This window comes from Noviherbaspirillum sp. FW303-A3 (assembly GCF_058788695.1).
This window is the reverse complement of record NZ_JBYTAZ010000001.1, coordinates 1579025-2033028: the sequence shown is the minus strand read 5'-3', so window position 1 is coordinate 2033028 and position 454004 is coordinate 1579025. Positions and strand designations below refer to the sequence as shown.

General features: G+C 61.7%; 425 protein-coding genes, 3 tRNA genes, 1 other RNA gene, 3 pseudogenes and 1 riboswitch (2 of these 433 running past the window's edge). Of the genes and pseudogenes, 248 read left to right on the top strand and 184 right to left on the bottom strand.

Going from position 1 to position 454004, the window contains the following annotated elements; genetic code table 11:
* The 3 genes in view from gspE to AC3WOY_RS09915 are tightly spaced (at most 22 nt apart) and all read left to right on the top strand, a layout consistent with a single transcriptional unit that may run on beyond the window.
* Window positions 1–742, top strand: the 3' portion of a protein-coding gene (gspE, locus tag AC3WOY_RS09925; RefSeq protein WP_492423224.1) for a type II secretion system ATPase GspE. It extends 698 nt beyond the left edge of the window; only the last 742 of its 1440 coding nucleotides appear in the window; its start codon lies off the left edge, out of view; it ends in the stop codon at window positions 740–742.
* 10 nt (window positions 743–752) lie between these two features.
* A complete protein-coding gene (gene gspF, locus AC3WOY_RS09920; protein WP_492423222.1) occupies window positions 753–1973 on the top strand; it encodes a type II secretion system inner membrane protein GspF in 1221 nt (406 codons plus the stop codon).
* Window positions 1974–1995: 22 nt separating this feature from the next.
* A complete protein-coding gene (locus tag AC3WOY_RS09915; RefSeq protein ID WP_492423220.1) occupies window positions 1996–2793 on the top strand; it encodes a type II secretion system protein N in 798 nt (265 codons plus the stop codon).
* A gap of 4 nt (window positions 2794–2797) precedes the next feature.
* Here AC3WOY_RS09915 and AC3WOY_RS09910 read toward each other — a convergent pair whose 3' ends face one another.
* The 11 genes from AC3WOY_RS09910 to dksA form a co-directional block, all read right to left on the bottom strand.
* Window positions 2798–2998 carry a hypothetical protein gene (locus AC3WOY_RS09910; RefSeq protein ID WP_492423218.1) on the bottom strand — a complete coding sequence of 67 codons (201 nt, stop codon included), beginning with the start codon at window positions 2996–2998 and terminating at the stop codon, window positions 2798–2800.
* Window positions 2999–3004: 6 nt separating this feature from the next.
* Window positions 3005–4351, bottom strand: a complete 1347-nt coding sequence (gene hslU, locus AC3WOY_RS09905) for an ATP-dependent protease ATPase subunit HslU (RefSeq protein WP_492423216.1) — start codon at window positions 4349–4351, stop codon at window positions 3005–3007.
* Between the two features lie 25 nt (window positions 4352–4376).
* Complete coding sequence (gene hslV / locus AC3WOY_RS09900) at window positions 4377–4913, bottom strand: ATP-dependent protease subunit HslV (protein ID WP_492423214.1); 537 nt, start codon at window positions 4911–4913, stop codon at window positions 4377–4379.
* Window positions 4914–5037: 124 nt separating this feature from the next.
* The gene (locus AC3WOY_RS09895) at window positions 5038–6486 is read right to left on the bottom strand and encodes an STAS domain-containing protein (RefSeq protein ID WP_492423212.1); all 1449 of its coding nucleotides are present in this window, start codon (window positions 6484–6486) and stop codon (window positions 5038–5040) included.
* A gap of 143 nt (window positions 6487–6629) precedes the next feature.
* Window positions 6630–8633, bottom strand: a complete 2004-nt coding sequence (locus AC3WOY_RS09890) for a TonB-dependent receptor (RefSeq protein WP_492423210.1) — start codon at window positions 8631–8633, stop codon at window positions 6630–6632.
* 96 nt (window positions 8634–8729) lie between these two features.
* Window positions 8730–9068 carry a hypothetical protein gene (locus AC3WOY_RS09885; protein WP_492423208.1) on the bottom strand — a complete coding sequence of 113 codons (339 nt, stop codon included), beginning with the start codon at window positions 9066–9068 and terminating at the stop codon, window positions 8730–8732.
* 5 nt (window positions 9069–9073) lie between these two features.
* A complete protein-coding gene (locus AC3WOY_RS09880) occupies window positions 9074–9574 on the bottom strand; it encodes a DUF3299 domain-containing protein (protein WP_492423206.1) in 501 nt (166 codons plus the stop codon).
* Between the two features lie 58 nt (window positions 9575–9632).
* Entirely contained in the window at window positions 9633–9869 is a 237-nt protein-coding gene (locus tag AC3WOY_RS09875) for a hypothetical protein (protein WP_492423204.1), read from the bottom strand.
* 21 nt (window positions 9870–9890) lie between these two features.
* A complete protein-coding gene (locus AC3WOY_RS09870) occupies window positions 9891–11108 on the bottom strand; it encodes an ABC transporter permease (protein ID WP_492423202.1) in 1218 nt (405 codons plus the stop codon).
* A complete protein-coding gene (locus AC3WOY_RS09865) occupies window positions 11105–11767 on the bottom strand; it encodes an ABC transporter ATP-binding protein (RefSeq protein WP_492423200.1) in 663 nt (220 codons plus the stop codon). Before AC3WOY_RS09865 ends, AC3WOY_RS09870 begins: the two co-directional genes overlap by 4 nt.
* Before the next feature lie 123 nt (window positions 11768–11890).
* Window positions 11891–12376, bottom strand: a complete 486-nt coding sequence (gene dksA, locus AC3WOY_RS09860) for an RNA polymerase-binding protein DksA (RefSeq protein WP_088705801.1) — start codon at window positions 12374–12376, stop codon at window positions 11891–11893.
* Between the two features lie 25 nt (window positions 12377–12401).
* Between dksA and AC3WOY_RS09855 the strand changes: the two genes are divergently transcribed.
* Window positions 12402–12851: a hypothetical protein gene (locus AC3WOY_RS09855; protein ID WP_492423197.1), complete on the top strand. Its 450-nt coding sequence runs from the start codon at window positions 12402–12404 to the stop codon at window positions 12849–12851.
* 154 nt (window positions 12852–13005) lie between these two features.
* On the opposite strand, the gene AC3WOY_RS09850 is transcribed toward AC3WOY_RS09855, so the two are convergent.
* The 6 genes from AC3WOY_RS09850 to AC3WOY_RS09825 all read right to left on the bottom strand — a co-directional run bounded on the left by AC3WOY_RS09850 (window position 13006) and on the right by AC3WOY_RS09825 (window position 18602).
* Window positions 13006–14040 (bottom strand): CobW family GTP-binding protein, encoded by a 1035-nt coding sequence (locus AC3WOY_RS09850; RefSeq protein WP_492423195.1) that lies wholly within the window; start codon window positions 14038–14040, stop codon window positions 13006–13008.
* A gap of 6 nt (window positions 14041–14046) precedes the next feature.
* Window positions 14047–14535, bottom strand: a complete 489-nt coding sequence (locus AC3WOY_RS09845) for a Fur family transcriptional regulator (RefSeq protein ID WP_492423193.1) — start codon at window positions 14533–14535, stop codon at window positions 14047–14049.
* 86 nt (window positions 14536–14621) lie between these two features.
* Window positions 14622–15824, bottom strand: a complete 1203-nt coding sequence (locus AC3WOY_RS09840) for a class I SAM-dependent rRNA methyltransferase (protein WP_492423191.1) — start codon at window positions 15822–15824, stop codon at window positions 14622–14624.
* A 25-nt stretch (window positions 15825–15849) separates the two neighbouring features.
* A complete protein-coding gene (gene xerC / locus AC3WOY_RS09835; protein ID WP_492423189.1) occupies window positions 15850–16815 on the bottom strand; it encodes a tyrosine recombinase XerC in 966 nt (321 codons plus the stop codon).
* Window positions 16816–17484: a DUF484 family protein gene (locus AC3WOY_RS09830; protein ID WP_492423187.1), complete on the bottom strand. Its 669-nt coding sequence runs from the start codon at window positions 17482–17484 to the stop codon at window positions 16816–16818.
* A 119-nt stretch (window positions 17485–17603) separates the two neighbouring features.
* The gene (locus tag AC3WOY_RS09825; RefSeq protein WP_492423185.1) at window positions 17604–18602 is read right to left on the bottom strand and encodes a porin; all 999 of its coding nucleotides are present in this window, start codon (window positions 18600–18602) and stop codon (window positions 17604–17606) included.
* Between the two features lie 169 nt (window positions 18603–18771).
* Between AC3WOY_RS09825 and AC3WOY_RS09820 the strand changes: the two genes are divergently transcribed.
* Window positions 18772–20271, top strand: a complete 1500-nt coding sequence (locus AC3WOY_RS09820; RefSeq protein ID WP_492423183.1) for a tetratricopeptide repeat protein — start codon at window positions 18772–18774, stop codon at window positions 20269–20271.
* Between the two features lie 4 nt (window positions 20272–20275).
* Here the strand turns inward: AC3WOY_RS09820 and dapF are convergent, their stop codons facing one another.
* Genes dapF through AC3WOY_RS09805 form a run of 3 tightly spaced genes read right to left on the bottom strand, consistent with a single transcriptional unit; the run spans window position 20276 to window position 22879 of the window.
* A complete protein-coding gene (gene dapF / locus AC3WOY_RS09815; RefSeq protein ID WP_492423181.1) occupies window positions 20276–21127 on the bottom strand; it encodes a diaminopimelate epimerase in 852 nt (283 codons plus the stop codon).
* 31 nt (window positions 21128–21158) lie between these two features.
* Window positions 21159–22037: an LpxL/LpxP family acyltransferase gene (locus AC3WOY_RS09810; RefSeq protein ID WP_492423179.1), complete on the bottom strand. Its 879-nt coding sequence runs from the start codon at window positions 22035–22037 to the stop codon at window positions 21159–21161.
* Window positions 22034–22879 carry a lysophospholipid acyltransferase family protein gene (locus AC3WOY_RS09805; protein ID WP_492423177.1) on the bottom strand — a complete coding sequence of 282 codons (846 nt, stop codon included), beginning with the start codon at window positions 22877–22879 and terminating at the stop codon, window positions 22034–22036. The genes AC3WOY_RS09810 and AC3WOY_RS09805 overlap by 4 nt, the downstream gene beginning before the upstream one ends.
* 176 nt (window positions 22880–23055) lie before the next feature.
* On the opposite strand from AC3WOY_RS09805, the gene metK reads away from it, so the two are divergent.
* The 5 genes from metK (at window position 23056) to metF (ending at window position 28080) form a co-directional block, all read left to right on the top strand.
* Window positions 23056–24219 carry a methionine adenosyltransferase gene (metK, locus tag AC3WOY_RS09800; RefSeq protein WP_492423175.1) on the top strand — a complete coding sequence of 388 codons (1164 nt, stop codon included), beginning with the start codon at window positions 23056–23058 and terminating at the stop codon, window positions 24217–24219.
* Between the two features lie 87 nt (window positions 24220–24306).
* On the top strand, window positions 24307–25206 hold the full coding sequence (locus tag AC3WOY_RS09795; RefSeq protein WP_492423173.1) for a M14 family zinc carboxypeptidase: 900 nt from the start codon (window positions 24307–24309) through the stop codon (window positions 25204–25206).
* 41 nt (window positions 25207–25247) lie between these two features.
* Window positions 25248–25328: riboswitch (S-adenosyl-L-homocysteine riboswitch) on the top strand.
* A gap of 32 nt (window positions 25329–25360) precedes the next feature.
* Window positions 25361–26794, top strand: a complete 1434-nt coding sequence (gene ahcY, locus AC3WOY_RS09790) for an adenosylhomocysteinase (protein WP_492423171.1) — start codon at window positions 25361–25363, stop codon at window positions 26792–26794.
* 105 nt (window positions 26795–26899) lie between these two features.
* Complete coding sequence (locus AC3WOY_RS09785; RefSeq protein WP_492423169.1) at window positions 26900–27238, top strand: phage holin family protein; 339 nt, start codon at window positions 26900–26902, stop codon at window positions 27236–27238.
* Window positions 27239–27240: 2 nt separating this feature from the next.
* On the top strand, window positions 27241–28080 hold the full coding sequence (gene metF / locus AC3WOY_RS09780; protein WP_492423167.1) for a methylenetetrahydrofolate reductase [NAD(P)H]: 840 nt from the start codon (window positions 27241–27243) through the stop codon (window positions 28078–28080).
* 29 nt (window positions 28081–28109) lie between these two features.
* On the opposite strand, the gene AC3WOY_RS09775 is transcribed toward metF, so the two are convergent.
* On the bottom strand, window positions 28110–28670 hold the full coding sequence (locus tag AC3WOY_RS09775; RefSeq protein WP_492423165.1) for a 5-formyltetrahydrofolate cyclo-ligase: 561 nt from the start codon (window positions 28668–28670) through the stop codon (window positions 28110–28112).
* 53 nt (window positions 28671–28723) lie between these two features.
* Here AC3WOY_RS09775 and AC3WOY_RS09770 point away from each other — a divergent pair, with 53 nt between their 5' ends.
* From AC3WOY_RS09770 to AC3WOY_RS09710, 13 genes are all read left to right on the top strand, one after another.
* Complete coding sequence (locus AC3WOY_RS09770; RefSeq protein ID WP_492423163.1) at window positions 28724–30670, top strand: lytic transglycosylase domain-containing protein; 1947 nt, start codon at window positions 28724–28726, stop codon at window positions 30668–30670.
* A gap of 210 nt (window positions 30671–30880) precedes the next feature.
* Window positions 30881–31831: a complex I NDUFA9 subunit family protein gene (locus AC3WOY_RS09765; RefSeq protein WP_492423161.1), complete on the top strand. Its 951-nt coding sequence runs from the start codon at window positions 30881–30883 to the stop codon at window positions 31829–31831.
* 147 nt (window positions 31832–31978) lie between these two features.
* Complete coding sequence (locus AC3WOY_RS09760; RefSeq protein ID WP_492423159.1) at window positions 31979–32692, top strand: glutathione S-transferase family protein; 714 nt, start codon at window positions 31979–31981, stop codon at window positions 32690–32692.
* Between the two features lie 18 nt (window positions 32693–32710).
* Window positions 32711–33943 (top strand): multifunctional CCA addition/repair protein, encoded by a 1233-nt coding sequence (locus AC3WOY_RS09755; RefSeq protein ID WP_492429251.1) that lies wholly within the window; start codon window positions 32711–32713, stop codon window positions 33941–33943.
* A 75-nt stretch (window positions 33944–34018) separates the two neighbouring features.
* On the top strand, window positions 34019–35038 hold the full coding sequence (locus tag AC3WOY_RS09750) for a cytochrome-c peroxidase (RefSeq protein WP_492423157.1): 1020 nt from the start codon (window positions 34019–34021) through the stop codon (window positions 35036–35038).
* Entirely contained in the window at window positions 35035–36513 is a 1479-nt protein-coding gene (locus AC3WOY_RS09745; RefSeq protein ID WP_492423155.1) for a DAHL domain-containing protein, read from the top strand. The genes AC3WOY_RS09750 and AC3WOY_RS09745 overlap by 4 nt, the downstream gene beginning before the upstream one ends.
* 186 nt (window positions 36514–36699) lie before the next feature.
* Complete coding sequence (locus tag AC3WOY_RS09740; RefSeq protein ID WP_492423153.1) at window positions 36700–38565, top strand: thiamine pyrophosphate-binding protein; 1866 nt, start codon at window positions 36700–36702, stop codon at window positions 38563–38565.
* Window positions 38566–38576: 11 nt separating this feature from the next.
* Window positions 38577–39326, top strand: coding sequence for an SDR family oxidoreductase (locus AC3WOY_RS09735; RefSeq protein ID WP_492423151.1), 750 nt, complete (start codon window positions 38577–38579; stop codon window positions 39324–39326).
* Window positions 39327–39339: 13 nt separating this feature from the next.
* Window positions 39340–40149, top strand: a complete 810-nt coding sequence (locus tag AC3WOY_RS09730; protein ID WP_492423149.1) for a citrate synthase family protein — start codon at window positions 39340–39342, stop codon at window positions 40147–40149.
* Complete coding sequence (locus AC3WOY_RS09725; protein WP_492423147.1) at window positions 40146–40943, top strand: citrate/2-methylcitrate synthase; 798 nt, start codon at window positions 40146–40148, stop codon at window positions 40941–40943. The genes AC3WOY_RS09730 and AC3WOY_RS09725 overlap by 4 nt, the downstream gene beginning before the upstream one ends.
* A 64-nt stretch (window positions 40944–41007) precedes the next feature.
* On the top strand, window positions 41008–43104 hold the full coding sequence (locus tag AC3WOY_RS09720) for a TonB-dependent receptor plug domain-containing protein (RefSeq protein ID WP_492423145.1): 2097 nt from the start codon (window positions 41008–41010) through the stop codon (window positions 43102–43104).
* 305 nt (window positions 43105–43409) lie between these two features.
* Window positions 43410–44555 carry an ABC transporter substrate-binding protein gene (locus AC3WOY_RS09715; protein ID WP_492423143.1) on the top strand — a complete coding sequence of 382 codons (1146 nt, stop codon included), beginning with the start codon at window positions 43410–43412 and terminating at the stop codon, window positions 44553–44555.
* A gap of 110 nt (window positions 44556–44665) precedes the next feature.
* On the top strand, window positions 44666–49147 hold the full coding sequence (locus AC3WOY_RS09710; protein ID WP_492423141.1) for an EAL domain-containing protein: 4482 nt from the start codon (window positions 44666–44668) through the stop codon (window positions 49145–49147).
* Window positions 49148–49209: 62 nt separating this feature from the next.
* On the opposite strand, the gene AC3WOY_RS09705 is transcribed toward AC3WOY_RS09710, so the two are convergent.
* Window positions 49210–50343 (bottom strand): ABC transporter substrate-binding protein, encoded by a 1134-nt coding sequence (locus AC3WOY_RS09705; RefSeq protein WP_492423139.1) that lies wholly within the window; start codon window positions 50341–50343, stop codon window positions 49210–49212.
* A gap of 261 nt (window positions 50344–50604) precedes the next feature.
* On the opposite strand from AC3WOY_RS09705, the gene AC3WOY_RS09700 reads away from it, so the two are divergent.
* Window positions 50605–51261: a GNAT family N-acetyltransferase gene (locus AC3WOY_RS09700; RefSeq protein ID WP_492429249.1), complete on the top strand. Its 657-nt coding sequence runs from the start codon at window positions 50605–50607 to the stop codon at window positions 51259–51261.
* 19 nt (window positions 51262–51280) lie between these two features.
* On the opposite strand, the gene AC3WOY_RS09695 is transcribed toward AC3WOY_RS09700, so the two are convergent.
* Entirely contained in the window at window positions 51281–51772 is a 492-nt protein-coding gene (locus AC3WOY_RS09695; protein WP_492423137.1) for an Lrp/AsnC family transcriptional regulator, read from the bottom strand.
* A gap of 138 nt (window positions 51773–51910) precedes the next feature.
* Between AC3WOY_RS09695 and hppD the strand changes: the two genes are divergently transcribed.
* Together hppD and phhA are read left to right on the top strand one after the other, a co-directional pair.
* Window positions 51911–53023 (top strand): 4-hydroxyphenylpyruvate dioxygenase, encoded by a 1113-nt coding sequence (gene hppD, locus AC3WOY_RS09690; protein ID WP_492423135.1) that lies wholly within the window; start codon window positions 51911–51913, stop codon window positions 53021–53023.
* Between the two features lie 11 nt (window positions 53024–53034).
* Complete coding sequence (gene phhA, locus AC3WOY_RS09685) at window positions 53035–53916, top strand: phenylalanine 4-monooxygenase (RefSeq protein WP_492423133.1); 882 nt, start codon at window positions 53035–53037, stop codon at window positions 53914–53916.
* A gap of 25 nt (window positions 53917–53941) precedes the next feature.
* Here phhA and AC3WOY_RS09680 read toward each other — a convergent pair.
* Both AC3WOY_RS09680 and AC3WOY_RS09675 read right to left on the bottom strand, forming a co-directional pair.
* Window positions 53942–54100, bottom strand: a pseudogene (locus tag AC3WOY_RS09680) (EF-hand domain-containing protein); the annotation flags it as partial.
* Window positions 54101–54316: 216 nt separating this feature from the next.
* Window positions 54317–55234 carry a LysR family transcriptional regulator gene (locus AC3WOY_RS09675; protein WP_492423131.1) on the bottom strand — a complete coding sequence of 306 codons (918 nt, stop codon included), beginning with the start codon at window positions 55232–55234 and terminating at the stop codon, window positions 54317–54319.
* Between the two features lie 191 nt (window positions 55235–55425).
* Between AC3WOY_RS09675 and AC3WOY_RS09670 the strand changes: the two genes are divergently transcribed.
* On the top strand, window positions 55426–59055 hold the full coding sequence (locus AC3WOY_RS09670) for an indolepyruvate ferredoxin oxidoreductase family protein (RefSeq protein WP_492423129.1): 3630 nt from the start codon (window positions 55426–55428) through the stop codon (window positions 59053–59055).
* A 68-nt stretch (window positions 59056–59123) separates the two neighbouring features.
* A complete protein-coding gene (locus AC3WOY_RS09665; protein WP_492423127.1) occupies window positions 59124–59681 on the top strand; it encodes a nucleotidyltransferase family protein in 558 nt (185 codons plus the stop codon).
* Here the strand turns inward: AC3WOY_RS09665 and AC3WOY_RS09660 are convergent.
* Complete coding sequence (locus AC3WOY_RS09660; protein WP_492423125.1) at window positions 59669–59998, bottom strand: hypothetical protein; 330 nt, start codon at window positions 59996–59998, stop codon at window positions 59669–59671. The genes AC3WOY_RS09665 and AC3WOY_RS09660 overlap by 13 nt on opposite strands.
* A gap of 362 nt (window positions 59999–60360) precedes the next feature.
* Between AC3WOY_RS09660 and AC3WOY_RS09655 the strand changes: the two genes are divergently transcribed.
* Entirely contained in the window at window positions 60361–61137 is a 777-nt protein-coding gene (locus AC3WOY_RS09655; RefSeq protein WP_492423123.1) for a DUF72 domain-containing protein, read from the top strand.
* Here the strand turns inward: AC3WOY_RS09655 and AC3WOY_RS09650 are convergent.
* The 6 genes from AC3WOY_RS09650 to AC3WOY_RS09625 all read right to left on the bottom strand — a co-directional run bounded on the left by AC3WOY_RS09650 (window position 61082) and on the right by AC3WOY_RS09625 (window position 66536).
* Window positions 61082–62560: a protein kinase domain-containing protein gene (locus tag AC3WOY_RS09650; RefSeq protein WP_492423121.1), complete on the bottom strand. Its 1479-nt coding sequence runs from the start codon at window positions 62558–62560 to the stop codon at window positions 61082–61084. The two genes, AC3WOY_RS09655 and AC3WOY_RS09650, sit on opposite strands and share 56 nt — an antisense overlap.
* Entirely contained in the window at window positions 62557–63300 is a 744-nt protein-coding gene (locus AC3WOY_RS09645; RefSeq protein WP_492423119.1) for a metallophosphoesterase family protein, read from the bottom strand. The genes AC3WOY_RS09650 and AC3WOY_RS09645 overlap by 4 nt, the downstream gene beginning before the upstream one ends.
* Before the next feature lie 119 nt (window positions 63301–63419).
* A complete protein-coding gene (locus tag AC3WOY_RS09640; protein ID WP_492423117.1) occupies window positions 63420–63866 on the bottom strand; it encodes a cyclic nucleotide-binding domain-containing protein in 447 nt (148 codons plus the stop codon).
* A 54-nt stretch (window positions 63867–63920) separates the two neighbouring features.
* Complete coding sequence (queC, locus tag AC3WOY_RS09635) at window positions 63921–64628, bottom strand: 7-cyano-7-deazaguanine synthase QueC (RefSeq protein WP_492423115.1); 708 nt, start codon at window positions 64626–64628, stop codon at window positions 63921–63923.
* A gap of 55 nt (window positions 64629–64683) precedes the next feature.
* The gene (locus AC3WOY_RS09630; protein WP_492423113.1) at window positions 64684–65427 is read right to left on the bottom strand and encodes a DUF3108 domain-containing protein; all 744 of its coding nucleotides are present in this window, start codon (window positions 65425–65427) and stop codon (window positions 64684–64686) included.
* A 2-nt stretch (window positions 65428–65429) separates the two neighbouring features.
* Window positions 65430–66536 carry a DUF3108 domain-containing protein gene (locus AC3WOY_RS09625; RefSeq protein ID WP_492423111.1) on the bottom strand — a complete coding sequence of 369 codons (1107 nt, stop codon included), beginning with the start codon at window positions 66534–66536 and terminating at the stop codon, window positions 65430–65432.
* A 216-nt stretch (window positions 66537–66752) separates the two neighbouring features.
* Here AC3WOY_RS09625 and AC3WOY_RS09620 point away from each other — a divergent pair, with 216 nt between their 5' ends.
* Window positions 66753–67466, top strand: coding sequence for a PhaM family polyhydroxyalkanoate granule multifunctional regulatory protein (locus tag AC3WOY_RS09620; protein WP_492423109.1), 714 nt, complete (start codon window positions 66753–66755; stop codon window positions 67464–67466).
* 20 nt (window positions 67467–67486) lie between these two features.
* Here AC3WOY_RS09620 and AC3WOY_RS09615 read toward each other — a convergent pair whose 3' ends face one another.
* Window positions 67487–68731, bottom strand: a complete 1245-nt coding sequence (locus AC3WOY_RS09615) for an MFS transporter (RefSeq protein ID WP_492423107.1) — start codon at window positions 68729–68731, stop codon at window positions 67487–67489.
* 359 nt (window positions 68732–69090) lie between these two features.
* On the opposite strand from AC3WOY_RS09615, the gene AC3WOY_RS09610 reads away from it, so the two are divergent.
* From AC3WOY_RS09610 to AC3WOY_RS09600, 3 genes are read left to right on the top strand one after another with little or no spacing between them, the layout of a single operon-like run.
* Window positions 69091–70098, top strand: a complete 1008-nt coding sequence (locus AC3WOY_RS09610; RefSeq protein ID WP_492423105.1) for a methionine ABC transporter ATP-binding protein — start codon at window positions 69091–69093, stop codon at window positions 70096–70098.
* Window positions 70098–70757: a methionine ABC transporter permease gene (locus AC3WOY_RS09605; protein ID WP_492423103.1), complete on the top strand. Its 660-nt coding sequence runs from the start codon at window positions 70098–70100 to the stop codon at window positions 70755–70757. The genes AC3WOY_RS09610 and AC3WOY_RS09605 overlap by 1 nt, the downstream gene beginning before the upstream one ends.
* 26 nt (window positions 70758–70783) lie before the next feature.
* Entirely contained in the window at window positions 70784–71575 is a 792-nt protein-coding gene (locus AC3WOY_RS09600) for a MetQ/NlpA family ABC transporter substrate-binding protein (protein ID WP_492423101.1), read from the top strand.
* Between the two features lie 105 nt (window positions 71576–71680).
* Here the strand turns inward: AC3WOY_RS09600 and AC3WOY_RS09595 are convergent, their stop codons facing one another.
* On the bottom strand, window positions 71681–71998 hold the full coding sequence (locus AC3WOY_RS09595; protein WP_492423099.1) for a thiosulfate oxidation carrier complex protein SoxZ: 318 nt from the start codon (window positions 71996–71998) through the stop codon (window positions 71681–71683).
* Entirely contained in the window at window positions 71995–72510 is a 516-nt protein-coding gene (locus AC3WOY_RS09590; RefSeq protein ID WP_492423097.1) for a thiosulfate oxidation carrier protein SoxY, read from the bottom strand. The genes AC3WOY_RS09595 and AC3WOY_RS09590 overlap by 4 nt, the downstream gene beginning before the upstream one ends.
* Before the next feature lie 108 nt (window positions 72511–72618).
* Between AC3WOY_RS09590 and AC3WOY_RS09585 the strand changes: the two genes are divergently transcribed.
* The 7 genes from AC3WOY_RS09585 to AC3WOY_RS09555 all read left to right on the top strand — a co-directional run bounded on the left by AC3WOY_RS09585 (window position 72619) and on the right by AC3WOY_RS09555 (window position 79769).
* Window positions 72619–72942: a c-type cytochrome gene (locus AC3WOY_RS09585; protein WP_492423095.1), complete on the top strand. Its 324-nt coding sequence runs from the start codon at window positions 72619–72621 to the stop codon at window positions 72940–72942.
* Window positions 72943–72955: 13 nt separating this feature from the next.
* Entirely contained in the window at window positions 72956–74236 is a 1281-nt protein-coding gene (locus AC3WOY_RS09580; RefSeq protein ID WP_492423093.1) for an FCSD flavin-binding domain-containing protein, read from the top strand.
* A 24-nt stretch (window positions 74237–74260) separates the two neighbouring features.
* Window positions 74261–75922 carry a 3-(methylthio)propionyl-CoA ligase gene (locus AC3WOY_RS09575; protein WP_492423091.1) on the top strand — a complete coding sequence of 554 codons (1662 nt, stop codon included), beginning with the start codon at window positions 74261–74263 and terminating at the stop codon, window positions 75920–75922.
* A gap of 289 nt (window positions 75923–76211) precedes the next feature.
* On the top strand, window positions 76212–76985 hold the full coding sequence (locus tag AC3WOY_RS09570; protein WP_492423089.1) for a methionine ABC transporter ATP-binding protein: 774 nt from the start codon (window positions 76212–76214) through the stop codon (window positions 76983–76985).
* The gene (locus tag AC3WOY_RS09565) at window positions 76978–77640 is read left to right on the top strand and encodes a methionine ABC transporter permease (RefSeq protein WP_492423087.1); all 663 of its coding nucleotides are present in this window, start codon (window positions 76978–76980) and stop codon (window positions 77638–77640) included. Before AC3WOY_RS09570 ends, AC3WOY_RS09565 begins: the two co-directional genes overlap by 8 nt.
* 9 nt (window positions 77641–77649) lie before the next feature.
* The gene (locus AC3WOY_RS09560; RefSeq protein ID WP_492423085.1) at window positions 77650–78483 is read left to right on the top strand and encodes a MetQ/NlpA family ABC transporter substrate-binding protein; all 834 of its coding nucleotides are present in this window, start codon (window positions 77650–77652) and stop codon (window positions 78481–78483) included.
* A 14-nt stretch (window positions 78484–78497) separates the two neighbouring features.
* Window positions 78498–79769 (top strand): O-acetylhomoserine aminocarboxypropyltransferase/cysteine synthase family protein, encoded by a 1272-nt coding sequence (locus AC3WOY_RS09555; RefSeq protein ID WP_492423083.1) that lies wholly within the window; start codon window positions 78498–78500, stop codon window positions 79767–79769.
* Window positions 79770–79799: 30 nt separating this feature from the next.
* On the opposite strand, the gene AC3WOY_RS09550 is transcribed toward AC3WOY_RS09555, so the two are convergent.
* Window positions 79800–80987: an MFS transporter gene (locus tag AC3WOY_RS09550; RefSeq protein WP_492423081.1), complete on the bottom strand. Its 1188-nt coding sequence runs from the start codon at window positions 80985–80987 to the stop codon at window positions 79800–79802.
* 145 nt (window positions 80988–81132) lie between these two features.
* On the opposite strand from AC3WOY_RS09550, the gene AC3WOY_RS09545 reads away from it, so the two are divergent.
* The 6 genes from AC3WOY_RS09545 (at window position 81133) to AC3WOY_RS09520 (ending at window position 85078) form a co-directional block, all read left to right on the top strand.
* Window positions 81133–81990, top strand: coding sequence for a ferritin family protein (locus AC3WOY_RS09545; protein ID WP_492423079.1), 858 nt, complete (start codon window positions 81133–81135; stop codon window positions 81988–81990).
* A gap of 62 nt (window positions 81991–82052) precedes the next feature.
* On the top strand, window positions 82053–82529 hold the full coding sequence (rfaE2, locus tag AC3WOY_RS09540; RefSeq protein ID WP_492423077.1) for a D-glycero-beta-D-manno-heptose 1-phosphate adenylyltransferase: 477 nt from the start codon (window positions 82053–82055) through the stop codon (window positions 82527–82529).
* Between the two features lie 4 nt (window positions 82530–82533).
* On the top strand, window positions 82534–83538 hold the full coding sequence (locus AC3WOY_RS09535) for an asparaginase (protein WP_492423075.1): 1005 nt from the start codon (window positions 82534–82536) through the stop codon (window positions 83536–83538).
* Window positions 83539–83585: 47 nt separating this feature from the next.
* Entirely contained in the window at window positions 83586–83936 is a 351-nt protein-coding gene (locus AC3WOY_RS09530) for a hypothetical protein (RefSeq protein ID WP_492423073.1), read from the top strand.
* A gap of 64 nt (window positions 83937–84000) precedes the next feature.
* A complete protein-coding gene (locus tag AC3WOY_RS09525) occupies window positions 84001–84561 on the top strand; it encodes a Spy/CpxP family protein refolding chaperone (protein WP_492423071.1) in 561 nt (186 codons plus the stop codon).
* A 61-nt stretch (window positions 84562–84622) separates the two neighbouring features.
* Window positions 84623–85078 (top strand): DUF411 domain-containing protein, encoded by a 456-nt coding sequence (locus tag AC3WOY_RS09520; RefSeq protein WP_492423069.1) that lies wholly within the window; start codon window positions 84623–84625, stop codon window positions 85076–85078.
* Between the two features lie 42 nt (window positions 85079–85120).
* Here the strand turns inward: AC3WOY_RS09520 and AC3WOY_RS09515 are convergent, their stop codons facing one another.
* Genes AC3WOY_RS09515 through AC3WOY_RS09505 form a run of 3 tightly spaced genes read right to left on the bottom strand, consistent with a single transcriptional unit; the run spans window position 85121 to window position 86843 of the window.
* Window positions 85121–85600 (bottom strand): copper chaperone PCu(A)C, encoded by a 480-nt coding sequence (locus tag AC3WOY_RS09515; RefSeq protein WP_492423067.1) that lies wholly within the window; start codon window positions 85598–85600, stop codon window positions 85121–85123.
* Between the two features lie 29 nt (window positions 85601–85629).
* Window positions 85630–86100, bottom strand: coding sequence for a tRNA (uridine(34)/cytosine(34)/5-carboxymethylaminomethyluridine(34)-2'-O)-methyltransferase TrmL (trmL, locus tag AC3WOY_RS09510; RefSeq protein WP_492423065.1), 471 nt, complete (start codon window positions 86098–86100; stop codon window positions 85630–85632).
* 11 nt (window positions 86101–86111) lie between these two features.
* A complete protein-coding gene (locus AC3WOY_RS09505) occupies window positions 86112–86843 on the bottom strand; it encodes a double zinc ribbon domain-containing protein (RefSeq protein WP_492423063.1) in 732 nt (243 codons plus the stop codon).
* Window positions 86844–86908: 65 nt separating this feature from the next.
* Here AC3WOY_RS09505 and AC3WOY_RS09500 point away from each other — a divergent pair, with 65 nt between their 5' ends.
* From AC3WOY_RS09500 to AC3WOY_RS09465, 8 genes are all read left to right on the top strand, one after another.
* Window positions 86909–87850, top strand: coding sequence for a methyltransferase domain-containing protein (locus tag AC3WOY_RS09500; protein ID WP_492423061.1), 942 nt, complete (start codon window positions 86909–86911; stop codon window positions 87848–87850).
* 240 nt (window positions 87851–88090) lie between these two features.
* A complete protein-coding gene (locus AC3WOY_RS09495; RefSeq protein WP_492423059.1) occupies window positions 88091–88564 on the top strand; it encodes a DUF2244 domain-containing protein in 474 nt (157 codons plus the stop codon).
* A gap of 7 nt (window positions 88565–88571) precedes the next feature.
* Entirely contained in the window at window positions 88572–89729 is a 1158-nt protein-coding gene (gene coxB, locus AC3WOY_RS09490; RefSeq protein ID WP_492423057.1) for a cytochrome c oxidase subunit II, read from the top strand.
* Window positions 89730–89747: 18 nt separating this feature from the next.
* Complete coding sequence (gene ctaD, locus AC3WOY_RS09485) at window positions 89748–91340, top strand: cytochrome c oxidase subunit I (RefSeq protein ID WP_492423055.1); 1593 nt, start codon at window positions 89748–89750, stop codon at window positions 91338–91340.
* Window positions 91341–91374: 34 nt separating this feature from the next.
* Entirely contained in the window at window positions 91375–91482 is a 108-nt protein-coding gene (locus AC3WOY_RS09480; protein ID WP_492423053.1) for a cytochrome oxidase small assembly protein, read from the top strand.
* A gap of 1 nt (window position 91483) precedes the next feature.
* Window positions 91484–92080 carry a cytochrome c oxidase assembly protein gene (locus tag AC3WOY_RS09475; protein ID WP_492423051.1) on the top strand — a complete coding sequence of 199 codons (597 nt, stop codon included), beginning with the start codon at window positions 91484–91486 and terminating at the stop codon, window positions 92078–92080.
* Window positions 92073–92282 (top strand): DUF2970 domain-containing protein, encoded by a 210-nt coding sequence (locus AC3WOY_RS09470; RefSeq protein WP_492423049.1) that lies wholly within the window; start codon window positions 92073–92075, stop codon window positions 92280–92282. Before AC3WOY_RS09475 ends, AC3WOY_RS09470 begins: the two co-directional genes overlap by 8 nt.
* Before the next feature lie 22 nt (window positions 92283–92304).
* A complete protein-coding gene (locus AC3WOY_RS09465) occupies window positions 92305–93171 on the top strand; it encodes a cytochrome c oxidase subunit 3 (RefSeq protein WP_492423047.1) in 867 nt (288 codons plus the stop codon).
* A gap of 63 nt (window positions 93172–93234) precedes the next feature.
* On the opposite strand, the gene AC3WOY_RS09460 is transcribed toward AC3WOY_RS09465, so the two are convergent.
* Complete coding sequence (locus AC3WOY_RS09460; RefSeq protein WP_492423045.1) at window positions 93235–93435, bottom strand: twin transmembrane helix small protein; 201 nt, start codon at window positions 93433–93435, stop codon at window positions 93235–93237.
* Window positions 93436–93504: 69 nt separating this feature from the next.
* Here AC3WOY_RS09460 and AC3WOY_RS09455 point away from each other — a divergent pair, with 69 nt between their 5' ends.
* Genes AC3WOY_RS09455 through AC3WOY_RS09435 form a run of 5 tightly spaced genes read left to right on the top strand, consistent with a single transcriptional unit; the run spans window position 93505 to window position 97444 of the window.
* The gene (locus tag AC3WOY_RS09455; protein WP_492423043.1) at window positions 93505–94218 is read left to right on the top strand and encodes an SURF1 family protein; all 714 of its coding nucleotides are present in this window, start codon (window positions 93505–93507) and stop codon (window positions 94216–94218) included.
* Window positions 94205–94798, top strand: a complete 594-nt coding sequence (locus AC3WOY_RS09450) for an SCO family protein (RefSeq protein WP_492423041.1) — start codon at window positions 94205–94207, stop codon at window positions 94796–94798. The genes AC3WOY_RS09455 and AC3WOY_RS09450 overlap by 14 nt, the downstream gene beginning before the upstream one ends.
* A 7-nt stretch (window positions 94799–94805) precedes the next feature.
* Window positions 94806–95918 carry a COX15/CtaA family protein gene (locus tag AC3WOY_RS09445; protein ID WP_492423039.1) on the top strand — a complete coding sequence of 371 codons (1113 nt, stop codon included), beginning with the start codon at window positions 94806–94808 and terminating at the stop codon, window positions 95916–95918.
* 7 nt (window positions 95919–95925) lie between these two features.
* Window positions 95926–96810, top strand: coding sequence for a heme o synthase (gene cyoE, locus AC3WOY_RS09440; RefSeq protein WP_492423037.1), 885 nt, complete (start codon window positions 95926–95928; stop codon window positions 96808–96810).
* A 4-nt stretch (window positions 96811–96814) separates the two neighbouring features.
* The gene (locus tag AC3WOY_RS09435; protein ID WP_492423035.1) at window positions 96815–97444 is read left to right on the top strand and encodes an SCO family protein; all 630 of its coding nucleotides are present in this window, start codon (window positions 96815–96817) and stop codon (window positions 97442–97444) included.
* 61 nt (window positions 97445–97505) lie between these two features.
* Here the strand turns inward: AC3WOY_RS09435 and rpoH are convergent, their stop codons facing one another.
* From rpoH to ftsY, 4 genes are all read right to left on the bottom strand, one after another.
* Complete coding sequence (rpoH, locus tag AC3WOY_RS09430; RefSeq protein WP_492423033.1) at window positions 97506–98405, bottom strand: RNA polymerase sigma factor RpoH; 900 nt, start codon at window positions 98403–98405, stop codon at window positions 97506–97508.
* 229 nt (window positions 98406–98634) lie between these two features.
* The gene (ftsX, locus tag AC3WOY_RS09425; protein WP_492423031.1) at window positions 98635–99561 is read right to left on the bottom strand and encodes a permease-like cell division protein FtsX; all 927 of its coding nucleotides are present in this window, start codon (window positions 99559–99561) and stop codon (window positions 98635–98637) included.
* Complete coding sequence (locus tag AC3WOY_RS09420; protein ID WP_492423029.1) at window positions 99558–100241, bottom strand: cell division ATP-binding protein FtsE; 684 nt, start codon at window positions 100239–100241, stop codon at window positions 99558–99560. Before AC3WOY_RS09420 ends, ftsX begins: the two co-directional genes overlap by 4 nt.
* Before the next feature lies 1 nt (window position 100242).
* Window positions 100243–101466, bottom strand: coding sequence for a signal recognition particle-docking protein FtsY (gene ftsY / locus AC3WOY_RS09415; RefSeq protein WP_492423027.1), 1224 nt, complete (start codon window positions 101464–101466; stop codon window positions 100243–100245).
* Between the two features lie 142 nt (window positions 101467–101608).
* On the opposite strand from ftsY, the gene AC3WOY_RS09410 reads away from it, so the two are divergent.
* The 5 genes from AC3WOY_RS09410 to AC3WOY_RS09390 are packed head-to-tail and all read left to right on the top strand — an operon-like array spanning window position 101609 to window position 105776.
* Window positions 101609–102979 carry a M16 family metallopeptidase gene (locus AC3WOY_RS09410; protein ID WP_492423025.1) on the top strand — a complete coding sequence of 457 codons (1371 nt, stop codon included), beginning with the start codon at window positions 101609–101611 and terminating at the stop codon, window positions 102977–102979.
* Between the two features lie 17 nt (window positions 102980–102996).
* Window positions 102997–104319, top strand: a complete 1323-nt coding sequence (locus AC3WOY_RS09405) for a M16 family metallopeptidase (RefSeq protein WP_492429247.1) — start codon at window positions 102997–102999, stop codon at window positions 104317–104319.
* Entirely contained in the window at window positions 104309–104959 is a 651-nt protein-coding gene (gene rsmD / locus AC3WOY_RS09400) for a 16S rRNA (guanine(966)-N(2))-methyltransferase RsmD (RefSeq protein ID WP_492423023.1), read from the top strand. The genes AC3WOY_RS09405 and rsmD overlap by 11 nt, the downstream gene beginning before the upstream one ends.
* Window positions 104960–105005: 46 nt before the next feature.
* Window positions 105006–105494, top strand: coding sequence for a pantetheine-phosphate adenylyltransferase (coaD, locus tag AC3WOY_RS09395; RefSeq protein ID WP_492423021.1), 489 nt, complete (start codon window positions 105006–105008; stop codon window positions 105492–105494).
* 21 nt (window positions 105495–105515) lie between these two features.
* Complete coding sequence (locus tag AC3WOY_RS09390; protein ID WP_492423019.1) at window positions 105516–105776, top strand: YfhL family 4Fe-4S dicluster ferredoxin; 261 nt, start codon at window positions 105516–105518, stop codon at window positions 105774–105776.
* Between the two features lie 3 nt (window positions 105777–105779).
* Here the strand turns inward: AC3WOY_RS09390 and AC3WOY_RS09385 are convergent, their stop codons facing one another.
* The 11 genes from AC3WOY_RS09385 to AC3WOY_RS09335 form a co-directional block, all read right to left on the bottom strand.
* On the bottom strand, window positions 105780–106874 hold the full coding sequence (locus AC3WOY_RS09385; protein WP_492423017.1) for a GGDEF domain-containing protein: 1095 nt from the start codon (window positions 106872–106874) through the stop codon (window positions 105780–105782).
* A 93-nt stretch (window positions 106875–106967) separates the two neighbouring features.
* Entirely contained in the window at window positions 106968–107819 is an 852-nt protein-coding gene (locus tag AC3WOY_RS09380) for an MOSC domain-containing protein (RefSeq protein WP_492423015.1), read from the bottom strand.
* Between the two features lie 18 nt (window positions 107820–107837).
* Window positions 107838–108929, bottom strand: a complete 1092-nt coding sequence (ychF, locus tag AC3WOY_RS09375) for a redox-regulated ATPase YchF (protein ID WP_492423013.1) — start codon at window positions 108927–108929, stop codon at window positions 107838–107840.
* Between the two features lie 60 nt (window positions 108930–108989).
* The gene (locus tag AC3WOY_RS09370; RefSeq protein WP_492423011.1) at window positions 108990–110084 is read right to left on the bottom strand and encodes a patatin-like phospholipase domain-containing protein; all 1095 of its coding nucleotides are present in this window, start codon (window positions 110082–110084) and stop codon (window positions 108990–108992) included.
* 13 nt (window positions 110085–110097) lie between these two features.
* The gene (pth, locus tag AC3WOY_RS09365; RefSeq protein WP_492423009.1) at window positions 110098–110676 is read right to left on the bottom strand and encodes an aminoacyl-tRNA hydrolase; all 579 of its coding nucleotides are present in this window, start codon (window positions 110674–110676) and stop codon (window positions 110098–110100) included.
* A 137-nt stretch (window positions 110677–110813) separates the two neighbouring features.
* Window positions 110814–111425 carry a 50S ribosomal protein L25/general stress protein Ctc gene (locus AC3WOY_RS09360; RefSeq protein ID WP_492423007.1) on the bottom strand — a complete coding sequence of 204 codons (612 nt, stop codon included), beginning with the start codon at window positions 111423–111425 and terminating at the stop codon, window positions 110814–110816.
* Window positions 111426–111522: 97 nt separating this feature from the next.
* Entirely contained in the window at window positions 111523–112473 is a 951-nt protein-coding gene (locus AC3WOY_RS09355) for a ribose-phosphate pyrophosphokinase (RefSeq protein WP_420473000.1), read from the bottom strand.
* A 96-nt stretch (window positions 112474–112569) separates the two neighbouring features.
* Window positions 112570–112646, bottom strand: a tRNA-Gln gene (locus AC3WOY_RS09350).
* 59 nt (window positions 112647–112705) lie between these two features.
* Window positions 112706–113584 carry a 4-(cytidine 5'-diphospho)-2-C-methyl-D-erythritol kinase gene (ispE, locus tag AC3WOY_RS09345; protein WP_492423005.1) on the bottom strand — a complete coding sequence of 293 codons (879 nt, stop codon included), beginning with the start codon at window positions 113582–113584 and terminating at the stop codon, window positions 112706–112708.
* On the bottom strand, window positions 113569–114123 hold the full coding sequence (gene lolB / locus AC3WOY_RS09340; RefSeq protein ID WP_492423003.1) for a lipoprotein insertase outer membrane protein LolB: 555 nt from the start codon (window positions 114121–114123) through the stop codon (window positions 113569–113571). Before lolB ends, ispE begins: the two co-directional genes overlap by 16 nt.
* A gap of 62 nt (window positions 114124–114185) precedes the next feature.
* A complete protein-coding gene (locus AC3WOY_RS09335) occupies window positions 114186–116000 on the bottom strand; it encodes a tetratricopeptide repeat protein (protein WP_492423001.1) in 1815 nt (604 codons plus the stop codon).
* Window positions 116001–116191: 191 nt separating this feature from the next.
* On the opposite strand from AC3WOY_RS09335, the gene mutM reads away from it, so the two are divergent.
* From mutM to mutY, 3 genes are read left to right on the top strand one after another with little or no spacing between them, the layout of a single operon-like run.
* A complete protein-coding gene (mutM, locus tag AC3WOY_RS09330) occupies window positions 116192–117013 on the top strand; it encodes a bifunctional DNA-formamidopyrimidine glycosylase/DNA-(apurinic or apyrimidinic site) lyase (protein ID WP_492422999.1) in 822 nt (273 codons plus the stop codon).
* 49 nt (window positions 117014–117062) lie between these two features.
* On the top strand, window positions 117063–119000 hold the full coding sequence (locus AC3WOY_RS09325; protein ID WP_492422997.1) for a dynamin family protein: 1938 nt from the start codon (window positions 117063–117065) through the stop codon (window positions 118998–119000).
* The gene (gene mutY / locus AC3WOY_RS09320) at window positions 119001–120128 is read left to right on the top strand and encodes an A/G-specific adenine glycosylase (RefSeq protein WP_492422995.1); all 1128 of its coding nucleotides are present in this window, start codon (window positions 119001–119003) and stop codon (window positions 120126–120128) included.
* Here the strand turns inward: mutY and AC3WOY_RS09315 are convergent.
* From AC3WOY_RS09315 to ilvA, 7 genes are all read right to left on the bottom strand, one after another.
* The gene (locus AC3WOY_RS09315; protein WP_492422993.1) at window positions 120118–121200 is read right to left on the bottom strand and encodes a GGDEF domain-containing protein; all 1083 of its coding nucleotides are present in this window, start codon (window positions 121198–121200) and stop codon (window positions 120118–120120) included. The two genes, mutY and AC3WOY_RS09315, sit on opposite strands and share 11 nt — an antisense overlap.
* A gap of 251 nt (window positions 121201–121451) precedes the next feature.
* Window positions 121452–122078 (bottom strand): LON peptidase substrate-binding domain-containing protein, encoded by a 627-nt coding sequence (locus tag AC3WOY_RS09310; RefSeq protein ID WP_492422991.1) that lies wholly within the window; start codon window positions 122076–122078, stop codon window positions 121452–121454.
* 15 nt (window positions 122079–122093) lie between these two features.
* Window positions 122094–122954, bottom strand: a complete 861-nt coding sequence (rapZ, locus tag AC3WOY_RS09305; protein ID WP_492422989.1) for an RNase adapter RapZ — start codon at window positions 122952–122954, stop codon at window positions 122094–122096.
* A gap of 25 nt (window positions 122955–122979) precedes the next feature.
* The gene (hprK, locus tag AC3WOY_RS09300) at window positions 122980–123918 is read right to left on the bottom strand and encodes an HPr(Ser) kinase/phosphatase (protein WP_088709377.1); all 939 of its coding nucleotides are present in this window, start codon (window positions 123916–123918) and stop codon (window positions 122980–122982) included.
* Window positions 123919–123966: 48 nt separating this feature from the next.
* Window positions 123967–124434, bottom strand: coding sequence for a PTS sugar transporter subunit IIA (locus AC3WOY_RS09295; protein WP_492422986.1), 468 nt, complete (start codon window positions 124432–124434; stop codon window positions 123967–123969).
* A 258-nt stretch (window positions 124435–124692) separates the two neighbouring features.
* Entirely contained in the window at window positions 124693–125532 is an 840-nt protein-coding gene (queF, locus tag AC3WOY_RS09290; RefSeq protein ID WP_492422984.1) for an NADPH-dependent 7-cyano-7-deazaguanine reductase QueF, read from the bottom strand.
* A gap of 95 nt (window positions 125533–125627) precedes the next feature.
* Window positions 125628–127175 carry a threonine ammonia-lyase, biosynthetic gene (gene ilvA, locus AC3WOY_RS09285; protein ID WP_492422982.1) on the bottom strand — a complete coding sequence of 516 codons (1548 nt, stop codon included), beginning with the start codon at window positions 127173–127175 and terminating at the stop codon, window positions 125628–125630.
* A 115-nt stretch (window positions 127176–127290) separates the two neighbouring features.
* Here ilvA and AC3WOY_RS09280 point away from each other — a divergent pair, with 115 nt between their 5' ends.
* The 17 genes from AC3WOY_RS09280 to AC3WOY_RS09200 all read left to right on the top strand — a co-directional run bounded on the left by AC3WOY_RS09280 (window position 127291) and on the right by AC3WOY_RS09200 (window position 144754).
* Window positions 127291–127779, top strand: a complete 489-nt coding sequence (locus tag AC3WOY_RS09280; protein WP_492422980.1) for a YqaA family protein — start codon at window positions 127291–127293, stop codon at window positions 127777–127779.
* A 145-nt stretch (window positions 127780–127924) separates the two neighbouring features.
* On the top strand, window positions 127925–131917 hold the full coding sequence (locus AC3WOY_RS09275; protein ID WP_492422978.1) for a DUF3683 domain-containing protein: 3993 nt from the start codon (window positions 127925–127927) through the stop codon (window positions 131915–131917).
* A gap of 3 nt (window positions 131918–131920) precedes the next feature.
* On the top strand, window positions 131921–132358 hold the full coding sequence (locus tag AC3WOY_RS09270) for an HIT family protein (RefSeq protein ID WP_492422976.1): 438 nt from the start codon (window positions 131921–131923) through the stop codon (window positions 132356–132358).
* Between the two features lie 20 nt (window positions 132359–132378).
* The gene (locus AC3WOY_RS09265; RefSeq protein WP_492422974.1) at window positions 132379–132801 is read left to right on the top strand and encodes a gamma-butyrobetaine hydroxylase family protein; all 423 of its coding nucleotides are present in this window, start codon (window positions 132379–132381) and stop codon (window positions 132799–132801) included.
* 101 nt (window positions 132802–132902) lie between these two features.
* The gene (gene ubiE / locus AC3WOY_RS09260) at window positions 132903–133637 is read left to right on the top strand and encodes a bifunctional demethylmenaquinone methyltransferase/2-methoxy-6-polyprenyl-1,4-benzoquinol methylase UbiE (RefSeq protein WP_420473017.1); all 735 of its coding nucleotides are present in this window, start codon (window positions 132903–132905) and stop codon (window positions 133635–133637) included.
* 9 nt (window positions 133638–133646) lie between these two features.
* Window positions 133647–134561, top strand: a complete 915-nt coding sequence (locus AC3WOY_RS09255; protein ID WP_492422971.1) for a Tim44 domain-containing protein — start codon at window positions 133647–133649, stop codon at window positions 134559–134561.
* 70 nt (window positions 134562–134631) lie between these two features.
* The gene (locus AC3WOY_RS09250; protein WP_492429245.1) at window positions 134632–135204 is read left to right on the top strand and encodes a ubiquinone biosynthesis accessory factor UbiJ; all 573 of its coding nucleotides are present in this window, start codon (window positions 134632–134634) and stop codon (window positions 135202–135204) included.
* A complete protein-coding gene (gene ubiB, locus AC3WOY_RS09245; RefSeq protein ID WP_492422969.1) occupies window positions 135205–136782 on the top strand; it encodes a ubiquinone biosynthesis regulatory protein kinase UbiB in 1578 nt (525 codons plus the stop codon).
* Window positions 136783–136786: 4 nt separating this feature from the next.
* Window positions 136787–137401 (top strand): methyltransferase domain-containing protein, encoded by a 615-nt coding sequence (locus AC3WOY_RS09240; RefSeq protein WP_492422967.1) that lies wholly within the window; start codon window positions 136787–136789, stop codon window positions 137399–137401.
* A gap of 169 nt (window positions 137402–137570) precedes the next feature.
* The gene (locus tag AC3WOY_RS09235) at window positions 137571–137729 is read left to right on the top strand and encodes a hypothetical protein (RefSeq protein ID WP_492422965.1); all 159 of its coding nucleotides are present in this window, start codon (window positions 137571–137573) and stop codon (window positions 137727–137729) included.
* Between the two features lie 15 nt (window positions 137730–137744).
* Window positions 137745–139034, top strand: a complete 1290-nt coding sequence (locus AC3WOY_RS09230; RefSeq protein WP_492422963.1) for a high affinity choline transporter 1 — start codon at window positions 137745–137747, stop codon at window positions 139032–139034.
* A gap of 160 nt (window positions 139035–139194) precedes the next feature.
* Window positions 139195–139488 (top strand): FmdB family zinc ribbon protein, encoded by a 294-nt coding sequence (locus AC3WOY_RS09225; RefSeq protein WP_492422961.1) that lies wholly within the window; start codon window positions 139195–139197, stop codon window positions 139486–139488.
* Window positions 139489–139523: 35 nt separating this feature from the next.
* Window positions 139524–140159 (top strand): DUF502 domain-containing protein, encoded by a 636-nt coding sequence (locus AC3WOY_RS09220; RefSeq protein ID WP_492422959.1) that lies wholly within the window; start codon window positions 139524–139526, stop codon window positions 140157–140159.
* Between the two features lie 85 nt (window positions 140160–140244).
* Window positions 140245–142050, top strand: coding sequence for an aspartate--tRNA ligase (gene aspS / locus AC3WOY_RS09215; protein WP_492422957.1), 1806 nt, complete (start codon window positions 140245–140247; stop codon window positions 142048–142050).
* Between the two features lie 106 nt (window positions 142051–142156).
* Window positions 142157–142645, top strand: a complete 489-nt coding sequence (gene nudB / locus AC3WOY_RS09210) for a dihydroneopterin triphosphate diphosphatase (protein ID WP_492422955.1) — start codon at window positions 142157–142159, stop codon at window positions 142643–142645.
* A 90-nt stretch (window positions 142646–142735) separates the two neighbouring features.
* On the top strand, window positions 142736–143548 hold the full coding sequence (locus AC3WOY_RS09205; RefSeq protein ID WP_492422953.1) for an endonuclease/exonuclease/phosphatase family protein: 813 nt from the start codon (window positions 142736–142738) through the stop codon (window positions 143546–143548).
* Window positions 143549–143587: 39 nt separating this feature from the next.
* On the top strand, window positions 143588–144754 hold the full coding sequence (locus AC3WOY_RS09200) for a phospholipase D-like domain-containing protein (RefSeq protein WP_492422951.1): 1167 nt from the start codon (window positions 143588–143590) through the stop codon (window positions 144752–144754).
* On the opposite strand, the gene pdxR is transcribed toward AC3WOY_RS09200, so the two are convergent.
* Window positions 144755–146227 (bottom strand): MocR-like pyridoxine biosynthesis transcription factor PdxR, encoded by a 1473-nt coding sequence (gene pdxR / locus AC3WOY_RS09195; RefSeq protein ID WP_492422949.1) that lies wholly within the window; start codon window positions 146225–146227, stop codon window positions 144755–144757.
* Window positions 146228–146330: 103 nt separating this feature from the next.
* On the opposite strand from pdxR, the gene AC3WOY_RS09190 reads away from it, so the two are divergent.
* The 4 genes from AC3WOY_RS09190 to AC3WOY_RS09175 are packed head-to-tail and all read left to right on the top strand — an operon-like array spanning window position 146331 to window position 148156.
* Window positions 146331–146726, top strand: a complete 396-nt coding sequence (locus AC3WOY_RS09190; RefSeq protein ID WP_492422947.1) for a rhodanese-like domain-containing protein — start codon at window positions 146331–146333, stop codon at window positions 146724–146726.
* Window positions 146716–147207 (top strand): GNAT family N-acetyltransferase, encoded by a 492-nt coding sequence (locus AC3WOY_RS09185; protein ID WP_492422945.1) that lies wholly within the window; start codon window positions 146716–146718, stop codon window positions 147205–147207. Before AC3WOY_RS09190 ends, AC3WOY_RS09185 begins: the two co-directional genes overlap by 11 nt.
* Before the next feature lie 57 nt (window positions 147208–147264).
* Window positions 147265–147570, top strand: a complete 306-nt coding sequence (locus AC3WOY_RS09180) for a hypothetical protein (protein ID WP_492422943.1) — start codon at window positions 147265–147267, stop codon at window positions 147568–147570.
* Window positions 147571–147574: 4 nt separating this feature from the next.
* A complete protein-coding gene (locus tag AC3WOY_RS09175) occupies window positions 147575–148156 on the top strand; it encodes a hypothetical protein (RefSeq protein ID WP_492422941.1) in 582 nt (193 codons plus the stop codon).
* 86 nt (window positions 148157–148242) lie between these two features.
* Here AC3WOY_RS09175 and gcvA read toward each other — a convergent pair whose 3' ends face one another.
* Window positions 148243–149160, bottom strand: coding sequence for a transcriptional regulator GcvA (gcvA, locus tag AC3WOY_RS09170; protein WP_492422939.1), 918 nt, complete (start codon window positions 149158–149160; stop codon window positions 148243–148245).
* A gap of 102 nt (window positions 149161–149262) precedes the next feature.
* Here gcvA and AC3WOY_RS09165 point away from each other — a divergent pair, with 102 nt between their 5' ends.
* From AC3WOY_RS09165 to AC3WOY_RS09140, 6 genes are all read left to right on the top strand, one after another.
* Window positions 149263–150159 (top strand): DMT family transporter, encoded by an 897-nt coding sequence (locus AC3WOY_RS09165; protein ID WP_492422937.1) that lies wholly within the window; start codon window positions 149263–149265, stop codon window positions 150157–150159.
* Window positions 150160–150211: 52 nt separating this feature from the next.
* Window positions 150212–150439 carry a hypothetical protein gene (locus tag AC3WOY_RS09160; RefSeq protein WP_492422935.1) on the top strand — a complete coding sequence of 76 codons (228 nt, stop codon included), beginning with the start codon at window positions 150212–150214 and terminating at the stop codon, window positions 150437–150439.
* A gap of 45 nt (window positions 150440–150484) precedes the next feature.
* A complete protein-coding gene (locus tag AC3WOY_RS09155) occupies window positions 150485–151228 on the top strand; it encodes an SIR2 family NAD-dependent protein deacylase (RefSeq protein ID WP_492422933.1) in 744 nt (247 codons plus the stop codon).
* A 40-nt stretch (window positions 151229–151268) separates the two neighbouring features.
* The gene (locus AC3WOY_RS09150; protein WP_492422931.1) at window positions 151269–151676 is read left to right on the top strand and encodes a YybH family protein; all 408 of its coding nucleotides are present in this window, start codon (window positions 151269–151271) and stop codon (window positions 151674–151676) included.
* 203 nt (window positions 151677–151879) lie between these two features.
* Window positions 151880–153052 (top strand): hypothetical protein, encoded by a 1173-nt coding sequence (locus tag AC3WOY_RS09145; protein ID WP_492422929.1) that lies wholly within the window; start codon window positions 151880–151882, stop codon window positions 153050–153052.
* A gap of 34 nt (window positions 153053–153086) precedes the next feature.
* Window positions 153087–153866, top strand: coding sequence for a ferritin-like domain-containing protein (locus tag AC3WOY_RS09140; protein WP_492422927.1), 780 nt, complete (start codon window positions 153087–153089; stop codon window positions 153864–153866).
* Between the two features lie 4 nt (window positions 153867–153870).
* Here AC3WOY_RS09140 and AC3WOY_RS09135 read toward each other — a convergent pair whose 3' ends face one another.
* On the bottom strand, window positions 153871–154755 hold the full coding sequence (locus AC3WOY_RS09135) for a LysR family transcriptional regulator (RefSeq protein WP_492422925.1): 885 nt from the start codon (window positions 154753–154755) through the stop codon (window positions 153871–153873).
* A 98-nt stretch (window positions 154756–154853) separates the two neighbouring features.
* Here AC3WOY_RS09135 and AC3WOY_RS09130 point away from each other — a divergent pair, with 98 nt between their 5' ends.
* The 4 genes from AC3WOY_RS09130 to AC3WOY_RS09115 all read left to right on the top strand — a co-directional run bounded on the left by AC3WOY_RS09130 (window position 154854) and on the right by AC3WOY_RS09115 (window position 159283).
* A complete protein-coding gene (locus AC3WOY_RS09130; protein WP_492422923.1) occupies window positions 154854–155828 on the top strand; it encodes a DMT family transporter in 975 nt (324 codons plus the stop codon).
* 7 nt (window positions 155829–155835) lie between these two features.
* Complete coding sequence (locus tag AC3WOY_RS09125) at window positions 155836–156585, top strand: sulfite exporter TauE/SafE family protein (RefSeq protein WP_492422921.1); 750 nt, start codon at window positions 155836–155838, stop codon at window positions 156583–156585.
* Between the two features lie 111 nt (window positions 156586–156696).
* The gene (locus tag AC3WOY_RS09120) at window positions 156697–157491 is read left to right on the top strand and encodes a helix-turn-helix transcriptional regulator (protein ID WP_492422919.1); all 795 of its coding nucleotides are present in this window, start codon (window positions 156697–156699) and stop codon (window positions 157489–157491) included.
* 94 nt (window positions 157492–157585) lie between these two features.
* Entirely contained in the window at window positions 157586–159283 is a 1698-nt protein-coding gene (locus tag AC3WOY_RS09115) for a methyl-accepting chemotaxis protein (protein ID WP_492422917.1), read from the top strand.
* 22 nt (window positions 159284–159305) lie between these two features.
* Here AC3WOY_RS09115 and AC3WOY_RS09110 read toward each other — a convergent pair whose 3' ends face one another.
* Both AC3WOY_RS09110 and AC3WOY_RS09105 read right to left on the bottom strand, forming a co-directional pair.
* Entirely contained in the window at window positions 159306–160037 is a 732-nt protein-coding gene (locus tag AC3WOY_RS09110) for an anti-sigma factor (protein WP_492422915.1), read from the bottom strand.
* Window positions 160034–160615, bottom strand: a complete 582-nt coding sequence (locus tag AC3WOY_RS09105; protein WP_492422913.1) for a sigma-70 family RNA polymerase sigma factor — start codon at window positions 160613–160615, stop codon at window positions 160034–160036. Before AC3WOY_RS09105 ends, AC3WOY_RS09110 begins: the two co-directional genes overlap by 4 nt.
* Window positions 160616–160647: 32 nt before the next feature.
* Here AC3WOY_RS09105 and AC3WOY_RS09100 point away from each other — a divergent pair, with 32 nt between their 5' ends.
* The 7 genes from AC3WOY_RS09100 (at window position 160648) to AC3WOY_RS09070 (ending at window position 168633) form a co-directional block, all read left to right on the top strand.
* A complete protein-coding gene (locus AC3WOY_RS09100; RefSeq protein WP_492422911.1) occupies window positions 160648–160770 on the top strand; it encodes a hypothetical protein in 123 nt (40 codons plus the stop codon).
* Window positions 160767–161141 (top strand): RNA-binding S4 domain-containing protein, encoded by a 375-nt coding sequence (locus AC3WOY_RS09095; protein WP_492422909.1) that lies wholly within the window; start codon window positions 160767–160769, stop codon window positions 161139–161141. Before AC3WOY_RS09100 ends, AC3WOY_RS09095 begins: the two co-directional genes overlap by 4 nt.
* A gap of 241 nt (window positions 161142–161382) precedes the next feature.
* Window positions 161383–162033 carry a TetR/AcrR family transcriptional regulator gene (locus AC3WOY_RS09090; RefSeq protein ID WP_492429243.1) on the top strand — a complete coding sequence of 217 codons (651 nt, stop codon included), beginning with the start codon at window positions 161383–161385 and terminating at the stop codon, window positions 162031–162033.
* Window positions 162034–162060: 27 nt separating this feature from the next.
* Window positions 162061–163851 carry an acyl-CoA dehydrogenase C-terminal domain-containing protein gene (locus AC3WOY_RS09085; RefSeq protein WP_492422907.1) on the top strand — a complete coding sequence of 597 codons (1791 nt, stop codon included), beginning with the start codon at window positions 162061–162063 and terminating at the stop codon, window positions 163849–163851.
* Between the two features lie 151 nt (window positions 163852–164002).
* The gene (locus tag AC3WOY_RS09080; protein WP_492422905.1) at window positions 164003–166390 is read left to right on the top strand and encodes a 3-hydroxyacyl-CoA dehydrogenase/enoyl-CoA hydratase family protein; all 2388 of its coding nucleotides are present in this window, start codon (window positions 164003–164005) and stop codon (window positions 166388–166390) included.
* 136 nt (window positions 166391–166526) lie between these two features.
* The gene (locus AC3WOY_RS09075) at window positions 166527–167723 is read left to right on the top strand and encodes an acetyl-CoA C-acyltransferase (protein ID WP_492422903.1); all 1197 of its coding nucleotides are present in this window, start codon (window positions 166527–166529) and stop codon (window positions 167721–167723) included.
* Window positions 167724–167865: 142 nt separating this feature from the next.
* Complete coding sequence (locus AC3WOY_RS09070) at window positions 167866–168633, top strand: enoyl-CoA hydratase (protein WP_492422901.1); 768 nt, start codon at window positions 167866–167868, stop codon at window positions 168631–168633.
* A gap of 45 nt (window positions 168634–168678) precedes the next feature.
* Here AC3WOY_RS09070 and AC3WOY_RS09065 read toward each other — a convergent pair whose 3' ends face one another.
* Window positions 168679–169122 (bottom strand): CBS domain-containing protein, encoded by a 444-nt coding sequence (locus AC3WOY_RS09065; RefSeq protein ID WP_492422899.1) that lies wholly within the window; start codon window positions 169120–169122, stop codon window positions 168679–168681.
* Window positions 169123–169282: 160 nt separating this feature from the next.
* Between AC3WOY_RS09065 and AC3WOY_RS09060 the strand changes: the two genes are divergently transcribed.
* On the top strand, window positions 169283–169645 hold the full coding sequence (locus AC3WOY_RS09060) for a hypothetical protein (RefSeq protein ID WP_492422897.1): 363 nt from the start codon (window positions 169283–169285) through the stop codon (window positions 169643–169645).
* A gap of 16 nt (window positions 169646–169661) precedes the next feature.
* On the opposite strand, the gene AC3WOY_RS09055 is transcribed toward AC3WOY_RS09060, so the two are convergent.
* From AC3WOY_RS09055 to AC3WOY_RS09045, 3 genes are all read right to left on the bottom strand, one after another.
* Window positions 169662–170195: a hypothetical protein gene (locus tag AC3WOY_RS09055; protein WP_492422895.1), complete on the bottom strand. Its 534-nt coding sequence runs from the start codon at window positions 170193–170195 to the stop codon at window positions 169662–169664.
* 163 nt (window positions 170196–170358) lie between these two features.
* On the bottom strand, window positions 170359–170832 hold the full coding sequence (locus AC3WOY_RS09050) for a hypothetical protein (protein ID WP_492422893.1): 474 nt from the start codon (window positions 170830–170832) through the stop codon (window positions 170359–170361).
* Between the two features lie 100 nt (window positions 170833–170932).
* Window positions 170933–172639: a thiamine pyrophosphate-binding protein gene (locus AC3WOY_RS09045; RefSeq protein ID WP_492422891.1), complete on the bottom strand. Its 1707-nt coding sequence runs from the start codon at window positions 172637–172639 to the stop codon at window positions 170933–170935.
* A gap of 68 nt (window positions 172640–172707) precedes the next feature.
* On the opposite strand from AC3WOY_RS09045, the gene rnpB reads away from it, so the two are divergent.
* The 22 genes from rnpB (at window position 172708) to AC3WOY_RS08935 (ending at window position 196374) form a co-directional block, all read left to right on the top strand.
* Window positions 172708–173059: RNase P RNA component class A (gene rnpB / locus AC3WOY_RS09040), an RNA gene on the top strand.
* A gap of 173 nt (window positions 173060–173232) precedes the next feature.
* Window positions 173233–174600, top strand: a complete 1368-nt coding sequence (locus AC3WOY_RS09035) for an extracellular catalytic domain type 2 short-chain-length polyhydroxyalkanoate depolymerase (protein ID WP_492422889.1) — start codon at window positions 173233–173235, stop codon at window positions 174598–174600.
* 86 nt (window positions 174601–174686) lie between these two features.
* A complete protein-coding gene (gene frdA, locus AC3WOY_RS09030; RefSeq protein ID WP_492422887.1) occupies window positions 174687–176504 on the top strand; it encodes a fumarate reductase (quinol) flavoprotein subunit in 1818 nt (605 codons plus the stop codon).
* On the top strand, window positions 176497–177243 hold the full coding sequence (locus AC3WOY_RS09025) for a succinate dehydrogenase/fumarate reductase iron-sulfur subunit (protein WP_492422885.1): 747 nt from the start codon (window positions 176497–176499) through the stop codon (window positions 177241–177243). The genes frdA and AC3WOY_RS09025 overlap by 8 nt, the downstream gene beginning before the upstream one ends.
* On the top strand, window positions 177240–177653 hold the full coding sequence (locus tag AC3WOY_RS09020; protein WP_492422883.1) for a fumarate reductase subunit C: 414 nt from the start codon (window positions 177240–177242) through the stop codon (window positions 177651–177653). The genes AC3WOY_RS09025 and AC3WOY_RS09020 overlap by 4 nt, the downstream gene beginning before the upstream one ends.
* Window positions 177650–178009: a fumarate reductase subunit FrdD gene (gene frdD / locus AC3WOY_RS09015; RefSeq protein WP_492422881.1), complete on the top strand. Its 360-nt coding sequence runs from the start codon at window positions 177650–177652 to the stop codon at window positions 178007–178009. The genes AC3WOY_RS09020 and frdD overlap by 4 nt, the downstream gene beginning before the upstream one ends.
* A gap of 453 nt (window positions 178010–178462) precedes the next feature.
* Window positions 178463–178891 (top strand): division/cell wall cluster transcriptional repressor MraZ, encoded by a 429-nt coding sequence (gene mraZ / locus AC3WOY_RS09010; RefSeq protein ID WP_492422879.1) that lies wholly within the window; start codon window positions 178463–178465, stop codon window positions 178889–178891.
* 9 nt (window positions 178892–178900) lie between these two features.
* Window positions 178901–179863, top strand: a complete 963-nt coding sequence (gene rsmH / locus AC3WOY_RS09005) for a 16S rRNA (cytosine(1402)-N(4))-methyltransferase RsmH (protein WP_492429241.1) — start codon at window positions 178901–178903, stop codon at window positions 179861–179863.
* Window positions 179860–180132 carry a cell division protein FtsL gene (gene ftsL, locus AC3WOY_RS09000; RefSeq protein WP_492422877.1) on the top strand — a complete coding sequence of 91 codons (273 nt, stop codon included), beginning with the start codon at window positions 179860–179862 and terminating at the stop codon, window positions 180130–180132. Before rsmH ends, ftsL begins: the two co-directional genes overlap by 4 nt.
* Window positions 180132–181889: a peptidoglycan D,D-transpeptidase FtsI family protein gene (locus AC3WOY_RS08995; RefSeq protein ID WP_492422875.1), complete on the top strand. Its 1758-nt coding sequence runs from the start codon at window positions 180132–180134 to the stop codon at window positions 181887–181889. The genes ftsL and AC3WOY_RS08995 overlap by 1 nt, the downstream gene beginning before the upstream one ends.
* Complete coding sequence (locus tag AC3WOY_RS08990) at window positions 181889–183421, top strand: UDP-N-acetylmuramoyl-L-alanyl-D-glutamate--2,6-diaminopimelate ligase (protein WP_492422873.1); 1533 nt, start codon at window positions 181889–181891, stop codon at window positions 183419–183421. Before AC3WOY_RS08995 ends, AC3WOY_RS08990 begins: the two co-directional genes overlap by 1 nt.
* On the top strand, window positions 183421–184806 hold the full coding sequence (locus AC3WOY_RS08985; protein WP_492422871.1) for a UDP-N-acetylmuramoyl-tripeptide--D-alanyl-D-alanine ligase: 1386 nt from the start codon (window positions 183421–183423) through the stop codon (window positions 184804–184806). The genes AC3WOY_RS08990 and AC3WOY_RS08985 overlap by 1 nt, the downstream gene beginning before the upstream one ends.
* A 1-nt stretch (window position 184807) precedes the next feature.
* On the top strand, window positions 184808–185977 hold the full coding sequence (gene mraY, locus AC3WOY_RS08980; protein WP_492422869.1) for a phospho-N-acetylmuramoyl-pentapeptide-transferase: 1170 nt from the start codon (window positions 184808–184810) through the stop codon (window positions 185975–185977).
* Window positions 185978–186107: 130 nt separating this feature from the next.
* Window positions 186108–187721 carry a UDP-N-acetylmuramoyl-L-alanine--D-glutamate ligase gene (gene murD / locus AC3WOY_RS08975; protein WP_492429239.1) on the top strand — a complete coding sequence of 538 codons (1614 nt, stop codon included), beginning with the start codon at window positions 186108–186110 and terminating at the stop codon, window positions 187719–187721.
* Window positions 187718–188926 carry a putative lipid II flippase FtsW gene (gene ftsW / locus AC3WOY_RS08970; RefSeq protein ID WP_492422867.1) on the top strand — a complete coding sequence of 403 codons (1209 nt, stop codon included), beginning with the start codon at window positions 187718–187720 and terminating at the stop codon, window positions 188924–188926. The genes murD and ftsW overlap by 4 nt, the downstream gene beginning before the upstream one ends.
* Window positions 188923–189993, top strand: coding sequence for an undecaprenyldiphospho-muramoylpentapeptide beta-N-acetylglucosaminyltransferase (gene murG, locus AC3WOY_RS08965; protein ID WP_492422865.1), 1071 nt, complete (start codon window positions 188923–188925; stop codon window positions 189991–189993). Before ftsW ends, murG begins: the two co-directional genes overlap by 4 nt.
* Before the next feature lies 1 nt (window position 189994).
* On the top strand, window positions 189995–191380 hold the full coding sequence (gene murC / locus AC3WOY_RS08960; protein WP_492422863.1) for a UDP-N-acetylmuramate--L-alanine ligase: 1386 nt from the start codon (window positions 189995–189997) through the stop codon (window positions 191378–191380).
* A gap of 13 nt (window positions 191381–191393) precedes the next feature.
* The gene (locus tag AC3WOY_RS08955; protein WP_492422861.1) at window positions 191394–192380 is read left to right on the top strand and encodes a D-alanine--D-alanine ligase; all 987 of its coding nucleotides are present in this window, start codon (window positions 191394–191396) and stop codon (window positions 192378–192380) included.
* 16 nt (window positions 192381–192396) lie between these two features.
* Entirely contained in the window at window positions 192397–193164 is a 768-nt protein-coding gene (locus tag AC3WOY_RS08950) for a cell division protein FtsQ/DivIB (RefSeq protein ID WP_492422859.1), read from the top strand.
* Window positions 193165–193174: 10 nt separating this feature from the next.
* Entirely contained in the window at window positions 193175–194407 is a 1233-nt protein-coding gene (gene ftsA, locus AC3WOY_RS08945; protein ID WP_492422857.1) for a cell division protein FtsA, read from the top strand.
* A 114-nt stretch (window positions 194408–194521) separates the two neighbouring features.
* Complete coding sequence (gene ftsZ / locus AC3WOY_RS08940; RefSeq protein ID WP_492422855.1) at window positions 194522–195706, top strand: cell division protein FtsZ; 1185 nt, start codon at window positions 194522–194524, stop codon at window positions 195704–195706.
* Window positions 195707–195867: 161 nt separating this feature from the next.
* Window positions 195868–196374: a peroxiredoxin gene (locus tag AC3WOY_RS08935; RefSeq protein ID WP_492422853.1), complete on the top strand. Its 507-nt coding sequence runs from the start codon at window positions 195868–195870 to the stop codon at window positions 196372–196374.
* 56 nt (window positions 196375–196430) lie between these two features.
* Here the strand turns inward: AC3WOY_RS08935 and AC3WOY_RS08930 are convergent, their stop codons facing one another.
* The 3 genes from AC3WOY_RS08930 to AC3WOY_RS08920 form a co-directional block, all read right to left on the bottom strand.
* Entirely contained in the window at window positions 196431–197228 is a 798-nt protein-coding gene (locus tag AC3WOY_RS08930) for an anti-sigma factor family protein (RefSeq protein ID WP_492422851.1), read from the bottom strand.
* Entirely contained in the window at window positions 197225–197722 is a 498-nt protein-coding gene (locus AC3WOY_RS08925) for a sigma-70 family RNA polymerase sigma factor (RefSeq protein WP_492422849.1), read from the bottom strand. The genes AC3WOY_RS08930 and AC3WOY_RS08925 overlap by 4 nt, the downstream gene beginning before the upstream one ends.
* A gap of 263 nt (window positions 197723–197985) precedes the next feature.
* Window positions 197986–198747, bottom strand: a complete 762-nt coding sequence (locus AC3WOY_RS08920; protein WP_492422847.1) for a DeoR/GlpR family DNA-binding transcription regulator — start codon at window positions 198745–198747, stop codon at window positions 197986–197988.
* A 154-nt stretch (window positions 198748–198901) separates the two neighbouring features.
* On the opposite strand from AC3WOY_RS08920, the gene glpD reads away from it, so the two are divergent.
* The 9 genes from glpD to lpxC all read left to right on the top strand — a co-directional run bounded on the left by glpD (window position 198902) and on the right by lpxC (window position 209085).
* Window positions 198902–200452 carry a glycerol-3-phosphate dehydrogenase gene (gene glpD, locus AC3WOY_RS08915; protein ID WP_492422845.1) on the top strand — a complete coding sequence of 517 codons (1551 nt, stop codon included), beginning with the start codon at window positions 198902–198904 and terminating at the stop codon, window positions 200450–200452.
* Window positions 200453–200498: 46 nt separating this feature from the next.
* Entirely contained in the window at window positions 200499–201599 is a 1101-nt protein-coding gene (locus AC3WOY_RS08910) for an ABC transporter ATP-binding protein (protein ID WP_492422843.1), read from the top strand.
* 2 nt (window positions 201600–201601) lie between these two features.
* Window positions 201602–202687, top strand: coding sequence for an ABC transporter ATP-binding protein (locus tag AC3WOY_RS08905; RefSeq protein WP_492422841.1), 1086 nt, complete (start codon window positions 201602–201604; stop codon window positions 202685–202687).
* A 1-nt stretch (window position 202688) separates the two neighbouring features.
* Complete coding sequence (locus AC3WOY_RS08900) at window positions 202689–203558, top strand: carbohydrate ABC transporter permease (protein ID WP_492422839.1); 870 nt, start codon at window positions 202689–202691, stop codon at window positions 203556–203558.
* A complete protein-coding gene (locus AC3WOY_RS08895) occupies window positions 203558–204361 on the top strand; it encodes a carbohydrate ABC transporter permease (protein WP_492429237.1) in 804 nt (267 codons plus the stop codon). Before AC3WOY_RS08900 ends, AC3WOY_RS08895 begins: the two co-directional genes overlap by 1 nt.
* 1 nt (window position 204362) lies before the next feature.
* Window positions 204363–204647: a DUF2160 domain-containing protein gene (locus AC3WOY_RS08890; protein WP_492422837.1), complete on the top strand. Its 285-nt coding sequence runs from the start codon at window positions 204363–204365 to the stop codon at window positions 204645–204647.
* 80 nt (window positions 204648–204727) lie between these two features.
* Window positions 204728–206455: an ABC transporter substrate-binding protein gene (locus AC3WOY_RS08885; protein ID WP_492422835.1), complete on the top strand. Its 1728-nt coding sequence runs from the start codon at window positions 204728–204730 to the stop codon at window positions 206453–206455.
* A gap of 98 nt (window positions 206456–206553) precedes the next feature.
* On the top strand, window positions 206554–208044 hold the full coding sequence (gene glpK, locus AC3WOY_RS08880; protein WP_492422833.1) for a glycerol kinase GlpK: 1491 nt from the start codon (window positions 206554–206556) through the stop codon (window positions 208042–208044).
* A 105-nt stretch (window positions 208045–208149) separates the two neighbouring features.
* Entirely contained in the window at window positions 208150–209085 is a 936-nt protein-coding gene (gene lpxC, locus AC3WOY_RS08875; RefSeq protein ID WP_492422831.1) for a UDP-3-O-acyl-N-acetylglucosamine deacetylase, read from the top strand.
* Here lpxC and AC3WOY_RS08870 read toward each other — a convergent pair.
* Window positions 209082–209597 carry a DciA family protein gene (locus tag AC3WOY_RS08870; RefSeq protein ID WP_492422829.1) on the bottom strand — a complete coding sequence of 172 codons (516 nt, stop codon included), beginning with the start codon at window positions 209595–209597 and terminating at the stop codon, window positions 209082–209084. The genes lpxC and AC3WOY_RS08870 overlap by 4 nt on opposite strands.
* A 51-nt stretch (window positions 209598–209648) precedes the next feature.
* Between AC3WOY_RS08870 and AC3WOY_RS08865 the strand changes: the two genes are divergently transcribed.
* The 6 genes from AC3WOY_RS08865 (at window position 209649) to AC3WOY_RS08840 (ending at window position 218243) form a co-directional block, all read left to right on the top strand.
* A complete protein-coding gene (locus AC3WOY_RS08865) occupies window positions 209649–210599 on the top strand; it encodes a peptidoglycan DD-metalloendopeptidase family protein (protein WP_492422827.1) in 951 nt (316 codons plus the stop codon).
* A 257-nt stretch (window positions 210600–210856) separates the two neighbouring features.
* Window positions 210857–213622, top strand: a complete 2766-nt coding sequence (gene secA / locus AC3WOY_RS08860; RefSeq protein ID WP_492422825.1) for a preprotein translocase subunit SecA — start codon at window positions 210857–210859, stop codon at window positions 213620–213622.
* A gap of 113 nt (window positions 213623–213735) precedes the next feature.
* On the top strand, window positions 213736–214728 hold the full coding sequence (ybiB, locus tag AC3WOY_RS08855) for a DNA-binding protein YbiB (RefSeq protein ID WP_492422823.1): 993 nt from the start codon (window positions 213736–213738) through the stop codon (window positions 214726–214728).
* A complete protein-coding gene (cobA, locus tag AC3WOY_RS08850; protein WP_492422821.1) occupies window positions 214712–215491 on the top strand; it encodes a uroporphyrinogen-III C-methyltransferase in 780 nt (259 codons plus the stop codon). Before ybiB ends, cobA begins: the two co-directional genes overlap by 17 nt.
* A 375-nt stretch (window positions 215492–215866) precedes the next feature.
* Complete coding sequence (locus AC3WOY_RS08845; protein WP_492422819.1) at window positions 215867–217072, top strand: cation:proton antiporter; 1206 nt, start codon at window positions 215867–215869, stop codon at window positions 217070–217072.
* Window positions 217073–217088: 16 nt separating this feature from the next.
* Window positions 217089–218243, top strand: a complete 1155-nt coding sequence (locus AC3WOY_RS08840) for a YbdK family carboxylate-amine ligase (RefSeq protein ID WP_492422817.1) — start codon at window positions 217089–217091, stop codon at window positions 218241–218243.
* A gap of 58 nt (window positions 218244–218301) precedes the next feature.
* Here AC3WOY_RS08840 and AC3WOY_RS08835 read toward each other — a convergent pair whose 3' ends face one another.
* Entirely contained in the window at window positions 218302–219153 is an 852-nt protein-coding gene (locus AC3WOY_RS08835) for an SAM-dependent methyltransferase (RefSeq protein WP_492422815.1), read from the bottom strand.
* Between the two features lie 140 nt (window positions 219154–219293).
* On the opposite strand from AC3WOY_RS08835, the gene AC3WOY_RS08830 reads away from it, so the two are divergent.
* The 4 genes from AC3WOY_RS08830 to dnaG all read left to right on the top strand — a co-directional run bounded on the left by AC3WOY_RS08830 (window position 219294) and on the right by dnaG (window position 223310).
* Window positions 219294–220490, top strand: a complete 1197-nt coding sequence (locus AC3WOY_RS08830; RefSeq protein WP_492422813.1) for a BaiN/RdsA family NAD(P)/FAD-dependent oxidoreductase — start codon at window positions 219294–219296, stop codon at window positions 220488–220490.
* A gap of 107 nt (window positions 220491–220597) precedes the next feature.
* On the top strand, window positions 220598–220810 hold the full coding sequence (gene rpsU, locus AC3WOY_RS08825) for a 30S ribosomal protein S21 (RefSeq protein ID WP_088706764.1): 213 nt from the start codon (window positions 220598–220600) through the stop codon (window positions 220808–220810).
* Between the two features lie 142 nt (window positions 220811–220952).
* The gene (locus AC3WOY_RS08820) at window positions 220953–221402 is read left to right on the top strand and encodes a GatB/YqeY domain-containing protein (RefSeq protein WP_492422810.1); all 450 of its coding nucleotides are present in this window, start codon (window positions 220953–220955) and stop codon (window positions 221400–221402) included.
* Between the two features lie 126 nt (window positions 221403–221528).
* Entirely contained in the window at window positions 221529–223310 is a 1782-nt protein-coding gene (dnaG, locus tag AC3WOY_RS08815; RefSeq protein WP_492422808.1) for a DNA primase, read from the top strand.
* Window positions 223311–223656: 346 nt separating this feature from the next.
* Here dnaG and AC3WOY_RS08810 read toward each other — a convergent pair whose 3' ends face one another.
* Complete coding sequence (locus AC3WOY_RS08810) at window positions 223657–223953, bottom strand: hypothetical protein (protein ID WP_492422806.1); 297 nt, start codon at window positions 223951–223953, stop codon at window positions 223657–223659.
* Between AC3WOY_RS08810 and rpoD the strand changes: the two genes are divergently transcribed.
* Together rpoD and AC3WOY_RS08800 are read left to right on the top strand one after the other, a co-directional pair.
* Complete coding sequence (gene rpoD / locus AC3WOY_RS08805) at window positions 223943–226165, top strand: RNA polymerase sigma factor RpoD (RefSeq protein ID WP_492422804.1); 2223 nt, start codon at window positions 223943–223945, stop codon at window positions 226163–226165. The genes AC3WOY_RS08810 and rpoD overlap by 11 nt on opposite strands.
* Window positions 226166–226268: 103 nt before the next feature.
* A tRNA-Ile gene (locus AC3WOY_RS08800) sits at window positions 226269–226347 on the top strand.
* A gap of 59 nt (window positions 226348–226406) precedes the next feature.
* Here AC3WOY_RS08800 and AC3WOY_RS08795 read toward each other — a convergent pair.
* Window positions 226407–228458, bottom strand: coding sequence for an FG-GAP-like repeat-containing protein (locus tag AC3WOY_RS08795; RefSeq protein ID WP_492422802.1), 2052 nt, complete (start codon window positions 228456–228458; stop codon window positions 226407–226409).
* 190 nt (window positions 228459–228648) lie between these two features.
* Between AC3WOY_RS08795 and AC3WOY_RS08790 the strand changes: the two genes are divergently transcribed.
* Window positions 228649–230091, top strand: a complete 1443-nt coding sequence (locus AC3WOY_RS08790) for a DEAD/DEAH box helicase (RefSeq protein ID WP_492422800.1) — start codon at window positions 228649–228651, stop codon at window positions 230089–230091.
* 22 nt (window positions 230092–230113) lie between these two features.
* Here AC3WOY_RS08790 and gluQRS read toward each other — a convergent pair whose 3' ends face one another.
* The 10 genes from gluQRS to AC3WOY_RS08740 all read right to left on the bottom strand — a co-directional run bounded on the left by gluQRS (window position 230114) and on the right by AC3WOY_RS08740 (window position 245046).
* Window positions 230114–230992 carry a tRNA glutamyl-Q(34) synthetase GluQRS gene (gene gluQRS / locus AC3WOY_RS08785; RefSeq protein WP_492422798.1) on the bottom strand — a complete coding sequence of 293 codons (879 nt, stop codon included), beginning with the start codon at window positions 230990–230992 and terminating at the stop codon, window positions 230114–230116.
* A gap of 13 nt (window positions 230993–231005) precedes the next feature.
* A complete protein-coding gene (locus AC3WOY_RS08780) occupies window positions 231006–235760 on the bottom strand; it encodes a glycosyltransferase (protein ID WP_492422796.1) in 4755 nt (1584 codons plus the stop codon).
* 101 nt (window positions 235761–235861) lie between these two features.
* Window positions 235862–237187: an FkbM family methyltransferase gene (locus AC3WOY_RS08775; RefSeq protein ID WP_492422794.1), complete on the bottom strand. Its 1326-nt coding sequence runs from the start codon at window positions 237185–237187 to the stop codon at window positions 235862–235864.
* Window positions 237184–238407 carry an ABC transporter ATP-binding protein gene (locus AC3WOY_RS08770; protein WP_492422792.1) on the bottom strand — a complete coding sequence of 408 codons (1224 nt, stop codon included), beginning with the start codon at window positions 238405–238407 and terminating at the stop codon, window positions 237184–237186. Before AC3WOY_RS08770 ends, AC3WOY_RS08775 begins: the two co-directional genes overlap by 4 nt.
* Window positions 238407–239207 (bottom strand): ABC transporter permease, encoded by an 801-nt coding sequence (locus AC3WOY_RS08765; RefSeq protein WP_492422790.1) that lies wholly within the window; start codon window positions 239205–239207, stop codon window positions 238407–238409. Before AC3WOY_RS08765 ends, AC3WOY_RS08770 begins: the two co-directional genes overlap by 1 nt.
* Window positions 239208–239396: 189 nt before the next feature.
* A complete protein-coding gene (locus tag AC3WOY_RS08760; protein WP_492422788.1) occupies window positions 239397–240488 on the bottom strand; it encodes an acyltransferase family protein in 1092 nt (363 codons plus the stop codon).
* 9 nt (window positions 240489–240497) lie between these two features.
* Window positions 240498–241289: a Crp/Fnr family transcriptional regulator gene (locus AC3WOY_RS08755; protein WP_492422786.1), complete on the bottom strand. Its 792-nt coding sequence runs from the start codon at window positions 241287–241289 to the stop codon at window positions 240498–240500.
* An 84-nt stretch (window positions 241290–241373) separates the two neighbouring features.
* A complete protein-coding gene (locus AC3WOY_RS08750) occupies window positions 241374–241700 on the bottom strand; it encodes a VanZ family protein (RefSeq protein WP_492422784.1) in 327 nt (108 codons plus the stop codon).
* 251 nt (window positions 241701–241951) lie between these two features.
* Window positions 241952–243190, bottom strand: coding sequence for a tetratricopeptide repeat protein (locus tag AC3WOY_RS08745; RefSeq protein ID WP_492422782.1), 1239 nt, complete (start codon window positions 243188–243190; stop codon window positions 241952–241954).
* Window positions 243187–245046 (bottom strand): CHASE2 domain-containing protein, encoded by a 1860-nt coding sequence (locus AC3WOY_RS08740; protein WP_492422780.1) that lies wholly within the window; start codon window positions 245044–245046, stop codon window positions 243187–243189. Before AC3WOY_RS08740 ends, AC3WOY_RS08745 begins: the two co-directional genes overlap by 4 nt.
* 801 nt (window positions 245047–245847) lie before the next feature.
* Between AC3WOY_RS08740 and AC3WOY_RS08735 the strand changes: the two genes are divergently transcribed.
* Complete coding sequence (locus tag AC3WOY_RS08735) at window positions 245848–247173, top strand: FecR family protein (RefSeq protein ID WP_492422778.1); 1326 nt, start codon at window positions 245848–245850, stop codon at window positions 247171–247173.
* A gap of 151 nt (window positions 247174–247324) precedes the next feature.
* Here AC3WOY_RS08735 and AC3WOY_RS08730 read toward each other — a convergent pair whose 3' ends face one another.
* Window positions 247325–247462, bottom strand: a complete 138-nt coding sequence (locus tag AC3WOY_RS08730) for a hypothetical protein (RefSeq protein WP_492422776.1) — start codon at window positions 247460–247462, stop codon at window positions 247325–247327.
* 82 nt (window positions 247463–247544) lie between these two features.
* Between AC3WOY_RS08730 and AC3WOY_RS08725 the strand changes: the two genes are divergently transcribed.
* The 8 genes from AC3WOY_RS08725 (at window position 247545) to AC3WOY_RS08690 (ending at window position 260494) form a co-directional block, all read left to right on the top strand.
* On the top strand, window positions 247545–251117 hold the full coding sequence (locus tag AC3WOY_RS08725; protein WP_492422774.1) for a DUF4214 domain-containing protein: 3573 nt from the start codon (window positions 247545–247547) through the stop codon (window positions 251115–251117).
* A gap of 592 nt (window positions 251118–251709) precedes the next feature.
* Complete coding sequence (locus tag AC3WOY_RS08720; protein ID WP_492422772.1) at window positions 251710–252726, top strand: IS110 family RNA-guided transposase; 1017 nt, start codon at window positions 251710–251712, stop codon at window positions 252724–252726.
* 515 nt (window positions 252727–253241) lie between these two features.
* The gene (locus AC3WOY_RS08715; protein WP_492422770.1) at window positions 253242–253433 is read left to right on the top strand and encodes a type II toxin-antitoxin system VapB family antitoxin; all 192 of its coding nucleotides are present in this window, start codon (window positions 253242–253244) and stop codon (window positions 253431–253433) included.
* Complete coding sequence (locus tag AC3WOY_RS08710; protein WP_492422768.1) at window positions 253430–253804, top strand: type II toxin-antitoxin system VapC family toxin; 375 nt, start codon at window positions 253430–253432, stop codon at window positions 253802–253804. Before AC3WOY_RS08715 ends, AC3WOY_RS08710 begins: the two co-directional genes overlap by 4 nt.
* A gap of 300 nt (window positions 253805–254104) precedes the next feature.
* A complete protein-coding gene (locus tag AC3WOY_RS08705) occupies window positions 254105–255907 on the top strand; it encodes a type I secretion system permease/ATPase (protein ID WP_492422766.1) in 1803 nt (600 codons plus the stop codon).
* Window positions 255908–255909: 2 nt separating this feature from the next.
* Window positions 255910–257268, top strand: a complete 1359-nt coding sequence (locus tag AC3WOY_RS08700; protein ID WP_492422764.1) for an HlyD family type I secretion periplasmic adaptor subunit — start codon at window positions 255910–255912, stop codon at window positions 257266–257268.
* Between the two features lie 2 nt (window positions 257269–257270).
* Window positions 257271–259085 (top strand): TolC family outer membrane protein, encoded by a 1815-nt coding sequence (locus AC3WOY_RS08695; protein WP_492422762.1) that lies wholly within the window; start codon window positions 257271–257273, stop codon window positions 259083–259085.
* A gap of 224 nt (window positions 259086–259309) precedes the next feature.
* Window positions 259310–260494, top strand: coding sequence for an acyltransferase family protein (locus tag AC3WOY_RS08690; RefSeq protein ID WP_492422760.1), 1185 nt, complete (start codon window positions 259310–259312; stop codon window positions 260492–260494).
* A gap of 211 nt (window positions 260495–260705) precedes the next feature.
* Here the strand turns inward: AC3WOY_RS08690 and AC3WOY_RS08685 are convergent, their stop codons facing one another.
* The gene (locus tag AC3WOY_RS08685) at window positions 260706–261590 is read right to left on the bottom strand and encodes a sulfurtransferase (protein WP_492422758.1); all 885 of its coding nucleotides are present in this window, start codon (window positions 261588–261590) and stop codon (window positions 260706–260708) included.
* Between the two features lie 126 nt (window positions 261591–261716).
* On the opposite strand from AC3WOY_RS08685, the gene AC3WOY_RS08680 reads away from it, so the two are divergent.
* From AC3WOY_RS08680 to dnaE, 3 genes are read left to right on the top strand one after another with little or no spacing between them, the layout of a single operon-like run.
* Window positions 261717–261956, top strand: a complete 240-nt coding sequence (locus AC3WOY_RS08680) for a type II toxin-antitoxin system CcdA family antitoxin (protein WP_492422756.1) — start codon at window positions 261717–261719, stop codon at window positions 261954–261956.
* 1 nt (window position 261957) lies between these two features.
* The gene (locus AC3WOY_RS08675) at window positions 261958–262275 is read left to right on the top strand and encodes a CcdB family protein (RefSeq protein WP_492422754.1); all 318 of its coding nucleotides are present in this window, start codon (window positions 261958–261960) and stop codon (window positions 262273–262275) included.
* 43 nt (window positions 262276–262318) lie between these two features.
* Entirely contained in the window at window positions 262319–265771 is a 3453-nt protein-coding gene (dnaE, locus tag AC3WOY_RS08670; RefSeq protein ID WP_492422752.1) for a DNA polymerase III subunit alpha, read from the top strand.
* 39 nt (window positions 265772–265810) lie between these two features.
* On the opposite strand, the gene AC3WOY_RS08665 is transcribed toward dnaE, so the two are convergent.
* Both AC3WOY_RS08665 and AC3WOY_RS08660 read right to left on the bottom strand, forming a co-directional pair.
* On the bottom strand, window positions 265811–266467 hold the full coding sequence (locus tag AC3WOY_RS08665; protein WP_492422750.1) for a GNAT family N-acetyltransferase: 657 nt from the start codon (window positions 266465–266467) through the stop codon (window positions 265811–265813).
* Window positions 266468–266479: 12 nt separating this feature from the next.
* Window positions 266480–266854, bottom strand: a complete 375-nt coding sequence (locus tag AC3WOY_RS08660) for a DUF2917 domain-containing protein (RefSeq protein ID WP_492422748.1) — start codon at window positions 266852–266854, stop codon at window positions 266480–266482.
* 132 nt (window positions 266855–266986) lie between these two features.
* On the opposite strand from AC3WOY_RS08660, the gene AC3WOY_RS08655 reads away from it, so the two are divergent.
* From AC3WOY_RS08655 to AC3WOY_RS08640, 4 genes are all read left to right on the top strand, one after another.
* Window positions 266987–267898: a LysR family transcriptional regulator gene (locus AC3WOY_RS08655; protein ID WP_492422746.1), complete on the top strand. Its 912-nt coding sequence runs from the start codon at window positions 266987–266989 to the stop codon at window positions 267896–267898.
* Between the two features lie 116 nt (window positions 267899–268014).
* On the top strand, window positions 268015–268329 hold the full coding sequence (locus AC3WOY_RS08650) for a hypothetical protein (protein WP_492422744.1): 315 nt from the start codon (window positions 268015–268017) through the stop codon (window positions 268327–268329).
* A gap of 162 nt (window positions 268330–268491) precedes the next feature.
* A complete protein-coding gene (locus AC3WOY_RS08645) occupies window positions 268492–269712 on the top strand; it encodes an O-antigen ligase family protein (protein WP_492422742.1) in 1221 nt (406 codons plus the stop codon).
* Window positions 269709–270800: a glycosyltransferase family 4 protein gene (locus AC3WOY_RS08640; RefSeq protein ID WP_492422740.1), complete on the top strand. Its 1092-nt coding sequence runs from the start codon at window positions 269709–269711 to the stop codon at window positions 270798–270800. The genes AC3WOY_RS08645 and AC3WOY_RS08640 overlap by 4 nt, the downstream gene beginning before the upstream one ends.
* A 6-nt stretch (window positions 270801–270806) precedes the next feature.
* Here AC3WOY_RS08640 and AC3WOY_RS08635 read toward each other — a convergent pair whose 3' ends face one another.
* Window positions 270807–271676, bottom strand: a complete 870-nt coding sequence (locus AC3WOY_RS08635) for a glycosyltransferase family 2 protein (RefSeq protein WP_492422738.1) — start codon at window positions 271674–271676, stop codon at window positions 270807–270809.
* 151 nt (window positions 271677–271827) lie between these two features.
* Here AC3WOY_RS08635 and msbA point away from each other — a divergent pair, with 151 nt between their 5' ends.
* The 4 genes from msbA (at window position 271828) to AC3WOY_RS08615 (ending at window position 275704) form a co-directional block, all read left to right on the top strand.
* Window positions 271828–273567 carry a lipid A export permease/ATP-binding protein MsbA gene (gene msbA, locus AC3WOY_RS08630; protein ID WP_492422736.1) on the top strand — a complete coding sequence of 580 codons (1740 nt, stop codon included), beginning with the start codon at window positions 271828–271830 and terminating at the stop codon, window positions 273565–273567.
* On the top strand, window positions 273564–274154 hold the full coding sequence (locus AC3WOY_RS08625) for a peroxidase-related enzyme (protein ID WP_492422734.1): 591 nt from the start codon (window positions 273564–273566) through the stop codon (window positions 274152–274154). Before msbA ends, AC3WOY_RS08625 begins: the two co-directional genes overlap by 4 nt.
* The gene (gene waaF / locus AC3WOY_RS08620; RefSeq protein WP_492422732.1) at window positions 274151–275197 is read left to right on the top strand and encodes a lipopolysaccharide heptosyltransferase II; all 1047 of its coding nucleotides are present in this window, start codon (window positions 274151–274153) and stop codon (window positions 275195–275197) included. Before AC3WOY_RS08625 ends, waaF begins: the two co-directional genes overlap by 4 nt.
* A 132-nt stretch (window positions 275198–275329) precedes the next feature.
* Window positions 275330–275704 carry an endonuclease domain-containing protein gene (locus AC3WOY_RS08615; RefSeq protein ID WP_492422730.1) on the top strand — a complete coding sequence of 125 codons (375 nt, stop codon included), beginning with the start codon at window positions 275330–275332 and terminating at the stop codon, window positions 275702–275704.
* Between the two features lie 114 nt (window positions 275705–275818).
* Here AC3WOY_RS08615 and hutI read toward each other — a convergent pair whose 3' ends face one another.
* The 10 genes from hutI to AC3WOY_RS08565 form a co-directional block, all read right to left on the bottom strand.
* Window positions 275819–277054 (bottom strand): imidazolonepropionase, encoded by a 1236-nt coding sequence (hutI, locus tag AC3WOY_RS08610; protein ID WP_492422728.1) that lies wholly within the window; start codon window positions 277052–277054, stop codon window positions 275819–275821.
* Window positions 277047–277634 (bottom strand): HutD/Ves family protein, encoded by a 588-nt coding sequence (locus AC3WOY_RS08605; RefSeq protein WP_492422726.1) that lies wholly within the window; start codon window positions 277632–277634, stop codon window positions 277047–277049. The genes hutI and AC3WOY_RS08605 overlap by 8 nt, the downstream gene beginning before the upstream one ends.
* A complete protein-coding gene (gene hutG / locus AC3WOY_RS08600; protein ID WP_492422724.1) occupies window positions 277627–278580 on the bottom strand; it encodes a formimidoylglutamase in 954 nt (317 codons plus the stop codon). Before hutG ends, AC3WOY_RS08605 begins: the two co-directional genes overlap by 8 nt.
* Before the next feature lie 8 nt (window positions 278581–278588).
* Entirely contained in the window at window positions 278589–280130 is a 1542-nt protein-coding gene (gene hutH / locus AC3WOY_RS08595) for a histidine ammonia-lyase (protein WP_492422722.1), read from the bottom strand.
* A gap of 248 nt (window positions 280131–280378) precedes the next feature.
* The gene (gene hutU, locus AC3WOY_RS08590) at window positions 280379–282097 is read right to left on the bottom strand and encodes a urocanate hydratase (protein ID WP_492422720.1); all 1719 of its coding nucleotides are present in this window, start codon (window positions 282095–282097) and stop codon (window positions 280379–280381) included.
* Between the two features lie 21 nt (window positions 282098–282118).
* Window positions 282119–282823, bottom strand: coding sequence for an ABC transporter ATP-binding protein (locus AC3WOY_RS08585; RefSeq protein WP_492422718.1), 705 nt, complete (start codon window positions 282821–282823; stop codon window positions 282119–282121).
* A complete protein-coding gene (locus AC3WOY_RS08580; RefSeq protein WP_492422716.1) occupies window positions 282816–283631 on the bottom strand; it encodes an ABC transporter ATP-binding protein in 816 nt (271 codons plus the stop codon). The genes AC3WOY_RS08585 and AC3WOY_RS08580 overlap by 8 nt, the downstream gene beginning before the upstream one ends.
* Window positions 283628–284479 (bottom strand): branched-chain amino acid ABC transporter permease, encoded by an 852-nt coding sequence (locus tag AC3WOY_RS08575; RefSeq protein ID WP_492422714.1) that lies wholly within the window; start codon window positions 284477–284479, stop codon window positions 283628–283630. The genes AC3WOY_RS08580 and AC3WOY_RS08575 overlap by 4 nt, the downstream gene beginning before the upstream one ends.
* A 6-nt stretch (window positions 284480–284485) precedes the next feature.
* Window positions 284486–285349: a branched-chain amino acid ABC transporter permease gene (locus AC3WOY_RS08570; protein WP_492422712.1), complete on the bottom strand. Its 864-nt coding sequence runs from the start codon at window positions 285347–285349 to the stop codon at window positions 284486–284488.
* A 154-nt stretch (window positions 285350–285503) separates the two neighbouring features.
* On the bottom strand, window positions 285504–286655 hold the full coding sequence (locus tag AC3WOY_RS08565; RefSeq protein WP_492422710.1) for an ABC transporter substrate-binding protein: 1152 nt from the start codon (window positions 286653–286655) through the stop codon (window positions 285504–285506).
* A gap of 200 nt (window positions 286656–286855) precedes the next feature.
* On the opposite strand from AC3WOY_RS08565, the gene hutC reads away from it, so the two are divergent.
* A complete protein-coding gene (gene hutC / locus AC3WOY_RS08560) occupies window positions 286856–287590 on the top strand; it encodes a histidine utilization transcriptional repressor HutC (RefSeq protein ID WP_492422708.1) in 735 nt (244 codons plus the stop codon).
* 201 nt (window positions 287591–287791) lie between these two features.
* On the opposite strand, the gene AC3WOY_RS08555 is transcribed toward hutC, so the two are convergent.
* Together AC3WOY_RS08555 and AC3WOY_RS08550 are read right to left on the bottom strand one after the other, a co-directional pair.
* The gene (locus AC3WOY_RS08555) at window positions 287792–288565 is read right to left on the bottom strand and encodes a DUF2182 domain-containing protein (protein WP_492422706.1); all 774 of its coding nucleotides are present in this window, start codon (window positions 288563–288565) and stop codon (window positions 287792–287794) included.
* A 13-nt stretch (window positions 288566–288578) separates the two neighbouring features.
* Window positions 288579–289211 (bottom strand): DUF1326 domain-containing protein, encoded by a 633-nt coding sequence (locus AC3WOY_RS08550; RefSeq protein WP_492422704.1) that lies wholly within the window; start codon window positions 289209–289211, stop codon window positions 288579–288581.
* A 277-nt stretch (window positions 289212–289488) separates the two neighbouring features.
* On the opposite strand from AC3WOY_RS08550, the pseudogene AC3WOY_RS08545 reads away from it, so the two are divergent.
* Window positions 289489–289638 (top strand): annotated as a pseudogene (locus AC3WOY_RS08545) (UTRA domain-containing protein); the annotation flags it as partial.
* 230 nt (window positions 289639–289868) lie between these two features.
* Window positions 289869–290180, top strand: a complete 312-nt coding sequence (locus tag AC3WOY_RS08540) for a retropepsin-like aspartic protease family protein (protein ID WP_492422702.1) — start codon at window positions 289869–289871, stop codon at window positions 290178–290180.
* Here AC3WOY_RS08540 and AC3WOY_RS08535 read toward each other — a convergent pair.
* Genes AC3WOY_RS08535 through AC3WOY_RS08515 form a run of 5 tightly spaced genes read right to left on the bottom strand, consistent with a single transcriptional unit; the run spans window position 290166 to window position 293697 of the window.
* Entirely contained in the window at window positions 290166–291053 is an 888-nt protein-coding gene (locus AC3WOY_RS08535; protein ID WP_492422700.1) for an ABC transporter ATP-binding protein, read from the bottom strand. The two genes, AC3WOY_RS08540 and AC3WOY_RS08535, sit on opposite strands and share 15 nt — an antisense overlap.
* A 1-nt stretch (window position 291054) precedes the next feature.
* On the bottom strand, window positions 291055–291726 hold the full coding sequence (gene modB / locus AC3WOY_RS08530) for a molybdate ABC transporter permease subunit (protein ID WP_492422698.1): 672 nt from the start codon (window positions 291724–291726) through the stop codon (window positions 291055–291057).
* Window positions 291723–292133 (bottom strand): TOBE domain-containing protein, encoded by a 411-nt coding sequence (locus tag AC3WOY_RS08525; protein ID WP_492422696.1) that lies wholly within the window; start codon window positions 292131–292133, stop codon window positions 291723–291725. The genes modB and AC3WOY_RS08525 overlap by 4 nt, the downstream gene beginning before the upstream one ends.
* Window positions 292130–292876 (bottom strand): molybdate ABC transporter substrate-binding protein, encoded by a 747-nt coding sequence (modA, locus tag AC3WOY_RS08520; RefSeq protein WP_492422694.1) that lies wholly within the window; start codon window positions 292874–292876, stop codon window positions 292130–292132. Before modA ends, AC3WOY_RS08525 begins: the two co-directional genes overlap by 4 nt.
* Before the next feature lie 14 nt (window positions 292877–292890).
* Window positions 292891–293697 (bottom strand): TOBE domain-containing protein, encoded by an 807-nt coding sequence (locus AC3WOY_RS08515; RefSeq protein WP_492422692.1) that lies wholly within the window; start codon window positions 293695–293697, stop codon window positions 292891–292893.
* A gap of 182 nt (window positions 293698–293879) precedes the next feature.
* On the opposite strand from AC3WOY_RS08515, the gene AC3WOY_RS08510 reads away from it, so the two are divergent.
* Entirely contained in the window at window positions 293880–294134 is a 255-nt protein-coding gene (locus AC3WOY_RS08510) for a WGR domain-containing protein (RefSeq protein ID WP_492422690.1), read from the top strand.
* 7 nt (window positions 294135–294141) lie between these two features.
* On the opposite strand, the gene rng is transcribed toward AC3WOY_RS08510, so the two are convergent.
* The 8 genes from rng to AC3WOY_RS08470 form a co-directional block, all read right to left on the bottom strand.
* Complete coding sequence (gene rng, locus AC3WOY_RS08505) at window positions 294142–295605, bottom strand: ribonuclease G (protein WP_492422688.1); 1464 nt, start codon at window positions 295603–295605, stop codon at window positions 294142–294144.
* Entirely contained in the window at window positions 295602–296222 is a 621-nt protein-coding gene (locus tag AC3WOY_RS08500) for a Maf family protein (RefSeq protein ID WP_492422686.1), read from the bottom strand. The genes rng and AC3WOY_RS08500 overlap by 4 nt, the downstream gene beginning before the upstream one ends.
* Before the next feature lie 8 nt (window positions 296223–296230).
* Window positions 296231–296701 (bottom strand): 23S rRNA (pseudouridine(1915)-N(3))-methyltransferase RlmH, encoded by a 471-nt coding sequence (rlmH, locus tag AC3WOY_RS08495; RefSeq protein ID WP_492422684.1) that lies wholly within the window; start codon window positions 296699–296701, stop codon window positions 296231–296233.
* 6 nt (window positions 296702–296707) lie between these two features.
* Complete coding sequence (gene rsfS, locus AC3WOY_RS08490; RefSeq protein ID WP_492422682.1) at window positions 296708–297346, bottom strand: ribosome silencing factor; 639 nt, start codon at window positions 297344–297346, stop codon at window positions 296708–296710.
* Window positions 297346–298008 (bottom strand): nicotinate-nucleotide adenylyltransferase, encoded by a 663-nt coding sequence (locus AC3WOY_RS08485; protein ID WP_492422680.1) that lies wholly within the window; start codon window positions 298006–298008, stop codon window positions 297346–297348. The genes rsfS and AC3WOY_RS08485 overlap by 1 nt, the downstream gene beginning before the upstream one ends.
* Window positions 297999–298916, bottom strand: coding sequence for an oxygen-dependent coproporphyrinogen oxidase (gene hemF, locus AC3WOY_RS08480; RefSeq protein ID WP_492422678.1), 918 nt, complete (start codon window positions 298914–298916; stop codon window positions 297999–298001). Before hemF ends, AC3WOY_RS08485 begins: the two co-directional genes overlap by 10 nt.
* Window positions 298917–299101: 185 nt before the next feature.
* Window positions 299102–300379, bottom strand: coding sequence for a phosphoribosylamine--glycine ligase (purD, locus tag AC3WOY_RS08475; protein WP_492422676.1), 1278 nt, complete (start codon window positions 300377–300379; stop codon window positions 299102–299104).
* A 108-nt stretch (window positions 300380–300487) separates the two neighbouring features.
* Window positions 300488–301213, bottom strand: coding sequence for a YebC/PmpR family DNA-binding transcriptional regulator (locus tag AC3WOY_RS08470; RefSeq protein ID WP_492422674.1), 726 nt, complete (start codon window positions 301211–301213; stop codon window positions 300488–300490).
* Between the two features lie 142 nt (window positions 301214–301355).
* Between AC3WOY_RS08470 and AC3WOY_RS08465 the strand changes: the two genes are divergently transcribed.
* The 7 genes from AC3WOY_RS08465 to AC3WOY_RS08435 are packed head-to-tail and all read left to right on the top strand — an operon-like array spanning window position 301356 to window position 308106.
* Window positions 301356–302882, top strand: a complete 1527-nt coding sequence (locus AC3WOY_RS08465) for a helicase HerA-like C-terminal domain-containing protein (RefSeq protein WP_492422672.1) — start codon at window positions 301356–301358, stop codon at window positions 302880–302882.
* Between the two features lie 44 nt (window positions 302883–302926).
* Complete coding sequence (locus AC3WOY_RS08460; RefSeq protein ID WP_492422670.1) at window positions 302927–303838, top strand: DMT family transporter; 912 nt, start codon at window positions 302927–302929, stop codon at window positions 303836–303838.
* 8 nt (window positions 303839–303846) lie between these two features.
* Entirely contained in the window at window positions 303847–304626 is a 780-nt protein-coding gene (locus AC3WOY_RS08455; RefSeq protein ID WP_492422668.1) for an SDR family oxidoreductase, read from the top strand.
* Between the two features lie 9 nt (window positions 304627–304635).
* The gene (locus AC3WOY_RS08450) at window positions 304636–305028 is read left to right on the top strand and encodes a methylglyoxal synthase (RefSeq protein ID WP_492422666.1); all 393 of its coding nucleotides are present in this window, start codon (window positions 304636–304638) and stop codon (window positions 305026–305028) included.
* Window positions 305029–305037: 9 nt separating this feature from the next.
* Complete coding sequence (locus AC3WOY_RS08445) at window positions 305038–306012, top strand: quinone oxidoreductase family protein (protein ID WP_492422664.1); 975 nt, start codon at window positions 305038–305040, stop codon at window positions 306010–306012.
* Entirely contained in the window at window positions 306009–306164 is a 156-nt protein-coding gene (locus tag AC3WOY_RS08440; RefSeq protein ID WP_492422662.1) for a hypothetical protein, read from the top strand. The genes AC3WOY_RS08445 and AC3WOY_RS08440 overlap by 4 nt, the downstream gene beginning before the upstream one ends.
* A gap of 37 nt (window positions 306165–306201) precedes the next feature.
* A complete protein-coding gene (locus tag AC3WOY_RS08435; protein ID WP_492422660.1) occupies window positions 306202–308106 on the top strand; it encodes a DUF1631 family protein in 1905 nt (634 codons plus the stop codon).
* Here AC3WOY_RS08435 and AC3WOY_RS08430 read toward each other — a convergent pair whose 3' ends face one another.
* Both AC3WOY_RS08430 and AC3WOY_RS08425 read right to left on the bottom strand, forming a co-directional pair.
* A complete protein-coding gene (locus AC3WOY_RS08430) occupies window positions 308107–308724 on the bottom strand; it encodes a DUF4136 domain-containing protein (RefSeq protein ID WP_492422658.1) in 618 nt (205 codons plus the stop codon).
* Window positions 308725–308807: 83 nt separating this feature from the next.
* The gene (locus tag AC3WOY_RS08425; RefSeq protein ID WP_492422656.1) at window positions 308808–309149 is read right to left on the bottom strand and encodes a hypothetical protein; all 342 of its coding nucleotides are present in this window, start codon (window positions 309147–309149) and stop codon (window positions 308808–308810) included.
* 80 nt (window positions 309150–309229) lie between these two features.
* On the opposite strand from AC3WOY_RS08425, the gene pepN reads away from it, so the two are divergent.
* The 4 genes from pepN (at window position 309230) to AC3WOY_RS08405 (ending at window position 313993) form a co-directional block, all read left to right on the top strand.
* Window positions 309230–311896: an aminopeptidase N gene (pepN, locus tag AC3WOY_RS08420; protein ID WP_492422654.1), complete on the top strand. Its 2667-nt coding sequence runs from the start codon at window positions 309230–309232 to the stop codon at window positions 311894–311896.
* A 22-nt stretch (window positions 311897–311918) separates the two neighbouring features.
* Window positions 311919–312920: a class 1 fructose-bisphosphatase gene (locus AC3WOY_RS08415; protein ID WP_492422652.1), complete on the top strand. Its 1002-nt coding sequence runs from the start codon at window positions 311919–311921 to the stop codon at window positions 312918–312920.
* Between the two features lie 151 nt (window positions 312921–313071).
* A tRNA-Thr gene (locus tag AC3WOY_RS08410) sits at window positions 313072–313147 on the top strand.
* Window positions 313148–313303: 156 nt separating this feature from the next.
* Window positions 313304–313993, top strand: a complete 690-nt coding sequence (locus tag AC3WOY_RS08405; protein ID WP_492422650.1) for a DUF4197 domain-containing protein — start codon at window positions 313304–313306, stop codon at window positions 313991–313993.
* Between the two features lie 30 nt (window positions 313994–314023).
* On the opposite strand, the gene AC3WOY_RS08400 is transcribed toward AC3WOY_RS08405, so the two are convergent.
* Complete coding sequence (locus AC3WOY_RS08400; protein ID WP_492422648.1) at window positions 314024–315265, bottom strand: sensor domain-containing phosphodiesterase; 1242 nt, start codon at window positions 315263–315265, stop codon at window positions 314024–314026.
* 332 nt (window positions 315266–315597) lie between these two features.
* Here AC3WOY_RS08400 and AC3WOY_RS08395 point away from each other — a divergent pair, with 332 nt between their 5' ends.
* Complete coding sequence (locus AC3WOY_RS08395) at window positions 315598–316398, top strand: Ntn hydrolase family protein (RefSeq protein ID WP_492422646.1); 801 nt, start codon at window positions 315598–315600, stop codon at window positions 316396–316398.
* A 37-nt stretch (window positions 316399–316435) separates the two neighbouring features.
* Here the strand turns inward: AC3WOY_RS08395 and AC3WOY_RS08390 are convergent, their stop codons facing one another.
* Window positions 316436–316669, bottom strand: coding sequence for a hypothetical protein (locus AC3WOY_RS08390; RefSeq protein ID WP_492422644.1), 234 nt, complete (start codon window positions 316667–316669; stop codon window positions 316436–316438).
* Window positions 316670–316878: 209 nt separating this feature from the next.
* On the opposite strand from AC3WOY_RS08390, the gene AC3WOY_RS08385 reads away from it, so the two are divergent.
* A complete protein-coding gene (locus AC3WOY_RS08385; protein ID WP_492422642.1) occupies window positions 316879–318984 on the top strand; it encodes a putative bifunctional diguanylate cyclase/phosphodiesterase in 2106 nt (701 codons plus the stop codon).
* A gap of 4 nt (window positions 318985–318988) precedes the next feature.
* Here AC3WOY_RS08385 and AC3WOY_RS08380 read toward each other — a convergent pair whose 3' ends face one another.
* From AC3WOY_RS08380 to AC3WOY_RS08370, 3 genes are all read right to left on the bottom strand, one after another.
* Window positions 318989–319261 (bottom strand): hypothetical protein, encoded by a 273-nt coding sequence (locus AC3WOY_RS08380; RefSeq protein WP_492422640.1) that lies wholly within the window; start codon window positions 319259–319261, stop codon window positions 318989–318991.
* A gap of 296 nt (window positions 319262–319557) precedes the next feature.
* Entirely contained in the window at window positions 319558–319767 is a 210-nt protein-coding gene (locus tag AC3WOY_RS08375) for a cold-shock protein (protein WP_492429236.1), read from the bottom strand.
* Between the two features lie 246 nt (window positions 319768–320013).
* The gene (locus AC3WOY_RS08370; RefSeq protein ID WP_492422638.1) at window positions 320014–320286 is read right to left on the bottom strand and encodes a hypothetical protein; all 273 of its coding nucleotides are present in this window, start codon (window positions 320284–320286) and stop codon (window positions 320014–320016) included.
* Between the two features lie 139 nt (window positions 320287–320425).
* Between AC3WOY_RS08370 and AC3WOY_RS08365 the strand changes: the two genes are divergently transcribed.
* Together AC3WOY_RS08365 and infA are read left to right on the top strand one after the other, a co-directional pair.
* A complete protein-coding gene (locus tag AC3WOY_RS08365) occupies window positions 320426–320701 on the top strand; it encodes a DUF1488 family protein (RefSeq protein ID WP_492422636.1) in 276 nt (91 codons plus the stop codon).
* A 379-nt stretch (window positions 320702–321080) separates the two neighbouring features.
* Entirely contained in the window at window positions 321081–321341 is a 261-nt protein-coding gene (gene infA / locus AC3WOY_RS08360; protein WP_492422634.1) for a translation initiation factor IF-1, read from the top strand.
* Between the two features lie 54 nt (window positions 321342–321395).
* Here infA and AC3WOY_RS08355 read toward each other — a convergent pair whose 3' ends face one another.
* From AC3WOY_RS08355 to AC3WOY_RS08335, 5 genes are all read right to left on the bottom strand, one after another.
* Complete coding sequence (locus AC3WOY_RS08355) at window positions 321396–322481, bottom strand: DUF294 nucleotidyltransferase-like domain-containing protein (protein WP_492422632.1); 1086 nt, start codon at window positions 322479–322481, stop codon at window positions 321396–321398.
* Between the two features lie 299 nt (window positions 322482–322780).
* Window positions 322781–323800, bottom strand: coding sequence for an IS110 family RNA-guided transposase (locus AC3WOY_RS08350; RefSeq protein WP_492421991.1), 1020 nt, complete (start codon window positions 323798–323800; stop codon window positions 322781–322783).
* Window positions 323801–323916: 116 nt separating this feature from the next.
* On the bottom strand, window positions 323917–325581 hold the full coding sequence (locus AC3WOY_RS08345; protein WP_492422630.1) for a cation acetate symporter: 1665 nt from the start codon (window positions 325579–325581) through the stop codon (window positions 323917–323919).
* On the bottom strand, window positions 325581–325886 hold the full coding sequence (locus tag AC3WOY_RS08340; protein WP_492422628.1) for a DUF485 domain-containing protein: 306 nt from the start codon (window positions 325884–325886) through the stop codon (window positions 325581–325583). The genes AC3WOY_RS08345 and AC3WOY_RS08340 overlap by 1 nt, the downstream gene beginning before the upstream one ends.
* A 156-nt stretch (window positions 325887–326042) precedes the next feature.
* Window positions 326043–326618, bottom strand: a complete 576-nt coding sequence (locus AC3WOY_RS08335) for a TetR/AcrR family transcriptional regulator (protein WP_492422626.1) — start codon at window positions 326616–326618, stop codon at window positions 326043–326045.
* A gap of 166 nt (window positions 326619–326784) precedes the next feature.
* Between AC3WOY_RS08335 and AC3WOY_RS08330 the strand changes: the two genes are divergently transcribed.
* Window positions 326785–327534 (top strand): SDR family oxidoreductase, encoded by a 750-nt coding sequence (locus tag AC3WOY_RS08330; RefSeq protein ID WP_492422624.1) that lies wholly within the window; start codon window positions 326785–326787, stop codon window positions 327532–327534.
* A gap of 37 nt (window positions 327535–327571) precedes the next feature.
* Here AC3WOY_RS08330 and AC3WOY_RS08325 read toward each other — a convergent pair whose 3' ends face one another.
* Window positions 327572–328096 (bottom strand): PaaI family thioesterase, encoded by a 525-nt coding sequence (locus AC3WOY_RS08325; RefSeq protein ID WP_492422622.1) that lies wholly within the window; start codon window positions 328094–328096, stop codon window positions 327572–327574.
* Between the two features lie 136 nt (window positions 328097–328232).
* Here AC3WOY_RS08325 and AC3WOY_RS08320 point away from each other — a divergent pair, with 136 nt between their 5' ends.
* From AC3WOY_RS08320 to AC3WOY_RS08310, 3 genes are all read left to right on the top strand, one after another.
* Entirely contained in the window at window positions 328233–329468 is a 1236-nt protein-coding gene (locus tag AC3WOY_RS08320) for an MFS transporter (RefSeq protein WP_492422620.1), read from the top strand.
* 27 nt (window positions 329469–329495) lie between these two features.
* Window positions 329496–330278 (top strand): alpha/beta hydrolase family protein, encoded by a 783-nt coding sequence (locus tag AC3WOY_RS08315; RefSeq protein WP_492422618.1) that lies wholly within the window; start codon window positions 329496–329498, stop codon window positions 330276–330278.
* A gap of 79 nt (window positions 330279–330357) precedes the next feature.
* Entirely contained in the window at window positions 330358–332352 is a 1995-nt protein-coding gene (locus AC3WOY_RS08310; protein ID WP_492422616.1) for a helicase-related protein, read from the top strand.
* A 21-nt stretch (window positions 332353–332373) separates the two neighbouring features.
* Here AC3WOY_RS08310 and AC3WOY_RS08305 read toward each other — a convergent pair whose 3' ends face one another.
* Window positions 332374–332616, bottom strand: coding sequence for a hypothetical protein (locus AC3WOY_RS08305; protein WP_420473195.1), 243 nt, complete (start codon window positions 332614–332616; stop codon window positions 332374–332376).
* Between the two features lie 194 nt (window positions 332617–332810).
* Between AC3WOY_RS08305 and AC3WOY_RS08300 the strand changes: the two genes are divergently transcribed.
* A complete protein-coding gene (locus AC3WOY_RS08300) occupies window positions 332811–332969 on the top strand; it encodes a hypothetical protein (RefSeq protein WP_492422614.1) in 159 nt (52 codons plus the stop codon).
* A gap of 3 nt (window positions 332970–332972) precedes the next feature.
* Here AC3WOY_RS08300 and AC3WOY_RS08295 read toward each other — a convergent pair whose 3' ends face one another.
* A complete protein-coding gene (locus AC3WOY_RS08295; protein WP_492422612.1) occupies window positions 332973–333362 on the bottom strand; it encodes a hypothetical protein in 390 nt (129 codons plus the stop codon).
* Between the two features lie 75 nt (window positions 333363–333437).
* Entirely contained in the window at window positions 333438–334493 is a 1056-nt protein-coding gene (locus AC3WOY_RS08290) for a zinc-binding metallopeptidase family protein (protein ID WP_492422610.1), read from the bottom strand.
* 183 nt (window positions 334494–334676) lie between these two features.
* On the opposite strand from AC3WOY_RS08290, the gene AC3WOY_RS08285 reads away from it, so the two are divergent.
* The 6 genes from AC3WOY_RS08285 (at window position 334677) to AC3WOY_RS08260 (ending at window position 341676) form a co-directional block, all read left to right on the top strand.
* Window positions 334677–336458: an N-acetylglutaminylglutamine amidotransferase gene (locus AC3WOY_RS08285; RefSeq protein WP_492422608.1), complete on the top strand. Its 1782-nt coding sequence runs from the start codon at window positions 334677–334679 to the stop codon at window positions 336456–336458.
* A gap of 55 nt (window positions 336459–336513) precedes the next feature.
* Window positions 336514–338265, top strand: a complete 1752-nt coding sequence (gene ngg / locus AC3WOY_RS08280; protein WP_492422606.1) for an N-acetylglutaminylglutamine synthetase — start codon at window positions 336514–336516, stop codon at window positions 338263–338265.
* The gene (locus AC3WOY_RS08275) at window positions 338262–339488 is read left to right on the top strand and encodes an osmoprotectant NAGGN system M42 family peptidase (protein WP_492422604.1); all 1227 of its coding nucleotides are present in this window, start codon (window positions 338262–338264) and stop codon (window positions 339486–339488) included. The genes ngg and AC3WOY_RS08275 overlap by 4 nt, the downstream gene beginning before the upstream one ends.
* 91 nt (window positions 339489–339579) lie before the next feature.
* A complete protein-coding gene (locus AC3WOY_RS08270; protein ID WP_492422602.1) occupies window positions 339580–340104 on the top strand; it encodes a hypothetical protein in 525 nt (174 codons plus the stop codon).
* Window positions 340105–340203: 99 nt separating this feature from the next.
* On the top strand, window positions 340204–341394 hold the full coding sequence (locus AC3WOY_RS08265) for an iron-containing alcohol dehydrogenase (RefSeq protein ID WP_492422600.1): 1191 nt from the start codon (window positions 340204–340206) through the stop codon (window positions 341392–341394).
* Window positions 341395–341481: 87 nt separating this feature from the next.
* Entirely contained in the window at window positions 341482–341676 is a 195-nt protein-coding gene (locus AC3WOY_RS08260) for a hypothetical protein (RefSeq protein ID WP_492422598.1), read from the top strand.
* Between the two features lies 1 nt (window position 341677).
* Here AC3WOY_RS08260 and AC3WOY_RS08255 read toward each other — a convergent pair whose 3' ends face one another.
* The gene (locus tag AC3WOY_RS08255; RefSeq protein ID WP_492422596.1) at window positions 341678–343855 is read right to left on the bottom strand and encodes a CHASE domain-containing protein; all 2178 of its coding nucleotides are present in this window, start codon (window positions 343853–343855) and stop codon (window positions 341678–341680) included.
* A 352-nt stretch (window positions 343856–344207) separates the two neighbouring features.
* On the opposite strand from AC3WOY_RS08255, the gene AC3WOY_RS08250 reads away from it, so the two are divergent.
* Window positions 344208–344906, top strand: coding sequence for a glycine-rich domain-containing protein (locus AC3WOY_RS08250; RefSeq protein ID WP_492422594.1), 699 nt, complete (start codon window positions 344208–344210; stop codon window positions 344904–344906).
* 63 nt (window positions 344907–344969) lie between these two features.
* Here AC3WOY_RS08250 and AC3WOY_RS08245 read toward each other — a convergent pair whose 3' ends face one another.
* Complete coding sequence (locus AC3WOY_RS08245; RefSeq protein ID WP_492422592.1) at window positions 344970–345887, bottom strand: LysR family transcriptional regulator; 918 nt, start codon at window positions 345885–345887, stop codon at window positions 344970–344972.
* 144 nt (window positions 345888–346031) lie between these two features.
* On the opposite strand from AC3WOY_RS08245, the gene gcl reads away from it, so the two are divergent.
* The 5 genes from gcl to AC3WOY_RS08220 all read left to right on the top strand — a co-directional run bounded on the left by gcl (window position 346032) and on the right by AC3WOY_RS08220 (window position 351598).
* Window positions 346032–347807, top strand: coding sequence for a glyoxylate carboligase (gene gcl, locus AC3WOY_RS08240; RefSeq protein WP_492422590.1), 1776 nt, complete (start codon window positions 346032–346034; stop codon window positions 347805–347807).
* Window positions 347808–347817: 10 nt separating this feature from the next.
* The gene (gene hyi / locus AC3WOY_RS08235) at window positions 347818–348597 is read left to right on the top strand and encodes a hydroxypyruvate isomerase (protein ID WP_492422588.1); all 780 of its coding nucleotides are present in this window, start codon (window positions 347818–347820) and stop codon (window positions 348595–348597) included.
* A 79-nt stretch (window positions 348598–348676) separates the two neighbouring features.
* Window positions 348677–349588, top strand: coding sequence for a 2-hydroxy-3-oxopropionate reductase (glxR, locus tag AC3WOY_RS08230; RefSeq protein WP_492429233.1), 912 nt, complete (start codon window positions 348677–348679; stop codon window positions 349586–349588).
* A gap of 30 nt (window positions 349589–349618) precedes the next feature.
* Window positions 349619–350887, top strand: a complete 1269-nt coding sequence (locus AC3WOY_RS08225) for a glycerate kinase type-2 family protein (RefSeq protein ID WP_492422586.1) — start codon at window positions 349619–349621, stop codon at window positions 350885–350887.
* A gap of 75 nt (window positions 350888–350962) precedes the next feature.
* Window positions 350963–351598 (top strand): class I SAM-dependent rRNA methyltransferase, encoded by a 636-nt coding sequence (locus AC3WOY_RS08220; RefSeq protein WP_492422584.1) that lies wholly within the window; start codon window positions 350963–350965, stop codon window positions 351596–351598.
* 318 nt (window positions 351599–351916) lie between these two features.
* Here the strand turns inward: AC3WOY_RS08220 and AC3WOY_RS08215 are convergent, their stop codons facing one another.
* The 4 genes from AC3WOY_RS08215 to AC3WOY_RS08200 all read right to left on the bottom strand — a co-directional run bounded on the left by AC3WOY_RS08215 (window position 351917) and on the right by AC3WOY_RS08200 (window position 355975).
* Window positions 351917–352480, bottom strand: coding sequence for a hypothetical protein (locus tag AC3WOY_RS08215; RefSeq protein ID WP_492422582.1), 564 nt, complete (start codon window positions 352478–352480; stop codon window positions 351917–351919).
* 416 nt (window positions 352481–352896) lie between these two features.
* On the bottom strand, window positions 352897–354219 hold the full coding sequence (locus AC3WOY_RS08210; RefSeq protein WP_492422580.1) for an IS1380 family transposase: 1323 nt from the start codon (window positions 354217–354219) through the stop codon (window positions 352897–352899).
* Window positions 354220–354358: 139 nt separating this feature from the next.
* Window positions 354359–355129 carry a hypothetical protein gene (locus tag AC3WOY_RS08205; protein ID WP_492422578.1) on the bottom strand — a complete coding sequence of 257 codons (771 nt, stop codon included), beginning with the start codon at window positions 355127–355129 and terminating at the stop codon, window positions 354359–354361.
* A 219-nt stretch (window positions 355130–355348) separates the two neighbouring features.
* Window positions 355349–355975: a tyrosine-type recombinase/integrase gene (locus AC3WOY_RS08200; protein WP_492422576.1), complete on the bottom strand. Its 627-nt coding sequence runs from the start codon at window positions 355973–355975 to the stop codon at window positions 355349–355351.
* Between the two features lie 310 nt (window positions 355976–356285).
* On the opposite strand from AC3WOY_RS08200, the gene AC3WOY_RS08195 reads away from it, so the two are divergent.
* The 3 genes from AC3WOY_RS08195 (at window position 356286) to AC3WOY_RS08185 (ending at window position 361647) form a co-directional block, all read left to right on the top strand.
* On the top strand, window positions 356286–356966 hold the full coding sequence (locus tag AC3WOY_RS08195; RefSeq protein ID WP_492422574.1) for an esterase/lipase family protein: 681 nt from the start codon (window positions 356286–356288) through the stop codon (window positions 356964–356966).
* A gap of 36 nt (window positions 356967–357002) precedes the next feature.
* A protein-coding gene (locus AC3WOY_RS08190; protein ID WP_492422572.1) for an IS5 family transposase occupies window positions 357003–357828 on the top strand; the annotation gives its coding sequence in 2 pieces (ribosomal slippage) (window positions 357003–357359 and window positions 357361–357828; 825 coding nt in all).
* 24 nt (window positions 357829–357852) lie between these two features.
* Complete coding sequence (locus AC3WOY_RS08185) at window positions 357853–361647, top strand: hypothetical protein (protein ID WP_492422570.1); 3795 nt, start codon at window positions 357853–357855, stop codon at window positions 361645–361647.
* A 181-nt stretch (window positions 361648–361828) separates the two neighbouring features.
* Here AC3WOY_RS08185 and AC3WOY_RS08180 read toward each other — a convergent pair whose 3' ends face one another.
* From AC3WOY_RS08180 to AC3WOY_RS08165, 4 genes are all read right to left on the bottom strand, one after another.
* A complete protein-coding gene (locus AC3WOY_RS08180) occupies window positions 361829–363184 on the bottom strand; it encodes an 8-oxoguanine deaminase (protein ID WP_492422568.1) in 1356 nt (451 codons plus the stop codon).
* A gap of 4 nt (window positions 363185–363188) precedes the next feature.
* Window positions 363189–364949 carry an allantoate amidohydrolase gene (locus AC3WOY_RS08175; RefSeq protein ID WP_492422566.1) on the bottom strand — a complete coding sequence of 587 codons (1761 nt, stop codon included), beginning with the start codon at window positions 364947–364949 and terminating at the stop codon, window positions 363189–363191.
* Window positions 364946–365902 (bottom strand): allantoinase PuuE, encoded by a 957-nt coding sequence (puuE, locus tag AC3WOY_RS08170; RefSeq protein WP_492422564.1) that lies wholly within the window; start codon window positions 365900–365902, stop codon window positions 364946–364948. Before puuE ends, AC3WOY_RS08175 begins: the two co-directional genes overlap by 4 nt.
* A 241-nt stretch (window positions 365903–366143) precedes the next feature.
* The gene (locus tag AC3WOY_RS08165) at window positions 366144–367082 is read right to left on the bottom strand and encodes a LysR substrate-binding domain-containing protein (protein WP_492422562.1); all 939 of its coding nucleotides are present in this window, start codon (window positions 367080–367082) and stop codon (window positions 366144–366146) included.
* Between the two features lie 254 nt (window positions 367083–367336).
* On the opposite strand from AC3WOY_RS08165, the gene AC3WOY_RS08160 reads away from it, so the two are divergent.
* Both AC3WOY_RS08160 and AC3WOY_RS08155 read left to right on the top strand, forming a co-directional pair.
* The gene (locus AC3WOY_RS08160; RefSeq protein WP_492422560.1) at window positions 367337–368542 is read left to right on the top strand and encodes a urate hydroxylase PuuD; all 1206 of its coding nucleotides are present in this window, start codon (window positions 367337–367339) and stop codon (window positions 368540–368542) included.
* Between the two features lie 66 nt (window positions 368543–368608).
* Window positions 368609–370237: an HAL/PAL/TAL family ammonia-lyase gene (locus AC3WOY_RS08155; protein ID WP_492422558.1), complete on the top strand. Its 1629-nt coding sequence runs from the start codon at window positions 368609–368611 to the stop codon at window positions 370235–370237.
* Window positions 370238–370374: 137 nt separating this feature from the next.
* Here the strand turns inward: AC3WOY_RS08155 and AC3WOY_RS08150 are convergent, their stop codons facing one another.
* Together AC3WOY_RS08150 and AC3WOY_RS08145 are read right to left on the bottom strand one after the other, a co-directional pair.
* Window positions 370375–370944, bottom strand: a complete 570-nt coding sequence (locus tag AC3WOY_RS08150) for a sugar O-acetyltransferase (RefSeq protein ID WP_492422556.1) — start codon at window positions 370942–370944, stop codon at window positions 370375–370377.
* 15 nt (window positions 370945–370959) lie between these two features.
* Window positions 370960–371676, bottom strand: a complete 717-nt coding sequence (locus tag AC3WOY_RS08145) for an intradiol ring-cleavage dioxygenase (RefSeq protein ID WP_492422554.1) — start codon at window positions 371674–371676, stop codon at window positions 370960–370962.
* Window positions 371677–371877: 201 nt separating this feature from the next.
* On the opposite strand from AC3WOY_RS08145, the gene AC3WOY_RS08140 reads away from it, so the two are divergent.
* Genes AC3WOY_RS08140 through AC3WOY_RS08130 form a run of 3 tightly spaced genes read left to right on the top strand, consistent with a single transcriptional unit; the run spans window position 371878 to window position 375376 of the window.
* A complete protein-coding gene (locus AC3WOY_RS08140) occupies window positions 371878–374718 on the top strand; it encodes a bifunctional diguanylate cyclase/phosphodiesterase (protein ID WP_492422552.1) in 2841 nt (946 codons plus the stop codon).
* Window positions 374679–374870: a DUF2269 family protein gene (locus AC3WOY_RS08135; RefSeq protein ID WP_492429231.1), complete on the top strand. Its 192-nt coding sequence runs from the start codon at window positions 374679–374681 to the stop codon at window positions 374868–374870. Before AC3WOY_RS08140 ends, AC3WOY_RS08135 begins: the two co-directional genes overlap by 40 nt.
* Before the next feature lie 32 nt (window positions 374871–374902).
* Entirely contained in the window at window positions 374903–375376 is a 474-nt protein-coding gene (locus tag AC3WOY_RS08130; RefSeq protein WP_492422550.1) for a hypothetical protein, read from the top strand.
* 132 nt (window positions 375377–375508) lie between these two features.
* On the opposite strand, the gene AC3WOY_RS08125 is transcribed toward AC3WOY_RS08130, so the two are convergent.
* The 5 genes from AC3WOY_RS08125 to xdhA all read right to left on the bottom strand — a co-directional run bounded on the left by AC3WOY_RS08125 (window position 375509) and on the right by xdhA (window position 383180).
* Window positions 375509–376576, bottom strand: coding sequence for a porin (locus tag AC3WOY_RS08125; protein WP_492422548.1), 1068 nt, complete (start codon window positions 376574–376576; stop codon window positions 375509–375511).
* Between the two features lie 172 nt (window positions 376577–376748).
* Complete coding sequence (gene guaD, locus AC3WOY_RS08120) at window positions 376749–378101, bottom strand: guanine deaminase (RefSeq protein WP_492422546.1); 1353 nt, start codon at window positions 378099–378101, stop codon at window positions 376749–376751.
* A gap of 153 nt (window positions 378102–378254) precedes the next feature.
* Window positions 378255–379337: a xanthine dehydrogenase accessory protein XdhC gene (gene xdhC / locus AC3WOY_RS08115; protein WP_492422544.1), complete on the bottom strand. Its 1083-nt coding sequence runs from the start codon at window positions 379335–379337 to the stop codon at window positions 378255–378257.
* A gap of 13 nt (window positions 379338–379350) precedes the next feature.
* Window positions 379351–381696, bottom strand: coding sequence for a xanthine dehydrogenase molybdopterin binding subunit (xdhB, locus tag AC3WOY_RS08110; protein WP_492422542.1), 2346 nt, complete (start codon window positions 381694–381696; stop codon window positions 379351–379353).
* Window positions 381697–381710: 14 nt separating this feature from the next.
* Window positions 381711–383180 (bottom strand): xanthine dehydrogenase small subunit, encoded by a 1470-nt coding sequence (xdhA, locus tag AC3WOY_RS08105; RefSeq protein ID WP_492422540.1) that lies wholly within the window; start codon window positions 383178–383180, stop codon window positions 381711–381713.
* 303 nt (window positions 383181–383483) lie between these two features.
* Here xdhA and uraH point away from each other — a divergent pair, with 303 nt between their 5' ends.
* The gene (gene uraH, locus AC3WOY_RS08100) at window positions 383484–383837 is read left to right on the top strand and encodes a hydroxyisourate hydrolase (protein ID WP_492422538.1); all 354 of its coding nucleotides are present in this window, start codon (window positions 383484–383486) and stop codon (window positions 383835–383837) included.
* Here the strand turns inward: uraH and AC3WOY_RS08095 are convergent.
* Complete coding sequence (locus tag AC3WOY_RS08095; RefSeq protein WP_492422536.1) at window positions 383822–385216, bottom strand: C13 family peptidase; 1395 nt, start codon at window positions 385214–385216, stop codon at window positions 383822–383824. The genes uraH and AC3WOY_RS08095 overlap by 16 nt on opposite strands.
* A 232-nt stretch (window positions 385217–385448) precedes the next feature.
* On the opposite strand from AC3WOY_RS08095, the gene AC3WOY_RS08090 reads away from it, so the two are divergent.
* Window positions 385449–386573: an aminotransferase class V-fold PLP-dependent enzyme gene (locus AC3WOY_RS08090; RefSeq protein ID WP_492422534.1), complete on the top strand. Its 1125-nt coding sequence runs from the start codon at window positions 385449–385451 to the stop codon at window positions 386571–386573.
* A gap of 461 nt (window positions 386574–387034) precedes the next feature.
* Here the strand turns inward: AC3WOY_RS08090 and AC3WOY_RS08085 are convergent, their stop codons facing one another.
* Window positions 387035–387412, bottom strand: a complete 378-nt coding sequence (locus tag AC3WOY_RS08085) for an HVO_A0114 family putative DNA-binding protein (protein ID WP_492422532.1) — start codon at window positions 387410–387412, stop codon at window positions 387035–387037.
* Window positions 387413–387414: 2 nt separating this feature from the next.
* Window positions 387415–387807, bottom strand: a complete 393-nt coding sequence (locus AC3WOY_RS08080) for a toxin-antitoxin system TumE family protein (protein WP_492422530.1) — start codon at window positions 387805–387807, stop codon at window positions 387415–387417.
* 198 nt (window positions 387808–388005) lie between these two features.
* Between AC3WOY_RS08080 and AC3WOY_RS08075 the strand changes: the two genes are divergently transcribed.
* A complete protein-coding gene (locus tag AC3WOY_RS08075; RefSeq protein ID WP_492422528.1) occupies window positions 388006–388716 on the top strand; it encodes an SPW repeat domain-containing protein in 711 nt (236 codons plus the stop codon).
* Between the two features lie 49 nt (window positions 388717–388765).
* Here the strand turns inward: AC3WOY_RS08075 and AC3WOY_RS08070 are convergent, their stop codons facing one another.
* A complete protein-coding gene (locus tag AC3WOY_RS08070) occupies window positions 388766–389092 on the bottom strand; it encodes a hypothetical protein (RefSeq protein WP_492422526.1) in 327 nt (108 codons plus the stop codon).
* A gap of 297 nt (window positions 389093–389389) precedes the next feature.
* A complete protein-coding gene (locus AC3WOY_RS08065; protein WP_492422524.1) occupies window positions 389390–390691 on the bottom strand; it encodes an NCS2 family permease in 1302 nt (433 codons plus the stop codon).
* A gap of 473 nt (window positions 390692–391164) precedes the next feature.
* Here AC3WOY_RS08065 and AC3WOY_RS08060 point away from each other — a divergent pair, with 473 nt between their 5' ends.
* The 4 genes from AC3WOY_RS08060 (at window position 391165) to AC3WOY_RS08045 (ending at window position 395921) form a co-directional block, all read left to right on the top strand.
* A complete protein-coding gene (locus tag AC3WOY_RS08060) occupies window positions 391165–392697 on the top strand; it encodes an ABC transporter ATP-binding protein (RefSeq protein ID WP_492422522.1) in 1533 nt (510 codons plus the stop codon).
* Entirely contained in the window at window positions 392690–393754 is a 1065-nt protein-coding gene (locus AC3WOY_RS08055) for an ABC transporter permease (protein ID WP_492422520.1), read from the top strand. The genes AC3WOY_RS08060 and AC3WOY_RS08055 overlap by 8 nt, the downstream gene beginning before the upstream one ends.
* A complete protein-coding gene (locus tag AC3WOY_RS08050; protein WP_492422518.1) occupies window positions 393754–394668 on the top strand; it encodes an ABC transporter permease in 915 nt (304 codons plus the stop codon). Before AC3WOY_RS08055 ends, AC3WOY_RS08050 begins: the two co-directional genes overlap by 1 nt.
* 176 nt (window positions 394669–394844) lie before the next feature.
* Complete coding sequence (locus tag AC3WOY_RS08045; RefSeq protein WP_492422516.1) at window positions 394845–395921, top strand: BMP family ABC transporter substrate-binding protein; 1077 nt, start codon at window positions 394845–394847, stop codon at window positions 395919–395921.
* A 90-nt stretch (window positions 395922–396011) separates the two neighbouring features.
* On the opposite strand, the gene yjjJ is transcribed toward AC3WOY_RS08045, so the two are convergent.
* Window positions 396012–397397: a type II toxin-antitoxin system HipA family toxin YjjJ gene (yjjJ, locus tag AC3WOY_RS08040; RefSeq protein ID WP_492422514.1), complete on the bottom strand. Its 1386-nt coding sequence runs from the start codon at window positions 397395–397397 to the stop codon at window positions 396012–396014.
* A gap of 355 nt (window positions 397398–397752) precedes the next feature.
* Here yjjJ and AC3WOY_RS08035 point away from each other — a divergent pair, with 355 nt between their 5' ends.
* Window positions 397753–398172 carry a hypothetical protein gene (locus AC3WOY_RS08035; protein WP_492422512.1) on the top strand — a complete coding sequence of 140 codons (420 nt, stop codon included), beginning with the start codon at window positions 397753–397755 and terminating at the stop codon, window positions 398170–398172.
* A gap of 215 nt (window positions 398173–398387) precedes the next feature.
* Entirely contained in the window at window positions 398388–399143 is a 756-nt protein-coding gene (locus tag AC3WOY_RS08030; protein ID WP_492422510.1) for a substrate-binding periplasmic protein, read from the top strand.
* 47 nt (window positions 399144–399190) lie between these two features.
* On the opposite strand, the gene AC3WOY_RS08025 is transcribed toward AC3WOY_RS08030, so the two are convergent.
* Complete coding sequence (locus AC3WOY_RS08025) at window positions 399191–399571, bottom strand: tyrosine-type recombinase/integrase (RefSeq protein ID WP_492422508.1); 381 nt, start codon at window positions 399569–399571, stop codon at window positions 399191–399193.
* Window positions 399572–399580: 9 nt separating this feature from the next.
* Here AC3WOY_RS08025 and AC3WOY_RS08020 point away from each other — a divergent pair.
* From AC3WOY_RS08020 to AC3WOY_RS07980, 9 genes and pseudogenes are all read left to right on the top strand, one after another.
* Window positions 399581–399820, top strand: a pseudogene (locus AC3WOY_RS08020) (formylglycine-generating enzyme family protein); the annotation flags it as partial.
* A 226-nt stretch (window positions 399821–400046) separates the two neighbouring features.
* Entirely contained in the window at window positions 400047–400472 is a 426-nt protein-coding gene (locus AC3WOY_RS08015; RefSeq protein ID WP_492422506.1) for a c-type cytochrome, read from the top strand.
* A gap of 30 nt (window positions 400473–400502) precedes the next feature.
* Window positions 400503–401879, top strand: coding sequence for a cbb3-type cytochrome c oxidase subunit I (locus AC3WOY_RS08010; protein WP_492422504.1), 1377 nt, complete (start codon window positions 400503–400505; stop codon window positions 401877–401879).
* Window positions 401880–401926: 47 nt separating this feature from the next.
* Entirely contained in the window at window positions 401927–402529 is a 603-nt protein-coding gene (locus AC3WOY_RS08005) for a cytochrome c oxidase subunit 3 family protein (protein ID WP_492422502.1), read from the top strand.
* A gap of 4 nt (window positions 402530–402533) precedes the next feature.
* Window positions 402534–402794 (top strand): cytochrome C oxidase subunit IV family protein, encoded by a 261-nt coding sequence (locus AC3WOY_RS08000; RefSeq protein WP_492422500.1) that lies wholly within the window; start codon window positions 402534–402536, stop codon window positions 402792–402794.
* A 13-nt stretch (window positions 402795–402807) separates the two neighbouring features.
* Complete coding sequence (locus AC3WOY_RS07995; protein WP_492422498.1) at window positions 402808–403623, top strand: CbbQ/NirQ/NorQ/GpvN family protein; 816 nt, start codon at window positions 402808–402810, stop codon at window positions 403621–403623.
* Complete coding sequence (locus AC3WOY_RS07990; protein WP_492422496.1) at window positions 403620–404000, top strand: magnetosome magnetite crystal formation protein family; 381 nt, start codon at window positions 403620–403622, stop codon at window positions 403998–404000. The genes AC3WOY_RS07995 and AC3WOY_RS07990 overlap by 4 nt, the downstream gene beginning before the upstream one ends.
* Window positions 403994–405037, top strand: a complete 1044-nt coding sequence (locus AC3WOY_RS07985; RefSeq protein ID WP_492422494.1) for a 4Fe-4S binding protein — start codon at window positions 403994–403996, stop codon at window positions 405035–405037. The genes AC3WOY_RS07990 and AC3WOY_RS07985 overlap by 7 nt, the downstream gene beginning before the upstream one ends.
* Before the next feature lie 2 nt (window positions 405038–405039).
* Window positions 405040–406881 carry a nitric oxide reductase activation protein NorD gene (locus AC3WOY_RS07980; protein ID WP_492422492.1) on the top strand — a complete coding sequence of 614 codons (1842 nt, stop codon included), beginning with the start codon at window positions 405040–405042 and terminating at the stop codon, window positions 406879–406881.
* Window positions 406882–406925: 44 nt separating this feature from the next.
* Here the strand turns inward: AC3WOY_RS07980 and AC3WOY_RS07975 are convergent, their stop codons facing one another.
* Window positions 406926–410246 carry a hybrid sensor histidine kinase/response regulator gene (locus tag AC3WOY_RS07975; protein WP_492422490.1) on the bottom strand — a complete coding sequence of 1107 codons (3321 nt, stop codon included), beginning with the start codon at window positions 410244–410246 and terminating at the stop codon, window positions 406926–406928.
* Window positions 410247–410444: 198 nt separating this feature from the next.
* Here AC3WOY_RS07975 and AC3WOY_RS07970 point away from each other — a divergent pair, with 198 nt between their 5' ends.
* From AC3WOY_RS07970 to AC3WOY_RS07950, 5 genes are all read left to right on the top strand, one after another.
* Window positions 410445–412214, top strand: a complete 1770-nt coding sequence (locus AC3WOY_RS07970) for a GMC family oxidoreductase N-terminal domain-containing protein (protein WP_492422488.1) — start codon at window positions 410445–410447, stop codon at window positions 412212–412214.
* A gap of 85 nt (window positions 412215–412299) precedes the next feature.
* Entirely contained in the window at window positions 412300–414045 is a 1746-nt protein-coding gene (locus tag AC3WOY_RS07965) for an alpha/beta fold hydrolase (protein WP_492422486.1), read from the top strand.
* Complete coding sequence (locus AC3WOY_RS07960) at window positions 414038–415573, top strand: hypothetical protein (RefSeq protein ID WP_492422484.1); 1536 nt, start codon at window positions 414038–414040, stop codon at window positions 415571–415573. The genes AC3WOY_RS07965 and AC3WOY_RS07960 overlap by 8 nt, the downstream gene beginning before the upstream one ends.
* Before the next feature lie 140 nt (window positions 415574–415713).
* Entirely contained in the window at window positions 415714–415926 is a 213-nt protein-coding gene (locus AC3WOY_RS07955; RefSeq protein ID WP_492422482.1) for a hypothetical protein, read from the top strand.
* A gap of 18 nt (window positions 415927–415944) precedes the next feature.
* Window positions 415945–416370 (top strand): OsmC family protein, encoded by a 426-nt coding sequence (locus tag AC3WOY_RS07950; RefSeq protein ID WP_492422480.1) that lies wholly within the window; start codon window positions 415945–415947, stop codon window positions 416368–416370.
* Between the two features lie 672 nt (window positions 416371–417042).
* Here AC3WOY_RS07950 and AC3WOY_RS07945 read toward each other — a convergent pair.
* Window positions 417043–418044: an HD-GYP domain-containing protein gene (locus AC3WOY_RS07945; RefSeq protein WP_492429229.1), complete on the bottom strand. Its 1002-nt coding sequence runs from the start codon at window positions 418042–418044 to the stop codon at window positions 417043–417045.
* A 192-nt stretch (window positions 418045–418236) separates the two neighbouring features.
* On the opposite strand from AC3WOY_RS07945, the gene AC3WOY_RS07940 reads away from it, so the two are divergent.
* The 3 genes from AC3WOY_RS07940 to AC3WOY_RS07930 all read left to right on the top strand — a co-directional run bounded on the left by AC3WOY_RS07940 (window position 418237) and on the right by AC3WOY_RS07930 (window position 421873).
* Window positions 418237–419862: a tetratricopeptide repeat protein gene (locus AC3WOY_RS07940; RefSeq protein ID WP_492422478.1), complete on the top strand. Its 1626-nt coding sequence runs from the start codon at window positions 418237–418239 to the stop codon at window positions 419860–419862.
* A gap of 2 nt (window positions 419863–419864) precedes the next feature.
* Window positions 419865–420473: a sensor histidine kinase gene (locus AC3WOY_RS07935; protein ID WP_492422476.1), complete on the top strand. Its 609-nt coding sequence runs from the start codon at window positions 419865–419867 to the stop codon at window positions 420471–420473.
* Between the two features lie 119 nt (window positions 420474–420592).
* Entirely contained in the window at window positions 420593–421873 is a 1281-nt protein-coding gene (locus tag AC3WOY_RS07930) for an EAL and HDOD domain-containing protein (protein WP_492422474.1), read from the top strand.
* A 19-nt stretch (window positions 421874–421892) separates the two neighbouring features.
* Here the strand turns inward: AC3WOY_RS07930 and AC3WOY_RS07925 are convergent, their stop codons facing one another.
* The 9 genes from AC3WOY_RS07925 to AC3WOY_RS07885 form a co-directional block, all read right to left on the bottom strand.
* The gene (locus AC3WOY_RS07925) at window positions 421893–422510 is read right to left on the bottom strand and encodes a DNA-3-methyladenine glycosylase (protein ID WP_492422472.1); all 618 of its coding nucleotides are present in this window, start codon (window positions 422508–422510) and stop codon (window positions 421893–421895) included.
* 23 nt (window positions 422511–422533) lie between these two features.
* Window positions 422534–425275 carry a bifunctional diguanylate cyclase/phosphodiesterase gene (locus tag AC3WOY_RS07920; RefSeq protein ID WP_492422470.1) on the bottom strand — a complete coding sequence of 914 codons (2742 nt, stop codon included), beginning with the start codon at window positions 425273–425275 and terminating at the stop codon, window positions 422534–422536.
* A 147-nt stretch (window positions 425276–425422) separates the two neighbouring features.
* Window positions 425423–428728, bottom strand: coding sequence for an acetyl-CoA carboxylase family protein (locus tag AC3WOY_RS07915; protein ID WP_492422468.1), 3306 nt, complete (start codon window positions 428726–428728; stop codon window positions 425423–425425).
* 98 nt (window positions 428729–428826) lie between these two features.
* Entirely contained in the window at window positions 428827–429348 is a 522-nt protein-coding gene (locus AC3WOY_RS07910; protein WP_492422466.1) for a CHRD domain-containing protein, read from the bottom strand.
* Window positions 429349–429632: 284 nt separating this feature from the next.
* Window positions 429633–430763, bottom strand: a complete 1131-nt coding sequence (locus AC3WOY_RS07905; RefSeq protein ID WP_492422464.1) for an acyl-CoA dehydrogenase family protein — start codon at window positions 430761–430763, stop codon at window positions 429633–429635.
* Between the two features lie 10 nt (window positions 430764–430773).
* The gene (locus tag AC3WOY_RS07900) at window positions 430774–431970 is read right to left on the bottom strand and encodes an acyl-CoA dehydrogenase family protein (protein WP_492422462.1); all 1197 of its coding nucleotides are present in this window, start codon (window positions 431968–431970) and stop codon (window positions 430774–430776) included.
* Window positions 431971–431982: 12 nt separating this feature from the next.
* On the bottom strand, window positions 431983–433161 hold the full coding sequence (locus AC3WOY_RS07895) for an acyl-CoA dehydrogenase (RefSeq protein ID WP_492422460.1): 1179 nt from the start codon (window positions 433159–433161) through the stop codon (window positions 431983–431985).
* A 13-nt stretch (window positions 433162–433174) separates the two neighbouring features.
* A complete protein-coding gene (locus AC3WOY_RS07890) occupies window positions 433175–434380 on the bottom strand; it encodes a 3-oxoadipyl-CoA thiolase (RefSeq protein ID WP_492422458.1) in 1206 nt (401 codons plus the stop codon).
* A gap of 3 nt (window positions 434381–434383) precedes the next feature.
* Window positions 434384–435925, bottom strand: coding sequence for a 3-hydroxyacyl-CoA dehydrogenase (locus AC3WOY_RS07885; RefSeq protein ID WP_492422456.1), 1542 nt, complete (start codon window positions 435923–435925; stop codon window positions 434384–434386).
* Window positions 435926–436182: 257 nt separating this feature from the next.
* Between AC3WOY_RS07885 and AC3WOY_RS07880 the strand changes: the two genes are divergently transcribed.
* The 4 genes from AC3WOY_RS07880 to AC3WOY_RS07865 all read left to right on the top strand — a co-directional run bounded on the left by AC3WOY_RS07880 (window position 436183) and on the right by AC3WOY_RS07865 (window position 441173).
* Window positions 436183–436998: an IclR family transcriptional regulator gene (locus AC3WOY_RS07880; protein ID WP_492422454.1), complete on the top strand. Its 816-nt coding sequence runs from the start codon at window positions 436183–436185 to the stop codon at window positions 436996–436998.
* A 148-nt stretch (window positions 436999–437146) separates the two neighbouring features.
* The gene (locus AC3WOY_RS07875; RefSeq protein ID WP_492422452.1) at window positions 437147–438817 is read left to right on the top strand and encodes a methyl-accepting chemotaxis protein; all 1671 of its coding nucleotides are present in this window, start codon (window positions 437147–437149) and stop codon (window positions 438815–438817) included.
* 360 nt (window positions 438818–439177) lie between these two features.
* Complete coding sequence (locus AC3WOY_RS07870; RefSeq protein ID WP_492422450.1) at window positions 439178–440353, top strand: acetyl-CoA C-acetyltransferase; 1176 nt, start codon at window positions 439178–439180, stop codon at window positions 440351–440353.
* Window positions 440354–440432: 79 nt separating this feature from the next.
* Window positions 440433–441173, top strand: a complete 741-nt coding sequence (locus tag AC3WOY_RS07865) for a beta-ketoacyl-ACP reductase (RefSeq protein ID WP_492422448.1) — start codon at window positions 440433–440435, stop codon at window positions 441171–441173.
* 141 nt (window positions 441174–441314) lie between these two features.
* On the opposite strand, the gene AC3WOY_RS07860 is transcribed toward AC3WOY_RS07865, so the two are convergent.
* On the bottom strand, window positions 441315–441980 hold the full coding sequence (locus AC3WOY_RS07860) for a DsbA family protein (protein ID WP_492422446.1): 666 nt from the start codon (window positions 441978–441980) through the stop codon (window positions 441315–441317).
* A gap of 320 nt (window positions 441981–442300) precedes the next feature.
* On the opposite strand from AC3WOY_RS07860, the gene AC3WOY_RS07855 reads away from it, so the two are divergent.
* Window positions 442301–442939, top strand: coding sequence for a hypothetical protein (locus AC3WOY_RS07855; protein ID WP_492422444.1), 639 nt, complete (start codon window positions 442301–442303; stop codon window positions 442937–442939).
* 13 nt (window positions 442940–442952) lie between these two features.
* Here the strand turns inward: AC3WOY_RS07855 and AC3WOY_RS07850 are convergent, their stop codons facing one another.
* On the bottom strand, window positions 442953–443963 hold the full coding sequence (locus AC3WOY_RS07850) for an SLAC1 family transporter (RefSeq protein WP_492422442.1): 1011 nt from the start codon (window positions 443961–443963) through the stop codon (window positions 442953–442955).
* Between the two features lie 323 nt (window positions 443964–444286).
* Between AC3WOY_RS07850 and AC3WOY_RS07845 the strand changes: the two genes are divergently transcribed.
* Window positions 444287–444838, top strand: a complete 552-nt coding sequence (locus AC3WOY_RS07845; RefSeq protein ID WP_492422440.1) for a phasin family protein — start codon at window positions 444287–444289, stop codon at window positions 444836–444838.
* 44 nt (window positions 444839–444882) lie between these two features.
* Here the strand turns inward: AC3WOY_RS07845 and AC3WOY_RS07840 are convergent, their stop codons facing one another.
* A complete protein-coding gene (locus AC3WOY_RS07840; protein WP_492422438.1) occupies window positions 444883–445434 on the bottom strand; it encodes a carboxymuconolactone decarboxylase family protein in 552 nt (183 codons plus the stop codon).
* Window positions 445435–445528: 94 nt separating this feature from the next.
* On the opposite strand from AC3WOY_RS07840, the gene AC3WOY_RS07835 reads away from it, so the two are divergent.
* Entirely contained in the window at window positions 445529–445876 is a 348-nt protein-coding gene (locus AC3WOY_RS07835) for a winged helix-turn-helix transcriptional regulator (RefSeq protein ID WP_492422436.1), read from the top strand.
* On the opposite strand, the gene AC3WOY_RS07830 is transcribed toward AC3WOY_RS07835, so the two are convergent.
* From AC3WOY_RS07830 to AC3WOY_RS07795, 8 genes are all read right to left on the bottom strand, one after another.
* Complete coding sequence (locus tag AC3WOY_RS07830) at window positions 445864–447153, bottom strand: 3'-5' exonuclease family protein (protein WP_492422434.1); 1290 nt, start codon at window positions 447151–447153, stop codon at window positions 445864–445866. The two genes, AC3WOY_RS07835 and AC3WOY_RS07830, sit on opposite strands and share 13 nt — an antisense overlap.
* A gap of 32 nt (window positions 447154–447185) precedes the next feature.
* On the bottom strand, window positions 447186–447401 hold the full coding sequence (locus tag AC3WOY_RS07825; RefSeq protein WP_492422432.1) for an RNA-binding S4 domain-containing protein: 216 nt from the start codon (window positions 447399–447401) through the stop codon (window positions 447186–447188).
* A gap of 1 nt (window position 447402) precedes the next feature.
* Complete coding sequence (locus AC3WOY_RS07820) at window positions 447403–447678, bottom strand: hypothetical protein (protein WP_492422430.1); 276 nt, start codon at window positions 447676–447678, stop codon at window positions 447403–447405.
* Window positions 447679–447718: 40 nt separating this feature from the next.
* Window positions 447719–448576, bottom strand: coding sequence for a KPN_02809 family neutral zinc metallopeptidase (gene ypfJ, locus AC3WOY_RS07815; protein WP_492422428.1), 858 nt, complete (start codon window positions 448574–448576; stop codon window positions 447719–447721).
* Between the two features lie 97 nt (window positions 448577–448673).
* Entirely contained in the window at window positions 448674–450038 is a 1365-nt protein-coding gene (gene trhP / locus AC3WOY_RS07810; RefSeq protein ID WP_492422426.1) for a prephenate-dependent tRNA uridine(34) hydroxylase TrhP, read from the bottom strand.
* A gap of 82 nt (window positions 450039–450120) precedes the next feature.
* Complete coding sequence (locus AC3WOY_RS07805; protein WP_492422424.1) at window positions 450121–451095, bottom strand: GGDEF domain-containing protein; 975 nt, start codon at window positions 451093–451095, stop codon at window positions 450121–450123.
* On the bottom strand, window positions 451095–451472 hold the full coding sequence (locus AC3WOY_RS07800; protein WP_492422422.1) for a SirB2 family protein: 378 nt from the start codon (window positions 451470–451472) through the stop codon (window positions 451095–451097). Before AC3WOY_RS07800 ends, AC3WOY_RS07805 begins: the two co-directional genes overlap by 1 nt.
* Window positions 451473–451481: 9 nt before the next feature.
* Window positions 451482–451880 (bottom strand): GFA family protein, encoded by a 399-nt coding sequence (locus tag AC3WOY_RS07795; protein WP_492422420.1) that lies wholly within the window; start codon window positions 451878–451880, stop codon window positions 451482–451484.
* A 251-nt stretch (window positions 451881–452131) separates the two neighbouring features.
* On the opposite strand from AC3WOY_RS07795, the gene AC3WOY_RS07790 reads away from it, so the two are divergent.
* Entirely contained in the window at window positions 452132–452383 is a 252-nt protein-coding gene (locus tag AC3WOY_RS07790) for a hypothetical protein (protein ID WP_492422418.1), read from the top strand.
* A gap of 101 nt (window positions 452384–452484) precedes the next feature.
* Here AC3WOY_RS07790 and AC3WOY_RS07785 read toward each other — a convergent pair whose 3' ends face one another.
* The 4 genes in view from AC3WOY_RS07785 to AC3WOY_RS07770 are tightly spaced (at most 60 nt apart) and all read right to left on the bottom strand, a layout consistent with a single transcriptional unit that may run on beyond the window.
* On the bottom strand, window positions 452485–453099 hold the full coding sequence (locus tag AC3WOY_RS07785; protein WP_492422416.1) for an alpha-ketoglutarate-dependent dioxygenase AlkB family protein: 615 nt from the start codon (window positions 453097–453099) through the stop codon (window positions 452485–452487).
* Window positions 453100–453111: 12 nt separating this feature from the next.
* Window positions 453112–453330 carry a DUF1653 domain-containing protein gene (locus AC3WOY_RS07780; RefSeq protein WP_492422414.1) on the bottom strand — a complete coding sequence of 73 codons (219 nt, stop codon included), beginning with the start codon at window positions 453328–453330 and terminating at the stop codon, window positions 453112–453114.
* Window positions 453327–453752 carry a PaaI family thioesterase gene (locus tag AC3WOY_RS07775; protein ID WP_492422412.1) on the bottom strand — a complete coding sequence of 142 codons (426 nt, stop codon included), beginning with the start codon at window positions 453750–453752 and terminating at the stop codon, window positions 453327–453329. The genes AC3WOY_RS07780 and AC3WOY_RS07775 overlap by 4 nt, the downstream gene beginning before the upstream one ends.
* Window positions 453753–453812: 60 nt before the next feature.
* Window positions 453813–454004, bottom strand: partial view of a MarR family winged helix-turn-helix transcriptional regulator gene (locus AC3WOY_RS07770; protein WP_492422410.1) — the 3' end only. 243 nt of this gene lie beyond the right edge of the window; 192 of the gene's 435 nt are visible here — the last part of the coding sequence; the start codon falls outside the window, past its right edge; its stop codon occupies window positions 453813–453815.

Here is a 454004-nt window from a genome sequence, read left to right as displayed (position 1 = left end):
CATGAGTGCTGAGGTGCAGAAGCAGTTCGACGATCTCATCAGCCAGCCGCACGGCATCGTGCTGGTGACAGGCCCGACCGGCTCCGGCAAGACGACCACGCTCTATGCCGCGCTGTCGAAGCTGAATGCGCCGGCGACCAACATCCTCACCGTCGAAGACCCGATCGAATACGAATTGCCGGGCGTCGGCCAGACCCAGGTCAACGCCCGCATCGACATGACCTTTGCCAAGGCCCTGCGCGCCATCCTGCGCCAGGACCCGGACATCATCATGATCGGCGAAATCCGCGACCTTGAAACCGCGCAAATCGCGGTGCAGGCATCCCTTACCGGCCACCTGGTGCTGGCAACCCTGCACACCAACGATTCCGCGTCGGCGGTCACCCGTCTGCTGGACATGGGCATCGAACCCTTCCTGTTGTCGTCGTCGCTGCTGGGCGTGGTCGCGCAGCGCCTCGTGCGCAAACTTTGCCCGGTCTGCAAACGCCACGATGGCCACCAGTGGCATGCCGTCGGTTGCGACAAGTGCGGCAACACCGGTTACCAGGGACGCGTCGGCGTGTATGAATTGCTGATCACCACGGATGAAATCCGCTCGCAGATCCATGACCGCGCATCCGAGGCCGAGATTCGTGCAACGGCCCAACGTGACGGCATGCGCACGATGCGCGAGGATGGTGAACGCTGGCTGGCGGACGGCACCACGACGCAGGCCGAGTTGCTGCGCGTGACGAAGGAGTAGAGGGCGAACGATGCCTGCATTCCGCTATGAAGCTGTCGACGAAGCTGGCGCCACCCGCAAGGGTGTATTGAACGCCGACAGTGCCCGCGCCGCGCGCTCCGACCTGCGCGCGCAGGGGCTGGTGCCGATCGTCGTCGATGCCATTGCAGCGCAGGTCGATGAGTTCGGCCAGACGCGCCGCAGCATGTTCGGCGACCGGCTGTCGACGACGGAACTCGCGCTGTTCACACGCCAGCTCGCCAGCCTGCTCGAAGCCAGCCTGCCGCTGGAGCAGGCCTTCACCGCCTTGCTCGAACAGGCCGAGCGTCCGTATGTGCGCGACCTTGTCGCATCGGTGCGATCGGAAGTCATGGGCGGCTCATCATTGTCGGATGCGCTGTCGCGCCACCCGCGCGATTTCGCCGACATCTACCGCGCGCTGGTTGCCTCCGGCGAACAGATCGGCCAGTTGTCGCGCGTGCTGTCGCGCCTGGCGGACTACATCGAACGCCGCAATGCGCTCGTGCAAAAGGTGCGGCTGGCCTTCACCTATCCTGCCATCGTCACCGTCGTCGCCTTCTCGATCGTGATCTTCCTTCTGGCCTATGTCGTGCCGCAGATCGTTTCGGTGTTCGCCAATACCAAGCAGAAGCTGCCGATGCTGACTGTCGTCATGCTGGCGATTTCCGACTTCGTTCGCGCCTATGGATGGCTGGTGGCCCTGATCCTTGTGGCCGGCTTCCTTGTCTGGCGCACGGCCCTCAAGAATCCCGACATCAAGTTCCGCTGGCACAAGTGGCTGCTGAACGCGCCGCTTTACGGCAAGTTCGAGCGCAGCCTCAATACCGCACGCTTCGCCAGCACGCTGGCGATCACCACCGGCTCCGGCGTGCCCATCCTGCGCGCCTTGCAGACGAGCCGCGATACGCTGTCCAACGTCGCCATGCGCCAGCAGGTGGAGGAGGCGACGACCAGCGTGCGCGAAGGTGTGGGACTGGCACGCGCCCTGTCCGCGCACAAGCACTTCCCGCCGATGCTGATCCACATGATCCGCGCCGGCGAAGTGACCGGCGAACTGCCCGCCATGCTCGAGCGCGCCTCCAATGCACAGGAGACCGACCTCGAGCGGCGCGCAATGACGATTGCCGGCCTGCTCGAGCCGGCACTGATCCTGGTGATGGGCGTGGTGGTCCTGTTGATCGTGCTGGCGGTGCTGATGCCGATCATCGAGATCAACCAGCTGGTGCGATAACAACAAAGAGAAAAGGACTGGAATGAGGCGCCTGCCGCAGATCGTGAGTTTTGTGCTGTTCATCGCGCTGTGCGCGTCGGCAGCCTACTGGGCCATGCAACTGTTCAAGCCGCCGGTTCGTCCGGTTGCGGCGCCGCCGCGCGTGGCGCAGGCGGAAATCAGGACAGATGCCGCTGCGGCGCTGTTCGGCAGAAGCAACCGCAATGCGGCGGTGGCCAGCAATTACCAGTTGCGCGGTGTGATCTTTTCGGGAAGTCCGCGCAGTAGCGTGGCCATCATCAGCGCCGACGGAAAACCGGCGCAGGCAATCGGTGTGGATGAGGAAGTCGCCCCAGGCGTGACGATCAAGGAAGTGCACCGCGACCATGTCCTGTTGTCGGAAGGCGGTGCAACCAAGCGGGTCGACTTGCCCGAGAATGCGAAGGGACTGGAGGGCATTGCCGCTGCTCCGGCAGCGACGTCCGCACGCCCGGCGACTCCGCCGGCGGGCAACCAGCCTGTGCCATCGCGCGCCCAGGCTGCACAAGCGGCGCAACCTGCCCCCGCCGTACCGTCCGTCCCTCAGGCGCCACAAGCGCCGCAAGCATCACAAGCAATGACGCCGCAAACCGCACCGTCGCCACCACAGCCGTCGCAGACGCAAGTCCAGCCACCGCCCATACCGCCGCAGGTTCCGTCCACAATCACCACCGCGCCGCCTACTACGGTCGTCAGTCCGGCACCTGCGCCGCCGGCAGCGCCCGTGCAGCAGCAGGTTCCACCGCCGGTGCCGCCTGCACAGCAATCGCTGCCCGGCGTGCCGCCCGGTCCGATGCGCTGAGCCGCTAGTCTTCCGAGCCGCCGCCTAGCACCTTCTTCAGCAGGCGTTCATGCAATTGCCGCTCGGCGCCCTCGCCCTTGCGGTGCGAGCCGGCGACACGCTGTTTGGCGGCAAGCGCAATCGGATTCCGGGGTTTGAGCGCCCTCTGCGAGGGCTCGACCCGGATCGTCATCTTCTGCCGCTTTGCCAGTGTCTTGTTAGCCATGATGTCTTACAACACGTAGCGCGACAGGTCCTCGTTGATCGCCAGCGCGCCAAGTTTGTCGTCCACATAGGCCGCGTTGATCGCCACCGTGTTGCCGGAAACATCGCTCGCGGAGAACGACACTTCTTCCAGCAGTTTTTCCATCACCGTGTAGAGGCGGCGCGCGCCAATGTTTTCCGTTTTCTCGTTGACCGAGAACGCGATCTCCGCGAGCCGGCGGATGCCGTCTTCGGTGAACGCGATCTTGATGCCCTCTGTGCCCAGCAGCGCTTCGTACTGGCGCGTCAGGCAGGCGTCGGTGCTGGTGAGGATGCGTTCGAAATCGGCGATCGACAGCGACTCCAGTTCGACGCGGATCGGGAAGCGGCCCTGCAGCTCGGGGATCAGGTCGGACGGCTTGGCGAGATGGAAGGCGCCGGATGCGATGAACAGGATGTGGTCGGTCTTGATCATGCCGTACTTGGTGTTCACCGTCGTGCCTTCCACCAGCGGCAGGAGGTCGCGCTGCACCCCGGCGCGCGAGACGTCCGCGCCGCCGACTTCGGAACGGCTGGCGATCTTGTCGATTTCATCGAGGAAGACGATACCGTTCTGTTCGACGTTGGTGATGGCTTTCTGCTTGAGTTCTTCGTCGTTGACCAGCTTGGCGGCTTCTTCGTCGATCAGCAGCTTCATCGCTTCCTTGATCTTCAGCTTGCGCTTCTTCTTGCGCCCGCCGCCGAGGCCCGAGAACATCGACTTGATCTGCTCGGTCATTTCTTCCATGCCGGGCGGCGCCATGATTTCCATGTGCGGGCTGGCTTCGGCCACTTCGATTTCGACTTCCTTGTCGTCAAGCGCACCTTCGCGCAGGCGCTTGCGGAAGGCCTGGCGCGTGCTGTTGCCTGGCTGGGCATCGCTCTCGGCCGCGCTCGGCGTTGCGCTGAAGCCGAAGTCGCGCGGCGGCGGCAGCAGGATGTCGAGCACGCGGTCTTCCGCGGCGTCCTCGGCGCGCGTGCGCACCTTGCGCATTTCGGATTCGCGCGTCTGCTTGATGCCGATGTCGATCAGGTCGCGGATGATGGTGTCGACGTCGCGGCCGACATAGCCGACCTCGGTGAACTTGGTGGCTTCGATCTTGATGAAGGGCGCATCCGCCAGCTTGGCGAGGCGGCGCGCGATCTCGGTCTTGCCGACGCCGGTCGGGCCGATCATGAGGATGTTCTTCGGCGTGATCTCGTGGCGCAGCGGCTCGGCCACCTGCTGGCGGCGCCAGCGGTTGCGCAATGCGATGGCGACGGCGCGCTTGGCGCGGCCCTGTCCGACCACGTGCTTGTCGAGTTCGGAAACGATTTCTTGCGGTGTCATGTTCATGATGTCTTGCCTGGTTCGGTGCGCGTTATTCGAGGGTCTCGATGGTGTGCGACAGGTTGGTGTAGATGCAGAGTTCGCCGGCGATGGTGAGCGCCTTCTTCACGATCTCGACCGGCGGCAGGTCGGTGTTTTCCTGCAGGGCCTTCGCCGCCGACTGCGCGTAGGCGCCGCCAGAGCCGATGGCGCCGATGCCGCTCTCCGGTTCCAGCACGTCGCCGTTGCCGGTGATGACCAGCGTCGACTCGCGGTCGGCCACCAGCAGCATGGCTTCCAGGCGGCGCAGCATGCGGTCGGTGCGCCAGTCCTTGGCCAGTTCCACCGAGGCACGCATGAGGTTGCCCTGGTGCTTTTCGAGTTTGGCTTCGAAACGCTCGATCAGGGTGAAGGCATCGGCCGTGCCACCTGCGAATCCGGCAAGCACCTTGCCCTGGTACAGCTTGCGGACCTTGCGGGCGCTGCCCTTCATCACGATATTGCCCAGCGTTACTTGCCCATCGCCGCCCAGCGCAACGACGTTGCCGCGGCGGACGGACAGGATGGTAGTGCCATGAAATTGTTCCATGCTTTCCTCTGATGAAATGCCGGCGCGGCGAATGCGCGCCGGCAACGGGTATTCAACCGCAGATGTGGGCGGGGTGCCGGATTACAAGGAGGGCGGATGTCAAAAAGCGGCGTCGCCGCCCGAGTCAATTCTTGCGCGGAACAATACGGGCAATATCCTTGAGCCCGATAACGCTGAACAGTTCGGCAACCAAGTGGTTGACATGGTGGAATTCAATGATCTTGCCCATGCCGCAGAAGGGGCCCAGGCCGGTCAGGAGGCGGCCGGCGGCGTTGAAGTCCACACGCTGGAGATTGGAGCAGTCGATGATGGCCGGACTGTATTCATCCGAGTAAGCGGCGATTGCAAGGATCAGGTTGTCGATCCTGCCCTCGACGACGGCGGGCATCGCAAAGCCATCGGCTGCCTTTGTGCTGGGCGCCGTTTCCGCGCTTGCGGTAGTGATCTTGCTTTTCGGCGCGACAAAGGCCGGCGGCGAGACTTCGAAGGTCACGCAGTAATCGATGCTGGTTTCCTCGAATTCCTTTTCCTGGTTCAGCAGGCGCAGGATCTCGAGCAGCAGCAGCCATGAATCCTCGGTGTCTTCGCGCCGTCCGACTTCGATGATCGCGCGAATCTTCGTGGCCAGTTCCGGGGCGCCGACGAGGATCAGGTCGTGCTCGGTTTTCTGCAGCTTCCTGAACAGTCCGAGCAGCAGCTTGCAGCCTTCGGTTGTGGCTTGCGTCACCTTTGCGAATTCGAGCCGCAGGGCACGGTAGTTCTCGCCGAGTTTCTGCGCACGCTCGACCTGCTTGATGCATGAGGCGTCGAGCTTGCCGGAGAAGGGGACCATGGGCGTGGCGCCCGAGGCTGGTGATGCTGCAGGCGCTTCGTCCCGGCTGGATTCGATCCAGCCCGGCGGCGAGGTTTCGAACTTGCTGGCGAAGTCGATCGAAAGGTTTTCGAATTCCTGCTTCTTGCCGGTGATTTGGTACAGGTCGAACAGCATCCACCAGGCATTGCGGGTGAGGTCGCCCAGCATGTCTTCCTCGATGGCCGTTTTCAGCATTTGCTCGACGACGTCGGACTGCCCGTTGGCGTACATGATTGCCGCTTCTTCTATGACGGCCGCGGCGTCAGAGGCGGGTGCGGCCATGTCGACCACGGCGGTCTGCCCGGCGAGGAGGAAATCGGTGGTGGTGCCCATTCCCGTCGTCAGCGTTTGCAGGCTGGCTTCTTCAGCGGCCGACTCGGGCTTTTTTGATTCGGCGCGCGGCTTGTCCTGCGGCGCTGCGGTTTTCGGTTTGACGGGGGAGGCTGGCGGAGGCTTTTTCTGCTGTGTCGTGGGCGGCTGGGTCGTGATGCTCACGAATTCGGAGGACATCTCGGATTCGATGGCGTCGATCTTGAGTGCGGTGGCCAGCGCGGTCTTGGCGTCGCGCTTGACGGTCGGTACGCGAGAGGACGCGGCGCTGGTATTGCGCGCGGTGGACGGCGACGACGTGCCTGCCTGCTTCTTGGTACGAGAGGAATCCTTGTCGGCAGGCTTGGCCTGGCGACTGTCCTTCTTCCCGAAAAGCGAAAAAATCCCCACGTTTTCCCTGAGATGACTGTTCTGCGCTCCGTCGCCGGAAGCGAGGAGCGGTGATTTCTAAGGTAACACAATTAGTATGCCGACTTGCCATTACAACGGCACAAGGTGTGTTTGTCAAACCCAAGGCAAGCCGGCACGGTCGTTCAGAATTGTGTGCGAATGCCAACAATGACGTTGCGGCCTGGTTGCGGCGCAACATTCCGGAGCTGCGAGGTCGACAGGCGGATGTCCTTGTCGAGCAGGTTTTTTGCGAGGACGAACCATGTCCAGTTGATGCCGCCGTTACGCACGGTGTAGGACAGGTGCGCGTCGAGCTGGGTATGGCCGGGCGTGGCGAGCTTCTCGGATACGGCGAGCCTTTCCTGCGCGCGCACCCTCAGCACAGAAGCGCCCGCCTGCAGCGGTCCGCGGCGATAGCCCGCATCGATGCCGGCGCGGGTGGCCGGCTGCAGTGGCAGGTTGCCGGCATTGTCCAGCTTTCCACGCGAGGTATCGGCGAACACGCGCAGCGACGGGCCTTCGCCGCGCAGGTTGATGCTCCATTCGGCTTCCGCGCCGCGGATCGTGGCCCTTTCCTGGGCCCAGAAGCGGCGCGTGAATTCGCCGTCCGGATCGTCCAGGCCGTCTTCGTCCACCGTCGAGCCGTCCTGGCGGCCGTAGATGAAATCCCTGGCCTTGTTTTCGAACAGGTTGAGCTTCCAGCGCACGGTTCCTTGTGTCTTTTGCAGCGTCAGTTCCAGGTTGCGGGAGCGTTCTTTTTGCAGTGCGGTATCGCCGATATCGAAAGTGCCGGTTGCCTCATGCGGACCGTTTGAGTACAGCTCTTCCGCGTTTGGGGCGCGTTGCGCAATCGAGACAGTGGTCCCGAGGCTATAGCCTGGAATGAACGTCCAGGCGCCGCCCGCCGAATACGACAGGAGGTCGAAACTGCGTTCCGGAGCCACCGTCGCATCCGGATTGCGCTTGACCGACTCCAGCCGGACGCCGGTACTGCCGCGTACCGGGCCGAAGTCGCGTTCCTCGACCAGATAGGCCGCAAGCGATGACGACCGCGTGACGGGGACGGTATCCGGACGGCCGGTCTCGGCCGACAAGGCGGCGAACCTGCTGCGCTCGGTATGCAGTCCCAGTATTCCGCGCCAGCCGCCGACCGCGCGGTGAGCAAGCTCCCACCGCGTTTCGACGGCCTTGTTGCTGAAATCGGCTGCGGGCCTGCCGTCCTGCTCTTTCTCCGTGTGTTTGTAATCGGTGGCGCCGACGCGCACGCGTACCGACTCGGCCAGTTCGAAAGGGCGCAAGACCATGGCATCGAGATCGAGGCGCGTCTGCTGCAGGTCGATGAAGCTTCTTTCCTCGGTCGGTATGCCGTAGCGGTCGTCGCGGCTGCCGATGGAGGCACCCATGTATCCCCAGTTCGCGACATGCGATGCGCCGAAACCGAGGTCCCGCGCATGTGTGAAGGAGGAGGGCAGCCGGCCGGATGCCGAGCTTGCATCGTCGCGCACCGCGAAGCCCGGGATGCGGTAGTCGCCGGTGTTGCGTACGTTGCCATCCAGGTGCAGGGCGGTGCTGCCGCTTGCTCCATCAACGGAAAACGACGCGCTACGCTCGCGGTTGTCCGATCCCAGGCGCATTTCTGCCATTCCGTTCGGCGCCGCCAGCAATTCGGTCGGGATGCGGTCATTGACGACATTGACTACGCCGCCGACGGCCCCGGAGCCATAGAGAAGCGCCGCAGGTCCGCGCAGCACTTCGATCTGCCGGGCGGTAGCCGGTTCGGAGGCGACGGCATGGTCGTTCGACAGCGCGGACAGGTCCGACACGGCCATGCCGTTCTGCAGGATCTTGACGCGCGGGCCTTCTAGTCCGCGAATGATCGGGCGCGACGCGCCGGCGCCGAAACCGGATGCGGTGACGCCTGGTTCGCGCGAAAGGACATCGCCGAGGGAGGTGCCGAGCTTGTTGCGCAATTCCGTTCCGGACAGGACACGTGCGGGCGTCAGCAGTTGGCTGCTGTCGCTGTTGCCGAAAGGCGTTGCGGTGACGACCACCTCGGGCAGGGCTTTGTCCTGGGCGCTGGTGGGAAGGGGAAGGGCGGCGAGCGCGGGCAGAACGGCGCACGCCACCAATGCGAGTTGCATGGTCATGGTGATTCCTGAAAATGATGAAGGACAGCATTCGCTGGCGTCACGGGACGCAGGCGAACGTCGATAAGGGTGTCGATCACGCGTCGAAGCGACGCATCAGGAAGCAGGCGGGGCGCGGGAAGAAAACGGCAGGGCGGGCGGCGCGTCCCATGAGACGAACGCCGTCCAGAGTGCAAGGACCTTTGCGCCCGTCATCGGAGGCGCGGCGAAAGGCGGAAGGGAGATGGCATCGGCGACGGCCGCTGCGTCGAATGCGACGCAGGAATGGCTGCCTTCTTCCGGCGTGCTGCCGTCCGCCGAATCTGCATGCAGGGATGCGAGAGGGCCGTGGTCCACGCGATGCGCGAGGCCGGCCCATTGCGCGAACAGCAGCGCCGCCATCAGCAGGGCGGTGACGGCGGTGCGCAAGCCCGGGGCGGATCGTGCAGCGGGCATTCAGCTTATTTCAGCGAGACCGGCGAGGCGTCGGTCAGGCGGTAATACAGGCCCATCGGATCGTCCTTCAGCACGCTCATCTTGCCGGACACGATGACCGGATCGAAGGTGTATTTCACCGGCGTTTTTGTTTTCACTTCCACCACGCCCTCAGGACCGGCGGGCAGGCAGAAGTTGCAGGACTGCGGTGTGAGCGAAATCAGGAAGTGCTTCTGCTTCTCGCCCGGCTCGAGCGGCATCATGAAGCCCTGTACCTTGACCTCGGTATTGTCGAGCGCCGTTATCTCCTTCGAGAACTCGGGAAGGATGCGGTCCTTGGTCTTGATCTGCTTGACCTTTGCCAGCGTGTTCCAGGACACCACGCCCTTGATTTCCGGCAGCGGCTGCATCGGGGGCGGCGGGGCGTTGGGCGGCGGAACGTGACCGCCGGCGGGAGCGCCCTGCGCAAGCGCCAGTGCGGGTGCTGCAAGAATTGCAATGATCAGTCGATGCAAGGATGTCTTCATGACACTTCCATAAAAGTGATCCGGACAGGCGTGCATTCCACATCGCTGTCCGGCAGGGTTAATGCTTGTGCTTTGCTCCGCACAGTTTACCGATGGCGAGGCCCTTGCATGCCTTTGCCAGTTCGGCATGGCAGGCTTCCTCATCCTTGCCGGAGGACAGGCATTGCGCTGCTGCTTCATGTGCGGCGGCGATTGCCTTGTGCTGGTCGATCAGGGCTTTCCTGTGGGCGGGATCTTCCTTGGCTTGTGCCGCAAGGGAGGCGGCTACCAGTAACAGGGACAGCAAGTACTTCAATTCGTTCTCCTTGAAAAGCTTTCAATGCGACAAGGTCGTCGCGATATCGGTACGGTAGGCGCGTAACGCGGGCAGCAGCGCCGCGGCCAGGCCGATGGCGAGCGCGACCGGTGCCAGCCATGCCTCGGCCGACGCCACGTACCAGCCGGAGAGGGACAGGTTCTGGTCGTCGGATACCACGCGGCCAAGGATGTCCAGCGCCGCATGCCCCGCGATCCAGCCCAGCATCGCACCGGCGAAGGCGAGCAGCAGGCCCTCGACCAGCAGCAGCGACAGGAGCTTGCGCGGCGGCGCGCCAAGCGTGCGCAGGATGGCAAGATCGGTCTTGCGTTCTTCCAGCGCGCTGTAGAGCGCGACAAACATCGACAGCGCGGCGGACAGCAGCATGATCCCGGCGATGCCGCGCAGGACGTCGACGCCGACGCCAAGCATGCGGAACAGCTTGGCCGATTCGAAGGCCGGTTGCGCGGCCTGCAGTTCGGGTTGGCTGTTGATCGCGCGGGGCAGCATTGCCGCCGCCAGCGGCGACGCATACTGGACCAGCAGGGAGGTCAGTTCGCGCTCTTCATCCATCGCGGCCTTTTCTTCCTTGTCTTCGGGATCGATGCCGTGCGCCACTTCATGGACGTGCCACACCGACTCCACGGAAGTCAGCACCAGCCGGTCGAGCACGGAGCCGGTCGGCTTGAGCACGCCCACCACCGTGAACGGCGCGTCGCCGTGGCCGTCGCCGCCGCCGGACAGCCCGTGCGACCCGATAAAGCGTGAGCCTGTGGTCAGGCCGGTTCGGGCCGCCGCTTGTGCGCCGAGGACCGCCTGCATGGGCGCGTCGAACATCTTCCCCTGCGCCAGGCTGCCGTCGTAATGCGCGATGTAGTCCGGCGTCGTGCCGGCGATACGGAATCCCTGGAAGCTGTCCCCCAGCGCCAGCGGGATGACTTTCTTCACCATGCGGTTCTGCTGCAGTTGCGCCTGTGCTGCGAGAGGAATGTTCCCGGTCGGGATGTCGATATGGTAGATCGAGGACAGGATCAGTTGCAGGGGCGAGCCTTTCGCGCCGACCACGAGGTCGATGCCGCGGGCGTCGCGCAATGCCTTTTCCTCCAGTTGCTGCGATGCCGACAGGACAAAGGTCATCATCGCCACGCCGACCGCCATGAGGATCAGGTTGACCGCTGTCGACAAGGGCTTGTGGCGCAGCGATTTCAGCGCCAGCGTGAAGGCGTTGATGTGTGTCATGCCGTCTCCCTTGATGTGCGTCCCAGTCGCAGCACCTTGGCGCCGGGCAGCGCGGCGAGCACGCGCGCATCGTGCGTGGCGATCACCAGCGATGCGCCATTTTCGCCGGCCTGCGCGGTCAGCAGCCCGATGACTGCGGCACAGGCATCATCGTCGAGATTGGCGGTCGGCTCGTCAGCAAGCAGCAGGGCCGGGTGGTTGAACAGCGCGCGTGCAATTGCCACGCGCTGTTGCTGGCCCTGGCTCAACTGGTGGGGTTTGGCATTTGCCTTGTCCTCCATGCCGAGCGCGCGCAGGACTGCGCTGGCGCGGCTGGCATCGGCTGTCCGTCCGTTCGCATAGGCTGCCATCAGCAGGTTTTCGCGCACGGACAGGCTTGGCACAAGGGCGAGTTTTTGCGGAAGGAAGCCGACGGTGCTGCCGCGCCAAGCATCGGCAGCGCGCGGGGACAGCGTGCGCAGGTCGATCCCGGCGACGCGAACTTCGCCTTGCTGCGGGGTGAGGATCGCCGCCAGCAGGTGAAGCAGTGTCGACTTGCCGCAGCCTGAAGGGCCGAGGATGATGGCGTGCTCCCCTTTGGCGAGGGAGAAGGCGGGCACGGACAACTGGTTGTCCGTGGCGTTGGGATAGCGATAGGTCAGTCCGGATATTTGCAACATAGTTGCATTATATCGTGATCAATACAGAAACTGTGCTGTCCGGACGACTCCGGATATCGGGCTCCAAAAGCAAACAAGCGCACGACGGATCGTGCGCTTGTCAGGTCAGTGCAGAAGGCGTTGTCAGTCGCCGTACAGCTTCTGCTTCAGCTCGCGGCGCTGCTGCGCTTCGAGCGACAGCGTGGCGGTCGGGCGGGCCAGCAGGCGGGGAATGCCGATCGGCTCGCCGGTCTCTTCGCACCAGCCATACTCGCCGGCATCGATGCTGACGATGGCCTGCTGCACTTTCTTCAGCAGCTTGCGCTCACGGTCGCGCGTGCGCAGTTCCAGTGCATGTTCTTCCTCGATCGTGGCGCGGTCGGCCGGATCGGGAACGAGCACGGTTTCGCGCAGGTGTTCCGTGGTTTCGCCGGCGTTCTTGAGCAGGTCACGTTCGAGCTGCTGCAGTCTCGCCTTGAAGAAGGCAAGCTGCGCCTCGTTCATGTAGTCCTTGTCGCTCATCTTGAGGATTTCCTCTTCGGTGAGCAGTCGGCCCTCAGCTGGGGCGGCGGTCGGTTTAGTTGTTTTGGTAGCCACTTCGCTTACTTTCGAAACTACGGGTTTTTCCATTTTATCTGTTAACCCGGCGCCTGCATTGCTGCTGCTCATGGTCGCGCCGGATGTCTCCTTGGAACTCTGGCTCGAAGTCTTCTTCGATGCTGTTGCTCCCTTGGCCGTTTTCGCTGCAGCCCCCTTGGCGGCGGCTGCCCGTGTTGCGGCCGGTACTATCTTCGCGGTGCCTGCACTCTTGGCGCTCGGCTTTGCCGCTGGTTTTACACTGCTTTTTACCGTGGTTTTACCTTGTTTGGCAATGGCTTTTATTGACGAGGAGGCGCTTTTGGTGGCGGGTTTCAGTGCGTTTGCGACGGTCTTTGCCACTTTTCCCGCAACCGCTTTCAGTATCGATTCGGTCGCCGGCTTGGTGGCTGTCTTGCCCTTGGCCGGATCGACGGTCTTTGCCGTTGTCTTGCCGACGCTTTTTGCCGATGTGCTCTTGGTGGCGGATCTTGTGACGGTTGCGTTCATGGTCCCCTCGTTATTATGAACCGCCCGACCTGTCGATCCGTGCCCGAAACCGTCTCCCTCCGTTTCCAGGCAGGCTTGGATACCATCGGGCGTCGCGTGCGACTTTTAGTCGACGCATCTTGCCAAACGACTACCTCCACTGCTTGAATCTACATCAATACTTGTTCAATAGTTTATACCAAACACTGTTCCAAACCGCTAATAAATGTTTCTTTTGGGAGATTCTTGCCGATAAACACCATTTTGCTGCAGCGTGCTTCGCCTTCGGCCCACTTGGCGCCGATATCGGTACCCATGGACTGGTGGACGCCCTGGAACACTACCTTGCGGTCGGCGCCATCCATCCACAACACGCCCTTGTAGCGCAGCATGCGCGGGCCGAAGACCTGGACCAGGCTGCCCAGGAATTCGTCCAGGCGGGCGGTATCGAAGGGGCGGTCGCTGCGGAAGACAAAGGCCGCGATCTCGTCCGTATGGTTCGAATGCTTGTGGCCGTGATGGTGGTGGTCGTGGCCGCAATGCTCGCCGCATTCGTGGTGCTCGTGCTCTTCCTCGGCCAGGAAGTCGGGATCGATCTCGATCTTGTCGTTGAGGTTGAAGCCGCGCAGGTCCAGCACCTCGGTGATCGGGATTTTGCCGAAATCGACTTTCGAGATCGGGGCACGCGGGTTCATGCGCTTGAGGCGGGCGCTCAGTTCTTCGACCTCATCGGCACTCACCAGGTCCGTCTTCGATAGCATCAGGCGGTCTGCGAACCCGACCTGGCGCTGTGCTTCCTCGTGCTCGTCCAGCTGCTGCATCGCATGCTTGGCATCGACGACGGTGATCACCGCATCCAGCATGTAATGCGTCGCGACCTCATCATCCATGAAGAAGGTCTGCGCGACCGGTCCGGGATTGGCCAGCCCGGTGGTTTCGATCACCACATGGTCGAAGTCGAGCTCGCCGTCATTGCGCTTCTGCGCCAGTGCGCCGAGCGCGAGGATCAGGTCGCCGCGCACGGTGCAGCAGATGCAGCCGTTGCTCATCTCGACGATCTGTTCGTTGCTGTCCTGGACAAGGATCTCGTTGTCGATGTTTTCTTCGCCGAACTCATTCTCGATCACAGCAATGCGATGGCCGTGCGGTTCGCGCAGGATGCGGTTGAGGAGGGTGGTCTTGCCGGCGCCGAGGAAACCGGTGAGGATCGTTGCGGGAACAAGTTTCATGGGATGTCAGTGGGCGCAGTCGGCGCACCATCCTTTGATCGTGAATTCGATGTCGTGGCTGCGGAATCCCTTGCCCAGCGATTGCTGCAAGGCGTTCTGCAGCGTTTCCGCTTCCGCGATGCTGTCGAGGCAGAACACCTTCGAGCAGCGCGTGCATTTGAAGTGTCCGTGCTGGTGGTGCGGTTCGCTGCTGTGTTCGGCGCCGGCGCTGTAGCGGAACACGCGGTCGTCGCCGGCGATCTTGTGCGCCAGCCCGGCGTCGGTGAGGCAATCCAGCGCGCGATAGAGCGTCACGCGGTCCATGTCGGCAAATGCTTCCTGCACGTCCTGGTGCGAAAACGCGCGCTCGGCGTCGAGCAGCGCGGCCAGCACCTTGACCCGGGCATCGGTGATGCGCACGGACGCGCCGCGCAATTGCGCTTCGGCACGCACGGCGGAATCCGAAGGCCTCCGGTTTGCCCGCGTTTCAGGCTTGGCTTTGCTGCTCATGGACATACTGCGTTGGAAAAACGTGATGGAAAATTATGACGCAAATTTGCAATCGAGTTGCAAAAATTGACGCGATGGCAATTTTATTTCCTTCAGGGCTTATGCAGCATCAAGCCCTTCAGGTACTCGCCCTCGGGGAAACTGGTGGTCATCGGATGGTCCACGCCGGCATGGAGGCGGCGCAGGATGCGCGCATCCACCTTCGCGTCGTTGGCTGCGCCGGCGACGATCTTCTGGAACAGGTCGGCACTGATCGCGCCCGAGCAGGAATAGGTATACAGCAGCCCGCCCTCGCGCAGCAGTTGCAGGCCGATCAGGTTGATGTCCTTGTAGGCGCGCGCGGCGCGTTCGACCTGGTCAGGCGATGCAGCGAACTTCGGCGGGTCGAGCACGATCAGGTCGAAAGACTTTCCCTGCTCGCGCAGTGCGCGCAGCGTCTTGAACACATCGGCGTCCCACCATTCCGCCCTTGAGACATCGAAACCGTTCAGTTCCACGTTGCGCTTGCCGATGGCCAGCGCTTCGCCGGAGGAGTCGATCGACACCACGCTCTTCGCCCCGCCTTTCAGTGCCGCCAGCGAGAAGCCGCCGGTGTAGCAGAAACAGTTCAGCACGTCGCGGCCGGCGGCGTTTTCCATCACCAGCCGGCGATTGTCGCGCTGGTCGATGTAGAAGCCGGTCTTGTGGCCGGTCTTGATGTCTACGGCGTAGCGCACGCCGTTTTCGGTGACCAGCGTTTCGTCGCCCGGTTCATCGCCTGCCAGCGAGCCGGTGACCAGGGGCAGGCCTTCGCGCTCGCGCACGCTGGCGTCGGAGCGTTCGTAGACGTTGGGGCAGCCCGTTTCCGCGATCAGCGCCTGCACGATCGGCGCCTTCCATGCCTCGACACCGGCCGACTGGAATTGGCACACCAGGTGTCCCTGCTTGCCGGCGTACCAGTCCACCACCAGGCCGGGGAAGCCGTCGGCTTCGCCGAAGATCAGGCGGATGGCGTCGGTGTCGCGCACGGCCTGCATGCGGTATGCGACGGCATGCTTCACGCGCCGCTTGATCAGCGCATGGTCGATCGGTTCGTTCTCGTCGAAGCTCCACACGCGCGCGCGAATCTGCGATTTCGGGCTGTACGCGGCACGGGCCAGGAATTGCCCGGCAGCCGAGCGCACCAGCGCCGTGGCGCCCGGCTTGTTCTTCTCCTCCGGCTTGCCTTCGATGCGGTCGATCGCGGTCGGGAAGATCCAGGGATGGCGGCGCAGGAGGCTTTTTTCCTTGCCGGGTTTGAGGATGATGGTCAGCATGGGGTATTCCGGATAAAGGTGGTGCTTATTCTTCAGTCTTTGACTTCTTGGCCCGCGGATGGGCGGCGTCATACACCTGCGCGAGTCGCTGGAAGTCGAGCGAGGTGTACACCTGCGTCGCGGCAATCGATGCATGTCCCAGCATTTCCTGCACCGCACGCAGGTCGCCGGACGACTGCAGGACATGCGATGCGAACGAATGCCGCAGCACGTGCGGATGGACGTTTGCCGGAATGCCCAGCGCCTGCGCATGCGCCTTCAGCCGCAACTGGATGACGCGCGGCGACATGCGCGTGCCGCGTTCAGTGAGGAAGAGCGGATGCGGATCGCGCTTCACCAGTGTGTCGCGCACGGCAAGCCACCCGGCAATCGCCTGCATCGCCGGCTGGCCGACAGGAACGCGCCGCCGCTTGCTGCCCTTGCCGGTGACCTCGACCTCGTGGTCGTCTATATGCAGCCAGCCAGCGGATTCGTAGCGGTCTTCCTTTGCGTAATGCACATCCAGGCCGGCCAGTTCCGAAACGCGCAGGCCGCTTGAATACAGCAGTTCGAACATCGCGCGGTTGCATAGCTCGCTGGCCGACTGCGCATCGCGGCCGGGGCGCGATTCCGATACCACGCGCACGGCGTCATCGGGTGACAGCGCCTTGGGCAGCGGCTTGTCGCGCTTGGGGGCCTTCACGCCGTCGACAGGATTGGCTGCGATCGTCTCGGAGTCCGCCAGCCAGTCGAAGAAACCCCGGCAAGCGGACAGCTTGCGCGCGATGGAGCGCGCATTCAGCCCCTTCGCGTGCATCTGCGCGGCGAGCTTGCGGATGTGGAACTGCGTGATCGTATTGAGCGCCGGCCTGCTCGGAATCGCCTCGGCAAATTCCAGCAGGTCGTTCAGGTCGCGTCCGTAGTTGCGTACGGTGTGCAGCGACAGCTTGCGCTGCTTTTCCAGGTGTTCGAGATAGCGGGCGACGTGCGCCCGGTTGTTCTCGTTGCTCACTTAGTCCAGCAGGCAGGTCAGGGCCGCGCTGGCGGTCTCGCTGATCTTCGACAGGAAGTCGGTGGCCATGTCGGCGGTGAAACGCTGCGGGTCCGGCGAGCCGAGCACCAGCAGGCCGAAGGCTTCCGACGCGTCAGCCAGGCGCAGCGGCAGCATGGCGATCGACTGGACGGATTCGGCGTCGTCGATCCAGGAGGCGGCTTCGAAGTCCTGGTTGGGGCCGCAATACGGCGAGGTCAGGCCGTTGCAGAAAATCTTTGCATCTTCCGAGACGTCCGCTGCGAACCATGTATGCGCGAATTCTTCCGACACGCCCCAGATGCGCAACGTCGCATGCGGTACCGAGAAGATCGTTTGCAAGCCGGTTACCAGCGTGTGCGGCATGTCGACGTCGTTGCGGGCCAGCAGCAGGGAGCGCGTCCACATGTGGAACTTCTGCGTGATCGCATCGTTTTCCTGCGCGATGCGCAGCAGTTCCGCCAGGCGCATTTCATGCACCTTGATCTTGTCGCGCAGGACTTCCATCTGGCGTTCCTGCAGCGATACGGCGCGGCCGGCGACCGGGCTGGTCAGCTTGACGCGTGCCAGCAGCTCGCTGTGCTCTTCGAAAAAATGCGGATTGTCAGAAAGGAAATCGGCAACGGCGTTGGTGTCCAGTTGGTAGGTCATATGCGCAGATCGGGGTTGGTCGCGGCCCGCAGGCCAAGCCGTGATTTTAACCGACAAAGGAGCCGCGTTGCCGCAGGGATGCGGCAATCGGAAAGCGATGGGCAAGGTCCCGCCGCGCGTCAGAACTTGTGGCGGATGCCGATATTGAACGCCTTGTCCCCGGAGCCCGGCTCGGTGGCATTGCCGACAGTGAAACCTGCGCCCGGGTCGTTGTTGATGCGCGCGAAGGAGGTGTAGAGGTTCGTTCTCCGCGACAGTGCATGGGTATAACCGAGCGCCCACTGGTCGGCGTCGGCATTGAGGCCGCTGCGGTCATCCTTGCGGGTGAAGGAGGCGAGCAGGGCGCCGGCCCCCACTGGAACCGTAACGCCAAGCATGTAGTCGCGGTTGTCCGTCGTGCCCAGCCCGCGGTTCAATCCGACGCCCAGGCTGGCCGCCGCCATGCCGAAATCGAACTTGCCGCCAAGGAGGGTATTGCGGGAATTGTCGGTGCCTGTGGCGTCTTCGATGCGATGGTGGGCAATCTTCAGGACCAGCGGACCGCTGGCGTAGCCGACGGATGCGCCGACCTGCCGGTTCGCGGTGTTGTCGCCTGCCACTTCACCGAAGCCGTACGCGAGTTCGCCGGTAAAGCCGCTCCATGCCGGTGTTGCCAGTTTGACGGTATTGTTCATCCGTGTCGTGGTCGACATCAGGTTGGTCGAGCTGCCGGCCAGGCCGGTACCGAAAGGATCGACCTGATCCAGGAGCAGGTAGTGCGGCGTATATTGCCGGCCGAAGCTGAGGTCGCCCCAGCGGCCGCCCAGCCCGACCCAGGCCTGGCGGCCGAACAGCAGTCCGCCCTGGCCAAGCGCGCCGGTATCGGTATTGAAACCCGCTTCCAGTGCGAACTTCGCCGACAGGCCGCCGCCGAGATCTTCCATCCCTTTGAAGCCGAGGCGAGAACCGGATTGGACGCCGCTGGTCAATTTGGTAAGGCTGCCGGTCGCGCCGCCACGCTCGTAGACGACACCGGCATCGACGATGCCGTAGAGGGTCAAGGATGTCTGCGCGAGAACGTTGCCGGTCACAAGGAAAAGCGCACCACATGTTGTAATGACAAGTAATGGCCGTTTCATGTTGGCTCCCAGACAGGTTGAATCTCTCCAGAATTTCAGCATAGGCCATTGAACCGGAGCGCGCGAGAAATTGGTCAAGGGATAGGCAGGGGGAGCGAACGCTGCGCACAGGAACGTGGCTTTTTGGCCACTTTCCTGCATGCAGCCACAGGCACCGGCGGGAAACAGCATGGCAAACCGCGAAGATCTCCTCATCATCCGTGCCGCCCGGGCCGGCGAGGCGGCGGCACAGTTGAAGCTGGGGCAGCGTTATCTCTTCGGCGGCGCCGGCCTGCCGAAAAGCCTGCCCACGGCGCTCTACTGGCTCGACCGCGCCGCGCAGCAGGATGAGCCGGATGCGTGGATGCTGATCGGGCAGCATGTCCCGTTCGAAACCGCGCAAAGCGCGACCCAGCCGGGCAAGCTCCTGATGTGGTACGAACGCGCCTTCGACGCCGGCATCGCACAGGCGGGACTTGTGCTGGCAAAGCTGGTGCTCGGCCAGCCGCAGGGCGCAGTCAGTGAGGCGCTGCGCTGCAAGGCCCAGCGCGCCTTGCAAGCGGCGGCGCACGCCGGCATTGCCGAGGCGCAGTGGATGCTGGCGCAGTCGGCGGGGCATGGCGAAGCCGATTCCGTCGGCACATGGCCGGCGCCGGGACAGGACGGCGCCGACAACGAAGCGATGCTTGAATGGGCTGCCCGGGCGGCCCGCAGCGGTGTCGCCGACGCGAGATATGCGATGGCCGACCATGCCTGGGCACAGGGCGATCTCGCCGGCTTCCTGCAGTGGGCGCGGCCGATTGTCGGCGACGTGGTGGCATCGGCGCCGCCTCCAGGGGCTGCGGTGGAACGGGAGGTGGCCCTTGTGCTGCGTACCGCCCATGCAATGGCCGCCGGCGGCGGGGACGAACCCGCTGCGGTCACCCGCGTGCTCGAATGGGCGGCGCAAACCGGCGACGGCCAGGCGCAGTACGTGCTCGGACTCTGGCTGGCACGCATGGACGCCGACGGCAAACGGATGCAAGCGGTGCCCGGCGCGGCGAACTACAAGCGCGCCATACGCTGGCTGTCCCTTGCGGCCGGTCAGGGATTCGTGGAGGCATGGTATGCGCTGTCGAAGATCTACCAGAAGCCGGAATGCGCGCAGCGCAATCCCGACGAAGCACGGCATTGCCTCGAGCAGGCTGCCGCGGCAGGCCACGGCATGGCGCAGTACGAACTCGGCGTGGCCGCGTGGCGCGCAAGACATGAGGGGGCGTCGAACGATGTGCGTGCCGTTGACTGGCTGCTGAAGGCGCGCACTCGGGGTGTGTCAGAGGCGGCATCCATGCTGGAGCGCATCGCCGCGCGCGCGACGCCCGCTGCGTGGGCGCAAGCCATCCTGCAGCGCGTGTCGCGTTCCGTTGCCGAACGCGCATCCTTGCTCGTGGCGCGCCTGGAGCTTGCAGCCTGTTTCGGGCTGTCGCGTTCCGAAGCCTTGCTGATCGACCCGAAGACCGCCGACCGCAGACACTGCCTCGTCGTGGATGTGCGCGCAGAGCATCCGCATAGCAAACGGCGCTTGATCCTGGTACAAACGGCGGAAGAGCGGGCAACGCTGGATCGCGTTATTGCGAAGTTCGAGCGTGCCCCTGCCGGGGCGGAGGGGAATTTCCGCCAGCGCCTCTACCGGTTGAAGACGCTGGGGTGAGGGGTCAGATATCGATTTCGCCTTCGAACACGCTGACGGCGGGGCCGGTAAGCATGACCGGGGAGTCCGCCCCTGCCCAGGCAATCGAAAGCTCGCCGCCCAGCGTGGAAACCTTGACCGGCGAGTCGAGCAGGCCGCGCCGGATACCGGCAACGACCGCTGCGCACGCGCCGGTGCCGCAGGCCAGCGTTTCACCGGCGCCGCGTTCGAATACACGCAGCTTGATCGAGTGGCGATCGACGATCTGCATGAAGCCCGCATTGACGCGCCTGGGAAAGCGCGCGTGGCGTTCGATCACCGGGCCGTCCAGATGCACCGCGGCAGTCTGCGCCGCCTCGACCACCTGCACCGCATGCGGGTTGCCCATCGATACGACGGAAATCCACGTTGTCCGGCCGTTGATCTCCAGCGGCCACAGCGTATCATCGCCTTCGCGCTTCCCTTCGAGGCCGGTAGCGTCGAAGGGTACGCGCACCGGATCGAGGATGGGGGCGCCCATGTCCACCGTGATGCGGCCGTCGGCTTCCAGCTTCGGCTCGATGACGCCGGCCATGGTTTCGACCTTGATCGCGCGCTTGCCGGTCAGGCCCTTGTCGGTCACGAATTTGACGAACGCGCGGGCGCCGTTGCCGCATTGCTCGACTTCGCCGCCGTCGGCGTTATAGATGCGGTAACGGAAATCGACGCCGGGCGAACTTGGCTTTTCAACCACGAGCATCTGGTCCGCGCCGACGCCGAAGCGGCGGTCGGCCAGTTTTTTCCATTGCTCGGGGGTGAAGTGGATGTCCTGGCTGATCGCGTCGATCACGACGAAATCATTGCCGGCGCCGTGCATTTTGGTGAATTTGAGCTTCATTCCCGGATTATAGCCCGGCGTCGGTGGCGCATCAGGGCGGGGGCTTGCCATACACGCCGGGAACGCCCGGCGGGCGGGTCTTGAAGCGTTTGTGCGCCCAGAAGTATTCGGACGGCGCTTCCATCACGCGGTCCTCGATGAAGGCATTCATGCGGCGCGTGGCCGTCACCACGTCGTCGCCCGGATAGTCTTCCCAAGGCGGATGGAAGGCGACTTTCCAACCCTGGTAATCCGGTAAGTAAGTCGCGATCACCGGCACGACCTTGGCGCCTGTTGCCCCCGAGATGCGGGCCGGGGCCGTGAGCGTGGCCGCCGGAATGCCGAAAAAGGGCACGAACTCCGCATCCTTCTCGCCGAAATCCATGTCGGGCAGCATGAAGAAGGGCAGCCCCTCCCGCATCGCACGGATGATCGGCTTCACGCCTTCGCCGCGCGAAAACAGGCGCACCGGCCGGAAGCGCGAGCGGCCCTTGCGCAGGGCTTCGTCGAATACCTTGTTCTGCTGTTTCGTATAGATCGAGCAGAGGTTCGTCTCCAGCATGGTGGCGACACCGGCCACATCCAGCGATACGAAGTGCGGGCAAAGGAGGATGGTCGGGCCCGACTGGATGGTGTCGAGCGGCACGCGCGGCTCGACACGGATCAGGCGGCGCAGGCGGGATTCCGGCGCCCACCACAGGATGCCTCGCTCCAGCACGCTGCGCGCATAGGCCTGGAAGTGCTTCTTCGCAATCGCATGGCGTTCCTCTTCGGAGAGGTGCGGCAGGCACAGGCGCAGGTTGGTGAGCGCGATATGGCGGCGCGACTTCACCAGGCTGAAAAGCAGCGAACCGACACCTTCGCCGATGCGCGCCAGCAGGGGCAGCGGCAGCCAGTGCAGCAGCCACATCACGCCAAGAAGCAGCCTCATTGCGCGTCCCCGGGCCCGGCGATGCCATCGGGCGCCTTGTAACGGTTGTAACTCCAGAAGTACTGCGATGGGCAGCGTGCGATCAGCGCCTCCATGCCGGCGTTGATCGCGCGTGCCTGTTGCTCGGGCGTGCCGGACATTTCATCATCGAAACGCACGAAGCGAAGCACGAAGCCTTTGCCGCCCGGGAGCCGTTCCGCATAGGAAAGGATGATCGGCGCGCCGGTCATTTGCCGCAGCTTGGCCGGCAGCGTCATGGTGTAGGCGGGCTTGTCGAAGAAGTTGGCCCATACCCCTTCGCCTTCCTGGGGAACCTGGTCGGGCAGGATGCCGATGAGCTTGCCCTGCTTGAGCGTCTTGAGCAGCGTGCGCACGCCCGACATCGTGGCCGGAGCAAGACCGAGGTTGTTGCGCGCGCGCGCATCCTCGACCAGCGGCTTGAGCGCCGACTTCTTCGGCGGGCGGTACATGACGGTGACAGGGACGATGCTTGCCACCTTTTGCGCCAGGATTTCGAAGCATCCGAGGTGGGGCGTCAGGAAAATGATGCCGCGCTTCGCGTCGAGCGCCGACTGCACCACGTCCCAGTCTTCGATATGCGCCGTGGCCAGGACCCGCTCCGCGCGCGCGCACCAGACGAAGGGCAGTTCGAGGATGTTCTTGCCCGCTTCGGAAATCGCGGCGGACAGCGAGTCCGCGTAACCGGCGCGCGTAATATTGTCTTTTAACCTACGCCGATAGGATGGCGACGCCAGGTAGACCAGCCAGCCGAGTGCCGAGCCCAGGCCGTGAAGAACCGGCAGCGGCAAACCGGACAGCAGGCGGAAAAGTCTGACAAGCATCAATTTTGCGGAGGGAATTGTTGAGAAACTTTTGAAGAGGCGTAAAATATCATATCGCTGTACCCGCCGAGTTAACAGACAACTTGCGAGGCGGAATACAAATCTCGCTAAAGCGTCGCAGGCTCAATGTGTTGGCCGCGACATGGTCAGCAATTTCATCAAATAGGAGCCTGCACGTGGCAAATGAATTTCTTTTCACCTCCGAATCTGTTTCCGAAGGCCATCCCGACAAGGTCGCGGACCAGATTTCCGACTCGATCCTCGACGCCATCCTGGCGCAAGACCCGAAGGCACGCGTAGCGGCGGAAACCCTCTGCAACACCGGCCTCGTCGTTCTCGCCGGTGAGATTACCACCACCGCCAACGTCGACTATATCCACGTCGCCCGCGACACCATCAAGCGCATCGGCTACGACAATGCCGACTACGGCATCGACTACAAGAGCTGCGCGGTGCTGGTTGCCTACGACAAGCAATCCCCGGACATCGCGCAGGGCGTGGACGAAGGCAAGGGCATCGACCTCGACCAGGGCGCCGGTGACCAGGGCCTGATGTTCGGTTACGCCTGCGACGAAACGCCGGAACTGATGCCGGCCGCGATCTATTACTCGCACCGGATCGTCGAGCGCCAGTCGCAACTGCGCAAGGACGGCCGCCTGCCCTGGCTGCGCCCGGACGCAAAGTCCCAGGTCACGCTGAAGTACGTCGACGGCGTGCCGGTCGCGATCGACACCGTCGTGCTGTCCACCCAGCACAGCCCGGAGATGGAGCACAAGGCGATCGAGGAAGCCGCGATCGAGGAAATCATCAAGCCGGTCGTGCCCGCTGAGTGGCTGAAGAATACCCGCTACCTGATCAACCCGACCGGCCGTTTCGTCATCGGCGGCCCGCAGGGCGACTGCGGCCTGACCGGCCGCAAGATCATCGTCGACACCTACGGTGGCGCAGCCCCCCACGGCGGCGGCGCATTCTCCGGCAAGGACCCGTCCAAGGTGGACCGTTCCGCAGCCTATGCCGGCCGCTATGTCGCCAAGAACATTGTGGCTGCTGGCCTGGCCAAGCGTTGCCAGATCCAGGTTTCTTATGCAATTGGCATCGCCAAGCCGACGTCGATCATGGTCACCACCTTCGGCACCGGCGTGATCAGCGATGAACAACTGGCCGTCCTGGTGCACGAGCTGTTCGACCTGCGTCCGAAGGGCATCGTGCAGATGCTGGACCTGCTGCGTCCGATCTACTCGAAGACCGCTGCCTACGGCCACTTCGGCCGCGAAGAGCCGGAATTCTCATGGGAGCGTACCGACAAGGCACAGGCGCTGCGTGCAGCGGCCGGACTGTAGTAACACCGCTACGCGCAGTAGCGGAAAGGGCCTGTTTCGAGTAAGTTCTCGGGCAGGCCCGATTTTATTTTTGGACGAAGTTATATCGTGCGATTGATCCGCAACGCCGCTGCGCTGATTGCTGCGGCAGCCTGCGTTCCCGCGCTTGCTGCCCCGGCCAACGCTGCCCAGCAGGCCGAATGGTGCAAGCGTCTCATTCCGCGTCTTCCCGGCGTGAATGTCGCAACTTGCCAGCGAAGCGGGCTCCAGCCCTCGGGCGCGACCTCCCGCAACGGTTTTCCCATCCTGATGCGCTCCATTCCGCCCGCGAAGCCCGGCAAGCACGGCGAGCCTGTGCGCGTCCTCTTGCTCGGCGGGATTCACGGCGATGAATTGACCGCCGCGGCCATCGTGTTCGAGTGGATGCAGGCGCTGCAGACACCTGCGGCCCAAACCTTCCACTGGCATGTGGCGCCTGTGGTCAATCCGGACGGACTGATGGCGCCAAAGCCGCAGCGAGTCAATGCGAACGGCGTCGACCTGAACCGCAATTTCCCGACACCTGGCTGGGAGCAGGATGCAAAGCGTTACTGGATGAAAACGACGGGCGGCGACCCGCGGCGCTTCCCCGGCCAGTCGCCGCTTTCCGAGCCGGAAAGCCGCTGGCTCAATGCGGAAATGGAGCGCTTCAAGCCGCACGTGATCATTTCCGTCCATGCGCCTTTCGGCGTGCTGGATTTCGACGGCCCGGCCAAGCCGCCGCGGCAGTTCGGTCGCCTGTATTACAGCCGGGTCGGGGTTTACCCTGGATCTCTCGGCAACTATGGCGGCATGCACAAGAATGTACCGGTCATCACCATCGAACTGCCGAACGCGCTGGCGATGCCGCCGAAGGACGAGGTGCAGCGCATCTGGCGGGATATGCTGTCGTGGATCGAGCGCAGCGTGCCGGCAGGAAAGTCTTCGCCGATCCAGCGCACCTCGAACAAAGCACTGGTCGACCACTGAAGTTTGTTGAGTTTTGCCTGATTTCCCTGAGTTATAATTCAGGCTCCAAGGAGCGTTGCAGCACGGTTCTCCGCGAATCGTGTCAGGCTTGGATTTCTTTTTCGCAACGGCGCTCACGTTACTTTTTTCTAATTTTCCAGGAAAGGAGGGCGTGATGAGCGCCGTTATCTCGAATCCCGCATCTAAGCAAAATCCCCAGCAGGATTTTTTTGTCGCCGATCTCAGCCTGGCCGATTGGGGCCGCAAGGAGATCAAGATTGCCGAAACGGAAATGCCCGGCCTGATGGCCATCCGTGAGGAATTCGCCGCATCGCAGCCGCTCAAGGGCGCGCGCATTACCGGCTCCCTGCACATGACCATCCAGACCGCCGTGCTGATCCAGACGCTGGAAGCACTGGGCGCACAAGTGCGCTGGGCCTCCTGCAACATCTACTCCACCCAGGACCACGCCGCAGCGGCCATCGCCGCCAACGGCACCCCGGTGTTCGCCTTCAAGGGCGAAAACCTGGACGAATACTGGGACTTCACCCACCGCATCTTCGAATGGCCGGATGGCGGCTATTCCAACATGATCCTCGACGACGGCGGCGACGCGACCCTGCTGCTGCACCTCGGCACCCGCGCCGAGAAGGACCTGAGCGTGCTGGCCAATCCGGATTCCGACGAAGCCGTCTGCCTGTTCAACTCGATCAAGAAGAAGCTGGCCGAATCGCCGAACTGGTACTCGACCCGCCTGGCGCAGATCAAGGGCGTGACCGAAGAGACCACCACCGGCGTGCACCGTCTGTACCAGATGCACAAGGAAGGCAAGCTCGCTTTCCCGGCGATCAACGTCAACGACTCAGTCACCAAGTCCAAGTTCGACAACCTGTACGGCTGCCGCGAATCGCTGGTTGACGGCATCAAGCGCGCCACCGACGTCATGGTGGCCGGCAAGATCGCCATCGTCTGCGGCTACGGCGACGTGGGCAAGGGTTCGGCACAGGCACTGCGCGCACTGTCCGCGCAAGTCTGGGTCACCGAAATCGACCCGATCTGCGCGCTGCAGGCCGCAATGGAAGGCTATCGTGTCGTGACGATGGAATACGCCGCCGAACACGGCGACATCTTCGTCACCGCCACCGGCAACTACCATGTGATCACGCACGAGCACATGAAGAAGATGAAGGACCAGGCGATCGTCTGCAACATCGGCCACTTCGACAATGAAATCGAAGTCGCCGCGCTGCGACAGTACACCTGGGAGAACATCAAGCCGCAGGTCGACCACATCATTTTCCCGGACGGCAAGCGCATCATCCTGCTGGCCGAAGGCCGCCTGGTCAACCTCGGCTGCGGCACCGGCCATCCGTCCTACGTGATGAGCTCTTCCTTCGCCAACCAGACCATCGCGCAGATCGAGCTGTTCACCAACACCGCTGCGTACCCGGTCGGCGTGTACACGCTGCCGAAACACCTGGACGAGAAGGTCGCGCGCCTGCAGCTGAAGAAGCTCAACGCGAAGCTCACCCAGTTGACCGACGAGCAGGCTGCCTATATCGGCGTGAAGAAGGACGGCCCGTACAAGGCTGACCACTACCGTTACTAAGACGGCAAATCCTCCGCGATGGCGGAGGATGCGTCCCCACGAAGCAAGCGCGCCTGACCGCAACCGGTCCGGCGCCATGGAAGGTTGACCCTAGGGAGGAAAACCATGCGCCTGCTTGTCACTTGGCTGATCAATGCGGCGGCCCTGTTTGCGCTGCCTTACCTGATGCAATCCGTCCGCGTCGAAAGCTTTACGACCGCGCTGGTCGCGGCGCTCGTGCTCGGGCTGGTCAATGTGCTGATCCGCCCGATCCTGGTGCTGCTGACCTTGCCGGTCACGGTGCTGACGCTCGGCCTGTTCATCTTCGTCATCAACGGACTCCTGTTCTGGGCGGTCGCCAATTTCGTCGGCGGCTTCCAGGTGGCGGGGTTCTGGTCGGCGATGGTGGCGGCGATCCTGTACAGCCTGATTTCGTGGGCCTTGTCTGCCTTGATACTCAAGTAACCATGACACAGAAAAATTTCAGTATCGAGTTTTTCCCGCCGAAGACCCCGGAAGGCGTGGAAAAACTGCGCGCGACGCGCGCGAAACTGGCCGAGCTCAATCCCAAGTACTTTTCGGTGACCTTCGGCGCCGGCGGTTCGACGCAGAAGGGCACGCTGGAAACCGTCCTCGAGATCAAGCGCGAGGGGCATGATGCGGCGCCGCACCTGTCCTGTGTCGGCGGTACGCGCGAGAGCATCCGCGCCATCCTCGACGAGTACAAGTCGAAGGGTATCCGCCGTGTCGTCGCCCTGCGCGGCGACCTGCCCAGCGGGTACGGCGCAGCGGGCGAATTCCGCTATGCGAACGAACTGGTGGAATTCATCCGCGCCGAGACGGGCGGCTGGTTCCACATCGAGGTCGCCGCCTATCCGGAAATGCACCCGCAGGCGAAGTCGCCGCAGGACGACCTGCAGAACTTCGTGCGCAAGGTGAATGCCGGCGCCAACGCGGCCATTACCCAGTACTTCTACAATGCGGATGCCTACTTCCGCTTTGCGGACGAGGCGCGCAAGGCCGGCGTGAACGTGCCCATCGTTGCCGGCATCATGCCGATCACGAACTACTCGCAGCTGATGCGCTTCTCCGACATGTGCGGGGCGGAGATCCCGCGCTGGATTCGCCTGAAGCTGGCGAGTTACGGGGATGACACCGAGTCCATCAAGGCATTCGGCCTCGATGTCGTGACCGGACTGTGCGAGCGCCTGCTGGCGGGAGGCGTCCCCGGCATGCATTTCTATTCGCTTAACCAGGCTGCGGCCACGACCGCGCTCTGGAAGCGGCTGAACCTGTCGGCGGGCTGATCGGGATGGCAAGGAACGCCGGTCATGCGTTACGGCGTTCCGCTTTCCTTTTCGGTAATGAGGTAATCCAGCGGAACGTCGTGGGCGTCGGCGTCGAAGCGTGCGCGTGCACTGTCGTAGGCGATGCCGACGGTGACAGGGCGTCCGGCCTTTTCGAGGGTGCGGTCGTAGAAACCGCCGCCATAGCCGAGGCGATACCGCTGTTCGTTGAATCCGACGCAGGGAATCAACAGCACATCCGGTTGCACTTCCTCGCCTGACGCGGGGATGGCGACGCCGAAGCTGTCCTTGATCATCGCATCACCCGGCATCCACGAGAGGAAACGCAGCGGCGCATCCCGGTCCACCACGATGGGCAGTGCCAGCAGCACCCCCTGCTCGGCGAGCGCCGCATAGCATCCGCGCAAATCCGGTTCGCCCCGGATCGGCCAATACACGCCCAGGATGCCGGCAGGATGGGCATTTCGCCAGGCGATGACGTGCCGTGCGATGGCGGCATCCATCGCATTTCGAACTTCGGGTGCGATCGCCTGTCTGTTCGCAAGCAGCTCACGCCGCAGGGCGGCTTTTTGTGCGGTGTTGTCCGGCATGGTCACATGCTATCCTACAAGACGTAGAACGAGTGTATTGAAGGTCCAAATAGATGTTTCAAATGAAATGGATTGCAGGTATTGCATTTGCCGCAGCCACGTCGGTGCTGTTTGCCCCGGCTGCGCTTGCGAAAAAGCCTGCTGCCTTTGCCAATGACGACGAAGTCTTCATGGCGCTACGCGAGGCTTCGCGCAATGGCGACGCCCCGCGTGCAGCGGAACTGGCATCCCGTCTTGGCAATTATGCCATTCCCTCCTATGTCGATTATTACCGCCTGCGGCCGCGCATCAATGCCGCCGGCGAGCAGGAAATCCGCGACTATCTGACCCGCTACGACGGTACGGCGATCGCGGACCGGCTGCGCAACGACTGGCTCCTGGAGCTCGGCCGTGCGCGCAACTGGACGCTGTTCGACGATCTGTACCCGCAGTTCGTGCTGAATGACGATAACCAGGTCAAGTGCTATGCACTGATGTCGAAGGCGCTCAAGGGGCAGGACGTGAAGGACGACGCACGCGCCGTGCTGGTCAACACGCAGAATTACGGCGAAGCCTGCCCGGCAATGATTGCGACCCTGGTGCAGGTGAACCAGTTCACGCTCGACGACGTGTGGACCTACGTGCGCATGGTCGGCGAGTCCGGCTTTGCCAATACCCTGCGTCGCATGGCGCCGGTCACCGAGGTCAATGAGAACGTCCTGGTCCAGGCATATGAGAAGCCGGAGACCATTCTTGCGCGTGGGCCCGGAGGCAATCGCGCCTCGCGCGAGGTTTTCATTCTCGCGCTCGGGCGCAGTGCAAAGAACGATCCTTCGCGCGCAGTCAGCGCACTGGTCAAATCCGCGGAGCAGCTCAACGAACGCGAGCGCGAACACGCCTGGGCGCAAATCGCACTGCAATCCTCCATGAAGCTGGCGCCGGACGCGATCGTCTACTGGCATCGCACGAACGGCACCGTGCTGTCGCCGGACGGCTACCAGTGGAAAGCGCGCGCGGCACTGCGCGCCGGAGAATGGAAGCTGGTGAAATCCACCATCGAGGCGATGCCGGCATCGTTGCGCAACGATGCGGCCTGGATCTACTGGATGGGCCGGGCCCAGCATGCGGAAGGCAACCAGGAAGAGGCCAAAAAGCTCTTCGGCTCCATTGCCGACCAGACCAATTTCTATGGCCAGCTCGCCCTTGAGGAACTGGGCAGGAAAGTGACCATTCCGCCGCGCGCGAAGCCGGTGACGCAGGAAGAAGTCGCGCCGATGGCCGAGAACGCCGGCTTCCGCCGGGCGCTCAAACTCTTCGACCTGAACATGCGTTTCGAAGGCTACCGCGAGTGGAACTGGGAGCTGCGCAAGATGAACGAGCGCCAGCATCTCGCTGCCGCGGAATTCGCGCGCCAGAAGAATGTGCTCGACCGCATGGTGAACACCTCCGACCGCACCAAGTCGGAATTCGATTTCACCCAGCGTTTCCCGACGCCGTTCCGCGATGTGATGCACGCCGCGACCGAAAGGCTGAGCCTCGACATGGCCTGGGTCTACGGACTGATTCGCCAGGAGTCGCGCTTCATCATGAATGCGCGTTCGCACGTCGGCGCGTCCGGCCTCATGCAGCTCATGCCGGCAACTGCGCAATTCGTCGCCCGCAAGATCGGCATGGGCAACTTTGCGCAGCACCAGGTCAACGATGTCAACACGAACATTACGCTGGGCACCAATTACCTGAACATGGTGCTGCACGACCTTGAAGGCTCGCAGGCACTGGCGACCGCCGCATACAATGCCGGTCCCGGCCGGCCGCGTGCGTGGCGCTCGACGCTTTCACGCGCGGTCGAGGGGGCCATCTTCGCCGAGTCGATTCCGTTCACCGAGACGCGCGACTATGTGAAGAAGGTACTGTCCAACGCGACCTACTACGCAGCCTTGTTCGAGGACAAGCCGCAGTCGCTGAAGGCGCGCCTGGGGACGGTGGCACCGAAGGGCTACGTGGCCAGCGACCTGCCCTGAGCGGAATTGCCACAGTCCATACAAAGCCGCATCCGCCGGGATGCGGCTTTTTTGCTTCTGGCGCATGCGCCGTTGACCGCGATCATGGTTTCCGGAAAATGCGTGCGAGAGAGACAAGCGCACGTTGAAGACCGCGCCACACTGGAGTAAAAAGAATGATGGAGGCGGCGGAGGGAATGCGGCCTTGCTCGAACCATCACGGAGGGCAACATGGCATACCGTAACGTCCTGGTCATCGGCGGCACCGGTTTCATCGGCAGCCATATCATCGCCAAACTGGTCGACGCGGACTGCCGCGTCACGGTGCCCACGCGGCGCGAAGGGCATGCCACGCATTTGCTGCTCCTGCCGGACGTCGAACAGGTCGTCGAGGCCAATGTCCACGATGACATGGCGCTGGACCGGCTGATGCACGGCCAGGACGCCGTCATCAACCTCGTCGGCATCCTGCATGGAAAACCGGGTCCAAGCGGATCGCGCTATGGCGCCGAATTCGCCCGGGCGCATGTCGAATTGCCGCAGAGGATTGCCGCCGCGTGTGTCCGCAACGGCGTGCGGCGCTTCCTGCACATGAGCGCGCTGGGAGCAGCGCATGACGCCCCGTCGATGTACCTGCGTTCCAAAGCCGACGGCGAAGCGGCGGCCACCTCCTCGCCTGAAGTGGCGACGACGATTTTCCGGCCTTCGGTCGTGTTCGGCGACAACGACCGCTTCCTGAACATGTTCGCCTCGCTGCAAAGGATGCTTCCGGTCATGATGCTCGCCGGCGCCGATGCGAAGTTCCAGCCGGTTTACGTCGAGGACGTCGCACGCGCCTTCGTCAAAGCCCTGCAGGATAACCGCACCATCGGCAAGGTGTATGAACTGGCCGGGCCGAAAGTCTATACCTTGCGCGAGCTGGTCCGGCTGGCCGGCGAGTATTCCGGCCACCGGCGCCCTGTGATCGGCGTGCCGGATGCCTTCGCGCGCGTGCAAGCATTTTTCCTGGAACACCTGCCCGGCGGCCCCCTGATGAGCAGGGACAACCTTGACTCCATGCAGGTCGACAACATCCGGAAGAGTCCGCTTGCGGACGAGCTGGGCATCGAATGGAGCTCCATCGAAGCCATCGCACCGCACTACCTGCGTGGCAGGACACGCTACGGAACGGCAGCGGCGTAGGCGAGACAGGCTTTGCCGGTTTGGCAAAGTCGCGCAAAAGCTTTATCCTCGAATTCCGCACTGCGGCAATCGCTGCCCGATGCATCCTGCCCGGTAGGCACGCAGCAGGCGAAGCCGCGGAAAACAATCGAACAACGGACTGTAAGCATGCAAAGCACAGAACTCGACCCGACCTTGTCGCAAACCCTCAACGCCGCCGAGAAGGCCGGCCTGAAACTGGTCATCGGCAACAAGAACTATTCCTCCTGGTCCATGCGTCCATGGGTGGCGATGAAGGCATTCGGCATTCCGTTCGAGGAAGTGCGCATTGCGTTGGGCAAACCGGAAACATCGTCGATGATCGCCCAGTACACCTCCGCAGGACGCGTGCCGGTGCTGGTGGCGGGGCAGACGACCGTCTGGGATTCGCTGGCGATCTGCGAATACCTTGCGGAGCAGTTCCCGGACAAGGGCTTGTGGCCGCGCGATGTCGAGGCGCGTGCCGTAGCGCGTTCCATCTGCGCGGAGATGCATTCCGGCTTTACGGGCATGCGTACGGCCATGTGGATGAACATCCGTGCCAGCTTTCCCGGAAAAGGCCGCACGCCGGAAGCGCAGGCCGACATCGCGCGCATCTGCGAGATCTGGGAAGACTGCCTGGCGCGATCGGGACCGCATCATTTCCTGTTCGGCGATTTCTCGATCGCCGACGCGTATTTCGCCCCGGTTGTCATGCGTTTCCGCACCTATGGCGTCTGGCTGCCGCCGGCTATCCAGGCCTACGTCGACCGCGTTGTCGCCCATCCCGCCGTGGCACAGTGGATCGATGGCGCGCTCAAGGAAACCGACCGGTTGGAGAAGTACGACAGCTACCCGGACTGAATGCGCGGACTGACTGCGATGAAGACCTACGTCGTCGGCGGTGCCGTACGCGATGCCTTGCTGGGCCTGCCTGTGCAGGACCACGACCATGTGGTCGTCGGCGCGACGCCGGACGAGATGGTGGGATTGGGTTTCCGTCCGGTGGGCAAGGACTTTCCGGTATTCCTGCATCCGCGAACGAACGAGGAATACGCACTGGCGCGCACCGAGCGGAAAACCGCGCCCGGATACAAGGGCTTTGTCTTCCATACCTCGCCCGACGTGACGCTGGAACAGGATCTTGTCCGCCGCGACCTCACGATCAATGCGATGGCGCAAGCCGAAGATGGCAGCATCGTCGATCCTTTCGGCGGCCAGGCCGACCTGCAGGCACGCGTCTTCCGACACGTGTCGGAAGCCTTCGCAGAAGATCCGGTACGCATTCTCCGCGTTGCGCGTTTCGCTGCGCGATTTACCGGTTTCAGTGTTGCGCCGGAAACGAATGCGCTCATGCGGTCCATGGTGGCGGCGGGGGAAGTGGACGCGCTCGTGCCGGAACGCGTCTGGCAGGAGATCTCGCGCGGCCTGATGGAAGCCCAGCCCTCGCGCATGTTCGAGGTCTTGCGTGCGTGCGGCGCGCTTGCGCGCATCCTGCCTGAGCTGGATGTGCTGTGGGGCGTGCCGCAGCCGGAACAGCACCATCCCGAAATCGATACCGGCGTACACGTCATGATGGTGGTGGACCGTGCGGCTCGCCAAGGCTTCGACCTTCCCGTGCGCTGCGCCGCATTGATGCATGAGCTGGGCAAAGGCGCGACGCCGCCGGATGCATGGCCGAAACACCATGGACACGAAGGGCAGGGCGTGCACCTCGTGGAGCAGGTCTGCAAGCGCCTGAAAATTCCCAACGATTGCCGCGACCTCGCTGTCATGACCGCGCGCGAGCACGGCAACATCGCGCGCGCCTTCGAGCTGCGCGCCGACACCATCGTCAAGCTCCTCGAACGCTGCGACGCATTCCGCAAGCCGGCACGCTTTGTCGACATGCTGCATGCCGCCGAATGCGACCATCGCGGGCGCGCGGGTTTCGAGGACCGTGATTTTCCGCAGCGTGCCTACCTGGAGCAGGCATTGGCCGCTGCTACTTCGGTCAATGCCGGCGAGATCGCACGCCTGCACGCCGACCAGCCGAAACGCATCCCGGCGGCTATCCAGGCGGCGCGTGTGGAGGCAGTGGTTGAGATTGTCAATCAGGCAAGGATGCATCCGTAGCTGGCACTGTTGCGGATTTTGCCGCCCGTTACCGATTTGAAACTCGCTTGTCGGGATTCTTGCTATTCTGTAAGAGTGACTCCGACAGCTCATTTCGTCCAGCCTCCGCGGCGTGCTGCCGCGGCAAGCGCGCACAGATTCGTCATTGCGCTGGCGGGGGCTTGTGTTGCTGCCGGCGCGCTCGCCGCCGCGCGCCTGGACGAACCGATCCGCCCCTTGCCTGAAAAGGTGGACGCCGATCCGGCGCGCGTGGCGCTCGGCAAGCGGCTCTTCTTCGACACCCGGTTTTCGCGCGACAACAAGGTCAGTTGCGCCAGTTGCCACGACTTCGGCAAGGGCGGCGCGGACGGCAGGACACGGTCGCCCGGAGTCGACGGCCGCACCGGGCCGCTCAACTCGCCGACCGTGTTCAACACCCGCTTCAACTTCCGGCAGCTATGGAACGGCAAGGCCGATTCGCTTGAGGATCAGGTCGACATGTCCATCGCCAATCCCAATGTGTTCGACTCCAACTGGGACAGCATCCTCGCGAAGCTGGCCAAGGATGCGGTCATGGTCCGGGATTTCAAGAATGCCTATCCCGATGGACTGAACCGCAGGAATGTCACCGATGCGGTGGTGACGTTCGAGCGATCCCTGGTGACGCCTTCCCGCTTCGATGCCTACCTGCGCGGTGACGCCGATGCAATCTCGGCCGAGGAAAAGCAGGGCTATGCCAGGTTCAAGAGCTATGGATGCGTGGCCTGTCACCAGGGCATCAATGTCGGCGGCAACATGTTCCAGGTGTTCGGCGCCGTGCGGCCGTACCTGGGGCGGGACGGCGTGCTGCAGGAATCCGATCTTGGCCGCTATCACGTCACCCGGCGCGAATCCGACAAGTTCGTGTTCAAGGTGCCCAGCCTGCGCAATGTGGCCCTGACCGCGCCCTATTTTCACAACGGCTCGGCGCGTACCCTGGAGGAAGCGGTCGACGTGATGATCAAGTACCAGCTGGGCCGCATGGCGCCGCAGGAAGACAAGGCGCTGATCGTCAAGTTCCTCCATACGCTGACCGGCACGCTGCCGGCGCACGCGCAACCGGGGCCCGCGCAATGAAGTCGCCGCGCATCACGCTGCTCTGGCTCGGCTTTGCTGCGTTGCTGGCCATCTCCGGCTATCTCTACTACCAGACGCAGGCAATCGATGTCGAAATGCAGAACGAGGTCGTGCCCGCGTTGCGTGATCTGAAGCAGCTCGATGCCGAATGGAATACCAATATCCTGCAGTCCCGCGTCGGCCTGCACAGCAATTACGATCCGCTCACTACGCCGCTGCCTGCCGCGCGGCAACTGCGCGAACGACTCATCCGCGGCATCAAGATGGGGCACGGCAGCACGCTCGAGGAAGCCTTGTATGCGATGGAGCAGGCCTTCGTGGACAAGGAAGACCTGGTCGAACAGTTCAAATCGCAGAACGCCGTGCTGCAGAACTCGCTGCGTTACTTTCCGACCGCGGTGGAGGAGTTCAAGGCGCTGATGCGGCAGCAACGAAGCATCGGCACGCTGCAGGCGGACATCGATCGCCTGCTGACCGACATCCTTCTCTATAACCTGATGCCGGAAAAGGATTTTGGCGAGCGGATCTCTGTTGCCATCGCGCGTCTCGACAGCAGGCAGGAGAGCATTCCCGAAGCGTTGCAGGAGCAGCACGCCCTGATGAGCCGGCATGCCCATATCATCCTGCGCCAGCGTGCGGTCGAAGACGCACTGATCGCGCGCATCACCGGCACGCCCACCGCCGCGCGGATCGATGCGCTGAACATTGCCCTCGACGACGCCTTCCAGGAGATGCTGCACGAGAAGCAGCTCTACCGCCTGTATCTCTTTGTGTATTCCGGATTCCTGCTGGCCCTGCTGACCTATGCGGCCTGGCGCCTGATGCACAGCTACAAGGTGATCGCCAGGGTCAACCGCAGCCTGCAGGCCGCCAACGAGACGCTGGAGCAGCGGGTGGCAGAGCGCACGGCGGAACTGGCCCGCAAGTCTGCACAGCTGGAAGAGCTGGCAACGCATGACACGCTCACCGGCCTCATCAACCGCAGGCACCTGCTGGATCAGATCGAGCAGGCCATGGTACGCGCCGAGCGGCGCGGCTGGATCGTGGCGCTGATGTTCATCGACCTCGACGGCTTCAAGGCGATCAACGACACCTACGGTCATGCCGCGGGAGATCGCGCTCTGCAGGAGGTTGCATTGCGGCTGCGGCAACATGTGCGCAAGGAGGATGCGTTCGCCCGCCTGGGCGGGGACGAATTCGTGATCCTGATGAATGAAGTCGGCGTACCTGCCGGCGCCGCACGCCTCGCCGAGGCGGTGCTGGAGGAATTGCATGCGATCAGCGACATCGACGGCCACGCGATACGCCTGTCGGCCAGTATCGGCATCGCCTCCGCAAGCGGTGCGGCAACAACGATGCCTTCGGCGCAAACGCTGCTAGGCCAGGCCGACCAGGCCATGTACCGGGCCAAGCAGCAGGGAAAAGGATGCTATTGCTTCAGCGACGAGTGCGCATGGCCGGCAGCAACTATATAGACCCCGTTACGCACGGTGAGCGTTTGCACTTTTTGAAATTTTCCCTTTAAAAATCAACTAGTTGGTCATGTTATTTTGGAGTACTATTGCTGATTGGCAATAGAGACAATGGCTGTCGGCGTTTCGCCTGCAGCCATCACCCAAAAAAAATTTCAAAGGCGCAGATGCCGCCGAAGGAAAACCGACATGCGTACCAACATCTTGCCCGTGCAGCATGCTGCCGAAGGCGATCAGGAGAGACGGGACATCGCAACCAGTCATGAGGTTGAAGTAGCCGACTTGCTGGTGGCCTATCTTGAGCAGATAGGCGTCGAATATGTGTTCGGCGTACCCGGCGGCGCCATCGAGCCGCTGTACAACGCACTTGCCAGGAGCCAGCGGCGTGGAGGCATACGCCACATCCTTGCGCGGCATGAGGCCGGCGCGGCCTTCATGGCCGATGGCTATGCACGCGAGACGGGCAACATCGGTGTCTGCTGTTCCACCTCGGGCCCGGGAGCGACCAATCTCATTACCGGCGTGGCCGGCGCCTACGACAACAATATTCCGATGCTGGTCATTACCGGCCAGCCCGCCTTGCCTGCATTCGGCAAGCATCCATTGCAGGAGTCGGCCTGTACCGGCATCAATGTCCTCGGCATGTTCCGCCACTGCACGCGCTACAACTCCCTGATTTCGCATCCCAAGCAGCTTGAGCCGAAGCTCATCGCAGCGCTGCAGCGTGCCACCCGCGCGCCGCGCGGGCCGGTGCACCTGACAGTGCCTGTCGATGTGTTCCGCAGCCCCAGTATGCCGGCCGCACCGTCCTACGACCTGCGGCAACTGCTCGCGCCATCGTCGATGATCGATGACGATGCCGTCGACACGCTCTACCACATGATCGTGGATGCGAAGAAGGTGGTCTTGCTGATCGGCGGCTGGTGCGGCGAGGCGGCCGGTTCCATCCTGCAGTTCGCGGCATTGAAGGGGGCCACCTTCGTCACCACGCCGGACGGCAAGGGCCTGGTCAGTCCGCATCACCCGCTGTTCCGCGGCGTATTCGGTTTCGGTGGCCATGTCTCGGCCGACGCTGCATTGCGCGACGAATCGGTTGACCTGATTCTCGCCGTCGGCGCAAGCATGGGCGAGTGGAACAGCGGCGGCTGGAGCGAGAGCCTGCTGAACGAGCGCCTGGTGCATATCGACGAGTCAGAGGACAACCTGGCGCGCACGCCGATGGCACGTCTGCATGTGCGCGGCCGCATCCTGTCGGTATTCAATCGCCTGGTAGAACGCCTGCACGATGAAGAAAAGCATGCTTCCTACGAGATCGAACGCCGCCGCGTGTCGCGGGAAGTCAAGGTCAAGGTGTCCGATCCCGACAGCATGCTGTCGGACATGGACAAATACCTGAGCGACGCTACGCCGATCAAGCCGCAGCGGCTGATGCGCGAGCTTGGCCTGATGTTCCCGCCGACCACGCGCTTCCTCGCCGATACCGGCAACAGCGTGTCCTGGTCCACCCACTACCTGCATCCGCGCGACCGGCGCGTCGGCGAGCGCCGGCTCCTCGGTGGTGAACGCAAGCGGACAGCCGGGCGCCGCCGTACCCCAGGGGGATGGCTGCGCGTGAACATGAACTTTGCGCCCATGGGCTGGGCGATCGGAGGGGCGGTGGGCACTGCCGCGGCCAACCCGGATGTCCCGATCGTTTGCATCACCGGTGACGGCAGCCTGCTGATGAACGGGCAGGAGATTTCGGTTGCGGTCGCGGAGCAGCAGACGATCGTGTTCGTCGTTCTCAACGACCGCGCGCTGGGCATGGTCAAGCACGGCCAGAGGCTGGCAAAGGCCGAACAGATCGGTTGCGACCTGCCGCCGACGGATTTTGCAGCACTCGGTCGCGCATTGGGCGCGCAGGCGTTTACAATCCGGTCACCCGAAGACATGGCGAAGCTGGATGTCGAGGCGATCTGCGCACGCAAGGGACCGACGGTGCTGGATGTGCTGATCGACGCGGAAGAAGTGCCGCCGATGAATGTCCGCATGCGGGTATTGGCGAACAATCTTTAAAGAATTATCTTGTGGGCAAACTAAAGGGCAAGACTGTACTGATTACTGGTGGTTCCAGCGGCATCGGACTGGCATCGGCAAAGCTGTTCCTGAATGAAGGGGCGCGTGTGGCAATCACCGGACGCGACCCGGAGGGATTGGCAGCGGCGCAGCAATCCTTGGGCGCCGATACCCTGGTGATACGCAGCGACGTCAGGGATCTCGACTCGATCGACGCCGCGATCCAGCGGGTGCGAGAGCATTTCGGCCAGCTCGACATTCTTTTTGTGAATGCAGGCGTTGCCAAGGCCTCTCCGCTCGGTGGAGTCACCGAGGCGCAGTATGACGAGATCGCAGAGATCAATCTCAAGGGCGCTTTCTTCACGATCCAGAAGGCGTTGCCGATACTGTCCCGCCCAGCATCCATCATCGTCACCACATCGATCAGCGGCCGCATTGCAACGCCGCATTTCTCAATATATGGGGCGACCAAGGCCGCGCTTTCTTCACTGGTGAAGTCGCTGAGCCTCGCCCTCGCCGAAAGCGGGATACGCATTAATGCGATTTGTCCAGGACCCATCGCCACACCCATCTTTGACCGATTCGGTCTCCCCGAGGAAATGCTGCGGGCGAAAAAGCAGGAAATTGAAGTCAAATCACCGATGAAGCGATTCGGCAGCCCGGAAGAGATTGCCAGGATTGCGTTGGTTCTCGCTTCCGACGATTCTTCCTACATGACAGGAGAAGAAATCGTCGTTGATGGCGGTATGAGTCTCACTTGAGAAAGGGAAGCGAATGAGCGGCGACTTTGTGCCGGTTGATGTCATACATACCCGAATCTGGAAGGAAGAGCCGGAAGCGGACAATCCGTTCGCAGCGAAGGCGGCATACTGTTTCGGGTACGACGTTTTCGGGCAGATGCTCGGAAATGCCCGTTGGGTGGAGATGCTCTACCTGCTGTTTCGCGGCGAGGCGCCTTCGGCACAGCAAGCCGGCCTGATCGAGGCCGTCGCTGTGGCGATGGCCAATCCCGGGCCGCGGGATCCCTCGGTGCATGCGGCGATGTGTGCGGGAGTATGCGGTTCCACCGCCGCTTCAACGCTGGTTGCGGCACTCGCGGCCGGCGCCGGAGGAATCTCCGGCGGGCGCGAGGTGCTCCTTGCCCTTCGCGCCTGGCAGGAATACGGTACGGACCTTCAGGCCTGGGAGTCGTTCCTGAAAGGCGGACCGGCGCGCACGCTGGACATTTGGCCCGACCTTGAGCATCAGCCGGGGTTCGATCCGCACGGCGTCTGCAGGAGTGACGTGGTTGACATGGCAATGGCGTGCTTCGCACGTCTCAGTCCCGGCCCGCACCTGCCCTGGCTGGCCTCGAATGCAGATGCGCTGGAGCGCGCGGCCGGACGGCCGTTAAGCCTTGCTGGCGCCGCTGCCGCTGCCTATCACGATTTGGGCTTCTCGTCCGAGGAAGGCGAAATGCTGCATTTGCTGCTCCGCCTGCCCGGGGCGGCGGCACATGCGCTTGAGCAGAAAGGATATGGTTTCAGGAAGTTTCCGTTCTATTCCATCGATGTTGAAAACGATCCGGCAAAGGGGATGGCATGAGCGGCCCGGAAATCCTGAAACAAAACGTGGGCACCCTGCGGACGAAAATGGGTGCGTTCTGGGCTGGCAGCAGGGCCGTGTTCCGGGGGCACGACCTGCATGCCGATCTCAGGCACATGGATTGGGTGGAGCTCTATCTTTTCGGGGTGACCGGAAAGCGCTTTACACCGGAACAAATGAAGCTCCTGCACGGCATCCTGGTCTATACCAGCTATCCGGATGCCCGTCTCTGGAACAATCGCGTCGCCGCCATGGCAGGCACTGCCAGGAGTACGCCGGGCCTGGCGATATCGGCCGGGATGGCGGTGTCGGAAGCGTCGATCTACGGGGGGTATCCCGGCGTGCGGGCCATCGATTTCTTCCTGCGTGCGCAGCAGCACGTCAGCTCGGGCGGAAACCTGGCGGACTTCGTGAAACAGGAGGGGAAGATTTTCGGCTACGGCAGGCCGACTCCCGAGACGACGGATGAACGCTTGCCTTGGCTCGAACGACTGGCGCACGAGCTGAGCCTCGATCAAGGACCTCACTTCAGAATCGCCAAGGAGGTTGAGAGAATGCTAACTGCACGACACCCGCGCCTCCGCATGAATTACGCCGCCATGACTTCTTCCCTCTGTGCGGACATGGGGTTCACGAAAACCGACTTTCAGGTATTCCGTGTTCCCCTGTTTGTTGCAGGTATGCCTCCCTGTTATCTGGAAGCGACAGAAAAGCCTGAAGGCACTGTTTTTCCGGTACCATGCGACGGAGTAAAGTATGAGGGACCGCCCGTACGTCAATGGCGATCTGAATAAGCTGTTGGAGTGTTCGTAGGGATGTCGAGAGCCAAATAATAAAGATCGACAGGGGAGTGCAGGAATGCGAACGACGATACCCAAGGCAATCTGCCTATCCGTTGCCATGGCATGTGCCTCCATGGCGCATGCCGAAGTCAATGACGAGGAAGACCTGGCGTCGATCTACGGCGACAAGTTCACTGTCTCGATCGCGACAGGCTCCCAGCAGCACATCCGGCGAGCGCCGGCGGTCGCGACGGTCATTACGGCTGAAGACATCGCCGCCATCGGCGCAGTCGACCTCGACGAAGTCCTGGAAACGGTCCCGGGCCTGCATGTCAATCGCAGCGCCAACTTCAATTCCCCCCTATATACAATGCGCGGTGTGATGAGCCAGTTCACACCGCAGGTGTTGATGCTTCAGAACGGCATTCCCGTGACTACGCTCTTCATCGGCAACAAGGGCAACCTTTGGGGAGGCCTGCCGCTGGAGAATGTAGCCAGGATCGAGATTATCCGCGGCCCCGGGTCGGCGCTCTATGGTTCAGACGCCTTTTCCGGTGTCGTCAATATCATTACCAAAACCGCCGCAGATACGCCAGGGACCAGCGTTGGCGTGCGTGCCGGATCATTCAATACCAAGGACGCCTGGCTGCTGCACGGCGGTAACGCAGGGCCGGTCGAGGTTGCTGCCTACCTCAGGGTTGGAAGCACGGACGGTTTCAAGAGACTCATTTCTGCAGATGCCGCGTCGCGCAATGACCGTGCGTTCGGGACAAGAGCCAGCCTCGCGCCGGGATTCTCGAACAACCAGCAGGAAGCGCTCGACGGCAGCCTCGACCTCTCTTACCAGAAGTGGCGCTGGCGCAGCAGTTACAAGTTGCGTGACGATATGGGCACAGGTATCGGCGTAGGCTCTGCACTCGATCCTGTCGGTCGAGGCAAGAGCGAGCGCATCATGTCCGATCTTTCATGGACGGACCCCCAGGTCGCGTCGTCATGGGCGACAAATGTCACCTTGAGTTACATGGGGTACAGGCAGCGCTTTCCCGTGCCGGCAGTTCTCTTCCCGCCGGGCGTGACCTTCCCCACGGGGACATTCGCCAGCGGGATGATCGGCGCCCCCGAGACATCCGAACGCCAATACAGGCTGTCGACATCTGCCACTTATCACGGATTCAAGTACCACAGCCTGCGATTCGGCCTGGGCTATGAGGACCTCGACCTGTATGCAACACGGGAAATCAAGAACTTCATATTCAGCCCCGCAGGCGTTCCGGTACCGGATGGCGCCGTCAGGGATTACACGTCGATTGCGCCTTTCCTGACGCCGCACCGCCGAACCGTGAAGTACCTGTATGCCCAGGATGAATGGCGTATCGCCGAGGACTGGGCGCTGACCGCAGGCATCCGCCACGACAGGTATTCCGATTTTGGCAGCACGACCAACCCTCGCCTGGCACTGGTGTGGGACGCATCGCTCGAGCTCACCGCCAAGCTGTTGTATGGCCGTGCATTCCGCGCACCTTCGTTTAACGAGGAGTACAGCATCAATAATCCGGTCGCGCGCGGCAATAGCAGCTTGCAACCGGAAACCAACAAAACGATCGAGGCGGCGTTTTCCTGGCAGGCGCGAAAGGATACACAGGTCAACCTGAACTTCTTCCGCTACGACATGGACGACATCATTCGCACTGTGCCCAATGCAGTACCGGGAACAGGCGCAACGTACAACAATACCGGCGGCCAGCACGGCTCGGGAATGGAACTCGAGGCAATGTGGGATTTCAGCCGCAATGTACGGCTGACGGGCAACTACTCGTACCAGAAGTCCATCGACGAGCTGACAGGCCAGGACGCAGGTTATGCCCCACATCATCGTGTCTATTTGCGGGCGGATTGGCGCTACTCGAGCGGATGGCGTTTCAGCTCCCAGTTGAATCGCGTCATGGACCGCAAGCGCGCTGTCGGCGATACCAGGCCTCCTGTTCCGGATTACACGACGGTGGATTTCACTGCGCGCAGCCAGCTGGATGGCGGGCAATGGACGATTGCCGCTTCTGTGCGGAACTTGTTCAACGCCATGGTGCTGGAGCCGTCCCTTGCACCGGGAACGATTCCGAACGACTTGCCCATGGCGCCGCGTGCTTTCTGGGTGCAATTCGCATACCGGATGTAATTTCGGACGGCCTCGGGCATGGTGTATACCCAGGCACGGCACGCATCCTGAGTTCCGCCAGTCATCTTCATTGCGCAATCGGTGTATGGTATGCAGCGCATCTCCAACGCGCGCTGCTTCCGTTTGTCCACATTTGCATCAATCTTTTGCCTCCTGTGCTTGATCATTCAGCATGTAATATCAGGATATTTACTGTGAGGAAAAACAGTCATTCTGGATGTGAAATGCCTTAAATATTGCTCGTTAGAACATTTACTGCGATATTCTTCGATAACTTAGCGAAACTGTTTGTTCACCGATACTTCATGGCGACAGCAAAACTCCACAACAACAGGCATTGCAGGCCAGGTACGCGCATCATGCGTGGGCTGCTCGGCTTGTGGTCTGTGTTCGTCGTGGGTAATGCTGCTGCGCAGACAGGGCAGTGGGGAATGTCGGTCGCCTACACGGACCTCCATCATATGCAGGACCTGAGCTACGACCCCTTCGAGTTCCGCAGTGACCTGAATATCCCCCGTTACGAATTCAGCCCGATCAGTCTCGCAGAACTCGGCGATGCATCGAAGCGCTTCGACGCCCAGACGGCCGGTGCCCTTGCCGTAGTCTATCCGGACATTGGCGAACCCTATCGCAGCGTCTTTGCAAAAATCATCGAAGGAATCGAGGATGGCGCACGCCTCGCGGTGCACACCTATCCGATCGGTCCGAATCAGGACCCTGCCGAGCTGAACGGACTGCTGAAGAAGAACGGCACCAAGGTCGTCATCGCGCTCGGACGCCAGGGGTTGAAAGCCACGTCGTCCCTCGATAGTGCGATTCCCGTCGTCGTCGGCGGCGTGCTTGCCATTCCGGAGGCGGAAAACCGCAGCCTGATGGGCATCAGCCTGACGCCAGATCCGGCCTTGCTGTTTACGCGCCTGAAGAACCTCATGCCGGGCGTGAAGCGCGTCATCGTCGTCTACAATCCGCAGCACAACGAATGGCTGATCAAGATCGCACGTGAAGCGGCCAGGACGCATGGCCTGGAGCTGGCCACACATGAAGCGCGCGATCTCGCCGCCGCCGCGCGCGCCTATGAGACCGCCTTTGCCGCCGCTGATGGCCGCCGCGATGCGGTATGGCTGCCGCAGGACGCGACGACAGTCGACGAGAACACCATCCTCCCGCTCGTCCTGAAGGAATCCTGGAACCGCAATGTCCCGGTGTTCTCCAGCAGTTTCCTGCACGTGAAAAAGGGAGCATTGTTTGCGTTGTACCCGAACAACCTGGAGCTCGGACGCACACTCGCGAGTTCCGCGCTTGCCGTGATGGCCGGCGATGGCCGCCGCCGCGGCGTACTTCCCCTGAGGGAGGTCCAGACCGCCGTCAACCTTCGAACCGCAAGTCACATTGGCCTGACGATCGGCTATCAACAGCAACGCAGTTTCGATTTCATCTTTCCGGAGCCTTGATGCATAGAGCGAACAATAAGAAGAACAAGCAACGCACGATGGACGACGGGAGGGTCTCCCGCCGTTTGCAGCAGCGCCGCCATGCGCCGGCTTTCGATTTCTGATTCACCATGATGTTCCGCAATTTCCTCAGCCGCACCGGTTTTCGCCGCCAGCTGACGATCGTCGTCAGTGCCGCCATCCTCGGCCTGGCCCTGTTCTCCTCCTTGATGAACTCCTGGGAGGCCAGCCGCCGCATGGAAGGCTATTTGGTCGAGCAGGGGCAGCGCATCACCGAAAACCTTGCCTTGCAGAGCGTGCTTGCGCTGCTCTACCACTCTCCCGACAATGTGCGCGAAGGCGTCAGCACGACCCTGGCGTTTCCCGATGTGACCCAGGTCCGGATTACCAATACGGCCCAGCAGGTGCTGCTGTCGCAGGTCAAGCCGGGAAGCGATGCCAGGCCGGTCACGCCGGCTGTCGCCATTCCGGTTTCCCACGCCATGCTGGTGCAGGAAAACGGAAGAGAGTGGCATTTCATGGCGCCGGTGTTCGGCGGGCAGGCCGAAAGTTCTCCGTTCGACGTGCAGGAGCGCCAGCAGCAATTGCTCGGCTATGTCCATGTCGTCATCGGCAAGGGGACGCTCAACCGGCTGGTCGCATCCCTCCTGATCGGCAACCTTGCCATCACGCTGTCGTTCGCTGCAGTGTTGCTCGGCATCATGCGCCTGCTGGCGCGCCACATGATCCGTCCTCTCAACGCCCTGTCCAAGCTGATGGGGCGCGCGGAAGCGGGCGAGTCCGGCATGCGCGCGGTACCCAACGGGCCGCGGGACATCGTCGAGATGGCACACGCATTCAACAAGATGATGGATGTGCTGGAAGAGCGCGAGGTGGAACTGAAGCAATCGCGCGACGAGGCATTGCGCACCGCGTTGATGAAGACGCAGTTTGCCGCGACCGTCAGTCACGAGGTGCGCACGCCGCTCAATGGCGTGGTCGGCATGCTGGACATGCTCAAGGAAATGCGCCTTACCAAGCGCCAGCAGGAATGCGTCGACGTCGCCTGGAATTCCTCGCGCGCGCTGATCGAGCTGATCAATGACATCCTCGACTTCTCCAAGATGGAAGCCGGCAAGCTGGAACTGGATGAAATCGAATTCGACCTGCGCAGGCTGGTCGAGGAAGTGATCGAGCTGCTGGCCAAGCAGGCACAGCAGAAGGGGCTGGAAATCGGTTACCTGATCGCATCCGACGTTCCCGAGCGCGTTCGTGGAGACTCGTTGCGATTGCGACAGGTGCTGCTGAACCTGATCGGCAACGCAGTGAAGTTCACCGAGCACGGCGAAGTGGCTGTCCGCATTTCCGTCTCGAATGCTGCCTCCGCGGAGTTCGGCCTGCGCTTCGATATCAGCGATACCGGCATCGGCATGGGCGAGGAAGCAGTCAAGCATATCTTCGAATCTTTCGCCCAAGCCGACCGCTCCACCACGCGCAAGTACGGCGGCACCGGCCTTGGCCTGGCGATCTGCAAGCAGCTCGTTGCCTTGATGAATGGCGAGATCGGCGTGAGCAGCCAAAAGGGCAAGGGCAGCACGTTCTGGTTCTCGGTACGCTGCAAGCTTGCCGAGCAGATGCCGGCGGCGGCAGACAATCGTGCGCTGCAAGGCGTCCGCGTGCTGGTTGCCGACGGCAGCGAAATCATCCGCTCCTTCATCGACCAGAATCTCACGCGGGCCGGCATGCATTGCCGCACCGTGCATAACGGACCTGCAGCACTGGCCGAACTGGTGCGCGCGGAGGAAGTGCGCACGCCCTACGACCTCGTCGTCATGGATGTCGACACGGTGGATGAGCGAGGCAGCGACCTCGTTCGCCGCGTGCGCATCGACATGGGGGCGGCCACGCCGCGCATCCTGGTCCTGGACCGCTACGCATCTCCGATGGGAAGCAGCTCGCTCGGCGCCGATCTCTACCTCGGGAAGCCGCTGCGCCTCGATCGTCTCATGGAAGCGGTACGCCGGCTCTTGCCCGGCGGGCAGGCGCCGGCCGCCGCGACCTTCGCCACGACGCAGCCGGCCGCCATCCATATGGCCGCGAAGGATTACCGCGTGCTGGTGGCGGAAGACAACCGTACCAACCAGATGGTCGCCGCCGGCATGCTTGCCATGAACGGCTGCGAATGCAAGTTCGCCGCCAACGGACGCGAAGCGGTGGAGGCGGCGCGACACGGCCATTTCGACCTGATCCTGATGGACTGCAGCATGCCGGAGATGGACGGCTACGAGGCTACCGCGCATATCCGCAACTTCGAGGAGCCGCTCGGCCGCCGTACGCCGATTGTCGCAATGACCGCGAACACCCAGCAGGGAGATGCGGAGAAGTGCCTGGCCGCCGGCATGGACGACTACCTCGCCAAGCCGATCACCCTGGTCGAACTGCGGCACAAGCTCGAACGCTGGCTGGGCCGTGCCGAATCGGCCGGCCGTGCCATGCTGCCCGCCGTCAGCACACATGAGGTCGATGGCAGCCCGTTGGACCACGACGTGTTCGACAAGCTGCGAGAAATCCTCGGCCCGGCATTGCAGCAGACGGTGGCGCCTTTCCTCGAAGACACGCCCGGTTACCTGAATCAGCTGGAACAGGCGATCAAGGACGGCGACGCGGATACCGCGCGTGCCATGGCGCATTCGATCAAGGGCAGCAGCGGCAACCTCGGCGCGAGCACGCTGGCGCAACTGGCGAAGGAAGCGGAGGAACTGGCGATCGAATACCGTGTCGCGGAAATCCAGCCGATGCTCGGCCGCTTGCGGCAGGCGTTCGAGGCGGTGGCGGTGGTGCTCGGCAGCGAAGTATTCATCGAGGACCGCCTCAGCATCCGGCAGGGCGAGGAGATCGCGCAGGTACTCGTCGTCGACGACGACCGCAGCACGCGCAGCTCCCTGCGTCATACGCTCCAGCGCGACGGCTTCCGTGTCGAAGAGGCCGCGGACGGCGCACAGGCGCTGCAGATGCTCAAGCGCATGCAGCCGGACGTGATCCTGATGGATGCGGTGATGCCGGTGATGGATGGTTTCACCGCCTGCGCCCGCGTGCAGGAATTGCCCAACGGCCGTTCGATCCCCGTGCTGATGATTACGGCGCTGGAAGACAATACCTCGGTCGAGCGCGCATTCGCCGCCGGCGCGAGCGACTACATTCCCAAGCCGATCCACTTTGCCGTGCTGTCGCAGCGCGTGCGCCGCATCATCGAAGCCAACCAGGCGGAAAAGCGCATCCGGCATCTCGCCTACAACGACCTGCTGACCGGCCTGCCGAACCGCGCGCTGTTCATGGACCAGCTCGGCCGCCGGATCGAGCAGGCGCGGGTGGCCGGCGAAGCCGTCGCCGTGCTCTTCCTGGATCTCGACCGCTTCAAGAACGTCAATGATACGCTCGGCCATGACGTCGGCGACCGCCTGCTGGTGGCTGTGGCGCAACGCATCCGTCGCAGCGTCCGCAATGCCGATTGCGTGGCGCGTCTCGGCGGCGACGAGTTCACCGTCGTGCTCGCCGAAGTGGCCGGCCCGAACGCCGCGGTGACCGCCGCCCAGAACATCTGCCGCGCGCTGGCAACGCCATTCCAGATCGACGGTCACGACATCTTCGTGACCACCAGCGTTGGCATTTCGATGTACCCGCATGACGCCACCGATGTCGGCACCCTGCTCAAGCACGCGGACACCGCGATGTATCGCGCCAAGAAGAACAACAGCGGCTTCCAGTTCTTCGAAGCATCGATGGAGCACTCCATTTCCGAGCATGTGCGCATGGAGAACGACCTGCGCCGCGCGATCGAACGCGACGAGCTGGAAGTGTTCTTCCAGCCGCAGGCGCGCGTGTCCAACGGCCAGGTCATCGGCGCGGAGGCGCTGGTGCGCTGGCGGCATCCGACGCGCGGCATGGTTTCGCCGGCGGAGTTCATTCCGCTGGCCGAGGAAACAGGGCTCATCAACCCGGTCGGCGAATGGGTGTTGCGCGCAGCCTGTGCGCAGTTGCAGAGCTGGATCAAGGCCGGCCTGCCGACGATCCGGATTGCGGTGAACCTGTCGGTGAAGCAGTTGCTGAAGAAGGATTTCGCGGCGACGGTCGAACAGGCGCTGGCCGACACCGGTCTTGCGCCCAGCCTGCTGGAGCTGGAGATCACCGAAAGCACCTTGATGGAGAATGCGCAGGACACGCTGGAGGCGCTGCACCGGTTGCGCGGCCTCGGGGTGCGCCTGTCGATCGACGACTTCGGCACCGGCTATTCATCCTTGTCCTACCTGAAGCGCTTCCCGGTGGACATCATCAAGATCGACCGCTCCTTCGTGCGCGATGTGCCGCATGATGCCGACGATGCCTCCATCGTCACCGGCATCATCGCGCTGGCGCACAGCCTGCGTCTGGAAGTCGTGGCGGAAGGGGTGGAGACGGAGTCGCAATTGCGCTTCCTGGGTGAGCAAGCCTGCGACATGCTGCAGGGCTATTACCTGAGCCAGCCGATCCCGGCGGACCAGTTTGCCCGGGAAATCCTGTCCAAGGAAAATTCGCGCTGGGAAGCGAGGATGAAGACGCTGCCGGGGATCGATTGAGGATGGTCTGGAGGGAGGGTTCCGTCAGGCCGCGCGTACCGGTCTGACGGAGAGAAACTGGATCACCGTACGAAGCGGCCGTTCTTGCCGATCATGGTCAGTTCGACGAACTCGCTTCCGGTGTGGTCGTTGGCGCCGTAGGTCACCATCAGGCCGCCGAAATCGACGCGCTGCATCGATTCCAGCGCCTTGACGAAGCCTGCGCGCGTCAGCTTCGGACCCGCGCGGCGCAATGCTTCCACCAGCACCTTCGCGTTCACGAATCCTTCCATTGCGGCGTAGGAGACCGTTGCCTTCGAATCTTTCACCGCCCGCGCGAATTCCTGGCCCAGGGGTGTCGACAGGAGGTGCGGCGCGGGCGTGATCTGCGTCACGATCACGCCCGCGCTTGCGGGACCGAGGTCGTCGACGAAAGCCTGCGAAGAATTGTTCGACATGGTCATGATCTGCATCTGGCTGCCCTGCGCGCGGATCGCCTTGATGACCTCGGCGGTGTTCTTGGCGGAGCTCACGATGATGAGTGCGGTCGGATCGGCCTTGATGACTTCCGCCGCAGCAGCCTGGTAATCCGGCTTCACACGGGCGTATGCCGTGATCGACACGGGAGTGAGCTTGCGCGCTTCCATCGCCTTCCGGAATCCTTCCAATCCGTCCTGACCGAACGCATCGTCCACATGCAGCAGGCTGATGCGATGGACGCCGATGGTGGTGAAGTGCTCGACCGCCTTGGTGATTTCATCCTGGTACTTCGCGCGGATATTGAACAGCAGCCGGTTCACCGGGTTGTGGAAGATGGCGGCGCCGGTACTGGGGGCGAGCAGGGGCACGTTGTACTGCTCCAGCAGCGGCAGGATCGCTTGCGTATGCGGTGTGCCGCGGCCCTGGAACAAGGCGAAAACATGGTCCTTCCTGATCAGCGTTTCGGCATTTTCCAGGGTCAATGCCGGATCGAACTTGTCGTCCAGCACTTTCATGACGATCTGGCGGCCATGCACGCCGCCCTGTCTGTTGATCTGGTGGATATAGGCCATCGCCCCTTCATTCATTTCCTTGACCGGACCGGCAACGGTGCCCGTCACGCCGACGGTCTGGCCGATGAGGATGGTGGTATCGGTGACGCCGTCTTCCGCCGATGCTGAAAATGCCGCGCCGGTGAGCAATAATGCAGAAAGGAATTTGCGGGGAAAAGCGCTCATCGTGACGTCCTTCAAGGCTGGGGGAGAGGCCATTGTTGAGCGTTGCCAAGTGGACAGCAATTGTGGGTTTTACGTAACAAGCAACACTAATTTCGCGTACTTGCATTGATGTGCGTCAACCGTGTCGAATATCGCGCAGCGCCTTCCTTGCAAGAGGCGCGAATCGCATAAAATGGCGTTGTGCATCGCACAAAAACTCGTTTCCGAGAGGAGTGCGCAATGAAATCGAATGAATTGGGAGGCCTGACGGCTCCTGCTGATATGACCAACGAACAAGCCGACCAGTTATCCGGCGAGAAGCCTAGCGTACGTGTGAAGGAATTGTCCGAGCGCGACCGCCGCCGCCTGCTCATGCATTTCCTGGAGCTGGATGACAGCGACCGCTTATTGCGCTTCGGCATGGTGCTGCCCGACGACCTGATCACGCGCTATGTGCAGACGCTCGACTTTTCGCGCGACACGGTATTCGGCGTCTACGACGACAACCTTGCACTGGTCGGTGTCGGTCACCTCGCCTTCGCGGCGCGCGAGACCAATCCCGTGCTGAGCGATGCGACGCTCAAGGCGCAGATCGCCGAGTTTGGCGTGTCGGTGTCGGCGTCGGCGCGCGGGCGGGGCGTCGGATCGAAACTCTTCGAGCGGGCGGCCATCCATTGCCGCAACGAGGATGTGGACACGCTGTACATGCATTGCCTGTCCTCGAACCAGACCATGATCCATATCGCGAAGAAGGCCGGGATGGAGATCCATCGCGATTACGGCGAAGCGGACGCCTACCTGAAGCTGACGCCCGCCAATCCGGGAAGCATGCTGGCCGAGGCGGTGGAGGAGCAGTTTGCGTCCTTCGATTACACCCTGAAGGCGAATACGAAAGCCGCGATCAAGTGGTGGCGGAAATTGCCTGGAGTAAAGAAGTAAGCCGGACCGGCTGCCGCTGTCACACCAGCGGCAGCGCCGTCGTATCCTTGATGCGCTGCAGCGCAAAGCTCGATTTCACGTCGAGCACCGCCGGATGCTTGAGCAGCGTCTCCATCATGAACTGCGAAAAGTGCTCCATGTCCTCCACGTGCACGCGCAGCAGGTAATCCATCTCCCCCGTCATCGCATAGCACGCGACCACTTCCGGCCAGTTGTCCACCGAAGCGGCGAAATCCGCCCGCGGCGAGCGCGAACTCCCTGCCGGCGGATCGCTGTGCTTCTCCAGCCGCACGTTCACATAGGCCAGCAATCCCAGCCCGATCTTATCCGGATCGAGCAGCGCCACGTATTGCCGGATCACGCCGGATTCTTCCAGGTTGCGAATGCGCCGCAGGCAGGGCGAGGGCGACAGGTTCACCTTTTCCGCCACTTCCTGGTTGGTCAGCCGCCCGTTCGCCTGCAAGATGGAAAGAATCTTGAGGTCGGTTTTGTCCAGGTTGATTTTTGACATGGATCACCAAATTCAAAAAATGTTTAGCAATTTTATTGCCAAATTCGCGACAGTGTGGGCCGATTTCGCAATCTTCTGTCTCCTCCCCTTGACTATACTGTTTTTAGCTTTTTATCAAAATTCTTAGAGGAGACAGGCATGGATTTCCAACCCTGGGACAACCCGATGGGTACCGACGGCTTCGAGTTCATCGAGTATGCCGCACCCGATCCCAAGGCGCTCGGTGCGTTGTTCGAACAGATGGGCTTTACCGCGATCGCCCGTCACCGCCACAAGGACGTGACCCTCTATCGCCAGGGCGAAGTCAACTTCATCATCAACGCCGAAAAGGATTCCTTCGCACAGCGTTTCGCCCGCCAGCATGGCCCGTCGATCTGCGCGATCGCGTTCCGCGTGAAGGATGCTGCCTACGCCTACAAGCGTGCGCTGGAACTGGGCGCCTGGGGCTTCGACAACAAGACCGGGCCGATGGAGCTGAACATCCCTGCGATCAAGGGCATCGGCGACTCGCTGATCTACTTCGTCGACCGTTGGCGCGGCAAGGAAGGAGAGCAGGGCGCGATCGGCGACATCAGCATCTATGACGTCGACTTCGTCGCCATTCCCGGCGCGGTAGCGAACCCGAAGGGCCATGGTCTGACCTACATCGACCACTTGACCCACAACGTGCATCGCGGCCGCATGAAGGAATGGGCGGAGTTCTACGAGCACCTGTTCAACTTCCGCGAGATCCGCTACTTCGACATCGAAGGCAAGCTCACCGGCCTGAAGTCGAAGGCGATGACTTCGCCCTGCGGCAAGATCCGCATTCCGATCAACGAGTCGTCCGACGACAAGTCGCAGATCGCCGAATACCTCGACCTCTACCATGGCGAGGGCATCCAGCACATCGCGCTCGGCACCGACGACATCTACTCGACCGTCGCCTCGATGACGGCAAAGGAAGTCGCCTTCCAGGACACCATCGACACCTACTACGACCTCGTCGACAAGCGCCTGCCGGGACACGGAGAGAAGCTGGACGAACTGCGTCGCCTGCGCATCCTGATCGACGGCAACAGCAACGCCTCGCGTCCCGAACTGCTGCTGCAGATCTTCACCCAGACCGTGATCGGGCCGATCTTCTTCGAGATCATCCAGCGCAAGGGCGACCAGGGCTTCGGCGAGGGCAATTTCCGTGCGCTGTTCGAATCGATCGAACTTGACCAGATCCGGCGCGGGGTGTTGAAAGACGAGAAGGTCTCCGCATAAGGAGCGGCATCATGAACACCACTGTCGACCAGGCGGATTTTTTCAAGACGCTGGAAGAGAAGTCGGACGGCGGCAAGCTGCGTGGCGATTACAGCTGCTGCGACGAGCGCTACGTCGTCCGCCAGGATTGGTCGGCCTATACGCCGGAGCAGCATGCGCTCTGGCGCAAGCTGTACCAGCGGCAGGCGAAACTGGTGCCGGACCGCGCGTGCGAGCTGTTCATCGAAAGCCTGGACAAGCTGAAAGCAGCGGATGAAATACCGCGGCTCGATCGCACGACCGAGGCGCTGGTCAAGGCCACCGGCTGGGAACTGGTCGCGGTGCCGGGGCTGATTCCCGACCTGACCTTCTTCGAGCATCTTGCGGAGCGTCGCTTCCCGGTCACGGTATGGTTGCGCGATCCGGAAGAGTTCGACTACATCGTCGAGCCGGATATCTTCCATGACTTCTTCGGGCATGTGCCGCTGCTGTTCAATCCGGTGTTTGCGGATCACCTGCAGCAGTTCGGCAAGGGCGGGCTGAAGGCGTTGAAGCTGGATGCGCTGAAGTATCTTGCACGCCTGTACTGGTACACGGTCGAGTTCGGGCTGATCGAAAGCCCGCAGGGTTTGCGCGCGTATGGCGCGGGCATCCTTTCCTCGGGCGGCGAGATCGAATACTGCCTGACGAGTCCGAAGCCGCGCCGCATCGCGCTCGATGCGGCGCGCATCATGCGCACGCAGTACAAGATCGATTCGTACCAGGAAACCTACTTCGTGATCCGGGACTACGAGCAACTGTTTGACGCGACCGCGCCGGACTTCACGCCGATGTATGAACGCCTGAAGAAACAGGAATCCCTGCCGGCCAACACGCTGCTGCCGGGCGAGGTCAACATCCCGCCCAATGCGTGATCAGCTCGACTGATCAGATCGAAATTCGGGCGCGCACCAGCGTCCGTATCTCGTCGCGCGTCACTTTTCCGTCGCGGTTGGCATCGATGCGGTCGAAGTGTTCGACCACGCGCGTCAGGTTGGCGGATTGCGCTTCGGACCGCGTGAGCGCGCCGTCGCCATCCTTGTCCGCGGCTTTGAACTGCTCGCTGAACTTTGACACGGGATGGGGTTGTTTTGACGCCTCGCCGGACGACTGGGCGACAGCCATGCCGCCGCCCAGCAAGGCACCGATGAGCATGGATAGCAGGATGTAGTGCATGGCGAACTCCGCACGGCTTTTGTCACGTTTTCACTGTACGTAGCGCACTGGAGTTTCTCTATGGCATTTACGCTCTGTTACAGGTTGAAATACTTGCAATCAGGGCGTCGCCGCGCCGCAGGCAAGCTTCAGGAAGCGGGCGAATGCTTCCGCCGCCGGAGCCTGGGGGCGCGATATCCTGCGCACGATGCCGATCTCCATCGGCGGCACGACGTCGGTAATCGGGCGGGCTTCAATCTTCCGTCCGTCCAGGGTCCACGGGCGGAACACCAGGTCGGAAAGAATGGCTACGCCGAGACCGAGTCCCACGAAGGTACGCACCGCTTCCATCGATTCGGTTTCGAGCAGGAGATTGGGTTCGAGTCCGCGCTTTTCCCAGTAACGTTTCGCCGATTCGCCGGCGTCGTCGACCATGATCTGGATGAGGGGGTATTGCGCGATTTCCTTCAGCGACACTTCACTCTCGGAACACAGCGGATGATCGCTCGCGGTCCACAACTGCCGGCGCGACCGGACCAGCGTTTCGCTGGCCAGCCCCTTCGACGGCGCGACATTCGATGTGACGGCAATGGCGACGTCGACATCGCCGTTCTTCACCGCTTCCTCCAGTTCGGTCCGGTGCAGTTCCATGAGCTTGAGCCTGACGCCGGGGTGGGTGCGCTGGAAGCGCGCCAGGTATTGCGGAAGGAAGTAGCCCATCACGGTGTAGGAGGCGGCAATGCGAATTTCGCCGGAGACGTCGTAAGTGCGGAACGCCGGCGCGCGCACCGCGTCATTCAGTGCATTGAGGACGTGCTGCGCATGCTGCACGAAGTGATGCCCTTCCGCCGTGAGGGTAACGCCATGGGGATGGCGGTCGAAAAGCTTCACGCCCAGCAGGCTTTCCAGCGAGGCGATGGCATTCGTGATCGCCGTCTGCGATACGTGGACCGCATGCGCGGCGAGGGAAAACTGGCCGGTTTCGGCGGCCGCCAGGAAGTAGCGGAGCTGGCGTGTGGAAATGTCCTGGATAGCCATTCGATTTTCGAATATCTGGTTCATCAAAATTATATTTTACTCAAGGAAGCCAAGTTCTTATAGTGATTGAGGAAGCATATAAAAGCCGGCGCTCGTCACATGGGTTGCCGGCAAAAAGAACCTTGCCAGCCGCAACCCGGCAGGCAAGAAAAAGACGCATTCTGAACATGAATGGATAGCCTGGAGGCAAGATGAACGCACCCCTGGATGCCGGACAACGCCGGCTGCTGGAAAACATTTCCCTGGACGATAAATTCACGCTGGAGAGCGGCCGCGCTTTCCTGACCGGCACCCAGGCGCTGATCCGCCTGCCGATGATGCAGCGCCAGCGTGACCTGAAGGCAGGACTGAACACCGCCGGCTACATCACCGGCTATCGCGGCTCCCCGCTCGGCAACGTCGACATAACCGCGATGAAGGCGCGCAAGTATCTTGAAGCGCACCACGTCAAATTCCACCCCGGCATGAACGAAGACCTCGCCGCGACCGCGGTCTGGGGGACGCAGCAGGTCAACCTGTTCCCGGACGCCAAGTACGATGGCGTGTTCTCCATGTGGTACGGCAAGGGGCCGGGCGTGGACCGCTGCGGCGACGTGTTCAAGCACGCCAACATGGCCGGCACCGACAAGAACGGCGGCGTGCTGGTGATCGCCGGCGACGACCACGCGGCCAAATCGTCGACCACCGCGCACCAGAGCGAACACATCCTCAAGGCCTGCGGCATCCCGGTGCTGTATCCGTCTTCCATCCAGGAATACCTCGACTACGGCATCCACGGCTGGGCGCTGTCGCGTTATACCGGCCTCTGGGTCTCGATGAAGTGCGTGACCGACCTCGTCGAATCCGGCGCCACCGTCGACGTCGATCCCTTCCGCGAGCAGATCGTCATCCCGACCGACTTCGAACTGCCGCCGGGCGGCCTCAACATCCGCTATCCAGACGCGGTGCTGGATCAGGAAGCGCGCATGAACCACTACAAGTGGTACGCCGCGCTTGCCTACGTCCGCGCCAACAAGCTCAACCAGATCGTCTGGGACAGCCCGCACGCGCGCATCGGCATCATTACCGCCGGCAAGTCCTACCTCGACACGCGCCAGGCGCTGGCCGACCTCGGCATCGACGAGAACGTGGCGCGCGACATCGGCATTCGCCTGTACAAGATCGGCATGACCTGGCCGCTCGAAGCGGAAGGCGTGCAGCAATTCGCGCACGGCCTGGACGAGATCCTGGTGGTCGAGGAAAAGCGCCAGATCCTCGAGTATCAATTGAAGGAAGAGCTGTACAACCTGCCCGACGGACAGCGTCCGCGCGTGGTCGGCAAGTTCGACGACACCGGCGAATGGAGCGGCAACCATCGCGAAGGCCACGGCAACTGGCTGCTGCCCGCGACGTATGAACTGAATCCCGCCCAGATCGCCCGTGCGATCGCCACGCGCATTTCCAAATATTTCGCCGGCCATCCGGTCGAGCAGCGCGTGAAGGAGCGCATCGCCTACCTGGAAGCGAAGGAAGCCGTGCTCAAGGTCGGCAGCGCCAAGCCCGACCCGGCCAAGGACCGCGTCCCGCACTTCTGCTCCGGCTGTCCGCACAACACCTCGACCAAGGTGCCGGAAGGCAGCCGCGCGCTGGCCGGCATCGGCTGCCATTACATGGTGCTGTGGATGGACCGCAAGACCTCGACCTTCACCCACATGGGCGCCGAAGGCGTAACCTGGGTCGGCCATGCGCCGTTCACCAATGAACAGCACGTGTTCCAGAACCTCGGCGACGGCACCTACTTCCATTCCGGCCTGCTGGCGATCCGCGCCGCCGTGGCGGCCAAGGTCAACATGACCTACAAGATCCTGTACAACGACGCGGTGGCGATGACCGGTGGCCAGAACGTGGACGGCCCGCTCGACCCCGCCATGATCTCGCGCCAGATCGCCGCCGAAGGCGTGAACCCGATCATCGTCGTGACCGACGAGCCGCAAAAGTACCCGGCCGGCATCAACTGGGCGCCCGGCGTCACTATCCGCCATCGCGACGAACTCGACGCGGTGCAGAAGGAACTGCGCGAGGTGAAGGGCGTGTCCGCCATCATCTACGACCAGACCTGCGCCTCCGAGAAGCGCCGCCGCCGCAAGAAGACTGGCCCGGACGGCAAGCCGCTGTATCCGGACCCGGCCAAGCGCGCCGTCATCAATGAAGCGGTGTGCGAAGGTTGCGGCGATTGCAGCGTGCAATCCAACTGCCTGTCGGTCGAGCCGCTGGATACCGAATTCGGCCGCAAGCGCCAGATCAACCAGTCGACCTGCAACAAGGACTTCTCTTGCGTGAAGGGCTTCTGCCCGAGCTTCGTCACCGTCGAAGGCGGACAATTGCGCAAGCCGAAGAAGGCGGCCGTCAACGACGATGCCGGCGCGAAGAAGCTGCCGATCCTGCAGGGCAGCAACCTGCCGCATCCGGCGGTGCCCGGCACGGCGCAACCCTTCGGCATCCTGGTGACTGGCGTCGGCGGTACCGGCGTCATCACCATCGGCCAGATCATCGCCATGGCCGCGCACCTGGAAGGCAAGGGCGTGTCCGTGCTCGACATGACCGGCCTCGCGCAGAAGGGCGGCGCGGTGATGTCTCACGTGCGCCTGGCCGACCGTCAGGAGGATATCCACTCGACGCGCGTCGGCACCGGCGCGGCCGACCTCGTGATCGGCTGCGACGAGATCGTGGCGGCCAGCCGCGATGCGCTGAGCCGCATGGGCGAGGGACGCACCCATGCCGCCATCAATGCGACGGCATCGCCGACCGCGGCTTTCGTGAAGAACCCGAACTGGCAGTTCCCGTCCTCGACGGCGGAAACCGACATCCGCAATGCCTGCGGCAGCGGCAACGTCGACTTCATCAACGCCGGCAAGGTCGCCAGTGCGCTCATGGGCGACACCATCGCCACCAACATGTTCATGCTCGGCTATGCATGGCAGAAGGGCTGGGTGCCGTTGTCCGAAGCGGCGCTGAACAAGGCGATCGAACTCAACGGCGTATCCATCGAGTTCAACAAGCAGGCTTTCGTGTGGGGCCGCAACGCCGCGCACGACTGGGCGGCGGTCGAGCGCCTGGCCAAGCTCAATGACGTGCAGGCGCAGGTCATCGAGTTCAAGCGCAACCCTTCGCTGGGCGATCTCATCGACACGCGCGTCGACTTCCTGACGAAGTACCAGGATGCAAACTATGCCGGCCAGTACCGCGCCTTCGTCGACAAGGTGCGCGCTGCCGAGGCCGAGGTCATCGGCGAGGGCCGCGCGCTGAAGCTGACGGAAGCGGTCGCGCGCTACCTGTTCAAGCTGATGGCCTACAAGGACGAGTACGAAGTCGCGCGCCTGCATGCGGACACCGCATTCAAGGCCAAGATCGAGGGCATGTTCGAAGGCGACTACAAGGTCAAGTTCCACCTCGCGCCGCCGCTGTTCGCCAAGCGCGATGCGGAAGGCCACTTGATCAAGCAGGAATTCGGTCCCTGGATGATGAAGGCGTTCGGCATGCTGGCGAAACTCAAGTCCCTGCGTGGCACGGCATTCGATATCTTCGGCCATACCGAGGAGCGCAAGACCGAGCGCGCGCTGATCCGCCAGTACCGCGACACCATCGACGCCTTGCTGCCGGAACTGACCATGCAGAACCTGCCGAAGGCCGTGGCCATCGCCGGCATCCCGGAAGACATCCGCGGCTTCGGCCATGTGAAGGAGCGCCACCTGAAGGCAGCGAAGGAAAAGGAAGCGGCGTTGCTGAAGGAGTTCAAGTCTCCCGTCGCGCCGTCGCCGTCCTCGCAGCACGCGGCAGCCTGAACCCGGGCGATCGTCCACTGCCGCCGGTCCGGATTTCCCGGGCCGGCGGTTTTTTCATTGATCACGACATGCATGAAGAATTGATACGCGCGTGGATGGCGCAAGACCCGATGCGCATGCGCGCGCTGCATCTCGCTCGGGAGCTGGGCCTTCCCGACTGGTGCCTCGCCGCCGGTTTTGTGCGCAACCTTGTGTGGGACAAGCTGCACGGCTTCGAGACCCCCACGCCACTGGACGACATCGACCTCGTGTACTTCGATCCGCTGGATGCACACCGCGAGCACGACAGGCGCATCGAGCAGAAACTGATGGAAACCGATCCGGCCCTGCCATGGTCAGTGCGCAACCAGGCGCGCATGCACGAGCGCAACGGCGATGCGCCATATCGGTCGACACTGGATGCGATGAGCTACTGGGTGGAGCAGGAGACCGCCGTCGGCGTGCGCCTGGATGGCAGCGGCCGCATCGAGGTCGTGTCGGCGTTCGGCCTCGACGGCTTGTTCGCCAGGCGGATCACGCCGAACCGGCGCAAGCGCAACAGCGCGACCGAGTTCTCCACGCGTCTGGCCAGGAAAAACTGGCTGTGGCGATGGCCGGACCTGTGCGTAGACGCTCAGGCGAGCTGATAGCGCAATGCCGACAGTTCGATATGCGCGAGGATGACGGCGCTCTTGAGCTCGTAGTTCATGCCGTCGGACGGATGGATGCGCCGCTGCGCCTGGTAGCTGATGCGTGCGAGGTCGTCGACGGTTTCGCGCACGCTGCGGTCGTCGTCGGATTCCAGCGCAAGGCGTGCCTCGCACGACCGCTGGCCGAGCTGCTGCACGTAGTTCCTGATTTCATCCGGGATGTTCCCGTCGGTGTCGCACGCGCGAACCGCGTGGAAGATGGTGCGGTCGATGAAACCGAGGCGTTGCTGGATTTCCTCACGTAGTACGTTCATGCGAGACTCCTCCTTGAACCGGGTACAAGGGCGACCGTATAGGCTCCGATGAAGTCTTGATGCAGCATGCAGTCAAGGTGGCGGACATCGTCTAAATCGTCAGAGCAGATCAGGTAGTGCGTCGACAGCGAAGTTCCGTTTTCCTCCGGATGCGCATGGGCGGCACATCCGTCTCCAGCAGTGCAGCACCCCCTTTCGCAGGACGAATGCTGCGCCCCTATTCTGCGCCGCCTCGCGTCGCGGATCAATTCGCACTGCACAATGTCTAAAGGACATGATGCACGGGCAGAAATTGGTGCGATGCGCCATGGCGCGACGCTGCGCCGGAGCAAGCAAGTCGGGACGTGCAAGGAGAGCGGGCGATGACTTCAGGCGGAATGCGTGCGAACAAAGAAGGAAACCTGATCCATGTGGGGTGCGCCGGCTGGAGCGTCCCTGGTGCAATGCATGATCGATTCCCCGCTGCCGGCTCGCACCTGGTGCGCTATGCATCCGTCCTTCCCGCGGTGGAAATCAATACCTCCTTCTACCGGCCCCACCGTCCCGCCACTTACGAGCGATGGCGCGAATCCGTGCCCGAATGGTTCCGGTTTTCCGCCAAGGTGCCCAAGGCGATCACGCATGAAGCGCGACTGCAGGGGGTTGATGAAGCACTGGAAAAATTCATCGGAGAAGTGAGCCGCCTGGAACACAAGCTCGGCTGCCTGCTTGTGCAACTGCCGCCCAGCCTGCAGTTCGACACGCAGGGTGCACGCCGGTTCTTCCGCCGCCTGCGCGCGCTCAGCAATGTGCCGGTTGTCTGCGAACCGCGTCACCCGACATGGTTCACACCGTCCGCGGGAGATGTGCTGTCAGGAATGGGCGTGGGATATGTAGACGCCGACCCGCCTGTCGCACCCATTCCCGCGGAAGCGGATGGCGCGGGTATCGTCTACCTGCGCATGCATGGCTCGCCTGTGATCTACCATTCCGATTACGACGAGGATGTGATCCTGCAATTGCATGAACGGATCGTGCGCAGCGTCGATGCCGGGCGTCATGCCTGGTGCATCTTCGACAACACTGCAAGCGGGGCTGCCGTACCTAATGCGTTGTCCCTGCTTGTGCGCCTTCACTTGACTCGGGCGGCAGTGGCTTGACCGCCTGCAGGTTGGGTTGTGGCGTGCCGCCCGGCGTTTTCACGACGGTCACGGTGCACTCGGCCAGCGCCACGACTTCCGAGGACACGCTGCCGAGATAGCGGCGGAAGGCGGAACTGCCGCGCGAACCGATGACGATATGGTCGACGGCATTTACTTTGGCATAGTCGATGATTGCGGTGGCGGCGTCGGGCGCTTCGAGCACGTGGTAGGTGATTTTTTCCGCCGGAATGTTGAGCGGCCTGGCCCAGTGTTTCAGTCCGACCAGATGCTTGACGTGGATGTTGCGGCCTTCCTTGTCGACCAGTTCGTCCAGCCCGATGCGATTGGTTTTCTGCACGGTCACGCAGGCAAGGCGCGCGCCCGGTTCGGTCTGCAGCACGCGGCGTGCGGCCACGCGCAGCGATTCAGCCAATGCTTCCGAGCCGTAATTCAGGTCGATCGCCACCACGATGATGGGCGCGCGGGTGAGCTGTGTTCCTGCCGACTGCTGCGGCACGTATTCCATGCCGATGGAGCGGAACCACCGCCGCGCCATCTTGACCATGCCCTCGCGCACGCGCTTCTCCGCGCGCGCCGTCAGCTTCACCTGGTCCGGATTCTGCAGTTCCAGCGCCAGTTGTGCCGCAGTGTCGTGGCGCTTCGCCGGATTCACCTCGAGGCAGCGCAGGATCAGTTCCTGCAGCCACTTCGGTATCTTCGGGTTGAGCGAGCGCGGCGGCACCGGATCGCGGTACAGGCGGCGGCGCAATCCTGACACGGATGTCGGGAAGCCGTGAGGGCGCTCGCCGGTGGCAAGGTGGTACATCAGCACGCCGAGCGCGAACAGGTCGCTGCGCGGGTCATTGCGGATGTGCAGTACCTGTTCCGGCGAGATATACGGACCGGTGCCCATCGGCAGGCGGAATTCCTCCGCCAGCAGGTCGGGAAGCTTGTCGTGCCGCGCCAGGCCGTAGTCGATGAGGATCGCCTCGCCGGTTTCGCGGAACATGATGTTGCTCGGCTTGATGTCGAGGTGGATCACATGCTGGCGGTGCAGGTCGTGCAGCGCGGTGGCGACGCGGATGCCGATGGACACCACTTCCTCGATCGGCAACGGTGCCTCGTCGAAGCGCGCGCGCAGCGACTTGCCGGCGATTTCTTCCATCACGATGTAGGGCTGGCCGGTGAAATCGCCCGAAGCGACGAAATGCGGGACATGGATGCCGGTCAGCTTCGGCATGATCATCTGCTCGACCTCGAAGCCGACGATGGCCGCCGGATCGGTGTTGTCACCGAGGATGGGGATCTTCATCAGCAGGCGCGGATCGTCTTCCTTGCCGTCGACGCGGGTGACGTGCCACAGCGTCGCCATCCCGCCCTTGTGCAGCTTCTCCTCGACGCGGAAGCTGTCGATGATCATGCCCGGCGTCAGGCGGCTCATCTTCCGTGCTCGAGGCGGTTGCCGATGCTTTGCGGCAGGCCGGCCGCGCGGATCTTGGCGGCGGCGGATTCGTAATCGTAGGGAACGCGGAAGTAGACCAGCTCATTGGTCGCGTCGTCGAACAGCGCATAGCAGGCGGCCGGATTGCCGTCGCGCGGCTGGCCGACGGAGCCGGGCAGCACCAGCCAGCGGCGCTGCGTGCCGAGCGGAATGCTGCTGTCGCCGGTCGGGACGAAGGACGATACCTTGCCAGTCGGCGACAGGTTGTAGAGCGCCGGTTCGTGCACATGGCCGACGAAGGTGATGCGGGCGCGGGTGGCATGCATGCTCTTCACGGCTTCCAGCGTGCCGGTGATGTACTCCCAGCTCTTCGGCTCGGCTGCGGTCGCGTGCACGAACAGCAGGTTGTTGTGCTCCTGCGTCAGGGGCAGCTTGTCGAGGAACTGGAGCTGCGGTTCATTGAGCTGCGCGCGCGTCCATTCGACGACTTCGCGCGCCTGCGGATTCATGTGCTTGGACGCTGTCTGCGTGACTGCAACGTCATGGTTGCCCTGCACGGCGAACGCGCCGCGCCCGACATGGTCCATGACGGTGTCCACTACCCAGGCCGGGTCGGCGCCGTAGCCGACGAGGTCGCCCAGGAAGGCAAACCGCTGGGCATTACGCTCCTTGGCGTGGGCGAGGCAGGCGGTCATCGCCTCGCGGTTGGCATGGATGTCGGTGAGTATGGCGATCAGCATGGATGGGCGTTTCCGGTGGGGATGTTATTTTGACAAGCGGAGTGTCTCTGACTGACATCCTACTCCCGCTACCTTTAGGTTTGCTTACAGCGGAATTTATCCTGACGGCTACGGACGATCTATCCCAGAGTAAGCAAATCGTTTGCGTAGCGCAGGCGCTGCGAAAGCAGGCGGGCAATGTTGCGGAACAGCTTGGTGGCCACGTCGGGCAACCGGACGATCTGGTCCCCGTCGAGCCGCAGCAGGCGGCAGTGGGTGACGGCCTTGACCGAGGCGGAGCGGCTGCGGCATTCGATGAGCGACATTTCGCCGAAACATTCGCCCGGTCCGAGCTCCTTGATCAGCTTCTGCACGCCGGCCGAGCGTTTGTAGATCGCCATCTTGCCGGACAGGATGATGAACAGGTGGTTGTCCTGTTCGCCCTCGCGGATCGGATAGTCGCCGCTGCGGCACTCGGCCAGTTCCGCGTCCGCGAGCAGTCGTTCCAGTTCCGGCTGGTTGAGTTCGCGGAACAGCTCAAGCCGGAGCAGGAGCTGGCAAGTCTCGGGCTCGCAATGGACGGACATGGTTACCTTTCGATGTTGACTCTCGGAAAGGGTAGAGCGGAACGCCGAAACTGTCTATGCCCCATCCGCCACAAACTGCCGGTAGCCGCGCGCCCGCAGTTCACAGGCCGGGCATTTACCGCAGCCATAGCCCCAGTCGTGCAGTTCGCCGCGCTCGCCGAGGTAGCAGGTATGCGTATCGGCGCGGATCAGGTCGACCAGCGCCGTGCCGCCGAGCTCTTTTGCCAGGCGCCAGGTCGCAGCCTTGTCGATCCACATCAGCGGCGTTTCCAGCTTGAGGCGGGTCGCCATGCCGAGGTTGAGCGCCACCTGCAGCGCCTTCATGGTGTCGTCGCGGCAGTCGGGATAGCCTGAGAAATCGGTTTCGCACATGCCGCCGACCAGCACATCCAGCCCGCGGCGGTAGGCGACCGTCGCCGCCACCGTCATGAACAGCAGGTTGCGGCCGGGGACGAAGGTGTTGGGCAATCCGTTCGCCTGCATCGCGATCTCGACGTCGGCGGTCAACGCGGTGTCGGAGATCTTGCCGAGCAGCGACAGGTCGATCATGTGGTCCTCGCCCAGGCGGGCGTTCCATTCGGGCGACTGCGCGCGCATCTTCTGCAGCAGCGCCGGCCGCACGCTCAGTTCGATGGCATGCCGCTGGCCGTAGTCGAAACCGATGGTTTCGACCTTGCCATAGCGGGCAAGCGCCCAGGCAAGGCAGGTCGTGGAGTCCTGGCCGCCGCTGAAGAGAACCAGTGCGCCGTTGGAGAGTGTCATGCTTGTTCCGTTGGAAGAGGTTGGATGCCGGTCATTGTAGCGCCGCCGGCGTGCGTCACGGCGTCTTCCGGCTGATGGCGCGCAGCGTCTGCTCGATATAGTCGCCGTCGTCCTCGCTGTAGCGCACCCGGACCGGATACCATTCGAGCGCCGGTGCCAGCCAGATGTCGATGTGCTGCTCCTTCGAATCCGCCAGCGGAATGCGCGTGACGTGCAGCGCGTTCATTTCCCCCAGCGGCGTGCGGATCTTTTCCTGCTTGACCACATTGAAGGTCCAGGGCTCGGCATCGCGCACGCCGGCGACGAAGAAATTCCAGCTCGCGCCCGGCTTGACCTTCGCGGGTGCCGCGCGGGCGACGGCCACCAATTCCCAGATGACACTGTTGCGATCCTGCTCGCCGCCCCGGATGGGATAGGTCTGCTCCGAATTCGTGAAGCGTATCGTTCCCGCCGCACGGTCGAAGGTGGTCGTGGCGGCCCCCTTGCGGAACCGTTTCTCGGTGAAGGTGGCGGGCGCCAGTCCGAAGCCGTCGACCTCGCCCTCGCTGCGCGCATCCAGGATTTTTCCGACGAGCACCGCGCGTGCCTCGTTGGTCGCGCTGAAGCGGTTGGCCTCGACGGTCCAGCGCATCAGCGCCTCGCCCTCGACCGGGATGCCTTTCTGCCTGGCCTTGATCGCATAGGAAAGCTCGGCGGACGGCGGCAGGCTGGTCTTGTACTTGACCGGCGGATTGGCCGCGGCCGCGCCAGTGGCCAGCAGGCCGCCGAGGAGGGCGGCAAGCGGCAGTCTGAAGGACATGCTCATTCGTTTCCTGAAGAAGAATCCACGCTGCGCGGCGGTTTCAGTTCCGCCAGCAGCATGTCGAGGTAGTCCCCGTTTGCATAGGTGAAGCGCACCTTGGCCGGATACCACTCATGCCGGGGCGCCAGCCAGATGTCGATTTTCTGGTCGTAGGAGCCGGGCTTCGGTGCGCGCACCACATGCCAGGCAGGGATCTTGCCGAGCGGCGTGTCGATGTCTTCCTGGCCGATTACGTCGATGCGCCAGGTTTCCGCGTTGCGCGCGCCGGCCACCATGATGTCGAACGCCGTTCCGGGGATGAACTGCGCCGGATCGCCGCGGCCGATGCCGGCCAGTTGCCACATGACGCTGGCACGGTCCTGTTCGCCCCCGTTATAGGGATAGACGGCCTGCGAGGCGGAAAAACTGATCGTCTTTTTCTCGTGCTGGAAGTGGGTGTTGGTCATCGCCTTGCGCCACGGCTTTTCGCTGTAGAGCGTCGGCGCGATGCCGGAGGCATTGATCGCGCCTTCGCTGCGGAAATTCAGGACCGTGATCTTGAACAGCACCGTGATGCTGGCCTCGCCGGTGATGACATAACTGCCGGCATCCGCATTCCAGCGGAACACGCCGGAACCGTGCCATTGCTGCCCCTCCCGCAAGGCCCGGACCTCATAGTTCAGTTCCGCTGACGGCGGCAGCGCGAACTTGTACGTGCCCGTCGCCTCGCCAGCCTGCGGCGGCGGTTCCTCGGCGACCGGCGGCGCCAAAGCCTCGGCTGGCGTTTCCGGTGGCGCGGCCTCGGGTTGCGCCGTGGCCGGCGCCACGGCGACCGCTTCTGCCGCAGGAGGCGGGGCGGCGGGGCGCGGTTTCGGCTTGCGTTTCGGTTTCGGCGCGACAGGCGGCGGCGTTTTCGGTGCGGCGACCGGCGGCGGGAGCAGTTCCGTGGCGATCACCGCCGGCTTTTCCTCGCGCATGGCGGGGAGGGCGATGCGTCCGCTCGCCCAGTTGAACAGGAACAGGTGCCACAACAGCGATGCCAGCAGCGCAACCGGCAGCAGGATCCGGCGGGCGGATCGCTGTGGGGCGGACTGCGGGGAGTATGCTGGCGGGGAAGTGCGGACCATCCCGCTAGTGTAACAACCTCTCCGGGCCTGCACTGTGACGGGATACAAAGTTTCGTGCCGGTAACGTCACGAAAAACCGGCAGGGCGGCCGGTTTGCAGATACGTGATCTGAAGCAGGGCCGCCGGACGGCAAACGCGCTAAGATCGGAACCTTTAACATTCTGTTCACTCAGCTAATCTGGTGATACGCTGCAGGTAATTTTCCAACGGAGGGTAATGATGATTAAGCCGAATATACCGAACATTCCGAACATCCCCGGGATGGGAGCGATGACGGATACGCTTGATTTCGTCAAGAACCTGTGGGGCAGCATGGGCCTGCCGGGAATGAATGTACCGGGGATGCAGGCCATGAACGTTCCCGGCATGGTGATGCCTACTCTCTCCGTGGACGAGATCAACAAGCGGATTTCCGACCTGAAGGCGGTAGAGTCCTGGCTCAGCCTGAACATGGGCATGCTGCGCAGTACCATCCAGGCGCTGGAAGTGCAGGCGGCGACCATCTCCACGCTGCAGACGATGGGCGAGCGATTCAGCGCCACGATGCATCCCGCCGCTGCGCAAGAGACCGGTCAGTCGGCAGGTGCAGCACCAAATGGGGCCAGGTCGTCCAACGGGGCGGATGGCGGCATCGGCGCCGAACGCGATCATGGCACGGCGCCGGAGCCGACGCGGAAGGATGAGCAGGACGCCGCCAGCCTGACCGCGCCGCTGGTCAATGCCGCTGCCTGGTGGAACATGCTGCAGGACCAGTTCAAGCAGGCGGTCAATACGGCGATGACCGAGACCCAGGCTGTTGCCGCCGCCGCAGTTGCCCCGGCAGCGGAAAAGCCGAAGGCCAAGGCGAGCGCCAAGCCGAAAGCTGCATCGTCGGCTTCCTCCGCATCCTCGTCCTCGACGACGACGCGCAAGCGCAAGACAACGAAATAATCCCCGACGGCAGGCCCGCCTCAGCCGCGCGGCCTGCTTCCCTCCGCGGCCTGGGGCACCTTCAGGTGTCCCGCCATCCACAGGGCTGCCAGCCCGCAGGCGACAGCAAAATATCCCACGATGTTGTAGTGCTCGATCTGCCCCGCAGGCGTGCGGGTGATGACCAGGCCCGCGACCAGCGACGCCAGTCCGGAGGCAAGCATCTGCACCGACGATCCGAGGCTCATGAAGGTTCCCCGCACCTGCAGCGGCGCCACCGCGGTCACCATCGCCATGCCGGGAATCATGCGTCCGGAGACGAGGATGAAGAACGCGGTCGAGTTGATGAGCACCAGCCACCACGGCACCGGCACGAGGTGCGTGGTCACCAGGATAGGCGCGAAGGACAGCACGGCGATCCAGCGGAAGGTGCGCAGCTTGCCGTGCTTGTCCGCGAGCTTGCCGATGATGCGCGAAGTCAGCAGCGTCGCCGCCCCGCCAACGAGGTAGATCAGGGTAATGAAGCTGGCCGTCATCCCGACGTTGGAGGTGTAGTACAGCGCGATATAGGGAATCACGCTGAAGTTCATCATCAGCAATCCGACGAAGAAAAAGGCTTTCAGGTGTTCCGGTTCTTTCGCGACCGCGTAGATCTGCTGGAACACATTGCCGGTCCGCTCCCGCGACAGGTGGGCGGTCAGCGCCGGCAGGTGGCGGTAGCCGAGCGCGAGGATGAGGCAGGACACCAGCACGATGAAGAAGAAGGGCGCGCGCCAGCCGAGTTGCTGGATGTGCTCCGCGAGAAAGAGTCCGAGCGGCACCCCGGCCACCGTCGACACCGAGAACGCCGCCATCACCGTTCCCATCGCCTGCCCGCGCCGCTCGAAGGGAACGACGTCGGCGATCATGGTCTGCACCATCGCCCCCAGTACGCCGCCGAATGCGCCGGCCATGGCGCGCGCGAGCAGCAGCGTGAGGTAGTTCGGTGCAATCGCGCAGAACAGCGTGGCGAGGATGAACAGCACGTACAGCGTCAGCATCAGCTTGCGGCGGTCGAAGCGGTCGACATAGGTCGCGGCCAGCAGGCCGGATGCGGCAGCGGTGAACGTGTATGAGGACAGCAGCAGGCCGAATTCATGCGTGTCGATGCGCAGCACCCGGATCAGTTCCGGGCCGAGCGGCATCATGATCATGAAGTCGAGGATATGCGTGAACTGGATTCCAGCGAGGGCGAGGAGGAACAGTTTTTCTTTTTTCTGTTCGGTGAAATTGGGTGGCTGATTCAACAATGCGGTGTGCAGGCTCGGGTTGACGGGACCAGTGACCTCGATGCGAAAGAGAGGTCATTGCGAATGGGGTGAAGCGCAGCGAAACCGTGCAAGCGGCCCGCGCATGGCCGTTATCTTAACGCCAAGCCGGAAAACGTGCGCCGGCAGGTCTGCGCGTTCACGATCTTTTGTGCGCGGGCGCCTGTGCCGATCTTTATTTGGGAGGAATGCCGTTCTGTGCAGAAAAAGCCTGTTTTCCGCCGGGTGCCAATAAGCAAATGAGAAATGCTTCGTTCCGGATTCATGTTGATTTCGCTAATCTTCCGCCCTTTCATGCAAGGTCGCCGCCTCGGCGGACCGGAACAGTAAATACAAACGTGATTCACATCGAACAGCTTCACAAGGATTACCGGGTAGGCAGCCGCACGGTCAGCGCGCTCAACAACATCAACCTGCACATCCCGCGAGGGAAAATCTTCGGCATCATCGGCCGCTCGGGCGCGGGCAAGAGCACGCTCCTGCGCACCTTCAATCTCCTCGAACGTCCAACGAGCGGTGCCGTGCGCATCAATGGCGCCGACATCACCACGCTCGGCAAGACGGAACTCGACCGCATGCGCCAGCAGATCGGCATGGTGTTCCAGAACTTCAGCCTGCTGTCGGCCAAGACGGTCGGCGCAAACGTGGAATTCCCGCTCAAGCTTGCCGGCGGCCACAGCCGCGAGGAGCGCAACAAGAGGGTGGACGAGCTGCTTGACCTGGTCGGACTGAGCGAGCACAAGGACAAGTATCCGGCGCAGCTTTCAGGCGGCCAGAAGCAGCGCGTCGGTATTGCCCGCGCCATCGCCAATGCGCCGCAACTGTTGCTGTGCGACGAAGCGACATCCGCGCTCGATCCGGAGACGACCCAGTCCATCCTCGCGCTGCTGGCCGAAATCAATGCGCGCCTCGGGCTCACCATCGTGCTGATCACGCACGAGATGCAAGTCATCCGCAGCATTTGCGACGACGTGGCGGTGATCGAGGCCGGAGAAATCGTCGAGACCGGTCCTGTCTCCGAGGTGTTCCTGCATCCCCGGCATGCCGTCACGCGAAGCCTCGTTGCGGAGAACACGCATGACGACTTCGACCTCGCCGGTGTGCGCGCCGCGAATGGACGCCGCCTGCGCCTCACTTATACCGGAGAGACGGCGTACCAGCCGATCCTGACCCGCGTCGTCGAACAGACGCGGGCGCAAATCACCATCCTGCAAGGCGCGGTGTCCCGCATCAAGGACAAGCCCTACGGCCAGCTGCTGGTGGAGATCGGCGGCGCCGACGAGGAAGCCGCCGCGGTGCTGGACCTGTTCCGGCGTCTTGACGTGCATTGCGAGGTGGTGAACTGATGGAATTCTCGAATATCGACTGGGCCGACATCGGCCAGGCAACCATCGACACGCTCACCATGACCGGCGTGTCCCTGGTCTTTACCGTTCTGCTCGGCTTGCCGCTCGGGGTGCTGCTGTTCCTGACCGCGCGCGGGCAATTGCTTGAGCAGCGCGGCATCTATGCGGTGCTCTCGCTGGTCGTGAATGTTTTGCGTTCGCTGCCGTTCATCATCCTGCTGATCGTCATGATCCCGGTCACGCTGGTGTTGGTCGGGACATCGCTGGGCGTCGAGGGAACCATTCCGCCGCTGGTCGTCGGCACCACGCCCTTCTTCGCGCGCCTCGTCGAGAACGTCCTGCGCGAGGTGGACCGCGGCGTCATCGAGGCCTGCAAGTCGATGGGCGCGAAGACGCACCAGATCGTGATCAGCGCGCTGCTGCCGGAAGCATTGCCGGGCCTGCTCGCCGCCGCGACCGTCACCACCATCGCGCTGGTTTCCTACGCGGCGATGTCCGGCGTCGTGGGCGGCGGCGGACTCGGCGATCTCGCGCTGCGTTACGGCTACCAGCGATTCCAGACGGACGTGATGATCGTCACCGTGTTCATTCTCGTCGTGCTCGTGCAGTTGCTGCAATACGCAGGCGACTGGCTGGTACGCCGTTTCACCCGCAGGTAATTCACATCATTTTTACAGGAGTAGTTATGCGTTTCAACTTTGCATTGCTGTTTGCCGCGACCGTCGGCTTTGTCCTGCCGGTCGCCTCCCATGCCGCCGACAAGCTCGTCATCGCGGCCACGCCGGTCCCGCACGCGGAGATCCTCGAATTCGTCAAGCCGCAGCTGGCCAAGGACGGTGTGGACCTCCAGGTCAAGGTCTTCACCGACTACGTCCAGCCGGCGGTACAGGTGAATGAAAAGCGCCTGGACGGCAATTTTTTCCTGCACCAGCCTTACCTCGATGAATTCAAGAAGGGCCACAAGAACGACATCGAAGTGCCGGTGGCGAAGGTGCATGTGGAGCCGTTCGCTGCTTATTCCGCGAAATACAAGAAGCTTGCCGACCTGCCGGACGGCGCAACCGTCGCCATTCCCAACGATCCGTCCAACTCCGGCCGCGCGCTCCTGCTGCTCCAACGCCAGGGCCTGCTCAAGCTGAAGGATGCCAACAACATCTCGGCAACCAAGAAGGACATCGTGTCCAACCCGAAGAAACTGAAGTTCCGTGAGCTGGAAGCCGCGACGCTGCCGCGTGTCCTCAACCAGGTCGACCTCGCGCTGATCAACACCAACTATGCGCTGGAAGCGAAGCTCAATCCGGTGAAGGACTCGCTGTTCATCGAAGATGGCAACTCCCCGTACGCAAACCTGCTGGTCGCCCGCGAGGATAACAAGGACAACGCCGCCATCAAGAAGCTGGCAGCGGCGCTGACCTCTCCCGAGGTGAAGAAGTTCATTCAGGAGAAGTATAAGGGCGCGGTAGTTCCGGCGTTCTGAGGCACATCTTCCTCACTTGCCGCTGTCTCCTTCGCTGGCGAGGGGCAGGACAGCGGCACATCCTTTCAGACGAGGCGCAGCCCGATACTGGGCAGGGTGTGCATGTCAGGCAACCATTGCCTGCAACTGATCGGACTGCTGCCGGTTGTCGGTCCACTTCACTGAAATCCGGTCGCCGCGGCGCACTCCAGCGAGTTTGAACGAGAAGAACGGATTGGCGGCGACGCCCGGTCCACAGTCAATCACGAGGGCCGTTTCTCCGTTGACGTCGATGACGATCACGTCGACGTGATGCGGAGCCTGTGTTCTTCCCGTTTCCTGGTCGACCCGTTGGGGCAGCATGGGATGGTTCACCAGCAGCCTTACCGATGCATTGCCCGCCGGGTCCGCTTCAGCCCGCAGCTTGATGGTGCTACCGTTCATGTTCCTGCGCAACCCCCGACGACGACGCGCACCTCGCGCGTAACAAAGTAATCCTTCCCTCCGGCACGCACGAGCGCGCTGACATCCTGTGTTTTGCCGAGCTTCACCCGAAAGGTGACAGGCAGGGTGGCGCGCGGGCCCAGCCGCATGCTCAATGCAAGCGGCTGCGGATTTTCCGGTGCGAGAAAGGAGACCGATTCGATTCCCGGAAGATCGCTTTCAATGGTGATCGGAACGACTGCGCCGTCTTCCGCCAGCTCGTTGGTGACGATGCGGATGCGCTCCGATTTCTCCGGCTGCAGTCCGCCGAGCAATCTGTCGAGCACCTCCTGAGGCGCACGCGCGTCGATCGCCTTCCTGATCCGTGCAAGGCTCTTCAGTGGGAACGAGGCGATGAGTACACCGCCGGCCAGCAGCAGGCGTCGCCTGCGCGGCAAGGATGAATGGTGTGATATGAACATCGCCGCAATGTACTGCCGCCCGTGCAGCGTCGGAAACGAAGAAATTCGCATGTGCATATGCGTTCCATCCGACTAGGTGGCTTGCTCATATGAAAAGAAGAAATGCTTCGTTTCTCATCGTTAAAGCCGCTCGTATATTTGCGCTCAAGGAGGAATACGATGAAAACGAACCAACCCGTCCGCCCATTCCTGTTGTTTTCCGCGATGGCGCTGAATCTCATTGCCGCGTCCGCGCAGGCACAGGAAAAGCTCAGCCCGTCCAGCCTCGTCGCCTCGAGTTGCGCGGCCTGCCACAACACGCAGGGGCGCAGCGTACAGGGCACGCCCGTCATTGCCGGCATTTCGCGCGAGCAGTTCATCACCGCGTTCAAGGAATTCCAGAACGGTGCCCGGCCGGCGACGGTCATGCACCGCCATGCCAAGGGCTACAACGACCAGGAGATCGAACTCCTGGCGGATTATTTCGCGGCGCAGAAGCGTTGACCGGGAGGGGAAGATGAGCACAAACAAAGGTTTTTCGCGACGTCACTTTCTCCTGTCCGGGGCAGGCGCGTCGCTGTACGCATTCGCGCCGCGCATCTTCGGCGCGCCAAGCGCCCGCAAGGCACGGGTCGTCGTTCTCGGCGCGGGCTTCGGCGGCGCGACCGCGGCGAAGTACATCAAACGCTGGGCGCCCGAGATCGATGTGACCGTCATCGAGCGCAACGACGTTTTCATCTCCTGCCCGCAAAGCAATCTCGTCCTCAGCGGCGGACGGACGCTGGAGCAGCTGACCACGTCTTATGACTCGCTCACCCGGGCGTACGGCATCAACCTCATCAAGGACGAAGCGGTCGGCGTCGACCATGACAAGAAAGTCGTACGGGTCAAGCGCGGCGCCCCCGTTCCTTACGACCGGCTGATCCTGTCGCCCGGCATCGACCTCGACTATTCGGCATTGCCCGGCATCGCCGAGGAGTCGAAGCGGCAGCACATCCTCCACGCGTGGAAGGCGGGACCGCAGACGCTCGCGCTGCGCAAGCAGCTGGAAGGCATTCCCGACGGCGGCGTGTATGCGCTGACGATTCCCAAGGCGCCCTATCGCTGCCCGCCCGGCCCGTACGAGCGCATCAGTCTCATCGCATCCTATTTCAAGGCCGCGAAGCCGAAGTCCAAGATCATCGTGCTGGACGCCAATCCCGACATCGTGTCGAAGAAGGGACTCTTTACGTCGGCCTGGAACGAACTCTATCCCGGCATCGTCGAGTACCGGCCGAACAATGCGCTGCAGGACGTCGATCCGGTGACGCTGACGGCGAAGACGGACTTCGAAAGCGTCAAGGCCGACGTGCTCAATGTCGTGCCGCAGAACAAGGCAGGCGCGATCGCCTTCCAGGCGGGCGTGGTGGATGCCGACAACCGCTGGTCCAAGGTCGACTTTGTCACCTACGAGTCGAAGTCGGTTCCGGGCGTCCATGTGATCGGCGATGCCACGGTGTCGTCCCCGGCGCCGAAATCCGGCCACGTCGCCAACCAGCAGGGCAAGATCGCCGCCGCCGCAGTCGTGTCGCTGCTGCGCGGCGAACAGCCTTACGCGAGCCCGGTGTTTTCCAACACCTGCTACAGCTGGGTCAGCAACACGGAAGCCGTCCACGTCGCGGCCGTCTATCGCTACGACGCTGCGAAGCAGGCACTCGTCACGGCGGAGGGGACGGGCGTATCCGAGAAACGCAACACGGCGGAAGCGGCCTTTGCGAGCGCATGGGCAACCAATGTCTGGGCCGACGCACTCCTCTGACATCCTTGAAAGGAAATTCGCAGCATGACGTCCGGCGACAAGCGCCCACTGCGCGGGCAGATGATGGAGCAGCCCCTGCTGATTTCGAACCTGCTGGTGCAGGCGGATCGTCATTACGGCGATACGGAAATCGTTTCGCGTCGGGTCGAGGGGGACATCCACCGCTACACCTATCGCGATTGCCATCAACGTGCCCGCACGCTCGCCAATGTGCTCGCCGCACTGGGAGCGGGCATGGGCGACCGCATCGGCACCCTGGCATGGAACGGCTATCGGCATCTCGAGCTCTACTATGCCGTGTCGGGGTCGGGCGCCGTGCTGCATACCATCAACCCGCGCCTTTTCGCGGAGCAGATCGTCTACATCGTCAACCACGCTGAAGACCTGGTGCTGTTCTTCGACCTGACCTTCCTGCCGCTGGTCGAGCAGATCGCGCCCAAGTGCCCCACCGTCAAGGCATTTGTCGCGTTGTGCGATCACGGACATCTTCCCGGTACAGCCAAAATCCGTAACCTGTTCATCTACGAAGAACTGCTCGACGCGCACACCGATGACTTCGTCTGGCCGCAGTTCGACGAGGGTAGCGCCTCCGGGCTTTGCTATACCTCCGGCACGACAGGCAATCCCAAGGGCGCACTGTATTCGCACAGGTCCACGGTGCTGCATGCCTACGCCTCGGCATTGCCTGATGCACTCGGCTTGTCCTCGCGCGACGCGATTCTGCCGGTCGTTCCCATGTTCCATGTCAATGCATGGGGACTGCCCTACAGCGCACCGCTGACCGGCGCCAAGCTCGTGTTTCCAGGCGCGGCGACGGACGGCAAGTCGCTTTACGAACTGTTTGAAAGCGAGCGCGTCACCCTGTCCGCGGGCGTGCCCACCGTCTGGCTCGGCCTGCTCGGTTACCTGCAGCAGAATGGGAAAAAACTGTCGACGCTGAACCGCGCCGTCATCGGTGGCTCGGCTTGCCCGCCGGCCATGATGGAGACATTCCGGAAGCAGCACGGCGTCGACGTCGTGCACGCCTGGGGAATGACCGAACTGTCTCCGCTGGGCACGGCCTGCCGTTTGCAGGCAAGGCATCTCGACCTGCCGGAAGCGGAACAATCCGCCGTCCTCGAAAAACAGGGCCATGCGCTGTCCGGCATCGATATCCGTATCGTCGACGACGACGGCAAGGAGGTCGCCTGGGACGGCAAGACGCCGGGCAATCTGATGGCGCGCGGACCGTGGGCGATCAGCGGTTACTACAAGGGCGAGGGCGGCGACATCCTGCAGGATGGCTGGTTTCCCACAGGCGACGTGGCGACGATAGACAGCCATGGCTACCTGCAGATCACCGATCGCAGCAAGGATGTCATCAAGTCCGGCGGAGAGTGGATCGGCAGCATCGATCTCGAAAACGTCGCGATGCAGCACCCTGGTGTTGAACAGGCGGCATGCATCGGTGTCCAGCATCCAAGGTGGGATGAAAGGCCATTGCTGGTGGTGGTGAAGAAACAGGACGCCTCCGTCACGCGGGATGAACTGCTCGCATTCTATGAAGGCAAGGTGGCGAAATGGTGGCGCCCGGATGACGTCGTGTTCGTGGAGTCGCTTCCCATCGGTGCCACCGGCAAGGTCATGAAGAATGTGCTGCGCACGCAATATGCCGCGCACAACCTCCCGCTGCAAAAGCGCGCATGACGGACGAGGATCGACAGCATGGACCTGCTTGACGTTGTTACCGGTGCACTCCTGGTCATACTCGTCGTCGCGGCCTTGTTGCATCCGATTAACCGCGGCAATGTTGACGATGAATAGCATCGTCAACATGTAATGCCGTGGTTAGGCACGGCATTGCGCACATAGCCGAAATTCAAATAATCAATCGCAGAATAATTCGTTTTCCTCATTAGCCGTATCCAATACAGTTTCATCGTGTCAGTGCAGTCGCATACCTGCGGATGCACACAACAACAAGAGGAAAAACACGATGACCCATATCGGCAATCCCGCCGGCAGCGCCCAACTGCCCATCATTCAAATCCGGAACGTCAGCAAGGCGTTCACCACGCCGAAGGACAGTTTCAAGGCAGTCGACGATGCCTCGATCGACATCGGCCGCGGCGACATCTTCGGCATCATCGGCACCAGCGGCGCCGGCAAGTCGACGCTGCTGCGCCTGATCAATCTCCTCGAACGTCCCGACGCGGGCGAGGTGCATGTCGACGGACAGGAAGTCACCACATTGCCGAAGCGGGAGCTGCGCGGCTTGCGCCGTTCGATCGGCATGATCTTCCAGCAGTTCAACCTCTTGCAGAACGCCACTGTCGCCGACAACGTCGCGTTCCCGCTGCGCATCCATGGCGCCTCGCGTCCCGCGATTGCGTCGCGCGTGCGCGAATGCCTGGCGATCGTCGGCCTGCAGGACAAGGCAGACGCCTATCCCGCGCAGCTGAGCGGTGGACAGAAGCAGCGCGTGGCGATTGCCCGCGCCCTGGCCACCAGCCCGTCGATCCTGCTGTGCGATGAACCCACCTCGGCGCTCGATCCGCAAACCACCCGTTCGGTGCTCGATGTGCTGAAGGATATCAACCAGAAGTTCGGCGTCACCATCGTCATCGTCACGCATGAGATGTCTGTGGTCAGGGCGCTGTGCCGCAATGTCGCCGTGATGGAGCACGGCAAGGTGGTCGAACAGTTCTCGACCGACAAGGCGCACGGCGGGCTGCTTACCGATATCGCAAAGGAGGTTCACTATGCTTGACAACATCATCAGCCTGCTGCCGGAAATACAGTTGGCCATCGGCCAGACCTTCCTCATGGTCGGCATCGCGGTGTCGGCGGCAGTATTCCTCGGCGGACCGCTCGGCATCCTGCTCTTCCTGACGAGGAAAGGGCAATCGCTGGAAAACCGCGGCGTGTTCCTGGTGCTGGACTGGATCGTCAATACGGTGCGCTCCTTCCCCTTCATCATCCTGCTGGTCGCGCTCGTGCCGATCACACGCTTCATCGCCGGAACGTCCATCGGTCCGGTGGCGGCGGCCATTCCGCTGTCGTTCGCGGCGATTCCCTACTTCGCCCGCCTGGTCGAGCAGTCCCTGCGTGAAGTCCCGCGCGGCGCAGTCGAGGCGGCGCATGCGATGGGCGCCACCGAATGGCAGATCGTCTTCCGCGTCCTGCTGGTGGAAGCACGCTCGGGCCTGGTGCTTGCGCTCACCGTATTGACCGTCAGCTTCCTGTCCTATTCGGCGGTGGCAGGCGTCGTTGGCGGCGGCGGCATCGGCGACCTTGCCATCCGCTTCGGCTATTACCGGTTCCAGACCGACGTCATGGTGGCGACCGTCGCCTTGCTGGTCGTGCTGGTCCAGATCATTCAGTTCACGGGCAACCGTGTTGCACATCACCTCAACAAACGATAGGGAGCTCTCATGTCTGCATCCAACAAATTCTCCGGCCAGGTTCGCAGATCCGTCCTCGCTGCTGTCGCCGCCGCTCTGGTCGCCGCACCGTTGTTCTCCTCTGCCAACACCGAAAAGAAGGAACTGGTTTTCGGTGCCACCGCAGGCCCGTACAGCGACCAGATCAAGTTCGGCATCAAGCCCATCCTCGAAAAGAAGGGCTACAAGGTGAAGATCGTCGAGTTCAACGACTACGTGCAGCCGAACCACGCGCTGGCACAGGGCGCGCTGGATGCGAACGCGTTCCAGCACGTGATCTACCTCGACAAGTTCAAGAAGGAACACAACCTGAACCTGTCCGAACTCATCAAGGTCCCGACCGCACCGATCGCGATCTACAGCAAGAAGCACCGTTCCCTGAACGAAGTGAAGGACGGCGCGACGGTGGCGCTGCCGAACGACCCGACCAACCAGGCACGCGCGCTCGTGCTGCTGGACAAGTTCGGCTGGATCAAGCTGAAGGCGGGCTTCGATCCGATACGCGTGTCGGAAAAGGACGTCGAAGCCAATCCGAAGAAAATCAAACTGCTGCCGCTGGAAGCCGCGCAACTGCCACGCTCGCTTGACGACACCGATTTCTCCTTCGTCAACGGCAATTTCGCGATCGCATCCGGCCTGAAGCTGACCGAAGCCCTCGGCCTCGAAGACACGACCGACCAGTACCAGAACCTCGTCGCCGTGCGCACCGAGGACAAGGACAAGCAATTCGTGAAGGACATCGCGGACGCCTACCGTTCGAAGGAATTCCGCGAAGTCACGGAAAAGCAGTTCAAGGGCTTCGTGAAGCCTGCCTACCAGCGATAAGCACAGGAGACAGCATGAAACTGGAGACCATTGCCGTCCATGGCGGCTACTCCCCCGACCCGACGACCCGCGCGGTCGCCGTTCCGATTTACCAGACCGTGTCGTACGCGTTCGACAACACGCAGCACGGCGCCGACCTGTTCGACCTCAAGGTGCAGGGGAACATCTATACCCGCATCATGAACCCGACGCAGGACGTGCTGGAGCAGCGTGTTGCGGCGCTCGAAGTCGGCATCGGCGCGCTCGCGCTCGCATCCGGCCAGGCGGCGATCACCTACGCGATCCAGACGATCGCGGAAGCCGGCGACAACATCATCTCTGCTTCCACGCTGTACGGCGGCACCTACAACCTGTTCGCCCACACGCTGCCGCAGTTCGGCATCGAAACGCGCTTCGCCGATTACCGCGAACCGGAATCCTTCGGCCGCCTGATCGACGAGCGGACGAAGGCTGTATATATCGAGTCCATCGGCAATCCGCTGGGCAACATCACCGACATCGAGAAGATTGCCGAGATCGCACACAGCCACGGCGTGCCGCTCATCGTCGACAACACGGTGGCCACGCCTTACCTGCTGCGCCCGTTCGAGCATGGCGCGGACATCGTGGTGCACTCGCTGACCAAGTACCTCGGCGGTCATGGCAATTCGATCGGCGGCGTCATTGTCGATTCGGGCAAGTTCCCGTGGGCAGAGTACAAGGAACGCTTCCGCCGGCTGAACGAACCCGATGTGTCCTACCATGGCGTGGTGTACACCGAAGCCCTTGGCGCAGCGGCGTATATCGGAAGGGCGCGCGTTGTCCCTCTGCGCAATACTGGCGCGGCGATTTCGCCCTTCAATGCCTTCCTCATCCTGCAGGGCATCGAAACGCTCGCGCTGCGCCTTGAGCGCATCACCGAGAACACCTTGCGCGTGGCGCAATTCCTCTCGCGCCACAAGAAGGTCAAGTGGGTGAACTATGCCGGCCTGCCGGACCATCGCGACCATGCGCTTGCGGTGAAGTACCTGGGCGGACGGCCGTCCGGCGTGCTGACCTTCGGCGTCGAAGGCGGACGGGAAGGCGGCGCGCGCTTCCAGGATGCGCTCAAGCTGTTCACCCGCCTGGTCAATATCGGCGATGCGAAATCGCTCGCCTGCCATCCGGCCTCGACCACGCACCGCCAGCTCAATCCGGCGGAGCTGGCAAAAGCCGGCGTGACCGAGGATACGGTGCGCTTGTCCATCGGCATCGAGCATGCCGATGACCTGCTGGCAGACCTTGAGCAGGCGCTGGCGGCGGTCTGACGACGCGTGCCGGTCGAATGCGGCGGACCGTCAGGTCCGTCGCAGCGACAGCAGGGCGATTGCAAGGATGGCGAAGATGGCGCCGGCGTGGAAGGTGGCTTCCGCGCCCAGCGTATCCCACAGCACGCCAGCGATCACACTTGCCGCCAGCATGGCGATGCCGCTCGCCAGGTTGAACAGGCCGAAGGCCGTGCCGCGCAGGTGGGCCGGCGCGGTGTCGGCCACCATCGCGGAGAGCAGGCCCTGTGTTGCCGCCATGTGCAGCCCCCAGAACACCAGTCCCGCCGACGCCCAAGCGAGTTGTCCGCTATGCGCGAGCAAGAGGTCCGCCACGACCAGCGGCACGATGCCGGCGACGAGCAGCGTGCGGTGGCTCATCGAATCCGCGAGTTTCCCGAGCGGGTAGGCGCCCACCGAGTACACGACATTCATCAGCACCAGCACCAGCGGCGCCAGCGCAAGCGGAAGTCCTCCCTGTTGCGCGCGCAGGACGAGGAACGCCTCCGAGAAGCGTGCCAGCGTCAATACTGCGCCGGCCGCGACTACCCACCAATACGCCGTCGGCAGTTTTCCAAGGGCTGCGCGTGAAATGGGAAAGGATGCGCGCCCCGGCGCGGCGACCCGATGCGGTTCGCGCACGCCGACAATCAGCAGGAACACGGCCAGCACGCCGGGAATGACGGCGACCCAGAATACTGCGCGGAAATCGTTGGCCCAGAGCAGCATCAGGCCCATTGCCAAGAGCGGGCCAACGAATGCGCCGACCGTATCGAGCGACTGCCGCAAGCCGAAGGCGGCACCGCGCATGGACGGGTCTGTGACGTCGGCGATCAGCGCATCCCGGGGCGCGCCCCGGATGCCCTTGCCGATCCGGTCGGCGAAACGCGCCCCCAGCACCCATCCCGCGCCGGTTGCCATCGCGAAGAACGGCTTGGTCAGCGCGCCCAGCCCGTAACCGATCACCGCCAGCCATTTCCTCTTGCCAACCCAGTCGCTGATCACTCCGGAGAAAACCTTGGTGATCAGCGCGGTCGCTTCCGCAATGCCTTCGATAATGCCAACCGTGGTGGCACTTGTTCCAAGAACAACTGTCATAAACACCGGAAGAAGGCTGTGGATCATTTCTGACGAAATATCCATCAACAGACTGACAAAGCCGAGTACCCAGACGGTAGGGGGGATTCTGGTGCGAGCCGGGCTTGCAGGGTTGTTTTGCATGTTGTTTGCGCGAAGTGGGCGCTAATGCCCGTCCGCTTCACTTTACCAAAAGTATTGCGAACGCGGCCCAGCCAAATGCCAACTATTCGGGAATTTCCGCTTTTCTTGGTAGAATCAACGACTTATTCAACATTGAAGGTGCGTGATGCTGTACCCAGAACTATTCAAATCGCTAGAACAAGTCCGCTGGAACATGGAAAAAGACATCCCGTGGGACAAGTTCGATGCATCGATGCTGACAGACGAACAAGCACAGACTATCCGGATGAATGCCATCACCGAATGGTCGGCGCTGCCGGCGACGGAGATGTTCCTGCGCGACAATCGCGGCGACAGCGACTTCTCCGCGTTCATGTCGGTGTGGTTCTTCGAAGAGCAGAAGCATTCGCTGGTCCTGATGGAATACCTGCGCCGCTTCCGTCCCGACCTGGTGCCGACCGAGGAAGAGCTGCACAACGTGCGCTTCGAGTTCGACCCGGCGCCGCCGCTGGAAACCCTGATGCTGCACTTCTGCGGCGAAATCCGCCTGAACCACTGGTACCGCTGCGCCTCCGACTGGCACACCGAGCCGGTGATCAAGCACATCTACAAGATCATCAGCCAGGATGAGGCGCGCCACGGCGGCGCCTACCTGCGCTACATGAAGAAGGCGCTGAACGAAGTGGGCGACAATGCCCGCGCCGCCTTCGCCAAGATCGGCGTCCTGATGGCCTCCGCCCGCCGCACCGAAAAGCCGCTGCACCCGACCAACCTGCACGTCAACCAGGCACTGTTCCCGAACGACACCGTGCAGAGCCGCCTGCCCGATCCGAACTGGCTCGAGCGCTGGCTCGACGGCCAGATCAAGTTCGACGGCGAGTGGGAAAAGAAGGTCGTCGACCGCATCCTGCACAACATGTCGCTGCTGTTCGAACGCACCTTCGAATCGGTGCAGGACCTGAACCGCTATCGCAAGGAAATTACAGGCCGTCTCGGCAATGGCGGCCTCAAACCCGCTGCATGATATCGGACTGAGGTAAGCTACAAGCCGCAAGCAATCAAGCTTGCGGCTTTTTTATTTCTAACATGCCGATTTTCGAGAAAAAGATGTGCCCGCGCGCCGACCTCGGCGAGCGCATCAAGCAGTTGCCCAAGCCGGTGGTCCTGACCAACGGCGTCTTCGACATCCTGCACCGAGGCCACGTCACCTACCTGGCGCAGGCCCGCGAACTCGGCGCCTCGCTGGTGGTCGCAGTCAATACCGACGCCTCGGTCAAGCGACTGGGCAAGGGCGACGACCGCCCGATCAACGCCTGCGAAGACCGCATGGCCATCCTCGCGGCGCTGGAGGCGGTGAGCATGGTGGTGCCCTTTGATGAGGACACCGCGCTGGAAGTGGTGCAGGAAGCCCGGCCCGACGTCTACGTGAAAGGCGGCGACTACGACATGACCGCCATCCCGGAAGGACAGGCGGTACTGGCCTACGGCGGCAAGGCTGTCGCAATCGACTTCGAGCACGACCGTTCCACCACAAGGCTATTGAGCAAGGTCCGCAACAGCTGAAATCATGAACGTCGCCCCACTCGCCGAAGTCACGCGCGGAAACGAGATCGAATCGATCCACTTCGGCGCAGCCGCAGTGGTCAATGCGCGCGGCGAGTTGCTGTACCAGGCCGGCGATCCGCATTTCCTCACTTTCACGCGTTCGACGATCAAGCCATTCCAGGCATTGCCCTTCCTGCGCGCAGGCGGACCGGCGCACTTCGGTTTCGGCAGCCGCGAACTGGCCCTCCTGTGCGCCAGCCATTCGGGCGAGGCGGTGCACACAGCGGTCGTGGAGTCGATGCTGCACAAGGCCGGATGCGAAGAGCGCCACTTGCAGTGCGGCTGCCATGTGCCGATACATTACGCGACAACCAACACCCGGCCGCCACCCGCCGATACCTTCACCCAGTTGCACAACAATTGCAGCGGCAAGCACGCCGGCTTCCTTGCATATTGCCGGCAGCATGGCCACCCGGTCGAGAGCTACCTCGATCCCCGGCATCCCCTGCAGAAGGCAATCCGGTCCAGCCTTGCCGATTTCGCTGGAGTCGCGGACTCCGCCATGCCGACCGGCACGGACGGATGTTCGGCGCCCAATTACGCCTTGCCCCTGTCGCGGCTTGCCTATGCCTACGCCCGGCTGGCGCAATGCGGCCCAGATCCTGTGCACGGCGAGTTGACCGAACAGCTCTTTGCCGCGATGACCACGCATCCCGAACTCGTCTCCGGCACCGGTCGCATCGACCTTGCGTTGATGCAGGCAGGGCAGGGCGATTGGGTGGCGAAAGGCGGCGCGGAAGGCGTGCAGGTAATCGGCATCCGCTCCTCCGGAATCGGCATCGCGCTGAAGGCCGCCGACGGCAGCGCGCGTGGCCTGCAGCCGGCAACGGTGGCGGTACTGTCGCAACTCGGGTTGCTGCCTCGTCAAGATAGTGCGCTCGAATCATGGTTGCGCCCACAACTCTTCAACCTGAAGGGCATCCGCACCGGCGAAGTAAGACCTGCGGTCCAGCTCGCCAAGGCTTGATCTGGATGCCTGCCGGCATCACCCTGTTGTGATAAGGTGAGTGCTCCATGAAAGCAATGAAGACATTGTTCATCTGGCTGCTGATGTCCTTTATTCCCCTCCAGGGCATGGCCGCCAATGCGGTGCTGGTTTGCAAGGCAGCAAACCAGGTTCTCGCCGCTTCACATGCAATCTCACCATCTGGGCATGCGCATCCCTGCGCCGACATGCAAGACACGCAGCAGGAAAACGAAACGACATGCACCGCACAGTACGCGGGCATTCCCTGGATTCCAGCAAGCGCACTCCATCTACCACCGTTTGAACCTGTCGCAGCCGTCGTGGCGTACGCAGGTTTTCACATCCCCTTCTTCATCCCGGACAGTCCGGACCGCCCGCCACGGCGTCATTCCCTTTGAACATCGCAATGCGTCTCCGGATATTCCGGGGGCGCGTATTGACTTCGTTTGAAAGGAATGGACCATGCAATACAAGATTGCCTTCGTCGTCCTGGCGCTGGCTTCGATGCCGGCCCTGTCTGCCGACAACCCGTACGCCGGTCAGGAACGGCGTCCCATCAAGGCGCTGTCCGAGCAGGACATCGCCGACTACCGCGGCGGCCGCGGGATGCGCACCTCACTTGCCGCCGAGCTGAATCACTATCCCGGCCCGCGCCATGTTCTCGAACATGCGCACGCACTCGGCTTGTCGGAGGCGCAGCGGGCCGGGACGCAGGACCTGCATGACAAGATGGCACGAGACGCGAAACGCGTGGGTGAGCAGATCGTGAACAAGGAAGCCGAACTGGAAACCTTGTTCGCCACCGGGCAGGCAAACCGCGACAACACCGCTGCGCTGGTGCGCGAAATCGGAACGCTTCAGGCGGAGTATCGCCTCGTGCATCTTGACGCACACCTGTCAATGCGCCAGGTCCTCACGCCGCAGCAGATTGCCGAGTACGACAAGCTGCGCGGCTATCAGGGCACCAATCCGGACCACGGCAGTCATAAGCACGGGATGATGCAAGGCAAGAAGGGCCACTAATAGCCCCGTGCGACATCAACTGGGCTGCGCCATACAGTCCATGCAATCAAAGGAAATGAACATGCAAAGACGAACATTCATGCAAGCGGCCATTGTCGCAATGCTGCTGCCCGCCACCGTGGCGAAGGCAGCAAAGAATCCCTTGCCCGTCATCGAGGTGTACAAGAGCGCAAGCTGCGGATGCTGCCATGTCTGGGTAGACCACCTGCGCGCCAATGGCTTTGCCGTGAAGGCTGTCGACGTGCCCAACCCGTCCGATTACAGGACGAAGTATGGCATTCCCGATGACCTCGGTTCCTGCCATACCGGCGTCGTCGCGGGATATGCGCTCGAAGGCCATGTGCCGGCGGCAGAGATCAAGCGCCTGCTCGCGGAACGCCCGAAGGCGCGCGGCCTCGCTGTGCCTGGAATGCCGATGGGCTCGCCGGGAATGGAAGGGCCGCGCAAGGATCCCTACGATGTGCTGCTGATCCAGGCGGACGGCCGCTCCCGGGTGTACAAGCACTACGGCGCCTGACGATGAAGAAAAGCGCGGCACTTCGTGTGCCGCGCGGGATGCTTAATGGCCGTGGTGCATGCCGCCGTGGCCGGCATCCTTCTTCTCCTGCACTTTTACCTTCACTTCGGTTTTCCCCGCCTTTTCGAACACCAGCGTCATCGGGAAGCTGTCACCGGCCTTCAGGGGCTGCTGCAATCCCATCAGCATCAGGTGATAGCCATCGCCCGGCTTCATCTCGACGCGTCCGGAGGCCGGGATCTCGATCTGTCCCGCTTCCCGCATTTTCATGACGTTGCCGTCCATTGCCATGGAATGGATTTCAACGCTCTTCGCCACGGGGCTGCTCGCGCCGACCAGCTTGTCCGCATTCTTGCCCTTGTTTTCAATCGTCAAGTAAGCGCCGCCGGCACGCTGGTTCGCGACTGTGGCGCGGGCATACGGATTGTCGATGCGCAGATCCTTCAGCTTCGTCTCCTGCGCATGGCCGGGCATGCTGAAAGTGAATGCCGACGCCAGTGCAATGCATGTACGCAAAATCATGATGGTCCTTTGTTCAGATATACAAAAATTCAATTGCCGCCGGCAAAACCGTTCTGCCGCCAGGCTTCATAGACGACGACCGCGACGGTGTTCGACAGGTTGAGGCTCCGGTTGTCCGGACGCATCGGCAGCCTGATCCGTTGCGATGGGGGAAACGATTCGCGCAGTTCCGGTGCGAGACCGCGCGTTTCCGATCCGAAGACAAAAACATCGCCGGGACGGAAGGTCATCGACGCGAACGGTGTCGAACCGTGCGTGGTAAGCGCAAACATCCTGGCCGGATCGGGGCGTTCGCTGGCAAGGAAGGCATCCCAGTCCGGATGCACCTTCATCGTCGCATAGTCATGGTAATCGAGCCCCGCGCGCCGCATCTTCGCATCGTCCAGCGGGAAGCCGAGCGGTTCGACCAGGTGGAGTTGCGCACCGGTATTGGCACAAAGGCGGATTACATTGCCCGTGTTGGGCGGGATCTCCGGTTCGACAAGTACGACGTGAAACAAGTCCTGCTCCTCTAATGTTGCGGCGTGCGCGCAAATACGATATTGGTGACCCGCGCTGCGCCGAATCGCTTGAGTGTAGCCGCCAGCTCATTGAGCGTCTCGCCCGTGGTCATCACATCATCGACAACGCCGATATGCCGCCCATGTACGCGCTGCATCGCAGGCGCGGGAACGACGAAGGCATTACGGATGTTCTTCTGGCGCTCGTCCGGGGGCAGCGTTGCCTGCGCATGTGTTTCCTTGTGCCGCGCCACGAGGTGCGGCTCCAGCTTCACACGCATGTGGCGCGAAAGCGGCTTCGCTATTTCCAGCGCCTGGTTGAATCCACGTTGCACGAGGCGCTGCGGGCCAAGCGGGACCGCCGTCAGCAAGTGGGGCAGCAATATATCCTTGGTGGCCGGATGCAGCATCTGCGCGAACATCGGCGCCACTTCGAGCCGGCTGCCGAATTTCAGCGCGAGCACCAGCCGATCGACCGGCGGCAGGTAGTCTGTCGCAACGACGGTTGCATCGAAGGCAGGCGGCTGTTTCAGGCAGTCGCCGCAGCGCATGTCGGCTGTCGCGCCGGGCAATGGTATGCCACAGCATGCGCAGCGGACCTTTCTTGTCGAAAAGAACTGGGCCCGGCATCCGTCGCACAATGCCGTGCGATGTTCGGCACCGCACAGCGCGCATGACGATGGGAGTACGAAGGGCAGGCCTGTCAGCAGTTGCTGCAGCATCGGGCGCATCCGGGAAATCATGGAGCAGGCGAATCCTCAAGCGTGTAAACTGCGAGCATTATCTCATTGCCCTGCCGGATTTCCTTGTGTCCACCCAACCCGACTCCCGTTTGAGCGCGCCTATCGATGTGAGTAACGTACGCCGCCTGTTCGACAGCCCGGCACGGATTTCGGAGTCGAATTTCTTGCGCCGCGAGATCGCCGGCCGCATGCACGAGCGTCTCTCGCTGGTGAAGATCCAGCCGCAGCGCGTGCTCGACCTCGGATGCGGGGAGGGGGCCGATTTCCCGGCCTTGCAGGAGTTGTACCCGGAGGCGCATATGCTCGGTCTCGATGGATCGTTTGCGCTTCTCGCGGGAGGCCGCCGGGAGCAATCGGCCGCAGTCAACTCGATGACACGCCTGCTCGGCAAACTCCTGCCCCGGAAAATCGGCGCAAGGCATGAAGACGCATTCGGCCAGTTGTGCGGTGACTTTTCCCAACTGCCTCTCAAGCCAGCCAGCGCGGACCTGATCTGGTCCAATCTCGCGCTGCATTGGCATCCGCAGCCGGACCTGGTGTTCGCCGAGTGGCGGCGCGTGTTGCGCGTCGATGGCCTGCTGATGTTTTCCTGTTTCGGTCCGGATACCTTCAAGGAAATTCGCGCGGCATTCGCGCAAGTGGACGAATACCCGCACACCTTGAACTTCGTCGACATGCATGATCTCGGCGACATGCTCGTCAATAGCGGATTCTCAACGCCGGTGATGGATATGGAAACTATTACCGTCACTTACGAGTCCACCGACAAGTTGCTGTCCGACGTGCGCGCATGGGGAGGCAATCCCCTCCTGACCCGCCGACGCGGCTTGCTAGATCGCAGTGCAAAGGCGCAACTGCTTCGTGTGCTCGACACTTTCCGCCGCGCAGACGGCAAGATTCCGCTCACATTCGAAGTGGTATACGGCCATGCCTTCCGTCCTGCGCCGACAAAGACCGCCGATGGCGAATCGATCATCAGGTTCGACTTCCCCCGCAAGCGTCAGTAGGCGCTTACACCTTTAATTTCGTCTGACAGACAAATTCCGCCATTGCGATAGTCGGCCTGTCGCCGGAATGTGATCGAAATGACAATTGCCATCTTGCTGCATGCCTGTTGCAGAAGCGCATCCATGCGCGGCGAGCTGTCATTTGTAGGACTTTTTCCCCTTGATAACCATCCGTTATCCGACTTATACTTCCGTGGTTTTGCGCAGAGAGCGCGCCGCTTCGCTTCCTTGAGGTAAGTCATGGACAGCCGCGAATGGATGCTGAAGCGCAATTGCTCAATGTCACCGCGACAACTCGGCCTTGCCTATCTCGCGGTTTGCACGACATCACTGCTGGTCGCGACATTTTTTGCTGCTTCCGGTGCCTGGTACGTCCTCGGCTTTGCGCTTGTTGAGCAGTTCGCGGTAGGAATTGCCTTTTTGTTGTATGCTCGTCATGCGACGGACAGGGAACATATCGCACTCGAAGAGAACTGCCTGCTGGTGGAAGTCATCCAGGTGGAGCATGTCCGACAATTCAGGCTGGATCCGCGCCATACGCGCGTTGAACCGCCCCTGTCGGGCAGCAGCGGGCTGGTGCGTTTGGAGGCGAACGGCACCAGGGTCGAGATCGGCCGGTTTTTGACAGAATGGAAAAGACGCGAGCTTGCGCGGGAGTTGAATAGCGCGCTGGCGTTGCAAAGATATAAACAGAATTCCAATTTTGGCTTTTGAGGAAACTATGAAACTTGCGAAGCGCCTTCAATCCCTGATGCTCGGTGCGTCGCTCCTGATGGCAGGCATGCCGTCATGGGCGGTCAACGATAGCCCGGGCGGTCCGGCAGTCCGCCAGATGACCTTCCACCAGCCGGTCACCAAGATCGCAGAAGAGGTCTATTCGCTGCACAACCTGATGCTGATCATCTGCCTGGTGATCTTCGTCGCAGTGTTCGGCGTGATGTTCTACTCCATCTTCAAGCATCGCAAATCCGTCGGCCACAAGCCGGCAACCTTCCACGAAAGCACCGCCGTTGAAATCGCCTGGACGGTCGTGCCGTTCCTGATCGTCATCGGCATGGCGCTGCCCGCCACCAAGACCGTGGTCGCGATGAAGGACACTTCCAACGCCGACCTCACCATCAAGGTGACCGGCATGCAATGGAAGTGGGGCTACGACTACCTGAAGGGCGAAGGCGAAGGCATTTCCTTCCTGTCCGCGCTGTCCACCCCGCGCGAGGCTGTCATCAATCCGGCCAAGATCGAAAACGACAACTACCTGATCGAAGTCGACAATCCGGTCGTCGTCCCGGTCAACAAGAAGATTCGCCTGGTCCTGACTGCCAACGACGTGATCCATGCCTGGATGATTCCGGCATTCGCAGTGAAGCAGGATGCGATTCCCGGTTTCGTTCGCGACACATGGTTCCGTGCCGAGAAGACCGGCGTCTACCGTGGCCAGTGCGCGGAACTGTGCGGCAAGGAACACGCGTTCATGCCGATCGTCGTCAATGTCGTGACCGACGAAGAGTACAAGAAGTGGGTCGAGGGCAAGAAGAAGGAAATGGCTGCCAAGGCTGACGATCCGAACAAGACCTGGACCGTCGACGAACTCAAGCAGCGTGGCGCGCAAGTCTACGCCGCCAACTGCGTGGCCTGCCACCAGGCTACCGGCAAGGGTGTTCCGGGCGCATTCCCGGCGCTCGACGGTTCCGCTGTGGTGAACGGTCCGCGCGCAGAACAGATCAAGGTTGTGGTGAATGGCCGCAAGGGCATGCCTCCGTTCAAGCAGTTGTCCGATACCGAACTCGCTGCAGTGATCACCTACACCCGCAACAACTGGTCCAACAAGGCCCAGGAAAATATTGTTCAACCGGCCGAAGTGCTGGCTGCGCGCAAGTAATTGAATTAGGAGATTGAGATGACCACCGCAGTTGATCACGCACACGATCACTCTCACGACCACGCGCACGACCATCCGCACGGCTGGCAACGCTGGTTGTATGCAACCAACCACAAGGACATCGGTTCGCTGTACCTGTGGTTCTCGTTCATCATGCTGCTGTCCGGCGGCGTGCTCGCGCTGGGTATCCGCGCCGAGCTGTTCCAGCCCGGCCTGCAACTGGTGCAGCCGGAGTTCTTCAACCAGCTGACCACCATGCACGGCCTGATCATGGTGTTCGGCGCGATCATGCCGGCCTTCGTCGGCTTCGCCAACTGGATGATCCCGCTGCAGATCGGCGCATCCGACATGGCGTTCGCCCGGATGAACAACTTCTCGTTCTGGCTGCTGCCCCCGGCCGCCATCCTGCTCGCCGCATCCTTCCTCGTGCCTGGCGGCGCGACTGCGGCGGGCTGGACGCTGTATGCTCCGCTGTCGACCCAGATGGGTATCGGCATGGACATGGGTATCTTCGCGATGCACATCATGGGCGCCTCGTCGATCATGGGCTCCATCAACATCATCGTCACCATCCTCAACATGCGTGCCCCCGGCATGACGCTGATGAAGATGCCGATGTTCTGCTGGACCTGGCTGATCACCGCCTACCTGCTGATCGCCGTGATGCCCGTGCTGGCCGGCGCAATCACCATGACGCTGACCGACCGCCATTTCGGTACCTCGTTCTTCAATGCCGCCGGTGGCGGTGACCCGGTGATGTACCAGCACATCTTCTGGTTCTTCGGCCATCCCGAGGTGTACATCATGATCCTGCCGGCATTCGGCATCGTGTCGCACATCATCCCGGCCTTCGCCCGCAAGCCGTTGTTCGGCTACGCATCGATGGTGTATGCAACGGCCTCGATCGCGATCCTGTCGTTCATTGTCTGGGCACACCACATGTTCACCACCGGCATGCCGGTGACGGCGCAGTTGTTCTTCATGTACGCCACCATGCTGATCTCGGTTCCGACCGGCGTGAAGGTGTTCAACTGGATTGCGACGATGTGGAAGGGTTCGATGACCTTCGAAACCCCGATGCTGTTCGCCGTCGGCTTCATCTTCGTGTTCACGATGGGTGGCTTCACCGGCCTGATCCTGGCCGTGACCCCGATCGACATCCAGATGCAGGACACCTACTACGTCGTGGCGCACTTCCATTACGTGCTGGTCGCCGGATCGCTGTTCGCACTGTTCGCCGGCTTCTACTACTGGGGGCCGAAGTGGACGGGTTTCATGTACAACGAAACTCGCGGCAAGATCCACTTCTGGGGTTCGCTGATCACCTTCAATGTCACGTTCTTCCCGATGCACTTCCTCGGTCTGGCCGGCATGCCGCGTCGCTATGCCGACTACCCGGCGCAGTTCACGGACTTCAACATGATCGCGTCCATCGGCGCTTTCGGCTTCGGCCTGATGCAGGTGTACTTCCTGTTCGCGGTTGTCCTGCCGTCGATCAAAGGCGGCCAGAAGGCAGCCGACAAGCCCTGGGATGGTGCCGAAGGCCTGGAGTGGACCGTGCCGAGCCCGGCGCCTTTCCACACCTTTGAAGTACCTCCGACTGTGAAGTAATTGACTGGCGGGTGAAAGCCCGCCGGTTCTGCGTATGTCTGATCCGAAGAAACCGAACAACCTGAAGACCGCACTAATCCTGGCGTCCGTGGCACTGATGTTTGCCGTGGGACTGTTCGTGAAACGACTCTGGTTCGCTTGAGATGGAACAACAGGAACAACGCGGCACTGCAACGAAGGCGGGCCTGCTGAACAGGCAGATGCTCACCAAGCTGCTGGTCGTGGCGGTAATGATGTTCGGTTTCGGTTATGCGCTGGTTCCGATCTACAAGAAGATTTGCGAGATTACCGGTGTGAACCTGCTGACGCCGAAGGATTCGATGGTCGGCGACATCAAGAACACACAGGTCGACAAGAGCCGCACCATCACGATCGAGTTTGATGCAACAGCGCAGGGGCCGTGGCGATTCCGCCCGACGGTGTCCAGCATGCAGGTGCATCCCGGTGAGATGGCGCAGGTGGTGTACGAGGTGGTGAATACGCAGGCACGCCCGATCGATGCGCAGGCGATTCCGAGCTACGCACCGCAGCAGGCATCGGCGCATTTCAAGAAGATGGAGTGCTTCTGCTTCAAGCAGCAGACGCTCGGTCCGAACGAAGCGAAGCAGATGCCGGTCGTCTTCTTCATCGATCCGGCCCTGCCGAAGGATGTGAAGACGATCACCTTGTCATACACGTTCTTCGAAGTCGGTGGTCCCGGCAAGAAGCAGACGGCATCGCAGGGCAATACGAATGGATGACCCGAAAACGCCGCGCAAAGCGTCCTTCGGCGCAACGATGAAGGCGGTGTTCTGGTCGTTTTTCGGTATCAGGAAAAAGAGCGACTACGAAAAGGATGCGCAGCAGCTGAACCCGGTGCATGTGATTATTGCCGGTGTGATCGGGGCCTTGATTTTTATCGGGACGCTGTTGCTTATTGTGAAGAGTGTCGTCGGAAAGTAATTATTTAAATTTGTATTGGGAGATGGAGATGGGTTCTCATCAAACAGGTAGCGCACCCTACTATTTCGTTCCGGGGCCTTCCAGGTGGCCGGTCCTGGCCGGTGCATCGCTGCTCGTCACCATGGCTGGCGCGTCCGCATGGGTCAACGGTGTAAGCTGGGGACCGGCAGCCAACATCATCGGCATCCTCGCGTTGATCGTGGTGCTGTACAAGTGGTTCGGTGATGCGATTTCCGAGTCCGAACGCGGCTTGTATGGCGCGCGCATCGACCTGTCGTATCGCTGGAGCATGAGCTGGTTCATCTTCTCCGAAGTCATGTTCTTTGCCGGTTTCTTCGGCGCCTTGTTCTATGCGCGCAGCATAACCATGCCGTGGCTGGCCGACATCGACCACAAGCTGATCTGGCCCGATTTCAGCGCGCAGTGGGGTAATTCCCCTGGCGGCACCGTCGAGCCCTTCGCGAAGATGGGCCCGTTCTGGGTTCCGACGATCAATACCGCATTGCTGCTGACTTCCGGCGTCACTCTGACCATTGCTCACCACGCTCTGCGCGCCGGTCAGCGCGGCAAGACGGCTTTCTGGCTCTTTGCAACCATCGTCCTCGGTGCAGTGTTTATGGGCTTCCAGGCTTACGAGTACGCGCATGCCTATAGCGACCTCAACCTGAAGCTGACCTCGGGCATCTATGGCTCGACCTTCTTCATGCTGACCGGCTTCCACGGCTTCCACGTGACTTTGGGCGCCATCATGCTGGCAGTCGTGCTGTACCGTGTGATGAAGGGCCACTTCACTCCGGATCATCACTTCGCGTTCGAGGGGGCTGCGTGGTACTGGCACTTCGTCGACGTCGTGTGGCTCGGCCTGTACGTTGTTGTGTACTGGTTGTAATCAATACTTGCAGAAAACAAAAGCCGCACCGAGGTGCGGCTTTTTTGCTCTTTCAGCGCCGTGTCAGCGAATGCCGGTAGGCTGTATCCAGCCTTGGCTGTAGGCGACGAGAATCAGGATGAACAATGCGATCGAGAAGCCGACACGCAAGGCCAGTGCCTTGACGGTACGATTGCTTTTGCCCTTGTCGCGCATCAGGAAGACAAGCGCGGAGCCGAGGCTGGCGAGGATCAGGATGAAGGCGACGGCGACTAGCGTTTTCATATGGTGATGGCACTGCGGGCGGCAAGGCGCGACAGAAGGACACTCGGTGTTGAATAAAGTGACATTGTAATGCCAATGAAATTCCGGTTCAGATGGATTCCTTTCGTCGCGGCAGTCATCGTCGCGGCGATCGGTTTTTCCCTCGGTCAGTGGCAGACGCGTCGTGCTTCGGAAAAGCTGACGATCGAGGCACGGCAGCAGGCGCGCGAGTCGGACGCGGTGATGGACATTGGCAGCGACATTCGCCAGCCCGAAGAGGTGGAGTTCCGTCGCATGAAGATACGCGGCGAGTTCGTGCCGGAATGGACTGTGTATCTCGACAACCGGCCCTACAAGGGGGCGGCGGGGTTTCATGTCATGACGCCGATGAAGATCGCAAATTCGGACATGCATGTGCTTGTCGCTCGGGGGTGGGTCAAGCGCGATGTGGCGGACCGGGCTAAACTGCCGCCGATTTCGACGCCTGCCGGCACGGTGGAGATCGAAGGTGTTGCACGACGAGCCCCCGGCCATGTGCTGCAACTCGGCAAGGCGGAGACGCTGCAGCGGGGGGCGATTGTGCAGAATGTGGATGCATCGGAGTTCGAGAAGGCTGCCGGGCTCAAGATGCAGCCCTTTGTGCTTGAGCAGATCGGCGACATGCAGGATGGCCTGGTTCGCGACTGGCCGCGTCCGTCGACGGGCGTGGAAAAGCACCAGGGTTACGCCTTCCAGTGGTACGCCCTCGCGGTAACGGCACTACTATTTTTTGTGGCAACAGGATTTCGACGTGGAAAAGAATGACCAGCAGCGCAAGGGGCGCTGGAAGCTGTTTGCAGTGATTGCCATTTGCGCGTCCCCGCTGATTGCCTCCTACCTGACCTACTATGTGATCAAACCGGAAGGGCGGACCAATTACGGCGCGCTTATCGATCCTCGCGCTTATCCGATTCCGGCGGCGCTGGGCGCGACATCCCTGGAGGGCAAGCCTGCGGGACTGAATGATTACAAGGGGAAATGGATCATGCTGCAGGTTGCCGAGGCTGACTGCCAGGATCCTTGCCGCAAACGTCTGCATGACATGCGCCAGCTTCGACTTGCGCAAGGCAAGGACATGGACCGCATCGAACGCGTATGGCTGGTCACCGACGACAAACCTCTGGAGACGCTGCTGATGCGCGAGTACGACGGCACGCACATGCTGCGGGCCCGTTCAGATGTCGTGAAGTCGTGGCTGCCTGCCGATGCGGGCACTGTGCCGTCCGACCATATTTACATGATCGACCCGTTGGGCAACCTGATGATGCGTTTCCCCAAGGACGCGGATCCGAACAAGATGAAGAAAGACATTGCGAAGCTCCTGAAGGCTTCGCGCATAGGATGACCGACCGATGCTGATCCAACTTGCGATCATGGGCGTGCTGGCAGCCTTGCTGCCCTTGACCATCGTCTGGGTGTCCGGCGATTCGAACAAGTACCGGAAACTGGTCTGGGTGACGGCATTCCTGACGTTTGACCTGATCATGTTCGGCGCTTTCACCCGTCTGACCGATTCCGGTCTCGGGTGTCCCGACTGGCCCGGTTGTTACGGACATGCCAATCCGGTGCAGGCGCACGCGCATATCAGCGCGGCGGAGGCCGCGATGCCGGACGGCCCGGTCACGGTGATGAAGGCATGGATCGAAATGATCCATCGCTACCTGGCAATGGGCGTGGGCGTGCTGATTATCGCCATCATGGTGATTGCCTGGCGCCGGTGGCTGCGGTCGAAACGGAAGGACGCCGCGTTTGCTCCCTGGCTACCCTCCTACCTGCTTGTCTTCGTGTGCGTGCAGGGGGCATTCGGCGCGTGGACGGTGACGCAGAAGCTGCAGCCGGTAATCGTCACGATCCACCTGTTGCTTGGCATGGGGCTGCTCATGTTGCTGGCCTGGCTGGGAGCGCGCCAGAACACTCATCCTCCTGTTGCGGTAGCGGCGCTGTCGGTGCGTGCTTCTGCCACGATTGCACTGGCACTGCTTTTTGTGCAGATCGCGCTGGGAGGATGGGTCAGCACGAACTATGCGGCACTTGCCTGCCTCGACTTCCCGCTATGCCATGGCGAAGCCATGCCGCACATGGATTTTGCGAACGGCTTTACCTTGTGGCGTGACCTCGGGAAGACGGCAGACGGCGAATTCCTGCCGTTCCCGGCGTTGACCGCCATCCATTGGGTGCATCGCATGTTTGCCATCGTGGTTGTGATCTATGTCGGATGGCTGGCGTTGCGTTCCCGGAAAATCGGAGGTCTCGAGCGTGTTGCCACATGGCTTCTGGCTGCGCTATGCATGCAATTCCTGACCGGCATGTCCACGGTTTTCCTGAAGTGGCCGCTTGCGCTTGCGGTGGTCCACAACGGCGGTGCGGCGGCCCTCGTGCTTCTGCTCACCATGTTAAACTTTCAGGCTAGGATTCCGTCGCAAGCCGCGTCGAATCGAGCCGCAACCCGGCTTTCAGCTGCTTGAGGTGCATGTGACTACACTGACCATCCAATCCAACCGCTTTGCCCAGTACTGGGCGCTGACGAAACCCCGGGTGACGCAGCTCGCCGTATTCTGCGCCGTCATCGGCATGTTTCTCGCGACACCGGACCTGCCCGACTGGCGTGTCGTCGTGGCTGCAACCATCGGTATCTGGCTGCTCGCCGGCGCGGCGTTCGCGGTCAACTGCCTGGTGGAACGCGAGATCGATGCGCGCATGGCACGTACCGCCCGCCGTCCGATGGCTCGTGGCGAACTGACCGTGCCGCAAACCCTGGTGTTTTCCGGCGTCATTGGCGGCATCGGTATGTGTGTGCTCTTCAATTTCGTCAATCCGCTGACCATGTGGCTGACCTTCGCTACCTTTGTCGGTTACGCGGTCATCTACACGATGCTGCTCAAGCCTGCGACGCCGCAGAACATTGTCATCGGCGGTTTGTCCGGCGCGATGCCGCCGGCGCTTGGATGGGCGGCGATTGCCAACGACGTGCCGATGGAAGCGTGGATCCTGGTCCTGATCATCTTTGTCTGGACGCCGCCGCATTTCTGGGCGCTGGCGATGTACCGCCGCGACGACTATGCGAAGTCCGGCTTGCCGATGCTGCCCGTGACCCATGGACTGCAGTTCACGCAGTTTCATATCTGGCTTTACACGATCATCCTCGTGGCGACCACGATGCTGCCGTTTGCCGTGCAGATGAGCGGGCTGATTTACCTCGCCAGCGCCATCGTGCTGGGCGCCATTTTCCTCTGGTATGCGTGGCAGGTTTATCGGCATTACACCGATCTCATCGCGCGCAAGACCTTTGCCTATTCCATCGTCTACCTGTCGCTGCTGTTTGCCGCGCTGCTGGTCGATCATTACATCAAGCTCTAGGATCATGTCATTCATTACGGCAAGACGCGCTGCGGCGCTTGCGCTCGTCGCTGCGAGCATCATGCTCGGCGCATGCGACAAGAAGGGCGAGGGCACGCAGATGATGCTGTCCCCGGCCCAGTCCACCTTCAAGAACACGGACGTCACCGGACTCGATTACGCCAAGGACTTTGCCATGCCGGACCATACCGGCAAGATGCGCACGCTGGCCGATTTCAAGGGCAAGGCGGTGGTTGTGTTCTTCGGCTATACGCAGTGCCCGGACGTCTGCCCGACAACCATGGCTGAGATGGCGAACGTCATGCAGCAGCTCGGACCGCTGTCGGACAAGGTCCAGGTTCTTTTCGTGACGGTGGACCCGGAGCGAGACACGCCGGAATTGCTGTCCAAGTACGTGCCGTCCTTCGATCCGCGTTTCCTCGGTCTCGTCGGCGACAAGGCCCAGACGGAAAAGATGGCGAAGGAATTCAGGGTGTTCTACCAGCAGGTGGCAGGCAAGGAGCCTGGAAGCTATACGATGGATCACACCGCAGGCAGCTACATATTCGACCCGCAAGGGCGCCTGCGCCTGTTTGTTCGGCACGGGCAGGGGACGGAGCCGATTGCGCACGACCTGAAGCTCCTGCTTTCGTAGGAGCGTGCCGCAAAAGACAAAGGCGCCCAGCGGGCGCCTTTTTTTGTTGCCTGCTCTCTGATCAAACGTACGCGGCGAGCGTGCCTTTCATCTTCTTCAGCGCGGCACTTTCGATCTGGCGGATGCGCTCGGCGGAAACGCCGAATTCGTCAGCCAGTTCGTGCAGCGTGGCGCCGGAACCGTCGTCATTCGACAGCCAGCGTGCTTCCACGATGCGGCGCGAACGCGGGTCGAGCTTCTCAAGCGCCGCTTCCAGCCCCTCGGACTGCATGCGGTCGAACTGCTTCGCTTCCAGTGCCTTCGTCGGTTCTGCCGTGTCGGAGGACAGGTAGGCGATCGGAGCGAACTTGTCGTCTTCGTCCTCGCTGGGGCCGTCGAGGGCGATATCGTGGCCCGACATGCGGGTTTCCATCTCGATCACTTCCTCGCGCTTGACGTTGAGCGCATTGGCAAGATCATCGACTTGCGCCGGCGTCATCGCGTCCAGGCTTTCCTTGTGGCTGCGCAGGTTGAAGAACAACTTGCGCTGCGCCTTCGTGGTGGCAATCTTCACCAGGCGCCAGTTCTTCAGGATGTATTCGTGGATCTCGGCCTTGATCCAGTGCATCGCGTACGACACAAGGCGTACGCCCTGGTCGGGGTCGAAGCGTTTCACAGCCTTCATCAGGCCGATATTGCCTTCCTGGATCAGATCGGCGTGGGGCAAACCGTAGCCGAGGTAGCCACGTGCGATCGACACGACCAGTCGCAGGTGCGACATGACCAGTTTCTGCGCCGCCGCCAGATCGTTCTGCTCGCGCAGGCGACGGGCAAGCGACGTCTCTTCCTCGTGCGTCAGCATCGGGATGCGGTTGACGGCCGAGATGTACGCTTCGATGTTGCCGAGGCTGCCCGGGAAACCGAGCGTCAGGGCATGACTTCCCATCGGAACCAATGCGGTTTGTGCAGAAGTTGCTTTCATCGTTTCTCCTTGCCTTGTCAGTGTTTCCTCCGCCGAAACGAGGAGGATTACCGATTTCGTCAGTATATTAGCACTCTCAAGGGAGGAGTGCTAATCACCGTTTTCAACGGTCAGGATAGGGAATATCTATTCTGTCGGTTGTTTTCATATATTCAAACAACTGTAGAGCAGGTGCCCGGGAAAAAGTTGTGAATAATCAAATTGTTGCAGGAAAAGACAGGTTTTTATGCTAGGGAAGCCGGGCAAGTTGCCGCCGGACCGACAGCAGTGCACCGATCAGGCCCAGGCACGCGCTTATTGCAAGCATTGCAAGCGTTGCGCTCATGCCGAGCGGTGCCAGCCGGAATTCCGATGCGTACAGCCGGGCAAAATCGGTGATTGCATCATTCAGCGGGTGGAGCGAAACCGCCACCGCCCCGAGGGCTGCAGCCCCTGCGCAGAGCCCCAGCAAGGCACCGGTGTAGTAAAACGGTCGATAGATATAGGAATCGGTCGCGCCGAACATCCGGCACACCTCGATCTCGTCGCGCTGGGTCATCACCTGGAGCCGGATGGTGTTGAAGATCACGGCGACCACGACGACCCCCAAGGTGGCTGCAAGGAATAGCAGCGCAAGCCGCAGGACGTGCATCAGGGCGGCGAGGCGCTTGACCCATGCGGAATCGATCTGGACGTATTCGACACCGGGAAGGGATTTGAGTTGCGCGGCCAGGGTTTCGACCTTGGCGGCGTCCGAGGCATCCCGAACGCCCGATAGCTTCAGCACGTAACCATCCGGCAGCGGATTTTCGCCGAGGGCCGTGATCGCATCGTCGAGGCCGGTCTTGTTCTTCAGCAGGGTGAGGGCATGCTCGCGCGGAATGAATTCCAGTTTCCCGGTGTTACCCGATTCCTGGACCGTGCGGCGAATCTGCGGGCCGAGTGCGGTTGCCCGTTCCCGGGGCGTTTCCATGGACATGAAGATGCTGATTTCCGGTTCCACCGCGAGCTGCTCGGACACCGGGCGCACGTTTTCGAGCAGGGTCAGCCCCGCGAACGGCAGCGCCAGCGCAATCGCAACCACCACGACATTCAGGGAGAAGCTCCCTGGCGAACGCAGCAGATGCCGGAATGCGCTTGCCAGTGCGAGGGCATGTTGCCTGAGCCAAGTGATCATGCTGCCCCCTGGAGCGAATCCGCTGCCGGCCCCTCGGCGAGGCGCCCGCGTTCGAGATACACCACGCGTGGTGCGCTGGCGAGGATGTTTTCGTCGTGGGTGGCGATGATGCAGGTCACGCCGACGCCGTGGAAGGCCTTCAATGCGTCCATCACCTTCTTCGCGCTTCCGCGGTCCAGATTGGCGGTCGGTTCGTCTGCGAGAATGATTTGAGGGCGGTTGACGATGGCGCGCGCAATCGATACGCGCTGCTGCTCGCCGCCGGACAGCGCCATCGGGTCCGATGCCGACTTGTCGAGCAGGCCGACCTTGTCGAGGGCTGCGCGGGCACGTTTCTCCGCGTCGCCCCCGGCCGTTCCGATGACTAGCAGGGGAAGCATGACATTGGCGAGCACGCTGCGGTCATTCAGCAGACTCTGCTGCTGGAAGATCAGGCCGAGGTTGCGGCGCAGGTAGGGGAGTCCGGACGCATTCAGGCGTCCGACATCCTGGCCGTTGACCGACACGGTTCCCGAGGTCGGGCGCTCCATCACCGCGATCATCTTGAGCAGGGTCGATTTGCCCGCGCCGGACGGGCCGGACAGGAAGACGAGTTCGCCCTTGTCGATCGTCAGGTCGATATCGGTCAGCGCGGAAGAGCCGCGCCCGTATTGCTTGGAAACGTGCCGGAACTCGATCATGTCAGCTCAGCAGCGCATCGACGAATTCTTCGGCATTGAAAGGCTGCAAGTCTTCGATCGTTTCGCCGACGCCGATGAAGTACACCGGTACCGGGCGCGTCTTGGCGATCGCCGCCAGTACGCCGCCCTTGGCGGTGCCGTCAAGCTTGGTGATGACCAGTCCGGTCAGTTGCAGGGCGTCGTCGAATGCCTTCACTTGCGCCAGCGCGTTCTGTCCCGTATTGCCGTCGATGACGAGCAGGACTTCATGCGGTGCGTTCTGCATGCCCTTGCCGATCACGCGCTTGATCTTCTTCAGCTCTTCCATCAGGTGCAGCTGGGTCGGCAGGCGGCCTGCGGTATCGACCATTACTACGTCGACGTTGCGCGCCTTGGCGGATTGGACCGCGTCGAAGGCAACCGCCGCCGGGTCACCGGATTCCTGGGCGACCACCGTGACGTTGTTGCGCTGGCCCCAGATCGCAAGCTGTTCGCGCGCGGCTGCGCGGAAGGTATCGCCGGCGGCGAGCAGGACCGACTGGTGATGCGCCTGCAGATGCTTGGCCAGCTTGCCGATCGTTGTTGTCTTTCCGGCGCCATTGACGCCGGCGATCATCATGACCAGCGGCTGTTCGCGGCCGAGGACCAGCGGCTTCTGCAGCGGCGAGAGCATGTCGATCAGCAGCGTGCGTAGCGCGGCCTTGACCTGTTCGGCCTCGGTCAGCTTCTCGGTCTTGACCTTCTTCTTGAGCTCGTCGAGGAGGAACTGTGTCGCTTCCACGCCGGCGTCCGAAACCAGCAGGGCGGACTCGAGTTCTTCGTAGAGGTCGTCGTCGATCTTGGCGCCGATGAAGAGCGTGGTCAGGTTCGTGGAAGTTTTCGACAGGCCTGCCTTCAGGCGCTGCAGCCAGGAGCGCTTCTGCTCGGGCGGAGGCGGTTCCGCGGGCACGATTTCGCCCTCGGGCTCTTCGACCGCGACCGGAGCAGGAGCCGGCTCGGGAAGAGGCGCGGCAACGGGAACGGGAACGGGAACGAGCTCAGGTGCGGGAGCCGGGGCTTCAACTGGCTCAGGAGCGACTTCAGGCGCTGGGGCCTGCTCCTTCTTGAACAGGTTCAGCCAGGAGGACTTTTGCGGCGCCGGTGCTTCGGCCGGCGCGGGAGCGGCTTCCGGTGTGGCTGTTTCTGGTGCCGCTTCCGCCGGCGGCGCAGGCGTATCTTTCGGTTTTTTCTTGAAGAAACTAAACATCGGAGCAGGGGAGGTGGGCAGTCCTGGGCGCGCAAAGCGTCGCCGCAGAAAGAAGATACAATCGGAACCTCATTTCACGGGTGGCGTCATCTTGCATTGCCACCACATCAAACCAGTTCTCTATTTTATCAGAGCGGAGATTATGAAATTCCGGATCGCCTTATTGCTGTCCGCATGGATGCTGGCCTTCCTGCCGGCGGCCTCGCATGCGGCGGCAGCGCAGGAATTCATGTTGAAGAACGGCATGAAAATCATCGTCAAGGAAGACCATCGCGCGCCGACGGTGGCGCACATGATCTGGTACAAGGCCGGATCAATGGATGAGCATAATGGCACCACCGGCGTTGCGCATGCGCTGGAGCACATGATGTTCAAGGGGACGAAGACCCTGAAGCCGGGCGAGTTCAGCCAGCGCGTGGCGGCGCTGGGTGGTCGCGAGAATGCCTTCACGAGCAAGGACTACACCGGCTATTTCCAGCAGATCGAAAAGTCGAAGCTGGAAAATGTCATGGCGCTCGAAGCCGACCGCATGGCCAACCTCATCCTCGACAAGGAAGAGTTTTCCCGCGAAATCCGTGTCGTGATGGAGGAACGCCGCTGGCGTACCGAGGACCAGCCGATTCCGCTGGTGTACGAGGCGCTCAACGCGACCGCTTTCACCGCCCATCCCTATCACCACCCGATCGCCGGCTGGATGAGCGACCTGCTGAGCATGACCGTGCAGGACGCCAAGACATGGTACGACCGCTGGTATGCGCCGAATAATGCGGTCATGGTCGTGACCGGGGATGTCGACGCGAAGAGGGTGCTGGCGCTGGCCGAGAAACACTTTGGCAAGATTCCGCGCAAGTCTGTGCCGGTCACGAAGTTGCAGGAGGAACCCCTGCAGCGAGGTATTCGCCGCGTGACGGTCAAGGCGCCTGCTGAAAATCCCTATGTCGTCCTCGCGTTCAAGGTTCCGGCATTGCGCGACGTGGAGAAGGACGACGAGTCGCATGCGCTCGATGTGCTCGCGGCAATCCTCGACGGTTACGACAATGCCCGCCTGAATGCAAAACTCGTTCGTACCGACCGCGTTGCCAATTCGGCCGGCGCAGGGTATTCGAATATCGCGCGCGGCCCCGTGCTGTTCCTGCTCGACGGCACGCCTGCCACGGGAACCTCGACCGAGCAACTGGAAAAGCTGTTGCGCGCAGAAGTCGAGCGCATCGCGAACGAAGGTATTTCGGAGCAGGAACTCAAGCGCGTGAAGGCCCAGCTGATCGCCGGCCAGATCTACAAGCGCGACTCCATCTTCGGACAGGCGATGGAAATCGGCACGATGGAAATGTCGGGCATTTCGCACACCAAGATCGACCGCATCATCGACAAGCTCAAGGAAGTGACCGCCGAGCAGGTGCAGGCCGTCGCGAAGAAGTACTTCGGCGATGACGCACTGACAGTCGCCACGCTCGTGCCGCTGCCGATCACCGAGAAAAAAGCACCCGCTGCGCCCAAGGGCTTGCGGCACTGATGGCGGGAAGGAACATGATGAAACGCATTCTCTTTGCATTCCTGCTCGCATTTGCGAGTACCGGCCCGGCCAGCGCCGCGCTGAAGATCCAGTCCTGGACACTGGCCAATGGCGCCAAGGTCCTGTTCGTTGAAAACCACTCGATTCCCATCCTCGACATCAGCGTCGAGTTCGATGCCGGGTCGCGCCGCGATCCGCAGGGCAAGGCAGGGACGGCTGAGCTGACCAATGCCATGCTTGCTCGCGGCCTGCGCGAGTCGACCACGCCCACCCCGGAACCGGCGATGACCGAGGCGCAGATTTCCGACGCCATCGCCGACATCGCAGCCCAACGCGGCGGCGGAACCGGCGGCGACCGTGCAGGGGCCAGCCTGCGCACGCTCTCCAGCGCGGTCGAGCGTGATGCTTCCGTGCACCTGCTCGCGCGCATCCTCGCGCATCCGAGCTTTCCCGAGAACTTCCTCGCACGCGACAAGGCCCGTACGATTGCTGCCATCAAGGAAGACGAAACCAAGCCCGAGTCGATCGCCAGCAAGGCGTTCTGGCGCGTGCTGTACGGTTCGCATCCGTATTCGCAGTACCCCACCGTGCCTTCGGTAGAGTCGATCACGCGCGACGACCTGGTTGCCTTCCATGCCGCGCACTATGTCGCCAACCGGGCGGTCATCGCGATGATCGGCGACATCACGCGCACCGAAGCGGATGCGATCGCGCAGCAACTTACCTCGCGCTTGCCGCAGGGCGCCCCCCTGCCGGCACTGCCCAAGGTTGACGTGGCGGCTGCGAGCGAGGAGCGCATTCCCCACCCTGCGACGCAGGCGCATATCCTGCTGGGCCTGCCTGCCATTGTGCGCGGCGAGCCGGACTACTTCCCCCTTCTGGTCGGCAATTACACGCTCGGCGGCGGCGGCTTCGTGTCGCGCCTGACGCATGAGGTCCGCGAAAAGCGCGGCCTGTCCTACAGCGTGTACAGCTATTTCAATCCAATGGCGCAGCCGGGCCCGTTCCAGGCTGGCCTGCAGACGCAAAAGGAGCAAACCGACGAGGCGCTCAAGGTCGTGCGCGATACCATTGCCGCCTTCCTGCGCGACGGTCCCACGACGCAGGAACTGAAGGCGGCGAAGGATAACCTGGTTGGCGGATTTGCCCTGCGCATCGACAACAACCGCAAGATCCTGGACAACATCGCCGCAATCGGCTTCTACAACCTGCCGCTTGATTACCTCGATACCTGGACCGTGAAGATCGAAAAGGTGACGATCGCCGAAGTCAAGGCGGCTTTCCAGCGCAAACTGGCACTTGACCGGATGTCCACCGTGATCGTTGGCAATGCAAAATAAGACCATGCAAAGAAACCGACCCGGGAAAACCGTGCAGGGAAAACGTCCGCCGCACCAGGTACGCATCATCGGCGGGCAATGGAAGCGCACGCCGCTGGCCGTACTCGACGCCGAAGGATTGCGGCCCACGCCCGACCGCGTGCGCGAGACGGTGTTCAACTGGCTCAACCACCTCCTGGATGGTAGCTGGGAGCAGGCGCGCTGCCTCGACTTGTTTGCCGGAACCGGCGCACTCGGGTTCGAAGCGGCAAGCCGCGGGGCAGCCAGGGTGGTGATGGTGGAGGACAACGGCGCCGCCGTGAGGCAGTTGCAGGCCACGAAGGAAAAACTGCAGGCGGACAACGTCGACATCCTGCGCGGCGATGCCTTGGCTGCGGCGGCCAGTCTTGCTTCCAGCACGGCAAAAGGCTTCCAGGTCATTTTCCTCGACCCGCCTTACCACCAGGACTGGCTCGTAAAAATACTGCCGGTCTGTGAACGGCTATTGACCGACGGCGGCTTGGTATATGCTGAAGCTGAAGTGCCGCTGGACGGCGAAACGGCGCCGGATTGGATGAAGGGCTGGGAAGTTGTCCGCGCCGACAAGGCCGGCATGGTCTTCTACCACTTGCTGCACCGCAATGCCGCCGCGGGAATTTGAGGCATAATGCGCGTTCCGGAAACTTTCTCTTAGGCAGGGAGCCCCGATGGTTACAGCTGTTTACCCAGGAACGTTCGATCCGCTCACGCGCGGGCACGAGGATTTGGTGCGCCGCGCGTCTGGCCTGTTCGACAAGCTGATTGTGGGTGTCGCCGACAGCAAGAACAAGCGGCCCTTCTTTTCCCTGGACGAGCGGCTGTCGATCGCCAATGAGGTTCTCGGCCATTATCCGAATGTCCAGGTCGAGAGCTTTTCCGGCCTGCTGAAGGATTTCGTGCGCACACACGATGCTAGGGTGATTGTGCGCGGCCTGCGGGCGGTGTCCGACTTCGAGTACGAATTCCAGATGGCCGGCATGAACCGCTACCTGCTGCCCGATGTCGAAACCCTGTTCCTCACCCCGTCCGACCAGTACCAGTTCATTTCCGGCACCATCGTCCGTGAAATCGCCACGCTGGGCGGCGATGTGTCCAAATTCGTATTCCCTTCCGTCGAGCGCTGGCTCAAGGAAAAGATCGCTGCAGGCAGCAAGTAAGAAAGCAGGTCAGAGGTTGTTATGGCTTTGATGATTACGGACGAATGCATCAATTGCGACGTGTGCGAGCCCGAGTGCCCGAACGACGCGATTTACATGGGGCCGGTGATTTACGAGATCGATCCCGACAAGTGCACCGAATGCGTCGGCCACTACAACGAGCCGCAGTGCCAGCAGGTCTGCCCGGTCGATTGCATCCCCTTCAATCCCGCCTGGCGCGAGAGCAAGGAAGAGCTGCAGGCCAAGTACGAACGACTGCAGGCTGAAAAGCAGCAATCCTGAGTGTCAGTTCGCCGGGACGACCCTGTTCCGGCCGAGTGCCTTTGCTTCGTAAAGCGCGTGGTCGGCACGCGCCACCAGGTGCTGTGACGTTGTCTCGACCGCCTCATCCCCCAAGGCAGGCTGCAATCCGGCGACCCCGACCGAGATCGTCACATTCAGCTTTTCCCCGCTCGTCAGCACCAGCGGTTGTTCCGCGATGCTTTGCCGGATGCGTTCGGCGACATTGACCGCGTCGTCGCGTTCCGTATCCGTGAGCAGGACGACAAACTCCTCGCCGCCAAAGCGGCCCAGCGAATCGCTCAGGCGGAGTTCCGCCTTGATGCGCCCGGCCACGCCGCGCAACACCTCGTCGCCCGCCTGGTGGCCGATTTTGTCGTTGATCTGCTTGAAGTGGTCGATGTCCATATACATGCAGGACAGCGGCGTCTTCTGCCGGCGGCTGCGGCCGATTTCCTCGAGCAGGCGGCGCTCGATATAGCGGCGGTTGTTCACGCCGGTAAGCGGGTCGGTCAGGCCGATGTGCTTGAGCCGCTCGTTGTTGATCACGTTTTCCACGCAGATGGCGACAATGCATGCCATGTGCTCGATGAAATCCGTGCTCATGTTCGGCATGAAACGCCCTGGATCGTTGCTGCCTAGGTTGAGGGTGCCGATGAGGCGGGTGTGGCGCCATAGCGGGACTACGGCGACGCTGGCCGGAGGCGTCAGCGGTTCAGGGAACATCGTCCCGAACAGTTCTTCGCTGTACGTGCCCAGCACCGGTTTCGACAGCTTTCCCGCCAGGTCGCCGAATTCCGCTTCGTCCTGCAGGAACAGCAGTTGCGGCAGTTCGGACAGGTTGATTTCGAGCTGGACCAGGATGCGACGGATGTCGTACTGCCCGTCGAGGAGGCCAAGCGTCACAAGGTTCAGTCCGGCAGTTTCGGGGAAGGTCGTGAACAGGGTGTCGATCAGCGCCTGGAAACTGTCGGCGGAGATGAACTGAAGGTCGAGGCGTTGATGCCGCTGCAGGATCTGCTGGTTTTTCTGGGCATTGGCGATCAGTTGCGCCAACTGATCGCGCAATTGCCGATTTTCCCGCGCCAGATCGTGCGACATGGTGGATGTCCCGAACGAAGTCAAAAACGTTCGGCAAATACTACATGGCGCACTACGAGCCTGCAACCGCAGGCCCGGATGCGTTGACCGGGGTCAGAATGCGAGGTCGACACCGACGTCCTGCCCCACGCGCAGGACTTGGCCTTCGCCTTCGAGCACAATGGCATTCATGCCGAAGGTGAGGGCGCCGTCGAGTTTCGGATTGGCGCGATAGCTTTGCATGATATCCAGCGGGTCGGGGCCCGGCACGCCGGTCGACTGGTCGACCGACGGCACATTGCAGCGCGAGCAGGGCTTGACCGGTTTCAGCTTTGCCTCGCCGATGCGCAAGGACGCGGCGAAATCTTCCTCGAATGCCTCGATCCCGCCGATCACGATGTTCGGGCGGAAGCGGTTCATCGGCAATGCGTCCCGGCCCTGTGCCTTCAGCTTGCCGTTGAGGTCGGCGAGCGAGCCTTCGGAGATCACGAGCATCGGGAACGCATCGGCAAACAGCGTCGGCGCTTCCACATCCCCCGTCCACTTGCCGCTCGCCAGCCGCTTCGCGTCGGCATGGAAGCGGACAAGGCGGCAGGGCGTACCGAGGAAGTTCGTGAACCAGGTGGCGGTGATCTCGTCGCAGTCGTAGGCCTGCACGGTGTCTTCCCAGACGCGGACCTGCATCGTCTTCGCATTTTCCGGATCGGGCAGGCCGAGCGGAATCTCCAGCCGCAGCATGCCGGGTGCGCGCAGTTCGAGCGTGTCAGCCTTGATGCGCGGCGTGATCTGCGCCATTTTCGGGAAGTCGCGCTGGGTCATGAACTCGCCCTTCGCGTCCACGACCATCCATTCGCGGTCGTAGATGTGTTCGACCATCAGTCCGGCGGTCGTCAGCGTCGCTTCGCGCAGCGAGATGCCGGCGCAGGACTTGATCGGGTACAGGTTCAGTTCGGTCAGGATAGCCATGCCGGGTCGAGGAAAAGGTCAGACGTTGAAGAGGAAGTTGAGCACATCGCCATCCTTGACGATGTATTCCTTGCCTTCCGCGCGCATCTTGCCGGCTTCCTTCGCGCCTTGTTCGCCCTTGTAGGAGATGAAGTCGTCGAAGGAGATGGTTTGCGCGCGGATGAAGCCGCGTTCGAAATCGGTGTGGATCACGCCGGCAGCCTGCGGTGCGGTGGCGCCGATCGGCACCGTCCATGCGCGCACTTCCTTCACGCCCGCGGTGAAGTAAGTCTGCAGGCCGAGCAGCTTGAAACCGGCGCGGATGAGACGGTTCAGGCCCGGTTCTTCCATGCCCATGTCGGCGAGGAAGGCACCCTTGTCTTCCTCTTCGAGGTCGGCGATTTCCGCTTCGATGGCTGCGCAGATGGCAACGATGGGCGCGTTCTGCTCCTTCGCGTAGGCGGTCAGCTGGTCGAGCAGCGGGTTGTTGGTGAAGCCGTTGTCGGCGACGTTGGCCACGTACATTGCCGGCTTTGCAGTAATGAGGCACAGCGACTTGATCAGTGCCATTTCCTCTGAGTCGAGGCCGAGCGCGCGCACCGGCTTGGCTTCGTTCAGGTGCGGCACGATGCGTTCCAGCACGGAAACCAGCTTGATCGCATCCTTGTCACCCGCCTTGGCCTTCTTGCTTTCGCGCTGGATGGATTTTTCGACGGTGCCGAGGTCGGCCAGCGCGAGTTCAGTCTGGATCACCGCGATGTCGTCCAGCGGGCTCACCTTGCCGGCGACGTGCACGACGTTCGGGTCTTCGAAGCAGCGCACCACGTTGACGATCGCATCGGTTTCACGGATGTGGGCGAGGAACTGGTTGCCGAGGCCTTCACCCTTGGAAGCGCCGGCGACGAGGCCGGCGATGTCCACGAACTCCACGACGGCGGGAACGATGCGCTCCGGCTTGACGATCCCGGAGAGGGCATTCAGGCGCTGGTCCGGCACTTCCACGATGCCGACGTTCGGCTCGATCGTGCAGAAGGGGTAATTTTCCGCAGCGATGCCCGCCTTGGTCAGCGCGTTGAACAGGGTGGATTTGCCGACGTTAGGCAGGCCGACGATGCCGCATTTGAGACTCATGGTGTTTGTTTTGCTAAGTGTATGAATTAACCCGCTATTTTACCGTAGCGGCAGGGCGGATCAGAGCGGCTTGACCCGGGCCGGGTCGGGATTTTCGACAAATTCTGCGAGTTCGTCCCGCAGGCGGGCGCCTTCGCTGATTGCCAGCTTCCAGTTGAGGATGCGGAAATCGTTGTTCTCGCCGTAGTAGAGGAAATCGTTCCGGTCTGGGAGTTTGCTTCTGGACAAGGTTTGCAGGAAGGCGCGCGTTGGCGACAGGAGGACGACGTTGTCGAGCCAATTACTGTTGCGGCCGACATTGGCACGCCGCCAGGGCAGGGATTTGTCGAGCCAGCCCGGCACGATCTGCTCGCCGAAATGCGGGTAGAGGACGAGGCCGCCCTCGGGATTGCCGGCTACGCGCGAGTAGGGAAGGGCAAGGTGGTAATCGATCAACCCACCGTCCCAGAAGGTGCCTGCAGGCGTACCTGGAATGTCGCGCACCGGCTCCATGATGAAGGGCAGTGTGCCCGACGCCAGCAGTGCGCTGCTGAGGTTTTCGGGGGACAGCGGCATGAACTGGGTGTCGAAGGCGTCGAATTTCGCCTTCAGCCAGAAAGCAGGGTCGCGTTGGTCGCCGACGACGACGCGCGACAGATGGTTGGCGAGCTGGGAGCGCGACACGAGGTTGCCGAGTACGGCCAGGCCAAACCCCGCAGTGACCGAGAGGTTGCGCGTCGGCGCTTTGAGGAGTTTTCGTCCGCGCGATACCAGGATTTGCAGGCGATGATGGGGATGTGCGATGGTGTGCTGCTCATGGCCGGTGATGAATTCGGCAAGAAACCGTTCGCAGGTATCGGACACATGCCGAGGCGTCGGTTTGCGCGGATAGCATTGTCCGCAATAGAGGTCGCCGAGCTTCCGGAATGCCTCCACAGGATTTGCCTGGCACGCCGCGGCCATGCGCCAGGCGCCGATCGATGCTCCGATCAGCGTACGCTCGCGCGGCGCGGACGGTAGCCAGCTGCCGAACAGCCATTGGTCCATTTTCTGGAAAATCAAACCCTTCGGGCCGCCGGCTGCGGCAGGGATGATGGAGATATCCTGCGCGCGCAGCCCGTGTTCGCGGATATGTGCCAGCGCCTTCGGCCCGGCATGGATCGCCAGCGCCTTCATCGGATACAGGCCGTCATTTTGCGGTCGAATGCAGCTTCATCATGGCTGCCTCGAATTTGCCTTCGCAGAGCGTGGGAATGACATCCAGGCTCTTGTCGATGGCGTCGTTGATGAGGATCTGTTCTTCCTTGCGGGGGCGGTGCAGGACGAAATCCGCCACCGGTTGCTGCAGGTTCGCCGTGCGCGGATGGCCGATGCCGATGCGCAGTCGCCAGTAGTCCTGCGTGCCGAGCGCAGCGGTGATGTCCTTCAGGCCGTTGTGCCCGCCGGACGAGCCGCCTTTCTTGATCTTTGCCACGCCCGGTTGCAGGTCGAGCTCGTCATGCACGACGAGGATATCGTCGGGCGGGATCTTGTAGAAGCGGGCGAGCGCGCCGACCGACTGGCCGGAGCGATTCATGTAGGTTTGCGGTTCCAACAGCCAGACTTCCTGGCCGGCGATCACCGTTTTCGCCGCCAGCGCATTGTATTTTGACTCGCGCATGAGCCGGCCGCCGGCAAGATTGTCGACCAGCCAGAAGCCCGCGTTGTGGCGCGTTTGTTCGTATTCAAGGCCCGGATTGCCGAGGCCGACGATGAGACGGATGGGCATGCGTGTTGAGTGTTGCCGCGGAAAAGGAATGATTATCGTGGAAGTTGCCGTTTGGCGTCCAATCCGGCGCTGGAAACAAAAAACCCCGCCATGCGGGCGGGGTTTTCAGTGCGGCATTGCTGCCTGCGAAAGACGGATTACTTCGTCTCTGCTGCGCTTGCGGCTGCGGCGTCGTCAGCGGAAACCTGGCCAGCCGGAACGCTTGCGATCGCGATGGTCGGGTTGTTGTCGCCGTGTGCAACTGCGGTAACGCCCTTCGGCAGGGTGATATCAGCCAGGTGGACGGATGCGCCAGCTTCGACCTTGGACAGGTCGACTTCGACGAATTCCGGCAGGTCGGCCGGCAGGCAGCTGACGTCGAGTTCGTTCATCACGTGGCTGATGATCGCGCCACCCAGCTTCACGGCCGGGGAGACTTCAGCGTTCACGAAGTGCAGCGGCACCTTGACGTGGATCTTCTGCTTCGGATCGACGCGCTGGAAGTCAGCGTGCAGCACGAGTTGCTTGTATGCGTGCATCTGGAAGTCGCGCAGCAGGACCTTTTCGACCTTGCCTTCGATTTCCATGTCGAGGATCGAAGAGTGGAAAGCTTCCTTCTTCAGCGCGTGGTACAGCGCGTTGTGGTCCAGTGCAATGGTGACCGGATCAGTCGTGCCGCCATAGATGATGGCCGGCGTCTGGCCCGCATTGCGCAGGCGGCGGCTCGCTCCGGACCCCTGCTCAGTGCGTGGGAATGCGATAACTTTCATTTTTAGCTCCAAAAGTGCAAGCAAGCTTGCGATAAGTCCCCCGCGACCAGGGGACGTGAAAACCTTCCTCCCGGAGGAAGAAGGGAAAACCGAAAACTTAGTCGACGAACAGCGAGCTGACCGAATCGCCCTTGGTGATGCGCTTGAAGGTTTCGGCCAGCAGGTCCGCTGCGGTGAGCTGGCGGATCTTCGGGCAGGCCTTGGCTTCAGCAGTCAGCGGAATGGTGTCGGTGACAACCAGTTCGTCCAGCGGCGAGGTCGTGATGCGGTCGATCGCCGGGCCGGACAGCACCGGGTGCGTACAGTAGGCGACCACCTTCTTGGCGCCGCGCTCCTTCAGCACTTCGGCGGCCTTGGTCAGCGTGCCGGCTGTGTCGACCATGTCGTCCATGATCACGCAGTTGCGGCCTTCGACTTCACCGATGATGTGCATGACTTCCGACACGTTCGCCTTCGGGCGGCGCTTGTCGATGATGGCCAGGTCGCAGTTCAGGCGCTTGGCCAGTGCGCGGGCGCGGACCACGCCGCCGACGTCCGGCGACACGACTAGCAGGTCGTCGTAATTCTTCTTGATGAGGTCCGTCAACAGGATCGGGGATGCATAAATGTTATCCACCGGAATGTCGAAGAAGCCCTGGATCTGGTCTGCGTGCAGATCCATGATCAGGACGCGGCCGACACCGGCCTGCTGCAGCATGTTGGCAACGACCTTGGCGGAAATCGCCACGCGCGCGGAGCGCGGACGGCGATCCTGGCGGGCGTAACCGAAGTAGGGGATGGCGGCGGTAATGCGACCGGCGGAAGCACGCTTGAGTGCATCGACCATCAACATGATTTCCATCAGGTTGTCGTTGGTCGGCGCGCAGGTCGATTGCAGGACGAAAACATCCTTGCCGCGCACGTTCTCGTTGATTTCCACCATGACTTCGCCGTCGGAGAATTTCGACACGACAGCCTTGCCAAGGGGGATGCCGAGGTGCTTGACCACCCCTGCGGCCAGCTCCGGGTTTGCGTTGCCGGTAAAGACCATCAGGTTTTCAAGCGCCATGGGACACCTAGGAAATTGCGGGTTAAAAGGATGAAAAGCCGCCAAGGCATGACTGTGTGTCTCGCGTTGGCGGCTTTGGGTTCTTCTTGTGTTTAATGGCAGGGGAACAAGGATTCGAACCTTGGTATGCCGGAATCAAAATCCGGTGCCTTAACCAGCTTGGCGATTCCCCTACGCAACCTGTTGTCTGCCGTTGCCCATGTGCTTCATGCAACGTCAAACGAATTCTGTACTACGACGGCAGCAAGTGCGAGAGCGGGTGGCGCTCGATCGCCTTGGCTTTCCAGACTTTCCACTGAGTCTGTCCGGTTTTCTGTGCTGCTTTCAGCACTTCGTCAGCTTCATGCTCCTGCCCGAAGGCGCAGAACACGCAAGCACCGGAACCAGTCATTCTTGCATCGCCAAATTGTTGCAGCCAGTTGATGGCTTCGGCAATCGGCGGGAAGAGTCTTGTTGCCACGACTTGCAGGTCGTTTTTTCCGAAGCAATTGGATGCCTTGGAAAAGTCCGATATTTTGACGGGGTTTGTGTTTCTTGTCAAACCCGGATCTGAAAATATTGCTGCGGTCGGTACGGAAACCCCGGGTTCGATGACAACATAACAGCGATTCGGGGTGTCGACGGCCGCCAGATCTTCGCCCACGCCTTCTGCAAACGCACTCCGGCCAAAGATGAAAAAAGGTACATCTGCACCGAGCTGCAGACCGAGTTTCATCAGTTCATCGCGCGTCAGCCCGGCTTGCCACAAGTGGTTGAGCGCAATCAGGGTGGTCGCCGCATCGGAGGAGCCGCCTCCGAGTCCTCCGCCCATCGGCAGCCTTTTTTCTATGGCAATGTCGGCGCCCAGCTTCCCGGCAAGGCCGGGGGATATGGCCGCTCTGAGCAGTTTTGCGGCGCGCACGATCAGGTCCGTGTCTTCCGGTACGCCTGGAATGTCGGTAAGGCGGCGCACCACGCCATCGCTGCGCACGGTGAAATGCAGCAGATCACAATGGTCGAGCAACTGGAAGGCGGTTTGCAACAGGTGATAGCCGTCCGGGCGGCGTCCGGTGACGTGCAGGAACAGATTCAGCTTGGCGGGAGCGGGACAGTTGTTCAGCGAGGTTGCCATGTGTCGATGACGATACGGAGAGAGACGTCGCCTGCCTGCTCGGTGTTGCGGGCAAGGTCGATGCGTTTGGGACGGTTTTCCTGTGACGACGGATTGTCATCGAGCCAGCTGGCGTAGTGAATGCGCCAGCCGTCACGTGAATCAATGCGTGTTTCGGGCGGGCTGGCAACGAGGCGTTTGCCGGCAATGTCGACCGCAAACCCCTGCAGCCATTCCCGCAGCCCGGCGACCGGCAGTGGCCATCCGAGCGTTTCCGCTGTCAGTGCATCGACACTGGCGGCGCTCTTTGCTTGCTGTCCGGTCTGCCGGAGTGTCGCCCCTTCGGCATTGACGTCGATGACGGCCACGGTCTGGCCGAGCGGCGACAACAGGGTGACAACGGTTTGCGCCGGAGTCTGCGACCAGGTGAAGCTGCCGTGCAGGGCTTCATCCCTGCTGTTGGCCTGGTAACGCACGGACAGGCGTCCGCCGATGTCGATTGTTTCGTGGAAGCGGCGTGGCGCCGCCTGCTCGGTCGCCGGTGGGGCGGGCGGTGACATGGTGGCGCAGCCAGCCAGCAGCAATGGCAACGCGAATGCGATTGCCCGGGCAAGGCAAAGACTCATAGGTTGACGTTCAGGCGCGCCAGCGTGCTCTTGAGTGTGTCGTTCTGCGGGTCCTTGGTCTGCGCGTCACGCCACAGTCTTTGCGCGTCATCCTTCTGGCCTTTCACCCAGAGGACTTCGCCCAGGTGTGCGGCGATTTCCACATCGGGGCGCAGCTCGTAGGCGCGGCGCAGCAGCGATTCGGCTTCTTTCAGGTTGCCGAGCCGGAATTGCACCCAGCCCATGCTGTCCATGATGAAGGGGTCGTCGGGAGCCAGCTGCAGGGCCTTGTCGATCAGGGAGTGCGCTTCCTGCAGGCGGACGTTGCGCTCGGCCAGCGAATAGCCGAGCGCGTTGTAGGCGTGCTGGTTGTTGGGCGCCAGTTCCATGATCTTGCGCAGGGATGACTCCATCACATCCCATTGGCTGCTCTTTTCGGCGGCCATCGCGTAGTCGTAGAGCAGGTCGGTATTGGATGGGAAGCGTGCAAGTCCTGCCTTGAAGACCTTCAACGCTTCTTGTAACTGGTTGGCGTCGCGCAGGAGCTGGCCTTCGGCGATGACGATCTGGGCTTCCTCGCGGTCGCCGCTGACGCTCAGTTCGTGCAGCAGCTTGCGGGCGCTCGCCATGTCGCCCCGCTTGGCAATGACCTGTGCACGCTTGATCTGAGCATTCAGGTAGGCTTCGCCGGGTTCGATCTGGGACAGCCACTTGAGGACGCCGTCGCTGTCCTTGCGCTCTTCGGCGATCTGCGCAAGCAGCAGCAATGCCTGGGACGGGTCGCGCTCGTCATCCGGTTTCGCGGACAAGAGGTTGAGGTAGGTCGTCAGGTATTGCTCGGCCGACTTCAGGTCATTGGTCTGCATGCCGAGTACGCCAAGCGCGTATAGCGAGGTCAGGTCTTGCGGCTGGTCCTTGAGCAGGGCTTCGAATTCGCCGCGTGCTTTCGTATATTGCTTCTGGTCGATCAGCATGCGCGCATAGGCCATGCGCACGTCGCGTGCCTTGGGATAGCTGGCGACGAAATCGCCGAGCAGCTTGAGGGACTCCGCCTTATCCTGTGTCACCTGTACCAGCGCAAGGATGGCGAGTTCGGACTCGGGCTTGGCCTTGAGTGCCGTCTCTGCTTCCTGGCGCGCGCGCTGGATGTCGCCGCGGGCATAGGCGCCCTGGGCCAAGGCCAGCCGTGCTTCAGGCACGTCGAGGTAGGGCTGGAGGATGCGCTCGAGCATGGCGAACGCGGCATTTTTATCCTTGGCCCGGGCGAGCAGGCGCTGCATCTGGAAGGCGAGCAAGCCACGAGTCTGGGGACGCGCTTCCTTGAGGCGCTCCTCGAGGATGGGTTGCGCTTCGTCGAGGTTGTCGCTCAGGATGACAAAGCTCAGGTAATACTGGGTGGCCTCGTCGGAGTTCGGCGCCAGCGTGCGCCAGAGGCGCACCGCGCTCAATGCTTCATCCGCCTGTTTGGCCGTCAGCGCCATTTCTGCCGCACGGCGGGCCAGGCGCGGGTCGCGCGTCTGCTGGGCGAGGGAGAGCAGCGTCACGTAGGCGGTTTGCCAGTCGCCGCGCTGGAATGCAATTTCCGAGGTGATCAGCTTGTACACCAGCTCATCCGTCAACTCCACCGAGGGCAGCGGGTCCTCCGGTTTCTGCTCGCCAGAACCGGGACGCTTGTGCGGGGATGCGGACGAAGCTTTCCTGACGACCGACTCGTCGGCGTTGGCCACCACGGCAGGCGCCGACGCGATGACGGGCTGCGCGGGTTGAATGGTGCGGGTGGCGCACGCCGATAACAGGATCGGCAGAGTTACAATGAGAAGAGTGTTTTTCAAGGAACATTCCCAGCTAATCAGGCAGCATTCATTTTACGCCCAACGGGGGCGCTATGCGCGTGGGTAATATAGAGCTGCCGAGCCGAATTATCGCCCTTGCGAACACTGCGGCCATCGAAAGTGATGGCACTCCAGTGATACCACACTTGTCTTCTGTCAAATTTGTCTTTCTGCAAAGAGTCGTCTGAACAATGCCTGAACTACCCGAAGTTGAAGTGACGCGCCGGGGCGTGGCCCCGCATCTGGAAGGGCGGGTGGTTGCCGGTGTCGCGCTGCGCCACAGCGGCCTTCGATGGCTTTTTCCCGATGGGCTTGCCGAACTCCTTCGCGGGCAGCGTATTCGCTCGACCGGACGCCGCGGCAAATATCTCCTGATCGGGTTCGACCACGGCACGCTCATCGTACACCTGGGAATGTCCGGCCACCTGCGGATACTGCCGCGCGGGACGCCACCCGAAAAGCATGACCATTTCGATCTGGAGCTCGGCGATCAGGTGATGCGCATGACTGACCCGCGGCGGTTCGGTGCTGTGCTCTGGCATGGAAGCGCGGAGGGCATGGTCGACGAGCACCTGCTGCTGCGCGGACTCGGTGTCGAGCCGCTGGATAGCGGATTCAACGCTGAATTGCTGTACAAGATGACACGCCGGCGCAGTGCTTCCATCAAGCAGGTGTTGCTTGCCGGAGACATTGTCGTTGGGGTCGGCAATATCTATGCATCGGAAAGCCTGTTCAAGGCAGGGATCAATCCACGCACGCCTGCCCACCGTATCGGCCTTGTCCGATATGAAAGACTGGCGGTGGCCATTCGTGAAACGCTTGCTGCCGCCATAGAAAAAGGCGGCAGCACGCTGCGCGATTTCATGGCGGCGGACGGGCAGCCCGGATACTTCCAGCAGAGCTACTTTGTCTACGACCGCGCCGGAGAACCGTGCCGGATATGCGCGACGACGGTCCGGGCGATCAAGCAGGGACAGCGTTCGACCTTCTACTGCCCAAATTGTCAAAAATGAGTCCGGGTGCTAGATTCGTACATTCATACAGTGTTAGCTTGGGGAAATTGTGAGCAATCTGGTACAAAAGTTCCAGGAATACAGTGGTTGGCGCAACAACGTCATGGCTGCGCTCGAGCGCTACCGCGCCTGCGTAAGCGGAACGGACCTCTCCGACCCGGTCAGCGACCAGCATTTCTCGCGCCTGAAAGCCAGGCTGACCGACGACAAGCTTTCGATTGCCTTTGTGGCTGAGTTCTCGCGCGGCAAGTCAGAACTGATCAACGCCATCTTCTTCGCCGATTACGGCCAGCGCATCCTGCCGTCCTCGGCGGGACGCACCACCATGTGTCCGACGGAATTGCTGTACGACGAAACCTTTCCGCCGTCGATCCGGCTGCTGCCGATCGAAACGCGCGCAGAGGCGGCATCGACCAGCGATTACAAGGACAACAACCACGTCTGGACCGTCCTGCCGCTCGACATCACGTCCGGCGAGGGCATGCTGGATGCGTTCAAGCAGGTGAGCCTGACCAAGCGTGTGCCGGTTGACGAGGCAAAGCGATACGGCCTGTACCACGAGGACGATCCCGATGCATCGCTGTCCGTGGGGGACGACGGTCTCGTCGAAATTTCCCAGTGGCGCCATGCGATCGTCAATTTTCCGCACCCGCTGCTGAAGCAGGGCCTGGTCATCATCGATACGCCGGGCCTGAACGCGATCGGTACCGAACCGGAATTGACGCTGAACCTGATCCCGAACGCGCACGCCGTGCTTTTCATCCTGGCGGCCGATACCGGCGTGACCAGGAGCGACATCGACGTCTGGCGCGACCACATCGGCGGCGGCCCCGCCCGCCTTGTCGTGCTCAACAAGATCGACAGCATGTGGGACGAGTTGCGCTCGGTTGAAGAGGTTGAGGAGCAGATCGAAAAGCAGGTCGCGACCGTCGCCCATACGCTCAGTCTGTCCACCCACCAGGTGTTCCCCATTTCGGCTCAGAAAGGCCTTGTCGGCAAGGTCAACCGCGATCCGGGGTTGCTGGAAAAGAGCCGTTTGCCGGCACTCGAATCCGCGCTCTCGGAAGAGCTCATTCCCAGCAAGCGGGAAATCGTACGCGGCCAGCTCGAGACAGAGGTCAACGAGCTGACGGCAGCCAAGCATGCGTTGCTGGCTTCGCGCAGCCGCAACATCGTGGAGCAGCTGGTCGAGCTGAAGAGCCTGCGCGGCAAGAACCAGTCGATCATCGAACACATGATGAAGCGCGTCGATCTCGAAAAGAAGGAGTTCGACAGCAGCCTGCTGAAACTCCAAGGCACGCGCGCCGTTTTCACGCGCCTGTCGAGCGAGGTCTTCACCAGCCTCGGCATGGACATCCTGAAGGCGGAAATCCGCAAGACCCGGGAGTCGATGGAGAACAGCAAATTCTCCGCCGGCATGCGCGCGGCAGTGAAGGACTTCTTCGCGCATGTGCGCAACAACCTTGTGCAGTCCGGCCAGAAGACGGACGAGATCACCGAGATGATGACGGTGATGTACCGGAAATTCTCTACCGAGCATGGTCTGGCGCTTTCTTCTCCGATGCCGTTTTCGCTCGAGAAATACCTCAAGGAGATCGAGCTGATCGAAAGCGTGTACCACAAGCAGTTCGGCGCCGCGGCCATCCTCACGATGCCGCAGGTGGCGCTGATGACCAAGTTCTTCGACTCGATCGCATCGCGCGTGAAGCAAAGCTTCCTGCAGGCGAACCGCGACGTCGAAGCATGGCTGAAGGTGGTCATGGCACCGCTCGAAGCGCAGATCTGGGAGCACCGGTCGCAGTTGAAGAAGCGTCGCCAGTCGATCGAACGCATCCATCTCGCCACCGACAGCCTGGAAGAAAAGGTGCAGGTGCTGGAAGCGATGCAGTCCGAGATCGAGGCGCAGAAGAAAATCCTCCACGCGCTTGAAGCGGAACTCAAGGGCGCAATTGCTGCGGAACTGTCCGCTCTCAAGGCGGCGGCATAGATGAAGCGGGTTGCAGGGGCGCCGGCAGCGCAGGCTGCGGGCGCCGGTTCGGCGTTTTCGGATCCATCATTTTCGCAGGCCGTCATCCGATGGCAAAAGCAGCATGGGCGGCACACGCTGCCATGGCAGAACACCACGGATGCCTATCGCATCTGGCTGTCGGAAATCATGCTGCAGCAGACCCAGGTATCCGCGGTCATTCCCTACTACCTTCGCTTTCTCGACCGATTTCCCGATGTCGCATCGCTGGCGGCTGCGCCGTCCGAGGAAGTGATGGCGCATTGGAGCGGGCTGGGATACTACTCGCGCGCGCGCAACCTTCACCGGTGCGCGCAGCGTGTGGTGGCGGAGTTTGGCGGTGTCTTTCCCGCCGATCCACTGCTGCTCGCCGAGTTGCCCGGGATCGGCCGGTCGACGGCTGCGGCCATCGCTGCATTTGCCTATGGCGCGCGGGCGGCCATTCTGGATGGCAACGTCAAGCGCGTATTCGCGCGGGTATTCGGAATAGAAGGCTTCCCCGGAGCCAAGCCGGTGGAAGACAGGATGTGGCAACGCGCGGTCACTCTCCTGCCTGAGCGGGATATTGAATCGTATACACAGGGATTGATGGATCTCGGCGCCACCTTGTGTACGCGCAGCAGTCCGTTGTGCGGCCAGTGTCCGCTGGTGCAGCGATGCGTGGCTTATGGAAGCGGACGCGTGCACCTGTTGCCGGAGCGCCGGCCAAAGAAGGCCGTGCCGGAAAAGTCCACCACCATGCTGGTTATCACGCATGGCGGTCATGTCCTGCTGGAGCAGCGCCCCGATACAGGCATCTGGGGCGGATTGATGTCCCTGCCTGAACTTGCAGTCGACGGCGATGTGTCCGATAAAGTGTTTTCGGTGGCAGCAACTTTTGGCGAACCCGAATCAAGCGAAAAACTTACGCCGTTTTCGCACGTGTTTACCCACTTCAAACTGCATGTCTCTCCCTACCGGGTCCGGCTCTCGCGCCGTGCCGATGCGGCAAGGCAATCCAGTCACGTCTGGTATCCAGGTGAACGGCTGGCGGATGCGCCCTTGCCGGCGCCAGTGAAAAAGCTGCTGCTTGCGGTATTTCGCGAGCAGGATTTGATCGCTAGTCGTTGATCCATTCCACCCGGTTGCGTCCGAGCTGCTTGGCCTGGTAGAGCGCGGAGTCGGCGCGCGAAATCAGGTCCGTGATCTTTTCTCCCTGCCTGTACTGGGCAACACCGATCGACAGCGATATGTGCTTCTGTTCCAGGATCTTCTGGAAGTCGAGGAAATGCGCATAGACGCGCAGCCGTTCCGCATGCATCACGGCGCCTTTCACATCGGTGTCCGGCAGGATCTGCATGAACTCGTCGCCGCCGTAGCGTCCGAGGACGTCGGTGTCGCGGATGCTGTCCCGCGCCACGCGGGCAAATTCCTTCAGGATCGTGTCGCCCACGAGATGTCCGTTGTTGTCGTTGATTTCCTTGAACCTGTCGATATCGATCAGGCAGATCGTGAACGGGATGCCGCAACTGTCGGCCTGCAGCTTGGCCTGCTCCAGTTCTGACTGCAGCTGGCGGCGGTTGTAGAGGCCGGTCAGCTCGTCGCGGACGGATTTCTCTTCATAGTGTTCAAGCTGATAGCGCGTGGCGCGCAGCAGCTGGCGCATGTTCTGGATCTGTTTGCCCACGATGATCATGCCGGGGAGGGTCAGCGCCAGCACGAACCATTGCGCCATGTCGGCGCGGAAACCGAAGTGGTAGCCCTCGGCCTGCGCGCGTACGAGGATGATGCCGAGATAGGCGGCCAGGCAGCCGACGGAGAGCAGGATCAGCGATGCAGTGGACAGCCTGAATATGCCGAACGAAAACGCAATCAGGACGAAGGGCACCAGCGCAATCTGCGTCGAGCGTTCGAGGTAGGCCACGCCCAGCATGATCAGCAGCGACGCCATCAACTGCGGGAGCATCAGGCTCGGCTCATGGAAGCGCTGGTTCAATCCGAGCCGGAAAACGCCGTAGAAGAGCGCGACAACTGCTACCACTGCCGCGGCAACACAGCTGAATGTCAGCCCGCTGATGAAACCCTGCCTATAGAAGATGTACAGGCTGAGCGCGTACAGCAGCGAAATCAGGCTGATCGGCGAAATCTGCGGAATGCGGACGGGCGGCATGTTCTTGCGGCGGTTGATTGTGTCAGACCGCATCGTTTCGCGTGCGTCGTCCAATAGCATGGGATTAGCGCTCAATGTGTGCCGGTAAATGCTTGCTGGTTGCGGGGAAATTTTGCCGATGCGGCAGTGACCAGCCATTTATCCTACGAATGGCCGGCTGCGATTTTGCGCGGTAACAAACCGGGGACGAAAAATGCAGTGGGGAAGCTTGTCGTGCGAGAGATTCTCGCAAATGTCACATCGCCGGGCGGCGATATGCCGAGGATTCTTGTCTTTGTTTTAAGTTAGATGATCTTGTGCTGGACCAGGTACTGATGGATGATCGAGAGACGGCTTTCCGCGTCGAGCAGTTCCAGCAGTTTCTGTCGCGCCTTGAGCGGGATCGGGAGGATTTCGCACCAGCGGTTGGCGACCCAGCTCGCGCTGTCGAGGCGTATCGGTTGCGAGAACGGGCTGATGAAGTCGGCGCCCCGCTCGGCGCGTCCCTTCTCGGTCACATCGTCGATAACCATCTTGAGCGTCTTTGCGCAAGTGACATGGACATCGCTCGCCGGTATCGTGGTGTCGGGGGCGATGAGGTCGACGCGTGCTTCGAGGCGCTGGTCGCGCAGCACCCGCGTTTCACGGATGCGGAAGCGTTCGCCGCCCTGGGTGCGCAGCATCATCACGCCGAGTTCCTCCATATCCCAACCAGTGATATGCGCGAGGCAGCCGACTTCCTCCGGTTCGGCGGCCGTGCCGATTTCCTGGCCGCTCTTGATGAGGACGACGCCGAACGGTGCATCGTTCTTCATGCACTCCCGCACCATGTCGATGTAGCGCGCTTCGAAGACCTTGAGCGGAAGGACGCCTTCCGGAAACAGGACGGTCTTCAGCGGAAACAGCGGGAGCCAGGAATCAGTCGCACGCATGGAATGCCAATGAAATCAGTTCAGCTCGCGGTGCCGGACGAGCACGCGCTCGGAGGCGCGGAAATGCCTTGCCAGCTTCTCGACCATGTAGACCGAGCGGTGCTGGCCGCCGGTGCAGCCGATGGCAACGGTGAGGTAGCTGCGGTTGTCATTCTTGAAAGCCGGCAGCCATTTCTCGACGAAGGTGCGGATGTCGGCGAGCAGTTCCGCGACGTGGGCCTGCACGTCGAGGAAGGCGATCACCGGTTCGTCGCGTCCGGTGTACGGGCGCAGGCGCAGGTCATAGTAAGGATTCGGCAGCACGCGCACATCGAATACCAGGTCCGCGTCCAGCGGCACGCCGAACTTGAAGGCGAAGGATTCGAACAGCAGGGTCAGCGGCGTACGCTCGGTCTCCACCAGGTCCTTGATCCAGGCGCGCAACTTGTTCGCGGAGAGGCCGGAGGTGTCGATGACATGGCCGATACCCTCGACGGCGGACAGCATTTCGCGCTCGCGCAGGATGCATTCGGTCAGGGTCGGCTGGTCGCCGCCAGGCGCCGGACGGAAACGGTGGGAGAGCGGGTGGCTGCGGCGTGTTTCGGAAAAACGCGCGATCAGGGATTCGGTCTTCGCCGAGAGGAACAGGACCTTGACGTCGTGGCCTTCATCCTTCAACTTCTGGATGTCTGCGGGAAGTCCGGCCAGGGAGTCGGCGCTGCGCGCATCCATGGCGACGGCGAGGTTTTGCGCGCCTTCTTCCAGCCGTGTCTCGACGAGTTGGCGCAGCAGCTTGGGCGGCAGGTTATCGACGCAGAAGTAGCCGGCGTCTTCGAGTGCATTCAGTCCGACCGATTTTCCCGAGCCGGAAATGCCAGTGATGAGAATGATGCGCATAAGCGGTAATCATACCGCAAAGGTATTAGTCATTCCCCATTGCTTTCTGCTGGCGCTCCATGAATTCCTTCAGCGTGTCGATGCCGCGCAGCTGGAGGATGGTGTTGCGTACCGCGGCTTCGAGAAGCACCGCGAGGTTGCGGCCGGCTTCCACGGGGATGATGACCTTGCGGATCGGCAGGCCGAGCACTTCCTCGGTCTGGGAGTGCAGCGGCAGGCGTTCGTAGTTTTCTTCCAGGGTCTTGCGGCGGACCAGGTGGACGATCAGTTTCAGCCGCATTTTGCGGCGCACGGCGGTCTCGCCGAAGATCGTCTTGATGTCCAGCAGACCCAGTCCGCGCACTTCCAGCAGGTTCTGCAGCAGGGGCGGGCAGCGGCCTTCGATCATGTTCGGTGCGATGCGCGCGAATTCCACTGCGTCGTCGGCGACCAGGCCGTGGTTGCGTGAAATCAGCTCCAGGCCCAGTTCGCTCTTGCCCAGGCCGGATTCGCCGGTGATCAGCACGCCGACACCCAGCACGTCCATGAACACGCCGTGCATCGTCACCCGCTGCGCCAGTTCCTTGGACAGGTAGACCCGCAGGTAGTCGATGACCTGTGCGGCGGGCAGCGGCGTGGAAAACAGGGGAATGTTGCGCTCGTCGCACACTTGCAGGATGTAGGGAGGCGTTTCCAGGCCCTGCGCGATGATGAAGGCGGGCGGTTCGCCATTGACCAGCTCTTCCGTCTGGTACTTGCGGGAAGTGGGCGAGAGCTTGTTGTAGTACTGGATTTCCTGGTGGCCGAAGACCTGCAGGCGGCCAGGGTGGATCAGGTTCAGGTGGCCGACCTGGTCGGCGGCGGAGGTGGCGTCGCCGGAAATGCGGCGTTCACCGCCCGGAAAGCCTGCAAACCAGCCCAGTTGCAATGCTTCGCGGGTGTCGTCGTACAGCTGCTGGATCGAAAGGTTGGTCTGTGTGGGCATGGGCGGAACTCATTGTGATGGGGGGAACGCCCCCCACATGAGTTCCGATTATGCATGCACGCTCGGTTCCCACGCAATAATGCGCGAATGGACCGAGGCGGCGTCCGGATCGGTCGCCAGATGGTTGCGGAAAGCCTCGTCCGAGAACATCTCGGCTATTTCGGAGAGGATTTCGAGATGCTGCTGCGTGACGTGGTCCGGGATCAGCAGGAATACCAGCAGCTTGACCGGATGCCCATCCGGTGATTCGAAAGGAATCGGTTCCTTCAGCCGGACAAAGGCGGCCAGCGGCGCCTTCAGCCCCTTGATGCGGCCGTGCGGCACGGCCACGCCATGACCCAATCCGGTCGAGCCGAGGCGTTCGCGGGCAAAGAGGTTGTCCGAAACAACGGAGCGCGCGATGCTGCAGTTGTTCTCGAAGATCAATCCCGCCTGCTCGAATGCGCGCTTCTTGCTCGATACCTCGAGATCCAGAACCACGTTGTTGGGCGACAGGATTTTTGAAAGGTTAGTCATGTTACAAAACGGCATGCTGCACCGCACAATGCGTTATTTTGAGTCGCATTATAGGCCTCTTGCTGGGATGTGCAATGACTTAGCTTAGGGTTGCCCGAAGAAACTACATTGATAGTAAGCAGAAACCGGATGTGCAATTTTCAACATTCATCAGTGGTTACTGTCGCCTCTGGTTAAGACTGGCACGGAATGAAATGGTTTCCTGGCAGAACCGGCTTTCTGCCACCCATCTGCCTTCATGTGACGAACAAACAACGGTCATTGTCGGGCGTTACGCATGTTTGACGGCCGCTGTCCTGTAGTGAAGTTTGTCCTCCATGGGTTGATATCAAGGCCGCCGCGCCTCGTATAACGAGCGTACACCGACAATTTCTGTGGTTTGCACTGGCGCATGATGTCCATGAAGATCCGTTCCACGCATTGCTCATGGAATTCATTGTGGTTGCGGAAGCCGATCAGGTACTGCAGCAGGTGTTCCTGGTCGATCTGCGGCCCGACGTAGCGGATCTGCACGCTGCCCCAGTCCGGTTGTCCCGTGACGAGGCAGTTCGATTTCAGCAAGTGAGAGACGAGGGTTTCCTCGACAATCGCTTCCTCGTGGTTCGCCTTCAGCAGCATGGGATTGGGGCTGTATTCGTTGACTTCGATATCCAGCCGGTCGAGCAGCAGGCCTTCGAGTTCGCCCATCTCTACGGTGGCAAAGGTGTCGGGCATCGCAAGCTTTACCTGCACTGGCGAGCCGAAGCCGTTTGACAGGTCGGTCCGCAGCATCTCGGCGAGCGCCTCGGGCGACTCGATGCGTGTCTGGTTGAACGAATTCAGGTAGAGCTTGAACGACTTCGATTCGATGATGTTCGGCGAATCGGCCGGCACCGTGAAGGTGGCGATGGCAACCTGCGGCTTGCCGCGCGGGTTCAGCCACGAGAGTTCATAGGCATTCCAGATATCCATGCCGAAAAAGGGCAGGGTTCCCGATACACCGATTTCCAGGCGCTTCTGTTCGCGCGGGATCGGGAAGAGCAGGGACGGCGTGTATTCGGCCTGGTAGGCGGTGGGTTTGCCGAGCGGCGAGGCTTCCGGCTGGTTGGAGATGGTCATACGCGGCGCGGCACGAAGCCGGAAAAAACTCCCGAGAGGGCTGCGATGTCATTAAGACAGCGGCCGGCCCCCTCGGTTCGGTCGCTGCATGCTTCCTACAGGAACAGTTTATACACCGGGTTCTCGGTTTCGTCCCAATGACGGTAGCCGAGGCTGGAGAGGAAGGTGCGGAAGGATTTCATTTCCTTCTTCGGCACCTGCAATCCGACGAGGATGCGGCCGACGTCGCCGCCCTGGTTGCGGTAGTGGAACAGGCTGATGTTCCAGTTCGGCGCCATGCTGTCGAGGAAGCGCATCAGCGCGCCCGGACGTTCCGGGAATTCGAAGCGGTAGAGCAGTTCGTCATGCGCTAGCGGGCTCTTGCCGCCGACGAGGTGGCGGACGTGCAGCTTGGCCAGTTCGTCATGCGTCAGGTCCAGCGTCTTGAAGCCGTGCTTTTCGAAATTCTTCGAGATCTTTTCAGACTCGTCGCGCTTGGAAATCTGGATGCCGACGAAGACATGGGCGACTTTTGCATCGCTGATTCGGTAGTTGAATTCGGTGACGTTGCGCGGGCCGATCAGTTCGCAGAAGCGCTTGAAGCTGCCGCGTTCCTCGGGAATCGTGACGGCGAAGAGCGCTTCGCGTGCTTCACCCACTTCGGCCATCTCGGCCACGAAGCGCAGGCGGTCGAAGTTCATGTTGGCGCCGCTGGTCACGGTGACCAGGCTGTGCCCGCTGACCGGCTTCTTGCCGGCCTTCGACCGCTCGATGTAAGCCTTGGCGCCGGCTACCGCCAGCGCGCCTGCCGGTTCGAGAATGCTGCGTGTATCCTGGAAGACGTCCTTGATGGCGGCGCACACCTCGTCGGTATCGACCAGGATCACTTCATCGACATGCTGTTTCGCCAGGCGGAACGTCTCCTCGCCGGCTAGTTTGACTGCGGTGCCGTCGGAGAACAGGCCGACGTCGCCCAAGGTGACGCGACGGCCTGCCTTGAGGCTGCGTGCCATCGCATCGGAGTCGGTGGTCTGCACGCCGATCACCTTGATGTCCGGACGAACCGCCTTGACATAGGCCGCCACGCCGGCAACCAGGCCGCCGCCGCCGATGGCGCAGAAGATCGCGTGGATGGGTTCGGAATGCTGGCGCAGGATTTCCATGCCGATCGTTCCCTGGCCGGCGATCACATAGGGATCGTCGAAGGGATGGACGAAGGTCAGCTTGAGCTTCTTCTCCAGCGTCAGCGCGTGATTGTAGGCGTCGGTGTAGGAGTCGCCGAACAGGACGACTTCACCGCCGCGCGCACGGACCGCCTCCATCTTCACCGGGGGGGTGGTCGTCGGCATGACGATCACGGCGCGGCAGCCAAGGCGTGCCGCCGACAGCGCCACGCCCTGGGCGTGATTGCCGGCGGATGCGCAGATGACACCACGCTTCAGCTGTGCCGGCGTGAGATGGGCCATCTTGTTGTAGGCCCCGCGAATCTTGAAACTGAACACGCTCTGGATGTCTTCGCGCTTGAGGTAAATGCGGTTGTCCATGCGCTGCGACAGCGTTGGCGCGAGTTCGAGCGGCGATTCGACCGCGACGTCGTAGACGCGGGCGGTCAGTATTTTCTGTAGATAGTCGGTAGTCATAGGTTCGGTGTCGGCTGCATGCATTCCCCAATGCGCACGCAGCCCGCCATTATAATGGACGCCCCCGGCGAATCTTCCATGGCTGGTTATATATCCGATATGCACCGCCTCCGCTTGATGGGGGCTCATTATTCACTCGATGATCGAATCCGCAATCCGCTGGCTGCTCGGCGTTCTCGCCATTCCCGACGTCGGGCTGACGTCCGTATTCGTGATCAGCATCGTTTCGGCCACCTTGCTTCCGCTCGGGTCGGAGCCGGCCGTTTTCGCCGTCATCAAGGCTAACGGCGCGCTGTTCTGGCCGGCCATCGCGGTGGGCACGGTGGGAAATACCATCGGCGGGATCATCGATTACTGGATGGGATACGGCGCCAAGCAGGCATTTGCGAAAGAGCGGGAAACCCACTGGTTCGGCTGGCTCCAGCGTTTCGGCGCGAAGGCGATGCTGCTTGCGTGGCTGCCCGGGATCGGCGATCCGCTCTGCACGCTCGGTGGCTGGCTGAAACTGCCGTTCTGGCCGTGCGTGCTGTATATGGCCATCGGTAAATTCCTGCGCTATGTGACGATGACCACGCTGTTGCTCTCCGTGCCCGACGGCTTCTGGCGTGGTCTCGTCAATTTGTTCTAGTTGTTGCAAAATTGAAACTTTTTGCAATGTTGGCGATAAATCGCGGCAAATTCCCGTATTAGGCCGTACGGGAAGTAAGGCTGTTGCCGCCTGGTGCAATGCAATACGCTAAAATGCACCTTTAAGGGTCTGTCTTGACATTCTGATGAACGCCCCCGCACAAATCCACGCACTACTTTCCGACGCGCCCAGCGACATCGTTCCCACCCGCCTGCGCGAAATTCCGTACAACTACACCTCGTTCTCCGACCGCGAAATCGTGATTCGCCTCCTGGGCGAAGAATCCTGGCGCATCCTCGACGAACTACGCAGCGAGCGCCAGACGGGACGGTCCGCGCGCATGCTGTACGAAGTGCTGGGCGACATCTGGGTGGTACGGCGCAATCCGTACCTGCAGGATGACATGCTGGACAACCCGAAGCGCCGTCAGGCGCTGATCGACGCGCTCAACCACCGCCTGACGGAAGTCGAAAAGCGCCGCCTGACCACTGGCCTGGCCGATGTCGGCGATGCGCAGGCTCGCCGCCGCAGTGCCAACGTCGAAGTCCTGGTCAAGGCCGCGCGCAAGGCAATCGCCGATTTCGGCGAGGAATTCCGCAAGACCTGGGACCTGCGCAAGCGCGCCACTCGTGAACTGAGCCGTTACACCGCCAAGGACAACATCAAGTTCGACGGCCTGTCGCGCGTCTCGCATGTCACCGACGCCACCGACTGGCGCGTCGAGTACCCGTTCGTCGTGCTGACACCGGATACCGAGGACGAAATGGCCGGCCTGGTCAAGGCTTGCATCGAACTCGGCCTGACCATCATTCCGCGCGGAGGCGGCACCGGCTACACCGGCGGCGCCGTGCCGCTGACGCCGCTGTCGGCGGTCATCAATACCGAAAAGCTGGAGCAGCTCGGCCCTGTCGAAATGACCACGCTTCCGGGCGTCGACCGTCCGTATGCGACGATCTACTCGGGCGCGGGCGTCGTCACCAAGCGCGTGTCCGACGCCGCCGAAAAGGCCGGCTTCGTGTTCGCTGTCGACCCGACCTCCGCGGAAGCATCCTGCATCGGCGGCAACATCGCGATGAATGCCGGCGGCAAGAAGGCCGTCCTCTGGGGCACCGCCCTCGACAACCTGGCGAGCTGGCGCATGGTCGACCCGAACGGCGACTGGCTGGAAGTCACGCGCATCGACCACAATCTCGGCAAGATCCACGACGCCCCGGTGGCGAAGTTCAAACTCGAATGGACGCACCCGGCCGACAAGGGCAAGAGCAACAAGCCGTTCAAGACCGAATACCTGGAAATCGAAGGCCGCCGCTTCCGCAAGGAAGGCCTGGGCAAGGACGTGACGGACAAGTTCCTCGCCGGCCTGCCGGGCATCCAGAAGGAAGGCTGCGACGGCCTGATCACGTCGGCGCGCTGGATCCTGCACAAGATGCCGAAGTTCGCGCGTACCGTCTGCCTCGAATTCTTCGGCCAGGCGCGCGATGCGATCCCGTCCATCGTCGAGATCAAGGACTACCTCGATGCCGAGGCGAAGAAGGGCGGGGCGATCCTCGCCGGCCTGGAGCACCTCGACGAACGCTACCTGCGCGCCGTCGGCTACGCGACCAAATCCAAGCGCGGCGTGCTGCCGAAGATGGCGCTGTTCGGCGACATCGTCGGCGACGACGAGGAAGCCGTCGCCCGTGCCGCGTCGGAAGTGATCCGCATGGCGAATACGCGTGTCGGCGAAGGCTTCGTCGCCGTCAGCCCGGAAACGCGCAAGAAGTTCTGGCTCGACCGTGCGCGTACCGCGGCAATCGCCAAGCACACCAATGCGTTCAAGATCAACGAAGACGTGGTGATCCCGCTCGACCGCATGGGCGAATATACCGACGGCATCGAACGCATCAACATCGAACTGTCGATCAAGAACAAGCTGCAATTCCTTGCCGAGCTGCGCGGTTTCTTCGCATCGCCCCATCTGCCGCTCGGCAAGAGCGAGGATGCGGACAGCGACATCCCGCCCGAGGAGCTTCTGGGGGATCGCGTCACGCAGGCGGTGCAGTTGATCGAAGCGACGTACGACCGTTGGTCCTACCTGCTGGTCAACCTGGACAAGCCGTTGCGCGAAGCGCGCGATGAGCTGGCCGCACTGCAGGTATCGACCACCTGGCTGGACGAGCGTCTGCAGCGCCAGCCGGATGCGAATGTATTCAACGTCGTGCAGGACCGCACCATCCGCGTGTCCTGGAAGGCGGAAGTGCGCGCGCCGCTGCGCCAGATCTTCAATGGCGCCGCGTACAAGCTGATCCTCGACGAGTGCAACGCCATCCACAAGCGGGTGCTGCGCGGGCGTGTGTTCGTCGCACTGCACATGCATGCGGGCGACGGCAACGTCCACACCAACCTGCCGGTCAACTCCGACCATTACGAGATGCTGCAGGACGCACATGCCGCGGTGGCCCGCATCATGGCGCTTGCGCGTTCGCTCAACGGCGTGATCTCGGGCGAGCACGGCATCGGCATCACCAAGCTGGAATTCCTGACCGAGGACGAGATCCGCGATTTCCGCGACTACAAGCTGCGCGTCGATCCGGAAGGCCGCTTCAACAAGGGCAAGCTGCTCAATGACCCGGCCATGCCGTCCGACCTGCGCAATGCCTACACGCCGTCCTTCGGCCTGATGGGCCACGAGTCGCTGATCATGCAGCAGAGCGATATCGGCGCGATTGCCAACAGCGTCAAGGACTGCCTGCGCTGCGGCAAATGCAAACCGGTATGCGCGACCCACGTTCCGCGCGCCAACCTGCTGTACTCGCCGCGCAACAAGATCCTGGCCACCTCGCTGCTGGTCGAAGCCTTCCTGTACGAAGAGCAAACCCGCCGCGGCGTGTCGATCAAGCACTGGGAAGAATTCGAGGACGTCGCCGACCACTGCACCGTCTGCCACAAGTGCGTGACCCCGTGCCCGGTCGACATCGATTTCGGCGACGTGTCGATGAACATGCGCAACCTGCTGCGCAAGATGGACAAGAAGTCCTTCAATCCCGGCACGACCGCCGCTATGTTCTTCCTGAACGCAACCGATCCGGCCACCATCAACGCCACACGCGCCGCGATGACCGGCCTCGGTTACAAGGCGCAGCGTTTCGCGAACGACCTGCTGAAGAAGTTCGCGAAGAAACAGACCAAGGCGCCGCCGGCCACGCATGGCAAGCCGCCGGTCAAGGAACAGGTGATCCACTTCATCAACAAGAAGATGCCGGGCAACCTGCCGAAGAAGACCGCGCGCGCATTGCTCGACATCGAGGACGACAAGGTCGTGCCGATCATCCGCGATCCGAAGAAGACCACGGCCGATACGGAAGCCGTGTTCTACTTCCCTGGCTGCGGTTCGGAGCGCCTGTTCTCGCAGGTGGGCCTGGCAACGCAGGCGATGCTGTGGCACGTCGGCGTGCAGACCGTGCTGCCGCCGGGCTACCTCTGCTGCGGTTATCCGCAGCGCGGTTCCGGCCAGTACGACAAGGCCGAAAAGATGATGACGGACAACCGCGTGTTGTTCCACCGTGTCGCCAACACCCTGAACTACCTCGACATCAAGACGGTCGTAGTGTCGTGCGGGACCTGCTACGACCAACTGGAGACCTATGAATTCGAGAAGATTTTCCCGGGATGCCGCATCATCGACATCCACGAATATCTCCTCGAAAAGGGCGTGAAGCTGGAAGGCGTCGGCGGCGTGCGTTACATGTACCACGACCCCTGCCATACGCCGATGAAGCAGCAGGACCCGATGAAGACGGTGAACGCGCTGATCACGATGGCGGACGGACTGAAGGTCGAGAAGAACGAACGCTGCTGCGGCGAATCCGGCACCCTGGGCGTGAGCCGCCCGGACATTTCCACGCAGGTCCGCTTCCGCAAGGAAGAGGAAATGCGCAAGGGCGCGGACAAGCTGCGTGCCGACGGCTTCAGCGGCGACGTGAAGATCCTCACCTCCTGCCCGTCGTGCTACCAGGGCCTGTCGCGCTACAACGAGGACTCGGGCACGACCGCCGACTACATCGTGGTGGAAATGGCGAAGCATTTGCTCGGCGAGAACTGGCTGCCGGACTATGTGGCAAGGGCCAACAGCGGCGGCATCGAACGCGTACTGGTATAAGCGATGGCAAAGGAAGCCTGCGAACTGTGCATGCATCCCGGCGGTGAAGTCATCTACCGGGATGACAACTATCGCATCGTGCTTGTCGAGGACGAGCGTTATCCCGGCTTTTGCCGGGTGATCTGGAATGCGCACAAGCGGGAAATGACCGACCTGACGACCGCCGAGCGCGCCATCCTGATCGCCGCCGTCTGGCAGGTGGAAGAAGCGGTGCGCGAGGTGATGCAACCGGACAAGGTCAATGTCGCCAGCCTCGGCAATGTCGTGCCGCATATGCACTGGCACATCATCCCGCGTTACGAGAACGACGCGCATTTCCCCAATCCGATCTGGGGTGAAATCAAGCGCACGCCTGCTTCCACCGATCTCGGCAAGCGCAGCGCCCTTATTCCCCGCTTGCGTGAAAAATTGCTCGAGCGATTCGAGCAATCGCTGCTGTAATCGTTTACCGGAGTCCTGACATGGCTGACAAGAACAAGCCGGGCGCGGCGCCGACCGCGCTGACCGTGCACAAGCAGTCGCGTGTGCTGGAGATCGCTTTCGATTCCGGTGAGAGCTTCTCCTTGCCTTTCGAATATCTGCGCGTCTATTCGCCCTCCGCGGAAGTGCGGGGACACGGCGCGGGGCAGGAGGTCTTGCAGACGGGCAAGCGCGATGTGCTGATCACCGCCATCGAACCTGTCGGCAACTACGCTGTCCAGCTCCACTTTTCCGATACGCATAACACTGGTATCTACACTTGGGATTACCTGTACTGGCTTGGCACCAAGCAGCCGCAGCTTTGGGAAGACTACCTGAAGCGCCTCGAGGCCGTCGGCTTTACGCGCGAGACCGGCCGCGACGCGCCCATGCTCGCCGAGAACGAACCGCGCTGCGGGCACTGATCGATTGACCATGGGCAGGAAAATTGCCCCCTTGGGGAACACTTTCCGGATCGTCTTGTCCGCACTTGTATAATGCGGCTTGGACAAACAAGGCCGTTGCCATGACGAATACAACGCATTTCGGTTTCGAAACCATTCCCGAAGAACAGAAGGTCGAAAAGGTCGCCCAGGTCTTCCATTCGGTCGCCTCCAAGTACGACGTGATGAACGACCTCATGTCCGGCGGCCTGCATCGCCTGTGGAAAACGTTCACCATCGCGCAGGCGGGCGTGCGCCCCGGTTTCAAGGTGCTGGACATTGCCGGCGGCACGGGCGACCTTGCGAAGGCTTTCGCGAAACAGGCCGGTCCGACCGGGGAAGTGTGGCTCACCGATATCAACGAATCGATGCTGCGCGTTGGCCGCGACCGCCTGCTGAACAAGGGCATGGTCACGCCGACCCTGCTGTGCGACGCCGAAAAGCTGCCGTTCCCGAGCAATTACTTCGATCGCGTGTCCGTGGCCTTCGGCCTGCGCAACATGACCCACAAGGACCAGGCGCTGGCGGAAATGCAGCGTGTGTTGAAGCCGGGCGGGAAACTTCTCGTGCTGGAGTTCTCCAAGGTATGGGAGCCGCTGCAAAAGCCGTACGACGTCTATTCGTTCTCGGTCCTGCCGTGGCTGGGCAAGGCGGTCGCCAACGATTCCGAAAGCTACCGTTACCTCGCCGAATCGATCCGCATGCACCCGGACCAGGAAACCCTGAAGCGGATGATGCAGGATGCCGGACTGGAGCGCGTGGAGTATTACAACCTGACGGCCGGTGTGGCCGCGCTGCACACCGGGATCAAACTGTAGGAGAGTGCCATGAAGAAATTCCTCGTTGCCTTGATGGTCGCTGTCAGCGCCGCCTCCATGGTGGTGTCCGAAGCGGAAGCCAAGCGCCTCGGCGGCGGCGGATCGATCGGCCGCCAGTCGCAGGGCATCAGCCGCCAGACGCCGATGCAGTCGCCCAACCAGGCGGCCAATCCGAGCCAGGCACAGCCCGCCGCACCTGCTGCCGCGCCGCAGGCGACGCCTCCGCGGCCGGCCAGCCCGTGGCGCAATATCCTCGGCGGCGCGCTCCTGGGCCTTGGTCTCGGCGCGTTGCTGTCGCACCTCGGCATCGGTGGCGCCTTGGCAAGCGTGATCAGCACCATCCTGATGATCGCCTTGCTGGCCTTGGCGGTGATGTTCATCATCCGCCTGGTCCGTAGCAAGAATGCCGGCAATCATGGCGCGCAGCCCGCGTATGCCGGCGGCAATCCCGCCATGCGAACGCCCGAAATCGGTTCTCGCCTCGATACCCCGGCCCAGCCGGCGGCATTCCAGGCAGAGCAGGCAGCCGGCGGTGCGGGCACGCTGAACGTTCCGGCGGATTTCGACGTGCCGGCCTTCCTGCGCCACGCGAAGACCTATTACATCCGCCTGCAGGCGGCTTGGGACAAGGCGGATATCAATGACATCCGCGAATTCACGACGCCGGAGCTGTTCGCCGAGCTGCGCCTGCAATTGCAGGAACGCGGTGCCTTATCCAACCATACGGACGTGGTCTCGCTGGAAGCTGGCCTGCTCGCACTGGACAAGGTGGGCGATCAATACCACGCCAGCGTCAAGTTCTTCGGCATGATCAAGGAAGCGGAAAACGCACCGGCAGAGCCGTTCGACGAGGTGTGGAACCTCAATAAACCTGTTTCAGGTCAAGGTGGCTGGGTGCTTGCCGGCATTCAACAATTATCCTGAAACAACGCCCATCAAACTGGTAAACTTGAGGCCGCCCGTGGACCGTCACGGGCGGTTTTATTTTGTGAACATGATTTCACCTGTCTCCGCCGCGATCAACCACTTGCTCGCCCGTGAACCCTGGGCGCGGGAAAAGCTCGCCCGGCATGCCGGGAAGGTGGCGCTTTTCGACGCCGGCGTCATGTCGCTGCGCCTCAAGGCAGCCGCCGACGGCATGGTCGAGGCCGCTGCTGCCGACGAGCCGCAGAACGTCACCATCCGCGTCAAGCTGTCCGACCTGCCCCTCATCCTGAAGAACCGCGAGCACGCTTTTTCCTACGTGCAGATCGAAGGCGATGCGGATTTCGCCAACACGATTTCCCAGTTGAGCGAAACGCTGCGCTGGGAGGCGGAGGAGGATCTTGCGAAGCTGGTCGGCGATACGGCGGCAGTGCGCCTTGTCGGCACGGCGCGCAGCGCATTCGACGCGGCGAAGGCAACGCAGCAGAAGATGGTGGAGAACGTCGCCGAGTACTTCCTCGAAGAGAATCCTATGCTGGTGCGGCCGCAAGCGGTGGCCGATTTTTCCAGCGATGTCACCCGTCTGCGCGACGACGTCGAACGTCTTGCCAAACGCATCGAAAAACTGAAGGAAAGCCGCTAAATGCTATTTAAAGTCCTGCGGCTCTTCAAAATCACGCGCGTTGGAATTCGTTATGGCCTCGACAACATTGCCATTTCCACGCTGGATCGACCGGGTATCACCCGGCTGACGAACGCGCTCTTCTTCTGGCGCGACATCTCCGCGCCACGCGGTGTGAGATTGCGGCAGGCGCTGGAAGACCTGGGGCCGATCTTCGTGAAATTCGGCCAGGTGCTGTCCACGCGGCGCGACCTCATGCCCCCGGATATCGCGGACGAGCTCGCGAAACTACAGGATCGCGTGCCTCCATTCCCCACCGAGCTGGCGATCGAGCAGATCGTCAAGTCGCTGGGCGAACACCCTGACCGCCTGTTCGCGGAATTCGACCGTGTGCCAGTCGCCTCGGCGTCGATTGCGCAGGTGCACTTCGCCAAGCTGAAGGATGGAACCGAGGTTGCTGTCAAAGTCCTGCGCCCGGGCATGAAGCGTTCGATTGAAGAAGACATCGCCCTGATGAAGATCGCCGCCGGCTGGGTTGAACGCCTGTGGGCGGATGGCCGGCGCCTGAAGCCGAAGGAAGTCGTCGGCGAGTTCGACAAGTACCTGCACGACGAACTCGACCTCATGCGCGAAGCCGCCAATGCCAGCCAGCTGCGCCGCAACTTCCTGCAGTCGCAGCTGCTGATCGTGCCGGAAATGTTCTGGGACTACTGCTCGACCTCCGTGATCGTCATGGAGCGCATGCATGGCATCCCGATCTCCCGTATCGACAAGCTGATCGAAGCCGGCGTGGACCTCAAGAAGCTGTCGAGCGACGGTGTCGAAATCTTCTTTACCCAGGTGTTCCGCGACGGTTTCTTCCACGCGGACATGCACCCGGGGAATATCCTCGTGTCTGTCGATTCCGCGACCTTCGGGCGCTACATTGCCCTCGATTTCGGCATCGTCGGCACGCTCACCGATTACGACAAGGATTACCTTTCGCAGAACTTCCTGGCCTTCTTCCGGCGCGATTACAAGCGCGTCGCCGAAGCGCATATCGAATCCGGGTGGGCGCCGAAGGAAACCCGTGTCGATGAGCTGGAAGCGGCGGTGCGCGCCTGCTGCGAACCGATCTTCGACCGGCCGCTGCGCGACATCTCGTTCGGCCAGGTGCTGCTGCGCCTGTTCCAGACTTCGCGCCGCTTCAACGTCGAGGTCCAGCCGCAACTGGTGCTGCTGCAGAAAACCCTGCTCAATATCGAAGGCCTCGGCCGCCAGCTCGATCCCGAGCTCGACCTGTGGAAGACCGCCAAGCCCTACCTCGAACGCTGGATGGACGAGCAGGTCGGCTGGCGCGGCATGATCGCGCGCTTCAAGGAAGAGGCAACGCATTACAACAAGATCATCCCCGAAATCCCGCGCCTGCTGCACCACGCGCTGGCGACAAAGGCGGAGGAACCGCAGCACAATGCGGAGCTGCTCAGGCAGCTCGTCGACGAACAGCGGCGCACGAACAGGCTGCTCGGCTTCGTCGTGTTCTTCGGCGGCGGTCTCGCCGGGGGCATCATCCTGGCGCAGGTCATGCTGCGCTGGTACAAGCTCATCAACTGGTGGTAAAACCATGTCCTCCGCGCCCAGCTTCGACACCCGCGATCCGACCGCTCCCGGCTTCTGGTCAGAGCGCTTCAAGCAGGGCTTCATGCCTTGGGATCGCGGTGGCGTGCCGGCGCGGTTCCTGCAGTTCGTCGCGGAATCAGGCCGTCCTTATGTCACCCTGATTCCCGGCTGCGGAACCGGTTACGAAGTGGCTTGCCTGTCGGAGGCCGGCTGGGACGTCACCGCCATCGATTTCTCCGCCTCCGCCGTCGAGACCGCGCAAAAAGTGCTCGGCCCCTGGGGCAGCCGCGTTGTCGAGGCGGACTTCTTCACGTTCGCACCCGCGAAACCGGTCGAACTGATTTACGAGCGCGCATTCTTTTGCGCATTGCCGCCGCGCATGCGCGGTGCCATCGTCGAACGCTGGGCGGCGCTGCTGCCGCCGGGCGGGCTGCTTGCCGGATTCTTCTTTTTCGACGACGCGCCCAAGGGACCGCCGTTCGGCATTCCCTCCGCCGAACTGGACGCGCTGCTCGCGCCCTTCTTCGAACGCATCGCGGATGAGACCGTCGCCGATTCCCTGCCTGTTTTTGCGGGAAAAGAGCGCTGGCAGGTGTGGCGCCGGTGCAATTGTGCGTAGTTCGCACAGACATTGCTTTTTTCCTTTCTAGTGGCAATCCGGCGGATTTCTGCGGATATAATCGCGAAAAATTTGCCGGGAAGGTGTGCAAACGTGCACTAATTCAGTGCCTGCTGCGCCCCGGTTCATCCTCATTCAACAGGCCGTTTATCGTCCGGAGCAGACATACATGGACTACACACTGATTACCTTCGTCGTGCTGTACTTGCTGGGCACGCTCGCGCTGGGGGTATGGGCGGGCACGCGCATCAAGAGCACCAGCGACTTCGCCGTGGCCGGACGCAGCCTGCCCTTGATCATGGTGATCACGACGACCTTCGCCACCTAGTTCGGCGCCGAGACGGTGATGGGGATTCCTGCAAAGTTCGTGCAGGGCGGCCTGAACGCCATTGTCGAGGATCCCTTCGGTGCCGGCACCTGCCTGATCCTGGTGGGCATGTTCTTCGCGACCAAGCTGTACAAGCAGAACCTGCTGACCATCGGCGACTTTTACCGCAATCGCTACGGCAAGGGCATCGAAGTGTTCTGCTCGGTCGCCATCATCCTGAGCTACCTCGGCTGGGTGGCGGCGCAGATCACCGCGCTCGGCCTCGTGTTTTCGGTGCTGACCAACGGCGCGATGTCCGAGACCGCAGGCATGATCGTCGGCACGCTGGCCGTGCTGATCTATGTCGTCATCGGCGGTTTCCTCGCGGTCGCGTGGACGGATTTCATCCAGATGATCGTGCTGGTGGTCGGGTTGAGCATCATTGCGCTGTTCTCGGCGGATCTCGCGGGCGGTTCCGACAAGGTGTTCGCCGTGGCGGCGCAGGCCGACCTGTGGAAATTCTTCCCCGAGCCGACTTTCACCGAGATCGCATTCTTCATCGGCGCCGGCCTGACCATGATGCTCGGCAGCATTCCGCAACAGGACGTGTTCCAGCGCGTGATGTCGGCCAAGGATGCGCCCACCGCGCGCGCCGGGGCCATGATCGGCGGAGCGAGCTATATCCTGTTTGCCTTCGTGCCGATGTTCATCGTCACCAGTGCCGTAGTGGTGATGGGCGAGAGCGCGCTCACGATCGCCAAGGATGACTACCAGCGCCTGCTGCCGACCTTCATCATGACGAAGATGCCGCTGGTCATGCAGATCCTCTTCTTCGGCGCGCTCGTGTCCGCGATCAAGAGCACGTCGTCGGCCACGCTGCTGGCGCCCTCGACCAGCTTCGTGGAAAACATCCTGAAGAACCTGCGCCCGCACATGAGCGACCGCCAGCAACTGTTCGCGATGCGCTGCACGCTGGTCGTGTTCGCCGCGCTGGTGTTGTCCTACGCCATCGCAATGCAGGGCACGTCCATCTATGAGCTGGTGTCGACGGCTTACCAGGTGACGCTGGTCGGCGCCTTCGTGCCGCTGGTGATGGGGCTGTACTGGAAGCGCGCAACCACCCAGGGGGCGATCTTCTCGGTCGGTGCCGGTATCGCCACCTGGATCCTGTTCTTCCCCCAGATCACCATGCTGGGCGAACAATTCCCGGGTCAGCTCGCCGGGCTGATCGCAGGGTTTGCCGGCATGATTGCCGGTTCGCTGATGCCGCAAATCTTCAAGAACCGCCACGAGCCGCATCATTCCGCGCAAGGGGCGCACGGCTGATTGCCGGATTGTTGAACTGATTGCAACAATGAATGGCCGGCTCCCGGTATCGGGACCGGCCGTTTTGCTTTCCCGCCGCCGGCTTTCCTGCACTCACGCAAAATTGGCCTGAAAACCTTTATAATTCAGGGTTTTGGATGATTTTTGCGAGAGGTTTCCCATGCCGATTTATGCTTATCGCTGCGAGACATGCGGTTTCGCCAAGGATGTACTGCAAAAAATGTCCGACGCGCCGCTGACGGACTGCCCGTCCTGCGGGAAGAGCAGCTTCAAGAAGCAACTGACCGCGGCCGGTTTCCAGTTGAAGGGAACGGGCTGGTACGCAACCGATTTCCGCAACGGTGGTACCTCCGCGCCGGCGACCAAGACGGCCGCGGCGGAAAGCTGTCCTGCGGCTGAGGGTTGCGGCGCCGGCGGCTGTGCCGCCAATGCGGGCACGCCCTCCGCAGCGTAACGACGACCGAGCTCGCTCCCAGCCTGAAAAACACCATGCGCAAATATTTCATCACCGGCCTGTTGGTCCTGGTTCCCCTGGCGATTACCCTCTGGGTGCTGAACCTGATCATCGGCACACTGGATCAGTCGGTCCTGCTGTTGCCTGCACGCTGGCGGCCGGCGGTACTGATCGGCCTGGACATTCCCGGCATGGGGGCGCTCATCACCGTGCTGTTCGTATTCCTGGTCGGTCTGCTGACGCGCAACTTCATCGGCAACCAGATCGTGCTGTTGTGGGAAAAGGCGCTGACGCGCATCCCCATTGTCAGCTCGATCTACTCCAGCGTGAAACAGGTGTCGGATACGCTGTTCTCGTCCTCGGGCAATGCATTCCGCAAGGCGGTGCTGGTGCAGTATCCGCGCGAAGGTTCCTGGACCATCGCCTTCCTGACCGGCGTGCCCGGCGGCGACGTCAAGAACCATCTCGCGGGCGATTACATCAGCGTTTATGTGCCGACCACGCCGAACCCGACCTCGGGCTTCTTCCTGATGATGCCGCGCGCCGATGCCATCGAGCTCGACATGTCGGTCGATGAAGCCCTCAAGTACATCGTCTCCATGGGCGTTGTCGCGCCCGAGTATGTCGTCGCTGCTGCGAAGAACCTGAAGGCCGTTCCTCCTCCGATCTGACAACGGCCCTCATTCACCAGGACCCCGGCCTGGAGCAAATGCAGGCAACGGGGTTATCACAAAGAATCTGAAACTGGAATCCATCATGTCTATGCGAACTCACTATTGCGGCCTCACCACCGAGGCGCTTCTCGGTCAAACCGTCAGCCTGTGCGGCTGGGTGCACCGTCGCCGCGATCACGGCGGCGTGATCTTCATCGACCTGCGCGACCGCGAAGGACTGGTGCAGGTGGTGTGCGACCCGGACCGCGCCGACGTGTTCAAGACTGCGGAAGCCGTGCGCAATGAATTCTGCGTTCGCATCACGGGTGTCGTGCGCAACCGTCCGGAAGGCACCACCAACGCCAACCTGAAGTCGGGCAAGATCGAAGTGCTCGCGCACGAGTTCGAAGTGCTCAACGCCTCCGTCACGCCGCCGTTCCAGCTCGACGACGACAACCTGTCCGAGACCACCCGCCTGACGCACCGCGTGCTCGACCTGCGCCGTCCGCAGATGCAGAACAACCTGCGCCTGCGCTACAAGGTGACGATGGAAGTGCGCAAGTTCCTCGACGCCAACGGCTTCATCGACATCGAAACGCCGATGCTCACCAAGTCCACGCCGGAAGGCGCGCGCGATTACCTGGTGCCGTCGCGCGTCAATGCCGGCAACTTCTTCGCGCTGCCGCAGTCGCCGCAGCTGTTCAAGCAGTTGCTGATGGTCGCCAACTTCGACCGCTACTACCAGATCACCAAGTGCTTCCGCGACGAAGACCTGCGCGCCGACCGCCAGCCGGAATTCACGCAGATCGACTGCGAAACCTCGTTCATGAACGAGCAGGAAATCCGCGACATGTTCGAAGGCATGATCCGCGGCGTGTTCAAGAACGCGCTCGACATCGACCTGCCGAACCCGTTCCCGGTCATGCAGTATTCGGAAGCGATGAGCCTGTACGGTTCCGACAAGCCGGACATGCGCGTCAAGCTGCAGTTCACCGACCTGACCGCGGTGATGAAGGATGTCGACTTCAAGGTGTTCTCCGGCGCCGCCAACATGGAAGGCGGCCGCGTGGTCGGCCTGCGCGTTCCGGGCGGCGGCGCGATGCCGCGTTCCGAGATCGACGCCTACACCCAGTTTGTCGCCATCTACGGCGCCAAGGGCCTGGCCTACATCAAGGTCAACGAGAAGGCGAAGGGCCGCGACGGCCTGCAATCGCCGATCGTCAAGAACATTCATGACGCGGCCCTGGCGGCGATCGTCGAGCAGACCGGCGCGCAGGACGGCGACCTGATCTTCTTCGGCGCCGACAAGGCGAAGGTCGTCAACGATGCGATCGGCGCGCTGCGCGTGAAGATCGGCCACAGCGATTTCGGCAAGAAGAACGGCCTGTTCGACGACACCTGGAAGCCGCTGTGGGTGATCGACTTCCCGATGTTCGAGTACGACGAGGAAGGCCAGCGTTACGTCGCTGCCCACCATCCGTTTACCGCACCGAAAGACGGTCACGAAGACTTCCTGGAAACCAATCCGGGCAAGGCGATCGCAAAGGCCTACGACATGGTGCTCAACGGCTGGGAACTGGGCGGCGGCTCGGTCCGTATCCACCGTGCCGACGTGCAGAGCAAGGTGTTCCGTGCGCTGAAGATCGGTGCGGAAGAGGCGCAGCTGAAGTTCGGCTTCCTGCTGGACGCGCTGCAATACGGCGCGCCTCCGCACGGCGGCCTGGCCTTCGGCCTCGACCGTATCGTCACCATGATGACCGGCGCCGAGTCGATCCGCGACGTGATCGCTTTCCCGAAGACGCAGCGCGCGCAGTGCCTGCTGACGCAAGCGCCGTCCGAAGTCGACGAGAAGCAGTTGCGCGAACTGCACATCCGCCTGCGCAACGTGGAGCCGGCAGTCAAGGCCTGAAGCGTTTGCGAATGAACAGGGAAGGGCGCGGTTTTCCGCGCCCTTTTTTGTTTGACCCGGGGCATTCGGCTATCATGTCCGTGCACTCCGCATTGCAGCCGGCCCCATGAACAAACCCTACAAGATTCCCGAATCGGTCCTGGTCGTCATCCACACCGCGGACCTGGATGTCCTGCTGATCGAACGCGCCGACAAGCCGGACTACTGGCAATCCGTCACCGGCTCCAAGGACGCCCCCGATGAGCCGTTCGCCGTCACCGCTGTGCGCGAGGTGTTCGAGGAAACCGGCATCGTCGTATCGGACGACCTCGATAGAATCGAGCGCGCCGTCCCGATGCGAAACCTGACGGACTGGCACCTGTCGAACATCTATGAAATCTATCCCGTCTGGCGGCATCGCTACGCGCCCGGCGTGACAAAGAATACCGAACATGTCTTCGGCTTGCTGGTCCCGCGCGATATCCCGATCACGCTTGCGCCGCGCGAGCATGTCGATTACGCATGGCTGCCTTTCCACGAGGCTGCGGACAGATGTTTTTCGCCGTCCAACGCGGAAGCAGTCCTGCAACTCCCGAAATATCTGCAATCGTCCTGAAACTTATCCTGCGACAATCTCCTCAGAGACAATGTTCTCCACATGACATAGCGCCTTTCGCATCTGTTGCGCAGCGTCTAGAATGAATTCATGAAACTTCGCATCGCGACGTATAACATCCATAAAGGCGTCAGCTCCCTGCGCAGCATGCCGCGCATCCACGCACTGAAACAGGCACTTGCCTCGATGGAGGCGGATATCCTGTTCCTGCAGGAAGTGCAGGGGCGGCATGACAAGTATGCAATGAAGCATGCGGCGCTCTGGCCCGAACAGGCGCAGCATCATTTCCTCGCCGGCGATTCGCACCAGGCGGTGTACGGGATGAACGCGGTGTACGACCACGGCCACCATGGGAATGCACTGCTCAGCCGCTACCCCGTTCTTTCGTCCAGCAACCGCGATGTGTCCGATCATGCGTACGAATCGCGCGGCATCCTGCATTGTATTGTGCAAGCGCCGGCCTGCGACCTGCATTGCTACGTGATCCACCTCGGGCTTTTTGCGCGCAGCCGCAAGCGCCAGACCGAGGCGCTGATCGAGGCGGTCAGCACGTCATCTCCGCCGGATGCGCCACTGATCATCGCAGGCGACTTCAACGACTGGACCAACCAGTTGAGCGACAGCCTGCGCAACGAACTGGGCGTGACCGAAGTGTTTGACGAAAACCTGCCGTCGCGTGGATTTGGTTCCTATTTGCGCACCCTGGGCGGGCGCGGGCCGAAGATGAAACCGGCGCGCACCTTCCCGGCGGCCTTGCCCTGGCTGCGGCTCGACCGGATCTACGTTCGCGGCTTCCAGATCGAGAATGCGCAGGTCCTGCACGGCCCGATGTGGGCCAGGCTGTCCGACCACGCGCCAATCGTGGCCTCGCTGGACATGAAAGCGCATGCGCTTGCAATGTAGAATTGGCAGCTTCACCTTCGTCGGAGTGTGCTCCCGGTTATGCGTCCGGTAACGTTTACCGCCCACAATCACGTCACGCTTCTTCATTGCGGCGCCGAATTCTTTCCGGCGCTGATTGCCGCCATCGATGCGGCACGCTTCGAGGTCTATCTCGAAACCTACATCTTCACGCTCGACCTGACCGGCGAGGCGGTCAAGGATGCGCTTGTCCGCGCAGCCGCGCGCGGGGTCATGGTCAATGTCATCACCGACTGGCTGGGCACGGGGCACCGGCAATCGGTGCTCCTCAATGAGGCATTGGCCGAAGGGCATGTCAATCATCGGGTGTTCAATTCCTGGTTCAGGCGCGGCCTGGCGCGCAGCCACCGCAAGATCTGCGTAGTGGACCGCCAGGTGGCCTTCCTTGGCGGACTCAACATCAACCACGACTACATCTCCGACGACGGCTTCAACGAGCCGCTGCCGGCGCCGCGCTGGGACCTTGCCGTGCGCATCCGGGGGCCGCTCGTGTCGTCGATTTACCAGGACGTGCAGGCGCAATGGATGATGCTCAAAGGGTTGAGCCTGCGCCATCGCTGGGAACTGTTCCGTGAACGCCGCCGGACCGGTCACACCCTCGGCGAAGGGCCCGCCATGGCGGCCTTCGTGGTGCGCGACAACCTGCGCAACCGGCGCACCATCCAGAAGACCTATCTCAAGGCGCTCGGCAATGCGCGAAGGACGGCGATGCTGGCCAATCCGTATTTCGCTCCCGGCCGCAAGCTGCGCGACGGGTTGGCTGCCGCGGCGGCGCGCGGCGTGCAGGTGACGCTGTTGATCGGCGTCGGGCAATTCCGCATCCAGGATGCGGTGGCGCATTCGTTCTACCCCAAGCTGCTGAAAAGCGGCGTGCGTATCGTGGAGTACCGCAAGACGCAGTTGCACGGCAAGGTGGCGGTGATCGACGATGAATGGTCCACGGTCGGCTCCAGCAACTGGGACGGCCTGAGCCTGCTGATCAACCACGAGGCGAATGTCGTGGTGAAGGATGCCGCGTTCGCGCGCGCGCTGCGCAAGACGATCGAGGATGCGGTCGCCGAAGGCGTGGTCGTGCGGATGGAAGACTACGTGAACATCCCCTGGTACGAGCGTGCGTGGTATGGAGCCGCTTCGATGCTCTACAAGGGCATCCTGCGCATCGTCACCCTGGGCCGGTATACCGAATAGCTACAGGATTCTCGCGAGGGAGCGGATGCCATCGCGTATTGCCGAGGGCGCCAGCGCACTGTAGCCCATCACGAAGCCGTTCCGCTTGTCCGAGCCAAGGTAAAGCCGCGACAGGCGGGGCAGGTCGATGCCGGCATCCGCAGCCACCCCCGCGAGGCGCTGGTCCGAGAGCCGCTGGTCGGCCAGCAGACAGGCTGTCTGCATCCCGCCCTGTGCGGCAAGGGGCTGCAGCCGGTCGCGCAGGTGCCGGCCGGTTTCCTCCATGAAGATGTCGCGCCGCGCGCGGTACAGCTCGCGCATGCGGCGCACATGCGCCATGAAATGCCCGTCCTGCATGAAATCCGCCAGCACGGCCTGCATCAGCGGCGAAGCGTGGCCGTCGACCTGGCTGCGCGCTGTTACGAAGGCGGGCGCCATCTGCCGCGGCACGACCAGGTAAGCGAGGCGAAGGCCGGGGAAGAGCACCTTGGAAAACGTGCCCACATACAGCACGCGTTCGTGCTGGTCCAGGCCGTGGATGGCGGACACCGGGCGGCTGTCGTAGTGGAACTCGCTGTCGTAGTCGTCCTCCACGATCCACGCGCTCGACTGCCGCGCCCATTCAATCAGCTGCAGCCTGCGCGGCAGGCTGAGGGTGACCCCGAGCGGGTACTGGTGCGATGGCGTGACGTAGGCGAGCCGCGCGCGCGGCTGCAGGCGCAGACCGTCGTCCACGCACAGTCCTTCAGCATCGACCGGCACCGGGACGATGCTTGCGCCGGCGCCGGAAAAGGCGGTCTGCGCCCCGCGATAGCCGGGTTCTTCCAGCCACACCGGATCACCCTCATCCAGCATCATCATCGCGATCAGGCCGAGCGCCTGCTGCGAACTCGTCAGCACGATCACCTGCGAGGCATCGCAGTTCACGCCGCGCGACAAGGAGAGATACTGCGTGATCGCCTCGCGCAAGGCCGGAAGACCCTGCTGGTCGCCGTACATCATCCACTGCGGCGCGTCGTGCCGGGCATGGCGTGCAAGCAGCTTTTGCCATGTCTCGGCGGGGAAGGATTCCAGTGCCGGCATGCCGGCGGAGAAGGCGCGGACCACGCGCGCATCGACGCAACCACCCATGCCGGCAATTTGCGCACCCCGCTTGGACAGGGCAGGTGAAGCAGGGCCGTTCGGGCGCGTTTTTCTTGCGTGCCGGCTGGTCGCCGCGTCGGCGCTGACATAACTGCCGCTGCCTACGCCGCGCGTCAGGTAACCCTCGTCTTCGAGCTGGGCATAGGCGGCCTCCGCTGTGCTGCGCGAGATCGACAGGTCCGCGGCGAGCGTGCGCGTGGACGGCAGGCGATCGCCGGCCTTGAGCGTGGAATCGAGAATCGCAGAGCGGATGGCCCGATACACGCGGGTCGAAAGCGTCCCGGGCAGCACGCCGTCGCGTTCCAGCAGGGTCAGCAGGGCGCCGGTGACGGTACGGGTCGATGTGTTCATGAATGGTCTGGTCAACATGCAGGAAATGGTCTGCTTCGGCAAACCATTTAACGATACCATTCTTCTTGTCTGTTTGATCACTTCGAATGAAAAGGAAGCCAAGATGCAAGCGCAACTCCAGCACTACCTCGACAAGCTCGCGTACGAAACCGATCCCTCGGACCTGAAGGCGGCACTGGCGTCCAACGAGAACGTCGTTGTGATCGACGCCCGCGCGGCACACGCGTATGCGATCGAACATATTCCCGGTTCGATCAATGTCCCGCACCGTACCATGAGCGAGGAAACGACCAGGCATATCGACCGCAACGCACTCATCGTCACCTACTGCGACGGCATCGGCTGCAATGCCTCCACCAAGGGGGCGCTGAACATGACGAAGCTGGGTTTCAAGGTCAAGGAGCTGATGGGCGGACTCGACTGGTGGAAGCGCGACGGCTATCCGACGGCCGGGGAGAAGGGCAGCCAGGGCAACAGCGAGATTCTGTGTGGATGCTGACGCAGTCATTCGCAGGGCGCGACCGGAAGACGTGGAAGCACTCGCCGCACTGTGCATCGAACACGCCGCTTTCGAGGGCGTGACGCTTGAGCGCGGGCCGGATGCGGCGGCCTTGCGCATGGCATTGTTCGGAGCCCCTGCGCCGTTGACCTGCTGGGTGGCAGAGATCGCGGGCGAGATTGCCGGCTATGCCACCGCCACGCGCGAATTTACCACCTGGCAGGCGGGCTATTACTTGCACATGGATTGCCTCTACCTCCGATCGTGCGCGAGGAACCGCGGACTGGGGGAAAGATTGGCGCGCATGTTGGCTGCGGAAGCAGTGCGCCTGGGCTGCAGCGGCATGCAATGGCAGACGCCTGCAAGCAATCTGCGCGCGGCGGGCTTCTATCGGCGCATCGGTGCCCAATCGAAAGACAAGCTGCGGTTTTACCTGTCCGCGGATGCAATGCGCAAGCTGGCGTTCAACGTGGACGATTAGGCAGGCTGCGCCGGCGCGAGAATGCTATCCTCATGCGCGTTATCGATTTGATATCGCATGTCCTGCCACGCCATGCTCGCCCTGATCAAGAAAATGAAGTTCCGTCTCGCCGTGACCGTAGCCGCCGCGGCTTCCCTGCTTGGATGCGCAAGCGCGCCGACACGACCGCCGTCCATCGCACGGGGCGACTACGACGCCGCGAAGGAATATGTCACCCGGCTGATCCAGCACCGGATGAAGGCGCACTCGCTGGCCGCTCTCAGCATCGTCCTCGTGGACGACCAGGAAGTGATCTGGGCCGAAGGTTTCGGCCATGCTGACAAGGAAAGAAATATCCGGGCCACGGCGGTCGCTTTCGGATGAGGAGTTGGGATCCTATCCGGGACATTATGAAACCATCGCCGGCACTGCAAAGGTCACGCGCAGCGGCGACAGCCTGAACGCTGAACTGTTCGGCAAACGCTTTGACCTCATTGCGCGAGGCGAAGGGCAGCTCGGCCTGCGCTACAGGCTGCTCGGCATGCTGCCGGTTTCGCTTGGAGCACTGTCGGAAGTCGGCCTGTCGCGCTCCCGCATCGATGGGCGCGACGTCCTGTACGCCACGACCGGATCGCAGAACATGCTGGTGGGCGAGCGGGTCGCGCCCGCGCCGATTCCCGCGGTGTGGAAGGCGCGCTTTGGGGACTACGAAGTTGTGAACGGCGACGGCGACTTCACGCTGCCGGAACGTGTTCGCCTATTCGAACGGGATGGATTCCTGGTGCTCGAAGCGGAGGTTCCGAAGCTCAGCCCGATCCCGCTCACGCTCCTCGCCAACACAGTCGACGCTACCGAGCTGCTTATCCTCGGCATCGGCCGCGGCAAGGGAGAAACGATGCGTGTGGTGCAGGTCGATGGTGCGGAAGGCCTTGCCTTTTCGGGATATCTCATGCGAAAGAAGGCCCGCTGAAAGCGGACGTATGATGTGACTTTCCTTCCACGCCCGAAGGCGAAGGATGCGCGTACAAGAACCAGCGCGGTTATCCGCGCGCCTGATCACTGCGCGGGCGAAGACGCAAGGGCTTCGCTCTTGATCCAGTCGCAGAATGCCTTCACCGCCGGGCGTGCCTCGGCGTCGGGCAGGCGCAGCAAGTGGAAACGGTAGGGGCCGAGCACGTGCTGCGGGAGCAGCCTGACGAGCCGGCCGCTGCGCAGGTCTTCCTCGATGAAAGGTTCCGCCGCGATCGCCACACCCTGGCCGTTGGCCGCCGCTTCCAGCGTAAGGTAGGTATGCGAAAAGCTGGGGCGTGCCGGGCTGCTGTAATGCACGCCGAACGCTGCCAGCCACCGCGACCAGCTGATTTCTTCGGGGATGCGGATCTCCGCTTCATCGTGCAGCAGTGGGTAGCGCAGCAGGTCGGCGGGCTCGCGCAGGTCTTGTGCGGCTGCCTTGAAGCCCGGACTGCACACTGCGGAAAACCATTCCTCCAGCAGCACGTCCGCCTTCAGGCCGGGATACGGGCCCGTGCCCATGCGGATCGCCACGTCCACGCCTTCCCGTGCAAAATCCGCCGGATGCAGCGATGCCAGCACGCGCATGTCGATTTCCGGATGCTGCTCCTGCAAGCGGCCGAGGCGCGGCATCAGCCAGCGCGCGACGAGCGAGGGGACGGAAGTGACGGTGACCACGCGTTCGTCACCACGGTGTTTGACCGCTTCCGATGCCTCCGCCAGGCCATTCAGCAAGGGGCGCAATGCCTCGGCGTACTGCCGGCCCGCGGGCGTCAGCACGACACCGCGCGCCAGGCGCTGGAAGAGGGTGACGCCGAGCCAGTTCTCCAGCTGCTTGACCTGGTGCGCGATGGCACCGGCCGAGACGTGCAGCTCTTCGCCCGCGCTCTGGAAGCCGCCATGGCGGGCGGCGGCCTCGAAGGCGCGGACGGCGGGCAGCGGGGGCAGGCGATACGGCGTCATGGCTCAATATTATTGGGGCTATCCGCCAAGAATATTGATTTGTGGCCCTGAGGGCAAGGAAATACACTGCTTTTACCCTCAATCCATTTTGCTCTCGCCATCATGACGATCTCCCGCCGCGCCGCCATTGTCCTTGTCCTGCTGTCCGCCCTTGGCTTCGGCAGCATGGCGCTCTTCGCGAAAGTGGCCTACGCGTCCGGCCTCTCGCCGAGCATGCTGCTGACGCTGCGCTTCGTGCTGGCGGTGGCGATGCTGGCACCGGTGGTCTGGTGGAAGGGACTGCGCCTGCCGCGCGGGCGGACGCTTGCCGGCTTTGGGCTGATGGGGGCGCTGTACACCGCGCAGTCGCAAAGCTATTTCACTGCGCTCATGCATGCGAGCAGTGGACTGGTCGGCCTGCTCCTGTATGTGTATCCGGTGCTGGTCACGCTGCTGGCGGTGGCATTCGGCTGGGAAAGGCTGGACCGCCGCACCTTTGCCCTGCTGGCGCTGGCTATCGCGGGAATGGTTGTGATGCTGGGCGGCGACCTGCAGGGCACGCCGCTGGGCATTACGCTCGGCCTGCTTGCGGCGGCCATTTATGCGGTGTACATCACGATCGGCGGCCGGCTGACGCAGGGTACCGATCCGCTATCGGCGACACTGGTCGTGATGGCCGCCGCCGCCATCGGCAATGGTGCCTTCGCGCTTGCCGGCGGCGCCGCGATGCCGGCCGATACGACGACCTGGCTGGCGATCCTCGCCATTGCATTCGCATCGCTGGTGGCGGTTGCCTGCTTCCTCGTCGGCCTCAAGCACATCGGCGGATCGCAGGCATCCATCATCTCCACGCTCGAACCGGTGATTACGCTTTGCCTCGGCATCGCGCTGCTCGGCGAATCGGCCAGCGCCGGACAGCTGATCGGCGGAGCCATGGTGCTCGCCGCGGTCATCCTGCTGGCAACGAAGCCGAGGCAGGACGCTATCGCGGATCAAGGCTGCGCCCAGCCCGCTTCCTGAGTGAGCGCTTCCGTGGCAAGATGACCGCTCTTTACGCTTGCCAGGGAATCGAATGAACACAATCACCATGGTCGTGGGCGCCGCCGCGTTCTCGTTCGGCCTCTACAACGTCATCATGCGCCGCACCGGCCCGCAGAAACTGTCCCGGCTGCAGGCAATGAAAGACCTGTTCGGCGAAAAGACCGGCGACACCGTGCACCTGTTGGCCTATGCGGTGACGCCGCTGGTCGCGGGCGCAGTCTTCCTGTTCGCCGGCAGCCGCGGCGTTTCGCTTTTCTGACCGGCGTCTATACTGAAAGATTGTTCCCCGCCGCATCGAGCCGACATGGACTTCGATCCTGAACTGCTGGATATCCTGCGCAACGCCCGTCACGTCGCGGCGTTTACGGGAGCTGGCGTATCGGCCGAAAGCGGCATTCCGACCTTCCGCGACGCCCTGACAGGGCTGTGGGCGAAGTATCGTGCGGAAGACCTGGCAACGCCGGAAGCCTTCCGCCGCGATCCCGTCACCGTCTGGAACTGGTACGCGTGGCGGCGCGACCTGATACGCGAGGTCAGGCCGAACCCCGGCCATCTCACCATCGCGGCGATGGAGCGGCTGCTCCCGCGGGTCACGGTGATCACGCAAAACGTGGACGGCCTGCATATCCAGGCCGGCAGTACCGAAGTCATCGAATTGCACGGCAATATCTGGCGCAACCTGTGCGCGGATTGCGGCACACCCGTTCCCGAACCTGAACTGAGCGCGGACACCCCGCCAGCCTGCCCCCGTTGCAAGGGCAAGGTCCGTCCCGGCGTCGTCTGGTTCGGCGAGGCATTGCCGACACAAGCCTGGACGCGCGCGGCGGAGGTGCTGGAAACGGCGGATGTGTTTTTCTGCATCGGCACCTCCAGCCTGGTCGAACCGGCGGCCAGCTTGCCGCGTTATGCGCGATCATGCGGCCGTACTGTGATTCAGATCAACCCGGAAGTCACCAGTCATGATGAGATTGCGCAGTACGTCTTGCGCGGCAAGGCGGGAGAGATCCTGCCCGCGCTGCTGAAGGCAGCATGGCCGCAGGTCGGTTGAGCCGGCCGCGTCAACATTCGCTCCAGAGAAGGATACTTCCATGCAAAACGATGAACAGGTGATCCGCATGCTGGTCCACGAATGGCAAACCGCGTCCGCCGAAGGCAACCTGCAACGGCTGGCCGAACTGATGGCGGAAGACGTCATCTTCCTCATGCCCGGGCAGGCTCCCATGCGCGGCCGGCAAGCTTACATGGATGCATTCCGGGAAGGCATGAAACATTACCGTATCGAATCGCAAGGCGAGATCAAGGAGTTGCAGATCGCGAACGATCTCGCCTATTGCTGGACACAGTTGACCGTCACGGTGACACCGCACCGTGAAGGATTGCCGATGCGGCGCTCGGGCAATGCGCTCTCCATCCTGCGCAAGAGTCCGGAATCGGGCTGGGTGATCGTGCGCGACGCCAACATGCTCACGCCCGAACCTGTTTTCGTTCCTGCATAACGCCCCTCCGGAACCTTCCTCCTTCCTTCACGCACTGCGGGCGCCGCAGCCTGTAAGGCTTACCTCGCCGATGTAAGAAAGTGCGCGGCACCTCCGTTGCGGATGGCTCCGCATGCCGCCATGGACCGGCACGGTATTTGCGACATCAGCCCATTCGCGCGCCCTGCGGCGATTCCCCAAACAGGCATGAAAGGAGTAGCGCAATGTCCCTCAATCTATTCAGTGCGAAAGGCTGTCCACTCGAGCAGCAACGCTTTACCTGGCGCGACATGGTCGGCAAGCCGATCAGCAAGCTCGACGACGATGCCTTCACGCGTGTACGCATCATCCTCATGAACGGCATCGAACTGGAGGCGTTGCGCTTCCAGCACATGGCCGCGCGCATGAGCCGCGACCTGCGGCTGAAGCTGGCGCAGATCCGCCGCACCGAGCAGCACCAGGCGACGATGGTGAACTGGCTGATCGGTCCCGACCATTCGCCGCTGGAAACCACGATTGCCTACGAGCAGGTCGCCATCGAGGTGACCGCAGCCGTTGCGCAGCGCGAGCCCGACGCCTATTTCGCGCAGGCATATCGCTTCGGCCTGCTGGAAGACTTCGACCACCTGTACCGCTACTCGGCGATGCTCGACCGCCTCGAAGGCAAGGATGCGAACAACATCCTGCAGAGCTACACCGACATCCTGCCCGGCCGTCCGACCGTGGATGAGCACCGGCATCCGCAGGACGACGTGCGCGAATCCTACGATCGCAAGACCGCGGCGCCGCTGACCAAGCTGCATGCGCTGATGATCACCGCGGCGGAGTTCCAGACGCACGACTATTACATGAACATCGGCCCGCAGTTCGCCGATCCGGTGGCGCGGCAGCTGTATGCGGAGATCGCCTCCATCGAGGAGCAGCACGTCACGCAATACGGTTCGCTGATCAGCCCGGACGAAACACTGCTGGAGCAGTGGCTGATGCACGAGGCGGTGGAGGTCTACAACTATTACAGCTGCGTGCAGCAGGAAACCAACCCGCGCATCAAGGCGATCTGGGAACGTTTCCTCGATTACGAGCTGGGCCACTTCCATGCCGTTTCCGAACTGTTCAAGCAATACGAGAAGCGCGATCCCGCCGAGCTGTTCCCGACCGACCTGCCGGAACCCGTGCAGTTCGCCAGCCAGCGCGACTTCGTGCGGCAGGTGCTGGCGCAGGAAGTTGACCTGCGCGCGAACGGTACGCAGTTCGTGAACAAGTCGCAGGAAAGCCAGGCTTCGATCGCCTATCGCACGCATATCAACTCCGACGGTTCGCCGAGCGAATCCGTGGCCGGCGGCTATGTATGGAACCCCGGCACCGAGCTCAACCGCAAAGTGGCGGTCGCGGTGTAGCGCGACACAATCGAAACGAAAGCAAGGAGCAGCAATGAAAGAGCAGACCCCCATGGGCATGAACCGCACCGGCATGCAGATGTCGCCGTTCGATGCCGGCGCGATGACGGGTACGCCCGCATCGATGACGCCCGCCACGCCGGGCGATGACAGCGCGCTGGCGGAAATCCGCAGCGCCTATATCGCCGAGTCCGATCCGATCGGCTCGGTCCCGGTGCCGGGAACGGTAAAGGGCGCGCTGACCACCGGCGTGTCGATGCTGACCGGCGACCAGCCGCAACTGTTGCTGGACAAGCTGGGCGAACGCCTCGCCTTCGAGCGCACCGGCACGCGGCTGTACGACGCGCTGATCACCAAGTTCGAGACCATCCAGGACCAGTCGGCCAGCATGACGCTGGCCGACCTGCAGAAGATCCGGCAGGACGAAGCGCGGCACTTCGCCATCGTGGCCGACGCCATCGAGACGCTGGGCGGCGACCCGACCTCGCAGACGCCGTGCGCCGACCTGGTGGGCGTGGAATCGATGGGCTTGATGCAGGTGGTGACGGATCCGCGCACCACGATCGCGCAATCGTTGCACGCCATCCTCGTCGCCGAGATGACCGACAACGTCGGCTGGGAACTGCTGATCGCGCTGGCGGAAGACCAGAACCAGAACTCGCTGATCACCGACTTCTCCGTCGCACTGGATGAAGAGCGGGCACACCTGCAGCAGGTGCAGGCCTGGTTCCAGGAAGCGACGATAGGCGAGGTAATCTCGAGTGGCGCGATCGTCGACGACATTGGCGATGCGAATCCCTCGCAGCTTCACTGAGCGTTTACGTCCCGGTCAGGTAGGCGACCAGCTGGCGGCCTTGCGCCGATAAGCTTTCGAGGGAGCGCACGCAAAGCCGCAGCTCGCGCGTCGCCCAGCCGTCGTCGAGCGTCACGATTGCCACGGGCAGTGTCCCGCTGTGGCGCTGCGCCGCCGCCTCCGGCAGCACGGTCACGCCCACGTCCTGCGCCACCAGTTGGGCGATGGCGAAGAAACTCGGTGCGCGCACGCGCACCGTGAGCGGCTTGCCGAGCAGGGTGGCCATCTCTTCCACGAAGCGTTGCATCGCCCGTTCCGCTGGCATGCCGACAAACGGAAAGCCCAGTGCGTCGCGGAACAGGCAGTGTCCGCGCGCAGCCAGCCCGTGTCCGTCCGGCACGAGCAGGACGAGCCGGTCATGCCGGAAGGGCAGGGACACGACGCCTTGCATCGGGATGTTCCCGTCCAGGACGCCGATGTCGATGTCGCTCGCCTGCACCGCCTGCAGGATGTCCTGGCTCGGGCGCTCCTCCACGTGCAGGTCGACTTCCGGGAAATCGTTGAGGAAGGGGCCGAGTGCCGGGGGCAGAAACGTGCTGTTGGCGACGGTATTGGCCGCCAGCCTGACGCTCACCCGCTGCCTTCCGGCAAGGCCATCCAGCGCCTGTGTCAACTGCTGCGCCTCTGCGATGACGCGCCGCGCATGGTCGAGCGCGATGCGGCCGGCGGACGTCGGCGCCATGCCATCGGCGTGGCGCTCGAACAGCCGCATGCCCAGCCGCTGCTCCAGCAGGCGCAGGCGGTTGCTGGCCGCCGACAATGCGATCGGGAATTCCGCCGCCGCGCGGCTCAGGCTGCCGAATTCGGCAATCGCAACGATAAGGCGCAGATCGGTCAGGTCGAAGTGCAAGGTTTCTCCGTTTGCGAAGGATGGGTACATGAAATAAGCATTTTAGCCACTTTGGCTTCGCTGCAGAATAAGGAACGCTTTTCAATCCAGGCCGCGCCATGACCCGCACTCTTTCCCTGCATTTCACCCGCTGGCTGCATGACGGCCGGCTCTACGCCGTGCTCGCCGCGGCCGGGTTCTCGATGAAAGCCGTCTTCGTCAAGCTCGCCTACGCGGCGGCGCCGGTGGATGCGCTGACCCTGTTGGCCATGCGCATGGGCTTCGCGCTGCCGCTGTTCGCCTGGCTGATCCTGCGCACGGGCGGCGAGGGCGCGCCACGCTTGGGCGCGGGCGATGCCCTTCGCATCCTGATGCTGGGCTGCGTCGGTTACTACTTGTCCAGCCTGTTCGATTTCTACGGCCTGACCTATATCACCGCCGGCCTGGAACGCATGATCCTCTATCTCTACCCGACACTGGTGCTGCTCCTGCAGGCGTGGCTGATGCGCCAGCCGCCGGGCAAGCGGGCGTGGCAGGCGATGGCGATCTGCTATGCCGGACTGGCGATCGCCTTCGCCCACGACTTCGGCCAGCGCGGAAACGGTGCCGACGTGGTGGTGGGGGCGGCATGGGTGTTTGCCAGCGCCGTGACCTACGCGTTTTACTACCACGGCACCGGCAGCATGGTCAGCCGCATCGGCTCCACGCGTCTCGCCGGATTGGCCGGCAGCGCGTCTTCGGTGTTGGTCCTTGGGCACTTCTTCCTGTTCGGACAACCGCAATCGCTGGCAACGCTGCCGGCTGCCGTCTGGGGCCATGCGCTGATGATGGCCGTGTTTTCGACGGTATTGCCGGTGTGGTGGCTTTCGCTGGCCATCCAGCGGCTGGGCGCCGGACAGGCGGCTGCCATCGGCACGCTGGGGCCGGTCATGACGGTATTTGCCGCCTGGCTGCTGCTCGACGAATCGATGTCGCTGCTGCAATTGGCAGGACTGGCGCTCGTCATGTTCGGCGTGATGCGCCTGAAGGCAAAGCCCGCCGCCCCGACGGCATCGCCGGCGGCCGCTGCGCAACCGGGCGTCGTACAGAGGTAGCGCGGCAATGGGCGAAACAGGCCTTGCGCTGGCGGTGACTGCCGCATTGACGTTCCTGCTCGCGGGTTTCGTGAAAGGCGTCATCGGGCTTGGCCTGCCCACCGTCGCCATCGGCCTGCTCGGCCTGTTCATGTCGCCGGCCGAGGCGGCGGCACTGCTGATCGTGCCTTCGCTGGTCACCAACATCTGGCAGCTCGCCGCCGGGCCCGCCTTCCTTCCCCTTGTCCGGCGCTTGTGGCCGATGCTTCTTTGTTTCTGTATTGGAACCTGGGCCGGCGCGGGCGGTCTGAACCATGGTTCGACGTCGTATGCGGGAACGCTGCTGGGCGTGGCACTGATTGCCTATGCGCTGCTGGGCTTGAGCGCGAAGCAGTTTTCCGTTCCGCCCTCGGCCGAGCGCTGGTGCTCGCCTGTGGTCGGTCTCGCAACCGGCCTCGTCGCGGTCACCACGGGTGTGTTCGTGGTGCCGGCGGTGCCTTACCTGCAGGCGCTGGGGCTGAACAAGGACGATCTGGTGCAGGCGCTGGGGCTGTCGTTCACGGTATCCACCGTCGCGCTCGGCAGCGTGCTTCTTGCCGGCGGTTTCTTCAAGCCGGGCGTTGCCGCTTCCTCGCTGTTTGCGCTCGCTCCCGCCATTGCCGGCATGCTGGCGGGGCAGTGGGTGCGGTCGCGGGTGCGGGCCGGGCAGTTCCGTGTCTGTTTCTTCGCCGGACTGCTGCTGCTCGGTGCGCACCTCGCGTTGCGCCACGCCTTTTAGCAGCCTGTCTTCTTCCTTTGACAAGGACGCGACGCGCGCACGCAACACCGCGCAAAAAATAGATGATTCCATTCATTGTCGCTCGGCAACTTATCCTCAACACTCCTCGGCATGATTTACGCGCAGTATTCCCTCGACGATATTGAAAAGCACGCACTGCTGAACGCGGCGGAAAGCGGTGTCAATGTCGTCACGATTCCCGATTTCAAGGACTGGATTTCCGGCCCCGTCAAAGCCTACTTCCCGCACCAGAGCATGATCGCCGCCATCGGCCAGCTCTTCGGCGAGGAAATCCGCATCCGCCACCTTCTCGGCGTCAATTGCCCGCAAGCCTGCATCGATCGTTTTGACAAAATTACCAGTTGCCGGGAGCGGCGCATCGTGAAGCGGTGGCTGTCGCAGTATCGTGCGCAGATCATCAACGCCGCCGACATGCACGAACAATTGTCGCCCCAGGAACACGAGAACGCGGCGACCGCGGGCGTCAACAATCTTGCCGCCTTCGGATGCCTGGACGGCGGCGGGCAGGGAGGGACGTACTTCAGCTTCGGCGGCATTCCGGGCCGGCTGACGGGCAGACATGCATTCAAACTCGAAATGCTCATGCCTTACCTGCACATGACCTTCACCCGTGTCTTTCACCGGGCCGGCGAGTCAAGGCGTTCGGCAAGCCTGACGCGGCGCGAACAGGAAATCCTCGCCCTGATGTCGACCGGCATGTCCAACCGCGCCATCGCGGAAAAATTGTCGCGCAGCGAACTGACCGTGCAGAACCATGTGCACGCGATCTTCAAGAAACTCGGCGTGCGTAACCGCGTCGCTGCCGTTGCCAGTTACCGCTCGGTGCTCTCGCTCCCGGCGGAACCACACCTCCCAGAGGCGCCGCGCTCACCCGGCATTGCATGAAGCAGGGTGAAGCGAGACAGATTTCAACAATAAAAAGCGTCCATCGATCGATGTCGATCCGACAGGCGCGTATTGCAATTCTCGGGGAAAGAAAATGCTGAAGAACCTATCCATCAAATCCCGGCTGGTCTTCGTGATCGGTCTCTTGTCCGTGCAACTGATCATCGGCGGCATCCTCGGCATCTCGAGTCTCGGCTCTGCCAACGGTTCGATGAAGTCGCTGTATGACGACCGTCTCGTCGCCCTGGGCCAGCTCGACCAGGTGGTTCGCCTGCTCGACCGCAACCAGCTTGCCGTCGCCAAGGCCGTGTCCGGAAAGGTCGACCAGATCGGTCAGCACGTCGCCGAGGTGGAGTCCAACATCGAGAAGGTTGGCAAGATGTGGGACGCGTACATGAACACCAGGCTGACGCCGGAGGAAAAGAATCTGGCCGACCGTTTTGCGGAAAGCCGGAAAAAGTTTGTCGCGGACGGACTCCAGCCAGCCGTTGCCGCGCTGCGCGCGCAGGATACCGGCCGCGCCACGGAGTTGCTGAATGGTCCGATGAACGAGCATTTCCAGCCAGTGCGCAAGGATATCGACAGTCTGATCCAACTGCAGCTCGACGTGAGCAAGCAGGAGTATGAAGCCTCTCGGGCGTCCTATATCTTCGTGCGGAACCTGTCGATTGCCGGCATCATCCTCGGCGTCCTCACGGGGGCCATCGTTGGCGCCTGGCTGATCCGTTCGATTTCGCGCCCGCTTGAAAAGGCGATCGACGTTGCCGGCAGCATCGCCGCGGGCGACCTGACCCAGCGCATCGACGTGGAATCGCGCGACGAGACCGGCCGCCTCATGTTCGCCCTGAAGAACATGAACGGCAGCCTCGAAAAGATCGTCGCCGAAGTCCGCAACAGCACCGAGACGATTGCCACGGCTTCGGGCCAGATCGCGGCCGGCAACATGGACCTGTCTTCGCGCACCGAGCAGCAGGCCAGCTCGCTCGAGGAAACGGCATCGTCGATGGAAGAGCTCACTTCCACCGTCAGGCAGAATGCCGACAATGCGCGCCAGGCCAACCAGCTTGCCGCTTCCGCTTCGGAAGTCGCAGGACGCGGCGGCCAGGTGGTCGCGCAGGTGGTCGATACGATGAGCGCCATCAATGATTCGTCGCACAAGATCGTCGACATCATCGGCGTCATTGACGGTATCGCCTTCCAGACCAACATCCTTGCCTTGAACGCGGCGGTGGAAGCGGCCCGTGCCGGCGAGCAGGGGCGCGGTTTTGCAGTCGTCGCGGCGGAAGTCCGCACCCTCGCCCAGCGTTCGGCTGCGGCGGCAAGGGAGATCAAGGCACTGATCGACGATTCCGTCGAAAAGGTGCATACCGGCGCCGAATTGGTGAACCGTGCCGGCGCAACCATGGAAGAGATCGTCCAGAGCGTCAAGCGCGTGACCGACATCATGGCCGAGATCGCTGCGGCAAGTCACGAGCAGACGGCGGGCATCGAGCAGATCAATCTGGCGATTACCCAGATGGACCAGGTGACGCAGCAGAATGCCTCCCTGGTCGAAGAGGCGGCCGCCGCTTCGGAATCGATGCAGGAGCAGGCGGGCAACCTGGCGCAGATGGTGGGTGTGTTCCGGCTATCGGGCACGCACCGCGTTGCGGTCGTCCAGCCGCCGACCTCGGTTCGCACTCCGGCACAGGTAAAACGGAAAGCGCCGCGGGTACCTGGGGCAACGGTTCCGGCCGAAAGGCGCGTACCGAAAGTGCGGGCTGTGGCCGGCGGCGAGTGGGAAGAGTTCTAGGAAGGAAGGCGCCAGCGGTCGTTCAGATTTTCACCCATGCGCCCTTGTAAAGTACCGGACCGGTGGGCGCATTGGGATTCGGCGAGCCGCCTTTCGGTTCCAGGCTGATTGCCAGCACCGGCGTATTTTCCGGCGTGGCGTTTTCCGGCAACGGCAAGGTGACCGTCCCGCCTGCGGCGACCAGGCCGAGGGAGCGCGGCGCGCCTTCTTTCGGGATCGCCCACAATTCCAGGCTCTTGTCGGCCGCCACGGCCGGCTGTCCGATCACTCTCACCGTCAGCTGGCGCCGCCGTGCGTCGCCGGTAATCACCATCGTCGTTTGTGCCTTGTCGTCGGCAAGCGTCGCCACATAGTTCGCTGCCGGTGCGCCCGATTCAGGCAATCTTGCAAGCAGTACCGTGACCAGTACCGCGGCGGCAGCGGTGGAAACCATGCCGAGGCCGCGCCAGAACGCGAGGTCTTCGCGCAGGCCCCGCCAGAATGCGCGCCGCCCGGCCGGCTGCGCAGGCACGGCAAGGTCCAGCTGCTTTTCGATCGCCAGCCATACCTGCGGCGACGGTTCCGCCGCGGGAGCGAATTCCACCATCGGATGCAGCCTGTCCTGCCACTCGGCGACGGCACGGCGCAAGGCCGCATCCTCTTTCAGCCATCCCTCGAAACGCCGCCGCGCACTGCCGCGCAGGGCGCCGAGCACGTATTCGGAAGCGAGTTTTTCGCGCAGGACGTCGTTGTGCCGGAGCTGCCGGAGGTTCATGTGCCCTCCAGCTTCGACAGGCACAGACGCAATTTCTCCAGCCCGCGCCGTATCCAGGTCTTGACCGTGCCCATCGGCAGTTTCATCTGCTCGGCCACTTCGCTATGCGACAGGTCATGGTAGAAGGCCAGCGCGATCGCCTGCCGGTGCAAACCCTCCAGCCGCGACATGCAGCGCGCCAGCGCCTTCGCGTCGCCGCTCATCTGCAGCGCCTCGATCGGCGTGGGGCTGGTGCTTTCCAGGGCGTCCATGACTTCCTTGTCGAAGGTGTTGGCATCGATTTCCACGGTGTTGTCCTGCCGCCGCAGCATGTCGAACGCCTTGTTGCGCACGATGGTGGTCATCCACGTCATCGGTGCAGCGAGGCTGGACTGGTAACCGGAAGCGTTGTTCCAGATATTGACGAAACTTTCCTGCAGCACTTCTTCGGCCAGCTCCCGTTTGATCAGTATACGGAGCGCAAACGCAAACAGTTTCGCCGAAGTAGCGTCGTAAAGGGAACGGAAGGCGGCCGCATCCCTGCGCGCCGTCGCGGCGAGCAGGGACTTGAGGTGTGCAGTGTGCTGTTCGTCTGCCAAGGTGCAGTCCGTTTCGGAAGGAGGGTTACATTATGGACAAGTTTTTGGCGATCTTCTTGAAAAGGATTGAAAAACAACGGGATATATTGCAGCGCATGATAGAAAAAGCACGGTCAGACTATAAAATGGAGCTTGTTGCAGAAATTGACATATGAGTACTGACTCCGTCCGCATCGACAAGTGGCTGTGGGCCGCACGATTTTTCAAGACCCGTTCGATGGCGACCGATGCTGTGGATGGCGGAAAGGTGCGCCTGAACGGCGAGCGTATCAAGCCCGCGCGCGGCGTGAAGACAGGAGACCTGCTGGAAATCGACAATGGCTCGACCGAATGGGAAGTGCAGGTCGAGGGACTGTCGGACACGCGCGGATCGGCATCCGTCGCGCAGACACTCTATACGGAGACCGAACGCAGCATTGCGGAGCGGCAGAAGAAGGCAGAACAACGAAAGCTGTTCCGGGAACCAGGCGAAGCGATCAAGGGGCGACCAACCAAACGCGACAGGCGGCAAATCGACAAGCTCTAGAGCGCTCCATGCCCCGCTTCCACAGAGGGCACACACTCTCCAGCCCTTTCCACAAGGCGATGTTTCCCCGTGGGTTTGCAGGCGTCAGATGACTAGAATCGACCCTCTAAGTTCCTGTTTGACATTTATACTGCGGTAGATAATAGTACGAGCGTTCGCTTCAGTTCGACCGCGTTGTTTTTTGATTCTTTGATGGGGCATTACTGTGGCTACAAACATGACTGACTCGACACCAAAATTGATGCGTAAAGGCGAACTCACCCGCGCCGCGATCCTTGACGTGGCACTCGACCTTGCCAGCCGGGACGGGCTGGAAGGGCTCACCATCGGTCTGCTCGCAGACAAGATGAACATGAGCAAATCGGGGGTGTTTGCGCATTTCGGTTCACGCGAAGATTTGCAGATCGAAGTCGTCAAGCTGTACCACCACCACTTCGAACAGGAAGTGTTCTATCCCAGCATGAAAGAACCGCGTGGCTTGCCCCGCCTGCAAACGATGTTTGCCCGCTGGGTCAAGCGCGTGTCGGTTGAAATTGCGTCCGGCTGCATCTACATTAGCGGCGCGGTCGAGTATGACGACCGTCCCGGCGCCATCCGCGAAGAACTCGCCGGCATGGTCCGTGCATGGAAGAACGCCCTGCGCCGCTGCGTGGTACAGACCGTCGAGATGGGGCACCTGTCCGCCGAAACCGATCCGGACCAGCTCGTCTTCGAAATGTACGGCCTGATCCTTGCCCTGCACCATGACGCCCGTTTCCTGAAGTTGCCCGGCAGCGTGAACCGCGCCGAAGTCGGGTTCGAACGCTTGATCAAGAGTTACACGAATCCGCAGCAGGCTGACAAGCCGGCCGCAAAAACGAACCCCAAAACCGCTGTCAAAAAATCAGCCTAATCCGTTCTAGCCGTCAGGAGAAATAACATGGGTCAATACGTCGCTCCCTTGCGTGACATGCAGTTCGTCCTTCACGAACTGCTCAAGGTGGAAGATGAGTTCAAGCAATTGCCTGCGCACGCAGAGATTGACAAGGACATCATCAACCAGGTGCTGGAAGAGGGCGGCAAGTTCGCGTCCGAGGTACTGTTCCCGCTGAACCATTCCGGCGACCGCGAAGGCTGCGAACTGGACAAGGAAACCCACAAGGTCAAGACCCCGGCTGGCTTCGAAGCCGCCTACAAGCAGTACGTCGAGGCCGGCTGGCCCGCGCTGTCCTGCGACCCGGAATTCGGCGGCCAGGGCTTGCCGCTCGTGGTCAACAACTGCTTCTACGAGATGCTGAACTCGGCCAACCAGGCCTGGACCATGTACCCCGGCCTGTCGCACGGCGCCTACGAGTGCATCCACGAGCACGGCACCCCGGAGCAGAAGGCGCTGTACCTGCCCAAGCTGGTTTCCGGCGAATGGACCGGCACCATGTGCCTGACCGAACCGCATTGCGGCACCGACCTCGGCCTGCTGCGTTCCAAGGCTGAACCGCAAGCCGACGGCACCTACAAGATCAGCGGCGGCAAGATCTTCATCTCCGCCGGCGAACATGAAATGTCCCAGAACATCGTCCACCTGGTGCTGGCACGCCTGCCGGACGCACCGTCGGGCACCAAGGGCATCTCCCTGTTCATCGTGCCGAAGTTCCTCCCGAACGCGGACGGTTCGCTGGGCAAGCGCAACCCGATCTACTGCGGCGCCATCGAAGAAAAGATGGGCATCCACGGTAATTCGACCTGCCAGATGAACCTGGACGGTGCGATCGGCTGGCTGATCGGCGAGCCGAACAAGGGCCTGAACGCGATGTTCGTGATGATGAATGCCGCCCGCCTCGGCGTCGGCATGCAATCCCTCGGCCTGACCGAAGTCGCCTACCAGAACGCGCTGGTGTACGCCAAGGACCGCCTGCAGATGCGCAGCCTGTCCGGCCCGAAGGCGCCGGACAAGCCGGCTGACCCCATCATCGTGCATCCCGATGTGCGTCGCATGCTGTTGACGGGCAAGGCCTATGCCGAAGCCGGCCGCGCATTCTGCTCCTACGTCGCGCTGCAGATCGACAAGGAACTCAACCACCCGGACGAGCAGGTGCGCAAGGACGCCGCCGACGAAGTCGCGCTGCTGACCCCGATCATCAAGGCCTTCCTGACTGACAACGGCTGGATCGCCACCTCCGAGGCCATGCAAGTGTACGGCGGCCACGGCTTCATCTCCGAGTGGGGCATGGAGCAGTATGTGCGCGACGCCCGCATCAACATGATCTACGAAGGCACCAACACCATCCAGTCGCTCGATCTGCTGGGCCGCAAGATCCTGATGGACAACGGCGCCAAGCTGCGCAAGTTCGGCGACAAGGTGAAGGCCTTCGTCGAAGCCAACGGCACCGATGAAAAGATGTCCGAGTTCATCACCCCGCTGGGCGACATCGGCGACAAGGTCGGCAAGCTGACGATGGAAATCGGCATGAAGGCCTTCCAGAACCAGGACGAAGTCGGCGCCGCCGCCGTGCCGTACCTCCGTGTGGTCGGCCACATGGTCTTCGCCTACTTCTTCGCGCAAATGGCGAAGATCGCACTGGAGAAGGAAGCTTCCGGCGACAACTTCTACAAGGCAAAACTGGCAACGGCACGCTTCTACTTCGCGCGCCTGCTGCCCGAAACCGCCATGCTCATCCGTCAGGCACGCTCCGGCGCGTCCAACCTGATGGCGCTGGAAGCAGACCTGTTCTAAAGATTCACAGCAGATACTCCTCCCCCTTCAAGGGGGAGGTTGGGTGGGGGATGGGTTTCAGCAGCAAGATCGCGCAACGCAAACCCATCCCCACCCTAACCCTCCCCTTGAAGGGGGGGGAACTTCCGATACGAATTTAAAGGAACCTCCCATGTCCAACTTCATCGTCAAGAAAGTCGCCGTCCTCGGCGCAGGCGTGATGGGCGCGCAGATCGCTGCCCACTGCGTCAATGCAAAAGTGCCCGTCGTGCTGTTCGACCTGCCGGCCAAGGAAGGCCCGAAGAACGGCATCGTGCTGCGCGCCATCGAAAACCTGAAGAAGCTGAGCCCCGCGCCGCTGGGCAACAAGGAAGACGCCGCACTGATCCAGGTCGCCAACTACGAAGACAACCTCGATGTGCTCCAGGGCTGCGACCTGATCATCGAAGCGATCGCCGAACGCATGGACTGGAAGCATGACCTGTACAAGAAGGTCGCTCCGCACATTGCTCCGAACGCCATCTTCGCCTCCAATACCTCCGGCCTGTCGATCACCGCATTGTCCGACGGCTTCAGCGCCGACCTGCGCGCGCGCTTCTGCGGCGTGCACTTCTTCAACCCGCCGCGCTACATGCACCTGGTCGAGCTGATCCCGACCTCCGCAACCCGTCCGGAAATCCTCGACCAGCTCGAAGGCTTCCTGACCACCACGCTGGGCAAGGGCGTGGTGCGCGCAAAAGACACCCCGAACTTCATCGCCAACCGCGTCGGCATCTTCAACATGATGGCGACCATGTACGAAGCGCAGAAGTTCAACCTGCCGGTCGATGTGGTCGATGACCTGACCGGCACCAAGCTCGGCCGCGCCAAGTCCGCGACCTTCCGCACCGCGGACGTAGTCGGCCTGGACACGATGGGCCACGTAATGAAGACCATGCAGGACAACCTGCAGTCCGATCCGTTCTACCCGGTCTACCAGACGCCCGAACTGCTGGCCAAGCTGATCGGCGCCGGTGCCCTTGGTCAAAAGACCGGTGCCGGCTTCTTCAAGAAGGCGGGCAAGGAAATCCTGCGCTTCGACGGCGAGAAGAATGACTACGTGCCGTCCACCGGCAAGGCGGACGAACTGGTCGTGCGCATCCTGAAGGAAAAGGATCCGGCCAAGCGCATGAAGGCGCTGCGCGAATCGACCCATCCGCAGGCGCAATTCCTGTGGTCCATCTTCCGCGACGGCTTCCATTACATCGCGGTACACCTTGAATCCATCGCCGACTCAGCGCGCGACGTCGACTTCGCACTGCGCTGGGGCTTCGGCCAGAAGAACGGCCCGTTCGAAGGCTGGCAAGCCGCTGGCTGGCAGCAGGTCGCCCAGTGGGTCAAGGAAGACATCGATGCAGGCAAGGCGCTGTGCAATGCCCCGCTGCCGCAGTGGGTGTTCGACGGCCGCAACGGCGTGCATACGCCTGAAGGTTCCTGGTCGCCGTCCAAGAAGGCCTACGTGCCTCGCCTGGACCTGCCCGTGTACCAGCGCCAGGCTTTCCGTGCCTCGCTGGCCGGCGAGACCACGGTCGACGGCGCCACCGGCGGCACCACCTTCTTCGAAGACGAATCCGTCCGCATCTGGCACCAGAACGACGATGTCCTCGTCCTGTCGCTCAAGACCAAGATGCACGTCATCGGCCCCGGCGTCATCACCGGCCTGGCCAAGGCAATCGAAGAAGCCGAGAAGAACTTCAAGGGCCTGGTGATCTGGAACGCCGACGCAGCCGAAGGCGGCGCCTTCTCCGCCGGCGCCGACCTGCAGGCCATGCTGCCGGCCTTCATGTCCGGCGGTGCGAATGCGATCGGCCCGGAAGTCGCGAAGCTGCAGAACGCACTGATGAACCTGAAGTACGCCAACGTCCCGGTCGTCGCCGCAGTGGCAGGCCTGGCACTGGGCGGCGGTTGCGAACTGATGCTGCACGCCGCCAAGCGCGTCGCCTCGATCGAGTCCTACATCGGCCTGGTCGAAGTGGGCGTCGGCCTGGTGCCGGCAGGCGGCGGCCTGAAGGAAGCCGCGGTCCGCGCAGCGAACGATGCGAAGGGCAACGACATCCTGCAATTCCTGAAGACTTACTTCACCAACGCGGCCACCGCGAACGTCTCGAAGTCCGCTCTGGAAGCGCAGCAGATGGGCTACCTGAAGCCCACCGACACCATCGTCTTCAACGCCTACGAACTGCTGCACGTGGCGAAAGTGGAAGCCCGCGCCATGTTCGACGCAGGCTACCGCGCACCGGCGCAGAAGCTGGTCCCGGTCACCGGCCGCTACGGCATGAACACGATCAAGGCGCAGCTGGTCAACATGCGTGACGGCGGCTTCATCTCCGCGCACGACTTCAAGATCGGTTCGATGATTGCCGAGATCGTGTCCGGCGGCGACGTCGAGCAAGGCAGTCTGGTCAGCGAACAATGGCTGCTCGACCTCGAGCGCAAGGCTTTCGTGGAACTGCTGAACAATCCGAAGACGCAGGAACGCATCATGGGCATGATGCAGACGGGTAAGCCGGTACGCAACTAACTAACCGTTCCCTCCCCTTCAGGGGGAGGGCTAGGGTGGGGGTGGGTTTCTTTCGACAACGAGCGGAACTCATTAAAACCCATCCCCACCCCGACCCTCCCCTTGAAGGGGAGGGAGAGAGAACAGGAGCCAAAAAATGACGAAACAAGTTCAAGACGCATACATTGTCGCCGCCACCCGCACCCCGATCGGCAAGGCGCCGCGCGGGATGTTCAAGAACGTCCGTCCGGACGACCTGCTGGTGCGCGTGCTCCAGAACGCGGTTGCGCAAGTGCCCAACCTCGATCCGAAGCTGATCGAAGACGCGATCATCGGCTGCTCCTTCCCGGAAGCCGAGCAGGGCATGAACATGGCGCGTAACGCCGTCGTGCTGGCCGGCCTGCCGAACACCATCGGCGGCGTGACCATCAACCGCTACTGCGCATCCGGCATCACCGCCGTCGCGATGGCCGCCGACCGCATCCGTGTCGGTGAAGCCGACGTGATGATCGCCGGCGGCGCCGAGTCCATGTCCATGGTGCCGATGATGGGTCATCACCCGTCGATCAACGGCGCGGTCTTCAAGGATGAAAACGTCGGCCTCGCCTACGGCATGGGCCTGACCGCCGAGAAGGTCGCCAACCAGTGGAAGGTCACCCGCGAAGAGCAGGACGCCTTCTCGCTCGAATCGCACCGTCGCGCCATTGCCGCGCAGCAGGCCGGTGAATTCGCCGATGAAATGACTGCCGTCGAAATCATCGAGAAGTTCCCCAACCTGGCCACCGGCGAAATCGACGTCAAGACCCGCACCGTCAACCTGGACGAAGGCCCGCGCGGCGACTCCAGCATCGAAGGCCTGGCCAAGCTGAAGCCGGTGTTCGCCGCCAAGGGTTCCGTCACTGCGGGCAACAGCTCGCAGACTTCCGACGGCGCAGGTGCGCTGATCGTCGTCAGCGAAAAGATCCTGAAGCAGTTCAACCTGACCCCGCTGGCGCGCTTCGTGTCCTTCTCGGTGCGCGGCGTTCCGCCGGAAATCATGGGTATCGGCCCGAAGGAAGCGATTCCCGCAGCATGCCGCGCTGCCGGCATTACGCAAGACCAGATCGACTGGTTCGAGCTGAACGAGGCATTCGCTGCGCAATCGCTGGCAGTGGTCAAGGACCTCGGCCTCGATCCGGCGAAGGTCAACCCGATGGGCGGCGCGATTGCACTCGGCCACCCGCTGGGCGCGACCGGCGCGATCCGTTCCGCGACCGTGATCCACGCACTGCGCCGCAAGAACCTGAAGTACGGCATGGTCACCATGTGCGTCGGTGCAGGCATGGGCGCAGCCGGCATTTTCGAACGCGTATAAGGTAACGGATCGAGCAGTAATTGACAGGCCGCGCAGCGACAGCTGTGCGGCTTTTTTTCTATTGGGATGGGACTGTCGGGATCATGACAGCGCAAAGCATGATCCTCGTATACCATCAAGAAAAGACTTACTTGGAGACTTCATGGATATTCTGACCAGCAAGGCAAACGGCATATTGACCATCGAGTTCAATCGTCCGGAAAAGAAGAACGCGATCACTTCCGCGATGTACCAGTCGATGGCGGATGCGCTGAAAGACGCCGAGGGTGATGTGGCGGTGCGCGCCATCGTCATCCAGGGCAAGCCCGAGGTGTTCACGGCGGGCAACGATCTCGAGGACTTCCTGAAGAATTCGTCGGCCGAAGTCGGCGACCGTCCCGTTGCGCAGTTCATGCGCGCATTGAGCGGCGCGACCAAGCCGGTGATCGCTGCGGTCGCGGGCAACGCGGTCGGCATCGGCACCACGATGCTGATGCATTGCGACCTCGTCTACGCGGCGGAAAACGCCAAGTTCGCGATGCCCTTCACGCAACTCGGCCTGTGCCCGGAATTCGCATCGAGCATGTTGTTCCCGGCAATGGTCGGCTATCCCCGTGCTGCGGAAAAATTGCTGCTGGGCGAGGCATTCGGCGCCGAGGATGCCTACGACATGGGGCTGATCAGCAAGGTGGTTCCGGTGGCCGAACTCGCGGAACTCGCGCACAGCCAGGCAGCCAAGCTGGCCGCGTTGCCTGCATCGTCGCTGCGCGTGACCAAGCGCCTGATGAAGGGCGCGCAGGCGGAAGCGATCAACGCGCGCATGGCGGAAGAAAACAAGCACTTCGGCGATATGCTGATGGCGAAGGAAGCGAAGGAAGCGTTTACCGCCTTCTTCGAAAAGCGCCGCCCGGATTTCACCAAGTTTGCCTGATTGAAAAAATGCGGAAGGACGCGCGTCCTTCCGCATCACGATCGCTTAGTGGGGGCGCGCGCCCGTGCTGACATGCTGGGATGCTTTCTCGGAAATCGAGGAGAGCGTATCTCCTGCGATATCCGAATCGGTCGTCTGGGTAATGTCTCCCAGCGAAACAATGCCGATCAGCCGCTTGTCCTTGCTCAGGACGGGAAGCCTGCGGATCTGCAGGTCGCCCATGTTCTGCGCGACGTCGTCGATGTCGTCGTCTTCATAGCAGTACTTGATGTCCTGGCTCATGACATCGCGGATCTTGCAGTCCGCCTTGCCTTGGGCAAGACCGCGCACCACGATATCGCGGTCTGTCACCATGCCGACCAGGCGGTCGTTTTCTCCTACCGGTAGTGCACCACAATCGCCGTCAGCCATCATCTGTGCCGCCTCGATGATGCTCTGGTCTGGGCTGGCCAATCGGACATCGCGTGTCATCGCATCGGCTACTCGCATGATGTGCCTCCTTTCAAGATATTGAACGATATTTCCCATGCTGGATGGGACAGCTTTTGGAGGAATGGCGGCTGTTGAAGTTCCTGCATCCTGCACGCGCGGGAAGGCACGGAATATGCACGCCTGCTGCTGTTCATTACCTTACGAAAGGAGGCACACCATGCCGGCAGGAGCAAGTGCAAAGCGCGAACGCGAATACGCAAAATTGCAGCGGCAATTCAAGAAGGAACATCGCTATCCAGGACGGGAAGAAGAGGTCGCGGCGCGTATCGTGAACAAGCAGCGAAGGCAGTTCGGCGAAACTGCTGCCGAAAAGCAGAAGGACCGTGAAGGCAAGACGGAGGACAGGGGCTTGCCGCTCGACGGCTACCAGCACATGACGATCCCGCAGATCCTTGCGCGGGCAGACGAATTATCGGCAGCGGAAATCAGGAAGATTCGCAGCCATGAAATCCGGCACAAGAATCGCAAGGGATTGCTTGAGAAACTGGATCGGTTGCTCAATGGAATGAAAGGGAAATGAGTGCGGGCTGACGCGCCTACTTGCGCGGCGGTGTCTTCTTCCGCTGCTCGATGATGGCCTTCCACCATCGCTGTTTCGGTCTCACGGAAGTTTCCGGGAACGCCTGAACAGGCTCGTTCAAGGCGCTCCCGGGTGGCAGCGTCGTGTCTTCGGGGTGGGTTTCCATCTGCTTGTCGTACTCGAGGAACAGGACTTTGCTTTCCAGTACCTTGATGACGTTTTCCTTGTCCGCGATGCGGGCGCGCAACTCGTTGGTCACCTGGTCCTTGACCTTGCGCAGCTCCGCCTCCAGCGCCAGTGCACGTTCAAGCGAGCGGTTGCGCTCTTCGAGCAGCGCGATCTTGACCTTGTCGCGCGACGGGTCGTCACCGGCATACTCCTCCTCGGTGTGGAGGCTGCCGTAGGCGCGCAGCAGTTCCGACGTGTCGATCTGCGTCTCGCCGTCGGGCGTGACGGTCTTGCTCAGGCGGCCTTTCTCGATGTCACGGTAAATCGTTGATCGATTCCGTCGGACAAGTTTTGCAGCCTCGGTGATGGAGACAAGTGCCATATGCCTGAACGATTCCGTAATCGGTCTTCGGACAATGCGCCGGCACGTGCGCCGGGCAACGGGGTAACGTAGTACTTGACCACCGGTTCGGGAAAAGATTCTCGGCGCACATGCAAAATATTCAACATTTTGCCGGGCGGCGCAGCAGTTGTCGGAGGAGAATCTAATGCGCCTTGTCCTGCAGACGGTAGGTATCGTGGCAGTGCGCACATTTCTTCATGATCGCGCTAAGCTGCGTGAGCATCAGCTTCGGATCCTGTCTGGTCTCTGCATCGCGCGCAATGACATCGAAATCCCGGTGCACCTCGAAGGCAAGTTCGCGGAATTCGATGCCTGCACGTGACGGATACATCAATTTCACTTCATACAGGTTAATGCTGCCCATCGATTTCGCCGCCTCGGCTGCGGCCCGCATGTCGCTGCGAGCGAGGGCATCGGTCATCGCCTGCAGTCCGACCAGGTACTGGCGCATGTTGTTGAGGATGCGGGTGCGCTCGTTGGGACGGGTCACGATGGGGCGGCGGCTGTCGACCTCGGGATCGTCATGTATGGCTGTTTGCGCCACAGTGACCTGGGAAGGAAGCGCGGCAATCAAGGAAAAGGCTACGACAAGGGCTTGCCGGATACGCGTGGACATGATTGTCTCCTGCCGGGAACCACTAGTTATGGAATGGTTATTTGTAAGGTAGCAGACACGTTCCCGGACGGCAAGGAAACCCGCGTCGCTGCTTTCCCGCTTATCGGGTGCGCGACTTCAGCGCAGCTTCACGTATTGATTGCAAGGTGGCATTCGGCGTAATGAGGTCGGCGTCGTAGCGCAGTTCGATCAGCGCCGGTAAACCGGTCCCAGCGATATGCGCCTGCGCGCGGCGCAATGCTTCCTCGAAGGCAGTCGTCGTGTCGGCGCTTTCCCCGAAAGCGCCATAAGCACGGGCGAGGGCGGCGAAGTCGGGGTTCTGCAGCGCGGTGCCGGAAACACGGGCGGGATATTCGCGCTCCTGGTGCATGCGGATGGTGCCGTAGGTGCCGTTGTTGAAGACAATGAACAGCACGCCGGCCCGGTACTGCACCGCCGTCGCCAGTTCCTGGCCGTTCATCAGGAAGTCGCCATCGCCGGCAAAGTTGAGCACCGAGCGTTGCCTGCCGTAATGCTGTTCGACGATCCCGGCGGCAACCGCGGCTGGGACGCCGTAACCCATCGCGCCCGAGGTGGGCGCCAGCTGCGTGCGGAATCCCGCGTACGGCCAGAACCGGTGCGCCCAGGTGGCGAAGTTGCCTGCACCGTTGGTGACGATGGTGTCGGCGGGCAGCGTCTGTTTCAGCGTTTGCACGACCTGCCAAAGGTTCAGTTTTGCTTCCCCTTCCCTGAACACGGGCGGCTCGGACTGCCATGCGTCGAGTTCGGCACGTGCCTGTGCCACCGTGTCGCGCCATGCCGCCGCATCGACCGGCTGCATGGCGGCCAGCGCGGCGGCTGCCTGCTGCATGCCGCTGTTGATCATCAAGTCCGCCTGGTACACACGTCCCAACTCCTCGGCGGCGCTATGGATGTGGATCAGTTTCTGCCGCGGACATGGCGGCTGGAGCAGCGTATAGCCGCCGGTCGTCATCTCGCCCAGGCGCGGGCCCACCGCGATGAGCAGGTCGGCATTCCTGACGCGCGCCGCAAGTTTGGGATTGATGCCGATGCCGACATCGCCGGCGTAATTCGGATGCCGGTTGTCGAGCAGGTCCTGGAAGCGGAAGGCGCAGGCAACGGGCAGCGCATTCGCCTCCGCAAAGCGTCGGATATCGCCGCAGGCCGGATTGTCCCATCCTGCGCCTCCCAGCAGGATGAGCGGACTCTTCGCCGCGCCCAGCATCTCGCGGAGCTGTCCGATCTGCGCGGCGGACGGTGTGGCCTGCACCGGTTGATACCGGCGCGCATCAGGCACATCGGCGGTCGCCGACAGCATGTCTTCCGGCAGCGCCAGTACAACCGGCCCCGGACGTCCGCTGGTGGCGACCTGGAAGGCACGGGCAACATATTCGGGAATGCGGTCGGCGCGATCGATCTGCGCCACCCACTTCGTCATCGTGCCGAACATGCGGCGGTAATCGATTTCCTGGAAGGCCTCGCGCTCGACAAAATCGTTGCCCACCTGGCCGATGAACAGGATCATCGGCGTCGAGTCCTGGTGCGCGGTGTGCACACCGATAGAGGCATTGGTCGCACCGGGGCCGCGCGTGACGAAACAGATGCCCGGACGGCCGGTCAGCTTGCCGTAGGCTTCGGCCATGAACGCCGCGCCGCCTTCCTGCCGGTTGGTGATGAACCGGATTGATGAATCGTGCAGCGCATCGAGGACGGCGAGGTAGCTTTCGCCGGGAACGCCGAAGGTGATATCGACGCCCTGTGTCTTGAGTGCGTCGACCAGGATCTGTCCGCCGGTTCTGTTTGCCATGATGGATTTGCGCGAAAAAAGAATAACGTAGCATATCGCGGCAGCCCGCGTGGGCTACAATGCGGGGTGAAGCAAGCCAGACAGCCGCTGGCCGCCGCAAGGCGGCGGGAGGAAGGTCCGGACTCCACAGAGCAGGGTGACGGCTAACGGCCGTCCGCCGCGAGGCGCGGAACAGGGCCACAGAGACGAGTCTTTGGGACCGGGGAGGGCGAAAGCCGCTCCCTGCGTCACAAAGGGTGAAACGCGGTAACCTCCACCCGGAGCAATTTCAAATAGGCACGCATTGATGCTGCTCGCGGAGCGTGCGGGTAGAAAGCTTGAGCCGTGGAGCAATTCACGGCCTAGAGGAATGGCTGTCATAGCGAACGGGTTTGCGCCCGTCCGCCGTAACAGAATCCGGCCTATCGGCTTGCTTCACTTTTCCTTGATCTGCATCTGTAAAATCCCTGCTCGGACAACGTCTTCCTCGGGCAATCCGTGCAACTTGAGGCAACTCAACGCGCGCCCATTCGTATGCGATAAAGTCCGTTCATCAACAGAGCCTGCTGGCCGTGGGACGGATAACTAGGAATGGTGGCGGTTCGCGATGCCGGATGCGCTCCACCATGGCGGCCGCCAAGCAGTTCGACAAGGGTGCAGCCGCAATCGCCAACCCGCTTCCGAAACTTCCTCCCACGACCAGCAGGCTTTCTTCTGCAGGCCACATAATTTCCAACAATATGCGTAACTGGCTGGCCGCGCTCTGCATCGTCGTGTTCCCCGTCCTGTCGCAGGCGGCGCCCGTCGCACTGCAAAACTACAACGCGGACCTGGCTGAAACGTCAGTTTCGGGCTTGTCGTCCGGCGGTTTCATGGCGGTGCAGTTTGCCGTTGCCTATTCATCGATCGTAAAAGGCGCGGGCGTCGTTGCGGGCGGGCCTTACTACTGTGCGCAGGGCGACGTCGATATCGCAACGCGAAAATGCAGTTGCACGGGCCTGCCTCTCATCGCCAGCTGCGAGGTCGCGCCAGGCTCGACCAGTGTCGAACAGCTTGTCGAAATCACCAACCAGCGAGCCCGCAACGGTGCGGTCGATCCGACGCAGAACATGGCGCGGCAGCGCATCTGGATGTTTTCCGGCACGCTCGACAGCGTAGTGCCGCAACCGGTGATGAACGACTTGTTCACTTACTTCCGGCACTACATCGGCGACATCAACATCCGCTACCGGAAGGATGTCCAGGCGGAGCACGCATTGCCGACCGACGGAGCCGGAAACCCGTGCACGGAGCTGGGCAAGCCTTATCTCGGCAACTGCGGCGTGGACGCGGCAGGGGAAATGCTGAAATGGATTTACGACGATAACCTGCGGTCGAAGAACACCAACGGCCTGGGCGGACGGCTGGTCGAATTCGATCAGTCGGAATTTTTCAATGACCGCAAACCGGAACGGCATGGCATGGCAGATCGCGGTTATGCCTATATCCCTGCCAGTTGTGACAAAAACATCAATGGATCCTGCCGCGTGCATGTCGCCTTCCATGGATGCCGCCAGAATGCGGAAGAGGTGGACGACAAGTTCATCCGCCATGCGGGATACAACCAGTGGGCCGACGTCAACAACATCATCGTGTTGTATCCGCAGACGACGTCCACTTTTGTCCGCAATCCGAAGGCGTGCTGGAACTGGTTCGACTTCAATCGCGACGATCCGGAATACGCGAACAAGAGCGGCCGCCAGATGCTCGCCATCCGGGCCATGCTGGACCGCGTTTCAGGCGCGACCTTGCCGCCTGATCCGGCGCCCCGCTGCTTCACCGCGTCGAATGCCGAACATGTCTTTGCAGGCCGCGCGCACGACTGGTTTTTCCTAGCCATGGCCAACGGTTCGAACAAGCTCATGGGCCTGAACAATTTCTTTTCCATGACCACGCTGAAGCAGGTCGGGCCGAACCATTACGTCGTCGGCAAGTGCCTCTGACCCCTCCGGCGCTACAGGGAAAACTTTGACCTGCGTCATTGGAATAGCCTATCAACCCGCCTATATTGGATTGAAGGCATTGCTTAATGGAAAGCAAGCCCTCGGACAAAGGGGCGAAAGTGGACATTTTCGAATCCGACGTAGCCATCGTGGGCGCTGGCGGTGGTGGGTTGCGGGCCGCCATTGCCGTTGCCGAGCGGGACCCGGCACTGAAGGTGGCGTTGGTATCCAAGGTTTACCCCATGCGCAGCCACACGGTGGCGGCAGAGGGGGGATCCGCCGGCGTGGTGCAATCGCACGACAGCCTCGACCACCATTTCAATGACACCGTTACCGGCGGCGACTGGCTGTGCGAGCAGGACGTCGTCGATTACTTCGTTGCCCGCTGCACCGAAGAGATGGTGCAACTGGAGCACTGGGGATGTCCGTGGAGCCGCAAGGATGATGGTCACATCAACGTGCGCGCCTTCGGCGGCATGAAGATCGAGCGCACCTGGTTCGCTGCCGACAAGACCGGCTTCCACATGCTGCACACGCTGTTCCAGACCTCGATCAAGTACCCCTCGATCAATCGTTTTGACGAATACTTCTGCTGCGACCTGATTGTCGAGGATGGCCGCTGCCAGGGTGTGCTCGCCATCCAGATCAGTACGGGCAAGTTCGTGCTGATCAAGGCCAAGTCCGTCATTATCGCGACCGGCGGTGCAGGACGCGTCTTCCGCCAGAGTACCAATGGCGGCATCGTTACCGGCGATGGCATGGCGCTCGCATACCGCCACGGCGTGCCGCTGCGCGACATGGAGTTCGTGCAATACCATCCGACCGCCATGCCTGGCACGGGACTGCTGTTCACCGAAGCCTGTCGCGGCGAGGGCGGCATCCTCGTCAACAAGGACGGTTACCGCTACTTGCAGGATTACGGGCTCGGACCGCCGGATCCATGGCCGCGCAAGAAGGCAATGGAACTCGGTCCGCGCGACCGGCTCTCGCAGGCGTTCTGGCATGAAGACCGCAAAGGCAATACCGTCAGCACGCCGCAGGGCAGCGCGGTGCTGCTCGACTTGCGTCACCTCGGCGAAAAGCATATCCGCGAGCGCTTGCCTCTGATCTGCGAGCTCGCCGAACGCTTCATGGGCATCGATCCGGTGCATCAGCCGATCCCGGTCCGCCCGGCGATCCACTACACAATGGGCGGCATCCTCGTGAATGGCAAGACGGAGGCGCCGCTGAAAGGCCTGTATGCGGTGGGTGAATGCTCCAGCGTCGGCATCCACGGCGCCAACCGGCTTGGCTCTAACTCGCTGGCGGAACTGTGCGTGTTCGGCAAGGTTGCCGGCGACGAGGCGGCGCAATTTGCAAGGAGTGCCACCCTGAGCGATGGCGCGCTTCTCGAAAAGCAGGCGGAAACGGCAAGACAGCGCGCGATCGATCTGGTCCGGCGCGAGAATGGCAGCGAGCGCATCTCCGTGCTTCGCAAGGAAATGGCGCTCAGCATGGAGCGCGGTTGCGGAATCTACCGCATCGGCAGCGAGATGCAGGAAACCTGCGACAAGATCGACGAACTCAAGCTGCGCTTCCGGCGCGTCAAGGTGGACGACAAGTCAAGCGTCTGGAATACCGACTGGCTGCAGGCAATCGAGCTTGGATTCCAGCTCGATGTCGCGCAGGCAATGGCTTATTCCGCGGTCAACCGCAAGGAATCGCGCGGCGCCCACCAGCGTCTTGACGGATTCGAGGCGCGCGACGACGTCAACTTTCTCAAGCACACGCTGGCGCAGTACGCAGGCGACGATGCACCGCGCATCAGCTACGGCGACGTGAAGATCACCCGTTCGCAGCCCGCAGTGCGCGCTTATGGCGCAGCGGGGGAAGCCCTGCATGGGAAGGAGGCCGCACATGGCTAGGACGATCACTATCGACGTGCTGCGCTACCGTCCGGAACAGGATGGGGAACCGTTCTTCCAGCAGTTTTCCGTCCCGTTCACGGACGACATGTCGGTGCTGCAGGGCCTGCAATACATCAAGGACGAACTCGACAGCACGCTCAGCTACCGTTGGTCCTGCCGTATGGCAATCTGCGGCAGCTGCGGCATGATGATCAACGGAAAGCCGGAGCTTTCCTGCCATACCTTCCTGCGCGACTTCTATCCCGCCGGTGTGCGCGTCGAGCCGCTCAACCATTTCCCGATCGAGCGCGACCTCGTCGTGCGGCCGGACGACTTCATCAGCAAGCTGGAAAGCATCAAGCCCTACATCATCGCAAAAGAGGCGCGGCGCCTCGATCAGGGCGAGTACCTGCAGACGCCGGCCGAACGCGACCGTTACGAGCAGTTCAGCTCCTGCATCAACTGCATGCTGTGCTACGCCGCCTGCCCGCAATACGGCCTCAACAAGGACTTCATGGGGCCGGGCGTCCTGGCATTGCTGCATCGCTACAACGTCGATAGCCGCGACGGCGGACAGGCGGAGCGGATGGAGCTGGTGAACGCGGAAGAGGGGGTCTGGAACTGCACCGCGGTCGGTTATTGCTCGGAAGTCTGTCCGAAGGGCGTCGATCCGGCAAATGCGGTCAACGTGAACAAGATCAACAGCGCGAAGGACTTTTTCTTCAACCTGCTCGGGCGCAAGGGAGGCGGAAAATGAGCGACATGCAGACAGACGCCCGCAAGCCCTACGTCCGGTCGATGACAGGCTGGTGGCGCAAGAATCCGTTCTTTGTGCGTTACATGGCGCGCGAATTGACGGCGCTGGTCGTGGCGGCGTATGCCTTCGTGCTTCTTGCCGGCGTACTTTGCCTCGCTAACGGAGAGGCGGCGTTCAGCGTCTGGCTGGGCGTCTTGCGTCATCCTGTCTCGGTCGCGTTCCATGCAGTGGCACTGGCAGCCATGGTGTACCACACCTGGAGCTGGTTCGAGATCATGCCCAAGACCATGCCTCCCATTATTGTCGGCGGCAAGCGCGTTTCCGGGGGGACGATTACCGCCACGGGCGTCGTTGCCGCCGTCGTCGTCACACTGGTCCTGTTCCTCGCCGTATGGAGCGCCAAGCCATGAAAAAACGATCCAACGCACCGATTTTCTGGGCGCTGTTCGGCGCCGGCGGAATGCTCTCGGCGCTGACCGGGCCGGTCCTCGTTTTTGTCACCGGCATCGCCATTCCGATCGGATTCATCCTTTCGCCCGAGGTGATGCGTTACCAGAACATGCTCGGTTTTGCCCAGAATGTGCTGGGCAAGCTTGGCATCATTGCCATCATCGTGCTCTACCTCTGGCACGCCGCGCATCGCATCTTCAAGAGCCTGCACGACGTCGGCATCCATCCCGGGCCTGCGGCCAAGCTTGCATGCTACGGGACCGCGTTCGCCGGTTCCGTGCTCGCCCTGTACGCGACGCTCGCCGTCGGTTTCTGAACTGTCCGGCCGGGAACTTCCCGGTTGGGCAGCCCGGTGTACAATTTTTCATTCCCTCCAGCAGCGTTCCCGGTCACACCATTCCGGCCGGAACCCCAGTCCTGACGCCGCATCCAACTTCTCTAGCGCAACAAATTTTTCCGTTCGCCAAATTTCCATACCTCAGCCAAACACATGTGTAAAGCTGAGACGTCACCTTCAGTGTCTGCGATAAGTGCTTCTTTTTCTTGAGAATTCATTCGAGGCATTGCTTCAGCGAAACGCGCTAAGTCATTGACTTCATTGATAAAAATCGTATTTTTGAACCCGAATATTACTTGACCGCAAATAAAGCATCCTCTAAAGTGGGCAGCAGTGTGAAAAAGTGTATTTTTGTGGGGCGTTTTTTAAAAGTTCCTTCAAGATACGCGTCACAGCCAAGTTCAAACAACGACAACCACGAGGGCAATCAGGGTGTTTCAAGGCGCGTCAGCGTTGAATCTCGATGCAAAAGGGCGGATGACCATCCCGTCCAGGCATCGTGACGCCTTGTCGCTTCAATGCGAAGGACGCATCACGCTCACTCGCCATCCGCATGGTTGCCTGCTGCTCTTTCCGCGCCCGGTGTGGGAAAACCACCGCGAGCAGATCGCCGCATGGCCGATGTCTGCACGTGCCTGGCAGCGCGTCTTCCTTGGTAATGCCTCCGATGTCGAAATGGACACCGCCGGCCGCATCCTGATTGCGCCGGAACTGCGTTCGGCCGTCGGCATGACGCGCGACGTCATGTTGCTCGGCATGGGCAGCCATTTCGAGATCTGGGACGCTGAAAAGCTCGCCCAGGACGAGGCGCAGGCCGTGGCCAACGGCATGCCCGACGTATTGAGTAATTTTTCGTTCTGACGGCCCGTGATGATTGATCAAACGGTGCCCGGATTGCAGCACCGCACGGTGTTGCTGGAAGAAGCGGTCGATTCGCTGCAAATCGACGGTGATCGCGCCAATGGCGTGTACGTCGATGGCACTTTCGGCCGTGGCGGCCACAGCCGCCGGATCCTCGAGCGGCTCGGCCCGAACGGGCGCCTGATTGCATTCGACAAGGATCCGCAGGCGATTGCGGTCGCACAGGCGATTTCGGACAAGCGGTTCGAGATCGTGCATGACAGCTTTGCGACGATGGGGCAGGCGCTTACTTCGCGCGGCGTCATGCAGGTGGATGGAATTTTGCTGGACCTCGGAATCTCGTCGCCGCAGGTAGACGAAGCGGCGCGGGGTTTCAGTTTTCGACTGGACGGTCCGCTCGACATGCGCATGGACACGACGCGCGGAATGTCGGCGGCAGAGTGGCTCGCAACCGAGTCAGAACAGACGATAGGAAAGGTGATCAAAGATTATGGGGAAGAACGGTTTGCTTTTCAGATTGCAAAGGCGATTGTTGCTCGCCGGGCAATCCAGCCAATTTCAGGCACACGACAGCTTGCCGAGATCGTGGCACACGCCGTCAAAACCCGCGAGAAGGGCAAAGATCCGGCCACTCGCACATTTCAGGCTATCCGGATTTACATCAATCAAGAGCTTGAAGAACTCGAAGTAGGACTGAACGCCGCATTCGACAAACTGGCCCCGCACGGGAGACTGGCTGTGATCAGCTTTCATTCATTGGAAGATCGCATCGTCAAGCGCTACCTGGCCTCCAAAGCCAAGGTGCAGCAGCCCGACCGCCGCCTTCCGATCCGTGCCGCCGACCTGCCGCAGCCCGAACTGAAGCTGCTGGCCAAGATGAAGCCCACCGACGCCGAAATCGCCGCCAACCCGCGTGCGCGCTCGGCCATCATGCGTGTCGCCGAGCGGATTTCCGCGGGAGGCGCGAAATGAGCGGCAAGGTCAACGCAATCCTCACCGCGGCGCTCGTCGCCTGCGCCCTTTTCGTCGTGAATTCGCAATACCAATCCAGACGCCTCTTCATCGAGCTCGAGCGCGCGCAAGCGGCCGCCAAACAGCTCGAGATCGAATGGGCGCAGCTGCAGCTCGACCAGTCCACGCTGGCCAAGCATGCACGCATCGAAGCCAACGCACGACGCGATCTCAACATGGTCCCCGTCACGCCCGACCGCACGCAGTACCTGACGATGGGAGGCCAGTGATGCGCGAGCCCTCACGCACAGCGGCGGGCAAAGGGGTCCAGTTCAGCGCCAGCCCGGTGCTCGCGCTCAAGCTGCCGGTATGGCGCTCACGCGTGGTACTGTTCGCACTCTTCGCCGGTTTTGCCGCATTGGCAGGCCGGGCGCTCTGGCTGCAGGGGATCTCCACCGAATTCCTGCAGAAGCAGGGCGCGTCCCGCTACGCCCGTACTCTCGAACTGCCCGCTACCCGCGGCAAGATCACCGACCGCAACGGCCAGGTGCTTGCTTCCTCCATGCCGGTGAAGGCCGTCTGGGCGATCCCGGAAGACGTTCTGGAAGCGCCGGGCGAGAAGATCCGCGATCTGGCCAAACTGCTCGACATGAGCGAGAAGGACTTGCGCAAGAAACTGGATTCCGACCGCACCTTCGTCTACCTCAAGCGCCAGGTCGAACAGGACGTCACCGACAAGGTAAGTGCCCTGAACGTCCCCGGCATCGGCATGCGCCGCGAGTACAAGCGTTACTACCCGGACGGCGACGTCATGGCCCACGTCGTCGGATTCACCAATGTCGAAGACATCGGCCAGGAAGGCATGGAACTCGCGTTCCAGAAGAACCTCGCCGGCGTGAACGGCAGCCGCCGCGTGATCAAGGACCGCCTCGGCCGCATCGTCGAGGACATCGAATCGGTGCGCCTGCCGCACGACGGCAAGGACCTTTCTCTGTCGATCGACCGCAAGCTGCAGTACATCGCCTATTCGCACCTGAGGGAAGCTGTCGAGAAGCACAAGGCGAAAGCCGCCGCGATGGTCATCCTCGACGTGAAGACCGGCGAAGTGCTGGCGCTGGTGAACCTGCCGACCTACAACCCGAACGACCGCTCCAAGCTGACCGGCGCGCAACTGCGCAACCGGGTGATGACCGACACGTTCGAACCCGGCTCCACGCTCAAGCCGTTTCCGATTGCGCTGGCGCTGGAAAACCGGCTCGTCACACCGTTCACGAACATCCAGACATCGCCCGGCAAGCTCACCATCGGCAAGGCGACCATTGGCGACGCGCATCCCCACGGCGTGCTGACGGTGCAGGGCGTGCTGCAGAAGTCGTCTAACGTCGGCACCGCGAAGATGGCGTTGCAGCTCCAGCCGCAGCAGATGTGGGACATGTTTACTACTGTCGGTTTTGGCCAGCAGCCGAAGCTGGGCTTCCCCGGCGCCGTCGCCGGCCGCGTGCGTCCGCACAAATCCTGGAAGCCGATCGAACAGGCGACCATGAGCTACGGCCACGGCATCTCGACCTCGCTGATCCAGGTCGCGCAGGCTTACATGATCTTCGCGCGCGACGGCGACATGATCCCGCTGACGCTGCAGAAGGCGGGCGACCAGCCGATCGGCCAGCGCGTGATTTCGGAAAAGACCGCGCGCGACGTGCGCATCATGCTTGAGATGGCCGCCGGTCCCGAAGGCACGGCGCCGAAAGCCCAGGTGCCAGGCTATCGCGTGGCCGGCAAGACCGGTACGGCGCACAAGCTCGTCGGCGGTCAGTACGCAAACAAATATGTCTCTTCCTTCGTGGGTTTTGCTCCTGTTTCGGATCCGCGCATCATCGTTGCCGTCATGGTCGACGAGCCGTCCAACGGCTTCCACTATGGCGGCCAGGTGGCAGCACCGGTCTTCTCGGCCGTAACTGCCAACGCCTTGCGTGCATTGAACGTTCCGCCTGACTCCACCGTGACCGACATCATCGTGCCGGCCAATCCAGTCGAGGAGAGCATGTGATGAGTGCGACGCCGACCATGACCGAGATTCTTGCCTGGCTGCACGCGAATGCGCCGAAGGCGCAGCTGTCTTCGGATTCCCGGACGATTTCCCCGGGCGATGTCTTTTTCGCCTATCCCGGCGATGCCGCCGACGGCCGCGATTACATCGAACGTGCGGTTGAAGCAGGCGCGCGCGCGGTGGTGCACGAGGCGAAAGATTTCACCTGGGACGAGAAGCTGGTGCTTCCGCGCCTTGCGGTGGAAAACCTGAAGGATCTCGCTGGCGAAATCACCAGCGCGTACTACGACCAGCCCGATGCAGGCATGTTTACCGTCGCGGTGACGGGCACGAACGGCAAGACCTCGTGCACGCAGTGGCTGGGCAAGGCGCTGTCGGGGCTCGGCGTGCCGACCGCCGTGGTGGGCACGCTCGGCGTTGCCCTCTACCGCAGCGGCAAGCATGGCGGTTTCAACACTACCGGCTATACGACACCGGATGCGGTCCAGTTGCAGCGGCGGCTGGCGCAATTGCGGACAGCAGGCGCCCAGGCGCTGGCGATCGAGGCATCCTCGATCGGCCTCGACCAGGGACGCCTGAACGGCTCCCGTTTCAATGTGGCGCTGTTCACCAATTTCACGCGCGACCACCTCGATTACCACGGCAGCATGGATGCCTACGAGGCCGCCAAGCGCATACTGTTCGACTGGCCCGGGCTGGAACATGCCGTGGTCAACCTCGACGACGACATGGGGCTGCGGCTGGTCGCCCATCTCGCGGCGACCCGTCCGTCGCTGCCGGTGACCGGTTATACGACAAGCGGCCGGAATGCCGGCGGCATTCCGGTCCTGAGCGCGAGCGACATCCGCACCAGCCATGGCGGCACGGTATTCCGCCTCGAAGCGCCGGGCGGCTCCGCGCAGGTGAAGACGCAGCTCGTCGGCCAGTTCAATGTCAGCAATGTCCTTGGCGTCATGGGCGTCTTGCTGGCGCGCGGCACCGATTTCCGCGCTGCGCTCGATGCAGTGGAATCGTTGACATCGGTCCCCGGCCGGATGGAACAGCTTGGCGGACACGATGCGCCGCTGATCGTCATCGACTATGCGCACACGCCGGACGCGCTGGAGAAGACGCTGGCCACCCTGCGTGAGGTCGCGCAGCAGCGCAACGGCAAGCTGTGGTGCGTATTCGGCTGCGGCGGCGACCGCGATCCGGGCAAGCGTCCGCAGATGGGCTCGGTTGCGCAGGCAGCGGACCACATCATCGCCACCAGCGACAACCCGCGCAGCGAAGACCCCGCGAAGATCCTTGAACAAATCGTTGCCGGCATCGACACCGCACGCCTCCAGAAAGACGCGCTGCATGTAATCGAAGACCGCGCCTCCGCCATCCTGTGGGCGGTGCGCCATGCCGGCAAGAGCGACGTGGTCCTCCTGGCAGGGAAAGGCCACGAGTCGTACCAGGAAATCAAAGGCAAGAAACTGCCGTTTTTGGATGCAGACCATGCCGCGCTGGCGCTGGCTGCACGGGCAACAATGAAGGGAACAAACTGATGAAATCGTCATTGGCTCAACTGCAGCCATGGATTTCGGAAGCCGCGATCGTGAACGATCCTGCGGCAGATGCAGCATTCGACGGCGTCTCGACCGACAGCCGTCAGGTATCACCTGGCAATTTGTTCGTCGCCCTGCGCGGCGAACGTTTCGATGCGCACGACTTTCTGAATGATGTGGCAGCCCGCGGCGTGGCTGCAGTGGTGGTGGAACGCGTGCCGGACGGACTGACCGTGCCGGCCCTGGTGGTGCCCGACACGCGCGCCGCCCTCAATGAACTCGGCGCATTCTGGCGCCGTCAGTTCAGTATTCCCGTCATCGGCGTCACTGGCAGCAATGGCAAGACCACCGTGAAGGAAATGGTCGCCTCCATCCTGTCCGCCGCTTTCGGTGCCGATAGCATTCTCGCCACGCGTGGCAACCTGAACAACGATATTGGCGTTCCGCTCACGGTGTTCCGGCTTGGTTCGGGGTGCAAGGCTGCGGTGGTCGAGCTGGGCATGAACCATCCGGGTGAAATCGCCACGATTACCGCGACAGCACAGCCGACGGTGGGCCTGGTGAACAACGCACAACGCGAGCACCAGGAATTCATGGAAAGCGTGGAAGCGGTGGCCAAGGAAAACGGGAATGTCATCCTCGGCCTGCAGGCCGATGGCGTGGCCGTTTTCCCCGCCGATGACACATACACAAGCCTGTGGCGTAGCTACGCAGGCCAGCGCAAGGTCATGACCTTCGGTTTGTCGCCCGACGCCGACGTGACCTGCACATTCAAGGTGAACGATTTCGGCAGTGATCTGTCCATAACTGCCGGTGGGAAACAGTTCCAGGTAGCACTTTCGGCTGCGGGCGTGCACAACGTCCGCAATGCACTCGCTGCGACGGCATGCGCGCTGGCGATCGGCGTACCCCAGGATGCGGTCATCCGCGGACTGGAGTCCTTCGCGCCGGTCAACGGCCGCCTGCAGCGCAAGACGGCAAAGAGTGGCGCCCTGGTGATCGACGATACCTACAACGCCAACCCGGATTCGGTACGCGCCGCGATCGACGTCCTGTCGAACGCTGCCGCACCCAGGGTGCTGGTGCTGGGCGACATGGGCGAAGTGGGCGATGAAGGTCCGCAGTTCCATGTCGAGGTTGGCAACTATGCCCGCGACAAGGGCATCGAGCACCTGCTCACGCTGGGCCAGCTGGCCCGGCACGCGAGTAGTGCGTTCGGTGCAGGCGCGACGCATTTCGAGGATATCGCATCGATCAACCAGGCTGCCGAAGCACTGGTCACCGCCGGCACGACGGCGTTGGTGAAGGGGTCGCGCTTCATGAAGATGGAGCGCGTCATCCAGCACCTCGTCAACACTACAGAACAAGGACAGGGATCACATTAATATGTTGCTTTGGCTGGCACAATACTTCCAACAAGACCTCGGCCCGCTTCGGGTTTTCAACTTCATCACTTTCCGCGCCGTCTTCGCCACGCTGACGGCGCTGGTGATCGGCCTGATCGCCGGTCCGGCCATGATCCGCATGCTCACCCGCCTGAAGGTCGGCCAGGCCGTGCGCACCGACGGTCCGCAGACCCACCTCATCAAGACCGGCACGCCGACCATGGGCGGCGCGCTGATCCTGCTCGGCATCGGCGTCTCGACCCTGCTGTGGTCCGACTGGAGCAACCGCTTCGTGTGGGTCGTGCTGGTCGTGACCCTCGGTTACGGCGCCATCGGCTGGGTCGACGACTACCGCAAGGTGGTCTACAAGAACCCGGAGGGCATGTCCTCCCGCGAAAAGTATTTCTGGCAGTCGCTGATCGGCATCGCCGCCGCGCTCTACCTCGCTTTCTCGGTCTCCGCACCCACCAACACCAAGGTGCTGGAGCTCTTCATGGCCTGGGTGAAGTCCGGCTTCAACATGGACCTGCCTCCCAAGGCCGACCTGATCGTCCCCTTCTTCAAGACCATCAGCTACCCGCTGGGCGTGTGGGGGTTCATCGCCCTGACCTATTTCGTCATCGTCGGCACCAGCAATGCAGTGAACCTGACCGACGGCCTCGATGGCCTCGCGATCATGCCGACAGTGATGGTGGGATCGGCCCTTGGCCTCATCGCCTACCTCACAGGCAGCGTGGTGTACTCGAAATACCTCTTTATTCCTCACATACCCGGGGCTGCGGAACTGCTAATCTTTTGTGGGGCCATGGCAGGTGCCGGGCTTGCGTTCCTCTGGTTTAACGCACATCCGGCCCAGGTTTTCATGGGCGACGTCGGTGCACTGGCACTCGGTGGCGCTCTCGGAACCATCGCCGTCATCGTCCGGCAGGAGATCGTCCTCTTCATCATGGGCGGCATCTTCGTAGTCGAGACGCTGTCGGTGATGCTGCAGGTCGGCTACTTCAAGTACACGAAGAAGCGCTACGGCGTAGGCCGGCGGATCCTGCTGATGGCACCGCTGCACCACCACTTCGAACAGAAGGGGTGGAAAGAGACAAAAGTCGTGGTGCGCTTCTGGATCATCACGATGATGCTGGTGCTGTTCGGTCTGTCGACATTGAAGTTGCGTTAAACAGGGAATTTTGGGGAAAAGCTGCGTGGAAAACAACGTGAACGAAGAGCAGGGAGACAACGCAGTTGACAGCGCCGGTGGCGACGTCAACGAGAACGTTGTCGCCGTCACTGCCGACGTTGAGCCGCAGATGCCGGTAGATGAAGCCATGGCCGCAACGCCTGGCGAAGAAGAGCCCGTCGCGGAAGTGCCCGCAGAAGTCGTGGTGGAGGAAGTGCCGCCTGCACCGGCAGTCACGCTGGAAGAAAGTCTCGCCTATGAGGGCAAGCACGTCCTCGTGCTCGGCCTGGGCGAATCCGGCCTGGCCATGGCGCGCTGGCTTGCCCGTTTCGGCGTCGCTGTCCGCGTTGCCGATACCCGCCCTGAACCAGACCGTCTGCCCGCACTGCGCGAAGCGATTCCGGACGCCGAATTCATCGGCGGTCCGTTCACCGCCAGTCTCCTGGATGGTGTCGACTTTGTCGCCGTCAGCCCCGGCCTGGCTCCCGACCGCGAGCTGGCTGAAATCATCCCCGCGGCTGCGGAAAAGAACATTCCTCTCTGGGGCGAGATCGAGCTGTTCGCACAGGCGCTCGCTGCATTGCACGCCTCCAGCGCCTACACACCGAAAGTCATCGCGATCACCGGCACCAACGGCAAGACCACGGTGACCAGCCTGACCGGGTTGCTGTGCCGCCGCGCCGGCCTGAAGACGGTCGTCGCCGGCAATATCAGTCCCGCCGCGCTCGATGTGCTGCGCAACGCGCTCGACAGCGATGAACTGCCGCAAGCATGGGTGCTCGAACTGTCGAGCTTCCAGCTTCACACCACCTTCAGCCTGCAGGCGGACGTGGCCACGGTGCTGAACGTGACCCAGGACCATCTCGACTGGCATGGCAGCATGGATGCCTATGCCACGGACAAGGCGCGCATTTTCGGCGCGCGGACGATCCGGCTGCTGAACCGCAACGACGCGTGCGTCATGCAGATGGCATCCCCGCTTGCTCCATGCATCAGCTTCGGTACGGATGAGCCCGCTAAGCCGGACTGCTTCGGCCTTCTGGACGAAAACGGCATGCACTGGCTCACGACCGCGATTGCGCTGGACGAAGGTGAAAAGCCGCGCCGCAAGAAGGACATCGTTGAAGTCCCCGTCATGGTCAAACGCCTGATGCCGGCCGACGCACTGAAAATCCGCGGGCAGCATAACGCCATCAACGCACTCGCTGCGCTGGCGCTGTGCCGTTCCATCGGCCTGCCGCTGGCGCCCCTGCTGCATGGGCTGCGCGAGTATCGCGGCGAGCCGCACCGCGTCGAGCTCGTCGGGAACATCGGCGGCGTCGATTACTACGACGACAGCAAGGGCACGAATGTCGGCGCGACAGTCGCTGCCCTGAACGGACTGGGTGCCGAACTTGGTGGATCATCCCGCCTGGTGCTGATCGCCGGCGGCGACGGCAAGGGGCAGGATTTCTCGCCGCTGGCGGAGCCGGTAGCCAAGTTTGTCAGGGCGGTTGTCCTGATCGGCAAGGATGGATCGGCGATCCGGACGGCCATCGAACAGGCCGGCGTTGACCTCATCGATTGCGCGACGCTGGAAGAGGCTGTGCAAAAGGCGTCCGAACTGGCACAGACCGGCGACGCCGTGCTGCTCTCGCCTGCCTGCGCCAGCCTCGACATGTTCAAGAATTACGCCCACCGCGCGCAGGTATTCGTCGATGCCGTGCGCGAGGTCGCATTGGCCCGTGGCGAGGTGATCGCATGAAATTTGCGATGCCATCCTTCTCGTCTTCTTCCGCATCGGCGCCGTTGCCCGGCGTCGTGCAGCGTTCGAAGATGATGGAGTACGACCAACCACTGGTATGGGTGGTCGTGCTCCTGATGCTGTTCGGGATGGTGATGGTGTACTCGGCGTCGATCGCATTGCCGGATTCGCCCAAGTATGCGAATTACAAGAACTCGCACTTCCTGATCCGGCAGGCAGTCTATATAGGCGCGGCCCTGTTTGCCGGCCTGCTCGCCTTCCGCGTGCGCATCGAGACCTGGCAGCGGCTGGCGCCTTACCTCTTCGTGGCCACGCTGATCCTGCTGGCGCTGGTGCTGATTCCCGGCATCGGCAAGGGCGTCAACGGTGCGCGCCGCTGGCTGTCGTTCAAGGTATTCAACCTGCAGCCGTCGGAACTGATGAAGCTGTTCGTCGTGCTGTATGCCGCCGACTACACGGTGCGCAAGCAGGAAGTGATGCACAAGCTGACCAAGGGTTTCCTGCCGATGACGTTGGCAATCGGGGTCGTCGGCCTGCTGCTCCTGCTCGAACCCGATCTCGGCGCCTTCGGCGTGATCGTCTGCATCGCGATGGGCATCCTGTTCCTCGGCGGGATCAACGGCATCTGGTTCGGCGGCATCGGCGCGACGCTGGTGGGCATCTTCAGCATGGTCATCCTGCTTTCGCCGTGGCGGCGCGAGCGCATCTTTGCGTACCTGAATCCCTGGACGGAAGAGAACGCGCTCGGCAAGGCATACCAGCTGTCGCATTCCCTGATCGCTTTCGGCCGCGGGGAGCTGTTTGGTGTCGGCCTCGGCGGCAGTGTAGAGAAGCTGCACTACCTGCCGGAAGCCCATACCGACTTCCTGCTGGCCGTCATCGGCGAAGAGCTGGGATTTGTCGGCGTGCTGGTGGTTGTCGCGATGTTCTACTGGATCGTCAAACGGTCTTTCGAAATCGGCCGCCAGGCGATTGCGATGGACATGACCTTTGCCGGTCTTGCGGCGAAGGGCATCGGTATCTGGATCGGCGTGCAGGCCTTCATCAACATGGGTGTGAACCTCGGTTTGCTCCCGACCAAAGGATTGACCTTGCCGTTGATGAGCTACGGCGGCTCGGGTGTACTGATTAACTGTGTAGGACTGGCGATCTTGTTGCGCATTGATTATGAGAACCGGGTGCTCATGCGAGGAGGGCGGATATGAAACGCCTCCTGATCATGGCAGCAGGCACCGGCGGCCACATCTTCCCCGGCCTGGCGATTGCGCAGACGATGCAGGCGCGCGGCTGGCAGGTGTCTTGGCTGGGCACCATGCACGGCATGGAGCGCGACATCGTGCCGAAGCACAGGATCGAAATGGATTCGATCGATTTCGCCGGCGTGCGCGGCAAGGGCTTGATGCATACGGCGCGCGGCATGTTCAAGATGGCCGCCGCGTTTGCCTCCTGCTTCAGCATCATCGGCCGGCGCAAGCCGAGCGTGGTGCTGGGCATGGGCGGTTACGTGACCGTGCCGGGCGGGATGATGGCGAAGGCGCGCGGCGTCCCCTTGGTCCTTGTCAACGCCGACGCGGCCTTGCTGCTGTCTAACAAGGCGCTCGCGCCTGTCGCGCAGCGCGTGCTGTTCGGTTTTCCGGCCGATTTCGGCAGTGCGGCTTCCAAGGCGCTGGTGACCGGCAACCCGGTGCGCAAGGAAATCATCGAAGTTGCGCCGCCCGCGCAACGCTACGCGTCGCGGACAGGCCCCCTGCGCCTGCTCGTGGTTGGCGGCAGCCTTGGCGCGAAAGTATTGAACGAATGCTTGCCTGCAGCGCTGGCTCGCATCCCGGCAGACGTACGCCCGATCGTCACGCATCAGTCTGGCAAGCAGCATATCGATGTACTGCGCAAGGCCTATGTCGATGCGCAGGTACAGGCGGAAGTAGTGGATTTCATCGATGACATGCCACGCCGCTACGCGGAAGCCGACCTCGTGATCTGCCGCGCAGGCGCGATCACGGTATCCGAGCTGACGGCAGCGGGCGTGGCCAGCGTGCTTGTGCCGCTGGTCGCATCGACAACCTCGCACCAGCGCGACAACGCGCAGTGGATGGTGAGCCAGAAGGCGGCAGTGCATCTGCCGCAGGGAGAATTGAATCCGGAACGGATGGCGCAACTGTTGCAGTCGCTTACCCGGGAGGAATGCAGGACGATGGCAGAGGCGGCGCACGGCATCGGAAGACGCCAGGCGAACGAAACGATTGCGAACGTACTGGAAGAATTGGCCAAATAACATGAAGCACAAAGTAAAAAACATTCATTTCGTCGGTATCGGCGGCTCCGGCATGAGCGGCATCGCGGAGGTGCTGCTCAACCTCGGCTACACGATCTCCGGCTCGGACCTGGCCAGCAACGCTGCGACGCAACGTCTGATCGAGCGCGGCGCGAAGATCACCTTCGGGCATGCGGCAGAGAATATCCAGAATGCCGACGCGATCGTGACCTCGACCGCAGTCAAGGGGGACAACCCGGAAGTGATTGCCGCACGCGCGAAGCACATTCCCATCGTCCCGCGCGCCATCATGCTGGCCGAACTGATGCGCCTGAAGCAGGGCATTGCCATTGCCGGCACCCATGGCAAGACCACCACCACCAGCCTCGTGGCGAGCGTGCTTGCCGAAGGCGGCCTGGACCCGACCTTTGTCATTGGCGGCCGCCTGAACAGCGCCGGCGCGAATGCCAAGCTGGGCGCCGGCGACTTCATCGTTGCCGAAGCCGATGAGTCGGATGCATCCTTCCTGAATCTGTCGCCGTGCATCGAAGTCATCACCAACATCGATGCCGACCACATGGAGACCTACGACCACAGCTTCGCCAAGCTGAAGCAGGCCTTCGTCGAGTTCACCCAGCGGCTGCCGTTCTATGGCGTCGTAATGCTGTGCATCGATGACCCGAGCGTGCGCGAGATCATGCCGTTCATTTCCAAGCCCATCCTCACTTATGGATTCCACGAGGATGCACAGGTGCGCGCCGTCGATGCGAAGGCTGTCGACAGCCACATGGAATTCACGGTGATCCAGGACGAATATCCGCCGCTGACCGTGCGCCTGAACCAGCCCGGCATGCATAACGTGCAGAACGCCTGTGCCGCGATCGCCATCGCGCGCGAACTCGGTGTCGATGATGCCGCGACGCAAAAGGCGCTGCGCGAATTCCATGGCGTGGGCCGCCGCTTTACCCGCTACGGCGACATCAAGCTGCCGGCAGGCGGCTCCTTCACGCTGGTAGACGACTACGGCCACCATCCGGTCGAAATGGCGGCCACGCTGTCGGCCGCACGTGGCGCCTACCCGGGGCGCCGCATCGTGCTGGCTTTCCAGCCGCATCGTTATACCCGTACCCGCGACCTGTTCGAGGACTTCGTGAAAGTCATGTCCTCGGTGGACGCACTGGTGCTGGCCGAGGTCTACGCAGCCGGCGAACAACCGATCGTGGCCGCGGATGGCCGCGCACTGGCTCATGCACTGCGCGTGCTCGGCAAGGTGGAACCGATTTTTGTGGAAGACATGGCCGACATGCCGTCGACGATCATGGACATGGCGAAGGATGGGGATGTGGTCATCACCATGGGCGCCGGTTCGATCAGCGGCGTGCCGGGAAAACTGGCTCAAACGAGCTGAAGCGGGATTCATCATGAGCAATACGGATTTGAAAAAAGAGTTTGGAAAAGTCGGCGTGCTGTACGGTGGCCGTTCGGCCGAGCGCGAGGTATCGCTGATGTCCGGTTCCGGCGTCCTGAAGGCGCTGCAGGGCAAGGGCGTCGACGCGCACGGCTTCGATCCGGCACAACGCAGCCTGGCCGAACTGGCGGCGGAGAAGTTCGACCGCGTGTTCATCGCGCTGCACGGCCGCTACGGCGAAGACGGCACGCTCCAGGGCGTTCTGGAACAGTTGGGCATTCCGTACACCGGCTCCGGTGTGATGGCCTCGTCCATCGGCATGGACAAGGTGATGACCAAGCGCATCTGGCTGAACCATGGCCTGCCGACACCGCGCTTCATCGTGCTCGATTCGCATTCCGCTACGCCGGAAGAACTGGCCAACGTGCCCACCGAACTCGGGCTGCCCGTCATGCTGAAAGCGCCGCACGAAGGCTCGACCATCGGCATCAGCAAGGTGATCGATGCCGCAGCGGTGCAGGCCGGTTTCGAGCACTGCGCGAAATATGACGACGTCGTGCTGGCGGAAGAATTCATCACCGGCCGCGAACTGACGGTGCCGGTGCTGGGCAAGGGCCGCAATGCGCGCGCGCTGCCGATCGTGGAAATCTGCGCGCCGCAGGGCAACTACGACTACCAGCACAAGTACTTCAGCGACGACACGCAGTATCTCTGCCCGGCGCCGCTGGACGAGGAACTGACCAAGCGCATCCAGTCGCTCGCCGTGCGTGCGTTCAACGCTGTCGGCAGTTCCGGATGGGCGCGCGTCGACTTCATGCTGCGTGCCGCGGATAACGAACCCTTCCTGCTGGAGATCAATACCTCTCCGGGCATGACCGGACATTCTCTGGTGCCGATGTCGGCCAAGGCCTCCGGTGTCAGCTATGAAGATTTGTGTGTGGAGATCCTGCGTTCGGCCGACCTCGACCTGAAGCCGAACAAGGACTGGCAACCGACGTAAGGAATGACGACCGACCATGTGGCACGACGTAAGAACGCTCAACACCACCACCAACGCGCTCCTCGGCGTGCTGGTGCTGAGCCTCCTCGCGTCGGGAATCTGGTGGGTTGCGCAGCGGCCGATGTTCACCCTCAAGACGATTCGTATCGAAGGTGTCGGCGAAACGGTGCTGCGGCACGTTAATGCATCGACGGTGCGCACGACGGCAGTACCGCGCGTCAAGGGCAACTTCTTCACTGCGAACCTCGATACGGTGCGCATGGCTTTCGAAGCGGTGCCCTGGGTGCGCAAGGCGTCGGTGCGGCGCGAATGGCCGAACAAGCTGATCGTGACCGTGGAAGAGCATGAACCGCTGGGAACGTGGGGCGAAGAAGGCAAGCTGCTATCGGTGAAAGGGGACGTGTTCACCGCCAACCTCGCCGAGGCGGAAGAAGACCACGAGCTGGCCGAGTTCGGCGGACCGGAAGGAAGCGAGAAGGAAGTCGTTGCCCGGTACCGTGAACTGCAGGACTGGTTCAAGCCGGTCAGCCTGGCGCCGGATGCGGTGTGGCTCTCCGGCCGCTACGCCTGGAGCGTGAGACTGAACAACGGCATGACGGTCGAGCTGGGCCGCGAGGCGAACAGCGCGACGCTGAAGGATCGCGTCGACCGGCTGGTGAAGATCTATCCGCAACTGGTCACGCGGTTGCAGGACAGGATTGAAAGTATGGACATGCGTTACCCGAATGGATTGGCGTTGAAGGCAACCGGTTTGAAGTTCGGTATCGAAGGCAAAAAAAAGTAAGCGAATCAACATGACAAAAGACGCAAAGAACCTGATCGTCGGCCTCGACATCGGCACCTCCAAGGTAGTCGCGGTAGTGGCCGAAGTGATGCCGAACGGGAGGCATGAGGTCATCGGTCTCGGACAGCACGAATCCAAGGGATTGAAGAAGGGCGTGGTGGTCAACATCGAAGCGACGGTGGAGTCGATCCAGCGCGCACTCGAGGAAGCCGAGCTCATGGCCGACTGCAAGATCAAGAACGTCTATACCGGGATCGCAGGCAGCCATATCCGCAGCTTCAATTCCAGCGGCATGGTGGCGATCAAGGACAAGGAAGTGACGGCGACCGACGTCGCGCGCGTGATCGAGACGGCCAAGGCGGTCAACATTCCGACCGACCAGCAGCTGCTGCACACGGTCCCGCAGGAATTCATCGTCGACAGCCAGGAGGACGTGCGCGAGCCGATCGGCATGAGCGGCATCCGCCTGGAAGTGAAAGTGCATATCGTGACCGGCGCGGTGTCGGCAGTGCAAAACATCGTCAAGTGCGTGCGCCGCTGCGGCCTCGAAGTGTCCGACCTGATCCTGCAGCCGATGGCTTCCGCCGACGCAGTGCTCACGGCGGATGAAAAGGAGCTGGGCGTGGTGCTGGTCGACATTGGCGGCGGCACGACCGACGTTGCGATCTTCACCGAAGGTGCGATCCGCCACACTGCGGTCATCCCCATCGCCGGCGACCAGATCACCAACGACATCGCGATGGCGTTGCGTACGCCGACGTCCGAAGCAGAAGAAATCAAGCTGCGCTACGGCGTCGGCAAGCAGGTGCTGGCCGATCCGGGCGAGACGCTGGAAGTGCCCGGCCTCGGCGACCGCGGCCCGCGCACCCTGTCGCGCCAGGCGCTCGCCGCGGTGATCGAACCGCGCGTCGAAGAATTGTTTGCCCTCGTGCACCAGGTGGTGCGCGAATCGGGCTACGAAGAGGTGCTGTCTTCCGGCATCGTCATCACCGGCGGCACGGCAATGATGCCGGGCATGGTCGAACTGGCCGAAGACATCTTCCTGAAGCCGACGCGCCTTGGCGTGCCGGAGTACAGCGGGCAGTTGGCGGACGTGGTGCGCAGTCCGCGGTATTCGACAGTGTTGGGGTTGTTGCTGGAAGCGAAGAAGCAGTACCTGCGCGGCCACATCGTCACTCGCCAGGATGGTTCGGTGAAGGCGGTCTGGCAGCGAATGAAAGAGTGGTTCCTCGGTAATTTTTAAGCAGCAAGAATTTTAATAATCATTGTGTACTAACCGCAGTTTGCAGTTGCTAGTCGCCCCATAGCGTGGTGACTATCGACTGAAAACTGCTTCATCTAAGGGAGTAAAACTGTCATGGAAATCGATATGATCGATAACGCGAATCTCGGCACCGTGATCAAGGTGGTCGGTGTGGGTGGTGCAGGGGGCAATGCAGTGCAGCACATGATCAACAAGGGCGTGGCCGGCGTGGAGTTCATCGCCGCCAATACCGACGCGCAGGCACTGCAGCAGTCGAAGGCCAACAACATCATCCAGATCGGCGAGTCCGGCCTGGGCGCCGGCATGAAGCCTGACGTCGGCCGCCAGCTGGCCGAAGATTCCCGCCAGCGCATCGAAGACGCACTGCGCGGCGCGCACATGGTCTTCATCGCTGCCGGCATGGGCGGCGGCACCGGCACCGGCGCTGCTCCGGTCGTGGCGGAAGTCGCCAAGCAACTCGGCGCGCTGACCGTCGCCGTGGTGTCCAAGCCGTTCTCCTACGAGGGCGCGAAGTGCATGGAACTCGCCGAGCAGGGGCTGGACGAACTGTCCCGCCATGTCGACTCCCTGATCGTGATCCTGAACGAGAAGCTGGAAGAGATCTACGAAGACGACAGCATGATGGAATGGCTGCAGCACGCTGACGACGTCCTGAACAACGCCGTCGCCGGTATCGCTGAAATCATCAACGTGCCGGGCCACATCAACGTCGACTTCAACGACGTCAAGACGATCATGGGGGAGCAGGGCAAGGCCATGATGGGAACGGCGACCGCTTCCGGCGTGGACCGTGCGCGCATCGCCGCCGAGCAGGCAGTGGCGTCGCCGCTGCTGGACGGCATCGACCTGTCCGGCGCGCGCGGCGTGCTGGTCAACGTCACCGCCAGCCGCAGCCTCAAGGGCAAGGAAATCAAGGAAGTCATGGCCACCGTCCGCGCCTTCGCTGCACCCGATGCATCGATCGCCCAAGGCATCGCTTACGACGAGAACATGGGCGACGAGATCCGTGTCACCGTCGTGGCAACCGGCCTCGGCCGCGGCCGCAAGAACGTGCAACTGGTGCAGACCCCGGTCCTGCGCACCGGTACGCACAACGAGCCGATCATGCAGCACACCGGCATGGCACATGGTTCCGCACAGCCGGCTGCTGCTTTCGACGGCCTGAAGGCGCCGGCGGTATGGCGTCGCGAGTCTGCATCGGACACGGTGCGCGCGCTCGAGAAGAACGGCATGGAAACTTACGATATCCCGGCCTTCCTGCGCAAGCAGGCAGACTGATCATTCACCCTACATAAAGTAGGGTGAAGCAGTCCTGATACTGCAAGAAAAGCAAGAAAAAGGCATACTGCGGTTTGTACGCCGCGCCCCGCGTGACAGCGGCGCGCGGCGTTTTTGCGCAGTTTCGTTTTATCGCTTTCCCCCAAAAGAGAGGACATATCATGACCATCAAGATTGGCGACCGCCTGCCGGAAGGCACGCTCTCGGAATTCATCGAAGTCGAATCGGAGGGCTGCTCCCTCGGCCCGAATACCTTCAAGGTCGGCGACCTGACCAAGGGCAAGAAAATTGCCGTCTTCGGCCTGCCGGGCGCGTACACCCCGACCTGCTCGGCCAAGCATGTGCCGGGTTACATCGCACTGGCCGACAAGCTCAAGGCCAAGGGCGTGGACGAAATCTGGTGCATCTCGGTCAACGATGCCTTCGTCATGGGTGCATGGGGCCGCGACCAGAAGGCCACCGGCATCGTGCGCATGATGGCCGATGGCAGCGCGGAATTCACCAAGGCGCTCGGCCTGGAATTCGACCTGACCGCCAAGGGCATGGGCGTTCGCATGCAACGCTTTTCGATGCTGGTGGAAGACGGCGTCGTGAAGCAGCTCAATATCGAACAACCAGGCAAGTTCGAAGTCTCGAACGCCGAAACCCTGCTGGGCCAGCTCGGCTGAGTTTTCTCGGTGGAACATGGAAAACGGCGCTTCGGCGCCGTTTTTTTTTGCTCGTATCAGGGCTTTGGATTGCGGACTGATTCTGCCGCCGGACCGGCCATCGCGGACAGGGCGGATGCGGGCAGCTCACCGGCAAGGGCATAGGCCACGTCACCTGCATACCAGTAGCACACGCTGATGCCGCGATAGGTATCGCATTCCGGCGCGGTTCGCCTGTCCAGTGCTCCCTCGGTACGGACGAAGACGGTCAGCCGTTTGCCTGCGGCGTCCTCATACATGAATTGCCCGGCGGGTTCCTCGGCGCCTGCCAGCAGCCGTCCGCCCAGGAAGCGGAAGTCGCCAACCTGCGGGGCAAACACTTTCTTGCCGAGACGCTTGGAGATCCACGATGTCAGGGTCGGATCATCGCCCTTGACCTCGACCGGCTGCCGCTTGTCGGGGCTGTAGACATGGTGGGCGACCGACGCGAGGCGGACGAGCTGTCCGTCGGTATCGAGCCGGGGGAGGAGTTCCTTGCCGACGACGATGCCGACCAGTACCGCGACGGCGAGGGCGCCGGCAAAGCGCGGTGAAGGCAGCAAGGCTGTCAGCATGTCCCGCCAGGAGGCCTTTCGTGTGGCGACGGCTTGCAGTGGCGGCGTCTTTGCGAACTTGACCAGTCCGGCTGGCAAGGGCTCATCGAGACTGTCGTCGAGTGCGCGACGCAAGCTGCCGGATTGCGCCGACCAGAAGGCAAGTTTCTCGCGCGCCGCTGCGTCCTGCGCGAGCGCATGTTCGACTGTCGCGCGCGCGGCCTGGTCGAGTTCATTGTCCAGGTAGGCGCAGAGTTGTTCGTCGGTAAGTGGCATGTTCATCGTGCTGCTCCCTTGCCGGCGGGGGCGTCTCCGAGCAATTCCTGCATTTTCTCCCGTGCCCGCGCCAGGCGGGACATGATCGTGCCGACGGGCACCGCCAGCACCTCGGCCGCTTCGCGGTAGCGCAGACCCTCCACCGCCACCAATAGCAGGACTTCGCGCTGTTCTCCCGGCAGCCTGTACAGCGCGGACTGGATGTCGCGCATCTCGGCCGGATCGGATTGCTGCCCGGCAGCGGCCTCCGGCAAATCGGCCATGTCGGCCGTCCAGTCGACAAGCTCGCGCTGGCGCGTGCCATCGATGAACAGGTTGTGCATGACCGAGAACAGCCATGCACGCAGGTTCGCGCCCGACCGGAAGGTCGATTCGCGGGCCAGCGCCCTCTCGACCGTATCCTGGAGCAGGTCATCCGCGCGGGCGAGGTCGCGCGTCAGGACGCGCGCATAGCGGCGCAGCCGGGGCAGGACATCAACCAGTTCGTCGCGATCGATCAATTTGGGTGGGAGTATCTCTGTGGCCGGTATCGGTCGACTTGCGGTCGTTCCATTCGCCGCAATCGTCGTCCCTGTGGGAATGTGCTCAGAGAATAGCATCAGAACAGACGCCGGAGGCAGCGATGTTTTTCCGGAAACAACAGGGCGTTCCCCCGGCAGGAATGGGGCGAAAGGGCATGCTGTCCTCCTCGATGGCGTCAGGTCACGCGGCGCAAGGGATGCGCCTGTGCCTGCATGTACGAGCCGGGTCCCGGTTTTATTCCCTACTCGACGACGACGACTTCCACCCGCGCATCCTTGAGTACGTGGCTCAGTGCGTCCGGCGGCGGCGCGTCGGTAAACAGCATGTCGATCTGCGAGACGTGCGCCATGCGCACCAGCGCCTGCCTTCCGAACTTGTCGCGGTCGGCCACCAGCCAGATTTCGCGCGATTGTTCGATGATCGCCTGCGCCACCTTGACCTCGCGCGGATCGTAGTCGCGCAGCGTGCCGTCGAGCTCGATGCTGGAAATCCCGATGATCCCGATGTCGACCTTGAACTGGCGGATGAAATCGATCGTCGCCTCGCCCACGATGCCCCGGTCGCGGCCGCGCACCACACCGCCGGCCAGGATCACCTCGCAATGGGGATTGTCGGAGAGGATGGATGCCACATTGAGGTTGTTGGTGACGACATGCAGCGCCTGATGATGCACCAGCGCCCGGGCGACTTCCTCGGTTGTCGTGCCGATGTTGATCAGCAACGAACATCCCGAAGGCACCTGGCGCGCCACCTCGCAGGCGATACGCCGCTTGGCGTCGCTGTTCATCCCCTGGCGCAGGCTGTAGTCGATGTTTTCGACGGAAGAGGGCAGGCCGACGCCGCCGTGGTAGCGCGCCAGCAGGTTCGCTTCTTCCATCATCTTGACGTCGCGCCGCACCGTCTGCGGCGTCACGCCCAGCTCCAGTGCCAGCTCCTCCACCGATATGGTCACGCGTTGCCGCACGGCATCCAGCAGCCGCCTTTGACGTGGATTAAGAGTCAAAGCCGTTCCCCTTCAATCGTGGCAAAGGTATCAATATAATTGAAAACGAAAATAAACGAACATAAAAAATCAAAAAAGATGTTGCATTAGTTTCGAGTATTGTCGTATCTTAACTGCCTGTCACCGTACCACTCACTATTTGGGCGAGATCCGGATGGAAAACGGCAAGTACAACCTCGAATGCGACCTGCTCGTCGTCGGCGGCGGCATCAACGGCGCCGGCATTGCGCGTGATGCCGCCGGACGTGGTTTGACTGTCGTTCTCTGCGAAAAAGACGACCTTGCCTCGCACACATCCTCGTCCTCCTCCAAGCTCATCCACGGCGGCCTGCGCTACCTCGAGTACTACGAGTTCAACCTCGTGCGCAAGGCGCTGATCGAACGCGAAGTGCTGTTGCGCGCCGCGCCGCACATCATGTGGCCGATGCGCTTCGTGCTGCCGCACGACAAGGGGCAGCGTCCGGCATGGATGATCCGCACCGGCTTGTTTCTCTACGACGCGCTTGCAAAACGCGAGCTTCTGCCGGGTTCGCGCGGCGCCGACCTGCGCCGGCACCCGGCGGGCGAGCCGCTCAAGCCGGAGTTCACGCGCGGCTTCGTGTATTCCGATGGCTGGGTGGATGATGCGCGCCTGGTGGTGCTCAACGCGGTCGACGCCGCCGAGAAAGGGGCATGCATCCTCACCCGCACGCGGTGCACGTCCGCCCGGCGCGACGGTGACGCATGGATTGTGGAACTGGCCGATGCACAGGGACGGCAATCCCTCGTGCGCGCCCGGGCACTGGTCAATGCGGCCGGTCCGTGGACGGCGCAATTCCTGCAGAGCGCCGTACAGCGCCCGACGGAAAAGGCGCTGCGCCTGATCAAGGGCAGCCATGTCGTCGTTCCCAAGCTGTTCGACCATCCGTACGCTTATATCTTCCAGCACCCTGACGGGCGCATCGTGTTCGCCATCCCTTACGAGCAGGACTTCACCCTGATCGGCACAACGGATATCGAATACCACGGCGACGCCAACAAGGTGGCGATCGACAAGGATGAGATCGTCTACCTGTGCGACCTTGCAAGCCGCTATTTCCGCAAGCGCATTGCTCCGGCTGACGTCGTGTGGAGCTACTCGGGCGTCCGCCCCCTCGTCGAGGACGAGTCGTCGAGCGCATCCGCGGTAACGCGCGACTACCGCCTCGAAATCGATACGCAGGGAGCGCCGCTGCTGTCCATCTTCGGTGGCAAGATCACCACCTTCCGCAAGCTGGCGGAAGAGGCAGTCGACATGCTCGCCCCCCTGCTGCCCATGCGGCATGGTTCATGGACCGAGAATGCCTGCCTGCCCGGCGGCGACCTGTTCGGCGCACAGCCTTCAAACCGCTCCGTGCTCGAGTACGACAAGTTCGTGCACGAGATGCAGAAGCGTTATGGCTTCCTGCCGCCGGCACTGGTTGCGCGTTATGCGCGAGCCTATGGGACACGCATCGACATGCTGCTCAAGGGGCGCAAGGGGAAAGCGGACATGGGCGAGGAAATCGCACCCGGCCTGTATGAAGCCGAGGTCGATTACCTGATGCGGCATGAATGGGCGGTGGACGCGGCGGACATCCTGTGGCGCCGTTCCAAGCTCGGCCTGCATTTGCCCAGGGATACGCAGGACAGGCTCGACGCCTGGATCCGGAATCGAACCCGGACGGAAAAAAGCTGCAGCGCCTAAAACCAGAACAAAGGCGAGCAAGAAGAATTTTTAGGAGGAAGACAGCGTGCTTCTAGCATTGGAAAACGTCAGCAAGAAAGTTGGCGCGGAAGATCACATCTACCCGCTATCGCTCTCGCTGGTACCGGGGACCATCAACGTATTGCTGGGGACAACCAAAGCCGGCAAGACTTCCCTGATGCGTCTGATGGCCGGGCTCGACCGCCCGACCGAAGGACGCGTCGTGGCCGGCGGCCGCGATGTGACCGGCGTGTCGGTCCGCGAGCGCGACCTCGCCATGGTGTACCAGCAATTCATCAACTACCCGTCATTCACGGTCTTCGACAATATCGCGTCGCCGCTGCGCATCAAGGGCGTGGCGGAAAGCGAGATCAGGAAGCGCGTGACCGACATGGCGGAACGCCTGCACATCACGCCCTACCTGCAACGCTTCCCGGCCGAGCTGTCCGGCGGCCAGCAGCAGCGCACCGCGATGGCGCGCGCGCTCATCAAGGAAGCCGGTCTTTTGCTGCTCGACGAGCCGCTGGTCAACCTCGACTACAAGCTGCGCGAGGAATTGCGCAATGAACTGACCGAGCTGTTCTCCGAAGGAAGAACCACCGTGGTGTATGCCACCACCGAGCCGTTGGAAGCCTTGCAGCTCGGCGGCAACGTGGCGGTGCTGCATGAGGGACGCTTGCTGCAGAGCGGCCCGACGCTCGATGTATTCAACGCACCCAATTCCATCCAGGCCGCACGCACCTTCAGCGATCCGCCGATCAACCTGATGCACGCCACGCTCGAAGCCAACGGCACGGCGCAATTGGGCAGCGGGCTCATCCTGCAGTTGAGCCCGGCACAGATGCAAAAGGCGGCAGGACACAAGGAAGTGATGCTCGGCCTGCGCGCGCACAGCCTGCGCCTGGCTGCGCGCTACCCGGACGACGTGCCGATCGAAGCGGAAGTCGAGCTGGCGGAAATCAGCGGTTCCGAAACCTATGTGCACATGCATCGCGGCCGCATTGCGCTCGTCGCGCAGCTGCCCGGTGTCCACGACCTCGAACTCGGCTCTCCCTGCAGCATGTATTGCAGGCCGGGCGACCTGTTCCTGTATGCACCCGATGGCGCGCTATTGTTTGCGCCGACACTGACTCAGGCTGGAGTGTAAGCATGGCTCGCATTGAACTCGTTGATCTGGCTCATGCCTACAAGCCGAACCCGAGCGCGCCGACCGACTACGCGCTGCGCCCGATGAACATGCAGTGGGACGATGGTGGCGCTTATGCGCTGCTAGGGCCGTCCGGCTGCGGCAAGACCACGCTGCTGAACATCATTTCCGGCCTGCTGAAGCCCTCGCATGGCAAGGTGCTCTTCGACGGCAAGGATGTCACCAACCTGCCGCCGGAAGCGCGCAACATCGCCCAGGTGTTCCAGTTCCCGGTCATCTACGACACCATGACCGTGTTCGACAATCTCGCCTTTCCGCTGCGCAACCGCGGATGGAAAACGGCGGACATCAACAAGCGCGTGCAGCAGGTGGCCGAGATGCTGGAACTGACCAGCGACCTGAAGCATCGCGCCAGCGGCCTGTCCGTCGATGCCAAGCAGAAGATTTCCCTCGGCCGCGGGCTGGTCCGCCCCGACGTCGCCGCGGTGCTGTTCGACGAACCGCTGACCGTGATCGACCCGCACCTGAAATGGCTGCTGCGCCGCAAGCTCAAGGAAATCCATCACGAGCTGAAACTGTCGCTGATCTACGTCACCCACGACCAGGTCGAGGCACTGACCTTTGCCGACAAGGTCGTCGTGATGACGCAGGGCGAAGTGGTGCAGGCGGGGACGGCACAGGAATTGTTCGAGGAGCCGGCGCATACCTTCGTCGGCTATTTCATCGGCAATCCCGGCATGAACCTGCTGCCCTGCAAGATCAACGGCGACGCCGCACACCTCGAAGGGAACAGCATTCCGCTGTCGCCGGGCGCAAGTGCCGCACTGAAGGGCGCCAACGGGAAAACGACACTCGGCATCCGTCCCGAATTCGTCGAATGCGAATTCGAACCGCAGCCCGATACCGCGCCGGCCACGGTCACGTCCGTGCGCAACCTCGGTACGCATTACCTCGCCGAATTCAGGCTGGGCGAACACACCATTGCCGCCAAGCTGCGGCAACTGTCGGCGTCGGCCGGCGAGAAGGTATGGCTGCGCCTGCCGACGGAACGGACCCTTTACTACGTCAACGACAAGCGGGTGGCATGACATGAAAACCTATAACAACCGCGCGTGGTTCCTGATTCTCCCGGTGATCCTGTGCGTCGCCTTCTCGGCCATCCTGCCGCTGATGACCATCGTGAACTACTCGGTGCAGGACATCCTCAGCCCGACGCAGCATGTGTTCGTCGGCACCGAATGGTTCCGCATGGTGATGCGCGACAGCGAACTGCACGGCGCGCTGTACCGGCAGCTGATCTTCTCGCTGTCCGTGCTCGCGATCCAGATCCCTCTCGGCATCCTGATCGCCCTGACCATGCCCGCGCAGGGCTGGAAGGCGTCCATGTCCCTGGTGCTCATCGCCTTGCCGCTGCTGATCCCCTGGAACGTGGTCGGCACCATCTGGCAAATCTTCGGCCGTGGCGACATCGGCCTGCTCGGTTACGCGATCAACCATTCGGGCATCAGCTACAACTACACCGGCGACTCGGTCGATGCATGGGTCACCGTGCTTGTCATGGATATCTGGCACTGGACGCCGCTGGTGGTCCTGCTCTGCTACGCCGGCCTGCGCGCGATTCCGGATGCGTATTACCAGGCGGCGAAGATCGACGGCGCATCGCGCTGGGCGGTATTCCGCTTCATCCAGCTGCCCAAGCTGCGCAACGTGCTCATGATCGCGGTGCTGCTGCGCTTCATGGACAGCTTTATGATTTACACCGAGCCCTTCGTGCTGACCGGCGGCGGACCGGGCAATGCGACCACCTTCCTGTCGCAGTACCTGACGCAGAAGGCAGTCGGCCAGTTCGACCTCGGACCGGCGGCGGCATTCTCGCTGATCTACTTCCTGATCATCCTGCTGTTCTGCTTCGTGCTGTACAACTGGATGCAACGTGTCGGAACGGGAGACAAGAAATGATGAGCAAACGCCTGACGGCGCCCATTCTCACGATATACCTGCTGCTGTCGCTGCTGCCGATCTACTGGATGCTGAACATGTCGCTCAAGACCAACGAGGAAATCGTTGGTGCGCTGACGATGTGGCCGAGCAACATGACCTTCGACAACTTCAAGACGATCTTCACCGATCCGTCGTGGTATGACGGCTACATCAATTCGATCATCTATGTCGCCATTAACATGATCCTGTCGACGGCAGTGGCGCTGCCCGCGGCGTATGCGTTCTCGCGCTACTCCTTCCTCGGCGACAAGCACTTGTTCTTCTGGCTGCTGACCAATCGCATGACACCGCCCGCGGTGTTCCTGCTGCCGTTCTTCCAGCTGTATTCGACGGTCGGCCTGATGGATACGCACCTCGCGGTGGCGCTGGCGCACATGGTGTTCAACGTGCCGCTGGCGGTATGGATCCTGGAAGGCTTCATGTCCGGCATCCCGAAGGAAATCGACGAGACCGCCTATATCGACGGCTACAGCTTCCCGAAATTCTTCGTGAAGATCTTCCTGCCGATGATCAAGTCCGGGGTCGGTGTGACGATGTTCTTCTGCTTCATGTTCAGCTGGGTGGAACTGTTGCTGGCCCGCACGCTGACCTCGGTCAACGCCAAGCCGATCGCGGCGACCATGACGCGCACCGTCTCGGCCGCCGGCATGGACTGGGGCGTGCTGTCGGCGGCCGGCGTGCTGACCATCGTGCCCGGCGCGCTGGTGATCTGGTTCGTGCGGCATTACATCGCCAAGGGCTTTGCAATGGGGAGGGTGTGACATGGAAGAAGTTTTCGGATGGATGGCCTGGACGCCTCCTGTGGCCATCTTCTTTACGGCGATCGTACTGATGCTGATCGGCATGACGATCTGGGAGATCAAGTCGCCGACGACCGAGCGGCAGGGTTTCCTGCCGATCAGCACGACGCGCGGCGACAGGCTGTTCATCGGCCTGCTGACGGCGGCCTACCTGAACCTGGCCTGGGCCGGCCTGACCGAGCTGGACCAGGCCATCGGGGCGGCAATCGGTTTTGTGGTGTTGCTTATCGTGATGCGTTGGGGTTGACCCTGCGTTTCGATGCCCGGCGCATTCCTTCCCCGCGCCGGGCATTTCTGCTGGGGGAAGGCATTAAAACAGGTGGAGATATGAGACTAAAACTGACGGCGTTGGCTGCTGCGGCGATGCTGGCTTCGGGTGCGTCCTGGGCCGACATGAAAGCGGCGGAAAAGTGGGTTACCCAGGAGTTCCAGCCTTCCAGCCTGAGCAAGCAGCAGCAGCTGGACGAGATGAAGTGGTTCATTGAAGCCGCCGCCAAGCTCAAGGCGAAAGGCGTGAACGAAATCAACGTCGTGTCCGAGACCATCGACACGCACGTGTACGAGTCCAAGACTCTCGCCAAGGCCTTCGAGGAAATCACTGGCATCAAGGTCAAGCACGACATCATCCAGGAAGGCGACGTGGTCGAGAAGCTGCAGACCTCGATGCAGTCCGGCAAGAGCATCTACGACGGCTGGATTTCCGACTCCGACCTGATCGGCACGCACTATCGCTACGGCGCAATCATCCCGCTGTCCGACTACATGGCAGGCGAGGGCAAGGAGTTCACCAACCCCGGCCTCGATCTGAAGGATTTCATCGGCATCAGCTTCACCACCGCGCCCGACGGCAAGGTCTACCAGCTGCCCGACCAGCAGTTCGCCAACCTGTACTGGTTCCGCGCCGACTGGTTCGAGCGCAAGGACCTGAAGGAAAAGTTCAAGGCCAAGTACGGCTATGAACTGGGCGTTCCGGTCAATTGGTCCGCCTATGAAGACATCGCCGATTTCTTCACCAATGACGTGAAGAACCTCGACGGCAAGCGCGTCTACGGCCACATGGATTACGGCAAGAAGGACCCGTCGCTCGGCTGGCGCTTCACCGATGCCTGGCTGTCGATGGCGGGCACTGCCGACAAGGGCATCCCGAACGGCGTGCCGGTTGACGAGTGGGGTATCCGTGTTTCGCAGGACAAGTGCAATCCGGTCGGCGCTTCCGTCTCGCGCGGCGGTGCGACCAACTCGCCGCCCGCGGTGTACGCGCTCAGCAAGTATGTCGACTGGATGAAGAAATACGCGCCGCCGCAAGCCACCGGCATGACCTTCTCCGAAGCAGGCCCGGTTCCGGCGCAAGGTGAAATCGCCCAGCAGATTTTCTGGTACACCGCCTTCACCGCCTCCATGATCAAGGGCGGCCTGCCTGTCGTGAATCCGGACGGCAAACCGAAGTGGCGCATGGCGCCGTCGCCGCACGGCCCGTACTGGAAGAACGGCATGCAGAACGGTTACCAGGACGTGGGGGCATGGACCTTCTTCAAGTCCACGCCACCTGATCGCCGCGCCGCCGCATGGCTCTATGCACAGTTCGTGACCGCGAAGACCGTGTCGCTGAAGAAGTCGATCACCGGCCTGACCTTCATCCGTGAATCCGACATCAAGCATGATTACTTCACCAAGCACGCGGACCAGCTCGGCGGCCTGATCGAGTTCTATCGCAGCCCGGCACGCGTGGCATGGACGCCGACCGGCACCAACGTCCCTGACTATCCGAAGCTGGCGCAGCTGTGGTGGAAGAACGTGGCGACAGCAGTCACCGGCGAGAAGACCCCGCAGGCAGCGATGGACAGCCTGGCTGAGGAAATGGACCAGGTGCTGGCCCGTCTCGAACGCGCCGGCATGAAGGCCTGCGCACCGAAGCTGAATCCGAAGGGCGATCCGGCCAAGTGGCTGACCGACAAGGGTGCTCCGTGGAAGAAGCTGGACAACGAAAAGCCGAAGGGTGAAACCATCGCCTACGACAAGCTGCTGCAGGCCTGGAAGGAGGGCCGTGCCAACTGATCGCGTCGTCATCGATCAGCTAAACTAGGTTGGCGCGGCAGGTTGCCGCGCCATTTTTCATGGCGGCCGGAGAGCGCGTCATTCAAGGAGACAGTCCAGTGACCAGATATATCCTCGCCCTCGACCAGGGCACGACCAGTTCGCGCGCGATCCTGTTCGATCGCGAAGGCCGCATGCAGGGCATCGCACAGCAGGAATTCCGGCAGATTTTCCCGCAGTCGGGTTGGGTTGAACATGATGCCAACGAAATCTGGAGCAGCCAGCTGAGCGTCGCGCAGCAGGTGCTCAGGCAGCTGAACATCAGCGCGGCCGACATTGCCGCCATCGGCATTACGAACCAGCGCGAGACGACCGTGGTGTGGGACCGCAGGACGGGCGAGCCGATCGCCAATGCCATCGTATGGCAGGACCACCGCACCGCAGGCCTGTGCGACAGCCTGCGCGAGCAGGGCAAGACCGCGTTGTTCCAGGGGAAGACCGGCCTCGTGATCGATGCCTATTTTTCCGGCACCAAGCTCAAGTGGCTGCTGGATAACGTCGCCGGCGCGCGCAGCAAGGCCGAGCGTGGAGAACTCGCCTTCGGCACCATCGATTCCTGGCTCATCTACAAGCTGTGCGGGGCGCATGTGGTCGACACCAGCAACGCGTCGCGCACGCTGCTGTTCAATATTCACACCCTTCAATGGGACGATGAGCTGCTTGCCGTCCTCGGCATCCCCCGCAGCCTGCTGCCTGAAGTTGTCTCCGGAAGCGGCGTGGTCGGCAACTCAAGAGCCGAATTGCTTGGCGGCGCAATCCCGATCGCCGGCATCGCCGGGGACCAGCAGGCCGCGACGTTCGGCCAGGCATGCCATCGCCCGGGCATGGCAAAGAATACCTATGGCACCGGCTGCTTCATGCTGATGAACACCGGCAAGCAGGCCATCACCTCGAAGAACAGCCTGTTGACCACCATCGGCTGGACCATCGGCGGACAGACGGATTACATGCTCGAAGGCAGCGTGTTCAATGCCGGCGCCGCCGTGCAGTGGCTGCGTGACGGGCTGGGCATCATCAAGAGTTCGGAAGAAGTCGAAGCACTGGCGTCAAGCGTTCCGGATACCGGAGGGGTTTTCTTCGTGCCCGCATTTGCCGGTCTGGGAACGCCTTACTGGGACGCGTACGCGCGCGGCACCATGGTAGGCATCAGCCGGGGAACGACCAAGGCGCACATCGCGCGAGCGACGCTGGCCAGCATTGCCTATCAAACCGCCGACGTGCTCGAGGCGATGCAGAAGGACGCATCCATCGGCCTGACTGAATTGCGGGTGGACGGCGGCGCCTCGCGCAACGACTTGCTGATGCAGTTCCAGGCCGACGTGCTCGGCGTCCCGGTGGTGCGGCCACTCGTGACGGAAACGACCGCACTGGGCGCGGCTTACCTTGCTGGCCTCGCAGTGAAGTTCTGGGGCTCGAAGGATGAAATCGCTGCGCAATGGCAGGTTCAAAAACGCTTCGAGCCCGCCATGGCCGCCGATGAACGCGAGCAACGCCTTTCGACATGGCGCCGCGCGGTGCAGCGCGCGCAACATTGGCTGGAAAGCCACTAAATAAAGGGGGGATGACGGAAGTTCGTTGCGGATAGCGTGGTGTAAGCCCAACAACCGTTACAGTGCTTTACAACTGACCGGTGGGTTAGTTGCTATAATTCACCGATGCTAAAACAACGCACCGTCAAACAGCTCGTCAAGACCATTGGCGTCGGATTGCATTCCGGCACCAAGGTCGAGCTCACCTTGCGACCGGCCGCGCCTGACACTGGCATCGTTTTCCGTCGCGTCGATGTCAATCCGCCGGTTGACCTGCCTGCGAGCGCCAATGGTGTGGGAGATACCCGGATGGCTTCCGTCCTGGAGAAGGACGGCATTCGCGTCTCGACCGTCGAGCACCTGATGTCGGCCTGCGCCGGCCTCGGCATCGACAACCTGTACGTGGACGTCACGGCCGAAGAAATTCCGATCATGGACGGCTCCGCGGCCTCCTTCGTCTTCCTGCTGCAACAGGCCGGCCTGCAGGAGCAGAACGCGCCGAAGAAGTTCATCCGCGTCAAGAAGCCGGTCGAAGTCCGCGAAGGCAAGGGCGCCCAGGAAAAATGGGCGCGCCTCGAACCGTACGACGGCTTCAAGCTCAGCTTCTTCATCGAATTCAACCATCCGGCGGTCGATGCGACCGGCCAGATTGCCGAAGTCGATTTCGGCATCGATTCCTACGTGAAGGAAATCGCCCGCGCGCGCACCTTCGGCTTCATGCAGGACGTCGAAACCCTGCGCGGCATGGGACTGGCCCGTGGCGGTTCGCTGGAAAACGCGATCGTAATGGATGAATACCGGATCCTCAATCCGGACGGCCTGCGCTATGAGAATGAATTCGTGCGGCACAAGATTCTCGACGCGATCGGCGACCTCTATCTGGTCGGCCATCCGCTGCTCGCCGGCTACGTGGCCCACAAGTCGGGGCACATGATGAACAACCTGCTGCTGCGCGCACTGCTCGATCAGCCGGATGCCTATGAAATCGTGACGTTTGATTCGATCACGACCGCGCCGGAAGCGTACGCCCGCCAGACACGGCAGGAGTGGGCCTTCAGCTAAGCCTTCCCGTGGCGCTTGAGCATGGTGCTCAACGCCACCGTCAACGCCTCGTTTCCGCGTGACTTTTCCAATGAATTCCGCAGGTCTTCGAATGCCGACAAGGCCTTGTTCGGCAGCTCGATTTCTTTCTGGCGAATTATCTTTTCGCCAATCTTTCTAACTTGCACTTTGATACGTATTGCGTTAACCTGCCAACCGCGTTGCAGTAGGCCTTCTTGCAATTTTGGCAACTGCTGCTTGAGCTTCGCGGCAAGCGCGGCATTCGGTACCCCGACCGTTAATTGATCTTCGTCGAACCGCATGACGGAACAAGCGTCAAAAAGCGCGGGGAGGATAGCCGAACACTCTTCTTGCAACTTCGCCAGGCGCATGACGGCCGGCAAAAGCGTGGCCATTCTGTCGTGCGTGCGCAGGAAATCTGTAACAGCTGTAACTCTGCTCGCGGGCTTTGCACCTGCGCGGGTAGACTGAAATCGTTGCTGAGAAGAAAGAAATAAGGGCGGGCGACTCATGCTTGAACCTTATCACATCACACCTGCGATAGACGAGTCGGAGGAGTTTGAATGCAAATTATTCTGCTGCACCCGCGCTTCAGCGCCAGGACGCTCACCCTGACGCGATGGCACCTGATGCTGCTCGGGCTTGTGTTTTTGTCATCGGTCATCCTCGTTTCCCTTTTCCTGTATTACCTCACCTTCCGCCACGCCACCGATCTCAACATTCCGGTCGTTCGCGACGTCCTCGCTTCCGCCACCCACGACGACACCAGCAAGAAAGACAAGTACGTCAAGGAAAACCTCGCCGCCATGGCCATGAAGCTGGGCGAGATGCAGGCACAACTGATGCGCCTGGACGCATTGGGCGAACGCGTGCAGGGCCTCGCTGGCGTCAAGCCGCAGGAATTCAATTTCCGCGAGATGCCTGGCCGCGGCGGCACCGAGCCATCCAGCCTGAAGGACCGGCCGCTCAGCATGAACGAATTCCAGCAACTGCTCGACGCCATGGCACGTGACGTCGAACACCGCGCCGATTACATGAACGTGGTCGAAACGACGCTGATGAGCCACAAGATCAAGTCCAAGCTGCTGCCCACCATCCAGCCGGTCAATGTCAGCTATAACGCTTCCGGCTTTGGCTGGCGTTTCGATCCCTTCACCGGACGCCAGGCCTTCCATGAAGGGATCGACTTTGCAGCGGCCACCGGCACCCCGATCGTCGCTGCTGCCGGCGGGGTAGTGATCACTGCCGAATATCACCACCAGTTCGGCAACATGGTCGAAATCGACCATGGCAATGACATGATTACGCGTTATGCCCATTGTTCGCGCCTTGGCGTCAAGGTCGGCGACATTGTCCGGCGCGGCCAGCACGTCGCCGATATCGGATCCACCGGCCGTTCCACCGGCTCACATCTGCACTTCGAGGTCCTGGTGAAAGGCATTCAGCAGGATCCGCACAAATTCCTGTCCGCAGGCGCGGACCAGGCAAAGCTGGCCGCACTCGCTGCCAGATAGTGCCGCCCCTCGCACTGTTGTCTTTGCAGTGCCAGGGGGATTGTTTCCCTTTGGATCGTCCCCATCTTCCGCTTGATCGGCTGGATTCAGGCCGGGCGGGATTCCGGGAATTTGTCCTCGCGCAATCATTTTGCGCATCCGGTTCCGAAGCGGGCAGACCTCGATGGGCTGCATGATAAAATCAGCAATTTACCCAATTGCGTCTCCGTGAAACTCATGCAGGGCTGTTTTCGCGGCGTCTAAATCAAAATTAAAGCATGTCCCTACTGACCCAGATTTTCGGCAGCCGCAACCAGCGGCTGATCAAGCAATACCAAAAGACCGTCCGCGAAATCAATGCGCTTGAACCGGCGATGGAAAAGCTGTCCGACGCCGAGCTGCAGGCGAAAACGCCTGAGTTCAAGGAGCGCATCGCCAAGGGCACGACGCTGGACGAGATCCTGCCGGAAGCCTTTGCGGTCTGCCGCGAAGCGAGCCGCCGCGTGCTGAAGATGCGCCACTTCGATGTGCAGCTCATCGGCGGCATGGTCCTCCACAACGGCAAGATCGCCGAGATGGGCACGGGCGAAGGCAAAACGCTGATGGCGACGCTGGCTGCCTATCTCAATGCCCTGAGCGGCAAGGGCGTGCACGTCGTGACGGTCAACGACTACCTCGCGCAGCGCGACGCCGAATGGATGGGCAAGCTGTACGCCTGGCTTGGCCTGACGACGGGCGTCAACCTGTCGCAGATGCCTCACGACACCAAGCAGGCTGCGTATGCTGCCGACATTACCTACGGCACCAACAACGAATTCGGTTTCGACTACCTGCGCGACAACATGGTCTACGACTCGGGCGACCGCGTGCAGCGCAGCCTGAACTTCGCCATCGTCGATGAAGTGGACTCGATCCTGATCGACGAAGCGCGTACCCCGCTCATCATTTCCGGCCAGGCCGAAGACCACACCGACCTGTACATCAAGATGAACGCCGTCCCGCCGCTGCTGACGCTGCAGATCGGCGAGGAAACACCGGACGGCAAGGGCAAGATCGAAGTCCCCGGCGACTACACCAAGGACGAAAAGTCACACCAGGTGCTGCTGACCGAAGCAGGCCATGAAAAGGCAGAGCAGATCCTGACCCGCATGGGCCTGCTGCCGGAAGGCGCATCGCTCTACGAACCGGCCAACATCACGCTGATCCACCACCTGTACGCCGCCCTGCGCGCGCACGTGCTGTTCCACAAGGACCAGCATTACGTCGTGCAAAACAATGAAGTCATCATCGTCGACGAATTCACCGGCCGCCTGATGGTGGGCCGCCGCTGGTCCGACGGCCTGCACCAGGCGGTCGAGGCGAAGGAGGGAGCGAAGATCCAGAACGAGAACCAGACCCTGGCCTCGATCACCTTCCAGAATTATTTCCGCATGTACGGCAAGCTCGCCGGCATGACCGGCACCGCCGATACCGAAGCCTACGAATTCCAGGAAATCTACGGCCTCGAAACCGTCGTCATTCCGCCCAACCGTCCGAGCCAGCGCAAGGACCGCCAGGACCAGGTGTACAAGACCGCACAGGAGAGATACAACGCGGTCGTCAACGACATCAAGGACTGCTACGAGCGCGGCCAGCCGGTGCTGGTCGGCACGACATCCATCGAGAACTCCGAACTGATCTCGAAGATCCTCGCCAAGCACAATCTCCCGCACAACGTCCTCAACGCCAAGCAGCACGCGCGCGAAGCGGAAATCGTCGCACAGGCGGGCCGGCCGAAGATGATCACCATCGCCACCAACATGGCCGGCCGCGGTACCGACATTGTGCTGGGCGGTAATGTCGAGAAGCAGATCCAGATCATCGAAGCCGATGCCAACCTGGGCGACGCCGAGAAGCAGCAGAAGGCCAAGACCCTGCGCGACGAATGGCAGTCGCTGCACGACCATGTGGTCAACGCGGGCGGACTGCACATCATCGGTACCGAACGCCACGAATCCCGCCGCATCGACAACCAGCTGCGCGGCCGTTCCGGCCGCCAGGGCGATCCGGGTTCCTCGCGCTTTTACCTGTCGCTCGACGACCCGCTCCTGCGCATCTTCGCCGGCGACCGCGTGCGCGCCATCATGGACCGCCTGAAGATGCCGGAAGGCGAGCCGATCGAAGCCGGTATCGTGTCGCGCTCCATCGAATCCGCGCAGCGCAAGGTCGAAGCGCGCAACTTCGACATCCGCAAGCAATTGCTGGAATACGACGATGTCGCCAACGACCAGCGCAAGGTGATCTACCAGCAGCGCAACGAACTGCTCGAAGCGCACGACGTGGCCGAGATGATCGCGTCCCTGCGCCAGGGGCTGTTCACCGACGTGTTCCGCGCCTTCGTGCCGGAAGAGTCGATGGAAGAGCAGTGGGACCTCAAGGGCCTGGAAGCTGCACTCGCCAACGAGTGGCAGCTCGAGGTGCCGCTCACGAAGATCCTGGAAGCCCAGCCCGAACTGACCGACGACGAGCTGCTCGAGCGTGTGCAGAAGGCGGCGGAGGAATCCTACAGCGCCAAGGTAGAGGTCATCGGCAAGGAAGCATTCGCCGGCTTCGAGCGCAGCGTGATGCTGCAGAGCATCGACACGCACTGGCGCGAGCACCTTGCGGCGCTCGACCACCTGCGCCAGGGCATCCATCTGCGCGGTTATGCGCAGAAGAACCCGAAGCAGGAGTACAAGCGCGAAGCCTTCGAACTGTTCGGTACCATGCTGGACCTGATCAAGAACGAAGTGGTCCGCATCGTGATGACCGTGCGCATCCAGTCGCGTGAAGAGATCGACGCGGCGGAAGCACAGCTCGCCCAGTCGCACGTAGAGAACGTGCACTACGAACACGCCGACTTCAATCCGAATGCCGCACCGGAAGAACTTCTCGCGCCGACCGCCAACGCGGAATCCGCCGGCCAGCAGCCGATGGTCAATGCCGTGCCGAAGGTCGGCCGCAACGATCCCTGCCCCTGCGGCAGCGGCAAGAAGTACAAGCAGTGCCACGGTCGCCTGGCCTAAGAATCCGGCATCCGAAAAGACAAAGGGCAGGGTAACCTGCCCTTTGTCTTTTCGGCCGGGAAAATCGCGTTGCGCACTTTCAGCCCGCCCGCGCCTCGTAGTACCCTATCGCCATGGAACAAGCACATACCAACGAACCGTTTGCCGCCGCCCCCTTCATCAAGGAGATCGGCCGCGGCAAGAAAGGTGCGCGCAGCATTTCCCGCGAGGACGCCTGCCGCCTTTACGAAGCCATGCTCGACGGCCGTGTCTCCGACCTCGAGATGGGCGGCCTCATGCTGGCGATGCGCATCAAGGGCGAGTCCGTCGACGAAATCGCAGGATTCCTCAATGCGGCGGAGCAGTCGTTCGACAAGCTGCCTTGTCCCCCCGGCGATTTCGCACCGGTTGTCATTCCCAGTTATAACGGCTCGCGGCAAATGCCCAATCTCACGCCGCTGCTGGCAATGCTTCTTGCGCAACGCGGCGTGCCGGTCCTGGTGCACGGCGTCACGACTGATCCCGGACGGGTGACGACGGCGGAAATCCTGCAGCAGCTCGGCGTCTCGTTCGCGCAGTCGATCGAGCAGGCCATGCAGGGTTTTGCACGGCGAGAGCCGGTGTTCATGCCTATTGAAGTATTGGCGCCACGCATGGCACGCCTGCTTGAGTTGCGCCGCATCCTCGGCGTGCGCAATTCGACCCACACGCTGGTCAAGATCTTGCAGCCCTTCGCAGGACCGGCGCTGCGCCTGACCTCGTACACGCATCCGGAATACCTGGAGATGCTGACGGCGTATTTCAGCTCCGCCGTGCCGCTCGACCGCGGCGACACCTTCCTGATGCGCGGCACCGAAGGCGAGACCGTCGCCAATGCCAAGCGCGCCCAGCAGATATCATGGTTTCATGATCATCAATGCACTATCATGGTGCAAAAACAGGAGGCGGTCGATGAATTACCCCCGCTTCCGCTTCAACGTGATGCATCTACCACGGCTGAATGGATCAGATCGGCGCTCAACGGCAGCCAGCCGGTACCCGTTCCCATTGCCGAGCAGATGGAACACTGTTTGCATGTAGCAGGGCTCGTACATGCCAAACAGGTGTCACATGGAGAAGCTAGGTAAGGTTGTTCTGGTCGGCGCAGGCCCGGGAGATCCGGACCTCCTCACCATCAAGGCTGTCAAGGCGATCGCCGCAGCCGATGTGATCCTCGTCGATGACCTCGTCAATCCCGAAATCCTCGACCACGCGCGTTTCGATGCGCGCATTATCCCCGTCGGCAAACGCGGCGGATGCCAGTCGACGCCGCAGGAGTTCATCGAGAAGCTGATGATCAGCGAGGCGTGCGCCGGCAACTTCGTCGCGCGCCTGAAAGGCGGCGACCCGTTCATCTTCGGGCGCGGCGGCGAGGAGCGCGCGCACCTTGAAGCAGCCGGCATCAAGGTCGAAGTGGTCAACGGGATCAGCAGCGGCCTCGCTGCGCCCGCATCGCTCGGCATCCCGCTTACCCATCGCGACTGGAGCCAGGGCGCGATTTTCGTCACCGGCCACGGCAAGAAGGCAGATGCCAATCCCGACTGGGCTACGCTTGCGAAGTTGGACATGACCCTGGTGATTTACATGGGTGTCGCCCGCTGCAGCGAAATCCAGCAGGCGCTGCTTGCCGGCGGCAAGTCCGCGATGACTCCGGTGGCGGTGGTGCATGCCGCCACGTCGACCAGTCAGGCACAACTGATCACCACACTCGGCGAGCTGCCCTCTGCATTGGCATCCTCGAAGCTTGCCAGCCCGAGCATCATTGTCGTCGGTGATGTTGTCCGCTGCGCGCGGCCCGAATTCATCAACGAAGCAATGCATCGCCGGTATTTCGCTTCGTGCCAGGCGTGATACGCCCGTTCGTTTCTTGTCCCTGATTCCTCATCCGGCCAGTCAAGCCGTTTGAGGAATGTCATCCTTCCTCCCCGCTGTACCCGCTTAAATAATCGGCAAGCTGCAAGAGCAGCTTCTTCCTGCAGGAAATAATCTCCGGAACTTTTTGCATTGCCTGCGGACAAAGGTTTGCAGTCCACCATGGCTGAAACATAAAAGTATAGGTATCAGACGCCGACTCCAGGGAGGTTTCGGAACTCGTTATCCATGCTCATCGTTCCGATGACGGTGGCTCGTCGCGCCTGACGAGCTCCCCGCCGCTGCCGGAGTTCGTCAACTGCTTCCTCATGCGTGCCGTGCGCGCTGGAGGATGCATCCCGATGAGGAGTCACCATGCCGTGGACCTTCCCGCTGTTTGACCCGTCACAGCCGCTGCAATGGAATGCGTTGCTGCTGTTCGGCAGCCTGCTGCTGCTCGGACTGATCGGTGGCTACCTCGTTTCCAGGAACCCCTGGATTCCCCGCATCACCGGCTACCTGCTGGCCGGGATTGTCGTTGGAGAAAGCGGCCTGCAATGGCTGTCGGGCGACATTCTGAAGGTTGCGCATATCTTTGCCGACATCGCGCTCGCACTGGTTGTCTACCAGCTCGGACGTTATGTGGACATCGGATGGCTGCGCCACGAAAGATGGCTGCTGGCAACCGTCGTGAGCGGGGCCGCGCTGTGCTTCGGATTCGTGTGGATGGCGCTGGAGCTGTTCGGCGTAGCGCGTCCGCTTGCGATGCTTGCCGGCGTGTTCGCGATCGGTACCGCCCCCGGGGTCATCATGGTTGTCGTGCGCGATCTCGGCGCGGAAGGGCAGGTCACGCGCAGGCTTGCCGCGATGACTGCGTTGAACAATCTCGTCGCGCTGGTGTCCGCGTATATCATGCTGCCCGTGGTGGCGACCGACGTCGACATTCCGCTGCAGACCTTGCTGTCGAGTACGGTCTACTCGGTATTCGGCTCCGCGCTGCTGGCCTATCTGACGTATCGCCTGATGATGCCCCTTGCGCGGCTGCTCGGCCGCGAACGCAGCCGGCAATTCGTCCTCGTGATCGCCATCATCACGCTGACCATCGGCGCCGCCCATGCATTGCGCCTGCCGGTGCTGCTCACCATGCTGATCTTCGCGATCCTCTCCAAGAACCTGGATCTCCAGTACGACCTGATGGAACTGGAGTTCGGCGTCGCGAACGAACTCTTCATCGTGATGCTGTTTGCCACCATCGGTGCTTCCATCGGCATCGCCGATGTCGCCACGATCGGCCTGTCAGTGCTCGTCCTGGTCGGTGCGCGCTTTGCCGCGATGGCCTGCAGCATTTTTGCCTTTGCGCGGCCTGCGCGGTTGAAGTGGCGGCAGGCCGGACTCCTGACGCTCGGCACGCTTCCCATGGCGGAAGCGAGCCTGGGCCTTGCACAGATTTCCGCTGTTTACCCGCAGACCGCCGCAGCTGTTGCGCCTTTGCTGGCCGGGACGCTGATCGTCCTTGAACTGCTGGGACCGATCGCCACGCAATTCGCACTGATCAAGTCCGGCGAAAGCGGACGCGACTGAACCACCGGAGACATCCATGAACGCGCTGCCTTTCACAACATCGACGCCCTTTACCATGGGAATCGAACTGGAACTTCAACTGGTGAACCGACGCAACTACAACCTTGCCACGGACGCCATCGACCTGCTGGCATGGATCGAGCCGCGCGAACTGCAGAACCAGATCAAGCTCGAGATCACGCAGGGCATGATCGAGCTGAACTCCGGCATCCATACCCGCGTCGATCACCTGCTGGAAGAGTTGAAGGAACTGCGCGGCGCGCTCACGCGAGGCGCGCACCATCTCAACATCGATGTCGCCGGCGGCGGGGCGCACCCGTTCCAGAACTGGAGCGAGCAACGGATCACGCCGAGCGAGCGATTCCACCACCTGCACGAAAAGTATGGCTATCTCGCGAAGACGTTCACGGTGTTCGGGCAGCACATCCATATTGGCGTCGCAAACGGCGATGACGCGCTGTACCTGACGCACGGATTCTCGCGCTATGTGCCGCACTTCATCGCGCTGTCCGCCGCGTCGCCGTTCTATCAGGGCGTCGACACGGCCTTCGATTCGTCACGCAGCAATGTCGTGCGCGCTTTCCCCCTCGCTGGCACGGCGCCGGTGGTGACGAAGTGGACTGACTTCGAGAAGTATTACGATGAGCTGATCGACCTGGGCATCATTGCAAGCATGAAGGACTTTTACTGGGACATCCGTCCCAAGCCCGAGTACGGCACGGTGGAGATCCGTGTATGCGACACGCCGCTGACGCTTGAGCATGCCGCATTGCTCGGATGCTACGCACAGTTGCTCGCACGCTGGATCCTCACGGAACGTCCTCTCCGGATCGACGACGATTTCTACTTGCTCTACCAGTACAACCGGTTCGAGGCCAGCCGCTACGGCCTGGACGGCGAAATAGCCCAGCATGGCGAAGACAAGACTGCGGCCGCGGGAAAGCAATCGATTTTCGTCAGCATCCTCGACCGCCTGCAGGATCTGAAACGCTATGCGCAGAACGAGGCGGAGGTGCAGGCCCTGAAGAAGCTGCGGCACATGGCCTACGAGCGGCTGAACGACGCCGCCTGGTTGCGTGAAACCTACAGGAAGCGCGGCTCGCTCAACGATGTGATGCGATTGTCGTCGGAACTGTGGATGAAAGATTCGGCATCGCCGTATTTCCATTAATAAATCCTTGGTAGTGCCGACCCGCATCGTATACAGAGCGCCATTTAACGACCATCGCTCAGTGCCGCCTCGACGTTCTCATCCAATTGTTGCGGATTCCCTTGATCCAGTCGATGGGAGTGCTTTTCTTTTTCTGAATGATCAATCCAACTGAGGTCACAACATATTTCCCGATCTGCAGCTTTAAATGAATCAGCTGTTTGTAGGGAGGGATATCGATGATCTGATCGAGTTTTCCAGTTCCATCCGTAAGGTCAAGATCGACGATATGGCCATGGGACCTCAGGTTCCGTACTACCTCTTCGATATCTCTCTGTCGATACAGGACGGTTGGACCGCCGTCTACAGTATCTGTATTGGACGTCACATTGAATTCAGTCGTATGGATGGCAAAGCCGCCGGGCTTCAGGCAATTCATCGCGTTGTAGATGAATTCCATGCCTTTTTCAAGACTGCCAAGATGTTCAAGTGCGCAGGAAGACCAGACGAAGTCGTATATCCCGTTGAAGTCTGCAGGTATGTTGGTCATGTCAGCGACCTTGAATTCGACAAGCTCTTCAAAATCACGAGGATTGCAAATTCCGCGCGAATTTAGTTGTTGAAGGCTTCTTGCATGCTGGCCGGTCTCTACCCAGCCGGCCGATTGGGCCTCTTCAAGTGCCAGGTCCGTTGCCGTGATTCGTGCGCCCTTGCTCGCAAACATGGCGGTAAGTGGCTCTTCGCCAACCGCGAATCCCAGACCGCGCATTCCTTTGCGAAGCATGCCACGCTCATCGAGCGCCTGACAGATGAAACACCATTCCCATATTTTTCTATGCACATGGCCGGGCTTCTCTCCGAGCTTTGCTCCCCATTCCTGAGATGTCGGGGAAAGGAGCATCGACTCGGTGCAAAGGCAGGAAATCAGCATGGTGTGGTGTCGTTCAATGGGCGAATGATGTGGGCGGGACCGATGCAAGTCTCATCGGATCTGAAAGTCGAATTGATGCCGATTGGTAATGGGCAAGCCTTGAATATCGCTACAATTATGGCTCATTAGAGAAATATGCCATGTTAAACGAATACGACCTTGCAGTAATCGGCGCCGGCGCCGCAGGCATGATGTGCGCCGCCGCTGCCGGCCAGAACGGCAGGAAGGTCGTGCTGATCGACCACGCTACAAGACTCGCCGAGAAAATCCGCATTTCCGGCGGCGGCCGCTGCAACTTCACCAACCTCCACGCCGGGCCGCAAAACTACCTGTCGGAAAACCCCCACTTCTGCAAGAGCGCGCTGTCGCGCTACACGCCGCAGGATTTTCTCGCGCTCGTGAAACGCCACCGCATTGCCTTCCATGAAAAACACAAGGGGCAACTCTTCTGCGACGATTCCGCCGAGCAGATCATCGACATGCTCAAGGCCGAGTGCGGCACCGGGCATGTGTCATGGCGCATGCCGTGCAAGGTCGAGGCGATCGGCAGGGAAGGGGGACGCTTCGTCATCGGCACGGACGGCGGGTCGATTCTTGCGAAGAGCCTTGTCATTGCCACCGGCGGCCTCTCCATTCCGAAAATCGGCGCCACGGATTTCGCCTTCCGCGTCGCAAAGCAGTTCGGCCTGAAGCTGGTCGAACCGCGCCCCGGCCTCGTGCCGCTGACCTTCGACAGCGCCGGCTGGGAGCCCTTCATTCCGCTAGCAGGCATTTCGCTCGAGGTCGGTATCGAAACCGGCGAGAAGAAGTCGCGCATGCATTTTCGCGAAGACCTGCTCTTCACGCATCGCGGCCTGTCGGGGCCGGCGGTCCTGCAGATTTCCAGTTTCTGGCAGCCGGGAACGGCACTCACGCTGGACCTGGTGCCTGAAGTCGACGTCGCGCAAACGCTGATCGAAGGCAAAACCACGATCAAGAAAAACCTCGGCAATATCCTCGCCCAATGGCTGCCTGCGCGTTTGGCCGACGGCTTGCTGCAGGCGAACGGTTTCAAACCAGACGCGCGCATTGCCGACCTGCCGGACAAGCAGCTGCGCAAGCTCGGCGAGTCGTTGAACCGCTGGGTCATCGTTCCGAATGGATCGGAAGGCTACCGCAAGGCGGAAGTCACCTGCGGCGGCATCGATACGCGCGAACTCTCGCAGCAGAGCATGATGGCGGCGAAGGTGCCCGGCCTGCACTTCATCGGCGAGTCGGTCGACGTGACGGGCTGGCTGGGCGGCTACAACTTCCAGTGGGCCTGGGCTTCCGGCGTGGCGGCGGGATTGTCTTTGTAGCAATGGTGGACGTGTGCAACAACAAACAGACGTTGTCCTTTCCAATGTTGGACGAAGCTGCTATACTCGTCGTCTTTCCTACAAATTTCATCGGTTTGTGAGTTTACATGACCACTATTCGCATTAAAGAAAACGAGCCTTTCGAAGTCGCCATGCGTCGCTTCAAGCGCACCATCGAAAAGACCGGTCTCCTGACCGAGCTGCGTGCGCGCGAGTTCTACGAGAAGCCGACCGCTGAGCGCAAGCGCAAGCTCGCCGCTGCCGTGAAGCGCCACTACAAGCGCATCCGCAGCCAGCAACTGCCGAAGAAGATGTACTGATTTTGCTGCCGCACGCTCGCGTGCGGTGCTCTGCAAACCCGCTCCGGTGTAGTTTCCGCAGCGGGTTTTGGTGTTTATAGCCTGCTGTATTTTTGCGCGTCTTGCTTGTAGAGCGCGAAAACTGTCTGCACATGGAGAGAAAATGGGCCTGAAAGAGCAAATCACCGAAGACATGAAGGCCGCGATGCGCGCCAAGGATAGCGCCAGGCTGGGCGCCATCCGCCTGCTGACCGCCGCAATGAAGCAGAAGGAAGTCGATGAGCGCATCGAGCTGACCGATGCCCACGTTCTCGCCATCATCGAAAAGATGATCAAGCAGCGCAAGGATTCGATCGCACAGTTCGAAGCCGGCGGTCGCCAGGATCTCGCCGATACCGAAAAGGCCGAAATGGCGGTGCTGTCCACCTACATGCCCGCCGCCATGCCCGAGTCTGAAATCCAGGCTGAAGTGGCCGCCGCCGTTGCCGCCACCGGCGCGGCCGGCCCGCAGGACATGGGCAAGGTCATGGGCGTGCTCAAGCCCAAGCTCGCCGGGCGCGCCGACATGACCGTCGTTTCTGCGCTGGTCAAGGCCGCTCTCACCAAGGCTTGAATGGCGCGGGCGGGCGATTGCCAGCCGATCGCCGCGCCCCAGCATACAGTTGGCGTCGACGCGCTCCGCATTCCCGTGGCGTCGGCATGATTTTCCGGGACTGTCCCACGATACCAAGGCGCCGCCGTGATACCGCAGTCTTTCATCCAGGATCTGCTCAACCGGGTCGACATCGTCGACGTGGTCGGCCGCTACGTGCAGCTCAAGAAGGGCGGCGCCAACTACATGGGGCTGTGCCCCTTCCATAACGAAAAATCCCCCAGCTTCACCGTCAGTCCGACCAAGCAGTTCTACCATTGCTTCGGCTGCGGCGCCCATGGCACGGCAATCGGCTTCCTCATCGAATACTCGGGCCTCGGCTTTGTCGAGGCCGTCAAGGATCTCGCGCAGGGCGTCGGCATGATCGTGCCGGACGAAGATCGCATCCCGCCGGCACAGCGCGCCGAAGCGCAGGCGAAAAGCATGGCGCTCTCGGATGTCATGTCGCGCGCCGGCGACTATTACCGCCACCAGCTGCGCGGCGCCCCGCAAGCCATCACCTACCTGAAAAACCGCGGCTTGACCGGCGAGATCGCAGCAAAGTTCGGCCTTGGCTATGCGCCCGGCGGCTGGGACAACCTGCGCAGTGTCTTTCCCGACTACGATGCGCCGGCACTTGTCGAGGCCGGCCTCCTGGTCGATCGCAGTGACGAGGATGGCGGCGGGCGCAAGCGCTACGACCGCTTCCGCGACCGCATCATGTTCCCGATCCGCAACACTAAGGGGCAGATCATCGGCTTCGGCGGACGCGTGCTCGACAGCGGCGAACCGAAGTATTTGAACTCCCCGGAAACACCCCTATTTCAGAAGGGGCACGAGTTGTACGGCCTGTTCGAGGCAAGACAGGCGATCCGCGAAGCAGGTTACGTGCTGGTGACCGAGGGTTACATGGACGTCGTCGCACTGGCACAGCTGGGATTTCCACAGGCCGTCGCCACGCTCGGCACTGCATGTACGCCGACGCACGTACAGAAGCTGTTGCGGCAAACGGACGACGTGGTTTTCAGCTTTGACGGCGATGCCGCCGGACGGCGTGCCGCGCGAAGGGCGCTCGATGCCTGCCTGCCGCATGCCACGGATAACAAGACGATCAAGTTCCTGTTCCTGCCGACCGAGCATGACCCCGACAGCTATGTTCGCGAATACGGTGCGGAGGCTTTCGAGCAGCAGGTGCGTGACGCGATGCCGTTGTCACAATTCTTGCTAAAGGAAGTCACGCGGGACAACGACCTCGCGACATCCGAGGGCAGGGCGAAGGCGCAGTTCGATGCCAAGCCGCTATTGCAGGCCATGCCGCCTTCTGCGCTGCGCCTGCAGATCGTGCGCGGGCTGGCGCAGCAGACGCAGACGACGCCGGCGGAGATCGAGGCCTTGTTTGAGCTTGCGCAGCCGGTAGCTCGCACCAAAGTGGCGCCGCCCCGCACCAAGCGGACGCCGCCAATGGGGTTGGAGCGCCAGATGATCCGGCTCCTGGTGGCGCATCCCTCGCTGGCGGCCGGACTGGACCAGGCTGCGCTGGACGCCGTTGCTCAGCTTGCGCCGGACAACGCGGCCATGTTGATGCAGTTGATCGAAGCCTGCGAGGCGCTCGGCCCGCAAGCGAATTTTGCAGCGCTGGCAGAGCAGTTGCGTGCGCAAAGCAGTGATTTTGATGCACTTATCGCCGAAATTGCCGCAGATTCGGAGTCGGAACTTGACACGGCGCGTCTCGAACTTGCCGGGGCAGTCCGGCAGACTAAAATGCAGGTATTGAAAGGCGAGCTCGAAAGGCTTGCAACGACCGGTCTTGCGACCGATGAGGCTCGCGCACGCTATCGCGAGCTGATGCAAAAACAAGAGCAATTGAGGCGAGGGCAGGATCCGGCATAAGACTGTAACTGCCGGTAGTGCAAGGAGCGACGGACTGTTGTCGTGCCTGCGCATTCCGCATCGTGGGCGATCGCACCAGAATCATGCAACATCCTGGAGGCGCCGAGGTCGAAGACAGACGGCGGCGTGTTGTTGAATGCCTTTGAAATGGAGAAATGTTGCTCTCTGTGGTATAATTTAAAGCTTTTGATTCAAGACCTTAGGTTGTTTCGCTGACCGGGTTGAAATTTCAGCCGGACAACGAAAAGCCAGGGACATGTCGCGCGGGCGAATGCCGAAGCCAGTCACACTCATCGGCTCCACCAAGCGCAATTCACTCGGCGCACGAGAGCAAACCAGTTGGTATTCATTCCATGGCAAACGCAATGAAAAAAACCGCGAAAACGACTGTAACTGCAAAAAAGGCGAAATCGGCTGCAACTAAAGCGGCCCCGAGCAAGTCGATGGCAAAGCCTGCCGTGAAGAAGACCACTGCCGCCGCGCCCGCAAGCAAGGCAAAGACGCCGGTCAAAGCTGTGACGAAAACGGGTGTCAAGACTACGCCTAAAACGGCAACCAAGGCAACCCCGTCGAAGTCGAAACCTTCATCCCGAGCCGTTGCACAGCCGGCTCCCGAGAAACTGAAAGCACCCGTGACGAACAAGAAATCCGAATCGAAGACCGCAAGCAAGACCACCAAGGTCGCGGCGAAAGCCGAGCCGAAGTCCGATAGCAAAGTGATGGCGGTCAGCCAGACGACCGATGCGGAAGCATTGGCGGCGATCGACACGTCCAGCTACGTGTTGCCTGCGGTTAAAGTACCCGGTCGGCGTGGTCGCAAGCCGAAGGACTTCCAGCCGGAGAACGATGAGGTCGCCGCGCTGAATGCTGTCGAGCGTGCGGAGCTGAAGGCCGCCGACAAGGCAAAGGCCAAGGATCGCAAGGCCAAGGAAAAGGCACTGCTGAAGGACGCGTTTTCTTCCGACACCGAGGCATCCGAGGAAGAACTCGAGCAGCGCCGCCAGAAGCTCAAGACGCTGATCAAGCTCGGCAAGGACCGCGGCTTCCTGACCTATTCCGAAATCAACGACCACCTGCCCGAGAACATTGTCGATCCGGAAGCCATTGACGGCATCATCGGCACGTTCAACGACATGGGCATTGCCGTCTACGAGCAGGCGCCCGACGCGGAAACCCTGCTGCTGTCCGACAACGTCGCTACCGTCGCTACTGACGACGATGCTGAAGCTGCCGCCGAAGCCGCGCTGTCGACTGTCGATTCCGATTTTGGCCGCACCACCGACCCCGTCCGCATGTACATGCGTGAAATGGGCTCGGTCGAACTGCTGACCCGCGAAGGCGAAATCGAAATCGCCAAGCGCATCGAAGAAGGCCTGAAGGACATGATCCAGGCCATCTCCGCCTGCCCGACGACGATTGCCGAGATTCTTGCCGCTGCCGACCGCATCGAGAAGGATGAAATGAAGGTCGACGAAATCGTCGACGGACTCGTTGATCCGAACGCTTCCGAAGACGTCGCGGCCCCTGTCGCCGCCGTCGCCGCATCCGATGACGATGAGGAGGAAGACGAGGAGGAAGAGGAAGAAGAGGAAGAAGAAAGCGGTGGCGGTGCGGCTGCCGGTTTTTCCGCCGAACAGCTCGAACAGCTCAAGCGCGACGCGCTGGGCAAGTTGAGCGAAATCGCCTCGCAGTTTGACAAGATGCGCAAGGCCTACGAGAAGGAAGGCTACAACTCCAAGCCCTACGTGAAGGCGCAGGAAACCATCTCCAACGAACTGCTCGGCATCCGCTTCACCGCCAAGTTCGTCGAGAAGCTGTGCGACACGCTGCGCGGCCAGGTCGACGAGGTGCGCCATATCGAAAAGCAGATTCTGGAAGTGGCGGTCAACAAGTGCGGCATGCCGCGCACCCACTTCATCAAGGTCTTCCCGGGCAACGAAACCAACCTCGAATGGGTCGATGCAGAAGTCTCCGGCAATCATTCGTACAGCGCCATCCTCGGCCGCAACGTGCCGGCCATCAAGGAACTGCAGCAGAAGCTGATCGACCTGCAGGCGCGTGTCGTGCTGCCGCTGCCGGACCTGCGCAACATCAACAAGCAGATGGCCGCCGGCGAAATGAAGGCTCGCAAGGCCAAGCGTGAGATGACCGAGGCCAACCTGCGTCTCGTGATCTCGATCGCAAAGAAGTACACCAACCGCGGCCTGCAGTTCCTCGACCTGATCCAGGAAGGCAACATCGGCCTGATGAAGGCAGTGGACAAGTTCGAATACCGTCGCGGCTACAAGTTCTCGACCTATGCGACATGGTGGATCCGCCAGGCCATCACTCGCTCGATCGCGGACCAGGCACGCACGATCCGTATTCCGGTGCACATGATCGAAACGATCAACAAGATGAACCGCATCTCGCGCCAGATTCTGCAGGAAACCGGTGCGGAACCGGATCCGGCAACGCTGGCGATCAAGATGGACATGCCGGAAGACAAGATCCGCAAGATCATGAAGATCGCGAAGGAACCGATCTCCATGGAAACGCCGATCGGCGACGACGACGATTCGCATCTTGGCGACTTCATCGAAGACAACAACACGCTGGCTCCGGCCGACGCGGCGTTGCATGCTTCGATGCGTGGGGTGGTCAAGGACGTGCTCGACTCGCTGACGCCGCGCGAAGCCAAGGTGCTGCGCATGCGTTTCGGTATCGAGATGTCGACCGACCACACGCTGGAAGAAGTGGGCAAGCAGTTCGACGTGACCCGCGAGCGCATTCGCCAAATAGAGGCTAAGGCGTTGCGCAAGCTGCGTCACCCGTCCCGTTCCGACAAGCTGAAGAGCTTCCTCGAAGGCAGCTGATCCGCTGAACTGGCAATAGCGAAGGAAACCCAACCGGCGTTCTCAGCCTGAGGACAAAGGGAGAAGGCGGGACATGATGTACCCAGTCCGCCGAGAAAAGATTGGGCCTCTAGCTCATGCTTGGTTAGAGCAGCGGACTCATAATCCGTTGGTGCCGTGTTCGACTCACGGGAGGCCCACCATAAAAAAGAAGGGGTTACGTTTCGGCGTAACCCTTTTTCTTTCTGCCTTGATGGCAGGCCTAGCTGAAATACTGGTACTCGATGCCGTTCTGAATCGATCCGATTACCTGAGCCTGATTTTCGGGGCTTTCACTGAAGGAGTACAGTACCTGGGCTCGTGATTGCTGGGCGGTGCCCGCTACCGTGCCGTGCAGGATGCCTACCCAGAAATCGATTTCGTTCTGCACCGGTGTGCGATGCAATACGTTCTGGTACAGCTGGGTAACGAAGGCGCTGTCACCAAGGTTGTTGCCATACAGGGACTGGAACTCGCCAGAGTCCATGAAGTTCTGTGAAACCTGCAAGAGGCTCATGCCGGCGTCGATCGCCTTCATTTGCCAGCCGAGGCCGGGCAGGTCGGGAGTCCTGTTGAATGCTGCCTGGTACAGGCGATACGCCTTTCCTGCATTGCCGTCGATGTCCAGGGCGATGTTTGTATCGGCAAACCTGATTCGCTCGATATTGAGCAGCGTGTCCGTTCCATCGGCGCCGTCACTACTGTTGCTGTCCTGTACCTGATACCCGTTCGATAGCTTCGTCAAGGTGTAGCCGGAACGATTACCATTCATGACCAGCATGTCGACACCGGCACCGCTATCCACGATGTCATCAGCCGAGGTTGTCCTGGTCTGGTTGTTCGCCGAACTCGTGGTGGTAAGGTATGGCTTGCTCGCCAGGAGTCCGATCGTGATCAGTGAACTCTTCGACTGGTCGAATTGCGTGGTGACGATGCTGTATCCATTCGCCGTCGGATAAAAATGACCGCCGCCCAGCATCCATTCTTCCCCCGGATTGACAAAATCGCTGACCTTCAGCGTAGTGAATTTCCCCGTGCCGTCATTGAGCCAGACCAGCGGAGTCGATTGCTGCACCCGGTTGTACTCGACCGCAAAATCCATCGCGCCGTCATTGTTGAAGTCCAGTACCTTCACCCACATTGCCCATGGATTCCCGGTCGTCGTTCCGGGAGATGCCATCAATGCGTCCGCCGCAGGCATGCTGGTGGCGGTCACGTCGGTGAACACGTTGTTGCCATCATTGCGTAGCAGTTGCACGAAGGCGCCGTCGTAGAACGGATTGCCGTTGGTCCCGATCACGACAAGATCCTGCCTGGCATCGCCATTGAAATCGATCCGCTGGACATCAAGGGCGGCATAGGAAGGCAGCCCGGCAGGAACGGGAAGGAGGGTGACGGCGTCCTCGCCGAAAGTGCCACCCTTGTTCCATAGGATGGTGGTTCGGCTCAACTTGTTGAAGGATGTCGTCGCGTCTGCGGTAATCAGCAGTTCGGGCAGGCCGTCATTGTTCAGGTCGGTTAACGTCGAACCGGGAAACAGGTGCGATGTCCTGGGGTCGAGCAGGCCCCCTGAGTGGACGGGAATGTTTGACTGCGACTGGGTGAAGTTTCCTTTGCCGTCATTGATCAGCGTATAGGGCAGGATATGGTCCGGGTTGTCGTAGCCGTTGCCGACAAAGATATCAATGTCACCATCACCATCGATGTCGCCGGTTGCCGAAGAGTGCGAAAAGTCAAGCACCTGCGGCAACCGCGATGTCGCGTCGCTGAAGCCGCCGCTGCTCGTCGATAGGTATAGCCGGTTCTGTTCGCCGGGAAACGGCATCGCATCCCAGCCATGACTGGAGACGAAGAAATCATCCCGTCCGTCACCGTTGAAATCGGCGAAAAGAACTTTTCTCGGGTGTACCGTGTTGAGGGAGGAAACCGGAAATGCCGACTCGCTCACCGGCGTAAAGTTACCCTGTCCATCACCGAACAGGACGCGTCCCGGCTGGCCGGAATAATTGCTTGAAGCACCTGGGTAGAAGGCGCCTAGTATGAGCAGGTCGCTATTCCCGTCACCGTTCAGATCGTGGGTAACGGGACCGAAGAGCGCATTTGCATTCAACGTCGAATCGACGATCTTGAAGGGGGCGGCTGAGAAATATCCAGATAAAGTCGGCATGATGAGTTGAACAGATATTCGCGAGATTGCAGTATAGCAATGTTCTGAAAATGGCAACTTTGGAGGGGCTGCCGGATAAAAAGCCCTCCATTCGGGGCATTCCGGCAATTTTTATGCCTTCTTGTGGTCAGAGCAGGACGCTACGTATCGTGCTGATCCGGAAAAGATGCAGCCAAATCAACGATGTAGTACATGCGAGCGTATAATGAAGGGTTATTTTTAAAAACCGATTCACTGGCGGTAAACGGTTGAATCGCACTTGATCGACGGCCTCACCTGAAGCCTTATTGAAAGCACCATGTCAGACACCCAGCAAGCCACAATGCAACCCAGCAAGCCTGCAGTCCGTTTCGAGGATTTCGGACTTTCGGCCGATATCTTGCGGGCCCTTGCCGACCAGGGATATGTGCATCCGACCCCTATTCAGGCTGAAGCTATTCCGATCGTGCTCCAAGGGCGTGATGTAATGGGTGCGGCCCAGACCGGGACAGGCAAGACTGCCGGTTTTTCATTGCCGATCATCCAGCGCCTGCTTGCACATGCAAACACCAGTGCGTCGCCGGCACGCCATCCAGTGCGTGCGCTGATTCTCACTCCGACGCGCGAGCTTGCCGACCAGGTTGCGGACAATGTAAAGGCATACAGCAGACATACGCCGCTCCGCTCGGCAGTCGTGTTTGGCGGCGTCGACATGGCGCCGCAAACGGCAGCATTGCGCGCAGGCGTCGAGATCCTGATTGCCACCCCAGGCCGCTTGCTCGACCATGTGCAGCAGAAGACCTTGAATCTGACGCAGACGCAGATCCTTGTCATGGATGAGGCTGACCGCATGCTCGACATGGGCTTCCTGCCGGACCTTCAGCGCATCATCAACCTGCTGCCCAAGCAGCGCCAGAACCTGATGTTTTCCGCCACGTTCTCGCCCGAGATCAAGAAACTGGCGAACAGCTTCCTGCAGAGTCCTGTGACAATCGAAGTCGCACGCAGCAACGCGACGGCCGACAACGTCACGCAGGTCCTTTACAAGGTCGACGATGAGGCCAAGCGCGATGCTGTCACGCACATTATCCGCGAGCGCGAATTGAAGCAGGTCATCGTGTTCTCCAACACCAAGATTGGAGCATCCCGCCTGTCGCGTCATCTGGAGAAGGAGGGCGTGAAGGCTGCCGCAATTCATGGGGACAAGACCCAGGCTGAACGCATGGCGGCACTCGAAGCCTTCAAGCAGGGGATGATCGAAGTACTGGTGGCCACCGATGTGGCCGCGCGCGGACTGGACATTGCCGAACTGCCTTGCGTCATCAACTACGACTTGCCTTACAACGCGGAAGACTATGTTCACCGGATCGGCCGTACCGGGCGAGCCGGAGCTTCAGGCGACGCGATCTCCCTCTTTACGGACAAGGAAGCGCGTCAGTTGGCCGATATCGAAAAGCTGATCAAGCATACGATTTCGAGGCTGCAGTTAACAGGTTTCGTGCCATCGCGCTCCGCCGATCGCCGCTCGCGTCCGACCGAAAGTGAAGACCGGGGCGCAGCGCCGGTGCGCAGTTCCCCATATGGCCGAGGCGCATATGGTTCTGCTCGCAAGGAAAAGATCGACCCCTGGTTCCTCAAGCCCTACGAACCGGCCGTACCAGGGCTGGAAGCGGAACACAATGGGACACCCGCCCAGGGGGGCGGCGTGAAGCCGCAGAAGAACAAAGTGGCGGCCTTGCTTGGTGGCGGCCCCAAGCGTTGATGAAGGCTGATTCGTGCAGCTTTCAGAGAGGGTGATTGCGGGCGATTGCCCACAATGGAATCGCCCTGTGCCAGAAATCCTGAACCGAAGCCGCTTGATCGATCTGCAACTGCAGAAAACGTGCGGCCGCGATCAACTCTTCCAACGGATGCGACAGGTCAAGCGCCCGCGCGCCGGTCTGCTTGGAAAGCTTTTCCCCGATGTCGTTGGTGACAACAGGGACATGCATGTATTGAGGCGTGGGCAGGCCTAGCAGGCGCTGAAGATAGATCTGCCTTGGCGTCGAATCCAGCAGGTCCGCTCCACGCACGACGTGTGTAACACCCTGGTCACCATCGTCCGCGACGACAGCCAACTGATAAGCCCAGAAGCCGTCCGCGCGCTTGAGCACGAAATCGCCGACTGCCGTGGCAAGACATTGGGTGACCCGGCCTGCCCAGCGATCCTCGAATTGAATGCATCCTTTTTCGTCATCGGGTATCCGCAGCCGGTAAGCGCGCGGCGCTCTCCCCGGTGCCAGCCCATTCCTGCAGGTTCCAGGATAGATTGCAGCCCCATCGCTGGCAAAATCAATGCGCGAATCAGCGATTTCACGGCGTGTACAGCCGCAGGCATAGACATGACTTGCAAGTTTCGCGAATGCCGCTTCGTACAGTGACTTTCGGCGGCTCTGCCAGACGACTTCTCCATCGAAGTTCATCCCGAATGCGCCGAGGCATCGCAGGATATCTTCCGCGGCGCCCGGCACCGTGCGCGCTTCATCGACGTCCTCGATCCTGACCAGCCATTGCCCGCGGCGCGCGCGCGCGTCCAGGTAGCTTGCCATTGCTGCCACCAACGACCCCCTGTGCAGCGGGCCGGTTGGAGACGGGGCAAAGCGGCCGATGTAGGCTGGGCGCATTTTTCAGGGCACGTTACGCGCTTTCGGCGACAGGCGACGGCGCTACCACTTCCGGGGGGCCTTCCGGTATCGTCCGATACCAGTTTTTCCCGACGACGGCGTCTACCAGTTGCCGGACGCTTTCCGTCCAGGTAAGCCAACGTATTCCTTCCGGTGACGGAACACGGTTCACTGCATACTGCGCGAGCCACCTGTTCAGCGCATCGTAAAGGGAATCGTCCGAGGTGCCGCTGAAGTAAAAAGCATGTTCGCCGGCGACTTCGCGGAAAACAGGCAGATCTCTCGCAATGACGGGAAGCTTGTGATGAGCCGCCTCGATCAACGGCAGGCCGAATCCTTCTCCTTCGGACGCAAGCAGCAGGGCCGACGACGTCTCGTAGAGACTGAGAAGGGTGTCGTCGCTTGCTCCTTCAAACCAGAAAAGGTGCTTGCTGTGCTCGGCATGGGTACGCAGTCGTGCCACCAACGGCTCGACCATCCATCCCTGCCGTCCCACGATCACGAGGTCGACATCACTACCCTGCGCCCATAGCCTTTCAAATGCGGCTAATGTCTGTGCGTGGCCTTTTCGCGGTTCGACCGTGCCAACCATGAGAATGCTTGGCCGCGAGTGAGGCTGTTCAAGTGCTTTTCGTGGCGATCTATCTCTGGAGATCTCTGCCCCGAGGTGAAAGTATCCGATATGCAGCGGCTGTGCCCTTGCCACCTGCCGTGCGCCGACCCAGGCGACGATTTCATCCGCAACGGTGCGTGAAATGCCGACCACGCCGTCAGCAATCGCAACGACCTGTTCGAGCCATTCGGCAAACGTCGCTTGTGCGTCAGCGGGGAAAGCCTCCGGCCGCAGTACCGGCAGCAGGTCATACACGACGAAGAAGACTTGAACGCCGTGATTCTTGAAGTCATTGAAGACGCACCGGTTTTCCCGAACGGAGTCGGGAGACAGGTCGAGACCCAGGAACATATCGCCGCTCCTGACCGTGATGGGTTCGTCGTTCTGTACCTTTGCACCGGTGATGTTCGAAGTGAACCGGCGCGCGTACGCGTAGTAGCCGCCGGCATCGTACACCGGTTCAACCCTGTATCCATTTGGCGGGGTGGTCAGCAGTTCCACAAGGACGTGATGTACGACACGCTGAATCCCGGAATTGAGGTTATGCCTGGCAAGGAACGTGACATCGACCAGCAGTTGCGCTGTTGCAGGATCTGTCGTGTCATGGGACGGCAACTGGAGCGCTTTTGTCTGGTTTGTAGCGCGCGTCTTGTCCAGACGACGGGACATGATCTGTTCGAGATAGTCGCGATAGATTTCTACGACATGCGACTTCGCAGTCTCGCTGTCCGTAGGCAAATCCGTGCCTGCATCCACGTCGGGCAGGTCATTGCGCAGTTGGAGAAGCGTTCTGCTGACGGATTCCATTGAAAAAGAATCGGTTCCCACAATCGCGGGCACGCCGTGGGCCAGGCTGTCGGCTATCAATGACGGCGCAATTTCATGTGCGCCAGGTTGCAACAGAATGGCCGCATCCGCAGAGCGCAGGCAGGCACAACGCGATTCTCTCGAACTGTCGCTGACGATGTGGATGCGGCGGTTGTCAGCATGCGACAGCAAGTCCTTGAGCGCGTTGCTACATTCGCCAATGACGGCGAGGTGATAGCGTTCGTCGGTGGAAAACGACGCTTTCAACCATGCTTCGACAAAATGTTTGTCTGCATCTTTCGATGCTGGCGTGCTGAAGAGGCAGGCCATGAAATCGCTGTCCTTCAGTTTCGCCTGTCTGCGCGCGATGGTGCGTGCGTTCGACAGCAGGGCCTGCTTCTCGGCCGTGAGGCCATCGTTTGAATGAGGGCGCATGCATGCGAGTTCGGAAGTGTCACTCAATGCCCTCATCCATTCAACAAGTAGTGCTTGCGCCCCCTGCAGGAAGTCACCCGGTTGCAGCCACGTGAGGCCGACAGAGACAACTTTCACCCCCCGATGCCGCAATCCTGCCAGCAGTGAGGTTATCGTCGCGTCCGCAACGGATGCGAGTCCAATGAATACATCGCCGAACCTCGCCTGGGCAGGCGCGTCATCCAGCTGGATCTCCGCAGCGCCGATGAGGTCCAAAGTGAAGCGGCGTGCATACTTGAAACGACCATCTGCCGCGTAAACCGGTTCGATGCGGCAACCCTCGATCTGCTGGTTCAGCAAGACACCCAGGGCTTCCCTGGCTGGCTTCAATGCACTGTTGCTGGCAGCCGGCTCCAGCAGTCCGGTTACGTCGAGCAGGATTTGCTTCGGCGCCGCCACGGGCTGATTGGCTGCGATGCTTTCTGCGGCCGCTGCAAGATCTTGGGCCGAAGGCGGCACCGGAGCGGCGATCGCAGCGATAGAGCGCAGCAGCCGCTGGTAGCGGGCACCGGTGCTCTCGGTCGACAGCAGGTCGATCGCATCCCGGTATCGGGCAGCAATCTGTGCCGGATGATGTGCAGAACGAATATGATCGACGGCCTGCTTTGCCAGGCTCCGGCCGTTTTCCGGATTTTTGCGCAGCGCCATCAGGGCATCGCCGAGCTGCGGAGCCGCGAATTCGTCCGGTAACTTGATGACTACGCCATCCGGCAGGTCCACGGATGACCCGTGCATATTGATGATCGCGGGTACTCCATGGGCCATGCAGTCAAACACGGTACCCGAGGTTTCGCCGCGGGACCTGGTGCGTAACTGTACTGCTGCGTCGGCCGCAGCCAGGTATGTCCGGTACAGTTCCGGGGAGGCAAAACCAGTAATCTTGATGCGATCGCGGCACCCGCTCGAATCGATCTTTTGCAACAACTCGTGTCCATAGGGGCCGGCATGGTTTTCACCGACGAAGACAAGGTGACATTGCTTGTCCTGTGCAAGGGGAGAAGCAAGCCAGGCCTCCAGAAGCCGTTCGTTGAGCTTCGTCGGTCCGATCAGGCCAAATGAACAGACAAGGAAGTCTTCGTCTGACAGTTTGAGTTGCCGGCGGGCTGATTGGCGGTCCACCTTCTCCGGCAGGGCGCGCAGATGCGGAATCAATTGCCAGTTCGCCGCACTGCCTTCACCGTACCATTTTCTCCCAAGCTCCATGGAGAACCGGGAGTGGACGATGATGCCCAGTGCGTTGTCCAATATCCAGCGGTTGCATGGATAAGTCCACATCGCCGACTCACGGCCGTTTCGCTGATGTTCGATCAATGCGGGGTAACCATGCGATTCATACAGCGCACGGGGAAATGCGCCCGGTATCGTGCCCGCGTAGTCGGCAAACTCCAAAATGCCGCTCATGAAAAAATCGTGCAGCACAACAACCCCCGGATGGCGCTCCAGCAAGCCGAACATGTGCTGGTGGAAGCCGGAGTTTCCGAAGTGGTAGAGAACACGGTCGTAGCCGGCCGCATGCGCCTCGAACCATTCAACCGTCCGAACCGGGAAATTGGCTGCTACCCAGGGATCGGTCACTTCAGCCTGGGTAACGACAACCTCAATCTCATAATGACGGGCGAGTTCGGGAAGCAGTTCGGCACTATAGTCAGCAATTCCTGATTTTTCCGGGGGAAGCGGTGAGAGATACGCCATCCTCGGCCGGGGCTTGCCGGTTGTAACGGCGACAGCGGTTTTTTGCTGGCGGCGGTCATGCTGATGCTCGAATGCTTCCCAGACGCGTTTTGCGCTCGCATCCCACGAGAAATTTTTGGCCTGCACCGGGCCGTGACGCTGCAGTGACGACTTGAAATCCTCATTGGTCAGCACCGAATGGATCTTGCGAGTGATCGCGGAAATATCCCTGGGATCGAACAGCGCGTCTTCACGTCCGAGCACTTCGGGAATGCTGCTGGTGTTGGAGCCGATGACCGCGGTACCGCAACACATGGCTTCGAGAACCGGCAACCCGAATCCTTCATGCAGGGAAGGGAAGACAAACAGCGTGCAGGCGTTGTACAAGGCGATGAGGTCTTCCTCGGGGACGAACCCGGTCAAGACCACATCCGATTTTTCAAGGCCGGCACGGGAAGCCAGCGATTCGAGCCGGCGCCGATTGTCTTCGTCGATGCTGCAGACGACGGCAAGCTGGTATTGCAACCGCACTTCGCGCGGAAGGCCGGCGAAAGCCTCGATCAGGCCCTCGATGTTCTTGCGGTGATCGATACCGCCGGTGTACATCAGGAATGGCCTCGAGAATCCGTACCGGTTTCTCAGGCCGGCCAGCTCTTCAACCGAAAGGATGCGAGGACGGAACACCGGATCCACTGCCGACGAAATGTTGACAACCTGATCCTCGGGCAATTGCAGGGCCGCGATGGCTTCCCGGCGCGAGTGCTCGGAAATCGAAAGGAGCAGCTCGGCATTTTTCAAGGAAAGCAGTTTGCGGTAGTACCATTCGCGAACGCGCGGATGGGTGAGATAAATCTCCTTGTTCAAAAGCGGAATCAGGTCGTACAGCGTCACCGCCGTATCGAAACGCCCGCTGAAGTTTCCGGTAGAGGTGACGGAGTCGTCACCCGGCCCCTCGAACAAGCTCGAGACATGAACGATATCGGGGGAGAGGCCGGCGAGAAAATTTTCGCGTATCCGTTCTGCGGTTCTTGCGCGCCACAAATTTGCCGGATCGAGCTGGCTGAGCTGCCCGAAGACATTGAAGGTACGTATGCTGTCCTTGCGCAACAGCCCGTCAAATGCCTTGCGCACAGGATTAATAGTCTCCGGAAAGCGGTCGTTTAGTGCAATCAGCACTTCATGGTTGCGTGCCTGGCGCGCCATTGCCTGGCTCAAGGACATGGAGTAACGGCCGATTCCGCGATTCCTGCTGCCGGAACTCTGGCAGGCCTGCAGGTCAAGTACGATTCGCATAGTGGTGAAAGTTATTCGTTTTTGTTGATTGCCCGCTGCAGATCGGAAAACGCACGGCGGCCCGAGGTCGACAGGTCCACAGCGGTATAAGTGTCGTCGATGCGAGCGGCGGGCTGCGCGGCCGGCAATGCCGACATCCGGGCGGCCATTTCCTTCAGCCTTTCCCGCATCGATGGGAAGCGCAACAGAATTCGCCCGGCAAGGGCGCGCACCTGGGGTTGCGCAGCCACCCGCTTCAATACCTTGACGACAGCTTTCCTGATCATCGCTTTCACTCTACCCAGCAGGCTGCGTATCATTCCCAGGACCAGGCGCGGATTCCGGAGGGCGGTCTTCATCTGGCGAATAGGGCGGGTAATGCGCCACGACGTACTGGCGTAGATGGCCGAAATCTGGTGACGGGCGAGCTGCAATTCTTCCTGTACCTGCTGAAGGTGGCGCCGGGCCTGCTCATGCTGGGCTGTGGCAGTTCGCGCTTGTGACAGCGCATCCTGTATCCGCGTTTCCGCCTGGTGAAGCTGCCCCTGTACTTGCGCGTGAATCTGTCCCAATTGTGTGCGAGCATGGTCTGCGGCTGCCTGAGCGTCGAGCGCACGCCTTTCCGCAAAGGCGATTTTTTCCTTCAACGGACCAAGGGGATGACTGAAAGCGTGATCCTCGCGCAACTGGAAATGGTCGAAAAAATTGGGCGGTGTATCGAACGAGGAGAGCAGCTCGCCATGTTCGCGCGCGACGTAATACCGGTTCAGCCCGTCGAAATATGCGAACTGATAACCCGTTTCCAGGACCAGGTCTTCCCACTCTTCATAGTTTGTCTCCTCGCTCTGCGGCCGGGTTGCTTCGATGAGGAGAACCCATGGGCGCCAGCGCTGAAAATCCATGCCGCGAAGGACCGCCTGCTCGAAACCTTCGACGTCGATTTTCAGAAAATGGATCGGTCCCTCCACATGTTCGGCACATATCGCCGCGAGCGTCGTTACCGGAACACTCTGCCTGTTGACCGTATGGCCGGCGCTCGCGTGCTGCTCGCCCACCGTCTGATCGACAGTCGACAGTCCGGTGCCGGGCACATCGTAGAACGTCAGCTCACCCGGTGCCTCGCCCACTGCACACGGCAGGTTGACGTCGGCAGGCCGCTTGATGCGCAGCCGTTCGTAATACTGGCGCATCGGCTCGACATTGATTCCGCGCCACCCGCGCTCATAAAAGGCGAAGGTGACCGAATCGACTTCGGGATCGTTGGCGCCAATATCGATATAGAAGCCATTCCTGACGTGCTTCAGCGCACGCCAGAGCATGATGTCCTCGAAATTCTGTGCGTAAGAAATGAATGTCATGAGCGTTGAACGTCCACCAGAGGATCGAGCCATGCGGATCCGATGAAATGCGTGCGGCTGATATTCACAACCGAAAATACGAGCGCCAGGTCCCGCCACTCGTAGTTATTGATCAGATGCGTATCCGTGCTGACCAGCGCCGTCGCGATCGAGTAGCTTCCCGGTCCCAGGTTGGCCGGGAACCTGAACCGGTACGTGATCTCCTCACCCGCCTTGACTTCGTTCAGGGGCATTTCCTTCAGATGGGTGTTTGTGCCGTACATCGGCTGTCCCAGCCTGTCCTTGATCTGGTAGCCGAGCACCAGGCGCGGGATCGGAGCATGCGCGGTGACCTTGATCTGCAGCGTGACGGCGCTGCCGACGTCGATGGCCTCGACCCGTTGTCCCTGTTCGTTCAGTAGGGCGATATCGGTCACCGTCGCTTCGCCGCTGCCCGAAATGGTCTGGACCTTGCCATCCTCGCGCTTGTCCTGCCGCACCGTCTGGTTTTCCCGTTCAGCCAGCATCGCGTTGTAGAAGTCCATGATTTCTTCCGGCGAGCCTTCCTTGGCCAGCCTGCCAGAATCCAGAAGGATTGCGCGGTCGCAGATCGACTGGATTGCCCCCTTGTCATGGGACACAATCAACAGCGTGGTTCCCTGCTTGCGGAATTCGCGGATGCGGTCGAAGCTTTTGTGCTGGAAGTACGCATCGCCTACGGACAGCGCCTCGTCGACGATCAGTACGTCCGGCCGCCTTGCCGTCGCCACGCTGAATGCGAGGCGCATCTGCATGCCACTGGAATAGACGCGCGCCGGCTGGTCGATGTAGTCGCCGATCTCGGCGAAGGCTTCGATTTGCGGCATCAGGTCGGAGATTTCCTGCTGGGTCAGCCCGATCAGTTGTCCCGCCATGTAGACATTCTGCCGGCCGGTAAAATCAGGATGGAAGCCCATGCCGAGTTCGAGCATGGCTGCCACGCGCCCGCTGATCGCAACGCTGCCGGTTGTAGCCTGCGTTGTGCCCGTGATCAGCTTCAGCAAGGTACTCTTTCCGGCGCCGTTGATACCGATGATGCCAACTGCCTCACCCGGATCGACATGGAAGTTGATGTCCTTGAGCACCCACTTCAGCCGGTACCGTGGACTGCGGAAAGGAACGAGCCACTCTGCCAGCCGCGACCACCGTGTCGCGTACTGCTTGTAGGCCTTGCCCAGATTGGAGACGCGAATGCTGCCCATCAGAGTTCATCCACCATTTCACCGCTACGTTTGCGGAACAAGCGCATGCCCAGCACGCAAAGCGCCAGGCCCAGCAGTGTGAGTGTCAGCAGGGTTGACCACTGCGGCCACTGCCCGTTGACCAGAACAGTCTGGTAACCCACCATCAGCGGCGTCATCGGATTCCACGCGATGAGTGTCTTGATATTGTCCGGAAGGATGGATACCGGATAGACGATCGGCGTGAGCCAAAACCAGAACTGCAGGAAGATGCCGAAGAACTGTCCGACATCGCGAAAGAACACGTTCAGCACGCCAATGACCGTCGCCAGTCCAATCGAAAACACCACCTGGATTGCCAGCAGCGGGAAGAGCGCCAGGTATGGCAGGCCAGGGAAGTTGCCGCTGATGACCAGGAAGCCTGTGAACAGGCCGAACACGATGGCAAAGTTCAGGAGCGCATTCAATACGACGATGATCGGCAGGCAAATGCGCGGAAAACTGATTTTCTTGATCAGGTTCGCGTATTCCAGGAAAACCGTCTGACCCCGGCCGGTGATCTCGCTGAACAGGCCCCAGGTCAATACGCCGGCGCACAGGAAGATGCTGTAGGCAAAGCTGGAATCCGTACCCGGCAGTCTCGCGCGCATGACTTGCGCAAAGATCACGGTATATACAACGATCATCGCTAGCGGATTGAGCACCGTCCAGGCTGCACCGAGAATCGAGTTGCGGTACTTGGACTGGAATTCCCGTTTGATACTGCCCAGGATGAAGCCGCGATACGCGAGCACGGCCTTCAGCATGTCTCCCGAGATCATTGGGCGGCTCCACCCTGTGGGGAAGTAAGAATTCGCATTACTGGATAACAATCAGGAATCGGCAAGGAGGGATGTGCGGTGCTGGTTTAGCATTGTTACTTTGGCAAACCGCAAGACCGGGTATTTTACCGCACTCAACAAGCAGGTGCTTTGCGATTACTTCTTGAAACTCTTTAGTTGCCGGGGGGCTTATTCGCCGTAGCGGTGCCGCAGACGAAGGAAGGGCTGCTCGATGGTCCGGTAGCTGAGAGTCGCGAATGCCCAGGTGGCGGAGTAGACCAGCACCATCATGAGTGCCGCATCGAGCTGACGATGGCCGCTGATCACGGTCGAACCGAGCCAGCCGTAGGCCAGGTAGATGATGAGTGCATGCAGCAAGTAAAAGGAAAAGCTGATGTCGCCGCCATGCTGCAGGAACCTCTCTAGCCATTTCGGCTTGGCAATATCTGCCGCAAGCCACGCCACGATGAAAAAAGCCCAGCCGAGGCTTTCCTGCATGGACCATGTAATCCAGAAAAACACTTTCTGGTTGGGTGAAAAGAAGCTGCCGTAGCGTGATTGGATGACGCTGTTGAGCACGGCAACCAGGCATGCCGCCAGCAGCAGTTTTCCGCCGTGGTGCGTGATGGGCAACCTGTAATCGCGGTACACGATGGCGGCCAGCATGCCGATGAGGAACTGGTCGAACCTTCCGACGAGCGTCGAAAAGAACATGTGCATGCTGCGTTCGCTTGCGCCATATGCCGCCAGCTTGAAGAACAGCATCAGCACCAGCCACTGCACCAGGTAACGCGGTCCCTGCTCGATCGCGAAGCGGGCGAGGAAGGGGAATACGAGGTAGAAGGCGAATTCCAGCGAGATCGTCCACGCCGCGCCCGTGATGAAATACTTCGACGTGGGCGCATCGCCCAGGTTCGAGAACAGGACGTAGAGGATATCCTGTGGCGCGAAGCTGTCGCGCCCGATCGAAATAGCGATAAAGAAGACGGTGATGAAGAGCGGGAAGATCCGCAGGAACCGGTTGCGGATGAAATCGCTGTAGACGATTCGTTTGTGATGCAGGGCGATCTGCATGAACAGGAATCCGGACAGCGTAAAGAACAGTCCTACTCCCGTATGGCCCTCAATGAAAAGCGCGAACCAGTTCCATTTCTGCGACGCGAAGGCCTGCGTATCGCCCTTGTAGAAATAGAGATAGAAATGGAAGAAGAAGACAAGGCTCGCGGCCAGGCACCGGAGTTCGTCGATTCTCGGATTGTGCGGAAGATTGAGCGAGCGCATTGGCCGAGATTATGCCCCGCCCTGTGCCAGTTTCTGCAATTCCGCAGGCTTGAAGATGATCAGCCGGTGCGTATCCTTCTTGACGATACCCTGCTGAACCAGCGCAAGCAGCGCCCGCGTCACTGTTTCGCGGCTGGTGTTGATCATGTTGGCGATGTCCTGGTGGGTCGGCAGGTTTTCCACCACTTCGGTATTCTCGGGGCCTTTCTGCTTGAGCAATTCGAGGAAGCTGTAGATCCGGCGCGACGTGTTATTGATGCTCAGGAGCGCGCGGAATTCCGAATCGCGCTGCACCTTTTCCGCCAGGTGCCGAAGCATCAGGTTGGCGACGGAAGGAGAATGCGAGAACAGGTGCAATGCAGTCGGCCGCGGCAGGAAGGCGACGAGTACCGGACTCAACGCAATCACCGACGCCGTGCGTGCCGCACCCGTAATAACCGCGATCTCGCCGAAAAAGTCACCCGGCTTCAGGATGCGAAGGCCGATGGCGCGGCCATCCTCGGTGATATCGATGACTTGGAGTTGCCCCGAAAGCAGGAACAGCAGGCTGTCGCCAGCGCCGCCTTTTTGCAGCACAACCTCGCGGCGCGCGTACTGGCGCAGGCGCAACTCAGCCTTGACACGCGCCATTTCCTCGTCCGTCAGATTGGCAAGCAAAGGAATCTTGCGCAAATGAACCTGCAAGTTCACTTGCATCACCTTCAGGTTGACTTTGGCGGGCGCGCCTTGGGGAACTGCGGGCGCAACCGGTGCAATGGCGTCATCCTGCCTGGCAAGCGTTTCGTTTGGGCTTGACGTCATTCAATGTTGCTCCTGGAACCTTTCGCTGAATTATAGCGGTCATGCAACCCGGCTGTGTTGCATCGGAGCACGAAACAACAGGTCTTAAATTTCCAGAAACATCTTTGAAAAAATTGCCGCAGCCAGGATGCCTGCAGAGTTGGCAGTTAAATCACGCCAGCAGAATCGACGCCCCGGAACGGAGTTCTGCAGGATCTCGATCAGCAGACCGAACAGGAAAACAATGAACAAAGCGGCAATCTCACCGGTCGCCGTGCGGGCGATGCGACCTGCAAGCAGGGCCAGCCCGCCGAAGGCAATAAAGTGCAGGAGCTTATCGTTCGGCAAGGGCGGCAGCCATTTCGCCGGCATAAGGCAGCCGACCGAAACCAGAAGAGTGGCTCCGACAAGAAGAAGAGCTTCCCACGGCATTTCGTTACCTTTTCGTTACGCGTTAAGGAGGAATTTGTCAGTGATGCAAGGTGTGCATCGAGATGCCCACAGCCTTTCACACCCGGCTTCGAGGCAGTAGAGGTTGCCTGCGGGTGCTGCACAATGATTCTTCGCATCCTTTCCCCCGTCATCCCCGCGAAGGCGGGGATCCATGGTGAGTCAAGTCGAAGAAGCTCCTCATGCTCCCCGGCTTCACGGGAACAAAAGGTTCCCTTGAGAATGGCAACCCGTTAGAAGTCCTGCCACTGCCAGCTCACCTGCAACTGGCGGCTATTATATTGAAAGATGGAAATATTCTCGTTGTTGCGTACATGCCGCATCTCGATATTCACCGTCTGTTTCGGGGCAACCGGAATACTGAGCGCTGCCCGTACGACCTGGGTGCGCTGACGCCGCGCCTCGTCAATCAACCCCGGCGAGTAGGGCGCTCGCGCGTCCCAGGACTGCCCGGTCCATCCCAGTTCTGCATTGAGGTCCGAGCCAATCCGGGTCCGTCCTGCGACACTCGCCAACCAGCCGCTCCTGTCGCCGCCGGGACGCAAAGAGGTCGCCCGATCCGTCAGGTAAGCGAGGCTGGCCTGCGCCTGCGAACTGCCGCTCCGGTACGCCAGCAGTCCCCGCATTTCCCAAGTGGTCGAGTTGTAATCGGTGAGCGTCGCATACTCCAGCTGCGTCGCGCCGGCCACCACGCTGAACTGCAGTTTCCGCGGCAATGGAAGCGGGGGCGTGAGCCGGACCTGCGCCTGTGCCTGGCGTTGATAGAGGTGACCGCCAAGCGTCAGGGCGGCCAGCGCACCGCTGCCGCGCACGCCCCACGTCCCCACGCGCCACGGCTGCTCCAGGCCCACGGCCATCGACGCCGTATTGAAGCTCGACAGCGAGTCGTTCTGCTGCGCGCGCAGCTGTGCGAAGACGATGCCGCCGTTGGCGTTCATCTCGCGCATGTACTCCGCGGACAATGACGTGAACTGGTCACTGCGCGGCAGGAATTCCGGCAGCAATTGCAGCTCGATACGGCTGGTCCCGACGCCGATCGAGAAATTCGGGCTGCTCGCCCCTTGATTCACGTTGCTGTCGACGCCGCGTCCCAGGCTGACCGACACATGCTGCCGTGGTTGCCAGCCCTTGCAGCCTTCGCGTCGAATCCCGTTGATGACTTCCATGATCGACGGCGGCGGGAAGAATCGCGTCTCGATCACCTGGAGTATCCGCTCGACTTCCTCTGCCTGCCCGAGTTCGCACTGGATGATGGCCAGGTCCAGCCACGCGCCTGCATGCTGGGGCTCCTGTTCGATCATGCGCATCAGCGCTTCGCTCGCATCATGCTGGCGGCCTTCGATGATCGACTGCATCGCGTCCAGGTACAGGTCCTGCTGCCCGTGGCTGCTTGCGTCAGCCACGCCTGCACTCAGCAGCAGCGTCACGACGCCTGCAGCCAGGCCGAATGATCTGGTCCAACGGCTCGTCACGCTGCCTGCTCCATCTCGGGAAGGTCCAGCGTATAGAGCTTCGTCGGCTTCTCCTTGCCGCGCAGGAGCGTCTCCCCAAGGAACACGAAGCGATGCCGCGTTGACCTGCTGACAGCCCCTTCACCTATGATGATGCTGTGCGGATAGTTCCGCGCCGCCTGCTCAAGACGGGCAGCGACGTTGACACTGTCTCCGACCGCCGTATAGATGCTGCGGAACGACGTGCCGAAATCGCCCGCCATCGCCTGGCCGCTCTCGATGCCGATGCGTACCCGTATCGGCGGCAGTCCGGCTTCCAGTCGAGCTGCGCTGAAGCTGCGCACTTCCTCCAGCATCATGATGGCTGCGTCGATTGCCTCGTCGGTGTGATCGTCGACCGGAAGCGGGGCACCCCAGAACGCCACCAGCCCGTCTCCCGTGAACTTGTCCAGCGTCCCGCGCCGGGACAGTACAGGCCGTGTCAGGCAGTCCAGGAAGTCCCGCGTCAACTGCGCCGCCTCCTCCATGCTCAACGCTTCGACCTGCTTGGTATAGCCCTCCATGTCCGCGATGAGCGTCGTCACGTCCAGCCGCTTCGGCGCCAGCGGATCCCGCAAGTCGCGCCGCAGCAGTTCATCGACCACCGCATCGGCCACGTAATGGCGGAAGGTATAGAGCAGCTTGCGCGAACTGCTTTGCGTCAGCTGCCAATGGAAAGGCACTGCGACCGCCAGCAGGAACAGGATCGACACCAGCGGGCCTGTCGTGGCAAACAGCGGATCGTGAGGCACCAGCGCATAAGCGACCATCAGCCATGCCGCCGTGGCAACACTCATCAGGCCGATGTTGATGACGGCAGACAGGCGCGGAAATGTGTACGCCGCAACGATCGCAACCACGATCGCGAACAGCGCCGCGATGAGCCGGCCTGGCCAGGCCGCTGGCGCATGGCCTGCTTGCCGGTCCAGCAAAGATGACAACTGCGACGCGTGCACCATCACCCCGCTGGTCGATGGATGCAGCGGTGTCGCCACCCGGTCGGTCAGGCCAAGCGAAGAAGACCCAACCAGGACCAGCTTCCCGGCGACGAAATTCGCAGGCACATCCTGGCGCAGTATCTCCGCGGCCGATATCACCGTGTAGGCAGACCAGTCCCGCATGTACGAAATGCGCTCCCAGCCTTGCGGCAGCGTGGACTGCATCGACGGCGCACCGGAACAGCAGTCCAGCAATGCCAAGGATAGCGTCGGATAATCGCGTCCCTCAAAACGCGTCACCATCGGCAGCCGACGGATCGTTCCATCCGGATCGGGCCGGAAACCGATATTCCCGAAGTGAGCCGCCTCCGCCAATCCGATGTGGTTGCCGATAAAGCCGGTCGCCAGCGGGACATTGGCCGCCGAGCCCGGTTCTTTACCGCCGCCCGCATGCCCGACACGCACGGGGAGTTGCCGCTGCTCATAGTCGAAGGCCTGCGCCAGGACCACCGGGCCATGCTGCGTCAGCATGGCCAGCCGTGCGTCACCCGCAGGGTCCGCGCGCTCGGGAAAGACCAGGTCAAGTGCAACCGCCCGCGCACCATACGTGCTCAACAGTTTTTCCACCAGGTCGGCGAGCCGCGCGCGCGGCCACGGCCACGGGCCGATGGATTGAAGGCTCGCCTCGTCGATATCGACGACCACGATCCGCGATTCGACCTCCGTGCTTGCCTGCAGGCGGATGAACTGATCGCGCAGCCACTCGTCGCCCAAGAAGGATTGATTTGCCGGCACCAGCCACTGAGCACCGATGCCAAGCAGGATCGCGATGAATGCGACGAGGATGCGCAGGCCGGCGGCGGATCGGAGGGAAAAGGGAAGGGCGGCTGGTGACTTCATGAAGTTGTGTGATCAAACGCCCCGGCGCATCGTGCTATCGCCTCGTTTTTTACCAAGCGGAAAGTATAGCGCATGTACTTTCAAGCATTTCGGAAAGTGGCCGGCATACCACGCAGGTTGACGCGCAGAGGAAATGCCGCGCAATAGCATTGCAACTCGAGTTTGAAGGCGGGCACCCAGCCCCGATTCACCTCAACCCCCCACCCCGTCATCCCCGCCTTCACGCACTGGTGTCCGGAATAATTTTGTTGACATGAGTAGCTTGATGTTCATTCCGTCTGTCTGAAGAGAGCGCCGCAAAGTCCCTTCCCCCTTGCAGGGGGAAGGCTAGGATGGGGGTAGTGAGGTTGAGCCATCGAAGGCAATAATTCGACCTTCACACCCCCATCCCAACCTTCCCCCTTGCAGGGGGAAGGAGCACTACTGCGAAATCAAGTCGGTAGCATGGTTCATTCGCCGCTGGGTGAAACCCTTCAAAGCCTCCCGGCCTTGTCAACAAAATTATCCCGGACACCAATGCGCCTTCACGGAGATGACGGGGAGCAGAATGCGAAAAACGATGTGAGCACGCCCGCAGTGACACGCCGCAACCCATTACTGCCGCCCGGACGAAGTGAAACGGCATCCGGATCTGTTCCGTAGGGAAACCCAACACCCCACCCCCGAAAAGTTGTCCACAAGCTAAATCGTTGTTTTCAAAGAAATTGCTAACAGAAAATTTCTTCTTTTCATGTAAAATGTGACAGCCATCACATCATTTATCGGATGACATCGGAAAATGGTGGCATGGAGAAATGGACAATGCGTAGCCTCTTTTTGACAGCCACTTTGATGTTCGCCTCGGCGCTTGCCCAGGCGGGTGAGGCTGCGCGCGTCGTGTTCGTTGCCGGCGACGCAAAGATCGGCGCGAATCGCGTTGCCCTGGGCAACGCCGTGCAGGAAGGCGACGAAGTCACGACCGGCGCAGACGGCTATATATATATGAAGACCGTCGACAACGGCTTCCTCATCCTGCGTCCTTCCAGCCGCGCCCGCATTGTCGCCTATCACATTGACCAGAACAATCCGGCCAACACCCGCGTCAAGCTTGAGCTGATGAACGGCGTCGCCCGCAGCATTTCCGGCGACGCGGTCAAGCAGGCGCGGCAGAATTTCCGCTTCAATACCCCGGTTGCCGCGATCGGTGTTCGTGGCACCGATTTCACTGTATATACCGACCAGGAAACCTCCCGCGTCGCCGTCATTTCCGGCGGTATCGTGGTCGGCGGTTTCGGCCCCGGTTGCGGCCCGGACGGCAGTGGCCCATGCGAAGGCAGCGCCAGCCGCGAGCTTTTCGCGCATCAGGTTGGGCAGCTCCTGCAGGTACGCAAGGGTCAGCCGGCCCCGCAACTGCTTCCGCTGAATGGCAATTCGCCTGACCTGAGCGCCCCGCCGCGCAACGACGAGCCCAACGGCAAGACTTCCAGTGCGCCGTCCATCGGCTCCATCCTCGCTGGCGCCGACATCAGTCTCGATCCGCACAAGAACGCAGGTCTCATTGCCCGGATCACAGCTTCCATGCCGCAGTCGCCGCCGCCTGTTGTGGTGATCAATGAGCCGGGCGTGGAACAGCCGCAACGCCAAGTCATCTGGGGTCGCTGGCAGGCAATCGCAGACAGCCCGGCCGGCCTGGACGTCACGAAGGCGGTTGAAAGCAAGTCGCAGCTCCTCGCTTTGAATACCTACTTCGCTGTCCTCCGCTCCCAGGGCGCAGATTGGCAGGTTCCTGCAACCGGCAATGTCGGCTTTGCGCTCAAGCAGAGCGAAGCCTTCATTGTGGACGAGCCGACGCGCAAGGTTTCTTCCGCCAGGGTGGAAAATGGCAAGCTGGATGTGAACTTCGCCTCGGCACGGTTCAGTACAAGCTTTGACCTTGTGAGCAACAAGAATCAGATCTACAGCTTCCAGGCTCAGGGAGACCTCACGCGGGACGGCAAGCTGCTCGGTGACAACCAGCTCAAGCTTCCCACCAACATGTCGGTGCAGGGTGTCATGGGTCCGGCAAACGGCGGCGAGGCTGCCTATATCTTCCAAGGTCGTATCGACGACCAGCGCTTGGCTACCGGCGTCACCTATTGGCAGAAGTAATCCTGCCTTGGGTTGCGCTGAGTAGTAATTCATCCTTCGGAATATCTCCATTCCTTCGTCGCCTGGTCAGTCCCAGCTGCAATCCTGACGTCGGCCTGGACGGTTCAGCCTCTGGCCCGGAAGGGCAATGACGCGGCTTCATCTCCCATTTTTATGCTATTGCTTCAGCAGCAATATTTGCCCATAATCCACGGTTGGCCGCAGTTTGTGGCCAAAATGCATCACTCGGGCCGGGGATTTCTGGATTTTTGTGACGGCTGTCACATAACCCAAAAGTTCCTTCTGCCATGATCCTTTCCGCGGACTTGTGATTCTGCAAGTCATGCGGATCCGCAACATAAATTATTGTCGTTCCTTCCTAGGAGTAATAAATGGGTGCATTCACTGCAACTGTACAAAAACTGTATGTGGCTTTCTTTAACCGTCCTGGCGACGTTCTCGGCGTAACGTTCTGGGAAGGCAAGATGGCTGAGGGCTGGACCGAGGCTAAGATCGCTGCCGAGTTCGCCAAGTCGACCGAGTACACCGACCTGTACAAGGGCATGAACCAGCTGCAAATCGTTTCTACCCTGTACACCAACCTGTTCGGCCGCACCGCTTCCCTGACCGAAGCAAACTTCTGGGCGCAGCGCATGCTGCGTGGCGAAGAGACCATCGACGGCATCGCACTGAAGCTTGCAAACAGCGCCCAAGGCACTGACAAGACCGCGGTCGACAACAAGGTTACGGCTTCCACCACCTTCACCGACAACCTGGACACCATCGCTGAAGCCAACGGCTATACCGGCATGACTGCAAACGCAGTTGCCCGTACCTGGCTGGCAACCGTGACGGACACCGCTGCTTCGCTGACCGCTGCAACCGCTTCTGTTGCTACCACGATTACCTCGGCTGTTGACGCTGCGAATGGCGCGCTTGGTCAAACCTTCACGCTCACTAATGGTGTGGATACGAAGACCGGTGGCTCGGGTGCCGACACGTTCGTTGCCGCTGAAGTGAGCAACGGCGTCGGTGGTTTGACTGCTTCTCTGACCGCTCTGGATAACTTGGACGGCGGCGCAGGTACCGATACCCTGAACGTTTCTGTTACCGCAGCGGGCCTGAACACCACCACTATCGGTGCAACGGTCAAGAACATCGAAGTTGCTAATTTCCAATCCACCCAAGCACTGACGGTTGATTCCTCTGCTTGGACTGGTCTGACGAACCTGAATGTCACCAAGGCGGTTGCTGCTGCCACGCTGACCGCTGCCAACACCACCGACGTCAGTGTTTCCGGTGCTGAAGCAGCTGTTAGTGTCACTGGCGGCAAGTCGGTCACCGTTACCCAGAAGATGGATACGGCTGCTGACGACATCGTCATCAACAAGGCAGGTGACGTTACCGTCGTTGCTACGGATTCGGCTGCTGCTGCAGGCGGTATTGACATCGGTGTTGGCGCAGGCAATGCAGTCACCGGCGCTGTGTCTGTTACCTCGACTGGTGCTGCTGTTGCAATCGCTAAAGATGCTGGCGCTACTGCGGTTGCAATGGACGCAATCGCTGTGACTGGCGGTACTACTGTCACCGTAACGCAAGATGCAAACTCCGTTTCTGGCACTGCGGCGACCAATGTCGACAATACTGGCGACATCATTACCCAAGGCGCAGTGACCGTGATCGGCGGCGGTGCTACCACTTCGGTGACCGTTGTCCAAAGTGACCAAGTTACTGCGAAAGCAGCTGCTACTGCTGCTGGTGCTAGCCAGACTCAAATCGTCACGTTCAAGGCCCTGGTTGCTGGTAACTCGGTTACCGTGAATGGCCTGACCTTCACCGCTGTGGCAAACATGACGGCTGAAGAAGTCGCCCAGGCATTCGCCGGTTTGACGAATGCTGATCGTCAAGATGACGGTGGCCCGACCTCGAAGGGTATTTATACCGGTGCGAACAACACGCTGGCGTTCACGACCGGTGCTGCTGTCGGCGCAACCGTAACCTACACCGAGGTGACCGCTGGTACTAACGCTGCTGCGATTACTGTCGCTACGGCTCAAGGTACCGGCACTACAGCCCCGACCGCTCCGACAGTCGCTGCTGGCGTTACTGGTGTTGCAACCGTTGCAGCTGTCACCGGTGTTATGGGTGTTGCTAACGGCGCCGTAGCGATTGATGACGGCGCAACCAAGACCATTACCACCATCACGGTCGATGGGTACAGCGCTGGTGCTACGCTGGGTGCTGTAAGCTCCCTGGATAAAGTCGCCACCCTGACGCTGAAGAACTCTGGTGCTGGTGCAGCCGCATTGGACACTTTGTCCACAGGCTCGCTGACGCTGAACCTGACGGACGTGGATGGCACGGTGAACCTGGATGCATCTGGTGCCGCAACGCTGACGGCGCTGACCATCAACACCTCGGGTGAGGCTTCCACGGGCGCTATCACTGCAGCAGCAGCTACCACCGTCACCATCAATGCGGAAGCCGCTCTGTCGGGCGCAAGCACCTTCACGGCTGCAACCTTGATTGATGTCAACGGCTCGGCCGCTGTCAACCTGACCGGCGCAACCACCAATGCTGCCACCCTGAAGACCATTGATGCATCCGGCAACACCGGTGGTGTCACGGCGGTTCTGGGTGCTGCCAACTCTGTTGCATTCACTGGTGGCTCTGGCAGTGACTCGCTGACTCTGGGTGCAGCAGCTATTGCAGCGACTGCAAACGTCGACATGGGCGCAGGCAACGACACGCTGACTGTGGCTGCTGGAACGACGGCCACCACGATTGTCGGCACTGTCAAGGGCGGTGACGGCACCGACACCCTGGCGATGGGCTACGCAGACGCTGTTGCAGTATCCGCAGACACCGCTTTTGACGCAGAGGTGGTCGGCTTTGAGCGCCTGACCATTAATAACGTTGCTGGCGTGGATGCTGCTGCTGTCACTTACACGGTGAACCTGGCTAATCTGACTTATGACTATGTGACCGTGAACGGTACAAATGAAGTTGGTGCTGTGGATACGCTCGCATTGACCGGTATGGCTGCAAACGGCACCGTAGCCTTTGGTGCTGGTAGCACTGCAGGCTCGCTTTACACGGTTGCTCTGGCAGATGCTACTGGTACGGCAGATGCGCTGAACTATGTTCTGGCATCTACCAACAAGACTGCTACGGCAGCAGATGCGGTACTGGGCACAGCCAACAATGCAGGTACGATTACTGCCAACCTGGTTGAAACCTTCAACATCACGTCGTCCGCGGCTGACATTGATGGCGCAACCAACGTCATCATCGCCAATGGTGACACCGTCAAGGCGATCAACGTCTCCGGTAATGCGGGTGTCAACCTGACCTCTACTGCAACTACCCTGAAGACCGTGGATGCAAGTGGTCTGACCGGCACCGGTGCAGCAGGTGGCTTGGTGTTCACTGCCAACAACACCAGCATGACCGTGACTGGCGGCGCAGGTAACGACCAGATCACCGTGGCAGCAACGGCTGACAGCGGTAAGTTCATTGGTGGTGCTGGCAACGACACCTTTGTAATCGCGGCAGGCGCTGACCTCATCACCTTGGATGGTGGTGCGGGCGCAGACGTGTTCGACTTCAACGGTGTGTCGACCAACAAGAGCAACTACGCGGTTATCAGCAATGTCGGTACTGGCGATAAGATTGACTTGGCTGGTCTGGGAGCTGTCGCTAGCTTTGCTGCTACCAAGATCACGCTTGCTCTGGGTGCTACCGAATCCACGCAAGCTTATCTTGACCAAGCAATGACGACTCTTGCCGCTAACCAAGCTGGCTGGTTCCAACTCGGTGGCAATACCTACATCGTTGCTGACGTTGGTGCCGAAAGCGCGGCCACTTTCGTGGACGGACAAGACTTCGTGACCATGATTGTCGGCACGGTTGACCTGGCTACTGCGTCCTACAACGGCACGGTCAGCATCCTGGAAATCGCCTAATCTCCCTCGGAGATGCACCTCCTACCTCGGTAGGGGGTGTGCGAAACACCTTAAACCCCGCTGCTCACAAGGCAGCGGGGTTTTTTTATGGTTCTTCAAAACAACGGGGTCACAAAACAACGGGGTCACCCATTAGCCGGCCGTAGTCAAGAAAGAAAATTCACCCGGCGTCGCGGTGATAACCGCGACGCAATTGCTTTTCGTTCCCGCACAGCTGCCGCATCGCGCCCGTTTTTTCGCTCGTCTGGTTACGATAAGAAGTCGCACCAGTCACCCATCAGGATCAAGCGCGACAGCGGTATGGCTGCTGTCGGCCCTGGCAGTCTGCACTGCCCCAGAAAAACGTTGGTACCGTCCCGTGTTCAAAACAAAAAACTGACAGATCAATGGCTTTCGATAGTCGATGCCAACCCCACATTGGCTCACGGCCCGGGCGACAAGCTTGCTGTTCGGGCGGCGGTGCAGCGGCGTCCATTCAGATCTGCTGGTTGAGGACTGAAAATCATCTAGCCGGCCTCCCTCTGCGGTAATGCGGAGGGGTTACAGTAAGAGAGCAATGACGAGTTGTTCTCACCTGAACCTGGAGGCCGGTATGAACAAGTATAGCGGGATCGATCTGCATTCAAACAATTGCGTAGTTGCGGTGATTGATGACATGGATCGCGTGTGTTGTCAGCAGCGTGTACCAAACGACTTGGCCGAAATTATTGCGCTGCTGACGCCATATCGAGAGGAGTTAGTCGGCGTCGTGGTGGAATCGACCTACAACTGGTATTGGCTGGTTGATGGCCTGCAGCAAGCTGGGTATCAGGTTGAGCTGGCCAACACGACGGCCATCGAGCAGTACAACGGGTTGAAGCACAGCGGTGACGAACACGATGCGCGACATCTGGCGCATTTGCTACGGCTGGGCATTTTACGTACCGGCTATATCTACCCAAAGGAACTGCGCGCGGTTCGGGATCTGGCACGCAAGCGCAGCCAGCTGGTGCGCCTGCGCACCATGCATGTGTTATCGATAGAGAATCTGGTGGCAAGACAAACAGGCGGACGCATTTCCGGCAACGCAGTCAGGCAACTCACAACGGACGCGGTTGCGCAATGGGGATGGCTGCCCGATGCCGCCTTGGCAGCACAAGCCAGTCTCACCGTCATGCATGCCGTCAATGACGTTATTGTGCAGCTGGAAAAGCGATTGTGCGAGCGTGTGCGACTGCGACCAGAATATGCCGTACTGAAGTCGGCGCCAGGCATCGGTGACGTGCTGGCGACTACGATCATGCTGGAAGCCGGCACAATTGATCGCTTTGCCCAGGTCGGCAACTTCGCCTCCTATGCGCGGTGTGTTGACAGCGCACGCTATTCCAACGGGAAGAAGAAAGGCGAAGGCAACCGCAAGAACGGCAATCGTTATCTGGCATGGGCGTTTGTCGAGGCCGCCCATTTCGCGCTGCGGTACAACGACGCCGCGAAACGCTTCTACGAACGAAAGAAAGCAAAGACGAATGCCGTTGTGGCCACCAAGGCACTGGCGCACAAACTGGCGCGCGCCTGCTATTACATGTTGAAGGAGCAGTGTGACTTCGATGAACGACGCTGCTTCGCTTGACGGTTAAGGCGGTGCCGGCGAGCCAGGATATGGGGTTGGTCCTCAACCAGCAGATCTGAATGGACGCCGCTGCACCGCCGCCCGAACAGCAAGCTTGTCGCCCGGGCCGTGAGCCAATGTGGGGTTGGCATCGACTATCGAAAGCCATTGATCTGTCAGTTTTTTGTTTTGAACACGGGACGGTACCAACGTTTTTCTGGGGCAGTGCAGACTGCCAGGGCCGACAGCAGCCATACCGCTGTCGCGCTTGATCCTGATGGGTGACTGGTGCGACTTCTTATCGTAACCAGACGAGCGAAAAAACGGGCGCGATGCGGCAGCTGTGCGGGAACGAAAAGCAATTGCGTCGCGGTTATCACCGCGACGCCGGGTGAATTTTCTTTCTTGACTACGGCCGGCTAATGGGTGACCCCGGTTTTGGTTTTTGCTAATTTTTTGCCGAAGGATACTTACTCCCGCATCAGGATCGACATCAATTGATGCTATTGTTAATGCGATACATCTCGGAGAATGATATGCGAACGACCCTGTCACTTGATGATGATCTGCTGGAGAAAGCGCAGTCTTTAACTGGTATGACGGAAAAGGCGGCCTTGTTGCGGGAAGCGTTGAAGGCGCTCATTCAGAGAGAAAGTGCCAAGCGGCTTGCCTTACTGGGCGGTTCGGAGCCGCAACTCGGGGATATTCCCCGTCGCCAAACCCCATGATCCTGGTGGATACCTCGGTCTGGATCGACCATTTGAGGCAAGGCGACCCCGAATTGGAACGGTGCCTCAACGTTGGGCAAGTACTGGTGCATCCATTTGTGATCGGCGAATTGGCACTGGGTAGTTTGCGCAACAGGGATGTTGTGATCGGAGCGTTGCAGGAATTGCCAATGGCCACTATTGCCACAGATCAAGAAGTGATGCAGTTTATTTTATTAATCGCGAAGCGCTTTACGGCCTTGGCATTGGATATATCGGTACATCTGTTGGCTTCAGCCCGCTTGTCGCCGGGAGCCTTGTTATGGACGCGAGATAATCGACTTATTTCGGTGAGTGCGCGACTTGGGTTGGCTGTCAATTCCATGCATTAACGCCAACCTCCCATAAGCGGCAAAGCATCCGGGACTTGCACGCACCGGGTCAAAACGTCGGGGCAGATCAACCATCACAATCACGCCCCCGTAGTCCCCCATAAGCAACGCCAACTACCTCAGTCCAATCCCGACGGAAAAAAGTCTGGTCGGCAACCTTGCGCTATGTTAAGCTTCAAAAAATGTGATTTGCGTCACATTTAATGAGGTTTCGAGTGGCGTGGCGTCATTGGTTGCTTAGTGTCCCCCTCGCACTATTTTCTCGTCGTTCTGCACGCCGCTTGTGCAAGAAAAAATCAGATGAAATCCAAATTCCAAATTCCGCCAAATGAAATCGCGCAGGCGCTTGCCAGCTTCAAGAGCGCGTTTCGTACGGTTGGCATCTTCAGTGCGATTATCAACCTGTTGATGCTTGTTCCCTCGATTTACATGCTGCAGGTCTACGACCGCGTTCTGCCCAGCCGCAACGAGATCACGCTGTTGATGCTGACGCTGCTGATGCTCGGCCTGTATGCGTTCATGGGCGCCCTGGAATTTGTGCGCAGCTATGTCCTTGTGCGCGTCGGTGCGCAACTGGACATGAAGCTGAACAAGCGCGTCTACACCGCAGCGTTCGAACACAACCTGAAGCGCGGCGGCACCAATGCTGGCCAGGCGCTTCAGGACCTGACCAATATCCGCCAGTTCGTGACAGGCAATGCCCTGTTCGCGTTCTTCGACGCGCCGTGGTTCCCGATCTACCTGATCGTGATCTTCTTCTTCGAGCCGGGCTTGGGCATCTTCGCACTGGTCGGTACCGCCATCCTGATCGCGCTTGCCTTTATCAACGAAAAGGTGTCGAAGAAGCCGCTTGGCGAGGCCAACAAGCTGGCGATTGCTTCCAGCACGCTCGCGACCAACAATTTGCGCAACGCGGAAGTCATCGAATCGATGGGCATGCTGCCTAACCTGATGCATCGCTGGTTCTTGATGCACGGGAAGTTCCTGCAGTTGCAGGGTGAGGCGAGCGACAAGGCCGGCGTCGTCAGCGCGATGACCAAATTCGTTCAGGTGTCGCTTCAGTCCCTGGTCCTGGGTTACGGCGCGCTGCTGGCCGTTGAAGGCAAGATCACCCCCGGCATGATGATCGCCGCGTCCATCCTCATGGGGCGTGCGTTGAGCCCGGTGCAACTGGTGATCAGCGTCTGGAAGCAGTGGGCAAGCACCCGTAGCGCCTACGAGCGTCTCACCGACCTCCTGAACGACAACCCGGAGCGCAAGGCTGGCATGAGCCTGCCGAAACCACAGGGTCAGGTTTCCGTGGAAGGTGTGATGGCTGCGCCGCCCGGATCGCAGGCCCCGATTTTGCGCGGTGTGACCATGGCCATTCAGCCGGGCGACGCGCTCGGCGTGATCGGCCCCAGCGGTTCCGGCAAGTCTACGCTGGCACGCCTGCTGGTCGGCGTCTGGCCTGCGATGGCTGGCAAGGTGCGACTGGATGGCGCGGACATCTACCAGTGGAACAAGGACGAACTTGGCCCGCATATCGGATACCTGCCGCAGGACATCGAACTGTTCGCGGGTACGGTCAGCGAGAACATCGCGCGCTTCGGCGAGGTCGACCCTGAGAAGGTGATCGAGGCGGCAAAGCGCGCCGGTGTGCACGACATGATCCTGCATTTCCCCAAGGGCTACGACACTCCGTTGGCCGATGGCGGCGGCGGCCTGTCCGGCGGGCAGAAGCAGCGCATCGGCCTGGCGCGCGCCATGTATGGGGATCCTTCCCTCATCGTTCTCGACGAGCCCAACTCCAACCTGGACGACGTGGGCGAACAGGCACTGCTCGCGGCGATCGTGGATCTTCGCCGCCGCGGCAAGACTATCGTGTTGATCACGCACCGTACCAGCGTGATCGGGGCAACCAACAAGCTGCTGCTGTTGCGCGACGGTACGGTCCAGGCCTTCGGCCCGACCAATGAAGTGCTGAATGCCCTCAACAAGGCGGCGCAGCAGCAGGCCCAGCAGGTGCAGCAGGCGAAGCTGGCGCAACAGCAGGCAGTGGCGCAGGAAGAGGCAAGGCTGGCTGCTGCCGGCGGTCAGAACGCGGTAACGGAACAGGAATAAGCATGAGGAAGCTCTTTGGTGATAAGGCAGACGCTACCGATGTGGTCGTCGCGGATGAAGCGCTGAAGGTCGTCGATACCGATGCCAGGACACCGACCCGGCTTGGTTGGCTGGTTGTGCTGGCCGGCGTGGGCGGTTTCCTGCTCTGGGCAAGTCTTGCTCCGCTCGACAAGGGTGTTCCTGCATCCGGCACGGTGACCGTGTCCAGCAGCCGCAAGGCTGTCCAGCATCTGACGGGCGGCACGGTGGAAGACATCCTCGTCAAGGAAGGCGACCAGGTGAAGGCAGGCCAGGTGCTGGTGCGCATGAATGATGTGCAGACCAGGTCCGCGGCCGAGATGACGCGCGTCCAGTACTTTACGGCCCGCGCCGCCGAGGCCCGCCTGATGGCGGAACGCGACGGCAAGAAGACGGTGACCTTCCCGCCGGAGCTGGAAAGCGCCAAGAATACCGATCCGCGTGTGGCGGCCAACATTGGCCTGCAGACCCAGCTGTTCACGTCCCGTCAGGCGGCCATCCAGAATGAACTGGCGGCGCTGGAAGAAAACATTTCCGGCCTGAAGGCGCAGGTGCGCGGACTGGAAGAGTCGCGCGACACGCAAAAGACCCAGCAGCAGATCCTGAAGGATCAATTGCAAGACCTCCGCGAGCTGGCGAAGGAGGGCTACGTCGCACGCAATCGCGTCTTCGACCTCGAGCGCACCTATGCGCAGGTCAACGGATCGATTGCCGAAACGATCGGCAATATCGGCCGTGCGCAACGCCAGATCAGCGAACTCAGCCTGCGCCGCATCCAGCGCCAGCAGGAATACCAGAAGGAAGTGCGTTCCCACCTGGCCGACGTGCAGAAGGAAGCGGAAGCGCTGGAGAACCGCCTGAAGAGCCAGGATTTCGACCTCGCCAATTCGCAGGTCAAGGCGTCGGCGGACGGCATCGTGGTCGGCGTGAACGTCTTTACGCGCGGCGGCGTCGTGTCGCCGGGTTTCCGCATGATGGACATCGTGCCGAGCGACGACCCGCTGGTTGTCGAAGGACAGGTTCCGGTCAACCTGATCGACAAGGTGCACAAGGACCTACCTGTCGAACTGATTTTCGCGGCATTCAACCAGAACGATACGCCGCATATCCCGGGCGTCATCACGCAGGTCTCGGCGGATCGCCTCGTGGACGAGAAGACCGGCGTGCCTTATTACAAGGTGCAGGCGCAGGTCACGCCGGAAGGCAAGCAGTTGCTGAAGAATCTCCAGGTTCGCCCTGGCATGCCGGTGGAAATATTCATCAAGACCGGCGAGCGCACGATGATGAGCTACCTGTTGAAACCCTTGTTTGACCGTGCGAAGACGGCATTGACCGAGGAATGAGCGTGGCAAATAACCTGAGAAGGCGTACGCTTTCGGCGGCGGTTGCCGCTGCAATGTTGGTTCAGGTCACTCATGCATCGGCTTTGGGTCTTGTGGATGCTTACGAAGCGGCGTTGCTGAACGATCCCACCTATCAGGCCGCCGTGTATGAGAATGAGGCCGGACAGCAGTACAAGGCGCTCGGCCGGTCGAATCTGCTGCCGAGCGTCTCGGCCAGCTATTCAAAATACAAGAACCGCGCCGATATTACGCAGCCCAATTTCTTGGGTGATCCGACCACGACGCATCCGCAATACGACAGTTCGTCTGGTACCGTGCAGTTGCGGCAACCGCTTTTCAATCTGGATGGCTTGGCGCGCTACCGGCAGGGCGTGGCGCAGACCAACTACAGCGATGCGCAATTCTCCGGAAAGAAGAAGGATCTGCTCATCCGGCTTGTTTCCGCATATGCGGAAGCAAAGTTCACGGAAGATCAGCTCGCGCTGGCTATCATTCAGCGCGATACATTGGCCGAGCAGAAAAAGGTCAATGAGCGCATGTTCGAGCGCGGGGAAGGTACCAAAACCGACATGCTGGAGACGCAGGCCAAATTCGATGTGGCCGAAGCCCAGTTGATCGAGGCGCGCGACAACATGATCACGGCACGCAATACGCTGGCCACCATTGTAGGTTCCGAGGTGAGCGAGCTGGACGGCCTGTCGGATGATTTCCGCGTCATGCCGATGCAGCCGGCGGGCTTTGACGAGTGGAAGGCGCTTGCGCTGGAAAACAATGCAGAACTCGCAGCCCTGCGTTACTCCGTCGAAGCGGCGGAGCAGGAAATCAGCAAGGCGCGCGCAGGTCATGCGCCGCGGCTGGATTTCATCGCCAGTTATAACAAGAGCGAGTCGGACACGCTGAGCACGCGCAACCAGGACTCCACCGCGCGTACTGTCGGCGTGCAATTGAACATTCCGATTTATTCCGGCGGCTCGGTTTCCGCTTCCACAAGCCAGGCTGTTGCCAATCGCGAGAGGGTACGGGCGGACCTCGAGTCCAAGACCCGCCAGGTGCTGGTCGAATTGCGCAAGCAGTACAACCTGGTGTTGAGCAGTGCGGCGCGCATCGACGCCACGGTCAAGTCGGTGCAGTCCGCACGTGCGCTGGTCCTGGCGACGCAGCAAAGTGTGAAGGGCGGGGTGCGCATCAATCTGGATGTGCTGAATGCGCAGCAGCAGTTGTACACCGTGCAGCGCGACCTTGCGCAGGCGCGCTACAGCTACCTGCTGAGCTTCTTGCGGTTGCGCTTTGCGGCGGGCACCCTGTCGACGGAAGACTTGCATACTGTTGCCGGATACTTCGTGAAGGGCGCAGGCGGCAATGCAACGTCCGCGTCGCTTGCACCGCTGCCCGTGACAACGAAAGGTCTGGTTGAGGCGCCGAAATATGTCGTGCCGGGGGCCGTCCCGCAACCGGTAACGGCGCGTCCGACCGATACTGCGCAAAAGGAGCTGCTCGACGTCGTCGATGCATGGGCGCAGGCGTGGAGCAGGCAGGATATCCAGTCCTACCTCGGTTTTTACGCGTCCGACTTCCAGCCCGGGAAGGGGCTCTCTCGCGACACGTGGGCCAAGGAGCGAACGGCCAGGATCGCGGGGAAGGCCAGCATTTCCGTACGCGTCGATTCTCCCGAGGTCGTTGTCAACGGGGATACGGCAACCGTGAAGTTCCGCCAAGTCTACAAGTCCGACCGGTTTGCGGACGACCAGCGGAAGGTTCTCGTGCTGACCAGGACTGGCGGTGCATGGAAGATCAGGCAGGAAGGCAGCAGCGCCTGATCCGGGTTTCGTTTTAGGCATGCAGATTCAGCATGTACAATCTTTGACAGGATGGCAGCGGCGATTCCGCTGCCATTGTCTTTTTGTGTAGTTGAAAGCTGTGTGGTTGATCGCCTGGATCATAGAAGCAGGGTGCGCCTTGCGCACCATTGCGACGGCATGAAGGGTACCGGTACGCGGGGCGCACCCTGCAAAATCAACTGGATGAACTACTAGGGGGGGATGTGGAGAATCAGCCGGTGCGCAACGGTGTGGACAGCGGCAAGGTCCTTTTCGCGGACCAGTTGCGTGCTGTCGCAGCGGTGAGCGTGATGATCGTGCATTTGCTCGGCGTGTACTGGGCAGCGCGCGATGTGGTGGCGCGCCATATCTTTGCTCCTCTATTGACGGGACCATCGGCACGCAGTCTGGAATGGATCAGCTTTTCGCATTTCAATTTCGGCCCGTTCGGTGTCGCGCTGTTCTTCCTCATCAGCGGTTTTGTCATTCCGTTTTCGTTGACCAAATCGACCGGGCTGCGTTTCCTCGCCGCGCGCGCCCTGCGGATCTATCCTACCTATATCGTTTGCCTTCTGGTCAGCCTGCTGTCTGTCTGGCTGTCGTCCCGGTATTGGGGTGTGCGCTTCGACTGGAGCGTGCAGGACATCCTGCATAACGCCTTGCTGCTGAGTACCGTGACGGGTGTGGAAACCATCGACATGGTGAATTGGAGCTTGGCAATCGAAATCAAGTTTTACCTGCTCGCTTGCGTACTGGCGCCATGGATTTCCAGGGGGCGAATTGCGCCGCTGCTGTTCCTCGCGCTGGCGTTGACTGCCGGAATTGCCTGGAACGCGCATCTCATGCCTCTGAGCGCCAACTCGGTCAACCTGCGTTTTGCATCCGTACACTTCAACCTGATCGCCCACGATCTGATGTTCATGCCCTTCATGTTCGTGGGAACGCTGTTTTCGTACCGCTTTCGCGGACAGATCACGCGCGTGCAATTGCTTGCGGGTGCGGTTGCACTGTTCGCACTGTTCATTGTCGGCTGGGTGAATACTCATCTCAAGGTTCATTTCCCGGAGGTGCCCTTGAATTACCTGTATGCGCTGGTGGTGTTCGCCGCCGCGTACGCGCTGCGCAGGCATTTTCGGCCCTTCAAGCCGCTGGACTGGCTGGCATCCATCAGCTACCCGCTGTACGCGCTGCACTCGCTGGTCGGGTATGCGTCGCTGCGCTACCTGAACGCGCTTGGCGTGACCTACTACGTCGCCGTGCCGATTGCCACTGCGCTTGTGATTGTGATTGCATGGATGGTGCACAACTCGATCGAGTTGCCGACGCAGAACCTGGGCAAGCGCATCATGAAGCGCCGGCCGCTAGCCGACACTGGTGCGCAATCAACTGCTGCCGGCAGCCGGGTGTAGATCCCCATGGGATCACGGTTGAGCAGACTCAAGCTCTGAGTGCCGCCACTAAAAATAACAGTGTATTCGTAGCTCCAAGTTCTTCGGAGGGGAGCCGAACGCAACGGAGATTGTGGCGATGCCGGCTCGCAGGTGGGAGTTGCGGCATTGAACGGAGTGCCCTTCCCATTGGCCGGTCAACGGAATGGCACGTTGACCGGCATCGCAGGAGTCACGGCGAGGGCGGGGGCGTTGTCAGCTCCGCATGTCGCGGGCCGACCTTCCGGCAATGCGGGCAAGACTCCCCCGGCACGTAATACGGCGACAACTGCTCCCGCGGCGTCACTACTGCCCTGCACGCAAAGCACTGCTTCGTATCCGTCGCCTCCAGTTTGGGATTCAGCGCCGTCCGGTAGTCGAACACGAAGCAGTCGCCGGTGTAGTGCGCGCCGCCCACTTCCTCGAAATACTTCAGGATGCCGCCGTCGAGCTGGTACACGCTGTCGTACCCGACGTTCTGCATGTGGATCGCCGCCTTCTCGCAGCGGATGCCGCCGGTGCAGAAGGTCACGACCGTCTTGCCAGCGAGTTCGGCCTTGTGCTTTGCCACCACTTCCGGGAATTCGCTGAATTTCTCGATGCGGTAATCGATCGTGTTGTCGAAGGTGCCGACATCCACTTCGAATGCGTTGCGGGTATCCATCATCACGACCGGCTTGCCGTTGTCGTCATACCCCTGGTCCAACCAGCGCTTGAGCGTTTTCGGATCGACGGCCGGGGCGCGGCCTTCTTCGGGTTTGATCAGCGGATTCTTCATCGTGATGATTTCGCGCTTGAGCTTGACCAGCATCTTCGTGAACGGCTGGCGGTCGTAATAGCTTTCCTTGACTTCGATGTCGGCAAAGCGCGCGTCGGATCGCAGCCAGGACAGGAAACGGTCGATCGGTTCACGCAAGCCGGCGAGGAACAGGTTGATCCCTTCCGGGCTGAGCAGGATCGTGCCTTTCAGGCCGAGTTCTTCGCACAGCGCGCGAAATTCCGGACGCTTCTCGACCGTGTCATCGAAGGTGATGAATTTGTAGGCGGCGATGTTGATGTAAGTGTTGCTGGAATACATGAATAGGCGAGTTGGTGTAAGTCTTTGATTTAGCGACATTATAGGCGCAATGCAAGGCACGGTCTTTTGCGTAGCGATGTTGGCGTATAATGCGCATATCTTATGCGTATTCATGGAGCGCATGCCATGGGAAATCTCGTTTCCACGCCCAAAAAGGCGACCAATCTCACGCTTTCGGCGGACGTTCTCGCCGAGGCAAAATCTTTGGGCATCAATGTTTCCCAGGTTTGCGACCAGTTCTTGCGGGATCTTGTTCGCCGGGAGCGCGAGCGATGCTGGAAGGAGGCGCATGCGGATTTCATCGCGGCCTACAACAACACCGTGGGGCAGGAGGATTTGCCGCTTGATCAGTGGCGGACGTTCTGAAATGCCACGATTCGATGTGTACAGAAACGGTGGGGCGCACGCAGGGGATACACCATTTCTTCTGGACGTACAGAGCGATTTGTTGTCCGGACTGCATACGCGTATCGTTGTCCCTCTGCGGCGCCGGGATCGTTTCCCGGAGGTCACGCTTCCTGCGAATCTGATTCCGGTTTTCGAGATCGATGGGGTCGCGTGCATGCTCGAAACCCCAAAGCTTGCCGCGGTGCCACTGCGCATCCTCAAGACGCCTGTTGCTTCGTTGAGCGAGAGGCAGTTCGAGATTGTTGCTACTCTGGATTTCTTGTTCCATGGTTTTTAGATTCATTGCCATTCGGAAGTGATCCGGGCTGTAAAATACCGCGATGAGCACCCCGCAATTTACCCATCTCCGCCTCCATACCGAATACTCCATCGTCGACGGCCTCGTCCGGGTCGATGACATCGTCAAAGCCGCGGCCAAGGACAGCCAGGCGGCCATGGCGATCACCGACCTCGCCAATCTCTTCGGCATGGTCAAGTTCTACAAGGCCGCGCGCGGCAAGGGCATCAAGGCGATCGCCGGCTGCGATGTCTGGATCACCAACGATGACGACCGCGACAAGCCTTCGCGCCTGCTGTTGCTCTGCAAGAACCGCACCGGTTACCTGCAGATATGCGAACTGCTGACCAAGGCATGGTTGACGAACGTGCATCGCGGCCGCGCCGAAGTGCGCACCGAGTGGCTGGAAAATGGCGCGGCGAGCGAGCTGATCGCCTTGTCGGGCGCGCATTCCGGCGATGTCGGGATCGCGATCGACAGCGGCAATCCTGCGCTGGCGCAGAAGTGCGCGGAAAAATGGGCCGCGATCTTCCCGAACCATTTCTACATCGAAGTGCAGCGTTACGGGCAGCCCAACATGGACAACCATGTGCGGCAGGCGGTGGCGCTGGCGGCGAAGTTGAAGCTGCCGGTGGTGGCGACGCACCCGACCCAGTTCCAGACCAAGGAAGAGTTCATCGCGCACGAGGCGCGGACCTGCATCGCGGAAGGCGAAATCCTCGCCAATCCGCGCCGCGTGAAACGCTTCAATGAGAGCCAGTGCTTCCGCACCCAGGCGGAGATGGCCGAGGTGTTCGCGGACATGCCGGCGGCGCTGCAGAATTCCGTCGAGATCGCCAAGCGCTGCAACCTGCAGCTCGAACTCGGCAAGCCGAAGCTGCCGCTGTTCCCGACCCCTGACGGCATGTCGCTCGACGACTTCCTCGTGCAGGAAGCGAAGGCCGGCCTGGAAGAACGTCTCCTGCAGCTGTTCCCGAACGAGGAGAAACGCGAGAAGGTGCGGCAGCGTTACGAGGAACGTCTGAAGTTCGAGACCGACACCATCATCAAGATGGGCTTCCCCGGCTACTTCCTGATCGTGGCGGACTTTATCCAGTGGGGCAAGAACAACGGCGTGCCGGTCGGTCCGGGCCGCGGTTCCGGTGCGGGCTCGCTGGTGGCGTATGCGCTCAAGATTACCGACCTCGATCCGCTGGAATACAACCTGCTGTTCGAGCGCTTCCTGAATCCGGAACGCGTCTCGATGCCTGACTTCGATATTGACTTCTGCCAGGAAAACCGCGACCGCGTGATCCAGTATGTGAAGGACCGCTACGGCCGCGAGGCGGTGTCGCAGATCGCGACCTTCGGCACGATGGCGGCGAAGGGCGCGGTGCGCGACGTGGGCCGCGTGCTCGACATGAGCTACACCTTCTGCGACGGCGTGTCCAAGCTGATTCCGTTCAAGCCGGGCAAGCAGGTATCGATTGCCGAGGCGATCGAGGAAGAACCGCTGCTCAAGGAGCGTCTCGAAAATGAAGAAGAGGTCAAGCAGTTGCTCGACCTCGCGCAGCAGGTCGAAGGCATCACCCGCAACATCGGCATGCACGCCGGCGGCGTGCTGATCGCGCCCGGCAAGCTGACGGATTTCTGCCCGCTGTACACGCAGGGCGGCGACGCCGGCGTGGTGTCGCAGTACGACAAGGACGACGTGGAAGCCGTCGGCCTGGTGAAGTTCGACTTCCTGGGCCTGACCACGCTGACCATCCTCGACCGGGCGGTGAATTACATCAAGATGCTCGACCCGGCGATGAAGGACTTCGACCTGGCCAAGCTGCCGCTGACCGACAAGGCGTCATACGAACTGCTGACCAAGGCGAAAACAGTCGCTGTGTTCCAGCTGGAAAGCCGCGGCATGCAAGGCATGCTGAAGGATGCGCGTCCCGACCGCTTCGAGGACATCATCGCGCTGGTGGCGCTCTACCGTCCGGGACCGATGGACCTGATCCCCGACTTCTGCAAACGGAAGCACGGCGAGAAGTTCGACTACCCCGACCCCCGTACCGAGGGCATCCTCTCCGAAACCTACGGCATCATGGTGTATCAGGAGCAGGTGATGCAGATGGCGCAGGTGATCGGCGGCTACTCGCTCGGCGGCGCGGACTTGCTGCGCCGCGCGATGGGCAAGAAGAAGGCGGAAGAGATGGCGGAGCACCGCCTCATCTTCCGCGAGGGCGCGGCGAAGAACGGGCTGTCACAGGAGAAGGCCGACGAAATCTTCGACTTGATGGAGAAGTTCGCGGGCTACGGCTTCAACAAGTCGCACGCGGCCGCGTATGCGCTGCTGTCGTATCACACCGCCTACCTGAAGGCCCACCATCCCGCCGCGTTCATGGCAGCCAACATGTCGCTGGCCATGGACGATACCGACAAGATCAAGATCCTGGTCGAAGACGCGATCGATATCTGCAAGCTGAAGATGCTGCCGCCGGATATCAATTTGTCCCAGTACCGCTTCGTGCCGGTCGGCGAGCCGGGCAAGAAGTCGATGCAGATCCGCTACGGCCTGGGCGCGGTGAAGGGTTCGGGCCAGAACGCGATCGAGGCCATCATTGCGGCGCGCGAATCGGGTGGACCGTTCACGGACCTGTTCGATTTCGTCAAGCGCGTGGACAAGAAGCAGATCAACCGCCGCACGATCGAGGCGCTGATCCGCGCAGGCGCGATGGATTGTTTCGGCGTCGATCGCGGCATCATGATTGCGACGGTCAACTTTGCGATGGAATGCGCAGAGCAGGCGCACGCCTCGGCCAATCAGGTCAGCCTGTTCGGCGGCGACGACAGCGACATGGAACCGCCACCGGAATATGTGAAGGTGCCGGCGTGGAGCGACAAGCAGCGCCTCACCGAGGAGAAACTGGCGCTCGGTTTCTACCTGTCCGGGCACCTGTTCAATGCATATGAAGGCGAAGTGCGCAAATTCATCAAGACCAAGCTGCTCAGCCTGGAGCCCTCTCGCGATCCGCGCCTGCTGGCGGGCATCATCAGCGCGGTGCGCGTGCAGATGACCCAGCGCGGCAAGATGGTGATCGCCACGCTGGACGATGGCACAGCGGCGGTTGACGTGACGGTGTACAGCGAGGTCTACGAAGCCAACAAGCAGTTGTTCAAGGAAGATGAATTCCTTGCTGTGCTGGGCAAGGTCACGGAAGACCGCTTCAATGGCGGCGTGCGCATCACGGCCGAAAAGGTGATGGATATCGCCATGGCGCGCGTGCAGTTCGGCAAGCAGTTTGCGTTTTCGCTGACGACGCGGCTGGATGCGGCGCAGATGAAGACGATTCTGGCACCGTATCGGTCGGAGAATGGTTTGCCGCTGACGATGCGTTACACGCAGGAAGGCGTGGGGGCGTGCGAAATTCGTCTGGCGGACGACTGGCGTGTCGCGCCGGCGGATGGGTTGAAGCAGATGCTGTTTGAGAAGCTTGGGGTGAAGGGCGCTACGGTGGAGTATTGAATAAGCCCCTCTCCCGCAGGCGGGAGAGGGGAGTAGTTCTCAGGCGACGTTCGCCGTCCTTTGCGTCCGTTCCCGTTCTGCCAGCGTCGTCAACGGCGTGCACTTCCACTCCTCCGCCACCAGCCGTTTCTTCACCCGACTCAGGTAAGCCCCATCCGGATGCGGCCCGAACCGGAACCCCATCGCATGCATCAAGCGATGGATCGGCACATTCTCCACCAGCACATCCCCTTCGATCCGTTCAAACCCGGCGGCGCGCGCGATGCAAATCAGCGATTCGATCAGTTTCCTGCCCAGGCCGCTGCGTTGCCATTCATCCGCCACGACGACGCCAAAGTCGCAACGTTCCGGATAAGGATCGGCAACGTACTGCGCCATCGCAATCGCGACTTCCTTACCGTCTCTCTGAACCACCGCCACGACGGTCATTGCCTCGGTGGCCGCGTTGTGAGTAAAGCGGTCGCGCATGCGCGGTGTCAGTTCGTGGATCGGGCTGAAGAAGCGGTGGTAGCGTGATTTCTCGGACAGGTCGCGCACCAGTTCCTGGATCAGTTCGCCGTCGTCGGCGCGCGTCGCGCGCAGCGTGACCGAGGTGCCGTCCTTGAGACGCCAGGTGTCATGCACTTCGCGTGTGGACGGTGAACGGAACGGCAGCAGTTGCTTCCACGCATGCGGGAAGGGCAGGAGGCTGAGCATGATGGCCTCCGGTCAGGCGAATGCGGGGTGGACTGCTGCCGGGAATGCGGCTGACTGGCGTTGCGACGTGCAGCGGCCGGTCTCCCGCGACAGGCTGATGCGTGCCTCACCCAGCGGCGAAAACAGGGCCGGCGTGTCACGGTCGAGGACAACGCAGTCCCCCGCTTCCAGTACCACGTCACGGATATCGCCGTCCTGTGCGATCCAGACGGCGCCGTCGAGCGCGCGCACCGTCCATCCGCGGGCTTGCGGCAAGTGCATGTGCTGGCTGGGGCGCAGGGCAAGGATTTCTCCGGCCGGGTTCAGTTCCAGTGCAGCATGTGAAGTGGCGCCATCACGGTGGTGATGAGCGATGTGTGCAACAGTCTTGTGGACCTTGGTCAGCATGATGTGCTCCTTCTTTCCGAGTCGGAAGGTCTTGTGGTGCCTCCATGGAGCACATTATGGTTTGTTCTCGTATATTTACAATTATGGAAAATGGAATAATATTGTTTCCATATGTGGACAATTGAGGGGCGCATGGAGCATCTTGCGGAGATGATGACCTTTGCGAAGGTCGTGGAAACACGGAGTTTTTCGGCTGCCGCCGTGGAACTGAAGACGTCGAAATCGCTGGTCAGCAAACAGATCGGCAACCTGGAGAGCGCGCTCGGCGTCCGCTTGCTGAACCGGACGACAAGGCGCATGAGCCTGACCGAAATCGGCGCTGCCTATTACGAACACTGCGCGCGCATTGCGCAGGAGATCGATGCGGCGTCGGAGACGGTCACGCAGTTGCAGGCAGAGCCGCGCGGCGTGCTGCGCATCACGTCGCCGGTGATTTTTGCGTCCCTGCATCTTGCCCCGGCCATCCAGGCCTTCCTCAAACGCTACGACAAGGTCGAGGTCGAACTGAACGCGAGCGACCGCATCGTCGACATCGTGGAGGAGGGTGTCGACCTGGCCATTCGCATCACCGACCATCCATCCCCGACCATGGTCGCGCGGCAGATCGCGCCGCTGCACTGGGTGACCTGCGCCTCGCCGGAGTACTTGGAGCGGCGGGGGACGCCGAACACGCCGCAGGACCTGCTGGATCATGACTGCCTCCTGTACCACGGCATCCCGCCCAACCGCGACGGATGGCGCTACAGGGTCGGCAACAAGGAAGTGGCGGTGAACGTCGGCGGCAAGTGCCGCATCAACAATTCCGAAGCCTTGCTGCAGCTTGCCCTCGGCGGCATGGGCATCGTGCTGTTTCCCACCTACATCCTCGGTCATCACCTGAAGAGCGGCCGCCTGAAGATCATCCTTCCCGATGCCGTGGCCAATCCGGGCATGTCGCTGTATATGACCTACTTGCCGAACCGATACATGCAGCCGAAGGTACGTGCCTTCATTGACCACCTGACGGCGTACTTCGGGCCGCGCCCTCACTGGGATGATTTCTAAGGCACATCATGACGTGACGAAATGTGTAACTTTTTATTTTTTGTTAACAGCCGAATCGGGTGCATGACTAGACTGGTAAGCGGACTATCGATCAAACATTCCATGAAAGGTCACACATGAAAAAACTGATTGCCCTGTTGATTGCCAGCGTCTTTGCATCCACCGCTTTCGCTGCATCCCACACCGCCACGCCGGCAGACAAGTCTTCGGCGACCATGACCAAGGACGGCAAGGCCGATTCGAAGGCGTCGAAGGAAGCGGCCAAGGCTGACGAGAAGGCAGAGAAGGCCGATGCCAAGGCGGAAAAGGACAAAGCCAAGGCTGAGGCCAAGGCGACCAAGAAGAAGGCAGAGGCCAAGGCTGACAAGTCAGCCGCCGCTGCGGATGCGAAGGCCGACAAGGCCGAAAACAAGGCTGAGAAAACCAAATAAGCTGCTCGCAATCCTTCGAAAGGCAGGCTGGTCCTGCCTTTTTTGTTTTCATCTTTCCAAAACGCAATCGCCACCCCGATGACCGCTATAATCCGCTCTGGCAGTCAGACGCGTCACCCCGATTCACGTCTCAAGACCGGCCTCACACGATTACAAGAACTTATGACATCGGTCGCATACAACGGGAATTCGGCGTCTGCCAGTAGTGCTGCACAGAAGGCGTTTTGCGCGGCCTTCTTTTTCCTTCCCATCTCCAAGTCGTTGCTGTTCGTCTCGCTGACGGCTGCCTTCGTGCTGTTCTTCGCATCGGGCGGCGGTGTCGAAGCCTTGCGCCGCTGGCGCACGCTTGGATGGGTGGCGCCGGCGCTGTTGCTTGCCGTTTTCCCGTTGCTGTCGCTGGTCGTGCATGATGACCGCGCGGCTGCCGTTTCGCATCTCGGGCTGTCCTACTACTGGCTGCTGGCCTTCGGGATTTTCCTCGCGTCGAGTACGCACGCGGTGCTGCCGTGGCTGCGCGCCTTCGTCGCCGGTGTGTTCTGCGTCTTCTGTTATGCGACAGTGACGACCGCCGGATGGATCGCGCTGCCCTGGGCGCCCTCGGCGCTCGGCAATTACATCCTGTACTCGCAACTCCTGGCAATGGCCATCGTGCTGCTGTCCGTCCTCTACCGTCACGAGCAGGAGCGGCGCCTGCGCTGGCTCTACCTGCTGCTGATGGCCGGTTTCTACGCGGGGCTGCTGACCGGTGACGGTCGCAGCGGCATGCTGGCTGTCCTGGTGCTGATGCCGTTTGTCTTTTTCAACATCTTCCCGCGCGCCAGCGTCGTGAAGGTCGCTGTCGTATCGGCGATCGCCGTCGCTGTCCTGCTGATGTCGCCGCGTGTGCAGACACGCATCGAAGCCGCGGTGAACGACCTGAGACTGTTGCAGAGCGAAGTGACCGAGACGTCCCTCGGCTACCGTTACGAAATGTGGTGGACGGCGGCGACCGTCATCCGCGAACATCCGCTGCTGGGTGCCGGACCCGAGGGCTTCAACAAGGTATGGCACAGCACGCCGAAGACGGGGGAGGGGCTGGGCTTCGTCGAGCCGCACAATGCCTTCCTGTACTACGCGTCAAGCTATGGATTGCCGGGGCTCGCGGCACTGGTCTGGCTCTACGCCGCCTTGCTGCTGAGCGGATGGCGGCGGCGCGCCACGCTGGAGGGCGGCGTGCTGTTCGTCTTTGCCGTGGTCTGCATCGTGGGCAGCTTTACCAATACGATGTTCCGCGGCGCGGTCAGCCATGCCTGGCTGATGTTGTTCATCGGGCTGGAAGGCGGGCTGCTACGCAGCGCGTTCTCCGTCGCGCCCGGGGTGAGCATGCGCAGGGCGGTGCGATGAGCCGGCCGCTGAATGTGCTGTTCATCTGCCCGACGGTGGCCTGCTACATCGGCGGCACCGAAACGGTCGTGAGCCAGCTTGCGCGGCGGATGAAGGACAAGGTCAGCCTGACAGTGCTGAGCGGGGATCCGGGAACCGGGGCGAAAGTCCTCGTCGATGCCAGCGGATACGCGTTGCGCACGATTCCGTTCGCGGGGCGCGACTCGCGTTTCAACCGCGTGCTCAGCAAGCTCTTGATGACGAGCAGGTTCAAGATCGAGAGCCGTACCTTCTTCCGGTCGCTCGCAAAGAGCAATATCGACCTGGCGTCGTTCGACTACATCCTGACCTTTTACGAGGCAGACGCGTTCCTGCTGGAAAAGCAGTATCCGGCATTGCGCGCGCGCTTCAGGCATTTCCTGCCGGGCGTGTCGATGCGGCGATTCTTCTGCCAGGTGCCTCCGCAGAAAGTGATCTTTTTCGGCTATCGTGCCGCGCCGCGTGCACAACGCAAGTGGGGCGTGCAGGTGGCGTCGCTGCCGCTGGGTGTGGACGAGCCGTTTTTCCCGGACAGCGCCCCCCGGTTTCCGGAATCGCGGCGGCTGGTCTTTGTCGGACGCCTCGACAAGAGCAAGCATGTCGACTGGCTGGCGGATTTCTTCGCCGGCAGCGGGCTGGACGGGCGCGGGTATCAGCTCGATATCGTGGGCGATGGACCGCTGCACCAGGAACTGCTGGACAAGCACGGGCGCACCGCCGGCATCGTATTCCATGGACGCAAGCGCCAGGATGAGGTGATCGGGTTGCTGAGGCAGGCCTTCCTGCTGCTGCATCCGACCGACCTGGAAAGCTTCGGCCTCACGATCCTGGAAGGGATGGCGGCGGGAATCCCCGTGATCACGCACAAGCTGGACAGTATTGAGGTCTGGGCGCATGAACATCCGCGTTATGCCGACCATCTTGACGCGGCCTCATGGAAGCAGGCGATCCTGCAGTTCGAGGACCGTGCCTGCTGGGAAGCGACGAGTGCGGCGAACCTGGCGTTCGCGCAGACATTCACCTGGGACAGGATTGCAGACCAGGTCTACAACCTGACCATGGCGCGCTGACGCCTTTCAGCAGATCACTTCAACGCAATCTTCCGCTTTCGGATGCGCTGACAGGCCGGCGTCGGCACGGGTGACGCCTGTCTTCATGCGATCCTCGACGCGCTTGCGGTTTTCCGATTCCGTCGCACGCGTATTTTCGCGGTGCCACAAGTGGAAAACCTCGGTAGAGAACGCGCCGCCCTTGCGGCGTATGCCATGGCGGGCAAGGCGCAGCACCACGTCCGCATCCTCATGCCCCCAGCCGACAAAGCTTTCATCAAAACCGTCCACGGCAACATAGTCGTCACGCCAGATAGCCAGGTTGCAGCTCTTGATGCGGTTCCATTTGACGGCGCGGTAGTGGCGCATGCCGGTGTTCGGGAAATGCAGCAGCGGGACGATCTTGTTGGTATTGCCCGACAGGCGCTGGCGCAGCCAGTAAGCCAGGCCATGCTTGTGGATCGGGTCACCGGACGACAGCACTTCTTTCGTGAACGGTTCGGACAGCAGCACGCGGCTGCCGGACACCATGAATCCCTTTTCCGCCAGCAGGCGGTGGCGGGCGATATAGTCCGGGCGCGGGACGCAGTCGCCGTCGAGGAAAACCAGGTATTCCCCCTTCGAGGCATGCACGCCGAGGTTGCGCGCGGCGGAGGCGCGGAAGCCGTCGTCGGGCTGCCATGCATGCACCAGCCGTTTCATGCCGCTCGCATGCGGCGCATTGCGGAAGGCTGCCAGGGCGTCCCGCGTCGGCTGGCCGGAACCGTCATCGGCAATGATGACCTCGAAGTTCGGATCTGTCTGGTCGAGCAGGGCGCGGATGACGGCCGCCAGCGCATCGGGGCGGTTGTAGGTGGTGACGATGACCGAGATCAGCATGTGTTGATAGCCTTGCATGGAAAGCCGCACCCGGCGGCGCGGCGCGAAAACTGCGGGGGAGTATACCTGATCCCCCCCTCTAAACTGGCCCGCAAACCGCTCTATAATCTACGACCAGCAATATTTACCCGGCTTGCCGGCCTGACATGACAATGCAACGAGTTTTCCCATGAAGCTGTCCCCCCACCTGAAACGGCTGTCCCGCATGGTCGTGCCGTACAAGGGGCGCTTGCTGCTGGCCTTGCTCGGCATGGTGATCACGGCTGCCACCGAGCCGACGCTCGCGGCGATGATGAAGCTGCTGCTGGACAACGGCTTCGGCGGAAAGGTGAGTTTCTCGCTCTGGCTGGTACCGGCCTTCGTGATCGGCATTTTCGCGTTGCGCGGTTTCTCCACCTTCATGACCAATTACATGCTGGCATGGGCGACGACGCGCCTGCTCAACGAGTTGCGGTACATGACGTTCGTGCGGTTGCTCGACGTGCCGATCGGGTTTTATGCGGAGTCGTCGGTCGGGCGCGTGATCAACTCCATGATGTTCGAAGTGCAGCAGATCGTCGACATGATGCGCAACGTGTTCACGTCCATGATCCGCGACACGCTCACGGTGATCGGCCTGCTCGGCTACCTGTTTTACCTGAACCCGGCGCTCACCCTCATCACGCTGGTGCTGATTCCGCTGATCGCCGTCGTGGTCCGCATCACCGGCAAGCGCCTGCGCCGGCTCAACACGCATTTCCTGACCATCAATGCGGAAATGACACAAGTGATTGAAGAGACCACGCGCGCGCAGCAGGTGATCAAGATCTTCGGCGGCCAGGATTACGAGCGCAAGCGCTTCAAGCAGCGTGCGGAGACGCTGCGCGGCTACTCGATGCGCATGGCGACCACCTTTGCCGCCACCGTGCCGGTCACGCAGCTGATGACGGCCTTTGCGGTGTCCATCGTGATCGTGATCGCGCTGGTCCAGGCCAACAATGGCACGACGACCGTCGGTAGTTTCGCTTCCTTCATTACCGCCATGCTGATGCTGCTCACGCCGCTCAAGCACCTGGCGGAAGTGAACGGCCCGCTGCAACGGGGCATGGCGGCGGCCGATGCCGTGTTCGCGCTGATCGACGCCGAACCGGAACGCAAGACCGGCAAGCTGCTGCCCGGACGCGCACGCGGCAGGCTGGAATTCGTCGACGTCGGCTTCACCTATCCGGAACAGAAGCAGCCGGCGCTGGCCGGTGTCAACCTTGCCATCGAACCGGGGGAGACCGTTGCGTTCGTCGGCATGTCCGGCGGCGGCAAGTCCACGCTGGTCAACCTCGTGCCCGGTTTCTATCCGGTCTCGTCCGGTGAAATCCGCGTCGATGGCGAGCCAATCGAAGAAATCTCGCTTGCCAGCCTGCGTGCGCAAATCGCCATGGTGAGCCAGCATGTGGTGCTGTTCGACGACACCGTGGCCGCCAATATCGCTTACGGCGATGCCAGTCCCGACATGAAGCGCGTCGAGGCAGCCGCGAAGGCCGCCCACCTGAGCGACGTGATCGCCGGCTTGCCGGAAGGCATGTACACCATGATCGGCGACAACGGCAGCCGCCTGTCCGGCGGCCAGCGCCAGCGCCTTGCGATTGCGCGCGCCATCTACAAGGATGCGCCCATCCTGATTCTCGACGAAGCGACGTCCGCGCTCGACACCGAATCGGAACGCGCCGTGCAGGCCGCGCTCGAGGAACTGATGCGGGGCCGCACCACGCTGGTCATTGCCCACCGCCTGTCCACCATCGAGCGCGCCGACCGCATCGTGGTGCTGGCCGATGGCGGCATCGCGGAAACAGGAACGCACGCAGAATTGCTGGAAAAGAACGGCGTCTACGCCAACCTGTATCACCTTCAATTTGCCAAGGAGACAGAAGCATGACCACCGCAGCACCGATTTCCCGCTTTCCCGTGCCCGACATCAATGCGCTGCCGGATGACATCAAGAACATGATCCTGGCCGTGCAGGAAAAGGCCGGCTTCGTGCCCAACGTATTCCTCACGCTGGCGCACCGTCCCGCCGAATTCCGCGCATTTTTCGCGTATCACGACGCCCTCATGCTCAAGGAAACAGGCAGCCTGACCAAGGCCGACCGGGAAATGATCGTGACCGCGACCAGCGCGAAGAATCACTGCCTGTACTGCGTCGTCGCACACGGCGCGCTGCTGCGCATCTACGCCAAGCAGCCGTTGGTGGCGGACCAGGTGGCGGTGAACCATCTCAAGGCCGACATTACGCCGCGGCAGAAGGCGATGCTCGATTTTGCGATCAAGGTCTGCCTGCATTCGCACGAAGTGAATGACGACGACTATGCCGTGCTGCGCACGCATGGCTTCGACGACGAAGACATTTGGGATATCGCCGCCATCACCGCTTTCTTCGGCTTGTCGAACCGCATGGCCAACGCCATCTCGATGCGCCCGAACGACGAATTCTTCCTGATGGGCCGCGTGCCGCGCAGCAAATGAGCGTGCCTGTCGAGGGCGTGCCGCGCACGCTGGTCATCTCGCCCAACTGGATTGGCGACGCCGTCATGGCGCAGCCGCTCCTGCGCCTGCTGCACGACAGCCATCCGGAGCGCCCGATCGATGTGCTGGCCCCCGCATGGGTAGCGCCGGTGTGGCGCGCGATGCGGGAAGTGGACACCGTGCTCGAAGCGCCCTTCCGGCACGGTGCGCTGCAATTGCGGGAGCGCCGCGAATATGCGGCCATGCTCCGCCTGCGTGGTTATGCGGATGCCTACGTACTGCCGAATACATTGAAATTCGCGCTCATTCCCTGGCTGGCCGGCATTCCGAAGCGCGTCGGGTACAAGGGCGAGATGCGCTACGGATTGCTGAACGTGATCCACCACGACAACCGCGACACGCCGCGGCCGATGGTGTCGTTCTACGCGGCACTGGCAAACACGCCTGCGCGCGACGTGCCGCCGCCCTCCGCGTTGCCGCGGCCATCGTTGTTCGTGCCCGAGGAGCGCATAGCTGAAGTTGCGCTGCATGTCGGTCTCAGCATGAAGCGTCCGCTGGTGTTGTTTGCTCCGGGAGCGGAGTTCGGTTCCGCCAAACGCTGGCCGGCCACGCATTTCGCGGAACTGGCCAAGGCGATCCGCAGCGAACGCAGCGATGCGCAGGTCGTGCTGATGGGATCGGCCAAGGACAAGGAAGTGTGCGAAGAGATCGCAGCCATGGCGCCGGGCGTGCATAACCTTGCGGGCGTGACGAAGCTCGATGAGGCGGTGGCGCTGATCGCCTGCGCCAGTGCGATGGTGAGCAACGATTCCGGGCTGCTGCACATCGCCTCCGCGCTCAACCGTCCGATCGTCGCCATCTATGGACCGACCGATCCGCTGCATGCACCGCCGTTTTCGGATGTCGCCAGGTCGATCTTCCTCGGCATCGAATGCTCGCCTTGCAGGGAGCGCGAGTGCCCGCTGGGGCATCATCGCTGCATGAAGGATATTTCGGCGGGGATGGTGTGGGAGCCGTTGCGGGAGATGATCAAGGAGCGCTGAATGTTCCCCTCTCCCGTAGGCGGGAGAGGGGTTAGGGGTGAGGGAGCTTGCAAGACCTTGGCCGGACTTGACAATCACCCTCATCCCCGGCCCTTCTCCCGCCTGCGGGAGAAGGGAGAGGGTGTGCTGACTATGAGCGATTATTGTCCAAATTCTCCACAAAAACTTCCAGAAGATATCCGGACATGGGCAAGGGAAATGCGTGGCAGCATGACGGATGCCGAATCCCTGCTATGGCAACTCGTCCGCAATCGCCGTTTGGCTGGAGCGAAATTCCGACGGCAGCATCCGGTCGACCGTTACATTCTCGACTTCTATTGCCATGACAAGATGTTGGCTATCGAGCTGGACGGCGGACAGCATGCCGAGGCATTGGAGTATGACCGTCATAGAGATGACTGGTTAAAGTCGCAAGGGATCAAGGTGCTGCGCGTCTGGAACAATCAGATGCTTATGGAAACAGAGGCTGTCGCGGAGAGGATTTATCAGGCTTTGGTCGAGCCATAAAGAAAGTCCCCTCTCCCGCAGGCGGGAGAGGGTTAGGGTGAGGGGGCGCGCAAATACTTGATGCGGTCTTGACAATCCCCTTCATCCCTGGCCCCTGCGGGAGAGGCGAGTACTTCAGCGTCCGGTGAAACGCACGTTGCCGCCATTCACCACGCACCGGCCAGGATTCCCTCCGATCGCATAAGCCAGCTCCCCCGGACGTTCAATCTCCCACACCGCAAAGTCCGCCGACTTCCCGGCCTCCAGACTGCCAACCTGATCCGCAAGCCCAAGCGCTTTCGCCGCATGAATCGTCGTGCCGGCCAGCGCCTCCTGCGGCGTCAGCCTGAACAGCGTGCAGGCCATGTTCATCGCCAGCAGCAGTGAAGTCATCGGCGACGTGCCGGGATTGCAATCGGTCGACACCGCCATCGGCACGCCTGCGTCGCGCAGGCCGGCGATCGGCGGAAGCTTCGTTTCGCGCAGGAAGTAGAACGCGCCGGGCAGCAGCACGGCAACCGTTCCGGCATTGCTCATGGCGGCGATGCCTTCCGGCGACAGGTATTCAAGGTGGTCTGCCGACAATCCGCCGTAGCGCGCAACCAGTGCGGCTCCCCCCTGGTCCGATAACTGCTCCGCATGCAGTTTCACGGGCAGGCCGTGTCGGCGGGCAGTGTCGAACACGCGCTCGGTCTGGGCAGCCGAAAACCCGATCCTTTCACAGAATGCATCCACCGCATCGACCAGCCCTTCCGCCGCAAGCGCCGGCAGCATGGTGTCGCACACAAGATCGATATAATGGTCCGCTTGCCCGGCATATTCCGGCGGCAGGGCATGCGCACCCAGGAAGGTCGTACGAACGCGTACCGGCATCGTCTCGCCAATACGGCGCGCAACGCGCAGCATCTTGCGCTCGGAGTCGAGGTCGAGCCCGTAGCCGGACTTGATTTCCAGTGTCGTCACGCCTTCGGCAAGGAGGTTTTGCACGCGAGTAAGGCTGGCATCCAGCAAGGCATCTTCGCTGGCCGCGCGCGTGGCGCGGACGGTGGACATGATGCCGCCGCCTTGCCTGGCAATGTCCTCGTAGGTGACGCCATTGAGGCGCGCCTCGAATTCGTCGCTGCGATTGCCGCCATGGAGAATGTGGGTATGGCAATCGATCAGTCCCGGCGTGAGCCAGCGGCCCTTGCCGTCGTGCGTCACCGCTGCCTGGTGGGCGGGAAGGTCGCTGCGCGGTCCCAGCCATGCAATGCGCCCGTCGCGCACGGCGATCGCGCCGTCGCGAATTTCGCCGTAGCTTCCCGCCGAAGCCATGGTGGCGAGGTGGACATTGATCCACAGGCTGTCCCAAGTATGGTGCTGTTCAGTCATCCCGCTCTTCCTTGAATGTGATGTGTGCCACGCAAAGTACCGCCGGCGACGAGGCAGTCAGTTCGATTTCCGTTTCTTTGCGCCAGTCGACCAGGATGGCTTCCGCAACATCTGCGTGCATGTCCCGGCAGGCGATCCTGCCGCCCTCGGCCACATAGACCAGCATCAGGTCGCCCCGGGGAATGCAGCGCCATGTGCCTTGCAGCTCCATGACTTCAAGCAGGTGCGAACATGCGGGCCGCCGCGTCATCACATTGAAGTCGACGACGGGTCCGTCCTTCAGTCGCGCGTCGATGCCTTGCTCGCCGCGAAAAACAAACGGTTCCGATCCCGAGCCCATCCTGCAACATTCGCCCTCTGCGCTTGTCAGTACCAGGCCGTGTCCCCGTATGACCGCCAACGACCGGTCAATCCCGGGGAAGAGCGAAAACGGTCCCTCGCTGGCAACCTGTGCGGTGCTGACGCGCCAGTCGAACGTGTCCAGCCCCGCGCCGTGAGGAAAGACCGCAAGCTGCGTCGTGACGCCGCCGCCGTTCTTCCACGGCATGACCTGGTAGTCGCCAGCCGCCAGCTTACGCATTGCTGCGTTCGACGATGCGTGCCAGGAGCCGCGCGGTAACGCGCGCGGTGCGCTGGTCGATATCGAGGCCGGGGTTCAGTTCGGCAAAGTCGGCAAGACGCAGCTTGCCGCTGCCCGCCACCATGTCGATCACCGGTTCAACCACATCGAGCGGAACGCCGCGTGCCGCAGGGGCGCTCACGCCCGGTGCAACGGATGCGGGCAGCACATCGAGGCAGACGGTGAAGTACACGTGGTCGACCTGTGCGATGAAATCCGCCAGCGTCGCGCGCACCTTTTCCAGCGCGGCGACGTGCATGTCCTCGTCGAGCATCCAGCGCACGCCAAGCGCGCGCGCACGCTCGAACAGCGCCTGCGTGTTGCCGAACTCGCTGATGCCGAGCACGCAGTAGTGAAAAGGCCAGCCGCGTGCCTGGCAGTCTTCCGCGATCTGGCGGAATGGCGTGCCGGAACTGGCGCGTTCGGCCATTCGCAGGTCGAAGTGGGCGTCGAGGTTGATCACGCCGATGCGCGGCGCTTGTTCCCGTTTCGCGAGATGGCGTGCAAGGCCGCTGAAGGAGCCGAAGGCGATCTCATGGCCGCCGCCCATGGCGACGGGGAGCTTGCCGCGTGCCAGCACGTCCGCGACGACGCCTGCCAGTTCTTCCTGTGCCGCTTCGAGGCCGTCGTCGCTGCACACGACATCACCGGCATCAGCCAGCGAACGGCAGCGATGGACCGGCGTGTTGCCCAGCACGCTGCGCAGCGCAGCCGGTCCCTGGCATGCGCCGATGCGGCCGTTGTTGCGCGCAACGCCGGCATCGCAGGCAAAGCCGATCAATGCCACGCCGCCATCGTCCGTACAGTCTTCCAGCGGTTTCACGATCTGGTGCCAGCGCTTGCCGCGCTCGCCTTCCGTCGCGTCGACGCGGCCTTGCCAGCGTGTCATGTCTGCCTTCTGGTGCATGGCGTCTCCTATGCGGCGTACAGGCCCGCGAACAGGTCCTGGCAGGTTGCGCTCAGGTCGCCGCGCAGCACCATCTGCTTGGCCGCTTCGATGTCGGGCGCAAACAGGCGGTCCTTCTCGTAGAAGGCCACGCGCTGTCGCAGGCGCTGCTGCACCTGCGACAGTTGCGGCGAGGTCTTGAGCGGCCCATGGAAATCGACGCCCTGGGCGGCGGCCAGCAATTCGATGCCGACGATGGTGGCCGTGTTGTGCGCCATCTCGTGCAGGCGGCGGCCGGCGAAGGTCGCCATGCTGACGTGGTCTTCCTGGTTGGCAGAGGTCGGCAGGCTGTCGACGCTGGCCGGATGGGCGTGGGACTTGTTTTCCGATGCAAGCGCGGCAGCCGTCACATGCGCGATCATGAATCCGGAGTTGAGACCGGACGAGGCGACCAGGAAGGGCGGCAGGCCGGAGAGCGTCGAATCGATCAGCAGCGCGATGCGGCGCTCGGACAGCGCGCCGATTTCCGCGATGGCGAGTGCCAGCGTGTCTGCCGCAAAGGCGACCGGCTCCGCGTGGAAGTTGCCGCCGGAAATGACGTCGCCTTCTTCCGCATACACCAGCGGGTTGTCGGTGACGGCATTCGCCTCGATCAGCAGGGTGCGCGCGGCATTGCCGATCAGGTCGAGGCAGGCGCCCATGACTTGCGGCTGGCAGCGCAGGCTGTACGGGTCCTGCACGCGCTCGTCGTTTTCCAGGTGCGAGCGGCGGATTTCGCTGCCGGACAGCAGCTGGCGGTAGATCTTCGCCACTGCGATCTGTCCCGGCTGGCCGCGCACGGCATGCACGCGCGGATCGAAGGGGGCGTCGCTACCCTTGGCTGCATCGACGGACAGTGCACCGGCGACGGTCGCGGCCTCCAGCATGCGCTCGGCGAGGAACAGGCCGTTCAGGGCGAGCGCGTTGGAGACCTGAGTACCGTTGATGAGTGCAAGGCCTTCCTTGGCGGCCAGCGTGACCGGCTCGATGCCCGCGGCAGCCAGCGCTTCCTTGGCGGGCACGATGCGGCCATCGACACGCGCATCGCCTTCGCCCATCAGCGCGAGCGTCATGTGCGACAGCGGGGCGAGGTCGCCGGACGCGCCAACGGAACCCTTGCTCGGGATGCAGGGCATGATGCCGGCGTTGTAGAGCGCAATCATGGTGTCGATCACCGAGGCACGGATGCCCGAGTAGCCGCGCGCGAGGCTGCCGATCTTCATCGCGAGGATCAGGCGCACGACCTCGTCGGCGATCAGCTCGCCGCTGCCCACCGAATGCGACAGGATCAGGTTGCGCTGGAGTTCTTCCAGCTGGTCGTTCGGAATGTGCGTCTTCGCCAGTTTGCCGAAGCCGGTGTTGATGCCATAGGCGGGAGCGCCGCGTTCCACGATCTTGTGGATCGTGGCTGCGGACGTGTTGATCGCTTTGTAGGCGGAGGGAGCCAGCACGAGCGGGATGGCGTCGCGCCAGATGGTGCGCAGGTCCGTCAGGGTCATCTGGCCGGGTTGCAGGGTGAGGCTGTTTGTCATTGGTCGATTGCTTTCTGCGTTCTGCTTTATGTACTACGGTGCTTACATATCTTGTTCAACATGTGGTCGAGAGCGGGTGCCGGTAGCTGGTTGCACTGCATATCTTCCCCGTCGTCCTCGCGAAGGCGGGGACCCATAAGCCGGTACTCGATCTACCTCACTATGGGTTCCCGCCTTCGCGGGAACGACGGGGAAAGCACATTGCCGAATCAACCTTTTGCACCCGCGCTCAATCCAAGCTGCGTCCTTTACTTGATCATCGGCAGCTTCAAGCCGTTGCGTTTTGCGCATGCTACCGCGGCTTCATAGCCGGCGTCAGCATGGCGCATCACGCCCGAACCGCAGTCGTTGACCAGCACGCGCGCCAAACGTTTTGCCGCAGCGTCGGTGCCATCGGCAACGATCACCATGCCGGAATGCTGCGAGTAGCCCATGCCCACGCCGCCGCCATGGTGCAGCGACACCCAGGTCGCGCCGCCGGCCGTATTCAGCAGCGCATTGAGCAGCGGCCAGTCGGAGACGGCATCGGTGCCGTCCTTCATGCTTTCCGTTTCCCGGTTCGGGCTGGCGACGGAGCCGGTGTCGAGGTGGTCGCGGCCGATCACGATCGGGCCCTTCAGTTCGCCATTCTTCACCATTTCGTTGAAGGCGAGGCCGGCGACGTGGCGCTCCCCCAGTCCCAGCCAGCAGATGCGCGCCGGCAAGCCCTGGAAGGAAATGCGGTCGCGTGCCATGTCCAGCCAGTTGTGCACGTGCTTGTTCTCCGGGAACAGTTCCTTGATCTTGGCATCGGTCTTGTAAATATCTTCCGGATCGCCCGACAGCGCAACCCAGCGGAACGGACCCTTGCCGTCGCAGAACAGCGGACGGATATAAGCGGGCACGAAGCCGGGGAAATCGAATGCATCCTTGACGCCGGTATCGAACGCGACCTGGCGGATGTTGTTGCCGTAGTCCACGGTCGGGATGCCCATGGCATGGAAATCCAGCATCGCCTGCACATGCACCGCGCAGGACTTTGCAGCAGCAGCGGTCAGCTCCGCATGGCGGCCGTGGTCCTTCTGCGCGGCCTTCCATTGCTCGACCGTCCAGCCCACCGGCAGGTAGCCGTTGATGAGGTCGTGCGCGGAGGTCTGGTCGGTGACCAGGTCCGGCTTGATGCCGCCGGCTTTCGCGCGCTTGACCAGTTCCGGCAGGATTTCGGCGGCATTGCCCAGCAGCGCGATCGACACCGCTTCCTTGCGTGTGGTGTGGTGCTTGATGAGGGCGATCGCGTCGTCGATGTCCTTGGCCTGCTTGTCGACATAACGGGTGCGCAGGCGGAAGTCGATGCTGCTCTGCTGGCATTCGATGTTCAGCGACACTCCGCCGGCCAGCGTCGCCGCCAGCGGCTGCGCGCCGCCCATGCCGCCGAGGCCGGCGGTCAGGATCCAACGGCCGGCCCAGTCGCCGTTGTAGTGCTGGCGGCCGGCTTCGCCGAAGGTTTCATAGGTGCCCTGCACGATGCCCTGGCTGCCGATATAGATCCAGCTGCCGGCGGTCATCTGGCCGTACATGAACAGGCCCTTGCGATCGAGTTCGTTGAAGTGGTCCCAGTTGGCCCACTTCGGCACCAGGTTGGAGTTGGCGATCAGCACGCGCGGCGCGTCCGGGTTGGTCTTGAACACGCCGACCGGCTTGCCGGACTGCACCAGCAGGGTTTCGTCGTCGTTCAGGTCCTTCAGGGTTTCCAGGATCTTGTCGAAGCATTCCCAGTTGCGCGCGGCGCGGCCGATGCCGCCGTAGACCACGAGGTGTTTCGGGTTCTCGGCCACTTCCGGGTCGAGGTTGTTCTGGATCATGCGATAGGCGGCTTCGGTCAGCCAGCTCTTGCAGGTGCGTTCGCTGCCGCGCGGGGCGCGGATGACGCGGGACTCATCCCAGCGCGGATCGTCGTTCAGTTTTGCGGCGTCGGTCATCGTATTCATTGTTGTTCCTTCCAGTGTCAATCAGTGCAGGCCGAGGTAGGCCGCGGTCAAAGAGGTATTGTTCATGGCGTCGCTCGCCTTGCCTTGCCACACGGTGCGGCCGGATTCCAGCACGCAGACGTCGTCGGCGAAGGCGAGCACGCGGTCGGTGTTCTGCTCCACCAGCAGGATGGTCATGCCGTCCTGCTGCAGTTGCTGCAATGCGCGGTAGCAGAGATCAATGACCTTGGGCATCAGGCCCAGCGACAGTTCATCGATCATGATCAGCTTGGGGCGGGTCATCAGTGCGCGGCCGATGGCGAGCATTTGCTGCTCGCCGCCCGACAGGTTGCCCGCCAGCGAGTCCAGCCGTTCGCCGAGACGCGGGAACAGGCCGAGCACATAGTCGCGGTCCTGCCTGAAGCGGCTGGCCGGCTGGATCAGGCCGCCCACGCGCAGGTTGTCTTCCACGCTCAGGTCCTTGAACAGGCGGCGGCCTTCCGGCGAGATTGCAATGCCACGGCGTACGCGCTGGTCGGGCGTGAGCGTGCTGATGTCCTGCCCGTCGAACATGATGGCGCCGGCCTTCAGCGCGACATGGCCGGCCACGCACATCAAGGTGGACGACTTGCCCGCGCCGTTGGCGCCGATCAGGCCGGTGATCGTGCCCGGACGCAGCGTGAGCGACAGGTCGTTCACCGCTTCGAAGGCGCCGTAGCCGCAGGAGAGGTGATGAAGTTCAAGCATGGGTGCCTCCGACAACGGCCAGGTTGGGTTGTTTCGCTTTTTCCGCGATGGTGTCGCCGCCGAGATAGGCGGAACGCACGGCGGGATCGTTCATCACGGCGCGCGGTTCGCCCTGGGCGATCTTGCGTCCGTTGTCCAGCACCACGAGGCGCTGGCACACGCGCATCACTTCACTCAGGTTGTGCTCGATCAGGATGATGGTCACGCCCTGGCGGTTGATGTCGGCGATGGTGGTCGCCAGTGCATTCGCTTCCTTCGAGTTGAGGCCGGCCAGCGGTTCGTCCAGCAGCAGGAGCTTGGGCTTCAACGCCAGTGCGCGCGCCATCTCCAGCCGCTTGAGGATGCCCAGCGGCTGGATGCCCGGCTTCTGGTCCGCATGCGCGGCGATGCCGACGCGTTCCAGCATCTCGCGGCCGACCACTGCTTCCTCGTCCTGCGACACATGCATCAGGGCCTTCAGCGGCGAACGGGTGCGGGCCATGCCGGCGGCGAGGGCGACGTTGTCCAGCAGCGAAATCTCGCGGAAGGGCTTGACCAGCTGTTGCGACAGCGACAGGCCTTTCTGGATGCGCTTGTGGATCGGCATCCCGGACAGGCTTTCGCCTTCCAGCAGCACATCGCCTTCCGACGCGCGCACAACACCGGTGATGGCGCGCAGCATGGTCGTCTTGCCTGCGCCGTTGGGGCCGATCAGGCCGAGCAGTTCGCCGGGGTAGACATCGAAGGACACATCGTCGATCGCGGTCAGTCCGCCGAAGCGCACGGTAACGTTGGCGACGCGCAGCAGTGCGTTCAGTTGCGTCATCATGCGCGGCCTCCGTTGGAACGTTGCAGGACGCGCGTCACGATGGCGGCCATGCCGCCCGGCGAGAAGCGCATCATCAGGAACAGCAGGCCGCCGTAGACCAGCAGCTTGTAATCGCCGATGAACTGGAACCAGGCGGGCAGGGCGCTCAGCACCGCCGCGCCGACGGTGACGCCGGCGACGGAGCCGATGCCGCCGACCACGACCATGGACAGCACCGTCACCGATTCGACAAAGCCGAAGCTGTCAGGGCCGATGAACTTCAGGTGCTGTGCATACAGGCCGCCGGCCAGTCCCGCGAGCGCGGTGCCGATCGCGAACGCGGCCAGCTTGTAGCGCGGCACATCGATGCCGAGCACGCGCATCGTGTCTTCATCTTCCGCCACGCCGTTGAATACGCGTCCCATCCACGATTTGCGGATGTAGATGCAGAGCGCGGCGGTGGCAACGCACAGCACGAAGGTCAGCAGCATGAATCCGGTCTTGGACAGGCCGGAATCCGGAATGGCGGACACGCCGAGTTCGCCGCCCAGCCAGTCCTGCTGGCGGACGATGCCGACGAACAGGAAACCCACGCCCATCGTGGTGATGGCGAGGAAGTCGGCACGTACCCGCAGGCTGGCAAGCCCGACCACCGCGCCGATGATGCCGGCAAGCAGCATGCCCAGCGGCAGCGTGGCGAGGAAGGGCAGGCCGGCCTTGGACAGCAGCGCGGACATGTACGCGCCGATGCCGAGGAAGGCAGCATGCCCGAGGCTGATCTGGCCGCAGAAGCCGGTGATCAGGTTGAGCGACAGCGCAAACAGCACGCTGATCGCCATGGTGGTCAGCAGGGAAATTTCGTATTCCATGATCTCTTATCTCCGAGCGAACAGGCCTTGCGGACGGACCATCAGCACCGCGATCAGGAAGGCGAAGGCGATGGCATTGCGATCGAGCAGCTTGCCCAGGTAGATCGTGCCGAAGGACTCCACCACACCGAGCACCAGCGCCGCGAGCAGGGTGCCGCGCACCGAACCCATGCCGCCGAGCACGATGATGGCGAGACCCTTGTAAGACGGCACACTGCCCATGGTCGGTTCCACCAGGTTGTTCAGCAGCGCCACCCACACGCCGGCAAAACCGGCCAGCGCGGAGCCGACGAAAAAGTTGATGTCGCGCACCTGGCGCAGCTTGATGCCGAAGGATTCCGCCATCTGCGGATCGGACACCGTTGCCTGGCAGGCGACGCCGACGCGGGTCTTGTTCTGCAGGTAGCCGAGCACGCCGATGATGACGGCGGTGCCGAGCATGACCAGCAGTTCCGCCTGCTTGAACTGCAGGCCGCCGAACAGCGCCACCTGGTCCTGCAGCGGCGGCGTCTGGTAGGACATGCCGGCGGCGCCGAAGATGATGCGGAACAATTCTTCAAAGGCAATGTAGAGGCCGATCGACGCGATGAGCGCGACGAAGGGCGGCTGCTTGAGGATCGGTTCATAGCAGACGCGGTACATGGCCACGCCGGACATGCCGGCGACCATCATCGCGGCAAAGAAGCCGAGTACGAGGCTGCCGGTGGTATTGGTGACCAGCACGCCGAGGTAGCCGCCCAGCGTGAACAGGGCGGCATGCGCGACGTGCAGGATGCGCAGCAGGCCGTAGACCAGCGTCAGCCCCAGCGCGACGAGCGCGTAGATGCTGCCTTGGACCAGGCCTTGGGCGGTGAGCTCCAGGAAGAGCATGATGACTCCTTGATGTGGACTGTCTTGCTCCCTTCTCCCGCAGGCGGGAGAAGGGTCGGGGATGAGGGGCGTTGTCAATGCCGCAGGAGGCTGTGCGAACTCCCTCACCCCCAACCCCTCTCCCGCCTGCGGGAGAGGGGAGTATTCGGAACGATTACTTCGCCGACTTCGACGGCGGCGTGAGCAGCGGACCCGAAATCACCGAATGACGGCGGAACGCCTTGTCCTTGATGACCTGCACCTGCACATCCTTCTTCACTTCATGCAGGTCGTTGAACGCGAGCTTGCCGATCGGCGTGTCGAAGTTGCCCGCGGCCAGCGCATTCTTCAACTCCTCGCCACCCTTGCCGTTGGTCTTCTTCAAGCCTTCGATCAGGACCGAGGTCGCGGTATAGGCGGACGCGGCAACCATGTCGGCATTCGAGCCGACCGCCTTGCGGAAGTCGGCAATGAACGACTTGGTCGCGGCGGAATCGGAATCGCGATCCAGCGAGGTGGTGACGTACACGCCCTCGGCGGCGGCGCCGGCGATCTCGATGAACTTGTCGGAGTCGTAGCCTTCCTGGCCGATGATGGGGGCGCTCACGCCGGCGGCACGCAGCTGGCTGACCAGCGGGCCGGCGGTAAAGTAATAGCCCGACGCGTAGATGACGTCCGGATTGTCCGACTTCACCTTCGACACCAGTGCGCCGAACTGGCGGTCCTGGATGCCGTACTCGTATTCATTGACGACCTGCAGGCCGAACTTCGACGCGCCTTCCTTGAAGCCGGCAGCGAGGGCCTGGCCGAAGTCATTCTTCAGCGTGATCATCGCGACCTTCTTCTTGCCGAGGTTGTGCACCAGCATCGAACCGGCGCGGCCCTGGACTTCGCCCATCGCCGAGACGCGGAACATGTAGTCGCCGGTCAGCGTGATGTCCGGGTGGATCGCATAGGACACGACGTAAGGCACCTTGCCTTGCTGGAAGATGCCGGCGGCGGCGCGCGTCGAGCCGGAATAGGAGCCGGACACCGCGCCGACCACCTTGTCCTTTTCCACCAGCTTGGTGGCGACGGGCACGGCTTCCTTCGGCGAAGCCTGGTCGTCGTAAATCACCAGTTCCAGCTTCTGGCCGGCAACGCCGCCCTTGTCATTGGCTTGCGCGACGGCCAGCTTGGCGCCTTCCAGCGCCGACTTGCCGTCTGCCGCGGCAAAGCCGGTCAACGGCACATTGAAGCCGATCTTGATCTGCGCATGGGCGGGAACGGCGGCGAAGAAGGCGGTGAAGCATGCGGAAGCGAGCAGTTGCCTGCGGAATGGAATCATTACGTGTCTCCTCAAGGGTCTGAATCGTGGGCGTCTGCGAACGTCATGGACGCCCTGGCCGGATTGCGTGCCCGAAAAACAATGGCGTTTTCCGGGCCGACGCTTTATATTAAGTTGTATAGACAACTTACGCAATACTGGCATTAATTGACAATACAAATTAATTCCATAAAATCGATAAACGTTGACGAGAGGGCGGCATGAAGGACGCACAGGAAAGCGCGGAAGAAAGCCAGGAGGAGCGGGTTCCCGCGTTCCTGCATATCAAGAACTACCTGCTGGAGCAGATCCAGGCGGGGCATTGGAAGGAAGGCGACGCCATTCCATCGGAGCAGGCGCTGGCGAAGCAGTTCGGCGTCTCGCGCATGACCGTGAACCGGGCGGTGCGCGAATTGACCGACGAACAGATCCTCAGCCGCATCCAGGGATCGGGCACCTATGTCGCCCAGCACAAGTACCAGGCGACGCTGGTCGAGATCAAGAGCATCGCCGAGGAAGTCCGTGCGCGCGGTCACCGCCATCGCAGCGAGCTGCACCTGCTGGAACGCAGCAAGGCGAACGAGCAGCTGGCGCTGCCTTTCAACGTGAAGCCCGGCCATCCGCTGTTCCACTCGGTGATCGTGCATTTCGAGAACGACATTCCGATCCAGGTCGAGGACCGCTGGGTGAATCCGGACGTCGCGCCGGATTACATGCAGCAGGATTTTTCAGCGATCACGCCGAACGAATACCTGATGGCGGCCGCGCCGCTGCAGGGGGTGAACTACAGCATCGAGGCATTGAGTCCGCCGCGCGAGATTGCGGACATGCTGCACATGACGGTGAAGGAACCGTGCCTGGTGCTGAAGCGCAGGACGCTGTCGAAGGGGGAGGTCGCGTCCGTGGCGACGATGTGGCATCCGGGCGGGCGGTATCAGTTTGCGGGGAGTTTCTAAGACATGGATGGAAACGCATCCGCGCTTCCATATGCACTGGCGCAGTGTGTTCAAGAGCGTGTCTGAACGGAGTGCCGCCATAGGCAGATACATCGCCGCGCACAATAAAAAACCTGAGCCCTTCGTCTGGACCGCAAAGGCCAATGACATCCTGCAAAAAGTCATTCGCGCCAACCGTCGCAGCCCAAAGAAAACCAGGCACTACACTATGATGTCGGCGAGCAATGCGAAGCCGGCACCGATGAGCAATGCACCGGCAACATGGCTCAGGCGCTCTCCGCCGGGAACGAGTTTTTCGACCAGCACATACACGGCGAGCGCAATGATCCACCAGAGGTTCATCAGGCCGCCAATAAAGAGCAGCAGCATCAGCCCCCAGCAGCAGGCCACGCAATAGAGTCCATGTTGCGCGCCCATGCGCAACGCACCCACATGACCACCATGCCAGTGAGCGACAAGGAAATCCAGCGGTGAACGACAGAGCCGCAGGCAAGCCCGCTTGAGGGGCGTGAACTGGTAGACGCCGGCACCAAGGAGCAGCAACGCGCTCAGCCACGTGTTATCCGACTCCATCATGGGCGACAGCCACTCCGCCCATTCCAGCAGGAATTGTGCAAGCAGGGCCAACAGGCTGAACGCGCCCCACACGGCGACGTAACCCGAGGCGAACAGCGCGGGGCCGGAGCGCGGGGCAGAAGGGCTGCGCCGCGCGACGGTCGCGTAAAGCAGGATCGCCGGCGCGGCGCTGGGCAGCATCATGGCCATCATCATTACCAGCCACATGACGAACATGAGCAAGGCATGGCCGGCCGTCCAGGGCCAGATGCTCATCGGCATGCTCATGCCGCCCATCTCCTGCATGGTGCCCGCGCCTGTCAGGATATAGGTCCAGGAAAGCAAGATGACTACTGCGAGGCCCGCGAGCGTGATCTGACGCTCACGCCGGAGCACGCGATCGAGCAAGGCGGCGGTCATGGGAACACGAGGGTCAGGCCGCTACGCCTTCAGGCGTCTGCACGACATGCGCCAGCGTGCTGTGCGATCCATCGCTGTCGAACGGAATGTCGGCGCTACTGTGGATCGTGGCCGAAGCCACCTCTCCGAGGCGGTGCTCGAATCCTTCCGGCATCATCACCTGGATGCGATGCGGCAGGCCGGTAACCGGGTTCTTGATCGGTTCAGTGCTCGATTCAAGTGCGTCGGGAATCAGTACCCTTGCTGTACGCGCGTCCTGGTCGAACGAAAATTCCACCGGTGCGAATATCGGGTTATGCATCTTCGTTACGATCAGGCTGAAGATGTGGAAGAGCGTTCCCTCGGCCGAATGTTTTCCTGACATGATCTGGAACAGCGCATCACGCTGCTCTGGCGTCGCGCTTTGATCGACAATCGGCTGCGCTTCGCCGTTTCCCTCATGCAATGGGCCGGGGAATCGGACTGTGACAAAGAAGCTGAGACCGTCCAGCCGAACTTGTTCAAAATGCCCCTTGCCAATGCGCATGCCAAGGAAGCCTTTGCATTCGCCGTGTGTAGGCGGTGCATTGAAGTCGCATGGGCAACCCCATGCACAAATGCAACTCTTGATCCATTCGCCTTCAAGGCGCCAGTCTGCTCGGGCCATGTTTGCCTCCTTATTTTCAAGCAGCTGCAGATTGAATGCGACCGCCGACGCAGATGATCCATGCGCCAAGGTCGCGCCTGAGTTGAAAAGTGAAGCCAGCATTCAGTATAGGACGGCCATCAGGGAATTGAAGCGTTTCTGACTACGATGCGCAATGGCCCCACAGTGGGAATCTATATCATCAATTTACGCTACGGGAGCGTCCTTCCCAATAGGGGCGGCGCAAGACGTTTTTCTGCAGCCCTCCTTGCCGGGGCGCTTGACGGCCAGCAATAGTCCGCCGCGCGAGATTGCGGACATGCTGCACATGACGGTGAAGGAACCGTGCCTGGTGCTGAAGCGCAGGACGCTGTCGAAGGGGGAAGTGGCATCGGTAGCGACCATGTGGCATCCGGGTGGGCGGTATCAGTTCGCAGGCAGCTTCTAGACCCCGACATAGCTATGCCAGACATCAGGCGCAGCACGCAACGCCTCCGAACTTCCCGACCACACCACCTTCCCGCGTTCGATCACGGTATGCGTATCCGCAAGCCTGATCAGCCGCAAGTTTCTGGGTTACGAGCTCTATATAACCGGGAAAGGCGAGGTCAGGCGGGCGGTGTCGAGGAAAGCACTGGAGACGTTTCGGCAAAAGATCAGGGATCTGGTGGACGCAGCATGAGCGAGGTGATCGACGGCATTACGGTGGAGGGATTGATCGACACGGGCGCTTCTTCCATTGCCATGAGCCCGGACGTGGCGCGCCAGCTCGGCATCGACCGGCTTCCCGCGCAGGCGGGCAGTGTGCAGACGGCCAACGGCGCGATCACGGCGAGCCATGTCGTGGTGCCCTCGGTCACCGTGTCCGGCATCACCCTGCGCGACGTGCGCATCGCCATTGGCGTCACCGGAGAAACGCTGATCGGCATGAGCTTCCTCGGCCGTCTCCAGCTGCGCATGGGCAGCGGCACCATGTCAATGTCGCACTGAGTTTGCCGTCTTCGACAGATAAGGACTGATGGCCCGCGCGGCGACGGAGACGCTGTCACCCATGCGCAAATGCATGACCTCGTCTTCCGAGGCGACCACATCGATGACTTCCTGGCCGATCAGCAGCGTGACGACATGGACGACGTCTTCCCGCCGGATGTCCAGCACTTGCGCATGCAGGTTCAGCCTGCCGGAAAGCCGCTTCTGCAGGAAGACTTCCCGCGGCGTGCCGGATTCGACAATGCGGCCGCCCTCCAGCCGCAATACTTTCCCGGACAGCTTGAACACCTCGCCCAGCTCGTGGCTCACCATGATGGTGGTCAGGCCGAAGCGCCGGTGCAGCGATGCCAGCTCATCCTGCAACTGGCTGCGCATGGAGATGTCCAGCGCAGACAGGGCTTCGTCGAGCAGCAGCAGCGCCGGCTTGCGCGCAATCGCCCGCGCCAGGGCCACGCGCTGCTTCTGGCCGCCGGACAGGGTGGACGGTATCCGGTCGTGCAGCTTGTGCAGGCCGGTGAGTTCGAGCAGCTCATCCACCCAGCGCCGGTCGTCGCGCGGCACGGCATAGGCGATGTTCTCCCGGACGGACAGGTTGGGAAACAGCGCATAGTCCTGGAAGACGAAGCCGATCGCACGCTGCTGCGGCGGGAGGTTGATGCGGCGGTCCGCATCGAACCATGCCGCGCCATCCACGACAATGCGCCCGCGTTCCGGTTGCACCAGTCCAGCGAGCATGCGCAGGACGGTGGTCTTGCCTGCGCCCGAGGGGCCGAACAGAGTGACGAAGCTTTTGCTTTCGATGCGCGCCTCCACGTCCAGTTGCAACGGTCCGCTGGCGCTGCCGAGCCGCATGCCGAGGGAAAATTCGATCATCTCAGCCCGCCTTCAGCAGTTTCTTGTTCATCACATACACCGTCAGCAGGATGGCGAAGGTGATGGCGAACAGGACCAGCGCATAGAAGTTGGCGGCGGCATAGTTCAGGCTTTCCACTTCATCGTAGATCGCAATCGACGCCACCTTGGTTACGCCGGGGATGTTCCCGCCGATCATCAGGATGACGCCGAACTCGCCGACCGTATGCGCAAAGCTCAGGACCGCGCCCGACAGCAGCGCCGGCTTGATGTTCGGCAGGAGCACGCGGAAGAGTGTGTAACTGTCGGATTTGCCCAGCGTACGGGACGCTTCGACCAGCGATCCCGGCAATCCCTGGAATCCGGACTGGATCGGGTGCACCATGAACGGCAGGCTGAAGATCACCGACCCCACCACCAGGCCGGCAAAGCTGAACACGAGCCGGATGTTGAACCATTGTTCCAGCCACTGCCCGAACGCATTCTGCGGGCTGAAGGCAAGCAGCAGGTAGAAGCCGAGCACGGAGGGCGGCAGCACCAGCGGCATGCTGACCAGGGTTTCGATCACCGGCTTGAGGCGCGTGCGCGTGTGGGCGATCCAGTATGCGAGCGGAATGCCGATGACGAACAGGATCAGCGTCGTGATCGCGGCAAGGCGGAAGGTGAGCAGCAGCGGCTGCCAGTCGTGGCTCATGGCGTCTCCTCCGCCAGCAGCGTCATTTCGTTGGCCTTGACCAGGCCCTCGACCGTGTCGCCGGTCTTGAGGTCGAGTGCGTGCGAGGAGCGCGTGGTAATGACCGATTCCAGCCTGCGTCCCGCGAAGTCCAGCATCACCCGTGTCAGCAGTTTGCCGCGCTCGATGTCCGTCACCGTGCAGGGAAGGCGGTTGCGCATGCTGATCATGCCGGACAGGTTCTTCGCGAGCGATACTTCGGTTTCCTTGAACAGCAGCGTGACCGGCATGCCGGGCGTCCAGCCGGAAACCTCCTCGCTGGCGCCGATCAGCGTGGCGGTGAAGCGATGATTTCCCACATCGACATCGACCAGCGCGATGCTGCCGTGGACGTCAAGCGCGTGAATGTGTCCGGGAAGTCGGTTCATGGCAACTGGTAGCCGTAGCGTTCGAGGATGGCGCGCGATTTCGCCGCCAGCACGAAGTCGTGGAACTGCCGGGCCAGCTTCGGATTGTTCTGCTGGCCATGCTTCAGGATCACGATGCCCTGCGCGATCGGCTGGTAGGATTCCTTCGGCAGGTCGATCCATTTTCCCTGGCCCTGCATTTCCGGCGAGACGACGACGGACTTCGCGGTGAAGCCCGCATCGGCGGCGCGCGAGTGGATGTATTGGTTGGTCTGCGAGATGCTTTCGCCGAACACGAATTTCGCGGCCAGCGACTCATCCAGCTTGTAGTGCGCGAGCGCCTTCATCGTCTCCCGCCCGTACGGCGCCGTCCTGGGATTGGCGACGGCGATCTTCGCGACGGCAGGGCCGGCGAGCACGCTGCGCCAGTTGGCAAGATCGATCTCCTTCATGGTCCAGAGCACCAGCGTGCCGTAGGCATAGACCTTCGGCGGCGCGGCGGCATGTCCTTCCTTGTGCAGCTTCTCCGGATATTCCATGTCGGCGGACAGGAAGACATCGAAGGGTGCGCCGTTCATGATCTGCGCCGCGAATTTTCCGGAGGAGTTGTAGACCGGTTTCAGCGTGTGGCCGGTTTCCTTCCTGAACGCCTCCTGTATGTCGTCGAAGGCGTACTGCACGTTGGCCGAGACCGCCACGGTCAGCGTGTCCGCGGCGGCGGCGGTGCACAGCGCGAAGAGCAGGGGAGCGGCAAGCATCCTCATCGATGGAGTCCTTTTCAGTACGCCGGCACGCCGAGGATGACGTGCGAGGCATTGAAGATCGCGGTGGCCGGCTTTCCTTCGGCCAGTCCCAGTTCGTCCGCGCTGTCGTTGCTGATGATGGCGCAGACGGTCGTGCCGCCCGCCAGCTGGATTACGACTTCGGCATTGACCGCGCCGCGCTGCAGCTTGACCACGGTGCCTGACAGGCGGTTCTGTGCCGACAGGCGGAGATTTTCGGTGGCCACCATGACCCACGGCGCCTTGATCAAAGCAACAACTTCCGAGCCCGGACGCAGGTCGAGATGGCGCGTGCTTTCCTGCGTGATCACGGCGACGATGCGGTCGCCGCCCTGCAGCTCGACGACGACTTCGTCGTTGACGGCGCCGCTGCGGATGTCGGCGACCTTGCCGTAGAACTGGTTGCGCGCGCTGGTTTTCATGTTGAGCCGCCGGAGCAGTTGATAGGTGCCGGTAAAGTCGTCGATGTTTTCCCCGAGCGAGTGCAGGAAACGCTGGTGCTCGTCCTCGATGATCCGGAAGGCGGCAACCAGCCGTTTCCCGCGTTCGGTCAACCGTGTGCCGCCGCCGCCCTTGCCGCCGGTCACGCGTTCCACCAGCGGTTCGCCGGCAAGGTTGTTCATTGCATCGACTGCATCCCACGCCGCCTTGTAGCTCATGCCCATGCTTTTCGCCGCCTGGCTGATCGAGCCGGTCTCGGCAATCTTCTGCAGCAGGTCGACGCGGCCATGCCCGGCGAGATTGCTTTCATCCCGGGCAATCCACAGGCGGCCTTCGAGGTGCATCTTGTTGGAAGAGGGCATGGAAAGTCGTTGTTCAAGCGTTATATATTGGATGATATAACGCTTGGCCTAGGCTTGCCATACTCCAATCGGACTATGGCTTATTGGCAGGAATGCATGAGCGCGATTTGTTGCATGCAGGCGAGTGCATCCGGTAGCGTTCGACCGCTATAATTCCTCCCGCCCTGTTTATTGCCACGCCCATGATCGACCCAGCAGATTCCCGCACGCTCCCATTGCAAAAGCCGACACGGGTGCATTTTACGACCGACGCACGGATCTATACCGTGGTGCTCGACCAGGACTTGCTCGGGGATTGGAGATTGTCGCAGTCCTGGCTGTCCAGGAATGGCAAGCGCGGCGCGAAATCCCAGCTCGTGGAAAACTTCGCGCAGGGAATGGCGATGCTGGAAAAGCTCGCCAGGAACCGTTTGCCGGATCCCGGAACGGCGTCCTGAAGACGCCTTACATCAGGATGATGTCGTACTGCTCCTGGTGGTACAGCGTCTCCACCTGCAGCGAAATCGGCTTGCCGATGAAGTCGCCCAGCATCGCCAGGTGCTGGGATTCCTCTTCCAGGAACATGTCGACCACCACCTGCGAGGCAAGGATGCGGAATTCGCGCGGATTGAACTGCTTGGCCTCGCGCAGCAGTTCGCGCAGGATTTCGTAGCAGACGGTGCGCGCGGTCTTGACCTGACCCTTGCCCGCGCAGGCCGGGCACACTTCGCACAGGATATGCGCCAGCGACTCGCGCGTGCGCTTGCGCGTCATTTCCACCAGTCCAAGCTGCGAGAAGCCCGACACCGATACCTTCGTCCGGTCGCGCGACAGCGCCTTGTTCAGCTCGGCCAGCACGGCATTGCGGTGCTCGACATTCTCCATGTCGATGAAGTCAAGGATGATGATGCCGCCGAGGTTGCGCAGCCGGAGCTGGCGCGCGATCGCATGCGCCGCTTCCAGGTTGGTCTTGAAGATCGTGTCGTCGAAGTTGCGGCCGGTGACATAGCTGCCGGTATTGACGTCGATGGTCGTCATCGCCTCGGTCTGGTCGATGATCAGGTAGCCGCCGGACTTGAGGTCGACACGGCGTCCCAGCGCGCGCTGGATTTCCTCTTCCACGCCGTACAGGTCGAACAGCGGACGCTCGCCGGTGTAATGCACCAGCTTCGCCAGCACGGACGGCGTGTAGGCATTGCCGAATTCCTGCAGCTTCTGGAAGTTTTCGCGCGAGTCGACCTGGATGGTCGAGGTATTGTCGTTGACGAAGTCGCGCAGCACGCGCTGGGCCAGGTTCAGATCCTGGTACAGCAGCGTCGGCGCCGGCCTGGTGCGTGCCTGCTGGGTAATGTTGGCCCAGGTCTTGCGCAGGTAGTCGACGTCCATCTGCAAGTCGGCATCGGATGCATCCTCGGCCATGGTGCGGATGATGAATCCGCCTTTTTCCTCGGGCGGCAGCAGTTTCTGTACCTTGGATTTCAGGGCTTCGCGGTCGACTTCGTTCTCGATGCGCTGCGAAATGCCGATGTGCGAATCCTGCGGCAGGTAGACCAGCATGCGGCCCGCAATGGAAATCTGCGTCGACAGGCGCGCGCCCTTGGTGCCGATCGGGTCCTTGATCACCTGCACCATCACCGACTGGCCGTCATAGAGCAGCTTTTCGATCGGCGCCGGCATCGTGTTGGAGTTGTCGTGCGGACGGGCTTCCCAGATATCAGCCACGTGCAGGAAGGCGGCGCGTTCCAGCCCGATGTCGATGAAGGCCGACTGCATGCCGGGCAGCACCCGCACCACCTTGCCGAGGTAGACGTTGCCGGCGAGGCCGCGCGACAAGGTTCGTTCGATGTGGAGTTCCTGTACTGCGCCTTGGAGGATCAATGCAACCCGCGTTTCCTGCGGAGTGATGTTGATGAGGATGTCTTCGCTCATAAAGTCGGGATACCGGCTTGATTTAATAGTTGTGCGGTCTCGTAAAGCGGCAGGCCCATGATCCCCGTGTAGCTGCCGGCGATGTCCTTGACGAACACCGCCGCGATGCCCTGGATGCCGTAGCCGCCGGCCTTGTCGTAAGGCTCGGACGTGGCGCAGTAGGCACGCATCATGTCTTCGGTCAGGGGCGACAAGGTCACCTCGGAGGTCTGCGTCTGCTGGAAGGTTTCACCGTCCCGGTGCAAGGCGACGCTGGTGATCACCTGGTGCGCGCGGCCCGAGAGGGTGCGCAGCATGTCCATGGCCTCGGTCTCGTTGGCCGGCTTGCCAAGGATGCGGCCGTCGACGACGACTGTGGTGTCGGCCGCAAGCACGGGGCGCAGCGGAAGTCGGCGGGCCATCATGATCTTCCATGCCTGTTCGGCCTTCTCGTGCGTCACGCGCACCACATAGTCTTCCGCCTTCTCGTTCGGCAGCACTTCCTCGCTGACATCCGGGCCGCGCGGACCTTCGCCGCGCAGCAGCAGCAGTTCGAACTCGACGCCGATCTGGCGCAGGAGTTCGCGGCGGCGGGGACTCTTGGAAGCGAGGTAGATCTTGTTGTCTGCCGGTTTCATTGGAATTGTCAAACCCTGTGGTACGGATGGTTCTGCGTGATCGACCACGCGCGGTATAGCTGTTCGGCAAGCAGGACGCGCACCATTCCATGGGGGAGCGTCAGGCTCGAAATGCGGATCAGCATGTCCGCGGACGCCTTGAAACCTGCGTCCAGCCCGTCAGCGCCGCCTATCACGAATGTAACATCACGCCCGTCTTGTTGCCACTGCGTCAGCAGCTGCGAGAGTTGCACCGTCGTAAGGTCCTTGCCGCGCTCGTCGAGGGCGACGATGCGCGAGCCTTTCGGGATCGCCGCCTCGATCTTGCCGCGCTCCAATGCCATGACCGTTTCGGCAGTCTTGCTGCCGGAACGTTCTACTGGCTTGATTTCCTTGAGGAGGATGCGGCACTCCGGCGGCATGCGCTTCGCATATTCGCCGAACCCGTCTTCGATCCAGGCAGGCATCTTGTGGCCTACCGCGGCGATGATGAGCTGCATGGCAGCTTATTTTGCGGTCGTGCGCTTGGCGGCAGTCTTCCTTGGCGCTGCGGTCTTGGTGGCGGCGACCTTCACGGTCTTGCCGACAGGGGCCTTGGCTGTCTTGGCAGCGGTTTTCCGGGCAGTGGTGGTTTTCGTTGCAGCCGTCTTGGTGGCCGTGGTCTTCCGGGCGGCGGTCTTGCGCGCCGGCTTCTTCGGCTCGTCGTCGTCCAGCGTGGTCTGGCTGGCGGCGATGTGCGTGGAACGCTTGCGCGGTGCGGGTTCGGCATCAGCGGCAGCGGCCGTCTTCTTGGAAGTACGCTTTGCAGCGCCGAACTTCACTTCCTTGTCGCCCCAGATTTCCTCGAGGCGGTAGTAGTCGCGGATCGCCGGCTGCATGATGTGCACGACCATGTCGCCGAGGTCGACCAGCACCCATTCGCCGGTCTCTTCGCCTTCGATGCTGACGATGTTGCCGCCCTTTTCCTTGACCTTGTCGCGCACCGAGGCGGCGAGCGCCTTGGTCTGGCGATTGGAAGTGCCGGAAGCGATGGCCAGGCGGTCGAACATGCTGGTCAGATGGACAGTGTCGTAGATGCGGATGTCCTGTGCTTTTACGTCTTCAAGGGCGTCGATGACGGTGGATTGCAGTTTTTTGATGTCCATTAGTTTCTGTAGAGATGGTGTTGTTGTATATAGTCTAGCACCCCGGCTGGGATCAGCGAGGTCACATCGCCGCCCTGTTCAAGGCCGGCGCGGATTTGCGTGGCCGAAATGTCGACCGCAAGGTTGGTGGCGATGTAGGTCAATCCCTTCGGCGTGCTACGGATTTGTTCCGGCGTGGCTGCCCGCCGCGCAAACTCACGGGCGACTTCCGGCGCGATCGTGGCGCCCGCGATGCCATATCCCGGGCGCGATGCGGCGCACAGGTGGGCGAGGTCGAACAGCATCTGCCACTCCTTCCATGTTTGCAATTTTTGCAACTGATCCGCGCCCATCAGGAAGACGATCGATACGTCCGGTCCAAGTTCCTGCCGCAGGGCGCGCAGCGTATCGATGCTGTAGGTGGCGCCGCCGCGCCGGATTTCCTGTTCGTCGATTGCCACCGGTACGGCAAGATGCCGGAAGGCGAGGCGGGCCATTTCCACGCGATGCGCCGGCGCTGTCTGCAGCCCTTCCTTTTGCCAGGGCTGCCCGGCGGGGATGATGCGCATTTCATCCGGCACCAGCAGCCGCGCGAAGTAGCCGGCGAGGGCGACATGGCCGTTATGGACGGGATCGAAGCTTCCGCCCAGGACGGCAATGCAGCGCGTTGCAGTCACACCCATTCCCGCGGCTTGAGGAAGTCGGTGTACAGCTTCGCCTCCGGGGTGCCGGCCTCGGGTTTCCAGTCATAGCGCCACTTCACGACCGGCGGCATGGACATCAGGATGGATTCGGTGCGGCCGCCCGACTGCAGGCCGAACAGCGTGCCGCGGTCGAACACCAGGTTGAACTCGACATAGCGCCCCCGGCGATAGGCCTGGAAGTCGCGTTCGCGTTCGCCGTAGGGCGTGTCCTTGCGTTTCTGGAGGAGCGGCACATAGGCATCGATGAAGCGGTCGCCGACGCTCCTGATCATTGCAAAGCTTTGTTCAAAGCCGAGCGCATGGAAATCGTCGAAGAAGATGCCGCCCACGCCGCGCGGTTCCTGCCGGTGCTTCAGGTAGAAATAGTCGTCGCACCATTTCTTGAAGCGCGGATGCAGGTCGCTGCCGAAAGGTGTCAGCGCATCCTTGCAGGCCTGGTGAAAGTGCTTCGCGTCTTCTTCGACACCGTAGTAGGGCGTCAGGTCCATGCCGCCGCCGAACCACCAGACCGGCTCTTCGCCTTCCTTGGTGGCGGTGAAGAAGCGCACGTTCATGTGCGAGGTCGGCGCATACGGATTGCGCGGATGGAGCACCAGCGACACACCCATCGCTTCCCAACTGCGACCGGCGATTTCCGGGCGGTTGGCTGCCGCGGTCGGCGGCAGGCTGCTGCCGCTCACATGCGAGAAGCCGATGCCGCCGCGTTCCAGCACGTTGCCTTCTTCGAGGATGCGCGAGATGCCGCCGCCATTGATCGGGCTGGTGCCATGCGGGCGCTCCCACTGGTCGATGATGAATTGCTTGCCGTCGACCTGTTCAAGGGCGGCGACGATGCGCTTCTGCAGGTCGAGCAGGTAGGTTTTGACGGATTCGGGGGAGGTAGTCATGGGATGCTTCGGGAGGAGACGATTCGGGCGATTTTACCCCGGCATGGCGGAGGAAACTGGGCGCTCCCTTCTCCCGTAGACGGGGCGGAGGCGGGGTTTCGCAAAGCATGCTTTGCGCCGCCAGAGCCGGATTGGCTTGCAAGCCAATCCGTGGGGCCCGGAGGGAGGGTTGGGAAAGGGCGGCTTTACTGTTCGTGCCGCTTCAGCGCGCGCCAGCCGATATCGCGACGGAACTGCGCGCCGTCGAACCGGATGTCGTCCACCACGTCATAGGCATGCTTCTGCGCAATGCGTACGCTGTCGCCGAGGCCGACCACGCACAGCACGCGTCCGCCCGACGTCATCAGTTTGCCGCCCGCCATCGTTGTGCCGGCATGGAAGGTCACGCAATCCGGTGTCTCGGCGGGGATGCCGGTGATCACATCGCCCTTGCGCGGCGCATCCGGATAGCCGCCCGCGGCCATCACAACGCCCAGCGCGGTGCGGCGATCCCATTCCAGCTCTACTTCGTCCAGCGTGCCGTTGACCGCATGTTCCATCACACCGACGAAGTCGGTTTTCAGACGGGCCATGATGGGCTGGGTTTCCGGGTCGCCCATGCGGCAGTTGAATTCCAGCGTCTTCGGATTGCCCTTGGCATCGATCATCAGGCCGGCGTACAGGAAGCCGGTGTAGGGAATGCCGTCCTTCTGCATGCCGAGCACGGTCGGATTGATGATCTCGCGCATCACGCGGGCGTGCAGCGAAGGCGTGACGATCGGGGCCGGCGAGTAGGCGCCCATGCCGCCGGTGTTCGGGCCTTCGTCGTTGTCCTTCAGGCGCTTGTGGTCCTGGCTGGTGGCCAGCGGCAGGACGTGCTTGCCGTCCACCATGACGATGAAGCTGGCTTCTTCACCGGCAAGGAATTCCTCGATCACGACGCGCGCGCCGGCATCGCCGAGCTTGTTGTCCGACAGCATCATGTCGACGGCGGCGTGCGCTTCGTCGACTGTCATCGCCACCACGACGCCCTTGCCGGCTGCAAGGCCGTCGGCCTTGATCACGATCGGGGCGCCTTTCTGGTTGATGTACTTGCGTGCTGCAGCGGCATCCGAGAAGGTCTGGTAGTCGGCGGTCGGGATGCGGTGGCGCTTCATGAAGGCCTTGGCGAAATCCTTGGAACTCTCCAGCTGGGCGGCTTCCTTCGTCGGGCCGAATACCTTCAGACCCTGCTCACGGAAAATATTGACGATGCCGGCAGCCAGCGGCGCTTCGGGGCCGACGACGGTCAGGGCAATGTTTTCCTTCATTGCGAATTGCGCCAGCCAGGCCGGATCGGTGATGTCGACGTTCTGCAGGCGCGGGTCGGACGCGGTGCCGCCATTGCCCGGAGCAACATAAACCATTTGAATGCGCTCGGATTGCGCGAGCTTCCAAGCCAGGGCATGTTCGCGGCCGCCTGAACCGACTACCAGAATTTTCATGGAGATATCGAAACGTTGGGGGGAATGCAGCAATTCAATCCTGCATTCCCCAATTTACTTGTGAAACGGGTAAAACGAAAGCCAGACTTCGACAGATATTGCTCTATCTTATTCTTCGATCACGGCGTTGGTGTAGACCTCTTGCACGTCGTCGAGATTCTCCAGCGCGTCCAGCAATTTCTGCATCTTGACGGCGTCGTCGCCGGTGAAGACGGTCTCGGTGGACGGCTTCATCACGATTTCGGCCATTTCGGCCTTGAAGCCGGCCTTTTCCAGCGCGTCCTTGACCGCGGAGTAATCGTTCGGGGCGGTAATCACTTCGATGCCGCCTTCCTCGTCGGTCACGACGTCCTCGGCGCCGGCTTCGAGCGCCGCTTCCATCAGCTTGTCTTCATCGGTGCCCGGGACGAAAAACAGCTGGCCGCAATGCTTGAACAGGAAGGCCACCGAACCTTCGGTGCCCATGTTGCCGCCGAACTTGCTGAAGGCATGACGCACTTCGGCAACGGTACGGACGCGGTTGTCGGTCATGCAGTCGACGATGATCGCGGCGCCGTTGATGCCGTAGCCTTCGTAACGGATTTCTTCGTAGTTCGCGCCTTCCAGGCCGCCGGTGCCGCGCTGGATCGCACGGGTGACGTTGTCTTTCGGCATGTTGGCGTCCGCCGCCTTTTCCACCGCCAGGCGCAGGCGCGGGTTGCTGTCCAGCTCTCCGCCGCCCAGGCGGGCTGCAACCGTGATTTCCTTGATGAGACGCGTCCAGATCTTGCCGCGCTTGGCGTCAGCGGCGGCTTTCTTGTGCTTGATATTGGCCCATTTACTGTGTCCAGCCATGGTATTTCTTTCTTGGAAGTATTCGAGGAAGGGCGGCGGCACCGCGAGATTTGATCCAAAATAGCCGGGTGCCAGTCCGAAAACCAATCTACAATTTTACCATATCGCCCCCTCCCCAAACTTGCCGGAAAGTTCATAAAACATGTCCAAAAGCCTACTGATCGCCAAGAACCAGGAGCAGGAACTCGCCCTGCTGTCCAACCTTGCCAACCGCCACGGCTGCATCACCGGCGCTACCGGCACCGGCAAGACGGTCACGCTGCAGGCACTGGCCCAGGCCCTGTCCGGGATCGGCGTGCCGGTGTTCATGGCCGACGTCAAGGGCGACCTGTCCGGCCTGGCCAAGCCGGGTTCGGCCACGCCGCGCATCAAGGAGCGCCTTGACCTGCTGAAACTGGACGAGCCGGCATGGTCGGGCTGCCCGGTCACTTTCTGGGATGTGTTCGCCGAGAAAGGCCATCCGGTGCGCGCCACCGTGTCCGATCTCGGGCCGTTGCTGCTGTCGCGCATGCTGAACCTGAACGACGTCCAGGAAGGCGTGCTGCAACTGGTGTTCAAGGTCGCCGACGACCTCGGCCTGCTGTTGCTCGACCTCAAGGACCTGCGCGCGATGCTGCAGAACGTGGCGGAGAACGCAAGCGAGCTGCAGGCGGAGTACGGCAACATTTCCCCCGCCAGCGTGGGCGCCATCCAGCGCGGCCTGCTGGCGATCGAGGAGCAGGGCGGCGACAGGTTCTTCGGCGAGCCGATGCTCAACATCATGGATTTCATGCAGACCGACGCGCGCGGCAAGGGCATGGTCAACATCCTGGCCGCCGACAAGCTGCTGCATTCGCCGCGGCTGTACGCGATCTTCCTGCTGTGGATGCTGGCGGAGCTGTTCGAGCACCTGCCGGAGGTCGGCGACCTCGACAAGCCCAAGCTGGTGTTCTTCTTCGACGAGGCGCACCTGCTGTTCGATGAGGCGCCCAAGGCGTTGCTGCAGAAGATCGAGCAGGTGGTGCGCCTGATCCGCTCCAAGGGTGTGGGCGTGTATTTCGTCACGCAGAATCCGCTCGACATTCCCGACACCGTGCTCGGCCAGCTCGGTAACCGCGTGCAGCATGCGCTGCGCGCCTACACGCCGCGCGACCAGAAGGCGGTGCAGACAGCCGCCGAGACCTTCCGCCCCAATCCCAAGCTGAATACCGCGCAGGTGATTACCGAGCTGGGCGTCGGCGAGGCGCTGGTGTCCTTCCTCGATGAAAAGGGCCGTCCGAACATCGTCGAGCGCGCATTCATCGTGCCGCCCGCATCGCAGATCGGACCGGTCACCGATGACGAGCGCAAGGAAATCATGTCGAACTCCGTGGTCGCCGGCGTGTATGAAAAATCGGTCGACCGCGAATCCGCCTACGAAAAGCTGAAGGGCCGCGTCGCGAAGGAAATGCCGGCTGCCGAAGAAGCGAAACCGGCGAAGGGCAAGGCCGCAACCCAGGAAGAAGCGCCGGCGCAGTCCGGCGGCGGTCTCGGCGACATGCTGGGTGGCTTGTTAGGCGGAGGCGGCGGCGTCGGCCGGCGCAAGGACACGATGGTGGAGGCAATGGTCAAGTCCGCCGCGCGCAGCATCGGTTCGCAGGTTGGACGCGAGATTATCCGCGGCGTTCTAGGCTCGATCCTGAAGAGGTAACCCGTCTCAATGTAAGAAAATCACGTCCGGCGTAAAATCGCCGGATGCCTTCCACTACTGTTCCCTCATCGGCGCGCCAGGCTTTCCTGATCGGCCTGGCGATCGCCATCGCCGGCGCCATCCTGTTTTCGGCAAAGGCCATCGTCGCCAAGCTGATTTACCGCTACGACGTCGATGCCGTCACGTTGATCACCTTCCGCATGCTGTTTTCGCTGCCCTTCTTTGCCGCGGTCGCACTGTGGAAGTCGCACACCGAAGCGCCGCTGACCAACGGCGAGCGCGGCCGGATCGTGGTGCTCGGCCTGCTCGGCTATTACCTGTCCAGCTTTCTCGATTTCCTCGGCCTGCAATACATCTCCGCCGGCCTGGAGCGCCTGATCCTGTTCCTCACGCCGTCGTTCGTGCTGCTGATTTCGGTCTTCTTCCTGCGGAAGACGATCACGACGGTCGAATGGATGGCGCTCGGCACCGCTTACCTCGGAACCGTGTTGGTATTCTTGCACGACGTGCGGCTGGGCGGGGCGAACGTCGTGCTCGGCAGCGCATTCGTGCTCGGCAGCGCGGTGGCTTATGCCCTGTACCTGCTGCTGTCCGGCGAACTGGTCAGGCGTGTCGGATCGCTGCGCCTCGTCGCCTATGCGATGTGCGTGTCCAGCGTGGCATGCATCGTGCAGTTTTTCCTGCTCAGGCCGCCGTCGATGCTGGTGCAGCCGATGCAGGTGTACGGCCTGTCGCTGGTGAATGCCGTGTTTTGCACGGTGTTCCCGGTATATTTGACAATGGAAGCGGTGTCGCGCATCGGCCCCGCCACCGCGTCGCAGGCAGGAATGATCGGGCCGGTGTCGACCCTGTTCATGGGGGCGTTGGTCCTCGGTGAACCGATCACCGGCATCCAGCTGGCCGGCACGGCGCTCGTGCTGACCGGCATTTATTTGTTGTCCAGAAAGAGAGCATAGGGGAAACCATGGATCTGGGAATTGCAGGAAAACACGCGCTGGTCTGCGGCGCCAGCAAGGGACTCGGACGCGGCTGCGCGGAAGCGCTCGCCGCGGAAGGCGTGCATGTCACCCTCGTGGCGCGAACGGCCGATGCGCTGGATGCCACCGCGCAGGAGATCCGCCAGAAGACCGGCGTGACCGTGACGGCCGTCGCATGCGACATCACCACGCCGGAAGGACGCGCCAGAGCACTCGCCGCCTGCCCGCAGCCGGACATCCTCGTGACCAATGCCGGCGGGCCGCCGCCCGGCGATTTCCGCAAGTGGTCGCGCGACGACTGGATCGCGGCCCTCGACGCCAACATGCTGACACCCATCGAGTTGATCAAGGCCACTGTCGATGGCATGATGAATCGCCGCTTCGGCCGCATCGTCAACATCACGTCCAGCGCGGTGAAGGCGCCGATCGACATCCTCGGGTTGTCCAACGGCGCGCGCTCGGGCCTGACCGGCTTTGTCGCCGGCATCGCACGCAAGACGGTGGCGCATAACGTGACGATCAACAACCTGCTGCCGGGCCAGTTCGACACGGATCGCCTGAAGAAGACGCTGGGCTCCGCGGCCACCACCACGGGCAAGAGCATGGAGGAAGTGTTCGAGGCGCGGCGCATGCAGATTCCCGCGCAGCGCTTCGGCAACCCGGCGGAGTTTGGCGCGGTGTGTGCATTCCTGTGCAGCATGCATGCCGGGTACATGACGGGCCAGAACGTGCTGCTGGACGGCGGCAACTATCCGGGAACCTTTTAAGGAATCGAAGTGAAAAAACGCATCGCGCTGATTGCACACGACCAGAAGAAAGACGAGATGGTCGAGCTCGCTTCCGAGTTCGCCGACCTCTTGCGCCAGTGCATTCTCGTCGCCACCGGCACGACCGGCAAGCGGCTTCACGACGAAGTCGGCCTGACGGTGGAACGCAAGCTGTCGGGACCGTACGGCGGCGACCTGCAGATCGGCGCCGAGCTGGTCGAAGGCAAGATCGACTGCGTGATTTTCCTGCGCGACCCGATGACGCCGCAGCCGCATGAACCGGACATCAATGCGCTGGTGCGTGCGTGCGATGTCCACAACATTCCGTGCGCCACCAATGTCACGTCGGCGAGGCTGATGCTGTCGCAGATGGTGCCGCATCACCACCATACTCATAGTTAGGGAGCATACATGGCAAAGGCAATCCGAATCAACGCGGTCGGCGGACCGGAGGTGATGGAATACGTCGACGTCGAGGTCGGCGATCCCGGACCGGGCGAAGCGCGCGTGCGCCAGATGGCGTGCGGCCTGAACTACATCGATGTCTATTTCCGCACCGGCGCTTACCCGCAGCCGCTGCCGGCCGGCCTGGGAATGGAAGGGGCGGGCGTCGTCGAAGCCGTGGGCGAGGGCGTCAAGCACCTGCAACCCGGCGACCGCGTCGCCTATGCGGGACGTCCGACCGGCGCTTACGCGGAAGCGCGCGTCATGCCGGCATCCATCCTGGTGAAGCTGCCGGACTCCATCGATTTTGAAACCGGCGCGGCCATGATGCTGCAGGGCCTGACGGTGCAGTACCTGTTCCGCCGCACCTTTCCGCTCAAGGGCGGCGAGACCATCCTGTTCCACGCCGCTGCCGGCGGCGTCGGCCTTATCGCCTGCCAGTGGGCGCGGGCGCTGGGCGTGACCATGATCGGCACGGTCGGTTCCGATGAAAAGGCGGCACTGGCGAAGGCACACGGCTGCACGCACACCATCAACTACAACACCGAAAACTTCGTCGAGCGCGTCAAGGAAATCACCGGCGGCAAGGGCGTGCCTGTCGTCTATGATTCGATCGGCAAGGATACCTTCACCGGTTCGCTCGACAGCCTCTCGCCGCTGGGCATGATGGTCAGCTTCGGCAGCGCATCGGGTCCGGTGCCGCCGTTCGGGCTGCAGGAGCTCGCCTCGCGCGGCTCGCTGTTCATCACGCGTCCGACGCTCTTCACCTATACCGCCAAGCGCGATGACCTCGACAACATGGCGGCCGACCTGTTCGGCATGGTGGAAAGCAAGAAGGTCAAGATCGACATCAACCAGCGTTATGCGCTGAAGGATGTGGCCCAGGCGCACCGCGACCTGGAGGCGCGCAAGACCACCGGTTCTACCATCCTGCTGCCGTGAACGACGAGACCGACAACCCGATGAAGCACCCGCCCGAGCAGCCGGCCGGTTCCGACGATGCGCCCAGGTTCGGGCGCCTGCTGCTCGTCCTCGGTGCAGCGGTGCTGGTGATCGTTGCCGTCACTTTCGCGTCGGAAGCACTCTACTCCTGAACCCGGGAAGGCCGGCCCCGTGCCGGCCTGTGATGCCATGCCAGATCCGCACACACACCGCGCAGCAGGAAAAGCGGCGATCCCCCCGGATCGCCTGGCATTGCTGCACACCCTGGCGTTCGCCGCGCTGCGCCTGTGCACCGCGCAGAGCGACGCCTTCACGACCCGCCTTGAACAGGCGCTGGATTCCCGCGCCGCGGACGCCGCCGGCGAAGCAGACCGCACGCTGTTCCGTGCCGCGCAAAGCCATCTGGCGGAGCATCGCAGCACCTTCCAGCGCCTGGTTGCGGATTCGCTGCAAAGCGGGCTGATGCAGGCCATCCAGGATGTTGCCGACGACGCGGCCCATGGCGTCGACCGCGGGGCGCTCGACCTGAGCCTGATCACCTTCGATGCGATGGAGCGCAAGGTAATCGTCGATAACCTCAGCCAGGCGATCGACAGGGCCGGTGCGGAGGAGCTCGCCGTGCTCAGCCTGCGCATTGCCCATTGGCTCGGTGTGGACGAGATCGGTTCCCTGCGCAATCCATTTCGTTCCGAAGTGTTCCTGAAGGCAGTGGCCGATGCCTGGTTCACGTTCGACCCCGTGCAGGAGTCGCACCGGCTGGTCCTGCGGCAGATGGACCAGGCCGTCTTCCTCGAACTGCTCCCCATCTGGCGGGCGCTCAACCAGGAACTCGCGCTGCGCCATGTGCTCCCCGACGCGGAGCAGAAATACCGCAAGTGCGCAAAGCCGCGCGACACCATTCCGCCGGCGCCCGCGGACGAAGATCTTCGGCAGTGGCTGGCGCCGGAAGGCATGCTGAGGGTGATCGATGCGCGTGCCGCGGCGCTGGCGGATGCGCTGCTCGCATGCCTGTTGGATGTCGAGGCCGTTCCCGGCCGGATCAAGGGCTTGCTGGCATGCCTGGAAACGCCGCTCAGGCAGGCCGTTCTTGACGATCCCCGGTTCTTCTTCGACGCGCTGCATCCGGTGCGCCGCCTGCTGGAGGCCCTCCTTGCAGCAGGCCTCGGCTGCCGCACAGATGAAGGAGAAGACAGCCTGTTCCAATCCATCGAGGCGCTGTGCGCGCGCATTCCGGCAGCGGCACTGGCGCAGTACAAGGAGATCGCGGAAGAACTGGATGCCCTTGCCGCGCGCGAGGACCGCAAGCTGGGCGACAGGCTGCTTGCCGCCGTCGCCGACGCCGTCACCCAGGAGAACGTGGCGCAGGCGGAACGCCGTGCGGAACTGGACGTGCTCTCGCGCATCGAAAGCGGCGAGGCGGACCCGTTCATCGAATCCTTCCTGCAAACGCAATGGATGCGTGTCCTGGCCTTTGCCTACGGCGTGCGAGAGGCCAAGCCTGACGTGCTGCAGAAGGTCCTAACGGCCATGGACGAATTGCTCGGAAGCGTCAGGCCGAGGGAGAACGCGGAGGAGCGCAAGGAACTGGTGGAGCGCCTGCCTGCGCTGCTCTCCATGCTCAATGCCTGGCTGAATGTCGTGAAATGGGAAGGGCCGGAGCGGGAGGACTTCTTCGACAACCTGGCCGACCGTCATGCCGCCGCCATGCGCGGCGCCGACACGGACGCACGCCAGGCGCTGGAGCGCCGCATGGATGCCGTGGAGCGCGCCAGCGAACACCGCCTCGAGCGGCGCGCCCAGGAGCAGCGCGCGGAAGCGTTCGCGCCGTTCATGGAGGAAATCGATGGTCTGGAGGCGGGGACGTGGTTCGCGTTCGTGCGCAACGACGGCAGCAAGCTCAATTGCAGGCTGCTCTGGGCCAGTCCGGGAAGCAGCCGCTTCATCTTCGCCGGCAGGCAGGGCCAGCTGCTATTCACCCTCGACAGGGACGCGCTGGCGCAGGGAATGTATGCCGAGCGGGCGGTGCGCCTTCCCGCCGGGAAAATGGTCGGCCACGCGATATCCGCGGCACTGCACAGGCTCGGGGCGGCCTGATCACTGTTCCATCTTCAGTTCGATGCGCCGCGGGACACCGCTCTTGCCGGGAAAATCCGCAAACGCGCTGCGCACCATGTAGGGCATGATCGTCGCCAGCGTGCCGTTGGTGCCTTCGCTGACCACCGTCGTTTCGAACAGCTTCTTGCTGTCCGTCATGCGCGCCAGCGAGATGCGCAGCTGGCGGTTGAACAGCTGGTACTGCGACACGCGCTGTTCGACGATCGGCGGGCCGAACCAGAACGGATCGTAGAACGGGCCATAGTAGCCGCGCCATGCCGGACCGTACCAGTACGGATACGGATGCACGACCACCGGATACACCTCGCGCACATCGCGGCCGTCGATGCTGTAGCTGAGCGCAGCCTTCAACGCCGGCTTCGTGGAGACCGGCGCTTCGGTGAAGCCCAGCCGGTTCAGCTCGTTGCGCACCAGGTTTTCGTAATTGCGGTACTCGAGACTGTCGTTCTGCTCCTTCGTGCGTTCGAAGACGTAGGACTTGTCGGGCAGCGTCTCGGGCCACTCGTGGAAGGTGGTGACATCGCTCCTGATGATGGTGCCGCAGCCGGCGACCAAGGCGCTGACGGCCAGGATGCAGGCGGACAGCAAAGCTTTCATGATTCTCTCCAGCGACATATCTTGATGCCAGTATAGAAATTAGTTTCGGACGGCCGGCAAAAAGATCCGTAAGTTTTTGTAACTCAGCGCGGGCTTTCGAAAAAGAGGTAGTTCGAGCCGTAGTCGCTGATCTCGAAATACACCTTCTTCTCGCCCGGATCGACGACCATGTTCAGGTTTTCGTCCAGCACGCCGTAGCCGTAGCGGTAGGGCCGCGGCCGGTTGTCGTCGGTGCCGAACGCAGTCGAAATCTTGTCCACGCGGATGAAGCGCCGCACCAGCTTGTCGCCTGCGTACACCTCCAGCACGCCGTTGGTGCCGGTCCAGTTCTGCACGCTGCGGCTGATCTGGTTCTGCTGCTCCTGCGTGCAGGCTGCGAGCAATGCCGAAATGGCAACTACGAAAAGCGCAAAGGATGATTTCATCGAGATGGGCTCCAGTCCCTGACGGTTGGTAAAATAGCAGTTTCCAGCATTATCCCCCCGATTCACCGGATTTCCAGCCTATGCGCACCGACACTCCCCAGACGATTTATCGCAAGGATTACACGCCCCCCAGCTTCTGGGTCGATACTGTCGAAATGGGTTTCGACCTCGATCCCGAAGCCACCCATGTCGCCACCCGCATGACCATGCGGCGCAACCCGGACAGTCCGGTCAAGAACCTCGTGCTGGTCGGCGAATCGCTGCGCCTGGAGCAACTGCGCCTGAACGGCAAGGCGCTGAGCAAGCGCCAGTATGCGCTCGGCCACGGGACGCTCGAAATCTTCAACCCGCCCGACAATGTCACGCTCGAAATCGAGACCGTCACCCATCCCGGCATGAACACCTCGCTGATGGGCCTGTACGTCTCCAACGGCAACTTCTTTACCCAATGCGAAGCGGAAGGGTTCCGCAAGATCACCTATTTCCCCGACCGTCCGGACGTCATGGCGAAGTACACCGTGATGTTGCGCGCCGACAAGGAAAAATATCCGGTGCTGCTGTCCAACGGCAACCTGATTGAGCAGGGCGACATCGGCGATGGCCGCCATTACGCGGTATGGGAAGATCCGTTCAAGAAGCCGTCCTACCTGTTTGCGCTCGTCGCGGGCAAGCTCGTGTGCCAGGAAGAAACCTATACGCTCAAATCCGGCCGCGAAGTGCTGCTGCAGGTCTGGGTGGAAGAGGGCAACCTCGACAAGACCCAGCATGCGATGGATTCGCTCAAGAACAGCATCCGCTGGGACGAGGAACGCTTCGGCCTGGAACTCGACCTCGACCGCTTCATGATCGTCGCGGTGAGCGACTTCAACATGGGCGCGATGGAGAACAAGGGCCTCAACATCTTCAACACGAAGTTCGTGCTCGCCAATCCGCGCATCGCCACCGATACCGACTATGCCGGCATCGAATCCGTGGTCGGCCATGAATACTTCCACAACTGGACCGGCAACCGCGTCACCTGTCGCGACTGGTTCCAGCTCTCGTTGAAGGAAGGCCTGACCGTCTTCCGCGACCAGGAATTCTCCGCCGACCTGATCGGCACCGACAGCGGCCGCGCGGTCAAACGCATCGAGGACGTGCGCGTGCTGCGCCAGGCGCAATTCCCGGAAGACGCCGGCCCGATGGCGCATCCGGTGCGCCCCGATTCCTACGTCGAGATCAACAACTTCTACACCGTCACCATCTACGAGAAGGGCGCCGAAGTCGTGCGCATGGTCCAGACCCTGCTCGGACGCGACGGCTTCCGCAAGGGAATGGACCTGTACTTCCAGCGCCATGACGGCCAGGCCGTCGAGTGCGACGATTTCCGCCGCGCGATGGCGGATGCCAACGGTCGCGACCTGAAGCAATTCGAACTCTGGTACAGCCAGGCAGGCACGCCGCGCGTAACGGTGGAAGCCGACTACGACGAGGATGCGCAGACCTATGCCGTCACGCTGACGCAATCCTGCCCGCCGACACCCGGCCAGGCGGAAAAGAAACCCTTCCACATCCCGGTTGCCATCGGCCTGCTCGATTCGCGCGGCAACGACATGCCGCTGCACCTCGAAGGCGGATCACTGGATGACGCGCCATCCACGATGGTGCTGGAACTGACGGAGGCCAGCCAGACCTTCCGCTTCAAGCAGGTGGAAGAACGTCCGGTGCCCTCGGTGCTGCGCGGTTTCTCCGCCCCGGTCGTCCTCGACATCGAGTACACCGATGACGAGCTCGCCTTCCTGATGGCCAACGACAGCGACGCGTTCAACCGCTGGGAAGCGGGCCAGCGCCTGGCGATGCGCCGCATGCTGGCGCTGACCGAAGCGGTGCAGAACAATCACGCGCTGAGCGATGCCGAACTCGAAAAGAATGTGCTCAACGACGCCTTCCGCGCCACCCTCAATACCGATGCCCTCGACCCCGCCTTCCGCGAGCTCGCGCTCACGCTGCCGTCGGAAACGGTGGTGGCGGAACAGATGCAGGTCATCGACCCGCACGCCATCCACGCGGTGCGACGCTTCCTGCGCCGCTCGCTGGCATCGGCGCTGCGTGTCGACTGGATGGTCGCCTACCAGGCCAACCGCACACCCGGCACCTACAGCCCCGATGCTGCTTCCGCCGGCAAGCGCGCACTGAAGAACCTCGCCCTGTCCTATATCGCCGACAACGACGACGCGGAAGCGCATCACCTCGCGCAGACCCAGTACGACAATGCGAACAACATGACCGACCGCATTGCCGCGCTCACCGCGCTGGCCAACAGCAGCGCCCCCGGCCGCAACGACGCGCTGGCCAGCTTCTATGAAGAGTTCGAGCAGGAAGCGCTGGTGATCGATAAATGGTTCTCGCTGCAGGCCATGTCGCGCACGACCGACGTTGCCGCAGTGCGCGCGCTGATGAAGCATCCGGCCTTCACATTGAAGAACCCGAACCGCGCCCGCAGCCTGATCTTCAGCTTCTGCAACGGCAACCCGTCGCAGTTCCACGCAGTGGACGGCAGCGGCTATGAATTCTGGGCCGAACAGGTGACCGCGCTCAACGCCATCAACCCGCAGGTCGCTGCCCGCCTGGCGCGCAGCCTCGACCGCTGGCGCAAGTACGCACCGGCCCTGCAGGAAAAGATGCATGCCGCACTGAAGAAGGTCGCACGCACCAAGGACCTGTCGAAAGACGTACTCGAAGTCATTACCAAATCCCTGTCCAACTAAAACGCATCTACCGGAAAAATCCATGAAAAGAGTCAGCCTGACGCAGTACCTAGTGGAAGAACAGCGTCTCTACAACAACATTCCCGCCGAGCTGCGCCTGCTGATCGAAGTGGTCGCGCGTTCGTGCAAGACCATCAGCCATGCGGTCGGCAAGGGCGCGCTGGGTGAAGTGCTCGGCACCGCAGGCAGTGAAAACGTGCAGGGTGAAGTGCAAAAGAAACTGGACGTCATCTCGAACGAAATGCTGCTCGAAGCCAACGAGTGGGGCGGTCACCTGGCCGCCATGGCGTCGGAGGAAATGGAAGAGATCTTCCCCATTCCCAACCGCTATCCCAAGGGCGAATACCTGCTGCTGTTCGATCCGCTCGACGGCTCCAGCAACATTGATGTCAACGTCTCCATCGGAACAATCTTCTCCGTGCTGAAGGCACCGGACGGCATGGGCACGCCGACGGAAAAGGACTTCCTCCAGTGCGGCGCCAAGCAGGTTGCTGCAGGCTACGCCGTGTACGGCCCGCAGACCGTGCTGGTGCTCACCACCGGCAATGGCGTCAACTGCTTCACGCTCGACCGTGAAATGGGCTCCTGGGTGCTCACCCAGCGCAAGATGCAGATCCCGTCCGAGACGAAGGAATACGCCATCAATGCATCGAACGCGCGCCACTGGTATCCGCCGGTCAAGCGCTACGTCGACGAAATGCTCGCCGGCGAAACGGGCCCGCGCCAGAAGAACTTCAACATGCGCTGGATCGCCTCCATGGTCGCCGACGTGCACCGCATCCTGAATCGCGGCGGCATCTTCATGTACCCGGCCGACGCGCGCGAACCGGACAAGCCGGGCAAGCTGCGCCTGATGTACGAAGCCAACCCGATGTCTTTCATCGTGGAGCAGGCGGGCGGCGCGGCGACCAACGGCAAGCAGCGCATCCTCGACATCCAGCCGACGAAGCTGCACGAGCGCGTGGCGGTGTTCCTGGGATCGCGCAGCGAAGTGGAGCGCGTGACGAGCTATCACGCCGAGTAAGGGTTGCCGGTTTGAGGGGCGGGGATGCCCCTCTGGCCGTTAATTCCCGAGTAATTTACTGGTGTTTTTCTGCAAATAATGCCGTCACGGCAAGACCGGGAAACGTCGCACTAGCGGATCTGTAACTTTTTTTGGTAGAATCGCCGTTTTCGCTGATGTAGCTCAGTTGGTAGAGCAACTGATTCGTAATCAGTAGGTCGGAAGTTCGATTCTTCTCATCAGCACCAGAAATCAGAAACGGCTCGCAGAAATGCGGGCCGTTTTGCTTTTGGCTCGCCGAGAAGTTGGCCATGGCCAAGTTTCACCATCCGGCGTAGACTGGCAAAGCCTCCGGTAATCCCCCCCCTTTTTGAGGCGACCTCCAACTTCCCAGAGGAGTCCATATGCCCCTGCGCCCCCTTGCCAAAGGCCTCTTCCTGTCACTGTGCTTCCTCGCTTCGATAGCAACGGCGGCCTCCCTGTCAGATCTGTCCAACCAGGACGCCTCCAGCGGACTGAAGGCGGCGCTGGAGCGCGGATCGAATGCTGCTGTCGCACGGCTCGGCGTCGAAAACGGTTTCCTCAACAATGACAAGGTGAAGATCCAGCTGCCGTCGGTTCTCGAACAGGCCCGGCCGCTCCTGAAAATGACCGGGAAGGGCAAGCAGCTCGACGAACTGGTCGTATCCATGAACCGCGCGGCGGAAGCGGCCGTCCCGATGGCCAAGCCGTTGCTGGTCAATGCGGTCAAGTCCATGACGCTGACCGATGCCAAGCAGATCCTGACCGGCAGCGATACGTCGGTGACGGATTTCTTCCGCGAGAAGACTTCGTCCGAACTTGCCGTGAAATTCCTGCCGATCGTGAAGAAGATCACCGATCGCTCCAATCTCTCGGCGACGTATAACGGCGCAATGGCGCAGGCATCCAAAATGGGCCTTGGATCGGAACAGGCAACCGTGGAAGGCTATGTGACCCAAAAGGCGCTCGACGGCCTGTATACGATCATCGCCGAAGAAGAGAAGGCGATTCGCAAGGACCCGGTCGGTACCGGGAGCAAGATCATCGGCAAGGTGTTCGGCGCCATCAACTGAGGAACATGGCCGCGCCTGGCCGATGAAAACTCAATGCGCGTAGATGGGCCGCGGCCGCCCGAGCAGGAAGCCTTGTACCTTGTTCACCTTCAATTCCCTCAGGACACGCAGTTCCGATTCGGTTTCGACGCCCTCTGCAACGATCTTGCTGCCGGTTTCCTTCGCGAACCGGATCAGCGCCGCAGCCAGCGCGCGCGAGTTCACGTCAATGTCGATGCGCTGGATGAGACTGCTGTCGAGCTTGATGATGTCCGGCTTCAGTTTGAGTATGTGGCGGAAGCTGGCAAATCCTGCGCCGGCATCGTCCACTGCGAGCCGCAGTCCTTTTTTCCTCAGTGAGGCGAGCTGGCGGGCGATCGAGGAGTAGTCGTCCACCAGAGCATGTTCGGTCACTTCCAGAACCACGCGGTCCAGGGGATGGCCGTCGAGCGCGGCGGGTAGGGAACCTTTGAGTACGGTCTCGGGTGAAACGTTTATCGAGACGTATGTGTCCAGTGGAAGACAGGACAGCGCGCCAAGCGCCTTTCTGATGACGGCAAGTTCCAGTTCTTCCTGGTATCCCACTTCAGCGGCCTCGGCAAACCAGCAGTCCGGCGAGCGGGGCGGATCCGACGGGAAGCGGGCGAGTGCTTCGTGTCCCACCAGCCTGTTTTCGGCGACGTGGATGATCGGCTGGTAGTGGATGTCGAAGTGCTCCTTCTCCAGGACGTTGATGAGCCGTGTTCTTGTCTCGTTCCGCAGATGCGCCAGGGCGTGCCGCTCCATGACCTTGCCGACGAAGTTCGCAAACAGGCGCACGGTTTCGAGATGATGGCTGTTCAGTGCCTCATTGGCGTGCCCGCTGAAACAGCAAAAGGTGCCATACACGGCGCCATCGCTGAAACGTATCGGCACGCCGAGGTAATTGCCTATGTGCAGATGATCGGTAATCGGCAGCTTGAGCGCCTCGAGGTTCTTCGCGGTATCCGTGATGAGTTCCGGCATGCGTCCGTCGAGCACGCGCTGGCAGTAGGTTTCCTCGAGCGGATCCGAGGCGTTGGCCCGGATCGAGGTGCACTCCTCGCAACTGTCGACGTATCTGAAAATCCTTCGTCCGCCGGTGAATTCGGAAACGAACGCGACGTCCATATCGAGCAGCGTGCGTACCGAGTGCAGCGCGTCCGAAATGATGATGTCAGGCGAGGTGGAGTTTCGGCCGCCGTCATATCGGTGTCCATTCGGGGCAGTGCCTGTCCTGCTGCTGACATGAGCCGATTCTGTTTGCTGATTCATTGAAGTCATGAACGAGAAAGAGAAAGCGGCAAAGCGCCCGCTTCAGGCGCGCAGCCCTTCCAAGCGTCGAGAGCCCATACTAGAAAGCGGCCTTGTCCGCGTATATGACCTGGATCAAATTTTACAAAACCGTTCGCTTGCGTCGCTTCAGCCACGCGCCTGGGGGATATATGCCCGGCAGCATCGCCTGATGACCGGTTGTGTACTGGTTTTCTGAATACCCGCAAGCCGCCGGTTCATTCTCCTTGTTGTTGACCGCGCTCAATCCAATCCTTTCTTTCCCCGTGTCCGCTCCGGACATGCCACACTATGGACGAAAAGGAGCGCTGGCAATGACCATACTTGTTTCAGTGAAGATCAACGACGGCATCGTCATGGCTGCGGACAGCGCGAGCTCGTTCGAAAGCGGGATGGTGTATCACCACGCGCACAAGATCAGGAATATCGTTGAGCGCATCCCTGTCGGCGTGATGGTTGCCGGGTCGGGCGGTATCGGGAACGAGTCTGTCGACACACTGCTGAAAGACCTGGGTGTACGGTTGCGCGGTGACGATGCGCGGTATCCGGACTGGAAGCTCGATCCCCGTGACTATACGGTCGAGCAAGTCGCGCTGCGCGTGCGGCAATTCCTGTTTGAGGAAAAGGTCCGGGCTCACGCAGGGCCGGTCAGTTCGCAGATCAGGTTGTGCGGGTATTCCGCGGGCAGGCCGCTGGCGGAGGCGTGGGACATCCTGTTGAGCGATTCAGGTTGCCCGCCGCCGGTGTGCGTGCAGCGGGAAGAAGACTTCGGTCCGCGATGGGCGGGAGACGGCGAAGCCCTGGATCGGCTCGTGCTGGGCGTGAGCAGCCGCTTTGCCGGCCTTGCCGAAGAGCAGGGACTCGTGGCAACGCATGGGCAGGATGTCCGCAGCGGCGTGGCACCCGGCCTGTATGAGCTGTTGTTCCTTGAGGCGATGCCTCTATCGGATGCGGCCGAGCTTGCGCAGTTTCTCGTTGAAACCACGATCGGATTCATTCGCTTCTCTGTGTCCAGGCAGAAGACCGTGGGCGGGCCGGTCGAGATCGCAGCCATCAGCAAGCATGAGGGGTTTCACTGGATCAAGGGCGGCGAGGCGCACTTGCAGAGATCATGATGGTTGTCGCTCGAAAACGACCGCTTCTGTACGCCTGTTATGCTGCGTGGTCATTGATTGCATAGCCGGATCGCCTCATTTCGGCGTCCAAATCCGACTTGGCAAGACTGACGAGGCTGCCAGCCTTGCCCTGCAAATGTCGCAGCGCGCGATTGATTTCGCGTAACTTCGCTTGCAGCTCCTGCCGTTCGACGAACAAGCGTTTCGCATGCAGGTACTCGGGCGCGGTGCGCATGGAGTCAGTGATGCGAATTCCAAGATTCTTGATCATATGTTCCTTCCGTCGTGCGGCCCATTCTACGTGCTTTTCAAAATGGTAAGTAACTATTTGTTGTTGCTTTTGGAATCTTGGTTTTTCCGGTTCACGGCAGCAAGAGATGGATGGCAGTGCACGAACCGGGCATGAATGGCGGTGTCTCAACTTTTACGCAGCAAGCTGCTGCGCGATGTGATTCAGCCCGTTCCTGAAAGCGATGCTTTATGCCTGTCAACACTGTCCTCATCATCACGGACGACGCATCAGACGCCGGAGCGCTCAAGAAGACGCTGGCTATGGCCAGGGATGGTCCGTTTAACGTCGAATGGAACAGGTGGCTGGCGGATGGCCTGGCACGCTTGCGGAAAGGCAATGTCGACATCGTACTGCTGGACTTGTTTCTGCCGGACAGCCAAGGGATAGCCACATTTGATGCCTTGTTCGAGCGCGTACCGCATATACCGGCCATGGTTCTGTCCGACCAGCGTAATGAAGACCTTGCGGTGGCGGCTGTACAGCGCGGTGCGCAGGGCTATCTGTCCAAGGATTTCTTTGAACACGCACTGATTCCGCAGGCCCTGCGCAGCATCATCCAGAGAAAAAAGATCGAAGAGGCCTTGTACGTCGAGAAGGAGCGGGTACGCGTCACGCTGGAGTCCATCGGGGATGGCGTGCTCAGCACCGATGTTTCATGCAACATTACCTACCTGAACAGGGAAGCCGAGCGGATGACAGGATGGCCGCGCGACGAGGCGTGCGGCAGGCCCATTGCGGATGTCTTTCATCTCATTGACGGCAATACGCGCGAGCCTGCCCGCAATCCCATCGAACTGGTCATCGAGCGGAAGAAAAGCATGTCGCTTCACGCCATGTCCGTACTTGTGCGGCGGGATGGATATGAATCGCCGATAGAAGACTCGGTGGCGCCGATTTTTGACAGGCATGGTGAAGTCACCGGCGCGGTCGTGACCTTCCATGACGTATCGGAAGCAAAGGCGATGGCGCAGAAAATGGAGCATCTCGCCCAGCACGATTACCTGACGGGCCTGCCGAATCGCATGTTGCTGAACGACAGGCTGCAACAGGCGATGGCATATGCGCACCGCCATGGCACCCAGGTCGCGGTCCTGTACCTGGATCTCGACAATTTCAAGCACATCAATGACTCGCTAGGACATTCGGTGGGTGACAAGCTGCTGGAGTCGGTCGCCGGCCGGCTGGTTGCGCAAGTCCGCCATTCCGACACGGTAAGCCGGCAGGGCGGCGACGAGTTCGTGGTGCTGGTCCTGGAAGATGTCCAGGCGGAGCGAACGACGGTGATCGGAGAAAAGATCCTTCGGGCGCTGGCGTCTCCACACCATATCGATGGCAATGAACTCCATATCACCACCAGTATTGGAATCAGTCTTTTCCCGACGGACGGTGAAGATGGCGAAACGCTGCTCAAGAATGCCGATACCGCGATGTACCATGCAAAGACGAAGGGCAAGAACAACTACCAGTTCTTCAATCTCGAGATGAACGCGTTGGCGGTCGAACGCCAGACGACGGAAGCAGAGCTGCGGTGCGCCATCGATCGTGGCGAATTCGCCTTGTACTACCAGCCGAAAATCGATCTGCTCACCGGGCGCGTTACTGGTGTCGAGGCGCTGGTCCGCTGGTTGCATCCTGACCGCGGAGTCGTACTTCCGGAGTCATTCATTCCGGTGGCGGAGGATTCAGGACTGATCGTCCCCATCGGACGAATGATCCTCCGTCAGGCGTGCACCCAGGCCAAGGCCTGGCTGGACCAGGGACTGCCGTCCATGTCAGTCGCCGTGAATGTGTCTGCCATCGAGTTTCGCGACAGGCGGTTTATCGAAAATGTCCGCGATGTGCTCGAGGAAACAGGCCTGGAGCCTCGGTTTCTTGAACTTGAGCTGACAGAAACCGTTCTGATGAGGAATGTCGAGTCGAGCAGCGCTATCCTGCATGCCTTGAAGGAAGTGGGTGTGCAGCTTGCCGTCGATGACTTTGGTACGGGATATTCCAGCCTGAGTTACCTGAGCCGCTTCCCTGTTGATGTGTTGAAGATCGACCAGTCCTTCATACAGACGATTTCCGGAACCGGCGGCAACGGCGTCATTGTCAGTGCGGTAATCGGTATGGGTGCCAGCCTGAGGCAGAGGGTGATTGCCGAAGGCGTGGAAACCGACGAGCAGTTGCGCTTCCTGCATGCGCATCATTGCAATGAAGGACAAGGATACCTCTTCAGCCCGCCGGTACCCTCGGACGACCTGGAAGCGATCATCAGGGCGCGCGTCGCGCAATCCGGGCTGGCGCTGCATTAACGTACTAATGCAGCACGCCGTTGAATGGTTCGGCATTGAACATATCGCGTCCATCCTCGCTCTTTTCCGATGCCGGAAGCTGCAACTCGATATGCTGACCCTTGATGCTGTTGCGGTACATTGCGGCGCCGATGAGCAACAGCCTTCGCAAGTCCTGCGCCGAGATGCGGGTTTGCATGTCGTCGACCGCGGCTGCATAGACCTTGGCGACGCAAACAGGATCGATGTCCTCGGTCTCAACTTGCGTGATGAAGGCCAGGATTTCGTCTTGGTCCATGATGTGTCCCTCGTCCGGTATTGTGGCTTGTGTTGAAACAGCGAGTGTTTTTGGTATGGCTGTGGCGCACATCGAAGGTTCCATTTTTGTGCGTTTCGCCGGATTTCTGAGCCGAAAAAGAAGAAAGCCCGTCAATGACGGGCTTTCGTTTCCACTCTGGCATTTGGGACCCAGGCTATCTGCAGGGTGTCCCAAGGATCATCGGGTTGCAACCCATGCTATCTGCATGGTGCGCGCACCTTGAAATCCGTTGGCAGCTGCCGCCGGCGCTTGCGCGTCTGGCAGAGCGTAGAAATTTAGATCGGACGAATGTTCGTTGCCTTGGCGCCCTTGGGGCCAGTGCCGCGCTCGAAGGACACGCGCTGGTTTTCGGCGAGGCTCTTGAAGCCGGTGGACTGGATGTCCTGGAAGTGGGCGAAGAGGTCGTCGCCGCCTTCATCGGGTTTGATGAAGCCGAAGCCCTTGGCGTCGTTGAACCATTTGACGGTGCCGGTTTGTGTTTGCATGCTCATGAGGATTCCTATCGGATTGGGGTGAAGGCTTGCGCCAGAAAATACGCTCTGGACCAAGAAATACGACCGAAGGGAATCAGACAGGAATGGCTCTGGAGATAGAGCAAGACGGGAACGAGACCAGCAAAGACGACGACTTGATGCAAGTGCGATGGGCCACTATACACGCAAACCGCCAGCGCACCTAATGGTATCGGTATTTATTTTTTCTTCCCCGGCGACAACCCGGGCAATACCGCTTTAATGCCTGAAGCCGCCGCGGTCAGGATGCGGACTCGGCCAGTTTTCGCATGCAGGGAAGAGGTCTTCGAGCGGTACGCTCTGCCTGCTTTGTTCAACACCATAGCGGTAGATCGCGCCGCCGATCTGAATGAATTCTGCCAGTTCATCATCCTGCAGGCGTTCCGATAATGGCTCCAGGCAAGTAGCGAGCTTGGCGGCAATGGTAAAGGCGTCTCCCTCGAACTGGCTTTCCTTGCGCATGATCAGCGCCATGATTTCAAACTTGGTCATGATGGATACTCCCAAAAAGGAATGCCAAGCATAAGGCGTACCGCTCCCGTCGCATGACCAGCTCATGCAACCGCTCGCACCAGGCGAATTCCATGGTGCTCGCCAGCGTCATCGTCGCGATGTTTGCAAAAGGACAATCATGAGCCACGCAATCAACCAACCCTGCCTCTCTGAAGAGGGCATCACATTCACTGTCGTCGTCGATTCCGTCAAGCGCGAGTGCCTGATCACGCCGCAAGCCTTGCACAAGCTGTCTTCTTTCAAGGGCGATGACGAGGATGTCGACATGATGGAAATCTTCCACAGCTTCGAGTCGAACATCAGCGGCGTTGCGCGCAGGCTGGTCGCCGCCGGTGTGGAAGGGACGCCGCTGGTCATGCGCCCGGAAACGTTCAATTCGCCGCGTACCCGGTAATTTTTTCCGGCCGGCGATGTACCGCTTGCTCATCCTGCGCTCACGCGCGCTGAGCGGGGATGGGCGGCATGTGGTATAGTGCGGCGTCCGATGGCGGATTATCCGCTTGGACGGAGCCGGTGTCCTCACCTCGTCTCTTTCAGTCCTTATAGGTCGTGCAGGCATGAAAAAAGCCTGCGTTCGCCGACCACTTCATCGTTCCGCCGATCCCCGGCGCCGTTAATTCCTCGCCAGGCCTGCCAGTTTGAGGCACGGCGTCTTTTGATCCCCTGCGCCAGGCGTTTGCGCAGTCTCTGCAACCAAGGAATGAGGCCATCTTGTTCTGGCAGGGCATTTTGCGCCGGCAGCCGTTGACGCACTTTTAGTATTGGACCGTAGCATGGCTAAAGAAGAATTGCTTGAAATGAGTGGCCTCGTGACCGAGGTGCTCCCGGATTCCCGTTTTCGTGTGAACCTGGAAAATGGCCACCAGTTGATCGCTTACACTTCCGGCAAGATGCGCCAGCACCACATCCGCATCCTTGCCGGCGACAAGGTGTCGATCGAACTGTCGCCCTATGACCTGAGCAAAGGTCGTATCACCTTCCGCCATCTCGAAAAGCGCGGACCGGTTTCCACCGGCTACCAGCGCCGTCGCTGACACGCATCTGCGTGGCATTCCCGCCACGCAATCAAACCTCTTCACTCCGCACTATCACCCGATCCCCGGATAGTCGAGCACTAGCCGGTGATGCAGGTGACGGGCCTGACGCAATGCGTCCAGCAGCCGTGCGCGGTCGCTTGCGTCGAGCATGGACGGCACGACATGGTTGTGGATTTCCTCACCACGCCGGTAACAGGCCTGCTGGTTCTTCAACCGAAGCGACTGGATAAAGTGGAATCCATTGATCCAGCCCTCCGCCTCGGTCGGATGCAAACGGTTTGCCTTCACTGCCAGGCGGAACCGGTCCGCCGTGTTCACGGCATGGGAGCCGCTGGCAAGGCCGTAGATGCGACCGCCGTCGACAAAGAGGGCGGCTGCCTTCATCTTGAGGTCGATGGTGCCCCGGTGCTTTCCCTTTCTTTCCACGGCAAACCGCCGGATCAGCCCGAGCGGGACTTCACGTTGCAAGGCGTTGGCGGCCATCTGGTAAAGGAAGCGCGGGTTCCCGGATGCTTCCTGCGCCAGCCAGTTTCCCAATTCCTCGGCAAGCGCATGCGCACCGTATAGCGGACGCAGGTCGAAGAAGATGGTGGCATTGAGCAGCGCCTGCGGATCGCCTTCGAAAATCCATTCCCGGAAGCGTTCCTTCCACTCGGCCAGGCTGAGGCAGCAGTCCGGGTTGCCTGCCATGACATTGCCCCTGCACAGGGGAAAGCCGCAGGCATCGAGGGCGTCGTTGATCCGCTTTGCCAGGTCGAGGAGGCGTGCACGGCCGCTTTCTCCCTCACCCTCAAAAATGATGCCGTTGTCCTGGTCGCTCGAGAGCGTCTGTTCCTGGCGGCCTTCGCTGCCGAGCGCAATCCAGCACCATGGCAAGTTGCCTGGTATGGCATCGGCGGCAACTATCTCGATCACGCGACGCGTCAGTATGTCGTTGACGGTTGAAATAATGCGCGTCGCCGGTTCGGAACCTCCCATGTCGTCCGCCAATTGGTGTGCAAGGGTGCGAATCCTTGCAGCGGCCAGCTTCACGCCTTGCACGTCGTTGGCGGCGGCAACAATGGCATGCGCCTGCTGCAATGCCGGCGTATTCAGGCCGGCTGCGGGATCAGGGCACGGTGTGTTCGGGTCGAGCATGTCGGTTGTTTATCGCAACGGCCTGCGGCGAAAATAAAAATCTATGGTCACCCTCCTATTTGCAACTGGGAGTTCAGACGATATGAAGTGGCTTGCATAAATCTATCCGGCGTCATTTGGAGCAGTGCTCCGCGCCACGATGAGAATCGCGCCTGACAGTCCTAAAAAAACCCGCGGCTTCAAAGAGCCCATTTATTTGACAGGTTGTCCGTCAGGCCGGTGTGCCGTTCATGTCATCCAATTTCTTCAGTCGCAAAACCAGTTGGGTGTGTCAAATCTACTGCAGGATGGACCGGGAATTATGCTACGGCACCCTCGGTCCGGTATTGGGTATGCTTGGCTGCCATCGACCACGCCATGCGCGCCAGCTTGTTGGCCAGTGCGCAGGCAACTACATTGGAATGGCGCCGCAACAGCAGCTCGCGTACCCACTCTGCGAGGCGACCGGTTTGTCGGTCAAGGCGCTGCATATAGGCACGGGCGCATTGCACTAACAACTGCCGAAGGTGCTTGTCGCCACGCTTGCTGATGCCGAGCAGGTTGGCCTTGCCACCAGTACTATACTGTCGCGGTACCAGCCCAATTGATGCGGCAAAGTCGCGGCTGCAGCGATACTGCTTGCCGTCCCCAACCTCCGCCGACAGGAGGCTCGCCGTAATCGGGCCCAGCCCTGGAACCACCAGCAGACGTTGGCCCAGGTCATCGTCGGCCAATTGCCGAACCAGTTCCTTCTCCACTTCGATAATCTGTTCCACCAGGTATTTGTAATGAGCATGCAGTCGTTCCAGCAGGGATACCAGCCGTGCTGGCAGTCGGTGTTCTGCCAGCACGGAACATAGACGGGTGATAACGGCTTGACCAATGGGGAGGCTGATGCCGAATTCCAGCAGGAAGCCGTGGATCTGGTTGGTCGTCTTGACCTTGTCGCGCACCAAGGATTCTCGCACTCGGTGCAACGCGCCCAGCACCTGCTGGGCTTCCGTCTTCGGTGTAACGAAACGCATGTTGGGGCGCGACGCCGCTTCACAGATCGCTTCGGCGTCGATGAAATCGTTCTTGTTGCCCTTAACGAAGGGGCGGACGAATTGGGGATTGATAAGCTTCACATCGTGTCCAAATGAAGCCAGGTGCCGGGCCATATGGTGAGCGCCGGCGCACGCTTCCATTACGATAGTGCAGGGTTGGAACGTTGCAAGGAACTCAAGCAGTTGCTTGCGGGAGAACTTCTTGCGAAAGACGGCTTTGCCGCGGCGATCCTGGCCGTGCAGGTGGAAAGAATGCTTCCCAAGGTCAATACCAATCAGCGTTACGTCTTCCATGATGATCTCCGCTCCAAGTAAAAACACCCTACTAGCGTAGTCGCTGATAGGGTGGAGGGTGACCATCTCATTAAACCCCGGAGATCGCTCCCCGGGGTTGCATCGAGTCTGCCTGTTTAATGGGCAGAAGCAGCTGCCGCGCCGATGCCGGTTTCGGAGCGGATCTTCTGCGCTTCGTAACCGACGCGGTCCTTGCGGGAACGCTCGCTGCTGTCGAGGATGGAGAACAGCCAGATGCCGACGAAACCGGCGGTCATCGAGAACAGGGCCGGGGAAGTATACGGGAAGATTTCACTCTTGTAACCGAACACGTCCACCCACACCGACTTCGACAGCACGGTCAGGACCACAGCCGTGATCAGGCCGAGGAAGCCGCCGATCGTTGCGCCACGCGTGGTGCAGCCCTTCCACAGCACCGACATGAACAGTACCGGGAAGTTGGCCGACGCGGCGATCGCGAAGGCCAGCGACACCATGAACGCGATGTTCTGCTTCTCGAACACGATGCCGAGGACGACCGCGATGATGCCGAGCACGATGGTGGTCGCGCGCGAGACACGCAGTTCGTTTTCGCTGGTTGCCTGGCCCTTCTTGATGACGGTGGCGTACAGGTCGTGCGACACGGCCGATGCGCCGGACAGCGTGAGGCCGGCGACCACGGCGAGGATGGTGGCGAAGGCCACGGCCGAGATGAAGCCGAGGAACACGTTGCCGCCCACTGCGGTGGCGAGATGGATCGCCGCCATGTTGTTGCCGCCGAGGAGCTTGCCTGCTGCATCCTTGAAGTCCGGATTGGTGCTCACCAGCACGATCGCGCCGAAGCCGATGATGAAGGTCAGGATGTAGAAGTAGGCGATCCAGGTGGTGGCCCAGAACACCGACTTGCGTGCTTCCTTCGCGCTCGGCACGGTGAAGAAACGCATCAGGATGTGCGGCAGGCCGGCGGTGCCGAACATGAGCGCCATGCCGAACGAAACTGCCGAGATCGGGTCGCGGATGAAGGTGCCGGGGGACATGATGGCGTCCTTCTTCTCGTGGATTTCGACCGACTTGGCGAACAGCGCTTCCGGGCTGAAGTTGAACTGCGACATGACGACGAAGGCCATGAACGATGCGCCCGACAGCAGCAGGATCGCCTTGATGATCTGCACCCAGGTGGTGGCCGTCATGCCGCCGAAGAGCACGTACACCATCATCAGCGAACCGACCAGGACGACCGCGACCCAGTACTCGAGGCCGAACAGCAGCTTGATGAGCTGGCCTGCGCCGACCATCTGCGCGATCAGGTAGAACGCGACGACGACCAGCGTGCCCGATGCGGCGAAGGCGCGGATCGGCTTTTGCTCGAAGCGGTAGGCGGCGACGTCGGCGAAGGTGAAGCGGCCGAGGTTGCGCAGGCGTTCCGCCATCAGGAAGGTGATGATGGGCCAGCCGACGAGGAAGCCGATCGAGTAGATCAGGCCGTCGTAGCCGTTCAGGAACACCGCGGCGGAAATGCCGAGGAAGGATGCGGCCGACATGTAGTCGCCTGCAATTGCGAGGCCGTTCTGGAAGCCGGAGATGCCGCCGCCGGCCGTATAGAAGTCAGCGGCGGACTTGGTCTTGGCCGCGGCCCACTTGGTGATGAACAGGGTGAAGATGACGAACACGCCGAACATCGAGATGGCGGTCCAGTTCGTCGCCTGCTTTTCTGCCTGGCCGAGGTCGCCGCCGGCCGCGAATGCGGCGCCGGTTGCGGCCAGCAGGGCCAGTGCCGGGAGAATGCGCTTGAGGGCCTGCATCACATCACCTCCTTGCGGATCTGCGCGGTGAGTTCATCGAACTCGCCGTTGGCGCGGCGCACGTAAACGCCGGTGATGATGACGGTGAACACGATCACGAACAGGCCGATGGGAATGCCCCAGGTCGTCACGCCGGCGCCCATCTTCTGGCCCAGCAATTCCTTGTTGAAGGCGACCAGCATGATGAAGCCATAGTAGGCGACCATCATGATCCACGTGAGCGTCCATCCGTAGGTGGAGCGGCTAGATACCAGCTTCTGGTATTTCTGATTCGATTTGACCTTCTGGACAATATCGTCTTCCATTTTCACGTCCTCAATGTGTGACTCATAAGAGCTTGCGAGGATACGTGCGCTGACTTACTGATCCCTTACCCGCGTAAGGGGATTGCGATTTCTTCGCTCTGCGCGCGGAAAATCGACGAAGGTTTGATGCAGATCATCCGTGCCGCTCTGTCTTTGTCATTTCGATGACAATTTCATTGCGGCTCTCGCTGCCGCAAGCATGTCTTCCGATATGGACTTGCGGCCGAGTACCCGGCTGATGACAATGGCGCCGACCATCTGCGAGAGCAGTGCCATTGCTTTCTCCCGCTTTTCTTCTGTCGTTCCTGCAGGCATGAAGGAGGCAAGCGTGCCCAGCTGCTGGATCACTTCCTGTGCGAAGGCGTCGCGCACGGCCGATTCCTGTCGCGCGATCTCGGGGCCGAGGGCGGCGATCGCGCAGCCGGCGCCGGGGGCATCGCGGTGCCGGGGAGAGAGGTAGAGCTCGACGATTTCGCGCAGGCCCTTTTCGCCGTCTTTCTCGAGGATGCCTTTCCACCGCGCCGTGGTCTGTTCAAGCGCATGCGCCGCCGCTTCGGCAGCCAGTGCTTCCTTCGAGGCGAAGTGGCCATAGAACGCGCCATGCGTCATCCCTGCGACTTGCATGACCTCGGCGACGCCGACGTTCTCGAAACCGCGTTCACGGAACAACCTGCCTGCGGCTTCCAGGATGCGTTCGCGGTTGGCCGCCATCTGCTCGCGAGATACCTTCATGATCCATCCTTGACTTTTTACATGATGGTCATCATAATAAATTTAATCATGACAGTCATCATGATTAAAGGCCGAAGCTGACGGCGCCGGCCTCACCATTTATTTGGCGACGCAGGAGTGACAGGGGCCGCTCCGGGGATCGCTTTACTTTCGAAAAGGAATGCAAATGAGATTCAAGGACAAGGTCGTATTGATTACCGGCGGGAACAGCGGCATCGGACTGGCGACCGCGAAGCGCGTGGTGGAAGAAGGCGGCGCGGTCATCATCACCGGGCGCGACCGCAACAGCCTGGATGCGGCAGTGGAAGCGATCGGTGCGCGCGCGGCAGGGGTGGTGGCGGATGTCACCAGCCTTGGCGACCTCGACCGGCTGTATGCGGGCATCCGCGAGAAATACGGCAGGCTGGACGGATTGTTCGCCAATGCGGGCATAGCCACCTTCCAACCCATCGAGACCGTGACGGAAGCGGCCTATGACGCGCTGATGAACACCAATGTGAAAGGCGTGTTCTTCACCATCCAGAAGGCCATTCCCTTGCTGGCGAGCGGCGCGTCCGTCGTCGTGAACGCTTCGGTGACGCAGGAAACCGGTGTGCCGATGACCGCGGTCTACTCGGCGGGCAAGGCCGCGGTGCGCTCCATGGCGCGCACCTTCTCGGGCGAATTGCTCGGCCGCGGTATACGTGTGAACGCGGTCAGCCCGGGGCCGGTCGAGACGCCCATCTGGCAGCGCACCGGCGGCCTGCCGAAGGAGGCTGCGGCGGGCATGGTGGCGCGGATCAAGGAAAGCAATCCAATGAAACGCTACGGCAAGCCGGAAGAGGTGGCGTCGGCCGTCGCCTTCCTGCTGTCTCCGGAATCCTCCTACATGGCGGGTTCGACGATCTATGTGGATGGCGGCGCCACACAGCTGTAACGCAGAAGCGCAGCCGGCTTCCGGCTGCGCACATCCTTCAGATGGGAAACACCAGGCAGGTGGTCGTGGCGTGGGCGTACAGCCTGCCCTGCGCATCCACGATGCGCCCTTCCGCGGTCGCGACCTGGCCGCCGAGGTGGATCACCTTGCCTTCGGCGCGGATGGGGCCGGTCTTGTCGGTGAGGGCGCGGACGAAGTTGATCTTCAATTCAAGTGTGGTGTAGCCCTTGCCGGCGGGCAGCATGCTGTGGATCGCGCAACCGACGCAGGAATCGAGCAGGGTTGCCGCATAACCGCCGTGGACGGAACCGATGGGGTTGTAATGCTGCGGTCCCGGCGTGCCCTGGAAGACCATCAGGCCCGGCTCGACCTTCACTGGCACGAAGTCGAGCAGTTCGCCGATGGGCGCGGGAGGAAGTTCGCCGCGCATGATGCCGAGAAGGAAGTCAACGCCCGAACGCTCGCGCAACTGCTCGCGCGATGCAACGCCGGCCGGGATCAATGCGGGCCGGACGGCTGCTTCATCGGCTTGCCATTCTTTCTGGGGATCTTGCAGGTTCATTGCGCGCCTCTCTGGAAAAGTCGGTGGAAGATAGGCCGGCGTAAAGCCGCCGGCAAAACATATGCATATACACTATAATCGATTTCGCGTATAAATATGCATATACATATACATCCTGTGGTGAAGGAGAAAACGCATGCAACAACAACCTGAAATGACGGCCGGTGCAGCATGGATGCTGACGCTGGCAGCGGCGGCCATCCTGATGATTACAATGGGGGCGCGGTTGACGACCGGACTGTTTGTGTCGCCGATCAATACGTCGACCGGGCTGGGGATCGTGTCGATCAGCTTTGCCATGGCCGTTGGCCAGTTCATGTGGGGCGCGTCGCAGCCGATCTTCGGCGCCATCGCGGACAAGCATGGGCCGGGCAAGGTGATCGTTGCCGGCGCCGTCATGCTGGCAGTGGGAACCGCACTGACGCCTTTCGTCGACTCGCAGTGGGGCCTGATCATGACCCTGGGCATCCTGAGTGCGGCGGGGGCGGGCGCGGGAAGCTTTTCCATCCTGATCGGCGCCACCGCGCAACGCCTGCCGGCCGAGCGGCGCGCTTTCGCATCGGGCTTCATCAACGCGGGCGGATCCTTCGGCCAGTTCGTCTTTGCGCCGCTCATGCAGGCGATCATCAATACCGCCGGATGGGTCGCCGCGATGCTGACCATGGCCGTCACGACACTGCTCACGATTCCGCTGGCATGGCCGCTGCGTCGCAGGCGCGCGCTGGCAGTGCAGGCGGCGGCCGATCCTTCGCACATCGGATTGAAGCAGCAATTGAAGATCGCGATGCGCGATCCGAGCTACCTGCTCCTGCATGCGGGCTTCTTTACCTGTGGATTCCATATCGCCTTCCTCGTCACCCACCTGCCGGGAGAAGTGGCGCTGTGCAGCTTGCCTGCGGGCGTGTCGGCCACGGCCCTGGCGTTGATCGGACTGTTCAATATCGCCGGCAGCCTGACCGCCGGTGCGCTGTCGTCCCGCATGCGCATGAAGTATCTCCTCGCGGGGATGTACGGCAGCCGCGCCGTGCTGATCGTGATCTACCTGCTCGCGCCGAAGACGGAATGGACCTTCTACATCTTCGCCGCGGCGCTCGGCTTCACCTGGCTCGCCACCGTGCCGCCGACGGCAGGGCTGGTCGGTAAACTGTTCGGCATGCGTTATCTCGCCACGCTGTTCGGACTGACGCTGCTGTCCCACCAGATCGGCGGATTCTTCGGCGCCTGGCTGGGCGGGCTGGCGTTCGCGAGTTTCGGCAACTACGAATGGATGTGGTACGCGGACATCCTTCTTGCCCTTGGGGCGGCCATCGCCAACCTGCCGATCCGGGAAGCCCGGCTGCCGGATCGCGCAGGCGCGGTCGCCGCGACCTGATCCGCTGCCCGCATGAGGAAAACGACCATGACTCCTGAAACCGCCGTCTCCTACTTCCTTCATCCCCGCCGTCCGGCAAAGACCGCGAACGACGAGTCCGCCATCCCCGGCGCGACGCCGGTCTCCTTCCGTCATCAGGAGTCGCTGTTGCGCGGCTACGTGACCGGCGACGGCCCGAAGACGGTCCTGCTCGTGCATGGCTGGGAGAGCCGGGCCGCGCACCTGCTGGCATTTCTTCACGCGCTGCGGGAAGCGGGTTTCCGTGTGGTGGCGTTCGACGGTCCCGCCCACGGCGACTCCGAAGGGGACAAGGGCGATGTCGCGGAGCTTGGCAAGGCTGTGCTCGCCGCACGCGAGGCACTTGGAAAGATCGACGCCGTGATCGCGCATTCGGCCGGCTCGCCGGCTGCCCTGTATGCAATGACGCACGGACTGAACGTCGAAGCGAGCGTCCATATTGCAGGGCCGGCCTCGTTCGAACGCGTGCTGCAGCGATTCGCCGCCGCCTGCGGCCTCGACGAAGCCGGATTCGCGCGCTTCCGCAAGATCGTGCACGAGGCGCTGGGCATCGACCCTGCCGTGCTCGAAGAGGACGCCATTGTGCGCGGCCTGACGCATCCGGCATTGCTCATCCATGATGAGGGCGACAAGGAAGTGCCGTTCGAAGAAAGCCGCCGCCTGCATGCGCGCTGGCCGGCTTCGCAACTGCTGCCGGCCGCCGGCCTCGGCCATCGCCGCATCCTCCAGGACGACAACGTGATCAAGGCAGCCGTCGATTTCCTGAAACAGAAACGACGGCTTCAGCCGTGAGGAGCGGGATGTCTTGCTGCAAGAACGGATTTGGGGTTTACTGCGCGGAACCCCCACCGCTGCAAGACATCCTAATGGCATGAACAAGACCGAGCAGGAAACATCCCCGCAATACCCTGACAACGAAGCGGCGCTGTCCGGCGCCCTCGAACAGCATCTCCGCACCCATGGCGCGGAACTGGCCAAGCTGGAAGGCCGCGTCATGATCCGCTTTTCAGGCGAGGTTGAAGCCGGGCCGCTGCGCGTCCCCTATGACCTCGTGCCGCCGGAGGGCGTCCTGGCCAACGCCAGCAAATGGCGCAATCTTTCCGCCGAGAAGAAACTCGCCCTCGTGCACGAACGCGTGCATCCGAAGGCACGCGGGATCCTGCATCGCAAGGTCGGTGAATTCGTCGAAGCGCTGGCCGCGCGCGCGGAAGAGGTCGGGCTGGATGCGGAAGAATTCCTCCACGTCCTTGCGCTCAAGGAATCGTCGTCTCCGGTCGACCACGTCCTCGACCGCATCGAACAGCGCCTGCTGAACGCCATCGAGCGCCAGCAGGAAGCGGCGAATGCAGCCCGCACACGCGAGAGCATCAACCTGGCAGAGTATCCGGCCTCCTTCGAAGTCGCGCGCCGCATGCCGCGCAAGTTCATCGCACTGCTCGGGCCGACCAATTCCGGCAAGACGCACGAAGCGATGGAGGCGCTGGCCAAGGCGAAGAGCGGCGTCTATCTCGCTCCGCTGCGCCTGCTCGCGCTGGAAAACTATGAACGCCTGGCCGAAGGGGCGCGCAACGGCGAGCGGCTCAAGGTCAGCCTGGTCACCGGCGAAGAGCGCCGCGTCGTGGAGGGCGCGACGCATGTGGCCAGCACGGTGGAGATGCTTGACCCGCAGACGCGCGTCGATGTCGCCGTGATCGACGAGATCCAGATGCTGGGCGACCGAGACCGTGGCGCGGCGTGGACGGCGGCGGTGTGCGGTGCGCCGGCCAGTGTCGTCTATCTCGTCGGCGCACCGGAAGCGCGCCGTGCGGTCGAGGCGCTGGCGAAGCGCCTGGATTGCCCGCTCGAAGTGCGCGTGCTGAGCCGCAAGGCGCCGCTATCGATGGAAGGACAACCGATACGCAAGCTGCGCAACCTGCGGCGCGGCGATGCGGTGATTGCCTTCTCGCGCCGCGAGGTCCTGATGTGGCGCGACATGATCACCGAGACCGGATTTTCGGTAGCGACCGTGTACGGCAATCTGTCGCCCGAAGTGCGCCGCGCGCAGGCGGCGCGTTTCCGCGAAGGCTCCGCCGATATCGTCGTCGGCACCGACGCCATCGCCATGGGCCTGAACCTGCCCATCCAGCGCGTGGTGATGACGACCGCGGTCAAGTACAACGGTGTCGAGGAGGAGGAACTGAGCGCCGCGCTCGCCAAGCAGATCGGGGGGCGCGCCGGCCGCTTCGGCGTGCACGAGGAAGGTTTCGTCGCCGGTTACGACGACGACACGCATTACGTCATCCGCGCGCTGCTGAAGGAAAAGGTGCCGCCGGTGTCGTCGCTCGGATTTTCCGTCGCCCCCACGCTGGAGCACCTGAACCGCATCACCTCCGTCACCGGCGAGCAGTCGCTGGCGAAACTGCTCAAGCGCTTCGAAACCGATATCGATGTGCCGGACGGATTCTTCACACCGCGCATCACCGAGGAACAGGCCGAGCGCGCGCTGTGGCTGGACACGCTGCCGCTGACGCTGGCGGACAAATTCACCCTGTCGCTGGTGCCGATCTCGTCGCGCATCCCGTCCCTGCATGCGGCATGGCAGAAGTGGGCGCGCGCGCTGGCGCGGGGACAGGCGAGCAAGCTGGACTGGATCGGCGAGCACGTGCCGGGCGAATCGCTGCAGGATGTCGAGGACACCTGCAAGCTCTATTCGGCATATGCGTGGCTGGGTTATCGCTGCCCGGAATTCTTCCCGTATGGGGAGGAGGCGCAGCATTTGGCGCGGGAGGCATCGGAACGGATCGACCGCATCCTGCAGTCGCAGAACCGCGCGATGCGGCAGCGATCGGGGAAGAAAGCGGCGCAGGTGCGCGGCACCCACGCCTGAGATTAGATACTGAACAGGCTCTTACGCCGCCGGCTTTCGGAGGTGATGCTTGTGCATCAGGTTGTGCACGAGGGTCTTGGTGGCTTCGATGATGCTCTTGCCGGTGCCCGGCTCGAACACAATGGTGTGATGCGAACGGTGGGCGGGATCGTCCTTGCCCTCCTGGATCGATACGACTGCGAGGATGCGGCCACCGCCTACATCGGTTTCCTGGATCTCTGCAGTGGCCTTCAGATTGTCCATGTAGTAGGTCATTGTTTGCATTTTTTACGCTTCTTGAAATGGGTGGTTCAAGGCTTCAGATCGCTCGCCGGATGACTTCCCGGTAGGAAGGCCGGCTGTGTCGACAAGCATGGTTGAAGCCGCCGCTTGCAAATCCGAATTTCAGTACAAGTGCAGGAATATCAGCAATAAGAATGCCAGCATGGTGCAGCGTTGTTATTGACTTGCAGCACCCTTTGAGCAAGGAGTTGGCGGAAGCGATTGCCTATCAGCTCGGTAATCACATAGGGCGGGAAGAATACGACGCGCAGGTCAGCCAATACCAGACGCGGTATGCGGATGTGCGGGAGGCGATTGCCGACGCGCATCTGTTTGAAAAGGCAGAACCTGTATAGCGTTCAGGACCACTGCACGAAATTGGGCAGTCCGGTGTCGTCCCGTTCGAAGGAGCGCCGGAGCTTTCCCCTTTCCTCGCCCTCGTCGTGCTTTTCCACCACTTCCTTGACGGGCGCGACAACCGGCTGCGGCGCGGCATCCAGCCGGTATTCCGTACGCCGGTCACCCATCATCTGGCGCAGGTCGCGCATATTGATGCCGGTCGCTTCGTTGATGCGAATCAACAGCGACGGGTCGAGCGGGTGCTGGCGCTCCCGCACACGTTTGATCAGGTAGGGTTCGACGTGCAGCACATGGGAGAGCGCTTCGTCGTTTTCCAGGTCGAGCATCTGTTGCAGCGTATCGAACAGTCGGTTCGGGTCAAACGGTTCCGCTGTGTGGTGTTCCATCATCGTGTTTCAGACATTTCAGTAAATCGGTGTAACAAGTGACAACGGCCGGTCCGATAAATTCCCGTCCTGCACCGCTCATTGCCTGAAACGGACCATGTCGTGGATGAAACGCAGCTTGTCGATGACCGGTGTGGACAGCGTGAAGGGATAGGGGTCGGGCATGCCCACGCTGCGGTTGAGGCTGTTGAGCACGTAGGACAGTGAAAACCAGGCGTCGAGGATATCGTTGAAGTCGTCGCTGCGCACCGGTTGCGCGCCGATCTCCAGTTCCGGTTCGCCTGCTCGTTTCGGCTTGAGCGTGACGCCGCAGGCGTACGCCGTATCCAGCGTATCCACCATGTGCAGGTAATGCGCCCAGGTCTCGGCCCAGTCCTCCCAGGGATGCATGCTGGCGTAGGCGCTGACGAAGCGCTGGTTCCAGTCAGGCGGCGGGCCGTTGTCGTAGTGCGCCTTGAGGCATGCGCCATAGTCCTGCCGCTCATCGCCGAACAGTGCACGGAAACGGTCAAGCCGCTCGCTGCCGGCGAGCAGGCGGTCGAAATAGAAATGGCCGCTCTCATGCCGGAAGTGGCCGAGCAGGGTGCGGTAGGGTTCGCCCATTTCTTCGCGCGTCTTTTCGCGGTGCGAGGGATCGGCTTCCGCGATGTTGACGGTAATGACGCCGTCCGCATGGCCGGTCGTGACATGCTGTTCCGGCGTATCTTCCAGGAATTCGAAAGCGAGGCCGGCGTCGGTATCGTCCAGTTTCGGTTCAGGCTGCAGCTGCAGCGCCCACAAGGTATACAACAGGCGGCGCTTGGCCGCTTCCAGGCGCTTCCAGTACAGGCGGTTCCTGTCCGATGTGAGCGCCGGGATCACGCGGGTGAGCTGGCAGGAGGCGCACAGTTCGTTCGGTGTGCCGGCTTCCAGCATCCAGTTGCACACCTCTTCCCGCGCATAGTTGACGCACTTCTTGTACCTGCGCCCGCCGAGGTGCGGGTCCGGACTGCGCAGCAAGCCTTCGCCGTCCTCCTCGAACGCATAGATGGCCAGTTGCTCCGGTACGTAACCGAGAATGCTGCCGCAGTTCTCGCAGCGCACGTTCTCAAAGAAGATGAGCTGGCCGCATTTGTCGCAGTGAAAGGTTTTCATCGGAAAGTTGCAGAAGGCCCATGGTGCCGAACATCGAGTTGATTGACTCTCCGGCAAAACGTTCCGCTTCTTGATGCATCTTGCTCCGGAGGCAAGTTGTCAGGAACAAAACCCTTGCGCCGGCCTCTACAGGAAGGCATGAGGGCCGCGTCCTCTTTTTGTTTTTTCCGGAGTGAATTTTTCATGTGTGGAATTGCCGGGGAATTGCGCTTCGACCAGCAATTCGCAGATATCCGGGCCGTCGCCGGCATGACGGAGAGCATGTCGCGCCGCGGGCCCGACGGGGAAGGGATATTCAGCCTGGGCAGCCGTTGCTTCGGGCACCGCCGCCTTTCCATCATGGACCTCAGCAGCCGCGCCCACCAGCCCTTCGTGGACAACCTGCTCGGCATGGGGATCGTCTTCAACGGCGCCATCTATAACCACCACGAGTTGCGCGCGGAGCTGCGCGGGAAGGGCTACGAGTTTGCATCGACCGGCGACACCGAGGTCATCATCAAGGCGTGGCATGCGTGGGGGCCGAAGGCGCTGGAGCGTTTTTACGGCATGTTCGCCTTCGCGCTGTGGGAGCGCGACAGCGGCGTCACCTGGTTCGCGCGCGACCGGCTCGGCATCAAGCCGCTTTATTACACGCAGGACAAGGACAGCATGCGGTTCGCTTCGTCGCTGCCTGCACTGCTCAAGGGCGGCGGGATCGACACCTCGCTCGACCTGGAGGCGCTGCATTACTACATGACTTTTCATGCGGTCGTGCCGGCGCCGCATACCATCGTCAAGGGGGTGCGCAAGCTGCCGCCGGGAAGCTGGATGAAGGTGACGCCGGACGGCGATTGCAGCATCAAGGAATGGTGGCGCCTCGATTTCACGCGCAGCGATGACGACGAGAAGCGCAGCTTCGAGGACTGGAAGCATGCTGTGCTTGCCAGTCTGCGCACCTCGGTCAAGCGCCGCCTTGTCTCCGACGTGCCGGTCGGCGTCCTGCTGTCCGGCGGGCTGGATTCGAGCCTGATCACCGGGCTGCTTGCAGAGGCCGGCACGGTCGGTCTGCGGACCTACTCGATCGGTTTCGAATCCGTCGGCAGCGAGGAGGGAAACGAGTACCGCTACTCCGACCTCATCGCCAGCCATTACGGCACGGTGCACGAAAAGCTGCACATCCCCGCCGACAACCTGCTGGCGAGCCTGCCGGAGACCATCGAGGCGATGGCCGAACCGATGGTCAGCCATGACTGCGTCGCCTTCTACCTGCTGTCGCAGGCGGTGTCGCAGCACACCAAGGTGGTGCAGAGCGGACAGGGAGCGGACGAGGTATTTGCCGGCTACCACTGGTATCCCCCGCTGACCGATGCGGCGGATGCCGCGACCGGCATCGATATCTACAAGCGGGTCTTCTTCGACCGCAATCATGAGGAATTGTGCGGGCTGCTCGATCCTTCCATCCGTATCGACGACGCCAGCAGCGCCTTCGTTGCCGCCCACTTCGCGCGGCCCGGCGCAAACAGCGCGATCGACCGCGCGTTGCGGCTGGATACGACCGTGATGCTGGTGGACGACCCGGTCAAGCGGGTGGACAACATGACGATGGCTTTCGGCCTGGAGGCGCGGGTGCCTTTCCTCGACCATGAACTGGTCGAACTCGCCGCGCGCATTCCTGCCCGTCACAAGGTCGCCGAAGGCGGCAAGCACGTGCTCAAGGAAGCGGCGCGTGCCGTCATCCCGGCAGCCGTCATCGACCGGCCGAAAGGTTACTTCCCTGTCCCGGCACTGAAATACCTGCGCGGCGATTTCCTGGACTTCGTGCGCGACACGCTCGATGCGCGGCCGGCCCGCGAACGCGGCCTGTTCCGCCGCGAAGCCGTCGATCGCATGCTGGAGTCGCCCGACAGTCACCTCACGCCGCTGCGCGGCTCGAAGGTATGGCAGATCGCATTGCTCGAAGCGTGGCTGCAGGCCAACGACATCTGACGGCGCCACGCCGGAGAGCACGGCATGAATCAATCCATTTTCAGAGGGTAGCGACATGAGCGTCTCACCACACGATCCTTCCATCAATGGAAACCATACGCATCACGCACTGTTCAGGCATGCCGATGACGGTACGCCTCTTCCATCGGAAGAGATGACTTCCTGCAGGACCAACGCATTCATCGAATGCGGCTGGGGGCGCCTGCTGTACGGTCCGTCGTACGAATCGCCGCAGGTGCTGGCCAGGGCGCTGCAGGAAGAGGAGCCGGGCAAGCGAGATATTGCCCTGCATGTGGAGTCGCCGCAGCTTGTTCTTGCCGAGGCGCCTTCGTCCCTGTTCCTCGATCCTTCGCTGATCTTCCGGCGCCCGCTGGGCAAGCCGGTCGAGGATGAGCAATTGTCCGGCATCGTCGTGCGGCCGTTGACGACGCGCGCCGACATCGCAGCGATCAACCGCCTCTACAGCATGCGCGGCATGGTGCCCGTGGACCAGAAGACGGTATGGCGGCAGAGGAATTCCGACGCGGTGCACTACGTGATCGCGGAGGACGACCGCACCGGCGAGATCGTCGGCACGGCCCTGGGCGTGGATCATGCCGAAGCATTCGGCGACGCCGAGGGCGGTTGCAGCCTGTGGTGCCTGGCCGTCGATCCGCAGACCGGGCTGAGCGGCGCGGGGCGGGCATTGGTGAATTACCTGATTGCCCACTTCGCTGCACGCGGACGGACATTCCTGGACCTTTCCGTGCTGCACGATAACGAGCCGGCGATCAGCCTCTACCGCAAGCTCGGCTTCGAGCAGGCGCCCGGATTCGTGGTCAAGAACAAGAATGCGATCAACGAAAAGCTGTTCGTGGAAAGCACCGATTTCGGCGGCCTCAATCCCTACGCGATGATCATCATCAACGAAGCGCGCCGCCGCGGCATCAGCGTCGAGGTGATCGATGCGGCAGCGGGCATCTTCAAGCTGCGCAATGCCGGCCATGAAATGCTGTGCCGCGAGTCGCTGACCGAACTCACCGGCGGCGTCGCCATGACCTGGTGCCAGGACAAGGTGCTGACCTCGCGCCGTCTCGCATCCATCGGGCTGCGCGTACCGAAGCAGATCGTTGCAGGCGATGCGGCCGCCAATGCCGGCTTCCTGGAGGAATGCGAGTCCGTCGTTGTCAAACCCGCGCTCGGCGAACAGGGCAAGGGCATCAGTGTCGATGTGCAGACCGAGGAACATCTCGCGGAAGCGATAGCGCGCGCGGCGAAGGAAGGCGGCCATGTCGTGATCGAGGAATTCTGCTCGGGCCAGGACCTGCGCATCGTGGTGATCGGCTACAAGGTGGTGGCGGCGGCGATCCGCAAGCCGGCCGAGATCGTCGGCGACGGCACGTCGACGGTGGCGCAACTGATCGAACGCCAGAGCGCCCGCAGGGCGGCCGCGACCGGCGGCGAAAGCAGGATTCCCGTGGATGCCGAGACGGAACGCTGCCTCGCCGGACAGGGGCTCGATTACGGCACGGTGCTGGAAGCAGGCCGCGCGGTGAAGGTGCGCAAGACGGCCAACCTGCATACCGGCGGCACGATCCACGATGTGACGGCGGAACTGCATCCGCTCCTGCGCGAGGTGGCGGAAACGGCAGCAAGGGCGCTGCGCATTCCCGTCGTCGGCCTCGATTTCCTGGTGCCGTCGCCCGATTCCGACCAGTACGTGATCATCGAGGCCAATGAACGGCCGGGGCTGGCCAACCACGATCCGCAGCCGACGGCGCAGCGTTTCATCGATCTCCTGTTCCCCTTCACCGCTACACAGACATGATGGAAAAGCTGCGCATCGATGCCGACTACCTGAAGGCGACGCTGCTCGAGCTACTCGCCATTCCCAGTCCGACCGGCCTGACGGATGCGATCGTGCATTACACCGGCAGCCGGCTGGATGCGATGGGCGTGCCCTATGAACTGACGCGCCGCGGCACCATCCGGGCCGTGCTGCGCCGGAATATTCCCGAGCGCCGCAAGACGAATCCGGCCTGCGCCATCGTCTCTCACCTCGACACGCTGGGCGCGATGGTGCGGGAGATCAAGCCTCACGGCAGGCTGTCGCTGATGCCGGTCGGCACCTGGTCGAGCCGCTGGGCCGAAGGGGGCCGTGTCACCCTGTTCACCGAGACGGGACGTTATCGCGGATCGGTGCTGCCGCTGCTCGCGTCCGGCCATGTGTACAACGAGGCCATCGATACCCAGCCGGTGAACTGGGACCAGCTGGAGCTGCGCATCGACGCGCCGATCGCATCGTCTGCCGATGTGCTGGCGCTCGGCATCCAGATCGGCGATTTCGTCGCCTTCGATGCCAATCCGGAGTGGCTGCCGAACGATTACATCGTGTCGCGCCATCTCGACGACAAGGCAGGCGTCGCCGCGGTGCTCGCCGCATTGAAGGCGGTGGTCGATGCCGGCGCGCGCGTGCCCATGGATTGCCACGCGGTCTTCACCCTGACCGAAGAGGTCGGCTCCGGCGCGCGTGCGGTCATCCAGAGCGATGTCAGCGAAGTGATCGGCGTCGACATCGGACCGGTGGCGGCAGGGCAGGGCGCGCGCGAGCACGGCGTCACCATCCCGCTGATGGATTCGGCCGGTCCGCACGATTACCATCTCACGCGCCGCCTGCTGAAGCTGTGCGCCGACCACGGCATTCCCTGCAACCGCGATGTGTTCCGCTTCTATCATTCCGACGCGGGGGCTGCCGTCAGCGCGGGGCATGACGTGCGGACCGCACTGTTGTGTTTCGGCGCGGATGCATCGCACGGTTATGAGCGCACGCACCTTTCCGTGCTGGTCAATCTTGCCGAACTGCTGACCCTGTATATCCAGAGCGGTCCGACACTGGCCGAGGACAGGCAGGAACGGCTGGATTCGGTGGAGAATTTTTCGCACCAGCTCGATGCAGGACAGCTGCAACAGGTGGAAGTGCCGCGGCAGGATGTGAGCGACCTCGTGCAGCTGGGCGAATCGAAAAATCCACCGGATATGTCGCCCCCATGAAATTTTCTTTGACCCTGAACTAACTGCGTCTTTCTCCGCCTTATACGTTGGCGCGGGCAACTTCCCGTGCCGTTTTTACCAAGGAGAAACGATGAGTCGAGAAAACGATGTGAGTGCAGTGCTGCAACAGTACGCAGCCGAAACAGGCGTGCATTCCGTGCAGAAGGTCGAGCAGGATTTCGTGGCCGTCGCACAGCGTGTCCCGGCGGAGCATGTGACCACCGGCCTGGCCGAAGCGATGCACTCGGAGCAGACGCCTCCTTTTGAAGACATGGTGGGCGATTCCTTCGAGCGCGGATCGACCGAACTGCGTGCGGCCATGCTGAAGCAGTTGATCGAGGGCGCCAGCCCGGCAGCCGTCAAGCCGCTGATCGACGATGGCCTGCTGCCCCGGCTGGCCAACGGCAGCGGTGACCCCGCCGTACCGGTGGACAGCGCGCTGGTGGAGGGACTCGATACAGAGGTAGTACGCCGCCTCGCGCGTGAGGCGGCGATGGAAGATCCCGCGGTCATCGACCGCATGAGCGAGTTCTTCGCGGTCGATCCATCTGCGGGCAGGACGCTGGGCGGCGCTGCCCTCAGCGTCGCGCTTGGCAAGATTGCCGAGGCGCGCTAAAGCTCGCCTGTCCAGGAAGCGCCCCGTGTCGAAGCGGCACGGGGCGCTTTCTTTTGGATCGCGCTATAGTGCGGTCTTCTTCATGACAAGGAAGCCACGATGAGCATCGCCGCATTTTCCGTCGCACGCCTGCCCGAGATCCGCTTCGGCGCCGGCAGAATCAAGGAAACCGCGGAAGTGCTGGCGCAGTTCGGCCGCAAGGCGCTGCTTGTGACGGGCGGGCGCTCCTTCGTCTCTACCCCGCAGTGGGCAGCATTGCAGGATTCGCTTGCAGCACGCGGGATGGCATGGGAGACGCTGCAGGTCACGCAGGAGCCATCGCCGGAACTGGTCGATGATGCCGTCGCGCGATTCCGCACCGCGGGCATCGACGTCGTCGCCGGCATCGGCGGCGGGAGCGTGCTCGATGCCGCCAAGGCGATTGCCGGTCTGCTCGTGCCGGGCAATTCCGTCATGGACCATCTCGAAGGCGTGGGACGCGGCGTGCCGTATGCCGGACCTGCCTTGCCCTTTGTCGCCGTGCCGACGACCGCAGGCACCGGCAGCGAGGCGACGAAGAACGCGGTGCTCAGTGTCCAGGGCAGCGACGGTTTCAAGAAATCCTTCCGCCACGACGCGCTGGTCGCGCGCGTTGCGATCGTCGATCCCGAACTGCTGGCAAACTGCCCGAAAGACCTCATCGCGGCCAATGGCATGGATGCATTTACCCAATTGCTGGAGTCGTATGTGTCGACCAATGCCAGTGCATTCACCGATGCGCTCGCGCTGTCCGGATTGAAGGCATTTCGCGACGGCTTCTGGAAGGCATGGGAAGCCGGGCACCCGCGTCACCAAGAGGGCTACGCCGGAATCGCCTATGCATCGCTGATGTCGGGCATCACGCTGGCGCAGGCCGGCCTCGGGTCGGTGCATGGGCTGGCGTCGCCGCTTGGCGCGTTCTTCCCGATCCCGCACGGCGTCGTCTGCGGCACGCTGGTTGCGGAGGCGACGGCGGTCAATATCCGTGCTCTGCGTGAACGTGCGCCTCAATCACCGGCGCTGCAAAAATATGCAGACGTGGGCCGCCTCCTCGCCGGGTCCGAAGCTGCAGACGAAGGAGCATGCGATGCGCTGATCGCACTTCTGCATGCATGGTCGGAGCGCCTGCATCTTCCGCGTCTTCACGTTTACGGCGTAACTGCCGCCGACATCGGCAGGATCGTGCAGGGCAGCCGGGGAGGGAGCATGCGCACCAACCCGTTGGTACTGGATGATGCCGAACTGGCTGACCTCTTGCGCACCCGGCTCTGACGGTTAACCGCGCTTTGTTTGCGTGAACGCAAATGTTCCCTGTGTGTTGCCAAGAAAATAAGTTTTTCGCGACCTCAGGGGGAAGCCATGGACATGTTCGATGGAGAAATGTCGCCGGCAGCGCGCCAGCGTCAGCGCCGGCAGGCAAAGAAAAGGAACGAGGCGTTCCGGCGCAGGCTGGACGAAATGAAAGAGGCGAGGCGGGAGGTGCAGCGGCTCAAACTGGCATCGGCTGCGGCGGCGATGTCCTGGGCACTGGTGGGCATCCAGCTGATTCGATAGCTTATCGACTATCCACCAGCTTGAAATCGTAGAGGTCCTGGCCGCCGTTCTCGAGCGGGATGTAGATCGTCAGCGTCGTGCCCTTGCCGGGCGCGCTGGTGATGATGAATTCGCCGTTGAGCGCATGGATGCGCTCCTCCACGCCCACGAGCCCGAACGAGTTCGACGACTTGCGTGACTCCGGATAAATGCCGATGCCGTTATCCGTGATTTTCATGACGAGGCGCTTGTCTTCCTGGTACAGCTCGATATCGACGCGGGTTGCCTTCGCATGGCGGATCACGTTGGTCAGCGATTCCTGCAGGATGCGGAACAGCGAGGTCGCCCGCACGTCGTCCACCGCGAACTCCTGCTCGGTCATGTGCAGGTCGGCGGCGATGCCGGTGCGACGGCGGAATTCCGTCACCTGCCATTCGATCGCTGCATTCAGGCCGAGGTCGAGCACCGCGGGACGCAGGTTGTTGATGATGGTGCGAATGGTCTTCACCGTCGCGTCGATGTGGTGCAGCGCGCCGCGCACCTTTTCATTCAGGCGGGGGTGAGATCGTCCCGTGCGCGCGTCGAGCATGGACACGTCGATGCGCAGGGCCAGCAGCGTCTGGCCGAGTTCGTCGTGGATCTCGCGTGCGATGCGCTTGCGCTCGTCTTCCTTCACGCGATCCTGGTGCGCGGTCAGATCGCGCAGCAATTCCTGCGAACGCTTCAGGGCTTCCATCGTCTGTTTGCGCTCGGTCACGTCCATGATGGTGCCGCGCAGGAAGCGCGTGCTGCCGTTGTTGCCGAGGCGGCAGATCGTGTGCACCCAGCGCACCGATCCATCGAACTGCGTGATGCGGTGTTCCGTATCGAATTCCGCGCCACTGACGAGGCATTTTTCCATGCCTTCCTGGATACGGGTGCGGTCGCTTTCATGGATGCGGTTGAGGAAATCGAGTTGCCTTGGCGTTTCGTTGAAACGGTCCAGGCCGAAGATGCGATAGGTTTCCGCCGTCCAGGACATGCTGCCGGTCAGCGGGTCCAGCACCCAACTGCCCAGTCTTGCCATGTGCTGCGCTTCGGCAAGGCTGGCCTCGCTTGCACGCAGGTCCTTGGTCATTTCCTTGGCCAGCTCCACGGCACGGCGGCGCGCCGTGGCGAGGGAGTAATACACGCCGTAGAGAAGCAGCGACGCCAGCACGCCGGTGGCCAGCACCACCCAGGGCAGGTAGGCCTCGAAACCGTCCACCAGCGCTGACTTGTACGCGGAAAACTCCGCCGACCAGACGCGCGGCCCTACGCTCATCGAGACCCGCTTCACGAACAACTGTGAGGACGGCGCATACGAGTCGTCTGTGGTGGCGCCGTCGGGCCTTGCGCTGCTGTCGAACAGGAGGCTTTCGGGCGTGGCCGAGCCATCGCCGCGCCCAACGTCGTACAGTCGCACCCGCATCCGCTTGAGTATGGTCGGATTGACGGCGCCGACCATCAGCTTGTTGATGTCGAAACCCGCACCGACGGAACCGTAGTAAGCCTTTCTCCGTTCCTCAACGGTGGCGGTCGGCATGCCGCGACGATACAGGGGCATGCGCATCGCGAGTCCGACGTGCTTGTGCGGACCCATGATGTGGATCAGCCGTCCCGAAGAGGCCAGGTGTCCTCCATCCCGCGAGACTTCCAGCGAATTGGCGACGGCGGAATTGGACGCAATGTCCCATCCAAACGAGACGCGGTTGGTCTCCAGCGGTTCGATATAGGTGAGGACGTGATATCGGGGCCGCTCGCCGGCCGGCCGGATCGAGAAATCGGGATAGCCCCGCCGGTCGATGCGACGGTCGTTCCGCACGGAGGCTTCGAACGCCGCCTTTTCTTCCAGCGTGACAAGGCGGGCGAAGTTGAGGTTGGTAATCCCGGGAAAGCTCTGCTTCAGGTTCAGTTCGCCGACGTAGGCGTGGAACTGGTCGCGGGTGATGTGATCGGCGGTGTAGAACAGGGCCGCGGAACCGCGCAGCACGTCGACATAGGAGCGCACGCGGTTCTGGATGGAGAGTTGCGCATTGTCGACGTGGTAGTCGAACTCGGCCCGGCTCCGGTTTGCGATCGTCTGCTCGACCAGCAGGCACAGCACGAGCGATCCCGCGACGCCGATCCACCAGGCGGTAGAGGCAAATAGCGACCGGACAAATCGTCTGGAAATGAGCATCGTTGCTGTAACTGTACGAGTGGTTGGCGATCCGTCCGCGCACTGGTCCGGGATCGCGGCGGATATCACCAGTGTATATCGGTTTCAATGAGGAAATTTCCGGCCGCCGTTTGCCTCGGAGGGGCAGCAGAACACCCTCCGTTGCGGCATCTGCGTATTGTTTCAGGGGGCGCCACTGCTTTTCGCTTGCTCCCGCCGGAAATTTGATCTTCGTCAATTATGTTACAAAATTGCAATCATGTGCGCATGCTACATTGGCCTTCCGAAAGGTGCCAAACAGCAATAACGCCAGGAGATCGCTTTTTCGGAACGGGTAAATCCATATTCAACAAAATCGAAAGGTGGGAGAACAATGGAACAGCAAACTCAAAAAAAGACACCGGAACAGATGGGTGAAGCTGTTTTTTCGCTTGACCTTGACCCGATCAAGTTCAAGCTGATGGACGCAAACGAAGGCTATGGCTGGACACGGGAGGAGACCGACAGCCGGGAACTGGAATACAAGCGTTTTCTCGCGCTGGTCGCGAAGTTTCCCGACGAGGCGATCGTGCCGAACAAGGAGGTGGACAAGTTCTGGCACGCCCATATCCTGGACACGATGAAATATGCGGAGGATTGCCACAATGTGTTCGGCTATTTCCTGCACCACTTCCCGTACTTCGGCATGCGCGACGACGAGGATGCCGCCAACCTCGCCAATGCAAACGAAAGGACGCAGGCGTTGTACCGGCAGGAATTCGGCGCGGCGAAACAGCCGGGCGCAGGCTATTGCGGCGTGGCTGCCGCCGCCTACTGCGGCGTGGCGGCCGAAAGCGCGAGTGCGGCCTATTGCGGGGCGGCGTCGGAAAAGACCGCCACGGCGTACTGCGGCGCTGCCTTGGACAAGACGGAATCCGCTTATTGCGGCGTGGCGTCCGAGAAGACATCGGCGGCCTATTGCGGCATTGCATCGGACAAAGCGGCGTCCGCCTACTGCGGCGCGGCCAAGCCGGCCTATTGCGGTGTGGTGACCGGCAAGGGACGCCCGACGCTGGACAAGGTCGCCGCGTAAGTACCGCAGTTCTATTCCAGGCATGAGTGAAGCCCGCGATGATCTCGCGGGCTTTTTTACTTGTCACCAGTTCTGCGGACGGTTCCAGTAGCCGGGCTGGGCATAGACGGACTTCAGCATGTCAATGAAGAAGCGGATCTTCGCCGGCAGGTGACGCTGCTGCGGGTAGACCGCCATGATGTCGTAGTTGTCGAGCGCGTATTCGTCGAGCACGGTGATCAACTGGCCGGCGGCAAGTTCGGGCTGGATTTCCCAGGTCGAGCGCCATGCCAGTCCCAGGCCTTCGCACGCCCATCGATGCAGCAGCTCGCCGTCGTTGCAGTCGAGGTTGCCGTTGACGCGGATCGTGACCGGCTTGCCGTGCTGCTGGAAGTACCAGCCACGTTGCTGGCCGCCCTGCAGGTTGAAGGCGAGGCAGTTGTGCTGCTCGAGGTCGGCGAGCGTTTTCGGCATGCCGTGCTTCGCGAAATAGGCGGGCGATCCGCATACGACGCGGCGGTTGCTTGCCAGCTTGACCGCGACGAAATTGGGATCGATGGCGCCGCCGATGCGGATGCCGACGTCATAGCCTTCTCGCACCAGGTCGACCACGCGGTCGGTGAGGTTGAAGGAGATGCGTACCTCGGGGTTGGCTGCGAGGAAGGCGGGGGCGTGGGGGGCGACATGTTTCCTGCCGTAGGCGGCGGGGGCGGAGACGATGAGGTGGCCGGTGGCCTTGTGTCTTCCTTCCGAGACGATTTTTTCGGCGGAGTCGAGTTCGTCGAGGAGTTTGCGGCAGTGGTCGAGGAAGACTGTGCCTTCTTCCGTAAGCGTCAGGTGGCGGGTGGTGCGGTGCATGAGCTTGACGCCTAGTCTTCGCTCCAGGGCGTCGATGCGGCGGCCCAGCATGACGGGGGTGATGTTTTGTTCCAGCGCGGCCTTGGCGAGGCTGCCTTTTTCCACAACCTCGACGAAGGCTTCGATCTGCTTGAATTTGTCCATGGTGTGCGTCTGTCGCTGTCATTCCGGCAAAGTCATTATTCCATACTCCAGATATCGAATAAAGCGATCATTTGTCTTCTTATCAAACTATTCGTCTGCCTATAGCATCCTTCCATCGGGATTCAACTGTTCTACGGAGGACCTATGGCAAGGATGACCGCGGCGGAAGCCGCAGTGCATGTGTTGGAGAGGGAAGGCATTGTTCAGGCGTTCGGGGTGCCCGGCGCGGCAATCAATCCGTTCTATGCGGCATTGAAGAAGCGGGGGAGCGTCAAGCACATTCTCGCGCGGCATGTCGAGGGCGCTTCGCATATGGCGGAGGGTTATACCCGTGCGAAGGCGGGCAATATCGGGCTGTGCATCGGGACTTCCGGCCCGGCGGGTACGGACATGATTACCGGGCTGTATTCGGCGCAGGCAGATTCGATCCCGATCCTCTGCGTGACCGGACAGGCGCCGCGCGCGCGGCTCTACAAGGAAGACTTCCAGGCGGTCGATATCGAATCGATCGCCAAGCCGGTGACCAAGTGGGCCGTGACCGTGCGCGAGCCGGCATTGGTGCCGCGTGTATTCCAGCAGGCGTTCCATCTGATGCGCTCGGGCCGCCCGGGGCCGGTACTGATCGACCTGCCGTTCGATGTGCAGATGGCGGAGATCGAGTTCGATCCGGATACCTATGAGCCGTTGCCGGTGTACAAGCCGGCGGCGACGCGCGCCCAGGTGGAGAAGGCGCTTGCGATGCTCAATGAAGCCGAGCGGCCGCTGATCACGGCGGGCGGCGGCATCATCAACGCCGACGCGGCGGCCTTGCTCGTCGAGTTCGCGGAAATCGTCAATGTGCCTGTCATCCCGACCTTGATGGGCTGGGGGACGATTCCTGACGACCATCCTCTGATGGCGGGCATGGTCGGCTTGCAGACCAGTCATCGGTACGGCAACGCCACCATGCTCGAATCCGACTTCGTGCTCGGTATCGGCAACCGCTGGGCGAATCGCCATACCGGGTCCGTCGACGTATTCACCAAGGGACGCAAGTTCGTGCACGTCGATATCGAACCGACGCAGATCGGGCGTGTGTTCGGGCCGGATCTCGGCATCGTTTCCGATGCTGGCACCGCGCTGAAACTGTTCGTCGAGGTGGCGAAGGAATGGAAGGACGCCGGCAAGCTCGCCTGTCGCAAATCCTGGGTGTCGCAATGCCAGGAACGCAAGCGCACCATGCTGCGCAAGACGCACTTCGACGCGGCGCCGATCAAGCCGCAGCGCGTCTATGAGGAAATGAACCGCGTGTTCGGACGGGACACTTGCTACGTCACGACGATCGGCCTGTCGCAGATCGCCGCCGCGCAGTTCCTGCACGTGTACAAGGCGCGCAACTGGATCAACTGCGGACAGGCGGGGCCGCTCGGCTGGACAGCGCCTGCTGCATTAGGTGTATGTGCCGCCGATCCGGATCGCCAGGTGGTCGCGATCTCCGGCGACTACGACTTCCAGTTCATGATCGAGGAGCTCGCCGTCGGCGCGCAGTTCAAGCTGCCTTACCTGCATGTCGTGGTGAACAACTCCTACCTCGGACTGATCCGCCAGTCGCAGCGCGGCTTCGACATGGATTACTGCGTGCAGCTGTCGTTCGAGAACATCAATGCGCCGGAACTCGAAGGCTATGGTGTGGACCACGTCGCCGTCGCCGAAGGGCTGGGCTGCAAGGCGATCCGCGTGCGACTCCATGAAGATATCCAGGACGCTTTCGGCCAGGCGCGCGCGTGGATGCGGCAGTACAAAGTGCCGGTCGTGGTCGAGATCATCCTCGAGCGCGTGACCAATATCGCGATGGGCACCGAGATCAACGCCATCAATGAATTCGAAGAACTGGCAACCTCGCCGGACCATGCGCCGACTGCGATTGCCTTGCTGGATTAAGGAGAGGGAAATGACAAGACTCGCAGCCAACCTGACGATGCTCTTCAACGAGCATCCCTTCATGGACCGCTTCGAAGCGGCGGCGCGCGCCGGGTTTCGCGGCGTCGAATTCCTGTTTCCGTATGCCTTCCATGCGGACCAGATTGCCGACAAGCTCAACACCTACCAACTCGACCTGGTGCTGCACAACCTGCCGGCCGGGAACTGGGAAGCGGGCGAGCGCGGCATCGCCTGTCACCCCGATCGCGTGAACGAGTTTCGCGAAGGCGTGGACGAAGCGATCCGCTATGCGAAGGCACTCGGGGTGAAACAGCTCAACTGCCTGGTCGGCAAGGCGCCGCAAGGGGTGGATGCCGATACCCTCTATAAGACCACGGTGAACAACCTGAAATACGCGGCGGATATGCTGCAGGAACACAAGATCCGGCTGCTGGTCGAGCCGATCAACGACTTCGATATCCCGGGCTTTTACCTGACGCATACGCAGCAGGCGATCGACCTGATCAAGGAAACCGGGTCGGGGAACATCTACGTGCAGTACGACATCTACCACATGCAGCGCATGGAAGGCGAACTGGCGAACACGATCAAGGCCAACCTGGACATCATCAAGCATATCCAGCTTGCGGATAACCCGGGGCGGTTCGAGCCGGGGACGGGGGAGATCAATTACCGCTACCTGTTCAGGATGCTGGATGAGGCTGGCTACGACGGGTGGATCGGGTGCGAGTACAAGCCGCGGGCGGGAACGGTGGAAGGGCTCGGTTGGCGGGCGGAGCACGGGGTATAGGCAGGACGTGGCGGGCGGCAATGACGGGGAAGAGGAACCGCGGTATCAGTCGTACTCGCCCGTCCGCAAGCAATAGCGAATATTCACATCTACGGAGAACACAATGGCAAAAATCGGCTTCATCGGCCTCGGCATCATGGGCGCACCCATGGCGGGACACCTGCAGAAGGGCGGACACAAGCTCTACCTGCACGACCACAAGAACCCTCCCTTCGAGCTGATCGAAGGCGGGGCAACCGTCTGCACCTCGGGCGAGGAAGTGGCCAAGCGTGCAGACGTCGTCATCGTCATGGTGCCGGATACGCCGCATGTGGAATCGGTGCTGTTCGGCGAGCACGGCGTCGCCAAGGGCCTGGACAAGGGCAAGATCGTGGTCGACATGAGTTCCATCTCGCCGATCGCGACCAAGGATTTCGCGAAGCGCATCAATGCGCTGGGCTGCGAATACCTGGACGCTCCCGTATCGGGCGGCGAAGTCGGCGCCAAGGCGGCGTCGCTGACCATCATGGTCGGCGGTTCCGAGAGTGCATTCAACGACGTCAAGCCGCTGTTCGAGCTGATGGGCAAGAACATCACGCTGGTGGGCGGCAACGGCGACGGCCAGACGACCAAGGTCGCCAACCAGATTATCGTCGCGCTCAACATCCAGGCAGTGGCAGAGGCGTTGCTGTTCGCGTCCAAGGCCGGCGCCGACCCGGCGCGCGTGCGCCAGGCGCTGATGGGCGGTTTCGCCTCGTCGCGCATCCTCGAAGTACATGGCGAGCGCATGGTCAAGCGCACCTTCAACCCCGGCTTCCGCATCGAGCTGCATCAGAAGGACCTGAACCTCGCGCTGCAGGGCGCGAAGGCGCTCGGCGTGTCCTTGCCGAATACCGCCACCGCGCAGGAACTGATGAACGCCTGCGCCGCCAATGGCATGAGCGGGCTCGACCATTCGGCCCTGTGCCGCGCGATCGAGCTGATGTCCAACCACGAGATCGCCAGCGCGTAAAATACCCGGAACACAACAAGGACACGCGCCATGCATCAGATGAAAGCCCGCGAGTTGCTGCTCGACATGTTTTCCCGTGCCACTGCCGCAGTGAGCGCCGGCAAATGCCTGCCGGCCTTCCTGCCGGCACCGCCTGCAAAAGGCCGCACCCTGGTCATCGGCGCAGGCAAGGGGGCCGCGGCGATGGCCAAGGCGGTGGAAGACCACTGGCAGGGAGAAATTGGCGGGCTGGTTGTGACGCGCTACGGGCACGGCGCCGACTGCCGCCGCATCGAAGTGCTCGAGGCCGCGCATCCGGTGCCCGACGAGGCCGGTCGGCGGGCGGCCGGCCGCATCATGGACATGGTGAAGGGGCTGACGGAGGATGACCTCGTGCTCTGCCTCATTTCCGGCGGCGGTTCGGCCTTGCTTGCCTTGCCCGCCGAGGGCATCACGCTGGAGCAAAAGCAGGTCGTCAACAAGGCACTGCTGAAAAGCGGCGCCACGATCTCCGAAATGAACTGTGTACGCAAGCATTTCTCCGCGATCAAGGGCGGGCGGCTCGCGCTTGCATGTGCACCGGCGCGCGTGGTCACGCTGCTGATTTCCGACGTGCCCGGCGACGACCCCGGCGTTATCGCCAGCGGCCCCACGCTGCCCGATCCCACGACCTGCGAGGAAGCGCTCGCCATCCTGCACAAATACGGCATCGCGATACCGGCGAACCTGGAACGGCACCTGTCCACCGGCGCCGGCGAAACGCCGAAGCCGGACGATCCGCGCTTCACCCGCAATGCACACCACATCGTCGCGACCGCCCAGCAGGCGCTGGAGGCTGCGGCCGAAGTGGCACGACAGGCCGGCGTGACGCCATTCATCCTGTCCGACGACATGGAAGGCGAAGCGCGCGACATCGGCATGGCGCACGCGGCACTGGCGCGCCAGGTCGCGTTACGCGACCAGCCCTTCAAGCGGCCCTGCGTGATCATCTCCGGCGGCGAAACCACGGTGACGGTACGCGGCAAAGGACGCGGCGGGCGCAACGCGGAATTCCTGCTCAGCCTTGCGGCCAGCCTGAACGGACTGCCGGGCGTGCATGCGATTGCCGGCGACACGGACGGCATCGATGGATCGGAAGACAATGCCGGAGCGATCTACCAGCCCGATTCGATCCTCCGGGCGGAGAAGCTCGGACTCCGTCCGCGCGCCATGCTCGATAACAATGATGGATATGGTTTCTTCAGCGCGCTGGGCGACCTCGTTGTCACCGGGCCTACGCGCACCAACGTCAATGACTTCCGCGCGATCCTGATCGTGTAACGCGTCCCCGGCTTCCGCTTCCGGTCGCAGGCGATGCATGCGGTATCATCGCGTTCCTGAAAACGAAAGCCGCGCATGCTCATCATCACCATCAAACAGGGTAAGGAAAAAGGCCTGCTGTCCGGCGACCCGTGGATTTACGTCTCCGCCATCGAAAAAGTCGAGGGCAAGCCGCAGGAGCGCAACAAACCGGGCGCCACGGCGATCGTGCAGTCATCGGCTCGCCAGTTCCTTGCCCGCGCGGCCTACAACGCCAAATCGCAAATCGCCGCCCGCGTCTGGACCTTGCGCGAGGACGAGCCGGTTGACCACGCGATGATCAAGCGGCGCGTCCAGGCTGGCGTGCTTCGCCGCGCCGATGCCCTGCGCAGCGCCGATTCGCAGGCACTGGTCCAGCTGATCGATGGCGAAAAGGACGGCTTGCCGGGTCTCCTGGTGCACAGCTATGGCGGCACCGCAGGCTATCTGGTTTGCCAGTTCAATGCCGGCGGCGTCGACCTGTGGAAGGTGCCGGTCGTGCAGGCGCTCCTGAATGCCACGGGCTGCCGCAACGTGTACGAACGCTGCGATCCGCTGTTGCGCAAGGGCGAAGGACTGCCCGTCACGCCGCGCGCACTGGCAGGTGACGAACCGCCCCAGCGGCTGACGGTGCGCGAGGGCAAACGTCTGGTACCGATGGATATTCGCACCGGGTTCACGTACCCGCGCTGAGGGGCGCGTTGAATGGGAATTTCCGGAACAGCGGTCCAGGGTGTGCCGGATTTGTATGCTGAAGATCTGCCCAGGACTTGGCATTTACAACCCCGCCACTGATGCCAGTGATAACGGGCACTGTCGAGAATTCGCTTTCTGACAGCGTCCAGTTAGTTAGCCGGACGAAAATCTGTTCGACGCTGGTGCGCGGCGTCGGGGACTTCACGCTGAAGCAGGGACAGTTTCCGCGCGGCCGCATCTGGACCGCAATGTTTGGCAGGTTGGCCGGGCAACCGCAATCAGTTGCCTGGCCAACCGGAAAATGCAGAAAGCCGATTACGGCGCTGCAAAATGCTTCGCAGCATTGAACCGTGTCTCGGCGTCGCGGAACAGCGATTTCACCCTGTCGATATCCCATGGCCGTTCAACCAGGGTTTCGTGCTCCCACTCGCTCCTGGGCTCTTGCGGAGCAAAGAAGTCACCGCCATAAACATGTATGGCACACGTCATCCTGGCGATTGGGTTCAGTACGGAATGGATGGTGTCCCGGCCGAGCGCAGTCACATCGCCCGCGCCAAGTGATCGCGCACTTGCGGCCTCGATGGTGGTTTCCGTCCTGCGCCAGAAAATGTTGTCTTCCCTACCGGAATAAATTCCGATTACTGCAAACATCTGATGATTGTGCGGCATGAGAACCATATATGGCGCCCAGACAAACTTGAGGATGGTGAGCGCAGGCGAACGATATAGCGGTGTAATCCCGGCGTGGTCCGACGCACCAAGCTCCGACATCACTCCCGGGCAATCGGAAACAGCTTCAGCCACGACCTCGCGAACCGCCCCTTGTCCTTCGGAAACAGCGCTTATGCAGTCGGCAATAAAACGATCTTTGCTAAACATGGACTTACCCTCCGCCGATAAGAGATCGCCCAAGCTGATTTGGCTACGTCATGTTTCCGCTTGGCCGAAGTGCCTTCCCTGTTCAGGTTTACTTTACGCTTGCGGCGTGAGGATGAAAATGCATACAGCGTGGAAGGGAAGCGGGTTGGCCGCAGTTGCACCATTCTTTCAGGGAGCGATAGTGTCAGGCGGACGCCTTTGCGGCACTGGCGGGAAAGGGCCACCTTCCGGAGATTCAGCTTCTAGCCCGGATATTTCATGAACCTGCAGGAGGCGCGGTTTTTCGCTTGCGAAGGGTGTGCGATGCTGGGGAGGAGCGGCGCGCAGGGTAGCTGGCGTAGTAATTTCCATGCTGCGCACGCAATTCCCCCTACCCCCATTGTTTATCAGCGTGCCGGGAACCGCACTCGGGCCGGCTATGGAGAGAGCGCCTGCGCGGCGACGAAGAACACGTGCCGCAGCGGATGATGCGACGCCATGAGCACGCGCACGCGGCGCGTGTTGCGCACGATGGCTGCGCCGATCTTGAGCAACTTCGTGCGGATCGTCGCGGTGCAGGCGCGTTCGAGTTCGGTGCCGTGCAGGGCCAGACGTCGCAGGTGAATCATGAGCGTGTAGGCCAGTGCGGCCAGCAGCAGGCGCAACTGGTTGCCCTGGAATTTGTGGCAACTGGCGCGCCGGCCGAACAGGTCGAGCTGCGCTTCCTTGATGCGATTCTCGGCTTCGCCCCGGGCGCAGTAGAGCTGTTCATACAAGGCCGCGCAATCGCCGTGCAGGCTGGTCACGACGAAGCGGGGATTGGCGCCGCGCGCATCGTGTTCCAGGCGCGCAATCACATGACGCTCGCGATCCCAGGTGCGGGCAGCATAGTCGAAGTCCCCGATCATGCGCTGTTTGATGCCGGTGGCTTGATAGGCATCGGCGATCGCCAGTTCGGCCACCTCCACCCGCTTCAACAGCGCCGCGTTCTTTTGCAAGCCAATGATGTAGTGCACGCCCCATTTCTCGAAACGGCGCAAGGCGGCCGGCCGGCAAAAGCCCGAGTCGCCGCGCACGATCAGGCGCACGTCGGGCCAGGCCTGGCGCAGACGTTGCGCGAGCAACTTGATCAGCGCCGACAGGATGCTGGCCGGATCGCGGCTGGACGGGCGCAACACGCAAGCCAGCAAATCCTGTCCGCAAAACACGTACAGCGGCAGGTAGCAATAGTTGTCGTAGTAACGGTGGAAATGCGCCTTCTCCTGATCGCCATGCAGCGGCACATGGGTGGCATCGATGTCGAGGATCAATTCCTGCGGTGCCTCGGCGCGGCTGGCGATGAACTGGTCGAGTAGCACGCCATGCAGCGCGGCGGCGTGGGCGGGCGTGGCCGCTGCTTCCAGACGGCACAGCGTTGGCCCGGAAGCCAGCGCGCAATCACGCCCGACAGCCGTCTGCAGCGCCAGGTCATGCCGCAGGGTATTGTGATCGGTGACATCTTCCCAGCCGCAGCACAGCGCATAGATGCGCTGTGCAAGCAAGCAATGGATTGGGTGCGTGACGCTGGCGCCGCGCCGCTCATCGGCAAACGCGGTCGCCGCCGCGCGGGTCAGACCGATGCGCTCGTCGGCACGCTTGAACAACAATACCCCGGCATCGCTGCTGAGGTCGCCACCATCAAACGCTGCTTCGATAATGCGACGTCCGAGCTTGCCCAGGATCGTCGGTTCAGACGGAAATTCAACGGTACAATTTGGCATCGGCGATTCCGGTTGTTATTAGGCGTGAGAACCAATAACAACGCGCTCCGGCACGGAATCGCCGACCTACCTCATGAAATATCCGGGCTAGCAGCGAATGGGAACACGCGACCAAAAGTGGAAGTAGCCATTGCTTCCATTAGTTAAGGAGTGGCAGACGGTATCTATGCGGTTCGATTGATATGTCGTACCTGATGGTCATTTCGCACATGCACCGTCTTTCGTTAGCGCAGAATTGAACAAGGAATTGTCCGTTCTTTTTTCTATATACGTACGAAATGTAACGTGACGGGATGTTCCCTGAAGGAAGGCCAGTGGCCTGGCCTTGCTTTAGGAGACTGGAGCCGGCGATATTGTTTGAAGCTGGAGCCGAGAAAGGAAGGATTTCTAGAAGGCGCTCATCAAATCTGGTCTCGACGTCACGCTGCGTCACGCATTCCTTGTTCGGATCAACATAAAGCTTGAGCGTTGCTCTTTCCCTATTACGAGATATGAAGTAGCTGCCTGGGCCGCGCATGCTTTCGCCGGCTGGGTCGTTTAACTGGAAGGGCGCGGGAAGATTTTCGAATGCGTAATCTTGAAAGCGGCAAGATACGTCGCTGCTTTGCGACTGGGCAGCGCAGTCGAGTGCAATTACTGTTGCACCTAACAGACGGCCGACGGTTGCATTGTCAAGCAGGACTTCCGGTGCTTGAAAGAGGGCGTGAATCTTTTCTAAGGCGCCGACATATTGGTCTTGGACCGGCAACGTTGCTGAGCAGCCAATCTGCAGGGTTGAGGCGACGAGCAAAATCGAAATGGCCGCAGCCAGACGAGGGAAACAGACAATCGAATATGAATTACTAGTCGCCATGGGATGCGTGGTACTGCTTAACACGGATCGATAAGCAACAAGCGTTGCTTCGGCCATGTGCGCAGTTAGAAAGGTTGCAAAGTATCAAACGCAATGTAAGACGGCAATACCGCGTTCTTGGTAAGCGGTTTTCTGACAAGGACTGCAGAACCGCATTTCCGACAAAAAATCGCCCCCTATGTGACTACTCTTGGCCGGTGTCAGCAAAGGAGCCGCACGTCCGTAATGACAGCTTTCATACGTTTGCGGCCCCCGCGCCAGTTGCGACAGCCAACATCAAACTTCCAACTGCTCCGCAATTTCAAGCGCGTCGTCGACTTCAATCCCGAGGTACCTGACAGTGCTTTCGAGCTTGGTGTGCCCAAGCAAGAGCTGGACGGCCCTCAAGTTCTTCGTTTTCCGGTATATCAGCGTAGCCTTGGTGCGCCTCATCGTATGGGTTCCGTACGGTGCGGTATCTAGTCCGATCGACTCTACCCATGACTCAACTATCCTGGCGTACTGGCGGGTCGACAGATGCGGCGACATGGACAGTCGACTCGGGAAGAGAAATTGCCCAGAACCAAGCTGGGCCTTCTCGATCCACGCGGCGACAGCATTTCGTGTTTGCTCCGTGATTTCGAACTGCACTGGCCTCTTTGTTTTCTGTTGCATCACCATTGCGCGTGGCAGAACCCGTGAGCCCTGCGACACGTCGCATACGCGCAGTCCGACGAGGTCGCACCCGCGCAGTTTGCTGTCGATGGCCAGGTTGAACAAAGCAAGATCACGGATCTTATGCGCCATTTGTAGGCGTGTACGGATCTCCCAGATTTCTCTGAGCTTCAGCGGTGCCTTTTGACCGACGAGCTTTCCCTTATTCCAGGGGACTCGGCGTGCAGTGGTATTGATGTTCGCTTCCATGAATTCCTCCCGTTCTTGAAAGGAATTCCATTCTCTGCCGATTTGGCTGAGTGGGCGATAACAGTCCGAAAGCGGTCAGACCGCAGCATCAGAGATTCGCCGGCGCCTGACCCTTGGCGGACAGTTAAGGTTGGACGAAGCTGACATTCGACGGTTTGCACGCATGGTTCAATTTCTAGCTTAGCAATAGGTAGTTCCCCATACTTTTGGAGCAAAGCCTGTTCTCGTTACTCCGCATTCACTAAGCGTGGTCACACCCGGAATAAGAGATGCTATTGTTCCATCTTTCCCAAGAACAACTTCCGCGACAATGGAAAAAAAGCAAAAAGACTGGGGCGCCTGCTTAGGCGCGTTCTTTTCCTTGAAAGGAAAATGGAACGTATTCAGGAAAGCTGAAGAAACCGAAGAGTCGTTTGCCCACATCGAACTATCCCACTTCATCGAGCCAGTCGGTCCGCGACAGGGTGGGACCGACGTCCTCGATGTAATCGTCGTGCACGGCCTGGGCGGAGATCCTACGGGGACATGGACCTCACCTACGACAGGGGAATTTTGGCCGACATGGCTTTCTGCGGATCTAGGTAGGGTACAGATCTGGACGCTGAAATGGCCGTCACGCGGCTATAGCTTTACCCCCTCCAGCGGCTTGTCGATTGTTGATGTTGCCCATGCAACCTTGGAGTTACTAAACAGCCATAATTTTGGCGGACGGCCCATCGTTTTCATCTGTCACAGCATGGGCGGCATTCTGTTCAAACACCTACTTCATTCGGCTGCCACACTTAAGAACAGTGCGTGGGAGCGCCTGCAGCGGCAAATCGTCGGCGTTGTGTTCATGGGCACGCCCCATACCGGGTCGTCTCTAGCGAACCTGTTGCAGCACTTACCAAAGCTGCCCTCAATGCGCACCCACGAGTTACAGCGAAACGATTCATCACTACGCTTTAGAGCGTATCTCAGTAGGTGCGAGGAAAGGGAAACTGTGATGTGAATGTCAGTCCAAACTCATGTCAGAAGGAGAGTCGACATGGGCATGGTCAAGCAGGACGATGGCTGGCGTTTGCCGGACAGGCTGTGGGCACAAATGGAGCCGCTTTTACCGCCGCGCAAGCCGCATCCCTTGGGTTGCCATAATCCACGGGTGAGCGACCGGGCTGCCATGGACGCCATCTTGTTTGTGCTGCGCACTGGTTGCCAATGGAATGCACTGAACGGCACCGGTATTTGTTCCAGCAGTTCGGCCCATCGGCGCTTTCAGGAATGGGTGGAGGCCGGCGTGTTCGAGGAGTTTTGGATGCATGGGCTGTTATCAGCAGCAGTGCTGCGGGAAATCGACTGGTCCTGGTTGTCTCTGGATGGTGCAATGACCAAGGCTCCGTTGGGAGGGGAAAAAAACCGGGCCCAATCCTACGGATCGCGGCAAAGACGGCGTCAAGCGCAGTCTGTTGACGGACGCGCACGGGATACCACTGGCCATCGTCATTGACGGAGCCAACCGTCACGACATGAAGCTGGCAAGGCCGACACTGGAATCGCTGGAGGTAGCGCGGCCGTCACTGCTGGCGGTGTGGCCGCAAGGCCTGTGTCTGGACAAGGGATATGACTATGCGCAGATTCAGCAGCTCGCCGTTGAACTGGGCTACCGCCCTCACATCCGCTCACGCGGTGAAGAAGCACAGCAAAGAAGGACCGGACAACGCGCTCGCCGCTGGGTTGTGGAGCGAACGCACAGTTGGCTGAATCGATTTCGTGGATTGCTGATCCGCTGGGCCAAGAAAGCGAAGAACCACCTCGCATTTCTTCATCTGGCCTGCGGCATCATCACTTGGCGAATCATTGGCCTACTGGGATAGGCACTTATGCATACGTGGTACCGCATGAACGCACCTACCTTACAAATTGCTACGCTGACATTTTTCGAGACACGAAAGGTTGGCCCCACCTTGGTCGTGGACCAGTCCAGCGCAGACTCTAACGTTCCTGACTCCATCCCGATTCCTGTGGACGCCGATCACTTCACTATTTGCAAGCCAACATCCCGAAACGAGACCAGCTATCTTGCCATCAAGCGCTTTGTCGAACGCCTGAGGCCAATATTGACTCAAGTTGTTCACGGCGCCGCTGCATCCGGACTTATTGAACTATTCCGTGCAAGCTATTTGCATTCCGGTGACCGTCGCGTTGTATTCGGCGGACGCCGGCAACAGATGGCCCAGCTCGATGCCTGGTTGAGTGCGGAAGATGGCCCGCGGAGACTGCTAATAACCGGGCCAACCGGACGCGGGAAAAGCGCACTGCTGGTGCATTGGCTTGCGGGACTGGGCATTCAGGATAAGACGGCACAGTGGCATGCAGTGTTTGTACCTATCAGCATCCGCTTCGGCACTTCGCGCCCCGCGGTCTTTTTCAAGCTGCTCGCGGAGGAACTCGCCGCAATCTTGGGTTGCACCCTGAATGCACCAGCTTCCGATCCCGAGGAGTTCTATCTTGGCCAAGCGGCAGCGCTCCTTAAAGCCGTGAATGAATCCGGAAAAAAAGTTGTTGTCGTCGTCGACGGGTTAGACGAAGTCGTTGGGGAAGCATTTAATGCATCGATCTTTCCTGGACTGCTGCATGCAAATCTGAAGCTGGTTCTAAGTGCTCGGCAAGTAGCTGGCGACGTAGGTGCCGAGGGATGGAAGGCCAGACTCCGCTGGAACGGCAATAACACCGCTGCCGCAATCGTGCTGCCGGGACTCGACCGCGAAGGAGTTCAGGAGACACTCATCAGCGCCGAGCTCGACCCCGCCGTTCTTCCAAGGACGCTCCCTGATCGCTTGCTTGAACTCTCGCAAGGAGAACCACTACTTGTTCAACTCTACATTGAAGACATCGCAGAATTATTGGTGCGCAATCAGAGCTTTAATCTGGAACAGTTAAGTAATATTGAGCCGGGTTACGGTCCCTACATGCTGCACTGGCTTGAGCAGCAGGAGCAGATCTGGAAAGAGGAAAAAGATTCGACAAAACGCCGCAGCATCGACGCAGCACTAGCCGTGCTTAGTGCTGCGTTTGGTCCCCTTCAAACGGAAGACTTCCTTTATCTTGTGTCCGATCTGCTTGGCGAAGCTGAGCCGCTCAGTGCCGCCGCATATATCGCGCCGATCAAACGCTTCGTTATCGGCCGCGGCACGGAAAAGGAAGGCTATGTTTTAAGCCACCCGAAGCTGGGGCAATATTTGAGTGAGGAGTACTTTTCCCCGGCAAAAATGAAAAGTATTCACGAGCACTTTGTACGGTGGGGCGACGATGTGCTGAGGGATCGCTCCCCCGTTGGGGCAACTGCTGTCGTTGCGCCCTATCTCCTGCAGCATTATGCAAGCCATATGCAGGCGGTCGGTATTTCGCTACAGCGCTGCTCCACAATGCTGAGCGAATTTTGGGCTCGTGCTTGGGAGAATTTTGAAGGGGGCTTCAAAGGGTATTCTTCGGATATACGCAAGGTACTTGAAGGCGTTGGTAGAGTACATGACTGGGGCAATAATCAGACTCAAGCTGCTGCAGTCAAGCTCCGCGCCTGCCTTATCCAATCGAGCATTAGATCGATAGGCAGGAATATTCCAGCAGAATTGTTGACGCTGGGGTTGAAGCACGAACTGCTGACTTGGAGGCAGGCGGCGCATTATATCGAGCTGCAAATGCCCGAAAACCAATCTCAGTTCTTTGCTGAAACGTTTGCCTTCATTCCTGAAAACGAACGGCAAGCAGCGATAGAAAGCATTCTGCAAACTGAAAATGTCGGCAATCGGATTCAGTTTGTCAACAGGATTATCGGCGCCTGCTCGCTGGACGAGAGAGAACGTTTGATCAGCATTGCGATGTCGCTTCTGCACGAAGATGACGTCCCGTTACACAGATTCGCACAAACGGTACAACTCGGCCGTTATCGTTCAGAGCTTTTGGACAATTTTATTGTCGACGAACCTACTGCAGGTGTCGCGGTAGAACAGCTCATGGGTTATGCCAATGAATATGCTCGCTTGGCGGAAGTATTCAAAACTGAAGGACGCCCCGGAGCACCGGCACTGGCTTGCAGTGTTCAACTGATTGAGCGGATCACTGACCCGATTGATAAACTGACTGCAGTGTGGAATGTGGCTGAGATCTATGGATTACCGGCAGTGCAAGAAATGGCAGTCCGCGTTGCGAACTCAGCTCGCCCGCATGTCGAGCGTCTGGTCGAAATCCGACAGGCACAAGGCGGTTCCACGTTCGACCTGATTAGGGCATCACAAGCATTTTCATTGCTCGCTAGGATCATCTTGCTAGCCGCCAGCGACCTCGACGCCGCCGCGTATGAGCGCGAGCTTGAAGAAGCGCTGACTCTGTTGGGTCACGTCGAGGAGTGGGACCAGGCACGTGAATTAACCAAGCTATTACCTATAGTACGCCCTACACATTTTGCCGCCGTCTTTGATAAAGCCAGCGCCCTCGCCAATAACCTACGGACCGGCAATAACCGTACGCACGCTTTCTTGGAGCTTGCCAAAAATGCGCCTCAATATAATCAAAAAGAATTGGTACAAAAAGCACTAGCGAATGCACGTCTGATTGAGGACCAAGTCTCTCAGGTTCGCGCACGCATTGAACTTTACGCACAGCTTCCCCGCGACGAAAGACAGGCGGATCGCGCTGATTTAATGGTTGAAATCGGTCAAATTTCCTATGTTGTGCACCGAGCAGAACTGTTTATGGCGCTAGCCGCACATGAAGACGAACCACTGCAAACTCAGCTACGGGAGGCCTCGTATCAGCTCATACACATGGCCTACGATACCTACACGAGGGTCAATGAGACCATCAACCTATTTGCTAACGCACCGACTGCCCTACGGAGACAGGCGTTTTCCGACTGCATGACGCTGATAAGGAATGGACGTCTGGAACGATTCGCAGGATTTACATTGGGGCGCCTCGCTGATGCGTTTGGCGACTTGTGGTCCCATGCCGACTTGGATGATGCAATGCGCCAACTTCCGTCGGACACGTGGGAATATTCTTCGGCTCTTCCTTGCCTCATGCCTATTGCCATTCGTTTCAATGCTTCTCGAGTAATCGTCGAAACGCAAGCGCTGGCCCTTAACGCTGCCGATCCGTCTGTCCGATGCCGTGCTTTATCTGCACTCATGCAGCATATGGGTGATACTAGCGTTGGTACGCAGGAGCTTGATCGGGCATGGGAGCACGCTGCATTGATTGAGGACCAATCACAACGAGCTTCTGCTTGGGTCGAACTACTGCCCCTATATAAGCCGGTTGATACTGAGAAGCGCCGCGTTGTTCTCGACTTGGTGCTGCAGCTACCAAAAAACTGGGACCTGTTGCGCCGAATTGCATTGCAGGCGACGTCTGATGCAGAACGAGAAGAATTGTTGCGGCGTGCACTCACAAGCGCCGCGCAAGAGCGTCCCGATTCAGTCTTGGCGGCCGCCGCACAGATAGCTAAATCGACAACGCTTGGCGATACTCGTTTGAACGCATTCGATCTTGTAACAAGCCAAACGGGAGTTCCACGTTCCACATTCTTAACTGCCCTGCAGTGTTTTGTGAGTGTAATTTTGGAAATTGGCGGGAAAGAGCTTGTGCGGAAAGTTAGCCGTGATATCGCTGAGGTGGGCAGTATTTGGGCTTAGGTACAGGTGGCGTTGAATTGTTTATTACCGAGAAGGCAATATGACCAAATGTGCCTACGTCTGATATCGAACGTCTCGGAGTTCCCTTGATTGACTGCTCATGGCCGCGTGCCGCCCTCCAGACAATAGCCCCCACTGACAGCTAAACGTTAGAAGACCGACATTGCTGTACCTGTTGATGTCAGCCGCCCAAGATCATTGCGGCCTGCCGTTGATGTTGCTCGATGATACGCCCCGTCTCGACAGTCGTACAGTTGCCGTCGCGCACAACCATGCGCCCGTTGATGATGCTGCAGGCCACGCCTGACGGCATGCAGAACACCAGCGCGGCAACGGGGTCATGCAGCGCACCTGCAAATCCGATCTGCCGCGTATCGAACATCACGATGTCGGCCGACATGCCCGGCATCAGGGCGCCGATATCGTCGCGATTGAGCACCTTTGCTCCGCCAAGCGTCGCCAGTTCCAGCGCCTGCCTTGCTGTCATTGCAGCCGGTCCGTGGCCGACACGCTGCAGCAGCATCGCCTGCCGCGCTTCTCCCAGCATATGGCCGGAATCGTTGGACGCCGAGCCGTCAACGCCAAGGCCGACCGGCACGCCGGCGTCGAGCATGCGGCGCACGGGCGCGATGCCGGATGCGAGCCGCATGTTGGAACAGGGACAATGCGCGACGCCGGTGCGGGTGCGCGCAAACAGCTGGATGCCGTGCTCGTCGAGCTGCACGCAGTGCGCATGCCAGACGTCGTGGCCGACCCAGCCGCAATCCTCCGCGTACTGTGCCGGCGTCATGTTGAATTGCTCGCGGCTGTAGTCGATGTCGGTCTTGCTCTCGGCGAGATGGGTGTGCAGCGAGACGCCGTAGTGGCGCGCCATCGCGGCCGACTCGCACATCAGGTCGCGCGAGACGGAGAAGGGCGAGCAGGGCGCGGCGACCACGCGCAGCATTGCGTGGCGGCTTGGGTCGTGCCACGTTTCGATCAGGCGCTGCGTGTCTTTCAGGATCGCGGCTTCATCCTCGACCAGGATGTCAGGCGGCAGGCCTCCCTTCGATTCGCCCACGCTCATCGAGCCGCGCGCGGCGTGAAAGCGCATGCCGATCTGCTGCGCCGCTTCGATGCTGTCTTCCAGCCGGCATCCGTTCGGATACAGGTAGAGATGGTCGCTCGTGGTGGTGCAACCGGACAGCACCAGTTCCGTCATCGCCGTCAGGGTGGCGGCGCGCAGCATGTCTGGCGTGAGCCGTGACCAGATCGGGTAGAGGTTCTGCAGCCAGTTGAAGAGCTCCCCATCCTGCGCCGCCGGCACCGCGCGGGTCAAGCTCTGGAACATGTGGTGGTGCGTGTTGACCAGTCCGGGCAGAACGACATGGTGCCGCGCGTCGATCACCTCATCCGCATCCTGCGGCAGGTCCGCGCTGCGACCGACCTGTTCGATCACGTTGCCGCGCACGTACACGGCGCCGTCGGCGATCTCGCGCCGGTTCTGGTCCATCGTGACCAGGACGTGCGCATTCCGGATGAGGAGGGTCCGGCTCATGGCGTCACTTTCTGGACGGCGTGAAGTTGCGCAGGAAATCCAGGAAGATCTGCGCCGAGATTTCCGCGTCGTCCGCCGTCATCGTCTCCAGCGGATTGTGGCTGATCCCGCCGTTGCCGCAGCGCGTGAACAGCATCGCGACGTCGGTGATCGCCGCGATGGCCATCGCGTCGTGGCCGGCGCCCGAGGTCAGCTTGAAGGGGGCGACGCCGGCGCGCGCGGTGGAAGCGGCAAGCTGCTCCATCAGCCACGGTGCGCAGGGCACGGCGGGGGCGCTGACCAGCAGGTCGATGTTGAATTCGATGTTCCGGCGGGCGCAGATGGATTCGATCTCGCGCAGGATGTCCTCGCGCGCGGCGTCCCGGGTCGCGTCGTCGGCGGCGCGGATGTCGAGCGACAGGCGGCAGCCGCCGGGGACGACATTGACCGATCCGTTCGGCACCTGCAATTGGCCCACCGTGCCGACCAGCGACGGCGCCTGTGCGCAGCGTTGTTCGACGAACAGGATGATCTCGGCCGCAGCAGCCGCGGCATCCTTGCGCATGTGCATCGGGGTCGTGCCGGCATGGCTGGCCACGCCCGTCAGTTCCACGAGGTAGCGGCAACTGCCGGCGATGGAAGTGACGACGCCGGCGGGCAGGCCGCGCTCGAGCAGCACCGGGCCTTGTTCGATATGCACTTCGACGAAGCCGAGCAGGTCTTCACGCTTGCGGGCGATGCGCGGAATCTCGTCGGGATGGTGGCCGGCATCGAGCAGTGCGGCGCGCATGCTGATGCCTTCGGCGTCGAGCTTGTCCAGCAGCTTCATGTCGAAGCGGCCGGCAATCGCATTGCTGCCGAGGAAGGTGCTCTTGAAGCGCACGCCTTCCTCTTCGGAGAAGCCGACGATCTCGAGATGGAAGGGCAGCTTCTCGCCGCGCTCGTGCAGGTGCCTGACGACGGCGATTGGCAGCAGGATGCCTTCGCGGCCATCGTACTTGCCGCCGTTGCAGACGGTGTCGTAATGCGATCCCGTCATCAGGGTTTTTGCGTGCGGATTGCCGGACAGGTAGCGTCCGACCACGTTGCCCACGGCGTCGATATGGACGTCCATGCCTGCTTCGCGCATCCATGTCGCGAGCTGGGCGGCGGTCTTGCGGTGTGCCATCGTCATGTAGGCGCAGGTCAGGCCGGTGTCGTCGTCGCTCCAGGCGCCGATGACGTCCGCCCATTCCATGATGGTATTGCCGAGTGCCGGCGCGTGGCCGAACAGGTCGTTCAGCCGCAGCTCGGCGATGCGATGGATCTGGCGCAGGTCTTCGGCCAGTTCGTCGGCGCGGCAGTTCTTCAGCCTGCGCGTGAAGGTGGCGATGATCTGCCCGCGGTTAAAGCCTTTGCCGTCCGGGCCTTTGACTGCGAGGATGAAGGGGAAGCCGAACTTCGCGTTGTAATCCGCATTCAGTTTCTGCAGGGTGGCGAATTCTTCCGGGCTGCAATTGTTGAGCCCGGCCTTGGCCTGTTCGCCGGTCGATTCCTTCGTGAGCTGGCCGGCGATGGCCGCCTTGCCCGCGAGTTCGGGGTGGGCGCGGATCAGGCCGAGCTGTTCTTCCTCATGGGCGCTGTCGACGACGGCTTGCAAGGCTTGCTTGAGCGCGGTGAGGTTTGTGAAGGGCCGTTGTGCCGCCGCGCGCTCCGGGATCCAGGGCGAATGTTCGTAGATGCCGGACAGGATGCGGACGAATTCGGCGTCGTCGCAGGCGTTCAGGTGCTGCAGGGTCGTAGTCATGTGCTTTTCGTTTCGGTAAAGGGATGCACCGCGTGCCAGTGGTTCGCGATGTCGATGCGACGCGTGATCCACACCTTGTCGTGCGACTGGATGTAGTCGAGGAAGCGGGCCAGCGCGGCGGCGCGGCCGGGGCGGCCGACGAGGCGGCAGTGCAGGCCGATCGACATCATCTTCGGCCGGTCGAGGCCGTCCGGATCGCCTTCCTTGTACAGCACGTCGAAGGCGTCCTTCAGGTAGTCGAAGAACTGCGTGCCGGAGTTGAAGCCCTGCATCGCGGCGAAGCGCATGTCGTTGGCGTCGAGCGTATAGGGGACGACGAGGTGCGGCTTGCTGTCGCCGTCGGTGACGGGGACCCGTTCCCAGAAGGGCAGGTCGTCGCCGTAGTAGTCGGCATCGTAGGCGAAGCCGCCGTGCTCGACCACCAGTTTGCGGGTGTTGGGCGAGTCGCGGCCGGTGTACCAGCCGAGGGGCGCCTCGCCGGTCATCTCGCGGATGATCTGCACCGCTTCCTGCATGTGCGCGCGCTCGGTCGCTTCATCCATGTGCTGGTAGCTGATCCAGCGCAGCCCGTGGCAGGCGATCTCGTGGCCGAGTTCGCGGAAGGCCGCGACGGCTTCGGGATGGCGCTTCAGGGCCATGGACACGCCGAAGATGGTCAACGGCAGTTTGCGCTCCTCGAACATCCGCAGCAGACGCCACAGGCCGGCGCGCGAACCGTACTCGTAGATCGACTCCATGCTCATGTGGCGCATTTCGAATGCTTGCGCGCCGATGATTTCGGACAGGAAGGTCTCGGACGCCTTGTCCCCGTGCAGGACGCAGTTTTCGCCGCCTTCCTCGTAGTTGAGGACGAACTGGACGGCGATGCGGGCGCCGCCTGGCCATTTCGCGTGGGGCGGATTGCGGCCATAGCCGGCGAGGTCGCGAGGGTAGTTTTTGTAGGTATCAGTCACGCTTCACCCTGGTGTGAGGTCGGGGTTGATGATGCTCGATAGTAAATCGCCGGTGCAGCGGCAGTATATGACGCGGCTGATAAGCGGCTTCAGCGCGGCGATATACGATTGCACTGATTATGGGCGCGGAATTGCGCCTGGGGTAGGGAATGCATCAAATGTGCCGGGGGGGCATGTGCAGGCGGTCTTGAGCCTTGGTCCGGTTCCTTCCCCCTTGCAGGGGGAAGGAACCGGTGCGAGATCATTTTGACAACAAGGACTTCGCCGTCCCCACAATCAACTCCCGCAGCCACTTGTGCTCCGGCGCATGATGCACCCGCTCATGCCACAGCTGGTAGAAGCGCATCGCAGGGAACTTCACCGGCACGGTGAATATTTTCAGCGGCAGGTTCTTTTCGTAGAAGCGCATGAACTGCCGGCCGGTCGTCAGCACCAGGTCGCTGCGCGTGAGCATGTAGGGGATCAGGCCGAAATAGGCCGATTCCACCACGACGTTGCGGTGCAGGTTCTGCTTCGCGAGGAAGGATTCGATCACGCCCGAGTACCCGGGCAGCATCTGCGAGGGTGCCACATGGGGCAGCGACAGGTAGTCCTCCACCGTCATGTCGTCGGGCCCGGTGCGCAGCGCGTAGGCGCAGTCGGCGCGCATGATGCAGGCAATCTCGTCCTCGAACAGTTTCGACATGTGCAGGTGTTCCGGCGGCTCGTCCCAGTTGGCGATCACCACATCGAGTTCACCGTCGGACAGCAGTTTCAGGTAATCGCTGTCGGCGCCCATGTTGTGGATGACGACACGGCTCTTCGGCGACTCGCGCCGCACGGTGGCGACGATGTTGGGCAGGAACTGGCTGTCGAGGTAGTCCGGGGCGGCGATGTGAAAGGTCCGCGCCTCCTGCTGGGGCGCGAAGGCCGTCTTCTGCGCGAACAGCTTCTCGGTCTCGTCCAGGATCTGCTTGGCCGGCTTGAGCAGGCTCTCGCCGTGCTGCGTCGGCACCATGCCGCGCGCGCCGCGCACCAGCAGGGGATCGCCGGTCAGTTCGCGCAACTTGCGCAGCGAGGCGGAGATCGAGGGCTGGGGCTGGTTGAGCTTGAGCGCCACCCGTGAAACGTTCTTCTCGGACAGAAGCAGGTAGAGGATACGTATAAGATGGATATCCAGATGATCCGGCAGGCCCGACATTGCGTCCCCTCTATATTGGTATAGGTATGTAAAATATAATGGACACCCGATGTTTCGGGGTAGAAAAAAGTCTATCTTGTTACGGCAGTGCGTCACATGGCCCATGGCGAATGCCGGGTATATCGGAATTCGCATTGGCAAGTTCATACCGGTCGCAGCGGAGCTCTAAAAGGTTCGCGACCATCCCACCGGGAGAAATCCCCCTCGTCTGAAGCGCCCGCGGAGGCAGACGAGCTTCTGTCTATGAGGAATACATGGAAGCTTTGTTGCTCAATTACGGCGCCGAATGGCTCAACTTGCTGGTTCGCTGGCTCCACCTGATCACCGGCATCGCCTGGATCGGTGCGTCCTTCTACTTCGTCTGGCTCGACAATTCGATCAGGCCGCCCAGGGCCGGCTCCGACCTGGAAAAGGCCGGCGTGGCGGGCGAACTCTGGGCCGTGCATGGCGGCGGTTTCTACAATCCGCAGAAATACCTGGTCGCGCCCAAGCAGCTCCCCGAAGAGCTGCACTGGTTCAAGTGGGAGGCCTACTCCACCTGGCTGTCGGGTTTCGCGCTGCTGTTCATCGTTTACTACTTCAACCCCTCGGCGATGATGATCGACAAATCGGTTGCCGATATTTCCGGCACGCAGGCCGTGCTGATTGGCCTCGGTACGCTGGTGGCCGGCTGGGTGGTGTACGACTTGCTGTGCAAGTCGCCGCTCGGCCAGCGCGACGGCGCGCTCGGCATCGTCATGTACGTGCTGATCGTCGGCGCGGCATATGTGCTGTCCAAGCTGCTCGGCGGTCGCGCGGCCTACATCCATGTCGGGGCAATGATCGGCACCATGATGGTGGGTAACGTGCTCATGCAGATCATCCCCGGCCAGCGCAAGCTGGTCGATGCGATGAAGCAGGGGAAGTCCCCGGACCCGATCTACGGCAAGCGCGCCAAGCAGCGTTCGGTGCACAACAATTACTTCACGCTGCCGGTGCTGTTCATCATGATCAGCAACCACTACGCGATGACTTACAGCCATCCGTACAACTGGCTGGTCCTGGCCGGGATCATGGCGGCCGGCGTGCTGATTCGCCACTTCTTCAACCTCAGGCACAAGGGACAGGTTGCATGGGGCTATCCGGCGGCGGGCGTTGCGCTGCTGGCGGTGGTGGCCATTGCGATCGCGCCCAAGCCTGTTGCGAAGCCGGCGGCGGGCGCTGCCGTCGATACGGCAAAGATCATGCCGGTGATCCAGCAGCGTTGCGCGGTCTGCCATTCCGACAAGCCGACCCACAACGGTTTTGCCACGGCGCCGGCGGGTGTCATGCTGCATACGCCGGAACTGGTGCGCCAGAATGCGGCCCGGGTGTACCAGCAGACGGTGCAGCTGAAGTCGATGCCGATCGGGAACCTGACCAACATGACCGACGATGAGCGTGCGCTCGTTGGGCAGTGGTTTGCGGCAGGGGCAAAGTAAATATCCATAGCTGCCTTCTCCCGCAGGCGGGAGAGGGGGGCTCCAGAATCACGAGAGACTTAAATCATGACAACCACGATCAACATCGACGGCTTCACCCTCACCGCCGAACAAGTCATCGCCATCGCCCGCGACCCGCAGGTCAAGGTCGGCCTCGCCCAATCTTCGCGCGACGCGCTCAAGCAGAGCCGCGACTACATCGAATCCACCTGGATGCACGATGAAGCGCCGATGATGTACAGCTTCAACACCGGCGTCGGCCTGCTGAAGGACACGCGCATCAAGGTCGAGCACATCGAACTGTTCCAGACACAGATGATCCGCGCGCATGCTGCAGGGATGGGCGAGCCGTTTTCCGAAGAGGTCAGCCGCGCCACCATGCTGCTGCGCGCGAATGCCTTCTCCAGCAACTACTCCGCGCCGCGGGTGGAAGTGGTGGACCGGCTGCTCGCCTTCATCAATGCCGGCATCCATCCGCTCATGCCGCAGAAGGGCTCGGTCGGCGCTTCGGGCGACCTGGCGCCGCTGTCCTACCTCGCCGCCGCGATCGCCGGCTTCGATGAGGCGGAAGTGATGTACCAGGGCAAGCGCATGAGCGCGCCGGAGGCGATCCTGAAGTCCGGCGTCGGCCCGGTGAAATTCGACCTCAAGGCGAAGGATGCCTCTGCGCTGATCAACGGATGCACGGTGTCGCTCGCGGTTGCCGTGCTGGCGGCGCATGACGCGCGCAATCTGCTGTCGGACGCCTGCCTGTCGCTCGGCCTGACGCTGGAGGCGATGCGCGCGGAAATGGCCGGTTTCGACGAGCGCATCCACCTGGCGCGTCCGCATGCCGGACAGGTCAAGACTGCCGCCATCATCCGCAACCTGCTGAAGGGTTCCACCAGGACCACGCATGAAGCGCGCGCCGTGCAATTCCCGGACGAACTGCGCCGTACCGACATTCCCTACACACCGCGCATCCAGGACGTGTATTCGCTGCGCTGCGCGCCGCAGGTGTACGGCCCGGTGTTCGATGCGCTGGATTACATCGACACCATCGTTGCCAAGGAAATCAACTCCGCCACCGACAATCCGCTGATCTTCGGCAAGGACGGCGGCGGTTTCGAGATCATCTCGGGCGGTAATTTCCACGGCCAGTACCTCGCGCAGGCGATGGACCTGCTGGCGATGGCGATCACCGACCTCGGCAGCATCTGCGAGCGCCGCATCGCGCGCCTGATCGATCCCACGCTCTCATGGGGCTTGCCGCGCAACCTGATGACAGGCATCCGCGGTGTCAACACCGGCTACCCGGTCGTGCAATGTTCGATGAGTTCGCTGGTCATGGAAAACCGTACGCTGTGCATGCCGGGCAGCGTCGACAGCATTCCGTCCAAGGGTAACAGTGAAGACCACATCTCCAACTCGACCTGGTGTGCGCGCAAGGCGGCGACCGTGGTGGCCAATACGCAGTACATCATCGGTGTGGAAATGCTGCTCGCCGCGCAGGCACTGACGATGACCGAATCGCTGCTTCCCGGCTTTGTGCTCGGGCAGGGCACGCAGGCGGCCTATGACGAAGTGCGGCGCCAGATTCCAGCCTGCCTTGATGGAGACCGCTGGTTCCACAACGATATCCAGGTGGCGCAGTCCTTTGTCACCAGCGGATCGGTGCGCGCCGCAGTGGAGAAGAAGATCGGCCGCTTCGTCTGAAAAAGTTTGTAAGCAAGACTCCCGAGGAGTGTGATTGGGGCAGGGTAACCTGCCCCTTTTTTGTTTCCGTCATTGCGTGTGTTCAGGGCCTGTTCGATGTTATCGGCATGGCGGCAGCCTGATCCATGTGTCCCCACTCAGGATCGCGGCTCGATTGTGCGCAATACCCGGCAGGGATTGCCGGCGGCGAATACGCCTGCGGGCACATCGTTCGTCACCACGCTCCCCGCGCCGATGACGGAGCCGGCCCCGATGCTGACGCCGGGGCAAATAATCGCACCGCCTCCGATCCATGTGTCGTCACCGATCTCGATGGCCTTTCCGAGTTCCAGGCCTGTGCGGCGTTCTTCCGCATTCATCGGGTGGGTCGCGGTATAGACCTGTACCGACGGTCCGAACAGGACGCGCGAACCGATGCGCACGGCGGCGACATCGAGGACCACGCAGTTGAAATTGAAGAAGACCTTCTCGCCCAGGACGATGTTGCTGCCGTAGTCGCAGTAGAAGGGCGGCTCGATCCAGGTATCGGCGCCCTGCGACGGGATCAGCTCGCGCAGCAGCCGTGCCCGCTCTTCGACCTGGTCGTCGCGCGTGCCGTTCAGGTCATTCAGCAGCAATCGCGCCCTGCGCCGCTCGGCGGAAAGCTGCGCGTCCCGCGGGTCGTACAGTTCGCCCGCCAGCATCTTTTCCCGTTCTGTCTTCGTCATCGCGCCGGGCATCGATCAAACCAGTGTGACGCCGATGTCGAACCGGGCGTTGAATCCCCCGCCTGGCGCGTCCGCAACCTCGGCCATCAGGAACCGTCCTCCGCGACGAAAAAGGCCGTCGTTCTCGTTTCTCAGCACCAGCCGGCCCGGCCTCGCATACGGGGCGGACGCGAGCACGCGATCGTTGATGCTGTCCGGGAAATACAGCTGGGAAGTGAACTCCGCATCGCGCCCCGAGCGCGCCTTCATTCTTACCTTGAAGTGCACGTGCACCGCCCTGCCCGGATAGGAGCCGGGATAGATGGTCGTAAAGCGCGTCGTCCCGCCGGCATCGGTCACCTGGTAGCCACGCAGGAATTTCTTGCCGCGCGTATCGAAGCTTCCATCCATCGCATCGGAGTAGGTGCCGGCCGCATCGCAGTGCCAGACGTCGACAATGGCGCCGGGCAGGGGCGCGCATCGGCTGCCTTCGACGGCATGCACGCGCAGTGTCAGTGCGAGCGGAATGCCGCTCCTCATCGTGCCGTCCGTCGGATCGCTGCGAATATCGCTGCGGTTCAGCATGAAGTCGGAAAAATAGGGGCCTTCGGTCTGTTCCGGTGTCACGACACACAAGGGCATTGGGGCCGCGGGCTGCGCGCGGGCGGGCCCGGCAAGCAGCGTGGCGCCAAGCATCAGCAAGGCTTCCCGGCGGCTGACGCCGGTTTCCGGTTGTGGAGCATGTTCACCCATGGGCAACGTCCTTTCAGCGGATCGGGACATCGGTTTGCTGATCCCAGTGTACATCGCGCGGGAGGAACCGGTTTGGGGCACGTCTAACTTCCCCCAGGCATGACAACCTGAAGTTTGCGACGCGGATTTTTTATCTTGTGCCAGCGCAGGAATCTTTGCGAGATGGCAGGGTCGAACCGGAAAGCTTGAAGGCCGGCACTCTTGAATTCTTACCCCGATGCAACCGGCGACAAGCCGGTCACAACGCCTGCGACTCCCGTATCCCACCGTTCGGTCCGGACCTTCCTGAGCTGGCTCGTGCTGGCCTGCCTGTTGCCGGGCGTCATCGGCGCCGTTGTACTCTTCGTTTACGAGTACCATGCCAGCCGTGCCCAGCAGCAAAAGGATACGATCCAGACCTCCCGCGCCCTGGTGCAGGCGGTGGACAACCACCTCCTGCGCGTGCAGGCCATTGCCCAGGCGCTGTCCCGCTCCGACGCGCTTCTCGGGGGCGACTTTTCGCGGTTTCATCAAGTCGCGCGCGAAACCCTGGCGCTCTCCGGACTCAGTTCCAACCTTGTGCTGCGGGATGAATACGGCAGGCAACTCATCAACACCGCTGTGGATTACACCAGGCCGTTGACGCCCCTGCCGGCGCCGGAACAGGTGCGCGGCGTCTTCTTTAGCGGAAAGCCGACCATTTCCGATGTCTTCATGGATCCCGTCCTCAAGCAACCCGTGATCAGCGTCGATGTGCCCATCGTGCTGAATGACGAGGTGGTCTATGCGCTCGGCATCGGTATCCTCCCATCGCATTTCGATGCATTGCTGAAAGCGCAAAACCTGCCGCCCAACTGGATAGCCGGCGTGTTCGACAGCGTGGGAACGATCGCCGGTCGTACCCACACCCCCGACATGTACGTCGGTCGCAAGGCCAATCCGCGGCTGCTGCGCGCGATGGCCGAATCTTCCGAGGGCTCCGTCGACGTCACGACGCTGGAGAAAGCGGAACTCAGATCATTCTTCAGCCGCTCGCCGGTGACGAACTGGAGGGTGTCGATCGGCATTCCGCGCGCGCATATCCAGGCCGAACTGGCACGGACCTTGTCGATGCTGGCGCTGGGGGTGGCCGTCCTGTTCGGTATCTGCCTGGTCATGGCCCGTATCGTGGGAGGACGCATTGCGCGTTCGGTACAGGCGCTGACGGCGCCCGCCACTGCCCTGGGCGCAGGCATGGCGATGCCGGTGCCGGACGTGCATCTCAAGGAGGCAGCGGAAGTGGCCACCGCCATCGGCCGCGCAGCCCGCCTGCTGCAGGAGCGCGACGACGAACTGGCGGAGGCTCATCGGCTGGCCCAGTTCGGCACCTGGCACTGGGACCTCGTCACAGGAAAGGTCAGCATCTCCGATTCATTGCGCGAGGTGTACGGGCGCGACGTGCCCGATTTTTCCGGCATGCGCGGCACCATACTGCCGCCGGAATCCTGGGACCGCCTCGATGCGGCGCTGCAGGAAGCCATGTGCCACGGAAAGGGGTACGACCTGGAGATACAGGTCATCCACGCAAGCGGCGATCTCATCTGGGTCAACGCCAAAGGCGAGGCCGTATTGAATGAACACGGCGATGTGGTTGCGCTGCGCGGCATGATGCAGGACATTACCGAACGCAAGCGGGCCGCCGACCTGCTGCGCGAGTCCGAGGAGAAGCTGCGCGCCGCCGCCCTGCACGACGCATTGACGGGATTGCCCAACCGCGCCCTGGTGATGGACTTCTGCGAGCGCATGCTCGCCGCCGCACAGCGGGGCCACGGGCAGGGGGCGCTGCTGTTCATCGACCTCGACCGCTTCAAGCCCATCAATGACCTGTACGGGCACGAGACCGGCGACCGCGTGCTGCTGGAAGTCGGCCGGCGTCTGTCGCAATGCACGAGGAACGAAGACCTGGTCGGACGACTTGGCGGCGATGAGTTCGTCATTGTCCTCGCGCACCTCGACGCCAGCCGGTATCGCGCCGGCGCGGTGGCGCGGCACGTGGTCGAAAGCATCAGCCAGCCCTTCCTGATCGATACGCTCGAACTGTCGATCTCGCCGTCCATCGGCATCAGCTATTTCCCGGAACATGCAACCGACGTCAGCACGCTGATGCACAACGCCGACCTCGCGATGTACCAGGCGAAGCAGCTCGGCCGGGCCAATTACCAGTTCTACACCCACGAACTCGACCAGCGCGCCGACGAGGCCTTGCAGCTGGAGCTCCGGCTCAGGAAAGCCATCAGGCAGGACGGCCTGCAACTGGTCTACCAGCCGGTGATCGACATCCGGAGCGGGCGGCTGATCGGCGCCGAAGCACTGGTCCGGCTGGCCGACAATGCCGGCGAAGAGGTCGGGCCGGACAGGTTCATCCCGATTGCCGAATCGGCCGGATTGATCGGGGAACTGGGCGAGTGGGTGGCGGCCGAGGCCTGCCGGCAGCATGCCGCATGGCGCTGCGAAGGATTGAAGATCGTGATCGCCATCAATGTGTCGCCGCTGCAGTTCCGCCAGCGCGCCTTCGCCGAGAAACTCGGCGGCATCATCGCCGATACGGGGATGGATCCTTCCTGTCTCGAGATCGAAGTGACGGAGAGCGCGGTGATGGACAACATCGACGACGCGGTCGAGATCCTCACGCGCATCAAGTCGCTGGGCGTGAAGGTTGCGCTCGACGACTTCGGGACCGGTTATTCCAGCCTGAGCAGCCTGACCAGCCTGCCGCTCGACAAGCTCAAGGTGGACCAGTCGTTCGTGCGCCGCATCGAGCGCGACCAGGCGAGCAGGACGGTGACGGAAGCCATCATCGGGCTCGGCCGCAGCTTGCGGCTGGAGGTGCATGGAGAAGGCATCGAGTCGGAAGACACCTTGCATTACCTTGAAGCGCATGGCTGCAACCAGGCACAGGGATACTGGTTCAGCCGGCCATTGCCGGCGGCCGAGTTCGCGGACTGGTGTCACGAGAAATTCGGGGCGAATCCGGATGACGCTGGCTGGGCGCGTGTGAAGCGACTCTGGGCGCCGCGCGGATAGCTGTCGCCGTCGCCGCGACGCCGCCAGCCCTGCAACACCAGCGCCGCGCCGAAAGACGCATGGACCAGGACCGGCCATGGGTGGCGCTGGGCGTGCCGGCCTTCCTTGCCTTTGTGATGGTGTTCTATCTGATGGTCGAGAAACCGTCCTAGACTCTTGCAACAAGGCAACCTAGAATGGCTCAATGAACTTCTACACGATACGCACCGACATCTGGCAGATGAACCTCCCGGGCGACTGGGAGGAGCGCAAGACGGCCGACGGAAAGTCCCTGTACTTCGAATGCAAGGACGGCACCAAGGGCCTGTACATCGCCACCTGGAGCCTGGCAAGCGATGACCGGCGCACGGCGGAAGAGGTTGCCGGCTCGTTCAAGGCGGCCGACTTGCGGGCGCTGGACGCGATGGATGGCTATGCGTGGCAGATCATCAACCAGGTGAACCGCGCCAATGGCCCGGCCTGCGTGGCGATTACCGATTGCCTGGCGGCGGAAAAGTGCTATCGGGCCATCGGCAAGATCCTCGCCGCCCCGCCTATCGTGGTGAAGGCATCGTTCCACGACTATGCATGCGCCGATTATCAGGTGTCGCACGACTACTTCGTGCCGATCATCGATTCGCTGCGCTTCTTTGTCCCCGACGAGGACAAGCCCGCCTGAGCAAACCGGAAAAAGAAAACCCGGCGGTCTGCCGGGTTCGAGGGTTCAATCGAGGTCAATCGATCAAGCCTGCAGGGCGGGCTTGTGGCCGGCCCTGCACCAGGCGAGGGCTGTCGCCCTTGCCTGAATCAGTTAGAAACGGTGACGGATACCGACGCCGAAGCTGTTGCCGCTGTTCCGGTTGGTGATGCGGTCGTTCATGTAGATCGCATACAGGTCGGTACGCTTGGACAGGTCGTAGTCGTAACCGACGGCAGTCGTGGTGCGCTTCTGGTCGGCGCCGATGACCACGCCTTCACGCTTGGTCTGGGCCCAGGAAGCGAGGATCTTGCCCGCGCCCATCGGCACCGTTGCGCCCAGCGACAGGGTCTTGTCGTCGAGGTCGACGTTGTGCGAGGTCTGGCCGTAGGTCGCGAACAGCTTCGCTGCCTTCAGGTCGTAGGTGCCGCCCAGCATCCATGCCTTCTGGCGCGCGGCGCCGAAGCCGACGGAAGAGCCGGCGGTATGCAGCGGGTTGTTCACTTCCACGGTGTGGTAGAACGCGGTCAGCGCGAGCGGGCCGTTGAAGTACAGCGCGTTGGCGCCGATGTTGTTCACGCCGTTGTTGCCTGCCTGCTCGCCGAGCTGGTAGTGCAGGTTGGCCTTCAGGCCGCCGAAGTCGGGCGTCGTGTAGCGGATCGAATTGCTCCAGCCGGTGTCGCCGGCAACCGAGTTGGACCAGCCGGATGCGTTGAACAGCGGCACGTCCGCGTGCAGGATCAGCGGGGCGAAGGTATAGGAATCGCCGAACGGGTTGAACAGGATGGTCGGCAGGAAGTGCGGCGCCAGTTCACGGCCGAAGGAGATCGCACCGAAGCCGCCGGACAGGCCGACGGTCGCATCGCGCGACCACATCGTGTCGCCGGGGAAGCGGCCTTGCACGCCGGTGTCGGCCTGGAAGAAGCTGGTCAGCAGGAAGTTTGCCTTCAGGCCGCCGCCGAGGTCTTCGGTGCCCTTGAAACCGATCCAGGAAGTCGTCAGCCCGCCGCTGTTGACGACCTTGCGCGCGCTGGCGTCGCCGGCATTGCGCATGGAGCCGGCATAGGCGTCCACCAGGCCCATCACGGTCACATTGGTCTGTGCCATGGCAGGTGCTGCGGTGGCGGCGCACAATGCTGCTGCCAGCGCGAGTTGTTTCAGTTTCAGGCTTGTTTGTTGCATGACGTCTCCTGTTGCGATGCAGTTAAAGAAGCCGGGCCTCCCCGGACGGAATCATTCACGCATCCGCCGCAGCTCCCGATTTCAAGTCGGCAGCCATTCTACTTTTCCTTCTGGCAGTTGCGTAATGGAAATTGGAGAACTTGATCGAAGTCAAGCTTTCTTTTTTGTCAAATCAGCACACTGGCGTGCCGCTTTTTTCAGCACTTGCTTCATCCCTTGCATGTACCCGTTTACCCGCGCTGTAAGTCGCGGCGACGGCCCGGTCGTCACCCAGCAGGGCCAGTGCAAACAGCAGTTCTTCGAGGCTTTCGGTGCGCGACGTGCGGCGCGCGAGCAACGGCGTCGCCTGTGGATCCAATACAACAAAGTCCGCCTCGACGCCTGTTGCAAAATTGCCGATCGTTCCTTCGAGCTGCATGCTGCGCGCGCCGCCGAGCGTGGCCATGTAGAACATGCGCAGCGCCGGCAGGTAGGTGCCGCCCATGCGGGCGATCTTGTACACCTCGTTCATCGTCTGCAGCATCGAGAAGGAAGTGCCTCCGCCCACATCGGTGGCAAGGGACATCGGCACCTGCGCCTCGTCCGCGCGCTTGAAGTCGAACAGGCCGCTGCCGAGGAAGAGGTTGGAGGTCGGGCAGATCGATGCGGCCGACTGCGTTTCGCGCATGCGGGCGCGGTCGTGGTCGTCCAGCCAGATGCAGTGCGCGTACATGGCGCGCGGGCGCATCATGCCGTATTTGTCGTACACGTCGAGGTAACTGCGCGAGTCGGGGAACAGCGACTTCACCCACGCCACTTCATCCGTGTTCTCGGCCACATGCGTCTGCAGGAAGGTATCGGGGTAGGCGCGCGCGAGTTCGCCTGCCAGTTGCAGCTGCGCCTCGGTCGAAGTCGGTGCGAAGCGCGGCGTGATCGCATAGAGCTGGCGGCCGTGATTGTGCCAGGTGTTGATCAGTTCCTCGCTCTGGCGCACGCCGCCTTCTGCGGTATCGCGCAGGAATTCCGGGCAATTGCGGTCCATCAGGATCTTGCCGGCCACCATGCGCAAGTTGCGATTGTGGCTTTCGCCGAAAAAGGCGTTCACCGAAGTCGGATGCACCGTGCAGTAGACCATCGCGGTCGTCGTGCCGCAACGCAGGAGTTCATCGATGAAGAAGCGCGCGACCTCGTGCGCATGCTCGGGATCGTCGAACTTGCGCTCGGTGGGGAAGGTGTAGGTTTCCAGCCACGGCAGCAGGCCGGGCGCCGGCGACGCGATCATGTCGGTCTGCGGGTAATGGATGTGCGTGTCGATGAAACCGGGCACGATCAGCTTGCCGCGGTAGTCGTGTACCGTGGTCTCCGGCGGCAGGGCCTTGTGCAGTTGCGCGTAGTCGCCGGCCGCCTTCACGCGGCCGTCCTCGACGACCAGCAGGCCGTCCTCATGCCATGCATAAGCGTTGTCATCGAAGGCGGGGTCGGCGGTGAAATGCAGGACGCTGGCGCGGTAGGCCTGGCAGCGGGGTGTTGCGGGGTTCAGGGTCATGTAATGCTTTCTTGCTTTCTATCGTAGATTCTGATGCGCTCACCAATCTCCCCTCTTTCGCAGGCGGGGAGGGGCCGGGGGTGAGGGAGTTTGTCAAGGCCTTAAGCGCCCTTGCAATCCCCCTGATCCCCAACCCTCGCTCCGCGCCCCACTTCAGCCCCGCCTGCGGGAGAAGGGGGGCACTTGGTTGGAATGCGCAAGCGTCGGTGTTTGTGCATGAATGCTGCTTTCTTCCTTCTCCCACACCTGCAGCAACTGCGCGCACACCGACGCCGCAATCACCGCCGGCGCCTTGCCGCCGATGCCGGGAACGCCGACCGGGCAGGTCATCGTCGCGAGCGCCGCGGCGTCGATGCCCCGGTCGCGCAGCCGATGCTCGAATTGCATGCGCTTGGTCTTCGACCCGATCAGCCCGAACCAGCCCCGATCAGCGCGCCGCAGGATCGCCTCGCACAGCTGCTGGTCGAGCGCATGGCTGTGCGTCATCACCAGATAGCTGGCGCCGGCCGCCACCTCGTCGACCACCGCTTCCGGCGTGTCGGTTGCCTCGATCTTCACGTTGGCGGGCAAGTCCGCTGGAAAAAGGTCCTCGCGTTCGTCCACCCAGGTCACATGGCAGGGCAGGTCAGCCAGCGCGCGCACGATGGCGGCGCCGACATGGCCGGCGCCGAACAGCACGAGATGCGAGCGGTAGGCCAGGCAGGGATCGACCAGCCAGTTGCAGCCATCGGCGTCCTTCATCACATGGCAGCCGCGCTCCCGGTCAATGTCGGGCAGCGACGGGGGGAGCGATCCTTGCAGGGTTTGGCCATCCGTGTCAATCAGGACAGGTGCAACGGCGGCATCGAGCGCCACCACGCGCCAGCCATCTTGCCGCTGCCGCCAGCGTTCACTGAGTAAATCGTAGTAGCCGTGCATCCCCCCTTCGATACGCTCGAACGCAAGGTGCACGACGCCGCCGCAGCACTGGCCGAGGCTGGGGCCGAGTGCGAACCGTGCGAGGCGACGTTCGGAAGCGGGCAGGGCGGAGGACATGGACAGCATGTCGCGCGCGAGGTCGCAGGCGCGCATTTCGAGATGTCCGCCGCCGATGGTGTCGACCTGTGCATCGCGCGTGACAAGCATCTTCGCCCCCGGTTCACGCGGGCCCGAACCCTCCACGGACGCGACCGTGACCAGCACCGCCGGTTCTGCGCGAACGGTGACGGTATGGATTGCGGCGAGCCAGTTCATCATGTTCAGCTTTCCGTCAGCGGGCAGCGGCACGCACCGCGTCCACCGCATTGAGGATTGCCTCACTGGTCGCAGGTGCATTCAGCGGCGGATTCACCTTGTAATCGCCGACGCTGGCCACTGCGTCGCGGATCGCGAAGAACACCGAGAAAGGCAGCAGCAGCGGCGGTTCGCCCACCGCCTTGGAGCGGTGGATGCTGTCGGAGACATTGCGGTTCTTGTACAGCTTCACGCGGAAGTCGCGCGGACAGTCGGAGATGCCCGGGATCTTGTAGGTGGACGGCGCATGCGTCATCAGCTTGCCCGCTTTGTTCCACCATAGTTCCTCGGTCGTGAGCCAGCCCATGCCCTGGATGAACCCGCCTTCCACCTGGCCGATGTCGATGGCCGGGTTGAGCGAATTGCCGGCGTCGTACAGCGCGTCGGCACGCAACAGTTTCCATTCCCCGGTCAGGGTGTCGACCACTACTTCCGACACCGCCGCGCCGTAGGCGAAGTAGAAGAAAGGATTGCCTGTCATCGTCGCCGCATCCCAGTGCAGGCCCGGCGTGGCGTAGAAGCCGTCCGACCACAGCTGCACGCGGGCGTTGTAGGCCTTGCGCACCACTTCCTGGAAGGGCTGCGGCGTGCCGTCGATATGAATATGGTTGTCGGCAAACCGGATGCTTGCCGGATCGGCCTTCCACGCCTGCGCGGCAAAGGCGGTCAGCCGCTCGCGGATCTGGCGGGCGGCATCCTGCGCGGCCTTGCCGTTCAGGTCGGCGCCGGTCGATGCGGCGGTTGCCGACGTGTTCGCCACCTTGCTGGTATCGGTTGCCGACACGCGCACATGCGACAGGTCCAGCCCGAGCTCATGTGCGACAACCTGCGCCACCTTGGTGTTGACACCCTGTCCCATCTCCGTGCCGCCATGGTTGACGAGCACCGATCCGTCTACGTACACATGCACGAGCGCACCTGCCTGGTTCAGGTGGGTGAGGTTGAAGGCGATGCCGAACTTGAGCGGCGTGAGCGCGATGCCTTTCTTCAGCACCGGGCTCGACGCATTGAAGGCGCGCACGGCGTCGCGGCGCTGGCGATATTCGCTGTCGGCTTCCAGTTCAGCGATGAGTTCGTGGATCACGTTGTCGACCACCTTCTGGCCGTATTGCGTGACGTTGCGGCCTTCTTCGTCATTGCGGCCGTAGAAGTTGATCTTGCGCACGTCAAGCGCATCCTTGCCGAGCGTGCGGGCGATTTCGTCGATGATGTATTCGATGGCGATCGCGCCCTGCGGGCCGCCGAAACCGCGGAAGGCGGTGTTCGACTGCGTGTTGGTCTTGCCGCACAGCGCGAGGATGTCCACGTCGGACAGGTAATAGGTATTGTCGAAGTGGCAGACAGCACGCGTCGCGACCGGGCCGGACAGGTCGGCCGAGTAGCCGGCGCGCGACACCATCTCCACTTTCGCCGCGGTGATGCGGCCATCGTTGTCGTAGCCGACTTCGTATGCATAGTGGAAGTCGTGGCGCTTGCCGGTCACCATCATGTCGTCGTCGCGGTCGGCGCGCAGCTTCACCGGACGGTCCAGCTTCGCCGCCGCAATCGATGCAGCAGCGGCCCACAGCGCGGACTGCGATTCCTTGCCGCCGAAGCCGCCGCCCATGCGCCGGCATTCCACCACCACATGATGCGAATGCAGCCCGAGCGCATGTGCGACCACGTGCTGCATCTCCGACGGATGCTGGGTGGAGCAATAGACATGCATGCCGCGGTCTTCCTTCGGCACTGCGTAGGAAATCTGGCCTTCGAGGTAGAACTGCTCCTGGCCGCCGACATACAGCTCGCCCTTGACGCGGTGCGGAGACTGCTCGAAGGCTTTCCGGAAATCGCCGCGCCGCAGGCGCATCGGCGGGAGCACGAAGGACTGTGCCTCCTTCGCTGCCTGCGGCGTCAGGATCGCGGGCAGTTCCTCATAGTCCACCTTCGCCAGCCGCGCGGCGCGGCGTGCATTGTCGTGGGTATCGGCGATGACCAGGAAGATCGGCTGGCCGACATATTCCACCAGGCCATCAGCCAGGATCGGATCATCGTGGATGATCGGGCCGCAGTCATTGGTCCCGGGAATGTCCTGCGCCGTATAGACGGCGACCACGCCGCGCGACGCCTTTACGTCGGCAAGGTCGATGCCCTTGACGCGGGCATGCGCCTTCTGCGACAGGCCGAGTGCGGCATGCAGCGTGCCTTGCAGTTCCGGTATGTCGTCGACATACCTGGCCTCGCCAAGGACATGCAGGAAGGCGGACTCGTGCGGACGCGGCACGCCGACTTCTGCCCAGTCGCCGGTTTTTTGTTTCAGGAAGGATTCGGTCGTCTTGTTCATGATCGTGTCACCCCTCATGCGCAGGCAAATGCGTTGACCGCGTCGGCGGGCAGCGGGGCATCGGGACGGGTTTCCAGCCAGAAGCGGCGCAGCAGGTTCTGGGCGGATTTCATGCGGTAGTTGCTGGAGGCACGCATGTCGGTGAGCGGCGTGTAGTCTTCCGCCAGCGCGTGGATCGCATCGTTCAGTGCGGCTTCATTCCATTCGCGGCCGTTGAGCGCGGCTTCCGCCTTCGGTGCGCGGCGCGAGGTCGCCGCCATGCCGCCGAAGGCGATACGTGCATCGCGCACGGTCTTGCCGTCGAGCGTGATCGCAAAGGCGGCGCAGACGGCGGAGATGTCCTGGTCGAAACGCTTCGACAGCTTGTAGGTGCGGAAGCGCAGGCCGGGTTGCGGCAGCGGCACGCGAACCGCTTCGACGAATTCGTCCGGGCGCAGGTCCTTCTTCTGGTAGTCGAGGTAGAACGCTTCCAGCGGCATCACACGCTGCCCGTCCTTGCCGCGCAGGACGATCTCGCTGCCAAGGGCGATCAGCCAGGGCGCGGAGTCACCGATGGGCGAGCCGTTGGCCACATTGCCGCCGAGCGTGCCGGCGTTGCGTACCGGCAGGGACGCGAAACGCTGCCACAGTTCGGACAGTTCCTGCGGGTAGTGCTTGCAGGCTGCCGCGTAGGCATCGTTGAGCGTGACGGCGGCGCCGATCTCCAGCTTGCCGTCCGCTTCCGTGACGCGCTGCAGTTCGGCCACTTCGTTGATGTAGATGATGTCGCCCAGGTTGCGCATCTGCTTGGTGACCCACAGGCCGACGTCGGTCGAACCGGAGAGGATGGTCGCGGCAGGCTTCTCGGCGCGGATCTGCACCAGCTGGTCGAGCGTGCGCGGGATATGGAAGGACTGGCCTTCGAAGTGGTAGGTCAGCATGTCCTGGCGCTGGATGGCCTGCAGCGCACCCTTCAAGGTGTCGCGGTCGAATTTCACCTTGGGCAGGTCGAGCATGCGGTGCGCGGCATCGATGATCGGGCGGTAGCCGGTGCAGCGGCACAGGTTGCCGGAGAGAGTGTCGTCGATTTCCTTGCGCTCGGGATGGCAGGGCTTGCCTTCCTGCTTCAGGTACAGGCCCCACAGGGACATCACGAAACCCGGCGTGCAGAAGCCGCACTGCGAGCCATGGCACTCGACCATCGCCTGCTGCACCGGGTGCAGCGCGCCGTCGGGCTGCTTCAGGTCTTCCACGGTGAAGAGCGCCTTGCCGTCGAGGGTGGGCACGAACTGGATGCAGGAATTGACGGCCTTCAGTTCGACCGTATTGCCTTTCAGTTCGCCGATGACCACGGTGCAGGCGCCGCAATCCCCTTCGGCGCACCCTTCCTTGGTGCCGGTGCAGCGATGTTCCTCGCGCACCTGCTGCAGGATGGTGCGGGTCGGAGACGCATCCGAGACCGTCTGAACTTCACCGCGATAAATGTAACGAATGGCTTGTGTCATGCTCTCTCCACCTTTGTTGTGGCGCTAGATTAGCATCGGTCAATTGTCTGGCTATATCCGGAACATGATGCAGGGTATCCTCGACGTGCAATACGGGAAATATCGGGACGGATGCATGACTGTCAAAGAGTCATCATGCAAGATGCGTGCGAACGCGGAAGTCGATGGATGAAATAGTGGGTATATGTGCCGGGATATATGAGGCGATATCCGCCTGCCGGCATGGGTAATATACGGCGCATGCCATAAACCGCATCTTCCCCCGATATATCATTCCCTCAATCTATTCCACAGGAGAAAGCAATGGGAAAGCTGAGCACGCATGTGCTGGATGTCACGCAGGGCAAGCCGGGCGCCGGGGTGCTGGTCGAACTGTACGCCGTGGAGGCCACGCAAAGGACGCTCTTGTGCAGCACGGTGACCAATGCCGACGGTCGCTGCGATGCGCCGCTGCTGCAGGGCGAGACGATGCGCGCCGGCCAGTATGAGCTGGTGTTCGGCGCAGGCGACTATTTCGCCGCGCAGGGCGTCACGCTCCCCGAGCCGCGCTTCGTCGACCGCGTGATCATCGCCTTCGGCATTGCCGACGCGTCGCAGAACTACCACGTGCCGCTGGTCGTTTCTCCCTGGTCGTATTCGACCTATCGTGGCAGCTGAGCTTTCTGCTGCTCTTCCAGGCGGGCAAGACGGGGCCGGATCGCCGGCCCCATGCTGATCTGCGGATTCGAATAGCCGTCATCCTTGCCCGCTTCCTCTTCCCGCTTCCTGATGACGTCGCGCGCGGCGGCATGCGCCGTTTCAAATGACAGCGTGTCGTTGCGCAACAGCTCATCGAACATCGCCCGTCCGAAGAAGGTCAGTTCCGAGCCCTTCCCGCAGCCGTAGGAAGTATGGTCCGCATCGGCAGCCGTCATCACCAGCGTCGAATCGCCTGCCAGCGCCGGAATCCAGCTTCCCGAATAGCAGGCCGAAATCGAAATGACCCGGTACCGGATTCCAGCCTGGTCCAGCCAGGCTTTCAGGTCGGCGGGACGCACCGGCGTGACCGTCATCGGCCAGAATTCCGCCGCCAGTTGCCCATCCTTTGCACCATGCGAGGTCAGGTGCAGGAAGAGGATGTCCTCGTTGCGGTCCATCACTTCCGCCACGCGCTGGATCGTCCGCTGCAGGTTGCGCGGCGTCGCCCATGGCCATTGCTGGAGGGTCTGCACATGGTTGACCAGTTGCAGGCTCCGCGCACCAAAGCGGCGCGTCATGACGTCCGCTACCATCGCGCTCTCGCGCAGGAACACATCCTCGTCCGAAAACGGGGCGAAGGTGATGGCATACACGTCGATCGAACCAGAGCGCTGCTTCGGGATTTCCCTGAGCCGTTGCGCGAGCAGCTGCGGCTGCGCTTCCATCAATTCCTGCGTCAGGCTCAGCTGCCGCCGCTGCTCCTGCAGGTCGTCATCGCCGGGCGTCCAGAAACCGGACGGTTGTGCCGCGTAATGCATGGCGGACGCGGCGACGAGGCTCACGGCGGCCAGCAGCAGCCGGCCGGAGCGATGGATACCGTCACGGGACAGCAGGGTGACCTGCGCAAGGATGGACCACACCGCCGGTCCGAGCCACAGCGCCCACATTCCCGCCGAGCCCAGTGCGCGTTCGTTGTGCACGTTCGCCCGGATCAGTCCGGCATATGTCGCCCCGACCAGCAGCGAAATGAACACCGATTGCGCCAGCACCATGCTGAACAGGTGCGCGGCGGTGCGGGAGGGGCAGCGCATCAGGTAGCAGGTCCAGACAGCGACCAGCGTTGGCACCCAGCCACTGGCAAGCGCCCGCCATTCGAATACCGCCGGGCCGGGCAGGTACAGGCGTTCGAATGCGAGGTTCAGCAGGATGCTGCAGAGCACCAGCAGCGCGACCAGTGCGGGCGAAGGCGCCAGCCCCTCCCACCTGGCCGGCAGGAAGAGTGCGGTGCGCGCCCCTTCGCCCAGCCATCCTGAAAGCCTCTTGTCCGGCAATGCCTTTGCTTCCTGGTGTTCGATCATCCTTCTGCTTCCTCTGCGGCGTGTCAGCCGATTGACGGTTTTCGTGTCGGACAAGTGTAATGCTGCACCGCAGGATTGCGCCATCTTCGTGCACGAGGGCACTTTCTGGTTCAATATCGGTTCTGTCCTTTTCTGCTGGCTCCAGTAGAATCGCCTGAACAGCAGCAAGTTTGCATCCGCTTACCACGCGGCAAGTGCAAACCGACCGAAACTTACAACGATGGAGGCGCGAGTGCCAGGTTTGTTACCCCACGTCGATCCCGACGGACTTCTTGAATATTCGGTCGTCTACACCGATCGTGCAATCAATCACATGTCCCAGCAGTTCCAGGGCGTCATGCGCGATGTATCCGCCACGCTCAAGAAAGTGTATGGCGCAAAGACCGCCATCGTCGTTCCCGGCAGCGGCACCTTCGGCATGGAAGCCGTCTGCCGCCAGTTTGCGACCGGCAAGAAATGCCTGGTGATCCGCAACGGCTGGTTCAGCTTCCGCTGGTCCCAGATCCTGGAGATGGGCAATATTCCATCCTCCTGCACCGTGCTCAAGGCGCGGCCGGTGGAACAGGGCAACCAGGCGGCCTACGCACCGGCGCCGATCGAGGAAGTCATTGCCACCATCCGCGAAACCAGGCCCGACCTCGTGTTCGCGCCGCACGTCGAAACCGCCTCCGGCATGATCCTTCCCGACGATTACCTGCGCAAGGTCGCCGAGGCCGTGCACGCGGTCGGCGGCATGTTCGTGCTGGATTGCATCGCTTCCGGGGCGATCTGGGTTGACATGCAGGCAGTCGGTATCGATGTCCTGGTCAGTGCGCCGCAGAAAGGCTGGAGCGCGTCGCCCTGCTGCGGCCTGGTGATGCTCAGCCAGCTCGCCCGCGAACGCATCGAGGCCACCACCAGCAGCAGTTTCGCCTGCGACCTGAAGAAGTGGATGCAGATCATGGAAGCCTACGAAGGCGGCTCCTTCGCCTACCACGCGACCATGCCGACCGACGGCCTCGCCGTGCTGCGCAAGGTGATGAAGGAAACGGACGAGTACGGCTTCGACAAAGTCAAGGTGGAGCAGCAGGAGCTCGGCAAGCGCGTCCGTGCCCTGCTCGAAAGCAAGGGCATCAAGAGCGTGGCCGCCGAAGGCTTCAAGGCGCCGGGCGTGATCGTCAGCTACACCGGCGATGACGATGTGAAGTCGGGCAAGAAGTTCGCTCAGGCCGGCATCCAGATCGCGGCCGGCGTGCCGCTGCAGTGCGACGAGCCGGCGGATTTCAAGACCTTCCGCGTCGGCCTGTTCGGCCTCGACAAGCTGCACAATATCGAGCGCACCGTGTCGAACTTTGCGAAGGCGCTGGAAACGCTCTGATTTCCAAAATGCACCAATAAAGTCCGGTGCATCCTCGACAGCTCGGTTACCTTGTTGAAAAAGGTCCGGGTTCATCCGCTGAAGTCCCGCTGCAAACGCTTTTGCAGCGGGACACGCTCAATAAAAAATCTCATCCAGGCGACGATGGCTTTCGGCCATTTCCTGTTGTTTGGAAATCCGCTCTTCAGCTGTCATTCAAAACCGGGTTCTTTGCTTGCGCGAGCGCCGTCGCGCCGAATGTCGACCGAGTCGCAACTTTCGCATCAGGTACGCGTGTGACACCGGCAGAGATCGAGAAAATCTTAGCGGCTAGTGAATCTGTGGAACTTCGGGCTGTAATTACTCTAGCTGTCGAAACGTCGATGCGACGAGGTGAGCTGGCCACAAAACCTTGGAGATGCTGAAGCGATACACACACCTTCGCGCAGAATATCTCGTAAAAAAGCTAAAGTAATACTCGTTTAAGCAATCGCTATTCGATCTGCCTGCGTAAAGACATCAATATCAACTGTTACATGATGTACAACCACTTCTGGCACTTTGGCTTTCCCCTGCCCTTCGCGTAGTTTCACGAAGCCACATGCGACAAATTTATTAAGCGTTCTACTTACGTTGGGTTCTGCTCTATGGGCCAAATGAGCAAGAGCTGCAACAGATTCTGGCTTCCGTTCTTTAATTAAAGCCAGTAGCTTTCGATTTTCTGGCGTCAAAAGACGAAGAATCGCATCAGCGGATTCGTAAGAAACCAAGCCAGCATCAGCCGGTGCTTTTTGCTCACCCCGAGCCACCGCCAGCATTTCAGCCTTTAAGCTTTTCATCGATTGGATTTTCGCTTTCATTTTTAATCCTCTTCGTCATTAACAATGTCAAACGGGATTCCAAGCTCCCCAAGCGTCCGCTCAACCTCAGTGAAATAGTCACTTATAAGCTTTTCTACTGACTCAAATGTATACGGACGTCCCTCGTCGTTCGCAGTTCGATGCCAATGATCAGATTCGTCAGGCCGCTTCACAAATTTACTGCCGGTATGTGCGACCGGATGTGCATTATCAAAGCCCAGGATTCTGTCTCCATTCGGCTCATGCAGCGTTAAAGAATATGCAATTCCATGTGGCACCTGTTTTGTTTTCTCTACCCTTCGAACCTCAAATTTCAGGAAATATCCACTTTCGAGAAAATGTTTCCTACCGTCATAGGCAAGAAGTAATTCAAGTGAGTATTCTGGTATATCCATAATTATCTTATCCCGTCAGGATAGTATAGTGAAAAATGTGGCTTAATGCACGTTGGCGTTGCAAAAAGACCCTTGATCACATCAGCCTTTCTCGGCAGAAAAAGAGTGCATGCCCATTTATTCGACGATTTCCCCCTATGCGTCCCCAAGTAAGAAGCCGACGCCGTCAAACTCATGCTAATTTCTTTGCAGCATGCCATGCCTTGGCTGGTACTGCTGTTCGGCATCCTCATCGTGCCACTCGGCGCAGTCAGTATTTTCTTCATCATCATCCAGCCGATCGTCATCGGCACATGGTGCACACTATGCTTGATTGGTGCGCTGGCCATGCTGCTGCAAATTCCTTATTCGTTCGACGAGATTCTGGCGACCCTGCAGTTCCTGAAAAAGCGGCGGCAGCAGGGCCGGTCATTGTGGTACCTGATGCTGCACGGCGACACAATGTCCGGAGGCAGTGCGGATTACTCGGACAATTTCGAGGCTGCACCCGGTGCGGTTTTGCGTGAAATGCTGTTCTGCGGCGTCAGTGTGCCCTGGACACTGGTCGTCAGCAGCTTGATCGGAGTGGCGTTGATGTGCACCAGGCTGCTGTTCGACACGGCCGGGGCAGCGGCGGACAGCGACCATATTGTCGGTTCGCTGGTCATCACGTTTTCCATCATGGCGTTGGGGGAGGTCGCCCGCCCGTTGCGTTTTGCGAATATCGGTTTTGGCGCGTGGCTGATCGCTGCGCCATGGGTGATTGGCGAACACTCGGGTATGGCCGCTGCCGCATCGGTTTTCTTGGGCGTGGCACTGATCTGGCTGGCTATGCCTGTTGGGCGTATCACCTCGCACTTTGGCAAGTGGGACAGGATTGCCCGGGTCACGCCACACCTGATTTTCGGACACCGGCATGCGCATGCTTGATCGTGAAAGCACTCAAGTCTCGGGCCGCGCAACGTAGAAGCTGCGGTGCTTATTGTTGCTGACGCCGAATCTGTACAATTCGTTCCAACGCAGGTGATGTCCTGGTTGCCGCACAACTCACACCATGTTGTTCGCTTTGTGCCCTCAAAACATCCGGTGAAACGCCACATACTTTCGCTGCAACATCAACCGGTGCACGGACCGTCAGCGGAATCTCGCTGGCCTCAACCTTCGCGTTCCTGGCAATTTCCGCTGCAATGGCTTTGATGTCGACAATGACTGGCCCTGACTGCTGTGCGAAAGAGAATGGTGATGCGATCGTAATAGAGATGGCAGTGGAGAAAAATACAGCCGGAAAAGTCGTGACCGGTTTCATAAACAAGTGTCTTTAAGGTATTTACCGGGCCAAAGAAACCTGCTTTGAATTCTTGACTGAAGGCTCGGTAATCCGTAGGCGAGCAACAGCTTGAGGTAACCTTGAACCAGAAATTCTCCCCTATTCACTATGGTTGGCACGCGACGCGCCGGCGAATTTTTTTACGTTGGCTTACATGTTTAGCAAGAGCATTGCTTCTCATGAAACATGCGTAGATCACTGCGGAAAAAACAAAGCCACCATTCGGTGGCTTTGTTTCTTGTCATGTGCGCGAAGCGTCCTATTTCCGCGTCGGCTTTACTCGGCGCCGAGGTAGATGTAGCGGAACACAAAAATTGCCGCGATGACCCAGACGATCCACGGCACGTCCTTCGCCCGACCGGTGAACAGCTTCAGCCCGGCAAACGAGATGAAGCCGAACGCCACGCCGTTGGCGATGGAGAAGGTGAACGGCATCATCAGCGCCGTGATGACGGCCGGCACGCTTTCCGTGGAGTCTTCCCAGTCCACTTCCGCCAAGTCGCGCAGCATCAGGCAGGCGACATAGAACAGCGCGGGCGCTGTCGCATAGGCGGGCACAGCGCCGGCCAGCGGGGAAATGAACAGGCAGGCGAGGAACAGTAACGCGACGGCAACGGCCGTCAGGCCCGTGCGGCCGCCGGCCTGCACACCCGCCGCGCTCTCGATGTAGGCCGTGGTGCTGGAGGTGCCGAGGAAGGCGCCGCCGACGATTGCAGTGCTGTCGGCGATCAGCGCCTTGTTCAGGCGTTCCATCTTGCCGGTCTTCAGCAGTCCGGCGCGGGTGGCGACACCCATCAGCGTGCCGGTGGCGTCGAACAGCTCGACCAGGAAGAACACCAGCACGACATTCAGGATGCCGATGGACAGCGCGGCGGAGAGGTCGAGCTTGAACAGCGTCGGGTCGATGGATGGCGGCGCGGAAACGATGCCGTTGAACTTGTTGCCGCCGAAAATGAAGCTCAGGATCGTGACGGCGACAATGCCGATCAGGATCGCGCCTTTCACGTTCAGCCGGTCCAGCGCGACGATCATGAAGAAGCCGATGATGGCGAGCACCGCCGGCGTCGCATGCAGGTTGCCAAGGGTGATGTAGGTGGCCGGGTTGGCGGCGATGATGCCGGCGTTCTTCAGCGCGATGATGCCGAGGAAGAGGCCGATACCCGCCGTGATGGCGATGCGTATCGAGCGCGGGATGCCGTTGACGATCATCTCCCGGATGCGCAGCACGCTGATGGTCAGGAACAGCATGCCCGAGATGCAGACCGCGCCCAGCGCCGCCTGCCATGTGTATCCCATGCCGATGACCACGGTATAGGCGAAATAGGCGTTCAGGCCCATGCCAGGCGCCAGCGCGATCGGATAGTTTGCATACAGGCCCATGATCAGCGTGCCGATCGCCGCCGCGACGCAGGTGGCGACGAATACGGCATCCTTGGGCATGCCGGCGTCGCCGAGGATGGAGGGGTTCACGAAAATGATGTAGGCCATCGTCAGGAAGGTGGTCACACCGGCCAGCAGCTCTGTCCGCACATCCGTTCCCTGTTGCTTGAGCTTGAAGAACCTCTCCAAGAAACCCATTCTTTCTTCTCCTTTTATTACTGTTTCGGCTTGTCTCTGCCTGTTCTCCAAGGTGCTCAACGTGTCTCTCCTCAACGTGTTGTTTGGGAACGGCGACGGCTATTAGAACGCATTTTCATGGCTTGCGCTGCCGCCACCGTACTTGCGGGGTCTTCGTGGGCTGTACTGTCCTATAGAAAAATGTGCTGTGGATACGTGGTGTTGAATAGGCGGCATATGGCGGGGAGAATATGGGGGGCATGAACCGCGCGCTGACTGCGTATCCGATGGCGACAGTTTCCTTTCAAAAACGTCACTACAGACGCTCGCTGACAACCCTATATCCTGGCATCTATATTGCTCATACAGACAAAGGTATAGTGGTGTGGATTATTTCCTGTAATTTTCGACAAGAACCAGAATAAATCCACAACAGAGCCACTACCATTACGCCTTCGACGTTTTTGCAGTAGCAGCTCCCTGAAGAGTGAGACATGGACACCCGCCTAACCCTGAGCCGGATCACGAAGAAGTACCCGTCCGTGGTCGCCAATGACGGCATCGACCTGAACGTTCTACCGGGGGAGATCCATTCGATCCTCGGCGAGAACGGCGCCGGCAAGTCGACCCTGATGAAAATCATCTACGGCGCGGTCAAGCCGGATGCCGGCCAGGTATTCTGGAACGGCCGCGAAGTCAACATCGCCAATCCCGCCGAGGCGCGCAAGCTCGGCATCGCGATGGTATTCCAGCACTTCTCGCTGTTCGACACACTGACCGTGACCGAAAACATCGCGCTCGGCCTGCCCAAGGACACCGACCTGCATGCGCTGAGCATGCGCATCCGCGAAATTTCGCACCAGTACGGCCTGCCGCTGGAACCCGAGCGCCATGTCCACACGCTGTCGGTCGGCGAATGCCAGCGCGTCGAGATCGTGCGCGCGCTGCTGGCCAAGCCGCAATTGCTGATCCTCGACGAGCCGACGTCGGTGCTGACGCCGCAGGCGGTGGAAAAGCTCTTCGATACGCTGCGCCTGCTGGCGAAAGAGGGATGCAGCATCCTTTACATCAGCCACAAGCTCGACGAGATCCGTGCGCTGTGCCATAAGTGCACCGTCATGCGTGCGGGGAAGGTGACCGGCATCTGCGATCCGACGCAGGAAACCGCGGCCAGCCTGTCGCGCATGATGATCGGCGCCGAGCCCCCGGCCATCAAGGCGGTCGACCGCCTGCCGGGAGAAAAGCTGCTCTCGCTGCGCGACCTGTCGCTGCCCAAAAACCATCCCTTCGGCACCGAGCTGGCGGACATCAACCTCGATTTGCACGCCGGTGAAATCGTCGGCGTCGCCGGCGTCTCCGGCAACGGCCAGCAGGAACTGCTCGCCGCGCTCTCCGGCGAAGATCCGCGCGCAAGGCCGGATGCCATCCTGCTCAACGGCGAACCGGTCGGCCGCATGAATGCCGCGCGCCGCCGCAAGCGCGGCCTCGGCTTCGTGCCGGAAGAGCGGCTCGGCCGCGGCGCCGTGCCCGACCTCTCGCTGGCGCACAACATCCTGCTCTCGCACCAGAATACGTCAACGGTCCGTTCCGGCCTGATCCGGTTTGGTGCGATCCATGATCTCGCTGCCGCCATCATCAACCGTTTCAAGGTGAAGGCGCCGGGGCCGCACGCGACCGCCGGCAGCCTCTCCGGCGGCAATCTCCAGAAATACATCGTCGGCCGCGAAGTCATGCGCGATCCCAAGGTGCTCATCGTCGCCCAGCCGACCTGGGGCGTGGACGTGGGCGCCGCCGCGCAGATCCGCGCCGAACTGGTCGCCCTGCGCGATGCCGGCTGCGCGCTGCTGGTCGTGTCGGAAGAGCTCGATGAACTGTTCGAAATTTCGGACCGCCTCGTGGTGATCGCCAAGGGAAAACTGTCTCCCTCGATCAAGCGTTCGCAGGCGACGGTCGACATGATCGGCCAGTGGATGAGCGGCTTGTGGGACGAGAATCAACCGGCGCGCCAGGAGGTGGCCAATGCTTAAGATGGAAAAGCGGCCCAGCCCGTCCGTATTGATGTCGTGGCTGTCGCCGGTGTTCGCCGTGCTGTTGACGGTAGCCTGCGGCGCGATGCTGTTCCTTGCGCTGGGCAAGAATCCGCTGACCGGCCTTTCGGTATTCTTCATCGAACCGGTCAAGGATCTGCAAGGCTGGGCAGAGGTCGGCGTGAAGGTCGCGCCGCTGCTGCTGATCGCGGTCGGCCTGGCGATCTGCTTCCGCGCCAACGTGTTCAACATCGGTGCCGAAGGCCAGCTGGTCATCGGCGCGATGACGGGCGGGGCGGTGGGCCTGTACTTTGACCAGGGCGAGGGCGGCGGGGCGATGATGATCGCGCTCGTGCTGCTGGCGGGCATGGCGGGCGGCATGGCGTGGGCGGCGATCACGGCCTTCCTGCGCGACCGGTTCAATGCCAATGAAATCCTGGTATCGCTGATGCTGGTTTATGTTGCGCAGCTGTTGCTCAATCTCGTGGTGCACGGCCCGTTGCGCGATCCGGAAGGATTCAATTTCCCGCAGTCGCGCATGCTGTCCGATGGCTACCTGCTGCCCAACATCATCGAAGGCACGCGCCTGCATTTCGGCTTCGCAATGGCCGTGCTGGCTTCCGCGCTCGGCTGGCTGTTCCTGTCGCGCAGCTTCGCCGGCTATCGGCTTCAGGTCGGCGGCATGGCGCCGGCGGCGGCGCGCTATGCGGGATTCTCCTCGCGCAAGGCATTGTGGACCTCGATGCTGCTGTGCGGCGCGCTCGCCGGCATCGCCGGCACCGCCGAAGTGCTCGGGCCGATCGGCCAGCTCACGCCGTCGGTTTCGCCGGGATACGGCTTCGCGGCCATCATCGTGGCCTACGTGGGACGCCTGCATCCGGTGGGTGTGGTGTTCTCGAGCTTCATCATGGCGCTGTTCTACATCGGCGGCGAGCTCTCGCAGTCGCGGCTCGGCATGCCTAACGCCATCACCGGCGTGTTCCAGGGCATCCTGCTGTTCTCGCTGCTGGCTTGCGATGTGCTTATCCACTACAAATTGAGCTGGAGAAAAAAATAATGGAATCGTTTGCGCCACTGGTCGCCGCATCGATCAATGCCGGCACGCCGCTGATGCTGGCCGCGCTCGGCCTGCTCATCAATGAAAAGTCCGGCGTCGTCAATCTCGGCGCCGAAGGCATGATGCTGGTCGCCGCCATCGTCGGCTTCGCCACCGCCGTCAATACGGATAGCGTGACCCTCGGCTTCATCGCCGCCGCCTGCGCGGGCATGCTGCTGGCCGGCTTCTTCGCGCTGATGACCGTCTGGCTCGGCACCAACCAGTATGCGACCGGCCTGGCGCTGTCGCTGTTCGGCGGTGGGGCATCGGCCTACATCGGCATCAGCTACGTGGGCCACAGCCTGGAAAATCCGAAGTTCGCGATTCCCCTCCTCGGCGACATTCCCGTCCTCGGCATCGCGCTGTTCCGCCAGCATCCGATGGTCTACCTGTCGCTGCTGCTGTGCGGCGGCATCATCTGGTTCCTTTATCGCAGCCGCGCCGGCCTCGTGCTGCGCGCGGTGGGCGAATCGCCTTCCTCCGCCCATGCGCTCGGCTACGATGTGCGCAGGATCCGCCTGGCCGCCTTGTTGTTCGGCGGCGCCTGCTGCGGCCTGGCGGGCGCCTTCATGTCGCTGGTGTACACGCCCCTTTGGGTGGAGGGCATGGTGGCCGGACGCGGGTGGATCGCGCTGGCGCTGACCACCTTCGCTACCTGGCGCCCGGCGCGCGTGCTGGTCGGCGCCTACCTGTTCGGCGGCGTGACCATCATGACCTTCCATGCGCAGGGATTGGGCGTGTCGATTGCATCGCAGTGGCTGTCGATGCTGCCTTACCTTGCCACCATCATGGTGCTGGTGCTGATTTCCACCAACGCAAACTGGATCAAGCTGAACATGCCGGCTTCGCTCGGTAAAAATTTCCATCCGCATTGATTCCGGGAAAGGCGCGTTCGTGCGAATTTGGAGATAATCTCCGGTTTGTTTGCTGTCAAACGATGTGGACTTCGACGACCGGTGGCCCGTCGTCCGGACTATCCCGCTGTGGTTCCCACTCGGCGAGATGCGGCGTCCATTGAACAACCAGTGGGAAATACCTGTAGAGGAAAACCATGTCGAAAAGCTTCATGCGCGCCGCCCTGGCCGCGATCGCCGTACTGCCAGCAATGGCCTTTGCCGCGGACCCGGCACCGCTCAACGTTGGTTTCGTCTATGTCAGCCCGATCGGTGAAGCCGGCTGGACCTACCAGCACGACCTGGGCCGCAAGCAGATGGAGCAGTCGCTCGGCAACAAGGTCAAGACCCGCTTCGTCGAAAGCGTGCCGGAAGGCGCCGACGCCGAGCGCGTGATCCGCGACCTGGCGCAGCAGGGCAACAAGCTGATCTTCACGACCTCGTTCGGTTACATGAACCCGACGCTCAAGGTCGCCAAGCAATTCCCGGACGTCAAGTTCGTCCACCTGACCGGCTACAAGACCGCGCCGAACGTCGCCACCGCCAACGCGCGCTTCTATGAAGGCCGGTATCTCGCCGGCGTCCTCGCGGGCAAGATGACCAAGTCCAACGTCGCCGGTTACGTCGGCGCCTTCCCGATTCCCGAAGTCCTGCAAGGCATCAACGCCTTCACCCGCGGCATGCGCAGCGTGAACCCGAAGGCCGAAGTGCGCGTCATCTGGGTCAACAGCTGGTTCGATCCGGGCAAGGAACGCGACGCCGCGATCACGCTGATCGGCCAGGGCGCGGACGTGGTCACGCACCACACCGACTCGCACGCCGCCGTGCAGGCAGCGGAAGAGAAGGGCAAGTACGCGGTCGGCTACCACTCCGACATGAAGAAGTTCGGTCCGAAGGCGCAGCTCGCTGCCGTCACGCACCACTGGGGCGACTACTACACCAAGGCCGCGCAGGATGTGGCGGGCGGCAAGTGGAAGACCAGCGGCACCTGGGGCGGCATCAAGGACGGTTTCGTGAAGCTGGAAGCGATCAACGCCAGCGTTCCCGAGGACGTGAAGAAACTGGTTGCAGCCGCCGAGAAGGATATCGTCGCCGGCAAGCTGACCCCGTTCGATGGCCCGGTCAAGGACAACGAAGGCAAGGTCCGCCTCGAGAAGGGCGCCATGACCGACGACGCGCTGAACAAGATGGATTTCTACGTCGAAGGCGTGCAGGGCAAGCTGCCGGGCAAGTGATCGGCGCGGAGCATCAAACAGAAAAGCCACCGAAAAATTCCGGTGGCTTTTTTTATGTTCACCTGCCCTCTTGCCTGCAGCCCGGCATCTTCAGCGAGGGATGACCTTCCCTCTAATCGTCGCCAATTGCCTGGCGTTTTCCCTGCAAATCGCGCGGAATGCCCCGCTGATCCGCTCATCGCTACCCGCATCCTCCCAGAACGCAAGCGCGCATTCGTACGCATCCATCCAGGCGCTTCTTTCCGCCGGTAGCGGCATGGAAAATTGCGGTGCGACCGCAGGCACTTCGCCTCCCGGCAGGGGGGCGTACGCCATCGGCAGCATGTCATAGGCGGGCGCGATCCGGAATGTGCCGGCTTCGGGAATGAAGCTCAGATTCCCCATATGCATATCGCTGTTGGCGATCAGCTTTCCAAACCACCACATGCGCAGCACCGAATCCGCCCCGGCAGGGGCAATCAACTTCAGCTGCGCCATTCGCCGCACGGGAACGCGCCAGTCTTCTCCGCCGGTTCCCAGCATGTGGTTGTTCAGCGACTCAAGGCTGACAAGCGGCGTACGGCCGAAGCGGCCGACTCGGTCGAAGCGCTCGGATTCGAGGAAGGTCCGGTTCTGTCCGCGCAGGATGCGCGAACGGGCGCCAGCAACGCCAGGCAGTTTTGCGATATGGACGGACGCCAGGTGCTCGCAGACCAGCAGGTCCGACCAGCGTTGCGTCGCGCCCTCCGAGACTTCCCCGGAAAACTTGACGATCACATGTTCGGTGGCCGCACCGGCAAGGCGGCGAATCGCCGGAAATTTCGGAAACTCGCCACCGGCGCTGCCTCCCGCGACACCGAGCGCCGCGACACCTCGGGCGAGGGCAATATAGGCCCCCGGTTGTTGCGCCTCCGTGATGGCGGGTTCCGGGTTCAGCACGCGTTCCTGCCATCGCTGGAGGGCCGGTTCGCCGAGTATCAGGTTGCCGCTGGTATCCCAGCCGGCACGCGTGAGGATATACAGGACATCGTCGTCGCTCCATTGCCGTGGATCGGGAGGGATTTCGAGTGCGGCATGGTATTGACGGGCGAACGTCCGGCCCAGGAAGCCCTGCGGCCGCATGTCGAGCAGCGGATACGGCAGTCCCTCCCACCAGCCGTCAATCGACGTACTGTCGACCGGCCAGGAGAGTGTCTGCAGGTTGCACAGGACGCCGTCCGGGTAAACGGGGGCCAGGCTTGCCACTTCCTCTATGCCCCCGTGTTCGTCGACCCGGTAAAGAGGATATTTTTCGAGTCGGCCGCGCAAGGGCCTCTGCAGCGCGTAGCGCGCACGCGGACCGGCGCCGGCCTGGAGGATATCCTGTCGTTCCCCCAGCCAGCGGAGGATTGTGCGCGGTACGACACCTGCCCGCTGCGACAATGACGACGCGCTGGCGGGTCCTTGCCGGAGGGCTCTAAGGAAAGATTGCTGGGCAATGTCGTTGCGCGGTCTCATGGGGAGAGTTATGTCTTGAATTATGTCTTAATTTTATATTGAAAAATCTTTTAAAAACAACTTGGTATGAATTTTTATTTCAATGTAATGTCGCGAATTTTGTCATTAAATCGATTTTGCGAAGGAAATAATTGTTTCGAATGGGAAAAGCAAGCTGAAATTTCCTGAAACCCGCATGGACAAAGGCCGAAATACGATGTACTGTATGTATGAACAGTATTTGATTCCGGCGTTTTTGGGTGAACTGAATTCGTTCAAATTTGTCAACGCCGGGGTACAAACCGGGAGGCTCGTACAACTCCCACGGCGACAGACCGGACACCGATCCCGTCGCCACTTGAACAAGGAGTCCACTATGTTCAAAGCAGGCACATCGGTAGGGGCGGGCCGCTGGCCCAACCAGAACGCGCACCCTGACCTCTGGCACAAGCCCATCCGCGGACAAGTCCTCGACTTCTGCGACGTGCGCGCATGGGCCAATTCCATCCACTTCCCGGAAGACGTGCCGCATGCGGGCGACGTGATGGGTGTGGCGCTCAGGCTGCAGGCCGAAGGCAAGCTCGAGGGATTGACGCCGGTCCTGTGGGATTTCGTCACGCATCGTCGCGTCACATGGGAAAAGACGGCCTCGTTGCGACCCTATGAAGATGACATGATGCTGTGGCGTGCAGCACGCGCGCTGCGCCGCGACGAGATCGAGCATCCCCGCCGCCGCAAGCCGCGCGACATCCGTGAATTCCTGCCCGAACAGCAGCAGCACCTCGCGCTGGCGTAGCAGGCAAGCATGCCCGGCTGGTCTCCACGATTCCGTTCCTGAAATCCTCCTTCGTTCGGCCTGATATAGCCCGCCCGCGATACCTCCTATATGTGCCGCATTGGTTACATGCGGAAACTATTTCATTAGATTGGCTGGAAGTCGCGGCAACAGCGACAGCGAAACCCGCTCGACCAAGAGCGCATCCACGTACCGCCAATCCAGAGGAGACCGTCATGCCGAACATTGCCCGTACCCTGTCCGTATTCCTGACTGCCGCCATTGCCGCCGGCAGCGCGCAAGCCAGGGAAGTCACCATGATTTTCGGGCTCGCCCTGCCGCCTTACGTCATACAGGAGAGCAACAGCGGATTCGAAGTCGACATCATCCGCGCCGCGCTCGCGGTGAAAGGGCACACGCTGAAACCGACCTACGCCTCCTTCCTCGCCGCACCGAAAATGCTGAGGGACAAGCAGGCCGACGCCGCCCAGCGCGGCAGCATGGAGCTCAAGGAAAGCGAAGGTTTCCACTATGCGTCGGAACCGACCGTGCTTTACCAGGACGCCGCCGTCACGCTGAAGAAGAACAACCTGAAGATCGACAGTCTCGCCGACCTGCAGGGCAAATCCATCGTCAGCTTCCAGGGCGCGACGCAATTCCTGGGACAGGACTATGCCGCCGCGGTGAAGGGCAACGCGAATTACCAGGAGAGCAGCAACGAGCGCCGCAAGCTGCAGATGTTTTATGCAAACAGCACGCAGGTCTACGCAGGCGACGTCAACATCTTCAAGTATTACCGCGACGGCGTGAAAGGGGATGTGGATGTCAGGCAGGAGGTGGTGTACCACAAGGTATTTGCGCCGAACGCCGATATGTCGCGCAACGCCGTGTTCCTCGACAAGCAGGTGCGTGATGATTTCAATGCGGGGTTGAAGCAATTGAAGAGCAGTGGACAGTATCAGCAGATCATCAGGAAGTACGTGGCGGATTGATCGCGCAATAACTGGTGGCCGGTGAAGGCGCCGCAGCCATTGCGGCATCAACCGGACAGCGCGGCATCGATCGGGGAGATGACAGCGCGACCGCCCCGGTTCAATACATGGGTGTAAATCCCGGTGGGGGAGACGTCCGAATGGCCGAGCAGTTCCTGAGCTGTCCGGATGTCATAACCTGCTTCCAGCAAGTGTCTCGCAAAGCTATGGCGCAAGGTGTGCGTCGAAGCGGGCTTGGTAAGCCTGGCCGCCGTTACACCGCGCTTGATCGCGCGCTGCACTGTCTGCTCATACATGTGGTGCCGCCGAACAATGCCGCTCCTTGGATCCGTGGATTCATGATCTGACGGAAAGACCCAAAACCTGCCCCAATGCGTGCCAGTGCGGTAGGTTGGGCTGCAAAGCCCAACATGCTTCAGGGTGCTCATAAATTCGTCGGACTGCATGACATGCACGGGAATGTGTGGGAATGGACTGCCGACTGGCATGATGAAAACTATTATGCGCACTCGCCGTTGGACGATCCGAACGGCCCGGCGGAAGGCACGGTCAAGGTGCGCAGAGGCGGTTCATGGCACACATGGCCGCTGTACGCGCGTTGTGCATACCGCAATTGGAATTCACCCGAGACGCGATACACGCTCGTGGGCATTCGCCTCGTCATGGATGCGCCGTGAGGGTACGATCTGTGCCGCCCAAGCTTCGATCCGAATGCCTCGGCTGTCCTTAACTTAAATCAAGTTCCGAAAATTTCCCTTCTTTTCGCAACAAAAGTCCAATTTCCCCTTTGCACAAAGATGCATCCCAAATGTATGATTTGATCCGTCGGCTCAACATGTGACTTTTTTCATCATATGCGACGCGCCGAAACCCTTAACGGTTCAGACATAGGAATCCCCTGACATGAGCGCCTCTTTCACCAAATCCGCAGCCAGGAACATCTTCTATGGCGGCGCGGTGTTTTTCTTCCTGCTATTCCTGGCAATGACCTTCGACACCATGCAGACGCTGCCCAAGCGTGACAACCGCGAGAACCTGACCGAGTCGGTCGTTCGCGGCAAGCATCTCTGGGAGACGCGCAACTGCATCGGTTGCCACACGCTGATGGGCGAGGGCGCTTACTTCGCGCCTGAGCTTGCCAACGTGTACACCCGCCGTGGCGGCGACTTCATCAAGACGTGGATGAAGATCCAGCCGACCGGTACGCCGGGCCGTCGCCAGATGCCCCAGTTCCACCTGAACGACCAGCAACTGGATGACCTCGTGAACTTCCTGAAGTACACCTCCGAGGTCAATACCAACAAGTGGCCGCCGAATATCGAGGGTTAATCCAATTCAAAGCAACAAGCGGAGAAAACAATGCAATTCAAATCACAGGCGGTCGCGAAGCCTTATTTCATCGCGGCGATCGGCCTCTTCTTCGGGCAGATTCTGTTCGGCCTGATCATGGGGCTGCAGTATGTCGTGGGGGACTTCCTGTTCCCGGCGATTCCGTTCAACGTGGCCCGCATGGTCCACACCAACCTGCTGATCGTGTGGCTGCTGTTCGGCTTCATGGGGGCGGCCTACTACCTGATTCCCGAAGAGTCGGAGCGTGAGCTGCACAGCCCGAAACTGGCATTGGCGACCTTCTGGGTCTTCCTGATCGCCGGCGCGGCAACCATCGTCGGCTATCTCGCCGTCCCGTACGCCAAGCTTGCCGAGTACACCGGCAATGACCTGCTGGCGACCATGGGCCGCGAGTTCCTCGAGCAGCCTTTGCCGACCAAGGTCGGTATCGTGATCGTTGCACTGGTCTTCCTGTACAACATCTCGATGACCGTGCTGCGCGGCCGCAAGACCAGCATCAACCTGGTCATGCTGGTCGGTCTGTGGGGCCTGGCGATCTTCTTCCTGTTCTCGTTCTACAACCCGGCCAACCTGGTCAAGGACAAGTACTACTGGTGGTGGGTCGTGCACCTCTGGGTGGAAGGCGTGTGGGAACTGATCATGGGCGCGATGCTGGCCTTCGTGCTGATCAAGGTGACCGGCGTGGACCGTGAAGTGATCGAGAAGTGGCTGTACGTGATCATCGCGATGGCACTGATCACCGGCATCATCGGTACCGGCCACCACTACTACTGGATCGGCGCACCGGAATACTGGCAATGGTGGGGCAGCGTGTTCTCCGCCCTGGAACCGATTCCGTTCTTCATGATGACCGTCTTTGCATTCAACATGGTGAACCGCCGCCGCCGCGAGCATCCGAACAAGGCAGCCGTCCTGTGGGCACTGGGCACCGGCGTGATGGCCTTCCTCGGCGCGGGCGTGTGGGGCTTCCTGCACACCCTGGCACCGGTGAACTACTACACCCACGGCAGCCAGATCACGGCAGCGCACGGCCACATGGCGTTCTATGGCGCGTATGCCATGGTCACGCTGACCATGATCAGCTACACCATGCCCCTGATGCGCGGCCGTCCGGCCAACAGCAACAAGGCGCAGATCGTGGAAATGTGGTCGTTCTGGCTGATGACCATCTCCATGGTGTTCATTACCCTGTTCCTGACCGCCGCAGGCATCCTGCAAGTCTGGCTGCAGCGCGTCTCGGCAACCCCGATGCCGTTCATGGTGGCGCAGGACCAGGTGGCCCTGTTCTACTGGATGCGTGAAGTGGCGGGTGTCGTGTTCCTCGTCGGCATCGTGCTGTACATCGTCAGCTTCTTCGTCAAAGGCAAGGACCAGGCAACCGCCTGACCATGACCAACCGCCCGGCTCCCGCCGGGCGGATACGGAAACCAGCCGTGAACGTAACACTGTCTCCCTTTGTGCCTCATCAAAACAATCGCCAATTGCCCGGCGACCTCGCGATGTGGTGCTTTATCCTCGCCGAACTGCTGGTGTTCGGCGTCTTTTTCGTGGTGTACGCCTTCACCCGCGCCAACCACGTCGAACTCTTCAACGCGTCGCAACTCGAACTGGACCGTACCAGTGGCGCGATCAATACCGTCCTGCTGATTACCAGCAGCTTCTTCGTCGTGCGTGCCGTCGATGCAATCCGGCGCGGCGGCAAATATGGCGGCACGGGATGTGCGCGCTGGCTCATCGCTGCGATGGGCTGCGGCGGCGCTTTCCTCGTGCTGAAACTCGCCGAATTCGGCGTCAAGGTATCCGCCGGCATCTCGATGTCGACCAATACCTTCTACATGTTTTACCTGTTTCTCGGTTTCTTCCACTTCATGCACGTGGTGCTCGGCATGGTGATCCTCGCCGCCGTTGCGCTGAAGGCGCGGCGGGGCGGCTACAGCGCCGACGACCACGCCGGCGTGGAGACCGGTGCGGCCTACTGGCACATGGTCGACCTCGTGTGGATCGTGCTGTTCCCGCTGATTTACATACTGCACTGACATCATGACAAACACCGCATCGATGCGCGCCTGGCTGATCCTGCTGGCACTGACCGGCCTCAGCACCGGGCTCGCCGAAATGCACCTCTCAGGTGCCGCTGTCCTGATCCCGGTGCTGCTGGCAACACTGCTCAAGGGCCGCATCGTGATCGACGCCTTCATGGGACTGCGTCACGCGCCCATCCTGTGGCGCGTGACGGTGCTGGGCTGGCTGCTCGCCGTCGTCGGCCTGATCGCTTTTGCATTCCGCATTTCACAGAATTAGTATGGAGGAATTGATGAACGACCTCACCGCACCCGGCCTGATGGCTTCCCTCGATATTCCCTATTACCAGCCGATCGGCAACGAATGCGCGCTGTTCGAGCATGCGTTCCGCAACCGCCTGCCGCTCCTGATCAAGGGGCCGACCGGCTGCGGCAAGACACGCTTTGTCGCCCACATGGCGGCACGCCTTGCGCGGCCGCTGATCACCGTCGCCTGCCACGACGACCTGACCGCCGCCGACCTCGTCGGACGCCACCTGATCGGTGACGGCCAGACGATCTGGTCCGACGGTCCGCTTACCCGTGCCGTGCGCCAGGGCGGCATCTGCTATCTCGACGAAGTGGTCGAGGCACGCAAGGACACTACGGTCGTGCTGCATCCGCTGACCGACGACCGCCGCATCCTGCCGATCGAACGCACCGGCGAAGAACTGCAGGCGCCCGACGACTTCATGCTGGTGGTGTCGTACAACCCCGGCTACCAGAACCTGCTGAAAAGCCTGAAGCCCTCGACCCGCCAGCGCTTCGTCGCCATCAACTTCGGCTTCCCGCCGGCGGCGATGGAGCAGAAGATCGTGATCGCCGAAACCGGTATCGAAGCCATGCAGGCAACGCAACTGGTCACGCTGGCCGGCCACTTCCGCCAGTTGAAGGACCACGACCTGGAAGAGGCCGTGTCCACGCGCCTGCTGGTGTATGCCGCCAGCCTGATGCGCGCCGGCTGCGATCCGGTGGATGCCTGCGAAGCGGCGCTGGTCGAGCCGCTGACCGACGATGCCGACACGGCCGCGGCGCTGCTCGAAGTCATCAAGGCCACCTTCGGAAAATGATGGATGAGGACCCGCATGCGCCAGTGGCCGTGCAGGCCGAAGCGCTCTACCTCCTTAACCTCCTGCTGTTGCCGGGGCTGGCCTTTGCCGGATTGCTGTGGCTGGCGCACCGCCATCGCCGCAGCCCGAGCGACCTGGTGCGCTGCCACCTGAAGCAGACGATTGTAGCCAGCCTGTGGGCCGGCGCGTTGCTCACGGCGGTAACGGCCACGATCCTGGTGCTGGGCGGGTTGCACAAGCCGGCCACATGGGTTGTGCTGATCCTCTATTTCACCTGCTGTCACGCCGTGCTGGCCCTGCTCGGCATTGTCGGGCTGTCGCGCGCCATGGCAGGGAAACCGTATGTCTATCCGCTCATCGGGAGCCGTCAATGGTAAAGCCCTTGCATGGCGCCGCGACCGGTCCCGCAGTGGCGCCGGCGACGGGCGGCAATGCGACCGGCTGGCTGGGGCTGCGCGTGCAGCGCTGGCGGCAACTGACGCAGACGGGCTTTTTCCTGTTGTTCATCCTTGCTCCGGTATTCGACATCTTCCGGCTCGACCTGAACGTCAAGCATTTCATTTTCCTCGGCCTGGACTGGACGCTCGGGCTCGACGATTTCCTGGCCGGGCGGGCTTCCGCCGTGCAGGCCTCGATCAACATTGTGCTGCGCGGCTTCCTGCCGCTGCTTGCCATCGGCGGTACGCTGATCTACGTCAGCTGGAAATGGGGACGGCTGTACTGCGGCTGGCTGTGCCCGCATTTCTCGGTGGTGGAAACCATCAACCAGACCCTGCGCCGCGCCATCGGCAAGCAAAGCATCTGGGATGCCAAGCGCATTCCCTCACGCAATGCGGATGGCAGCGAGACGCCGCATGATGCGATCTGGTGGTTCGCCGTGATTCCGCTTGTTATCGCCTGCTCGGTATTGTGGGCAGTGGTGTTGCTGACTTACCTGCTTCCGCCTGCGGAAATCTACGGCAACATCTGGCACGGCACGCTCACGCGCAACCAGTCCATTTTCCTTGGCGTGGCGTCGCTCGCGTTCTTTGTCGAGTTCATGTTCGCACGCCACCTGTTCTGCCGTTATGCCTGTGCGGTCGGCTTCTTCCAGAGCCTGGCATGGATGAGCAACGACAAGGCCATGGTGGTCGGCTTCAAGCGCGAGCGGGCCAAGGATTGCTCGACCTGCTTTTCCGCCTGCGACCATGTATGCCCGATGCGGCTCAACCCGCGCAATGTCAAGCGCATGATGTTCGCCTGCGTGCAGTGCGGGCAGTGCGTCGATGCCTGCGATCACACCCAGGCGGACAATCCCCAAGGATCGTTGCTCAACTGGGTACACGATGTGCGGGCCGAGTCGGAAGCTGCATTCAACATGCGTGAAGCGCGTACCATCAAGATCACGCCGGTGCAGACCGGCAAGAAGGAATAGCAATGGAAGAATTCGTCGGCGGTTTGTGGGACAAGCTGATTACGCGCACCGCCTACCGCGGTTTTCCGAAGGCGCGCGTGGAGCTGAAGGATATCGAAAAACTGGCGCCGATCTTTTTCCGTGCGCTCGGCGGCGACGCCGGACTCAACATCCGGTCGGGAACAGCCACCGCGCATGGCGCGCGACGCAGCTGGATGGAGCGCGTCGCCGGCATCGGCGAGAAGACCGAGCTGGCATGGGCCGACGACGTCACGCTGCATCTGCCGGCCTCGATCGATCTTTATCCCGAACAAGCGCTCAACCGCGAGCTCTATCTCTGGCTGATCGCGCTGGCGGCGCACGACATCGCCCCGGAAGCGGACTGGATCGTGCGCAACCAGGAGGCGGCACGCGCCACGCTGGAAGCATTGCCGGGGATGCAGTCGCGCTATCGCCGCCTGGTGGAGGCAGAACTGGCACGCCGGACCGCGCCGGCCAAACTGCCGGCGGAGGACGCAAAAGCCGAGCAGGCGATTCGTGACGCACTGCTGCAACCTGGATCTGTGACCGCATTCACGCCGGGAACGAAGCCGCCTTTCCCGGTGCCGCTGTGGCTGCACCCCGATCCGCCGCAGCAGGCCGGCGAACAGCGCAAGGCCGGGCAGGGCGAGCCCCAGCAGCCTGAGGGCGGCAAGGTCAACAAGGACGAGGAAGCGCGCAAGCGCAGCGCCGAGAACGTGGACATGCCGAAGGCGGACAATCCCTTCATCCTGCTGTTCCGCGCCGAAAGCCTGTTTTCCTGGGCCGAATACGTGAAGGTCAACCGCTCGCTCGACGAGGAAGACAATGACGATGCGGTGAAGGCGGCTAACGACCTCGACGTCCTGAGCGTCGCCAACGATGGCAAGACGACCGCCAGCCGCATCCGCTTCGACCTCGACCTGCCGGCGGAGGCGGACGATGATCTCGTGCTGGCCGACGGCATCCTGCTGCCCGAATGGCACTACCGCAAGCGGCAGATGCAGCCCGGGCATTGCCGCCTGCAGATGCTCCTTGCGCGCGATGCGCAGCCTTGCGAGCTGCCGGTCGAACTGTGCGCCACGGCACGCCGCCTGCGCAACCAGTTCCAGGCGCTGACTTCGCAACGCACCCGCCTGCGCGCACAGGCAAACGGCAGCGACCTCGACCTCGACGCCTGCGTGCGCCATGCCGCAGAGCGCGCGACCGGTCTGCCGACCGCCGAGCCTGGGCTGTACATCGACAGCCGCAAGCAGCAGCGCGACCTGTCCTGCCTCCTGCTTGCCGACCTGTCGCTGTCCACCGATGCGTGGATCAGCAATTCCGCGCGCGTGATCGACGTCATTCGCGACAGCATGATGCTGTTCGGGGAAGCATTGGGCGCCACCGGCGACCGCTTCGCGCTGTACGGCTTTTCATCGGTGCGGCGGGAAAACGTGCGCTACCACCTGATCAAGGGATTCGACGAGCGCTATGGCGCGACGATACGCGGACGTGTGGCGGCCTTGAAACCCGGTTTCTATACGCGCATGGGCGCGGCGATCCGTCATTCCGCCGCGATCCTGTCGAAGCAGAAGTCGGCGCGCAAGCTGCTGCTGATCCTGACCGACGGCAAGCCGAACGACCTGGACAAGTACGAGGGACGGTACGGCATCGAGGATACGCGCGTCGCGGTGCAGGAAGCGCGCCAGATGGGACTGACGCCGTTCTGCGTGACCATCGATGAGAAGGCAGGGGAGTATCTCCCCCACCTCTTCGGCGCCAACGGTTATACAGTGGTGCGGGATGCAGCGACGTTGCCGAAGGTGCTGCCCAGCCTCTACGTACAGTTGACCGGAAACAGCTAGGGCAGTTTTATCCAGACTGTACCCGGAGCCAGGCTGAAACTGCTCTAAACCGGCGTCTTCCGTTCCGCCAGCGCGCTCTCGACAAGGTTCACCGTCTGCTCGCCCAGCACGCGGAAGCGCGCCAGTTGCTCGGGGCTTTCCCGCTGTTCGCCCAGCATCTGCTCCAGTTCGGCGGCATACCCGGCAAGTTCGGTGGCGCCCACATTGGCCGCCATGCCGCGGATGCTGTGGACGGCCGACCTGGTGCCCGCGTGGTCGCATGAGGCGACTGCTGCCGCGAACTGGTCGATCGCCGTCGCCAGGCCGGGAACCAGCATGCCGAGTATGCGATGGTAGAGCTCCACATCGCCGGACAGGCGATCCAGGGTATCCGCCGTGTCGAACCCGGGAATTTCGACGGGCGTTGCGTTGATCGGGGCGGGCAGCGGAGAAGCTGCCGGCGCCACCACGCTCATCGGCGCCAGCCAGCGCGTGAGCGTCTGGTAGAAATGCCCCGGATTGATCGGCTTGGTGATGTGGTCCTGCATGCCGCTCTTGGTGCAGGCCTCGCGTTCTTCCGATGTTGCGTGCGCCGTCATTGCCACGATCGGCAGTTCCAAGAAACGTTCGTCCATGCGGATGCGCCGTGTGGCCGCATGGCCGCCCATCTCGGGCATCTGGATATCCATCAGGACCAGGTTGTAGGCATCCGGCCCTTCCGCGAGCAGCTTGTCCACCGCGATGCGGCCATTGCCGGCGATCTCGACTTGCACGCCTGTCACGGCCAGCATTTCGCGTGCGATCTGCTGGTTGATTTCGTTGTCTTCGACCAGCAGGACGCGGCAACCGTCGAAGCGCGGCAAATGCTGCCTGCCCGGCACGCTGCGCTCCGAGGCGGAGTCCTTTGCCAGCACATTGATGAAAGTGTCGTGCAGCAGGGACTGGTCGATGGGCTTGAACAGCACCGCATCGATCGGTGCGTTTTCCGACTGCCGCATGACGTCCTCGCGTCCGAAGGCCGTCACCAGGATGATTTTCGGGATATGCGCCAGCCCTGCCTGGCGGATGGCGTTCGCCAGTTCCGTGCCGTTCATGTCCGGCATGCCGAGGTCGGCCAGTATGAGGTCGTAAGGAACGCCCAGGTCGGCGTTGCGGATGGCGACCAGCGCATCGGCGGCGTTGGACACCGCATTGACCTGGAGTCCGAAGCCGTCGACCAGGTTGGTCAGGATTTCGCGCGCGGCCGGATTGTCATCGACGACCAGGACGCGGCAGCCTAGCAGGCGCTCCGGCAGGCTTGGCAGGGAGATGGCGGTCTGTGCGCCGAGGCCGAAGCGCAGGGTGAACGTGAAGGTCGAACCGACGCCTTCCTGGCTCTGCAGCGAGATGCTGCCGCCCATCATTTCCACCAGGCGGCGGCTGATCGCAAGGCCGAGGCCGGTGCCGCCGTACTTGCGCGTGGTCGAGTCGTCGGCCTGGGTGAATGCCTGGAACAGCTTGTCCATCTGTTCCGGCGACATCCCGATGCCGGTGTCTTCGACGTCGAAGCGCAGTTCCACGCCGTCGTTGCCGTTCGACACGACGCGGCAGCGCAGTTGCACCTTGCCCTGCGGCGTGAACTTGATCGCATTGCTGATCAGGTTGATCAGGATCTGGCTGAGGCGCAGCGGGTCGCCGTTCAAGTGGACGGGCACGTCGTCGGCCACGTCGAACACATAGCGCAATCCCTTTTCCGCCGCGCGCTGGCTGGTGACGGTGCTGACATTGGCCAGCACCTCGTGCAGCGAAAAATCGGTCTTTTCGATGGTCAGCTTGCCGGCTTCGATCTTCGAAAAATCCAGGATGTCGTTGATCAGGCCCAGCAGCGAAACGGCGGCGCGATGGATTTTTTCGACATAATCGCGCTGCTTGCCCGAGAGGTCGGTGCGCAGCGCGAGATAGGCCATGCCGATCACCGCGTTCATCGGCGTGCGGATTTCGTGGCTCATGTTGGCAAGGAAGGCCGACTTCATGCGCGAAGCCTCTTCGGCCACTTCCTTTGCGGCTTCCAGCGCCTTTTCATGATCGCGCAGTTCGCAGTTGGTGCGCAGCAGTTCCGTGGTGCGCTCGGCAACGCGCTGTTCAAGGATGCGTTCGGAACGCTTCAGGCTGTCCACCAGCTGCTGCTGCGCATTTTCCTTCTCCCGTTTCATCTGGTTGAAGCGGTCCGCCAGTGCCAGCGACAGCAGCAGCATTTCCAGTGCGGAACCGATCTGGATGCCGTACACCGACAGGAAATTGGGGATGCCTTTGACGCCGTAGCTGCGCAGGGCAGTCAGCACGGCGGTGAACACGAGGCAGCTGAATGCCAGCAGGAAGAAGCGCGCGCTGCGCTGCCCGCGCATCTTGCACATGATACCGACGACCAGCGCCAGCAGCATGTTGAGCATGTCGAGCGTAATGCCGATGCCGATGATCCGGTGGTAGGGCAGCACCCAGAACCCGATCATCTGCAGCACATTGAACAAGATCATCGCGCGCATGACCTTGTCCAGTACCGGCACGGTCACGTCGGTGGCAAGCAGGCGGCGCTGGAAGAGCATGAGGGTCAGGCCGGTGAGCGCGAAGCCGATCATCGACGAGATCATCGACCAGCCGGGCGATTCCGGCCACAGGAACTGGAAGCCGACGCCGCTGAAGGCGATGAGCGACAGCGCATTCGCGCCGACGAACATTACATAGTAGAGATAGGTCCGGTCGCGCAGGGATGCGAACAGCAGCAGGTTGTAGAGGCCCAGCGCCAGCAGCATGCCGAAGTAGAGCGCCTGGCCGATGTATTCGTGCAGGCTTTCCTGCTCGAAGACTTTCGGCTCCCACAGCTTGGTCGGAATGTCCAGCGTGGTGCCGGTCGCTACGCGTAGGTAATACGTGATCTCCGTGCCGGCGGGAACGTGCAGCGGGAAGACGAAATGCCGGTGGTTGACCACGCGCTCTGCATAGGGCTTGGAATGTCCGGTCGAGATCCGGTTGAAGCCGAAATCGGACGGCGAATAGAAGTCGACGTGGTGCAGGTGGGTGAAGGGGACTTCGAGCAGGCGGTCCAGGTCGCGTTCGGACTTGTTGGCGATCGTGATGCGCAGCCACATGGCCGATCGGCGCAGCCCGAAGTTGAGAGAATCGTTCTTCAGCCGCGGCTGTTTGAAGCGCGGCGCGAAGGCGGCACTGCTGACCTGTTCAATGTTCCATTGCTGATCGAAATCTTCCAGCACGGACCAGTAGGGGGTCAGGTTGATGGGTTTGGGATGCGGCTTGCCGTCGAGAAGCAGGTCGGTTGCCCCGGCCCCGGAGGCCAGGAGCAGCAGGCCGATTGCACACCAGATGCGAATGAAACGAAAAGCAGACAACATCCCCCACCTGTTTGAAAATGTTACAAATTAGAAACAACTTCTATCGTAACAGCATACGCTGGAGGAGTCTGCGTTTGTCCAGGTTGCGTCAAAGAAACATATGGTTACAGAATTAACATTTCTTAACAGAAATCAAATATGATCCGAAAAATTCAATAATCGCGGCACCGTCCGGAAAGCCGCACGAGGGAGGCCCATATGAGCACCAGTCTTCAACACGAAGTCGTCATCATCGGCAGCGGTTTCGGCGGAGCGGTCATGTCCGCCCGTCTGTCCCGGCAATGGCCGGGCAAGATCCTGGTGCTCGAACGGGGCAAGGAATACCCGCTCGGCGCCTATCCGCGCAGCCCTGCGGAAATGGCAGACAACGTCTGGTGCCCCGATGGCGATACCGCACGCCGCTCACGCGCCGTGCGCAGGCGCAAGGCGGAACGCGGCCACCTGACCGGCATGTTCGACATTCGCCATTTCGAGAAGATCGATACCGTTACATCCGCGGTCTACGGCGGCGGCTCCCAGATCTACGCCAATGTTTTCCTGCGGCCGCCGGCGGCGGTCTTCGAGCAGGGCTGGCCATCCGCCCTCAAGCGCGAGGTGCTGGCGCCGTACTACGATGTTGCCCAGCAGGTCCTTGGCGCGCGCCCGGTTCCGCCGGCAAGCGGCGAGGATGACCGCCGCTATATCCGGCGCACCGAACGTTTCCAGGAATTCGCCCGGCAGGCCGAGCTTCCCACGAAGATGGCCGACATCTGCGTCTACTTCGGCAACGATTACACCTATCGCGGCAGCGACAATCCGGTGCCGCTCGGCGTGCAGGAGGCCAACCGCTACGGCGCGCTGCAGACCTCATGCACCTATTGCGGCGAATGCGACATCGGCTGCAACGTGCAGGCCAAGAACTCCGTCGACCACAATTACCTGCATGTGGCGCGCCAGCGTTACCAGGCGGCAGTGCGCACCCAGTGCGAGGTCGAGCGCATCGTGCCGCTCGATGCCAGCGGGGCCGACGACCCCGACGGCGACGGCTACCACGGCTACCGCGTGTATTTCCGCGACTTGCGCATGGGCGAAACCGTGAGCGTCACGACACAGCGCGTCGTTGTTTCCGCCGGGACGCTCGGTACCAACGAACTGCTGCTGCGCAACCGCAACGTGCACAAGACGCTGCCGCGCATTTCCTCGCGCCTGGGACAGCAGTTTTCCGGCAACGGCGATTTCCTCGCCTTCGCCGTGGACGGCACGAAGGAAGTCAATTCCACCTACGGTCCGGTCATCACGCAATACACCGACCACCACCTGTACAAGGACCTCGACCGCAAGCAGGCGTTCCTGCTGCAGGATGCCAGCTATCCGACCCAGGTCGGCTGGGCAACTGCCGCGCTGGGGCCGGTGATGAATCCGATCGAGATGATCTGCACGACCTTCAAGCAGGTGATGGCTTACGCATTCGACAAGTTTTACCCGGGGCGCAAGCACAGCAGCGTCGGCTACATGGTGCAAAAGCTTTTCTCGCATGACCTGTCGCAGTACAGCGCGGTCCTGCTGTGCATGGGACTCGACAATGCCAGGGGCGTGCTGCGCCTGAACAAGGAAGGCTACCTCGACATCGACTGGCCGCAGGAAAGCAACGAGAGCCTGTACGACGCCATCATCCGGCTGGGCAAGCGCTTCACGCAGTTCATCGGCGGCAAGCACTACCTGCCGATGCCGACCTGGCTGTGGCCGGTCAAGAACAACATCACGGTCCATCCGCTCGGCGGCTGCGCGATCGCGGACACGCCGGAGCAGGGCGTGGTCAGCGCGCAGGCCGGCAGCCGCGGCCAGGTGTTCGGCTACCAGGGGTTGTATGTGGCCGATGGTTCGCTGATGCCGACGGCGCTCGGTGCCAATCCGGTGGCGACCATTACGGCCTTGTCGGAGTGGATCGCGCATGACATTACCGGTGTCGTGCCGGATGCGGGTCTTTGACCCCTCCCTTCTCCCGCCTGCGGGAGAGGGGAGTTAGGAAGAAGGCTGGGTGACGGCCCGGAAAAAATTCCCAGGGAGAGTGCGTATGTCCGATGATTTGACCGGCGTAAAAATCGAATTCGCCGAAGTAATGAAAGGCTATGTCAGCGCGGAGGCCACGACCTTCGCCGACGGTTACGCAGACGGCGAGAAGGCCGGCCATCAACTGGCCTTGCATGTCACCGTCCGCATTTCCGACCTCCATGCCTTCCTGCATACCGAAGGCCACGCCGGCACGCTTGAGGGGCATGTCGATTGCCCGCTGCTCGGCGGCGTCTGTCCGGTGCAGTCCGGCACCTTCCGGCTGATGCCCGATACCGCGGACCGCGACCGCAAGGTCATGTATTACCAGGTGTACTGCACCACGCCTTCCGGCGAGCAGTTCACCTTCGTCGGCAACAAGCAGGTGCAGCACACGGCGCCGCTCGACCTGTGGCACGACACGACCACCTTGTTCGTCAATGTCTACCGCGGCCATGTCGACCCGGACAAGCCGGCGCAGGCTTCGCTCTGGGTAACGGGCATCATCAGCCTCGGCCTGCTCGATTTCATGCAGGTGCTGCGCGGCCTGAGCGCGAAGGATGCGCATGGCGATACGAGCTTCGCCGGCCTGGTTGCCTTCGGCCGCTTCTTCGCCGGAAAACTGTGGGACGTCTACGGACCGCACCTGCCTCCCGCGCCCAGTCAGCCGCAGCGGAGCTACGCAAAGTTCACGCTCGAAGGCGTGCAGGGCGCGTCGGTCTCCATGCATCCGTTTTCCACGGCGGACGGCCTCACGCTCAACCTCACGCGCTTCTCGCGCGGTGCAAGCAATGACGTGGTCCTCATCGTGCACGGACTGACCAGCTCGTCCGACATGTTCATCATGCCCGAGCACCGGAACCTGGTGCAGACGCTGCTCGACGACGGATTCTCCGACGTCTGGACGCTCGACTACCGGGGCAGCTGCCGCTTTCCCTACAACCTCGTCCGCAGCCGCTACAACTTCGACGACATCGCGCTGTTCGACCATCCCGCAGCGATCGCGGAACTGCGGCGGCATATCGGCCCGCATCGCCGCATCCATGTGATCGCACATTGCGTCGGCGCGCTCACCATGGCGATGAGCCTGTTCGGCAAGACGGTGCAGGGCGTCTCCAGCGTGATCCTGAACAGCGTTGCGCTGACGCCGTATGTGCCCGAATGGTGCGGCCTCAAACTTGTGGTGGGACCGTGGGCGTCGGACTATCTGCTCGGTATCGAGTACTACAACCCGAGCTGGCGTCGCCAGCCCGGTTGGTCGGTCGGCAAGCTGATTGCGATGTGCGCGGACCTGGCGCACCAGGAATGCGACTCGCCGGAATGTCACATGCTCAGCTTCATGTGGGGCAGCGGCAGGCCCGCCCTGTTCAACCACGAGAACATGCTGAAGGTGACTCACGACCGGCTCGGCGACCTGTTCGGCGGCGTGGACGTGCACTACTACCGCCATGTGCACAAGATGGTCGCGGCGGGCAATACCGCGGTGAAATTCGAACCTGGCAATCCGCGCTATGCGGCGCTGCCGGATAATTACTTCGACCATGCGGCGGAGATTCGCACGCCCATCCTGTTCGTCCAGGGCCAGGACAACCGCGTCTTCGCCGATTCCAACATCCGCTGCCACGAGCGGCTGGAGAAGATCGTCCCCGGCCGCCATCGCCTGCATGTCGTCCCCGGCTACGGGCACCAGGACATTTTCATGGGCAAGGATGTCGCGAAGGACGTCTTCCCCCACCTGATCGCCTTCCTGCGGGAGCACGCGCATGGATGAACAAGAACTCCCTCCCGGCCTGGTGATGTGGCCGGCCGGCACGGCCAGCAAGAACCGCCTGTGCGTGCTCATCAGCGACATCCACTGCACCGACTGCACCGTCGGCAACCAGACGGCGTCGGAGGCTGACTGGCAGCTGTTCTTCGAGCAGCTGGAGTTCGCCGTGCACAATCCCGGCGACAAGGTGCAGGGGCCGTCGGAGCAGCGCATCGACGAATTGCTGCTCATCCTCAACGGCGACATTGTCGACCTGATCCGCACCAGCAAGTGGGCGGAGGCGGGCATTTATCCGTGGCAGCGGGACGATCCCCGCTTTGCGGAAATCATCGTCGACATCATGCGCGACATCGTCGCCATCCATGCCTGCTCGCGGCCGGAGTGCAGCGAACAGCCGTATTCCGGATTCTTCTACTGGATGCGGCAAAGCATCGCCAGCCTTCGCGAGCGCGATATCGCCGTCACCGTCATCCCCATCGTCGGCAACCACGACAAGGAATTGCAGATCGTGCCGGCGGCGCGGCAGATGTTTTACGAGGAATGCCTCGGGATGACCGCGCTCGACATCAGCGACAGCTACCGCGCCTGGGTCACCGCGCAGATGGGCACGGCGGCGGATGACATGTACCCGTGCATGCCGTTCTACTTCGCCGATGCCGGCCTGCGCCTGCTTGCCACACATGGCCAGTGGCGCGACCAGGACAACAGCCGTGCCACCGCAAACTGGAAGCCGTCGTGCGGATGGCAGCCGCAGGTCTGGAGGCAGGAACAGTACCGCGCCTTCAGCGAACCCTGTTTTGGTGATACGGTGGCAGCGGGCATGCTGTCACGGTTCATCTGCAAGATGGCCGATACCATCGACAAGAACATGCCGGGTGCGGGCCGCATCTGCAACCTGCTCGATGAAATGGATCTGTACCGTCCGTCGGTATCCGCCGTAGTCCGTTTACTGGCCGAATCGCGCCGCCTTGCCTGGCGCACGCCGGAGGCGAAGGGCATGCATGACAAGGTGCTGCGCTGTTTCCGCGAAAGCCTGGTCGACTGGATGTCGCACGACGAGACCTGGAAGAGCGCGCATGGCACCACGAAGTTCGGCCTGTACGTGCTGAACGTCCTCAGCAGGATCAGGTGGTACTGGGTGGAGATCACCCTCATGCGCCTGATGGCCAAGGTGCAGGAGCCGGAGTCCGACATCAAGACCTGCACGCTGACCGGCCTGCCCGCGTTCCAGCCGGCTTATCGCGCGCTTGGCCTGCGCCTGCATGTGGAAGGGCATACCCATGTCGCGCTGGAGGCGGACCTGCAATTCAGTCAGCCGCGGCAGGGGCGCAACAACTACACCTACATCAACCTGGGTGCGTGGCGCGATTCCATCTTGCCCAAGCGTAATCGCGGCTATCGCCGGCGCGGGATCGGGCGGGCGTTGTTCATCTTCGACCTCGCCCGGCTGGCGCAGCATGCGCCCGACGATGCCTATCGCTTCTATGCGCGCGACATGACGAGCTGGGGCGACCGGATGGACAGCTGGTAGTCTCGCCGCAATTTTTCCATTGATCTTCCGCAAAGCCCGGTGCGTTTTCGCATCGGGGCCTGACCTGTCTCCCGCAAAGACTGTCGAAATCCTTTGTCCATGTCGCGACGTTGCCGTGCCGCGAAGAAAGGATGCCGGCAATGAAAAATCCCTGGTTGAAGAAGAATCCGCTGATGAGCATGTGGCTCAGCGGCGCCAACGCGGTCGCTGGTTCAGCGCGCCGCAGGATCACGGCGGAAAGCAAGCGCCAGGGCGCGGCGATGATGACCCGGGGCATGAAGCAGGTGATCGATTTCTGGACCGGGGCGCTTGACGTGAAGCCTCCCGCCAGGCGAAGGAAGAGGCGCCACTAACTTACAGGAGAAGAAAGCATGAAACGCAGTGCAACGGCCGCGTGGAGCGGCGGACTCAAGGATGGCACCGGGACTGTTTCCCTGCAGAGCGGGGTACTGTCTAACTCCCGCTACGGGTTCCAGTCGCGGTTCGAGGAAGGACCGGGGACGAATCCGGAGGAACTGATCGCGGCAGCGCATGCGGGGTGCTTCACCATGGCCTTGTCGGCGCAGCTGGAGGAGGCGGGGTTCAAGGCGGAGAGTTTGAAGACGGATGCGGTGGTGACGCTGGAGAAGGTGGCGTCGGGGTTTGAGATCACCAAGGTGCATTTGAACCTGGTGGCCAAAGTGCCGGGGGCGGGGAAGGATGTGTTTGACAAGGCTGTGAATGATGCGAAGGTGGGGTGTCCGGTGTCGAAGTTGTTGAAGGCGGAGATTTCGGTTGCTTCAAAGTTGGAGGGATGAGGTTGTCTCTTCGGTGAATCGATGCGTGTTGTTCTCCGTGGAAGCTGGCCGGGACTGGCCCCGGCGGGCCACCTACTTTCTTTGCTTCGCCAAAGAAAGTAGGCAAAGAAAGGCGACCCTGGTGCGCAGCCCCCTTCGGGGGTACCCGAAAAATCCGGCACCGAAGCGGGAAGCGAAATAACTCGCCCTCGCTGCGCTCGGAGCTCAGACAGATTTCGCTTCTTTATCCGCTTCGGCGCCGGATTTTTCGGCTGCGCACAAGGGAAGAACTGCCACCCCATCCCCACCCTGACCCTCCCCTTGAAGGGGAGGGAAATAGTCTGGCTTGGCAGAGTTCGGAGAAAGCTGTTTCTGTTCCCTCCCCTTCAAGGGGAGGGCTAGGGTGGGGATGGGGTGAAGAGATCCCTTGTGCCGACGCCAAAAGAGCGGACAGAAAAACGGAAAAAGAAGCGAAATCTGTTTGAGCACCGAGCGTAGCGAGGGCGAGTTATTTCGCTTCCCGATTTTTCCTCCGCTCTTTTGGGCACCCCGAAGGGGGTGGCGGTACCAGGGTCGCCTTTCTTTGCTTACTTTCTTTGGCGAAGCAAAGAAAGTGAGCGGCCTGCCGGGGCCGAACCCGGCAAGCATCCACGGAGTGACTACCGAAAAGGGTCACCGAAGAGAAACCTCAACTCAACTACGCGCATCCTCCCCCCAAACCTGCCACATCCGGAACCGCACCCCCGCCTGCTCCCCGCTCAACATCTCCCGCACCCCAAATCCAGCCGTACCGGTATCACGCTTGAGCGGCGTAGCAAGCAACACCCCATCCCCCCCCACCAGCACTTGCACAGCAGGCGCAGTCGAATCACTCCCTTTCCCCGACACCACCCCAATCTCCCCGCTTGCCAGCCGCACAACAGCTCCCGTCGGATACATCCCCACCACCCGGATGAAACAGGCAGTCAGCATCGGATCCACAATCTGGTGGTCTGCTAGCAAGATTTCCCTGAGCGCTTCGATCGGCAGCAGCGATTGCCGGTAGCTGCGCGACGAGACCCGCGCGCAATAGCGGTCGGCGAGGGCGATGATCTTGACGTTGAGCGGGATCTCGTCCCCGGATCGACCGAACGGATAGCCGCTGCCGTCTTCGTTCTCATGATGCAGCAGCACGCAGTCCAGCCATTCCTCGTCCGTGACACCCGCGCGACGGAGGAGATCGACACCCTCCTGCGGATGCGCATGGATGGCCGCGAGTTCGTCGTGGGAGATGGCGTTGAGCCGGCTCTGCAGCTGCTCGTGCTTGTGCAGCATGCCGATGTTCATCGTCAGCGCGCCCGCAACGACTGTCAGGATCTGGTGCGGCAGCTTGTCGAGCGCGCGGGCGACCAGCATGGCGACCACAGCCGTGTCGATGCAGTGACGGACCGCGTAGCTGCCTTCGTCCTGGTTATGCAGGATGGCGGCGAGGGCAATATCCGGACCGTCCTCGACGGCGGAGATCAGCTTGCCGGCGACGGCGAGGAAGCGCGACTGGGCGTCGGTTTCGCGCTCGAGATTGAACAGCAGGTATTCCAGCTCGCGGTGCGCTTCGTTGATCCGCCGCAGGACCGGCTGGCGGGATGGCGGGGCGACGGAGGTATCGTCAGGCATCTCGAGGGGGCGCTGCTCCATGTTTTTCCTTTCGAAACGCATTGTCAAAACGGAAATGGCTTCCGCCGACATTGCTGAAGCGGGGAGAAATCGTTCCACCCATTGTAGGGGCGAGTTGGAAGGATTTCATTAATTTGTTGAAATTGAGAAATTTTTACGAAGAACGTTGTTTCCATCAAGCAATTTCTGGCGTGATGGCGGTATGATGAAACCGTTTTCCATCACCAGATAGCCATGGCGACCATCATCAACCAGCGTCTGGCCCACCTGCGATCGCTTGTCGTTGACGACATGGCGACGATGCGGCAGAACATCCGGACCCAGCTTGGGCAACTGGGCATTCCCCACGTCGATCAGGCTTCCACGCCGGACGAGGCGATCAGCTACATCCGCAAGAATGCCTACGACGTCATCATTTGCGACTACAACCTGAACCGGGAAACCAACGGCCAGCAGATGCTGGAATTCCTGCGCTCGCAGAACATCCTTCCGGCTTCCACCATGTTCATCATGGTGACGGCCGAGACCAGCTATGACCTGGTTGCCAGCGCCGCGGAATTCCAGCCGGATGCCTACATGGTCAAGCCGCTTACCGGCGGCAAGCTGCTCGAACGCATCGAACGGCTGCTGGACAAGCAGAATGCGCTGCGCCAGATCGTCGGCCGGCTCAACCTGAAGGACATCGCCGGCGCCGTCGCCGAATGCGACCGCGCGATGCAGGTCCAGCCGAAATGGGCGCTGGACATCATCAAGATCAAGGCCAATGCGCTGCTCGAACTGGGCAAGCCGGAAGAGGCGCGCGCCGTGTACGAATCCGCGCTGAAGCTGCGCGACGACCTGGTCTGGGCACGCTACGGTGTTGCGCGCTGCCACTTCGCCGCCGGCCAGCTCGAGGAGGCGAAGACCGTCGCACAACAGGTCCTGGAAGACAATGCGCAGTATGTCGTCGCCTATGACCTGCTGGCCAAGGTGGCCGAGGCGCAGGGCAACGAACAGGAGGCGCTGGAGGCGCTCAACCGCTCCTATGAAGTCATTCCCTCCGCGCGCCGCAGCCGCATGGTCGGCGACGTGGCCTACCGCACCGGCGACCTGGAGCAGGCGCGCACGGCGTTCGACCGGGCGGTGAAGCATACCAAGGGCTCGCTCACGGCACAGCCGACCGACCTGCTGTCGCTGGCGCAGGTCCATGTGGACGCAGGGGATGCGCAGGCCGCCTTGCAGGTCCTGTCCACCGCGCCGAAGCATTACGGCGAATCGGACGCCTTCGTCGCCACGCAGGCAGCGGTGCAGGCACAGGCGCATATCAAGATGGGCGACCTGGAATCCGCGCAGCATGCGTTCGAGCGCGCCAAGAGCCTGGCGGACGCCACCCGTGCCGACGGCACCGCGCTGGCACTGGCCAAGGCGGCGTTCTCGATCGGGCGCGAGGACGAAGGCGCGGCGATCCTCTCCAAGGCCGTGCGCGCGGACCATGAAAACACGCGCCTCGTCTCGCTGGCCCGCAAGGTCCTCAAGGACAGCGGCAAGGAGGCGCTGGCGGCCGAGGTGGTCGACGGCGCGCTCGACCAGGTCAACGCCATCGTCGCCGAAGCCAACGCGCTCATGCGCAAGGCGCAGTTCGACGAATCGCTGCAGAAGCTCGAGGAAGCCCTGCAGGGCATGCCGGAAAACACCGGCGTGCTGCTCGCGGCGGCGCAGCTGCATCTGCTGTGGATGAGCCAGAAAGGCCTGAACCTCGACTATGTGGCGCGGGTGAACAACTACCTCGCCAAGCTCGATGTCCTGTTGCCGGGCAACGAACGCGTGGCCAAGATGTATCGCTTCATGCGCGAGACACTGAGCCGCGCGAGCAAGGGATAAGCATGGATACCCGTATGGCCGCCGCCGTCGTGCACGACATCAAGAACGCCCTCGGCGTCCTCGAAGGCATGCTGGCGGGCCTGGTGCAGGAGCCCACGCGGGAGAATGCCGTCTCGGCGCAGGACATGTGCTCCTCCCTGCGCGATAGACTGATCGGATTCCTGACGCTGTACAAGGCCTCGTCCCAGGGTCTGATTGCGCGCGTCGACGCGGTGAACCCGGAGGACTTCCTGCATGCCCTGGTGCGTGACAACCCGACCGGCAGGCCGGAGCTGAACGTGGTGGTGAATACGCAGGACATGCCGATCCTCGGCTTCTTCGACGAGAACCTGGCCGGACTGGCCATCGCCGCCGCGCTGCAAAATGCGACCCGGTTTGCGCGTTCGGCCGTGGAAATCGGCTGCGTGATGAACGGTTCCGGCGAGCTGGTCTTTTCCGTGCGCGACGACGGGCCGGGGCTCGGCGCGCAGGAAGACAAGCCCTCCACCGGCCTGGGAACGGCGCTGTGCGCTGCCATCGCGCAGGCGCACCACAAAGGAGAGCGGCGAGGCTCGGTGTCGCTGCAGGATCATCCGCAAGGCGGTGCACTGTTCGAGATGCGCCTGCCCTGATGTTGCACTGCACATATCGCGCTGCTCAAGCTTTGCCGTAATCTTGTCGATATACAACATAAGGACAAGAAGGGGTGCCAGCCCCGTAGACGATTGGAAGCGCGACAGCGAGGATAGCCATGAGTATCAGCGTAACCTTCAATAGTGCGCACAGGATACTGCTCGCCTCGGACTTTTTCATGGCGCGCCGCCCCGTGCTGGACAGGGAGCAGCACCTGGTCGCGCATGAGCTGATGTTCTTCAGCGACGACCGCACGGCCGCCGAGCCCGGCGATGCCGATGAACAGCCCACTTCCACCACCGTGATCGCCGACGTTTATGAGCATGGCATGGCACGCGTGATCGGCGACCTCGTCGGTATCCTGTACGTCGATCCGCAAACGATCATGAGCGACGTCTTCGATTTCCTGCCGCCCGACAAGCTGGTGCTGGAAATCGCCGAAGTCCATGAGGTCACACCCGCACTCCTCGAACGCCTAGCCGAACTGAACGGGAAAGGCTTCCACTTTGCGCTGGTGGACAACGGCGGCGCCGTCGACCTGTCCGGCCTGCTGCCCTTCGTCGAAGGCGTACGGATCGACGTCACCGGCAAGAGCGAAGAGGAACTCGCGCAGCTTTGCTCCGCCTACGCGCCGCTGGGAAAGCGCCTGCTGGCGGAGAAGGTGGACACGCATGAACAGTTCCAGGCGTGCTACAGGCTCGGATTCGACTATTTCCAGGGCTATTACTTCACATCGCCCGTCTACGCGGAAGGCAGGAAACTCGCACCATCCCATCTTTCCATCATGTCCTTGATGGCGCTGATCGTCTCCGATGCGGACAACTCCGTCATCGAAGACCGGATCAAGGGCAACGTGTCGCTCGGCCTGAACCTGCTGCGGCTGGCGAATACGCCGGCTTTCAGCGCCCACCGCATCGACTCGCTCAGGCAGGCGTTGATGGTGCTCGGCCGCAACCAGCTCCAGCGATGGCTGCAGGTGATGCTGTATGCCGACAAAGGTGACCATGGCGGCATCTCTATGCCCCTGCTTGACCTCGCCACCACGCGCGGCCGGCTGATGGAACTCCTGGCGCAGAAACTCAAGCCGGGCAACCGCGGCATCGCCGATACCAGTTTCACGGTCGGCATCATGTCGCTGATGGATTCCCTGTTCGGCATGTCCATGGAAAAGATCCTGGAACAGATCCCCGTCGTGGACGAGGTCAGCGATGCCCTGCTGCACCGCCAGGGATACTACGGGCAGCTGCTGCGCCTGGTCGAGTACACCGAGTGGCATTCGAAAGTCGACGCGCAGTTGCTGCAGGCAGTTGGCGAGCTCCGCGTTTCCCACAACGACCTCTATCTCCTGCAACTGGCCGCCTTCGAGTGGAGCGACCACGTCACGCGCGGCGTGCGCTAAGAACTATTTCCTGTGGCGGTTACTTCTTCGAGACGAACGCATTCCCCTCGATATAGAACCGCAGCGGCGCGTCGGCCCATTCGCCGGCGTAGGCCACCCCGATGCGGGGACGGACGGCAATCGAAAACGCCTCCTCACTCGCAGGCGCGGCGACATGGAAGTCATCGCTCAGCAAGTCGTGGCCGTTTAGCCTGCGGTCGATGCCCAGCGCCCGGCAGAGCAGGCCCGGGCCTTTCGTATTGCCTTCAATGTTGGCCACCGGCTCGACGGCGCGGATCAGCACCGCCGACCCGTTGCCTTCCGGTTCGGTGACGATGTTCATGCAGTGGTGCATGCCGTAGATCAGGTACACATAGGCGTATCCGGGCGGGCCGTACATGACCGCCGTGCGCGGCGTCACGCCTTTCGACGAATGCGCGGCGAGATCGTGCGCGCCGACATAGGCTTCCACCTCAACGATGCGGGCGCACTTTTTCATGCCGCCGTCGACATGCACCAGATGTTTGCCGAGCAGGTCGCGCGCGACCACTTCGGTTGCGCGGGTATAGAAGGTGCGCGGAAGCCTGCCGTTCTTCTTCATGCGGATGGGAACCGGGTTGCTGGAAAAAGCCGATTGTAGTCTGACCCGGACCAGCATGTCCGATGCCCGGGCATTGCCCTTCAATGCGGCATTACCGCGCTTTTTTGCGGGAATGTCGGATCGGCCATCAGGTACCTCTCGAACTCCGCTGCCGGTACTGCCGAGCTGTAGAAGTAACCCTGCACCTCGTCGCAGCCGAACGTGCGCAGACGGTCCACTTGCTCGCGCGATTCCACGCCCTCCGCGATCACGCGCAGCTTCAGGCTGTGCGCCAGGTTGATGATGGCGTAAGCGATCGCCTCGTCGTCATCGTCGTGCATCATGTCCTTGATGAAGGAGCGGTCGATCTTGATCTTGTCGATTGGAATCTGTTTCAGGTAGCTCAGGCTGGAGTATCCGGTGCCGAAGTCGTCGATGCTGATGCCCACGCCTATCTCGCGCAGGCGCATCGCGAGTTCTGCCACCTGCGACGCGCGCTGCATGACCGCGCTCTCGGTAATCTCCAGCTCCAGGCAGGATGCATCCAGCCCGCTCTCGTCGAGCACGCCGATGACCAGTTCCGCGAATCCTTTCTGCTGGAAGTGGATCGGCGACACGTTGACCGCCAGGGGCACCGTCCGCAGACCCTTCTCATGCCACCGGCGGCACTGCGCGCATGCCTCGCGCAGCACCCATTCGCCAATGGACGAAATCAGCCCGCGTTCTTCCGCAACCGGGATGAATTCCACCGGCGAAAGGAAATCGTGCTGTCCGTTTCGCCAACGCAGCAGCGCCTCGGCGCCGATCATCCTGCCGGTGCGTGTGTCGATTGCCAGGCGCAGCTCCCTTTCGATGGTGGCGCTGCGCGTGATCTGGTAGTTCAGTTCCTGGGTGAAGAACTGGTAGTTGTTGCGGCCGCGGCCCTTGGCCTGGTACAGCGCAGCGTCTGCATGCCGGACCAGCTCGTGCAGCTCTTGCGCGTCGTCGGGGAAAATGCCGATTCCGATGCTGATCGTGGTGTGGATCTGGTGATCGCGCAGCAAGAACGGCCGCGCAGCCGAGGCGAGGATCTTTTCCGCGACGGCGACTGCCCGCGTTCCCTTGTCGAGGTCGGACAGTACGATCAGGAATTCATCGCCGCCGATGCGCGCCACCGTGTCTTCGCTGCGAACGCAAGCGACAAGCCGTTCGCCGATCGTCTGCAGCAGCAGGTCGCCGATCTGGTGGCCCAGCGAGTCGTTGACGTGCTTGAAATTGTCCAGGTCCATGAACAGCAGCGCCACTTTCCGGCGGTTGCGCTGCGCGATGTGCATCGCCTGCGCCAGCCGGTCCTGCAGCAAGGTACGATTGGGAAGCTTCGTCACGTTGTCGAAATAGGCGAGCTGTTGCACCTGCTGCTCGGCGGCCTTGCGTTCGGTGATGTCGCTCGTTACGCCGTCGATGCGCGGCGATTCTCCTTCCGTCTCGGGGACCAGCCGGCCACGGCACTGGACCCAGCGCACGCTGCCGTCGGCGTGTACGACCCGGTATTCGATATCGCACATCGGAAGCTCCGGCGTCAGGCCCGCAAGCAAGCCATGGACGCGTTCCCGGTCCTCCGGGTGGATGCCATCGAACCAGAGCTGAGGGCGATCGAGGAATGCCGCCGGCGGATAACCGTAAATGCGCTCCACCGACGGATTGATGTAATTGAGCATGCGCAGGCTGGCGGAGAACGACCAGACGACATCGAGGATGCTCGCCAGGATCGAATCCAGCTTTTCCTGGCTTTGCCGCAGCGCGGTTTCCGATTGCCGCTGCAGCGCTTCCTTCTCGGATGCGGCCTGGAGCATCTGCAAGCGGTGCCGGCTCTCGCGTCCCTTCCACCATATGCGCGCCACCAGCGCAAACAGCAGCAGGAGCGCGATGCCGGCGCCCGCTACCACCCATGCCAGCCGGTTCACGTTGGCGCGCGACGCGGCCTGGTCGAACATCGCAACCAGATACCAGGGGGCGACGGGAATCTTCCGTGCCGCGGCGATTACGGTACGCCCATCCGTTGTCTGCAGCAGAACCGGACGCATCGGCCAGACGGTGTGCGCGCTGAACTGTTCCAGGGTAATCGGAAGTGCCTCAAGGTCTCTGAAAAAGGTCGTGTTTTTATCTGCTACGGTCACGATCACGCGTCCCTCGCGTTCTTCCGCCAGCACAACTTCCGTCGCGGCATTGAGCAGCGGCACAGGCTCCACCAAGGCTTCGATATGAATATCCACGTTGGCGCTCAATATCAGGATGGCCTGCATCCTTTCGCTCTTGCCGGACGCCGGCGACAGCGGTGCGGCGATAGAGACCAAATGACTGGCTTGCGGAAAGCTGGTTGACGCGTGGATGGGCGAGATCCGGATGACATTTGTCCTGGCGGCATTCATTGCCGTGCGCAATACCGGCTCTCCCAGCGGCGCGTGATTGTCCTCGCTGCTGATCAGGACCACGCCATTACTGTCCACGACGGTCACGTCGAGGTAGCCGTAGGAAGATTTGATCGCCCGCAATTGCGCCTGTATCCGGCGCCGGACTGCCTCTTGGGACGCGCTGTGTTCCATCCATGCCTGCACCGCCTCTCCCAGGAACTGGTCGCTGCTGAAGGCATGGGCGTCGCCAAGCCTTTCCACCGCCCACCCCGCTACCGCAGCACTCTGCATGTCCGCGGTATGGCCCAATGTCTGTTCTGCACGCATTTCGTCGCGTTCGGCCAGGTGACGGTAGATGCCGTAGGCCAAGAGCAGGAACAGGGCGAGCAAGCACGCAAAGACGCCGGTGGCAAAGCGCGATGACCGACCGGCATCGGACGAATCTGCGGGCATGGGCGAACTCCTGACTTGCTTGCCTGTAACGGGCGGTACAGATCCTGCCGTGGCCGGCAGGCAAGCGGCTTTCCACGCGCAACGGCATCGATGTTGAGACCGTTCGGGGACGCCGATGTTCGGTGAGAACAGGTGCCCGCTGAAATGTTACCAGGTGTCGATGCAGGGACGCTTCTTACCCTGTCGCAACGGGGCTGGTGGAGCCGCGCGCAATCCGTGCAGCACCCAGTCGCGCGTCGCCTGTGGATCGATCACGGCATCGATTTCGAGGAAGGAAGCCATGTTGATGGCCTTGCCCTTGCGATACGATTCCTCCACCATCTTGTCGAACAGCGCCTTGCGCTCTACCGGATCATCGACGGCTTCCAGTTCCTTGCGGAACCCCAGCCGTACAGCGCCTTCCAGTCCCATTGCGCCGAACTCGCCGCTGGGCCATGCGACCGTGAAGAAGGGGGCATGGAAACTGCCGCCCGCCATTGCCTGCGCGCCCAGTCCGTAGCCCTTGCGCAATACGACCGTGAAAAACGGAACGCTGATACTGCCCGCTGTCACGAACATGCGCGATACGTGCCGCACCATGGCTGTCTTTTCCGCGTCTGGCCCAACCATGAAACCAGGCGTGTCGCACAGCGACAGGATGGGCAGGTCGAAGGCATCGCACAACTGCATGAAGCGCGCTGCCTTGTCCGCAGCGTCGGCATCGATCGCACCGCCCAGGTGCATCGGATTGTTTGCCATCAGGCCGAACGGACGGCCTTCGATCCGGATCAGTGCCGTGATGATGCCGGTGCCGAAAGTGCGTCGCAGTTCCAGCACGGAATCCTTGTCGGCGAGCATATCGATCACGGTGCGTACGTCATAGGAGCGCAGCCGGTTTTCCGGCACCAGCCGGCGCAGCTCGCGCTGGTCCGCGCACTCCCATTGCGCAACCGGCCCCTGGAAGTAGGACAGGTATTGTTTCGCCGCGCGCACCGCCTCTTCTTCATCCTTCACCACGATATCGATCACGCCATTGGGCGCCTGCATGCTGACCGGGCCGACCTGTTCCGGTTCGAACACGCCCAGTCCGCCGCCTTCGATCATCGCCGGGCCGCCCATGCCGATTGTCGCATTCTCCGTCGCGATGATGACATCGCAGCAGCCGAGGAAGGCGGCATTGCCGGCGAAGCAGCGGCCCGAGACGATGCCCACGCGCGGCACCAGCCCGCTCAGTTTCGCGAAGTTGATGAAGGACATGACATCGAGTCCGGCAACCAGCATCGCATCGGTATCGCCCGGGCGTCCGCCGCCGCCTTCCGCGAAGATCACCACGGGCAATTTCCATTGCTCCGCTAGCTGGAACATGCGGTCGGTCTTCTTGTGGTTCATCATGCCCTGCGTGCCGGCGAACACGGTGTAGTCGTAGGCCAGCACCATGCAGCGCGACTTGCTGTCGTCGAACAGCGCGCCGTTGACGCTGCCGATACCGGCGACCAGGCCGTCGGCGGGGCTGATGCGGATCAGTTCTTCCTCTGTCCGTCGGCGGCGCTGCGCAGCGATCGCGAGCGCACCGTACTCGATGAAGCTGCCGGCGTCGCACAAGTCGGCCACGTTTTCGCGCGCGGTGCGCTGGCCTGTCTTGCGCCGCCTCGCGACGGCATCGGGTCGTGCCGCATCGAGGCCGATCTCGTGGCGTTGCAAGGTCTCCGCAAGGTCCGGACGGATGGCGTCGAGGTCGATGCCTTCCGCCAGTTCCGCCTCCAGCGCATCGACGTCGGCGGGCTCGATATGGACAAGCGGGTGATCGCGGAAGATGACGTCGCCATGCTGCACGTCGATCATCCTGACGATGCCGCCGATGGGAGACGCGACTACATGCTCCATCTTCATTGCTTCGATGACGGCGAGCTGGCGTCCGGCATGGACCAGGTCGCCTTCCTTCACATCGATGGAGACGACCGAGCCTTGCATGGGAGCGGGGACGGGAACGGTTCCCTCCGGCGCATGCGCTGCGGCAGCGTGTTCGGCAACCGCGGTTTGCGCCGCCGGTTCGGGATACAGCTTCTGGTGCGCGCCGCTCACCGGTTCCACGAGCGCTGCGATGTGCTCTTCGACGAAGCGCGTGTGCACGCGGTTGGCGACCACGTCCGGCCGGGTCAGCAGGTTCTGCAGCAGGCCGATGTTGGTGTCCACACCTTCGATGCGGAATTCGCAGAGGGCACGGTAGGCATGCGCGATGACGTCGGGATAGCGGCCGGAAGAGGTGGACGCGATCAGCTTGGCCAGCAGGGAATCGAAGTTCGGGTTGGTGACATAGCCGGTGTAGCCGTAGGTGTCGACGCGCACGCCGGGGCCGGAAGGCAGGTCGAATGCGGTCAGGCGTCCGCCCGACGGCTGCGTGCTTCCGTCCGCGTCCATGGTCTCCATGTTGATGCGCAATTGGGCGGCGAATCCACGCGGCGCGGGAACTTCATGCTGGGTCAGGCCGATCTGCGCCAGCGAGGCGCCGCCTGCGAGTTGCAGTTGCGCCTTCACCAGGTCGATGCCGGTGATTTCCTCGGTGACGGTGTGCTCGACCTGCAGGCGCGGATTGGCTTCGATGAAATGGAAGGCGGCGCGGTCCGAGTGGTCGGCGGCATCCACGAGGAATTCGAAGGTGCCCAGGCTGTTGTACCGCACTTCCTGCGCGAGGCGTACCGCCGCGTCGATGATGCGTTTCTGGACGGGATGGGGGAGGGTGGGGCTGGGCGCCACCTCGACAAGTTTCTGGTTGCGGCGCTGCAGGGTGCACTCGCGTTCCCACAGGTGCGTGACGCTGCCGCTGCCGTCGCCGACGACCTGCACTTCGATGTGGCGGGCGCTGGCAACCAGCTTTTCGACATAGAGGTCGGCACTCCCGAATGCGGCTTTTGCTTCGGACTGGCAGCGTGCGAATGCTTCGGGCAATTCATCGGCGCTGTTGACGGCACGCATGCCGCGTCCGCCGCCTCCCGCAACGGCCTTGACCATCATCGGTGCGCCATCGAGCGATGCGAGGAATGCGCGCGCCTCCTCCAGGCTGGTGGCATGGCTCGTGCCGGGAATCACCGGAATGCCGTGGCGTTGCGCGAGTTCACGGGCGCGCACCTTGTCGCCGAACAGGTCGAGCACTTCCGGGCGCGGCCCGACGAAGGCCAGGCCTTCCTCCGCGCAGCGGCGAGCGAAGGCAGCGTTCTCGCTCAGGAAGCCATAACCGGGATGGATGGCGTCGCAGCCCGCTGCCTTGGCGGCGGCGACGATCTGTTCGATGTCGAGGTAGGCCGCCGCGCCCGTCCCCTTGAGCCCGCGGCGCTCATCCATCCGGCGCACATGCAGCGAGGCGGCGTCGTCCTCGGAATACACGGCCACGGTGTGGATGCCGAGTTCGGCAGCGGCGCGGGCGATGCGGATCGCGATTTCGCCACGGTTGGCGATCAGCAGGCGGTTGACAGCCATGGGAGTCCTTGTCTCGTGATGTGCAATCGTTCTGGTGCCTGGTGTTTTAGCACGTCCGTACGATTATTGTCCACGATTTTGGACTCCGCTATTTACCGTCACTCCTCCGGGATCTGTCCGCGAATTTCTCCGCCCGGGAATGCCGCGCTGTGCACGTTGATGTAATACCGCTCATTCAGCAACGCGGTCATCTGGGCTTCGGTCAGTTGTCCGCTGACCGTCCAGATACCGCTTCCCGGTGCCGTTTCCCGCATGGGAAATACGACAGGCCCGGTGTCGGTCGCGATGCCTTCGTGGATATGCGCCGCCGTTCCCGCGATGCCGGCGGTCGTTGCCGTTGCCGTAAACTGCCGGCTGACCGGGTCAATGGTCACGACGGCCTTGCCCGTCGCCGTGCTGTTGGTCGGCGGTACTTCCTTTGAACCGGACAGGTCCAGGTTGATCGTCAAGGGGGCAATGCTCGTCCCCGATGGCGTTGCTCCGGTGGCGGTCGACGCCGGGGCAGCCGGCGTTGTTTCAGCCGGAGCCGGATCGCTATCCCCGCCGCAGGCAGCAAGCGAGGCCAGCACGCCTGCGGATACGGCGCGGATGAACGACAAGCGAGAGAGTGTGGATCCCATTTCAGCACCTCTTCTGTGTGCAACAACATGATCCTGCCCTGAGGCTCGCAGCCGGCATTGGCAACCGGCGTCGACGTTCGCCGCGCGGCATGGGCGACGGCGTATTGATGACCGACGGAGAAGAATTATGCCGCTCGGAAGCGAGCGTCTTCCTTGCTCTTACAGGAAGATTAGACAGGCCTGTTGTGCAGCCAATGATTTATGCCAAATCTTTGCGCCAAAACCAGGCCATGGGCGCGCACGGACTTGCCTTGCCGGGGCGGGCGGTGCCGCCCCGGGTTTCGTTACGCCAGCTGCGCGGCGTAGGCTTCCAGATGCGTGTCCGTACTGCCGAACTGCAATTCGATCGCCATCAATCGCTTGAAGTAATGGCTGACGTCCAGCTCATCCGTCACACCCATCCCGCCGTGCAGCTGCACCGCCTGCTGGCCGACGTAGCGGCAGGCCTGGCCGACGACGACCTTGGCGGCTGACAACGCTTTGCCGCGCACTGTGGGATCGGGATCATTGCAGCGAACGGCAGCGAGGTAACTCATCGAACGCGCCTGCTCGATGTGCAGCACCATGTCCGCCATGCGATGCTGCAAGGCCTGGAACTTGCCGATCGGCTGGCCGAACTGCTTGCGGTTGCGTGCATATTCGACGGTGGCGGCGAGCAGCTTGTCGAGCGCGCCGATAGCCTCTGCACAGACGGCGGCTATGCCGAAATCGAGCACTTCGGCAAGCCTGGATTCCGCCTCGCCGTCGAGCAGGGCATTGGCCGGCACGAACGCCTGGTTGAGCCACACTTCGCTTGCCGGCACGCCGTCCACCGTCTTGAACGGCACGAGGCGCACGCCCGCCACTTCGCGCGGCACGAGGAAAACGCCGATGGGGCCGGACTCGCCCGCCTGCGCGATGCGCGCCGTCACCAGCAGCACGTCCGCCGACGCCCCATGCGTGACAACGCTCTTGTGGCCGGTGATGACGTAGCCATTGCCGACCGGCCACGCGCGCGTCTCGATCGCCATGCGGTCGAAGCGGGATGCATGTTCGTCATGGGCGAATGCCGCGATTTTCTCGCCGCCAGCCAGCGCCGGAAGGTATTCGCTGCGCTGCGCTTCGCTGCCCATCAATGCAAGGGCTTTCGTCGACAGCACGGCACTCGCCAGATAGGGCTCCAGCAGCAGGCCTTCCCCGATCGCATTCATGACGAGCATGGTATCGACAGGTGAGCCGCCGAGCCCGCCATCGGCTTCCGGCACATTGATCGACAGCAGGCCGATGTCGGCCAGCGCCTGCCAGGCTTCGCGGCTGAAACCGTCCGGCGATTTCTCGCGGATCTTCTGGCGAGCCTCGAAGTTGTAATCCTTCGTCACGAAGCGCCTGGTGGTGTCCAGGAGCATCTGTTGTTCTTCGGTAAACGTGAAATCCATATCCGTACTCCTACAGGCCCAGGATCATCTGCGAGATGATGTTCTTTTGAATTTCGTTGGAGCCGCCGTAGATCGACAGCTTGCGCATGTTGAGGTAGTTCGGTCCCAGCGGTACCGAATAGAACGGTCCCACCGGATCGCCCTGGTAGCCCGCTGCCATTGCTTCGCGGCGCAATTGCAGCGCATAAGGGCCTGCGACCTGCACCAGCAGTTCGGTGATGGCTTGCTGGATTTCCGTTCCCTTGATCTTGAGGATGGATGCTTCGGGGCCCGGCGCACGCCGTTCCGCTTCCGCGGCAAGCACGCGCAGGTTCGTGATTTCCAGCGCGGTCAGGTCGATCTCGACCTGGGCGATGCGCGCGGAGAACAGCGGGTCCTTGATCAGCGGCTTGCCGTTCTTGGTCTCGATGGACGCAAGCCGCTTCAGGCGGGACAGCTCGCGTTTCGCGATGCCGATGCCGGCGATGTTGGTGCGCTCGTGTCCGAGCAGGAACTTGGCATACGTCCAGCCCGCGTTCTCCTCGCCGACGAGGTTCTCGACCGGCACTTCGACGTTTTCCAGCCAGACTTCGTTGACTTCATGTGCGCCGTCCATCGTGATGATCGGGCGGACCGTCACGCCCGGGCTGCGCATGTCGATCAGCAGGAAGGAAATGCCGCGCTGCGGCTTGGCTTCCGGATCGGTGCGTACCAGGCAGAAGATCCAGTCGGCGTATTGCGCCTGCGTGGTCCACGTCTTCTGTCCATTGACGATGTAGCGGTCGCCGTCGCGCACTGCGCGCGTCTTGACGGAGGCGAGGTCGGAACCGGAACCGGGTTCGGAATAGCCCTGGCACCACCATTCGTCGGCGGCGAGAATTTTCGGCAGGAAGCGGTCCTGCTGCTTCGGCGAGCCGTACTGCATGAGCACCGGCGCGACCATCTTCAATCCGAAGGGAATGGCGCGCGGCGCGCCTGCGGCGGCGCATTCTTCCTCGAAGATGTACTGCTGCACCGTGGTCCAGCCGGTGCCGCCGAAATCCTTTTTCCACGCCGCGCCGCCCCAGCCCCTGGCGTGCAGGATTTTCTGCCAGCGCACATAGTCGTCGCGGCCCAGGATCAGGCCGTTGATTACCTTGTGCTGGATGTCGGGGGGCAGGGAGGTGGCGACGAAGTCGCGGACTTCCTGGCGGAATGCGAGTTCCTCGGGGGTGAAGTTCAGGTCCATGGAGTCCTCTGGTCAGAAGGCGGCGATGCCGGTCTGTTCGCGCCCGAGAATCAGCGCATGGATATCGTGCGTGCCTTCATAGGTGTTGACCACTTCCAGGTTCACCATATGGCGGATCACGCCGAACTCGTCCGAAATGCCGTTCCCACCCAGCATGTCGCGCGCCATGCGGGCCACATCCAGCGCCTTGCCGCAGGAGTTGCGTTTCATGATGGAGGTGATGGCCACCGCAGCCGTGCCTTCATCCTTCATGCGGCCGAGGCGCAGGCAGCCTTGCAGGCCGAGCGTGATTTCGGTCTGCATGTCGGCCAGCTTTTTCTGGATCAGCTGGTTCGCCGCGAGTGGCTTGCCGAACTGCTTGCGGTCGAGCACGTATTGACGCGCGATATGCCAGCAGGATTCGGCGGCGCCGAGCGCGCCCCAGGCAATGCCATAGCGCGCCGAGTTCAGGCAGGTGAACGGTCCCTTCAGGCCGCGCACGTCGGGGAAGGCATTCTCGTTCGGGCAGAACACTTCATCCATCACGATCTCGCCGGTGATCGATGCGCGCAGGCCGAACTTGCCGTGGATGGCCGGTGCGGACAAGCCCTTCATGCCCTTGTCGAGGATGAAGCCGCGGATGTCGCCTTCATCGTCCTTGGCCCACACCACGAACACGTCGGCGATCGGCGAATTCGAGATCCACATCTTGGCGCCGCTGATCAGGAAGCCGCCGGCCACCTTCTTCGCGCGCGTGACCATCGAACCGGGATCGGAGCCGTGGTTCGGTTCGGTCAGGCCGAAGCAGCCTATCCATTCTCCCTTCGCCAGTTTCGGCAGGTATTTCTGCTTTTGCGCCTCGGTGCCGAATTCAAAGATCGGCACCATGACCAGCGAGGACTGCACGCTCATCATCGAACGGTAGCCGGAATCGACGCGCTCCACTTCGCGCGCGATCAGGCCGTAGCTGACATAGTTCAGACCGGGGCCGCCATACTGCTCCGGGATGGTCGGGCCGAGCAGCCCGAGTTCGCCCATTTCGCGGAAGATGGCGGGATCGGTCTTCTCATGCCGGAAGGCTTCCAGCACGCGCGGCTGCAGGCGTTCCTGGCAGTATGCGTTCGCCGCATCGCGCACCATACGCTCTTCGTTTGTCAGCTGCTGGTCGAGCAGTAGCGGATCGTCCCAGTGGAATTGCACCTTCTGTTTCATGTTGTCTCCGGTCTTATTGTGTTCGTTCGATCACGACGGCCAGGCCCTGGCCGACGCCGATGCACAGGCTGACCACGGCGTAGCGGCCGTTGCGGCGTGCCAGCTCGCGGCTGGCCGTCAGCGCGAGGCGCGCACCCGAAGCGCCGAGCGGGTGGCCGAGCGCGATCGCGCCGCCGTTCGGATTGACGCGCGTGTCCTTGAAGTCGATCTCCAGCAGTTTCAGGCAGCCGAGTACCTGACTGGCAAAGGCTTCGTTGATCTCGATGATGTCCATGTCCTTGAGCGACAGGTTGGCGCGGGAGAGGGCCTTGCGGATCGCGTAGACGGGGCCGATGCCCATGACACGCGGCTCGACGCCTGCGACCGCCGCGGACAGGATGCGCACCATCGGCGCCTTGCCTGCCTTCTCGCCGGCGGCACGGCTGCCGATCAGCAATGCCGCTGCGCCGTCGTTGATGCCGGAGGCATTGCCTGCGGTGACGACGCCGCCTTCGAACAGGGGTTTGAGTTTTTCCAGAGAGGCAGCGGTGGTCTCGGGACGCGGATGCTCGTCCGTGTCGACCACGACCGGCGGCGTCTTGCGTCCGGTGGGAACGCTGATCGGGTGGATTTCGCCGGCGAAGAATCCGTCCTGCAGCGCGGCGTGGTATTTCATCTGCGATGCAAGCGCAAAGGCATCCGCCTGCTCGCGCGTGACGCCGCATTCCTTCGCGACGTTGTCGCCGGTTTCCGGCATGGTGTCGGCGCCGTATTGCGCGGTTACCTTCGGGTTGGGGAAGCGCGCCCCGATGGTGGTGTCGAAGACCTTGAAATCGCGGGAGAAGGCCGATTCCGACTTGGCCATGACGAAGGGCGCGCGGCTCATGCTTTCGACACCGCCGGCGATGAACAGCTCGCCTTCGCCGCAGGTCACGGCACGCGCCGCGTCCATCACGGCCGCGAGTCCGCTTGCGCACAGGCGGTTCACGGTCTGCCCTGCAACCGTGACGGGCAGGCCGGCGGCGAGGAGGGCGTTGCGCGCGATATTGCGCGCATCTTCGCCTGCCTGATTGGTGTCGCCGAGGATGACGTCCTCGATCTGTTCCGGCTTCCAGGGATTGCGCGCCACGACGGCACGCATGACTTCCGCGACGAGGTCGTCGGGACGGACCGGAGACAGCGCGCCGGCATGGCGGCCGAAGGGGGAGCGCAAGCCGTCGTAGATATAAGCGTCGAGCATGGATCAGATCTCCTTGTGATGTAGGGACAGGCCGAGCATCGCGCGCCGTTGCAGCCATGGGCTGGGGCGGTAGCGGGTGTCGCCGGTCTGGTGTTCGAGGTTCTTGAGAATGGCCAGTACGGTCGCCGCTCCGATCTGGTCGCCCCAGGCCAGGGGGCCGATGGGATAGCCGAGGCCGAGCACGACCGCGCGGTCGATGTCCTGCGGATCGGCGATCTGTTGCTGCGCTATCTCGCAGGCGATATTGACGATATGGGCGACCACGCGCTGCGTGACCAGTCCGGCGCTGTCGCGGATGACGCTGACGGGGATGCCGGTGGCGCCGAACAGGCCGCATGCCATCGCAAGGTACGCCGCGCTGGTGCCCGGATTTGTCATCACCACCCGGCGGCGGCTGAGGTCGAGCAGGCTTTCGACCGCGACGGTACGCGATGCATCGAGGCTTTCGCGCACGCAGCAGGTGGTGGCATCTTCCCCGAGCGGCGTGACGATGCACAGCGCTCGGTCGCTGGGACGTGCACCCGATTCGACCAGCACGCCGGCTGCGGCGGCGAGGACGGAAATGCGTTCCGCCAGTTCAGGCCGCTCCTGGCTGAGCCAGACGCTTTCCGGACGCTGGCTCGGCTGGGCCGGTTCGGCGACGGCTTCCTTCTTGCCGTCCGCGCCGTAGCGGTAGAAACCATGGCCGGCCTTGCGGCCGAGTGCGCCGGCGGCGAGCATCTGGCGCGTCAGCACTTGCGGCCGGAAACGCGGTTCTTCGTAGTACTGGCGATAGATCGATTCCATGACCGGATGCGACACGTCCAGGCCGGTGAGGTCGAGCAGTTCGCAGGGACCGAGGCGGAAGCCGGCGGTGTCGCGCAGGATGGCGTCGAGCACCGGCACGCCGCAGATGCCTTCGGCCAGCAGACGCAGGCCTTCGGTGCCATAGCCGCGCCCGGCATGATTGACGATGAAGCCTGGCGTGTCCTTGGCGAGCACAGCCGTGTGCCCCCATTGCCTGCCCAGCGCGAGGAGATAGTCGGTGACGTCCGGCCGTGTCAGGAAGCCGCCGATGATTTCGACGATCTTCATCAGCGGCACCGGGTTGAAGAAGTGGAAGCCGGCAACGCGCTCGGGATGCCGGAGGCCGGCGGCGATGGCGGTCACGGAGAGCGACGAAGTGTTCGACGCGAGGATGGCGCCGGCATCGACAATGCCTTCCAGCGTGCCGAAGAGCGACTTCTTCGCCGCCAGGTCTTCGACGATGGCCTCGACCACGACATGGCAGGAACGAAGCTCGTCCAGCCCCTTGCAGGCGACCAGCCTGCCGCCCGCCGCATCGGCCGCAGCGGCATCGAGCTTGCCTTTCTCGGCCAGCTTGCCGAAGGTCGATAGGAGTTCGTCGCGCGCTGCCTGCGAGGCGCCCTCCCGGCTGTCCACCATGTATACCGTTGCGCCGGCCAGAGCGGCAATCTGGACGATGCCGCGGCCCATGACGCCGCAGCCAATCACGCCGACATTCAGTTCCTTTGCGCCCGGTGGCGGGGGAAATCCGTTTTGCATTCTGGCTCTCCAGATATGTTTAATTCTGCACAGTGGAATTAAATACTCTAAAATGGAATTGTGGTCATTTCAAAAGCCCGTGTCAAGGGCGCGTAAAATTGGCGTGTTCTGCGATGCAGGTATGAATTCCGAAAATATTGCTTTTGAAACACCCCTATGCGAGCATTCGCATCCACGGGCTGCGCGAGAGCGAGATCGCTCGCAATGGAAGCCGGGTTTGCCGGATAATCCCGCAGTCGAATCGAGAGAGCAGTTACATGGCGCAGGAAAACTACGAAGACCAGGAAGATCCCGTATCCGAGGCAAAGCAGTCCAATGCAAAGGAAGACCGTCACTTTGTCACCGCGCTCGCGCGCGGCCTCGATGTGCTGTCCTGTTTCCGCTCGGGTGAAAAGACGCTTGGCAACCAGGAACTCGCCGAACGGACCCGGCTCCCGAAATCCACCATTTCGCGCCTGACCTATACCCTGACCAAACTGGGCTACCTCGACTACGACGACCACATCGGCAAGTACCGGCTCGGCACGGCCAGCCTGGCGCTGGGCAGCGCGATGCTCTCCAAGCTCGACATCCGGCAGTACGCCCGCCCCTACATGCAGGAGCTGGCGGACTTTTCGCGCGCCACGGTGTCACTTGGCATGCGTGACCGGCTCAGCATGATCTATATAGAGAACTGCCGCAGCGAAGCCGCGCTGACCCTGCGGCTCGACGTCGGCGCGCGCATCCCGATCGCGCAGACCGCCATGGGCCGCGCCTACCTCGCGGAAACCACGCCCGCCGAACGCAACGATATCCTCGAGCGCGTCCGCGAACTGGATGAAATCAAGTGGCCCTCCGTCCGCGACGGCGTCATGCGCTCCCTCGAGGAATATTCGACACGCGGCTGCTGCACCTCGTTCGGCGACTGGCAACCCGACGTGAATGCGATCGCGGTCGCCTTCCGCCCGGCCAACGGGGGCGCCATCCTCAGTATCAACTGCGGCGGTCCTGCCTTCAACCTCGCGCCCGAATTCCTCCTTGGCGAAGTGAAGCCTCGCTTGCTGGCGCTCGTCGACCGGCTGCAGCGCGGCTGACCCCGTCCGGAACCGTTTCCTGCACCGAATTTTCGTCGGCGCAGCACCCGATTTTTCACGCAATCTCCTGTCGCTGCACTGTTAGAGTCCAATCTCGCACGGCAAGTCTTGCCTTGCGACAACGACCAGCCAGCAATCGGGAGACCGCATGAAGCTTCGCAGCCTGCGTATCGGTACGCGCCTTGCCATTGGATTCGGAATCATCCTCGCGATGCTGGTCATCGCGCTCGGGGCGGACAGCTTCGTCAGCGCCCGCAACCGCGAGGCCATGATCGCCGGCCTGGAAGTGAGCAATGCCAAGAGCGCCCTCGCGGGCGACATCAAGGGCGCCTTGCTGGAAGGCGGCATCGCGATGCGCAACATCGGACTGCAATCCGACCTGGGCGCCATGAAGAAGGAAGAGCAGAAGGTCATGGCCCTGCGCCAACGCTTCACCGAGGCCCGCGACAAGCTCACTGCGCTCGGCCTCGACGACACCGAGAAAAAGATCCTCGCCGACCTCAGCCGCCTGGAACAGGAGACGGACGCCCCGTTCAAGGAAGCGATCCGCCTCGTCACCGCCTTCAATAGCGAAGATGCGATCAAACTGATCACGACCAGGATCGATCCGCTCAACCAGCAGGCATTGGCAGAAATCAACAAGCTGGTCGACATCCAGCAGGCGACGGCGCATCGCGTGCTCGACAACACGGTCGAATCCGGCAGGCAATTGATGGCCATGCTGTTTGTCATCGGCGCTGTTGCACTGGCGATAGGCGGCGCCTTCGCATGGATGCTGACGCGCAGCATCATCCTGCCCCTGCAGGATGCCGTGCTCGTCGCGCGCCGCGTGGCGGCAGGCGAACTTGCCTCGCAGGTGGACGCGACCGGTTCCGATGAAGTCAGCCAGTTGCTGCAAGCGCTGCATGACATGAACGGCAGCCTGCAGAAAATTGTCGGCGAAGTCCGGACCGGCACCGAGTCGATATCCGTCGCCTCGCGAGAGATCGCTTCCGGCAACGCCGACCTGTCCTCGCGTACCGAAATGCAGGCAAGCGCCTTGCAGGAGACGGCCAACTCCATGGGACAGCTCACGAACATCGTCAAGCAGAATGCAGGAAGCGCGCGGGAAGCAAACCAGCTGGTGATCTCCGCATCGGGCATTGCCGCAAAGGGCGGCGAGGTCGTGGGCCAGGTGGTCGGCACGATGGGCTCGATCAAGGATAGTTCGCGCAAGATCGTCGACATCATCGGCGTCATCGACGGCATCGCCTTCCAGACGAATATCCTGGCGCTCAATGCCGCTGTCGAAGCGGCACGCGCCGGCGAACAGGGCCGCGGTTTCGCTGTCGTCGCGGCCGAAGTGCGCAATCTTGCGCAGCGTTCGGCAAGCGCTGCAAAGGAGATCAAGCAACTGATCAGCGATTCGGTGGAGAAGGTCGACACCGGCGGCAAGCTGGTCGACCAGGCCGGCAAGACGATGGACGACATCGTGAATGCCGTGACACAGGTTGCCGACCTCATGCGCGAAATCACTGCCGCCAGCGAAGAGCAGAGCGCCGACATCGAAGAAGTCAACCGTGCCATCGCGCAGATGGACGAGATGACCCAGCAGAATGCGGCGCTTGTCGAACAGGCCGCTGCTGCCGCACAAAGCATGCAGGATCAGGCCGCGGTGCTCGAGAAGGCTGTCGCGGTCTTCAAGATGGATACCTTGCCTGCGCCGGCATCCACTGTGATGCAAAGCGTGGCAAACGTGGTCCCGCTCACGCCGCAGCCGCAAGTGCTGCGCAGGTTGCCGGTCGCCGCGCTTGAGGACAATGCGTTGTCAGAGGCCTGACCTGCTGCGCACACCAAGCGCACGACACCCTTTAAGTTGCCGTACGGCACCACTTCTCTTCAGGCTTCATCAAGCCGTCATCGAGCCTTGAAATAATGCAGGCCATGCGCCTGCATTTTCATTTCCTGTGGGCTTGCTTCTTGCTATAGTGACCATATTGTCCGGTACACGAACGCATACCGTTTCGCGAATGCGCGTTCATGTTTTGGTGTCTCTGAACGCGTTGAGTAAGATCAAACGAAACACAGGGGCGCGGCGCTATGATGAACGGCCTTGCAGCCTGTGCTGTCCAAGCTCATTGCGCCGTGCAGATGCCGGGCAGGCTTGCTGTATTTTTGTTGTCCTCAAGGGAGATTTGAAATGAATGAAGTCGTCATCGTCGCAGCTGGCCGTACCGCAGTAGGCAAGTTCGGTGGAACGCTGGCCAAGGTCGCCGCGGCGGACCTGGGCGCGCATGTGATCAAGAACCTGCTGGCCAAGTCCGGCATCGCGCCGGAACTGATCAGCGAAGTGATCCTCGGCCAAGTGCTCACCGCAGGTGTGGGCCAGAACCCGGCACGACAGGCGGTGATCAAGGCCGGCCTGCCTGACATGGTTCCCGCGATGACGATCAACAAGGTCTGCGGCAGCGGCCTGAAGGCTACCCATCTCGCCGCACAGTCCATCCTGTGCGGTGACGCCGAGATCGTGATTGCCGGCGGCCAGGAAAACATGAGCGCTTCGCCGCACGTGCTGAACAACTCCCGCGACGGCTTCCGCATGGGCGACGCCAAGCTGGTCGACACCATGATCGTCGATGGCCTGTGGGACGTGTACAACCAGTACCACATGGGCATCACCGCAGAGAACGTCGCGAAGAAGTACAGCGTGTCCCGCCAGGAGCAGGACGAGTTCGCCGTTGCCTCTCAGAACAAGGCCGAAGCCGCGCAAAAGGCTGGCAAGTTCAAGGACGAGATCATCCCCCTCGAGATTCCTTCCAAGAAGGGCGCCATCGTGTTCGACACCGACGAGTTCATCAAGCCGGGCGTCACCATCGATTCCATGTCCAGCCTGAAGCCGGCATTCGCCAAGGACGGCACCGTCACTGCAGGTAACGCTTCCGGCATCAACGACGGCGCTGCCGCCGTCATCATGATGTCCGCGAAGAAGGCAGACCAGCTCGGCCTCAAGCCGCTGGCCCGCATCAAGGCGTACTCCTCCGCCGGCGTTGATCCGACCATCATGGGCATGGGCCCGGTTCCGGCATCGCAGCTCTGCCTGAAAAAGGCCGGCTGGACGCACCAGGACGTCGACCTGATGGAAATCAACGAAGCCTTCGCTGCGCAAGCGATCGGCGTGAATAAGGAAATGGGCTGGGATACCAGCAAGATCAACGTCAACGGCGGCGCCATCGCCATCGGCCATCCGATCGGTGCGTCCGGCTGCCGCATCCTCGTGACGCTGATCCACGAAATGATTCGTCGTGATGCCAAGCGCGGCCTCGCAAGCCTGTGCATCGGCGGCGGCATGGGAGTAGCGCTCGCCATCGAGCGTTGATAAGAAACGCGGCTGCCCGCAAGGGCAGTTGCTGGGGAAGTTTCAATCAAAATCAATCTTCAAGAAGAGAGAGTAGAACATGGCACGAGTTGCATTGGTTACGGGTGGTATGGGCGGTCTGGGGGAAGCGATCTGCATCAAGATGGCAGCCCTCGGTTACCAGGTTGTGACGACCTATTCGCCGGGCAATACCAAGGCGGCGGAATGGCTGTCGTCGATGGAGGCGCAGGGTTTCAAGTTCCGCGCCTATCCTTGCGACGTCGCAGATTTCGATTCCGCACAGAACTGCATCAAGCAGATCGCCGAGGAAATCGGCCCGGTCGACGTGCTGGTCAATAACGCAGGCATCACCCGCGACATGACCTTCAAGAAGATGGACAAGGCTAACTGGGATGCGGTCATGAAGACCAACCTGGATTCGGTCTTCAACATGACCAAACCGGTGTGCGACGGCATGACCGACCGCGGCTGGGGCCGCATCATCAACATCTCGTCGGTCAACGGCCAGAAGGGCGCCTTCGGCCAGACCAACTACTCCGCGGCCAAGGCCGGCATGCACGGCTTCACCAAGGCGCTGGCGCTGGAAGTGGCGCGCAAGGGCGTGACGGTCAACACCATCTCCCCGGGTTACATCGGCACCAAGATGGTCATGGCGATCCCGAGCGAAGTGCTGGAAAGCAAGATCATCCCGCAAATCCCGATGGGCCGCCTGGGCAAGCCGGAAGAAGTGGCAGGCCTGGTTGCCTACCTGGCTTCCGATGAAGCAGCCTTCCTGACCGGTGCAAACATCGCCATCAACGGCGGTCAGCACATGTATTGATGCGAACGGCGATCGCCTGCGGGCGATCCCAAATGGCGCAGACGACCGCACGGTTTCTGCGCCATTTTTTTTGCATCGCACTGCATCAGTGCAAAAAAACGGGGCCTTCAAGGCCCCGTTGCATTGGTGTCGCTGGCAGGATCAGGCCGGTGTGCCGCCTGCCGGCTGACCGTCCGTTCCTTCCACCAGTCCGAGCAGCAGTTCGATCAGTCGCGGCATGGCGACATAACCGGTCGTCACGAGGTCCAGCTCCGAGCCGCGTTCCAGCACGAGCGTCGGGAAAGCCTTGAGCTCCCATTTTTCCGTCAGCAGGAAATCGTCGTTGGTACCCTTGACGGCAATGTCGGAGTTCCAGGTGGCAAGGAAAGTCGCTTCATCGACCGGATAGCCTTCTTCCGCGAGCGCCTTGCAGGCGATGGAGGCCAGGACTTCACCCTGGGTCGTATCCTTGCCTTCGGAGAAGAACATGCGCTGGATTTCATGGAATACGTACAGGCTGGCCTGCGGTGCGAGCTTGCGTGCCGTGACTACGGCGCGGCATGCCGGCTCTGTGTCGTAGGCAAAATCTTCCTTCGACAGGATGTCATAGGAGAACGGCAGTCCTGTTTCCCTGGACACCCGTTCCCATTGCGCCTTCAGTTCCGCGCGGCGTTCCGCCGAAATGACGTTCTTGTTGTAGGGGCGCAAGCCGCCGACCACCACATCAACCGGCAATCCCGGTACGCCTTCCAGCAGTGCGGCGAGTTCCGGGCCGAAGCCGTAGGACCATGCGCACATCGGGTCAGCTATGTAAATCAGCCTCGACATAGTTCTTCTCTCTTGAGTTTGGTTGTTGGGCAAGGATATCCAGCTTCGATGTTATCCCGGCTGTCCCTGGCAGCGAGCACCGAGCAGCCATCAGTTTACCGGCCATTTCTCGGGATGCAGCGCAATTGCCTGAACTTATCACCCTCGAATTGCTCTATCCGCGGTGACAACTTGATATCCCCCCTGTTTTTTTGCAGGCCGGGTTCTACACTGAGAGCATCAGATCACACCCGTTTTCGGAGAGTTTTATGCGGAGCGACTACTTCCAGAAATTTGGTTCAGGAGACGACGAGGCATTTGAAAAACAGCGCAGGGATGCGATGCGAACGATCGAAGGGCACGGCAAGCGCGACGCGGCCGAGCTGGCCGACATGACCGAAGGGGAACGGGCCAAGTGGTTTTTCTGGAACCTGCATGAAAACCTGGAAGAGTTCCGCAAGCTGGAGCCCACGCTGATCGGCCAGGTCATGTGTACGCAGCTCACCGTCACCGACGGCCTGTCGATGGCCACCGAAAAGGTCGGGATGGAAAAGAAGATCGAGCTCAACTGCCGCTGGCATTTGCGGCTGGCCTATTCCACCTACAAGAATGAAGAGGCCCACCTGATCGGCGACGGTTCGGTGGATCTTTCCGTCTCCAACACGCTGCCCTCGCATCCGCCGCTGCAGAAAAACCAGAAGGGCTACCTCGACTCCGACAGTTCGCTGTATCCCAACCAGCTCTACCTCTACGGCTGGGTCACCGAGCCGGTGTGGGAAGAGATCAAGCAGCACCTCTACCAGCCTACGCCCAACTGCCACACCGATCTCGTATTGCGAGACAACTGCCTGTTCCCGGTGAAGAGCGGCTTCGGCTTCGTCGCCGGTCCTCCAGGGTCTGTAGGCATCACCAACGTCGAGTTCCGCGTGTCGTCGCACTCCATGGAACGGCGGCAGAACCGCCGCACCGAGACGCTCTGAAGCTGGCGCGCTTTCACTCCGCTGGAAGGAACCGCCCCTGAAGCAACAGGATGGCCGTGCGCAGCACGAGGAAGGCAATCGCCGCGGATGCCGTCAGCAGGGCCGCAATGCCGATCCACAACGGCCAGCCGCCGCGATGTACCGCTTCGAGGACCACGCTGGCCAGTGCGGCAAGCGGGAAGGAGAACGACCAGAAGCCAACGGAGAAGGGCACGTTGCGCCACCAGTGGTAACGGGCCATCACGCCGACGAAGGGGGCGATGCATATGCCCAGTCCGATCATCAGCACTTCGGCGGGCAGTTGCGGCCAGATGACGGCAGCCGTCAGCGTCGCGATGGCCGGCGGTGCGAGTTCCACGCCGATGGTGGGCCGCAGCGGTTCAGGCATGGGACCTTCGAAGAGCTTGCTGAGGATGCGCGCTTCCAGCAATGCCCAGCCGGAAAGCCCGGTACCGAACAGCATGGCAGCCCAGCCGGAAAAACCGAGCGTGGCAAGGGCCATGCCGCCCACGAGCGCGCCGCCGACTACCGGCAGATAGAGTGCAGGCGTGATGGCGTTGGCCGGCATCTGGCCGGTCGCCAGCGTCGCCACCACGCGCAGGGCAATCAACAGGTGCAGGCCCAGCGCTGTCAACGCGAGAACAAGCCATACGCCCTGTGCGGGCTGTTGGAACTGAATGACCGCGAGGAGAACGGACAAGGGGAGCAGCGCCTGCAGCGACCCCTGCACGGGATGCCTGTATTCGCGCTTGACGGACTGCGGATGCCGTTTGCACTTGATGGCATACAGGATGAGCGACACGATCCAGATGGCGCTCACCGGCCAGATCAGGGCCGCGGCGATGTCGCCGGCGATTTCCCATCCGAACACCGCGGCCCGGCGCCACGCGCCCACGAGTCCGAACAAGCCGACCGAAATGGCGAACAGGCCTACCGGCAACCGGGCCAGCCATGACGAGCCCTGAGGACTCTGGTTCGTTCCGAAGAGGTAATACAAGCGTGCGCGTGGATTCTCGTTATCCATCTGTCCTTAGCCTCAATCGATCCAAGGTACCGGATACGTTTCCCTGGACGCCTCCGATACGGGCAATATGAATTTCATATTAGCCCGAATCCGCATGTTTGGCTGGAAAACCTATGGATATTGCAGAGACATGCAGAGCATGATTCTTGAGCGGTGACGGGAACTTTTTCATTTTGTTACCCCTTGCTGCACTTTTTCCTGCAATGCACAAATCAACGCTTGAACTCCCACGACAGCATCTCTAAAATAGTCGATGTTGCTCTGCAACAAATTTGGTAAGACATTTTGTCACTACCACCCGAATTCCGTTTTTTGGAGATGCCATGTTCCCGATTCAAGACCAGATTTCCGTAGCAACCAAGGCCAACCTCGAAGCCAACCTCGCGCTGTACAGCTCGCTGACCAACAAGACACTCGAAAGCGTCGAAAAGCTGATCAACCTGAACCTGACCGCCGCGCGTTCTTCGATGGAAGAGTCCCAGGCTGCTACCCGCCAGATCCTGGCCGCGAAGGACCCGCAGGAATTTTTCTCCCTCGTCGCAGCACAGGCAAAGCCGAACCTCGACAAGGTCGTTGCCTACGGCGGCCACCTGACCACCATCGCCAACAGCACCCAGGCTGAATTCACCAAGGCCGCCGAGTCGCAGATGGCCCAGTTCAGCCGCAAGGTCACCGAACTCGTCGAAGAAGCTTCGCAGAAGGCGCCGGGCGCCGACGGCGTGCTGGCGATCTTCAAGAACGCCATGGGCAACGCCAGCAGCACCTACGAGCAGTTCACCAAGACCGCCAAGCAGGCTGCTGAAGCCGTGAACGCCAGCGTCAACGGCACCGTGACCCAGTTCGCGCAGGCCGCGACCGCACAAGCCAAGAGCTAAGCATCAGGCTGGACGAAAAAGCGGGCCGCATGCGGCCCGCTTTTTTATGCCTTGCCGAAGCGTGCGGCGTATGGCTCAGGCGCCAGGCGGCAGGCATTGACCATGTATGAAATCGTCCGGTAGTAACCGGCCAGCGCGACCAGTTCGAGCAATTGCTCGTCGCTGAACACGGCTTTCAGTTCTGCCCACAGCGCGTCCGATACTGTGGCGCCGCCATGCAATTCGTCTGCCATCCGCAACACCAGCCGGTCGCGCGAACTCCAGCAGTCTTCCTTGGCGTCGGTCACGGTCGCCGCCACCTGCGCTTCGATCAAGTCGGCCTTCTGTGCAAAAAAGGCCACGTGCACGCCCCATTCATACTCCGCTCCGCAGCGCGCGCAGGTACGCAGGATCATCAGTTCGCGATCGCGGAGAGTAATTGCGCCCTTGTCGAGCAGGCCGCCGGCAAACATGCGCTGCAGGACGCGCGGGCTGCGAGCCATCGTGCGGAACAGCGTGAGCGGTTCGACACCCGGCGGCATGATGCGGGCAAATGCCTCGGCGATGGCGGGTTCGTAGGGCGGCTCCGCGGGGGAAATGCGTGGATCGGTCATCATCTTGCTCCTTCATGTCGTGTGGAATCGGCATCCTTCTGGACTGGATGCTACGTTTACTGTAGCATATTGCTACTTTATCTGTAGCGGAGGCACCATGGCTTTGCCGAAACCGGGAGCGCCGGTCAGGGGATCGAAAACAGGCCGGCCGATCATGGCCTTGCTCGACCTGCTGGGACGGCGATGGGTATTGCGCATCCTCTGGGAACTGCGCGACGTCCCGCTGACGTTCCGCGAACTGCGCGAACGCTGCGACGCGATGTCGCCCACCGTGCTCAACCAGCGCCTGCGCGAGTTGCGCGACACGGAGATCGTGGTGCTGGAAGAACCCTACGGTTACGCATTGAGCAAGCAGGGCAGGCAGTTGCTGGAGGCGCTGATGCCGCTGCAGCGCTGGTCGGAACAGTGGCAGAAGAAGCTGGCGAAGGCGGATCAGGAAAGCTGACGGACTTCCACCTTCCCTTGCGCGATGGCGCGCGAGAGGATGCGGTAGGTATCGAATTCGAATGAGGACTGTCCGCGCTGGGCGGACAACGCGTCGATGTCTCGCGCCGTCCCGAGCCAGTGCCAGCAATCGACGAGATGGAAGTCTTCACGCCCATCGCCACCCTGTTCGACCACGGCGACCGGGCCGGCATAAGGCCAGTTCACCAGCGGCAGGGAAGAGAGCGCACGCTGCAGACGCTCACCGTCGATCGCGCGTGCGTTCATGTTGATGCCATTCTTTTCCGCCAGTGCAGCCAGGGCCATTTCTGCTTTCTGCCGCGACGTGAACATGCCGTGGCATGGCGCTCCGCTTGCAAAGCCGGGATCGCAGGCAAAGACGAGCTCAGGCCTCCCTTCGGCGATACGCCACGCGCACACGTCCGCCTCTGTCGGCCGGCCGATGCTGGACGGCGGCTGCAACCGTCGCATGAGGCGCGCTTCCAGCAGTTGCGCCCCGATGTCGCCGGCTGTCTCGAACCACTCGAACCGGCGCGCTTCCTTCGCCAGGTCCGCATCCTTCTTCGACGGCTGCTCGCCGTGGAAATGGGCAAGCACGCGCACGCGCAACTGGGCCGCCCGTGCGATGTACAGCGCCTTGTCTCCCGCGCCATAGAAGACGTACACGCCCGGCGTATCCGGCAGGTCATCGAACATGTCCGGATCGAGATGGACGGGCAGGTTGGGCCGCTGGAGCAACTGGCGGGCGATTTCCCTGAGTCTGTCGCCGGCGATCGTCCGCTCGAGCAACTGCCAGTATTGCCACAGGACTTCGGCATCGCCCAGGGCGCGGTGGCGCGCGTCGGTAGTCAGGCCGTGGCGCTCGACCAGCGCGTCGAGGCCATGGCTGATGATGTCGGGGAACAGCTTGCGCGACAGCTTGAGCGTGCACAACACTTCGCAGCGAAAAGTCTTGCCCAGGCGCTTGAACTCATTGCGCAGGAAACCGTAGTCGAAGCGTGCATTGTGCGCGATGAACAGTCCACCCTGCAGGCGCTGCAGCAACTCCTCCTGCACCTGGGCAAAGGTCGGCGCATCCTTCACCATCTCGTCCGAGATGCCGGTGAGTCCGACAATGAAGGGCGGTATCGGTACCTGCGGATTCACCAGTACGGACCAGCGTTGCACGCCATCCTTGCCGGCCTCGACGATGCCGATCTCGGTGATGCGATCGGTCATCGGATTCGGCCCGGTGGTTTCCAGGTCGATGAAGATCAGTTTGCCGTATTGCTCGATCATGGCCGCCTCGATCCGGCAGGGGACGCGTGTCCTCAGCCCTGCACGCGGATACGGATGTCGCCGATGGTGACGGTCTGGCCGCTACGGATCTTGGCCGTCTTGCGCAGTTCCTGCTTGCCGTCCACAGCCACCTCGCCGGCGGCAACAATGGCCTTGCCCGCGCCGCCGCTGTCGCAGATGCCGACAAGCTTGAGCAGCTGGTTCAGTTCGACGTATTCGCCATCCAGTTCGAAATCGACGGTTTGCATGTCAGGCTCCCAGGGTTTGCGTTGCTTTGTCCAGCCACACCGACAGGTTGGCCTGCAGGTCTTCCTGGCTGAAGGAGCAGCTTTCCTCGGTGAACAGGCTGCCGGCCTCCATGCGGCCGAGCAGGTCTTCCATCACCTGGCCGTAACGTTGCGGCAGCGCGCCGAGAAGAGCGGATTGCGCGCGCCATGCCTGGCAAAATGCCTGAGTAGTAATGCGCTTGTGCTGCAGGTCGTCAAGCGAAGTGCGCAGGGTCTGGAGTGCGAGTGCGTGGGACATGGAAAGGCGGGATGGAAATGAATGCCTGCATTGTATCGGATCAGAGCTGCCGCGCCTCGAAGGTATTGCAGTCGGTGACCTGTCCGTTCTTGATCCCGGTGGTGAACCAGCGTACGCGCTGGGCGGAAGTGCCATGCGTGAACGAATCGGGAATCACCTCGCCTTGCGCTTGCCGCTGGAGTGCGTCGTCGCCGATGGCACTGGCGGCGTTGAGTGCCGCCTCGACGTCGCCGGATTCGAGGATGCTGCGCGCGCGGTCAGCATGATGCGCCCACACTCCGGCGAAGCAATCGGCCTGCAGTTCGAGCCGGACCGACAGCGCATTCCCCTGTGACTGCGACATGCGGCGGCGTGCCGCATCGACCTTGCCGGTGATGCCCATCAGGTGCTGCACATGGTGCCCGACTTCGTGCGCGATCACGTACGCCTGTGCAAACTCGCCCGATACCTTGAAGCGCTGCTGCATCAAGCGATAGAAGCTGAGGTCGATGTAGATTTTCTGGTCGCCCGGGCAATAGAAGGGACCGGAGGCGGATTGCCCGGTTCCGCAGGCAGTCGGCGTGCTGCCGGAAAACAGCACCAGCTTCGGACGTGCGTAGGACGCGCCCTGCGAACGAAAGAGTTCGGTCCAGGTGTCTTCGGTATCGGCCAGCACCGTGGAAACGAACTTCGCCATCTGGTCCGTTTCCGGCGGGCGCTGCGCAGGGACTTCCTGCACGGACGGCATGCCGCCGCCGGTCAGCACATTCAGGACGGTTGTCGGGCTGACGCCTAGGAAATACGATACGACGAGCGCAATGACGATGGTGCCGAGTCCGACCGACCGTCCGCCGAATCCTCCGCCCGCACCACGGCGGTCTTCCACGTTATCGCTTTCGCGATTGCCTTCCCATTTCATGTTGCGCCTCCGGTGTTTTTCGAAGAGGGAGAGCAATAAGCATACGCGCCCCGGACGTGAGGCGCATCGCGGGAACGAAAGTCAGCAGCGGAAATTCTTACAGCAGGCGTGCAAGCAATGCCTTGTCGAAGCGCGCATCCAAGGGGATGCGGACACGATGCCCGCTGCCGGCCGCGACGGTCAGCGGCGTGCCGTCTTCGGCAAGCATTTGCGCGAGGGTGAGGACTTCGTTGCCGCCCGGATGGATGACTTCGATCCGGTCGCCGACGGAGAATCGATTCTTCACCTCCACATCCGCCCAGCCGTCGCGTACGGCTTGCACATCGCCAACATAGTGGCTGCGATGCACTTCGGAAACGCCGCTCATGTAGTTCTGGTATTCCTGCGTATGGTGGCGCTGGTAGAAGCCGTCGGTGTAGCCGCGATTGGCAAGGCCTTGTAGTTCGCCGAGCAATTGCGTGTTGAACGGACGCCCGGCAACCGCATCGTCGATCGCGCGGCGATAGACCTGGGCCGTGCGCGCAACGTAATAGAGCGACTTGGTGCGGCCTTCGATCTTCAGCGAGTCGACGCCGATCTTCACCAGGCGCTCGATATGCTCGACCGCGCGCAGGTCCTTCGAATTCATGATGTAGGTGCCGTGCTCATCCTCCAGCACCGGCATCAGTTGTCCCGGACGCCCCGCTTCCTCGATCAGGTAGGGACGGTCGGCCAGCGGATGGCGCGGCGCATCGCCGAGCGCGGAAAAGGACTGGTTCGCTTCTTCCAGCGCCTGCTGGTAGTTGAACTTGATCGTCTCGACCGGCACGCGCGCGATGTCGCCGGACGCATCTTCCGATGCATTCATCACCTTGTAATCCCAGCGGCAGGAGTTGGTGCAGGTGCCCTGGTTGGCGTCGCGGTGGTTGAAGTAGCCGGACAGCAGGCAGCGGCCCGAGTAGGCGATGCACAGCGCGCCGTGCACGAAGACCTCCAGCTCCATGTCGGGGCATTGCTGGCGGATCTCCTCGATCTCGTCCAGCGACAGCTCGCGCGACAGGATCACGCGGGTCAGGCCCATGCGCTGCCAGAACTTGACGTCGGCCCAATTGACCGCGTTCGCCTGCACCGACAGGTGGACCGGCACGTCCGGCCATTTGTCGCGCACCAGCATGATCAGTCCGGGATCGGCCATGATCAGCGCGTCCGGCTTCATCGCGATCACCGGTTCCATGTCGCGCAGGTAGGTCTTCAGCTTGGCGTTGTGCGCGAAGATATTGCTGGCGACGAAGAACAGCTTGTTGCGCGCATGCGCTTCGCCGATGCCGGTCGCCAGTGCGTCCAGCGTCGAGAATTCGTTGTTGCGCGCGCGCAGGCTGTAGCGCGGCTGGCCGGCGTAGACGGCATCGGCGCCGTAGTCGAAGGCGGCGTGCATCTTGGCGAGGGAGCCGGCGGGGAGCAGGAGTTCGGGAGAGCGGGGCATGGCGGATCGTGCGGTGGGTGCAGAACCCGCCATTATACTGAACGCACCCGGGGCGGCAGGGGCTGTTGCCTGACTGGCAAGGCTACAGCGCCACGCGGTTGCGGCCGTCTTCCTTCGCGCGGTACAAGGCCGCATCCGCGGCGGAAATCAGGGCTTCGGCATTCTGTTCCGGTTCCAGCGTCGCTACGCCGAACGAAGCGGTGATGTGCGGCAGCGGCCTGTGCATTTCGCTGAAGACCACCGCCTGGCGCAGGCGCTCGCACAGGCGCTGGGCCACCATCAGCGCGCTGGTCTGCTGCGTGTTGGGGAGGATGACGATGAGTTCCTCGCCGCCGAAGCGCGCGGCAAAGTCGGTCGGCCGCAATCCGGCGCTGATGACCTTGGAGGCTACCTGCAGCGCATGATCGCCCGACACGTGGCCGTGCTGGTCGTTGAACTGCTTGAAGTGGTCCAGGTCCATCATGATGACCGACAGCGGGCTGTTCACGATGTGCGCGTTCTCGATCATGCGCTGCAGGTTGTCGTTGAGCCAGGCGCGGTTCTGCAGGCCTGTGAGGCCATCGACCATTGACAGCTGGCGATAGAATTCGCCGACCTTCTGGCGGCGCCGCAGCTGCGCGTTGGCCGCGCGCACGCGGAAGGACAGCAGGCGCAGCAGGTTGCGGGCGACATTGTTCGATTCATCGACCAGTTTCCAGAGAATGTCCGCATCGATGACCAGTACATCCGACTCGACGCGCGCCGTGATCCGCTCCGACGAGGCTTCCTCGTCCAGCACTGACAATTCGCCGACGCATTCGCCGGGAAGCACCTTGGTCGCCGTGCCATCGAGGCGTGAATCGCGCATATCGACATGGGTCACGTCCAGCGCGCCCTGCAAAACGACGAACAGGCGCCCGCCCTTGTGCGACCAGTCCTGCATGGCCTGGTGCGCACCGATGCGGACCACCGGACAATTCGCGATCAGTGCGGCAATCTGTTCTTTCGGCGCACCTTGAAAAAGCTGGATGTCGGCAATGCCGTAGGCCGATGTGCCGAAGGTGGTGATCTGTTCCACTAGGCGACCTGCTTGGTGAGCGCCAGCTTGACGATGTAGCCGAAGATCAGCAGCGCAGCCACAAAAGCGCCGGCACGGATGCCTTTGGTCTTGCCGCGTTTGAGCGCCGCCGCGCCGACGATGATGTAGGCCACCACCGCGATCACCTTGGCGGTCAGCCACGGTACAACGAACGGGTATTGCGCGCTCCACACCACCATGGTCAGTGCGCTGGCAAGCAGGACCGTGTCGATGATGTGGGAGCTGCGGTCCAGCATGGTCTTCGGTGCCGGAACGCCGTCCGGACGCCGCAGCATGAGGATGCCGCGAATGAGGAAGAGGGTGCCGCTCAGTGCGGCAAAACTCATGTGGAGGTGTTTCAGCGCGAGATAACTCATTGTCTTGTGTCAGGACCCGCTTACCGATTGCGGCAGGCCGTCGTTGATCTGGTACCAGCTGGCTTTCGAGCCGGCGAAGATATGTTTCTGTTTCGGTTGTTCCAGCGAGGTGTCCAGCGTGCCAAGCGCGATGCTCATCCATTCCGGATGCGCGGCGTCGCTGTACCACTGCAATGTCGAACCGCAATGCCTGCAGAAGGTGCGTGTCACCGGCGACGACGAGTGATAGGTCGCCACGGCATCTTCGCCTTGAATGAAGCGGAAGCCGCTGCGCGGGACGGTGCCGTACGAACCGAATGCGGCGCCGTGCGCCTTGCGGCACATCGAGCAGTGACAGTGCGTAATCCGTTTGATCTCGGCGTCGATCTCGTACCTGACCGCGCCGCATAGGCAGCTACCCTTGTGCATGCCTCCTCCCGTCAACAAGCCAAGAAATCCTCCGCATTCTATCAACGTCCGCAAGAAGTCTGGCCTCGGTGGGGGAAAAACGGACAGAAACCGACATGACAAAGGCAGCAACATTCCCCCTTGGCATTGAAATATGAAAATTCAAATATTCACAAGTCGAATGTCAGTTATCTGAAATCGCAATTGGAATAATAACTGGGGCCTGCCTACACTGTGTCCATGCAAGAATTTTTTATCGAGAGGAATGAATCATGGCAACCCTGACAATCGCAACCCCGACCGCTGGCTCGATCGGTTCGAGCTATGCACAGAACGTCGGCCGCGCCGCGCGTGCACTGCTGGCTGCGTTGTTCACCGTCACCCCGCGTGTTGAGCAGCCGGCGAAAGTTCGCAAGGCTGACGCAGATATGTCCCTGATGCGCCTGTACCGCATGTCCGGCTCCGATTCCGTGATGCCGAACCTGGCACAGGAACTGGACATGATCGCCAAGCGCCAGGCGTAAGTTTTACCCGTCGTATTGCCACCCAGCGAGCGACGCTCCAGGAGCAAGCGGTTTAGGCACCGCCTGCTTCGTAAATTGGCGGTCCCCGTGGGCCGCCTTTTTTATTGCCGGATTAACCGGAACGTCAGGTTGATGCGCGGCCCGCGCGCTTGGCGTTCCTTCATCACGGCATGCTGCCAGCAATGCTGGGTCTTGCCTGCCATCAGCAGCAGGCTGCCATCCGAGAGGTCGAGCAGCAAGGGTTTCAGGTCCTTGCGCGACCGGTGCCGGAGGCGAAAGGTTCGACTTTCCCCCAGCGAGAGCGAGGCGATCACCGGGCAGTTTCCCAGTTCCGGTTCGGCATCGCTGTGCCATCCCACGCTATCGTTTTCATCCCGGTACAGGTTGAGCAGGACGCTGTTGAAGCGGTTGTCCGTCGCCGTTTCCACATCCGCCTTGATGCGCAGGAGTGTCTCCGTCCAGGGATGTGGCGCCAGTACCACGCCGGAATAGGAATAACCGCTGCCCGGATCGCCGTACCACGCCGACAGTCTCGGCTGCAGGTGCTGCTTTCCCCACAGCGTGATGATCTCCTGTTGCCAGGGCGTCTCGTCCAGCAGGCGCTGCATGAAGGCGTCCGTATCCGGCTTGCGGTAAAAGACTGGCAATACGCGCAGATCGGCATCGGGGGCCGGGATCGTTTCCCATCCGCCGGGTGTGTCGAACAGCGCGTCCATCTCTGTATCCCGTCAGCCGATCTTGCGGAAGCGCGGCACCTGCCTGCCTTCCACCGTGACTGACTCGAAGAACATGGCGGCGTTCCGGTGCACAAGCTGCGGCCAGTCGGTTTCGTACAACGGCCGGTAGACGACGCAGGCTTCGTTTGTTTCCGTGTTGCGCGACAGGCCGAGGACGAAATATTTCTTGCCCTTGTAGTGCTCGTAGATGCCGGGACTGATGTCGGTCATGATGCGCGCGGATACAGAATCATCTGCGTGCAGCGGAAGGTCGCCATCAGCTTGCCGGTATCGCGGTGCTTCACCAGCGCATCCCACACCTGCGTGTTGCGTCCGCCATGCACCAGTTTCGCCTCGCATTCGATGATGCCTTCGCGAGCGGTGCCGAGGAAGTTGCTCTTGAGCTCGATGGTGGTGAAGCTGGCCGCGCCCTCCGGCAGGTTCGCGATGCAGCCATAACCGCAGCTCGTGTCGGCCAGCGTGACGACGGTTCCGGCATGCAGGTAACCGTTGGGGGCGAGATGGTGTTTCTGGACCGCGAGCTCCATTTGAATCGCGTTCTTGTCCACGCTGTTGACCTTAATCCCAAGCAATTCGGGCAGGTAGCCGATGCCGCGCTGGTTGAAGGATTCGGCGTCGAGTGTGTGTCCCATGCATTGTCCTTGTTGATTGAAAAAAGGCCCGCGCAAGGCAGGCCGGGAGATTCATTGCGGTCAGGCGGCGGTTTCGGTGGATTTCTGCACCAGCTGGAACACGGATCGGGTGAGCTCGTCGAGGTCGACATCGCTCATCATCTCCGCGAATTCCACTTGCGCCTTTTTCCATAGCGGAACGGCCTCCTGGACGCGTGCCTTGCCTTCCTCGGTCAGCGACCAGTGCCGCTCGCGCCTGTCTTCGCCCGGCGT

Coding starts and splice junctions, on each gene's coding strand:
- coaD (WP_492423021.1), top strand. CDS start 105,006: ATGGTTACAGCTGTTTACCCAGGAACGTTCGATCCGCTCACGCGCGGG.
- AC3WOY_RS09435 (WP_492423035.1), top strand. CDS start 96,815: ATGTCATTCATTACGGCAAGACGCGCTGCGGCGCTTGCGCTCGTCGCT.
- AC3WOY_RS07860 (WP_492422446.1), bottom strand. CDS start 441,980: ATGTCGAGGCTGATTTACATAGCTGACCCGATGTGCGCATGGTCCTAC.
- AC3WOY_RS09890 (WP_492423210.1), bottom strand. CDS start 8,633: ATGACCATGCAACTCGCATTGGTGGCGTGCGCCGTTCTGCCCGCGCTC.
- murD (WP_492429239.1), top strand. CDS start 186,108: ATGCCGGTAGATGAAGCCATGGCCGCAACGCCTGGCGAAGAAGAGCCC.
- hutG (WP_492422724.1), bottom strand. CDS start 278,580: ATGCACCAGAAGGCAGACATGACACGCTGGCAAGGCCGCGTCGACGCG.
- AC3WOY_RS09150 (WP_492422931.1), top strand. CDS start 151,269: ATGCAAAACGATGAACAGGTGATCCGCATGCTGGTCCACGAATGGCAA.
- ahcY (WP_492423171.1), top strand. CDS start 25,361: ATGAGCGCCGTTATCTCGAATCCCGCATCTAAGCAAAATCCCCAGCAG.
- AC3WOY_RS09460 (WP_492423045.1), bottom strand. CDS start 93,435: ATGAAAACGCTAGTCGCCGTCGCCTTCATCCTGATCCTCGCCAGCCTC.
- AC3WOY_RS08905 (WP_492422841.1), top strand. CDS start 201,602: ATGGCTCGCATTGAACTCGTTGATCTGGCTCATGCCTACAAGCCGAAC.
- AC3WOY_RS07895 (WP_492422460.1), bottom strand. CDS start 433,161: ATGAAACAGAAGGTGCAATTCCACTGGGACGATCCGCTACTGCTCGAC.
- mutY (WP_492422995.1), top strand. CDS start 119,001: ATGAAGCGGGTTGCAGGGGCGCCGGCAGCGCAGGCTGCGGGCGCCGGT.
- AC3WOY_RS07940 (WP_492422478.1), top strand. CDS start 418,237: ATGGCGACCATCATCAACCAGCGTCTGGCCCACCTGCGATCGCTTGTC.
- AC3WOY_RS07820 (WP_492422430.1), bottom strand. CDS start 447,678: ATGTCCCACGCACTCGCACTCCAGACCCTGCGCACTTCGCTTGACGAC.
- AC3WOY_RS09220 (WP_492422959.1), top strand. CDS start 139,524: ATGCGCAAATATTTCATCACCGGCCTGTTGGTCCTGGTTCCCCTGGCG.
- AC3WOY_RS08840 (WP_492422817.1), top strand. CDS start 217,089: ATGAACGCGCTGCCTTTCACAACATCGACGCCCTTTACCATGGGAATC.
- AC3WOY_RS07925 (WP_492422472.1), bottom strand. CDS start 422,510: ATGCTGGTCCGGGTCAGACTACAATCGGCTTTTTCCAGCAACCCGGTT.
- AC3WOY_RS08735 (WP_492422778.1), top strand. CDS start 245,848: ATGCGTAGCCTCTTTTTGACAGCCACTTTGATGTTCGCCTCGGCGCTT.
- AC3WOY_RS08635 (WP_492422738.1), bottom strand. CDS start 271,676: ATGCAAGGCTATCAACACATGCTGATCTCGGTCATCGTCACCACCTAC.
- AC3WOY_RS09670 (WP_492423129.1), top strand. CDS start 55,426: ATGAACGCACCCCTGGATGCCGGACAACGCCGGCTGCTGGAAAACATT.
- AC3WOY_RS07775 (WP_492422412.1), bottom strand. CDS start 453,752: ATGGGACACACACTCGACGCCGAATCCTTCAACCAGCGCGGCATCGGC.
- AC3WOY_RS09380 (WP_492423015.1), bottom strand. CDS start 107,819: ATGGCTATCCTGACCGAACTGAACCTGTACCCGATCAAGTCCTGCGCC.
- AC3WOY_RS09250 (WP_492429245.1), top strand. CDS start 134,632: ATGATTTCACCTGTCTCCGCCGCGATCAACCACTTGCTCGCCCGTGAA.
- AC3WOY_RS09845 (WP_492423193.1), bottom strand. CDS start 14,535: ATGTCCATGAGCAGCAAAGCCAAGCCTGAAACGCGGGCAAACCGGAGG.
- AC3WOY_RS09120 (WP_492422919.1), top strand. CDS start 156,697: ATGATTTACGCGCAGTATTCCCTCGACGATATTGAAAAGCACGCACTG.
- AC3WOY_RS08950 (WP_492422859.1), top strand. CDS start 192,397: ATGTGGCACGACGTAAGAACGCTCAACACCACCACCAACGCGCTCCTC.
- AC3WOY_RS09205 (WP_492422953.1), top strand. CDS start 142,736: ATGAAACTTCGCATCGCGACGTATAACATCCATAAAGGCGTCAGCTCC.
- AC3WOY_RS08725 (WP_492422774.1), top strand. CDS start 247,545: ATGGGTGCATTCACTGCAACTGTACAAAAACTGTATGTGGCTTTCTTT.
- AC3WOY_RS09805 (WP_492423177.1), bottom strand. CDS start 22,879: ATGCTTGTCAGACTTTTCCGCCTGCTGTCCGGTTTGCCGCTGCCGGTT.
- AC3WOY_RS08215 (WP_492422582.1), bottom strand. CDS start 352,480: ATGTTTAGCAAAGATCGTTTTATTGCCGACTGCATAAGCGCTGTTTCC.
- murG (WP_492422865.1), top strand. CDS start 188,923: ATGAAACGCCTCCTGATCATGGCAGCAGGCACCGGCGGCCACATCTTC.
- AC3WOY_RS08775 (WP_492422794.1), bottom strand. CDS start 237,187: ATGACATTCATTTCTTACGCACAGAATTTCGAGGACATCATGCTCTGG.
- AC3WOY_RS09200 (WP_492422951.1), top strand. CDS start 143,588: ATGCGTCCGGTAACGTTTACCGCCCACAATCACGTCACGCTTCTTCAT.
- AC3WOY_RS08715 (WP_492422770.1), top strand. CDS start 253,242: ATGCGAACGACCCTGTCACTTGATGATGATCTGCTGGAGAAAGCGCAG.
- gluQRS (WP_492422798.1), bottom strand. CDS start 230,992: ATGCGCCCAGCCTACATCGGCCGCTTTGCCCCGTCTCCAACCGGCCCG.
- AC3WOY_RS09530 (WP_492423073.1), top strand. CDS start 83,586: ATGAAAGCAATGAAGACATTGTTCATCTGGCTGCTGATGTCCTTTATT.
- AC3WOY_RS07825 (WP_492422432.1), bottom strand. CDS start 447,401: ATGCAAACCGTCGATTTCGAACTGGATGGCGAATACGTCGAACTGAAC.
- AC3WOY_RS09765 (WP_492423161.1), top strand. CDS start 30,881: ATGGCATACCGTAACGTCCTGGTCATCGGCGGCACCGGTTTCATCGGC.
- AC3WOY_RS08030 (WP_492422510.1), top strand. CDS start 398,388: ATGCCGAACATTGCCCGTACCCTGTCCGTATTCCTGACTGCCGCCATT.
- AC3WOY_RS07855 (WP_492422444.1), top strand. CDS start 442,301: ATGCGAACGATCGAAGGGCACGGCAAGCGCGACGCGGCCGAGCTGGCC.
- AC3WOY_RS09420 (WP_492423029.1), bottom strand. CDS start 100,241: ATGATCGAGTTCCGGCACGTTTCCAAGCAATACGGGCGCGGCTCTTCC.
- AC3WOY_RS09730 (WP_492423149.1), top strand. CDS start 39,340: ATGAGCGGCGACTTTGTGCCGGTTGATGTCATACATACCCGAATCTGG.
- AC3WOY_RS09140 (WP_492422927.1), top strand. CDS start 153,087: ATGAAAGAGCAGACCCCCATGGGCATGAACCGCACCGGCATGCAGATG.
- AC3WOY_RS08025 (WP_492422508.1), bottom strand. CDS start 399,571: ATGAGCACCCTGAAGCATGTTGGGCTTTGCAGCCCAACCTACCGCACT.
- AC3WOY_RS08095 (WP_492422536.1), bottom strand. CDS start 385,216: ATGATCGAACACCAGGAAGCAAAGGCATTGCCGGACAAGAGGCTTTCA.
- AC3WOY_RS08245 (WP_492422592.1), bottom strand. CDS start 345,887: ATGGACAAATTCAAGCAGATCGAAGCCTTCGTCGAGGTTGTGGAAAAA.
- AC3WOY_RS08285 (WP_492422608.1), top strand. CDS start 334,677: ATGTGTGGAATTGCCGGGGAATTGCGCTTCGACCAGCAATTCGCAGAT.
- AC3WOY_RS08770 (WP_492422792.1), bottom strand. CDS start 238,407: ATGGGCAGCATTCGCGTCTCCAATCTGGGCAAGGCCTACAAGCAGTAC.
- AC3WOY_RS09865 (WP_492423200.1), bottom strand. CDS start 11,767: ATGTTGCAAATATCCGGACTGACCTATCGCTATCCCAACGCCACGGAC.
- AC3WOY_RS08180 (WP_492422568.1), bottom strand. CDS start 363,184: ATGAGCCGGACCCTCCTCATCCGGAATGCGCACGTCCTGGTCACGATG.
- hslU (WP_492423216.1), bottom strand. CDS start 4,351: ATGAACATGACACCGCAAGAAATCGTTTCCGAACTCGACAAGCACGTG.
- AC3WOY_RS07865 (WP_492422448.1), top strand. CDS start 440,433: ATGGCACGAGTTGCATTGGTTACGGGTGGTATGGGCGGTCTGGGGGAA.
- AC3WOY_RS08000 (WP_492422500.1), top strand. CDS start 402,534: ATGACAAACACCGCATCGATGCGCGCCTGGCTGATCCTGCTGGCACTG.
- AC3WOY_RS09565 (WP_492423087.1), top strand. CDS start 76,978: ATGCTTGACAACATCATCAGCCTGCTGCCGGAAATACAGTTGGCCATC.
- AC3WOY_RS08895 (WP_492429237.1), top strand. CDS start 203,558: ATGAGCAAACGCCTGACGGCGCCCATTCTCACGATATACCTGCTGCTG.
- AC3WOY_RS09225 (WP_492422961.1), top strand. CDS start 139,195: ATGCCGATTTATGCTTATCGCTGCGAGACATGCGGTTTCGCCAAGGAT.
- ubiB (WP_492422969.1), top strand. CDS start 135,205: ATGCTATTTAAAGTCCTGCGGCTCTTCAAAATCACGCGCGTTGGAATT.
- AC3WOY_RS09090 (WP_492429243.1), top strand. CDS start 161,383: ATGCGTAAAGGCGAACTCACCCGCGCCGCGATCCTTGACGTGGCACTC.
- AC3WOY_RS09655 (WP_492423123.1), top strand. CDS start 60,361: ATGACTTCAGGCGGAATGCGTGCGAACAAAGAAGGAAACCTGATCCAT.
- AC3WOY_RS09550 (WP_492423081.1), bottom strand. CDS start 80,987: ATGCAAAACAACCCTGCAAGCCCGGCTCGCACCAGAATCCCCCCTACC.
- AC3WOY_RS09785 (WP_492423169.1), top strand. CDS start 26,900: ATGCGCCTGCTTGTCACTTGGCTGATCAATGCGGCGGCCCTGTTTGCG.
- AC3WOY_RS09555 (WP_492423083.1), top strand. CDS start 78,498: ATGAAACTGGAGACCATTGCCGTCCATGGCGGCTACTCCCCCGACCCG.
- AC3WOY_RS09115 (WP_492422917.1), top strand. CDS start 157,586: ATGCTGAAGAACCTATCCATCAAATCCCGGCTGGTCTTCGTGATCGGT.
- ngg (WP_492422606.1), top strand. CDS start 336,514: ATGAGCGTCTCACCACACGATCCTTCCATCAATGGAAACCATACGCAT.
- AC3WOY_RS08765 (WP_492422790.1), bottom strand. CDS start 239,207: ATGATCTCGGGAGACATGCTGAAGGCCGTGCTCGCGTATCGCGGCTTC.
- AC3WOY_RS08325 (WP_492422622.1), bottom strand. CDS start 328,096: ATGAACCTGCAAGATCCCCAGAAAGAATGGCAAGCCGATGAAGCAGCC.
- AC3WOY_RS08270 (WP_492422602.1), top strand. CDS start 339,580: ATGAGTCGAGAAAACGATGTGAGTGCAGTGCTGCAACAGTACGCAGCC.
- ftsX (WP_492423031.1), bottom strand. CDS start 99,561: ATGATCACTTGGCTCAGGCAACATGCCCTCGCACTGGCAAGCGCATTC.
- guaD (WP_492422546.1), bottom strand. CDS start 378,101: ATGACCCTGAACCCCGCAACACCCCGCTGCCAGGCCTACCGCGCCAGC.
- AC3WOY_RS07780 (WP_492422414.1), bottom strand. CDS start 453,330: ATGACCGACATCAGTCCCGGCATCTACGAGCACTACAAGGGCAAGAAA.
- AC3WOY_RS08580 (WP_492422716.1), bottom strand. CDS start 283,631: ATGATGACGCAACTGAACGCACTGCTGCGCGTCGCCAACGTTACCGTG.
- AC3WOY_RS08835 (WP_492422815.1), bottom strand. CDS start 219,153: ATGCTGATTTCCTGCCTTTGCACCGAGTCGATGCTCCTTTCCCCGACA.
- AC3WOY_RS08830 (WP_492422813.1), top strand. CDS start 219,294: ATGTTAAACGAATACGACCTTGCAGTAATCGGCGCCGGCGCCGCAGGC.
- AC3WOY_RS08060 (WP_492422522.1), top strand. CDS start 391,165: ATGGACACCCGCCTAACCCTGAGCCGGATCACGAAGAAGTACCCGTCC.
- AC3WOY_RS09495 (WP_492423059.1), top strand. CDS start 88,091: ATGGACAGCCGCGAATGGATGCTGAAGCGCAATTGCTCAATGTCACCG.
- AC3WOY_RS09640 (WP_492423117.1), bottom strand. CDS start 63,866: ATGTCCGTCCATTGCGAGCCCGAGACTTGCCAGCTCCTGCTCCGGCTT.
- AC3WOY_RS08010 (WP_492422504.1), top strand. CDS start 400,503: ATGCAATTCAAATCACAGGCGGTCGCGAAGCCTTATTTCATCGCGGCG.
- AC3WOY_RS08550 (WP_492422704.1), bottom strand. CDS start 289,211: ATGGCCCGAGCAGACTGGCGCCTTGAAGGCGAATGGATCAAGAGTTGC.
- ctaD (WP_492423055.1), top strand. CDS start 89,748: ATGACCACCGCAGTTGATCACGCACACGATCACTCTCACGACCACGCG.
- AC3WOY_RS08485 (WP_492422680.1), bottom strand. CDS start 298,008: ATGGGTGTGACTGCAACGCGCTGCATTGCCGTCCTGGGCGGAAGCTTC.
- mraY (WP_492422869.1), top strand. CDS start 184,808: ATGTTGCTTTGGCTGGCACAATACTTCCAACAAGACCTCGGCCCGCTT.
- AC3WOY_RS08355 (WP_492422632.1), bottom strand. CDS start 322,481: ATGCTCGACCCGAACACACCGTGCCCTGATCCCGCAGCCGGCCTGAAT.
- dapF (WP_492423181.1), bottom strand. CDS start 21,127: ATGAAGCTCAAATTCACCAAAATGCACGGCGCCGGCAATGATTTCGTC.
- hemF (WP_492422678.1), bottom strand. CDS start 298,916: ATGACTACCTCCCCCGAATCCGTCAAAACCTACCTGCTCGACCTGCAG.
- AC3WOY_RS09445 (WP_492423039.1), top strand. CDS start 94,806: ATGCTGATCCAACTTGCGATCATGGGCGTGCTGGCAGCCTTGCTGCCC.
- AC3WOY_RS07915 (WP_492422468.1), bottom strand. CDS start 428,728: ATGGCTGTCAACCGCCTGCTGATCGCCAACCGTGGCGAAATCGCGATC.
- ypfJ (WP_492422428.1), bottom strand. CDS start 448,576: ATGAAATGGGAAGGCAATCGCGAAAGCGATAACGTGGAAGACCGCCGT.
- AC3WOY_RS08185 (WP_492422570.1), top strand. CDS start 357,853: ATGAACGCACCTACCTTACAAATTGCTACGCTGACATTTTTCGAGACA.
- AC3WOY_RS08125 (WP_492422548.1), bottom strand. CDS start 376,576: ATGCAACAAACAAGCCTGAAACTGAAACAACTCGCGCTGGCAGCAGCA.
- AC3WOY_RS09715 (WP_492423143.1), top strand. CDS start 43,410: ATGGCGACAGCAAAACTCCACAACAACAGGCATTGCAGGCCAGGTACG.
- AC3WOY_RS08370 (WP_492422638.1), bottom strand. CDS start 320,286: ATGACCAAGTTTGAAATCATGGCGCTGATCATGCGCAAGGAAAGCCAG.
- AC3WOY_RS08845 (WP_492422819.1), top strand. CDS start 215,867: ATGCCGTGGACCTTCCCGCTGTTTGACCCGTCACAGCCGCTGCAATGG.
- AC3WOY_RS09575 (WP_492423091.1), top strand. CDS start 74,261: ATGACGTCCGGCGACAAGCGCCCACTGCGCGGGCAGATGATGGAGCAG.
- AC3WOY_RS08055 (WP_492422520.1), top strand. CDS start 392,690: ATGCTTAAGATGGAAAAGCGGCCCAGCCCGTCCGTATTGATGTCGTGG.
- queC (WP_492423115.1), bottom strand. CDS start 64,628: ATGACACTCTCCAACGGCGCACTGGTTCTCTTCAGCGGCGGCCAGGAC.
- AC3WOY_RS08225 (WP_492422586.1), top strand. CDS start 349,619: ATGCATCAGATGAAAGCCCGCGAGTTGCTGCTCGACATGTTTTCCCGT.
- AC3WOY_RS08700 (WP_492422764.1), top strand. CDS start 255,910: ATGAGGAAGCTCTTTGGTGATAAGGCAGACGCTACCGATGTGGTCGTC.
- AC3WOY_RS08175 (WP_492422566.1), bottom strand. CDS start 364,949: ATGACTACGACCCTGCAGCACCTGAACGCCTGCGACGACGCCGAATTC.
- AC3WOY_RS08605 (WP_492422726.1), bottom strand. CDS start 277,634: ATGCGTAAGCTGGCGGCTGGCGACTACCAGGTCATGCCGTGGAAGAAC.
- modB (WP_492422698.1), bottom strand. CDS start 291,726: ATGAGCCACGACTGGCAGCCGCTGCTGCTCACCTTCCGCCTTGCCGCG.
- AC3WOY_RS09545 (WP_492423079.1), top strand. CDS start 81,133: ATGCTGTACCCAGAACTATTCAAATCGCTAGAACAAGTCCGCTGGAAC.
- AC3WOY_RS07890 (WP_492422458.1), bottom strand. CDS start 434,380: ATGCTCGACGCTTATATCTACGACGGCTTGCGCTCCCCCTTCGGCCGC.
- AC3WOY_RS08445 (WP_492422664.1), top strand. CDS start 305,038: ATGGCAAAGGCAATCCGAATCAACGCGGTCGGCGGACCGGAGGTGATG.
- AC3WOY_RS09025 (WP_492422885.1), top strand. CDS start 176,497: ATGGCTAGGACGATCACTATCGACGTGCTGCGCTACCGTCCGGAACAG.
- AC3WOY_RS09520 (WP_492423069.1), top strand. CDS start 84,623: ATGCAAAGACGAACATTCATGCAAGCGGCCATTGTCGCAATGCTGCTG.
- AC3WOY_RS08435 (WP_492422660.1), top strand. CDS start 306,202: ATGCCAGATCCGCACACACACCGCGCAGCAGGAAAAGCGGCGATCCCC.
- AC3WOY_RS09265 (WP_492422974.1), top strand. CDS start 132,379: ATGGCTGACAAGAACAAGCCGGGCGCGGCGCCGACCGCGCTGACCGTG.
- AC3WOY_RS09505 (WP_492423063.1), bottom strand. CDS start 86,843: ATGATTTCCCGGATGCGCCCGATGCTGCAGCAACTGCTGACAGGCCTG.
- AC3WOY_RS07830 (WP_492422434.1), bottom strand. CDS start 447,153: ATGATCGAGCAATACGGCAAACTGATCTTCATCGACCTGGAAACCACC.
- AC3WOY_RS09410 (WP_492423025.1), top strand. CDS start 101,609: ATGAAATTCCGGATCGCCTTATTGCTGTCCGCATGGATGCTGGCCTTC.
- AC3WOY_RS09650 (WP_492423121.1), bottom strand. CDS start 62,560: ATGAGCCGCCTGACGCCGGGCATGATCATCGACAGCTTCCGCGTCGAG.
- AC3WOY_RS09165 (WP_492422937.1), top strand. CDS start 149,263: ATGACGATCTCCCGCCGCGCCGCCATTGTCCTTGTCCTGCTGTCCGCC.
- rfaE2 (WP_492423077.1), top strand. CDS start 82,053: ATGCCGATTTTCGAGAAAAAGATGTGCCCGCGCGCCGACCTCGGCGAG.
- hppD (WP_492423135.1), top strand. CDS start 51,911: ATGGATTTCCAACCCTGGGACAACCCGATGGGTACCGACGGCTTCGAG.
- AC3WOY_RS08205 (WP_492422578.1), bottom strand. CDS start 355,129: ATGGCCGAAGCAACGCTTGTTGCTTATCGATCCGTGTTAAGCAGTACC.
- AC3WOY_RS07785 (WP_492422416.1), bottom strand. CDS start 453,099: ATGGACGCGCTGTTCGACACACCCGGCGGATGGGAAACGATCCCGGCC.
- AC3WOY_RS09710 (WP_492423141.1), top strand. CDS start 44,666: ATGATGTTCCGCAATTTCCTCAGCCGCACCGGTTTTCGCCGCCAGCTG.
- AC3WOY_RS08930 (WP_492422851.1), bottom strand. CDS start 197,228: ATGAACATGCCACTTACCGACGAACAACTCTGCGCCTACCTGGACAAT.
- AC3WOY_RS07905 (WP_492422464.1), bottom strand. CDS start 430,763: ATGGATTTCACGTTTACCGAAGAACAACAGATGCTCCTGGACACCACC.
- AC3WOY_RS09465 (WP_492423047.1), top strand. CDS start 92,305: ATGGAGATGGGTTCTCATCAAACAGGTAGCGCACCCTACTATTTCGTT.
- AC3WOY_RS09870 (WP_492423202.1), bottom strand. CDS start 11,108: ATGACACACATCAACGCCTTCACGCTGGCGCTGAAATCGCTGCGCCAC.
- xdhB (WP_492422542.1), bottom strand. CDS start 381,696: ATGAACAAGACGACCGAATCCTTCCTGAAACAAAAAACCGGCGACTGG.
- AC3WOY_RS08640 (WP_492422740.1), top strand. CDS start 269,709: ATGAGCCGGCCGCTGAATGTGCTGTTCATCTGCCCGACGGTGGCCTGC.
- AC3WOY_RS08535 (WP_492422700.1), bottom strand. CDS start 291,053: ATGATCGAATTTTCCCTCGGCATGCGGCTCGGCAGCGCCAGCGGACCG.
- AC3WOY_RS09810 (WP_492423179.1), bottom strand. CDS start 22,037: ATGAGGCTGCTTCTTGGCGTGATGTGGCTGCTGCACTGGCTGCCGCTG.
- hprK (WP_088709377.1), bottom strand. CDS start 123,918: ATGCCCACACAGACCAACCTTTCGATCCAGCAGCTGTACGACGACACC.
- AC3WOY_RS09470 (WP_492423049.1), top strand. CDS start 92,073: ATGGATGACCCGAAAACGCCGCGCAAAGCGTCCTTCGGCGCAACGATG.
- AC3WOY_RS08465 (WP_492422672.1), top strand. CDS start 301,356: ATGTCCAAAAGCCTACTGATCGCCAAGAACCAGGAGCAGGAACTCGCC.
- ubiE (WP_420473017.1), top strand. CDS start 132,903: ATGACGAATACAACGCATTTCGGTTTCGAAACCATTCCCGAAGAACAG.
- AC3WOY_RS09235 (WP_492422965.1), top strand. CDS start 137,571: ATGGACTACACACTGATTACCTTCGTCGTGCTGTACTTGCTGGGCACG.
- pth (WP_492423009.1), bottom strand. CDS start 110,676: ATGCCCATCCGTCTCATCGTCGGCCTCGGCAATCCGGGCCTTGAATAC.
- AC3WOY_RS08680 (WP_492422756.1), top strand. CDS start 261,717: ATGGGAAATCTCGTTTCCACGCCCAAAAAGGCGACCAATCTCACGCTT.
- AC3WOY_RS08865 (WP_492422827.1), top strand. CDS start 209,649: ATGCAAATTATTCTGCTGCACCCGCGCTTCAGCGCCAGGACGCTCACC.
- AC3WOY_RS08380 (WP_492422640.1), bottom strand. CDS start 319,261: ATGGACCAAGACGAAATCCTGGCCTTCATCACGCAAGTTGAGACCGAG.
- AC3WOY_RS08315 (WP_492422618.1), top strand. CDS start 329,496: ATGACTCCTGAAACCGCCGTCTCCTACTTCCTTCATCCCCGCCGTCCG.
- AC3WOY_RS09600 (WP_492423101.1), top strand. CDS start 70,784: ATGCGTTTCAACTTTGCATTGCTGTTTGCCGCGACCGTCGGCTTTGTC.
- AC3WOY_RS08070 (WP_492422526.1), bottom strand. CDS start 389,092: ATGAAACCGGTCACGACTTTTCCGGCTGTATTTTTCTCCACTGCCATC.
- AC3WOY_RS09755 (WP_492429251.1), top strand. CDS start 32,711: ATGAAGACCTACGTCGTCGGCGGTGCCGTACGCGATGCCTTGCTGGGC.
- AC3WOY_RS09085 (WP_492422907.1), top strand. CDS start 162,061: ATGGGTCAATACGTCGCTCCCTTGCGTGACATGCAGTTCGTCCTTCAC.
- lpxC (WP_492422831.1), top strand. CDS start 208,150: ATGCTAAAACAACGCACCGTCAAACAGCTCGTCAAGACCATTGGCGTC.
- uraH (WP_492422538.1), top strand. CDS start 383,484: ATGGGAAAGCTGAGCACGCATGTGCTGGATGTCACGCAGGGCAAGCCG.
- AC3WOY_RS08200 (WP_492422576.1), bottom strand. CDS start 355,975: ATGGAAGCGAACATCAATACCACTGCACGCCGAGTCCCCTGGAATAAG.
- hslV (WP_492423214.1), bottom strand. CDS start 4,913: ATGGAACAATTTCATGGCACTACCATCCTGTCCGTCCGCCGCGGCAAC.
- AC3WOY_RS09270 (WP_492422976.1), top strand. CDS start 131,921: ATGGCAAAGGAAGCCTGCGAACTGTGCATGCATCCCGGCGGTGAAGTC.
- rng (WP_492422688.1), bottom strand. CDS start 295,605: ATGAGCGAAGACATCCTCATCAACATCACTCCGCAGGAAACGCGGGTT.
- AC3WOY_RS08295 (WP_492422612.1), bottom strand. CDS start 333,362: ATGATGGAACACCACACAGCGGAACCGTTTGACCCGAACCGACTGTTC.
- pepN (WP_492422654.1), top strand. CDS start 309,230: ATGCGCACCGACACTCCCCAGACGATTTATCGCAAGGATTACACGCCC.
- AC3WOY_RS08310 (WP_492422616.1), top strand. CDS start 330,358: ATGAACAAGACCGAGCAGGAAACATCCCCGCAATACCCTGACAACGAA.
- AC3WOY_RS08575 (WP_492422714.1), bottom strand. CDS start 284,479: ATGGAATACGAAATTTCCCTGCTGACCACCATGGCGATCAGCGTGCTG.
- AC3WOY_RS08760 (WP_492422788.1), bottom strand. CDS start 240,488: ATGCGCTCGCTCAATCTTCCGCACAATCCGAGAATCGACGAACTCCGG.
- AC3WOY_RS09590 (WP_492423097.1), bottom strand. CDS start 72,510: ATGCGAATTTCTTCGTTTCCGACGCTGCACGGGCGGCAGTACATTGCG.
- AC3WOY_RS09240 (WP_492422967.1), top strand. CDS start 136,787: ATGTCCTCCGCGCCCAGCTTCGACACCCGCGATCCGACCGCTCCCGGC.
- gcl (WP_492422590.1), top strand. CDS start 346,032: ATGGCAAGGATGACCGCGGCGGAAGCCGCAGTGCATGTGTTGGAGAGG.
- AC3WOY_RS09050 (WP_492422893.1), bottom strand. CDS start 170,832: ATGTCCACGCGTATCCGGCAAGCCCTTGTCGTAGCCTTTTCCTTGATT.
- rpsU (WP_088706764.1), top strand. CDS start 220,598: ATGACCACTATTCGCATTAAAGAAAACGAGCCTTTCGAAGTCGCCATG.
- AC3WOY_RS08935 (WP_492422853.1), top strand. CDS start 195,868: ATGACCATCAAGATTGGCGACCGCCTGCCGGAAGGCACGCTCTCGGAA.
- AC3WOY_RS08645 (WP_492422742.1), top strand. CDS start 268,492: ATGACATCGGTCGCATACAACGGGAATTCGGCGTCTGCCAGTAGTGCT.
- AC3WOY_RS09605 (WP_492423103.1), top strand. CDS start 70,098: ATGGAATTCTCGAATATCGACTGGGCCGACATCGGCCAGGCAACCATC.
- ftsW (WP_492422867.1), top strand. CDS start 187,718: ATGAAATTTGCGATGCCATCCTTCTCGTCTTCTTCCGCATCGGCGCCG.
- AC3WOY_RS07935 (WP_492422476.1), top strand. CDS start 419,865: ATGGATACCCGTATGGCCGCCGCCGTCGTGCACGACATCAAGAACGCC.
- AC3WOY_RS09775 (WP_492423165.1), bottom strand. CDS start 28,670: ATGCCGGACAACACCGCACAAAAAGCCGCCCTGCGGCGTGAGCTGCTT.
- AC3WOY_RS08390 (WP_492422644.1), bottom strand. CDS start 316,669: ATGATCAAGAATCTTGGAATTCGCATCACTGACTCCATGCGCACCGCG.
- cobA (WP_492422821.1), top strand. CDS start 214,712: ATGGAGAAGCTAGGTAAGGTTGTTCTGGTCGGCGCAGGCCCGGGAGAT.
- AC3WOY_RS09525 (WP_492423071.1), top strand. CDS start 84,001: ATGCAATACAAGATTGCCTTCGTCGTCCTGGCGCTGGCTTCGATGCCG.
- mutM (WP_492422999.1), top strand. CDS start 116,192: ATGCCTGAACTACCCGAAGTTGAAGTGACGCGCCGGGGCGTGGCCCCG.
- AC3WOY_RS07800 (WP_492422422.1), bottom strand. CDS start 451,472: ATGAGTTATCTCGCGCTGAAACACCTCCACATGAGTTTTGCCGCACTG.
- AC3WOY_RS07960 (WP_492422484.1), top strand. CDS start 414,038: ATGGATGAACAAGAACTCCCTCCCGGCCTGGTGATGTGGCCGGCCGGC.
- AC3WOY_RS07875 (WP_492422452.1), top strand. CDS start 437,147: ATGAAGCTTCGCAGCCTGCGTATCGGTACGCGCCTTGCCATTGGATTC.
- AC3WOY_RS07850 (WP_492422442.1), bottom strand. CDS start 443,963: ATGGATAACGAGAATCCACGCGCACGCTTGTATTACCTCTTCGGAACG.
- AC3WOY_RS08780 (WP_492422796.1), bottom strand. CDS start 235,760: ATGGCGCGCCAGGCACGCAACCATGAAGTGCTGATTGCACTAAACGAC.
- gspF (WP_492423222.1), top strand. CDS start 753: ATGCCTGCATTCCGCTATGAAGCTGTCGACGAAGCTGGCGCCACCCGC.
- AC3WOY_RS08510 (WP_492422690.1), top strand. CDS start 293,880: ATGATCGACCCAGCAGATTCCCGCACGCTCCCATTGCAAAAGCCGACA.
- AC3WOY_RS07955 (WP_492422482.1), top strand. CDS start 415,714: ATGAAAAATCCCTGGTTGAAGAAGAATCCGCTGATGAGCATGTGGCTC.
- AC3WOY_RS08650 (WP_492422744.1), top strand. CDS start 268,015: ATGAAAAAACTGATTGCCCTGTTGATTGCCAGCGTCTTTGCATCCACC.
- msbA (WP_492422736.1), top strand. CDS start 271,828: ATGAAGCTGTCCCCCCACCTGAAACGGCTGTCCCGCATGGTCGTGCCG.
- AC3WOY_RS09825 (WP_492423185.1), bottom strand. CDS start 18,602: ATGAAACGGCCATTACTTGTCATTACAACATGTGGTGCGCTTTTCCTT.
- AC3WOY_RS09070 (WP_492422901.1), top strand. CDS start 167,866: ATGGATATTCTGACCAGCAAGGCAAACGGCATATTGACCATCGAGTTC.
- AC3WOY_RS09125 (WP_492422921.1), top strand. CDS start 155,836: ATGGGCGAAACAGGCCTTGCGCTGGCGGTGACTGCCGCATTGACGTTC.
- AC3WOY_RS09480 (WP_492423053.1), top strand. CDS start 91,375: ATGTCTGATCCGAAGAAACCGAACAACCTGAAGACCGCACTAATCCTG.
- AC3WOY_RS08130 (WP_492422550.1), top strand. CDS start 374,903: ATGAACTTCTACACGATACGCACCGACATCTGGCAGATGAACCTCCCG.
- AC3WOY_RS09455 (WP_492423043.1), top strand. CDS start 93,505: ATGCCAATGAAATTCCGGTTCAGATGGATTCCTTTCGTCGCGGCAGTC.
- AC3WOY_RS08675 (WP_492422754.1), top strand. CDS start 261,958: ATGCCACGATTCGATGTGTACAGAAACGGTGGGGCGCACGCAGGGGAT.
- AC3WOY_RS09850 (WP_492423195.1), bottom strand. CDS start 14,040: ATGAAACTTGTTCCCGCAACGATCCTCACCGGTTTCCTCGGCGCCGGC.
- AC3WOY_RS07880 (WP_492422454.1), top strand. CDS start 436,183: ATGGCGCAGGAAAACTACGAAGACCAGGAAGATCCCGTATCCGAGGCA.
- AC3WOY_RS08885 (WP_492422835.1), top strand. CDS start 204,728: ATGAGACTAAAACTGACGGCGTTGGCTGCTGCGGCGATGCTGGCTTCG.
- AC3WOY_RS09060 (WP_492422897.1), top strand. CDS start 169,283: ATGCCGGCAGGAGCAAGTGCAAAGCGCGAACGCGAATACGCAAAATTG.
- AC3WOY_RS08400 (WP_492422648.1), bottom strand. CDS start 315,265: ATGAATCAGCAAACAGAATCGGCTCATGTCAGCAGCAGGACAGGCACT.
- rsmD (WP_492423023.1), top strand. CDS start 104,309: ATGCAAAATAAGACCATGCAAAGAAACCGACCCGGGAAAACCGTGCAG.
- AC3WOY_RS09405 (WP_492429247.1), top strand. CDS start 102,997: ATGAAACGCATTCTCTTTGCATTCCTGCTCGCATTTGCGAGTACCGGC.
- AC3WOY_RS07790 (WP_492422418.1), top strand. CDS start 452,132: ATGGCAACCCTGACAATCGCAACCCCGACCGCTGGCTCGATCGGTTCG.
- AC3WOY_RS09660 (WP_492423125.1), bottom strand. CDS start 59,998: ATGAACGTACTACGTGAGGAAATCCAGCAACGCCTCGGTTTCATCGAC.
- AC3WOY_RS09745 (WP_492423155.1), top strand. CDS start 35,035: ATGAAGTCGCCGCGCATCACGCTGCTCTGGCTCGGCTTTGCTGCGTTG.
- AC3WOY_RS09020 (WP_492422883.1), top strand. CDS start 177,240: ATGAGCGACATGCAGACAGACGCCCGCAAGCCCTACGTCCGGTCGATG.
- AC3WOY_RS09630 (WP_492423113.1), bottom strand. CDS start 65,427: ATGTCCTTCAGACTGCCGCTTGCCGCCCTCCTCGGCGGCCTGCTGGCC.
- AC3WOY_RS08660 (WP_492422748.1), bottom strand. CDS start 266,854: ATGCTGACCAAGGTCCACAAGACTGTTGCACACATCGCTCATCACCAC.
- AC3WOY_RS08350 (WP_492421991.1), bottom strand. CDS start 323,800: ATGGAAGACGTAACGCTGATTGGTATTGACCTTGGGAAGCATTCTTTC.
- AC3WOY_RS08570 (WP_492422712.1), bottom strand. CDS start 285,349: ATGCTCTTCCTGGAGCTCACCGCCCAAGGCCTGGTCCAAGGCAGCATC.
- AC3WOY_RS08065 (WP_492422524.1), bottom strand. CDS start 390,691: ATGGGTTTCTTGGAGAGGTTCTTCAAGCTCAAGCAACAGGGAACGGAT.
- AC3WOY_RS08665 (WP_492422750.1), bottom strand. CDS start 266,467: ATGCTCAGCCTCCTGCCCTTCCCGCATGCGTGGAAGCAACTGCTGCCG.
- rsfS (WP_492422682.1), bottom strand. CDS start 297,346: ATGGACATCAAAAAACTGCAATCCACCGTCATCGACGCCCTTGAAGAC.
- AC3WOY_RS08405 (WP_492422650.1), top strand. CDS start 313,304: ATGCCCCTGCGCCCCCTTGCCAAAGGCCTCTTCCTGTCACTGTGCTTC.
- AC3WOY_RS08685 (WP_492422758.1), bottom strand. CDS start 261,590: ATGTATTCCAGCAACACTTACATCAACATCGCCGCCTACAAATTCATC.
- AC3WOY_RS09885 (WP_492423208.1), bottom strand. CDS start 9,068: ATGCCCGCTGCACGATCCGCCCCGGGCTTGCGCACCGCCGTCACCGCC.
- AC3WOY_RS09110 (WP_492422915.1), bottom strand. CDS start 160,037: ATGAACCTCCGGCAGCTCCGGCACAACGACGTCCTGCGCGAAAAACTC.
- AC3WOY_RS07970 (WP_492422488.1), top strand. CDS start 410,445: ATGAGCACCAGTCTTCAACACGAAGTCGTCATCATCGGCAGCGGTTTC.
- frdA (WP_492422887.1), top strand. CDS start 174,687: ATGGAAAGCAAGCCCTCGGACAAAGGGGCGAAAGTGGACATTTTCGAA.
- AC3WOY_RS07900 (WP_492422462.1), bottom strand. CDS start 431,970: ATGGACCTGAACTTCACCCCCGAGGAACTCGCATTCCGCCAGGAAGTC.
- AC3WOY_RS07795 (WP_492422420.1), bottom strand. CDS start 451,880: ATGCACAAGGGTAGCTGCCTATGCGGCGCGGTCAGGTACGAGATCGAC.
- AC3WOY_RS08415 (WP_492422652.1), top strand. CDS start 311,919: ATGAAAAGAGTCAGCCTGACGCAGTACCTAGTGGAAGAACAGCGTCTC.
- AC3WOY_RS09360 (WP_492423007.1), bottom strand. CDS start 111,425: ATGAAAGTTATCGCATTCCCACGCACTGAGCAGGGGTCCGGAGCGAGC.
- AC3WOY_RS08425 (WP_492422656.1), bottom strand. CDS start 309,149: ATGAAATCATCCTTTGCGCTTTTCGTAGTTGCCATTTCGGCATTGCTC.
- AC3WOY_RS08615 (WP_492422730.1), top strand. CDS start 275,330: ATGAGCGATTATTGTCCAAATTCTCCACAAAAACTTCCAGAAGATATC.
- waaF (WP_492422732.1), top strand. CDS start 274,151: ATGAGCGTGCCTGTCGAGGGCGTGCCGCGCACGCTGGTCATCTCGCCC.
- AC3WOY_RS09100 (WP_492422911.1), top strand. CDS start 160,648: ATGGACAAGTTTTTGGCGATCTTCTTGAAAAGGATTGAAAAACAACGG.
- AC3WOY_RS09535 (WP_492423075.1), top strand. CDS start 82,534: ATGAACGTCGCCCCACTCGCCGAAGTCACGCGCGGAAACGAGATCGAA.
- ispE (WP_492423005.1), bottom strand. CDS start 113,584: ATGGCAACCTCGCTGAACAACTGTCCCGCTCCCGCCAAGCTGAATCTG.
- AC3WOY_RS08555 (WP_492422706.1), bottom strand. CDS start 288,565: ATGACCGCCGCCTTGCTCGATCGCGTGCTCCGGCGTGAGCGTCAGATC.
- AC3WOY_RS09075 (WP_492422903.1), top strand. CDS start 166,527: ATGACGAAACAAGTTCAAGACGCATACATTGTCGCCGCCACCCGCACC.
- AC3WOY_RS09190 (WP_492422947.1), top strand. CDS start 146,331: ATGCAAGCGCAACTCCAGCACTACCTCGACAAGCTCGCGTACGAAACC.
- AC3WOY_RS09315 (WP_492422993.1), bottom strand. CDS start 121,200: ATGCGGTCTGACACAATCAACCGCCGCAAGAACATGCCGCCCGTCCGC.
- ftsL (WP_492422877.1), top strand. CDS start 179,860: ATGAGCGGCAAGGTCAACGCAATCCTCACCGCGGCGCTCGTCGCCTGC.
- AC3WOY_RS08210 (WP_492422580.1), bottom strand. CDS start 354,219: ATGCCAAATTGTACCGTTGAATTTCCGTCTGAACCGACGATCCTGGGC.
- AC3WOY_RS09130 (WP_492422923.1), top strand. CDS start 154,854: ATGACCCGCACTCTTTCCCTGCATTTCACCCGCTGGCTGCATGACGGC.
- glpD (WP_492422845.1), top strand. CDS start 198,902: ATGGAAAACGGCAAGTACAACCTCGAATGCGACCTGCTCGTCGTCGGC.
- AC3WOY_RS09705 (WP_492423139.1), bottom strand. CDS start 50,343: ATGAGCGCTTTTCCCCGCAAATTCCTTTCTGCATTATTGCTCACCGGC.
- AC3WOY_RS09880 (WP_492423206.1), bottom strand. CDS start 9,574: ATGAAGACATCCTTGCATCGACTGATCATTGCAATTCTTGCAGCACCC.
- AC3WOY_RS08585 (WP_492422718.1), bottom strand. CDS start 282,823: ATGCTTGAACTTCATCACCTCTCCTGCGGCTACGGCGCCTTCGAAGCG.
- hutC (WP_492422708.1), top strand. CDS start 286,856: ATGAAGGACGCACAGGAAAGCGCGGAAGAAAGCCAGGAGGAGCGGGTT.
- yjjJ (WP_492422514.1), bottom strand. CDS start 397,397: ATGAGACCGCGCAACGACATTGCCCAGCAATCTTTCCTTAGAGCCCTC.
- AC3WOY_RS08160 (WP_492422560.1), top strand. CDS start 367,337: ATGGAAGCTTTGTTGCTCAATTACGGCGCCGAATGGCTCAACTTGCTG.
- AC3WOY_RS07840 (WP_492422438.1), bottom strand. CDS start 445,434: ATGATGACCGATCCACGCATTTCCCCCGCGGAGCCGCCCTACGAACCC.
- AC3WOY_RS09915 (WP_492423220.1), top strand. CDS start 1,996: ATGAGGCGCCTGCCGCAGATCGTGAGTTTTGTGCTGTTCATCGCGCTG.
- gcvA (WP_492422939.1), bottom strand. CDS start 149,160: ATGACGCCGTATCGCCTGCCCCCGCTGCCCGCCGTCCGCGCCTTCGAG.
- AC3WOY_RS08955 (WP_492422861.1), top strand. CDS start 191,394: ATGAGCAATACGGATTTGAAAAAAGAGTTTGGAAAAGTCGGCGTGCTG.
- AC3WOY_RS09155 (WP_492422933.1), top strand. CDS start 150,485: ATGGACTTCGATCCTGAACTGCTGGATATCCTGCGCAACGCCCGTCAC.
- AC3WOY_RS09760 (WP_492423159.1), top strand. CDS start 31,979: ATGCAAAGCACAGAACTCGACCCGACCTTGTCGCAAACCCTCAACGCC.
- AC3WOY_RS08705 (WP_492422766.1), top strand. CDS start 254,105: ATGAAATCCAAATTCCAAATTCCGCCAAATGAAATCGCGCAGGCGCTT.
- nudB (WP_492422955.1), top strand. CDS start 142,157: ATGAACAAACCCTACAAGATTCCCGAATCGGTCCTGGTCGTCATCCAC.
- ftsY (WP_492423027.1), bottom strand. CDS start 101,466: ATGTTTAGTTTCTTCAAGAAAAAACCGAAAGATACGCCTGCGCCGCCG.
- AC3WOY_RS08165 (WP_492422562.1), bottom strand. CDS start 367,082: ATGTCGGGCCTGCCGGATCATCTGGATATCCATCTTATACGTATCCTC.
- AC3WOY_RS08820 (WP_492422810.1), top strand. CDS start 220,953: ATGGGCCTGAAAGAGCAAATCACCGAAGACATGAAGGCCGCGATGCGC.
- ychF (WP_492423013.1), bottom strand. CDS start 108,929: ATGAGTCTCAAATGCGGCATCGTCGGCCTGCCTAACGTCGGCAAATCC.
- AC3WOY_RS08525 (WP_492422696.1), bottom strand. CDS start 292,133: ATGAACCGACTTCCCGGACACATTCACGCGCTTGACGTCCACGGCAGC.
- AC3WOY_RS08075 (WP_492422528.1), top strand. CDS start 388,006: ATGCCTTGGCTGGTACTGCTGTTCGGCATCCTCATCGTGCCACTCGGC.
- AC3WOY_RS09830 (WP_492423187.1), bottom strand. CDS start 17,484: ATGACCTACCAACTGGACACCAACGCCGTTGCCGATTTCCTTTCTGAC.
- AC3WOY_RS08290 (WP_492422610.1), bottom strand. CDS start 334,493: ATGAAAACCTTTCACTGCGACAAATGCGGCCAGCTCATCTTCTTTGAG.
- AC3WOY_RS08150 (WP_492422556.1), bottom strand. CDS start 370,944: ATGACGAAGACAGAACGGGAAAAGATGCTGGCGGGCGAACTGTACGAC.
- AC3WOY_RS08990 (WP_492422873.1), top strand. CDS start 181,889: ATGAGTGCGACGCCGACCATGACCGAGATTCTTGCCTGGCTGCACGCG.
- AC3WOY_RS08320 (WP_492422620.1), top strand. CDS start 328,233: ATGCAACAACAACCTGAAATGACGGCCGGTGCAGCATGGATGCTGACG.
- AC3WOY_RS09145 (WP_492422929.1), top strand. CDS start 151,880: ATGTCCCTCAATCTATTCAGTGCGAAAGGCTGTCCACTCGAGCAGCAA.
- AC3WOY_RS08565 (WP_492422710.1), bottom strand. CDS start 286,655: ATGATTCCATTCCGCAGGCAACTGCTCGCTTCCGCATGCTTCACCGCC.
- infA (WP_492422634.1), top strand. CDS start 321,081: ATGGCTAAAGAAGAATTGCTTGAAATGAGTGGCCTCGTGACCGAGGTG.
- phhA (WP_492423133.1), top strand. CDS start 53,035: ATGAACACCACTGTCGACCAGGCGGATTTTTTCAAGACGCTGGAAGAG.
- AC3WOY_RS07975 (WP_492422490.1), bottom strand. CDS start 410,246: ATGTTGTCTGCTTTTCGTTTCATTCGCATCTGGTGTGCAATCGGCCTG.
- coxB (WP_492423057.1), top strand. CDS start 88,572: ATGAAACTTGCGAAGCGCCTTCAATCCCTGATGCTCGGTGCGTCGCTC.
- secA (WP_492422825.1), top strand. CDS start 210,857: ATGTCCCTACTGACCCAGATTTTCGGCAGCCGCAACCAGCGGCTGATC.
- frdD (WP_492422881.1), top strand. CDS start 177,650: ATGAAAAAACGATCCAACGCACCGATTTTCTGGGCGCTGTTCGGCGCC.
- AC3WOY_RS07845 (WP_492422440.1), top strand. CDS start 444,287: ATGTTCCCGATTCAAGACCAGATTTCCGTAGCAACCAAGGCCAACCTC.
- AC3WOY_RS09700 (WP_492429249.1), top strand. CDS start 50,605: ATGACCAACGAACAAGCCGACCAGTTATCCGGCGAGAAGCCTAGCGTA.
- AC3WOY_RS08430 (WP_492422658.1), bottom strand. CDS start 308,724: ATGAAAGCTTTGCTGTCCGCCTGCATCCTGGCCGTCAGCGCCTTGGTC.
- AC3WOY_RS08080 (WP_492422530.1), bottom strand. CDS start 387,807: ATGGATATACCAGAATACTCACTTGAATTACTTCTTGCCTATGACGGT.
- AC3WOY_RS08340 (WP_492422628.1), bottom strand. CDS start 325,886: ATGGAAGACGATATTGTCCAGAAGGTCAAATCGAATCAGAAATACCAG.
- purD (WP_492422676.1), bottom strand. CDS start 300,379: ATGAAAATTCTGGTAGTCGGTTCAGGCGGCCGCGAACATGCCCTGGCT.
- AC3WOY_RS09770 (WP_492423163.1), top strand. CDS start 28,724: ATGTTTCAAATGAAATGGATTGCAGGTATTGCATTTGCCGCAGCCACG.
- AC3WOY_RS08985 (WP_492422871.1), top strand. CDS start 183,421: ATGAAATCGTCATTGGCTCAACTGCAGCCATGGATTTCGGAAGCCGCG.
- AC3WOY_RS08720 (WP_492422772.1), top strand. CDS start 251,710: ATGAACAAGTATAGCGGGATCGATCTGCATTCAAACAATTGCGTAGTT.
- AC3WOY_RS08500 (WP_492422686.1), bottom strand. CDS start 296,222: ATGAAACCGGCAGACAACAAGATCTACCTCGCTTCCAAGAGTCCCCGC.
- AC3WOY_RS08995 (WP_492422875.1), top strand. CDS start 180,132: ATGCGCGAGCCCTCACGCACAGCGGCGGGCAAAGGGGTCCAGTTCAGC.
- AC3WOY_RS09620 (WP_492423109.1), top strand. CDS start 66,753: ATGATGATTAAGCCGAATATACCGAACATTCCGAACATCCCCGGGATG.
- AC3WOY_RS09625 (WP_492423111.1), bottom strand. CDS start 66,536: ATGGTCCGCACTTCCCCGCCAGCATACTCCCCGCAGTCCGCCCCACAG.
- hutH (WP_492422722.1), bottom strand. CDS start 280,130: ATGACAAACAGCCTCACCCTGCAACCCGGCCAGATGACCCTGACGGAC.
- AC3WOY_RS08085 (WP_492422532.1), bottom strand. CDS start 387,412: ATGAAAGCGAAAATCCAATCGATGAAAAGCTTAAAGGCTGAAATGCTG.
- rpoH (WP_492423033.1), bottom strand. CDS start 98,405: ATGAAAGCAACTTCTGCACAAACCGCATTGGTTCCGATGGGAAGTCAT.
- AC3WOY_RS09720 (WP_492423145.1), top strand. CDS start 41,008: ATGCGAACGACGATACCCAAGGCAATCTGCCTATCCGTTGCCATGGCA.
- AC3WOY_RS07945 (WP_492429229.1), bottom strand. CDS start 418,044: ATGCGTTTCGAAAGGAAAAACATGGAGCAGCGCCCCCTCGAGATGCCT.
- AC3WOY_RS09095 (WP_492422909.1), top strand. CDS start 160,767: ATGAGTACTGACTCCGTCCGCATCGACAAGTGGCTGTGGGCCGCACGA.
- AC3WOY_RS08655 (WP_492422746.1), top strand. CDS start 266,987: ATGGAGCATCTTGCGGAGATGATGACCTTTGCGAAGGTCGTGGAAACA.
- AC3WOY_RS09740 (WP_492423153.1), top strand. CDS start 36,700: ATGCGTACCAACATCTTGCCCGTGCAGCATGCTGCCGAAGGCGATCAG.
- AC3WOY_RS09580 (WP_492423093.1), top strand. CDS start 72,956: ATGAGCACAAACAAAGGTTTTTCGCGACGTCACTTTCTCCTGTCCGGG.
- AC3WOY_RS08755 (WP_492422786.1), bottom strand. CDS start 241,289: ATGACGTCAAGCCCAAACGAAACGCTTGCCAGGCAGGATGACGCCATT.
- AC3WOY_RS08900 (WP_492422839.1), top strand. CDS start 202,689: ATGAAAACCTATAACAACCGCGCGTGGTTCCTGATTCTCCCGGTGATC.
- AC3WOY_RS08870 (WP_492422829.1), bottom strand. CDS start 209,597: ATGAGTCGCCCGCCCTTATTTCTTTCTTCTCAGCAACGATTTCAGTCT.
- AC3WOY_RS07835 (WP_492422436.1), top strand. CDS start 445,529: ATGGCTTTGCCGAAACCGGGAGCGCCGGTCAGGGGATCGAAAACAGGC.
- ilvA (WP_492422982.1), bottom strand. CDS start 127,175: ATGCATGCAGCCGACACCGAACCTATGACTACCGACTATCTACAGAAA.
- trhP (WP_492422426.1), bottom strand. CDS start 450,038: ATGCCCCGCTCTCCCGAACTCCTGCTCCCCGCCGGCTCCCTCGCCAAG.
- AC3WOY_RS09560 (WP_492423085.1), top strand. CDS start 77,650: ATGTCTGCATCCAACAAATTCTCCGGCCAGGTTCGCAGATCCGTCCTC.
- AC3WOY_RS08515 (WP_492422692.1), bottom strand. CDS start 293,697: ATGCCCTCTTCCAACAAGATGCACCTCGAAGGCCGCCTGTGGATTGCC.
- AC3WOY_RS09295 (WP_492422986.1), bottom strand. CDS start 124,434: ATGACTAACCTTTCAAAAATCCTGTCGCCCAACAACGTGGTTCTGGAT.
- AC3WOY_RS09820 (WP_492423183.1), top strand. CDS start 18,772: ATGGCAAACCGCGAAGATCTCCTCATCATCCGTGCCGCCCGGGCCGGC.
- AC3WOY_RS08625 (WP_492422734.1), top strand. CDS start 273,564: ATGACCACCGCAGCACCGATTTCCCGCTTTCCCGTGCCCGACATCAAT.
- AC3WOY_RS08540 (WP_492422702.1), top strand. CDS start 289,869: ATGAGCGAGGTGATCGACGGCATTACGGTGGAGGGATTGATCGACACG.
- AC3WOY_RS07965 (WP_492422486.1), top strand. CDS start 412,300: ATGTCCGATGATTTGACCGGCGTAAAAATCGAATTCGCCGAAGTAATG.
- AC3WOY_RS09385 (WP_492423017.1), bottom strand. CDS start 106,874: ATGTCGCACGATCTGGCGCGGGAAAATCGGCAATTGCGCGATCAGTTG.
- AC3WOY_RS09280 (WP_492422980.1), top strand. CDS start 127,291: ATGATCGAATCCGCAATCCGCTGGCTGCTCGGCGTTCTCGCCATTCCC.
- AC3WOY_RS09035 (WP_492422889.1), top strand. CDS start 173,233: ATGCGCTCCACCATGGCGGCCGCCAAGCAGTTCGACAAGGGTGCAGCC.
- AC3WOY_RS08790 (WP_492422800.1), top strand. CDS start 228,649: ATGTCAGACACCCAGCAAGCCACAATGCAACCCAGCAAGCCTGCAGTC.
- AC3WOY_RS07930 (WP_492422474.1), top strand. CDS start 420,593: ATGAGTATCAGCGTAACCTTCAATAGTGCGCACAGGATACTGCTCGCC.
- rsmH (WP_492429241.1), top strand. CDS start 178,901: ATGATTGATCAAACGGTGCCCGGATTGCAGCACCGCACGGTGTTGCTG.
- AC3WOY_RS09080 (WP_492422905.1), top strand. CDS start 164,003: ATGTCCAACTTCATCGTCAAGAAAGTCGCCGTCCTCGGCGCAGGCGTG.
- AC3WOY_RS08035 (WP_492422512.1), top strand. CDS start 397,753: ATGTTCAAAGCAGGCACATCGGTAGGGGCGGGCCGCTGGCCCAACCAG.
- AC3WOY_RS08365 (WP_492422636.1), top strand. CDS start 320,426: ATGAGCCACGCAATCAACCAACCCTGCCTCTCTGAAGAGGGCATCACA.
- AC3WOY_RS07920 (WP_492422470.1), bottom strand. CDS start 425,275: ATGCCCGCAGATTCGTCCGATGCCGGTCGGTCATCGCGCTTTGCCACC.
- queF (WP_492422984.1), bottom strand. CDS start 125,532: ATGACCATCTCCAACCAGCCGGAAGCCTCGCCGCTCGGCAAACCCACC.
- AC3WOY_RS08220 (WP_492422584.1), top strand. CDS start 350,963: ATGCTCATCATCACCATCAAACAGGGTAAGGAAAAAGGCCTGCTGTCC.
- AC3WOY_RS09595 (WP_492423099.1), bottom strand. CDS start 71,998: ATGAACGGTAGCACCATCAAGCTGCGGGCTGAAGCGGACCCGGCGGGC.
- AC3WOY_RS09695 (WP_492423137.1), bottom strand. CDS start 51,772: ATGTCAAAAATCAACCTGGACAAAACCGACCTCAAGATTCTTTCCATC.
- AC3WOY_RS07870 (WP_492422450.1), top strand. CDS start 439,178: ATGAATGAAGTCGTCATCGTCGCAGCTGGCCGTACCGCAGTAGGCAAG.
- AC3WOY_RS09840 (WP_492423191.1), bottom strand. CDS start 15,824: ATGCTGACCATCATCCTCAAACCCGGCAAGGAAAAAAGCCTCCTGCGC.
- hyi (WP_492422588.1), top strand. CDS start 347,818: ATGACAAGACTCGCAGCCAACCTGACGATGCTCTTCAACGAGCATCCC.
- AC3WOY_RS09370 (WP_492423011.1), bottom strand. CDS start 110,084: ATGAAGGCGCTGGCGATCCATGCCGGGCCGAAGGCGCTGGCACATATC.
- AC3WOY_RS09055 (WP_492422895.1), bottom strand. CDS start 170,195: ATGGCACTTGTCTCCATCACCGAGGCTGCAAAACTTGTCCGACGGAAT.
- AC3WOY_RS08890 (WP_492422837.1), top strand. CDS start 204,363: ATGGAAGAAGTTTTCGGATGGATGGCCTGGACGCCTCCTGTGGCCATC.
- pdxR (WP_492422949.1), bottom strand. CDS start 146,227: ATGAACACATCGACCCGTACCGTCACCGGCGCCCTGCTGACCCTGCTG.
- AC3WOY_RS08730 (WP_492422776.1), bottom strand. CDS start 247,462: ATGGCAGAAGGAACTTTTGGGTTATGTGACAGCCGTCACAAAAATCCA.
- AC3WOY_RS09910 (WP_492423218.1), bottom strand. CDS start 2,998: ATGGCTAACAAGACACTGGCAAAGCGGCAGAAGATGACGATCCGGGTC.
- AC3WOY_RS08045 (WP_492422516.1), top strand. CDS start 394,845: ATGTCGAAAAGCTTCATGCGCGCCGCCCTGGCCGCGATCGCCGTACTG.
- AC3WOY_RS09645 (WP_492423119.1), bottom strand. CDS start 63,300: ATGCTGATCGCCATACTCACCGACATCCATGCCAACCGCGAGGCGATG.
- ftsZ (WP_492422855.1), top strand. CDS start 194,522: ATGGAAATCGATATGATCGATAACGCGAATCTCGGCACCGTGATCAAG.
- AC3WOY_RS08155 (WP_492422558.1), top strand. CDS start 368,609: ATGACAACCACGATCAACATCGACGGCTTCACCCTCACCGCCGAACAA.
- AC3WOY_RS09355 (WP_420473000.1), bottom strand. CDS start 112,473: ATGGCGCTTGAAAACCTGATGGTCTTTACCGGCAACGCAAACCCGGAG.
- dnaE (WP_492422752.1), top strand. CDS start 262,319: ATGAGCACCCCGCAATTTACCCATCTCCGCCTCCATACCGAATACTCC.
- modA (WP_492422694.1), bottom strand. CDS start 292,876: ATGAGGATGCTTGCCGCTCCCCTGCTCTTCGCGCTGTGCACCGCCGCC.
- aspS (WP_492422957.1), top strand. CDS start 140,245: ATGTCTATGCGAACTCACTATTGCGGCCTCACCACCGAGGCGCTTCTC.
- AC3WOY_RS09675 (WP_492423131.1), bottom strand. CDS start 55,234: ATGGCTATCCAGGACATTTCCACACGCCAGCTCCGCTACTTCCTGGCG.
- AC3WOY_RS09475 (WP_492423051.1), top strand. CDS start 91,484: ATGGAACAACAGGAACAACGCGGCACTGCAACGAAGGCGGGCCTGCTG.
- AC3WOY_RS08145 (WP_492422554.1), bottom strand. CDS start 371,676: ATGGGTGAACATGCTCCACAACCGGAAACCGGCGTCAGCCGCCGGGAA.
- AC3WOY_RS09255 (WP_492422971.1), top strand. CDS start 133,647: ATGAAGAAATTCCTCGTTGCCTTGATGGTCGCTGTCAGCGCCGCCTCC.
- AC3WOY_RS08740 (WP_492422780.1), bottom strand. CDS start 245,046: ATGAAGTCACCAGCCGCCCTTCCCTTTTCCCTCCGATCCGCCGCCGGC.
- AC3WOY_RS08385 (WP_492422642.1), top strand. CDS start 316,879: ATGCCTGTCAACACTGTCCTCATCATCACGGACGACGCATCAGACGCC.
- AC3WOY_RS08250 (WP_492422594.1), top strand. CDS start 344,208: ATGGAACAGCAAACTCAAAAAAAGACACCGGAACAGATGGGTGAAGCT.
- ftsA (WP_492422857.1), top strand. CDS start 193,175: ATGACAAAAGACGCAAAGAACCTGATCGTCGGCCTCGACATCGGCACC.
- AC3WOY_RS09275 (WP_492422978.1), top strand. CDS start 127,925: ATGAACGCCCCCGCACAAATCCACGCACTACTTTCCGACGCGCCCAGC.
- AC3WOY_RS08345 (WP_492422630.1), bottom strand. CDS start 325,581: ATGCAGGCCCTCAAGCGCATTCTCCCGGCACTGGCCCTGCTGGCCGCA.
- ybiB (WP_492422823.1), top strand. CDS start 213,736: ATGGAACAAGCACATACCAACGAACCGTTTGCCGCCGCCCCCTTCATC.
- AC3WOY_RS09065 (WP_492422899.1), bottom strand. CDS start 169,122: ATGCGAGTAGCCGATGCGATGACACGCGATGTCCGATTGGCCAGCCCA.
- xdhC (WP_492422544.1), bottom strand. CDS start 379,337: ATGATGAACTGGCTCGCCGCAATCCATACCGTCACCGTTCGCGCAGAA.
- xdhA (WP_492422540.1), bottom strand. CDS start 383,180: ATGACACAAGCCATTCGTTACATTTATCGCGGTGAAGTTCAGACGGTC.
- AC3WOY_RS08455 (WP_492422668.1), top strand. CDS start 303,847: ATGGATCTGGGAATTGCAGGAAAACACGCGCTGGTCTGCGGCGCCAGC.
- rapZ (WP_492422989.1), bottom strand. CDS start 122,954: ATGCGCATCATTCTCATCACTGGCATTTCCGGCTCGGGAAAATCGGTC.
- AC3WOY_RS09515 (WP_492423067.1), bottom strand. CDS start 85,600: ATGATTTTGCGTACATGCATTGCACTGGCGTCGGCATTCACTTTCAGC.
- AC3WOY_RS08375 (WP_492429236.1), bottom strand. CDS start 319,767: ATGCAAACACAAACCGGCACCGTCAAATGGTTCAACGACGCCAAGGGC.
- AC3WOY_RS07985 (WP_492422494.1), top strand. CDS start 403,994: ATGGTAAAGCCCTTGCATGGCGCCGCGACCGGTCCCGCAGTGGCGCCG.
- AC3WOY_RS08460 (WP_492422670.1), top strand. CDS start 302,927: ATGCCTTCCACTACTGTTCCCTCATCGGCGCGCCAGGCTTTCCTGATC.
- AC3WOY_RS07980 (WP_492422492.1), top strand. CDS start 405,040: ATGGAAGAATTCGTCGGCGGTTTGTGGGACAAGCTGATTACGCGCACC.
- AC3WOY_RS07910 (WP_492422466.1), bottom strand. CDS start 429,348: ATGGGATCCACACTCTCTCGCTTGTCGTTCATCCGCGCCGTATCCGCA.
- AC3WOY_RS07950 (WP_492422480.1), top strand. CDS start 415,945: ATGAAACGCAGTGCAACGGCCGCGTGGAGCGGCGGACTCAAGGATGGC.
- AC3WOY_RS09045 (WP_492422891.1), bottom strand. CDS start 172,639: ATGGCAAACAGAACCGGCGGACAGATCCTGGTCGACGCACTCAAGACA.
- AC3WOY_RS07990 (WP_492422496.1), top strand. CDS start 403,620: ATGATGGATGAGGACCCGCATGCGCCAGTGGCCGTGCAGGCCGAAGCG.
- lolB (WP_492423003.1), bottom strand. CDS start 114,123: ATGTCACCGCCCGCCCCACCGGCGACCGAGCAGGCGGCGCCACGCCGC.
- rlmH (WP_492422684.1), bottom strand. CDS start 296,701: ATGCAGCTCATCATCGCCGCGGTAGGCCACAAGATGCCTGCCTGGATC.
- murC (WP_492422863.1), top strand. CDS start 189,995: ATGAAGCACAAAGTAAAAAACATTCATTTCGTCGGTATCGGCGGCTCC.
- metF (WP_492423167.1), top strand. CDS start 27,241: ATGACACAGAAAAATTTCAGTATCGAGTTTTTCCCGCCGAAGACCCCG.
- AC3WOY_RS08260 (WP_492422598.1), top strand. CDS start 341,482: ATGGACATGTTCGATGGAGAAATGTCGCCGGCAGCGCGCCAGCGTCAG.
- AC3WOY_RS08750 (WP_492422784.1), bottom strand. CDS start 241,700: ATGCCGTGGGAAGCTCTTCTTCTTGTCGGAGCCACTCTTCTGGTTTCG.
- AC3WOY_RS09310 (WP_492422991.1), bottom strand. CDS start 122,078: ATGCGTGCGACTGATTCCTGGCTCCCGCTGTTTCCGCTGAAGACCGTC.
- AC3WOY_RS08395 (WP_492422646.1), top strand. CDS start 315,598: ATGACCATACTTGTTTCAGTGAAGATCAACGACGGCATCGTCATGGCT.
- hutI (WP_492422728.1), bottom strand. CDS start 277,054: ATGACTGAACAGCACCATACTTGGGACAGCCTGTGGATCAATGTCCAC.
- AC3WOY_RS08015 (WP_492422506.1), top strand. CDS start 400,047: ATGAGCGCCTCTTTCACCAAATCCGCAGCCAGGAACATCTTCTATGGC.
- AC3WOY_RS09160 (WP_492422935.1), top strand. CDS start 150,212: ATGAACACAATCACCATGGTCGTGGGCGCCGCCGCGTTCTCGTTCGGC.
- AC3WOY_RS08335 (WP_492422626.1), bottom strand. CDS start 326,618: ATGAAGGTATCTCGCGAGCAGATGGCGGCCAACCGCGAACGCATCCTG.
- AC3WOY_RS09725 (WP_492423147.1), top strand. CDS start 40,146: ATGAGCGGCCCGGAAATCCTGAAACAAAACGTGGGCACCCTGCGGACG.
- AC3WOY_RS09585 (WP_492423095.1), top strand. CDS start 72,619: ATGAAAACGAACCAACCCGTCCGCCCATTCCTGTTGTTTTCCGCGATG.
- AC3WOY_RS09390 (WP_492423019.1), top strand. CDS start 105,516: ATGGCTTTGATGATTACGGACGAATGCATCAATTGCGACGTGTGCGAG.
- AC3WOY_RS08470 (WP_492422674.1), bottom strand. CDS start 301,213: ATGGCTGGACACAGTAAATGGGCCAATATCAAGCACAAGAAAGCCGCC.
- AC3WOY_RS07885 (WP_492422456.1), bottom strand. CDS start 435,925: ATGCAAAACGGATTTCCCCCGCCACCGGGCGCAAAGGAACTGAATGTC.
- AC3WOY_RS09180 (WP_492422943.1), top strand. CDS start 147,265: ATGTCCTGCCACGCCATGCTCGCCCTGATCAAGAAAATGAAGTTCCGT.
- AC3WOY_RS08255 (WP_492422596.1), bottom strand. CDS start 343,855: ATGCTCATTTCCAGACGATTTGTCCGGTCGCTATTTGCCTCTACCGCC.
- AC3WOY_RS07995 (WP_492422498.1), top strand. CDS start 402,808: ATGAACGACCTCACCGCACCCGGCCTGATGGCTTCCCTCGATATTCCC.
- AC3WOY_RS09665 (WP_492423127.1), top strand. CDS start 59,124: ATGCATGAAGAATTGATACGCGCGTGGATGGCGCAAGACCCGATGCGC.
- hutU (WP_492422720.1), bottom strand. CDS start 282,097: ATGAATACGATGACCGACGCCGCAAAACTGAACGACGATCCGCGCTGG.
- AC3WOY_RS08050 (WP_492422518.1), top strand. CDS start 393,754: ATGGAATCGTTTGCGCCACTGGTCGCCGCATCGATCAATGCCGGCACG.
- AC3WOY_RS08265 (WP_492422600.1), top strand. CDS start 340,204: ATGAGCATCGCCGCATTTTCCGTCGCACGCCTGCCCGAGATCCGCTTC.
- AC3WOY_RS08330 (WP_492422624.1), top strand. CDS start 326,785: ATGAGATTCAAGGACAAGGTCGTATTGATTACCGGCGGGAACAGCGGC.
- AC3WOY_RS08195 (WP_492422574.1), top strand. CDS start 356,286: ATGGAAAAAAAGCAAAAAGACTGGGGCGCCTGCTTAGGCGCGTTCTTT.
- dksA (WP_088705801.1), bottom strand. CDS start 12,376: ATGGAAAAACCCGTAGTTTCGAAAGTAAGCGAAGTGGCTACCAAAACA.
- AC3WOY_RS08710 (WP_492422768.1), top strand. CDS start 253,430: ATGATCCTGGTGGATACCTCGGTCTGGATCGACCATTTGAGGCAAGGC.
- AC3WOY_RS09570 (WP_492423089.1), top strand. CDS start 76,212: ATGACCCATATCGGCAATCCCGCCGGCAGCGCCCAACTGCCCATCATT.
- AC3WOY_RS08275 (WP_492422604.1), top strand. CDS start 338,262: ATGATGGAAAAGCTGCGCATCGATGCCGACTACCTGAAGGCGACGCTG.
- AC3WOY_RS08305 (WP_420473195.1), bottom strand. CDS start 332,616: ATGCAAACAATGACCTACTACATGGACAATCTGAAGGCCACTGCAGAG.